The sequence below is a fragment of the Paraflavitalea sp. CAU 1676 genome, assembly GCF_029223285.1.
Taxonomy (GTDB): domain Bacteria; phylum Bacteroidota; class Bacteroidia; order Chitinophagales; family Chitinophagaceae; genus Paraflavitalea.
The window spans coordinates 1-461,373 of record NZ_JARHUJ010000001.1 but is presented as its reverse complement, the minus strand read 5'-3'; the positions used below and the strand labels follow the sequence as shown (position 1 = coordinate 461,373).

Genomic DNA, 461,373 nt, shown 5'->3' with positions numbered 1-461,373 from the left:
TGCGTCATATTCGGGTGTTGTGAGTAATTGTTCGGAGAACAAGGTGTATTCTATCAACGCCTCCTGTTCGGTAAAGGGCATGACGTATACGAAAGCCGTTCCCTTTTTTTGGGGGATACGGAAATCCATGAGCGTCGCTTCGGTGGGGTTGAACATGGCTTGGGGCGTTCTGATGCGCCATCCTTTGAAATGCTGGAGCAGGTAGTATTGATTTTTCTTCAGGACCGGCTTTCCGGGTAGCACCGAAGAAAACACCCGGGGTGCGAAATAGGATGTGTTGGCCGTTTGCACCACCGCCCCGCCTTCCACATGGCTGATCGCTTCAATGGGTTCGTAGACAATAGTCACATTCGGGTACTTGTCTACGACAGAAAAACTATATTGATAAAAATCAATTGCCCTGATCATCTTGTATGAATAGGGTTCGATGGAATACCTGGTAGAAAATGTGGGGTGATTGAACCACAGTTGTTGCCATTTTTTATACACAATGGCATCGAAGTAGCCGGCCTCTTTTTCCCAGAAACACCAGGTGCGATCGTTGGTGGTTTTGGGCGCCCGGTCTATGAGGAGGATCTTTTGCTGATTGTATTGTTCTGTTTGCAGCAGCCTTACCAGGAAACTGAGACCGGCGCATCCTGCACCTGCGATGATATAGTCGTAGCGGTTCACTGTTGGCGGGCGGCCATTTTTTTATCTTTTCGCACTTTCTCCCAATACTTCTTATGTACATAGAGCATACCAAACGACTCGCCCTCTTCTTTGCCCAGGTGCCGGTGGTGCATCTTGTGCGCCCAGCGAATGGTTTTCACATAGGTATTACTGGATCGTGAAAACCACTTAAAGCGTTGATGAATGATAACATCATGAACGAGAAAATAGGCAAAACCGTAGGCCATGATGCCAAAGCCGATGGCCTGCAGCCAGTATAATTTATCGAGGGTGCCAAACAAAATGCAGAGAAAGCTGGGGATGGCGAAGATGACAAAGAAGGCATCGTTCTTTTCAAAGAAGCCCGGTTCGGGCTGGTGATGATCACGGTGCAGGTACCAGAGTAGTCCGTGCATGATGTACTTATGGGTAAGCCATGTGATGCCTTCCATCAGGAGGAATGTACCCACGAGCACCAATATGTATATTACCCATTGCATACAGTTCTTACTTATTGTACGATAGACATGTTTTTACGGGCCCAGCTTGCTACCCTGGGAAATACGATGCGAAACCAGATGGTGTATTGCTCGGGGTAGGCATCCATGGATGATTTAATCTCGTTGAGCGTGAGGTAGCAATAATCGTTCACTTCTTCTCGGGTGGGGAATACGGGTGCATTCCAATAGCCAATGAATACGTGATCCAATTCGTATTCGGTGAGGCCATTATCGAAGGAATGCCGGTAGGTGAAATCGAAGATCTCGTCCAGCTCGGTCTTAAAGCCCATTTCTTCTTCGAGGCGGCGATGGGCCGCCACACCGGTCTCTTCGCCCGGCGAAGGGTGTCCGCAGCAGGCATTGGTCCACAGGCCTCCGCTATGGTATTTGGTAAAGGCCCGCTGCTGCAGCAGCATTTCGCCGCGCATATTGAAAATAAACACACTGAATGCGCGGTGCAGAACGGCTCTCCGGTGAGCCTCGATCTTTTCCATCACACCAATTTCTTCGTCGCTTTCGTTGACCAATATGACCTGGAGCTTCTTATCCATACGCTATTTTCTTTGGGGAAGATTTACGGTGAACGAGGAAGGTTAGATCAACTTCAATTGATTTTTTACGCCGGCGCGTACGAGAATCAGTGCTTTCCGGTAATTCGGTATCCGGATGCGTTGCGCCAGGATCTGGGCAGGTTGTACTTTCTTTATTTTCCTGAACAGGGAGTAATAGTACTTATAGGCTACGTACACGCCAAACCTTGCTTTGATGGGCAGGCGGAGTATGCCTTTATAGGCCTGCTGAAAATCCCGGGCTATGTCTTCCTCGATGTCCCGTTTCATTCCCGGGGTAAAGTTACCAAAATCCACGCCCGGAAAATAGCGACGGTTTAACTGTGTATAATCTGTATTGAGATCGCGCAGGAAATTCACTTTCTGAAAGGCGGCGCCCAGCGAGCGGGCCGGAAGCTCGAGGTTTTGGTATTTCCGGAGGTCGCCCTCACAGAAAACGCACAAACACATCAATCCAACCACTTCGGCACTGCCATAAATATAATTTTCGTAGCTCCGGCAGTCGTGTTGCTGCTGCTGCAAGTCGGTTTCCATGCTATTGAAAAATGCCTCGATGAGGTCGGGAGGGATGCGGTACCGGTGCACGGTTTGCTGAAAGCTGTGCAGTATGGGGTTAAGACTGATCTGCTCCCGGATAGCGCGGGCTGTTTCGTCCTTGAACCGCGCCAGCAGGTCTTTTTGATCGTACTCCAGGAAGGTGTCGACAATCTCATCGGCAAATCGTACGAAGCCGTAGATATTGCAGATGGGTGGCCGCAGGTCGGCATGCAACAGCCTGATCGCCGAATAGAACGATGTGCTGTAGGAAGCGGCCGTGATGCGGCTGCACTGCTGACTAACCTCATGAAATAAACGCATCATTATTACAATTTACAATCTTTAGGCCTTCAATGGGTTGTGTTGCGAATTTCTCTATTTAACGGGAATAATACTTCAACACTTCTTTGGCCACCACTTCGCCGCTGATGAGGGAGGGTGGCACGCCGGGTCCCGGTACGGTAAGCTGACCGGCATAAAACAGGTTGGGCACTTTGCGGCTCCTGCAGGAGGGTTTCAACAGGGCTGTTTGCCGCAGGGTATTGGCCAGACCGTAGGCATTCCCCTTAAACGAATTGTATTCATCTACGAAGTTGCTGTTACCAAAAGATTGCCTGAACACGATATTGCCGGCAATGGACTGCCCTATTCTCTCTTCAAATCTACGGATGATCGCATCGAAATAGCGATTGCGCAATGCTTCATCATCGCCGGTGAGCCCGGCGGCTACGGGTATGAGGAAGAATAAGTTCTCGCAACCGGGCGGAGCTACGGTGTCGTCGGTGACGGAAGGCGCACATACATAGAACAACGGATGATCGGGCCATTGTTTACGGAGATAGATCTGTTGGGCGTGCTGATCGAAAGGGGCATCGAAGAACAACATATGATGCCGGATCTTTTCCAGCCGCTTGTTAAGCCCCACATAATACAGCAACGAAGAAGGGGCCAGCAGTCGCTGCTCCCAGTATTCGGGTGTATAGGTCCGGTACTCCGGTTGGAGCAGACTGCTTTCGATGAAGTGATAATCGGCACTACCGATCACCACGTCGGCTTCGTAGGTGTGTTGCTGCGTGCGCACCTTTTTTGCAGCGCCTGCTTCTACTTCAATGTGCGTTACATTTTCGTTGAAATGGAACTCAACACCGAGGCTCAAGGCCAGGTGATGCATACCGTGTACGATGCTGTACATGCCTCCCTGCGGATACCAGGTGCCGCCCACGATATCGGCATAATTCATCAGGCTGTACAAGGCCGGTGTGTTTTCGGGCAGGGCGCCGAGGAATAAGATGGGGAACTCCAGCATCTGTCGTATTTGCGGATGTTGGAAATATTTATGGATATGTGTTTTGATGGAGGTAAACAGGTCGAGGCGGAACAAGCCTTTCAGCACATCGGCATCGAGAAATTCCGTGACTGATTGGCCCGGTTTATAGACCAGCTTCTGCATGCCGGTTTTGTATTTATAAGCGGCTTCTTTCAAAAAGCGATCGAGCTTCGCTGCGGCGCCGGGCTCCCAGGTGTCGATCAGTTTTTTGAATTCGTAGAGGCTGGCGGGTAAGTCTGTAAAGGATTGCTCCCAGTAAATACGGTAAGAAGGATCGAGGCGTTGCAGTTGATAGTATTGTTTTACTTCTTTTCCGAAGCTGGCAAAGTAGCGCTCAAATACATCGGGCATCCAGTACCAGCTGGGCCCCATATCGAAAGTGAAGCCCGCTTGTTGTAACTGGCGCGCGCGGCCGCCGGGGCCACTTTGTTTTTCAAGTACTGTCACCTGCCACCCTGCTTTGGCCATGAAAGAGGCTGCCGAGAGGCCGGCAAATCCACTGCCGATGACGATCACTTTTTTTACCACGCCCTTAAATTAAGCAAAAAGGGTGGGTCATCCTTTTAGGATGCCCACCCTTTTAAACAATTCGGGTTGCTATTAGAACCGATGCATTTGTGTTTTCAACAACTTGCGCGCAAAGTGTATGCGGCTTTTAATGGTACCCAGCGGCTCGTCGAGCATTTCAGCGATTTCATGGTATTTGAACCCGTCGAAGTACAGCAGGAATGGATTCCTGAATATTTCGGGCAGGTTGTGAATAGCATGCTGAATGTCTTTTAACCGGAGGTTGCTTTCCGCTTCGTTGGCTGTTACAGCCTGGTTGTGGTTCAGCAGGAAATCGTTGGGCGTACTGTCGAATATCGTATTCTGTTTCGCTTTTCTGCGATAATTGTTGATAAAGATATTACGCATGATGGTATACAACCACGCTTTGATGTTGGTACCAACATTGTACTTATCCTTATTGGCTAACGCCCTGAATAGTGTTTCCTGGAACAAATCTTTCGCGGCTTCTGTATCACGGGTAAGCGTAATAGCGAAGGGTTTCAAAAACTCTGCATTGTTCACCAGCATTTGATTAAATTCTATCGTCGACATGGCTTCTTAATTTACTTTCTTAAATTAATTCCACCCCAAATTTAAACAATTGTTTAATTCAGGACGGTATCATTGTTGATTAGGATATGTTAAATCTCTAATGGCAAGTAAAACAAGCAGTTACAACAGTCGCATTCAGCCCGCTGCGGGTACTCAGGAAGCCGAAACGTATTCAAGAACTTCGATCAATGACTTTTTCAGGTGCACGCCCGGGGGTATTTTTTTGAACCTGGTAGGCGCCAGCTGACCGGAAATAACGACCGGCATCTGGGGCAGTTTGTGGTGTATCTGATGGAAATATTTCTCTACATTATTGTTCCCGGCAGTCGATGTAAGATGGGTGTACAGGTAATTCGGTTTCTTAAGATTGGTGATGAACTCAAGATCACGGATTGGCACATTAGCGCCAAGATATATGACCTGCACGCCACGATTCTTTAGCAAATAGTACATGTAGAGCAAACCGAGTTCGTGGTGTTCCCCCTCGGGCAAAAACAGGATAACGGTTTTATCAAGTACTACGTGTGTGATGGTGCTTTCGATGCCCACGATCAGCTTTTGGCGGATGACGTTGGACACAAGGTGCTCCTGGGCCGGATTGATGTGGTTGGTAAGCCAGAGGATACCAATTTTATCGAGGAAGGGGAAGATGAGGTAGCTGATGGCGCGGTCGATGCCACGTGCCCGTATATGGTCATTCAGTATATCCTCAAACTTATCGATGTTGAGGTCGACCATACATTGGAGCATTTCATTGACCAGCCGTTCCTGTTGTGCTTCGACGTGTGAGAGGGAAACGATCTTTTGCTTCACCTCATCGGCGTTCATTTTGTCGATGTGCGAGATCTTGTAGCCATACTTGTTGAGCAGTGCGATGTTGAGGATGGCCTTGAGCTCGTCGTTGTTGTAGTACCTGATATTGGTTTGGGTACGACGGGGTTTGAGAAATGAATACCGTTGTTCCCAAATCCTGATCGTGTGGGCCTTGATGCCAGACAGGTTTTCCAGGTCTTTGATGGTAAACGCATTTATCATATAACTACAGGTAAAGTGTTTAAGCTTTGATACCCTAATCTTAAACTTAATAACAAATATAATAAATATTAAGTCAAAAGCTACTATTAACCAGGCCTTTACGAATTCAACAATTTATCGTTGCCTTTTGGGGGGATGGAGTGGCTATCGGGGGGCAATGAACAATTGGTAATCAATACTATGAATGTACGTTAATTCTGTGGGGAGCGATTTTCGGGGTTGCCCGAAAATATAAACGCATACAAATTGAGGTACAAAAATGCTATAAATGAAGGGGTAAGGGGACAAAAAAACAGGCCTTTGGGGGCCTGTTTAATGAATTTTATGGCTGGGGCGGAAGGTTTTCCCGGCCTGATTGAAACGATCGAATACCCATTAACGCTCAAGTGCGTCGCAAATGACCAGTCGTGGGGATCAAGCACCTACGCCGGCCTGTTCGCAAACAATTGTAACATCTCCTGCGAGCGCCATTCACTATCGGCCGATTCGAGCATCTGGTGCAGATCGCGCAATTCCCGCTGACTGAGGTACAACTTCAATCCATCGCAAGGCGTGGGGATAATGATCGATTTGATACCCGGATCGGTAGCGCCGTAATCATCGATGGGACAATCCCGGATCCACTCCACAAAATCATGGAAGTCGGGCGTATGCAGGTTGATGAGCACATTGCCGTATCCTATCTGGAAGTTTTCACAATGCATGCACCGTATCACATAGCCGACCTTTTCGTCATAAAACAAGGTTTGGTACTGACACATAATATTCGGATTTTGTTTTTGTGGTTATTGTAAGGCATTTGCGAATGAACTCCAGCCCGGCAATTCAGGGGAGCCCGGCTTGCGCCTCCCGAAGAACTGTACGATGAGCTCACCGGCCGCATCGAACACTTCTATGGAATGCACCAACCCATCCGTGGTTGGCTTCTTCACCAGCCATACATCTGCGATATGGTCCAGCCGCAGGTGCAGGTTGAAGTCGGGATCCATGACATTGATCCAATTCGGTATCTCCACGATCTTTTTAACCGGACCCGTATGTATCTGGATATTGCCGTGGTTCGAAACAAAGATCATGATCTCCAGTTCCGTCGCTGCTGCGTGCTCCAGCAATTGCTTTACGCTGTCGTTGCTGATCTTCCGCGCAAATTCACCGGCCACCTGCAAGGCATAATGACGCGATACATTGTATTTGCGCAGCAGCGGGAAGAAGTCGTGCGTATCTTTCAATTCACTCCACGCCTGTACGAACGCGGGATTATCGGCCTCCTCATTGGCATATACCGGAGCTGCCGGTGCAGGCTTCAACACCAACTCAGTCGACTGCAGCCCTTCCTGGAAATCGCGTACTATATGATCGAAGGCCGTTTCATCGCTGGCAGCCTGCAGGTAGATCTTCACGATAGCCGTGCCCTGGAAATCGAATACCTGGATCGACTTCTTAAAACCAGCCTCTTCGTTGTCGAACACTGCGAAAGCAAATGCCCAGCAATGGAACAACATGCGCAGATCGATATCTTTACCGACTACCACGCCCACGTGCTTGTTATTGATACTCACCTCTTCAAACACGCCTTTGCGCTCGTGTACGCAACTTTCATTGCGGGTAAGCACCATTACATAACCCAGTTGCGGCAGGCGCTTCCACAATTCGGCAAACTGATCGTTCAGCCTGATCACGCTGCTACCGGCAAATGCTGCCAATATCTCCGCTTCGGTGGTATTCAATTGTTTTGCGGCGTCCCGGATCCGCACTCTCGGATTTTCGCGACGGAAGGCGATCCATTTATCTTTCAGGATATGATTGATTGCTATGCTCATAGTAGATTATTTTTCAGCTCTTATTAAAACGGGTTTGCTTTTGTGTGCTGCCGGTACGAGGATAGGGAAATCATATTCATCGTACTCGAGCACGTTAACTTCCATATCATAGGCTTCGGCTATCAGGACAGGCTGCAGTACTTCGCGAACTCCACCGTGGGCTACCAGTCTTCCATGCTTCATCAGCAGGATGGTATCGGCAAACTGGGCGGCGAGGTTAAGGTCGTGCAGGATCACCAAAACGCTGTATCCCCTTCCTGCCAGCTCCTTCGCTTTGCGCAGGCACAATTGCTGGTGCAGGCAATCCATACTGGCTGTAGGTTCATCGAGCAGCAGTAACTTCCTGGAGGCAGTGTCTCCTTTCTCTTTCAATTGCGACAATACCCGTGCCATCTGCACCCGCTGTTGCTCGCCCCCCGAAAGGGTCTGGTACGAGCGACGGCTCAGGGCCAGCACCTGCATCTCTTCCATGCATTCGTGCACCACTTCTTTATCGAAGGCTGCCGGCTTGCTGCCGAAATGCGGATAGCGGCCCATCATCACAATCTCTTCTGTCGTAAAGGGTAATGCAGCCGGATATTGCTGCGACAACACCGCGCGTTGGTGCGCCAGTTGAGCGGGCGATAGTTTGTGCAAATCATCCTGCCCCAATAAGACCATTCCATCCGTAGGCTTCTGCTCGCCCGACAATATTTTGAGCAGGGTCGATTTACCGGCGCCATTTTGCCCCAGCACGATAGAAAGCTCGCCGGGCTGCAATGAAAAGGCCAACTTGTTCAGAATGGTCTTCTGCCCCAGTTTAAATGATATGTTGCGGGCGGTGATCATGAGGTGATGTGGCGCAATTGCTTTTTCTGTTTCAACAACAAGGCTATAAATACAGGTGTTCCCAGGATGGCCGTTACTATGCCAATCGGCAGTTCGGCAGGAGCAATGAGCGTTCTGCTCACCACATCGGCCATCGTGAGGATGGCCGCACCCAGCAAGGCACAATGGGGCAACAAGACGCGGTGGTCGCTCCCGGCCACACTGCGCAGCATATGCGGCACAATGAGCCCGATAAACCCAATGATACCGGCCACAGCCACCGATGCACCTACCGAAAGGGTGGCCAATACGATGACCGCTGTCTTCAATCTTTTAACGTTGATGCCGAGATAAGCAGCTTCACTTTCACCCAGCGCGTATACATTCAGCGATTTACCCAATACCGGCAATACCGCCAGGGGAATCATAATAAAGGGCAAGAGGGCGATGACGCTGGTCCAGCTGGCGCCGCCGAGGCTGCCCATGGTCCAAAAAGTGGCCGTGCGTAATTCCTCATCGTTGGCCACATAAGTAACCAGGTCGGTGAGCGCACGGCACAACGCGCCGATGGCGAGGCCTGCGAGCAATAAAGTAATGATGGACGACCGGCCGCCAACTTTCGACAGGCGGAATACCAGCATAGAAGTAAGGCAGGCGCCGGCAAAGGTCATCACGTTCAATAAATAATACCGGGGTACAACGGCATCGATCTTCAGAAATGGCTGGGCCGATAATAATACAATCACCACCACAGCCGAAAGCGAAGCCCCCCAGGAGATACCGATCAAACCGGGATCGGCCATCGGGTTGCGGAACAATCCCTGCAGGGCCGCGCCCGATACAGCCAGGCCCGCACCTATCAATACCGCCATCACCACACGGGGTAACCGTATTTGTAATAACACGTTAGCTACTCCTTCATCATAAGGCACCGGCAAATGAATGCCTATGCGGTCAAGGAGTATGGCCACCACCTGCGACGGGGCGATGGACATAGCTCCAATACCCGACGCCAGCACCACGGTTACCAGCAGCAATACGATCAATAATATGGTCAGCCACCTGGGGTTCATTGCAGCTTTTTATGCAGTTCGGCAATGGCAGCGGGCAGGCGCAGACCAAAGCCGCTGAGGAACTGCCCGTCCATCGATACAATCTTTTTAGTGCGCCCGGCATTCGTTGAGTTGACGCCCTGCACGGCTAGCAATCCATCTGGACCACCAATGCTTTGCAGGCCGCTGTCGAACATAAGTATCACATCGGGATTGGCAGCCACCAATGCTTCTGCCGATAATGGCTTGAATTGCGTGAAGGCCGTCATGGCGTTTTGTGCGCCGGCGAGGGTGATCATATGATCGAGGGCCGTACCGGTACCGGACACGGTCATCGAGCCCGTACCACGCGCATAGATGAACAGCACTTTCTTTTTCAGGGGCGCAATCTTTAAGGCAGCGAGCTGCTTATCGAAGGTGGCACGTAATTCTTTCGCTTTGGCCTGTGCCCCGGTAGCGTTAGCCACCTCCTCCAATAAGCGGCGGGTACCATCGGCGCTGTAGGCAGGCTCCAGCAACTGTACTTTTATTTTGGCAGCTGTCATTTGCTCCAGTACTTCCTGCTTCATTTCGCCCTGAACGCCCAACACGAGGGTAGGACGAAGCGCCAGTATGCCTTCGGCCGATATGGTACGATTGTGACCTACTTTCGCCTTTTGCTGCAACACGGCGGGGTAATTGCTGGTAACATCTACGCCAACGATCTGCGCATCGAGCGATAACGCGCAGAGCATTTCGCTAATGGCGCCGCTGAGCGATACGATACGCTGCTGGGCTTGTGTGCTACACATCGCCAGCAGGAATGAAATTATTAGTATGATTTTATTCAACATGGGATATTTCGTAAAACGGGGTGCAGGAATAGAGTGGGAACAGCGGGCGCATGACAGCACGCACCCGCTGTTGTATGGTGTTAAGCTTTCTTCACCAGTTTGTATTCGACCTTCGGATAACCCCTCAAGCCGCCATCTGATGCATGGAAGCTGAGGAAACGGAGTTTGTAAACGTTGCCCGCTGCATCTTTGACCACATAGAAACGATCGGTCTTCACGCCCACTGGAGCGGGTGGCTGCGTATTGCGCCAGTTACCACCGATCACCACTTTATTGCTCACGAAGGTTGTTGACGCAATATTGGCTTCGGCATAAGCCTCAAAGGTAGCTGTAGTGGTAAGCACTTCTGCGGCCGTAACACCAGCCAGGTGGTTGATGTACACATAATCAGAATAGGGGTAAGGCGTAGTAGCGTTGGCCTTGTAGGTTGTCAGCGTCCACTCGATATCCCAATTTGCATTTGCGGGCTCTACGTTTACAGCGCCATTGGTTTCGAGGGATATATACTTAAAATTGTAGCTGGCGTCTTTGGTTATATCGATGGTCTTGACGCTTGTCTCAGACAACCTGGCGTACTGCAGTTTGTAATTGGCGCCATTGCGGATGATGCGGATCTTGTACCAGTCGCGCGCAGCGGCCACCATACCATTGGAGGGTTTCAGGATATATACTTTGTTGTCGGACTCGGTAGCAGACACTGCTGCAATCACGGTCTTCGACAGATCGCCTTCCACATCGTCGATGATGCTGAAGGTACCGGCTCCCTGGCCCAGCGCGAGTGCATCGGCAAAGCCGGCAGTATCGGCTGCGTTCACTTGCGAAAGATCAGTTTTATTAATGGCCTTCGCGGTGGCCGCCGTGGTATTGTTGATGACCACCCGGAAATCGCTTCCGGTATAGAATCCGAGGTCCCAGCTTACACGTTTTACAGAATCCTGCAGGTCGGTACTGAGATCGAGGAATACCGAATGGGCTGCATTGGAGCCGCCAGTGCCGCCATTGAGGGTAGTTGACTTACCGTCGGAGGGCGGTGGAATATAGACATTATCGTCTTTATCGCAAGAAGTAACTGCTATAGCGATGCCTGCGCACAGGAACCAGGGGGCCATTTTCGAAGTAGTAGACATTTCGTTGTAGGTTTTAGTAGATATATGCTTTTAGTGTTTTGACCATTGAAAGTTGATGCCGGCAAAGAAGGAAGTGCCGTAACCGGTTTGTACGGGACCGCCTGAACTATGCGCTGCGCCATTGCCTGCTGTAGATTGTACCCGCTTTTCATTGAACAGGTTTTTGGCGCCAGCCTGCAGACTGAGGTATTTACCCAGCTTTTGAGTGACGGTGAGGTCGGCCCAATGGTAGGCATCCATTTTCGACAACAGGATATCGCCATTGGCATTCAGGAGGTAGGTTGGCAGCGCACCGTTGAATTTATAGAAAAGTCCCACCTGCGTTTTCCAACTAATAATATGGTAGGTGATGTTGCTGTTAACTTCAGGAGCCCAGGCAAACTCGGAGCGGTCACCTTTACGGGAAGGATCACCGGCATAGGCATTATAATAACCTATGTAGGAAAACCCAAGTGTAGCTCCCAGCTGCTTCCATTGCAGGGTATTCTCCAACGTACTGCCTATTGTTTTGTAACGGGTGTTGTTGAAATAGGTGTTCACCTGGCGCGCAGGATCGAAGGCCATGTCGATGAAATCGTGGTAATCGTTGTAGAAGCCCGCCACACTGGAGGTAAGGTGTATCTCCTTCGACTTAACAGGCTGCCAGCTGAGTGAACCAATAAAACTATTGGAGTATTCGGCTTTCAAATTGGGGTTGCCTTCAATACTGTGACTGGCATCATGAAAAAAGAAATACAGTTCCCGCAGTATGGGTGCGCGGAATCCGCGTGCGTACGAGAGCCGCAGATCGAGATGATCGTTAATGATAAATTTGGTGTTGAGGGAAGGGATGAGCGGTGGCGCATCGTACACAGAGTTGTTCGAAAAACGTACCCCCGGCTTGATCAATAGCCGGCTGGTGGGTTTCAGCTCCGCGGATGCAAACAAGGAGAAATCGTTGATAGCGGGAGTTCCACTGATCCTTTCGCCGCTGGTCTTATAAGATTTAAACTCCACCCCTGGTTGTACCGAAACAGCTGGCGATATACGCCATTGCGCGGTGCTGCGCACAAAGAAGGTCTTGAACTCCGAAACATCCCAGAAGCCATCGCCCTGCGCCGGCGTCTTTGAACCTGCCCGGTAATCGATCGTATAACTTTCGGTGCTGCGTTTATAATCCTGGTACGAAATGGCCGTATTGATACTAAGGCTTGAGCCTACCGACCAATCGGCCTGCGCCTGATGGGTATAGCGATTGGTCGTATAATATTTATCGAGCCCGGAATAAGTAGTGGTAAACATCACACCGGCAGCGAAGAGTTCTTCATCGAGGTAATCGAGCCGGTACCAGGCATGCAGGTGCTTAAAGCGGTAACCCAGTGTGCCGCCCGTCATCCATTGTTTTTTAGGCTTCCAGGTCTTCGCCGGGTAAGGGGCGGTATCATTCCATCCGCCAAAATTATTGCGGGTACCCCAGGCAGCGATATGCCAGACTTTGCGCTGCCAGTTGAGGTTAATGTTTTCATTGTGGATGCCGTCTTTTGAAAAGGGGCTGTACCGGGATCCGGTAGTTTCTTCCTGCATCCGTGCATTGACGGAGAATCCATCGCCCGACTTTCCCTTCTTTGTAATTATATTAATAACACCGGCGAGGGCATCGGTACCATAGATCACACTCATGGGGCCTTCTACCAGTTCAATGCGTTCGATGGTATTGATATCGATCTGGCTAAGGCTTTGTTTGGTAGCATCCCGGTCGATGAGGGGAACGCCATCGAGCAGTATCTTGACGCGCTGGCCGCCGAGGCCCATTACTTTGGTATCGGTTTCGCCCAGGGTGTAATCGGTTTGCAGGCGGATGCCCAGTTCATTGTTCAATACACCAGCCACATCGGTAGCGCCACGCAATACGATACGCTCTCGATTGATGGTGCGCACGCGGTACACGGAGTTCTTTACCGATTGCGGAGCGTACTGCCCCGTCACTACCACATCCTGGAGGGAACGCCAGGATACGGTATCGGGCCTGGCCTGCTGGGCCGATGTGTGCAGGCATAACAATACCATCGCACACACCACAAAAGGGGTGCTGCCGTAATTTCTTACAGTCATAATAAAAGCGTTTAACCCATTGCGTAACGCAATGAAGATTGGCTGTGAGTAAGGAAAGTACAGCAAATGTAAAGGGCGCTTACCCGGGGCTGTTTACCTAAACGGGAAAATGGACTTGCGCGATGGGGAAAACCCAGGAAAGGCAACGAGGCATCCCCGACATGAGGCGGAGTAACGAAGCCCACAACCTTCCTCTGGCTGAATCAGCTATTAATGCAGCAACAGCTCACAAGGTTTGAGGCCGGTATGTTTCTTAAAGGCTGTAGAGAAGTGAGAAATAGAGGAGTAACCCAGCATCATCGATACTTCCGTTACACTCAATCCCTTTTCGTAGAGGAGGTAACGGGCATGCTCCATGCGCTGGCTTTGGTAGAAGTCGAATACGGTGGTACCAAACAACTCTTTGAAACCTTTCTTCAGGTAGCACTCGTTGATGGCCACTTTACGGCTCAGTTCCTTGATAGTGATGGGCTCACCGATATGCTGCAGGAGGATCTCGCGGGCGCGTACGATCTTTTCACGATCGGCATCGTTGGCGAGGAACTTGCACTGGAAGGTTTCAATAGCTTTGTCGGCATTCTTATCATCACCCAACATACATTCGAGGCTGTACAGGAGCAGCATTTGCACCTGGGCATTGATGTAGATGTTTTCGAGGGTGTCAGTATAAGAATGATTGAGGAGCGCTTCCAATACCACGCGGGTACGGCCGCAGAGGGTCAGTATTTTTGAGAAAGAGGATGGGTGCGTGAATTGAAGAATATTATCCGCAACGACATTCTCATCATCCTGGCGGCGCGGTTTCGCGAACTGCGACAGGTGAACCGGAGAAAAACGGAAGCTCAATACATCCACACTTTCTACGCGGTCGTTACAACTTCGCGAAGCACCTACCTTACACTGATCGCATTCGGTATTCTTTTCCTGGCAATACACATTGCCGGCTACACAGAACCGTAATTCCACATAGTTTTTGGCAGGATCGTTCTTTTTGTAATGATACACCATCATGCCTGCATCATCTATTGCCCATTGTGAATGTTTACGGTAACGGCTGATCATGTACTGTACTGAACCAGGAATCTGCTGCTCCTTTTCATACAATACTTCCAGCTGCCCCTGCATGATGGGCTGGTTATACGCAAATGATAATATATCAGGCGGTTGTAACATGACGGTTTGCAAAATTACAGTTACAACGCTAAAGTTCCTAAAAGGTTTGCCCCCCAGTAGGTCATAATTATGTCATAGTACGCTGTAAGACAAAGAGTCATATACAGTGACAGAAAAGCTGGCTGTGGAAGCCACGCCATGCGGCCGGCAGCAATTCCTGCCTTTTATGCCAAGCAAGCGAGTGTCGACGCCACGTTTGGGCGGTCCCGTCCTGGCGCTGAATAGCCGGCCTTGCCCGCAGTTTTAGTCGAAGCTCTGGTTGCTGGAAGCGGCCATCTTGAGCAGCCGGTCGTACTGTTCGGGTGTAAGGTCGTTGTAGAAGAAGTAAACGGGGTCGAGGTGACGTCCATTTTTGTGGACTTCGTAGTGGCAATGCGGACCGGTGGATTTTCCCGTGCTACCCACCCAGCCAATGATCTCTCCCCTTTTTACCCGCTGGCCGCCTTTTACTTTAATGCGGAACATGTGGCCGTAAAGAGTTTCGTAGCCGTATCCATGATTGATAATCACGTGGTTACCATAGCCGGTGCCGGTGTTGGCAGCTACGCGGATGGTGCCGTTGGCGGTAGCATATATAGGTGTGCCCTGTGGAGCAGCGAAATCAAGGCCGTTGTGCAGTTTGACGGTTTTATAAACCGGGTCGATACGGTAGCCGAAACCGGAGGCTACGCGCTTGAGGTCGGAGTTGCTGACCGGCTGGATGGCCGGGGTGCTGGACAGCATTTCCTCCTTATTCTTAATGAATTCGGTTATTTCATTATACGAACGCTCCTGAGCGCCGATGCGGTTGTTGAGCCCATTGAGGGTCTCGACAATGGAGTTCTCCAGCTGGTAGTTTGCCATCCGCATCACCAGCTTGGTTTCCTTTTGCTGTTCAATCTCTTTGGCCCGGACGCTGTCGGGGATGGGGTCGGCCTCGAAAATGGTGCGGTACACCTCGTTATCGCGCTTTTCCAGTTCGGTGAGTTGCTGCGAGATCTTTTTGGTCTTTTCATCGAGTACCTCGTACTGCTGCTGCAGCTCCACGTTGTCCTGAATCAGCCTTTTTTCGGTGGCGGAGGGGAAATATTTGTAGGCGATAGAAACGATGATGATGGCGGTAACGATGGCCGCAGATATAAAACCCAGCACCCGCAACAGTTTTACCCGGAGCGGGGTCTCCAGCTTTTCGTAGCGGAGGGTATTGGTGTTATAGAAATATTTGATCTTTTTCATGAAGCCATGCCTGATTAAAGGGGCTTGTTTGCATCATTAAAACAGTCTTAATTCAATTACCTTTGCACCACGTTAACCTGACCAAAGGTTACAAACCTACACGAAAATGTTGATTTTTTGCCGATTACGTATAGGTTGCTCTAACGTTTGGGGTTTGTGGTTTAGTGTTTGCCCGTGTTTGAATGATTTCATGGTTTAACGAATTCAAAGCAGCCGTTTTTAACAAAGATTGTTCCGAATAATATGACAACGATGACCAGTGCCGAGATCAGGCAGCATTTCCTAGATTTTTTCCGTTCGAAAGGCCATACTATTGTTCCTTCCGCTCCTATTGTAGTAAAGAATGACCCTACCCTGCTGTTCACCAACGCGGGTATGAACCAGTTCAAAGACTATTTCCTGGGCAATAAAAAAGCTCCTCAAAGCCGGGTAGCCGATACGCAGAAGTGTTTGCGGGTAAGCGGCAAGCACAATGACCTGGAGGAAGTGGGTGTCGACACCTACCACCACACCATGTTCGAAATGCTGGGCAACTGGAGCTTTGGCGACCCCGCCAATCCCGACGCCGGTTATTTTAAGAAGGAAGCGATTGCCTGGAGCTGGGAACTGTTGACAGAAGTGTATAAACTACCAAAAGACAGGCTTTATGTGACGGTATTCGAGGGCGACGAAAAAGAAAAATTGCCCCGCGATGAAGAGGCTATTGCCGAATGGAAAAAGGTGATCGCCGAAGACCGCATCCTGCTGGGCAATAAAAAAGATAACTTCTGGGAGATGGGCGATACCGGCCCCTGTGGCCCCTGCACGGAGATCCACGTAGACTGCCGTACCGATGAAGAAAGGCAAAAACAGCCCGGTAAGGAGTTGGTCAACAATGACCACCCCCAGGTGATCGAGATCTGGAACAATGTGTTTATACAGTTCAATAGGCTGAAGGACGGCACCCTCGAATCACTCCCAGCCAAACACGTAGACACCGGCATGGGCTTCGAACGCCTGGTACGCGTCCTCCACGGCAAACAATCTAATTACGACACGGATATTTTCACCGGCACCATCGCCGCTACGGAAAAGATCGCCGGCAAGAAATACGATTTCTCCGACACCAAGGAAGCCATCGCCTTCCGCGTGATCGCCGACCATATCCGCGCCATCAGCTTTACCATTGCCGATGGTCAGCTCCCTTCCAATACAGGAGCTGGTTATGTGATCCGCCGCATTTTGCGCCGCGCCGTACGTTATTATTATAGTTACCTCGATTATAAGCAGCCCCTGTTATTCAAACTGGTGCCTGTATTGGCCGAGCAGTTCAAAGCAGTATTTCCTGAACTGCACCAACAAGTGGACTTTGTGAGCAAGGTGGTGAAGGAAGAGGAAGACGCCTTCCTGCGCACGCTGGAAAAGGGTTTGAAGAAAATGGACGAGCTGATCGTGCAAGCCAATGGCAAAACCATCAACGGAGCAGCCGCTTTTGAGCTGTACGATACTTATGGTTTTCCTGTAGACCTCACAAAACTCATCGCCAGCGAGCAGAGCTTGCAAGTTGATGAAGCCGGCTTTGAGAAAGAAATGAACCAGCAGAAGGAACGCAGCCGTGCCGCCACTACCCTCGATACCGAAGATTGGGTAAATATCTACGAAAGCAAGGGCCAGAAATTCATTGGCTACAAACAACTGAATATCCTCACCAAGGTGGTCAAGTACCGGAAGGTGAAGGCCAAAGGCAAGGAATCGTACCAGCTGGTATTGGAAACCACACCTTTTTATGCGGAGAGCGGTGGCCAGGTAGGCGATACCGGTGAGCTGTATTTCGACGGTGAGATCGTTGCTGTAACCGATACCCGGAAAGAAAATGACCTGATCGTTCATTTCACGGATAAGTTGCCTATTAACATTACCGCGCCTGTCGATGCCAAGGTGAGCCCCGAACGTCGCCGCAAGATCATGGTGCATCACTCTGCCACGCACCTGCTGCACGCAGCCTTGCGCCAGGTATTGGGTACGCACGTAGCCCAAAAGGGTTCACTGGTGAATGACGAATACCTGCGTTTCGACGTATCGCATTTTGCCAAGATCACCGAAGAAGAGCTTGGCAAGGTGGAAACGATCGTGAATGAAAAGATCCGTGAGAATATCCCTGTCGTCATAAAAGAAATGCCCAAAGACGAAGCGATTGAATTGGGCGCAACGGCCCTTTTCGGAGAAAAATATGGCGATGTGGTGCGTGTCGTGATCATCGATCCCAACTACTCCATCGAGTTGTGCGGCGGTACCCACGTAGGTGCCACCGGCGAACTGGGCCTTCTTAAGATCAAGGTAGAAACGGCTGTTGCGGCGGGTGTACGTCGTATCGAAGCGGTTTGCGGCAGTGCAGCTGAAGACTTTGTCAACGAACAATTCGACCAACTGCGCGGCATTCGTGAAGCCCTGAAGAACCCCAAAGAAGTGATCAAGGCGGTTGAAGGCCTTACCGCTGAAAATGCTGAGTTGAAGAAGAAACTGGAACACCTCGAGAACCGCATGCTGGTTGGTGTTCGCAATGAACTGCTGCAAAAGGACGAGATCATCAATGGCGTTACTTACATTGCCGATATCGTGGAAGTGGGCAATGCAGATGCACTGAAAAAGCTGTGCTACGATCTCAAGAATAACCTGCACGATTACGTAGCGGTACTGGGCGCCAATATTGGCGGCAAGCCGTTTGTGGCGATTGGAATTTCCGATACTGTTGTCGCTGCTAAGGGCCTCGATGCCGGCAAACTGATCAAGGAGCATGTGGCTCCATTGATCAAAGGCGGCGGCGGCGGCCAGAAGAACCTGGCTACTGCGGGCGGTCAGGACGCAGCTGGATTGAAGCCGGTGCTGGAGAAGATCAAGTCCTTATTATAATATAAAAACGCATCATACACCAAGGTGGGCAGCTCAGGCTGCCCACCTTTTTTGCGTTACGCCGCACCTGACTTAAAAGACCCCTTGAGCCGCCAGGTTTTCAGGAAATCACATCAGTATCAGCCGTTTTATCTAGTCGCAAACAGGCTTTCGGGGCGACCTTTTTTGCCAATTTTCGCCCTTTTCATATTGGTTAGACCCGCACAGCAGGCGCACCAAACGCACACCAAACCCGGACCAAGCCCGGGTAAATCCGAATATAGCGCGCGTTTAGCCCGATTTTCTAGCGCATTTGCCAAGCGTTATTACGGTCGATATTCAAAAGCTACTAACTTCAGCTAGCGCATGAGGAGCGTAAAAGTCTACCCACCCTGCCGGCTAAAAAATGGTTGGATCAGACAACGGGTGCCGCCTCCTTCGCATCCATTTATTAAAACCCTGTTAAAGCCTTTCCTCCAATTCCGAAATTTTTCGTATTTCAATTAATTCCCTATATTTGATGTACGAAAGTCAACGTAGTTAATCCCATAAATAATTAATCATGCGCAGGTACTTCTTACCCCTTACTGGAATGGCAGCGCTGTTGCTGGTGCTGCTCCAGCCTGTGAAAGCACAGGATGAAAAGAACAGCGATAAGGATAAAGACAAGGTGAAACAATACGATGAGATCATCATCCGTAAGAAAACCGATAAGGATGGCAAGGTCGTAGTGGAGATCAAAGACGGCAATGTGATCGTGAATGGCAAGCCACTGGCCGACTATGAAGATGAAAACATCTCGGTGCGCAAGCGCAAATCCATGACCTTCAGCACCTCTCCTTCGCCTTTCCGCGGCAACGGCGGCAGCTGGAATTTCAGTGGAGATGGTTTCAATGCTGATGCGTTTTCGGGTTCCGGGAATACTCCTTTCCTGGGTGTATCGACCGACGATGGCAAGGAAGGCGCTAAGATCGAAGAAGTGACCAAGGGCAGCGCCGCTGAAAAAGCCGGACTGAAAAAAGGCGATATCCTCATCAAGATCGACGAAGACAAAGTTTTTACACCCGACGACGTGGTGAAAGCCGTGAAGAAACACAAACCCGAAGACAAAGTGGCGATCACCTATAAGCGTGATGGCAAAGAGTTGAAAACAACCGCAACACTTGGAAAACGCGGAAACGCGATGGCGTTTAGCAGCCCCGACGTATTTGTAGCTCCCCAGCTGGAAGGATTGGAAGGTTTGAAGAGTTTTGACTTCAACTGGGATAACGATGACCACGGCCCCCGCGTCTACACCGTTCGAGGCCCTCGCCTCGGTATTAAAGCCCAGGATACGGAAGATGGCAAGGGTGTGAAAGTGCTGGACGTAGACGACGAATCCATTGCCGAAAAAGCAGGCGTGAAAGAGAATGACATCATTACTGAATTCAATGGCAAGACAGTTAACAGTGCCGATGAACTGGCCGAAGCAGCCCGCGCGGCCAAAGAAAAACCTTCAGTTACCGTTAAGTTGCTCAGAGATGGCAAAGCCCAGACCCTGGAACTGAAGACACCGAAGAAACTGAAAACGGCCAATCTGTAAACATTCTGCCTGACAGCACTATACCAGCCTTCCCACGCGGGAAGGCTTTTTTGTGTCCGGAAGCTGGGTTGCTGTGCGAAGTTTTGCCCTTTGGCCCTGCATGCCAGGCTGTTAAGAAACCATTACTTTGCGCAACCGGCTTACCAGCCATCATGGCGAGCTGGGAAATCCGCCTTTAATAAGGTACTTTTGCAAGCTTAGCAGATAATGGATTTATGGCTGATCTGAAAGATACATATGAAATTGTTGTAGGGCTGGAGGTCCACGCCCAATTGCTGACGGAGAGCAAGTTATTCTGTGGTGATAGCGCTGCATTTGGAGGTGAGCCGAATACGCATATCAGTCCTATTACGATGGCCCACCCGGGTACCTTACCCAAGCTGAACAAGAAAGCGGTGGAGTATGCGATCAGGATGGGACTGGCCTGTTCGTGCGAGATCAGCCGGAATAATTACTTTGCCCGTAAGAACTACTTTTATCCCGACCTGCCCAAAGGCTATCAATTGTCGCAACATACAACGCCGGTTTGCATTGGCGGTCATGTAAATATCAAGACGGCTGCCGGCGAAAAAAGCATCCGCCTCAACCGGATCCACATGGAAGAGGATGCCGGCAAAAGCATTCACGACGCCGACCCACATAATACGTGTGTTGACCTGAACCGTGCGGGGGTGCCGCTGGTGGAGATCGTTACCGAACCGGATATCCGAAGTGGTGAAGAAGCATATGCTTACCTCACAGAACTGAGGAAGCTGGTGCGCTACTTGTCTATTTGCGATGGCAACCTGGAAGAAGGCAGTATGCGTTGCGACGCCAACGTTTCCGTGCGCAAGAAAGGAGATCCAAACCTGGGTACCAAGGTGGAGGTGAAGAACCTCAACTCCATTCGTAATGTAAAGCGCGCCATCGAATTTGAAGCACAGCGTTTGATCGACCTCATCGAAAAAGGCGAGCCGATCATTCAGCAAACGCGCAGTTTCGATGCAGGCAACGGAACGACCTTCGCATTGCGCACCAAAGAAGACGCCAACGATTACCGCTATTTTGCTGATCCTGATTTAACACCTTTCCGGGTTACGAACGAAATGCTGGTGGCTATTCGCCGTGACATTCCAGCACTGCCCGAAGAAAGGGTTACGCGTTATACAACAGAATTACAACTGCCCGAATACGATGCCCGGGTTCTTTGCGACGAGCGGGAAACAGCAGACTACTTTGAAAGTGTTATTCAACATACCAGCAACTATAAAGCAGTTGCCAACTGGATGCTGGGGCCCATTAAGTCCTGGCAGAATGAGAACAATGCGGCTATCACTCAGTTTCCGCTGAGCGCCGGCAGTCTGGCCGACCTGATTGGCCTGGTAGATAGTAACCAACTGAACTTCTCTATCGCTTCCACGCGGGTATTGCCTGCCTTGCTGAAGTCGCCGGAAAAACCTCCGCTCGATATAGCAAAGGAGTTGAACCTGCTGCAGGATTCGGACGAAAGCAATGTGGCTGCCTGGATAGAAGAAGTGCTCAACAAGATGCCCGAAAAGGTAGCTGAATACCAGAAAGGCAAGAAGGGACTGATAGGCCTCTTTGTGGGCGAGGTGAAGAAGATATCCAAAGGAAAAGCAGACCCCAAGCTGACGAACGATATTCTATTAAAAAAATTACAATCGTAACTCTATATGAAAAAACCGTTCTACTGGCTTTTGTTGGTAGTACCGTCGCTGTTCATGGCTTGTTCTGGTAAGGACAAGAAGGTTCTGGAAGTGACGGGTACCCTGAAGAACTTAGATAATATCACCGGCAGCTTTAACAATGTGGTAAACAATGGAAAGGTGAAGCTGGCGCTCTATGAAATACAATTTGGGGGCGAAGCGGCTCCTGTATTGCTCGATACGATCAGCATACCGGTTGATCAACAAACCTTTCACCTCAAGGGTGCTGCCCTGAATGAAGGAGGCTTGTACAACCTCTCCATTGGCGAAGGACCGGTGATCCCGATCATCAACGACAGCAAAGCTATCTCACTCGACATTGACTTTGCCAACAAGGCCCGTTTCTATGAAGTGAAGGGCTCTACGGCGAGCACGCAATTGAAAGATTTCATCTTTACGTATAGTGATCAGCGCGGTGTGGTAGAGAAACAGGTACAGGCGTTGGACAGTCTGAAACAATTTCAGGCCGGCGATAGCGCCATCCTGGCTGCTACCAGCAAGAAGAACCAGGCGTTGAATGAATTGAATGCTTACCTGAAGAACTTCCTGTCGAATGCCAACCAATCGACGGTTGCCTCTTTTGCTCTGGGCCGCGCTGCAGCCACGATGCCGATCACTGAATTCGAAGCATCACTGAACCAGGCCACGCAGAAATTTCCGCAAGACAGCAACCTGCTCGACCTGAAGAAGAAGTATGAATCATTCAAGGCACAGCAGGAAGAACGTTCTGCTTCCGGATCGTGGGTAGGCAAAAAAGCACCCGAGCTGGTATTGCCCGATGCAAAAGGCAAAGATGTTGCACTCTCTTCTTTCAAAGGAAAATATGTGCTGGTTGATTTCTGGGCGAGCTGGTGCGGCCCCTGCCGCGCCGAAAACCCCAATGTGGTGTTTGCCTATCAGCAGTTCAAGGATAAAAACTTCACCATCCTGGGTGTATCCCTCGACCAGGACCGTGGCCGTTGGCTCGATGCAGTGCGTAAGGATCAGCTGGCCTGGACACAGGTGAGCGACCTCGCTTACTGGAGCAGCAAGGCCGTGAGTACCTTTGGTTTCAATGGCATTCCTTTCAATGTGCTGATCGACCCCGAAGGAACAGTGATTGCGCAAGGCCTCCGCGGCGAAGCGTTGGAAGAGAAGTTGAGGGAGGTGTTGAAATAAGATAACGAAAGGTCAAAAGATAAAACGAGGCCGCTTCATTGCTGAAGCGGCCTCGTTTTTTAATCAGGAACATTCCTTAACATTTGTGTAGTGGCTTTAATAACTCACAAAACGACCTCCGCTTATGACCAGAAAGCCATTGAGCTTGGGTCATTTTGCTATTTCGCTATTCCATTAAAGACTCTTTATATAGTCTTCGAACTCGTTTAGCATCATCTGTAACATACTGACGCAAACAATACTCGAAAACCTCCAAGTTCAATACCCCCACATTTTCTTTTAAGTATGACTTATGTTTCCTATAGCTTGTCTTCGTCAAGAAATATCCATCCAAAATATAAGGGTCCTCATCCAAATTTATTTTGAATATTTCAATCAATTTACTTGTGGCTATGTGTGAAACATTCTCGTAGGCGTATATATTCGAATCGTGCTCTGCCTTCAAAGCAATCTCTAAATAAAAAAAATAATATTTTTTTTTCATATTAAAATCCCATGGCCGGGGCAAAAAATGGGGCTGAAGCTCCATCAGTGAGTAATATGGATAAAACAACAAATACAGACACTGCGACCTTAGCCGCCTGTGGAGATCCTTTAGTACCATAAGCCGGACTTACAAACCCTATTGGTGCAGGATATGGAGACGCATAGGCCCATGGATTTCTTCCTGCCTGTTCACTTATTGCAGATTTACGCGCTTCTTCAATTTGCTCAGGAGTTTGTTGAATTGGCGCATTGTTACTCGGCTTGGTTACACTTTCAGGTTCTTCATCTGGCTGGCTGGCTTTTAGATTGTCCATCGCAACGGATTTGTATGTTGGATTACGTTTTTCCTTCCCATCTTTGAGGTGTTCTCCCGTTTTGGGATCAAACGCCCCCAAATGGTCCCCATTCCTATCATAAACTTCTACTTCACCATGTTGAAAATCCCATTCTGCATGTTTTCCCCCCTTTAAACTCCACGATGGTCTTGCTCCTTTCTTATGTTTTAGACGTTCGGATTTCTTAAAGCCAGGCAAAGACTTCTGATACTCTGCTGGAACTGGATGATATCCCGCGACTGTATCTGATGGTGCCATCCCTTCTGGATCAATAAAACGCAAAGGGTTATTATAAGCATATGCATACGGCGACCAACGTCTCATTTTCTCCGCCAACGGATCAATCACATGCCACCTTCCAATCTGCGCATCATACATCCGGGCACCATAATCATACCATTCTAATCCACTACCGTCATTAAACTCTTTCTCTTGCTTTTCTTTTCCGTTGTACTCATATCTATTATCCAGTTTACCTGCAGCTTTTGAACTTATCCCCGCCATCGTCAATCCAAACGGATAATAATGTGTTTCTTCAGAAATAGGACCAGTTATATGATCCACTTTTAGGTTATCAAAGAACACATCCCAGTTTTGGGTTTCATTGCTTACGTAAATATACAGAAATCCACTTTTGACGATTGGCACCGGGTCATTGCTTTTCAGTGTCTGAATTACATCAGCCGTTTGCACAGCAACAGCGCCGCTGCTCCCTGCCACATAATTCAGTTGCTCATCTAGCAAGATCCAGTTTAGATAGGCCTTTGGCTTGGTGGGCTGAGCAGGATTATTGGCATCCCTGAAGGCGCTCAGCGCACCGAATACTGGTCCACCGGAAGAATTACTTAAATCTGCCAATGCACCTTTAGCCTGGCCGGCTACCCCCACAATTCCAGACGCCAGTGAACTTAGGATATCTGCTACTGGGTTGCCACCTTCATTCGATGTTCCCCCACTCCTGTAGAAAGATTTCACAGCAATATCAACAGTATCACCACTCATCACCTTTAACACCAAAGCAGGCCCAACCTTGTTACTGCTGCCATTTGTTCGAGCTAAAGAGTCGTTGGGGTTAGTCGTGGCGTCTGTAGGATAGCCCCCTGGAACCAATGCTTTTGCGTAGCTCGTTTGGGGAATATTATAAAACAGCTTATCCTCTGTTGTCCGGTAGGCTGCTTCCATCGAAGCCAAATAATTGGCGGTATCCTTCTGGTCGGTCAAAACCATCCGTATATTCCCAAGGTGATCTTTCAGAAAGTAGTCATACTGAAACTGGTTGGCTGTACTTCCGTTTGTAAATCTTCTCTTAGCCAGCCTCAGCCTCCCTTCTTCGTGAGATATAAATTGTAACGTATCGTTTTGATAAACAGCCCCTGCCAGGTACAACGTAGTTGTTACTTTGGCAGGATTTACTAAACTATCCGATACGATCTTCCGCAGTTTGTTACCCAATGCGTCATAGGTATATTGTACACGCCCAGTTATTGTTCCGTCGGTCTTACGGATAAAGACATCCTTTGGCAGATTCAAATGGTTAAACAATATACCACTTTGTGTCGGGGTGCCAATATTCTTGTTTTTATCGATAAACATATTGCCATTACCATCCCAGGCATAGTCGATTGTAGTAGAAGTTTTTCCACCAGGAAGTGTTTGCATATATTGACCAGAGGCCCGAAAATCGCCCAGCGTAGAAGCTGTATCGTTGGCCAAGTCATAGACATTCCGCAGTTTGTTGCTGGAATTGTAATAATTGTACCGAAGATCGTCGATCGTCACGCTTCCGCCTGGCTTCCACCCCTTCTGAACCATGGTCAGAATATTTCCATTGGCATCGTAACTCAAATTATTGACACTAAAGTCTATTCCGGCTGATTTATCCCAGACACTGCCATTCAGTTGATTGAAGTCCGCCCCTATCAACCTGCTTACATTATCGTATGTAAAATCCTGTTTGCGCTGCACACCATCCCCTTTGGACTTCCACATGATCCCATTAATGTTACCGTTAAAAAACGGCTGGTTAAATGTAGTATTATACCCGCCATTGTCTTGTACCTGATCGTAAGCAATCGTATATCCAAATGAATGATCACTGGCCGAAGGACTTGCCAGGTAGGAATGGTTAACACCTAATGACCAGCCTCGAATATTATATTTATACTCCAGACTTTCAATATGTGCACCTAATGAGCCAAGTCTTTTTGTTTTCATCTGCCCCAACGCATCGTATTCATGGCTAGCAATCACCTGTTCCGGTTTGGCTACGATTGACCCGTAAATTGTTTTGCTGGTTGTCAGCAACCGACCCAAATCATCATATGCTAATTTTGTAATTACAGTATGATTTTGAGCGTTGCCTCCTGCTTTCAGATGCTTTTGAACTACAACCAGCGGCTGGCCACTCCAGGTGTATTGCGTGGTAGTATTCGTCTTCTCCCCGGTGATATTGGTTTCCTGAACCTGGATCAATCTTCCTTTATCGTTATAGATGTTCAAAGTAAATAGATATGTGTTACTGGTGCCGAGGACTTTTACCCGGGTGCCAGTGACCAATCCACCTATTAAAAAGCTTTGACTATTGGCCTGGGCATAGGGCCAGCTTCCATTAACAGGGCGAAAATACTGGTCATAGTTGGTGTTGTAATTACTATCAAGTCCATTGGTGTAAACCGACTTCCAGGAATAGTTGTCATAAAAAGTATTTGTCAACTCCTCTCGGGCAGTATAGTTAGCGAGATTAGGATAAGCAACACTACTGGCAGCCAGATTGCGATGATAACCAGGATTATTCCAATTTGGATTGTCGGTCAGCAAGCCGGCAGCTATTGGTCGATTTAATTCATCATACTGCGTGTACAACCATTGTTTGCCCACCCGCATATTACTATCCTGCGACATAACAATACGGTCCCGCTGGTCATACACCATTTGAATTGGTCCAGCACCAGGCAGTTTCTTGACAATCATCCTTCCCTGTTCGTCATATTCGTACCGAAAGAACTGCTCCTTAAGTATATTCCCCGCATTTGCGTTAATATCCCAGCTAAACTGCATAATGAGCTGAAGTCCCAACGGTTGTAGCACCGCCCGCAAGCGATTTTGATCATCAAATACATAATAGGTGCACAACCATCCACTATGGCCAGTAGAGGGACTTTCTGCCAATTGAACTTTTTTCAGCACAACTTGCCCTTCCTTATCCTTGTATTCTACTACCTGTTTGTTGTGCTCGTCGATTGATATGTTTTTTTGTAGTTCCCCATTGGAGTAGGAACCTGCAATTGAATAGATCCCGTAGCCTCCGGGCACATCGCTCACGCTCCAAATCCTTACGCTATCAGCTGCGGTGTTGAAATGATACTTTACTTTAACTGAACGACGTTCGCTTTCAGGCGTCTTCCAGGACGTACCGACCCAACTAGCCCCAGGTGCGAAAGCTTCCTGTACCCTGTTAAGAGGCGATGCCTCAAATGTCGTTTGACCATAAGCCCAATTGAGACCTTGCATTCCCACGTTTGTTTCCGCAGTTTGTCCAGACAGGTGATTATTGTAAAACTGAACCTGTTGCTGGAATGGACTTAGCTTGAATAGCCCATCATTGGTGGCTGCTGCAAATGGAAGGTATTTGTATTTTTCCCTGCCAAATTCATCATAGGTAACCGCCGACACAAGGTCAACTGCCTGATCCGAAGCATTAAGATTAGCAGAATCCGTATTCAGCGATCCGTTCTTAACAACAGTCTGAATGAGCCTGCCCAACCCGTCAAAATAAGCGGTCGACTGTTTAACGTCCTTTAATGGGCGCCCCATTAGAGAAGTACGATTTGTGTCAGGAGCAGCCGCATCCCAGTTACGTACATAATTCACTTTGATATTGGTATTGTAGGTCACCGGTAACGGGCTTGGTTGCTGGGCGTTCGCCGACCAGGATGCTCCAAGTCCCACCACTATAAGCAAACAGTTGGCTATCAGAAAAAGTATCTTATTATTACACATGGTTTAAGCGTTAGTGGTTATTGATTATAGCTTTTCTGGAATTGGTAGTCTAAAGTTTTCAACACATTCCTGTTTTCGTCGCGAATGGTTTTCAGTCTTCCCAGATCATCATACTCGTAATAGGTAATTCTATTGTTAACGTCGCTCAAACTGGTCATCCCAACCAAAGGATCGAAAGTGTAGGTAGTCATCTGAGAGGTTTGTGGATGCAAACGAACCTCATCAATCTGCTCACCAGCCACTTCAACAGCAGACACATTAAGAAGCTTAACGACAAAATATTTCCATTGTCCCAATACCTTAATGGGTAACTGAGTAAGAACCTGACCGTTAATTGAAGGAATACCCTTACTCCAAACACCAACAACATAATTTCCCTGCGGTACCACCTTATTTACTCCACCACTTAGAACTTTCTTACCAGTTATTGCGTCGACGGCCACTACGACAACAGAACCACTGTTAAACGACCAGCCTCCTAATCCATCAGCCTCAAACGAAGAATATGCCACACGATCATTACTCGCGTTGTCAATTTTTGCGATTGGGTAAGTATAATTATAATCCCAAATAAAGCTTGTATGAATATCATTCACCTTATGGTTTTCAAGAACATTTCCCTTACCATCATAAGCATCATAGCTCAATTTCTCTGTAGCTCCAGTTATCTCATTTTTATTTGTTATAAGTTTAGGCAGAATCAACCCGCCCGCAAACCCGTCATATTCAACGAAAGTTGAAAGTAAGGGAACCCCATTTTTTTCCTTCTTCGTATATATTGGCTCACCAACCATATTCCGTTCGAGCATTAATCGGTAGGCATTCAGCGGCGCATCAAAATCATCTGGATATTGAAGGATCTTTACAACAGTTTCTCTTTTGCTATTCCGGGTTTCTATTCGAGTTGGTAATAGATTTAAGAGATTGCCGTACGTATATGCAACTTTGCTCTGCAAAGAATCACTGCCCTCATAATTTATGGTAATTGTACTATCCAGATGTGTCCAAAATTGATTGATAAAATATCTGTTTAAATTGTAATCACCATTGTATCTCGAAGAAGATACATAACTATCACGGCTAACCACTTTTCTAGCCGCATAAGCAGTATCTTGATTAAACAATCTTTCATCTCTACTGAAATAGGAATATTTCTTCTCAGAGTACTTCTTTGTTCCGTTCCTAAGAATAAAAGTACCCGTATAGTGCTCTTCCCCATTATGGTAGTTGTCATTTGAACTAGGCGCTCCAGGTATCATTATAGGAGAATTATCCCCGTCTTCAACCATCCAATTATAGTTCAACGGACGGGCCGGGCTACTCAAAGTAACATTAAACTTATGTTCAATTCCACCAGTATCATTCCTTCCTTCAAATAACTCGGTTACGTTCGAATACGAAACAGTATTGTAGTCATTCAGGTAAAGATCAACTATACCACTCGAACTTAAGGTGTAATACGCGCAATCATAACCAGACCACTGAGGAAACCTAGGATCGAAAACCTTATATGAAGAAACCATCACATTATTAATTGAGGGCTCTCCTGGAAATGTAACACTACCACTGCTCCTATCCGGCATATCAAAGCTTGAATAAACATATTGTTTCCTGTTGGCATAGTTCCCTAATCCATCGAAACTTTGAATTGCCTTTACACGCAGGCCGCCAAAAGGTTGATTTGTATTGCTAACAACCTCCAAATCTTTTCCAACAAAAACGACTTCAGCCTTTATTCCTGGATGCGTGATTGTAACAGCCCCGTACAATGTACGATTATAGGAATTTGGTAACAACTGGTCAATTTCAGTGTTTGCACCAACTGGTACCGGAATTCCGCATACAACGCATTCGTTCGTTGCCAAATCGTAGACCGAAATTATGGCACCTTCATCTCCCCTGATTTGCTCAATAGGCGGGGGTGCGCCAATCCAACTTACTATAGGCTTGATATTTATATGCATTGACGCAGTCCAGGTATCCATCGTAATCACTCTGTAATTATATCCAGAAGGATTAGACACTTTCAATTTTACTGTATCATAAACAATAGCTTTTTTGGGCAGCCCATAAATATTATGTGGCTCGTACTCCACTTCACTATACCCTCCTGTCGGGTAAATTATCCTTTTTAAAGTACCTTTTACCGCAAATGCTGAATCAAACGAGCGATCTCCTCCATACCGATTAATATCTCCAACGTATGTGTCATTCGGAAACAATTTTGAATTTATTTTTCCATTAAAATAGCCACATAGATCTTGGGACATGCTTAGGCGAGGGGCGATTTGATCAATATCATTGTACTCAAACTTGTACTTTCCGCCAGTGACATTACCTCGCCCTATTTCCTCAATGCTTTCCAGAAAAAGCCTTTTCCGCAGATTTGGATACAAATCCTGTACCTTGGAATTGTAAGCCATAAGATAATAGGAGGTGTCACTATTTGTCGAATAAACGTAATTCAATTTCATAGTTTTAATGATCGCCCCCTCAACTCCCATAATCCTTATACTATCAATCCTCTTATCAAAAGTCAAGTCCTCCCTATCCGAATAATAAAACTTCACTTTCCCATCATTAAAAACTATTTCATCTAACTGTTGTACGGAGCCGCTTGAGGTATGGACCGACAATTTGTATTGCTCCGGCGGGTAGCAATTATTTCTTGTTGGCACACTTATTGAGCCAATCCAATAGTTATAATATGTTAATTGCATGGTATTCTGAGGAAGAAAATTATATACATCTGACGCACCGGTAAGTGTAAACGAGCTACCTTTTGTATAACTAAACTGCAATGTATCGTTGTTTGTTCCGATTATCCGTGTAAGATACCAGGCAGTTTTTGCTTTGTTATATATTGTTGGTCGTTCAAATTCATAGTACTTTTTTGATTCAGACTCTTCGTACGCTAAGTTTTCCCCGAAATAATACCTATAGCCGTTTGGTGTGGTTGCCATAAATACATCTGTGGCAACCTTTTCGAATTTAACAGCAGTATACTTTAGCGGTTTAATTACGCCATCTAAGATGATAAACTTTCCGCTATTCCCGTCAAAATTAAAACTATACTCATCAGGCTGTGGGTCCGCTGGCTCTACATTCTCTTTTAGAAAATAATACATTTCCCAACTGCTGGGATCATGAGACGCAGGCTTATGACGAAAGACACCTGAAATGTCGTCTGGTAGACCTAGCACTTTACGGGTAATCACGCCGCCAGCCTTTAAGCTCCAATTCATACCAACACGCGAAGCAATTTCATCGACTTTCACCCCATTGGTAGCATAATCAATGGAGATTGGATGGGATATTTTCCCACTCGTAATATTATATACCGGCACATTGAATTGTGCTGTACCAGTAAATAAACCAATAGGCATATCTCCATACTTTGTCATAGAAAAAGCATGCGGCGAAGGCGCAATAACAGTTGGGAAAACAGCAGGCTCAAATGCAACAGGATCCTGGGCATTAACCATACCGTGAAACAGTAACATACCTACAAGCGGTAGGTATAGTGATTTTAAGTTTCGGAGCATTTAATTGATTATTTTAAACTGTATTTAATAGGTATTCAGAACTCCCTTGGTGAGATTGAAATAGACTTCAGCTACTAACCTCGAAGGGAAAACAAAATTTGGTTAAACACGACACCCTAAACTTTTAAAAAGTAGCTCGTCGGGGTTATTCAACAAATCTTTGTATGCCTGCACGTTCTTGAAATAGTAATAGATGTCCCTTTGAATGTCCGGGTAACCTTTGCTATGACCCACAGACAGGTTTGTATTACGGCTGAGCATTACCTTGATATGCACTTTATGCTGATGGATAAAGGCTGTTATTTCCTCCGTTTGCTGCAGTTTGCCCTGGAGTTGCTGCACCTGCTGTAAAGAGCCGGTGATCTTCTTAGTCTCTTGGGAATTGAGGAGATCCTTATTTTTTTCAAGGAATGAAAGTGAGGTTTTGAGGGAGTCAACATAAGGCAGGTATTGACCTCCTGCCCTGTCAGCAATGGCAGTTGAATTTTTTAGCTTTTCGGCGAGCTTTTCATATTTCTCTGCAGAACAGCCGACGAGGTGTTTAGCTGCCGTCGAGTCGGTCTTCCCCATGTTGCAGCGCAGCTTTTCCTCTTTGCGGGCCAGTCGTTGCAGGTATTTTTCTGTTTGCCGGGTGACCTGCACTTCGAGTTTGTCAGCTTTCTTTTGAATGCGATCGTTAAACTTAGCGGGGAGTCCGAGAATTTTGTCGGTAAACGTTGGATTATCCTGTGCCGTAGCGTTATGCAACAGAACAAGGTTCAATAATAGGACAAGGGCCCATGGGTTTCGCATGGTTAGTTAAGGTTAAGTGGTTAAACAGGTAAGGTTTCGCAGCAACTATTCAGCCGGGGAGTTGGCTCAGCGTTGCTTCCAGTACGAAGTAAACGCTAACCCTTCAAACGGACAAGGACAAACCCGTAAGTGTGCAGATTTGATACATAACCGTGCAGATTTAGAAGATAAGCGTGCAATATCGCGCCCCTAACTGAGCACTCTTGCTAAGTTTTTCCACAAAAAAAAGCAATGCGGTAACTCCGCATTGCTTTTCAAAAAAACAATTATGGTCTAAATACTTTTCTCTATTTCGTTATTATCGTCGTGTACTTAAAACTACCTCCAGCGAACGTTCCTTCGTATTCCACTCTTAGTGAATTATTACAGCTTGAGAAGGACCCTTTACCATTTGGCTTTATTGATATCTGACCAACGGCTGGATGAATAAACCAGGGCTGTGCCGTCATTTCTGTTGAAAATTTAGCAGGATCGGCCCAGTCAAGTTTAAGCGTTGTGGTAGTGGGTACCAACCATAACCCGTCCAACGTAATCGTACCAGATGTGGGTCCTGTCAAACCTACCGGCGTGAGGTAAATATCGTATGGCCCACCATCCGGGGCACCTTCATAATAATCTTGCGCAGAGTATAGACCTGAAAAACTATTAATATCAACATCACAATACTGCTGAAGGTATAATGTATACTGCTGCTCGGTCTGCATGGCTGTTACGCTGCCGCCCGATATTTTAAAGATAACTGTGTCTACCTTACCCGATGAAAGCCCCGCATAGATGCCGCTAACGATGATACTGTCCGTTACTTTGCCGGCAGGGATCGTAAAGCTCTTTTTGTTGACGCTAAACTGCTGGCCTTCTTTGGCACCGGTTGGTGACGTGATCGTGATCTCGATGGTCCGATCGCCATCCGCAGCTGCAGTAAGACCTAGCGGGATCTTAAAAGTGCTCGCGGTCTGAGTAACATAGTACTCCCCAGTATTTACAAAATCAAAGTGCGCAAAAGTGGGAGGCACAGCCGTTTTTTCCTTTTTACAGGCTCCGACCGAAAACAGGATCGTAGCGACTGCAATTATATAGGTGAGTTGTTTGATCATAAAACAAAATTGAAGTTCATGAGAAAATGTGCTTACCGATCTACTTATAAGTAGGATTTTGCTCCATATTTTCATTCGCCAATATTTCGCTGGCCGGGATAGGATAATAATACTTCTTATCCGATACATTCAGTAATACTGCTCCCAAAGCATTTTCAGCATCTTCCGGCAAACGAGTCACAGGCTGCAATTTCCTACGCAGGTCATGCATGCGCTGAGCTTCAAAGGCAAGCTCCTTATATCGTTCAGTGAGTACAGCGCTGATAAGGCTTTCCTTACTTCCAAATGCTTCATTCGTATAACCGTTAATCCTTCTACTACGCAACATATTCAAATCTGCAGCGCCACTCAGGACCTGGTTCTTTTCGGCATAAGCTTCGGCACGGATCAGGTACATCTCAGCGGTGCGAAATACTTTGATATCTGCGCGGCCAGGTTCATTTGCATCACCTCCCCAATACTTCCCTACGGCAAACCTGCCACCTCCCAACTCAAGTACCGTACTTTCATACCTGATGTCATCAATGGAAAATAGGCTACGCAGTTCATATGATGCACCATACATTATTTTATTCTGAGCACGGTCATAATATATATCACCGATCCTTGAATCCTGCGGAATACGTTTATGCTTCCAGATTACTTCCGAATTTGTTTCGTCGGTCCAAATTAACGGATACTGTGCAGGTGTCGCCAATGGAACGGCATTGATAACCGTTGTGGCTGCGCTGATGGCCAAATCCCAGTTCTTTTGATAAAGAGCCACTCTCGCTCGCAAGGCATATAATCCTACTAACGTTAAACGCGTGCGGTCGCCAAAGTTGGCAGGCATCAGCGCCAACGCATCAGTCAGGTCTTTGTTCAGATTGACGAAAACCTCACCCACTGTGAGGCGTTTTGGCTTTTGAATCTTCGACTCATATACGTAAGGAACACCCAACGATCCAGGTTCCAGGTTGGCAGCATAGTTGATCAGCACCTGGAACTCACAATAGGCACGCACACCTATTGCTTCTCCTTTAATTCGTTTCCGCTGCGCTTCTTCAGTAGAGGTTTTACCAGCCAGTTTATCGGCGGCAGCAATGATGCGGTTTGCCCTGTCAACACCAATGGCATATCCATTCCAGGCATCCGTTACCTCAGAAATCCCGGGGTCGGTTTGCCAACGATACGCAATAACGCCTCGACCGGTATTATTTTCCAATGGCAGATACGCTTCATCCGAATACAGGCTGTTAGCGTAAATATCCAAATCATATGTTCCGTTGATGGCTGCGTATACGCCTATCATCGCCTTTTCAAGATCCGGCACATTTGTCAAGGCGAGTTCTTCCCTGATATCGTCCGGAGGATTTATGTCCAGTTGCTTTTTACAGGATGCTGCCATTACAGCCAGTGCAGCAAACCAGATATATTTTTTAAGCTTCATAATGTGTTAATTGATGGGTCTTAGAATGTAAGATTGATTCCGAAAGTAAATGTCCGTTGAGGAGGATACTCGAACGTCGAGATATTGTTATTGTCTTCCGGATCAAACCCTCTCCAGTTGCTCCAGGTATACAAATTCTGGCACTGTACATAAGCTGTTGCAGCTGTAAATATGCGCATTTCCTGTAGCCATTTGCGCGGCACATTATATCCTACATTCAGGTTCCTGAAACGAACAAAAGATGCATCCTGGATATCTTTGGAGGAGAAGCTTCTTGAGGTGCCGAACTTTTGAATATTAGTAACATCACCCGGCTTTCTCCAGCGGTTCAGCAAAGTCGTAGACTGGTTGCTGGTGGCGAAAGAGGAAGTCTCATTAAAAAAATCCTCGTTGTTGAAACGCTTATTACCGGCCGAATAGCTAAAAAATGCTTCGAGATAAAAATTCTTATAATTGACCGTAGTATTGAAACCACCATTAACCTTAGGCAGGAAAGTTCCAAACTCAGCAACGCTCTGGGTAGCACTATTGTATTCGGTGGTAAGTGACCCATCTTTGTTATAATACAGTGGATATCCTGTAGCAGCATCTACACCACCCCATTTCGGGATAAAATGAGAACCATAGGGAAGTCCCACCCTGATAATGGCTGTTCCATTTTCAAACTCATTTACCTGTCCCAGGCTGGTGATCTCGTTTTTATTGTAGGCAATATTACCGCCCACAGTCCAGCGGAGGAAGTTATTGGCAACGATATCACCTGACAATGCTAACTCAATACCGCGGTTGCGCATTTTACCAGCATTGATATCGAGCGACGTTGAACCAGACCAAGCCGACAGCTTTTGCGATACAAACAGATTTTTGGTAGCCTTATTGTACAATTCAATGGTACCTCGTAAACGGTTACTGAACAGGCTGAAGTCAATGCCAATATTCGTCGTATTAGCATATTCCCAGTCATAATCGTCGTTTGCCAGTTGAGACACACCGTTTCCTGGAACACCATTATAAGATGTGGCGCCGTATAACGCCAGATATCCGAATGAACTTGTGAAGGGACTTGCAGAGGTTCCGTAACTGGCCCTCAACTGCAGCTCGGAAAGAACTTCCACGTTAGCCATAAACTCTTCTTTCAGGACATTCCAGGTAGCACCAGCCGCAAAATAAGAGATTGACCTATTCTTTTCGGGCACCATGGATGACCTGTCCATACGATAACTTCCGTTTAACGTATACTTTCCATCATAGGTGTATCGAACAATACCTATCAAAGATTGCAGTACATTGAGATCACGACCTCCGCCAACAGTAGGTATGAATCCATTCTCAGAACCCGGAGTAATAGCTGCCGGCGTATTCGGCAGCAGTGGGTTGATTCCAAACCCTACATAACTGAAGTTCCTGGCATTGGCGCGGGTGTTTTCTACCAATACACTGGCATCCACTGCATGTTTGTCCCCAAATGAGTTGTTGTAATTAAACCCTACATTACCAAATAGCCTCATGAACCTGCTGGATCCCTCAGAAAAAGATCCTTGTGCGCCCGTAACCAGTGTGCCGGTATAAGTATTGGGATCGATAAACCGCTGCGACATCAATTCACGAAAATCGAGCCCCAACGTACTAATGATCGATAAGCCATCATATATCTTAAACTTAATATTCGCGCCTAATACTGCCTTTATTTCATTGTTCCTCCTCGTTGTCGACAACATTCTCTCCAAAGCTGTTGATCCTTCCCGTTGGTCATATACCAGGTAAGGTTTATCAGGATCACTGGGCAATAAAGGATCGGAACCATCAGGGCCCGATGAGTTGCCGGGGTGTAGCAACACGCCATCTTTATAAGGGAGCTCATATGGCAGCGCATAATAAACAGAGGCGAAAGGATTAGCCACTGACGTATTATTCTCCGATTCAATAAAGCTGCTATTGGCATAGTTCAATGTGCTACTGATTCCCAGGGTCAGTCTATCGGTCTTAACATCGAAATTTGTTCTAAAAGAGAACCTCTCCAGCGCAGAGCGGATGGCGATACCATCTTGTTTAAAGTAGTTCAGAGAAGAATAGAAGGCTGTTTTATCTCCACCACCCGACGCACTTACCTCATACTCCTGAGTGTGGCCACGACGGAAGAATATATCTTCCCAGTCGGCATTTGAATTGCCAAGACTATCCCTGATCTGATCGTAGCGTTTCAAGGTAGATTCTGGCAGGCCGTTGTTGGCTGGGTTCAGACGGGACAAATACCATCCAGGTCCGATAGTGACGTCATTTTCAATACCCACTTCCTCTTCATACTGCATACGTTGCTTAGAATCCATCATTTCAAACTTGGGCCTGGTGCGGTCCGAAAAACCTATCTGGGCCTTTGCTCCATAAGTGATCCTACCATTCGCCTTACCGCGTTTGGTAGTGATCACAATCACACCATTTGAACCGCGGCTTCCATACAGCGCAGTAGCTACCGCATCTTTCAATACATCCACCGAGGCTATATCGGAAGGGCTTAATGCCGAAAATGTAGCTGACTGGATAGGAACTCCATCCATTATATATAAAGGCGTACTTACCCCGCCTATCGTTCCAACACCACGGATGATCACGTTCGCCGCGGCACCCGGCTGACCTGATCCGGCAGCTACGTACAGTCCGGGAGCCCGGCCCTGTAATATCTGATCAATACTACCATTGGGGACCTGGTTGATGGCTTTGGCATCCACTTTAGATGCGGCGCCGGCATACTGTGAGCGTTTTTGTACCCCGTACCCGGTAACGATCACTTCGTCGAGCCCCTTGCCCTCAACGGTCAGGGAAACGGCAAATACAGATTTACTGCCGATAGCGAGTTCCTGCTCGGCATAACCTACGGCAGATACAATAATAGTTTTTGCTGAAGCTGGTAGCCGAAGTGTAAATGCTCCATCACTACCGCTGGATGTGCCTAATGAAGATCCCTTCACAGTAACTGATGCCCCTACTACCGGTGCCCCGGCTGCATCGGTTACTTTACCGGAAATCGTTCTTTCCTGTGCCTGCACCACCAACTGAACAAGGATCAGCAGGGTACAAAGCAACGTGCATAAAATTTTCCTCATGAACGTTGAGTTTTTGATTTGTATAATGGTATACTATGGTTTCTGTTGCCTTAAAAAGTGACAAGGAGAATGGAAGGATTGCTGCATGCAATTTCTTGCGCGTCTATTCTGCACCTGCGTCAGCAGCAACGATAAGAAAAGTGATAAGGAATGATTACCCGATGGGCATGCGGGGGCAATACTGGGGGTGACGATCGTCTTTTCATACTATAATGGTTTTAGGTCCTGATCCTGCCATTGGCCGGTCAACTATTATAAAGATATCATTCTGTGTGCTTTAAAACGAGTTTTTCTCCATTAAATATGTAGAATAAAGCCGCTATCCCCGGTTTTGGGGACACTCATTTCCAATATCTTATTACCACTATAGTTATCAGGAGGGGTCAAGATAACTATACCCAATCTCCTTATTTCCGCTCTTTCTTTACAAAACTCATCAGCAACGTCGGCAAAAAGATCAGGTTGGTCAAGGTAGCCAGCACCAAAGTGAGTGAGGTGAGCCAGCCCAATGCCTGCGTTCCGCCAAAGCCACTGAAACAGAATATCACGAAGCCTGCGATCAACACCAGGGAGGTATAAATAATACTGATGCCTGTTTTATGGATCGTATCGATCACGATCTCCTGCGCTGGCTTATCCTGCCGTTGCAGCTCCTGCTTGTAATTTACGAGAAAACGAATCGTAATGTCAACTGCAATACCAAGTGCCACCGAAAATACCAAAACAGTTGATGGCTTGATGGCCACACCCGTCCAGCCCATTACCCCCGCCGTAATGATCAGCGGTATGATATTTGGCACCAGCGAGCACAATAAGATCTTCACCGAACGGAACAGGTACAACATACACAGCGCGATCAGCAGGAACGCCCAGGCAATACTTTCTTTAAGGCCGTTGATGATGAAAGCACTTCCTTCCAGGAAGGTTACCGTAGTACCCGTGTATTCTACTTTGTACCGGGCCGTATCGAAGAGTTGATCGCTTTTTGACTGAATGGCACTGATGAGTTCGGGCAAGCGCTTGCTGCCCACATCGGCCATGTTCACGCTGATGCGCGTGCGTTGACGCGTGCTGTCCATGAACGACCGCACTACCCGACTGAAGTTGTTTTGCTTACCCGTACTGTCTTCGCTTTTACCACCCAGGTACTGGGCCAGGAAACCGATGTCGAAACTGTTGGGCAGGCCATACTGAAGGCTATCGCCCTCATAATAAGCCTGGCGCGCAAACTTGAGCCCCTCTACGATCGAGAGCGGCCGCGCCATTTCGGGCTGCGCCGCGATATAAGCCGATAGCGTATCGATCTTTCCAAAGGTTTGCAGCATATTGGCGCGTAAGCCGTTTTTCCTTTTGGTATCTATCACGATCTCCAGCGGCATGATGCCCTTGAAGTTCTTTTCAAAGAATTTCAGGTCGGTATAGATCTTATCGGTTTTAGGCAGGTCGTCGACCATATACCCTTCCGACTTGAGCCTGAATATACCCACCACCGAGATTACCAGGATCACCGCCGTAACACCATAGATCATTTTGCGATGCCCTACCGACCAGATCTCCAGTTTGTCGAGCACCTTCAGCAGCCACTTGTTATCGAGGTAACGGGTATGTCTTGGCTTGGGCGCCGGCAGAAAACTCAGCACCACCGGTATAAAGATCACCGAGATAAAGAACAGCGCCATGATATTGATACCGGCTACTACGCCAAACTCTTTCAACACGGCGCTTTTCGTGAGGGCAAATACCCCGAAACCGATGGCCGCGGCAATATTGCAGAACAGTGTTACCACGCCCATACGGCTGATCATTTCAGTAAGCGCCGTACGCTTCCGCGTGGCCGGATCGAGCGAGGGATCGGTATCGTGCCAGGCCGTATGGAATTTATTCAGGAAATAGATACAGTTGGGAATACCGATCACCACCACCAACGGTGGTATCAGCGCATTCAGGATGGTGATCTTGTAACCATACAACACCATCGTACCAAGGCTCCACAACACCCCGATGATCACCACCGCGAGGGATAATGACATGGCACTGAAACTGCGGAAACAGATCAACAGCAACACGGCTGAAAGCAGGATAGAGCCCAGCAGGAACCACTGCATTTCGCGGGCAACCTTGGTGGCAATATTGGTGCGGATAAGCGGCAGGCCGCTGTAGTGCATGTCGATGGAATGCTGCTTGCCAAATGCATCGCCCACCTCTACGATCTTCGCTACCACATCATTTCTCTTTTTGGAGTTCAGCACATCCTTGTTGATGCGGATGCCCATGAGGTAGGTATTGGTGGCCGGATTGTATAATAGACCCTGGTAGAATGGCAGGTTACGGAAAGTGGCTGCACAGGTATCGATCGTTGACTGCGACAAAGAACCGGTAGGAAACAAAGGAGCAGCATGGAGCTTTTCGGCTGCCGTATCCCGCATCAGGTTGGTAGCGACCGGCACACTCAATACATCTTCTACCGCTTCGACCTTCTTCATATCGCCGGCCAGCTTAACGTAGTCATTGAACACTTTCTCAGTAAAGAACTGATCGGTCTGAACGCCCACCACGAGCAAATTACCGTCTTCGCCAAATTGCTGGCGGAAGGCCTGGTAGGTGAGGTATTTGGGATTATCGGTGGGTATGGCCCGCGTAAATTCATAACTCAGCTGCACCTTACTGGCATGATAGCCCAAAAATGCGGTAACGGCGAGTAACAACACCAGGAGCAGCCAGCGGAAGCGGATAATAAATCGTGCAAGGGTTCCCCACATGAGTGATCAACAGTTTAATGAAGAAGAATTATAACGAGCAAAACCCGCCGGTAAGTATGTATCCCCACGCCGGCCATGTGTAGCCGGTTGATTCCGGATCGACAGAACGGTGGCAGGGAAAACTGGCGGATCGATGCATCACGTCCGCATGCTGTAGGCAGGATGGCTCACCCGGATCATTCACCGCTGAGCTACGCCCCTCCTGCACAGATGCTTCGGCGGGCGTGGCAAAGAAACTTAATTTGAAGGGATTACAGAAGTTTTCCCGGTTTTAATTCGTGCCTCCATTCGATTAACTTTGAATACGATATGCCTGTACGTTCCATTGCCCTGTACTTCCTGGTCATGCTTTTTCCGGCTTTTGCCCCCTGCCAAACCGTACCTATCGGTCAATGGCGGGATCATAGCTCCTATCACCATGCCATTGGCCTGGCAACCGGACAGGATAAATTATGGTGCGCGGGGCCCTGGTCCATTTTCTCCCTTACCACCACCGATTATACGATCGAGCGCTTCAGCAAGGTGAACGGACTCTCCGCCACCGGCATTACCGCCATAGCATCCGACGCTCAAAGCGACCTCGTGGTAGTAGCTTACGCCAATAGCTTGGTCGACATCCTGATCCAGGACGACACTTACCCCATCGACGCCATTGCACGATCTCCCATTACCGGCAACAAAACAATTCATCATATTTTAATCCGCGGCACGGTCGCCTACCTCAGCACCGGCATCGGCATTGTAGCTCTCGACCTATCTAAAAAGGAAGTGAAGGACACCTATATCATCGGCAACAATGGTGAAAAGACAGCAGTGCATGCCATGGCCACAGACGGTAATTTCCTCTACGCCGCTACCGATGATGGCCTGAAAAAGGCTTCCCTCACCGATCCTCACCTCGCCGATTTCCGCAACTGGCAGCAATTATCAGGCAGCAACGGATTACCCGATGGCCCGGTTACAGCAACAACCGTCTTTCAGCAGCTGCTCGTAGCGCAGAAAAACGACTCGCTTTACCAACTCAGCAACGGCCAATGGCAATTGCTCTATGCCAGCACAGCCGGCATTAAAAACATTCAACCGGCGGGCAACAAACTACTGGTTTGTGAACAAATGACTGGCGCCGGCCGCGTGCGTGTCCTTTCGCCACAAGGCGCCACGCAGGAAACCATCCAGCATAACAGTTTTACTGCGGCGCCCCGCGGGGCCATCGAAGCAGCGGGCTATTACTGGATAGCCGATAGCCTGGTGGGGCTTTCACAATATGCTACCGGGCAGTTCACTTCCTTCGTACCCAACTCACCCTTTGGCCCGGCCTATGGCACCTTGCAGGTAAACAACAATACCCTGTGGGCTGCCGCCGGCACAGTAACAGATAGCTGGGCACCCACATTAAACAAAGACGGGCTTTTCTCCTTATCTGCCGACGCCTGGACCAATTACAACAAAAACAGCCTGCCCGCACTGGACAGCCTACCCGATCTCATTACGCTGGCGATTGACCCGGCGGATGAAACAGTATGGGCTGGCTCGTACGGCGGCGGCCTGTTGCACCTGCCCAAAGATCAACCCCTCCAGGTATTCAAACAAAACAGCGGTCTTCAGCCCGCCTATTTTGCACCCGGTAGCTACCGGGTAAGTGGCCTGGCCTTCGACCAGGAACAAAATTGCTGGATCAGCAATTACGGTTCGCTGCAGCCAATAGTGGTGAGAAAAAAAGACGGCAGCTGGAGATCTTTTTTCGTACCTTATACTATACCCGAAAACGCGACTGGCCCCCTCCTGATCGATGATCTTGACCAAAAATGGATCATCGCGCCCAATGGCAATGGTTTGCTGTGTTTCAACCATGGGCAGTCGATCGATAACCCGGGCGACGATCAGTGGAAATGGTACCGCGCAGGAAAGGGAAATGGTAACCTGCCCGACAATGCCGTGCTGAGCATTGCCAAAGACAAGAACAGCTTTATCTGGATCGGCACCCGTAAAGGGATCGGTATTGTGCAGTGCCCCCGGGAAGTATTTACCCAGCAGGGGTGTGAGGCAATATTACCCGTGGTACAGCAGGACAATTTTGCGGGATACCTGTTTAGCGATGAAGAAGTGCAGGCCATTGCAGTAGATGGCGCCGACCGTAAATGGATCGGCACTAAGAACGGGGTATGGCTCATTAGTGCGGATGGAGCCAAAACCCTGGCCCGCTTTACCGCGGCCAATAGCCCGCTTCTCAGCAACGATGTAAAACAGATCGGCATCGATGGCAAAACCGGCGAGGTATACTTCGCCACCAGCCAGGGCATGTGCTCTTATCGGTCTACCGCCACCGAGGGCACTACCAGCAACAGCGATGTATTGGTGTTCCCCAATCCGGTGCCACCCGGTTATACCGGCACCATCGCCATTCGTGGTCTTGCCAACAATGCCATTGTGAAGATCGCGGAGACCGACGGACGTCTGGTATACCAAACACGAGCGCTGGGCGGACAGGCTGTTTGGAATGGCAAAGATTATAAAGGGAGAACAATCTCGACCGGCGTTTACCTGGTATTGGTAAGCGACGATAACAAGCAGGAAAAAACAGTAGCCAAAATCGTATACATCAGTAAATGATCCAATCCACCAAGGGAATCGTACTAAAAACAGTGAAGTATGGCGACACCAGCATCGTGGTCACCATCTTTACCGAACTGTTTGGTATCCAGTCGTACCTGGTGAATGGCGTGCGCACCTCCACCAAAAAAGGACCCGGCAAAGCCAACCTGTTTCAGCCGGCTGCTATACTCGACCTGGTCGTTTACCACAATGACCTGAAGAACCTGCAAAGGCTCAAAGAATACCGGTGGAGCTATATATACCAGCACCTGTTCTTCAATGTGATCAAGAATTCGGTGGCCCTGTTCATGGTAGAACTGCTGCAGAAAACGATCAAGCAGCCGGAATCGAACCCCGACCTGTTTCACTTTATAGAAGATACGTTCATGCACCTCGACCTGGCCGATGATTATGTGACGGCCAACTTCGGGCTATTCTTCGCACTCCACCTAACGACTTTTTTGGGATTTCGATTCAGCGATGATTATTCGGAAGAGCATCCCTACCTCGATCTGCAGGAAGGGGAATTTGTGCGGGAACATCCCATCCACCCTTACTTTCTGCAAGGACAATACAGCTTTATCACTTCCCAATTATTGAGAGTCATGCAGCCGCACGAACTCAAAGAAATACGGCTGAACCAGGAAACGAGGAGAACGCTGTTGCAGGCCTACCAAACCTTTTACGCCCTGCATGTGCCCGATTTCGGGATCATGAAAACGTTGCCCATCCTACAAGAAGTATTGGGCTAACTATTATAACAAGCGCTGTGCACGGGAAAGGTCGGCGTCTAGCAGCACTACCCCCGGCTGCTTATTCGCTTCAAAACTCCCATAATAGTCGTCTATACCCAGTGCCGCAGCACCCTGACTGGTTCCCCAACGCAATAGTTCCTCTAACGGAATGACCGGAAAATGCTGATGAAGCGTTTTTAGTTCGGCTACAATACTCAACTGATGGTTCGAAGCGAGGCTATCTGTACCCACTACGATATGTTCCCCCTTTTGGCGCAGCAATTCCACATCGGGCAGGCCATTACCGATGTACAGATTGGCGTTGGGACACAGGCAAAAATGAACAGCAGGCAGCACGCCTGCCATCCGGCCCTCCTGCAGAAATTGCAGGTCGCCGGCATTCGTGGTCACATTGTGTACCAGGATCAATTGCTGGTTATTCCGGAAACGGGGTAGCGTGGTTTGCAAGCTGCTTTTTCCCGAAGGCTGGTAAAAAGAAATATCCAGCCCGAGGGCCTGGTACAGCCTGTTGAAAGCCCCCCCCCCCGATTGAATGAATTGTTCTTCCTCCAGGCTCTCCTGGTTGTGCATAGTGAGCAGGCCATTGCCGGGAAAGGCAGCAATGCGCTCAAACAGCGCCGCAGAAACAGAATAGGGCGCATGCGGAACGATGGAGCTGTTGGCAGCGCCGATAATGCTCCTGCCCGGGAAAAGGGGGCTTCTGGCTGGTGATGATTCCTGTAAGTTTTCGCCGGCTGCGTCATTTGCCCGATTTTCCAGATCAACGGTATCATTGGTGGTCGTTGACAGAAGCTGTTCCGTGGTCTGCAGGTTGGCAGCCCGAAATTGTTCCCAAGTGGCTTGAGCCGCTCCGAAGCGGGCATCGGCCGTAGCGGGTACAAACCCTGTTGCTTCAATAAAGTTCTGGTAGTATAACCTTCCTTTTTCTTTTTGGGGTATCGTGAAGTGCGTATTGCAAATATCCCCCACCGCCACAATGCCCTGTTGCAACATGGATGTTTCGGCATCGGCGATCGCCTGCAAAATGACTGTTTCATCGACAGTTCTTTGCCCCATTACCCCCAGCAGGAAGTCGACCATCCCGGTACCGGGCGCAATAACACCCTTCATATGACTGAGTTCCAGGTGACAGTGGGCATTGATGAATCCGGGCGTCAGTATGCCATTCAGCAGTTGAACATCATCACCCGCATCCTCCCAGGCAATGAGCCCTTCTACCGTACCATTTTCGTCGGTGATCAATACCAGGTTTTCGACCAGGCGGAAACCGGTAAATATTTGTTGAGCGCTGAATTTTCTGTATCCCATGTAAGCTATGAAACGATTAACTTTGCAAGCCTTTAATTCATCGGCAATAACGTTCTGAAGGGGTAAGTGTTGACCAGACATTGGCCTACCTGCAGAATTTCGTAAAAATACAGCAAACATGTTAGACAAACTGGAAGCGATCAAGGCGCGTTTTGAGGATCTTGGAGTGGCATTGACCAACCCTGCTATCGTGAGCGATAACAGGAAGTTTACCGAACTGAGCAAGGAATACCGCAGTCTTGAGAAGATCGTGATAGCCCATAATCAATATAGAGAGTTACTGAACGATCTGGAAAGCTACCGGGCTGCCCAGCGGGGTGATGATGAAGAGCTGCGCGAGCTGGCCAAAGAAGAACTCCCCATACTGGAAGAAAAAAAGGATAAGCTGGAAGCCGACATTCGCCAATTGCTGATACCCAAGGACCCCCAGGATCAGAAAAACGTGATCCTCGAGATCAGGGGCGGTACCGGAGGCGACGAAGCGAGCCTCTTTGCCGGCAACCTGCTGCGCATGTATTTGAGATACTGTGAAAGAAAGGGCTGGAAAACCGCCATCCTGAGTGAAACAGAAGGCACTGTAGGCGGCTATAAAGAAGTGCAGCTGGAGGTAGTGGGCGACGATGTATATGGAACGCTTAAATTTGAAAGTGGTGTGCATCGTGTTCAACGGGTTCCCGATACAGAAGCATCGGGCCGGGTGCATACATCGGCAGCGACAGTAGCCGTAATGCCGGAAGCCGAAGAGGTAGATGTGGAAGTAAGAGACGCCGATGTGAAGATGGAAACTGCCCGAAGCGGTGGTGCGGGCGGACAGAACGTAAACAAAGTAGAAACCAAAGTAATACTCACGCACCTTCCCTCCGGCATGGTAGTCATGTGTCAAACGGAACGTACCCAGCTGGGCAACCGGGAGAAGGCAATGCAAATGCTGCGTACCAAGCTGTACGAGGAGCAGGTGCGCAAGCAGGAAGATGAAATTGCCCGTCATCGTAAAAGCCTTGTTAGCACCGGTGACCGTAGTGCCAAGATCCGTACCTACAACTATCCGCAAGGCCGCGTTACCGATCACCGCATTGGTATGACGGTTTATAATCTCGATGAGGTCATGAATGGTTCCATCCAGGAATTCATCGATGCATTACAGTTTGCTGAAAACGCAGAGAAGATCGCCAAACAAAATTAACGATCGGTTCATCCGGCCCGCAATCCCTGACTCTACATAACGTTATACCTTCATTCAAAAAATACGACGCTTATGTTAGACAATCTTATCAACCTGGTACGTGAACAGGCCGGATCTGCCATTATCAACAATCCTACAGTTCCCAACGAACGTAATGAGGAAGTTATTTCCGCTACCGGTCAATCGATTGCAGGAGGGCTTCAGAACATGCTGGCTTCGGGCGGGCTCAAAGATGTGTTGAAGTTATTTGGCGGGCAGGATGCCGCGTCGAACAACAATCCCGTTGTACAAAACCTCTCGGGCAACGTAGTGCAGCAGTTAATGAATCAATTCGGGTTTGACCAGCAATCGGCAGGCGGTATTGCCGGCAACCTGGTGCCCAATGTATTGCAGAACCTGGTCAGCAAGACCAATGACCCCAACGACAACAGTTTCGATATACAGGGTATCTTCAACCACCTCTCTGGTGGAAAATCGCAGGGATTCAACATTCAGGGTCTTCTTGGTAAAGTAACCCAGGGCGGGCTTGACAAAGATGGCGATACCGATTTGCAGGACGTAATGGCTATGTTTTCGGGCGGACAAGCTGGGGGAGGCAACTTACTCGACTCCGTTAAAGGCTTCTTTTCCCGATAGCCCGCTTAAACAGGGGAAGTTTAATATTCTTTTAATAGCTACGTGGATATTAGGCAGTTAAAATAACCTATTGAACCCTGTTTTTGACGTTTGCGAATGTTAACATTTTGAAAAAATCTTTAAAGGGAGTGGAAAATAAACGCAGGGGTTGTTCCTTTGTGATGTCAAATGATTGAGTTCTTTCCCTACAGATTCTTCCAGCAAATCCCGGTTTCGTTTTAAACCTTCTTTAACGGCGGGGATCATACTAATGGCACCGGATTTGCGTTAACAATATTTGAAGTTCTTTATAAAAGACTTACATAAAGCAGTCAATTTTCTCATAAGCAGTTAGTTTTGGTTACGGCCCTTGTTTCTACAAGGGCCATTTTTTTTACAATAAACTGTGTATCAGCGGCTAACTGCCTTTATAGGGTATAGATACAACAACCAAAGCGAGGCAACAATGGCCCCGCTGGCATCTGCTACAATATCTCCCCTGTCGAAGCTACGTTGTGGAATAAAGTAAAACTGTACATATTCAAGGACAATTCCCAGTGCGATAGTCAAAACCGTTATTAGCGTTAGCTCTCTTATCCAGGTATTTTTTGTTCCTCCATTAGAAGCGCAATGGGCACCCCAGAAGAATACGATCCCGCCAAAGAGTATAACATGCACCACTTTATCGAAATGTGGTATTTCGAAGAACTGGATCCCGTCGCCGGGTATCGCAGATCCCGGTAAACACAATAGCACAATTGTAATGATCGTCCAGAGAATAGGAAGAATTTTCTTCGTGCACAGCTTTCTAAGTAAGAGTCGCATACTGGCGGAAAGATAATTCAAATCTGCCCACAAATGAGAAGGTCTTGCTAATTTGACAGGCAAATTTCGCAAGACCTTGAGGCAGGGATTTAACCCGCTAAATGATTTTTATAACGGCGCCTTCGTTCGGCCGGAAGACTGCATCTTTTCCAGCGTAGGAGAAGGATTGCCGCCTTTCTTCTCGATGGTGATAGCGAAGGCATCGGCTTTCTTCGTGTTATCCATCCTGAGCACCACATTATTCTGCAGGGAATCGAATACACCCAGACTTTTGGGAGCCCCATCGATCAATGCCCATAGCTGGTATTGCTGATCCGATGGAAGCTTTGGCATATTCTTCACCATGAGGAATACGGATGCGGACGCAGTATCCCAAAATACATTGGCCGATGACTGCGGAGCGGCCGTAGAGCCCACCATGTTCACAACGGTAATATTGGGATCCTTGATCAGCTTTTGCTCATCAATGATCTTGTTGAGCGTGTTTTCGGCCGAATCGAGACGGGTTTGGAGGTCCCTGTTGGATTCCTTGAGGTCGTTGGCCTGGGTGTAATAGCGGTAAGCAAACCATCCGCAGGCAAGCAGTAATACCACAGAAGCAGCAGCCATAAAACGTGCGCTGCCATTCCTTTGAGCAGGTGCATTTGTTTGTTCCATTGTGATGACTTTAGATTGATTTATAGAAGAGTTCTGAATAGCTTCTAAAAATCCGTCCTTAACCTGTCGCGGTGGTACAACCGCATTTTGCAAAGCAAACTTTTCGAGTGCATCCTCGAAGGCTTTGCGCTCGGCCACAAGCTCCGGGTATTGGGCACAGAGCCGCTCAAACTCTGCTCGCTCGGCTGCATCTGCCTGGTCCAATACATAGCTTTGAACTATGCCGGTTGATATGTATTCTTTTATATTCACTTTAAAAATCCCCTTAATTGTATCAATGCACTTCGGATACGTGTTTTGACTGTTCCCAGCGGTATGTTCTCCATTTCCGCTATTTCCTCATGTGTGTAACCTTTAAAATAAGCCAGATCGATCAATGCCCGCTGTTCCTCCTTCAATTGGTTCAAGACCTTCTTAAACCCGATATTATCTACGTTTACCTGCGTAACAAGCGATACCTGGGTGCCGTTACCCTGGTAATCCATAGATTGGTTTTTGCGGTCGTTTTGGTAAGTTTTGGAACGTAGCGTGTCGATAGAAGCATTCCGGGCTATGTTCAGCATCCAGGTGAATAATCGCCCTTTGGCCGGATCATAGCTTTCAATTTTTTTCCAGATATTGACAAAAACATCCTGTAATACGTCGTTGGCAAGCTCCGTATCATTCAATATCGCCAATATGATGCTGTATAAAGCGCCAGAATAGTGATCGTAGAGGTAACCAAAAGCCTTATTATCCCTGTTTTTAAGCAGAGAAACCAGTTCCTGTTCCGAATATGTAGGAATGGCGCTCAATGTGTTTTACCCAAAGCGTAGCTCAATATAACTAAAAAAAGAGTGGAATGGTCCACTCTTCTATAAACGAAATCAGCTGATCGTTGGATTTACTAAGCCTCAATTAATTTTCCGTAAGCGGCAGCATCCATCAGTGCATCCACATCTGCAGGGTTGCTCACGGTCACTTTAATCATCCAACCCTGTCCATATGGGTCAGTATTAACCAGTTCGGGCTGACCGTCCAGTTCACTGTTCAATTCCTTGATAGTACCGGCAACGGGCAAAAACAGGTCAGACACGGTCTTGACCGCTTCAACAGTTCCGAAGACCTCCTCGGCACTGAGTGCTTTTCCCACATTTGGAACATCTACGTATACGATGTCACCCAGTTCTCTTTGTGCAAAATCAGTAATGCCTATTGTTGCAATATTTCCTTCCAGTAACACCCATTCGTGGTCTTTGGTATAACGGAGATTTGCGGGAATGTTCATGCTAAAGAATTTTGTGCTGCAATATTAGGAAAAATACCATTACTTTCTCCTAACCAGCCGCGCTTTAATAATGCGGATATCCTGCAATGGCCGGTCGCCACCCGAACGGCCACTGGTGGGTATGGCAGCAATGCTGTCCACCACCGGCAGCCCCCGGATTACCTCGCCGAATATGGAATAGTTTTGATCGAGATGGGGTGCACCGCCAATCGTCTTATACACCTCCCGGTGGGCAGGCGGCAATTTCCGCCCCTTGAGCCGGAACTTCTCCACCGAATCCAATCCCACATCGGTAAAGATCTTCCCCTGTACTACATAAAACTGGGCGCCACTGCTGGCCCGCTGCGGATTGATATCATCACCCGTACGGGCCGCCGCCACGACCCCTTTTTTATGGAACATACTGGCCCTGAACTCGGCCGGAACAGTGTATTCCGGACCGCCATCGCCATAGGTTTCGCCCGGCTTGGGCTTCTTCGTGTTGGGATCGCCGGCCTGCACCATGAAGTTCTTGATCACCCGGTGAAACAGGATGCTGTCGTAGAACCCCTCCTTCACCAGCTTCAGGAAATTATCCCGGTGCAAAGGCGTACTATCCGACAACCGGATGACCATGGTACCCTTATCCGTTACCATCTCCACATCCTTGCGGAGGTCCTTCTTCCGGAGCCCGTTGGCCAGCCTGGGATTGCACGCAGCTATTACGACCAGCAACCCGGCCACAACAATAAATCTATGCATGGAGTAAATTAACCGTTAGGAGTTACACAAACACACAAAACCCCGGCTATTGAAAGCCATTTTGCTGAAAGTATAATAAAATATGGTCTTTGAGAAAATTTTCCTGTTCCACCATATTAAAGACCGGGAGCGTCTTTAACTGCCTGAAATGGGGCCAGCCGTCCTCATCTACGGCGTCCAGCTCATAATACCCGCTTTGCGACAGCAGGGAACAAACTGCGACGTGCATGAGATCCTGCTTCTGTTCTTTCGTGAACTTCGTTTTGATATCTCCAAACTCCTGAATACCGATCAGGAAAAGGATCGTTTCCATGTCCGGCTTCTTTCCAAACCGCTCTACCAGGCTGGCTTCAAGGGTCCACCAGCGGCTCTGCAGATCATCCTGTATTTGCATGGCGCAAAGATACAACATTGAAGGTTTGGCCATTTACAGAAAGGGAAAATGGCCGTCAGACACCTGATTCGGCAGTCCCACACACCACATCAGCGATTCCTTTCACTACGTTGCTTATTTTTGAAGAAAAGCCATGGTCATTGCTAAAAAGGATGAATACACGATCTCTACCCGCAAAGAAGACCTGAACATTTCCTACATCCACCGGTTCCTGACCACCTCTTATTGGGCCGAAGGCATTCCCGTAGAAACCGTAAAACGGTCAATAGACGGCTCCCTGTGCTTTGGCGTTTATCACCAAAATACCCAGGTAGGCTTTGCCCGCATTATCTCTGACCTGGCTACCTATGCCTACCTGGCCGATGTGTTCATCGACCCGCAGCAGCAGGGTAGAGGCCTTGGTAAATGGCTTGTTGGAGTGATACTGAAACATCCCGACCTGCAGGGACTTAGGCGTATAGAACTGGGCACGCTCGATGCACACGGCCTCTATGCGCAATTCGGGTTTGTGCCACTGCCCCAACCCGAACGTTTTATGCAGATCAGAAATCCAGACGTCTACAAACAATCCGGTAAATCGTCCTCAGCAGACTAATGCATTCCGAAAAAATCAGGGCAATCCCGTAAATCCATCTGTGAGCAATTATCTTTGCCCAAATTTGAATTGCGATGTTACAAGTAGCATTTATCCGACAGCATACAGAGCTGGTAAAAGAAAGACTTGCGGTAAAACATTTTAAAGACCTCCAACTGGTAGATGAGATCCTCTCGCTGGATGATGAGCGCAAAAAACTGCAAACCGAATCCGAAAACACGCAATCCAAATTAAACAGTTCGTCCAAAGAGATCGGTCAATTGATGGCCAAGGGGCAAAAAGAGGAAGCCGAAGCCAGAAAACAGGAAGTGGCTACGCTGAAAGCAGCGCAACAACCCATTGCTGACCGACTGGCCCAGGTAGAAAAGCAATTGCAGGACACCATCGTCAGGCTGCCCAACATTCCTTCCGCAAACGTACCCAAAGGCAAAACGCCGGAGGAGAATGTCACCGTGCGTGAAGGCGGGCAACGGCCATCCTTGCACAGCAAGGCCGTACCACACTGGGACCTCGCCAAAAAATACAACCTCATCGATTTTGAACTGGGTAATAAGATCACCGGTAGCGGTTTCCCCGTGTACATAGGAAAAGGGGCCAAACTGCAAAGGGCGCTGATCCAGTATTTTCTCGATTACAATACCGCCGCCGGTTACATAGAATACATGCCCCCGCATATGGTCAACGAAGCATCGGCTTTCGGCACCGGTCAGTTGCCCGATAAAGAAGGCCAGATGTATTTCGTAACCGAGGATAATTTATACCTGATCCCTACGGCAGAAGTACCGGTAACCAACATCTATCGCGATGAATTGCTGAAAGAAGCCGAACTGCCTATCAAAATGACCGCCTACACGCCCTGCTTCCGCCGCGAAGCTGGAAGCTATGGTAAGGATGTACGTGGCCTCAACCGCCTGCACCAATTTGACAAAGTAGAAGTGGTACAGATCGTACACCCCGACAAAAGCTATGAAGTACTGGAAGAAATGGTGGTTCACGTGGAGAAGCTGTTGCAGTCGCTCAATCTTCAATACCGCATCCTGAACTTATGCGGCGGCGATATGGGATTCACATCAGCCCAGACATACGACTTTGAAGTATACAGTGCCGCCCAGGAAAAATGGCTGGAGGTAAGCTCGGTTTCTAATTTCGAAGCCTACCAAACCAACCGCCTTAAAGTGCGTTTCAAAGACGGTAACGGCAAGAACCACCTGGCCCACTCGCTCAATGGCAGTTCACTGGCACTTCCCCGTATACTCGCCTGTCTGCTCGAAAACAACCAAACCGAGACAGGCATTTCGCTGCCTGCCGTGCTGCATAATTATGTAGGGTACACCACGATCGATTAACAAAGGCCTTTATATAAGTTAATAATACCGGAGGGCGCAATACAATATTGCGCCCTTATTCTTTACAGCCATTACCCATAGTTGTTATATACAATTCCTTAACATAAATCTGTGTGAAACCACGGAGTTACCATTTCCTACGTCCTTTTGTCTTTTCATATTTGTAGCACAAAAACCAACAATGAAAAGACAAACTCTACTTATCACAGCGATCGCACTAGCTGCCACCACTTCGCTTTCGGCCCAGGTTAAAAAAGGAGACCTCTTATTGGGAGCCACTATGGGATTGAATTACGGCAACTCTTCCGGGCCGTCCGGTAGTGGAAGTTCGAGCTCCAATGCCAACATTGCGCCTCGCATCGGCTTTGGGATCGGTCACAACTCTGTATTGGGCTTTCGTACAAACTTCGGATACAGTAGCGGCAAAAACGATGGATCGACCGTGCGGACCACCAGTACAAGTATCGGCGGATCGGTGTATTGGAGAAAATTTATACCGATAAAAGGGCAGATAGGCTGGTATGCCGAGCCCAGTGCTGGAGTATCCTATGTAAGCAACGTAACCAAAAGCGACCCAGGGGGCAAGATCCAAACGCAGGGAATCAACTATTCCGCACTGGTGATACCTGGCATTTATTATCAGCCACTATCCAAATTATTGATCAGTGTGGATTTTGGAGGCCTGGGTGTCAATCACCATAGATCCAAAGACCAATTTGATCAACGGTTCAGGAATACCTATGTAAATCTTAGCTTATTGAACAGTTTCACATTCGGAGTTGATTTCGTCCTGGGCAAAGGATAACCGGAATATTCTATGCACCCGAATAGCGTGGGGATTTAAACCTATTGCAGGAACAATAGTCTACATACGAATTTGCCTTTCTACTTATGTGCTTACCTCTGTGATCACTTTACCGGATCAGCGTTAATGTTCCCCGTTGCTCGTGAAACTGGCCGGTAAAGTCTTTTCCCTTTACAACCCATACATACGTGCCGGATGGCTGGGCCTGTCCATTGATGGTACCATCCCATCCCTCGCTGGTACTTTTGGAGTTGTACACGACTTGTCCGTACCGGTTATAGATCCGGAAAAAGAAAATATCTGTCATGCCCACGGATGTCATCCGGAAACGTTCATTCTTATTATCCCCATTGGGCGAAAAAGCATTGGGTACATAAATGGCTGGTCCCTTAATGGCCCGTATGTTGATAGTATCGGTGGTTTCACAACCGATCGGCGTATAGGCCGTCAGGATATAATAGGTGCTTTTGGAGATCTGGGCAACCGGATTGGCAATAGTCGGGTCCGACAATCCCCCCGCCGGCGACCACTTATACAACATGCCGCCCGAGCCATTCAGTGGAAGTGGATAATTGGCGGTTACAACGGTATCGTTACCGGCAAAAGCATGGGTTTCATAGATCTTCACCTTCTTGACTGCCGGCTCTGATGGACAGCCATTATCGGCCATTGCAACGAGTTTTACCTCATAGTCGCCTCCCTTACTATATACATGCTCAATACTGGAAGAGCTATCCAGTGTACCGTCGCCCGGCTGCCAATACCATTGACGTATGGGAATGGCGGCGGTTAGGCTCTGGCCCGTAAAAAGCACCCGTGTCTTAAAGCAGGCATCCGCCACCGTCAGGTCTACCTTCGGTGAAGGAAACATGGAAAATGATTTGGTAACCGGGTCCGACACACAACCTTCCTTGGTCTTCACCACCAGGCTTACCGTATGCGGTCCATAGCTATAAGTTTGTTGAAGCCCCGGACTGTTCTTTACCGCAGGAACGGCATTGTCGACCGTCCACTCCCAGCGGTTTACCGTGCCGAACTCAACTTTCGAAGCATCGGTAAAAGGCACCATCTCTTCATTACAGTAGGGAGGCGGAGGAGGCGAAAAATCGGCTACCGGTTTCGATCCGATGGTTACCTTGGTATTGTAGCTCTCCGAAATACAGCCGTCATTACCCAATATGCTCAACTTAACATCATAAATACCCGGTTGAGGAAAAGTATGAGGGTCTGGCGCCTGCACGGAATCAATGGTGCCATCCCCAAAATTCCAGTACCATTTTACGATAGAACCGAAGGAAAGTGAATTATCCTTAAACGCAATGGTAGCAGGAAAACAGGTACTCTGGTTCATGTCGAAGGAGAAGCCAGGATTTAAGGAGGTACAGATCCGCTGCCGGTTGTTCAAGCCTCCTGTAGCGGCCGTAAAGCCCCAGAACACCATCGGGTCATTACCAAATACCTGAGGTATGAGATCGAGGGTGGTTTTTACACGCTCTACCCCATCAATATGCGCGGCTATTGTTTTCGTGGGCACATCCCATATTACACGGAACGTGTGCCACTGACCATCTTCTATATTATTGGCACCCGAAACTGCTGTTACTGGTCCTGCCAGGTTATTGGTAGAAATATGACTAACATCACCATCTCTGTTAATGGATATGTGATCGTAATCGGGATCGGTGTGGTTACCGTTTTGGTAAGTATCCAGCAGAATGCCAATGGAGGGCGTTACCCCGCTGAAGCCCATGCCTTCACCGGTAGTACCGATGCTAAGGCTGATATTTTGCAGCACGAACGCTATACCATCGGCCCCATCGGTGTCTTTACTACCCAGGAATACGTTGAATTTATAGTCGAACGACTGTCGGAGATCGATCTTGTTCTTGTTCCAGATGGAACCCGTTTGATAATTGCCCTCGGTGGTAAGGGTGTTGCAATTGCAGCTTTCCTTCGAGGCATTGCCGTTACGCCAGTAGGGGTCTATATTCTGTGCCGCCAATGGCACACAAAACAAGACCAGGCTTAGGGTGTATAGCAGGCAAATTCTCATAGCGAGCAGCAGTTCCGGTTAGATTAGTGTTTAATTATATTTATCACATCGCTATAAATAAAACACGGTCGGACCAGTAACGATCAGACCGTGTTTTAATCGATAGTCGTTGCAGGCAACGACTCCAGGACAATATACTATAAAGCTTTTATGCTATCGGTGCCTTTCTGAAATTCTGCCGGAAAGGTCCGCAAATAGTTTACTCCCAGCCTTGCTTAGCCACACCGGCTTTGATAGCTGCCAGGGCTTTTTCTTCTCCCAACAGCGTTGTGAGCTTATTTCCCTTGCCATCATGCCCTTGTGCCATATAAGCTCCTTTGGCGGTTTTAGTAATGACTGCATCCTGAATGGGAACACCTTTCTCCTTTGTCTTTACATTGTATGCAGTTAACTGAACATCTGCCATAATTAAAACTTTTAATGGTTAGTAAAATAAAACTAATCCTTCAAAAATGCGACCAGATTGGTTTTTATTGATCGATAAATATACAGCTTTTTATAATATAGGGCTGGCGCCCTGATTTTCAGGGAATTGATTGTACAATTAACAAAACCATACTTGAAAGTTTAGTTTGAATGGACTATTTTAATTCAACCATAACCATTCACCACCCACGCCACCATGAAGATCAGATTAATCCTCGCATTCATATGTATCGGCTGCAGCCTTTCACAGGCACAAACTACCCGGTCCCTGAACGGCTTCAGCAAGTTGAGCCTTGCCGAAAAGCCATTCACGTTAACCGGCACCTTTACAAACTATCAGCCAGGTATCGATTCTTTTCGATACTGCAAGATCGTCTACAACCACCTGTACAAAAACAACCAGCAAAACCATGTAACAGAAATTACGCCTGCAGGTAAGTTCAACATGACCATACCACTCAATAGGCCCCAGGAGCTATTCTTCCTGTTTGGCGACGAGCTGATCGTCTTTTATGGAGTGCCGGGCACAACGCTTGATATGCAGGTCGACCTCCCCACGATCAAAGCCCGGGCAACGTTGTCGTTTCAACAACAACGGGTTCTTCCATCGCCCATTACTTTCTCCGGCCAGTATGGCCAACTCAACAGGGAATGCAATCACTTCCGCCCGGTCGGATTTAAGGTTCTTTACTACAAAGAACACAATGCCAGGATCGATTCTCTCGATCAGCTGCCCTATAAAGCCTACCGACTCGGCAAAAGACAACAGATGATCGACTCGCTCCAGGTGTTCAACGAAAAGAACAATACCAGCACCGAATTCAGGCAACTGATGACGCAGTACATCCGGTACCATGCTGCTGAAGACCTGTTGCGTTACCGGTGGCTGCACGGTATGTCAAAACCAGGCGGCGGAAGAGTTGAACTCAGCAAAGAGTACCTCAGCTTCATGGAAGAAACACCCATCGACAACGACGAAGCACTCATCACCGAAGCCTACTCCAACTACCTTCGGGAATACACCAATAACCTTCCGATGGCCTACAATGCAACGAAGACCGACACGCTCAACTTCCTCAGCTACCTGAAGTCAAATGGATCGGTCATAAGCCAGGAAGAGGAATTCCCCCTACTGATTAACAAGAGCCAGCGAAACGCAGCGCAACAACAATGGGTCGATTCCTTCTATCGCAAATACAAGCTCGACTACTCCGACTTCAACGCCAGGATGAGCACGTTGCAAGGAGTGGACTCTATCGGCCGGAATATTGCTGCCAGCACCGGCCGCGACCTGGTGATAGCCCGCAAGTACAACGCGATGATCGAACGGAGCCGCCTGGCACTCAATGATGATCAACTTGCCGTATTAACCCGCCAGATCAACAATCCAAACATTAGCGCCCAGGTACAGCGCGACAATGGGCGGCTGCAGGACATGGCAGCCGGCAAAATGCCTGCCGCCACCCACGTTCGGTCGCCATTGCAGGCAAGCAGTGATAAATTCTTCGAAGAACTTGTAAAACCCTACAAAGGGAAAGTAGTCTACATCGATTTCTGGGCTCCCTGGTGCGGGCCCTGTATGAGCGAAATGCCCAACTCAAAAGACCTGCAAATGGAATTGAAAGGCAAGGAGGTTGTATTCCTTTACATTGGCATCAGCTGCACCAAACAGTCGTGGGAAAACACCATCAAAGACAAAGACATTGTTGGCGAGCATTATTTTGCCAATGATAATGAAGGAAAGTTATTATCCGATAAATTCAACATATCCGGCATACCTCATTACGTACTTGTAGATAAGAACGGAAAAGTGGCCGATGACCGGGCGGCACGCCCGGGTTCGAAAGAAAAACTGGTACGGGCTATCAACAACCTGCTGAAGAAATCCTGACAACGAGGATTTCCCCATAAAAAAGAGCAGCGCAATTGAATTGCGCTGCTCTTTTTATTATGAGTATTGAAACTTATCGGAGTGAACTCGTATCTACACGTGAAGGGGTGTCTTTACCCGCAACAATAGAGGTAGAACTGAGTGCGATGGCCTTGATGATCTCTGTCATATTCCGCATGTTCAGCGTTTCGAACTCGTCATCCAGTGTGTGATAGAATTTCTCACTGTCCATTTTGGAAGTAGAGATCGTGTGGGCAGGTACCCCCAAACGCGCCAGTGTTGCATTGTCCGAGCGATAGAACAACTGTTGGTCGGGATAAGGATCGGGATAGAATTTAAAGGCAGTGCCTTCCAGATTCTTCTCCAGTATCTTACCCATATCGGTTTTATCATAACCGGTAATGTAAGCGGAGTTGTCGCCCCACTTGCTGTCGGTACCGATCATCTCGATATTGAACATGGCCATCACCTGAGCTGGTTCGAACTGCCTGGAAAAATACTGCGCGCCAAAACCACCGGATTCTTCAGCGGTAAACGCAGCAAAAACGATGGTTCGCTCATTATCCTTCTGCTGAGCGAAATAATGAGCCAGCATGATCACTGCCGTAGTACCGGCGGCGTCGTCATTGGCACCATTGTAAATGGAATCACCGGCTGCATTGGCCTTTTTGGCGATACCAAGGTGATCGTAGTGTCCGGAGAAAATCACATATTCATTCTTTTTGCTCTTCCCGGGCAGGATACCCACTACATTGTTAAGCGGCATCACGGTTACTTCCTGGGTAAATTCAATATCGTAAGTAGCAGGCTCCTCCATCGTCAACAAGGCAATGATGTTGGAAGTGGGTGCAAACGACGTTGAGCGACGTTTCAGGCCATTGAACAACCTGCGTGAACCGGTATCTACCAGTAAGAGAAAATCACCCTTCGACTGCGTAAGGCGCATGTACACGGGATACAGGCTGTCTTTAGGCACCCGGATGGTGGTGTACTTCGAAGCCTCGGTTACCTTGAGTACGGTTTTGTTGGTTACGCCCAGGATATCCTGCTCGGCAACTTGTTTTCCGTTCAAAGTTCCCTTCGCTGCCAGGAATTTAGTGCGCAGCATATCGAACGATTGCAGATACGATTTCTTGTTCACCGGTTTCAGGCCGGCCTTCTTGAATTCTTCGGCGATAAAAGCAGCCGCCTTATCGATACCCGGTGTAAAGGGAGCCCGGCCCTGCATGTCATCAGCAGAAAGCGTGCGTTCTACACGCGCTACTTCCGCTTCTGAGATCACCTGGTCTATTTTCTGGGCAAATGAGGTTGTACCGATCGTTAATACGGTAAGGACGAGAGCGTATTTTTTCATCATGTGGTGGTCTAAAAAATATAATTAGGAGTTATAAGCTCATCATTTCTTTGAACTTGACGGTTTGCCGGCGGCTCACCTCGATCTTTTCACCACCTTTCAGTTCCAGCAACAAACCTCCATTGAAATAAGGTTCGATCTTGTCGATCAGCCGAAGATTCACAATGTGCTTACGGTTGGCGCGGAAGAAGGTCTTCTCATCGAGCCTTTCTTCCAAAGCGTTCAGCGATTTCAGGATCAGTGGCTTATTGGGACCAAAATATACTTTCGCGTAGTTGCCCACGCTTTCAAATAAGCGGATCTCCGACAATTTCACAAACCAGCAACGTTCACCGTCTTTCACGAACACCTGGTCATTCTCGCTCAGGATAGAGCGGTTCATATTTGCCGGCAATGGGTTTACATCTCCCCTTTCATCCTGCATATGTAGTTTCTGGATGGCGTCGGCCAGGCGCTTGGGCTCCACGGGCTTCAGCAGGTAATCCAGCGCATTCACTTCGAAGGCCTTCAACGCATATTCATCGTAGGCAGTTGTAAAAATCACATTGGGCGTGCGGTCCAGTTCAGACAGCATATCGAAACCGGTTTTACCTGGCATCTGGATGTCGAGGAAAACCAGGTCGGGATTAATATGCTCGATCTTCTCGATACCTTCGCCGGCATTGGCGGCCTCGGCTACCACTTCAATTTCGGGAAACTCCATCAACAACTTCTTCAGTTCATTCCTGGCGAGTCGTTCGTCATCGATAATAATCGCTTTGATCATACGTCCTTTATTTTAGTTCAACAGGGATCAGGATCCTTGCCTCTACCAAACCCGCCTCTACCTGTTTAATTTCAAAGTTAGCCTTTTCACCAAACAATAATTGCAGCCTGTTCCTGGTACTCGACAGGCCAAAACCATCCCCATTGACATGACCATTCAGTGATCCCGAATTCAACACAATGAGTTCATGAAAATCGTTTCTGAAATCGGAGATCACCTTGACGACCCCACCACTGATCTGCTTGCCGATGCCATGTTTAATGGCATTTTCAACCAGCGTTTGTAGCATCATCGGCGGCACGGGTTGATCGAGGGTATCCTCATCTATCTGGTATTCAATACGAAGCCGGTCTTCAAAACGGATATACTCCAACGCGAGGTAATCCTTTACGATATTGAGTTCCTTTTCGAAAGGCACCGTTTCGAGCTTTTCGGCCTGCATGCTGCTACGGAGGATATTGCTCAGCTCAGTAATGGCATTGCGTGCCCGGTTGGGGTTTTCATCGATCAACGCCCGGATGCTGTTGAGGGCATTGAAAATAAAATGCGGATTGATATGCGACTTGATCGTCTTCAGCTCCAACTCCTTCACCAGCGACTCCAGCTTCAGCGTGTCAACCTGCTGGCGACGGCTCTTTTCAATATAGTGATAGAAGTAATACAGCAGGATCCAGGGGATCATGAAGATGCCGATATTGAGCACATTGGCAAAAAGGCGCGTGGAAAAATCAAGCTTGGTCTTGTTCTCGAACTTGAACAGCTCGTAAGCGCCTAATACCAACAAACCATAGAGGATACTGGTGATGATCACGGCAGCACCCAGCCTGGTTACCATCTTTTCAATCGGCAACATCAGCCAGTTGGTCCTTTTGAGGAACTCACGGAGGATATGTGTACTGACAATGCCCGACACTACGTATATCAGGATACGGTATAAATAAGCAGGGGAAATCGCTTCTTTAAAGGTAAAGGCATAAAACAACATGGAAAGGCCAACCAGGCCCCAGCCACCTAACTGGCAAAGCCAGTAATATGAATTTCTTTTCGCCATCTCAGAAATTGGGTCTTAGCAAAACTATACATTTGGATAGCCCTCCTGCCTTAATTGGGATATATGGCAAAATAGCAAGTCCATCGGCAGGCAACAATCGTCCTTATTTACTCCCAATGTACGTCATTCTATTAAAAATCAATCCAATATATCCAATTCACCCATACATACCGGACTGTTTTTCCGGGTGGTTTGCCCCTGTAAAACGAACGTTGGGCGGAGAAAGCCGCGAACGCTGAATTTCAGGCGATAAAATAGTATTTTTGTCCCTAAATTTTTCCCGATGGAAATTGCTCCCGGCCCCTTACTTAAAATGATCAACTCACCGGCAGATGTAAAGCAGCTCAGCAAAGAGCAGCTCCATCAACTGTGTGATGAGTTGCGCCAATATATCATCGATGTGGTGAGCGTACACGGAGGTCACTTTGCCGCCAGTCTTGGAGTGGTAGAACTCTCTGTAGCCCTGCATTATATCTACAATACCCCGTACGATCAACTCGTGTGGGACGTAGGCCACCAGGCTTATGGTCACAAGATACTTACCGGCCGCCGGGATAATTTTAGCACCAATCGTAAATACAACGGTCTTAGCGGCTTTCCTAAAAGATCCGAAAGCGAATACGACACATTTGGTGTAGGCCATTCATCCACGTCTATTTCAGCTGCGTTGGGTATGGCCATGGCTGCCCGGCATAAAGGGGAGAACCGCAAGTCGGTGGCCATCATCGGCGATGGAGCTATGACCGCTGGCCTCGCCTTCGAAGGGATGAACCATGCAGGCGTCACCGATGCCGACATGCTCATTATCCTCAATGATAACAACATGAGCATCGACCCCAATGTGGGCGCCCTCAAGGAATACCTTACCGATATCTCTACCTCTCACACGTACAACCGGCTTAAAGACGATATCTGGAAGGCGCTGGGTAAATTGCCTGTAGGCAAGAATTTTACCCGCGATATGGCTTCCAAACTGGAACATAGCGTTAAAGGTTTTGTGAACAAGAGCAGCAATCTCTTTGAAGCCCTGAAGCTCCGTTACTTTGGCCCTATCGACGGACACAATATCACCAAGCTGGTAGATACCCTCCAGGACCTCAAGAAAATACCCGGACCAAAGATCCTGCATATCGTTACCGTTAAGGGTAAGGGATATTCGCTGGCCGAAAAGGACCAAACCAAATGGCACGCCCCCGGCCTCTTCGATAAGATCACCGGAGAGATCTACAAAAAGACATTCGAAACCAAGCAGCCACCTAAATACCAGGACGTATTTGGACATACCATCATCGAACTGGCCGAAAAGAACCCCAACGTATTTGGCATTACACCTGCCATGCCATCCGGTTCCTCGCTCAAATTCATGATGGCGCAAATGCCCGACAGGGCCATCGATGTAGGCATCTGCGAACAGCATGCCGTTACGCTCAGCGCAGGTATGGCTACCCAGGGGCTGAAAGTGTTCTGCAATATTTACTCATCCTTCATGCAAAGGGCTTACGACCAGGTAGTGCATGATGTAGCGATACAGAAACTACCGGTGATCCTCTGCCTCGACCGCGCAGGTTTGGTAGGCGAAGACGGCCCCACGCACCATGGCGCTTACGATATCCCGTATTTCCGTTGTATACCCAATATGGTCATCAGCGCGCCCATGAATGAAAGTGAGCTGCGCAACCTGATGTATACCGCCCAGCTGGATAGTAACACCCTGCCGGTAGTAATACGCTACCCCCGCGGCGAAGGTGTAATGCCCGAATGGCGTACACCGTTTGAGGAAATCCCCATCGGCAAAGGACGCAAGCTGAAAGACGGCGAAGACATCGCCATCCTTACACTCGGCCATCCCGGCAACTTTGCCACCACCGCCATCCGTGAATTGAAGACCGAAGGCCTCAACCCGGCCCATTATGACATGCGATTCGCCAAACCGTTAGACGAAGCGCTCCTCCACGAAGTGTTCAGTAAGTACGATAAAGTGATCACCGTTGAAGACGGCACCATCGTTGGTGGCTTCGGCAGCGCTGTGCTGGAGTTTATGGCGCAGCACAACTATCGCGCTACGGTGAAAATGCTCGGCATCCCCGACAGGCTGGTAGAGCATGGCACACCTAAAGAACTCCACCGCGAATGTGGCTACGATGCGGCCGGCATAGCACAGGCCGTGCGTGAAATGATGAAAGACAAAGTAACGGTAGGGCACCTCCTGCAATAAGAAGTAATTCAACCATATGTTCAACCCCGGATGCCACAAAGCGCCGGGGTTATTTTTTGAATCCCCCCGCAATTCACCTGCCCTGGCCCCTTCCCCTTTTCTTCTGAAATCTTTAACAACAAATTCCCACTGTTTTTTTATGGAGAAACGTTCCTACGGCATCTGATCCTTTGCTTTAATCCCCAATACATGAAACGAATATTGCTGTGGGCGTTCGCCTCCCTGCTGCTGGTCGTCGCTGCCAGCGCCGCCTGGTATTATACCAAAATGAACCCATCAGCCAAAGCCGCCCGAACGAAAGTGGCGACACTCAACAGCAACAAAAAGCTGACACTCAAACTGTCCTCCAGGGCAAAAGAAGCGCGGCAGTATGCTACGCTGAACAAATACAACGCGCAGTATTGTTTCCTGATAGATATGAGCATCGAATCGGGCCTCAACCGGTTCTTCGTATACGACCTGCAAAAAGATTCCATACTCGACGCCGGCCTGGTTACCCATGGGAGGTGCAACGAGGATTGGCTTGCTGGCCGGCGCTATGGCAACACCGTTGGCTGCGGGTGCACATCACTGGGGAAATACAAGATCGGCAACCCATATAAGGGAAGGTTCGGCCTCGCTTATAAACTACACGGGCTCGAGACCACTAATAACAATGCTTTCAAAAGGTATGTCGTATTACATTCGCACGAGTGTGTGCCGGCCGCCGAAGTAAACCCCTATCCTATTTGTCAAAGTGATGGCTGCCCCACGGTGGCACCACACTTCCTAAAAAAACTGGCCGCAACGATCGATGGATCGTCACGGCCAATACTGTTATGGATCTTTGAATAAACGACTCCTCAATAGTCCAACACACCCATTTTTCCAATCTCATAATTCCTGATCGCCTCCTGGATCTCTTCAAAACTATTCATCACAAAGGGTCCATAACTTACCACTTTCTCCTTGATCGGCTCACCACCAAATAATATGAAGTCGGCATCGGTAACCGCAGTTACCACCACCTGGTCTCCATCGATCTGGAAGTCGGCAAGCTGACCAGCTTTCACTTCTTCACCAACCAGTTTCAATTTTCCATTCAAAATATATAAAGCCGCGCTGTACGAATTTTCAACGGGCAGGGTAAACAAAGTACCCGCCTTGACCTTCACATGGTGCAGGAACATCGGCGTATGGGTAGCAATCGGAGACGACTGTCCGTTATACGTACCGATCAACGTTTTCACCCAAAGACCTTCACCGGTCTGTTCGGGCAGGCTGCCAGCGGCATAGTGCCTGAAAGAGGCATCCAGTGTTTTCTTGTCCGAAGGCAGATTGATCCAGATCTGTAACAATTGTACAGTACCGCCTTTTTGCAGGAAATGGGCAGTAGGCCCTTCGGAGTGAACAATACCGTTACCGGAAGTCATCCAGTTGATATCGCCGCCCGTGGCCACCTGATTGTGTCCTTTACTGTCTCTGTGAAAGAACTCTCCATCCAGCAAATACGTCACCACTTCAAAACCAGCATGTGGATGGGGCGGCAACCTCAGTTCGGCGCTAGCCTCGACCACGTTGGGAGTCATGTGGTGAATAAGCAGGAAGGGATCTACCTGCTTCAACGTACGGGTAGGCAACACATTCTTAATTTTAAACGGTCCTACATGTTCATTGCTAGCATCAGTGATTTGAGCCACTGTTCTGGTAGTCATAAAAAAAGCTCCTTTTTGATTAGTTACGGGTAAAACAATGTGGTTCAGCGTTCAAACACCAACTATTGTACCTATTCCAAACTGGCAGTAAAAAGGAAGCTTTTCGGGTCTTTTAGGCATGCAAATGGGAGAATTACCGACGCATCGGCAGACAGCTGTAGGTGCACAAGCTCACAGTAAAGCAATGCCATGTTACCCTTCGCAGGCAGCAGGAACTGGTTTTCGCCGGAAGGGCGGAAGAGCCACTAAAACCAAATAAGAGTTCCTGACTTATGAACGGGGGGCATTTTCGTCCGAATCGCCTTCAGCAGATGCTGAATCATCGCTATCGCCTTCACTATCATCCTGTTGATCTTCCACAGCCCCTGAATCTTCGGAAGGCTGATCGGCATCCTCATCTTCAATGGTCGCTTCCTGGTCGTTGGCGGCTTCACTGGCAAACAGGCCAACCAGGGGAGCACCGTCGGCCGGCGGCTCCATACCGAGGGTTCTGGCGTCAAAGATGGGATCTTCTTCGCGGTGCTCGTTGAATTCGAGTAGGAAATTATTGCGGCCTTCCCCTACCATCAGGCTCATATAGCGCATCTGCACCAGTTCGAGCATGGACAGGAAAAGGAAAATAGCATGGATACGATCTTCGCAAATAGTGAAGACCTTTTCGAACGACATCACCTTTTCTTTCTTTACCTGCGAGAGCATGTATTCACGACTGCCCTCCATCGTATAGTTGTAGCGCACTACAGTATGCACCGGCTTTTTATTCCTTTGCTCCAGTTTCTTCATGACCTTTTCGAAGGTCTTCATCAACTTGAACAAGGTGATGGTCTGGATCTCAGTGCCTTCGCCCGATTCTTCGCCGATGGTCGACAGTTCCTTCTGCAGGTTACCGCGCCTTACCATCAGCATCCGGATGGCTTCCATTTCGGCCATGCGTACAGAAGCTTCTTTAAAACGTTTGTATTCAAGGATCTTATCGACGAGCTCCTGGCGGGGATCGATCTCGTTACCCTGGGCATCCAGTTCCTTACGCGGCAACAGCATCTTTGCTTTGATCCGCATCAGGGTGGAAACGAACAGGATGAACTCACTCGACAATTCGATATTTAAAGCCTGGCCTCCATGAATGTAATCCATGAAGTCCTTGATGATCTTGGTAATAGGTATATTATAAATATCCAGTTCGTCCCGCTCAATAAAGAATAACAGGAGGTCGAATGGGCCTTCAAACTGCGGTAATTTGATCTGGTAACTGGATTGATTCACACGTACGTATTTAGAAAAAGAAATGTCCGGCCGGACAGGGCCGGGCGGACAAATGTAAGCAAATCCCTGTTTAGAATTTTGCAGAAAAACCCACAGCCAGCAGCGACCTTACCTGGGTAGCGGCGGAGTTATTGTTGTCGCCAAACTGCCGCACATCATCGTCATATATCAAATCAAGGTTATAAGTAACATTCAGGAACTTATTCACTTTCATCACGATCGTGTTGGTCCAGAAGACGTCGATATTCTGAGGTTTGGGACTAACCTCCTCGATCAGCAACTGATCTGGTCCCGTTGGGGTGAACCGATAGGTTTTGAGGTAGTTGGAATATAGATCGAGGCGACTTTTGTAGGAAACGTTCTTAAAGATCTCCTTATTGAAATTGATGGAAGCATAGGCGCCTGCTTCACATTTCACTTTACGGGCCGGATCTACGCCATAGTTAGTTGACAAGGGAGCTTCATAACCGCCACCGGCAGGTCCGGGGTCGCCATTGGGATAATAATAGCTCTTGGGATCATTGGTAACAAATACAAAGCGCGTAGAGATCGGCGAAACAAATACACTGAAATATTGGGTGGGATGCCAATCGATACCCGGCGCAATGACCAGGTAAGCAGGGGCGAACCAGCCAGATATCCTGCGTTTGACATCCTTGCCGCGGTAATCATAATCGAAACCATCCGAAAACTGCGAGCGGAAGTTAACGACGCCGGCAATGCTTAGCGTTTTTGAGAGCTCATGCCCCAGCTTGCTGTAGAGATCGATCTTATCATCGGTTTTCCGAACACCTTGCGAGGTGGTATTCACCATAGCATAACCGAGGTCGAGACTGTTGTTCCAGTAAAACCTATTTTTCTTGTAGTTGGCATATACACTCAGGTAAGCAGCAATAGTAAAGGAAAACTTTTCGGCACCAGCCGCCCAGTTCTTACTGCCGCCCTGCCCAACATTGAGCGTGAATGTTCCTCCCTTTCGCCATCCCGATTTATGGGCTGTGTCTTCTGCCAGCTTCTTTTCAGCCTGTGACCTTATATCCTTAAGCTCTGCATCCTGTGCCTGGCTTACCATGAAAGACATACTGATCCCCATGAGTAAAACTAATCTTCTCATATATTATTCAAGTTTGATTCTACCTTAATCTGTTGAAATAATACTACCAGCCAGAGTCAAGTGCTTAACCATTAATTGCCTGATGCATTGAATGTAACCGCGAAATCGCCGTTATCCTTTTCGCTTCAATTCGTCGCGTATCTCGGCCAGCAATTTTTCGGAGGTTGTAGGAGCTGGGGGTGCCGCCGGAGCCTCTTCTTCTTTTTTCTTCATTCTGTTGATCCCCTTGATCAATAAAAAGAGTACAAAGGCAACGATGATAAAATTAAGAACCGCGGAAATGAACACACCGTATTTAACGGTACCAAACATGGTAAGGTCTTCCAGTTTGTTGAGATGTGCAGCCTCCAGCAAAGGCTTTAAGATTAATGGAGTAATTACATCATCAACCAAAGAACTAACGATTTTTCCAAAAGCAGCGCCTATGATCACACCAACAGCCAGGTCTACAACATTGCCCTTCATGGCAAACTGTTTAAATTCAGATACCATTCCCATGTTTAGTTGTTTTAACGTTAGAAAATAAAAGCTATAGTAAATTACCTAATATATAAGAAATAGCAATGGCAGAACTTAACCGTGAGTGGGTATTTCAGTGGAGTTGGATACAGTGTTACTAACCTTGGCGGCCAATAGAAGAAAGCTTGCAAAATGACATGCAAATAATCGACCAATCAGAAAGTTGTTGTGCTTTTTTTCAAACCAGGATACTTCATGTCGAGCTTTTTAAGCGTTTCAAGCAATGAAGATGCAACAATATATTCCTTGTACCAGTTCTGGTCGGCTGGCACAATGATCCAGGGCACTTCATTGCAATACTCAAAACAATCTTCGTAAGCAGCACGGTAATCTTTCAACATGGCCGCTTCCTTGAAATCATTCTCGTTGTACTTCCACTGCTTTTTGGGATCGTTGATCCTTTCATTAAGCCGCTCCTGCTGCTCCTCGGACGATACATGCAGGTAGAATTTAAGTATCCGGGTATTGTTGTGCTCTTCCAGTAGTCGCTCGAAATCGTTAATGGCCTTCATACGCTTACGCGCTGTGTCGTCATCGATCCATTTATGCACGCGCGTGATCAATATATCCTCATATTGCGAGCGATTGAAGATCTGGATCATCCCTTTGGCTGGAGCCGCTTCATGCACCCGCCATAGGAAGTCGTGGCTCAATTCAGCCGCCGTGGGTGTTTTAAAGGATTTGACAGTAATACCCTGCGGGTTCATGGAGGTAAATACATCGCGGATCAGGCCATCTTTTCCACTGGCATCGGGTCCCTGCAGGATCACCAGGATCGCGTGCTTCGACTCGGCATACAACAGGTTCTGCAGGTCGTCCAACTCTTCAAGGATGGCCTGCGTCTTTACTTTCGTAGCCTCTTTGTCAAAATCCTTTGGTGCACGGGTTGAAGTATCGGACAACTTGATCTTTCCCATAGGTAACTGTTTAAGACAATTAAGGTATCGTATTTTGGTCTAATAAAAAAAGCCACACCGTGCGATGGTGTGGCCAAATATGATAAGATCTTTAAACTGTTTTATACAGTCATAATATCCTTTTCTTTGGCAGCAAGGTGCTTGTCGACCAGTGAAATGTATTTGTCGGTCATCGTTTGCATATCCTTTTCCGCATCCTTCGCAGCATCTTCGCTCAAGCCATCTTTCTGCAGTTTCTTGATCTGCTCCATGGCATCGCGGCGGATGTTACGAATAGCTACCTTGGAATGTTCGCCTTCACTCTGTGCACGCTTTACCAGTTCACGACGACGTTCTTCGGTTAAAGGAGGCATGAACAAGCGGATCATAACACCGTCGTTCTGCGGGTTGATACCGATGTTTGAATTGATGATGGCGCGCTCGATGGGCTGCAGCATATTCTTTTCCCAGGGCTGGATGCTCAGGGTGCGGGCATCGGCCACGGAGATATTGCCTACCTGGTTGATCGGAGTTGGAGTGCCATAGTAATCCACAACAATACCGTCAATGATACTGGGGCTGGCTTTGCCGGCCCTCACCTTCACCAGTTCCGACTCGAGGTGGGTGATCGCTTTATCCATGGCTTCCTGCGCCTGTCCTTCAATTATAATTAACTCGTCTGACATAAAGTTTGAATGTTGATGCGCTGCAAATGTAGGAAGAATACAGAATTTTGCGATCAGAATACGCTAACCTGCACAGAATTAGCCACTGACAGGCAAAAGCGTATACTCCGGGCGGTCACCACCAACCGGCCGGCATGGCGGTAAAAAACGACTTAATTCTTTTGTTCGAGGATCGTGTCTTTGGTGAGCGGTACAATACGGGAGTTCTTATTATCGGGCTCTACCGAACGGGCCACAAAGAGGCGTGGTCTCGGACGGGTATAGTAGAGCGCCGCAATACCCGAAAAGAAGATCAGCACAATAGCCAGGATGATCCAGGTACAGCCACTGTCGCGCAGGGCATACGAGACCACGATGGCCAGCAGGTTGATCGTAACCAGGGTAAGCGTAATAGAACGGTGCGAAAGCCCTTTGTCCAGCAATAAATGGTGAACGTGGTTGCGGTCGGGGCTAAACGGTGAGCGCCTGTTGACAATACGAATAGCGAATACCCGTAATGTGTCGAGCAGGGGGATCATCAGGATCGCGAACCCGATAGCGGGCGAAGCCACAATAGGGTAAGGCACATTCACGGCATTGGCCACTTCGATAAACTTAACAACCAATATCGAATTGATCAAACCGATCAGTAACGAGCCCGTATCGCCCATGAATATCTTAGCCGGATGAAAATTGAAGATAAGAAATGCCGCCAGGCTACCAGCCAACGCAAAAGCGAGGATGGAATAGGCCGGCATATTGATCTGTAAAAAATAGAATCCAAACACGGTAGAGGCCATCAAACCCAGGCTCCCCGCCAGTCCATCGATACCGTCAATGAGGTTGAATGAATTGACGATCACGATGATCGTAAAGTAGGTAAGCAGCAGGCTGAAAGATTCGGGCAATTCATGAATACCCATGAAACCATGCATGCTTCTGATCTGCACATTGCCTTTATAAATGATCAGAAAGGCCGCCAGTACCTGCCCAATGAATTTCTTGATGGGCGATATCACCAGGATATCATCCTTCAATCCAAGGAAGAAGATCACGAAACTCGCTGCCAGGAAATATTGAAACTCGGGAGAAGTATGAAATTGAATAGCGATCAAACAAGCCATCACGAAACCGGCATATATACCCAGGCCGCCAAGCGAGGGAATTGGATTCTGGTGGATCTTGCGCTCATTAGGTAGGTCAAATAGCTTTTTCCGTTCCGCTACTGTAATAATAACCGGAATTGCCAAAAAAGTAATAGTGAAGGAGATAGCTATTGATAGTAATACATCAAACATTAGCCAGGTTTTGGTGACCAAATTTATCTACGTGCTGCTAATCAGGGCCGTTGGGGCAAATTTGGTGCCGGCAGCAAAACTACGGCCTATTTCTGAAATAACAACTTCTCTAATAAGTACTTTATTGTTACACCGGACGTTTAGTTGCCAAAAACAATAAAAAAATTGGTCCTATTTATTGGCCAAAAGTAAATTCCTGTAGTTTTGCTTCCACATTTTAAAGATAGCTTATGCCCCCATTAAAAGACATTGCCACTCAGATCAGGCGCGATATAGTTCGGATGGTACATGGTGCTGCCAGCGGTCACCCCGGTGGTTCACTGGGTTGTACGGATTACTTTACTGCCTTATACTTTAAGGTAATGCACCACAATCCGCAGTTCAACATGGACGCCACCAACGAAGACGTATTCGTGCTTTCCAATGGACACATCTCTCCCGTTTATTACTCCACACTCGCCCGGGCAGGCTATTTCGACATCAAAGAACTGGCCACGTTCCGTAAGCTCGACTCAAGATTGCAGGGCCACCCCGCAACACACGAACACCTGCCAGGCATCCGCATCGCCTCCGGTTCACTGGGCCAGGGTATGAGCGTAGCCATCGGCGCCGCACTCACGAAAAAACTGAATGGGGAGAAAACGGTCGTATATTCCCTACATGGCGACGGAGAACTCGATGAAGGCCAAAACTGGGAAGCCATTATGTTTGCGGCTCACCACAAAGTGGACAACCTCATCTCTACTGTAGACTGGAACGGTCAGCAAATTGACGGACCTACCAATAAGGTAATGAACCTCCTCGACCTTGGCGCCAAATTCGACGCCTTCGGCTGGGAAGTGATCCGCCTCGAAAAAGGTAATGATGTAGACGCTGTAGTAGCAGCCCTTGAAAAAGCCAAGACCTTCGTAGGCAAGGGCAAGCCCATTGCTATCCTCATGACCACCGCCATGGGTGCAGGTGTAGACTTCATGCAAGGATCGCACGAATGGCATGGCATCGCCCCCAACGACGAGCAATTGGCCAAAGCTTTGGCTCAATTGCCCGAAACACTGGGCGACTACTAAGCCTACCAGAAATTCGATCTTCGATATTTCAACATAAAAAACCGGAATGCGCGACGAGCACATTCCGGTTTTGTTTTAGATCAATTATTTCCCTATCCGGGACTACCCCTTAAAGGCCGGGTTGAACCAGGCCATCGGGATATCCGCTTCGTATCCACCTCCATCGCTGGCGATACGCCTTTCAAAACGGCCCTCTTTCACAAATCCAAGTTGCTCGTAAAAGCGCAAAGCCCGTTCATTGCTTTCTTTCGCCACCAATTCTATACGGAGTATCTGAGGATGTCGCAGCTCCACCTCTTTCAGCAGGGTCTCAAAGAGCTGCCTGCCAATACCGTGCTCCTGAAAGGCCGGGTGCACCACCACCGTAAGATCGCTCAGTACATGACTAAAGACCATCGGCTCCATCCGGCAAGTGTGTATTTCTGCCACCAGCAAGCCATTCACCGCCTCCTGCGCCACGAGGATAATACCCCGCTCAATGCTTTTTTTAATAAAGGAACGCACATATTGGTCCGTAACCTCCTCGGTTCGGCGGGCAATACCCGTTCCCTGTATAGTTACCGCATGATATAAAGCCCGGATAGCTTCCAGGTCGTCCAGCGTGGCATAACGAATTTCAACAGGCTGCATAAAGCATTTTAAATGGATTACGGATCGGGAGGGTCAAATCAGCTCTTGAGTTCGATAGGCTGCAGGGCCGCCTTGCGCGAAGGGAACCAGGAAGCAATAAACGCCACCAGGAACACCGTAACGACCACCAGCAGGAAATCGCCGGCCACCAACTTGACAGGATAGTAGTTGATGAGGAACGTGCCGCCCTCCAGCTTGATCAGTTCAAATTGTACCTGTGCCCAGCAGAAGATCACCGCCAGCACAATACCGGCAATAGCACCGATGCCTGCCAGCAACAACCCTTCACTGAGGAATATCTTTTGAATAAGGCCGCGGTTGGCCCCCATTGCTTTCAATACCTGGATATCTTTTTGTTTCTCCAGCACCAGCATCGTCAGGCCGCCAATCATGGTGAAGGCCGCCACTATCAGCATCAATGTAAGTATGCCGTAGATCGCCCACTTTTCGAGCGTCATAACGCTGTACAAACTCTTATTCTGCTCATACCTCGTTTCCACCACATAGCCGTCGCCAAAGAGTTGCCGGATGGCTTTGCTGGCAGCATCTGCCTTGCTTTCATCGCTTACCGCTACCTCGATATGGCTGCACTCATTATCTTTTAGCGACAGCATATGTCGCATAAAATCGATATTGGTGATTGCATATTTATTATCAATATCTGCCTGGATAAGGAAAGCACCCGCCGTAGAAATATTCTCAGTAGCTACCGACCCGTACAGGTCCATCACATTGGCAGATGCCCCGCCTTTAAATATATACGCGAGCAGTGGAAAGATATTCTTGTCCGATTGCACCCCCAGCGCACCCTCTACCCCATTGCCAAGCACAATGAACGGCCGCGCAGCATCGCCTGTATTGAACTCGCCGCGGATCATATTATCCGCTACGCCGGTAACCCTGGTATAAGCGCTATCGACTCCCTTCAGTACCACCGGTTGCTGAATGTCGCCATTCAGCAATAAGGTCTTTTCCTCCACCACGGCGGTATAACTTACCACGTCTTTCACTGCCGACAACTGTTTCCATTGTTCCGGCGAAACCGTAATGGTCTTGGTACCTGCTTTCGGAGAAATAAGTACATGGGGATAGAAAGAAGAATACAGCGACTTCACCAGCCCTTCAAAACCATTGAATACACTCAACACCACCACAAAGGCAAACGTGATACACATGATCGCCACCATGCTGATCCACGCAATGATGTTGATGGCATTGGTCGATTTTTTTGCTTTAAAATAGCGCCAGGCAAAGAGGAAATTCATCTCGGATGCAGAATTTAGGATGTTGAAAGGTTTCAAAGGGATCGGCCCGGTGTATAGGTCTGTTCATCGAATCAACCGGCACTCGTCAACCGCATGTACCCAACGGGTGTGGGCCTTGCCAGGCTACTGCCGGTCCCGGAATCGCAACATGAGCACCGAAACAACCACCAGTTACGGTTGAGTACCTTCCTCGTCTTTCTTGTCCTCGTTGATCTTTTTGAAGATATCTTCCATCTTGAACACATGGTCGAGAGTATCGTCCAGGTAGAACCTCAGTTCGGGCATACGGCGGAGTTGCTTGGCCACACGGGCGGTAAGCTCTTTTTTGATCTCCCACGACCGGTCTTCAATCTTCTTCAGCGCACCCTGCGCGTCGCCTACCTGAAACAGGCTCAGGTAAATACGACACTCCAGCAGATCGGGGGTCATTTTCACAGAAACGATCGAAACCATGCCGCCATTGATCATGGTAAGCCCCAGCCGCTGAAATATACTATTCAATTCTTCGTTCAATAAGCCGGCTATTTGCTTTTGGCGCTTCCCTTCTTGCATATCATTAACGATTTAATCGTGGTAAAATTAGTTACTTTGCGCTGTTTATCGCCATTCCAGCCAATGAATTGCGCCAATAACCGTTCCACGGTACCGGCAAATGGCTCGAATCAGCACCCATTATTTGAACTATTTTAACATACATGAAGCGGTTTTCAACGATTTTAAAGTACCTGAAGGATAGGAAAGGACAAATTGGATTATACGGGCTCTTTGTCCTGCTGTCAATAGTATTCTCACTCGTATCACTCGGTATGCTGGGGCCTTTTCTGAAACTCCTGTTCAATCAAAACCCTCAAACGATCGCCAAGCCGGAAAGTGTAACCTTTTCAGCCTCCAGCGTACTGGAAAACCTGCAGTATATAATTCAACAATTGATCGCTGAACACAACAAAGTGTACGCCCTGGCTTTTATCTGTATTATTGTAGTGGTGGCGATATTCTTCAAAAACCTGTTCACCTATCTTTCATTCCGGGTGCTGGCGCCCATGCGCAACCACGTCATGACCCGCCTGCGCAGTGACCTGTATGTTAAGATCCTTCAATTGCCCATTGGATACTTTACCGAACAACGAAAGGGCGATATCATCAGCCGCATGAGCAACGATGCCAATGAAGTGGAATGGAGCGTAATGAGCACCTTGGAAGGCCTCATTCGCGAACCTATGACGATCCTCATCATCCTTGGAGCGCTGATCTTCCTCAGCCCGATGTTATCATTATTCGTGTTCGTGTTGCTGCCCATCATGGGTTTCGTGATCGGCCGGTTGAGCCGCTCGCTTAAAAAGCAATCGACTCAATCGCAGGAAAAACTGGGTGTGTTGATGTCCATACTCGATGAAACCCTCACCGGCCTGCGGGTGATAAAAGCCTTCAATGCAGAAAAGATATTGCAAAGCAAGTTCCTGGAAAACAACCACGCCCTCAACCATATCCGTAACAAAATGAACTTCCGGCGCGACCTGGCCTCTCCCATGTCCGAATTCATGGGCGTACTGGTATTAAGTTCCATTCTCTGGTTTGGTGGCCGGCTCGTCTTGGGCGACGGAGGTGTTGGCCTTGGCCTGAAGCCAGAAGGCTTTATCACTTATATCATATTCTTCACGCAGATCATCAACCCAGCCAAATCGCTGTCAACCGCGTTCTACAACGCACAACGGGGCAGCGCAGCCATTCAGCGTATTGAAGAGGTATTATCTGCGCCCGTTGTTGTCGAAGAATCAGCCACACCCCAAATACTCACCGGCTTCAATAACAGCATCGAGTTCCGTAACGTTACTTTCAAATACGAGGATATCACCATTCTCGACAATATCAACCTCACTATCGGGAAAGGTAAAACGGTCGCCCTGGTGGGCTCTTCCGGCGCTGGCAAATCTACCCTGGCCGATCTTATCCCCCGATTCCACGATGTAACCACCGGCGAGCTGCTCATCGATGGTATCAACATCAAGGAATATTCCCTGCTCTCCCTCCGCGACCAGATGGGCATTGTAACGCAGGAACCCATTCTCTTCAACGATACCGTCGCCAACAATATCGCCCTCGGTAACCCCGTGGCCACCATCGATGAAATTGAACAGGCAGCACGCATCGCCAACGCCCATGATTTCATCATGCACAAAGAGGAGAACTATCAAACCAATATCGGCGACCGCGGCAGTAAGCTGAGCGGTGGCGAACGCCAGCGCGTAACCATCGCCCGGGCCGTATTGAAGAACCCTCCCATCCTCATACTCGACGAAGCCACCTCATCGCTCGATACCGAAAGCGAACGCCTGGTACAGGATGCCATCAACAAAATGATGGCCAACCGCACCAGTATCGTCATCGCACACCGGCTCAGCACCATCCGCCATGCCGATGAGATCATCGTATTACAAAAAGGCAAGATTGTACAACGCGGCACCCACGACCAGCTCTTGGAACAGGAAGGATTGTACCGCAAACTGGTGGAAATGCAGGAGGTTAAGTAGACCCTGACCACTTATCAAAAAAAGCGGGCTAACCCTCGCCAATTCTTGCATTTTCGTACATTCACCGCTTCAATATTTTCATTACATGAGAAAACTATTTCTATTCGGCACTGCCGGCTTACTGTTATTAGCTGGAACTAATTCAGCAACAGCCCAGAAGAAGGAGTTCACCTACGAACAACTCTTCAAAACACCGGTATCCGGCATCACGAAGCCCCTGCCTGTGATCCGTGGATGGGTCAACGACGAAAGCTATATCGAGCAGCAAAAAGACGCCAGCGGTAACGCCGCATTCGTTGCTGTAAACGTTAAATCGGGTAAATCCACTCCTTATACAGGAGCGGTTCCTTCCGAACAACGCCAGCAAGCGGTACCGGCTATCGGCATACCCGATGCCCGCAACATCACCGCATCTCCCGACGGCAAATTCTTCGCCTTTACCAAAAAGGACAATAACCTTTATATCATGGAGCTCGCCTCCAAAAAAGTAACCCAGGTTACCAAAGATGGCTCCGAAACCATCCTCAATGGTTACGCATCCTGGGTATACTATGAAGAGATCCTCGGCCGCGCCAGCCGCTACAAAGCATTCTGGTGGAGCCCCGATAGCAAGAACGTTTGCTATATGCGCTTCGACGATTCCAAAGTACCCGTTTTCCCCATTTATGTATTGGATGGTCAGGACGGATACCTCGAGAACGAGCGTTACCCCAAAGCAGGCGAAAAGAATCCCGAAGTAAAGATCGGTGTAGCGTCTGCTGAAACCGGCGCCACAGTATGGGCCGATTTCAACCAACAGGAAGATCAGTACTTTGGTGCACCTTACTGGACACCTGATGGCCAGCTCTGGGCACAATGGATGAACCGCGACCAGAACAAACTGGTACTCTACAATATCAACCTCACCAGCGGCGCTAAAGATGCCGTGTATACTGAAGAGCAGAAAACCTGGATCGACCTCGACGAAGCCAGCCGCATCGAGTTCCTCTCTGCCGGCAAAGGCTTTATCCTGAAAAGCGATAAGGATGGCTGGGAGAATTTATACTACCACGACAATACCGGTAAACTGATCAACCAGATCACTACCGGAACTCTCTGGGGCACATCAATAGTTAAGGTTGATGAAAAAGCCAAACTGGTTTACTTCCGTGCCCGTAAAGAGAACTCTGCCCGTTTCGACTTTTACAAGGTCGGCCTGGACGGTAAAAACCTCACCCGCCTCAGCTTCGGCGATTACTCACACGATCAGGTGAACCTGTCGCCCAACGGCAAGTATTTCATCACCACCTATTCTAACCTGGGCACACCGCCCGCTATGGCGCTGGTAGATGCAAAGGGCAAGCAGATCCGTGTACTCGGCGACAGCAAGGGTAGCGACTTCGATACCTACGCATTGCCTAAAACAGAATTGGTGCGCGTAAAATCCGACGACGGCGTATTCGAACTGCCCGTAACCATCACCTATCCTGTCAACTTTGATCCCAATAAGAAATACCCTGTACTCGTAAGCATTTACGGCGGCCCCAATGCCGGCACGGTGTATGATCGCTGGAAACCAACCGGAGGTGCCACCCAATGGTGGGCCCAGGAAGGCATGATACAGGTAGCATTCGACAACCGCAGCAGCGGTCACTTCGGCAAGATAGGTCTCAACTATATCCACCGCCAGCTCGGCAAGTGGGAAATTGAAGACTATATGGCCTGCGGTAAATGGTTAAAGAAGCAATCCTGGGTCGATAGCAACAAGCTAGCTATGACCGGCGGCAGCTTCGGCGGTTACATGACCTGCATGGCCCTCACGTATGGCGCCAGCGTGTTTAACTATGGTATAGCCAATGCTTCCGTTACCGACTGGCAGTTTTATGATACCCACTACACAGAACGTTTCATGGATACGCCGAAAGACAATGCAGAAGGTTACAAGAACACCGCTGTAATGTCTTATGCCGCACAATACAAGGGACTGCTCCGTGTGGTACACGGTACATCCGACGACAATGTACACATGCAGAACAGCCTTACGCTGATCGATAAAATGCAGAACCTGGGCAAGCGCTTCGAGTTCATGGTATATCCCGGTGAAAGGCACGGTATTGGTGGCAATAACGCAAAGAAAGCCCTGCACAACCGCAACGAGGCATACGCTTTCTGGTACAAGAACCTCCTGGGCAAACCAATGCCAGCACAGTTCCTCGATACCGAGAACAGCGGCAACCGCAGAGGATTCTAATCTGACTTAAAATACTGCTCATAAAAAAGGAGACCGTTTCGCGACGGTCTCTTTTTATACAGACTCATCACCGGCTCTATATCCCAGTTTAACCGGAGGCCGCTAACCGATCTTTTGCCCGCACGACTGAAGGCCTTCCCATCTCCCGGTCAAAACCCCATCTTCACAACTCGCCCCCTCCATTCTACAGCTCGTGATAAAATCCTTGCTGCGCCGGAGGGTAGCCGGCAATTTTGTTGTCGTATTTGTTTACCACTATGCCACAACGACCATTTACATTGATCACAGGGGCCAGCGCCGGGCTCGGCCGGGAATTTGCCATCCAGTGCGCACGACAGGGTATGAATGTTATCCTGATAGCCTTGCCAGGCGGCCAGGCAGAAGACCTCGCTTACAGCCTCATGAATACCTACGGCGTAGCCGCCCACGCCTTTGAGTTCGACCTTACCGATCCCCTGCAGCTCCGGGAGCAGCTGGCACATATCACAGCCACCTATCGCATCAACTTTCTGATCAACAATGCAGGCACGGGTGGCACATCGGCCATACAGGAAACCTCCCCCGAGCGCATCGATCAGATCATTCAGCTCAACGTGCGCAGCACCGTCATGATCACGCATCAGCTTATACCCCACCTGCTTCAACATGAGCGCAGCTACGTGATGAATATATCCAGCATGGCCGCCTTTACACCCATCGCCTATAAAACCGTGTATCCCGCCTCCAAAGCATTCGTCTCGTCGTTCTCACTCGGCCTGCGGGAAGAACTGAGTGGTACCGGCCTATCGGTGAGCGTAGTGTATCCAGGGCCTATCATGACCAACTCCAACACGGCCCGCCGGGTCATCAGCCAGGGGTTCAAAGGCAAAATGGGACTGCTGCCCACGTCCACCATTGCCCGCATCGCGTTAGAAAAAACACGGGCCGGCATCCCCGTTATCATACCGGGTCGCATGAACAGGCTCAATCACGCCTTGATGGCGCTGCTACCCCTAGCGGTTAAGTTGCGCATCGTATCGAGAGAGGTCAAAAAAGAAATACACTACCAGGCCATCTAAACCTATAGCCATGAAAAAAGTTTTGATCACCGGTGCCAATGGATTCCTCGGCACCAACCTTGCCTGGCAATTATTCAGGCAGGGCTTTGAGATAAAAATACTGGTGCGGCCCGGGGCCGATCTGCAATACCTTTCCGGCATACCGCTCCACATCAGCTATGGCCGCATCGACCACGCAGAGCAGGTGCAGGAAGCTGTAGCCGGTTGCCAATACGTAGTGCACGCAGCAGCCATTACCGATCAATGGGGCATCGGTTTTGAAGAGTACGATCGCATCAACTTCAAAGGCACCCGTAACATCGTTGAAGCCTGCCTGCACCACAAAGTTGAAAAGCTCATCTATGTCAGTACGGCCAATACCATGGGCCCCGGCACCATGCAAACACCGGCTACCGAGCTCGATGGCTTCACTCTATTCTCGGCCAATTCGGGCTACATCAACTCAAAATACCTCGCCCAGCAATATGTACTGGAACAGGTACAGGCCCGGCAATTGCCAGCCGTGGTAGTGAACCCCACGTTCATGATCGGTCCGCGCGATCACAAGCCGAGTTCGGGCAAACTCCTGCTGCATGGCGTCCATAAAAAACTCTTGTGGTACCCGCCTGGTGGCAAGAACTTCGTCTACATCGATGATGTATGCCAGGGCATCATCAATGCCATCCAGCTGGGCCAGGCCGGCAACTGCTATTTGCTGGCTGGTCACAACCTTACCTACGGAGAGTTCTTTCGCCTGCTTCGTACGCACACCCGGCAAAAGCAGCGCATGATCAGGATACCCCGCAGTCTGCTCTTGGGAGCCGGCCTCCTGGGCAATCTCAAAGGCCTGCTCACCGGCAAGGCCGGCAAGCTCACCTGGTCGGGCGCCCGGTTACTCAGCCTCGACAACTATTACTCAGGCAAAAAAGCGACCAGCGAGCTCAATATTCAATATACCTCTATGGATATTGCTATCAGCAACGCGCTTACCTGGTTCAGGGCAAATAAGTATTTTTAAAGAGCAATCGCCGTCATGAGCACCAGCACCGATTACCAAAGAAGAGAACAATTATTCAACAGCCGCGTGTTCCGCTACCTGTTCCGCATTGGAGTGCTGTACATTTTCAGTGTCATCTTCAAATCGTTCGATCTATCTTTTATACACGATATCGGCACTTTCAACCTGCGCTCGCAGGTATTCAGTCTGTACTATGTATTACTAGGGCTATTGGTATGGGAAGGCGCCATCCGCCTGGCACGCATGCTGGATAAGCGCATCAACCACCTGCGGTCAACAGCCCGCATACTGGTACTTACCGGCACGCTGATCGTGTATGGAGTATTGGCAGCCCTGGCGTTCGGGTTTGTTTATGGCATTACAGACAGGCTGTTCTTTCAGCGTCACGAAGCCTGGAACAGCTTTACGGCGCTTAGCTACAATATGCTGGCAGGCACCTTCCTGTTCTATATGATGATCCTTGCCTTCAATGGCATTATCTTTTACTACAACGGTTGGAAAGAATACCAGCTGCAAACGGAACGCCTGATGCGCGAAAACATACAAGCCAAGTACGATGCCCTCCGCAACCAGATAGATCCGCATTTCTTTTTCAACTCGCTTAGCGTGCTCACCAACCTGGTATACAAGAGCGCCGACCTCTCGGCCGATTACATTACCCAGTTGGCTAAGATATACCGGTATATACTCGACAAGAAATTCGAGAACCTGGTATCGATACAAACCGAGCTCGACTTCCTGGAATCCTACTTATTCCTCATCGGCATACGGCATCAAAACAGTATCCGGTTCACGGCTGCCATCGATGAACGGGCAAAGACCCACGGCATGGTGCCACCGGCCACCCTGCAAATGCTGATAGAGAATGCCATCAAACACAACCGTTTCTCTGTGCACGAACCACTTGATATCACCGTGAAGAGCGAACGGGGCTTTCTGTCCATCACGAACCCGATTCGCAAGAAGATAAGTTCCGAAGCCCCATCCGGCATTGGACTGGAGAATATCCGCAGGCGTTACGAACTATCGAGTGGACAAACCATTGAAGTATCTCAATCCGACGAAATCTTTACCGTCAGGATCCCAATTATAGATCAACCATGAGAGTAGCCATCTTTGAAGACGAAATACACAATGCCGAGCGGCTGATGCAGTTGCTGAAGCAGAGTAATTATCCCATTGAAGTGTTGGCCGTGATCGGCTCGGTAGCAGAGGGCATACGCTGGATGGAGCAGGGACATGCTGCAGATCTTATACTGATGGATATACAACTGTCTGACGGAAATTGCTTCGAGCTGTTCAAACAAACAGCGGTAAAAACGCCGATCATCTTCACCACGGCCTATGACAATTTCGCGCTGCAGGCCTTCAAGGTCAACAGCATCGATTACCTGATGAAACCGATCGACGCGAAGGAATTAAAGCAGGCGCTGGACAAATACCAGCAGTTCAAACCAGCCACGGGCAATACCATCAATATCGCGGCTATTGCAGAAGAGTTTTTAAGAAGGGATAGTGCCCGGTTTATCGGCCGGCTCAATAATCAATTGATCTATGTAAAGGCGAAGGATATTGCGTGGTTGCAATTTGTGAAGGGCGTTACTTATGTTACGACCAATACGAACCAGAAACTGCCGCTCGACTATTCGCTCGACCAGATAGAAAAGCTGCTCGACCGCCACCAGTTCTTCCGCATCAACCGGCAATACATTGTACACATCGACGCCATCCGTAAGATCCTCACGTACTACAACAGCCGGCTGATACTGCAGTTACAGCCCGATGCCGGCGTTGACGTAATCATCAGCCGCGAACGCGTGGCGGATTTCAGAAATTGGCTGGAGGGGCGGCTACCGTCATAACAGACCGTATTCCCTGGGCGTTTTCAGCGCCCGTCAATGGTCTGTGGAGGTGCATCCCTTTTATCCTCAAAGATTGCCCGAAGATCAAGACCCCGTTTGCTGCTGGTCACCAGCTTCCCCACCCGCCCTCAACGGCCCGTTACGAAGCCTGCATCCTGCCCGGTCAGCCAGTCAAAAGGCCTCGCCCGAACCAGCCTATACCCTACCGTTTGCAGCAATGCATGCCTCTTATAAACGAAAAAAGGTCGCTTTTCAGCAACCTGTTTTATAGGCTAATAGAGTTAAGTTTCTATTATTTATTCATCATCTGCTTGGCCTCGATGCTCAGCGTAGCGTGTGGAACCGCCCTCAACCGCGCCTTATCGATCAGCTTTCCGGTTACACGGCAAATGCCATACGTCTTATTCTCAATACGCATCATCGCTTTCTCCAGGTGATCAATATAATTGATCTGCCTGCTGGCCATTTGGGCAAGCTGCTCACGCTCCATGCTCATCGAACCATCTTCCATGGTCATGTAGCGGTTTTCAGTTTCGTCTCCTCCCATTTCATCTTTACGGGTGATCAAGCCCTGCAGATAAGAAAGTTCTTTCTTAGCCTGGTCCAGTTTCTTTTGGATAAGTTCCCTGAACTCTCCTAATTCGGCATCGCTGTAACGCATGGTTGGTCCTGTTTGAATGTTTTCTGGTTGATCCAATACGGATTTCGTGAACTCCGGTTCGTATTTACGAACCGTCTTGGTTTTGATCTCAGGTATTACAACCTTTACCGGTTTTGCGGGCACCACGGGCTTTTTGGGCGGGGGTGGCGGCGCTACGGGTTCGGGCTTCTTTACTTCTTCCTTCGGCACTTCGGGTTTCTTTTCCACTTTCACGGGTTCAGGGACAGGTTTCTTAGCCAATGGCTTGGGTTCGGGTTTTATGGGGGCTTTCGCCACCGGTTTTACAGGCACAGCAACTTTGGCAACCACTTTCTTTTCCGGCGCAGCTTTAGCTCCGTTTGCTTTGGCAGGAGGTTTCGGCGCCGTCGGCTTGACAGCAGCTTTCGGCGCTGCCTTCACTGCGGGCTTACTAACTTTACCAGCAGGTTTGGCAGCAGGCTTCTTCGCTGCCACCGCCTTCTTGGGAGCAATCGTTTTTTTAGCTGGCTTTGCTGCTTTCTTCTTGGTTGCCATACTGTTAGGCTTTTTTTGTAACGAACACTTTTAGTGAAATATCGTTCACCTCAATTTCAGTGCCATTGGGCAATTCAGATACCAACTCCAACGTATCTGCCAAAATTTCGGTGCAAATATAATTATTAAATTGGGCTATTGACTGCTTCAAATCCTGGTTTTCGGTCACCTGCACTGCTATTCTGTCAGTCAATTCATAGCCATTGTCCTTGCGAATTTTCTGGATACGATTAACCAGCTCGCGGGCATTGCCTTCGTTGATCAACTCGGGGGTTACGGTTACGTCGAGTGCTACAGTCAGAGAGTCTTTGTTCGCGACCATCCAGCCTGGGATATCCTCGCTGGCGATCTCCGTTTCATTAACCTGTAATATTAAGGGTTCGTTATCAATAAACAATGAAATAGACCCTTCTTTTTCTAACAGGGCGATATCTTCCTGTGTAAAACCGGCCAAAGCGGCAGCAACCGCCTTCATTTTACCCCCCAGCTTCTTACCCAGCGCCACATAGTTGGGCTTGATCTTCTTTTTGATGAACCCATTATCTTCCGTAAGATATTGGATCTCTTTCACATTTACTTCGCTCTTGATCAGGTCCTCTACCAGCCCTATCTGCTGTTTCATACCGGGGTTGAGCACCGGGATCAGCACCCTTTGCAGCGGTTGCCTTACCTTGAACTTCGATGTTTTCCGAAGCGATAAAACGAGTGACGAAATGTCCTGCGCCAGCTGCATACGCTCCTCCAGGGCACTGTCGATGACCGATTCGTTCGCCTTGGGGTACAAAGCATGGTGAACCGACTGCTCGCTATGGCGTCCCGTAACAGCATTCAGGTTCCTGAACAGCATGTCGCTGAAGAACGGAGAAAGAGGCGCCATCAGCTTCGCCACAGTTTCCAGGCACTCATACAGGGTTTGGTAAGCGCAGATCTTGTCGAGCTCGTACTCCCCTTTCCAGAACCGGCGACGGCAAAGGCGCACATACCAGTTGCTAAGATGTTCATCCACAAACTCTTCGATCACCCTACCAGCCTGCGTAGGCTCATAATCGTCCATGTATTCGCCCGCCTTTTTCACGAGGGTATTGAGCGAAGACAGGATCCAGCGATCGATTTCCGGACGCTGCTCCAGGGGTACGTAGGCCTCCTTAAAGGCAAAACCATCCACATTGGAGTAGAGGGCAAAGAACTGATAAGTATTATAAAGGGTTCCGAAGAACTTGCGTTGCACTTCCTTGATGCCTTCCAGGTCAAACTTCAGGTTATCCCACGGAGAAGCGTTGGTGATCAGGTACCAGCGGGTGGCATCGGCGCCAAACTGCTCGATCGTTTTGAATGGATCGATCACGTTACCCAGGCGCTTACTCATCTTATTGCCATTCTTATCCAGCACCAGCCCATTGGAAACCACCGTTTTATAAGCCACACTGCCATACAGCAGCGAGGAGATGGCATGCAGGGTATAGAACCAGCCGCGCGTTTGGTCAACCCCTTCGGCGATGAAATCGGCCGGGTAGTTGGTACCAAAAGGCGCTTTGAACGGACGGGGATCGCCGGCCGCCAGCTTATCATAATCCAGTCCCCACTGCGCAAAAGGCATGGCGCCGCTGTCGAACCAAACGTCGATCAGGTCGGATACGCGCTTCATGGGTTTGCCCGAAGGGCTCACCAGCACGATCTCATCCACATACGGCTTGTGCAGGTCGAGGATGCCTTCATGCAGGTAATTTTTATTGACATCACCGCCCAGCACCTCATTGGCTTTGCGGATCGCTTCATTCAATTCCCCGATCGAACCGATACAAACCTCTTCCTGCCCATCTTCCGTTCTCCAAACAGGCAGCGGTGTACCCCAGAATCGGCTGCGGCTCAGGTTCCAATCCACCATATTCTCCAGCCAGTTGCCAAAACGGCCTTCGCCGGTCGATTTTGGCTTCCAGTTGATGGTCTTGTTCAGGTTCACCATCTGGTCTTTGATCGCCGTGGTTTTGATAAACCAGGCATCGAGCGGGTAGTACAACACCGGCTTATCGGTGCGCCAGCAGTGTGGGTAGTTGTGCTCGTATTTTTCGATCTTAAAGGCACGGTTCTCTTTCTTGAGTTTTACGCAGATGTCTACGTTAACATCTACATAGGCCGGATCGTCTTTATAATTCTTGACATAACGGTTGCTGAACTCGCCAACACCGTCCACAAATTTCCCTTGCTTATCTACCAGCACCAGCTTTTCACGTTGACCGTATTCATTGATACCTGTGAAATAGCCAATACCGTACTTACTACCTACGCGATAGTCATCTGCACCGAAGTCGGGTGCGGTATGCACGATACCGGTACCATCTTCCGTAGTAACGAAATCACCCACCAATACCCGGAAAGGTTTCGCATCCGGAATACTGTAGCTGATAGACTCGGGCGAGTTGGCCTTGAAAGGCAGCAACTGCTCGTAGCGGGCACCTTCGATCTTCGAACCTTTGAACTCGGCCACGATCCTCCAGGGCAGCAATTTGTCGCCTTCCTTATACTCACTGAAATCGGCGGTTTCGCCTTCCGGTTTCAGGTATTTGCCTACCAGGTCCTTCGCCAATACGATGTTCACCGGCAGGTGTGTATAGGGATTGAAGGTCTTTACCAGTACATAAGTGATATTACCACCTACGGTGAGGCCCAGGTTGGAAGGAAGGGTCCACGGGGTGGTCGTCCACGCGAGGAAGAATACTTCGTCGCTGGCAGTAGCCGTAGATTGATTGCCGGCAGCCTCAAAGAGGAATTCGGATTTCGCGTCCTTCACGGCTTTGAACATCGCCACCGCCGAGGTATCCTTCACCATTTTGTAGGTGCCTGGCTGGTTGAGCTCGTGCGAGCTGAGGCCGGTACCGGCAGCGGGTGAATAAGGCTGTATGCTTACGCTCTCATACAACAGTCCTTTTTTGTAGAGCACACTCAGGAGATACCAGAGGGTCTCTACATATTTGTTATCGAAAGTGATATAGGGATCATTGAGATCAACCCAATAACCCATCTTACGGGTGATATCATCCCATTTGTCTTTATAGCGCAATACCGCTTCTCGGCATTTCTGGTTGTATTCTTCTACGGTGATCTTTTTACCGATGTCTTCTTTGGTGATACCCAGCTCTTTTTCTACTCCCAATTCGATAGGCAGGCCATGGGTATCCCAGCCGCCTTTGCGTTTAACCTGAAAGCCCTGCATGGTTTTATAGCGGCAAACCAGGTCTTTCAGGGTACGGCTAATGACGTGGTGAATACCGGGCATCCCGTTGGCGCTGGGCGGACCTTCGTAGAACACGAAGTGCGGGGCGCCTTCCCTTACCGACATACTTTTCTCGAAAGCCTGTTGCTCATTCCATAAAGCCAGGATCTCCTGCTCCATAGCAGGCAAATTCAAATGTGAAAACTCTCTGTATTTGGACGACATAATATGTTTTGCGTGAGCCGCGTAAAAATTGTAGTTAAAAAGTGTGCAAAGTTACAGAAATATACCTATATGGGGACCGTTATAAGGCCGCTCAATTCCAGTCCCCCACCGGCAGCCTTTTCGCATCACGAACAGCCTGCCAGGCCAGCCGCCTTACCACCGGCCAGGCCAGCTTGATTGGCTATCATCCCGGCCAAAACACATATTATTGATTATCATATGACAAAAACTACAGAGCACCTACAGAGGACCTACAGAGCAGTTATAGAGGAACTACAGAGCCCTTTCTGGCGCCCACACCCGGTGATAGTTCACCCTACATACACTGGTACTCGCCTGATGGGGTCATTGAGGTACTCCGGATGTCTTATCCTTATTGACAAGCTCAAGTAGGGTTGGGGTAGGGTGCGTAGAGCATGTGTGAGGTCTTGCCAGGCGCAATGCCTGCTGTCTCAAGTGGTCTTGGCACCACTTCACAGTATTCAACAAACTCCATTTGCTGACAACCAGGTATCGGCCCCGGTTAGTCAATCTCCAACCTGAACCCACCCCCGCTGTCACCGCCCCCCGATTTTTACTTGCGTTCATTACGATTTTAATGGTTCAACAGCAACATGGCCTGGAGAAAATGAAATAAGTTCCGGGTGCAACTACTATACATTCATTGTATCAGGGTGGCGGGCAATAACCGATTGAGAAAAATCAATGGCAAATCCGGGCAGACTACTAAAAAGACGGAGGGTTTCTCCATTAATTATGGAATACTCCATTTAACAACATTAATACTCAGGTAAGCATTATGGTCATATCGCCTTGTTTTGACATTTTTCGGGTATTCAAAACCTTAGTGCACCTTATTTTACTACTGGTAAACCGCTATTAGCTGCCCCATAGGTATAAAATAAAATATTTGCAACCGTTGGAAACAGTTAGTTCATTACCCAGATGCAGCAAAGAAGTGTGGAATGGGAAAAAAAATCAACAATATTCACAGAACAAGTGTATTTAGTGGCTGGAGAACTTTTTAAACTGATGCAAAAACTTATACCCTGATAATGTTGCTACTACCCGCATCCGGTCGTGTTGTTAGAGCTATTGGTTAAAATGGGATTAAATAGCTTAACAAATCTGTCATTTGGAAAATTGTTTCTTCAAAAGACCAGCTTTGGCATAATTTATGGAAATATATCTCACGTTACGATGATGCAGTAATTGCAAATAACAGAAAGTGTGAAGGAGGGAATTTACGGCGCGAAATTTGCAACATATCCTAAGAATATTTACTGCAACAAATTCAGATATTTGATTTATTTTTATAATGCATTACATGAAAAACCTTTTCTACGGTTTAGGGTTTAGGGGTTAAAAAGGGGAGTATTCCTGCTCCCCTTTCCTTTTAAAACTCTAATGGCGTTGGAAAGGTTTTTCTCATTTATATACCTCCCCGCATTATACTTCTCCTTCAGTATTTTTATTTTCCTTTGATAATTAATTGGTTCTACGTTTTTAGCAAACGACTCGGGTTATGTCGCTTTGACGCTAATTATCTGTTTATCACCGGCTTAGGCGGCAATCATGTCGCAATCCATCAGCGGCTGAGATGTAAAACTCTGAATATCATACAATCATAAGGCAACCCACGGATCAACCATCTGTGATCTATGTGTCTGCCATTGACGAACACCCCCATTTGTTACATGGTTGACACATGGATGAGGCCAGGTTTACAGTAGGTTTCCCAGCTATATACCCGAGTTCCGGAAATAGTCAGCGTTGTGCCACTATTTCTTGTCTCTCAATATTTTGTAGATCTTAATGGCGCTCATCAGCAAAATCACGAAGAGCAGCAAACCAACGATGCCCCATAGAAAGCTGAGACTTTGCTTCACCACCACCAGCATCACAATGGCCACCAGGAAGATGGTCGCCACTTCATTCCAGATACGCAGTTGTTGAGAAGAATATTTAAACACGCCTTGCTGTTGCTGTTTGAAAATGACATGCAGGGTGAAATGATAAATATACAGACCTATCACAAAAAGCAATTTCACTTTCAACCATTCCGGCGTAGCGCCCATCAGGTGCCAGGTAGTAAGTCCGAATATAAGTGTAAGCACAGCAGATGGCCAGGTGATACCGTACCAAAGCCGTTTCATCATGATGGCAAACTGCTCACGCAGCGCCGCCTTTGCGGCTTCGGGTTTGTCGCCTGCTTCCGTATTGTAAATGAACAACCGCGGCATATAGAACATGCCGGCAAACCAGGTTACAATGAAGATGATATGCAGCGCCTTAATGTAGAGATACATACATGCAGTACGTTAAGTGAAAAGATTATACGCGCTCAATTAATTTCTTCAACGCCTTCACCCACGTCGGTTGAACATTGAGGCAAGGGATCAATGTAAATTCTTCACCACCTGCATGCAGAAATATCTCGCGTCCTTCTTCCCCCATCTCTTCGAGCGTTTCGAGACAATCGCTTACAAAGGCGGGGCACAGCAACAACACTTTCTTCACACCTTCTTTCGGCCACTCCGCCAAACGCACTGCTGTATAGGGTTTCAGCCATTCATCGCGGCCGAGGCGCGATTGAAAAGAGAATTCTACTTTGGAAGCAGGAATGTTCAACGCCTTTGATACCAGCTCAGTAGTTACGATACACTGATGGCGATAACAGGTTTTATGGGCTTCAGATTTCTTTGCACAACAGTTGTCCCCTTCTTTGAACTTCAGGCAATGATTGCCCGTTGGGTCGCTTTTTTGAATGTGCCGCTCGGGAATACCATGATAGCTGAAGATGATCTTGTCATACTCCTGGTTAAGATAGGGCTTGATGCTCTCTACCAGTGCATCGATAAAATCCGCATCATCATAGAAGGGCGGTACGAAAGTCAATCTGAACTTGTAGTTGCCTTTCTTATGGGCCTTCCTCGCACATTCAACCGCCGTTTCATAACTCGACATCGCATAGTGAGGATATAAGGGCACCACCACTACTTCCTCCAGATCGGGCTGCTTTTCCAACAGTTCGTCGAAGGCCGTCCACGGGGCCGGACTACCATAACGCATCGCCAGTGCAACAGGTTCCTCCACCTCAGCCTGCAACGCTTCCTGCAATTGTTTGCTGATCACGATAAGCGGCGAACCTTCTTTGGTCCAGATCGATTTATACGCTTCTGCCGATTTAGGCGCGCGGAAGGGAACGATGATCCCTTTCACCAATAATGCCCTCCATAACAAGGGCGTGTCGATCACACGGCCATCCATGAGAAACTCATCCAGGTAACGCCTTACATCCTTTACTGAGGTTGAATCGGGTGATCCCAGATTCATCAAAACAATGCCTCTTTTAGTAGCTGCCATACGTTTGAAATAGGTGCAAAAGTAAATCAGTAACGGGCCTCAACAATTATTTTTTAGCCAACACAATAACATATCCATCACATGCTATGTGACAAACAACTGTTCGCAATGTTCAGTTTTCCCACTTCCGGAAACGTTTGCACGCTCCCTTTCCGGTCGTTGAAAGGCTGCTCCATGGCCAATTCCGCCAATTGCCTACCTGCAAAAGGTTGATCATCCTCACCACTTTATGTGATGAGGATCAGGGTTTAAAATGACAGTGAAATGACAGATAGATTAGGTGATTGACGCTTGCGAAAGTATTTTTGCGGTGTCAATTCTCTGAACCATATACCTCATGCACGGACATAGTAGCAAAGACATATCGAAGTTTTTCATAGCGGGGATAAACTATAAGAAAACCGATGCAGCGATCAGGGGTCAGTTTGCGATCAACAACGACCAGTATGCTACCCTCCTCTCCCTCGCACCTTCTTATGGCTTGCATGAGTTATTTATTCTCTCCACTTGTAATCGCACAGAAATTTATGGATTTGCCGAGCACGCCGGTCAGCTGATCAGCTTACTCTGCACACAATCCGAAAGCAATACTGAAGAGTTTGCGAAGATGGCTTACATCAAGAATGGTGTGGATGCCATCGATCACCTCTTCACTGTAGGCGCCGGTCTCGATTCGCAGATACTCGGCGACTATGAGATCGTAGGCCAGCTGAAAGTAGCTGTGAAGTTTGCCCGCGAACACAATTACGTAGGCACTTACCTCGACCGTATGGTAGGCAGCGTACTGCAATCATCCAAAGCCGTTAAAACACGCACCGCCATCAGCGATGGAACCGTATCGGTATCGTTCGCGGCTGTACAATACATCAAACAACAGTTTCCGCACCTTAAAGGCAAAAAGATCCTGCTGCTGGGTGTAGGTAAGATCGGTCGCAGCACCTGCAAGAACCTGGTCGACTACCTCGAAACTACTGATATCACCCTCATCAATCGCACTGAAGAGAAAGCAGCAGAGCTGGCCAGCGAACTGGGATTGCAACACGCCCCCTTAGAACAACTGAGCCAATACATCGATCAATCCGATATTATACTGGTAGCCACCAACGCGGCTACCCCAACCATATTAAAATCGCACCTCGAAGGCAAGACAGACAAATTGATCATCGATCTGTCGATCCCATACAATGTAGAGATAGCTGCTCAGGATTTACCCAATGTACATTTGGTAAATGTCGATGAACTGTCAAAACTGAAGGACGAGACCTTGCAGAAGCGTGAAGCGGAAGTTCCCAAAGCGAAACTCATCATCGATGAGCACATGGCCGAATTCATGGAATGGTTCGAAATGCGCAAGCACGTGCCAGTACTGAAAGCGGTAAAAACCAAATTACAGGAAATCCATGCATTTCCTCTCTACCTCACCGGCCTTTCTCCCGTTTCAACAACCTGCACCATAGACGCTGACGCAAAGATTCAGCGGGTGATCAATGGTATGGCTACCAAAATGCGCCGCGAAAACCAACGTGGCTGTCATTACATAGAAGCCATCAATGAATTTATTGCCACGGGTTCTAACTAATTTTGTTGCATGAAACAAGCGATCCGCATCGGTACCAGGGAATCACAACTGGCCGTGTGGCAGGCTATGCAGGTAAAAGAACTGCTTGCCAGCCAGAACGTGCCTGCCGAACTGGTATATATTAAAAGTGAAGGTGATATCGACCTTAAAACACCCCTCTACGAAATGGGCGTGCAGGGCATTTTTACCCGCAGCCTCGATATTGCCCTGCTCAATAACCGCATCGATATCGCGGTGCATTCCATGAAAGATGTGCCCACCCAGCTGCCCAAAGGCATCGTGCCCGCGGCTGCCCTGAAGCGCGCTTCCTGGAAAGACCTGCTGGTGTACAAAGGCAGTCTCGACGCTCTGGCCGAAGGACTTGGTTACGTGAACGGAGCCTGGCTAGCAGGCGAAAACCCGCACTCCCCGCTTGCCGCCTCCCAATTCATTATCGCTACCAGCAGCATACGCCGTAAGGCACAGTGGCTGCACCGGTATCCGCAGCACACCCTCGAGAACCTGCGGGGGAATGTGAATACCCGCCTAGCCAAGGTGGCCGACAGCCATTGGAATGGCGCCATCTTCGCCGCCGCCGGCCTGGAACGCATCAACCTGCGTCCCGAACAATCGCTCGAACTCGACTGGATGCTGCCGGCCCCTGCACAGGGAGCCATCATGGTGGTATGCCGGGAAGAAGACAAAGCGATAGCCGATATTTGCCAGGCTTTCAACGATGCCGACACCGCCCTCTGTACCCAAATAGAAAGAGATTTCCTGCGTGCCTTGCTGGGAGGCTGTTCAACCCCCATCAGCGCGCTGGCGGAAGTGAAGAATGGACAGATCTATTTTCAGGGCAATATCCTTTCGGTAGACGGTCGCCAGAAAGTCGCCATCGAAAAAACCATAGACCGCGCTTCCGCGGCAGGCCTCGGCAGCACACTGGCGAACGAACTGCTGGCCAACGGCGGACAGGCCATTGCAGACGGCATTCAAAAAACAGTAGCTTCTTAACAGGAAGTTCAATACTTATAAGATGGCTCAACACACCATACTCAGCACCAAAAAACTCAAACCCGCTCTTAAAGAAGAGCTGGCAGGTAAAGGTGTGGAGTTATTGGAAAAAGAGTTCATCACGATCAAGCCGATCATTTCCCACAGCAAGTATACCGAGATCTGGCCCTGGATGAGCGATCGGGAAGAAAAAGCCATTGTATTTACCAGTCAGCATGCAGTAGATGCGGTAGACCGGTACCTGCATGGTGGCGACGCTTTTTATTCGCCCGATCACTGGCAGCTCTTCTCGCTCAATGGAGCTACCCTCGAAAGAATGAAAGGCGTATTCGCAGAAGACCAGATCATCGCCACCGCAACCTATGCTACCGAACTGGCGGCAAAGATCATAGCGAACGGCAACTTCAAACAAGTAGTGTTCTTTTGTGGCAACCAACGACTGGATACCATCCCCACACTGCTCACAGCAGCAGGCATTCAAGTGGTGGAGATCGTGGTTTACGAAACCAGTGCATCGCCTTCGGTTGTAACAGCTGAATACGATGGCGTATTGTTCTTTAGCCCCAGTGGCGTGGATAGCTTTTTCTCTGCCAACGCCCTGCAGCCTGAAACAACCTGCTTTGCGATCGGGAGCACAACTGCAGCATCACTCGGTCAACATACCAGCAACAGGATCATTACCAGCGATACCCCCACCCAGGAATCCATGGTGGCAAGCGCCTGGCATTATTTACAAAACATCGATTCATACAAATAGTAAGACCAATAACATGACATCATCTACTCAGCCTACTACGAAGAACAATGCCGGCAACGCCCTGCAAAACGACCTCCTGTTACGCACGTTGCGTGGCGAACAAACCGAACGTACCCCTGTGTGGATGATGCGCCAGGCCGGTCGCTACCTGCCCGACTATATCAAGCTGCGTGAAAAGTATTCTTTCTTCGAACGTTGTGAAACACCCGAACTCGCTGCCGAGATCACCATTCAACCAATAGATCAGGTAGGCGTAGATGCTGCCATCATCTTCTCCGACATCCTGGTAGTACCCAAGGCCATGGGCCTCGAAGTACAACTGCTCGAAGGCAAGGGGCCTTTCCTCCCCGATCCCATCAAAAAGGCAAGCGACCTCAGCCGCATCCATATTCCCGATGTGCAGGAGAAATTGGGTTATGTATTCGATGCCCTGCGTCTTACTAAAAAAGAACTCAACGGCCGCGTACCCCTCATCGGATTTGCCGGTGCGCCCTGGACACTGCTCTGCTATATGGTGCAGGGCAAGGGCTCCAAAACATTCGATGATGCGAAAGCCTTCTGCTATACCCAACCCGAAACGGCCCACCTCCTGTTACAGATGATCACCGACACCACCATCGCCTACCTGAAAGAACAGGTAAAAGCAGGCGCCGATGTGGTTCAGATCTTCGATAGCTGGGGAGGCTTGCTGAGTCCCACTGACTTTGAAAATATTTCCCTGCGTTATATCCGCCAGATCGTAGCCGCCCTGAAAGATGAAGTATTGACCATCGTATTTGCCAAAGGCGCCTGGCATTCGCTCGAAGGCATGGCCGCCACCGGCGCCCATGGTCTGGGTATCGATTGGTGCATTACACCACAACTGGCCCGCCAGTTTGCCGGCAGGAACATTGTGTTCCAGGGTAATTTCGACCCCGCCAAACTGTTGTCACCCATTCCCGTGATCGAGCAGGAAGTAACGCAGATGCTGCAGGCTTTCGGCCCCACAGGACATATCGCCAACCTGGGACATGGTATTTTACCCAATGTACCGGTAGACCATGCCAGGGCTTTCGTGAATACGGTAAAGAATTACCGTCACAAAAGCCAGGCATAAAACTTTCCGATATGAAAACAGTACTTATTAAACGCCTTACTGTATTGTTGATCGCAAGCGGCTCTCTGCTTTCGGTCTTCGCACAGCCCCGGCCTTTGGGGCTTTGCCTGGAAAACTATGACTACCCGTTTCCGGTACAGTACCTCAGCTTCACTATGCAGCAGCAGCCGCTTAAGATGGCTTATATGGATGTGAAGCCGGTTAACGGCAACGGCAAAACAGTATTGTTACTGCACGGCAAGAACTTCAACGGCGCCTACTGGCGTACCACGGCGCAGGCCCTGGCCGATAAAGGATTCCGTGTCATCATTCCCGACCAGATAGGTTTTGGCAAATCATCCAAACCGACTGGTATCCAGTATACCTTTCAGTTACTGGGCCGCAATACCAAAGCGATCCTCGATACACTCGGTATCACCAAAGTATCCGTACTGGGCCATTCCATGGGCGGCATGCTGGCTACCCGCTTTACACTCATGTATCCCGATATGGTTGAGAAGTTCATTTTGGAAAACCCCATCGGACTTGAGGATTGGAAATTGGTGGTTCCCTATCAACCCATCGAAACCTGGTACCAGAATGAACTGAAGCAGGATTACAGCAGCATCAAAAAATACCAGCTGGAGAACTATTACGGAGGGCAATGGAAACCAGCCTATGATGAATGGGTTAACCTGCTCGCCGGCTGGACACTGAGCCCCGAATACAACCGGATAGCCTGGAATGCTGCCCTCACCTACGACATGATATTTACTCAGCCAGTAGTATACGAGTTCGAAAAGATCAATGCGCCAACCTTGCTCATCATCGGTCAGCGCGACCGCACCGCGCTTGGCAAAGCACAGGCGCCCGAGGCAGTAAGAAAAACATTGGGCAACTACCCGGCTCTAGGTAAACAAACCCGCGACAAGATCAAAGGTGCGCGACTGGTAGAACTGGACAATGTAGGGCACCTGCCGCATATTGAAGCCTTTGACCGTTTCATTCAACCCCTCATTGCATTTCTTCAATCATGAATATCACTGCACCAACGGCCAATAACATAAAAGACAATTGGGTAAGCTTCATCCACGAACTGCAGGATCGCATTTGCGCGGGCCTCGAACAGATCGATGGGAAAGCATCTTTTCACGAAGACAAATGGGAACGCGCCGAAGGCGGCGGTGGAAGAACGCGAGTGATCACCGGTGGTAATGTTTTTGAGAAAGGAGGCGTCAATACTTCCATTGTATTTGGTCCGGTAACTGATCTTATGCGTACGCAACTCAAGATCAATGGCGACAACTGGTTTGCCTGTGGTCTCTCACTCGTGCTGCATCCCAACAATCCATTTGTACCAACCGTGCATTGTAATTACCGCATGTTCGAGCTGTACAATGCCAACTATGAGGTGACCGATCGCTGGTTTGGCGGTGGCACCGACCTCACCCCGTACTACCTGTTTGAGGAAGACGCCGTCCATTTTCACGGCGCTTATAAGCAGGTATGCGACCAGTTTGATGCATCCCTGTTCCCGAAGTTCAAACAGGAGTGCGATGAATACTTCGTCAACAAACACCGCAACAACGAGCGCCGCGGTATCGGAGGCATCTTCTATGATTATCAGCGACCAAGCGGCAGCCAGGATGTGGATTACTGGATGAATTTCGGCAAAGCCTGCGGCAACGCCTTTTTGCCCGCCTACCTGCCTATAGTGGAGAAGCGCAAGGATATGCCCTTCACCCCCGAAAACAAATACTGGCAGGAGATACGCCGGGGCCGTTACACAGAATTTAACCTGGTACATGACCGGGGCACTATCTTTGGGCTCAAAACCAACGGGCGCATAGAAAGCATCCTGATTAGTCTGCCACCCACCGTTCGCTTTGATTACAATTATCAGCCCGTTCCCGGATCGCCCGAAGACAAACTGCAACAGGTATGTTTGCAGCCGAAAGATTGGGTGTAAAGAGTACCGGACCTGTAAAATAAATCGTATGCACTTACAAAGAAGAAACAGAATACTGCGTCAATCTCCAGCCATCCGTTCGCTGGTAGCAGAAACAATACTCTCCCCCAACGATTTTATCGTGCCGCTTTTCATTGATGAGGGCACGAATATAAAAACAGAGATCGCCTCCATGCCGGGCTACTACCGCATGAGCCTTGACAATACTGTAAAAGAAGTAAAGGAGTTGTGGGCGATGGGACTGAAGAGCGTACTACTCTTCATCAAGTGCAAGGATGAACTGAAGGATAACAAAGGAACTGAAGCCCTGAATCCACAGGGATTGATGCAAAGAAGCGTAAGAGCCATTAAGGAAGCTTGTCCGGACATGCTGGTGATGACCGATGTAGCCCTCGATCCGTTCTCTTCTTACGGACATGATGGTATTGTAGAAGGATCGGAGATCGTGAATGACGCTACGGTGGAAGTACTGGCGCAGATGAGTGTGAGCCATGCAGCGGCCGGGGCCGACTTTGTGGCCCCCAGCGATATGATGGACGGCCGCATTGCCGCTATTCGGGCAGCTCTCGAAGAGAATAATTTCACCAAAACCGGCATCATGAGCTATAGCGCCAAATATGCCTCCTGCTTTTATGGTCCATTCCGCGATGCGCTGGATTCGGCTCCGGGCTTTGGTGATAAGAAAACCTATCAGATGGATTATGCCAACCGTACCGAGGCCATTAAGGAAACGCTGATGGACGTGCAGGAAGGCGCCGATATCGTGATGGTAAAGCCGGCATTGGCCTATCTCGATATCATTCGCGAAGTGAAGAACAGTGTTGACGTTCCGGTAAGCGCTTACAACATCAGCGGCGAATACGCTATGATCAAAGCGGCGGCAAAGATGGGCTGGCTCAATGAAGAGAAAGCCATCCTGGAAACGCTCACGGCCATCAAGCGCTCCGGCGCCGATCTGATCGCTACTTATTTTGCGAAGGATGCTGTACGCCTGATCTCTTAAAGCGCAACGAAACACCGGTCGCTATTTGCGTACAACCGATCGGGTCAATAATAATCAAGATCTACACTAGTAACATATGAGCATTCAAAAAAGCGAATCACTGTTTCAGCGTGCCCAGCAATCCATACCCGGTGGCGTCAATTCGCCCGTACGCGCCTTCAAGAGCGTAGGCGGCACGCCTCTTTTCATATCCAAAGCAAAAGGTACTTATCTGTACGATGCGGATGGCAACCGCTACATCGACTATATCGCTTCCTGGGGCCCGATGATCCTGGGCCACGCTTATGAGCCTGTCATCAAAGCCATCCAGGAACAAGCTGTGTACTCCACCTCTTATGGCGCGCCCACCGAGCTGGAGATCAAAATGGCCGAGCTTATTAAAAGTATGGTCCCCAATGTAGACCTCATCCGCATGGTGAGCAGCGGTACCGAAGCCTGCATGAGTGCCATCCGGGTGGCCCGCGGCTATACCGGACGCAACAAGATCATCAAGTTCGAAGGCTGCTACCACGGCCATGCCGACTCCTTCCTGGTAAAGGCCGGCAGTGGTGTGGCAACCTTCAATATACAAACCGTTCCGGGGGTAACCGCCGGCGTTGCTGCGGACACACTTACCTGCGCTTATAACGATCTCCCGGCCGTTGAAAAACTGGTACAGGAACATAAAGGCGAGATCGCCGCCATCATCATCGAGCCGGTGGCGGGCAATATGGGTTGCATTTTGCCGCAACCCGGCTTCCTGGAGTCGCTGAGAAAGATCTGTACCGACGAAGGCATTCTCTTCATCTTCGATGAAGTGATGACCGGTTTCCGCCTGGCGAAAGGTGGTGCACAGGAGCGACTCGGCATCGATGCCGACCTGGTAACTTATGGAAAGGTAATAGGTGCGGGCATGCCTGTGGGTGCTTTTGGCGGCAAACGTCAATTCATGGAAGTGGTATCACCACTCGGCAATGTTTACCAGGCTGGCACCCTCAGTGGTAACCCCATAGCGATGATCGCAGGATATACCTTATTGTCGATCCTAAACGACCAGCCGCTGCTTTTGAAAGAGATCGAAGACAAAACGCTTTATCTTAAGGAAGGTCTTGATAAAGTACTGGCTGCCACCGGTACACCTTATGTGATCAATCAATTGGGCTCCATGATCAGCATCCATTTCAGCGATCACGCGGTAACTGATTTTGCATCGGCCGCATCAGCCAATAATCAACTGTTCAACAAGTTCTTCCACGCTATGCTCAAAAGAGGCGTATACCTGCCTCCTTCTGCATTCGAAAGCTGGTTCCTGAACAATGCATTGACGCAGGAAGATCTTGATGCAACGATTAAAGCAACGAAAGAAAGCCTGGAAGAAATTCTGTAAGGCGGGAAATAATGAACGAATCAATTCGGCGGGGCCCCTGGGCCCCGTTTTGCATTTTAACCTTGGGAAGGTCAAAGGGAGGAATTCAGGATATTACCTGAGTCGAATACGGCTTTAACACCATTCATAAGGTGGGGAGAGGTACTTAAAGCCTCTAAATGACGCTCGTGGTGCAGATCGGTACCCAGTAGGTCGATGTATTTCTTTTTGATCAGGTAGTTCGCCAATTCACTGGTAACCTTTCCATAGTAACCTGTCAGGGATAACAGGTTGAGCTGAAAATAACAACCAAGCTCTTTCAGCTCATCGTACAAATTCTTTTGGGAAATAATGTAATTGTAACGTTCAGGATGCGCAAGGATGGGCTTATATCCTTTGATCTGCATCTCGAACAGCATATCCTTCAGATTGCGGGGAGGCGCCACAAAGGAAAATTCAACCAGTACCCAATTGTCTTTTATGGTGAGCAAGGGGATGCCCTGGCTTAATAATCCATCAAAATGATCGTCGAGGTAATACTCGGCAGCGGCCCTCAATGGAACGTCTATGGCGTCCTGGCGGATCGCCTTTTCCAAACGCTCTTTTGCGCCGTTGATGATGGTAGGGTTATTCTTATGAACATCCCACATAATGTGGGGAGTAGTAATAAATTGACGATAGCCCAGTTGCTGCAATCCCCTGATCAATGTAAGGGAAACTGCCTCATCGGGGCTACCGTCATCTATTCCGGGCAACAGGTGCGAATGCATATCCGTACCTATTGCGCTCAGATCTATTTTGGGAACACTCTTCTTTTTGAAAATAGAGAACATGCCAGGCTAAATGCTATTTTTACCGCCTCACTGGGCAACGGCTTCCGTCTTCACGAATTCTTTATACACTTTCTCGATCCCTTCACGCAACCCGATGGTATGCTTCCAACCCATGTTATGCAGTTTACCTACATCCATGAGCTTACGGGGTGTACCATCCGGTTTACTCAGATCGTGTTTGATTTCACCTTTAAAGCCAACTATTTCTTTAACCAGTAAAGCCAGTTCTTTGATCGTTACGTCTTCACCGGTGCCCACGTTTACCAGCCCTTCTTCATTGTAGTTCTGCATCAGAAAATAACAAGCAGCAGCCAGGTCGTCGGCATGAAGGAACTCGCGGCGAGGACTACCAGTACCCCACATCATTACTTCCGGTGCATTGTTGATCCTGGCTTCATGAAACTTTCTGAGGAGTGCCGGTAATACATGCGAATTGGTAAGATCATAATTATCATTCGGACCATACAGGTTGGTTGGCATCACCGAAATGAAGTTGCATCCATATTGAGCGCGGTATGCATCGCACATTTTGATACCCGCGATCTTCGCAATGGCGTAAGGTTCATTGGTTGATTCCAGCAAACCGGTCAGCAGGTATTCTTCTTTCAGCGGCTGAGGCGCCAGCTTGGGGTAGATACAGGATGAACCGAGGAACATCAGCTTCTTCACCTTTTGTACATAAGCCGCATGGATCACATTCGATTGGATCATCATGTTTTCATAAATGAAATCGGCCCGGTACACATTATTAGCCTGGATACCACCTACTTTGGCTGCTGCCAAAAAAACGTAATCAGGATTCTCGGCGGCGAAGAAATCATTCACAGCCTGCTGATTGCGCAGGTCTAGCTCAGACGAGGTACGTACGATAATGTTGTTGAAGCCCTCTGCCTTTAATTTCCGCAGAATGGCAGAACCCACCATACCGCGGTGACCAGCTATATATATCTTTTCGGATTTGTTCATGAGGTATAAAGCTTCTGATAACTAACAAAATTAGGTCAAATACTATTCAAACTGGTTACGCACGTAGTAACCCTCTCCTTTTAGCAGCACTTCTTTCCTGAATAACTCTACATCATTGGCTACCATCTCCTTAACCAGGCCGGCCAGGTCGTATTTAGGCTTCCACCCCAATTGTGTTTGAGATTTGGTGGGGTCGCCGATCAGCAGGTCTACTTCGGTTGGGCGGTAATAGCGTGCATCCACAGCTACCACTTCTTTACCGATCTCGACCTTGAAGTCGGGGTTCTTGCAGGCAGTAACGACACCAATTTCCTTTTCATCCTTGCCCTTGAATTCAACAGTGATACCGACCTCACTAAAGGCCATACGCACGAACTCACGAACGGGCGTGGTTACACCGGTTGCAATAACATAATCTTCCGGCTTGGGTTGTTGAAGTATCAGGTACATTGCTTCTACATAATCCTTGGCATGCCCCCAGTCGCGCTTGGCATCGAGGTTACCGAGGTAAATTTTATCCTGCAGCCCCAGTGCTATTTTGGCCACACCACGGGTGATCTTGCGGGTAACGAATGTTTCACCGCGAAGTGGAGATTCATGGTTGAACAGGATACCATTTACGGCATACATATCATAAGCTTCCCGGTAGTTCACCGTGATCCAGTAGGCATACATTTTAGCTACTGCATAGGGAGAACGGGGATAGAAAGGAGTTCTTTCAGATTGAGGGATTTCCTGCACCTTTCCGTATAATTCGGAAGTTGATGCCTGATAGATCTTGGTTTTCTTGGTCATGCCCAATAAACGTACTGCTTCCAGGATCCGCAGCGTACCGATACCATCGGCGTTAGCTGTATATTCCGGCGTTTCGAAACTCACCGCAACGTGGCTCATGGCCGCGAGGTTATAGATCTCGTCGGGTTGAGTTTCCTGAATGATACGGATCAGGTTGGTAGAATCCGTAAGATCACCGTAATGCAGCTTCAGCTGTACGTTCTTTTCATGAGGATCCTGATAGAGATGATCAATACGTTCGGTATTGAAAAGCGAACTTCTGCGCTTGATCCCGTGAACAACGTACCCTTTCTTCAAAAGCAGGTCAGTCAAATAAGCTCCATCCTGGCCGGTAACACCGGTAATTAAAGCAACTTTTGGCATAGTGTTTATCTGGTTATAAATTGGAATATTTTACGCACGGGCTTCAGCCAGGTCGTAAAAAAAAATGGTTTCAGATCATTCAAAGCCCAGGCCATCCGGTCTTCTCGGTTTGCCCGAAGCCGGTTCTTCAGGGAAGCATTGCTCATACCGCCAGCTCTCATTTTCACCAATACTTCAGGGATATATCCTGCTTTCGCATCGTGGCGCACCAGGATGCGGAGCATCATTTCATAATCGGCAGCAGATCGTAAATCAGTGTTGAAAACTCCTACCTGCTCATAAATCCTGCGTCGCACAAAAAACGTAGGATGCGGGGGCATCCATCCATAGTAGAAGTATTTTCTCTTGTACCGGCCACTTTTCCAGTGGCGGGTGACTACATAAACGTCATTTTTTCTAACATATTGCAGATCACCGTATACAACATCTATTGCCGGATCTTCGAAAGCCGCCATGACACGGGAAAGGACCTGATCGTTGTTATAAAAGTCGTCGGAGTTCAATATGCCGACTACATCACCGGTAGCCACTTTCAGCCCTTTGTTCATGGCATCATAAATACCCCTATCCTTTTCACAAACGATTCGTGCAACGTGCGGAAAGTCTTTAACAATATCGAGGGTACCATCCTTCGACACCCCATCTATAATAATATGTTCAATGGACGGATGATCTTGCCGGGCAACGCTGGTCAGCGTGTCCCGAACGGTTTCGGCACTGTTATAGGTAGCTGTGATAATTGATATTGTCATGGCTTGGGAGCGATCACCCTTTCGCGGGCGGGTTGTGCAGGATTGCCCTGGTAAATAGTATAGGATTCTAAATTCTTCGTAGCCACGGACATAGCCGATAATACAGCATGAGAGGCAGCATGAACTCCGGGGCAAACAAGTGCTTGCGCACCAATCCATACACCCTCCTCCAGAGTAATACCGGAAACCGACAGATCGAAAGTTGTCTTGCTGTAATCATGGTTACCGGTTAGCAGCATGGCGCCCTGAGAAAGACAAACATGGCTACCAATGGATACAGGGGCCAGGTTGTCGATCCAAACTTTCTCACCTATCCAAACATGATCGCCGATGGTTAGTTTCCAGGGATACTTGATATTGACCGCTGGTTTAATCACGACGCCTTTACCCAGTTTGGCGCCAAACCAACGTAACATTGTTGTTTTAAACCCACTTAGTGGAAACAAGGGATTGATGTAGAAACAAACGTTGATCAGGTACCAGGCAGCCTGTTTGAAACGGGAAGCCCCGATCTCGGCTTTATACCAATCGTTGTTGTACGATGAAAGGTCTGTTGCGGGCTTCATTGAAATAAACGGGTATATTTTTGCAAAGCATCTGAACCTGCGCTAAACTGGTAGGCGAAATTCCAGGCTCCTGACGACCATTGGTTGTATTGCTCCTGTTCCATATCGAGTACAGATTGAAGTGCCTGTTCAAAGCCCTTAGGGTCTCCAAGCGGTAAATCCCAACCTGCTCTGGCAGTCTGCAGACTTCTCCAGGGAGTTTGATCGCTGATCAATACAGGCTTACCGGCAGAAAGCCCTTCAAAAATAGCATGTCCAAAGTTCTCTCCCTGCGTTGGCAATCCGAAAATATGATGTTGGGCAATAATGCCGGGCAGCTCATGATTAGGCTTCTCACCCATAAAATTGACCCTAACTCCTGTCGGTAATGTTGCGGACAGTTGCCGGCAGCTTTCTGTGTAAGCTTTATCTTCCTCACTACCAATAACGCTCAACGAAACCTCCCCATTTAGGTATTTCATCCGTTCGATCAGGAAATGCAGGTTCTTGATGGGGTGGATCCTGCCTACGAAAACAATGTTCAAAGTCCCTTTCTTCTTGGGCGAACTTCCCGGGTAAGGTTGCACATAAGCCGGGAAATTGGGTATCAATACGACTTTGGAGGAATTACCGAAAGCCTGCTGTACGTCCTTAAACTCCGTGTCATCCGTTGCCTGGAAAGCTATATGGCGGTGCACCGACAACCACCGGAAAGCGCGCAGGAAAAACTTCTTTTTGGTAGCCTTGAATTGCAGAGCGCTTTGCCGCAACATTCCCCGGGGAGCCAGTACCGTATTATTTTTCCATCCTCTCGACCGGTTGATCAACAGCGGATAAATGGTAAAGTACCTCGAAAAGAGGCTATTGAGATAAATATGATCCGGATTGATCGATTCCATTACACCCCGGATGTATTTCCAGTTCAGGTTGCCGGGTGAACAATACAACACGTTGACGGCCTCATCATAAGTAACCCATTGATCAGTCTGGACGTTTGCATAGGGTTCCTGTGCATTCAGATCGCGGTCACCAGTAAACACATACACCTTATAGTGGTGCTGCAGGTGGCGTACAAAATTAACCGCCGAACGTATGGGGCCGCCGGCCTTAAAGCCTGGATCGAACCAATCAATAAATACCAGGATAGACTTCTTGTCTTTACTCATGGGAGATCATCAATTGCTGCTGTTTTTTTCCATCCAATACTCCAATACCACAAAAAGCCACAACTCCATCCACCGTACCCCTGGATCTCCTTTCCTGAACCGGTCCCAATAGGCCAGTAACGCCTTACCATCGACAAAATCCCGCTCGCTGATCCGTTTCAGTCGCTGATCGCAGAAGGCGAACAGTTCGTTTTTCATCCAAACCGACCAGGGGAACAGAAAACCTTGTTTACGGCGGTGAACCACTTCGTGGGGCAACAACCCCTGGAGGGAATCTACCAAAAGACCTTTTGGGGTATGAGGGAACTTGAAGTGATCGGGAATACCCAGCACATAGGTTACGAGGTCGTGATCGAAGAAAGGCTCTCGTACCTCAAGCGATACGGCCATACTCATCTGGTCGGTGTCTTTCAAAAGCGTATGCTGCGTATACCCAAGGTACTCCGCTATCGATACCTGACTCAGGCTTGGAAACTTCTCCATACTGCCATTGAGTTGCAATAAATTATTTTCCAATGCAGTGGATTGCCGATCGAGATGTGTAAGATTAGTCAGCAGCCCTCCCGACAGTATCCTTCTAAACTCCGGATAAAACGCAGCAATGGAGCAAGCCGGAGCTTTCAGCAATTGCTGCAGTCTGCCTGCTTTATTTGAACCTTTTAAGGCAAGGACACTTGCAGCTATCTGTCGTGCCGGACCGGCTATACCCCACATCTTACTGAACTTCTTAAGCTGCAAAAACTGCTTGAAAAAGGGGTAGCCCGCAAACAATTCGTCGCCACCAACGCCCGATAGTGCTACCGTGAGGCCGTTTTGTCTGATAGCTTTTGAAACAACATAAGTGTTCACCCCGTCGCCGCTGGGCGTATCCATGGCATTCAGTGCATTATCAAGTTCATCCAGGAAAACGGAAGGCTTAAGCAATACCTGGTTGTGGTTGGTATTGAATTTTCGCGCAATCGTAGCTGCATAGTCCGACTCATCAAATTCCTTTTCACTGAAGCCGATCGTAAAAGTATTGGGTCTTGCACTGCTTACTTCAGCCATCAGGCCAACAACAGCGCTTGAATCGATACCTCCCGATAAAAAAGCACCAATGGGCACATCGCTCACCAGGCGCCGTTCAACAGAGTCACGTAAAAGTTGACGAATTGTCCGCAACACCTGACTCTTATCATCGTAGCTTCCTTCTGTAGAAGTTGAGGTGATATCCCAATATTTCCGGGTGGTGATTTTCCCTTGACGGATGGTCATCCAGGAACCGGCATCCAACTGGAATATGTTTTCAATGATGGATAGTGGGAACCCGATTGATTGGTAACTGAGAAACTCTCTAACGGCAGCTGTACTGATCTTGTTAGGAACCAGCCCGGTAGCCAAAATCCCCCTTATCTCTGAAGCGAACAGGAAGTGGTGATCATTGGCAAAATAATAGATGGGCTTTACACCCATCCTGTCGCGTGCGATGAACAGCACCTTTTCGACCCGGTCCCAAATGGCGAATGCGAACATCCCCTTCAGCAACGGGAGGCAGTCGGCCCCCCATTTTATATAGGCTGCCAGTAATACTTCCGTATCACCCGTGGTAGTGAACGGATAATCACTGAGGCGATCCCTGACCTCCTTAAAATTATATATCTCGCCATTATAGACCATTCTATAACGGCCACTTGGGTCGGTAAACGGCTGATTCGCAGCTGTAGACAGGTCGATGATCGAGAGCCGCCGATGTCCCAAAGCCACTTCATCTTCGATGAAGTCGTTGTGGGCATCGGGGCCCCGATGCGCCATGGCATCGGTCATCTTTTTAATGGTCGAAGGATCAGCCAGAGGCTGCCTGAAATGAAGTATACCGGCAATGCCGCACATGTTTCAAAAAAATTATAAGGGAATAATGCCAAAGGGTGGCATCGAACCGCAAAAAAAAGAGTACTCCTATTACGGGTTCTCAAATTTTCGATCATTGAGTACAACGGGAAACCAGGGTAAATAGTACAGCCTTGCTTAGATAGGTTGAACGGGAACCGGAGCAACTGTGGCGTCTGGTGCGGCCGTCGTCAAAGCAGCTTTCTTCTTTGCCTTCAAATACAGGTTGATGGAAAAAAGCATTACGATCAGGTATGCACCAAGGGTCAGGTTAAAAAGAATATTATTTTTCTTGAGGCCAAGACTTCTGATGGAATAGCTATCCGTTTTCTCCTTTCCGACGGCCAGGTACATTACGTTTTTCAATAAGGGCATAATAACGGGTACTTTGTCCCAGTTGGTATAGCGAACGCCCTCGTACCGGTATGCCATATTATAATCCGCGGGAAGTTGTTGTTTATAATATTCCCAATTGCTATGAACATCCTTGAACCCGGCCAACTGTCCATCGGGCTTTCTGAAAAAGACATCACTCAGCGCATCCATAACAACCCAACCCGCTGATGTTTTGGCCTCCACAATGATATGCCCGGCACTCTGCCCTTCTACAGTCATTTGTGGGATCCGCGTTTCGATATCCATTTCCTGGAGCAATCTGGCCAGTACGTAGGCGTGGCTTCCACAGGCCCCCTGCGCAGTCATCAGGTCGACACTAACCGGGGCGATCACATTGGCCTTCACTCCACTAATATTGTTAGCAACAAATACAGGCATCCGGTATTCACAAATCTGGTGTACCAGGTGAACACTTTTGGTAAGCAGACTATCTTCTTTGCCAGCCTGGCTATCGGAAGGTGTGTTCACTACCTGGCTTTTGACAAACGAGGCCATTGCCGTGAACAATCCCTTCTCATATTGTTTTTCGATATAGAAGTAAACCAGTGAAGCGAGTAAGAAGCCATTCAGGAATATAATAATATACTTTCCATTTCTGGAAAGGAAAGAATTGGGCTGTATTAAGCGTCGAAATAAATTCATAAGATAACGACATTGAACGTACGGAATTCCATGCCGGTATCAGATTTAGAGGTACATATCCTGGCCATAAGTAAGATTTTTTGGAAACTGGTCTTGATCTCTTATGTGAACGTATTTGGTCAGGATTCCGATGCATAATTACTAAAAATTAAGACCGTGGCCTAAAGTTGTGCAATTAAAATGAAATTAAATGTTTCTACAGTACGAGTGTTCAATCATTGATTTTCACGCGCTTGTATACCTGTAAGTACCTTTCGGCAATGGCAACTGCTTCATATTGTTTAACATTTTCAAACCCCTTTTTCACCAATTGGTCCCTATATTCAGCGTCGGCCATGATCTTGCAAACCCCCTGTCTGATCGATGCAGTATCGTATGGATCTACCAAACAGGCGCCTTCGGCGGCTACTTCTTTCATGGGGCTGATATTGCTGGTGATCACCGGGCGGCCGGATTTTTGTCCTTCCACAACTGGCAAGCCAAAGCCCTCGTAAGTAGAAGGGAACATAACAATATCACAATCCGCATAAGCATCAGCCAATGCTTGTTCAGACAGGCCTTCGCGTTGTTCATACTGAATATTGTTCATTTCGAGCAAATTCTTAGCATGCGCAGTTAGGTTTCCCACAATATGAAGCAAACAGGGAATTCCTTTGATAGCCTCGATGACCCGCTCGATATTCTTATTGGGTGTAGAGCCAATAAATAGCAGTACGGGCTGTTCTTGCCTAAAACTATGTTGCCGATAGTAAAATAGATCTCCCACAGGATTGGGCACTACCACCACCTTTTCAGGATCACATCCGGAATTTTCAATGATTTCCCGGCGTGATTTATCGGAAATGGTCGTTATCAGCCTGGATCGCTTTACAGGCAATTTCAGGAAAATGAGCTTTAGGAGCCATTTTTTAAGTCCATTCGATTGGTACAGGAATACACAATCATGGATCGTGAGGATTGTTTTCTTACGCGGAAATGCCATCACCATATAGTGGATATCGCCGGTAATATGGAATATATCTGCCGACAATGACTTTCCCGACCTGATATTCTTCCAAATATGCAGGGGTGAAGCTTTTATTTCCGGTACGTAGACCTGCTGTACCGTCGCTTTTTGTGCGATGATATCGCCAAGCTGCCGAAAGATCTTTTCAATACTAAAGCCGTGTTCACGGTTTTTTCGGAAGATCAGCGAAATCCTGAGCGAGTTTTGTTCGTTATCCGCCATGAAAAATTATCCGGGGTGAGTTGAAACCTGCGCTCCGTTTACCTGATCCTGAATGGTGGGCTTCCTGCGCCGTTTCATAATGTACCTGTCCTTATATAGTCCAAACCATTGAGGCATGATCTTATAAACCCCCCAAATGAAGAATGCAGACTTGATAAGCGAATTGAATATCTGAAGGCTATCCGTTTCTGCGGAATAGGTAATCTGGTAGAATAATACTGGGAGCCAGAAGACCAGCAATGGAACTTTTTTACTCAGTACAAACACGAGCAGATACACCCCCCGGATGAAGATACCCAGCAAGCACATGAAGAGAATGCCTCCAAACTTGCCAAAACTACCATATGCTTCTCCCAGGGGCCCCACATTGGTCGACCAACCTTTTATAGAAACACCAGCATAGTATTTCATATTAAACTTACCGCCCGCCTCCGGTTTGTCGGGCCACAATAACCTCGGCACAAAAGCCGACGCAAAAGAAAGCGAAAGGTTTTTGCCACCATCATAAGGCTGAACTTCCGGGATGCGCCTCATTACCAACGCCACGTTGTAGCCCTGGTTTACGCGGTAATAGATGGGATAAAAAGCTTTCATAGAGAACATGCTTTCCTTAGCCAACTGTTCTGTCATCAAATTGAAGAACAACTCCGATTTACTCCCCGCATAGTTCTGCCGCCACGTCGATTTACGAAATTCCGGCTTTACCACCTGGATGATGATCAATATAAAAGCTCCAAAAAGAAAAAATACCAGCTTGCGGGCGATTCCGGCTTTAGAACCCAGGAAGAAGAAAGAGAAAAGAGTAATACCCATGTATGCCACGACTGTAAACATACCCGTACGCAAGGCATTATAGAAAATAAAGAGGACAAACAGGGAAAGGATCGCCCACTTGTATTTAAACGAGGGAGTGTAGTAAACGTAAAGCAGGCCCGCAAACGCTGTAAAGTAAAACAGAGAGAAGATGAACTGCAAAGCCGAAGGCAAAACGGTCATAGCGAAAAACATGACCACACCTGTCGTAAGAATGATAAGACTCACCCTCTTCATAGCTGGTCTGGACAATATCTGTCGACACAAATCAACCTTAGCCGCCAGCGATGCGCCCTGATCAGTTTTACCCTCCCGTCCTAACGGCCAACACAAGGCTATCGAGAAGGCAATAATGGCCGGTAAGGCAAAACCGAAGTAAGTTTCCTCCGTTACAGGCATGTATTTAACCCAAAACCCAAAATTGCTTGTTCTTGTATAGGTAGTATATCCCAAAGTGGGCATCGCCAAACAAATAAAAATTGTATGGAGTGCCACGATTTCGCGCAATACGAGGCCTTTTCCCAGTTTATCCAGTACCATCATGAAAATGATGGCCAACATGATATATGACAAAGGGATATACCAATTCGTAAGGAGCGATAGCAATAGCACTACGCCCTGCATTCCCAGGAATAAATATGGTTTAAATGACTTCACGGTGCGAAACTAATAAATCAATTTACATCCACAGAACGAATAGATCCAACGATCTGCTCGAAACTCCACGACCTGATAATTTCAGCCGACTTCGCCCCCATCGCCTTCAGTGAATGCCCCTCAATGGTCTTTTCCAGTTTGCTGTGCAGATCATCAAGGTTTCCGGTAGCAAAAATAAAACCATTTACATCGGGTTTGATCAAATCTACGGCAGCCCCAACCTTGTCGCTTGCAATAACAGGTAAGCCGCAGGCCATTGCTTCGTTAAGCGCCAGTCCCCAGGTTTCACTCGTTGATGGCAAAATGAAAACATCCCCCAGCCGGTACACGACCGGCATCATGCTTTGGTTCTGAAAATCAACAAACTTAATGTTGGCTAACCCGCCTGCTTCTTTTTTTATGGTTGGCTCCATAGCTCCGTTGCCCACCATCAGTATCTTGACTTTGGGGTTTGTCAATTTTCTGGCTAAATCAGTAAGAATGCGGGGATCTTTCCGCCACTCTAATTTGCCTACAAACAACACGACAATATCATCTGGACGAAACCCCAGGCTTGCACGCCATTCACTGGCCTGCCGTGCATATTGCCCATCTTTATCGAAAAATCTGGTATTATCGATAGCATGGGGAGTAAAAACAAGCTGCTTCTCCTTCAGTCCATGAGCCTGGAAATAAGCTTTATTATTGGCTCCAGCATAAAGCGCTACATCGATATGCCTGTACACCCACTTCAGGAACAACCTTCGAAGCTGCTTTTTAAATCCTGGTCGTTCATCAAGCAAAGTGGAATCGCCCCTGAATAAAATAGTCACTTTCTTGTGAAAGCGACGCATCAATTTAATATGGCTGTCAAAACTCCACCCGATCACCAGGATAGCGTCAGGCTTCCAATCGGTCACTTCCTGATTCAATGTTGGGTTAATAATCCCTTTAAAATGTCCTGTACCCGGGTTGGCAGACACATTGTTCACAAAGGTGTATTCATAACCTTCTAATAATGGAATATCCCATTTAATGACGCGGCCAAATCCTTCGTCGAAATTCCCATTATCAGACGGTGGCCCCTGGGTGTAAAAAACCTTAACCGCCAGGTCAGATTTTGCCAGTAGTTCAAACCAGGGAGCATTATATTGAATAGGGTGTGTGGTAATGATTGCAAGCCGCTTCATGGAACTGAATAAAGAAATATTAGAATCCGCACTTCGCTTTTCTGGTCATCCAAACTGTTCACGCCTCTGTTACAACAGGCGCTACATTATTTTTCCGCCGGTATCCGAACGAAGACGATAATTTTTTGAAATACACTTCAACCACCCGGTAAAACAAGTAGCTGGCACCTATACACACCAGGAAAGAAATGATAACGATAGCCTCCCTGATGTGAACGTTTTGAATACGAGCCTCACATAAATTAATAATCCGACCGCCGATGGGCACATGGATCAGGTACAACGAATAGGAGATCAGGCCAAGGAACCTGAAAACTTTAGGTACACGGTCTACATAATTGATGGCTGCAACGGTAACCAGGACCAAAAAGGAGAACCAGGGGGTTTGCTGATAACCTAGCAAAATGCAAGTAGCACCAAATAATACAAAGAACTCACGGGCTTTAATAATGCCACAAATGAATTGAAAGAATAAGATCCCCGAAAGGAAGAAAGGTGCGTATGTGAATAGAAAGCGTCCACTGGGCCAGGGGAAAAATGATAGCGACACAAATGCGATAAAGAACAGGTAACGGACCAATGGTCGCTCGTGCACAATAAGGCTGTAGGCAAAGGCAATCAGCAAATAATATTGGAACTCGATCGCCAGTGTCCAGTAAACAGGATTCAGCCAGGTATCACCGGTAAAAATGTTCAGGTAAGCTACATGCCCTAGCAAATTGCCCCAATCTATGGAAAAAGGTGCTCCCCTGTAATACGGAGATAGCGTACTTACAAAATTCAGGCAAACCACCAGTACGATTGAAATAAGATAAGGAGGTTCGATACGGATAATCCTTTTCTTGAGGAAAGTACCCATGCTGGCGGCTGTATACTGTTTTATATACATGGCATAGGGGATCACGAATCCTGATATAACAAAGAAAACCTGGACGCCGGTCCAACCTATGGAACCTATCTGCCTCATCGTATTGCCTTCGGGCAAAAACTGCTCATTGCCTTTAGCCAAATGAAAGAAACATACCATACAGGAAGCAATTCCCCGCAACAGGTCTATAGAGGCAATCTCTTTTTGAGCGTTTAGTTTTTTAAGGCCGAGGTTCATCGATTACTTCATTGAAAAAATCAACTTGTTCTATGGTTCTTTGCTTCGCCATGTAAGGAGCGAATGCTCCCAGGTTATTAATCAATTTTTTTTCACCCAGGAGGTATGCACTCAGCCAGGTCAGGCATTCATCAACGTAGGTATCCGGGGAAAATTGCAAATGATCAAAAGCAAGGATGCTTTCCGGGCTTACTGTCTGCAATACCTGCACTACGCTGCTTTCCTTGTAAAACAGAGCCAGCAATGGCTTCTGTGCCAATATATAAGGATAAATTTTTGATGCCGTATAAGAAGTATCTACAGAGCCGGGAACCACCAATAGATCGGCCTTCCGCAGCAGGTATAGTGTCTCGAAATAAGGTATACGATCGGTAACTTCGGTAACCTTGTTGCCAATGCCCAATTCCAGGGCCAATGGTTCTATAGTCTTTTGCCCCCGGCCTGCCGGGGCGTAACTGGTACCCACAAACCAAAGATGAACATTCGAAAATAGTTCAGGATTGTTGGCCATACCTTTCGCTACTGCGCGAAACAGGATTTCCAGGGCGAACTTCATATCATGACCACCCCGCCCTACATATACCAGGTTTATTTTATCCTTGGATAATTCCACCTTATCGGCTTTACGAACAAACTTCTCCATAACAGAAAAGTCCGCCTCCGATACGCCAAAGGGGATCACCCGAAACTTCTTATTGCTCATGCCGGCATAACGCTGCTGAAAAACAGTGCAGTATCCTTGAGAAACGCTGATGATCCCATCTGCCCGGGGAACAGTTTTACCTTCCAGGTATTTATCGATATTATAGGAAATGAAAAACTTAGGCGGGCGTTCAGACTTTGGTTTGTCCAGGTAAAAATCGCTTCTCCATGGGTCCTGAATATCAAGAATAAATGGAACACCCCACTTTTTTTTCCAGCCTGGCCCCAAAGCCATTACGTGAAAGGCCGTGGTAGAGAAATATACCAGATCAAATTTGCGTCCCTTCAACAATTCATCTCCTTTCCGCTTAATATGGAAATAGGAACGCATGGACAAACTACCCAGACCAAGCTTCCGTGTATACTTGACATCAAAGGCCTTTACTTTATGGACTTCGATATCTGCCGGGTAGGTATGCAACAATAATGGATCAAGACTATAGGATTCTATGCATCGCTCATCTACCGTGATAACGACCGGCTCCCAACCCAGCTCCCTGAAATAGGCAAGCGACTGGCGCACCCTGTGCATATCAGCGCTGTTCACCGGCGGAAAGTGAGGAGATATGATTAAAACGCGTTTCACCTTCTTCAAGCCATTTTGCTCCATGCTAGCCGCAGTTTTTGATTTTCATGCTCCCACGACTGCCCTTGTGCTGCCTCCCATCTTGAAAGCCGCGCATTCCTCAATGGCACCACCCCGGCCAGTAAGCGTACAAGGGTAGGTTCCAGATTCTCCATCTTCAGGTCGATCAGCGTACCATGTTCCGGAAATGACTCTATAAAGGAAGCCTGCGCAATGGTTTCGGTGGCAATGATATACATGCCAGCCTGGAAATAAGTACAGATCTTGTTCGATAGGGCCAGCGTATTGTTCCGGTCTTTTCCAGGTTCGATCGCCAGTCCAATATCATAATTACTCATGCAGCTGTTCAATTCGGCCTGCGACATTGAATTTACCAGCTTAATATGTTTGCGGGGAGCAACGAATTGCTCACAGAAGGCAGTTCCGGCGTTTCCGATCAAAGTCACAGAGATCCTATCGGTAAACCTATCCAGGATGGGTAAAATCTGCTCGAGTCCTCTTCCGGCATCGATGTTTTGAGAAAACCAAACGATCCTAAGCGGTCCATCGTTCACCTGTTCTGCAGGGGAGGGAAAATCCCTCTTTTTAAAAAGGTTATTGATTACAAAATGCGTTACCCCGTTTGATGACTTCAGCAGCGAAACGGTTTCATCCATTATTGGTCCCGAAGCGAAAGACACATAAGTGGCGGCTGGCAAAGCTTTCTGCAAAAGCAGCTTGTGCATGTCGCTCAAAACCTGATCTCCGACTTCGCCAGGATGGTAATCCTCTACATCGATACCAATAGGGATCTTCTTATTGGCGAGATAAATCGCAGGCCAAAAGGCGCCGGGATTATGAGCAATCGCAATATCCGGTTGCAGGTTCTTGCTTTTAAGAAGCTTTTGGATCAACACAGCTCTCCGGTTAACACCAATACCCAACGTTTGGGTGGTTTTGATACCTATACGGTTTAGCCACACGCATGCCTTTTCAAAAAATACCGATTCCAGCCACAACCGGTACGAAGACCGGCCGGCAGGGATATAATAGAAAGTAACAGCTGGCAAACTTTCCCTGATCTGCAGTTCCTTTTCCCAGGTCCAGTTGGACATCTGAAAAGCGATAACCGAAACCTGGTATCCGTTTTCAATGGCCAGTTCTACTTCTTTTCTACAACGGGGGTTACTGGCCAGGTTAGTACTGGTGATGAACAAAATATGCTTCATGAATGATGCCCTTGTACAAGGCTTTCAATGTTCGAGATATGCGATTGGTAAGCATTGGAAATGGAGAACTGGATGCGTTCCCGCTGTTTGTCGATTTGTTCTCCGGTTTTAACACGGTTTATTACCTGAGCAAACAGGGCTGCGAAATCCTGATTATCTTTTGAAGCCAGCATATCGATCAGCCCCGTTCCTTTGTAGGTAGACATATAATGAGAAACCACTGGTTTACCAGTGCTTAAGTATTCCAATATTTTATGCGAATTGGAGCCGTCCCACATTTTGTTCAGGTTAAGCTGCCAGCAGATCCAAAAAACATCGGCCTGCCTGCACTCTTCACTGAGCACGGAAGGATGTACGGCACCGCGTAGCACCACATTCGGTTGTGCCTTCAGGAATTTGACAAAAGAGGTTACCCCTTCATGTTCAAAACTGCCAATATTCCCACCCTTTTCATACTGCCCCCAAAAAACAAAACGTACGTCGGGGTGCGCGGTAATTACCTGCCGCATTCTTTCTCTATCAGGTGCTTCCATCAGCAGGTTGCCAACATATCCGGCGGTAATGGGCTTTTGGGCACCTTCAGGTGCCTTCGCCAATTGCTCTAACTGGGTTGTGGCAGCCTGGACGAAGAATCGATTCAAACCGTGATTGACGAAATGGACATTCCGGGCGCCTCTTTTCAATGTCTCCACGATAGTGTCCGAAACGCCCAGGCAGATATCCGCAGTCAACGCTTCCTCCGGCAGCTCAGCATGACTGAACAGGTCGGCAGCGAAAAAAATAGTAACAGATGCCCTGAACCATTTGAGATTTAGAAACCGGTATGGATCGAAGCACCAAACAACGTTCGGTTGCCGGCCGATCGCCCGTTCAAGAGACCTGATCTGCACTTGCAGCAGCCACCTGTAAACAACAGTTGGCAAAAACCGCTTGCCCCTGTATAGGGGTTTATATTTGACAATGAACAAGGAATCATGCTCACCTGATGGAGAAACGGTGATCCCTGTGTGCGAAAGATCCGGAGGCTCAATAAAATAAACGGTATTGCCTCTCTCCGCCAACTCAATAGCATAATGGTGCTTTGAGATGCGCATAGCACCCCACCGTTCGGGCGACAGCAGGTAGATTACTTTATTACTGAATGTAAAACTCATAATTGTTTACTGCCGGTAGAAAGCAGCGATAGCATCTGCCACATATTGCATTTGATCCTTTGATAATTCCGGATACATGGGAAGAGAGAGTATCTCCTGTTGGTAAGCAGCAGCTATCGGGAAATCTTCACGGGCAGCACGCTGATACTCGTAGGGAGCCATAAAAGGTAGAGGCGTAGGATAATGAACCGCTGTTTCAATACCACGTTCCTTCAGCCAGGTGGCCAGTTCGTTTCGCTTTTCGGCCCTGATAACATATAGGTGCCAGGTATGACGCGAGCCTTGTCGCTGGGCAGGAAGGGAAATATTAGGTATCCCCTTCAACAGTTCAGTATAGATAGCGGCATTGGCGATACGCTGATCGGTCCATTGAAGGACATGGGGCAACTTTGCATTCAAAATTGCGGCCTGAAGACCGTCGAGTCGACTATTGATACCTTCGATATAATGTTGATGCTTGATGAGCGCACCATGGTTCGCATACATCCTGCATTTTTCGGCAAATTTTTCGTCGTTGGTAATGATCGCACCGGCATCTCCGTATGCCCCCAGGTTTTTGCCCGGATAGAAGCTGAGCGTACCTGCAATACCCCAGGTACCTGCATTGCGCCCGCTTAACTGAGAGAAATGCGATTGAGCACAATCCTCGATCAGGTAAAGGTTATGCTTCTCACAGATCTTAGCCAGGGCTTCCAGGTCTGCAACCTGACCATATAGGTGAACAGGTATGATAGCTTTGGTCCGGGAAGTGATCTTCTCTTCGATCTTGTTGGCATCGATCGTATAAAAGTCAGGCTCGATGTCCACAAATACCGGCTTGGCGCCAGTCTGGCCAATGGTTTCTGAAGTAGATATCCAGCTGCTGGCTGTGGTGATCACTTCATCGCCTTGTCCTATACCCAACATTTTAAGAATGATGTAAATGGCATCCGTTCCATTGGCGCAACCCACACAATACTTCACTCCATAGAGTTCGGCAAAGGCTTTTTCAAACTGCTTAACATGAGTACCGCCAATAAAGGCCGTTTCTTCTATCACTCGTTGAATGGCCGTATCGATATCCGACTTAATTGAATGATATTGCTTCTTAAGGTCAACAAATGGGATTTGCATGTTATTGGAATTGTAGATAGTTAAATTTTACGGAGAAAAATGGCAGGGTTACCTACGTAAACACCCGGTTCGGTAATATCACGCGTAACGACCGATCCTGCACCAATGACAACCCCATCGCAAATCGATATGGGCAAAATAGTAGCATTGGAACCAATGGAAACATTATTGCCGATCGAGGTGCTCTTCCATTTGGATTTATCGCCCCTTGCCGGCCCTCCACCACTGAAAAGGTCATTAATGAACATAACACCATGGCCAATAAAGCAATCGCTGCCAATAGTAACCAGCTCACAAACAAATGTGTGCGATTGGATCTTGGTACGGTCACCGATCACCACATCCTTTTGTATCTCCACAAAAGGACCAATAAAGCACTGATTACCGATGGAACATCCGTATAGGTTAACAGGATTTACCACCTTAACCTGTTCTCCAAACACTACATCGGCACGGATGCCGCTTTCAAATAGCTGTGGACTATTACTCATTGCATTGCAGAATAGATCTTGTCAATAATTTCAACCGTTTTAAGCCCTTCAAAACCATTGGTGGCAATTACGCCATTACCGGTCAGCACTTCAACGAGGTTTTGATATACCTTATCATGGTTCGACATGGAACCCTGGTATTGGCCATAATTGTTGGGAGGATTGCCAGGGGGAAGATCTTTGATCTCATAACCATCGATCTTCTGGTACTCCAGTTCGTTGAGGTACTGGCCGCCGATCTTGATCGTGCCCTTTTCACCAAAAATCGTTAATGATCCCTCCATGTTCTTGTCGAAACTATTCACGGTATAATTGATTGTACCAATCACGCCGTTGTAGAATTTCATACAAATAACACCACTGTCCTCAAACTCAATGATATTTTCATGATGATAGTTACCACCAAAAGCATGAACCGTTTTTACATCGCCGATCAACCAGTACAAAAGGTCAACAAAGTGACTGAACTGTGTATACAGCGTACCACCGTCCATGTTTTTTGTCCCTTTCCAGGAGTTCTTATAGTAAGCTTCATTTCGGTTCCAGAAGCAGTTCAGTTGTACACTATAAACTTTACCCAGTCTACCCTCTTCAATCAGATTTTTGACAGCTGCAACTGGAGGATTGAACCGGTTTTGTTTAACGATAAAAAGCCTTCTGTTGGCCTTTTCTGCCATGTTGATCATTTCTCCGCAGTCATGCACACTCAAGGCCATTGGTTTTTCACATAAAACGTGAAAACCGGCTTTCAGTGCTTTGACAGAATGCTCGGCGTGTAATCCATTAGGAGAGCAAATAGCAACAACATCCATCTCGGGATGTTCCTTCAAAAACTCGTCCGTATTGCTATATGCCTTTGCACCATGCAGCTTAGCCAGATCGTCGGCCTTTTCGGAAACGATATCACACACGGCAACCAGGTCGCCCGACTTGCGAATGTGTTCAGCATGTCGCTGAGCGATCCTGCCGCAACCAATGATACCAAATTTCAATCTTTTATTATCCATACTCATTAATTCAGATCTTTAACCCGGTAGGAAAACTGATTAAAACACCCATTCCTTTCTTCTGATAAACGAACATACTTCCTGCTGCCACTGCCGAAGCGCCGGCAGCAACAGCATTTTTCAGATCCTCAGTATTTCCCGCACCGCCACAGGCGATTAGCGGTATGTTGATCTGATGTGCGATCGACTCTACCAGGTCAACATTATAACCAGCCCACGTACCATCTTGGTCAATGGAATTGACAAGGATCTCGCCAGCCCCAGCCCCTTCCAGTTTGCGCGCCCATTCAACCGGTGAATACCCGGTACTTTTGGTACCAGAATGGGAATATACTTTATACTTTCCAAGAAAGTTCTTCTTTACATCGATAGCAGCCACAATCGCTTGTGCCCCATAAACAGAACCAATACTTTCAATGATGTCCGGCTTATCGAACAATATCGAATTCAACACCACCTTTTCATAACCGGCATCAAACACCTTCCGGGCATCATCCATGGACTTTATACCACCTCCGTAAGCCATGGGCATAAATGCTTCACCGGCAATCTCTGCTATTTTCTTAAGATCGATTGCCCTGTTCTCGGCAGAGGCGTTAAAGTCAAGCACCACCAATTCATCGGCCTCTTTTTCATTGAAGATCTTAACAGTATTGATGGGATCTCCAACATAAGTGGCGCTTTTGAACTTGATGGTCTTATACAACCCGCCATTCTTTAATAACAGGACCGGTATGATTCTCGTGCGGCTCATTGACTAAGGTGTGAAAAGTTTTCCAGCACCTTCATCCCGAACTTATGACTTTTTTCGGGGTGAAACTGCGTACCATAAATATTGCCTTTTCTGAAAGCTGTCGCGAATTCGTATCCGTAGGTAGCTGTAGCGCTTATTTCTTCCTGCCGCTCAAACTGGAAATGGTAAGAATGCACATGATAGAACCGGGGTTCATCCTGCAATCCTTCCCAAAGTGGGTTCTTATCTACCAGCTTCACATCATTCCAGCCCATATGAGGCACTTTTCGACCATTCAGTTTAGATTGATCAAATCGTATTGTAACTGCATCCACCCAACCAAGCCCATCGACATCGCCTTCTTCGCTATGTTTCGTGAGCAGTTGCGCACCCAGGCAAATGCCCAAAACGGGTTTCTTTTGCCCTAGTACAAGCTCGTCCAGCAGGGTTTTTAGTCCCGACTGATGCAGATTGTCCATGCCTTTTTTAAAATGGCCTACCCCCGGGATCAGGATTCTGTCGGCTCCACGAATCTCTTCGGGCTGACTCGTGATGACTGCGGGAATGCCCAACCTCCTGTGCATATTCAGAATTGAGGTAAGATTTCCCAAACCATAGTTAACGATCGCATTCATGTTATAGGAATAAGATCAACAAAATGCCCAATTCTTATCGCTTATAAACGTACAATATCTCGCCGATATTGATCTGGCTGTAACCAGCTTGCTCCAACTCATTGACAAACTTCCATTTATCAAAAACCTCTTCATGTATTTCAATAGCCAGGATACCCACTTTCGATAAAAGTGGCAAGTATTGGTCGGGGCTGGTAAAGATCTTCGTTTCAGCCCCTTCTATGTCGATCTTCAGGATATCGATCCGGGGAAATTGATACAGTTCCATTAAATGCTCAATGGTCGCACCTTCTACATAGGAGTCGCTGGCAGCTGCAGGTTCCGCTTCTTCAACATAAAAGGACAGTTCTTTTTCACGATCCCCCCTGAAAAAATCTTTCATCGCCAGCTTTTCGTTCTTATTCCACAAAGCCCCTTTAAATAATTTGACATCGGTATAACCGTTGGCGGCAATGGTTGCCTGCAACACTGCAGCATTCGAGTCGGCAGGCTCAACAGCCACTATTTTTGAAGCAGGGTAATAGGTTTTGAAATAAACAGTAGCCGAGCCCACATTGGCACCGGCGTCTATGATGTATTCAACTTTCAGATTCAGCCTTTTTTGAAGCTCGATAGCGGGCTTGTAACTTTCATGCCGTAAAACTTCATTGAAAATGACAATGTCCGTTGCAGCCGGACGAATATGAAAATGAACAGGCTTTGCAGCGTATTCAGGCTTAAAGGCAATATCGATTAAGTCTCCTTTCTTTCTGACATCGGCGCCCTGGGCCAGCAACATATCGAAAGTCGTCTTTGCAATTAGTTCATACGGAGAAAAAAGGTTGGTTGCCTTCCGGAACATTACACCCGTAGCTACTTTAAGTCCTTTGGCAAACCCAAATTTGGACAGGCTTTGAAAGTGCATTTGTAATTTATTCATCTTAATGGATTTGCATTAATTGCATCAATGCTTTGAATTGGGAGATATCTAGTTCAATGTCTTGATCTACCTTGTTTTGTACAAGGTCTTCTTGTTCATGGGCCCTGTTGCCGGCGCCAAAAATATAGCCGTATCTGGAGGCCGTATAATCGGTTAGTAGCCAATAGTAAGCGTCTATATGTCTTGGAGCTACAATATCTATAACCTTTGTTTGGGAACTGCAAAACACCAGGTTGGCAAATCCGCTTCCATGAACGCCAACAACATGTTGGGCATTGGCAAAATACCTGGCCGTTTCACTGATGGAATGATCTTCCGCAAAAAACTCTATGAAATTAAGTGGCTTCAATACTTCTTCAAAAAATGCCCCCTCATTGATGAGTTTCCGGGTGGGCGCTTTCTTTCGGCTTAAGTAAATATTATAGTTTGTACCAGGCGCTGTATGATCATTTTTCAGAAACGTGCTACGCAAGAATTGGGTAGTCCACTCACAAATAGTACCCAGTTGAGCAGGCAGGGAAGGCACAATCAACAGATCTGCTTCAATATGAAATTTCCAGTGATCATTGCAGGCTATTACCCTGGCAGGATCAATACCCACGGCCCGTAGACTTTCCTTTTGAAAAGGAAGTTCCCTGTAGTCAATAACAAAATAGTCAACCTTATCAAACAAACCGGCACTTTTTAGCAACCCGATACGAGGTAACGTATCATACAGCCAATGGTGATAATTAGTGCTGCCCGGCGCAGCCACCACTGCAACAGTGCCATTTACTTTCCTGATACCTGCCAGCTTTACCTGCTGGAAAATACTGTGTTCCTCATTGAATACGCCGCCGTACTTCCCAAACTCTCTGGAAACATCTCCAATGAGCAGATCATCGCAGGTAATCACAGCACCATTACGGCCCCATGCCCTGCCTTTGGGGATGCTGGCAACGAAAGCAGCCGGCTGCAGCCAGTTGGCATTATTTGAAAATATCTGATGTACCGTATCATCCAATGTAACAGGAAGGCCGTGCGATTGCTCCCGCCCCGGAAAAACTTCAGTAAAAGCGGCCCCCGGCATATCTGCGTGTTTCGCAATCCAGTCTTTCGCGCCAATCCATCCTTTTGGAGCGCCAAAATATCTCGAACTGATATTCAGTCCGTTGCTGATACCGATAATGGTGCGCTTCAGCGAATGCTTCAAACCACTTTTCATTATTCGCCCTTGATGAGTTTTATGAGGGGTCTTACAATCTTCAACGCAGGATAAGTGGTATAGAGTGATGTCTCAGTTTTAAAGTCAGTATGTTTCCTGGGAGGCAACTTCATGATCGACTCAAACTGATCTGGAGTGAACCCGAATTTTTTCAACACAAATTCATAGTCATTCTTGAAATCAGCTTCAGGGTACAAGGGCAGCTTTAATTCGGCCAAAGCTTCTTCTTTTGAGATCTGGCCCGATAGGATAAGATTGGTGAGGTGTGGCTTTCTCTTGTCCACCTTGAATTTCTCAGGCAGGATATAAGCCTGGTAAAATTTGGTGAAGATAGATTCATAGTGCTTGCCCCCATAATCACGCCAGCCAAGTTCACGGGTAATGGTTTGCTTTACTTCTTTCTTATTGTAAGGAATGTAATTCAGGAATGATACCCAACGGGCTTTTAGTACGTGATGACAATACCTTTTGAGATAGGCATCAAAAATAGGATATGTTTTTAGCGGCCTTGTCCCGTAATGTTTATGAATATCGAGCAAATTCGCATGGTCGCCCTTGTTGAATATCCAACTTTTGGGCATTATGCATTCGGTAGATACGTTCGATCCGCTTAAGATATGTTTTATCTTATGTTCTTTCGCGAGCTTGAACAAGGTAGCTGAGATTGCATGATCGGTAGCCACTTCAATATCCACTACAGAAGCCTTCAGGTAAGCCAGTTGCAGGTCTTTGAACTCTTCCCAATCAACCACCAGCGTATGCAGGTCAAACCCCAATTTATTGACAATATTCTCGATATTCATGACCGACAATTCCGAATTCCAGCCATTGTCGAAATGAACTGTCAATGGACGCAATCCGTATTCTTTGGCTTTATAGGCAACATATGAGCTATCGACACCACCGCTCAGGCCAACGATACAATCATAGGGTTTTCCCTTTCCTTCATCGATGATCGTATTGATCAGCGTTTCCAAACGCTTCTTACCTTCATCACCGGTAAAAACTCGTTCCTTTTCGGCTGCCTTGTATTCGTAATAGTAATTTGAAATTCCATTTTTGTCGAAACTTATGTCGGGGTCTGCAATGGTATCCATTACAGAAATCGTACATTGTTTATAATCCCTTACCGCCTGCTTCATATTGTAAGATTTTTCTTTCTATAGGCTTGAAACCTATCAGATTTTATATAGCCATTGTATGCTTGTGAAGCATTAAATGGAATACATTTTTCCCGTTCAAGGTCTTTGATCTTTTGTGCGGGCACACCACCAATGACACAATACCCTCCCGCAAACGACTTTGTTACGACAGCTCCTGCGCCCACAATGGTCCAGTCACCCAACTCAACGCCCGGCATGATCTTGGCACCTGCCCCCAGCCAGCAATACCGGCCGATCTTTACCGGCGCGGTTAACGATTTACGACTGTCATACACATCGTGATTGGAGGTGACAATGACAACATTCGGAGCAATCTGCGTATAATCTCCTATCTCGAGACCTCCTTTACCAGTAATATAGCAGCCTTTCATGATGCCGGGATAGGCATCAACCCCTACCAGGATATTCTCTACATCATATACCTCACTTGTCCAGTGTACCGGCCAATAAGCCTTTCGGTTACCACCCAGGTTCAACACTTTCTGCTTAAACCAAAATTCAAAATTTACACGTCCCTGGTAATCCAGGGTTTCATGAATGAACTTGAAATAAGGCAGCTTCGTGATCAACACAATGGGCAACTGCAGTGGCCTTTGTAGAAAATACTTTAGCTTATCGAGCATAGTACTGGCGAATTCTGACAAGATTATCTTTGAAAGCAGCTGGCCTCAATCGGATCATTGCACCTAAAACACCCTTCATCAACCGCTTTTTCTCTGCATTCATCAATTCATTGGCGATGGAAGATTCCAGAGGAAGGTCTCTACTTCGCAAATGCTCGATCTTTAATGACTCATAGATCTTTATAAATTGGCGATAGTACTTAACTTCCTGCTCGCCATGTTCGCGGTACCAGACAATTCCTTGTGGCATCAACACCACCGGGAAATACCTGGCAAGCCGGTTCCACATATCGAAATCTCCTGCCATGCGGATAGGATTAAATCCACCTACCTGCTCAAATACATCCCTTCTTATGATGGAAGAGAGAGGCGCCTTATGAAATAAACCTGGCCCTTTGTAATTGAACAAATAGGCCTCCGAAGGAGAAAGCATAAAAGGGAACGGTTTGCCCACATACTGATCGAGCGAACACAACCCCCAACCAGCTTCAGGAAACTGCTCCATCATTTCAACCAGGATTTCCAACCCCCTTGGATATATATAATCGTCCGCGTCCACATATTTGAGGTACTTCCCACTTGCATAACTCGCCGCCTTGTTCCGGTTGGGATAATCGCCCAGGTTCTTTTCATTGAGGAACACTTTAACCCTTTCATCCTGCTGGGCATACTTGCGGGCGATCTCTACAGTCCGGTCCTTCGATCCATCGTCTGTGATGATCAACTCAAAGTGACTGTAAGTCGAAGCCAATACACTTTCAATAGCATACGCTATATACTTCTCCCGGTTATATGAGGTCATCAAAACACTAACAAGTGGAGTATTCATACCTATTTTTGAAAGAGATAACGCCTGAACTTCCTGAAATTATAAACAGCCCAGCCCGGCAGGAATGATTTATCCAACCTGGACAATTGTATCAACTGAGCAGTCTGTTTCGAACTGGGCGTGCGTGCAGCCTGCTCGAGGAAAAAGTTAAAATAGGTGTCCGAAGCCTTCCTGATATCAAATCGCACACCGCAGGCATCCAGGCAGGCTGACTGCATATTCGACAGGGCGTCACGGTTACTGTGTAAAAAACTTATGGCATCGGCATAGGCCGCCGCATCCTTGACTGTACAAAGCATACCCACATCTTCTGTTACCATGTCACGCGTACCTCCAGGTAGATTAGACACCACTGGTACAACTCCTCGCGAAAGCGCTTCCATGATAGACACCGGAGTTCCTTCAAACCACGAAGGGAAAACAAGAATATCCTGGTGCTCTAAAATAGCATACACCGAAGCGGTATCCGCCGCCTGAACAAATTCGACATTGGTATTCTGGCTCCATGACTGCTTTAACTCGCCCAGCAAGGGACCCTTACCCACAATTGTCCACTCAACAGGCACATTCCTTTCGGACAGCAAAGCATCAATTTCCTTCAACAGCTTAACCCCTTTTTCTTCCACCAGCCTGCCAAGGAAAATTAGTTTCAAGGCAGGTCCGGCTTGCTTTTTTATGGATTGCCGGGGCAGCTCAACACCATATGAAAGGTATTTTACTTTGCCCTGATAATCGGGACTGGCCGCCAGCAGGATATCACAAAACAGTGAAGCATGGGCAACAGCAACGTCAATCACTGGTTGATACTGAAGTGCCCCTGCCACGTAAAAATAATCGTGCACTAAATAGATAAGCTTCTTGACGGGATTAAAGATCGCAGCCATGTTCAACACGACATTGCTATCCGTAATAATACATCCAGGCTTATTTCCAACATTCTTTAGAAGGCGTAAACAAATGTCATATTGCTTTTCCAAAGCCGAATAAGAAAAGTGAATGACCTCATCCGCCCTGATCTCATCCGTAAACTTTGGTCGGGTATCGCCTTCTGGCTCCAATAAAATCACCCGTATAAAGCACTGTGAATTAAGCGTGGTAAAATTGATCAGGTTACGGTTAAAGCTCGCAACGCCGCCCATGCAATTGGGAAAAATAAATACCATTTCCGGTTTACTCATCTCTCAGCCAGATTCTTATCATTTGAAAAACTTACAGCACATTTATTGTTGAGAAAACGCGCTAATCCATTTAGCCGTTGCCTCGATGCCACCTCCCAGCGAAAATCGGGGACTAAAACCCAGATCCGATAGCCGTGAGATATCCGCCCGCCAATGAAGTGGGTCACCAGGTCTTACCTTCTGATTAAAAATCACCTTGACGTCCTTCTTCAGCGCTTCAACAAACAAACGCACAACATCTTCTATAGTGGTTTCCACACCAGTGGCAACATTATATATCTCTGCCTGCATCTCGCCTTTCTCCAGAATGCTCCAGATAGCTTGCACGAGGTCTTCCACATATATGAAATCACGGCTCTCCTTGCCGGTACCCCATAGCTCAAGGGAACCCTGCGCTTTTAATAACTTCTGACAAACATCCCAAAACAATTGCTTTCGCAGTCCAGGACCATATACAGAAAAAGGCCTCGTAATGGCAGATCGAATTCCAAACTGCTGGAAATATTCGAGGCACAATTGTTCTGATATCTTTTTATGCCAACCATAGGGAGACAGTGGTCCCAGCGGATCCGATTCCTTAATGGGTAATTGGCCAGGATTGCCGTAAACCGCGGCACTGGAAATATGCAGATAACAGCAGGAAGGATTAGATCTTCTTATGGCCTCCAGAACATGGATGACTGAAGACACATTAGCTTCAAAATCACTTAACGGATGGGTCAATGAATAAGGAACACTACCACTGCCAGCCGCATTGATACAAAAATCATATTCATGCTCCGAAAACAGCAACTCCAGGTCGGCTGATAGCAGGGAGATCTTGTGGTACTGGTAGGCTGTTGCGCCCGCCTCGATAAGGTCACATCCTACAACCGACCAGCCTTGCTTTGTAGCACTCTCGGCTAAATGCCGGCCAATGAATCCTTCCGAACCAAGTATTAATATTTTCATTCCATCAAACAGTTAATCGCCTTTCCGTACCAAAACTGCGGGGTTCCCCGCCATGATGGAAAAGGGCTCGGTGTTCTTGGTAATAACAGAACCAGCACCAACGACGGTACCCTCACCCAATGTCACCCCTTTCATGACGATACTCCTCAATCCGATCCAACATTTGTCTTCAATGATTACCTTTTTCGACTTTACCACATCCCAGTTCTTAAATGCAAGTCCTTTCTGCCAGTCTATAGTATCATCCAGCCGCTCAGCCGAATGAAGTGAGTGGGAATTCGTATCAATAATATTGCAATTCAAAGACACCAGGATATCATTACCCATCCTGATCTCCTCAACACATTCAAGCAGCGTACCAGGACCAATATATACATTATTGCCAATGAAAATTCTCGAGGTTTGCCGGTATAGCATCAAAGTCCCTCTGATGCAGCATTTATCTCCAATTTCGATATAAGTAGTTCCTGGCTCCTGGCACACAAGGACGAAATTCGCCCCATCCAGGTTACAGTCTTTACCAACCTTTAGGTAGCCTCGCTCAACAAGATCCAGGTAAGCCGGGCGAACCGGGGCCCTGAATACATTGACTACTCTCCTTGCAATTGAACGTAGAAAACCCATTGATTATTCGATTTGCAGCAATTATATCCTCTAAAAAGCGGTCCCATCGGGTTGAACCGTCAGAAGTTAAGAAAGCACCTCGTAGTTCAGAAAGAAACTACCATAATTCGCTCCTTCAAACATAGCCATATCTGTTCCCGAATCGTGGATCCTTATCGGACAGATCATTTCAACCAGGTCATAGGTAGTACCGTGGGGTAGAAAAATAGCCAGCCTGAAAGCATACGTGTTGGGAGCAATGACATGCGAAGGGACTTTGATCTTAAATGATGCTTCTTCTTTACCATTATAAAACCTGCTCAGGTCCTCGACAAAAGTAGACAGGTAGTCTCCGTTATTATTTTGTAGAGTAAAGGATATCTTGGCTGCATGATCATATTGAGTGATCACAAGGCCGATATCTAAAACGATATTCTGATCAAACTGGAAGTCTTCGCAAGCAACGCCGTCCGTATTCAGGGTCGACACCCTGGAGAAATAGATCCGCTTTTGATTCTTGTCGATACCAGGCTTTACTTCGTAAGAGTTAGAATTGGCCTGGGTATTCAATACATAATTGTCTATCACTTTCCGCGTTTCACCGGTTTGGATCAATCTTCCTTTGCTTAAAAGGATCGCCTTTTTGCACAATTGAGAGATCACACCCATATTATGGCTCACAAACAAAACTGTGCGGCCCTCATTCTTACTCACATCTTCCATTTTACCCAGACATTTCTTCTGAAACTGGGCATCACCAACGGCCAGCACTTCGTCGACAATAAGAATTTCCGGCTCGAGATGTGCCGCCACTGCAAAAGCCAGCCGTACATACATCCCACTGCTATAGCGCTTCACCGGAGTATCCAGAAACTTCTCGACTTCCGCAAAAGCAACGATCTCATCAAACTTTTTCCTGATCTCTGTTCTGCTCATGCCAAGGATCGCACCGTTGAGAAAGATATTTTCACGCCCCGACAATTCAGGATGAAAGCCGGTTCCAACCTCAAGAAGAGAAGCAACACGGCCACGTATAGTTATAGATCCGCTGGAAGGTTCAGTAATTCGGCTCAGCACTTTCAGTAACGTGCTTTTTCCGGCGCCGTTTCTGCCAATGATCCCAACCCGGTCGCCTTGATAGATCTCGAAACTGACATCATCGAGCGCCTTAAACTCTTCTATGCTACCAGCAGGTTTCTTCCCGTTCCCCAATAACCCTTTAGCTTTACGCGAAAGCACATCCCGCAGCGACGTATACCGCTCCTGTGTCTCGTGCGACAAAATAAACTTCTTCGAAAGGTGCTCCGCTTTTATGACGGGGTTTGACATATTCTTTAAATATTATCTGCAAAAGATTTTTCAGTTTTCCGGAAATATCGAATGCCGATCAGGCAAAAGAAAAAGGTAATAACGATCGACAACAATAATCCCGGCCAGTACATCGGTTCGCCGGTAATGCACCAGCGGAAACCATCGATAACGCCTACCATGGGATTCAATGAATACCAGAACCTGGCCTGTTCCGAATACCTGTTCACAATTTCAGTGCTACTATAACCCACAGGTGTAATATAGATACCCAACTGAACGATAAAAGGTATAACATACCTGAAATCACGATACTTCACATTGAGCGCAGTTACATACAATCCCACGCCAAAGGAGATCAGGAAAGCAATCAGGATAAAAACCGGCAATAAGAGCACTTGCAACGGCGGCAGGTACTGGTAGAACAGCATAACCGCAACCAGCAACAAAAAGGAAATGGCGAAATCAACGAAGCTTACAATGATTGAACTGGCAGGAATGATCAGGCGGGGGAAATAAACCTTAGTGATCAGGTTCGCGTTTCCCACAAGGCTGCCACTCGCTTCGGACAGGGCAGTTGAAAAGAATTGCCAGGGCAGAAGGCCGGCAAATACAATGATCGGGTAGGGAGCACCACCAGGTTGTGCCAGCCTGCCAAGTTGACCAAACACAAAAGTAAAGATCAGCATGGTGAGCAGAGGGCGTATTACACTCCAGGCAGCACCAATGACGGTTTGTTTATACCGTACTTTTATATCCCTCCAGCTAAGAATATAGAACAGTTCCCGGTACCGCCAGATATCTCTCCAATAGTTCTTCTCCGCTCGTCCTGCTTCAATGATCAGTTCTTCAGTTACACCACTCATAGTGATCTGTTAAAAGATTAGTCTTTTTTAGAAAACGAAACCCATTTCTTCCAACCGGAACGCTTACGGCCATCTTCACTATCAAAATAGCTCGTGCCTTCTTTTCCATAACCATAGCCATATCCATAGCCATAGCCATAACCACCGTAGCCATAATACCCGTAACCACCTTGCTTGGTAATATCATTAATAATGATAGAGGCGTGTGGTAATTTATTATTCACATAAATATCATCGATCAACTGGATCTGCTTTTTCAACGTATAATTATGACGAACTATGTATACAATGGCGTCCACATGGCGTCCGAGAGAAATCGCATCGCTTACAAGGCCTACTGGGGCAGTATCCACAATGATAACATCAAAGCGGCTCCTCAATTCCTTGAACAATTGATCGATCCGCTCATCCAGAAGCATTTCGGCGGGGTTTGGCGGAACAGGTCCGCAAGGGATCACAAAAAGGTTATCTACACCGGGCACAGGAGTAATCACCTCGTCCAGCTTGATCGAACTTACTATATAGTTTGTGATACCTTTTCTTTCATGAAGTCCCAATCCCTTAAGGATCTTTGGCTTCCTGATATCAAACTCCAGGATCACCGTCCGCTTGCCCGACAAGGCAAGTACTGAGCCCAGATTGGTGCTGATGAAAGACTTCCCTTCACCACTAAATGAAGAGGTAACCAGAATAGCCGGCTTTTCAACCTTCGGTAAAATGTATTGCAGATTCGAACGGATGATCCTGAATTGTTCAGCCAAAAATTTCCGGTTATTACTGGTAACTACAAGAGCTCCAGCCTGGTCGGCATGCCCAACTTCCCCGAGAATGGGAGCATCGGTAATTTGCTGTATATCATTTTTACTTTTAACCTTATCGTTCAGGTATTCCAACAGAAATACAATGCCCACCGGAATTGCTATCCCTAAAAGGATAGCCATGATATACAATCCCTTCCGATTGGGGCTTACAGGAATACCATTCGAAATCGCCGACTCCACCACTTTAATACTGGAAATGGTAGACGCAGACGCCAACGCTGTTTCGAGTTTTTTCTGCAGCAGGTAAGAATACAACTCTTGCAAGATTGCCTGTTGCCTGGTCACCTCCAACAATTGCTTTTCCTTCGATGGAATTGTGCTGATCACACCACCTGCACTACGGTTTTGACGTTGTAATTCGTCCAAAGCCAGCGTATAAGTTTGGCGCACATTCCTCATATTCGATATCATGTCACTACGCAATTTTTCGATGGCGGCATCCATCTTGACGATGGTAGGGTTGCCGGCCGGGATCGTAATCAACGCAGTCGATCGGTCAAGTTGCAGTTTATTAAAGGCACTCACCTGCTCCATCAACGCAGGTTCTTCAGCTCCCAACATAGCAGAAATGATCTGGTGCTCATTACGCCTATCAGAAAGGTAGGCAATATTGTAGTCGATCCATTTGAGCTTCATACCAAGTTGGACTATTTCTTTATTGCTCTCCGATAATTCATTGAACAATAAGTTTGCCTGGGCTTCAGCACTATAAACCTGGTTCTTCTGCCGGTAATTCTGCAGATTGAACTCCACTCCCTTCAACTCCCGGTATACTGTATCCAACTGACTATTAATAAATGAAAGCGTTTTGCCGGCAATTTCCCGCTTGTCTTCCAGACTGGCCAGTTGATATTCTCTCATGTATTGATTAACAATATCATTGCCCAGTCTGATATTTTCTGTTTGATAGGAAATGCTTAAGACATTTGTTCCTTCACCAACTCGCCCTACACCGATCGAGCCGCTCAACATAGCAGCCATACTTTCCGTTGGTACCCAACTTACGTTGAACTCGTTACTCGCAAACCCTAACCGATCTGAATTACCTCCTCTAAGACGAAAGCGAACACCACCGACCTCAACCGCTTCATTAAAATTGTATGTTTGGGGAGCTTCATTAATCCTGAACTGATTATCATTCAGTATAGTGATCAAGATGCCAAAACCTTTCAGGGAATCAGCAGAAACGATTTCAAAATCAAAAGGAACCTCCTCCGGGTGAATAATGGTAGAACGAATCTTTCCTTTGTTATTAACTTGCATTTCCAGGCCAAGGCTTCGAACCACCCGACTGGCCATTGAACGGGATTTAATGATCTCAATCTCATCATTTAACTTATCAGCCTTCTGCATCATAAAGATGTCGTCAAACTTCTCGCCGGCATTGCTATAAGGGGTCTGACTGTTGACCAACAGTTTACCAGAAACATTGTAGGTTGGTGTGGAGTAGCGCAGCTTCAAATAAGCGGCAGCCAGCATGATCACTACCGAAACGATCAACCATGGCACGTACCGGATGTACTTAAAGATGATCTCACGGGGCGTAATTGAAAGCCTCGACCGTTTTGGTTCTAAAATCTCTTCTACCATGGTTAATTGAATATATTGATGAAGATTGCTATAGTTGCTAAAATACTGGTGGCAATAGTGATATTTCGAACCGTAGCCTGGTCATTTAACGCAGCCTTCTTCTTGGTCACGTCCACAATCACCATATCATTTTGCTGCAGATAATAATAGGGAGATGCGAATACCTCTGGTTTACTAAGGTCTAGTTGAGCAAACTGGCGCACACCATTAACTTCCCGTACAACCATGACATTATCCCGCTTCCCGTATACCGTAATGTCTCCGGCCAGGCCAATGGCGTCAAAGATGCTGATCTTTTCAGTGGGAAAACTGTATACGCCCGGCCGGCTTACCTCACCAACCAAAGTCACTTTATAGTTAAGGAAGCGAACCTCAACATAAGGATTCTTTAAAAGGTCCAACGCAACATAACGCCCAGCCAGCGTATCGGCCAATTGTCTTTTGCTCATTCCAGCTGCCTGTATCCTGCCAATTTTATACAGCTGAATAAATCCATCATGGCTAACCAGGTAGCCGGTAGAGCTCTTGGCAGGGTTATCATTAAATAGTTCAGGTTTCGTGCTCTTCGCATCAATATCCAAGGCTATCGGCTGGCCTGATACAGCAGCCGTTGCACTGGCATCGTCACTGAATAAAGTTATACCCAACAAATCGCCGGTTTGAATGACCGGATCGGTAAACTGAACTTTGCTTAACCTCGCCGTGTCGAAACTGCCCTGCACGTACTGAAGATTCTTAACATTGCCACAAGAACTAGCCAGTAGGATTACAAATGCCATCAAAATGATGCCTGATAGGCGTTGCATGAAGATCGTTTTAAGGTATTTATCGATTCTATTGTTTTTCAATCACCCCGATTTTTGATTTGTCGATATAAGCTGTTAATGTAAATCCAATGCTTTCAATCAAAACCTCGACTTTTTTGCGCAGCACGCGTTTAACGGTACCTTTTTTCCCCATCAATACGCCTTGTTGAATGACAACCGTATCCTCTGCGGCAAGATTGATTTGCCGAACCTCCACATCTTCAAAGTCGCTTAGGAACTTGCGAATTGTTAGTATTTCTTTATCCTTGATGATCGCCGGCTTGCCCTCCCAGTACACAAAATTTACTACCCCATCTACCATCCTAACAGGCGTTTTATCATCTTCGGTAACACGCACAAAAACATAGGACTTGAAGAGAGGCTCTTCCACAACTTTTATCCGGTCACTCCATTTACGGTGCACCTTATTCAATGGGCAATAGCACTCTACCCCCTTTTCCAACAAAAGGCCATAGACCTTCTTCTCCCATCGGGGCTTGGTATAGATCGCATACCACTTCTTTATGGTTCCATTACTGCTCATCTGAATAATAAGATCCTATCTAACGAACTTTTAATCATTCCATTGCCATTGCTATGTCAAGTACAACGTTCACGCTTCCCACCCATAGCTTCGCCACCTCAGTCCCACATTTATCGAATAAGTGACTGATTAACAATACTTAACCAAATTGAGGTCTATATCCTATAAAGCGAAAAAGGGTATAAGTGAGCCTTCCAGAGAAGTACTCCCCATACCCTTCCTATAATATTGTAAAAATGAGTGTTGTGTTATTTTCACAGGTATTCGTTCCAGGTCACCTAAAATTGGACTGCCAACTTTTCGTTGGACGTTTGCAAATATAGGAGATTTTTAATGCGCAAAATCACGCCATTAAAATACTTAAACCATTATTTTTCAATAAAAAATATCAATCTCTCAGTCACAAAACTGAGCGATTTCCATATTGGCAGATATGGCTAATTGAAATAATCTATTGGAAACCTTCTTCAGTCTATTCAGGGATTAGCACAATTGACTGCCAACATGATAAGCTCTAGCCTCAGTTTCGACATCCAATGCTTGGGGTATACGCGTAACGCTAACAAGTAGCTACCCGAAGCTCATCCGGCTTCGAAAGGTAAAGCGCAGCACTCCCATTACAAACCACAGACCAAATTCATGATCAGCTTCTTAATTCATTTTAATTCTTTACAAAGTTTGACAGCACGACACATCTTGCTCCTTCAACCTTGTTCCTTATCTTTCCCTATAAATTGATCAGCTTTGACCCAACGCTTCTATTCCCTCGACGTATTCCGTGGCGCCACAGTAGCCCTCATGATCCTCGTAAATAACCCCGGAAGCTGGGGACATATCTATGCTCCGCTCGAACACGCCCCCTGGCACGGATGCACTCCTACCGACCTTGTATTTCCCTTTTTCCTCTTTGCGGTCGGCAACGCCATGTCGTTCGTAATGCCCCGGCTGGAAGCTGCCGGCACACCCGTTTTCCTCAAAAAAGTCCTCACCCGTACCCTGCTGATATTTGCTATAGGCCTGTTTCTCAACTGGTCACCATTTGTAAGATGGGTCGATGGAGCACTCTCCTTCCGCCCATGGACTGACCCACTCGTTGAAGGCAAAACACCTTCCGGCGTCCGTATCCTTGGCGTATTGCAACGCATCGCACTCAGCTATTGCTTCGCCTCATTGATCGTTTACTTTTTTAAAATACGGGGAGCTCTTTTCGCTTCCATCATCTTAATGCTCGGCTATTGGGTTTGGTGCCTCCTGGGCAACCCAGCCGATCCTTTCAGCCTGCAGGGATATTTTGGCACCCAGGTCGACAAAGACATTTTGGGAGTAGCACACATGTACAAAGGAGAAGGGATACCCTTCGATCCGGAGGGAATTACCAGTACGCTCACTTCGATAGTGCAGGTGATATTTGGGTACTTCGTTGGACATTATATTCAGCAAAAAGGCAAAACCTATGAAATGCTTACCCACCTCTTTGTGGCCGCAGGCCTATTGATATTTACAGGCTTTTGCTGGGATATGGTATTCCCCATTAACAAAAAGATCTGGTCAAGCTCATTTGTTCTCTACACAACCGGCCTCGCCATCTTTGTTCTTTCATTCCTCATATTCCTGATAGAGTTCCGGAAAGTACACGAACACAGAGGTATCACCAGGAGCCTTAGCAAGTTCTTCGATGTATTTGGCAAAAACCCCCTTTTCATTTTTGTGCTGAGCGGATTCCTGCCCCGGTTCCTTGGACTGTTCCGCTGGGTAGACCATGTAGGAGATAATGGAAAACCCGTTTACACCAGCGCATTCCCCTGGTTTTATGAACATATTTGTAAACCGATATCGGAAAACCTGAAAAACGGATCACTCCTATATGCAATTTGCATGATAGCGTTCTATTGGTCTATCGTTTATTGGCTCGACAAAAAGAAGATCTATATTAAGGTCTAAGGCGTAGTGACATGTATATCCATGAAAAAACCTTTGAAAGAAAGCAAAACAATTTCGATGCGCTTCGCCTGTTGGCAGCACTAATGGTGTTTGCTTCACATGCCACCATGTATCAACGGCCCTACAAGGGAGAGCCGCTCGAATTGCTGACCGACGGGAAATTCCACCTTAGTTCTTGTGGGTTATATATATTCTTTACGCTAAGTGGATTCCTCGTTTGCCGAAGCTTAAGTCAAACAACGGTAAAAGACTATCTGCGTAACCGCCTGCTCCGGATAATCCCCGGCATTTCTGTATGCACCTTGCTCACCGTACTGGTAACCGGACTTTTTTTCACCACCTTACCATTTGTTCAATTCATCACACACGTGCAAACCTGGCATTTCCTGGCGCAGAACGCTCTTCCCTTCCGGGTTGTGTTCACATTGCCGGGAGCATTTGATGGACGATCGGTTAATAGTTCACTATGGACCATACCGCTTGAACTGAAACTTTATTGTCTACTGTTGATCGGTTATTTACTCAAGGGCAGTTCACTTCGAATTGCAATAGGCATTGTCTGGTGCTCTATCCTCCTCGCAAGCCTAATGACCAAACTCTTTCCGGGAACATTCGCACAGTCGATACAGGCATTTCTGCCTGAGCGAACATTAATCACCTATTTCATGAGTGGAGCCTTTTTTTACATTTTCAGAGATAAAATTCCTGTGAAAGGAACCATTTGGCTTGCCTTGCTTATCGTTTGGCTATTTGCGCTAAAAGTGTTTCCAGCCTATTCGTCTGTGCCAACAGTTTTATTTTTCGTGTACACTGTTATATGCATAGGCGTGTGTAAACCAATGGTCTACTTAGGAACAGCCGACATTTCATACGGCTTCTATCTGTACTCCTATCCTGTACAACTTTGTGTAGATCAGGCCTGGGGCCATCAAATGAAATACTGGCAATTCAATACTATAACGCTGGCAATAACATTAATACTGGCTGTCGCATCCTGGCATGTCGTTGAAAAGAAAGCATTGTCACTAAAAAAGCATAGAAGACCGGTTGCCATTGAAAAGCTTGTTGCTTAACCAAAAGACAAGGCAAACCAACACAAACAGCAGGCAAACAATAAGGACAGAAAACCTGGCCGCAGCCATGTCATAAGCCATCATCACATTCCATTTCGAAATATTCCCTTGCAGGCTTTTGATCATAGCTGTAGAACCGATAATACCGCAAATCGCCGCGCCAGCCAACAACCAGAAAGCGCCTTTACCTGCACGGATCAGGATCTCGTGACCGGTCAGCCTCGACAAAAAGATACAGGCAACAGCCAGTCCGAAAGTGTATAATCCGATAAAAACGCAGTTGAAGTATATACCCTGCAAGACCTTGGCAAAAAAACCACCCAGGGTCCACTCCCTGATAATTCCCTGCGCAACAGTTATATCCTTCGCAATCTCAAACCGAACCATTTCGGCATAAGTAAGCGGCCGCAGGTAAGTATCAGCACCAAAGATAAATAGGACGTTGATGACCAGTAACCACCAAAACCATCGTTGAAGCGAAGTTGTAGGAGCTGCGTATGTCACTTTCATAGCAAGTGGAATTAGCGGCCAAACGATCGTCGAAGATCACCCGGCACCAGATAAAGTTAACTAATTTCTGAAATTTGGCTATAACGGGATCAGTGATCAACACAAGGACATAGATTCCCATAATTTCAATATATTATAGCATGAAAAAGCTCCTGCAATGGCTATTCAGAAAACCAGTAGCATGGCTGGCTGAAAAAGTATCCTCCTCTCCCGATAAGGAGGCAGTATTTGCATCACTCAACAAGCTAAAAGCCGATATAGAAAAAAGCAAGGGAACCAATGGCGTTATCATGCCATTTGAAATGGAGGGCGCAAAATATATTGTATTCTCCGACCAGCATAAAGGATGCAAGGACTTTGCCGACGACTTTGCTCCTGCCGAAACCAATTACCGGAGAGCACTTCAACACTATTTTGATCAGGGTTATACCTTTATAAATATCGGTGATTGTGAAGAATTGTGGGAAAACACCCCTAAGGCGGTGATCGAAAGCAATAGGCTCACCTTGCTTGAGGAAGCCCGTTTCCTGCAGGAAGACCGGTACTATCGCGTATTTGGCAATCACGATCTCGAATGGAACTACCTGATACAACAGAACCAATACCTGAAGCCCATCTTTGGAGAAAAATTCAAAGTACATGAAGGCGTCCTGTTAAAGACAAGATACAAGAACCAGGAATACGCCGTGTTTCTTACCCATGGACATCAGGGCGATAAAAAAAGCGATGGCAATCCATTTAGCAAGTGGGTGGTGGCAGCCATCTGGACACCCATACAGCGTTTTCTTGAAGTAACCATCAACACTACCTCAGACTCATTCGAACTCGTAGACCGCCACAATATTATGATGTACGAATGGAGCGCTACTCAAAAGAACCTTGTCTTCATTTCGGGGCATACGCATAAACCAGTATTTGCATCGCTCGATCATATTGACCGGCTTACTAGACAATTGGAAAAAGCAATTGCTACCGATAACGAAGAGCAGGCAAAGGTGATCACAGCAGACATTGAAAAAAGAAAACTGGAATACGCCGGCAAACAAGTAGTTAAAACCATGGCGCATCCCAGTTATTTTAACAGCGGTTGCTGTTGTTTTAGCGACGGTGATATTACAGGAATCGAGATCTCGGATGGCTTTATCCGGCTTACCAAATGGGAGTCGTCTGATGACGGCCCCCAACGGAAAGTATTGGAAGAAGCGCCGCTGGATTACATCTTTGATTCTCTTATTTAAACCATAAGCCCTACTCTCCCACAATATCCTGCCCCTTCTTCATCCAGGGCTTGGGAGCTGTACCATCCATCTTCACGATCTTCGGATAGAACGCCCCTACAGTATCCACAAGATGCTGTTGCGCGTTCATCACGGTATGAATGTCCTTATAGGCATGAGGCGCTTCATCCAAACCACCACCCAGGAGCTTTACACCATGCTTGGTTAACATGTCATTTAAAGCATTTTTGGTGATGGAGTTCAGTGCAGCCGTACGGCTCATCTTTCTTCCGGCACCATGCGAAGCGGAGAATAATGACGCAGCTTCACCTTTCCCCTTTACAATGAAACCAGGGGCAGTCATGGACCCGGGGATAATACCCAATACATCTTTCCCTGCCGGGGTCGCCCCTTTCCGGTGCACGATCACCTCCCGGTCTTCATACATTTCCTTCCAGGCAAAATTGTGGTGATTTTCTACCATCTTCAACGGCTGACGTCCCAACTGCTTCGCGATCTTCGCATGGATAATATGATGACAGGCACTTGCATAATCGCCGGCCAGGTTCATGGCCAACCAATATTCAATACCTTCCTGTTCATCCATGCTCAACCAGGCCAGGTTATGGGCTTCGCCAGGCAAACGCCTTTTGTCTTTGGCCACTCGGGTATAATGGTTAGCAATATTAGCCCCCAGCGCTCTAGACCCCGAATGGCTCAGCAAACCAAGATAAACACCGGGCTCAATACCAAGCTGAACATCTTTATCTATTATTTCAACGATCCCGAATTCCACAAAATGATTTCCGGAACCCGAAGAGCCAAGCTGCCGTGCAGCCCTGTCTTTCAAGCTTTTCAGGATCGGCAGATCATCAAACTCCGGACGATCGATCACTGCATGCTCACTCATCACGTCAAATTGCCGTCCGCTACCAAATAAAGTAGCCTCATTCAACTCTCGGGTGAAATAGCTTTCCCGCTGAGTAAGCTCCTTAGGATCGATGTCGAAAACAGACAAACACATCCTGCAACCGATATCCACGCCTACGCCATAGGGAATCACAGCATTTTCCGTAGCAAGCACACCACCGATCGGCAGTCCATAACCCGCATGGGCATCAGGCATCAGGGCACCGGCAACCGATACAGGTAGCCTGGCAGCCTGGTTCATTTGGTTCATCGCGCCGGATTCAATAAACTCACCACCAAATACATTGTACTGCACCCCGGTCTGATTCAGCGGAATATCCTCACCTTCCGGCTCGGGCTTGGGCATCAGCTGTTCCGCAATAGGCGCCAACACCTCATCTGCCAGGAACTCGCCGGGAGCATCCAGCACACGTTTCAATATTTCAAGCGCCTGCTCCCCTGTATGATGCTTATAGTTACGTTCCATTAAATGCATAGCAATGCTGATCACCGGACCTTCCGGATAACCGATCGCTCTCAATTCTTTTCCTTTCAATTTTAACTTTGCCATACTCTTTAATTTTCAATAACAGCCCTCCTGAAACCGATAACCTGAACCTGCGGAGACTGGTAAGCCTCCTCGTGGGGATTGGCTATTTCGGCAATGGTCTTAGGCTGATTAATAACGTTATCAAATCCCAGGTGATTGCTAAGCTGCTGGGATTTTTGAATACTCAATTTACCGAATTCATACCGGGCAATCAATCTCCCTTTCCGCATCAACGCCTGGTCGATCATTGCCACTGAACTGTTGAAAGTACATACCAGCTGAACATTCAGGAAGTCGGACAATAGCCCATCAGATATGTTCAACAGGTTCGAAACAGATGATTGCGGATTGCTTCGCCTGTCCATGATCACATTTTCAGCATCTTCGATAATGACCACGCTATTGGGGTTATCGATCAGCAGATCAATAAAATCAGGATCAGTCAGACTACACGCAATATTGGGAGAAAGGAACAACACCTTCTTTTTGATTCTCCCCACCAGATACCTCAGGTAAGTAGTCTTCCCCGACCCTGGCAAACCGTGCAATAACACGATGCCTTTGTCGTCCTTTTGATTCAGACGTTTGCGGATATTTTCATCCACCGCTTTAAAGTCGTCTTCATAGAATAGGCGCAGGTCCAGTTTTGTCCGCTTGATCTCCATGGCTTTGAGTTCAAGATAATTGCCGCTCTTGACAATAAGGTTGATCTCAAGGGGCTTTCTTCTTTGCTTTTCTTTAAAGCCCCGTAAATAGCTGATAAGCCCGGAAGTGAACTCCTTTCGTTCCTCATTATGAAGGATCTTGCAATATCCCTCGCCGAACTCAAGCACACATCGATCATGGAGAATGACAACGGTGTCATCAAACTCCACATCCTTATCCTTGCGCCTGATCCACCGGTAGGTGTGTACCGAAGAAATATGATCCTTATATTGCTCACGAAAGGCATCAAATGCGGTTTCACCTTCAATATCATCCACATAGCTGATGCTCGGGATAGAAGTGAAGCAATACATATATAAAGCCTGGCAGTCGATAAAGTACCTGCCAAATACGCTATTAGCGCTGATAACGCGCTGTTCAATAGCCTTGTCCATTGATGTAAGATTGAAATAGTTAAACAGTTGTTGATTCGGCACCGGCAGGCATACCGGGCAATACATCTTAACACTGCCTATTTCATTACAAGAGTGCGCATATACATTGTTTTAAAGCACGGGTTGAAGGATTCGAACCTCCATGGCCGGATTTGGAGTCCGGATTGTTAGCCAATTACATCAAACCCGCAGGTTGTGGACGAAACAAGATTCGAACTTGTACACACCCGGCTTCAACGGGCTGCTCTACCATTGGAGCTATTCGTCCATAAAATATTCGCGGGAACAGGATGAGTCGAACATCCATTCTTCCGTTAACAGCGGAGCGTTCTGCCATTGAACTATATTCCCAAACAAGGCAACAATCAGGAAAAGCTTTTTTTCGTACAATGCGCTACCCCTGCGCCAAGTCCAGCATTCCTGCCGGCTATAGGATTCGAACCTATGACCTTTGCATCCCAGTCGAAGTAACTTTTCCTTACGGCACTTGTAGACGGCTTAAGAAGACTCGAACTTCTATCTGTACGTTCGTAGCGTACTATTCTTCCGTTGAACTATAAGCCGTTTCGGTTGTCTTCGGGGCTCGAACCCTGTACTCCTCATTCACAGTGAGGTATTTTGCCAGATAAACTAAAGACAACATAAAACAGATACCGGGCTCAGACTCGAACTGAGAACATCACAGTCAAAGTGTGATATGTTGGGCCGGTTACACTACCCGGTATTGTTGGCCTGGCGGGGATCGAACCCACAACCATTTGCGTATAAGGCAACCGCTCTCACCATTGAGCTACAGGCCAGTTGGTTGCGGCCTCCGGACTTGAACCGGAACGATTACCTTATGAGGGTAACATGCTACCATTACACCAGGTCGCCAGATAAGGAATATCGCAGTCTATACGGGACTCGAACCCGTTTCTCCGGATCGACAATCCGGGGCGTTACCCATACACTAATAGACTAGGAAAAGCGGTAACAAACGAACAGTGTCCATATATCGGTTTCAAGACGAAGTAACACTGGTCTACGACACGCTTGAAGTCTGTAGGGGAATCGAACCCCTGTCTCAGGATAGAAAGTCCCGGGCCCTACCATTAGACGAACAGACCTTATTTCTCTTTTGTATAGCAGGCAGGACTCGAACCTGCATCCTCTTCGTTCCAGGCGAAGTATCCAACCAATTGGAATGCTGCTATAGGTAGCCATGATCCTGTCTCTTAGATCATGACTATTTTTTCCATCTGAACCAAATGCCTTTTGGCATGCTCAACCAGGAAAACGATATAATGATACACATCGAGCTTACCCAGGTTATTCACTGACATTGTAGTCTTATATAATACCCCTTGTCCATGGGACAGGTGACTCAACAGGTCGAGACACTCCTTTTCCTGAAGGCGCAACTTGTCCTTTACCGCGTCCAGCGAGACATCACCAGTCGGAACCATATGATCGGGCCGCTGCCAATTAAAAGCTTCCGGCCTGCCGATCAATTCCATTTTTGCCCAATCAATATCATATCCGTCCAGCAAATGGCGGTAACTTTCATGGGCCGCCTTTTCAAGGGCCTTTATGGCACCCTTGCGTATCAGGATCAACAAGTAGTGATTCGTTAATGAAATATGTTCCAATATTTCAGCGATACTCCACCCACCATTCAACCGCAATCCATGTAATTGATCTTCCTGCATGTCGAACCATCCATACACCTCGCTAAAAGTGCTTGCCAGCTCTCCCCTAATTCTGCTCATTAGATCCTCCTTCATACTTTCTTTTTTTGGAAAGTAGCCTCCCGCAGCATCGCGGGAGAGCTACTGTATCCTCCTTTTCTGCACATAATTTTTTTATAGCTCAATAGAACCGATCAGTTTCAAAGCATCTTCACCGCGTTCTATAGCATCCAATACGTCGAAGATCTTGTCACTCCATCCCGCTACCAGATATACATCGTTGTTCTGTATCCGTAACGGAGCATTTCCATACCCCGCAAGATCGAACAGGTACAATTTTGCAAGCGGCGCTATACGCTTGTACTGTTTCCACAGATCTTCAATATGCTCCGCGCTTCCATGGCTATTCCACAACTGGCAATCCGTAAAGAGCATTACTTTATCTACCCTACGTTTTTGCTGCAATAGATCTTTGATTACCAGGAAGCCATTGGTATTGTAACCTACTTCCCCTTCCCGACGATGCAACTCATCCACATTCCTCAACACCTGGTTGCGGGGAACCGGGATCACTTTCCAGGTATCGCCAAACATACCTGCAACAACATTCGCGCACCTGTACTGTAACAACATCGCCAGCATCAGACCAACATCAAACAACTGCACTTTACTCCTGGCACTCACCGGCTTCTGCATACTACCGCTAACGTCGGCAGCGATAACCACTGCAGTTTTTTCATCATACCCGGCTATGTTCGCAGCACTATGTTGGACTGCGCTCTCCAATGCCTCCAGCACTTTTCCAACCATACCATGTTGCACCAGTTTCAATTCCCGCCAGGCGCTCAGGAACCGGAAAGGAAGCTGCCTGCTTTTTGCCACAGCAACCGGATCGGCCAGGTACGCACAAACCTTGTCTATCGCCTCAACACACACGTCTGCTTCAAGAATATTGCGTAGGTTGCGCAACGTGGCCATATAACCCAGTCGCTTGCTGAAGATCAACTCCTCCCACTTTTCTGTAAACGCAGAACGCTTAACCTCATCATTCACATAGCGCAGTTGACCAAGTGCGCTCAATTCCACCTCCCAGGTATATGGGTTCGCAAGGGTATCCTGCGCGATCTTGTCAAATAAGGCTTGCTGTGATTCATCGCTGGCTCGCGGATGCACCAGGAACAAGGCATCTTTCAGTTTTACCTGAGCGCCCCTGTTGTACTTGCCAAACTGGTACTCATCAAACTTATTGAAGGCTGTCGCCAATCCCCGCTGCACTTGTTTACTCAGCCTGTTCAATTGCTTTCTCCCTTTACGCCTATTGGCTTGCCCATACAAAGCCAGCATTTCAGTGATTTCATCGGCACGCTGTACAACTCTTCCGGTGAGCCGGCTCACCAAGGTATCCCCCTGGTGAATTCGGGCCAGTTCTACCGTAAGTACCAGCGGAATACTCCGCAGGTTCAAAACTTCCCGTGCATACACGGCGAGCCTCGCTACAAATGCCGCGTCACAGATGGAGATCAAAACCCGGATCCTTTCCAGGCGTTCCGCACTTCCTTCGTAGAATTGATCACTCAACGCAGTGGTCACCACGGCTGTGTACAATTCCATTTCCGGTGTTAGCACAAAGGCCTTTGCCCCTTCGTAGTTTTGAGCAGGAACTTTCCTGCGGAGACTGATGTTGAATTTCATGGCTATACCCTCCCTGATATTTAGCTTGTCTATGCAGGCATACCTGCTAATAATGATTATCGCAATTCAAACGCCGCCGGGTGCTGTACCATACCGGTATCACACGCCCTTTTCAACGGCTCCTTTACTGATCGTTTGGTCGAAAACAAATGCACCAACATCCTGATCGACAATACTGCTAATACTAATTTCATGTTAACCTCCTTTCATTGCTGTTTAATACGGGGCAACAAAAAACCCGGTCTTTTAAGAGACCGGGTTCACATTCATGATCACACAGTTTTTTACTGCGGATGAAAATGATCCGGTCGTTTATGCGCGCGCTCATTCCTAAATCGGCTAAGCCCGTTATTTAGATTGGTCAGAACATAGCTCGCCTGTATGGCCAGTGAACATAAGCCTGCCATTGACATTTCTGGTATGGATTGTCTTTTTTGCTGCATGGTGAAAAACAAAAAACCCCGCGTCCGGCGGGGCTTCTGTTATATCTTGGCTTTGTAGTTTACAATTTACCTGGCAACATAACATGCCCCGCATATTTGGTATAATCCTGACCGGGATTAAACCACTTCGTTGACTCGATATGCATTTGTATGCGAAGCATGATTATTTGTTTTAAATTTTATTAACAGTGCAAAGGTGTAATTATTTTTTTATTCCCACCAACTTTTTCCGAAAAATATTTTTCAGCGACAGGCCAGGCAAGTTAGTCACCCGCCCTTTCCACCCTCACAGACAAACGAATAATTATCAAAAGGCGCCTGGCTTATAGAGGTGATGCCGGATCGCATAAATGATGATGCCCGCCGTATTCTTGACATCCATTTTCTCCATGATCTTCATGCGGAGTCCTTCAACGGTCCGCACACTAAGGAATATCTTTTCGGCAATTTCTTTGCTGGTAAGGCCATTACAGATAAAACCGATGATGTCCAACTCGCGACTGCTGAATTCAGGTTTGTTTTGCAGCTTGTGCGGATTGAACTTACTTTTAGCTACCATTTGTGCCAGCTTGTTAGAGGTATGGCGGCAGTAATAAGGTTGTTGATTGTATACCGACTTGATGGCTTCCACGATCTCGTACTTATCGGCATTCTTAAGCAGGTAACCCTTCGCTCCGGCCTCCAGCATATCGATGATCAGGTCTTCCTCATCAAACATCGTAAGCGCAATAATTCCTACTTCCGGATAATGTTCTGCCAAATGGCGTGTAGCGGTAGCGCCATCCATATTCGGCATCTTTACATCGCTGATCACAATATCAGGCTGCTTGGCTTTCACCTGGTCTATGAGCTCTTTGCCATCGGCTGCTTCGCCAATGAGTTCGATATCGGGCTGCTTTACCAATACCATGCGCAGGCCGTCGCGGTAAATCTCATGATCATCAGCAATAATCACTTTTATATTGCCGTGTATTTTCATACAATTAGGTTGGTTTCAGACAGGGATGTCAAATGTGTACATGGTTCCTTTTCCAGGTTCAGACTGGCAACTCAGTTCACCACCCATCACTTCTGCCCGGCTTTGCAAGTTACGAAGTCCAAGGCCCGGATTATCTTTTACTTTATTAAAATAATTGAACCCTTTTCCGTTGTCGGCTGTCATCAGGAGTAACCGGTTCTGCTCGATCACGATCTTAATGATCAGATAGGTTGCTTCAGCATGCTTGACCGTATTGTGCAGCACTTCCTGGATGATACGGTAAATGTTGATCTCCTTATGCTGATCCAGTTGTAGCCCCTGTTCACAGATGAATTTAATCTGCAGACCGTAGATCTGCTGATTGTTGTTCACCAATTCTTCAATCGCTTTCTGCAAACCCTTTCGCACAAGCGTATTCGGCATGAGGTTATTGGATATCTCACGCAACTTACCTATTATGGTATCAATGTGGGTGCTAGACTTCTCGATGACATACATGTCATCGGGACTATCCGTGTCCAGACTATTGATCTGAAGTTTAACGGCCGACAAAAGCGGCCCCAGCTCATCATGGAGGTCAGAAGCGATCCTTTTCCTTTCCTTTTCCAGGGTGTCTATCTCTGCCTGAATCTTCTCCTTGTTCATCCGCAAACTTCTTCGCTGGTAACGGATAATGGTAATGATGTAGTAGAAGAGAATAATCCCTACTACACCAACTACAATGAGAAGGGAGTCGTAAAGTTTTGCTTCCTGGGAATCCATAAGGCCGCTACTGCATAAAGTAAATTAACCAGTAAATTAGTATAAACATTGATCTGCTGCAAGTTTACCCTGAAACTATTGGTTATATTTTGCTTGAACACAGACAGTGAAGTTACATTCACAAGAATGAAAAAAGTATAAAACACGATGATCCCAATACAGATCAGGAATTTAGGATTACGAAAAATATTACCGCGTTCATGAACCACTACTTTATTAAAAGTATTCACGCTAAAAAAGATCAGGGCAAAGGAGTAGATCGTCAGAAAGTAGAAGTTCAGCGTTTTGAACCCGTGGACGTAAAATGAGCAGTACACCCAAATCGCCAGGAAAAATGCCAGGATAGAAATAAAAACGTCTTTTCGCCTGTTAAATAACCCCCAGTTATGGAACAACCAGGTAAACAGGCAAAACTCTATATAAGAGTAAACATGTAGGCTGGGTATTAAAAGATCTGGCCTATGATTGACGGTAAATGCCCGGGCCAGCAATTCCATCAGGGATGCAATAAAAGTATAGTATATGAAGGGATAGTAAGCCGGATCGATCTTCCGGTACCTTACTATCCCTATAAACAAAGCGATTAATATGCTTTGGCTTAGAACAAAGTGAACAAAGTTGTTCATTAGCTAAAAATCATGGGGTATTAAATTGAGCAGAATCCTTCCTGCAAACTTAGCGATTGCTGCTGTCACCATCACAAGGAGGTGCACATTGGCCATACTCAAACCCACCTTCTCCGCCACTGCCCAAAGACGGTGCTTCAGCCCCGGAGCTCTTACGCACAAAAAGGTCATTACCTTTTTTATCCACGCCAACCAGGATCAGGCGAAGGTCCTGCCGGCCCTTGCTATTAATGGCGGTAGCACCATAATAAACCCTGATTCCGATACAATTGGAATCTTTCATTAAGTCCAGCACACTTTTCTTGTTAAAGGCTTCTGAGAAGGGGATAAAAAGGGAAGGCATCAACTTAGCAAGCGTATCCCGGTCGGCATCAAACCGTTTCCTGTAGGCCGCAATCGAATCTTTAGGGATAAAGTGGTCGCGCACACCCAACGCACTTGAATCAACAGGCGTAGGGATCCAAACTCCGTCGCCTTTAGGACCACCATCACCACACGAACTGATCATTAACGATAAGGTTACGGCCCCGGTTAGCAGCAGGGCCCGCTGCAAGGATAATTTTCTGAGGTTAGTTGTCATAAAACTGATTTTTGAGGTTTAAACAGTCAAACAGCAGCTAAAGATATTCGTAATCATCCTTTAACCCCTCACGTAGAAGTACTCATTTTACATTCACAGTTTACGATACACTTAGGGTACTTCATCTCTTTGCCTGGCCATAAATTTTAACCAACTTTGGTATACTGAATTGATCCGCCCCTCTGCTAACCCTGATCAACCCCGCAAATCCGATCAACGACCAATATTCCGCTTGCGGACATATTACTCAAAACTATGCATATGAAACGCCAACAACCGGCCTCACCAGGAACATCTCCGCTTCGCACAGCATGCAGCAAACGGCCAGTAGTCATGACCGGTAATACCTGCGAGCTTGAAATGTTACAGGGATATTATCGGGAAAAATTGCAGGAGCTTCAGCATCGCCTGCGTTCGTTGAACCTAATGGAAAATGCCCGGGAAATCTCCGCTATTTGCGTCGAGATCATCCGGGCAAAAAAAATCTTGACTTGCTAATCCTCAATAATAGTTACTTCAACTTTAGAAAGCTACGGCATAACCGTGACGTCTGCAGTTGCAAAACTGGTCCGATCGCTCAATGAGGCATCTTTTAAAACAATCGCCCTTGCTCTCCGGGGCGCCTGAACTGCGAGCAGTCCAGTTCAAGACGCTCATGATTGAGTCCATATTTGTGGGTGTACTTACGATATTGCATGCCCACCAACTCCGCAATGTTCCCTTCTCCTCGCATACGTAACCCAAACCGGCTATCGTTCACCTGGCCATTGTGGCTCGCCTCGATCATATGCCATACTTTATCGGCTCGGTCGGGAAAATTTTTATATAACCAATCATGAAAGAGCAACTTAACGGCTCCATTGAGCCGCACGAAGGTGTATGCAGAAAAGCTGGCCCCGTTCTCGCTGGCCATTTTAATGATATTATGCATATCATGCTCATTCAAGCCTGGTATCATGGGCCCCAGCATCACGCCCATACGAACCCCTACTTCGCTCAGCTCCCTGATCACCCTGAATCGCTGGACGGCCGTAGTGGTTCTCGGCTCCATCACCCGGCGAAGGTCTTCATCGAGCGAAGTGATCGACATCAAACCACAGACGAGGTTCTTTTTCGCAAGCTCCTGGAGAATATCCTTATCCCTCAAAATGCCGGCATTTTTGGTTATGATGCCAACAGGCTGGTTAAACTCAAGACAAACTTTCAGACATTGACGGGTAAGTTCATATTTCTTTTCGGCAGGCTGATAGCAATCCGTGTTTCCACTTAGGCTCAAGGGCACACACTGCCATTTGGGGTTCATCAGGAACTTGCGCAGCAACTCCGGTGCATTTTTCTTTACGATGATCTTTCGCTCAAAATCGAGACCAGCACTATACCCATAGTATTCAAAAGAATTCCTGGCATAACAGTAGATACACCCGTGCTCACAACCCTGGTAAGGATTCATGCTGTAATACATTCCCACATCGGGGCTATCAACCTTATTCACAAAGCTCTTGGCATGTTCCTCCAGATATTGGGTGGCCACGTTGGGGTCGCTCCAGTCGTCTATGGCTTCAACATGCTCACGAACACGTTCGTTTTTGAGGAACCTGTTCTTCGTATTGATCTGCGCCCCTCTTCCCCTGAAGTATGAATTATTTTGTTCTTGTTCTGGTGTTTCCATGTTCTATCTCTATTACAAATAACTGTAAACACACCCTCCCGTCCCGGCTGGCACCTGTAGAAACAGGCAACCAGCGGGGAACAGGAACAGTATAGGTGTGCAATGCTGCTGATCAATTTCAGACAAACAACTCCCCTTGTTTGGTACTTACAGGCAGGTTCATAAAATCAAAACGCTGCGCGATCTGATAGGTCTTATCGCCTGCCCTTCGTTTCAGCAATAACATACAATCCGCAATAAAACGGCCAGTAAAATGACGATGGGAGTACTCCAGCCAACCCTTCTCATACTGCCAGGGCAGCAACTTACGGGCTATCGTGAGGTGCGGATCATCGAGAAAATGCGGTTTGTGTTCATTGTCGAGTTTCATAAGACGCTGCGAATCCCTGATCTCCCGCACTAGCTTCTGGATCGGCAACTTGGTAGTAACATTGATATATAAAGTATGACTCGGATAAGTTCCATAATCCTTTAACTCCACTTTGAATGGGTAGTAGCCCATTCCCACCACTTTCAGGCGGTTAACAATACGCTCCTCCATGATCTCCAGCTGGGTAAAGGTTGCCAGAGGTATGTGCACCTTGGCGCCCAACGCCGAAGGCGCCTGATATGCCTCGTAAAAATCTTTACGGATCTGCAACACCCGCTTCCGCAACTCTTCATGCGGAAGCAATACCAGCATGTATTCGTTTACACGAAGCTGACTGGTGTAGTCTTCATAAAAAGCCCTGGGGGTACCATGGATCTTTTTTACCGGTGAGATCTGCATATTTCTTGTCATAAGATGTCTTTTTAAAGGTTTATTATCAGGCCACTTCCGACCAGGGTTGAGAACCGGGAGCGAAAGGAAATTTGTTGACCATTTTGGAGGTATCAAACTGGTGCGCCCTCCGCAACAAACGCAACTCATGCACCATGAATGATTCATGAAAGGTCTTCTGCGAGTAATTGAACATCGCCTTCGTATAAACAGGCTCAGGCAAACGCTTTGCTATACTTAAATGCGGCTTGCCGATCAACCTTACCGGCGGGCACGACGATGAACGCACCAGATCATCCACCGCCTTCAGCTTCTGGCTAAGATGTAAAAAAGGTATCGGGTCCTGCACCCTTAGATAAATGGTGTGAGGAGGAAAACCACTGTAATTATTGAGCGTTACCCGGAAAGGCTGCAGCTGATCACAGATCCGCTGGATCCAACGGATGAGCGTATCCTCCATCGCCTCCCGCGCTAAAAAACTCGCCACCACAATATGGGAGCCGGTTTTAATGGCCGACTGATCGCAGTATTCTTCGCAGAATTCCTGCTTCTGCGCCAACACTTTATCCTGAACCACCGGGTCAGGATCCGCTACCAGCAGATACTCGTACAACCCGTATTCCGCCCAGCTTTGCGTGCTATTATTTTTTACCGGCTCCATAAAGAAAATTTTACCTGATCATTATTTTAGCATAAATTTACTAAATAATTTAGTAGATCAAAATTAATTTTTATGGAGGATGAAATTTATTACAACCCGGCCTACAAAGGATCCAAAAGATTCAACCAATGGGACGTGAAAACCGCCGACGCCACGGGCTTCGGAGCAGCAGCCGACGACTATATGGAACGGGGCATCGACCTCAACGAACAGCTCATCCAGAATAAACCCGCCACCTATTTCATGCGGGTGAGAGGCAACGCTATGACAGGCGCCGGTATCCATGATGGCGACATTGTAATTGTTGACCGCAGCCTGAAACCCGTGAGCGGTAAAGTGATCATCGCTGTATTGAACGGAGAAATGCTGATACGCCGTATGGAGAAAACATTTAACAAACTCCGTCTTATTCCGGAAACACCAAAACTAGCCACCATTGAAATTGATGGTTCGTGCGATTCGTTCGAGATATGGGGAGTCGTTACCTGGGTGATACATGCACCATAAAAGAATGATTCCTGCCCCTCCACCAACCACGCTTACCAACGCAACCATATACAAAATACTGTCCATGCCATTAAACCTATCCTAAGGACAGGGGCCAACCGACGAAACCTGGAGAACAACAGCGTAGTGTAAAAGAAAAGCAACTTTATCTATTACCCGGAAAAACTGTTTTGACCTCCACCGTTGGTTGGCCCATTTTATTAACCGGGCCACCATCATCGATTTGCAACCGGTATTACCTGTAAAAAATACTTCAGCTCATGAAAGCCATAGTCGATTGTAATAGCTTCTACTGTTCCTGCGAACGTCTCTTCAGGCCCGACCTCAGGAACAAACCCGTCGTAGTACTTAGCAACAATGATGGCTGCATCGTATCGCGCAGTGATGAGGCCAAACAACTCGGCGTACAAATGGCGGGTCCCTACTTCCTCGCCCGACCCATCATACAACAACACAATATAGCCGTCTTCTCTTCCAACTATAATCTTTATGGTGATCTCAGCTGGCGCGTCATGGAAACGCTACGCACCCTGTCGCCAACAGTTGAAGTTTATTCCGTCGATGAAGCCTTTCTCGACTTCAGTCATATTCCCGAAAACGAATTGGAAGAAGCTGCGCTCCGCGTTCGCGAAAGAGTAGAACAATGGACGGGCATCTCAGTCTCGGTGGGCGTAGCACCCACCAAGACCCTCGCCAAACTGGCCAACTACCACGCCAAGAAAAACAAGGCCCTGAGCAACTGTATTAAAGTACTTGCCAAAGATCGGCACATAGCCGAAGCTCTCCAGGCAACACGGGTCAGCAACGTATGGGGCGTAGGCCGTGCATTTGCCAACAAACTCATCAACCAGGGCATTACGAGTGCGTGGGAACTCAGCAACATGCCCGAAGAATGGGCACACCGCCATATGGGCGGCGTTACCGGCGTCCGATTGCTCCGCGAACTCAAAGGCAGTCCCTCCATAGACCTCGACGATCCGCTCACTACCAAAAAAATGATTGCGACCACCCGCATGTTTGGCGAACCCGTCGGTGATATCGCCTCTATCAGAGAAGCCGTGGCAACCTACACCACCCGGGCAGCCGAAAAGCTGCGGCGCCAACACAGCGCTGCAGGTATCGTAAGTGTCTTTATCGTCAGCAAGGAACAGGATCACCTCACCGACTTTCACCATGGCCCAACGCACAGCACCCATATCACCTTGCCTGTTCCCATCTCCGTTACCCAAGAGCTTATCAAGCCCGCAGTTGCACTCGTGGACCGCTTATTCAAAAACGGTAAAGAATACAAAAAAGCTGGTGTCATGCTCAGCGGCCTCGTACCCGATCAATCTATACAGGGAAATCTATTTGCTGCTCCCGAAAAGAAAAACCACCGCGAGCTCATGGATATCGTCGATAACGTAAACTTCAGCATGCGCAACGATATGCTGAAGTTTGCAGCAGTAGGCACCACCCGCAACTGGAAAATGCGACAGGAACTGCACAGTGCGCGATTCACCACCCGCTGGGACGAGCTCATAGAAGTGAGCTAACTGTAGCACTAACATCTTGACGAAAAGTACCTCCTCATCGCGGCCCGCACCGATGCTACCGCAGGCTGCATATTCGCAATTTCCACCGCACCAAACCCGTTTCCGGCAGCCACTCAAGTATGTTTTCTGTATCTCTTGAAACCTGTGCATGAGCGATAATCGTCGTAAACATTTAATCAGCCGGGTGGCTTTCCACAATCCACAAAATGTGCCTTTTTCAGGCATCGGCCTCCCGGTGCTACTCAATTATTTTACGCACAAGTAGTGCTTTGTATGGGCAGAATCTTAAGGCTTAACGAGAAAATGCATTCGTCAACAGCCAACTAAAAAAGAGGAAAACGTCCCCAAAAATAAAATACAAACAGGGACCAAAGACGCAACAGAGCCGGACCAAGCCCGGGTAAACCCGAAAACATGGCGTGTTTGCTCGGTATTTGGTCAATGTTTGGTCCGTATGTAAAATGACCAAGGCTCAAGCTTCAAATGCGCAGAAAAATCAACTATATCCGGCAACGAATTTTTGCATGCTGCCGGGCAACAAAGGAATTGTAAAACGCCAGGAAATCTGGAATCTATCACCAGCAAGAGGTCACAAAAAATACATCGTGGGAATAGAAGTGCGAAAGTATACGCCGGTCGCAGCCCGGCATTCAGATTTATTCAATGGATTGGTGGCAAAGCTTGCCAATTACAAATGAAGCAACGATCTTCAAACGACGCTCAGTCAAAAAAACTGATCTGCGTACCGGCTGCTGGTTTATCGGCCTGCAGGAAATGAGGCTTTTGTAATTGCAGATCGCAAAGCGGATTCAACTTGTCGATGATATAGGCGATCAATTCGGGACAATACATTTCCTCGGGCATGTGAACGAAAAAGTACAGCTCTTCCAATCCCTGGTTGATCCATTGAGTTATCCGCTCCACCCAGGCATCGGCTCGTACATAATCGGTTGGATGCAGCAGGTTGGCCACAAACCGTACAAAGGTGCGCGGCATCGTTAATTGCATATGAGCGCAGTCGCGCCGGCCGGCCGTATCTGTGATCACAGCGCCCACTTTCAATGAACGCAACATATCAAAGAGTTCTTTGCGCATAACCGGGTCCGAAAACCATCGTCCATTGCGCACTTCGAGAAAGAAACTCAGGTCGGTGGGCAAAGAAGCAAGGTATTTGAACAAAGCATCACGCCGCGAAGGGCCATAGGTTTCACCCACCTGCAGGAAAATGGGCCCCAAATGTTCTTCCAACGCCAACACCCCTTCCAGGAATGCAGAAGTTTGGTCAAATACGTTATTGAAGTTGCTGTAATGACTGATCAGCTGCGGTACTTTGGGACAAAACTTAAAATCTTTCCCTGCTGCCCTTGCCCCCCACTTCGCGATCTCGGCCGGCGTATATATCTTATAGTGCGTGGCATTGAGCTCCACACAGTTAAAATGCTTCACGTACTGCTCCATGAAACCGGTTTCTTTCGTTCCCTTAGGATATAACCTGCCCACCCACGACTTATCGCCCCAACGCGGCACCCCCAGCCTCACCGTAGGAAGGGCCTTCCGCACACCTGACAATACCAGCCGATTGTCGACCGATTCGGCAGGTAATGAAAAATCTATCTGGTGTAGCTGTTCTTCAGGAACTTTTCCAAAATCCATGGTGCCATTTTCAGGGGTCAAATCTATGCATAAAGTTTTAAGGAACAAGCTCTTAGCATCCGCAGACAGGCAACTTTACAATAATCAAACAATCAATAGGTTAGGTTTTTTTTCGCATCTTTAAAATATATCGGGTCGCCGTCCGTCTACCTTCTTATACAATGGACAAGACCCTGACGATAACACCGGGCATGGCTGGAGATTCGAAACGAAATATCACCCAGGTCATTAATGACTACAGCAAAAGGCTGATGGGCTTTATTCGTAAGCGGGTAACCAATGAAGCAGATGCCGAAGATGTATTGCAGGATGTTTTCTATCAATTCGTTGGGAACACACAGCCCATCGAGCAAATGAGCGCCTGGCTGTTTACGGTAGCCCGTAACAAGATAACCGACCGCCAGCGCAAACACAAACCCGAAGCACTTGAAGATGTATTCAGCAACGAGGATGGCGAAGATGCCGTCAACTGGAGTGAGCTGCTCTTCGATGCCAGCAACAATCCGGAAAAAGAGTACCTGCGTACCTTGTTTTGGGAAGAACTGAATGCCGCACTGGAAGAGTTGCCCGCCGAACAACGGGACATATTCATCAAACACGAACTCGAAGGAATATCATTTAAAGACCTGTCCGAGCAAACAGGCGAATCAGTCAATACCCTGATCAGCCGCAAACGTTATGCAGTATTGCACCTGCGCGAACGGCTGGCCGTATTAAAAGACGAACTATTAAATTATTAACCCAATAAAAGAGCGTTATGAGACACAGTAGAAGACCCGGAAGAACCAAGGGAGGAAAAGCATTCATGATCCTCTTGTGCGTAGTAGCATTTGTATCCTTATTCAGCTATATCGTCATGGCATTGTGGAATGCCATATTACCCGAGGTATTGCATGTGCAGGCCATCACCTTCTGGCAGGCCATGGGCATCCTGGTACTTAGCAAAATACTCTTTGGAGGTTTTGGAGGATGGGGCGGCCGCAAACATGAATGGAAACAAAAGATGCAGGAAAAGTGGCAGCATATGTCGCCCGAAGAAAGAGAGAAATTCCGTGATGCAATGAAGAACCGCTTCGGCAATCGCTGGTGCAAGCCTCCATTCGACAGAAATGACGCAAGGCGGGGTAATTTCTGGCAGGGAGATGAGAACAAGGAGACCAAACAACCGGACGAAACCTCTGGCCAGCAGTCTGAACCCAAAGCCTGATCACCGAACTATCAGATATAACCGCACAATATGGACATCCTTATCTTTAAAACCAATCTCCGTTACAGGAAGAACATCCACCACATCGGCTCCCATATCGAAAAACTAAAGGGGGTTATCCGCTGGAATGTAGACATGCACGATAAAGACAGGATACTTCGCATCGAAGCCAAAGATCTCAACCCCCGCCTGGTCGAAAACACCCTCAGCCATGCGGGTTACTCCTGCGAAGAATTGCAATAAAAACAAGGGCTCAAAACTCCTGGCGTCGCTTCATTTTCAAATACGCCATCAACAAAGCTCTGAAAGCCGCTGCACCTTCCACTACCTGATCTGCGGAAACGAAATTCCTGTCACTTTACGGAACATATCAACGGCATACAGATCGGTCATGCCGGCAATGAAATCCACCACCGACTGCGTATCCTGGTACAGGTTACCAGGCTGGCCGCTTACCTTGAATTGTTTGGAAATAAGCTGCAACAACTTGAATGACTTGGCCGATTTGGGTGTGATCACTGCGTTAAAAAATTCCCTGAGCAGATCGCCAATCACGTTGTAACCCGCAATCTCGATCTCTACCACCGAGCGGTGATTATAGATATGCGCCACCGAAAAGTCATCGATCTCTTTCACCAGTTTCAATTCACGTTCTGGCAGATAGTCGATCAAGGATTTGCCTACCCTGCCATTCAGCAGATCATCTTCCTTCTCCATAAACACCGAGCTCACCCGGTTAATTAGGTGGTTGATCAGCTTTGCCCGCAGGAACTGCACCTTCTGGTTGTCATCGTTGATCTTATTGAAAGTGGCCTCGATCCTGTCGCGTGTATCATATCCTTTTTCCTCATCAAAGAATGCCAGAAAAAGGTTTTTGATCATATCTATGGAAATAATGCTCAACCGGTGCGCATCCTCGAAGTCGATTACCCGGTAACAGATATCATCTGCCGCCTCTACCAGGTACACGAAAGGGTGCCGCGCATAAATATGCTTTCCCGGCTCCAGCTGGGGTATTCCCAGCTCTTCCGCGATCCGCCTATAGGTATCAACCTCCGAATCAAAATAGCCCGACTTCTTTGTCACCAGCTGTTGCTTATTGAACCCACTCAAAGAATCCGACGGATACTTGATGATCGAAGCCAACGTAGCATAGGTAAGCCGGAAGCCGCCCGTACTATCCTCGCCAAAGCTGTGGGTAAGCGTACGGAAAGCATTGGCATTGCCCTCAAAATACAGGAAGTCGCGTTGCTGATTTAGGGTCAGTTCACTTTCGAAGCGGTCTTTGGCTTCGCCCTTCAGCTCCCGGAAGAAAGTACGGATGGCATCTTCCCCCGAATGCCCGAAAGGCGGATTGCCGATATCATGCGCCAGGCAGCCTGCCGCAATCACAGAGGGCAACTCATATTTGTAGAACTCCCGGAAATCCTCCGTGGCATCGGGGTATTTCGCAGCGATGGCATCGCCCACAGCCTTTCCCAAAGAACGGCCTACAGAAGCTACCTCCAGACTATGGGTAAGCCGGTTGTGCACAAACACTGCGCCGGGCAGTGGGAACACCTGCGTTTTGTTTTGTAACCTTCTGAAAGCGGAAGAAAAGATGATACGGTCATAATCGCGCAGAAAAGAAGTGCGCAATGCATCTGTGTAGGTGGCCGACTTATTTTCCTTACCTGTACGGCGGGTACTGTAGAGTTGCTGCCAGTTCATGCTCAAAGATAATGGACCCATTCGGCTTTTGACCGGCCCACAGGCAGGACAGCACCCATTGTGGAAACAACGTTAAATCTTATTGGGACTTCCTCATCAACTGGTAAAGGATCTTCTCATCGGGCTCGGCCAGCGTTCTACTCAGCGTATCCTGCAGGTATTTACGCTTAAATGCACGTATGGCTGCTGTAGTATCGGCCAGGTCGTACCCTACCAAACGAAGCGCCAGGAGATGATCAAAAGAAGGAGGGATTACAACATTGGTAGTATCATCGTACCAATTACCGAACCCGCGCTGGGCAAGCCGCTGCCAGGGAAAAGTAACGTTGGGATCCACCTTACGCTTGGGCGCAATATCGCTGTGCCCGATAAAGTTGCCCGTTGGAATGGCATATTTTCTTTTCAGCGTATCGAGCAATCGCAGCAAACTAACCATCTGCGGCTCGGCAAAAGACTCAAAACCGTTATTGTCCAGCTCGATGCCGATAGAAGACGAATTGATATCGGTATTGTTGCCCCACTTGCTGATACCCGCCTGCCAGGCGCGCAGGTAATCGTTCAGCATATGATGGATAGTACCATCCTTGCAAATAACATAGTGAGCGCTCACTTTCGTGCGTTCCAGCGTAAAGGTCTTCAGCGTTTGCTCGCAGGAGTTTTGAGCAGTGTGGTGTATGATGACGAAATTCGGCTTGCGCAGATCGAAGTTTACCGTGCCCACCGCATACTTCGGGGAAAGCGTTGAATCCAGTGTCATCGGAACCGGCAGTGGCTGCAGGCCGCCTGCCAGGTTACGTGATTGCTTCTTGTAGCTCTTGTTCGTTTGAGCATACGGATTCGGGGAACAGCTGTTAACCCCGGCAGCCAACGACAGGCAAATAGCAACAACAGGTAACAATCGGGCAAATAGACGCATCTGCATCATCATTTTTATGGCCTTCTACGTTGGGGCGGACCAAATCTTCTATGGGATTTTTTCCTCGCGTTATGCTGGGCCGTATAAGCTGGAACAGGTCCCAGTTCTTCCGGCACGTTACCCTTCCGCACCGGTTTACCCAGCAGGGCCTCGATAGCGGCAAACTTTCTTTGCTCCTTTTCGCTGATCAGGGTGATGGCCACGCCATCCGACTCGGCACGGGCAGTACGGCCAATGCGGTGAATATAATCTTCGCCGTCGTGCGGCACATCGTAGTTGATCACCAGGTCGATGTTGTCGATGTCGATACCCCTCGACATGATATCTGTGGCTACCAGCAGGGGGATGCGCCCGCTCTTGAAACGGAGCAATACATCTTCCCGCTCAGCCTGTTCCAGGTCGGAGTGCATTTCGGCAATATTGAACCTGGCACGCTGCAGGTCACGGTTCAACTGTTTTACGTTCTGCTTTTTGGAACAGAAAATAATAGCCAGTTTATAAGGAACGGAGCGAAGTATCTTTTGAATGAGTGGCAGTTTCTGCGGCTCGTACACTACATAAGCCTCCTGTACAATCTTCTCCGGGGGCTTCGAAATGGCAATGTTCACCTCCTCGGGATTGTGCAGGATCTTCCTGGCCAGCGAACGGATCTTTTCAGCCATGGTAGCCGAAAACAATAGGTTCTGCCTTTTGGTAGGTAAATGCGAAATGATCTTCATGATGTCATCATGAAAGCCCATGTCCAGCATACGGTCGGCTTCATCCAGCACCAGGTATTGCAAACCCGCCAGCTTCACATAACCCATGTTTAGATGGGCGATCAGCCTTCCCGGAGTGCACACCACAAAGTCAACCCCCTTTGAAAGGGCATTCTTTTCGGTAGCAAAGTTCATCCCGTCATTACCGCCATAAACTGCTATAGAGCTGATAGAGGTGAAATAGGATAACCCCTCCAGGTTTTGGGCAATCTGGATCGCAAGCTCCCGGGTGGGAACCAGTATTATACAGTTTACCTGGCCGTCATTGCTGTTTTGAAGTAGGCGGTGGATGATGGGAAGCAGGAAAGCGGCAGTTTTACCAGTTCCTGTTTGGGCGCAGGCGATGATATCGCGGCCCGCTAATATCTTGGGGATCACTTGCTCTTGAATGGGTGTAGCTACTTCATAACCAGTAGATTCTATGCTTTCCATTAAGGCAGGATCCAGTCCAAATTCTGTAAAATTCATTAATCCGATTGTCTAATAAATACGATATTTTCCTGAAATCAGTTCCGGTAAAGATAACATAAAAAATCCCCCTTTGTGAAAAAGGGGGATTTATACGCCGATTCATTAAACTTTGAGGTCGCCGGCCACGCCCGCAGGCGCTTTGGCCGCTCCACTCACCGTGCCGTTGTGCCGGCTGTAAAATCCGGAAAACCGGCACCTTCTATGGATCCAATCAATTTCCGGGGCCTTGCGGACTCCCGGTAATCAAATTTATTGTTGACCGCCGCCGAGACCGCCGCCGCCACTGTTGGCACGCTTGTTCTCGTCTTCCAAACCGGTTTTGCGCTGGCGGGCAGCTTTCACCTGGGCACTACCGAAGCGGTAGCTGAAGTTCAGCTTGAACTGGCGGCTTTCCCAGTTACCATTAGCCCTGGTGTACTGGTTGGCATAATCACTGGTACCCTTCCATTTCATGGTCTTGAACATATCGGTCACCACCACTTTGATGGTAGCCTTGTCTTTCAACACATTCTTGGATATGCCACCATCGAGGCCACCCATACCGATGCTCTTGAATGTACCCTGCCATACGGAAGGAGCTGTGTAGAAGCCACTCAACTCACCTGTCCAGCCCTTGCCGAAACGGAAGGTCTGCTGAGCATAGATATTGAAGGAGAATACATCCAGATCGATCTTCCTGTCGGGACCATTGTCCGCTTTGAACTTGGAATAGAAAGTGTTCAGGTTCGCAAACACGCTGTACCATTTGTATTGGAACGGATAGCTGATGTTCAGGCTGATCACATCCTGCGTGGCCAGGTTCTTGTTGGTAATATAGCTTTTTGACTTTTCAGTAACATCCACGATCTGCGAGAACATATCCTTCACATGGCTATAGTTCAACGTAGTGGTCAAAGTGTATTTGAACACGTGCGTAACCGCAAAGCTGTTGGTATACTGAGGAGTAAGCTGCGTGTTACCCTTTTGGTAAGTATACTCATCAAGCCTGAACTCGAAGGGGTTCAGGTTCTGGTAAGCCGGGCGGTCGATACGACGGCTGTACGAAACCGTCCACTGACTCATCGGGTTTTTATTGAAGGTCAATGCAGCACTGGGGAACAGGTCGGTATAGTTACGCTCGAAAGTAGAGTCGTAGGTAACATACTGACCGGTATTCTCATCTTTCTTGAAGCCGTTCGAATGGCCTTTGGCATTGGTATTCTCACCACGTACACCTACCTGGAACATGAACCCTTTGTAAGCCCTGTTATAGTTGAGGTAAAGGGCGTTGATGTTCTCTTTGTAGTCGAAATCATTGCTGCGGTCCTTATCCAGTTCCTTTACATTGTTGAGCACATTGAACGTAGAGAAGTCATTGGTTGTTTCCACATAAGAAACCTTACCGCCTACACCCAGCTTACCTTTCTTGAAGGGTTGCTCGTAATCTGTTTTGAAGGTATAGATGTTGATGTCGGTAGGCGCCAACATATTATAGACGCGTTGCGTAATGATGGTGGTACCATCAGGCTGATAATAAGTATTCGGCTGCAGTTGATCGCTCGTATTGTGGAAAACACCATAGTCGCCATCCATCGACAGCTCACGGCCAGCCGTGTCGGCATAACGATAGTTTATGTTGAAGTTGGTATTGTTCCTTTTACCATCGCTGGTATTGTTTGCCACCAGGATACGATCCACCTTACCGGTTGGGATATAGCTGATCGGTGTGCGGCTGTAGTTATTAAAGCCGTTGTCGTTGTAGTTACCATTCACCATGATGCCCAGCGTACTACGCTTGTTTAGCGACATATCGGCACCTACTTTGAATGCATGCGTCTCATTGGCCATGTCCATCTTCGTAGCACCATCGAACAGAGTATCCAACACCTTACGGTACAGCCACATGTTCATCCTGTTGTCGCTCTTGGTGTAATTGTAGTTACCATACACGTTGATGAACTTGTTACGGTTGTTCAACGAGATACCACCATTGTACTTGGGGAATGTGCCGATGGCATAACCCGCATTAACAGTACCGTTGGTACCATAAGACTTGTTCTTCTTCAACCTGATGTTGATGATACCGGCATTACCCGCAGCATCATACTTGGCAGAAGGGTTGGTAATGATCTCGATCGCTTCGATCGACGAAGATTGCAGGGTCTTCAGGTAGTCGCTGAGGTCCTTGCCCGACAATGGTGTGGGGCGACCATCAACATACACCTGCACCCCGGTTTTACCGCTCAGGCTCAGGTTGTCATCCTTGTCAACCAGTACACCGGGTGACTTGCGCAACAGTTCCAGCGCATCCGTACCTACGGCATTCACGCTTCCTTCTACGTTCAGTATCGTTTTATCGGCCTTCACCTCGATTACCGGTTTGCGGTAAGCAACGGTAACCTCTTTCAGGTTGCCTGATAATTTGGTCAGCGTAAAATCGGGACCTTTTGTGTCGCCGCTGCCGCTGTACTCAAAGGAGGGGGAGTTTTTAATATCGTGACCTACGTAAGATACGTTCACGAAATACTGTCCAGCATTGATGCCGGTAAAACTGTACTGTCCAGAACTGTTGGTAACACCTAACTTAACGGTTGCAGAGTCTTTTAATTTTTTAAGTGCAACGGAAGCACCGGAGAGGTTCTTTCCTTGGTCATCTTTGACAATACCGCTTATGTTCTGTGCCTGGGTCATGGCAACACATAGGCTGAGCAGTAAAGTCAATAAGCTCAACTTTCTCATGGCTATTTTTATTTAGAAATTTGGTCGGCAAAACTATCCGCCTGTTACAGTTTCATGACAATCTATTGATTAACGGCAAATAATTCCGATGAGCGGCAAACGTGTTTCAACATTATTTTTATTATTAATCAATTACATATAACAAATAAGCGATCCGGAAACGATCGGTAACTCAAAAGTTTACGCGCAAGGCCCTGGATTCCTTGCCATCTACTGCTGTTTCACCCTTTAAAGTCGCTTTTCTAGCGCATATGCCTACTTCGCGCCCACGCAAGGGGGTCCCACACTGCCCCTCTCGCGCCCCCTGACATCGGGCTGCTATACATCTCAAACCTGGCCTCCACTTGGTGGTCGCCTTTCTGCAGGCATGGTATCGTTTTTGAACCCGATACTCAGAAAAATATCGATTCCTCACCTATAAAACATTGAGTTATGAAATCACTAAGCGGTAAAAGAGTAGCCATCCTCACGGAAAATGGCTTTGAAGAAGAAGAACTCACCAGTCCCAAAAATGCTTTGGAAGAAGCAGGCGCCAAAGTGGATATCGTATCCCCACAAAAAGAGAAAGTAAAAGCCTGGCAACACGATCATTGGGGTAGCACCTTACCGGTGGATGTTCAGGTAGAAAAGGCCAAAGCAGAAGATTACGACGCCCTTATGATTCCCGGTGGCGTCATCAATCCCGATCAAATGAGGACCAACAAACATTGTGTGGAATTTGCACAGCAATTCCTGGAAGCGGGGAAACCAGTTGCAGCCATTTGTCATGGCCCGCAGTTGCTGATTGAGACCGGCATGATCGATGGCCGCAATATGACTTCTTATCAGTCGATCCGCACGGACCTCATCAATGCCGGCGTTATCTGGGTCGATAAAGACGTTGTGACCGACAACGGCCTGGTCACCAGCCGCAGCCCCAAAGACCTGCCGGCTTTCAATAAAAAAATGATTGAAGAAATTACTGAGGGCCTGCATTCACCGTCGGCTTATACGCCTGGACCAGCCCATTAAAGCAGTCAGGAATACGAAAGGTCTTTCAAATGCAACAGAATTTGTTCTAATAAGGCGAAAAGCCATAGCCAGGAGGCTATGGCTTTATAAATATTCGCCGCTTCAAAATCAGGTGATATCTTCCTATTGGCCAACCTACTCAATGTATTGACGATGGCGGCCTGGCATTTGCCCGGATGCCCGTTCTACTCAATCCGGGAAAGCTCGTAATACGGTTTAATGCGTTCGTTGACGAAGGCTCCGGAAGAGCCGCCATACGCCACAGTCCTCCTGTAATCTTCCCAAACCTCCGGCTTAACGGGAAAATAATGGTAGACCTTACCACCGGTAAATTCCACTTCCAGCACTTCCGATACGGGCGAATAATTGAGTGCAACCGTCGTTTCAGAACCGGGCGTACGAACAACATTCCTGTTGGTTAATCTTTTGCGTCTGATGGTGACCATAGCGAAGGTTTAAGTGTTGCTAATGAGTTTTTGAAAATCAATAAAAATCTTATGCCCGGTTCAGGTCAATCCTTTCTTCCCCATTGGCGACCAATTTGCAGCACCCCCTAAAACGATCCGGTATGCCCGAAGGTCCTAGCATTGTCATTCTGAAAGAAGAAGTACAGCGGTTTAAAGGGAAAAAGATCCTGAAAGCGCAGGGTACCGGACCCATCAATATTGGCAGTCTGATTAACCGGAAAGTGGTGGATCTTAAAACCTGGGGTAAACACCTCCTCATTTGCCTGCCACAAACCACCCTGCAAATACACCTGCTATTGTTTGGCAAATACAGTATCGATGAACCCCGCAACGGTAAACCACGCCTGCTGCTGCAGTTTAGTAACGGAACCCTTTATTTTTACGCCTGTAGCGTCCGGGAGATCAGGGAAGACCTTGACCAGGTCTACGACTGGACCACCGACCTCATGAACCCTGCCTGGGACGCGGCTGCCGCCAGGAAGAAATTGAGAGCAGTACCCGGTGCATTGATTTGCGATGCGTTGCTCGATCAATCCATTTTCGCCGGTGCCGGCAATATCTTCAAGAACGAAGTATTGTATCGCACCAGGGTTCACCCGTTGAGCCTCGTGGGCGCCATCCCGGCGCGTAAGCGAGCAGAGATCGTTCAACAAATGCATCGGTATGCCTTTGAATTCCTGGCATGGAAAAAGGCCAACGTGCTCAAAAAGCACTGGCAGGCCCACACTAAAAAAGTTTGCCCCCGCTGTGATATCCCATTCCATAAGGCCTACCTGGGTAAAACCAAACGTCGCACCTTCTATTGCGAAAGTTGCCAGGTTCATTACCGGTAGGCTGGCATCATTTTTTTGCAGGCAACCCAAACTTTAGCCATGAATGGAAAAGACCTTTGTCAGGTATACCTGAATGAAATAAAAGCGGAGAACGAGGCCACCCGTAAATGCCTCGAGCGGATACCCGAATCCTTGTTTAAATACAAACCCCACGAAAAGTCGATGGAAATGGGCTATCTCACCCTTTTGGTGGCAGAGATCCCTAAATGGGTGAAAGACATGGTAGAAGGGTCGATTATAGACTTTGTAAACTATGAGCATATTCCACTCAGCGCCTCCGAGGAATTGCTTAAACATTATGACAAAGCCGTGGATGGCGCCATGAAAGCCCTTTCGGAAGTGACCGAGGAAAGCCTGAAAACGCCCTTCGAATTGAGGAACTCCGGACAGGTGTTGTGGAAGTCGCCCAAGTTAGAAGCTATTGGCTCTACCATCAACCATTGGGTACATCACCGCGGCCAGCTTACGGTATACATGCGGCTCAACGACATCGCCGTGCCCTCCATCTACGGCCCTTCGGCCGATGACAAGAAGTATTAAGATTTACATAGAATCTTTCATCCAACGCCCCTGCGACGCAGGGGCGCTTGTTTATGGGAGAAGATCAGAAGTTTACATATTACGGCGGTACTGGCCACCCACCTCATACAGGGCATGCGTGATCTGGCCAAGCGAGCAATACTTCACGGTTTCCATCAATTCGGTAAAAAGGTTGCCGTTGTTGATAGCCACGACCTTTAAACGCTGCAGCATGTCGGCACACTTGCTATCATTACGCTTCTTGAAACCTTCCAGGTTTTGGATCTGCTGTTCTTTCTCTTCCGTGGTGCTCCTGATCACCTCCTGCGGGATTACCGTCGGACTACCTTTCTTATTCAAAAAAGTATTCACCCCCACGATAGGCAGTTCGCCATTGTGTTTGAGACTTTCGTAGTATAGACTTTCTTCCTGGATCTTGTTTCGTTGGTACATCCTCTCCATGGCCCCCAGCACACCGCCACGATCCGTAATGCGATCAAATTCTGTCAGCACGGCTTCCTCCACCAGATCAGTCAACTCCTCGATCAGGAACGAGCCCTGGATGAAGTTTTCGGTTTTGGCGGTACCCAGTTCACGGTTGATGATCAGTTGGATCGCCATCGCCCTCCGCACACTTTCTTCAGTTGGCGTGGTGATCGCCTCATCATAAGCATTCGTATGAAGACTGTTGCAGTTATCGTAGATAGCATACAGGGCCTGTAGCGTAGTGCGGATATCATTGAAGTCGATCTCCTGCGCGTGCAGACTCCTGCCCGACGTTTGGATATGGTACTTCAGCTTTTGCGAACGGTCGTTCCCTTTATATTTATCCTTCATGGCCTTGGCCCAGATACGACGGGCCACACGACCTATCACACTGTACTCGGCATCCATGCCATTGCTGAAGAAGAAAGAGAGGTTGGGCGCAAAATCGTCAATCTGCATGCCCCGGCTTAGGTAATACTCTACATAAGTAAATCCATTGGCCAGCGTGAAAGCCAGCTGGGTGATAGGATTGGCGCCCGCTTCGGCAATATGGTAACCACTGATGCTTACACTATAAAAGTTACGCACCTTTTGGTCGATGAAATACTCCTGCACATCGCCCATCAGCTTCAAGGCAAACTCAGTGCTGAAGATGCAGGTATTCTGAGCCTGGTCTTCTTTCAGAATGTCGGCCTGCACCGTACCGCGTACCTGCGTCAACGCATCGGCCTTCAGTTTGGCATATACATCTGCCGGCAGCACTTCATCACCACTCATGCCCAGCAACTTCAATCCCAAACCGCTATTACCCTCCGGCAAACGCTCAGGTGCAGATGGATTATAATAAACCGGCTTCGGCATTTGCTTATACTTGTTCGCCGCCGTTTTATTGACGGCCTCCCACAAACCATTCGCCTCTATATATTTTTCACATTGCTGATCGATCGCCGCGTTCATAAAGAAGGCCAGCAGTATCGGTGCAGGCCCATTGATCGTCATACTCACCGAAGTCTTCGGATCGCAAAGATCAAAGCCACTGTATAGTTTCTTCGCATCATCTACCGTAGCGATACTCACTCCGCTGTTGCCCACCTTGCCATAAATATCGGGACGGTGCGCCGGATCTTCGCCATACAGGGTCACACTGTCGAATGCAGTCGACAAGCGCTTGGCTGGCTGATCTACAGAAACATAATGGAAACGTTTGTTGGTACGCTCCGGGCCGCCCTCACCGGCAAACATACGCGTGGGGTCCTCGCCCTGACGCTTCAATTCAAATACACCGGCCGTGTAGGGGAACTCACCCGGCAGGTTTTCCTGTAGCTGCCAGCGAAGAATATCACCCCAGTCCTTGAATTTGGGCAACACCACTTTGGGGATGCGGGTACCGCTCAGGGTCTTCGTCGTTAGCGGTTGCTTGATCACTTTATCCCGCACCTGGTATTCGAAGAAATCTGCCTTATACTTTTTAACGATTGCCGGCCACTGATCGATCAGTGCCTTGCAGGCGGGATTGAGCTTGCCCTCGAAATCCTGCTTCAGCAATTCCAGGTCTTTGACATAAGCGGCATTTGTGCCTGCTGCTTCCAGCACGCCCTGCACCTGGTAGAGCCGCGTAGCAATGGCGCATTGATCATTCGTCCAGGCGTCATAAGCCCGGCTCGCTTCTGCGATCTCTGATAAATAACGTACACGTTTTGGAGGGATGATCTGGCTCTTGGTGCTCGTGTCCTTTGTATGCGGGTGAACGACAAATTCACCAAACTCCGCGTTCGTCTTCTGCTTGATGGTTACCAATAGTTTCTCAAACAGTTCATTCACCCCAGGGTCATTGAACTGGGCAGCAATGGTACCGATCACCGGTATCTCTTCATTTTTGGCCATGAAGAGATTGTGGTTCCTTTTATATTGTTTGCGCACATCGTGCAGAGCATCGAGTGCACCGGCTTTATCAAACTTATTGATACAAATGACGTCTGCATAGTCGAGCATATTGATCTTCTCCAATTGAGAAGCCGCACCATACTCCGGCGTCATTACATACAGGCTTACATCGCAATAATCGAGAATGCTCACATCACTTTGCCCCACGCCGGCGCTTTCGAGGATAATAAGATCAAAACCAGCCGACTTACAAATGTTTACAGCATCCTCCACATATTTACTGAGCGCTACATCACTTTCGCGGGTGGCGAGCGAGCGCATATAGGCCCTTGGCGAATGAATGCTGTTCATACGGATACGGTCACCCAGTAGGGCGCCACCAGTCTTCTTCCGGGAAGGGTCAACTGACACCACCGCGATGGTTTTATCAGTAAAGGCATTGAGATAGCGGCGTACGATCTCATCCGTGACCGACGATTTGCCCGCACCACCCGTACCGGTGATACCCAGCACTGGAGCCTGTTTCACATTAACACCAGCTGTAACACCATTGGCCTTTACTTCGTCACCATTCCGGCTGTTCTCCGCATTCGAAATACTACGGGCAATACGGCGAATATCTTTCCATTCGCCCAGTTTGAGCTCCGTTTTGAAATTACCGGGATCGCCGTTCACCGGATAGTCGCACAGCCGCACCACTTCCTCGATCATGCCTTCCAACCCAAGCTTACGCCCATCGTCAGGACTATATATTTTGGTAATACCGTAATGATGTAATTCTTCGATCTCCTGCGGAAGGATGGTACCACCGCCGCCGCCAAATATTTTGATATGACCACAGCCATTCTCGTCGAGCAGGTCTTTCATGTATTTGAAAAACTCAACATGCCCACCCTGGTAACTGGTGATCGCGATGCCTTGCGCGTCTTCCTCGATCGCACATTCAACGATCTCGGCAACCGACCGGTTATGACCCAGGTGAATGATCTCGGCGCCTTTGGCCTGCATAATGCGCCGCATGATATTGATAGAAGCGTCGTGTCCGTCAAATAACGAAGCCGCTGTTACGATGCGTACAGTATTTTTTGTGGAGCTCATAAATGTAGTAGTTACAAAACGAATGACGAAGGTAATAGAAAAAGCTAATGGTCGTTAGCTTTTAATGTTTTCATTTCCTAATCGGTTAAAATGGAGTAGCTTAGAAGGATAAAAGGAACACCCATGGTGATAGATGCCCACGTACATTTCTGGAAGTTCGATAAGGTCCGCGATGCCTGGATCACAGACGATATGAAGATCCTGCAACAGGATTACCTGCCGGAGCATATTGCACCCACCCTCAAAAGAAATGGAGTAGATGGTGTTGTGGCTGTACAGGCCAGTCAGGAAGAAGTGGAAACAAGGTTTCTGGCGGAACTGGCCAAAACACATCCCATCATAAAAGGGGTGGTAGGTTGGCTTGACCTCCAGGCCGGCAATATCGAAGAAAGGTTGGAGCATTTCACCCAATATACCAGCGTACGTGGATACCGCCATGTGGTGCAGGCCGAGCCCGACGACTTCCTTCTGCGGCCCAATTTTCAACGTGGCGTTCGGGCCCTCAAGCCATACAATTATACCTACGATATCCTCATTTACCATAGCCAATTGAAACCGGCAATCGAGTTCGTAGCCCGGTTTCCCGATCAAAAACTCATCATCGACCATTGCGCCAAGCCCGATATTCGTCACAAGAAAATAGACGAATGGGCCAGGCTTATGAAGGAGATCGCACAGCAACCCAATGTGTACTGTAAGCTTTCCGGCCTTTTCACCGAAGCAGCCTGGAAAACCTGGAGTGCAGCAGAGTACTACCCCTATCTCGACGTGGTATTCGAAGCCTTCGGCACCGACCGCCTGGTATTTGGAAGCGATTGGCCGGTGATGCTGCTCAGTGGAATATATGTACAGTGGAAGAGCCTGCTTGAAAAGTATATGGAAAACTACCAGCCTGAAGAGAAAGAAAAAGTGTTTGGGTTGAATGCGGCTTCCTTTTACGGATTGTGATCACTGCACCAAAGAATGGTTGAGTAGCCAGGCGGGCACACGCGAAGGACACAGAGAAAATAATTGCTCATGTCAATACGATTGCACTGCTTTCGCTGCCTGCTCGGCATGCTGACAATCCTGCCATTTCTTTCCATGGCGCAAGATCCCTGGAAGATCAGCGCCACGACCATCACCCCCACCGAATATTATGGCATCACCGTAGCCAACGGCATGATCGGCATCGTTTCTTCACCCGAGCCATTCAAAGTAAAGGACGTCGTATTGGCCGGTGCCTACGACCTCTACGGACGCGGACGCGTCAGCAACTTCCTGCGCAGCTTCAACCTGCTCAACATGTACCTCGACATCGACGGGCAGCGCATCGGCGCCAAAGGCATTTCCAATATGAAGCAGGAGCTCGATATGCGCCGCGCCGCCTTCACCGCTTCGTTCGATTACGGCGATAAAGCTACCGTCAGCTATACCTATTATTCATTACGCCACCTGCCGTTTACGGTGTTGATGGATGTTACCATCACCGCCAAAAAGAACATCAGCCTGGGAGCGGCCAGTGTTATGGAAGCACCGGATGCACTCAAAGAGGTGCAGAATTACTACAATGAGATAGACCGGCCGCATGTCGTGATCAGCTTACTAACCTCCACCGCGCAAAGCCCTACGGGTAAACTCCAATTATGCGCCTCCAACACCTTTCTCTTTACCGAAAAGCACGGTACTGAACCGCGCGTCATCCATGAAATGTGGGACAATAACATGCACCTCATGAAATTCGCCCGCTCCCTCCAGGCCGGAGAAACCTACCGGTTCTCGATAGCCGGCAGTTCTATTACCTCCGCCCACCACGACGATCCACTCAATGAAGCGGAACGCCTTACCATCTTTGCCAAACTGGAAGGTCGCGACCGCTTGCTGCAATTCCACCAAAAGGCCTGGGATGAACTCTGGAAAAGCGATATTACCATAGAAGGCGATCCGCAAAGCCAGCAGGATGTACACAGCATGCTCTATCATCTCTATTCCTTTACCCGCGAAGGCACGGCACTGTCACCTTCTCCCATGGGCCTTAGCGGTCTCGGCTATAACGGTCATGTGTTCTGGGATACCGAATTGTGGATGTACCCCGCCTTGCTGGTCCTCCGTCCCGAAATGGCAAGGTCCATGGTCGATTACCGGTTTCAGCGACTCGAAGCAGCAAAGCGCAACGCCTTCGCCCACGGTTATAAGGGTGCCATGTTTCCCTGGGAAAGCGCCGCCACCGGAGTGGAAGAAACGCCGGTTTGGGCACTGAGCGGCCCCTTCGAACACCACATCACCGCCGATGTGGCCTTCGCTGCCTGGAACTATTATGCCGTAACGCAGGATAAAGACTGGCTACGCAACACCGGCTGGCCCATCCTCTCTGCCACGGCCGACTTCTGGGCCAGTCGCGTAGAACGCAATGGGCTTGGGAAATATGATATTAAGAACGTAGTCGCCGCCGACGAATGGGCCGAGAATGTAGATAACAACGCCTTCACCAATGCCGCCGCCAAAGCCAACCTGCAGGCAGCCACAGAAGCAGCTAAGCTGCTCGGTCTCACACCAAACTCAGACTGGATGCACGTGGCCGGCAATATCCCTGTCTTAAAAATGGAGAACGGGGTAACGCGCGAACATGCCACTTACAATGGGGAGGGCATCAAACAAGCTGATGTGAATCTCCTTGCCTACCCGTTCAAAGAGATCACCGATCCTGTCCAGATCAGAAAAGACTTGTCCTTCTACGAAACCCGCATCCCCAACGAGGGCACCCCCGCCATGACACAAGCCGTATTTGCCCTCTTGTATGCCCGCCTGGGAGACGGTGAAAAGGCTTATCGCTTTTTCAAAGAGTCGTACCTGCCCAACCTCAACCCGCCCTTCCGCGTGATCGCAGAGACCAAGGGTGGTACCAACCCCTATTTCGCTACCGGCGCAGGAGGCATACTCCAAAGCATGTTGATGGGGTTTGGTGGCCTCGATATCACCCCCAAAGGGATCGTGCAAATAAGGTCACAACTACCTGCTCAGTGGAAGAGTCTCACAATCACCGGGGTGGGTCCGGGAAGGAAAACATTTGTGGTGAAATGATGAGAATTGCTTATATTGTGTATGCCACACACGAACGACTGCTTTGAAAAAAATTGCTGCCATATTATTATTGAGCCTATTGAGCTTTAACTGGTTCGGCTACCGCATCCTGGCAGATATACTTCAACAACAGGCAGACATAGCACTCGAAGCAAAACTGGATCAAAACGATTACGACGAATCACGCCTTGTAGAGATGCGGGTAACCCTTGACCTTCCCTATCAAACCAACTGGACTGATTTTGAACGCGTCGATGGAGAGATCGAGATCGATGGCATTCATTACAAATATGTGAAGCGCAAAGTACAGGACGGGCAACTCGTGCTGATGTGCCTGCCCAACGAAGAGAAGATGCGCCTGCAAACAGCCCGCGATGACTTCTTCAAGCTGGTAAACGACCTGCAACACCCCAATCAAAATAAGAAATCAGAAAAAGGATCATCCTTCTCGCTCAATAGTTTTTCCACAGAATATTGGTCGCAAAAGAACGACTGGAGCATTGCCGCCTTACACAACGAGCCGCTCCATTACCGCAACACCAATGCGGTCTTCCTTTCGGGCTGTTATACCAACACGCCCGGACAACCTCCCGAATGTTAAGGTCTCGCCTTTTCCTGGAATCGGTGTGCCCAATCGGCTGCGGCTCCATACACGCATAGTACTTATCAGCGACAAACTGTATACACACCTACATTCCGGCAAAGTATAAAAGTACCTGACAGCCTTTCTATTCTATCAACGACTGTATCACGCGTACACATCCCTTTTCCTGAATGTTTCAGGAACAAGACCATCACAAATATCTGTTTCTTTCATGCGCAAATTAATTCCAGCCCTGCTTGTCCTGGCAATAGCCGCCTCCTGTAACCGTGCAAACGATTACCAAAAAGTGATCCATGATCCCAACCTGTACAGCCGGCTAACCGGTCAGCTTACCGAGATCATGACCTTCAACATCTTTACGCCGCCGGTAGCCAGCAGGGTATACGCCTATTCGCACCTGGCGGCCTATGAGGTAATGGCCAAAGGTGACAGCAACTACACTTCACTCGATGGACAGTTGAAAGGCCTGGTCAATATGCCCAAACCCCAAGCAGGCAAGCAGATCGATTATCCCTATGCCTCCATGGTCGCCATGCTCGAAGTAGGTAAAACGCTTACCTTCTCAAATGCCACCATGGATAGCATCGTCAACGCATTGAAAGAAACAGCCCTCGACCACGGCATGCCCGACTCGATGGAATCTCATTCCAAAGCCTATGGACTCAACGTGGCCAAAGCCGTATTGGCCTGGAGTAAAAAAGACAATTACGCACAAACACGCTCAGCGGCTAAATACACTGTACCAGAAGAAGAAGGAAAATGGATACCCACACCACCTGCCTATATCCAGGCAGTAGAACCGCATTGGCGCACCATCCGGTCTATCGTAATGGACAGCGCCAGCCAGTTTGCACCGCCTCCGCCTGCAGCTTTCAGCAAAGACAGCACCAGCGAATTCTATGGCTGGGCAAAGCAGGTCTACGACACCGTCAACAACCTGAGCGACGAACAAAAAGCCATCGCCAGTTTCTGGGATTGCAACGGATTTAAAGTGAACGTAGTGGGCCATGCCATGTTTGCCACCAAGGCCATGACGCCCGGAGGCCACTGGATGGGGATCATCGGCATCGTTTGCAAAGACAAACAAGTCGATTTCTCAAAGACGATACAAACATATACCCTGGTATCTTTTGCGCTTATGGATGCATTCATATCCTGCTGGGACGCTAAATATACCTGGGCCTTGATAAGGCCCGAATCGGTGATCAATCAATACATAGACGCATCCTGGAAACCATTCCTGCAAACACCGCCCTTTCCCGAATATACCAGCGGCCACTCTGAAATATCCAGCGCAGCCGCTACCGTACTTGAGCATCTTTACGGAACCAATGTATCCTTCCGCGACTCAACCGAGCGTGCGTGGGGATGGCCCGACCGCAACTTTACCTCCTTGCGGCAGGCAGCCGATGAAGCAGGCATCAGTCGCTTCTATGGAGGCATACATTATCGACAATCAATTGCTGTGGCCAAAGACCAGGGGCTGCGCCTCGGCAATCATGTAATGACCAAACTGCAAACTAGTAAACATGCCGAAAAACTGGCTGCTGAATAACTAACCACTACTTAACTGCTTTGTATGAAAAAGATTCTTGCTGTATTAACTGTTCCACTGCTGCTTTCTGCAAACCAACTCCATGCGCAAGGCTGCGTAGCCATCCGCAGCACCGGTACCGTATGTACCAAGCCCGATGCTACGACCGATGGCTTGCAAGGCTGGCAGATCAACACCACTTACCGCTACTTCAGATCGTTCCGCCATTTCGTAGGCACCGAAGAACAAAAGGAGCGCCTGGAGAAAAATACCGAAGTGATCAACTGGTCCAGTAACCTCGACCTGGCAGTAGTGCGCCACTTCAACAGGCGCTGGTCGCTCGCCATGAACCTGCCCATTATCTCCAACGTTCGCTCCTCCCTGTATGAACATGGTGGTAATAGCGCCAAGAACGCGCGCCACAAAACACGCTCCTTTGGCCTTGGCGATATCCGCTTCACAGGGTACTATTGGTTGTTCGACCCCGCCAAGTCACCCAATGCCAACGTACAGGTTGGTCTCGGTATTAAGCTACCCACCGGCGATTACAAATACGAGGACTTCTTTGTCAAGAACGATACGACCAAAATATTAGGACCACTCGATCAATCTATCCAGCTGGGCGATGGCGGCACAGGTTTAACAACGGAGATCAATGCCTACTATAATTTCTCTAAGGTCATAAGCGTATACGGTAGCTTCTTCTACCTATTCAATCCCCGCGAGCAGAATGGGGTATCCACCGGACGCGGGAGTCCTGTATCAGCAACCGCGATCGCCTACGGCAGCAGCGTAATGAGCGTGCCCGATCAGTACATGGTACGCGCCGGCGCCAACTTCACCGTCAGCAGGTTCTCCGCATCAGCCGGTATGCGCATGGAATGTGTGCCCTCCGAAGACCTCATCGGCGGCAGCAGCGGCTTCAGGCGCCCGGGCTATGTAATATCTGCTGAGCCCGGCCTCTCTTACAATTTCAAAAAGTTCAGCGCATTTGCCACCGTACCGGTAGCTCTTAAACGCGACCGCACCCAAAGCTATGCCGATAAACAAAGAACAAAGATCACCGGAGTATACGCACAAGGCGATGCTGCCTTTGCTGATTATTCCATTAATCTTGGTTGCTCATTCAGGTTGTAACAGATCATAACTCAACTGCTTAAATAAATATATGAACTGCCTTAACTACTGTAAACACATCGCCATTGCATTGGGCTGCCTCACACTGGCCCAGTCAAAAGCATCGGCACAAACCGAGATCGATGGCATTATGATGGAGAAAAAGAATTTATGTATCGGTCCCATGTACAGCCACAGCAGCTGGACCGAATACTGGGAAGGGACCAACAAGCGTAACAATGAGAACCTTGGCCGGGTAACCACCCAGATGTTCAGCATCATGGGCAACTACGGCATCACGGATAAGTTGAATGTGCTCTTCGGCGCCCCTTATGTGGCAACGAAAGCATCAGCCGGCACCCTCCATGGCATGGAAGGCGTGCAGGACCTCAACCTTTGGGTAAAATGGATGCCTATTGAAAAAACGATCGGCAAGGGCGAGTTCTCGGCCTATGCAATTGGCGGCTACTCATTCCCCCTTACCAACTATGCAGCCGACTTCCTGCCACTTTCGATCGGCCTCCGCAGCAGGAACCTCTCCCTGCGCGCCATGGCCGACTATCAATTGGGCTGGTTTTATGTAACGGCCTCTGCCACCTACATACAACGCAGTAATATCAAGATCGACCGCACGGCCTATTATACCACCGAAATGCACCTCACCAACGAAGTAGACATGCCCGATGCAGCCAGCTTCAACTTTCGCACCGGCTACCGCCATGGCGACTGGGTGGCAGAGGCAGTGGTTGACAATTGGACAACCCTCGGCGGCTTCGACATCACCCGCAACAACATGCCCTTCCCCAGCAATGAAATGAATGCCACGCGGGTAGGGGTGAACCTGAAATATGAGGTACCAGCCATCGCCGGATTCTCACTTACAGGCGGCGGCAACTATGTAGTAGCCGGCAGAAACGTAGGACAGGCCACCACCGTGTACGGAGGCATCTTTTACATCCTCAATTTCACCGGCAAGAAAGCATCTAAACCTTCCAATTCAAAACAGAACTAACATGAAAAAGCTCATCATACTTTGCACAGCAGTCGTGGCAGCAGCAGTGACCATACCGCTGGCCTGCTCCAAAGATGTAAAGGGAAGGACCGACGACATCCCTGCCTTGCAACCCACTAAAACTGATATAGACGGAGGTACGTGGAAGCCAGTATTACTGACCGCTGCCAACGAGTTTGCAGTAGCTGCTCCCATTGCCACCAATTCGCCCGATTATATCGCCCAGATCAACGAGATCAAGACCTGGCAGGCAGATCTTACCAGCGATGAAAAAGCCATCGTTAAATACTGGAGCGCCGGCGCCATCCTTCGCTGGAATGAGTTGCTGCGCGAGTTGGTAGCAAAACACAACCTGCCTCCTTATCAAAACCCCGATGGAACCTACCCGGTGCCCAACGCCAACAACCCATTGGCCTATCCGCAGTTCCCGTTTGCCAACCCGCCTTTCGCAGCCCGGGCTTACGCATACATAGCAGCCGCTCAATACGATGCCCTGGTAGCTGCCTGGCACTATAAAAAACAATACAACAGGCCCGCTCCTTACAAAGTAGACAATACCCTGCAGGTACTGGTGCCCCAAACTGATCTACCCTCGTATCCTTCTGAAGATGCAGTGGTGGTAGGCGCGGCAGTAGAACTGATGAAACTGCTGTTCCCCGGTGATCAGGATTATATACAGCGAAAGGCCGAAGAGCACAAACGTGCGCGTATCATTTCAGGTGCCAACGTACGCAGCGATATCGAAGCAGGCGAAGCCCTCGGCAAAGCAGTGGCGCAAAAATTCGTAACCCGTGCCCGGGGTGACAGGGCCGGCGTAGCCGGTGGTAATCAGGCATTGTGGACACAGCTTGAAACGGATTGCATGGCCAAAGGCGAAAAACCCTGGTATAGTCTCGAAGTTCCTAAGCGCCCGCCCATGCTGCCCGTATTTGGAAAAGTAAAAACATTCCTGTTCGACTCACTCACCGCAGTATCCCTGCGTCCCGGTCCGCCACCATTGACCGGAAGCGAGAAGATGAAGCAGGAAACCAACGAGATCTACGACTACGTAAACAATCCTACCCGCGAACGCCTGGCGATCGTACATTTCTGGGCCGATGGCGTGGGAACTTACACCCCACCGGGCCACTGGGATGCCATAGCCGCAGAAGACTTCATCAAAAAGAATTACAGCGAACTGCGCTGGGCAAGGAATATGGCTTTGCTTAACATGTCATTGATGGACGCAGCGATTGTGTGCTGGGATACCAAATACTACTATTTCAATCCCCGCCCCACCCAGCTCGATCCCCGTATCAAAACACTCACCGGCATACCCAATTTCCCGGCCTATATCTCCGGCCACTCCACCTTTAGCGGAGCTGCCGCCACCATCCTCGCTCATCTCAATCCGGAAAGGGCAACCGCTTACAGCGATATGGCCAAAGAAGCATCCCTATCGCGTATGTATGGAGGAATACACTATCGCGCCGATTGTGAAGTGGGTCTCGAAGTTGGTAATAAGATAGGTGGTTATGCAGTAGATCGCGCCAAAACCGATGGAGCCGGCAATTGATCGTTGCAACCCATTCAACCATTCTCTAAAAGAAAAAATTTGAAGATATTTTTCTCTTGTAACACCTATAAGCACCTGCTGGCAACGGCAGGTTGCTTATCTGTTACAGCCCTATCCGCACAACAGCCCACAGATACCCTGAAATCCAAAACACTCGACAGCATCACCATCATCGCATCCTTCCGCCAGGGAATGATGCAGACCATGTCCTCCATCCACGGCACTTACATGTACGGCGCCAAAAAGACTGAAGTCATCAACCTCGAAAAGCTGGATGTTAACCGCACCGATAACAATCCCCGTCAGCTCTTTGCAAAAGTGCCTGGCGTATTTGTCTATGAAAATGACGGCACCGGCAACCAGGTCAATATCGCCACCCGTGGCCTCACGGCCCACCGCTCATGGGAAATGAACGTGCGTCACAACGATGTCATGACCAACTCCGACCTGTATGGCTATCCTGCCAGCCACTTCAATGCGCCAACCGAATCGATCGAACGTATTGAAATAGTCCGTGGCAGCGGAGCCCTGCAATACGGAGCCCAGTTTGGCGGTATGGTCAATTACATCACCAAAGAAGCCGACAGCAGCCGTAAATTCTCCTTCGAGACGCAAAATGCAGCCGGCTCTTATGGCCTGCTCAGCACTTACAATGCAGTAGGCGGAAAAACCGAAAAGCTGCAGTACTACGCTTACATGAACTACCGGCGGTCGAATGGATACCGCGAAAGCAGTGAATACCACTACCTCGCCGGTCACGCACACCTCAGTTATGCATTCTCCCGCAAACTGAAATTGCGCACCGAATACAATTACATGGACTATCAGAACCATGTAAATGGCGGCCTCACCGACGCTCAGTTCAAAGAGAACCCGCGCCAGGCAACCCGCAAAAGAAATTATTACAGCCCCACGATACATGTACCATCCCTGAGGTTGGATTATGATATCAACAAAAACACCTCGATCAATTTTATCAGCTCGGCCATCCTCGGTTCCCGCAACAGTGTTCAATTTATCGCGCTGAGCACTGTTAAAGACACCTTCAATACAAACCTCGGATCATACAATCCCCGGCAGGTGGATATCGACCAATACCATAGCTATTCCCAGGAACTGAGGGTCCGTCATCAATATTCGTTGTTCGCGAAACCTTCGACGGTTGTTGCAGGCATTCGTTACATCAACAACGACCTGCACCGTATGCAGCTGGGCAAAGGCACCACAGGCTCCGATTACGATCTTACCCTCACCGATCCACAATGGGGCCGCGACCTTCATTTCAAAACACAGAATGTGTCGGTATTTGCAGAGAATATGACGCAGCTTGGCAAGCGCTGGCTGTTCACTGCCGGCGTCCGTTACGAGAATGGAGAAACCCGTATGAGCGGCAACATCAAGAACTATACGGCAGGAGAAATACCTGTCAACATTCCGCACCGCTTTGCCCTGGTGGGAGCAGGCTTGCAATATGAGGCCGGCAGCAATATCTCGCTGTTTGCTAATTGGGCCCAGGCATACCGCCCGGTGATCTTTGCCGATATCATCCCAACTACCAACCTCAATAAGATCGATCACAACATAAAAGACGCCACCGGCAACAATGCCGAGATCGGTGTTCGCGGCAGGGTTAATCAATACCTCCATTTCGATGTATCCCTGTTCAACATGGTATACCGCAACCGTACCGGTAACCTTGCTCTGGTAGAAAACAACCAAACCTATCTCTATCGCACCAATATCGGCAACGCGCTGAGCCAGGGTGCAGAAGTTTATGTAGAATGGCAGCCGCTCGCCTGGCTCAGCGGCTACCGCTCGCAGATCCAGCTTTCATTATTCACTTCTACCGCCTTTATCCATGCAGGCTACACCAAAGGCCAGGTAGCGGTTAATGGCGCCAATGTGGACGTAAAGGGCAACTGGATCGAGACCACACCCGGGTGGATTAGCCGCAATGGCCTCCAACTGGGTTACAAAGGATTTTCCTCTACCATACAATACAGCATAACCGGTAAGTCTTATGCAGATGCCCTGAATACCGTAACACCTAATGCCAGCGGCACCATCGGCCTGGTACCGGGTTATCAGCTGGTAGATTGGAACTTCACCTGGCGCTTTGCGCAGCATTACAATGTAAAACTGGCGTTCAACAACCTGTTCAACAAACAGTATTTTACCGAGCGCCCGCCCTTCTTCCCGGGTCCCGGAGGACTTTACCCCTCCGACGGCCGTTCGGTCATATGCTCGATCGGCGCCCGGCTCTAAAACATCGCAATTAGTCTTAGTTAGTTATAAATGGACCACCCCCGTTTCTACGGGGGTGTATTTTTATGTGGCAGATATTATGCTTAATTTAGAACTATCCAAACCGGTTCGGCATGAAAAAAACGATATGGCTCATTTCGTTGGTGGGGTATGTACTGTTCGCAACGGCGCAATTACCGGCCACTCCCGATAAGATCTACGGCGAGTTGTTTCACCAGGTGCAAATGAATAAAGTATTCCCCGACGGGAAAACCTTCGTAGACTGTATTCCCAAACGCGCTCCCAAAGACATCATGTACGATTACGGCATGCGCAAAGGTCCCCAGTTCGACCTGAAGAAGTTTGTAGAGGAAAACTTCGAGCTGCCGCAAACTCCGCAGATCAACTATATCACCCGCGAAAAGGATGTGGTGATGCACATAAAGAACCTGTGGGGTGTATTGCGCCGGGAACCTGATTTTACACCTGGCGCTACACCCGCTGCCGGACCCGCCCGCGAAGGATCATCCCTCTTGCCGCTGCCCTATCCTTATATCGTTCCAGGGGGCCGCTTCCGGGAAATTTATTATTGGGACTCCTACTTCACCATGCTCGGACTCAAAGAATCCGGAGAGCATGCCATGATCGAAAACATGGTAAAGAATTTTGCTTACCTCATCACTACATACGGACATATACCCAACGGCAACCGCACCTATTACCTCAGTCGCTCCCAACCGCCCTTCTTTGCCCTGATGGTAGAGTTGCTGGCCGAAATAAAAGGCGACTCCACCTACGGGCAGTTCCTGCCCGAATTGGAAAAGGAATACCAGTTCTGGATGGAAGGAAGCACCAAACTCACCACAGGTCAGGCCGCCCGCCGGGTAGTGAAAATGAAAGATGGGTCGGTCATGAATCGCTATTGGGACGACAGCCCCACGCCGCGCCAGGAAAGCTACCGTGAAGACATTGAAACTGCCGAAAAGTCGAAACGGAATAAAGCAGAAGTATACACGCACCTCCGGGCATCGGCCGAAAGTGGCATCGACTTCAGCAGCCGCTGGTTTGCCGATGGCAAACGCATCACGACCATACAAACCACCAACTACATTCCAGTCGACCTAAACGCCCTGCTATACAAACTCGAAATGATCATCGCCAAAGGCTTGTTGGTTAAGCACAGTGATAGCCTGGCGGGCGTTTACCGCAAAAAGGCCGATCAACGCATACTATCCATCGATAAATATTGCTGGAGCAAATCACTGAACTACTACACCGACTACAACTTCCGTACAGCCAAACAATCAAATGTGGTATCGCCCGCCGGCATGTATCCCTTTTGCTTCTTTACCCGTAAGCTTGACTATATGAGTCTGCTCGCTCGCCGCTCTGGCGCCGTCATTCGGGAAAAGCTCTTAAAAGACGGGGGAGTACAAACCACCTCCAATGCCACCGGCGAACAATGGGATGCTCCCAATGGCTGGGCGCCCCTTACCTGGATGACCATCTGGGGCCTCGACCGCTGCGGCCAACGTGAGCTTGCCCGTGAAATAGGCGAACGCTGGATTAAACTTAATGTGGATGTATTCAACCGTACCGGTAAACTGATGGAGAAGTACAACGTCGCCGATACTAAACTTGAAGCCGGTGGGGGCGAATATGCCGGTCAGGACGGCTTTGGCTGGACCAACGGCGTACTGCTAAAGCTGATCAGTAAATATGGATTGCCCAAAGTGCAGCAATAAGCGCCGGCAGTAGGTTGGTTTCCTTAACAAGAGACGTAAACCACACTCAAATAATCCCGGCATCTCCCCCGTTCAACCAGATTGGCTTGCGGAGAAGTGTGGGAAACAGTAAGTTGCCGGAAATTACTTCCCCATGAAGCAGTTCCTGGCCGTCATGGCCTTTCTTTTTGCCGTATCAGCTTCTCCAGCCCAGGAAAGAGCCGTATTCCCGCAACAATTCATTGGTCATTGGCAGGGCACACTCAACTGGTATCCGCAGGGAGCTACCGCCCCCAAGACCGTCAACATGGAGCTGCACATACAACCCTCCAAAGATACCGCTGGCCAATACACCTGGCATATTGTTTACGGCAAACCATCCGAAGACAGCCGCCCCTACATACTGAAGCCGGTAGATACGGCAAAGGGCCACTGGATCATCGATGAAGTCAATGGAATTTTGCTCGATCAGTACTGGATAGGGGAGCGTTTTTCCGGGGCATTCACCGTGAGCGGCAATACCATCCTCAACAGCTACTGGATAGAGAACGGACAGCTGCAGGTGGAATTTTATTCCTATCCGGCAAAGCCGCTGGCAGTAACCGGCCAGGGTACCGAAGACGCGCCCAAAGTGGACAGCTATAACATCCGGTCCTTCCAACGGGCAACGCTCAGTAAAAAATGAGATTATCAGTTACCTTCGCACAAATTTTTACCATGAGCCGTTGGATACTATGTAGTCTTGTATCGATCTTTTTCTTTGCCTGTTCACCGAACAATGTTGAAGTCGATAACGACCTGAAGAAATACTTCGACGAAAATAAGGTAGACGGCACCTTCGGCATGTTCGATAATGGCCAGGGACGTTTTACCGTGTATAACCTGCCCCGCTTCAGCGATAGCGCCTATACGCCCGCGTCTACATTCAAGATCATCAACTCGCTCATTGGTTTAGAGACAGGCCGGGTACTCGATAGCAGCGCCATCATCAACTGGGACAGCATCGACCGCGGCCGCCCCGAATGCAACCGCAATATGACCATGCGCGACGCGTTCCGTATTTCCTGCCCACCATGGTACCAGGAGCTCGCCCGCCGCATCGGTAAGCCCGCCATGCAAAAATGGCTCGATACACTGGGTTATGCAAGCCGCTATGGCAAGTTCACCATCGGTAATAACCTCGATACCTTCTGGCTCGATAACTCCGCCAAAGTAACTGCCGATGAAGAACTCGGCATCGTCAAGAAACTCTATTTCGACCAGTTGCCCTTTCAAAAGCGCAGTCAGCGCATCGTTCGCGAAATGATGGAATGGGAAAAGAACGCCAACTACAGTCTGTATTACAAAACCGGCTGGGGATTTACCGAAAAAGGGCATGCTCTCGGCTGGATCGTTGGCTGGATAGAAGAGAATCAACACCCGTACTTTTTTGCCCTGCAATTGGAGTCGCCCGATAAGAACTACAACATGAAAGAAGCCCGTATTAAAATATTGAAAGGTATCCTCAAGCAATACGGTTTCATGGAAGGAAAGAAATAAACTGCTGCACCGCCGTTGCCGGATACCGATTTCTCCGGCAACAGTTCAATCAGTAAAGCTGTCTTTCCGGAAAGGCAATCCGGCACCTAAACGACTGCATTACTTCTCATTATGGGAAAATAATGCTACTTTACCAATCTGGTTTGATTATTGATCTAATGCCTGCGTGAACGTGGACCTTCGATTTCAACATATAGAATACCTCATTGGATTGGCGGCTATTCCGCTGATCATTGCCCTCTTTGCGTGGGTATTGCACTGGAAAAAGAAAACCACCAGGAAGATTGGTGATGAGAAGCTGGTAAAACAGCTAACCGGTCGTTACTCCCCGCAGAATTATTTGTTCAAATTCCTGCTGGTGGCCCTTAGCCTGGCCGCCATCATCAGCGGAGCAGCCAACTTGCAAAAGCCGGGCGCTATGGAACAGGTAGAGCGCAAGGGCGTCGATGTAGCTATAGCCCTCGACGTCAGTAAGAGTATGCTGGCCGATGACATCAAGCCCAATCGCCTCGAAAGGGCCAAGCAGATGGTGCTTAAACTGATGGACCAATTGCCCGACGATCGGGTAGCACTCATCCTGTTTGCCGGCAGAGCCTATATGCAAATGCCGCTCACCACCGATCATAGTGCAGCACGCATGTTCGTACAGCAGGCCAGTCCCGATGTTGTGCCGGCACAGGGAACCGTCATCACCGAAGCACTGCGCATGAGCGCATCTGCCTTCAACAGCAAGGAAAGAAAATTTAAATCGATCATACTCATCACTGACGGAGAAGACCATGATCCCGGATCCGTACAACTGGCCCAACAGCTGGCGGAGAGCGGGGTGATGATCAATACGGTTGGTATCGGATCGCCCGAAGGTGCGCCGATCTATGATCCGCTCACCAACGATTACAAAAAAGATCAGCAGGGCAATACAGTCATCACCAAACTCAATGAAACCGAACTGCAACAGCTGGCGTCTGCCACTAAAGGCGTATACGTGCGGTTGACCGATATTGAAAGTGCCGTGAAATCCATGAAAGCGCAGCTGGGCACCATCGAGCAAACCTCCATGGACGACAGTGCTTTCAAGAATTTCAAAAACTATTTTCCCTGGTTCCTGGGCGCGGCCCTCTTCCTGTTGGTACTTGAATTCTTTTTTCCCGAACGTAAACTCAGGCAGGCATGATGCGGCAACTGATCATATTAGCAGGATTCAGCCTGACCGGCCTCGCTACACTGGCGCAGGCACAGCCCGAGAACAAGGCCATCCGCAGCGGCAACAAACTCTATAAAGAAGGGAAATTCGATCAGGCATTGCCCGAATTCGAAAAGGCCCTCAGCCAGAATCCCGGCAATCCGGTAACACGCTATAACATCGGCAACGCACAGTTCCGCCAGGAAGATTTTGTGGCCTCCGGTAAGAGTTTCGAAGAGGCAGCATCTTCTGCCACCACCAAAGACCTGAAACAAAGGTCACTCTATAACCAGGGGGTCTCCTTATCCAAACAAAAGAAGCTGCAGGAGAGCATCGGTGCCTACAAACAGGCCCTGCGATTGAACCCGCAGGACGAAACCAATCGCTACAACCTCGAAAAGGCGCTATCCGAATTAAAGAAACAGCAGCAGAACAACGAGCAAAAGCAACAGCAGCAGCAACAGGATCAAAAGAAGAAACAGGATAAGCAGCCACCCAAACCACAACAGCAAAAGCCCAACCTCGATAAGAAAAAGATAGAGCAGTTCCTGAAGTCGCTGGAACAGAAGGAGCAGGAAGTACAACGTAAAATGCAGCAGAATAAGACCCGTGCTGCCAGCCAACCCGAAAAGGATTGGTAGCCAGTCCTTTAACACTCTTTGGGGTATAGTATTGCGGCTATTAGCTACCTTTGCACCTCAATTACACAAGAACATGCAGCTGTACTGCGAATCACTTACGGAATACAAACGCCTCCCTACCCGAGAAGTCAAGATAGGTCACTTACTTTTAGGCAATAACCACCCCATCCGGGTGCAAACCATGACCACCACCGACACCATGGATACGATCGCTACGGTAGAACAATCTATCCGTTGCATCGAAGCCGGCGCCGAGTTGGTCAGGATCACCGCCCCCAGTAAAAAGGAAGCCGAGAACCTCCTCAACATAAAGAATGAATTGCTCAAACGGGGGTACAACACGCCCCTCGTGGCCGACATCCACTTTACCCCCAATGCAGCCGAAATAGCGGCGCGCATCATTGAGAAAGTGAGGGTGAACCCGGGCAATTATGTCGATAAGAAGAAGTTCGAACAGATCGATTATACCGATGCGGAATATGCCGAAGAGATCGACCGCATCCGCGAGCGGTTTACACCGCTGGTACGCATCTGCAAAGAATATGGCACCGCCATGCGCATCGGCACCAACCACGGTTCGCTCAGCGACCGTATCATGAGCCGTTATGGTGATACCCCCATCGGCATGGTGGAGAGTGCGATGGAGTTCCTTCGTATAGCCCGAGCCGAACAATACCACCAGATCATCCTCAGCATGAAGGCCAGCAACCCGCAGGTAATGGTACAAGCCTATCGCCTGCTGGTGCAGAACATGATGGATGAATTCAAGGAATGTTATCCGCTTCATCTGGGCGTTACGGAAGCCGGCGACGGAGAAGACGGCCGTATTAAATCAGCCATCGGCATCGGCACCCTGCTCGAAGATGGCATTGGAGATACAATACGCGTATCACTCACCGAAGACCCCGAGTTCGAGATACCTGTTTGTAAGGACCTGCTCAAGCGCTATGAAGCGCCCCGCAAGGCCCAGGGCATCACGCCCCCGGCCGAAAAGATCACCTACAACCCGTTCGAATATCAGCGCCGCGATACCTTTGCAGTAGACAATGTAGGCGGTAAGCAGGTACCCGTAGTCATAGCCGATTTCAGCAAGCTCGACACCATCACGCCCGAATCGCTGCAAAGCATCGGGTATACGTATGATGAGCCCAGCGATAAATGGAATATCAGCGATGCGGCGGCCGATTATGTATTCACCGGCAACAAGATCCTGCCGTTCGCATTACCCGGCACCTTGAAGGTAATTACCTATCCCGCCACCTGGCTCGAAGCGGAAGACAAAACCAAGTACTTCCCCATCTTCGGCGATAGCGGTTATGTAACGGCCGATGCCAAAAGCAGCCTGCTGAACTTTGTCATGGTAGATTGTTTCAACGACGAAACGCCCGTCAACAATTACACCTTCCTCGATCAGCTGGCCAATGATCCTACCGTGGTGATCTGCCTTAGCAGTACCAACCAGAACGCGATGCAATCGGTACGCCGCATGATGATGGAGTTGCAGGGTCGCAAGATCAAGAACCCCGTAGTGCTGATCACCGACAGCAGCTGGCAAACACCGGATGAACACCTCATCCACTTTGCCACCGAAACCGGCGCCCTCCTGCTCGAAGGATTTGGCGATGGCATCTGCCTGGGCTACAGCGGATCGGCCCTGATGGAAAACATCCAGGTAACAGGACGCACCTACCTGCCAATTAAAGACATTTATCAGTTCACCAACAATACCGCTTTTTCGATACTGCAGGCTACCCGTACCCGCATATCGAAAACGGAATACATATCCTGCCCTTCCTGCGGCCGCACCTTATTCGACCTGCAGGAAACCACGGCGAAGATCCGCTCGGTCACCAATCACCTCAAGGGGGTCAAGATCGCCATTATGGGTTGTATCGTAAACGGTCCCGGCGAAATGGCCGATGCCGATTTCGGATACGTAGGCAGCGGTCCCGGCAAGATCACGCTCTATAAAGGAAAAGAAGTCGTGAAAAGGAATGTGGACAGCCTCATCGCAGTAGAAGAGCTGGTAAACCTGTTGAAAGACAACGAAGCCTGGGTAGAGCCATAGCGGCCACCATAGCCCCTGTGCGCAAGCCCGGTCGCATCGGTATAGCCATAGACAAGCAAATCAATCACCCAATAACCATTTCCTTTGAATCGCATCGACCGCTTGCACGCTATTCTCACGCACCTGCAAAGTAAAAAGCGGGTAACTGCACAAGAGATCGCAGACCGCTTCAACATGAGCCTGCGTACCGTGTACCGCGACATCAAGGCCCTCGACGAAAGCGGCGTACCCGTGATCGGCGAAGCCGGCAGCGGCTACACGATCATGGAAGGCTACCGGCTGCCCCCCGTCATGTTCACCCAGGAAGAAGCCGCCGCATTATTGCTGGGCGGAAAGCTGGCCGCACACATGACCGACGCCTCTGTCAAAAAACACTTCGAGACTGCCCTCTTCAAGATAAAGGCGGTGCTGCGCAGCAACGATAAGGAACAAATGGACATACTGGCCGATCACATCGAAGTGATCCGTTCCCGCATACCCGACGAGGAAACACCCAGCCAGCACCTCACCGCCTTGCAGAAAGCCATTGCCGATAAACGAGCCATCTTCATCATCTACAACTCCAATTACAATGAAGAGGTCAGCGAACGCGTGATTGAACCCATCGGCCTGTGTCATTACAGCGCCAACTGGCACCTCATTGGCTGGTGCCGCCTGCGTAATGGATACCGCGATTTCCGGGTAAACCGCATCAAACGCCTCCAGGTAAAAGATGAGCAGTTCGATATCTCCGTGCACCCCGCCCTTAAAACCTACCTCGACAGGATCAGGAATTCTCACGAACTACAGGAAGTAGTTGTGCGCTTCGATAAGGACGTGGTGCGCTATATCCGGGACCAGAAATACTATTACGGGTTTGTAAAGGAAGAAGAAGCTGGCGAACAGGTGCGGATGCATTTTGTAACCGGAGGCCTGCAGGGCTTCGCGCGCTGGCTGCTGATGTTCACCAACGGTGTCTCCATCGAATCGCCCGCCGCCTTGCATAGCCAGATGAAGGAGTTCTGGGCCGAAATAGGCGATCATTATAAGTAAACCGCTGTCGATCTTATCAGGTGGCACCTGAGTGCTGCCGCCACAACACTTTGTTCGTCAACGGACGTTTTCAGGTCGTGCCCGTATTCCCCACCTTGGCTCTCCCCTTTCCAAAATAATCTGCGGCCTGCTGACATAGGGCTGTCACTGACCGGATGTTGCTTTGTACAAACAAATCAACCGATTTATGTACCTCAAAACACATCCCCCGATGACTGTGCTGTACAGCCAGCACGAAACCACCATACAGCACCTCAGCGAATTTGTGGGCATTGTACTGCAGGACCTTTGCGCCGAAGCAATTGCCAATAAAGCAGTTATAAGCGGTCCGGCGCTCTGGGTATACCATGGTATGGACGGCAAACCCGATACCGTATTCACCCTCACCATTGCCCTGCCTATCCAGGGCGAGTTTACCCCTGCCCGTTTCGCCATCAAGCAACTACCGGCCTTTAAGGCAGTGACACATACCCACGAAGGCCCCTGGAACACGCTCACCGAAACTTACGAAGAGATCATGCACCATATCGACGCCAACAAGATACCGATCACCGAAGAGTCGCGCGAGGTGTACCTGAACATCGACTTTAAGCACCCGCAACACAATATCACGCAGGTACAAATGGGCGTGGTATAAATAGTATAGCCATGAAACAACATCTTTACAACTGGGCCGCACCGGTACTCATCGTCATGCTGCTGGGAACACAATGCAAGCAAGCCGTCACTCAGCAACAGGCGCCAACAGCAGCCACCGGGCAAACCAGCAAAAAACAATCTATGAAACTGAATGCAGGAGTCATCACCACCAAACTGGCCGAGAGCAAGGAATTTTATCAACGCGTATTGAAATTCGGCATCACCTTCGAGAATGACTTCTACCTGCTGATGCATACGCCCGATCAGCAAACCTCCTTTGCTTTCCTGTTGCCCGATCATCCGTCGCAACAACCCATCTTTCAGCCAGCCTTTACCGGCAAAGGAATGTTCCTCACCATTGAAGTAGAAGATGCGGATGCTGAGTACAGACGGATCAAGGACCTGGGTGTCGACATCAAAGTGCCCATCCGCGACGAACCCTGGGGCGACCGCCACTTCTCCTTTTACGACCCTAACGGGATTGGGATCGATATTGTAAAGTACGCGCCTCCGGCACAGTAAGAACTAGTTAGCCATAACCATAGAAAGTATAGCCACGAAAAGAGGGAGCGATACCGCTCCCTTTTCCATTATCATGAAGTTGCCGGATCTTAGATGGCTTTGGCGCCGTCTTCGATCTGCGTTACATATACATATGGTTGGATCTTGAACAACTGCTCAAAAGCAGCCTGGATCTTCTGGGTAAAGGATGCCACCGCATCCTTCTTCACGATGTTGATGGTGCAACCACCAAAACCGCCGCCCATCATCCGCGACCCCATTACACCATCGATAAAGCCTGCGCGTTCTGCCAGGAAATCGAGTTCGGTACAGCTTACGCTGTATTGTTTGCTAAGGCCCTGGTGGGTAGCATTCATCATCAGTCCGAACGTAGCCAGATCGCCTTTAGCCAAAGCGGCACAACCCTTCATCAGCCTTTCTTTCTCGCTCACTACATACCAGCATCGATCGTACACGATGGCGGGCAGCTCCTGACGGTGCAGCTCCAGCACATCCAGCGTTACATCGCGCAGGGAATTGATATCGGCATAGTGTTTCTTCAGCATGGAAACGCCTTCTTCACACTGCTGACGCCTTACATTGTATTCGGACCCGGCCAGCGAATGGCTCACCATGCTGTTTACCAGCACAATATTGTAATCGGGGAAGTTGAAAGGGATATACTCGTATTCGAGGCTTTTGCAATCGAGCCGCATCACATGCCCCGCCTTGCCATGCAAGCTGGCAAACTGGTCCATGATACCACACATTACACCTACGAAAGTATGCTCGGTCTTTTGGCCGATGAAAGCGAGATCCATGCGGCTGAAGCCAAGATGAAAGATCTCGTTCAAGGCAAAACCATAAGCCGAGGTAAGGGCAGCCGAAGAGCTCATACCCGCACCAACAGGCACATCGCCGTCGATGATCACATCTACACCACGCAGCTTCTTGCCACGGTCCTGGATATGGAACGTAACACCCAGCAGGTAGTTCATCCAGCCGTTCACCGGCTTGATACCCGTTAAACCGAAAGAATAAGTTTCATTGAACTGGTTGGCATACACGTTGATGGTATCGGTATCATTTTCCGCCATCGCCACATACATTTTCTTGTCTACGGCGCCGGGTAACACAAAACCTTCATTGTAATCCGTATGCTCTCCGATCAGGTTCACACGGCCGGGCGCCGCAATCACCAGCGGCTCATTATTGTAAAGCTCCCGGAATTGCTTGCGTAATTGTTCTGCGATCATAACTACAAAAAAATTAATTTAGACTCCTATAAACGGATGTATGAGTTTTGCAATTGACAGGTACCGGATCAATGAATTATCGTTATTGCGGCTGCAAGATAATGCAACAGGCGCAATGGTAGCCATTTTACCCGAGCATGGCGCATTATTGCACGCCTTCGAAATTCCCCTTGCGGGAAAGCCCTTCAATATAGTAGACAATTACCCTTCCCGGACCGATCTGGAGCAGGAACTTACCTCCTCCTATAAAAGCGCCAAGCTGTCGCCCTTCCCCTGCCGTATAGCCAATGGCAGGTACCGGTACGAAGATCAGCTGCTCGAATTTCCCCGCAAATTTCCCGATGGATCCGCCATTCATGGCCTCCTGGCCGATCAATCTTTCAACATTTTGAATCAATATGCCGACGATCACTCGGCTACCGTAACACTCCGCCACCATTATAAAAGGGCCGACCCCGGCTATCCTTTCGAATACATTTGCGAAGTACGCTATACCCTGCAGGAGAACAAGGTATTGCAGGTGCAAACCACCCTGCTCAACCTCGACGATCGTACCATCCCCATCGCCGATGGATGGCATCCTTATTTTACCCTTGGTGGACCCATAGATGGATATGAACTTCAGTTCAGCTCCAATACGATGCTCGAATTCAACGAAAAACTGATCCCCACCGGTCAGGTCGTGCATGATCCGGCATTTACGGTCGCGGCACCGCTGGGCAGCCGCCGTTTCGATAATTGTTTCCTGCTTGAAATACAGGAAGGAACACCTTGCTGCCTGCTCCGGAATCCGCAAAACGGTGTCACCCTCACCATCTATACCAACTCCTTGTATCCCTACCTTCAAATCTATACACCTGATCATCGCAACAGCATCGCCATCGAAAACCTGAGCAGTGCGCCTGATTGTTTCAACAACGGAATGGACCTGCATTTACTGCCTCCCCGACACACTGTCACATTTAACGTATGGTACCAATTGAGTGTGGAATAATTCGACTACATTGCTCCCAAATAAGTGAGTATGAAGTTCCTGAGATACCCGCTCGTTCTCCTGTTCCTCGGTTTGCTGGCCAGTTGTTATGAAGTCAATGAGGAAATAGTGATCAACGAAGACGGCAGCGGTACCTACCTTACCAAAATGGACATGGGCCAGCTACTGGAAATGATGCAATCGTTTGCAGGCGAAGAAGAGCTTACCAAAGAGGGGCTCGACCGCGCTATCGATACCACCATCCAGATGAAAGATATCCTCGATTCGGCCAAAGATCTTTCGGCCGAACAGAAAGCGCTCATGGCACGCGGCACCATGAAGATGCAGATGGACATTAAAAAGAAACTTTTTAAGATAGACCTTCTGTTCCCCTATACCGGCTACAGTAGCCTGCAAAAGCTCATGGAAGGCCAGGGCAACAGTGGCGCTGGTATTACAGGTGCGTTTAAAGGGCTCATGGGCGGAAGCAATCAACCTCCCCGCGACACCACAAAGATCATCGATGAAGCCCGGGAGCCCGATATGCAGGACGTATCCGGCATCTACGAAGTGACGATCAAAAATGGTCTCATCAGCCGTAAAACGAATGAAGCCAAATACAAAGCCCTCATGGCAAGGCCCGAAATGGAACAGATGAAGAAACTGCAAAGCTCGGGCATGGAGATTCAGTATACCACTACGATCAGGTTGCCCCGACCGGTAAAGAAGGCCGACAATGCGATCATCAAACTGTCGGAGGATAAGAAGACCGTAACCATGAAGTATAACCTGCTCGACCTGCTGGAGAGCCCCGAAAAATATGCGTACACGATAGAGTACTAAACACGAACGCGGAAGGGATCAACCCATGTTTCCTTCCGCGGCCTTTACCTTGATGCAGCTTCCTGCAATAGCGTCTACCCGCCCGCACCAACTCGCAGCTCCTCCGAAACTCGCGCACCGATTGCATCCCTTGGCAGTTTTCCCGTAAATTTGGCGATTCTAACCGCACGTTATGCAAACAGACTTCTTAGTGATCGGCTCTGGCATCGCCGGACTTACATTCGCCCTCAAAGCGGCCCATCAGTTTCCCGATAAAAAAGTATTGGTCATCACCAAAACACAGGCAGATGAAACCAATACCAAATATGCCCAGGGAGGCATAGCCGGCGTTACCGATTTTGAAAAAGACAGTTTCGATAAACATATAGAAGATACCCTTATTGCCGGCGACGGACTCTGCAACAAAGCCGTTGTGGAGATCGTGGTGAAGGAAGGAGTAGACCGCATCCGTGAGATCATCGAATGGGGCGCCCGTTTTGACAAAGAGGCCGATGGCGACTACAAACTCGGTAAGGAAGGCGGCCATAGCGAATTCCGCATTCTCCACCACAAGGACGTAACCGGCCGCGAAATGGAACGCGCATTGCTCGATGCGCTTGCAGCGCATAAGAACATCGAAGTTATTAAACATTGCTTCGTGGTTGACCTCATTACCCAGCACCACCTTGGCTACCTGGTCACCAAATCCACGCCCGACATCGAATGTTACGGCGTATACGTACTGAACCGCGAAACCAACCAGATCGAAAAGATACTGGCTAATTATACCCTGCTGGCCACCGGAGGCAACGGCCAGGTATACCGCTCTACCACCAACCCTTACATCGCTACCGGTGATGGCGTTGCCATGGTATACCGTGCCAAAGGCCGCATCGAGAACATGGAGTTTATCCAGTTTCACCCCACCGCCCTGTATGAGCCGGGCGTACGCGGTCAATCTTTCCTCATCACCGAAGCAGTACGGGGCGATGGCGGCATCCTCCGCAACAAGAATGGCGAAGCTTTTATGGAACGGTACGATGAGCGCAAAGACCTGGCGCCCCGTGATATTGTAGCCCGCGCCATCGATAGTGAAATGAAAATAACCGGTACCGAACACGTGTACCTCGATGTACGCCATATCCCCCTCGAGAAGTTCACCGAACACTTCCCCAACATTTATGAGAAGTGTAAGTCCATGGGCATCGATGTCACCAGACACCTGATACCCGTGGCGCCTGCCGCCCACTACAGCTGCGGTGGCATCAAGGCCGATGAATGGGGGCGCACCTCTATCAAGAACCTGTATGCAGCCGGCGAATGCGCCAGCACAGGACTTCACGGCGCCAACCGCCTGGCCAGTAACTCCCTGCTCGAGGCCATGGTATTTGCGCACCGTTGTTTTATGGACGCCGCCCAGAAGATCCAGGCCAAAGACAGGTCCGCCACGATCACAGCCAGCAAAGCCACCGCCATACCGGATTGGAATGCTGCCGGCACCACCCGGCCCAAAGAAATGATCCTGATCACCCAAAGCCTTAAAGAAGTGCAGCAGGTAATGAGCGACTATGTCGGCATCGTTCGTACCAACACCCGTTTGGAACGTGCCATGAAACGGCTCGACCTGCTTTGGACCGAGACGGAATCTCTATATCAAACCACCACGCTATCGCCTCAACTCTGCGAGCTGCGCAATATGATAACGGTCAGCTACCTCATCGTAAAAGGGGCCAACTTCCGCGAGGAAAGCCGCGGCCTCCATTTCAACACCGATTATCCGAATAAGAGCGAGCTGGTACAAAATATTGTACTGTAAAAACGTTATCCAATCATGAATACAATATCCCAGGGCATGATCTTCGCAGCTGGCCTCGGTACCCGGTTCAAACCCTGGACCGATCAGCATCCCAAAGCATTGGCGGTGGTAAACGGTAAGAGCCTCCTGCAAAGAAATATTGAATACCTGCAACAGGCCGGCATCTATAAAGTGGTCGTCAATGTGCACCATTTTGCCGACCAGATATTATACGCCCTCCGGGAAAACGACGGCTGGGGAAGCACCATCACCATCAGCGATGAAACCGACGCCGTGCTGGAAACCGGGGGAGGATTGAAAAAAGCTGCTCCCTTGTTCGATCAAGGTCCGGTGTTCATCATCAATGTCGACATACTTACCGACCTCGATCTCGGGGCCATGATCCGTTTTCATGACGTAGAAGCCCCCCTCGCCACCCTTGCGATCTCTAACAGAGCATCTTCCCGATACTTCCTGTTTGATGAAAACAATGCCCTTTGTGGCTGGAGGAATGTGAAGACCGGCGAAGAAAAGATCAGCCGGCAGGTAGCTACCATGATCCCCAAAGCCTTTAGTGGCGTCCACATCATATCGCCCGATCTTTTGCCGCTCATTAGCCAGGAAGGTAAGTTCTCGATGGTCGATGTATACCTGCACCTCGCAAAAGAACATGCCATCAAGGGATACGACCACAGCTATTCCAAATTCATCGATGTTGGCAAACCGGAAGCAGTAGCTCAGGCAGAATCCATGTTTCCCTGAGCATCTCTTTTTTTGTGAACGCACCTGCAAACATTATTTTTACCTACTATACCATCCTGCATGCAAACGATCGTTGAATCAATAAAAGAACTATATACCACCTGGAGTGGCGGCCCGGCCGACCGGGTAGAAGTGTTGCCACAATCAGGGTCCGACAGACGCTATTTCCGCGTGTACGATAAGGATAACACCTATATCGCTACCCACGGCAATAACATTCCGGAAAACGAAACCTTCATCTATTTCTCCGACCATTTCAAGGAAAGATCCCTGCCAGTTCCACAGGTACTGGCTATATCCGAAGACAAGACGATCTACCTGCAGGAAGACTTTGGCGATATATCCTTACTCAACCGGCTCGAAGGAGAAGGTCTTTGCGACGAGGTGTATGCCTTGTTCCGCGATAGTCTTCACCAACTGGCATTGCTGCAGGTGAAGGGACATGAAGGGCTCGATTATACACGTTGCCTCACCAACCAGGAGTTTGGCAAACAAGCCATCATGGCCGATCTGCTGTACTTCAAATATTATTTCCTCGATGCGTTGCGCAAACCATACGACAAACAAAAACTCATCGACGACTTTGAAGCCCTGAGTACCTACCTCACCTTCACGGAATACAAATACTTTATGTTCCGTGACTTTCAAAGCCGTAACATACTCGTGAAAGATGACAACACCGTTCACTTCATCGATTACCAGGGCGGCATGCGCGGAGCGCCTCAATACGATGCAGCCAGTATGATCTGGCAGGCACGCGCCAACCTGCCAGACGACTGGAAGAGCAATCTGCTCAATGACTACATGGACTCATTCGAATCCATCATTGGCCAACCGATCGATAAAGGCATCTTCAAAAGCCAGTACAATGGATACGTGCTCATTCGCTTGTTGCAGGTGTTGGGAGCGTACGGATTCCGCGGCCTCTTTGAACGCAAAGCCCAGTTCCTGACAAGCATCCCTCAGGCCTTGCATAACCTCAAATGGTTTATCGAAAACCAAAGCCTTGGCATAGCAGTTCCCGAATTTAGGAAGGTGCTCGACATATGCGTAGGCGACGATATTATTGAACGCTTTACCCCGCTCACGGCATCGGAGAATACGCCGCTGGTGGTACACGTAAGCAGCTTTTCCTATAAGAAAGGCGGCATCCCGTCTGACGAGAGTGAAAATGGCGGCGGGTTTGTATTCGATTGCCGTGGTATCCTCAACCCCGGCCGCCTCGAAGAATTCAAATGCCAAACAGGCCGCGATAAAGGTGTTAAAGACTTTTTGGAGCAGCAAACACGTATGCCCGAATACCTCAACAGCGTGTTCGACATCGTGGATATCGCCGTGGAAGATTATATCCGTCGTGGATTCGATAGCCTGATGGTGAGTTTCGGATGTACAGGCGGGCAGCATCGCAGCGTTTATGCGGCCGATGCCCTGGCGAGACATCTGCGTAACAAGTTCAAGGTCAGCATACAGCTCAAGCACCATATACAGGATGCCAAAAATTGGGTTAATACCTGATAGCACGGCAACCATTTAACCCCTGGCCTGTTATAACCGGTATTACGAATAGTCGATCAACATCATGTATTACGTTGTATTTATTCCACTTTACCTGTTATCGCTGTTGCCATTGCCAGTCTTGTACCTGTTGTCCGACGTGATTTCGGCTTTCAACTGGTATGTGATCGGCTACCGTAAAAAGGTGGTACTGGACAACCTGCGCATCGCTTTTCCCGAAAAGACCGAGGCAGAGCGGAAGACCATTGCCAAAAAGTTTTACCGCAATTTCGTTGACAATTTCATCGAGACCATTAAGCTGATAACGGCCAGCCGGGCATTCATCACCAGGCATTTCCAGCTCGATGCCAATCCGTTAAATGAACTTCATCGCTCGGGCCGCAAATGCCAGTTACACCTTGGTCACAATTTCAATTGGGAAGTGGCCAATGTGGCCATGCCCTACTACACCGACTACACCTTCATCGTGGTGTACATGCCCATCAAGAACAAGGCCATGGACCGTCTGTTCATGTACCTACGCACCCGCACAGGTTCTAAAATGCTGCCCGCTACCAATATGCGCAACGCCATCGTGCCTTACCGCAGCACGCAATACCTCCTGGCGCTGGTAGCCGACCAGGCACCCGGCGATGTTTCGAAAGCCTACTGGCTTAATTTCTTTGGCCAGCCCACCCCTTTTGTAAGGGGCCCCGAAAGCGGCGCCAGGGTAGGTGAAATCCCCGTTATATTCTCCGAGATCTACAAGGTGAAACGCGGGTACTATCGCGCCAGGCTGGAAGTAGGCGCAGAAAATCCACGCGAATTGCCAGAGGGCGAACTCACCCGCCGGTACATTGCATTCCTCGAACGCTCCATCAGTGACCATCCCGACATGTGGCTTTGGAGCCATAGAAGGTGGAAACACCCCTGGAAACCCGAATACAAAAAGTTGTGGATCGGTCAGGAACAGGCCCCACTCTGATCTTACGTTACAACAACTAAACGCATTAACACCCATTTTGCAAAGGGTGATTAAAGGGTGAATACACCGTGTTTTACCCCCTTGCCAGCAACTAAACATGTTGGTATAATACAGTGTTTAAGCCATCTCAAGCGCATTACCACCCCGGTATCTTCGAAGTAGCAACTACATTTATTAACGGTAAAATTTACTACCTATGGCTACTTCACTTCAGTATGCGTTTAATCAGGAAGCCCTGCTGGAACTCTTCAAGAGGCCCGGCGCAGAGACTGTCAACTTCTGGTTGGTAAACCTGGTAAAGCACCCCCACACCAATCCTTACATGTACATCTATGCGCAGGTACATGATGCAGATGGGAATGCCATCTTAAGTCAGAACATTGCCGGCGCCAAAGGAGAACAGGCCTGCCCCGTGCCGCCCGGCTGGCAGTGCGATCTTACGCCTCCTTCCATTAGCCAGCAACAATTGGAACTGGCACCCCGCTTCGCGATCGAGCTGGCAAAGCTCAAACCGCTGATTGAAGAAAATGAGTTCTTGCTGGAAGCAAGGGTAGCTGTCAATCCCGAAAAGCATGCGGTCATCAACCAGGTGCTGATAAATCTGGAAGGAAAACTTACCGATGAAGGGCTGGAACCTGTTTTAACCTTAACTTCCCTGAAGAAAAACGGCATCCTCAAAAGCGCCCTGGAAATCGAATCTTTTAAGACACCCGTACCCTCCAAAAACGGATCCCGTACAACAGAGATAACACAATAGGCAGTTGAGTAAATCGCTGTTACATAACATCACTATTCACCTGGATATCATCGCTCCCCTGGTAGCCTTTTTCTTTGCCTATTACCGGAAAGAAAAGAAACTGGGGGAGCATGTATTTATTGTCATCTATCTGTTCATACAACTTGTGTTGAATACCGGCATTAAGGTTATTATGCATGCGAACTGGGGCCCCAACATATACCTCTACAAAGCCAATTGCCTGTTTTCCTTTATCGTTATCAGCCTGTATTTTCTTCAAAAATGGAAGCCCTACATCACCCAAAGGGAATGGCGGTTGATCGCCATCGGTACCGGCATTATCTCCCTATTGATCTATATCATCTTCACCTTCGAGCAGGTAGACGCCTTCAACAGCTATAGTTATAGCATAACCGCTTTATTCATATGCACTTATTGCATACTCTATTATTATCAAAAATTGCTTAAACCCGAAGCCGCGAAGATTACGCATACCAGGTCGTTCTGGTTCGTAAGCGGCCTTTTTTTATATTATGCGGGTAGCTTCTTTATTTTTCTTAGTTTTAAATTCCTTACGATCAATGATACGCCCAATGCTTCCTGGGTCTGGAAATTCCACAACCTGTTTTTCGTCCCTATGTGCGCTGCATTCTCAGTTGGATTCAGATGCCAAACCAACCATACGATATAATTTCGATCATCCTGAGCACGTCTTTCACGCTGCTGATCGCCTGCTTTATCATCATATTCATCGTCATATACCAGAAACGGCATCAACGTTATATCCGGGAAAGACAGGAACTCCAAACAGGCTTCCAACAGATCCTGCTCGAATCACAACTGGAAATACAGGAACAAACGCTCCAAACCATATCCCAGGAAATACACGATAACATTGGGCAGGTATTGAGCCTCGCCAAGCTCAACCTCGGCACCATGGACACCAACAGGCCCGATCAGCTGCAGCAAAAGATCGAAGACTCCAAAAGCCTGATCGGAAAGGCCATCCAGGACCTGCGCGATATCTCCAAAAGCCTCAACACCGATTATGTATCTGAAATGGGCTTGCTGCAAGCCCTTGAGTACGAATTGGAAATGCTCAAAAAGAGTGGCGGCCTCACAGCCACCCTTACCACAGAAGGTGCATACATAAAGCTGGAAGGTCAAAAAGAGCTCATCATTTTTCGCATTGTGCAGGAGGTTATCAACAACATCATCAAGCATGCAAAAGCCAATACCATCCGGGTAGACCTCACCTATGCCCCTACCCGCTTTACGATATCCGTAACTGACGATGGCACCGGCTTCGACCTGTCACCCCTTCATGCAGCCCAGAACAGCCGGTTTGGCCTGGGTATCCGCAATATGCACAAACGCGCCCAACTCATCGGTGCCGAATTCACCATCGCCAGCACCCTGGGGGCCGGCACCACTGTGTCTTTATTGCTCCCGCTTGCTGCCTCCCAAACAGCAGGCTGATGCCCCTTCTTCCGGCCAAAAACTCCGGCTTTCTGCACAACAACAGGTATTTCAGCCTTTTATAACAAAGGTGTTTTCCTCGTATTTGGAACCGCAAAACACGGTATTTACATGACTTAGATCAAACCAGTATTCTATTCAGTAAATTACAGTAAGCATCTTCGTATCAAATGAAAAAAATGGGGACCATACAGGAACATGAGATTATCAAAACGAAGCTGGAGATACAGGAGCAGGCATTGAAAAACACCGTCCAGGAAATACACGATAATATTGGTCAGATATTGAGTCTGGCCAAATTACACCTCGGAACGCTGGATTTTTCAAAGCCTGAAGAAGTAGCCCAGAAAACGTTTAATAGTAACCAGCTGATCGGCCAGGCGATCAAAGATCTGCGCAATCTGGCCAGGAATCTGGATGCCAACCATATTGGAAGGGTAGGCTTATTGAAGTCGATAGAGTATGAATTGTCATTTCTGCCGAGAAACAGGATAACAGAGCCGGTACTCACCTTTAACGGATGTATCAGGGAGCTAGCTAAAGAAGAGGAATTGATGTTGTTCAGGATCGTACAGGAAGGAATACATTATTTTCTCGGACAAAGCAGCACATCATTGATAACCGTTCAGATACAATGCCAGGACCAGGACCTGGAGATAACGATCCTGAATAAAGAGATCGATCAACAAGAACCCGGCACGCATCAACAACACGACGGCAACATGAGTATGATCTACGACAGGTCGGCCATGATCGGCGCACAACTGCAGGTCAACAAAGCCCTGAAGGACGAAACAATCATACATATCACCTTCCCATTTTCAAACCGATAAACCGGCAGTATATGCAAACAAACAAAACACGGGTAGCACTCATAGATGACCACATCCTGCTCCGTAACGGCCTTGCCAGTATGGTGAAGAACTTCGATGGTTATACCGTGTTACTGGAAGCCAACAATGGTCGGCATTTTATAGAACAGCTTAAGACCCATGAAGTTCCCGACCTCATATTGATGGACATCAACATGCCCGAAATGGACGGCTTCGAAACGACCATATGGCTCAAACAAAACCATCCCGAAGTTAAGGTGCTGGCCCTCTCCATGTACGACAATGAGCAGTCGATCATCCGCATGCTCAAGAACGGCGCCAGGGGCTATATACTCAAGGAAACCGAACCCAAAGAGTTCAAATGCGCTCTTGATTCGGTAATCAGCAAGGGGTATTATTATTCCGAAATGGTGACCGGCAAAATGATCCACGCGCTCAATAACCTCGAAGACGACAACAACAGCATAAAGCCGCTGATCTCACTAAATGACCGGGAAATAGAGTTCCTCAAACTCGCCTGCACCGAACTCACCTACCGGGAAATAGCCGATAAAATGCATCTTAGCCCCCGCACCATCGATGGCTACCGCGACACCCTGTTCGACAAACTGAGTGCTAAAACGAGGGTAGGCCTCGTGCTATACGCCATCCGCAACGGTATCTTTCAGCCCTAATGGCTGGTGAGCCGGATGGTGGTGCCAATCCCGGGCACACTATTGATATCTATCTGATACCTGATCTGCTGCGCGCGGTATTTGAGGTTGTTCAGTCCGTTTCCTTTTTGAACGGTAGCAATATCAAACCCCTTTCCGTTATCGCTCACGACGATACTGAACTGGTCATAAGCGACCTTCTCAATCTGTACCTGCAACACAGAAGCTTCCGCATATTTAATGCTGTTGTTCAATGCCTCTTTCAGGATCAGGTATAAGTTTCGTTTTTCTTCTTTCTTCAAAATCCTGTCGGCGACCGTAGCATCCATTATTTTCTCAAACCGGATATCCTGCGCCGCAACAACGGGATAGATAAACTGCTCAACCCTGTTTACCAGGTGCTCAACCGTATCCTGCTTATCGTCCAGTATCCAAACCATATCCCGTATGCCTACAATGGCGCCCTGAACCCCCTCTTTCAACTGTAAAAGATAGGGAGCATTTTGTTCGGACTTCATCATGGCCAGGTTGGCAAACACCTTAACACTATTAAGTGTGCTGCCAATGTCATCGTGCAGGTCGCTGGCAATTCGTTGGCGCATCTGCTGCTCCTGTTTCACCTGCCACAACCGGTACCGGTAGATCCCGTAAAGCACACCTATGATCAACAGGGCGATCAGGCTCCTGAACCACCAGGTTTGATACCACTTGGGCAGGAACACCAGGGTCAACTCCCTGGGGGCCGACCATAGACCATCTTCATTGGCAGCCTTTATGGATAAGTGGTACGTACCCGGCGAAAGCCCAATGAACCTAACAAAATGCTGGCTTCCAATATTCGTCCATTCATTGCTCAATTCATTGATACGGTAAGAAAAAGAAGTAAAGGCAGGGTTGGAGAAATTCAATGCTGAAAAATAAACGGTTGTCTGAACGGCATCATTGGGCACCACCATCTTTGTGCTCGTCAAATCGGAGGAGTCAATCGCTTTCCCCGGCGACTCAACGGAGATCCGGCTAAAGTACAGCGACGGCGGAGAATCGTTCGTCCTTAGCAACAGCGGATCTATAATCGTAAATCCATCTTTGCCACCTACATAGATCTTATCTCCCGCCGAATTTCCGCTCAACTCTTCAAAAACACTGGAGGTAAGTCCATTGGCATCAAAATAATTCTTGACTTTTGAAGTCGCAAGGTGAATGACAGACAATCCATTATTGGTGGTGGCAAACAATAGACTATCCCGAAACAATAACAGCTTATATACACTATTATTTGCAAGGCCATTAAAAGTCGAAATTTCGCGAACAAACCTGAACTCCTTATCCAGCACTACGATACCATCCCTATAAGTGGCAAGAAAATATTGATCTCCATATTCACAAACATCATAAAATAGAGAGTACGCTTTCTTCAGTCTGGGATCAGTCACTTCCAAATGCTGCACATGACCAAGTTGCGCATCCATAACCGAAATAGAGTTGTTGGTGAGTATCCAGATTAACCCCTTCCGATCTTTATAAAGGGCATTCACGTTATCATCCTTCAGCCGTAGCGAACCAACCGATGTTGAATAATTGGCAATAGAGTGCCGCTCCCGATCCCAGACAAATACGCCCCTTCTATCCTGGCTTCCGAACATCAATCGGTCTTTATCTATACTCAAATGGCTATTGACGATCAGTGAAGAGTACTCCTTAAATTCAGGATATACTTCGCTCACAGGAGTTACTCCTTTTTGACCAACGATCACCAATCCATCATCGCAGGAGGCAATCAATCGGTGATTGGCGTCTTCAAAAACATAATAATAGGATTTCCCCTTATCAAGGGACCCTATTTCGCCGGTTAGGCGGTTGACTTTGTACAGGGCATCAGACGCGCAAACCAATGTGATAGAATCGCCATTCGGATAAATATAGTAGGCATGGGAAATGGTTTCTTTTGTCTCCTCCGACTTATGATAAGCTAAAAATGCGGCCGATCTATTGGTAGAAAAACTAACGCCTTCATGACAACCAAGCCATAGATTATTCATCCGATCAAAGAAAATGGCATAGACAGAGGATGTCCAATCCTTCTCAATCACTTTACTTTCCTTCACATACCAAAATCGTTTTGAATAAGCATCCATCTTTATCAGGTGACGCCTCGTTGAAAACCAAAGATTATCGGATTGATCGGCCCTGACCGAAAAGACCGGAGACCTCATATGTTCGGTGGCAAACAAAAACCTATCGTAGTTAGAAAGTATCCTGCCTGCTGAAAGATAATAGTGCCTCAGCCCCTCATTCGTCCCGGCTACAATAGAGTTGCCCCAAATAGCTCCATCAAAATAGATGGCGGAAGGCTCATCCAGCGAGGCAATCACTTTACTGGTCGGAACATCTATCGCAAAAACGCCCTGGCTCTGGCAAAAGGCCCAAAGACGCTTTTCTTTATCAAAAATGATTCTATTAACGTTTGGTGACTGCTTGATGTAAAAGGCCGGGCTATTCAACACATATGGCTTTAACTTGCGGTCATTCACCTGCAAATAATAAATCCCTTTGTCACTGCCGATAAATAAGGTGTCGCCACGCGCAGCGAGAGAAGTAAACAACACCTTACTGAGCTCCTGATCGCTCTCTTGTGCAAGCCCGAAAACTACGTTGGACGACCGGGAATCTATGGCATTGATGCCGCCAAAGGAAGTGATTACCCATATCATTCCTTTTACCTCTATTACATCCCTGATATCAGGCCCCGTAATCGAATGCCGCTCCGGTTGTGCCTTATTATAATTTACGAACTCTTTTCCGTCAAATCGATAGAGACCGTCCTGAGTAGCAATCCAGATAAACCCGAAAGAGTCCTGAATGATTTTCCGTACATTAATGCTTCCAAGACCGCTCCGGTTATCGTAGTGATCAAATTTCAAGTGAAACAACTCCTGTGCCCGAAGCTCCACAGCAATAAAGGCTAAACATATGACCATGTATGACCGAAGCGAGGGTAACATAGCTAGTGAAATTAGGGAAAATGGTACATCAAATGCCCCCTTAAGATACCAAGAATGGGTGTTTTTCACCTTGGTCCTTTTTTTGACCATCCATAAATTTGAAATACGACGACACTTTTCAAACCTCAATTATGGATTCCGCCGATAACACGAAGACCTATAAATGGTTAGTATTCATCTTTATCCATGAGATCATGGAGTACAAGTCCGAAAGTCAGAAATTATTACGGGAAATCAGTAAATATCTAGACGACAACTCGGACAACGTTAAAATTATCGTGCTGCTCGACAGCATTCAATTCAGAGCACCCAATAATGAATATTGCTACCATTATAGCTTAAGAGAGTATTACCGTAAGGAGGGAAAAACAAAGTTTACCTACCGGAAGTTGACCTACCGGCACCATGGTATCGACCTCTATGAAAGTGAAGCGTGGAAACCAATATTCAGTTATGTGTTCAAAACATTCCCCTCCGAAAAAAAGATACTGGTTACCTGGACTCACGGCAAGGGTTTCGGTCTGGATCTTCGCAGAGCAGATGAACTGGAAATAAACAGCCTGAATGTACAGCATACAGGCACGGTAGTGGAAATAAAGAATACCATACAGTTCGTAAACAAAAATTTGCTCGACAAGAAAAAATTATACTCGGGCGAATTCAAATGCGGCAAAGAACAGAAAAACGAAATGATGCCGATCGAATCAGATGTGGTTTCACCTTGCCGAAAAGCAAATGTGGTTTGGATGCAGGAAATTTACGATGTATTGAAGCAGGCACTTCCCGGCGACCAAATGATCGACATACTGCTCATGGTGAACTGCAATATGCAAATGGCCGACAATGGATTTATTCTTAAGGACAAGGTAAAATACCTGGTGGCCCCACAATCTGTGTTCCCTTATTACGGCTATAACTACCTTAGACTATTTAACCTGTTAAGAAGACACCCCAATATTCCCAACAAACTGCTTGTACGGAAGATCACGGAAGATTACATTCTCAAGTACTCCACCGAACTAGCAGAAGGGATCGATATCGTAAGTGAAAGTACCGTATTTTGTAACAAGCTAAAGTACTACGACGAACTATCGACGCTTATCAACAACCTGTCCGACTATCTCAAACTTCGTATTGAAGAACCCGAATTCCTATCGATGTTCATCAAAATACGGAAAGAAAGGATCAATGATGTTTCGAAACTGGGCCTTGGCCTTGTTGATCTGGGACTGTTGATCGAATGCCTTGCTGACACCCCATCACCCTTTCAATATCAATTCAAGGTCTTTCTTGACCGCTACAAATCTATCAGGAAACGAATTGTAAAATCCTCCTTTGTCGGCGAATTCTTTACGCTTTCAGACAAATTCGACACATCGCGCTACTCCCAACAAGGCATATCAATTTACTTTCCGGCCGACACCGATATAACCATGGAAACTACAAAAAGCCTCTGCGCCTATTACGACCCCGAGGTCGTGAATAAGTTCGCCCAAGATTCAACCTGGGATGACTTCCTGCAACACTACCTGGAGAAGGCAAAGGCGCTGACAGTATAAAATGCGCTTAGAGCCTACTAAGTAGGCTCTGCTTTTTAAGAATTACCTGGATCCATTAACTAAATTTCATCACCAATATCTGGTGGAATTTTAACCCCTTTTAGGGGCAGCTTCGTAAGTGTAGTACCTTCTGCAATCTCCAATACATGCTTTTTTACACCACCCTCCGTCACCACTTTTATTTTAATAGTCCTTTGCGCATCTGACGACAGGTTTTCATTTACCTTAAATACACGATCCGTTTCATCACGTAATTCTACTGTATGCTTTGGCATAGAATATATTTTTATGCAAAACTATCCATCAAACGACAGTAAACCACCCGTTTAAACACCTGAATTGCAGCGGTAGAATTACCCATAAAAAAAAGCCAGCATCGCTGCTGGCTTCACAAAGGTTATTTTATTGAAAGCTGGTTAATTCAACACACTCTTTTCTTTCACCACCTCGATGCCTTTCTGGTCCTTGATCGCGTTCCATCCACCCAGCACGTTGTGCAGGTTGTGAATGCCCTGGCGTTTCAACATAGAGGCAGCGATCACACTACGGTAGCCACCGGCGCAATGCACGTACAGGTTCTGTGTTTCGGTGATATTCGCCATAGTGCCTGGGTCGGTCATTTCGTTGAGCGGAATGTTTACCGCACCGGCTACGTGGCCATCGGCAAATTCAGTTTCCCGGCGCACGTCTACCACCACCAGGTTATTATCGAAAGGCAGGTCCATGGCCAGTTCATCGGCTTCTACATCGATGATCAGGTCGATCTGCTCACCGGCAGCCTTCCAGGCTTCCACACCACCATGCAGGTAACCCTTCATTTGGGAGAAACCAACACGCGCCAGTCTTACCACACTTTCTTCTTCCTGTCCGGCTTCTGTCACCAGGATGATCGGTTTATCGAATGGGAGCAGGCTGCCCGCCCATTCGGCAAAGCGACCTTCCAAACCGATGAATATAGAACCAGGCACAAATTGCTCGGTAAAGGCAGCGGCGTTACGGGTATCCAGCACGATCACATCCTCGTTTTGGGCGAGTGCCTTGAAGTCGGCCACCGTCAGCGGAGTCAATCCCTGCTGCATGATGCCTTCGAGGCTTTCGTACCCTTCTTTGTTGATCCGTGCATTGATGGGGAAGTATTGTGGAGGAAGGCCGAGGCCATCCGTCACTGCCTTGATAAAATCTTCCCGGCTTTGAGGTTGCAGGGCATAATTGGTTTGCTTCTGCTCGCCGATAGTGCTGTGCGTTTCGGGCCCCAGGTTCTTACCGCAGCTGCTGCCAGCTCCGTGAGCGGGGTAAACGATCACCGAATCGGGTAAAGTTGCAACTTTTTGCTGCAAAGAGTCAAATAACATCGATGCAAGCGCTTCTTTGCTCAAATTCCCGCTACTGAGGTCGGGACGACCTACATCCCCAACAAACAGCGTATCGCCCGTAAAGAGCGCATAAGGGGCCTTATTTTCGTCGCGGAGGAGGTAGCAGGTCGATTCCAGCGTATGGCCGGGTGTATGGATAACCCCGATCGTCAGATCACCCAGTTCGAACTCCTCACCATCTTTCGCCAGGTGGATCGGAAAATTGGTCTCGGTGGATGGGCCGTATACGATGGGAGCGCCGGTAGCCTTTTGCAGGTCGAGGTGACCGCTTACGAAATCGGCATGAAAATGAGTTTCGAAAATATACTTGATCGTAGCGTTTCTTTCTTTCGCCAGCTCCAGGTAGGCTGCAATATCCCGCAGGGGATCGATAATGGCGGCCTCGCCTTTACTCTCAATATAGTAGGCTGATTCACTCAAACAACCTGTGTATAATTGCTTTATAAACATAGGGCAAAATTACTTCATTAAAAGCAAAAAGCAGAACATGGTCGGCCATGTCCTGCTTTATAAGCAGATTATCAAAAGGTTAAACCGCTATTAGCTGTTCAGGTCCTCTACACATTCCATAATGTGTGCCACGCGGGCACTGTTCACGGAATAATAGATGAACTTGCCATCCCTCTCTGTTTTTACTATCCCAGCCCTGCGAAGGATCGCAAGATGCTGAGAAGCTACGGACTGCTCCAGACGGAGCCGCACATAGATTTCAGTGACGGTGAGGCGCTTTTGCTCATCTATGAGCTTAAGGATCTGTTGGCGCAATTTGTGATTGAGCGCCCGCAGGATCATAGCGGCCTTTTTTAGGTTTAGGAAGTCAACCTTGACGGAATCCCCATGTACGCCGTCTGCATTCAGCACCATGGAGTAGTTGCTTGTTACGTTCATGTGCACATCAGAGCTTTTAAAAAATTTAATAGGATAAGCGTGCCAAATTTACAAGAAAAAAAATACTATGTGAATTAAAGGTCTATAAAAGTTTCACTTAGTTTAATTTTTTATATGAGAGTAAAATTCCTTGAGATAAGCGGGTTCCGCATAGGCCAGATCTGCCCATTCTTGTTGCTGAAACCGCTGTTCTGAAAGAGCTGCCAGGTCTGTAACACTGTGCGGGGGTCCTTCGTAAAACATTGCATGTGAATGCTTACATAGGGGTTTCCACTTACGCACACCATTGCCACAGAAAATTAGACGATTATTTTCTAACTCTTTGTTAAAAGAACTTTCATCCAACACACAGGCACCTCCGGGAATTACTTCTCCGAGTTCCAGATTATAGACGCCGGTGAACACTTCCATCCTGCGCGCGTCGATCATTGGGCACAACAAGGTCGGAATTGACATAGGAGATTCGTCGGTTGACAACCCCATAGCCGCACGCGTTGCATAAGCGATTACTTTTAATGTACTATCTGTAATCAACGGAATATGAAGCGCATAGCACAAGCCCTTCGCCGTTGCCATACCAACCCGCAGCCCGGTATACGAGCCCGGGCCTGCGGTAACGGCAACCGCTTCCAGCTGTCCCATCGCATAACCCGCTTCCTGCATCAACGAGGCGATCGCCGGCTGCACCCAGCTTGCATGATCCTTCTGTTCACGGTTTACCATAGTCGCGAGCGGAGTTCCATTGGTTGCAAGACAAACCCCTGCAATTTCCGTAGCCGTATCGATATTTAGTATAAGCCCCATGATACTGAATGAATAGAAAGTCCAACAATTTTTTAGATCATCATATAATAGATGCACAAACTTCGCCAATTCCATAAAGTTGCCTGTAAAAGTTTAACGACTAACCGGTTAGGCCATCCGACTTTTACAGCTACAACTTAACACTTCAAAGCCTGCACCAATGCAGGCGCCGGCGCATACCGGTCATCGGTCCGGCTCAACTCTTTTAACAGCACACCTATATGCGAAAGTCCGATCGCGCTGCTCCACTCAAAAGGTCCCATTGGATAATTAGTGCCAAGTTTCATGGCGATATCGATGGCCTCTTTCGTACTAACACCGGCCCCCAACGTAAAGTAAGCCTCGTTGACGATGGTCGCCAAGACGCGTGGCGTTATCATACCCACTATATCGGGTACCACCTGAAACCTCCACTGTAAGGCATCGAAAACAGCTTGCACGGCCGGCAGCTGATCCTCACGGGTAAGGGCAACCTCCACCACCGGACGCTTCAGCAAGGTGGGCCAGGCATTGAGCCGTATTACGTCCGTACCCGTCACCTTACCATGCCAGGCCACGGCATTCACAAAAAGAGGCTTGCCATTGAGCGGTTTCAGCTGCTGGATCCTTTCCGGATCGGGCTGGTACAACAGATCGAAATAAGCGTCGGCCTCCACCATCCTCAGGGAACTCACCGAGTCGACCCAGATGAATTCAACCTCTTCGGGGGCTTCCTTCTCCAACCATTCTTCTTTCAAAACGTCGTCGGCCAGCAGGGCGATCGTCATGGCAAAAAATTTACGCAATGTAAGTTGATATTGTCATACGGGCACGGTAATCCTGCCCCGCCCCATTGGCCAGTGGGACTGTATACGGTGACTACCCTGCCAGCCAGCGCTTCTTCACCGGGCGTTTCCGGGACGTTCAACTGGTCGGGGTTCCGCACCGCAGTTTGGCAACAGGACCGACTTTTCACAAAACGGGGGCTCTTTTTTGTCAACAGCCCTTGCATTTTGCAAAACAGCGGATTGCCCCGTCCATGCAACAAGTGCTTAGTTCTTGCAAAACGTCTGTTTTACACTGCTTCTTGTCAAAAGCCCTCGCATTTCGCAAAACCGCTGCCTGACGGAGCCGTGTACCAGACACTTAGTTTTCTCAATACGGGGGTTTTACCCCTTCTCTCCAAAGCTCGAAACTTCCTATTTTTGGCCCATGGAAAAAAAGATCATCAATACCACCAACGCACCGGCCCCTATCGGCCCGTATAGCCAGGCCGTTCAGATCGGCGGTTTATTGTTCGTATCGGGTCAGGTAGCCATCAACCCGGCAACCGGCAATATCGACGCCACCGATGTGATTGGCGAAACACACCAGGTAATGCACAATATCAAGGCCATCTTATCCGAAGCGGGGATGGACTTCAGCCATATCGTAAAAACGACCATCTTCCTGAGCGATATGTCGTTGTTTGCCACTGTGAATGAGATCTATGGAAAATACTTCCAGAGTAATTTCCCTGCACGTGAAACCGTCGCCGTAAAGGGCCTGCCCAAAAATGTAAATGTAGAGATCAGCGTAACTGCCGGTAAATAACGAAACAGGCCGCCGGCGAATTCCATTCACCGGCGGCCTGTATATAGTTCCTTAGCTCCTTTGTCTTATTACTTCAGCACACCCAGTTCCTTACCCACTTTGGTAAAGGCCGCAATGGCTTTATCGAGATGTTTTTGCTCGTGACCAGCACTCAATTGAACGCGGATACGGGCCTGTCCTTTGGCCACTACGGGGAAGAAGAAGCCAATAACATAAATCCCTTCCTCGAGCAGTTTGGCGGCAAAATTCTGCGCTACAACGGCGTCATACAGCATGATAGGCACAATGGGGTGATCACCCGGTCTGATATCGAAACCAGCCTCTGTCATCTTTGCACGGAAGTATTTGGTATTGCTTTCCAGCTTATCCCGTAGTTCGGTTGTTTCCGTAAGCAGGTCCAGGACGGCAATAGAAGCTCCCACGATGCTGGGCGCCAGGGTATTCGAGAAGAGATAAGGTCTTGAACGCTGACGCAGTATTTCAATCACTTCTTTACGGCCGCTGGTGAAACCGCCGGAAGCACCACCCAGGGCTTTACCCAGGGTACCGGTGATGATATCGATCTTCCCCATCACACCACGGTATTCATGGGTACCACGACCTGTTTTACCCAGGAAACCACTCGAATGACATTCATCGATCATGATCGCCGCGTCATACTTCTCTGCCAGCGCCACGATCTTGTCGAGCTGTGCGATGGTACCGTCCATACTGAACGAACCATCGGTGATGATGACGCGGCTGCGCTGGGCCTGCGCTTCTATCAGCTTTGCCTCGAGGTCTTCCATGTTGTTGTGCTTGTACCGATAGCGTTGAGCCTTACACAAACGTACCCCATCGATGATGGAAGCATGGTTCAACTCGTCGGAGATCAGTGCATCCTGTTCATTGTACAACGGCTCGAATACACCACCGTTGGCGTCGAAAGCCGCTGCGTACAGGATCGTATCCTCCGTACCCAGGAAGGCAGAGATCTTCGCCTCCAGCTCCTTATGAATATCCTGTGTACCGCAAATGAAGCGTACGCTGCTCATACCATATCCACGATGGTCAACACTCTTCTTGGCAGCCTCCAGCACTTTGGGGTGCGAGGATAAGCCCAGGTAGTTATTGGCGCAGAAGTTCAGTACCGTTTTACCATTTACAACGATGTCGGCCCCCTGTGGAGACTCAATGATACGCTCCGTTTTATACAAGCCCGAAGCTTTGATTTCCTCCAGCTCAGTAGCCAGCCTTTTGACTAAATTTTCATTCATGGAAAGAGGGATTTTTTAGATAAGGGCACAAAAATAGGACTTTGAGCAGCTGCTTATTTGAAAATTTCAAACGGTTGCGCAGCTTCTGGCAAAGAATTGGCCGATAAAGGATTTTGGGCCCACCTGCTTTTTCACCTCAAATATCATAAGAAGCTTTTCAAGATCAACTACGGTGGCCCGCCGGGTTTTCAACAGCAAACCAAACTGGCCATCTTCACCAGGGTCTTCACTTTTCACATTACGAATATACTGAATATGACAAAAACTATAGAGCACCTACAGAGCACTTACAGAGGACCTACAGAGCCCTTTGCGGCGTCTTCATTCGGAGATGGTTCGGAGTTGATTCATAGGTAGTAGCCTGATGATGGCCTGGAGGTATACCAGGTATGCCTGCAAGGTGCCCTCTTAGGATGTGGGTTTGCAGGGAGGTTCTGTACAATATTCCGGGTTGTTTTACTGGCCACCGCACGGTGTACGCCCGAACCTTGGGTTGATCTCAGCCTCCGTTGCGATTTACCTCGGGGCAGAGGCTTTGCTGGCTTAGCGTGAACTCAGGTGTGGGGAATGTTCAACCGCAACTGGGTAATTTCGCCGGCCATACCCCCACTTTCACCTAATTTTTAGAATTCTTTACCACTCCTGTAACATTTTGCAATTACCTTCGTCTTATCTTTTAAAGGGCCAATTATGTTCAAAAAATCCTTCATACGGGCATTCTTCTTGCTGGCAGTGCTGACAGCCGGAATTTTGGTGGTAGCTGCCACCAAAGCCCATAAGAACACCGAAGAGGATGTTTGTACCGAGGCTAATGATCAGTGCGAAAAGACCAAAGCCCAGGGAGAGTTCATCATCCTTGAAGCCCTCAACCGGGCAGTGATGGCGACAGCACGTTAACCCCTTTCATTATCAACTATTTACAATAAATCAGAGGCCCTAGCAGCCTCTTTTTATTTTTTTGGGCAAAAAGTTCGGGCAATTGTAACATTCCGGGGGCCTGGGCCGTATAACCAATAGATAACCTTACATGCACATTTAGAGACAGGACTTGCTTATGACCGAAAGAGAATACAATCAGTGTGTCACAGAGTATGCGGATAACGTGTACCGGTTCATCCTTAAGAACCTCCGCCACGAGGAGGACGCCCGGGATGTGGTACAAACGGCATTCGAGAAAATGTGGATCAATCGCGCCCAGGTAGACGGCACCAAATGCAAAAGCTATTTGTTTACCGTTGCCTACAACCAGATGGTGGATCACCTGCGCAAGGCGAAAAGGGTGACGCTGAAGGATGAGTTCAATGAGAACGCCAAAGTGTACGACCGCCCCATGCACAACACCCGCAAAGTGTTGGAACAGGCCCTGGCGCAACTGAACGAAACCCAACGATCACTGGTGCTGCTGAAGGATTACGAAGGATATTCGTACGAAGAGATCGGGCAGATCACCGGTTTGAACGAAAGCCAGGTGAAAGTATATTTACACCGCGCCCGTGTGCAGTTAAAAAATTATTTGGTCAGCCCTGAAAACGTGTTATAGTATGAACATCACACGCCAAAATTACGAAGAGTACTTTCTGCTGTACGTCGACAATGAACTGAACATTGTTCAACGGAAGGCCGTGGAATCCTTTGTGGAAGAAAACCCGGATCTGCGCGCCGAGCTGATCATGCTGCAGGACACTGTATTGCCCTCCGACGATCAGATCGTGTTCCAAAATAAGGGATCGCTGCTGAGAACAACTGCAGCACCCAACCCGGTCAACGACACCAATTGCGAAGAATATTTCATCTTATACGCCGACGACGAACTGACCAATGAGCAGAAGGACCAGGTAGAACAATTCGTATACCGCAACCCGCAGCACCAGGCCAGCTTTGAATTGATGCAGCAGGTAAAGCTGATGCCCGATACCTCGGTAGTATTCCCGGATAAATATGCCTTGTATCGCCACGAGGAAGAAGAAAAGACGCCTGTGGTTGGAATGCGCTGGTACAAGATGGCGGCGGCCGCTGCCGTGCTCCTCTTTGTGGGCGGCATGGGCTGGTATATGGCTACGACAGAAGACCCCATTAAAGGACAAGTGGCTCGCGACAACAACGGCAAACAGCCTCAAACTACGCAGCCTGCTACAACAACACCTTCGCAACAAAGTATAGCTGCTACTGATGCCGGGAAGAACAATCAGGCAGCGAATCCTGGAACTGATCAGAGCACCGCTAACCCTGCCGTGAAAGAGAACACCGGTTCACCCGCACAGGAAGGTTATGCAATAAAGAAAGAGGAAAACAAGCGTACCCCTTTAACACCGGCTGTACGCCCGCAGGAAAAGTCTGTTCAGGATCAGGAATTGGCCGCTCTGCAATCAACGCAGAAAAAAGACAACAATAAGAGTAACATTCTGCCTGAGCAAAACGTACAACAAGAAAAGGGATACGCAGCAATCAATCCTGCAGAGAAGGCTCCTAATAAAGTTGAATTGAAAGGACAGGATCCTGAAAAAACAACCCTTAGCGATCCTACCAACAAGAATAGTGAAGCAGTAGCGGTAGGTACTCCTGTAGGAGTAATCGACCTCGCGGTTAACAACAAAACCCCCAACAAGGGTTACGAGCCGCTCCCATATGACGAATCACCCGAGAATAATAAGAAAAACAGGATGCGTGGTTTCTTCAGAAAAGTATCCCGCGTGTTTGATAAAGCTACCAGTGCTGATCCGGATCAAGAGAAATCCAGCATAAGGATAGCCAGTTTTGAAATAGCGTTAAAATAATCTCCATTACACAAGTAAATTTTGAAGTATGAAAAGGATGCTGACTCTCCTGGCGGGAATAGGTATGGCATGTTCGGCCCTGGCTCAAACAGATACAACCCAACAACCCAAAACCGATACACTCCGGATAGGTAAAATGATCATCGTGCGCACCCCTGGTAGCGCCAAAGCAGATAACGACCGCGAAACAACCCGTGTTTACCGCCGTCACTACAAACCCTCGAACCTCACCACCAACTGGCTGATCTTCGACTTGGGCTTCACCAATTGGAATGACCAAACCAATTACACCAGCGCCGAAGCACAGGCATTTGCCCCCGGCTCCGATGAAGACTGGTTCAAGCTAAAGTCTGGCAAATCGAGCAATGTGAACATCTGGATCTTCATGCAACGGCTCAATCTTATAAAACACGTAGTGAACCTGAAATACGGTTTGGGCCTGGAGATGAACAACTATCGATTCAAAGAACCGGTAAAGTTCGAAACCGAACCCAAGGTGCATGTATACATGGACAACAGCACCAACTACAGCAAGAACAAACTGGCAGCAGATTATTTTACCGTTCCTATGTTGCTCGAGTTCAACTTCACCCCGCAGCGTGAGCGAGGATTCAGCCTGGCCTTTGGCGCCAGCGCAGGTTACCTGTACAACAGCCGCCAGAAAACCATCACCGATGCCGACGGCAAACGTAAAAAACACGATGATTTCGACCTGAACCCCTGGAAAATACAGTACCTCGCCGAATTGGGACTGGGTCCGGTTAAACTGTACGGCGCATATGCCACCGAAAGCATCTTCAGCAAAGGATTGGATCTTACTCCTTATAATGTAGGCATTCGAATCAATAGCTGGTAAGATCAGTGAAAGAATTAAGAAGCAGACGCTGCGTGTGAGGGATACCTGCACGCAGCGTTTTTATTTTCTGTTCACGAGCCAGGCTCCTACTACCAAAAAGATCACCCCGATCATCTTCTGCAAAGAAATAGGGCTTGTCTTCATACCCAGTACCCCAAAATGGTCCATCAGCAAAGCCGTCACCAACTGGCCCGCAATGATAAGCACAAACATATTGGCCGCTCCGATCTCCTGCACCGACAATAAAACGACGGTTACCACAAATACGCCCAGCAATCCGCCCGAAAACTTGTACCAGCTGATATCGCTATAAGCGTTGAGCGCGGGAACGGCTTGTTTCGAGAACAATAACAAGATAGCCAGTGCCAGGGTGCCACCTATAAAAGAGATGAAAGCGGCCAGAATAGGATGGTTGATCGCTGCCCTGAGCTGGGCATTGATCCCTGACTGCACCGTCATTGCCACGCCGGCCAGCACGGGAAGTATATAAAACAGGTATTTCATGATCAGTTTCGGTTTGAGCCAGCAAGTTCATGAATATCATGGAAAAATACAATTAGGGCTGAGGTTGCCTGCGGCGGGCGCCAAGTTTTCGCTCAGGAAAACCACTTACCGAACCTCCACTGCAACAATCCCTTAACGAGAAATGGCAAACAAATTGCAGACTAATTTCCCCGGGAGAACGTTGACAATGAAGTGTATTGCATTTTCTATTGTTAAAACTTATCCACCTGAAAAATATTCTTAATTCCTTATACGTTTTCAATAAGGCAACAAGGTATCCGTATTCATTAATCTAAAGCTTACCGATCGACTGGTCTTTACGCAAAACCAGGCTTACCATGAAACGCCAACACATCGCCGCGCTGCTGCTATTGTCCTGTGCAGGCTTAGCTGCCTTCAGAACCATTGAAAAAAGGGTTCACATGAAACGCTTCTTTAACAACGGCCCTACGGGCGCCGTTTATATCATCGTCGACAAATCCGATTATGAACTGCAAGTCTATGATGAGGAAGGCTGGTACGCCACCTATCCCGTCGTATTCGGCAATAAAGACCTTGGGGATAAAATGATCGAGGGCGATCGCAAAACACCCGAAGGCACTTTCAAGATCATCTCCAAAAGACCGCATGCCAAATGGCATAAAATGTTCATGCTGGATTATCCTACGCAGGAAAGCATGGCCAAATTCAATCAGCGGAAGGCGCAGGGAGTAATTCCCAAAGGGGCGAAGATCGGCGGCGGCATCGCCATACACGGCACCTGGCCCAATGACAATATCGTCGTAGATGATTTTACCAACTGGACCAATGGCTGCATCGCGGTCAAGAATGAAGATCTCGATGAATTGGAATCATACATGCCCATTGGCACCAAAGTGATCGTGCGGAGGTAATTGTTGGGCAAATCCAGGCTCGCCACAAGTATAGAGATCCCGGTTATCGCACTCAATATTGAAGAAGGAAATCCTTGATCTCCTTCTTCCAATGTTCAGGCTCGCGCTTGCATAGTGATTCATGTTTAGCCTGCTCGTATATCACCAGTTTCTTCCTGCCATGCGGGATATTGGCATAGATCGCCTTGGTTTCGGCCAGCGTAACGCGGGAATCCTTGGCTCCATGCTGCACCAGCACCGGGCATTCGATCTTCTTCGCATACTCCTGCGGATCGAGGCCAAAGGCCCAGAAGTCCCGGATGGCGCCGCCCCAAAAGGTCAGCATGCCGGCCAGCGGACGCTCGGGCAAGCCCATCGTACGTATCCTGCCCTTCACCGCATCGTATAATGTTCCGTAAGAGAGTTCAAGAATGATCTTCTCGGGCTTTACGCCCTCTACTGCAATGGCACGCGTAATGGTGGCAGCCCCCAGCGATACGCCCCACAACACGATGTTTTGCTCTCCTTTCTTTCTTACAAAATCATACGCAGCTTTTACATCGGCTGCTTCATAATAGCCGATCGTGCTTACATGGCCATCGCTGTTGCCATGCGCCCTGAAATCGATCAGCATGGTATGGAAACCCAGGCTGTGCATATAATAAGCCTCTTCGAGTACACGGCCGCTGGAGCTGCCATGTCCATGAAACAGGATCACGGTGCCACGGGCCTGTTTGCGTGGCATATACCAGCCCCGAAGATGCGCAGTATCGGAAGTAGTGAGGGATACCGCCTCATAAGGCAGTTTGGGATGCGCGTCGTTGACCGACTTGGGATATTGCAGGCCAAACAATACTACTTTGGTCTTCTCCAGGCCGCTCATTTGCTCGGGTTTCTTGATGGCCGCACCGGCATCATCATAGAAGTAGGTAAACCGATAAGCGTGGAAGATGCAGAGTGCGTTGAACAGCACAAACAGAATGAGGACCGTCCATAATACTCTTCGTAGTATTCGCATAAGGGGGCTTAGTAGATTTACCGGAACAACCCTGCCTGTCTTATTTTGGTACTACAAACAGGTTCTGCGGCGGCTGATTTTTGGCATGAATATCGCGCATTTATAGCGGAACCCCGATATCCTTGAAGAACCCAATAACAATTGGGAGATAGAACAAAACATATAACATTGGTAATCAGAAAACGGCCAATGTTTTCCGTCTCTATGAAAACCCCATAACCACTCCAGCCATGGGGTTTTCTTTTTTATGTAACTCCTTATAATTTTCCGTTCTTGATCTCTTCCACAACAGCGGGGTCGAGCAGGGTAGAAATATCGCCTAATTTATCAGTTTCGCCCTCTGCAATTTTACGTAGTATTCTCCGCATGATCTTACCGCTTCTCGTTTTGGGAAGGCCGCTTACGAACTGAATTTTATCGGGTTTGGCAATGGGGCCAATGATGCGGGAAACTGTTTGAGCGATATCCTGACGGGCCATTTTGTCATCGCTGTCTCCATGACCCTGATAGATCACGAACGCATAGATACCCTGACCTTTGATATCGTGCGGATACCCTACCACGGCACTTTCTACCACACCGGTGTGCATGTTGATGGCATTTTCCACTTCGGCCGTTCCGATACGGTGACCGCTCACGTTCAACACGTCATCTACACGGCCGGTGATGCGGTAGTTGCCTTCTTCATCACGCAGACAGCCATCGCCGGTAAAGTACAGGTTATCATAAGTAGCAAAGTAATTGGTGCGGCAACGCTCATGATCGCCATAAGTGGTGCGCAGCATACCGGGCCAGGGGAACTTGATACAGAGGTTACCGCTTACGCCATTACCTACGACCTCTTTGCCATTCTCGTCTACCAGGATGGGTTGTACGCCAGGCAGCGGCAGGGTGGCGAAGGAGGGCTTGGCTGGTGTAATACCTGCCATATTGGAGATGAGGACACCACCGGTTTCGGTTTGCCACCAGGTATCTACAATAGGGCATTTCTTTTTACCGATGTTCTCATCGTACCAATGCCAGGCTTCTTCATTGATTGGCTCGCCCACGGTACCCAATACTTTCAGTGAACCGAGGTCGTGTTTTTGTACCGGCTCCAGTCCGAAGCCCATGAGGCTGCGGATGGCAGTAGGCGCCGTATATAATGTGTTCACCTTATACTTATCGACAATATCCCAGAAACGGCCGGCATCGGGCCAGGTGGGCACCCCTTCGAACAGGAGGGTAGTAGCACCGGCACTCAATGGGCCGTACACGATGTAACTATGACCCGTGATCCAGCCGATATCCGCTGTACAAAAGAATACGTCACCCGGTTGGTATTGGAATACATTGACGAATGAATAGTTGGCATAGACCATATAACCACCGCAGGTATGCACCACACCTTTGGGTTTGCCGGTTGAGCCCGAGGTATAGAGGATGAACAGCATATCTTCTGCATCCATCTCTTCGGCCGGGCAGTCATGATTGCCTTGTGTTTCTACTTTCTTCACTTCATCTTCCCACCAAACGTCGCGGCCCTTCAGCATCGACACGGCGGTACGCGTGCGGGTAAGCACCACTACCCGCTTCACAAACGGGCATTGCACCAGGGCGTCGTCTATAACACTCTTCAGCGGAATTTCTTTGTTACCACGGTAAGCACCATCGCAGGTGATGACAAATTCAGCTTTGGCATCCTGCAGACGGTCGGCTATACTTTGTGCACTGAAGCCACCAAACACCACGGAATGGATAGCGCCGATGCGCGCGCAAGCCAGTACAGCAATCGCGAGTTCGGGCACCATACCCATATAGATACATACACGATCGCCTTTTTTGATGCCATTATTCTTCAAAACATTGCCAAATTGTACCACCTTATTGTACAATTCACGATATGTTAATACACGGTGGTATTCTTCGGGATCGTTGGGCTCCCAGATAATGGCGGGTTTGTTGCCCAGCTTTTCGAGGTGGCGGTCGATACAGTTCTCCGTAATGTTCAGCTTACCGCCATTGAACCATTTGATGGTGGGCTTCTTGAAATCCCACTCCAATACTTTATCCCAGGGCTTGCGCCATTGGAAGTTGGATGCAATATCACTCCAGAATTCTTCGGGATGATCTACGCTCTTTTTGTAAGCTGCCTGATACTGTTCTGCTGACCTGATCTGGTAGGGATATGACATAACTAATCGTTTACCTTGGTGTTTTTGGAGCTTAAAAATACAACAGTTTAAATTTTAATAAGGCGTTCGGGTGAAAAATTGAATATTATTTACGCTGGCATTGCTGCTTCCTGCCTTCATACGATTGCGCAAACAGCAAAAATTAGATACCGTTATTAAACTCCTGCAGTTTAATAGACTGTTCAGCAAAATGTTTTGCAAGCCGGGCAGTGCTGATTCTCAACTTTTCAAATTATCTTCCGTGCATGAATCAAACGACTGCTGCGCCCGCAAACGTTATCCGCCAGGTTATCATCGCATCCTCCGTTGGTACCATGATCGAGTGGTACGATTTCTACATCTTCGGGATGCTCGCCAAAACCATCAGTACCCAATTCTTTCCGGAAGGCAATGCCACTGCCGCGCTCCTGAGCACGCTGGCCATCTTTGCCGCCGGATTCATTGTGCGCCCTTTTGGTGCATTGGTCTTTGGCCGCCTGGGCGATATGATCGGCCGCAAATACACCTTCCTGCTCACCCTCATCCTTATGGGTGGCTCTACCTTTCTCATCGGTCTTGTGCCCAGTTATAAAAGCATCGGCATGGCAGCTCCACTGCTCGTGTTGCTGCTTCGCCTCATACAGGGCCTCGCGCTGGGTGGCGAATATGGAGGCGCCGCTACTTATGTAGCAGAATATTCACCAGCCAATAAACGTGGTTATTACACCAGCTGGATCCAAACGACCGCAACGCTCGGCTTATTTGTAGCGCTCGGTGTGATCATGCTGGTAAAGCTCAATATGACCGATGAGCAGTTCAACGCTCCCTGGGGTGGCTGGCGGTATCCCTTCTGGGTATCTATCTTCCTCGTTATTGTATCTATATATATAAGGATGAAGATGGATGAATCGCCCATCTTCACTAAACTGAAGAAAGAAGGTAAAACATCTTCGAACCCGCTCAAAGAAAGCTTCCGCAATAAGGCCAATTTCAAAATGGTATTGCTGGCGCTGTTCGGCGCTGTGATGGGTCAGGGCGTTGTTTGGTACACCGGGCAGTTCTATGCGCAAAGTTTCCTTGAAACAAAATGCGCCATCGAGTTCGAGCAAAGCCGCACCATCATGTTGTGGGCGATCGCCTTTGCTACCCCTTTCTTCCTGTTCTTCGGCTGGCTCAGCGACCGCATCGGCCGCAAGTGGATCATGCTCACGGGCATGTTGCTGGGCGTGCTTTTATACCGCCCCATCTTTTCTACCTTCCTCAAAGACACGAATGTGAAAGAATGGGAAGCCAATAACCCCACCATGGTAAAGCAGGACCGCAAGGCTACCGTGCATGAGAATAGCTACATCATACAGGTAGCTGCACACTACGAAACAGCCAGCGGAGAGAAATATACCCGTGTAACGACAGATACTTTATCGCAGGCAGATGGGCCAATACAGTCGGGCAGTGTATCCAATAAACCAGCCACCTATACCAACAAACATGTAAGCAAGGGAACCTATATGTGGTTCATCTTCCTGGTGTGGATCATGATCGTACTGGTAACTATGGTGTATGGTCCTATCGCCGCCTTCCTGGTAGAAATGTTCCCTACCAAGATCCGGTATACATCCATGAGTCTGCCCTACCATATCGGCAATGGTGTTTTTGGCGGCCTGGTACCCTTCATTGGTTTATTGTTAACCACGAGCATTCCCGGCGATCCGCTGGTGGGCCTTTGGTATCCCATTGGCATCGCAGCACTTTGCTTTATCATCGGCAGCATCTACCTGCGCAACAAAATTGACCAGGACGTAACCGATTAATTCATTCACCGATCAACAACTTTTTATGAATACGCTGAAAAAAATATTAGGTTTCGTTTGGCTGCTGCTCGGCCCGGTAGTTATCTACTTCCTCGTGCAGGGAGCTATTACCCATATCGACCCCAAAGGCACCAAAGACATTAACAACCCGGTGATCTGGATCATCATCATCACGATCTTCACACCCATCGCCATAGGCCTGATGATCTTTGGCTATTACGCTGTGAAAGGTGAGTACAGTCACCTGCCCGAGAATTCGCAGGAACTGTAAAAGACCCACACAGCCCCGGGCGGACGTTCTGCGACGGCTGCAGTACTTGCTGCAGCTGTTCATTCCTATGAGGAAATAGGGCAATAGTCTGCAAAAGATTAATCAGCAATACAATATATTGCGAACCGGACGTTTTAGAGCCGGCAACTGGCGGAACTTGTTCATACCCAATAGAACTGTCTGACCAGCGTCATCAAATTGTTAAAAAAAACCAAACGCCCTAACAATTGCTGGATCGAGGGGTTATATTTGCATTGTCAGTAAATTGATTATGAAGCAGCCACGCAATAAATACCAGGCTTTGTCGCCGCGGAAGGTCTTTCCTGCCGTGTGCATGATGCTGCTTTTGCTGCTGCTGACCAGCATGAACTTCTTTGTGTACTCCGACAAAGACCAGGAAAATCAATCATCCTGGAGTGCCTCCAACGAAGAAGAGTCGCCGGAAACGAACAATCCCTGCTCGCCGGCCGGGCCCGATGAAAAAGCGCCCAACAAACCTGTCTCTGTAAACGAAGAATATATACACGAGGGCCCCGATATGGATCACCCATTCTGGATCGACCCTTTGTTTGCCCACAAAATTCACGAATCAGAGAAATTACAGATCGTACACTACGAACTGATCACGCCGCCTCCCAAAGCGTAGTCTATTTTCCCCGTTACTTCTGACGTTTCACGTAAATCTATTTGTTTAACCCCTTTCTGACAGGAAAGGTATTGGTTGTCGATGCAATGGTATGCTGTACCCGCATGGGTGCTGTTGCCATCGCGTAGATATTCAATCGTATCTCATTTCCTCAAATTTATTGTTATGGTGCAAAAGCCTAAAAGCTATTTAAAGTCTCTTGGTTCTGACTTACCCTCTTCAGTTGTGGTTTTCCTGGTAGCCCTGCCGCTGTGTTTGGGTATCGCTATCGGATCTGGCGCTCCTCCTTTTTCCGGGCTTATTGCCGGTATCGTGGGTGGCATTGTGATTGGTGCTTTAAGTGGATCGCAGTTAAGCGTGAGCGGACCCGCCGCCGGCTTAACGACCATTGTATTGGCGGCCATTACCAAACTCCAGGTTTACGAAGCGTTCCTGCTGGCCGTTGTGTTGGCAGGTGTTATCCAGATAGCGCTGGGATATCTAAAAGCAGGTGTCCTGGGCGACTATATCCCTGGTGCTGCTATTAAAGGAATGTTGGCAGCGATTGGTTTGATCCTTATTCTGAAACAAATACCTCACCTCGTGGGCGACGAAGGCGACTATGAGGGAGATGAGGCATTCAATCAACCTGATGGCAAAAACACTTTTACACAAGTATTCTATGCCTTTAAGCATATCATGCCCATGGCCCTCGCCATTGGTTTGTTGTCGCTGGTCATAATGATCGTGTGGGAAAAGATCTCGAAGAAATCGAAGGTGCTGGCCCTCATCCCATCTGCCATGATCGTGGTGGTGGTGAGTGTGCTGATCAATGAATGGCTGCAGACTAACCGGCCCGACCTGGCCCTGGGTGCCAATCACCTGGTAAGCATTCCCAAGGCTGAAACAGCCGGCGAGTTCCTGTCGTTCTTCACCCATCCCGATTTTAGTTACCTGGGTAATATAACGGTTTGGACAAGCGCCTTCACGATCGCCATTATCGCGAGCCTGGAAACTTTGCTGAACATCGAAGCTTCGGACGAACTGGATCCTTACAAGCGCGTAACCCCTACCAACCGGGAATTGAAAGCCCAGGGTGTGGGTAACCTGGTATCGGGTTTGATCGGCGGTTTGCCGCTTACTTCGGTAGTGGTGCGTACCTCGGCCAACATCAACTCAGGCGCAAAAACGAAGATCTCTGCCATCAGCCATGGTGTACTGCTGCTCTTGTGTGTGGCCCTCATCCCTGGCTTGCTGAGCATGATCCCCTTTTCAGCGCTGGCTGCCGTGCTGATCTTCACTGGTTATAAACTGACCAAACCCGCCTTGTACATCAAGTATTTCAAGAAAGGCCTGGATCAGTTCCTTCCCTTTGTGATCACGGTGGTTGCCATCCTGCTCACCGACCTGCTGGTAGGTATCCTGATCGGCTGTTGCGTAGGTTTAATCTTTGTATTGCGCAGCAACTTCAAATCGGCCGTATTTGTGGTGAACGATGAGAACAAGTATCTCTTCCGCCTGCGGAAAGACGTTTCGTTCCTCAATAAGCCGATCATCAAGCGCAAGCTGGAAGAAGTGCCTGCCGACTCCTACGTGCTGATCGATGCTGCCCGGGCCGATTTTATAGACAAGGATGTAATCGAAGTGATCGAGGATTTTCAGAAGCACGCCCCGCTGAAGAACATTACCGTAGAACTGAAGAAAAGTGTGTACAAGGAACAGGGGTTCAATACTCATGTACCCCGTGAACTTGTTTTATCCAAAAACTAATTTTTATGAACTCATTCGAAAAGCTGTTACTCGAAAATAAGGCCTGGGCTGCAGAGACCCAGATGGAAGATCCCGGTTTCTTCGACCGCCTCTCGAAGGGGCAAACACCGGAATTCCTGTGGATAGGTTGTAGCGACAGCCGTGTGCCCGCCAACCAGATCACGGGCACCAATCCCGGTGAGATCTTCGTACACCGCAATATTGCCAACCTCGTGGTGGATAATGATATCAACCTTTTGAGCGTACTGGAATATGCCGTGATTCACCTGAAAGTAAAACACGTTATCGTTTGCGGCCACTATGGTTGTGGCGGGGTCAAAGCGGCCCTCACCAACGATAGCTATGGCCTGCTCGATAAATGGCTTGTGAACATTAAGCATACTTATCAGGATAACAAATCCGTGATCGACAGTATTTCTGATTCTGAAGCAAAAGTGAATCTGCTGGCCGAACTCAGTGTTCGCCAGCAGGTGATCAACCTGTCGAAGACCGATACTATCCGCCGGGCCTGGGATAAAGGCGCCCGTCCGCACATCCATGGCTGGGTGTATGGGTTGAAAGACGGATTACTTAAACCGGTATACGATATTGCGCCGCCCGTGAAAACACCGGCGTTCGCACTGCTTTAAGTGTATGGTGTCTGTGTACCCTTTGCAAAGGCCCGGCGATGTTTTATTCAGCCGGGCTTTTCTTATGCATCCTCGGGCTGCCAGCCCCCTCTCCACTTTCGCCTGCAATCAATGCGCGCAGGGCTTAATCGGCAGTTGCGCTTCCCTCTTTGCGTGGCTTAGCGCCGGGAAACTTACTCGTTACCAGTAACTCATATTCATCCCTGGCCTTCAGTTTTTTGATCAGCTGGTGTAGCTCGGCCGAGTCGTTGGCATCGTCATAGACCTGGTCGTGCGCAAGCAGCACGAGGTGCTCGGGTACGCGGGTCTTGTTGGCCGCGAACAGGCTATCGATCTGTCCCAACAATGCGTCGGCCCCATTCTTCAGGGTAAAGTTCTTATGATCGTAGTGCCATTCCAGGTCCCAGCCAATGATGGTAAAGCCGGCCTGCTGGAGCGAATCGGCGGCAGCGGCACTCTTCGACAGATCGGTGTAGCGCAAGGTATCCACGCGCCAGATGTTGCGACCCGGTGTTCGGCTGATGGTATTGCTGAGGCCAAGGCTATCCTGGCATCGCTTGAAATCATTCACTACCGAATCGGGCTGTTCATAAAACTTGTTGTACCGGTTGTGCCAGGCGTGGGTATGGCTGTGGTTGCACAACTCGATGGACTCCTCTATACGAAGACTATCCCAGGTGGCGCGTTGGGAAGTGCTGGCAAAGGCATGTTCACCAATGAGAAAGAAGGTAACGGGCACCTGTTCCTGCTGTACGATATCCAATACTTTTCGGGTTCCCTTGTTGGGCCCGTCGTCGAACGTAAGGTAGATCTTCTTCTTTTTCTTCTTACGGGTGGGAGGAGGTGTTTTCTCCCCGGTTTTGGCTGTTGATGGCTGGGGTTGGGTAATGTTGTTGATGTCGTTTCTGCGGGTTGTTTTGGCACAGGCCATCAGCACCAGCAAAAGCAGGAGCGGTTTGTAGAACACAAAGCCAGTAGGACCGCCTTCGTCACTCTGGGTTTCCATACTTGTTAAGGGGAAGTTTTATGAGTATGAATTTATATCACAGCAAAGGCCTTCTGCAAATTCTTTTGGTTAAAGATTGTATAAAGCGTGTGGGATGTTGTTGTCCGTTATGCATCCATCCGGCGGCGTCTCCGTACCGGAAAACGTACCGATCTGGAAGTGTTTCTGACAGTGTGCAGGAACGTGGGCTGAACTGGCAGGCACAAATTGTAGTTCAGCTACTGGCGAGGGCCTGGCTTATTTGGCAAAAACGATGCAAAAGGCCGGCCGGGAAAACCGGCCCGACCATGGCCGAATTATCTTAAATTTACTGGTAACAACTTTTGCAATGAGCCGTAAAGAAGAAGTATTGCAGGATGTGGTGATCAAGTTCGCCGGTGATTCGGGCGATGGTATGCAGCTAACGGGCAGCCAGTTTACCAACAATACCGCTTTGCTGGGCATCGACCTGGCTACCTTTCCCGATTTTCCGGCAGAGATCCGCGCACCGCAGGGCACCCTGCCTGGTGTAAGCGGCTACCAACTCCGGTTTTCCAGCGACCGCATCTTTACCCCCGGCGACGAGTGCGATGTGCTGGTGGCCATGAATGCCGCAGCACTCAAGACTAACCTCAAAACATTAAAGAAAGGCGGCAAGATCATTGCCAACACCGATGGTTTCGATACCAAGAACCTGCGGCTGGCCAATTATCCCGATGGCATCAATCCACTCGAAGACGGCAGCCTCGGCAACTACGAAGTGATCAAGATGGATGTTACCAAAATGACACGTGAGGCGCTCAAGGATATCACCATGGGTACGAAGGAGAAGGATCGTGCCAAGAACATGTTCGTGTTGGGGTTCCTGTATTTTATGTACAACCGCGATATGGAAAGCACCCTCCATTTCTTTAAGGAGAAATTTGGTAAGAAGGCCGATATCCTCGAAAGCAATACCCGCGCGCTGCAGGCAGGCTACAATTTTGGCGACACGACAGAAACCTTCACGACCACTTTTCGCGTGGAGAAAGCGAAAATGGAACCGGGCGTATACCGCTCCATCATGGGCAACCAGGCGTTGGCCTATGGGCTCATCGCAGCTTCCCAAAAAAGCGGGTTACCGCTTTTTCTCGGCTCCTACCCCATCACACCCGCTTCGGATGTGCTGCACGAACTGAGCCGGCACAAAGCTTTTGGTGTAAAGACCTTCCAGGCAGAGGATGAAATTGCCGCCATTACCTCGGCCATCGGTGCCTCGTACGGAGGTTTGCTGGGCGTAACCACCACGTCGGGGCCGGGTATGGCCCTGAAAGCCGAGGCCATGGGCCTGGCGGTGATGATGGAAATACCATTACTGATCTGTGATATTCAACGCGGCGGCCCTTCTACCGGCCTGCCTACCAAAACCGAACAGAGCGATCTGTTGCAGGCTTATTATGGCCGTAATGGCGAATGTCCCATGCCCATAGTATCTGCCTCTACCCCCAGTGACTGCTTTGGCGCTGTGTACGAAGCGGTGAGGATCGCCATTCAACATATGACGCCGGTGATCTTCCTCAGCGACGGCTATATAGCCAATGGGGCCGAACCCTGGCGTTTTCCCAAAAGCGAAGACCTGCCCTCTATTGAAATAAAGTTCAAAACCGATCTGGGGCATGGAGAGGATAAATTTCAGCCTTACCTGCGCGATGAAAAACTGGTGCGTCCCTGGGCCATACCCGGCACGGCCGGTCTGGAACACCGTATCGGCGGACTGGAGAAGCAAAACATTACCGGCAATGTGAGCTATGATCCCGACAACCATCAGCTGATGGTGAAGATCAGGCAGGAAAAAGTAGAAAAGATCGCCGAGTATATCCCCGAACAAAAGCTCGACAGCGGACCGGCTACAGGGAAATTACTGGTGCTGGGCTGGGGCAGTACGTATGGTGCCATCAAGAGCGCTGTGGCCGAAATGCAGGAGGAAGGTTTTGAAGTCAGTCATGCCCATCTTCGTCACCTGCGTCCCTTCCCCAGGAACCTGGGTGATTTACTTAAGAGCTTCGATCAGGTATTGATTCCCGAAATCAATAACGGTCAATTAATAAAGATCATCCGCGATCAATATTTTGTAGATGCGAAAGCCTACAATAAGATCATGGGGGTGCCCATTACCAAGACCGAGCTGGTCATGAAATTAAAGGAGCTATTAGCGCCGGCAAGCTGATGGGGAGCCCGCTCTTACACCAATTGACTTACTAAAGCTGGACGTCTACTGAGAAGGTCAATTCTTTATGAGCTCTGTACGGTTTGCTCTGAAAACAGGAAGGCGATCGCAAATGCCAGGATGGCAAGGATCAATCCAAACATGAAGATATTGTAACTGATGCGCAGGTATTTGTATTTGCGCGCCAGCACCACACCCAGGAAGTAGATGTCCTTGATCATGCTGCTGTTCAGGTATTCATTGTCTTTCATCATCTCCTTCATCGCCCAATCATATTCGTGGAGCGACATATTGTAGAAGTTGCCAAAGAACAGGAGGTTTACCTTCTTGTTCCGGATATCCTCTTCTGTAAATGTTCCCTTGGTAATATTGGGTCTGGTAGCCAGGATCGCGTACACTACTGCACCCAGGCACACAGCCAGTAATATGATCGTGGGCCAGATGAATTCCGGGTAGAATTGCAACTTACCCAGCAGCACCGATACCATGATCGACATTACGATCGTGTTTACGGAGATCATGATGTTGGCCTTGCTATCGGCCATTTGACTAAGGTTCACGTGGTTGTCGGACATGATGCGGAACATGGTGGAAATGCCCCGTTCGGTGCGGCCGGCCGTTTTCAGCTTGTCCTTGATGGCTTTGGCTTCTTCCTGGGGCACTGCATCACCGGGAGGTGCGGCTTCGGCTTTGCTGAGGGCTGGCGGTGCTACTGCGGGTGCTTCGGCATCTGTTTCTTTGGACAACAGTTCCTGCAGGTGCTGGTCTTTTACCGGCTGAAGGTTCTTCCGGGCATAATCGGTAAAGTAACGATGTTGCTGCAGGAACAGGATATTGCGCTTGCGCCATTCCTTCTTGCTTAGCTTATCCTCGAAGAGGGTGTTCAACTCTTTCCTGAGTAATTTGTTCTTTTCATCGAACGCATCGGAGCCGAGGTGAAACAGATCGGCGTCGCATAATATCTGCTCTGTGAGGTTGGTAGGGCATTGCGGCCATTGGGTGGCCAGTATACAATTACCTACCTTTTCAATCACTGTTGCATCTACCTGGTGCTGCTGGAGAAAATCGATCGCGATCTCCCTGCTGATCCTTTCGTGCCAGCGGGCGGTACCACTGGAATAGCCGGTATCGTGAAACCAGGCAGCCAATAGCAGTACCTGCCTTTCGCTTTCGGGCAACTGGTAAAAGTTGGCCAGGGTGGTGGAGGCCGCTACCACATCTTTCGTGTGGTCGATATTGTGGAATAGGAAGGCAGGACTAACACGCGTAGCAAAGAAATGGGTTACATAACGTTCCGTTTCCTGCAAGAGTGATTGGCTGTCTGATGACATACATGCGTTACTTTAGCAGTCTAAATTAAGGAATAAAAGATTGTATCTTTAGAAGAATTAATTGTCTGTATCAAGCATTTAACTGTACAATGGCCATGAAATTTCCGAGCACGCTCGTTTTCTTATCCCTGTTCCTCGTTACCTCCTTTCAGGCATGCAGCCGCCAGGGTAAATCATTTGTGCCGCCCATTCCGGGCTACAGCACCACCAACAAGCAGGTGATCGTTCTCGATAAGGAGCTATTGGAGATCTCCGGCATGTTCTATTTGCCCGATACAAGGATCGCCGCCATCAATGACGAAGACGGCAAGATATTTATGATCAACAGTTCCACGGGAGATTACACCGTTACAAAGTTCGGCCGTAAGCGGGACTATGAAGATATCGCGATGGTAGGTGATTATTATTATGTATTGGAAAGCAATGGCAATATTCACCGGGTGCCCGCAGCAACGGCCAATTCGGAGGAAGAGTTTGAGTTCCCGCGCGACAAGAAGATAGAATTCGAAAGCCTGTACTACGATCCCAACCTGCGTCAACTGGTGCTGGTATCGAAAGAGCAGCGCGAAACCAAGAAGGGTGTGATTACTTACACCTTCTCACCTGATAGTCTCCAGTTTTCGGACCAGATCCTTTATGAGATCCGCCGCAAGGAGATCCATGCACATTTAAAAGATAACAATGCACAATTCAAACCATCGGCTGCTGCGATACATCCCAAACTTAACAAGTTGTTTATCGTGGCTTCGGTAGGGAAAGCTATATTGCAAACGACGCTTGACGGTAAGATAGAAGGCGCCTGGCAAATGAACCCCGACCAGTTTCCACAACCGGAAGGTATTTGCTTTGCCCCGAATGGTGATATGTTCATTTCTAACGAAGGGGTTGATGGCAAGGCTACGATCCTGAAGTTTCCATATACCCCACCCGCCAAGTAGAAATAATACGATTTCCTTATCTGTATAATAACAAATATTGGCGCTGGGTCAAGTTTGACGCAGCTAATTTCCACATAATTAAGACCTTCACACCCGTGAATATTCGTAACGAAGCATACAACAAAGCATTTGGCGCCAACCTGAAAAGGTTGAGAACCGCCAAGAAACTCTCCCGCGAGGCACTGGCCGCCCAGGCAGGCATTGAACCCAAACAGGTATACAGGATTGAAGTGGGCGAAAGCAGCCCTACTATCGCTACTGTTATAACCATTGCCAATGCCATGGCCATGCATCCGAAGAAAATGTTCGACTTTGATTTCGACTTTAAAGCCGGAGGACTGTAGTCTGTACGTTTGGTGAGATGAAAAAGGAACATCCTGGCCCCTTGCGGCGGCCAGGATGCAACAATATCTGTGTCTATTAGTGGGCGACTTTCGCCGTTCTCTTTTCTTCCTTTACAGCTTCTGCCGCTTCTTCTTCGAGGTTGATGGCGATACGCAAACCTTTCAAGCCGCTTACTCCCTGCAACTCTTCGAGGTCAAACTTTTCTATTTCTCCCTTCAGCAATCCCTGGTTTTGCAGGAATTCGATGTACTCGAGATACTCCTGTGCTTCCTGCGGCTGTGAATAAACGATCGCGATGGTACCGGGTTGCGTGAGCCTTTCGTTTGAATCCTTGACATGCACTTTATCGATCCTCTTTTTAATGATCTCGTAACGGATGTTGTATGCACCATCCACATCGAACTTGCGTTCTGCTGTGCGGAAGCTGATGGATATGGGGTGGCTATGTGCCAGGATGAGCTGACTGGTTTGCAGGCGCAGCGGAAGCTCTTTCTCGAGCTTGTGCGTAAGACGTGCCGCTTTGGCCAGGGTGCTCAGCTGCCATATCTTAAGGTTCTTGAGGTAGAAGAAGTCGAACTTCTTATCGGGGCTGATAGATTGACCGATATAGATATTAAAGTCGACGCCATCTGTCACAAACCTTTCGAAGTAGTGCGGAAATATCTTCTGCGCAGCTTCCTGTTCTTTATCAATAAAGCGGGCTACCGCATTGTTGATAGTGGTGATGCTGTCTTCGTATTCTTTCCGGTGGTGGTATACCATTTCAACCGGCGAGTTGATGGCTTCCATGTACCGATTGATGTCTTTGCTCAGCGAAGGCAATATGCTTTGCAGGTGCTTGAACAAATTGATGAGTTCCACTTTCAGGAATTGCAGGATGGCGATCTCTTCATCGGCAAACAAGATGTTGGATACCGAATGTTTGAACTTCTGCAATTTGAAGGCAGTTTCATCAAGGAGTGGGAAGGCATGTTCCTTCTTGGCCAGCTGCACTATTTCGTGCGCCAGGTTGAGTTGTTCGAGCAGGTCGAGCTGGATAGCGTTGTTACGCTCTACCGATGAATTGCGGATGTCGATGGCGCCATACATCGGGTATACATTCTGGAACACGATGGGCTCTATCTTCACCTGCTCGCCTTTACTTTTACGGGTAAGGTAGCGCAGGGCTTCTTCGGTAAATCTCCACTCTACCGCATCCTGTACGGCAGTGAACTGATCTTTAATCACACGATCGACCTGGTGATCGAGGTTTTCCTGGCTCTTTTCCATCGCCAGTTTGAACAGCGGGATGGCCGGCTCGATCCTGGCGATATGGGCTGATGTAAAGATGCCCGGTTCTTCGCTTACGATCAGCAGTACGCCCAGCATGTCGTGGCTATCGGCAAACAGGGGGCAAATGATCGCGCTTTTATAACCCAGCTCGGCCAGCATGGTGATGAATGGGTAACGGATCACCGCTTCATCATTGATCTGTGGTATGAGCAGGGGGCGTTCTGTATTCTTAAATGCTTTTACTACGGCCTGGTAGATATACTGCAGTTGTTCGGGCGTGGGGTCTTTCTTAGCACCACGTTCAATATTGGTACTGCTGTATATTTCCGATAATACCAGGTGGTTGTTAACCCTGAAAAAGGGTTTGATGGCCGTGCTTACGCCCTGGATGCCGATCAGGTTTTGTACCTGCTCCTGCAGTTCGCTGAACACATGCTTGTCGGAGAAGGTGTGCAGGTCGAGGAGGCGGTTGCGAATAATATTCAGTACTTCTCTTTCGGTGACATCGCGGAGCCGGAGGATGACCATGCCCTCAAATTCGAAGAGACTTAAAGGCAGTAATTCCTTCAGCTTTTCGAGCGACATGAGATCGGTGACCTCATGGCAGTGGGCGCCACAATCTATGGGTAACAGAGGCAGGTCGCCTTTGGCGCTTACGTCAATGAAACGGGAGTCAAGCTCCAGCTCGGTATAGGTATTGAGACCGGTGTCGGGATTTTTCACCTCGTATACACTGGTCATCACACCATTATTAATATTGGTATTGAAGAACCTGTTGAGGATCATCTGATAAGCGCCGAGTATCTTTTCGTCCTGGATACGATCTTCTGTGGCGCAATCGGGCATCTTGATCTTGTGGCCCGAGGCATCGAGAAACTCTTCCTGCATGCGACGGGATGCATAGAACATTTGAAACTGGAAGGGCACCGAGGCACCGAACAGGTCGTCTTTATCTGATAATGTAACCGGGAATACGGTGGCCATCAGCTGTTCGATGAGGTCTTTGTGCTTGTCCAGCACGTCGAGATCGCGGATCGGTTCGAGGAGCTCGGGATGTTGATAAACCCTGTTGACCAGGTCTTTATAGAAATGACCGGCTCCCGTTCTTCCTTCCCGGATGGTCTTTTCCAGTTCCCTGATCAGCGGTCTGAACGACAGGGAGGAAGCGATTGGAGAGATATGTGTAGAATTTTTGTCCATTTAGTAAGTCTTTTGTTTTTAACTGGCTATACAAGGGTAGACGGTCGATCAGGTTGGATATTGTAAAAGTACCATTTTTTTATCCCGCCAATTGTGCCCGAAACCGGGGGATTTTAATTGCAAATTAATAACACGGATGGTTAACTAAAAGTTGAAATTGTACCCGAAAGTGGTGGTAACATCTTGTATAGCAGTTATACTTTGCGTGCACCGAATCTGACGTATGTATTGGAATATCAACCAAATGGGAGAAAATCAACGGGTGGCTTTCGCTTTATTTTTCTGGAAGTACTTGCAGGCGGCCGTGAGGCCGCATTCCTCGCATTTGGGATTGCGCGCTACACAGGTGTACCGGCCATGAAGGATGAGCCAGTGGTGGGCAACATGCACCAGATCCTCCGGAATAAACTGAAGGAGTTGCTTTTCGGTAGCCAGGGGAGTTGTGGCGTTGACGGTGAGGCCAATACGGGCAGAGACACGGAATACGTGGGTATCTACGGCCATATTGGGTTGCTGGTCAACCACAGAGGTGATGACATTGGCCGTTTTTCGACCCACGCCAGGCAATAGCACAAGTTCTTCGACGGTAAGCGGTATCTCACCATGGAATTTATCCATCAGCATATTGGCCATGCCGATGAGGTGCTTGGTTTTGTTGTTCGGATAGGATATGCTTCTGATCAGCGGGAAGAGTTCGTCGAAAGTGGCTTTAGACAAGCTGGCCGCGTTCGGGTATCTTTCAAAGATAGCCGGCGTGGTCATATTGACCCTTTTGTCGGTACACTGGGCTGATAAGATAACTGCTACCAGTAACTGGTAGGGGTTGTCATAAATTAACTCCGTCTCGGCATTTGGAGCGTGCTGCTGAAAATAGCTAATTACGAAGTTGAAACGTTCTTTCCTTGTCATTCTATTATGGAATGACGGCGAAATTACGGGAAGAGAATCAGGCAATCAATAATGCGGTACAAAGATTATTGTACCGATTCTGTTGCTGATTCGCGTGCGTAGTTTAATATATTCAGGATAACCTGCGGCCTGGGCGATTCAACGACCCGGTCAAGGCCAGATACAGAGGCTTTTAAAACTTCTAATTTCTCTCGAAGTGTCCAATCTTCCTGTAATGCGGCTTCAATTGCTGCAGTTTTCTCCTGTGAGGTTTCTTGATACAAATACTGTATGAGCTCCTCTGGTGTAAAGAGAACAGTCATAGGCAATACCATTTATGTCCATTAAAATTTCCGAAAGAGTCAATTTCGGAGTCCGTCCGTGTTAATAACGCTGGTTGGGTTCGAGTTATTGTATAGGATATGGAAATAGGAGGAGAGTAGCTGAAATCCGGGTCCAAGGTAGATAAAATAATCAAGAAATAACAGTAGGATTTATACCCTGATCTGGGTATGAAACGGGGAGATTTGAGGGAGATGTGAGTCTATTAAAACCCTCACGGGGCGAGCGCTTTGACCAAGGTCAATCTTCGCCTAACTATTTGTTATTGAATATTTTTGAAGCATATGGGCGCATTGTAAACAGCGAACCATTTAAAGAAAGTTGGAGGGGCCTGGTGTAAGGAGATTTTTATGCGCTGGGTTACTGTATCAGGATAGTGTAAGGATTACCTGATTTTAAGAAGTCTTTAATCTCCGTGGGGCAATCACGGTGTAACAGCTGGCAGACTATTGCTTATTGGGAGTTGGTTCCGGGAGGATGTACAGGTCTTCGTTGTCTCTCTTCATCCAGAACTTTTCGCGGGCATATTTTTCGAGTGTGGCGGGATCAGACTTTAGTTGCTCGAGTTCTTTTTTTGTTTCTTCTATCTGGCCAAGGTAATGGTCACGGCTGGCTTCGAGCTTATGGAGCTCGGCCTTGTGCTTAAAGTGGGTGGTGATGATATCCTGATCGTCGAAGAAGCAAAGCCATACGCCAAACACCAATGCAGTGAGCAGGTATTTATTCCTTATCCAGGCGGGTATGTGTTGAAGCATCTTCATGGATCGTGATTCGTGAATAGAAGAATGAGAAAAAAAGCAGGAAGTCAGCAGGTAGCCGACTTCCTACCTTTAGTTATTACTTACCAAATTTAATCTTTCCTTTAGGATATACTGCGTTCTCGGCCAGTAATTCTTCGATGCGGAGCAGTTGGTTGTATTTTGCCATCCGGTCGCTACGGCTGGCAGAACCAGTCTTGATCTGACCGCAATTGAGCGCTACTGCGAGGTCGGCGATGGTGGTATCTTCTGTTTCACCGCTGCGGTGGCTCATGATGGTATTGTAACCACTGTTCTGCGCCAGTTGAACGGCGTTGATAGTTTCAGTAACGGTACCGATCTGGTTTACTTTGATGAGAATGCTGTTGGCGATTCCTTTGTCGATACCTTCCTGGAGACGCTTTACGTTGGTAACGAACAGGTCGTCACCTACCAGCTGGCATTTGTTGCCGATTGCGTTGGTCAGGTTTTTCCAACCAGTCCAGTCATCTTCTGCCATACCATCTTCGATTGAAACGATGGGATATTTCTTAGCCCAATCTGCCCAGAAAGCTACCATTTCATCGCTGCTGATGGATTTGCCAGAGCTCTTGTGGAACTTATAGCTGTTTGTCTTTTCGTCGAACATTTCTGTAGTAGCAGCGTCCATAGCGATGCCAATTTGCTCACCGGCTTTGTAGCCAGCGAGGGTAATGGCTTCCAGTACGGTTTCGATGGCTTCTTCATTGCTCTTGATATCAGGAGCAAAACCACCTTCGTCACCTACGTTGGTGCTGTATCCTTTTTTCTTCAATACAGTTTTCAGGTTATGGAAGATTTCCACACCCCAACGGAGACCTTCACTGAATGAAGGAGCGCCAATGGGAACCACCATGAATTCCTGGAAATCGATCTTATTATCAGCATGCATACCACCGTTGAGGATGTTCATGAGTGGCATGGGAAGTACGGTTGCATTTACACCGCCGAGGTAGCGGAAGAGGGGCAGGTTGCTTTCCTGAGCAGCGGCGTGTGCTACGGCCATTGATACGGCGAGGGTAGCGTTGGCGCCGAGCTTGGCTTTATTTTCAGTACCGTCGATCTTGAGGAGTTGGTTATCGATGTAGGCTTGTTTTACTACTTCTACTCCGATCAGTTGGTCGGCGATGATATCGTTTACGTTCTTTACGGCTTGCAATACACCTTTACCTACATACACTTTCTTGTCACCGTCGCGCAGTTCTACTGCTTCGTGTTTACCGGTTGATGCTCCGCTGGGTACAGCGGCACGGCCTATGATGCCATTTTCGGTAACTACATCTACTTCTACAGTAGGATTACCGCGACTGTCTAATATTTGTCTGGCATGAATGTCGGCAATGTAACTCATGATTCGTTGTTTGTATTTGCTGTTGGTTATTAAATAGCTGGCAAACGCTCGTTAGCAACACGCAGCACCTTGCCGGAAGCCGCGTTCGGATGGCAAAGAAACGAAGTTTATATTAAATTATGCTTAAGGGATCAGCTTATCCTGCTTTCGAGGTCGGACAATACAGCCAGCCATTCGGTGGGTTCGTCGCCTTCTTCCTGCCAGAGGTCCCTCAATTCGGAATTGCTTCTCACTCTTTCTATCACTTTGTTGAGCTTTTCAGCGTCGATAGAAAGTAGCGGCCCGGTGCCTGCCTTTTGCAGCCAGTCTTCGGCCGACTCGGGGAAGTCTTCCGAAGGGTTGCCTTTGGCGGCGGCGACAAACTCTATGGCAGCGAGCGCTGCCACGCTATAATCGGCTTCCAGATAAGTTTCTTCAGGAAATTCAGCGACCTGTTTGATTGCTTTTTCAATGCGGTCGAATCCATTGTCTTCTACTTCATACACAAAATCGAGCGCAGCATCGTTCTCAAAGTTTCTATGACCCCAGGTTCCCATCTTTACTATTATTATTGGTTAATGATCTGAATACTTCTTCCAGGCTTTGGGTTCCGGATTGCAGGGATACGATATTCAGGTTTTGTTGCAATGCCAGTTCCATCAGCTGGCGGCGGGCTTCCTGGACATTGTTGCAGACCAGCTCCCACTCGTTGGTATTTATCTTATTGACCGTGCGCACACTGCTGAGGCGTTCGAGCCAGGCTGGTTCGAGTGCTTCGCGGAAGGCGACACGAAGGGTTTCTTCTTTTTGTGTTTCGTTGAGCAATTTGGATACATTATCATCGGCGACCAATTTGCCACGGTTAACAATCACTACACGGTCGCATATCGCCTCTACTTCCTGCAATATGTGCGAGGAGAACAGTACCGTCTTTTGCTGACCCAGTTTTTTGATCACTTCCCGGATCTCGATGATCTGGTTGGGATCGAGGCCGGTGGTGGGCTCGTCGAGGATCAATACTTCCGGATCGTGTATGAGGGCGGCTGCGAGGCCTACCCGTTGTTTATATCCTTTGGACAGCTGCCCTACCCGCTTTTTGCTTTCGAGTGTGAGGCCTACGGTCTCTATTACTTCTTCTATTTTCTTTTTCCGGTCGGGCACGGCATGCACATCGGCGATAAAGTCGAGGTATTCGCGAACGTACATATCATAATAGAGCGGATTGGCTTCGGGCAGGTAACCGATCTTCTTTTTGCTTTCGAGCGGTTGCTTCAGTACATCGATGCCGCAAACGACTACCCCACCATCATCGGGTTGCAGGTACCCGGTGATGATCTTCATGGTGGTTGACTTGCCAGCTCCGTTGGGTCCGAGAAATCCTACGATCTCTCCCTTCCCTACTTTAAAGGATATGGCATCAACAGCTTTTTGCTCGCCATAGGTTTTGGTGAGCTTTGTTACTTCGATCGACATAGTGGCAAACCTACAAAAACCAATGGAAGTTTTTAATAAATTGGTGCGGACTTTCGAAACATTCAAAGGGTTGGAATCATTGACGCAGCAGGGATTTTTATCCTAATGCAGTAAGGTTGCGGATATTTTGCTCTACACGCGCCATCCGCGAGGCGCCCGAAATATTTTTATTGTGCAGGGCCGCCGATTTATTTCTACAGATCATCATAACGGTACACCGAATCTTCATAGATGCCCGCTTCGATGTCGAGGAGGGGTTTTATCAAGCCATCATTGAGCCGGTATACCCAACCGTGGAGGTGTGGACGATTATCCTCTTTCCATGCCCGTTGTATGATAGAAGTTTTGGCAAGGTTGCGTAATTGTTCCATTACGTTCAACTCTACCAGCCTGTCTACGCGCTTTTCCTCTTCCTGGATGGCATCGAGCTCGGCTCTGTGCAAGCGGTAAACATCTTTGATATTACGCAACCACATATTCAATACCAGCTTGTAATCGTGGTTGGTGGTGGCTGCTTTCACGCCTCCGCAACCATAATGGCCACAAACGATCACGTCTTTTACCTTGAGGTGATTGACGGCATAATCGAGCACGGCGAGCAGGTTCACGTCGGTATTAACGACCAGGTTGGCGACGTTGCGGTGTACGAACAATTCGCCAGGCAGGGTTCCGGTGATCTGGTTGGCCGGCACGCGGCTGTCACTACATCCAATCCATAGAAATTCGGGCTGTTGTATCTTCTCCAAGCGGCTGAAAAAGCCGGGGTCATCTTGTACTTTTTCGGCTGCCCAGGCTTTGTTCTCCAGTAATAATCTTTCCGCGAGCTTCATATCAAGGCTTTTTGATTATGTAATATAATAAAAAACCAGGCATTGCTGCCTGGTTGTGGACGATGATGCCGTATTAAATAAGATTAATGCAACAGCGCCTGGTAGATGGCCTCGTGCACTTTGGGGCGCACGCTCATGCGCAAAAACTTGTTGACATCGGGGCTGTTGACACGATTGGACAGGAATATGTACGTGAGGTTGTACTTGGGATCTATCCAAAAGCAGGTGCCGGTAAACCCGGTGTGGCCGTAGGTAAGCGGCGATGCGGACAATGTTGGGTATGCCTCCTTACGGGTAGCATTGTCTTTTTCTGGCTTATCGAATCCTAGGCCACGGCGACTGATCTCACTGTGGTAACCGGTGAAATAATCCACCGTTGCCTTGCTAAAGAAGTTTTGCCCGTTGAGGACGCCACCGTTGAGCAGCACCTGTGAAAGGATGGCCAGGTCATTGGCGTTGCTGAACAAACCCGCGTGACCGGCTACGCCTCCGAACATGGCTGCTCCGGGATCGTGCACATCGCCCCAGATGAGTTGTTGGCGGAAGCCTGGTTCTTTTTCTGTAGGGGCAATATAGCTGAGCGGGAAGCGCTCGCGGGGGCGGAAGCCTGTGGAGGCCATGCCCAGCTTATCATAGAATGTGTTCTTTACATATACCTCGAGGGGGCTGCCGGTGATGGCCTCTACCACTTTGCCGAGGAATATAAAATCGTTATCGCTGTAGATGTATTTATTGCCGGGCTCGAGGCTGCTGGTAAGGATACGGTTGTAGATGGTATCGACCCAGTCGTTGCGCATGTACATGCGATCGGCGACCCTTACGGTATGTGAGGAATCGGCTTTCAGCGCATAAAAGCTCCAGTTGGGGCTGCTGTTGTCCGTAACGTTGACGGTTTCTCTATAAAAGGGGATGAAGGATTTGAGTCCGGCCTGGTGCAGGATGATGTCCCACAGTTTCAGGTTCTCTTTGTTGCTTCCTTTTACCCAGGGCAGGTAGTCGCCGAGTGTTTTTTGAAGATCGAGTTTCCCTTCGTCGTATAATTTCATCACAGATACGGTGGTAGCCATGATCTTGGTGACGGAGGCGAGGTCGTAGATGGTTTCGGGGTATACCGGTTCGGTGCTGTCGTAAGAAAGATAACCATAGGCGCGGTCGAATACCACTTTACCGTCTTTGGCTACGAGTACCACAGCGCCAGGAATGGCTTGCTGACGGATGGCATCCGTTACGATGGAATCGATGGCGTTGCCCATTTGTGCCTGGCGAAAACCGAGGGAACCGGCGGGGGCTGTGGGCAGGCCTTGTGTGGCTACGATGCCGTCGCCGAACTTAAAGGATTCACAAACGGTAACGGGCAGTTTTCCTCTGGCAACGTGGCGACCCGAAACCAGGTCGGCGGCGACGGTTTGTGTGATGTCGTCATCTTCGTAGGCGGCTACCAATACTTTGGAGTCGCAGAAGTTTTTGACGACATAAGGATTGCCGAACGCGAGGGTGATGGTTTTGTGTTGTTGCTGGAGTCCTTTGATCAACTGCAGGGCTGCGTTGCTGATGCCGAAATTATTGGCAGGATAGCGGGCGTAGTTGTGCATGCCGAGGATCACGACATCATATCGATTCTTAAAGAGCTCGAGCATGGGGGCTACTTTTTCCGAATCGAGGCGGTAGTCAAAGTAGTACACCTGGGCATCATAATCATTCCGCACCTGTTGTGCAAATACGTTGTCTTTGGTGAGACCGAAACCTACATAGGCTACACGCTTTCCTTTCGAAAGCGGGAAAATACCGTAGTCGTCATTGCGCAGCAGGGTGAGTGCTTTTTCGGCAATGAGGCGGCGCATTTCATTCGATTTGCTATTGAGATCGTCGGTGAGGTTTTTGGTGTCGATGGGTTTCAGGTTGGCCAGTCCATACTGGTATTTGGCGTGCAGCACTTTCTTAACGTGGGCATCTATGGCCGACCAGGACAGCTTGCGTTTGCGGATGGCCTTCATGATCTTTTCGATGCTGCCGGGGATATCGCCGGGTAGGCAGAGCATGTCGTTGCCGGCTATGAGGGCCTGCAGGGATATCTCTCCATCGGGATAGTATTTGGCGACGCCTTTCATTTCGAGGGCATCGGTAAAGGTGAGTCCGTTGTACTTCAGTTCTTTGCGCAGCAGATCGGTTACGCTTTTCTTCGAGATGGAGGTAGCCCTGTTCTCGGTATTGTCGATGGCGGGGATGGCCAGGTGAGCGATCATGACGCTGCCAACGCCTGCTTTAAAGATCTCTCGGAAGGGATAGAGCTCCAGCGAATCGAGCTGCGGCCTGGACTTATTGATAACGGGGAGATCGAGGTGCGAGTCGACCTCCACATCACCGTGACCGGGGAAGTGTTTGGCGCAGGCCATGGTGCCGGCGTCCTGCATGCCTTTCATATACTGGATGCCGTATTCGGCTACGCGGTATTTGTCTTCTCCGAAGGAGCGGTCGTTGATGACGGGGTTGTTGGGATTGTTGTTGATATCGACTACGGGGGCGTAGTTGACCTGGATGCCGATGCGGCGGCACTGTTCGCCTACCACGCGGCCGTATTGGTAAATAAGGGCGGGATCCTGTACGGCGCCCATCATCATCTGGCGGGGCAATCCGATCACGGAATCCATGCGCATACCTAGTCCATTTTCACCGTCGATGCAGACCAGGAGGGGCGTTTGGGCAATGCCCTGAAAGTAATTGATCATATTGGCCTGCCTGACCGGTCCGCCCTGAAAGAGGCAGATGGAGCCGATATTGTATTTGCGGATCGCTTCTTCCACTTCTTTTTCGAAGAAAGTGACGGTGCGATTGGGGCCGATAGAGGATGTGCGCAGCACCATGAGCTGGGCGATCTTCTGCTCTTTGGTCAGGGTTTTAAATACACTGTCGACCCAGTTGTTGGCAGGCAGAAAGGAAGAACGCTGTGCCTGGGCAGCGGTGATACACGACAAAACAATAGCAAACGAAAGGATTCTCTTCATGATGATGATCTTAAAAAGCGAATTTAGCCGCTGAAATTAAGAAGATTCACCCACAAAAGGGATGAACGGAGTGGCTCTACGCCTGAATTTTAACCTTCTGTGCGAGCTTGTAAGGGATGGAATTTTAATCTCGCGGATTGTGATCGCGGAACGTGCAGATACCTGCATTTGGGGGGTTGGGGTGGTGGCTGTAGGGGTATGAGGTGAGGGGGCTGGCGCAGCGGGTGCAAATTTGAAGTTGGGTTGAGTGGGGACCCTAGGCGTGGAAAATAGCACCGTTTCCAGTTTAAAGAAAAACTGTCCGGGAATGGGAACGGTTTTGGCCGTCCGGAGCGTGTTTCCTGTTTAAAATTAATTGGCACGCCGGTTGGATATACCTAATCGGTTTTTCATAGGATATTGGACTAAGACGGGGTCGAATTTCTATTCGGACCCTTTTTTCTTTTTATAGGGTGGCACCATTGGAGTAGCGCCTCTCTCCCACAAATTATTCCCGTATTTTCGCGACCAAATAAGGAGACTGTAGATTGCCAGACATTATTCAATTATTACCCGATAATATTGCTAACCAGATCGCTGCAGGTGAGGTTATCCAACGCCCTGCCAGCGCGGTGAAGGAGTTGTTAGAAAATGCAGTGGATGCAGGCGCCACTGAAATCCGCTTGTTGATCCAGGACGCCGGCAAACAGCTGATCCAGGTGATCGACAACGGTAAAGGCATGAGCGAAACCGATGCACGGATGTGCTTCGAGCGCCACGCCACTTCGAAGATCCACCAGATCGACGACCTGTTCCGGATACGGACCATGGGTTTTCGCGGCGAAGCCCTGGCTTCTATCGCTGCCGTTGCCCAAGTAGAACTGAAGACCAAACGTGCTGAAGATACAACCGGTACTTATATTGAAGTAGAGAACAGTATGGTGACCCGGCAGGAGCCCATTGCGGCCAATACCGGCACCAGCTTCGCCATGAAGAACCTGTTCTTCAATATCCCCGCCCGGCGCAACTTCCTCAAGAGCAATGCGGCCGAAACGCGCCATATTGTTGACGAGTTTATCCGGGTGGCTTTGTCTTTCCCCGATATCTTCTTTTCCCTTTCGTCGAATGGGCAGGAGATGTTTCACCTCGAGAAGGGTACGCTCAAGCAGCGCATCGTGCAGGTGCTGGGCAACCAGTACAATGCCAAGCTGGTGAACGTGCAGGAAAAGACCGACTACCTCAACATCTATGGTTTTGTAGGTAAGCCCGAAACGTCGAAGAAAACACGGGGCGACCAGTATTTCTTCGTTAATAACCGTTTCATCCGCAGTCCCTACCTGAACCACGCCGTGATGAGCGCCTACCAGGAAATGATCGCGGCCGACAGCTTTCCGCTATATGTGCTTTTCATCGACCTCGACCCGGCGCAGGTGGACATCAACGTTCACCCCACCAAGCAGGAGATCAAGTTTGAGGACGAGAAGATCGTGTATGCTTTTGTGCAGGCTGCGGTGAAACATGCGCTGGCCCAGTTCAGCGTTACGCCTACCCTGGAGTTTGACCTCGACCCGAACATTCAGCAACTGGATGCCATCAATAAACCTTTTACCGAGGACCAGAAAGAAGCCGCTTCCTCCTCTGCGCTCTTCAAGAACTTTACGGAGCGCCATCAGGCACATTTCATTCAGCCTACCAACAAAAGTGATCTGAAGAACTGGAAGGATTTTTATGAGGGCACTGGTAGTAAACAAGGTTTTTCAGGAGGATCCTCCTCCGGCTTTGGCGATCAGCAAGCCGGCATGGAACAATCGGGGGGCAAGAAATTCGAGTCGCTGCTGGATCAATTGAGAAAAGAGGAGAGCGGCGCCGGCAGTCTTGGCGGCTATCCCGGTTCTTCGACCGACCAGGGTGGACCTTCTTCGTTTGGATCTCCTTTCTCGCTGCCCAGCCAGGCCCGTATGGAGATGACGATCCACGAGCATGCTTCGCTTACGCAGCTGCACCAATTATATATTATCGTTCCTACCAACCGAGGTTTTATCCTTGTACACCAACAATTGGCGCATGAGCGCGTGCTTTATGAGCGCTTCGTTCAGGCTGCCGTTGACAAGCCGATGGCCACCCAACGCAGTCTGTTCCCGGTTACCTTACAGCTTTCTGTACAGGATGCCGTTTTGATGAATGAGCTGATGAGCGATCTGAACCAGTTGGGTTACCTGATCGAGCCTTTCGGCAATCAAGCCTTCGTAATCCAAGGGACACCTGCCGACCTGGATCAGGGCAATGAAAAAATGATCATCGAGAACCTGCTGGAGCAGTTCAAGCATTTCAGCAGTGATCTCAAATTTTCCAAACGGGAAAAGCTGATCCGTTCGCTGGCCTGGCAACAGGCTATCAAGCCGGGCACTTCACTTACTGAGAAAGAGATGAGAACGTTGATCGACGACCTGTTCAAGTGTAAACAGGCGAATGTTACCGCGGGCGGTAACCCTACCTACATCGAATTCAAACGCGATTACCTCGAGACGTTATTTAAGCGATAACATCGACTTTGTACTGGCTCCCCGCTTCTTTTCCTCCCATAGGTTATACCGGAGGTAGAATAGCAATGCCCTGTTCTTTTCGAATGAATAGGGTGCTGCGGGTGATGGCTGTACGCTGATGTAATTACTGAGCGCCTGGTTGTAACGCAGGCCTACCGTGAATCGATTGAAGTAATAATTGGCATCCAGGAGCACCCTGAACTCGTTCGAGTTCAATTTGTCGGACAGGGTATCGTTGCGGAAGCGGCTGTATTTCTCACTCACCAGTATGGCTGTGCCGCCCCCGGTTGTACCTCGCCTTTCTTCGGTCAACGCTACCCCGCTGATCATGGAGGAAAACTGTAAACCTGTTCCCATATAAAAGCCCGGGAAGGGACTATGGTGTATACTTACCGGAATGTTGAAATAGTACAGCTTTTGTGCATAGATGGCATTTGATACATAGTTACTGCCCGATTGCCTGCTGCTGTAGCTGAGCATCGTGGGTCTTATGTACTGCGGTGCAACCACCTGCGCTTCTGTTTGCAAAAAGGTCTTGTTGGTGATGTGGTATTGCACGTGTGCCGAGGGCATATAATCGGACGCGGTATTGTGCCCTGCCCACATGTTATAGCCCATGGCCTGCTGATCGCCTAGGGGGAATGCCAGCGGCAGTCCGAACCCCAGTGAAAAGGTGCCCATTTGTTGTGTCTTGAAACTCTTTCTTCTGTCGGCCGGCTTTGGTTCCGGAGCGGCCGGCAATTTTGCTTTCTTTCTTGCGTAGTCTTTCTCGATGGTGGTAGCAGGGTCAAGCACAGGCCGGTGTTGCGTTGCGTAATCTTCCGGTGACTGCACGATTGTCGACAGCAGTTCGGGCGACAGGAGCACTGGTGGCTGTTTACCGCTGGTAAGGCGATCCTTCAATTTGTCTTTATTGCTTTGGTTCTGTGTGCGAGCGTTTTTGTGTGTACTTATTGCTTCATCGGCGTTGGGTTGGTAACGATTGCTGGTGAGGTTTCGTTGTTTGTTGGCAGGTGCTTCACGGCCTGTGCTTTCGCTGGCTGGCTTGTTAGGATTGGCTGCAAGGGATTTATCCGACGCAGCGGGCTGATCGGCCAATGGCTGAGCGTTGGCCGGGCTGCCCGGCTGACCGGCAGCAACAGACGATGGCTGGCTGGCGGCGGCTTGTGGTGTACCGATGGCCTGTCCGGCTTCGGGTCCATCAGCGACGGCCGGTGTGTTGGCGGGCGTCGTTGCCGGCGTTGCCTGCACCCTTGCTGCTGAAGGAGTTGTTGCCTCCTGCTGTGCAACGGTGGGTGTTTTTTCTTTGTCAAGGAAGGAACCTCCCGATAGCCAGGTGGCGAGAAACACTACGCCGACGGCAATAGTCAATAACCACCAGTTGCGGCGAATGGGCATCCCTCCTCCGCGTGGCATTTCCTCATCGAGTAAGATCCTCATCTGTTCCCAGGATTGGTTTGCCTCACCCGGGGGCGGCAGATTCTGCAGTTTTTCTGCCAAGTGTTTTTCGTATGCGTGTCGTTCGTTCATTACGGTTACACTTGCATGGTTTGTAATAAATGTTGCAATTGTTTTCGGGCTTCACTCAGGTGCCATTTGCTGGTTCCTTCACTAATGCCCAGCAAGCTGGCAATTTCCCGGTGGTTATATCCTTCCACCACGTAGAGATTGAAGACTCCCTGTGTGGCGGGCGATAGTTTTCTGACCAATTGTAATAATTCCTGCGTGCTCATCCGTTGTACCGCATCGGCGTCGATCGCCGGTTCTTCGGCCTTTTCCAGTTCAATGCGGGTATAGAATTTTTCCCGCTGGCGAATGAAGTCGATGGCTGTGTTGACAATGATCTTGCGTATCCAGGTGTAGAGTGATGCTCTTGCAGCATCGTAGGTATGCATGTTCTTGTACACCTTGAGAAAACCATTGTGCAATACTTCTATCGCATCTTCCTGGTTACGGGTATAGCGCAGGCATATGGACGCCATGGGCCCGTAGAACTGTTTATACAACTGTTCCTGAGCCCGGCGGTCGTTCTTTATACAACCGTTTATCAGCTCGATATCGGCAATACTATTTGCCAAATAAGCCCGTATTTGTTTGTTTGCTAACCATGTCCGTCAAGATGTGAACCGTCCTTATCCCGAACGGGATTTCAACAGCAAATATTGCGGATATGGCTATGCAGCTGTGTTTTGAGCCTTCCTGAAACTGTTAATTTATACGTAAAATTAGAATGGGAGCGTTGGGTAGCTGCCAAAAATAGATTGGCCTTACGGGCTTTGGCCGATTATTTCCCGGCTTTTGTCGCGGGAAAAGACTATCCGACAGACAAAGTTATGAGACCGGCTTTGTTTGCAGGGCTTTGGTGAGCTCGGCTTCGTTGGTGAGGTCGAGCCGAAGGGGTGTGATGGACACATAACTGTTTTCTACGGCATACCGGTCTGTTCCTTCTTCGGCAGGCTCGAGGGGGATGACGGTAAACCAATAGTGTTTCCGCCCCATGGGATCGATGCCGGGTACGATCTTGCCGTCGTACAGGCGAACGGACTGACGTGTCCACTGCAGGCCGATGGGTTCGGGCGGCAGGTTGATATTAATGAGGTTGAGGTGCGGATTTTCTATTACTGCTTCCAGCGCCTTTTCAACATAAGGGGCCAGTTTATCGAAGTTGGGCTCGGTTTTGCCGGCGGGCGTGCTGATGGCAATGCCCTTCATTCCTAACAGGACAGCCTGTTTGGCGGCGGCCAGTGTGCCGGAATGCCACATGGAATTGCCGAGATTGAGCCCCATGTTGATGCCGGACAATACCACATCTGTTTTGGCCCAAAGATGGGTGCCGAGGGCTACACAGTCGGCTGGTGTTCCGTTGACCCGATAGGCATCGAGTCCTTCGAAGGTAATAGGCGATTTCTTATAGTACAATGGCCGCGAGGCCGTGATAGCATGCCCCATGGAGGATTGTTCTACATCGGGCGCTACTACCTGTACTTCCCCGAAGCGCAGGGCCACTTTTGCCAGCGCCGCTATGCCCGGGCTGTATATCCCATCGTCGTTGGTTACAAGTATTCTCATGCTGTATGGTTCAACATAATTGTGCCAGGCGATTGTGGTATGCTATTGTTAAGGATACCGATATCATCAACAACAAGCACCATGAAATATGTGAAACTCCTGCATAATCCTACAGCTGGCGAAGAAGACCATACGAAAAAGGAACTGACGCCACTCTTTGAAGCAGCGGGCTGGGAATGTAGATATTCGTCCACAAAAGAAAAAGGGTGGGATAAAATTGAGCCAGATACCGACCTGATCGCTGTGGCAGGTGGTGATGGTACGATACGAAAAGCGGTCCTCACCTTACTGGAACGCAAGTTCTCGGACAAGAAACTACCAGTGGCGATTTTGCCGTTGGGCACGGCGAATAATATTGCCAAGTCGCTGGGCATTGAAGGTCCGAATGAGGCGATCATCAGTTCCTGGAAAAATGGGGTAGTGAAGAAGTATGATATCGGCAGGATTGAAGGGCTGCCTGAAACGCATTTCCTGGTGGAAGGTTTTGGTTATGGGATCTTTCCCCGACTGATGAAAGTGATGAAGAAGGTGGATAAGGAACGGAAAGACACACCGGAGAAAGCGATGCAGACAGCGCTCGAAGAATTGCATCATATCATTCTATCGGCAGAGGCGCGACATTATCATATCGAGATCGATGATGCAGATCACTCGGGTCGTTATTTACTGGCAGAGGTGATGAACAGCCGCTCGATTGGACCCAACCTGGTTCTATCGCCGGATGCGGACCCAGGCGATGGTCAATTTGAAGTGGTGCTGATTCCGGAAGATAAGCGGACAGCTTTGGCCGACTGGATCAAACAAAAAATGGATGGGGGTGAATCCGTGTTTTCTATACCTCCTGTTAAAGGCACCAAAATCAATATCAATACAGAAGACACGTTACTGCATACCGACGATGAACTGATCAGTCTTGAAGATGCCGCGCGGGTAAGCGTAGAACTGCAGGCGGGCGTGCTGGAGTTTCTCATTCCGGATGGGGCTTCGAAGACCTGACTTACATTACTACCCTTCACTGAGTCTATAACGAATCATGCGGCTGCCCAGGGAGAGTACCAGTAATGCCAGCAGGGCACATATGGCCATTACTATTACCATGGGCAGGGCGGTACCGTTTTGCAGGAAGCTGAGCAATATGCTGACGCCTGCTCCGATGCCCATTTGCAGGGCTCCCATCAGGGCAGAGGCACTACCCGCTCCTTTCGTGAAGGGCGACATGGCCATGGCCGATGAGTTGGGCAATATATATCCCAGGCAACTTAAGTAGATGAACTGCATGAGCAGCATGCCGGGTAAGGTAATCCAATTGTTGTAAACGATCAGCATCAGCAACAGACCAGCGATGGTCATACTGATCAGTGCGGTGTTGATGATCTGCTCCGTTTTATAGCGCTTGAGCAGGAAGCGATTGATCTGGCTGGCGAGGATGAGTCCGCCGGCGAGCAGGGCGAATACCAACCCGTAGGCACGGTCGGACAATTTGAATAATTCCATGTACAAATAAGGTGAACCAGAAAGAAAAGCAAAGAGCCCGGCGAAAGCGATGGCGCCGGTGAATGTATATGTATAGAATACCGGCTCTTTCAATACGCTGGTGTAGCTGTTGATGATGGCGGCGGGTTTGAGCGAGTAGTTGGGATCGGGCGGACTACTCTCGGGCAAGCCGAGGTAGATGGCCAGGAGGATGATAGTACTGATCACTGCAAGTATGATGAATACGGCCTGCCATCCGAGTAAGGAGGTGATATAACTTCCAGCTGTAGGTGCTATGATGGGTGAGATACCCAGTATCAGCATCAGCATGGAAAACACTTTGGCATTTTCTTCTACGGGAAAGAGATCACGTACCATGGCGTTGGCGGCCACGGTGGCAGCACAAGCGCCGAGGGCCTGAATGAATCGCACGGCTACCAGCATATCGAGTGTATTAGCATATGCGCAGGCGAGCGAGGCGCCAATGTAAACTATCAGCGCGATGTACAATGGCCGTTTGCGGCCGAAACGGTCCATGAGTGGTCCAAATAATAATTGTCCCAACGATATGCCCACAAAAAAGCTGGACAGCGATAACGCGACCTCTGCAACATTGCTGTGCAGGTCTTTGGCGATGGCCGTAAAGCCAGGCAGGTACATATCGATCGAGAAAGGAGCAATGGTAGTTAGTGCTCCCAGTAAGGCTACCAGGAAGTAGTATCTTTTCTTTGTCATGGCTATTCGGTTCCGGTTTGAAGCTGTGCAGGCAAGCTAATCTTTTGACCGGGGGTGAGTTGTCACCTAACCCGGGGCTAGGAATAACAAGGGCGGTGTGGTGATTGTTCGGAATGGGTTATATTTAATCTATCATCATCCTATTCAGCTATGAATGAACCTAACGCAGCTGCTCTTGCCGGCTGGATCCCCTATAAGCTTTCTGTGCGGGAAGCCGTGCTGCAATGTATGTGGTTGTACACGGGCGACCAGCGTTATACCGCCCCCTTCTTTGATGAAACGGTGAGTGCGTGTTTGCAGCTGCCGGAGAATTCCGGTAAATTTCGCAGTGCGAGTTCGCCGGAGATGTTGACGCATTGGCCAGCTTCAATAAATGCTGTTGCACCCAGCGCTTTTATCTTTCATGTTTCGCGGTGTGGTTCTACGCTTTTTGCCCAACTGCTGGGCTTACCGGAGCAGCATATCGTGCTGGCGGAAGTTCCCTTCCTGGATGCTTTATTGAGGATTCCTTTTGGTAACCTGCCCGTTCAGGAAGCCGCCATTCCTGCCCTATTTAATGGCGCTCTACGCTTTTATGGTCAGCAGAGAAGAGGCGATGAAACACACCTGTTCGTGAAATGCGATAGCTGGCACCTGTGCTTTTACCGGGAGCTGCGGCAACTATACCCAACAGTTCCGTTTATCTTATTGTATCGTTCGCCGGATGAGGTGATCCAATCGCAAAGAAGGCGACGAGGCATGCAATCGGTGCAGGGTGTGATCGAGCCGGGGGTGTTTGGTTTTGACGAGACTGCTATCCTTGACCTTTCGCTGGATGATTATATGGCGCTGGTGCTGGAGCGTTATTTCCGGATCATGCTGGAGGTGGCAGCAGATGATCCTCATTCGGTGCTGGTAAATTACCGGGAGCCTGTTTTATCTACCATTGACAAGATTGCGGCACTCACCAGGATGAAAGTTTCGGATCAATACCGGACGCAGATGGAAGAACGCAGCCGGTTTCATGCGAAATATCCACAACAGGTTTTTCAGGAGCCGGCGGCAGATGAATCTTTACCGGAAAGCGTGCAGCCGGTGATGCTTTTGTATGAGGAGCTGGATGCTTTGCGGATACAGCGTCGAACTCTATGAACCGCCATTGAGCAGGTGGTCGAGTATAAATGCAAACAGGCGTACGGAAGAGGTTTCAAGGTCTTCGGAGTGCGTATATATCACCAGGTCGGCCCTTATGGGGATATCATAGCTATCGTTTACACCGGTGAGGTTGTTTACTCTTTCGGGATGCCCGACCGGGAGCAGAGCCCGTTTGTACAATCCTTTCGTATCTCTTTCTACCAGGACATCGAGGGAGCAATGTATCCACACGGTGTGTGCATTGTATTGCGCGCGCAATTCCTGCCGTACCTCTTCGTAGGGATTGATGGCTGCGATGATGGCGATGGTATTTTGCTGTACGATGTCGTGGGCGATGGCACCGAGGCGTCGGATGTTTTCGCGCCTGTCGGCGGGTGTGAAGCCGAGGTCTTTACAAACTGTCTGCCGATAAGCATCTCCGTCGATGATCTGTGCTGCGATATCCCTTTGCAACAATAATTGTTGTACCCTGAATGCGATGGATGTTTTCCCTGCACCAGACAAGCCCGTTAGTTGGATGAGTACCATACCCGGAAATTACGCCTGTTCGAGCAAACTTTGTTCTAATTCATCGGCCAGCTTATTGGTAATATCTGTGTTCTGGAGACGCAGTTCGAAGATCATCTTCAACAGCTCGCCGGTTTTGCGTTCTTCGGCTACGGTGGTTTTGGGTGACCGTTCGAATAATTCGCGCAGCCAGTCGTTGACGGTACAGTCTATTACCAGGTGGATGCGATCGGTGGGGCCATAATTGGCCACGCGGTGGGGCAGGTTGGCGTTGATGTACCAGCATTCGCCAGGCTCCATGATGATGCGCTCCTGCTGGACAAAAAATTCAACGTGTTCGTTGGTAAATACAGGTATGTGCAGGCGGGCTTCGCCGTGTTCAAATGCCAGTTCGTGGTCGCGGTGTTCTTTGATGATGGCGCCCCGTTTGAGGTTGAGCAGCCTTACGGAGCGTATGGGGCATTGAAATGTGCTGATGAGTTGCCTGATAGCGGGGCAGTTTTGCATAAGGGGGGTATCCTGGTATTCGCCTTCCTGCATGAGGTCGGGAATGATGCGATCGTGGTGGCCGCCGGGAGCGCGGAGGGGGAGGACGGTCCATTCGCCTTCATAATGTTGGGTATTAAAATGGGGCGACCAGGTGCTGGGTAGGAGTAATATTTCCTGGCGCAGGGTTAGGATGTTGATTTCCCAATCAATTTTTGCCGACCGTATCATAAGCGTGGTTTGGTTTAACGGTTTTTCGAATATAAGGTTTTTCTCTTATAAGGATATTATTCCTGGGTTAAGCGGTAGCGGCGACCGGTTAAATACTCCATTCATTTGCGCCATTATGGCATTTTTCGTACCTTTAGAAGGATGAAATGCCATCTCTTTTTTCTGCAGAAGGAGGTTACCCAACCTCAGATTTCCTGCCTTGCGGGCTCTTTAGCCCGTCTGAACCGCCCCGCGAAGGGGCATTGTCCCCAATCGGATTCGGCTAATGGCAGTCTCACCACCACTTGCGGTTTACTCTAGGTTTACTCCAGGTTTACGTTTGCTTTACATCAAGTTTACCGGATGCCTTTATCATCTACTTAGCATCCCCTTATCATCCCCGGCGGAAGGATAAGGGGTCTGGAAACGATCCTTTCCAGGTCCATCTTTGATGCCACTTTGACAGCAGGCTATTCTGAAAAGCAAAAAACCGGGTCGTTTTCGATGCTTCTTTTAACCATCCTGCATTGATTACCAATAGCCATAAAGATTCGCCCATCGCAGCGCCAAACCATATAAAGCGAGGGTTTAGCCGACCTTTGGCCGCTTTCGAAGTCGCAGAGCGTCACCCTGCTATTGCTTCGGCGCACCTTTTTCCCGTCAAAGACTGCCGGTGCAGTGGCGATTTCGCGCTATGCCGGGCCGGGGTGGCAAACGGCCGTTCGCCAGCTGGCAACCGGGTTGTTAATTGTACCTCATATAGACCAAAAAGCCTATAAATCCGCTAAAAAGACGGCCTTTATACACTATTTTTGCAGTCTGATTTTGTCATTTTGGGCAATTTCTTTTCAGGTTTTTCAAAATTTGCCGAAAGCCGACTGTTTATTGCTGTAAATCAATGTGGTTAGGATTTATAGCTATAACTTGCGCAGGCAACCAATGGCCTGGTGTATTGTTATATTGGTAATCATCACCAATAAAGCATAAAAAATGATAACAATTTCAAATAGCGCTCAGGAATATATCCGCCAGCAAATGGCTAAAGAAGGGCATGGCGAAGGCAGCTTCGTTCGTGTAGGTGTGAAAGGGGGCGGTTGCTCGGGTCTTTCGTACGAAATGAAGTTTGACAGGGAGATGAAGGAAGCCGACCAGGTTTTTGAAGACAAGGGTTTGAAGCTGGTGGTGGAGATGAAGAGCCTGCTGTACCTGTACGGCACCGAGCTGGATTATTCCAGTGGTCTGAACGGCAAAGGTTTGTTCTTCAATAACCCGAATGCATCACGGACCTGTGCATGCGGCGAAAGTTTTGCGGTGTAGGACAAGACCCGGAATGACGGAGGGATGACAACCCGATCGACCCCATTTTGTTGTAGCTGGGAAGATTTGCATCAACGGTTATTTTTTGACTAACCAAGCGAAAAAGAACATGAGTACTGATTTAGATATTTTAAAGGACGTCTCGACCGAAGAGTACAAGTATGGTTTTACGACCAATATCGAGATGGATTTTGCCCCTAAAGGGCTGAATGAGGATACGATCCGGTTTATTTCTGCCAAAAAGAACGAACCTGATTGGTTGCTGGAATGGCGCCTGAAAGCGTTTCGCCATTTTGAAAAGATGGAATGGCCTACCTGGCAGAATTTCGAAATGCCTAAAATGGACCTCCAGGGCATCTCCTATTATGCCGCTCCCCGCAAGAAAGCCAAGCTGAACAGCCTGGACGAAGTAGATCCCGAACTGCTGGCTACTTTTGAAAAGCTGGGTATTCCCCTGACTGAACAAAAAATGCTGGCCGGCGTTGCCGTGGACGCTGTATTCGATAGCGTATCTGTCGTTACTACCTTCAAGGGTAAGCTGAAAGAGATGGGCGTTATTTTCTGTTCTTTCGGTGAGGCCGTGCAGGAGTATCCTGACCTTGTTAAGAAATACCTGGGTACAGTTGTACCTCATACCGATAATATTTTCGCGGCACTGAATGCGGCTGTTTTCTCCGATGGTTCTTTCGTGTACATCCCGAAAGGGGTTCGTTGCCCGATGGAACTGTCGACGTATTTCCGTATCAACGCGGAGAACACCGGTCAGTTTGAACGTACACTCATTGTAGCCGATGACGACAGTTATGTTAGCTACCTTGAGGGTTGTACGGCGCCTATGCGTGACGAAAATCAACTGCATGCTGCCGTGGTGGAACTGATCACGTTGGAAAATGCCGAGATCAAGTACTCTACCGTTCAAAACTGGTATCCCGGTGACAAGGATGGGGTTGGCGGTATCTACAACTTCGTTACCAAGCGTGGCATTTGCAAAGGCGTCAATTCAAAGATCTCCTGGACACAGGTGGAAACCGGTTCGGCGATCACCTGGAAGTATCCCAGTGTCATTCTCCGCGGCGATAATTCGACCGGTGAGTTTTACTCTGTGGCACTGACGAAGAACAAACAAATTGCTGATACCGGTACTAAGATGTACCATATCGGTAAAAATACCCGCAGCCGTATCATTTCGAAAGGTATCTCTGCCGGCCATGGCCAGAACAGCTATCGCGGTTTGGTGCAAGTGGGCAGCGGCGCAGACAATGCGCGGAACTTTACGCAGTGCGACTCACTGCTGATCGGCGACGAGTGTGGTGCTCATACGTTTCCCTACATCGAATCGAAGAACAGTTCTGCGATGGTAGAGCATGAGGCCACGACTTCGAAGATCGGTGAAGACCAGATCTTCTACCTCAATCAACGTGGCATCGACACGGAGAAAGCGGTAGCGCTGATCGTGAATGGATATGCCAAGGAAGTATTGAACCAATTGCCCATGGAATTTGCGGTGGAAGCCCAGAAATTGCTGGCTATTTCACTGGAAGGATCTGTTGGATAATTACCAGCCGCCGCGGTTATGTACTGCGGTATTGGCTTTTGAAGTAAAAGAGCATGGCCCTGGCTGTATTGCTGAGGTTGTGATTTCACAAGAAATTTATCAAAGCGTTAATAAATGTTAAGTATTAAGAATCTGAAAGCATCTGTTGAAGGTAAGGAGATACTGAAAGGGCTGGACCTGGAGGTAAAAGCCGGAGAGGTGCATGCTATCATGGGACCTAACGGTTCCGGGAAGAGTACTTTGGCTTCCGTACTCACTGGTAAGGAAAACTATGAAGTTACCGGTGGACAGGCTTTGTTTGAAGGCAAGGACCTTCTTGATCTTTCACCCGAAGACCGTGCAAGAGAAGGTGTATTCCTGGCTTTTCAATACCCCGTTGAAATTCCAGGTGTTTCAAACATCAATTTCTTAAAGACCGCACTCAACGAGATCAGAAACTATAAAGGACTCCCCAACCTGGAAGCCAAAGAATTTTTGAAGCTGCTGAAGGAAAAGCAAAAATTGCTTGAGTTCGATGCGGCATTGGCGAACCGTTCTTTGAATGAAGGTTTTTCCGGTGGTGAAAAGAAGCGGAATGAGATCTTCCAACTGGCGATGCTCGATCCGAAGCTGGCGATCCTCGATGAAACCGATTCTGGTTTGGATATCGATGCCCTGCGTATCGTATCGCGAGGTGTGAACAAACTGCGCAATGGCAAGAATGCTTTCATCATCATTACGCACTATCAGCGTTTGCTGGAATACATCGTTCCGGATTATGTACACGTGTTGTACAAAGGCCAGATCGTAAAATCGGGCACGAAAGACCTGGCGTTGGAACTGGAAGAGAAGGGTTATGACTGGTTGAAGGAAGATTCCAAGGAGACTGAAGCGGCTGATATTATGCTGCCCCGGTAATTTCCGGCCTATTAGCTTTGATTTATTGAACCAGCAGAAAAAGAACCGGAATGGAAAACAGGATTACACAAATTAACAGCTCTCTATACGATCAGTGCATCGCCGACTACGAAGTTCGTTCTTCCCTTTTTGCGGCTGAAGCTCCTGAAGTTGGCGCTGCGCGCGCCAAAGCGATCGGGCATTTCAAGCAACTGGGCTTTCCTTCTACCAAAGTAGAAGACTGGAAGTACACGAACCTGGTGCCAGTGCTGAAGGAAAATTTTGAACTGGAACAGGACGAAGACATTCTTTCTGTGAAGGACGCGGTGATTGCCAAATCGAAGATCGACCTGCTCGATTGTTATCATATCGTGCTGGTAAACGGTAAATACCGTGCGGACCTTTCGGACGCGGTTAACGTAGAGGGCGTTTACCTTTCTTCGATCACAGATGCCGCTGCCAGGCCTGCTTTCAAACAGCATTTTGGCCGTTACATCGATCTGGAAAAGTTTCATTTTGCAGCTGCCAATACCGCTTTGTTCCGCAATGGCCTCTTCATCGAGGTGAAGCGTAACACGGTGGTTGAAAAGCCGCTGCACCTGATTCATATCACCACTGCCGACGCACCTACTTATTTTCAACCCCGCCAGTTGTTTGTGCTGGGCACCAGTGCGTCGATCAGCATCATTGAAAGTTATGGTACCGACACCAATGGTGCTCCGGTATTCATCAACCATGTAGCCGAGATCGTGGTGCAGGAGAATGCGCAAATGCAGCATTTCTATATCCAGGCGGGCGACCAGCATGCGCGCTATGTGCATCACACTGAAGTTTATCAGCAGGCGAATAGCCTCTATAATAATTATAAAGCTTCTTTCCCCGGCACAAGCCTGTGGCGCAACAACCTTAACGTAGCGTTGGATGGCGAGAACGTGGAAAGCCACCTGTACGGTTTATACCTTGCCGGTGGACAGCAAATCGTTGACAACCATACCATCGTAGACCACCGCAAACCTCATTGCAACAGCAATGAGCTGTACAAAGGGGTGATGAAGGATGATTCGGCCGGGGTGTTCAACGGAAAGATCTTTGTGCGTAAAGATGCTCAAAAGACAAACGCTTTTCAGCAGAACAACAATATGATCCTCGGTAAGAAAGCAGTGGTTGACTCCAAACCTCAGCTGGAAATCTTTGCCGATGATGTGAAGTGCAGCCACGGCAGCACGATGGGCCAGTTCAACCCCGATGCTTTGTTTTACCTGAAATCGAGGGGTATTGGCGAAGAGAAGGCACGTGCGCTGTTGATCCACGCTTTTGCCTATGATGTTACGGAAAAGATCCCTATTCCTGAAGTGCAGTCACACATCAATGCACTGATTGAACAAGGATTGAAATAAGTGCGGCAGCCGAACCGATAGCACCATTTTTTGTTGATAAATTATACTGAACCACCCTGCCGCTTCTTTGTGGCAGGGTAGTTTATTTAACCAACACGCTCCGTAAAGGTCCCTTAGAACACTCATTGTTAATCGTTAATCTAAAAGACATGAGTACTGACGTTATGGTAGCTCCTACCACTTTGGACATAGAAAAGATCAGAAAGGATTTCCCTATACTGGAAAGAAAAGTATACGGTAAACCTCTGGTGTACTTTGATAACGGCGCTACGGCTCAAAAACCGTGGGCGGTAATCAGGGCCATCGAAGATTATTATACGCAGCTGAACAGCAATGTGCACCGCGGGGTGCATCATTTGAGCCAGCAGGCGACTGACGCCTACGAGGCTTCTCGCCGGAAGGTGCAGGCTTTTCTTCATGCGCGCCATGAGCATGAAGTAATCTTCACCAAGGGCACTACCGATGCCATCAACCTGGTGGCTTACAGCTACGGCAAACAGTTCATCAAAGAAGGTGACGAGGTGATCATCTCTGCGATGGAGCATCACTCGAACATCGTTCCCTGGCAGATCATGTGTGAGGACCGGAAAGCAACTCTGAAGGTGATCCCTATCAATGAAAAGGGTGAACTGAAGATGGATGCTTTCAAGGCTTTGCTGAATGATAAGGTGAAGCTGATCTCTGTTGCCTATGTTTCCAATACGTTGGGCACGATCAACCCGGTGAAGGATATCATCGCACTGGCGCATCAGCATACTATTCCGGTGTTGCTGGATGCGGCGCAGGCTGTGCAACATATTCCCGTTGACGTTCAGGAACTCGATGTCGACTTCCTGGTGTTCTCGGGGCATAAGATCTACGGACCAACCGGTATCGGTATCCTTTATGGTAAGGAAGAATGGCTGAACCAAATGCCTCCTTACCAGGGCGGCGGCAGTATGATCAAGCAGGTAACCTTTGAGAAGACGACCTATCATGACCTGCCATTCCGTTTTGAAGCGGGTACGCCGAATATTGAAGCTTGTATTTGCCTGGGCAATGCCATCGACTATGTTACCGCTCTTGGCTTGCCTGCTATTCAACAATACGAACATGAACTGCTGGAGTATGCCACTACCAAGCTGACTGCCATCGATAAACTAAAGGTGATTGGTACGGCCGAGCAGAAGTCGGGTGTGCTTTCTTTCATTGTAGAAGGCGTACATCCTTATGACGTAGGGGTACTGCTCGACAAACTGGGTATTGCGGTACGGACGGGTCACCACTGTACGCAGCCTTTGATGGAGATCTTCGGCATTCCCGGCACCGTGCGTGTTTCGTTTGCTTTCTATAATACCAAAGAAGAAGTGGACCAACTGGCTGCTGGCGTTGCCAGGGCCGTGGCCATGCTTACTTAAGCTGCTAAAGATTTAGACGACTATGACCATTAATGATATACAGGACGAGCTGATCGATGAATTCTCGATGTTTGGAGATTGGATGGAGAAATATGAATACATTATCCAGCTGGGGAAGGAACTGCCTTTGATCAAGGATGAGTATAAGGTGGACGAAAACCTGATCCGTGGCTGCCAGGCGAAGGTGTGGCTGCATGCGGATTTCCAGGATGGATTGATCCATTTCACCGCAGACAGCGATGCCATCATCACCAAGGGCTTGGTAAGTATGGTGGTGCGTGTACTTTCGGGCCACACACCAGATGAGATCGTGCATGCCGAACTGTATTTTGTAGACAAAGTGGGTTTACGCGAACACCTTTCCGTAACCCGTTCGAACGGTTTGCTTTCCATGATCAAACAAATGAAAGTGTACGCTTTGGCGCTCAAGACCAAGGCTTCTTAAACCGTATTAACGATGGACAAGAAGAAAATCGAAGAAGATATTATCGAGGCGTTGAAGACGGTGCATGACCCAGAGATTCCCGTCAATATTTACGAACTCGGGCTGGTGTATTCGATTGATATCAATGACGCCGGCTATGTTCAGGTAACGATGACACTTACAGCGCCGGCCTGCCCGGTGGCTGGCGAGATCATACGTGAAGTGGATGAGAAAGTACGTGGCGTGCAAGATGTTTCGGACGTGAATGTGATGTTGACCTTCGACCCACCGTGGAACCGCGACATGATGAGCGAGGAAGCCAAACTGGAACTGGGTTTCCTGTAAAGCACCTTGCAAGCTATGGCGGCGATTCCTTCGTTCAGGGAACGGATCAAAATCCCGTGATTTTCCAAATTCTAGTTTAATAAAGCAGAAAAGCCTGCCGGATATCTATCTCCGACAGGCTTTTTCTTTGTTCTTCACCCTATTCTTCTGTTTGTTCTATTGCCTTCCCCTGGTTCTATCCAGTTCTATCCTCGCCGCGAGGTATTCATATACTGCTTCGAGGTAGTTCAATTGTGCCGTGGTGAGTGCGAGTTCTGCGTCGGTCAACTCCAGTCTTGATGCGACTCCTTTGGAGTAGCGGTATTGTATAATATCATAACTCAGTTTGGCTGTTTCTTTTACCTGCACCTGTGTTTTCATGCGCTCGAATGTTTCCTGCAAGTTGGCTATGACCTGCACTACTTCTGTTTTCAATTGCTGTTGTGCGTCGTTGAGGCGAACGGCAGACTGATCTTTGGTAATCTTTGCCTGGCTGATCCTTGCCTGGTGTTTGTAGCCACTAAATAGCGGCACTACCACCTGTGCACCAGCAAAGGTGGCTGAAGGCCAGTAGGCATCGAAGAAGTTGGCTCCCTTTGCCTGGCTCTGCAACTGGTATTGGCCAATGAGCGACACAGTTGGCTTTCGTTGTGCCTGGGCCTGTTGTATCTGTTCATCACTGATGAGCTGACTGATGGCCAGTACCTGCAGATCGGGCCTTTGCGTTTTCGCATCTTCATACACTTCTGCTTCGGCGGGGATCGGCTCGTCTTTCGCCAGGACAAGAGAATCTGTCAGCTGTACCTGGCTGAGTGAATCAATACCCATCAGTGTTACCAATTGTTGTTTGCCCACCTGCAGCGCATACTTGAGTTTCAATATATCGGGTTGCAGGTTCTTTACGGAGGTGTACGCACGCAGTGTGTCGACGCGGAGCCCTCTGCCCTGTGCGAGCAGGGAGCGTGCATCCTGCAGGGCCTTCTCGTTACGCTCGAGGCTTTCGTATTGCAGCTGCAATCTTTGATCGATGACGAGGAGCCCGAGGTATACCCGTTTCACAGCGGCCGCTACTTCTACTTCATTGCCTTTTTGTGCTGTTTTGCTGGCCTGCTGATTGAGTTGTGCCTCGCGCAGAACGGGCTTTGCCGATGGATTGTAGATGGGATAGGCCACTGACAGCGTTGCTGCGAACTGATCGCGCCCGCCGATGCGGCTATATGGTATTTTATCCCCGCCTCCGCTTCCACCGAACCCAAAGAATGCCGGCATTACGAAATAGTGCAGGTACTGCCCACCCACATTGGCTGTGGGCAGGGAGAGGCTGCGGGCGACGCGTATCTCTTCGCTGGCTTTATCGATATCGAGCCCGGAGAGTTTGAGGGATCGATTGTTCTTTATGGCCAGCGATACTGCGTCGGGCAAGGAAAGGGACAATGACTGGGCTATACTTTGCACACCCGACAGGATGATACCTGCCGATAATAAGAGGGTGTGTACTATTTTATTTCTGGTGTTCATATTGATGCGTTTGTGTTCACTGTTACTGGTGCAGGTGTGGCGCCATGCGGTATGGCATTGTCGCCTTCTGCGGGTTTCTTAGCCGGCCGTGAGAAATAGGAGTACACGGACGGTATTACATACAGGGTAAGGATACCTGCGAAGATCAATCCGCCTACCACCACTATACCCAGTGAGGTACGGCTACCGGATGATGTGCCCAATGACAAGGCGATGGGCAGTGTACCGAAGATCATCGCGAGGGTGGTCATGAGGATTGGTCTAAAGCGGGAGGTGGCTGCGTCGACCACCGCATCACGTACTTTGCGGCCATCGTGCTTGCGCTGGTTGGCAAATTCCACGATGAGGATACCGTTCTTGGTGATCAGACCGATCAACATGATGATACCGATCTGACTAAAGATGTTGATCGACTCACCGGTGAACCAAAGGCTTAACAGGGCCCCCGTTACCGCCATCGGTACCGTCAACAGAATGATAAAGGGATCGATGAGGCTTTCAAATTGCGCCGCCAGTACCAGGTAAATCAGGATGATGGCGAAGATGAAGGCAAAGATGAGGCTGGAGCTACTTTCGGCATAATCGCGGCTTTGACCGGCGAGCTGTGTGCGGAAACCGGCGGGCAGTACTTTGGCCGTGATGTTGTCCAGTTCTTTGATGCCTTCACCGAGGCTTACGCCAGGTGCCGGTGTGGCTCCAATGGTAACACTGTATGCCTGGTTGTACCGGTAGATGGCGGGCGGGCTGATACCTTCTTTCAGACTGACGAGGTTATCGAGCGAGACCATTTCATTGCTGGCCGACTTAAGGAACAGCGAACGAAGATTTTCCGGTGTTGACCGTTCGGTGCGATCGAGTTGGCCAATTACTTCATACTGGCGATCGTTGTAAATGAAGTATCCATAACGCCGACCACTCAGTGCGAGTTGCAGGGTACGTCCGATCTCCTGTGTGGAGATGCCCAACTGAGCAGCGCGTTGCCGATCAATGGAGATACTGATCTCGGGGCGGTTCACTTTGAAATCGGGGTTCTGGAATGCCAGTTTGGGGCTTTTATATACTTCACCCATCAACCTGGGCATGATCGATATCAGGCTATCCAGGGTGGGCGCCTGCACTACATACTCGATCGGTTGGGATGTAGAGAAGCCGCCGATGGTAGGTATCTGTATAGGGATCAGGATCACGTTCCGGAACCGCTGAGAAGCGACGACCAGCTTTTCATAGATCTGCTGCTGGGTCATTTTGCTCTTGCGCTTTTTGGGGTCTTCGAGGAAGATCCATTGAAAACCTCCATTAACCGGCTGCACCAGGGTACCTACTGATGCAGCGACACCGGCATAGGTTGTATTGTTGTTGAGATCGGGGATGGAGTCGGAAACATAGTTGCTGATCTCTTTCATGGTTTCTTCCATGCTCTCATAAGAGGTTCCTTCGGGGGCTATGACTGCCAGGCCAACCATGGATCTGTCTTCAAGGGGCGCCAGTTCGGATGGAAGTTTGGGCGCGAGCCAGTAAGCGATGCCGAATGAGCCGAGCAGCAGCACTATCCCTACCCAGCGATAACGCATAAAGGCTTTGAGTGAGCGCTCGTATCCCGTATTCAGTTTTATGAACCAGGGTTCTGTTTTACGGTAGAGCCATCCATGTGTTGCACCGGGTTTGAGCAGGTAGGCGCTCATCATGGGCGATAAGGTCAGCGCTACGAATGCGGAGATCAATACCGAACCTGCCACCACAATCGCAAATTCTTTGAAGAGTCGACCGGTGATACCGCCGAGGAAGAGGATGGGCAGAAACACGGCTGCGAGCGTTACCGTGGTGGAGATGACCGCAAAGTATATTTCATTGGAGCCTTTGCGGGCCGCTTCGAGCGGTTTCATCCCCTCCTCTACTTTACTGTATATATTTTCCAGTACGACGATGGCATCATCCACCACGAGACCAATGGCGAGTACCATACCCAGCAACGTCAATACGTTGATGGAGAAGTTGCCAAGGTACATGATGAAGAAGGCCGATATAATAGACACCGGTATTGCTACCAGCGGTATGAGCGTACTGCGCCAGTCGCGCAGGAAGATGAAGATGATGAGGGTTACCAGTCCGAATGCCAGCAGTAATGTCTCTTCAACTTCTGATAATGAGTTGCGCACCGGTACGGTGAAGTCTTTACCGAGAGAGATATTGTATTCTTTGGGTGCCGTTTTCACGATATCATCGAAACGCTTCTTGAATTCCTCAACAATGGCGAGTGAATTGGCTCCGCGCTGCGGCTGCACACCAGTACCTACTCCATATTGTGCCACTTTTCCGGTGGCAACGATCATGGCTGTTCGTTCGTTTTGTGATGACATGATCGCTGTGCCGATGTCACGGAAGCGAACGATGGCGCCGTCCTTCTGGCTTATGATCATGTTGTTGAAGTCTTCTTCGGTAACGAGGCGACCTTGTGTGCGCAGCGTTACTTCGGTATTCTGTCCTTCGATACGCCCGCTGGGTAAGTCGACATTTTCTCTTTGTAAGGCTGTTTGAATGTCGTTGGGTGTGAGGCCGTACGCGGCGAGCTTTACCGGATCCATGCGAAGGCGCATGGCGCGTTTGCGACCGGCGTAGCTGTCGACGAGACGCACACCGGGTATGGATTGCAGGCGTTCCTTGATGTTGATGTTGACAAAGTCGGTGATGTCTTCCAGGCTACGGGTATCGCTTTGTACGGTGAGGAAGACCAGGAAGTCGGCCGGACCAGACTTTTCCACGATGGTGGGTTCAATATCGGTCGGCAGTTGCTGCCGTGATTTGGACACTTTATCGCGCACATCGTTGGCGGCGGCTTCGAGATCGGCGTTGAGGTTGAACTCGACGGTGATGATGCTCACCTGTTCGCGGGATACCGATGACATGGCGCGGATGCCGTTGGCTTCTGCGACTGCCTCTTCGAGTGGTTTTGTTACCTGAGAGGCGATAATATCGGCACTTGCCCCCGGGTAAACGGTTGTAACGGTGACGATGGGTGAATCGGTGACGGGGTATTCGCGGGTACCGAGAAAGGTGTACCCTACGATCCCGAATAATATAAGTAGTACTGACATCACTCCGGCCAATACGGGCCTGGAGATGCTCATTTGTGAAATGGCACTCATATAATAAGTGGTATTAAATAATTAAAAGCGGGTACGGATGCAGGCTGACCTGTTGCCTGTTACTTAACTTTTACCAGGGCTACATCGGCTCCAGGCACGAGGCGGAGCAGGTTGCTGGTGATGACTGTGTCGCCCTGATTCAATCCGTTGAGTATTTGCACTTCCTGTGCACCCCGTTGTCCGATGGTGACCGGTGTTAACTGTACTTTATTGTTCTTAGCTACATACACGGCATATCCCTGCGAGGATGGCATGAGCGCCTGACTGGGCACTTTGAGTGCGTCGTTGGACGTATGGAGTGCCAGGTTGAGGCGGGCGCTTTGTCCGGGTACCAGCCTTCCTTTGGGATTGGGCCCGATGGCTTCCACGAGCAGGGTACGTGTTTGCTCGTTCATCCTGGATTCTTTGGCTACGACTGTTGCTGCGTAAGCGGCGGTATCGGACTGCACGGTGAACTGTTGGGTTTTGCCGATGGTGACGAGGTTGGCATATTTCTCCGGCACGGAGAATTCGACCTTGATGCGCGTGTCATCAACAATGTTGGTGAGTACGGTATTGGGCGATACCAGCGCTCCGGGATAAACCCGTACGATGCCGATGCGACCATTGAAGGGTGCGCGGATGCGTGTTTTGTCGATGGTAACGGCAAGGGCCCGGATCTCGGCTTTGAGCACATTGAGGTTGGTGATGGCCTGATCGTAGTCTTGCTGGATGGCCGCGTCGTGTGCGATGAGGTCCTTAAACCTTGCCTCGTTGAGGGCGGCGAGTTTTTCCTGCTGGCGGAGCCTTTCGAGCTGGGCCTGCAGATCGGCGTCGTCGAGCTGGAAAAGCAATGTACCTGCGGTTACGAAGTTGCCTTCCTTTACCTGTACGTGTACTACTTTCCGCGTGAGTTCGCTGGCGATGGTGACTTCCTGGTTGGCCACGAGGGTACCGGTGATCTCGATCGCTTCGCTAAATGCAGTGGGCTGCACGATATATCCATCTGCCGGTACGGCCGGGTTGGGTGCTGCTGCGGCAATGGTAGCCTTGGGTTCGTTGGCCTGTGTTTCACATGCCTGGATGAAAAGGACTACAGGCAATGTCAGGATAAGGAACCGGAGGGCTAGGTTTTTGAAGAATGGGTGTCTCATATTTCAGTATTTATATTGACGTATTGAAATGTTTCGATAGATTAGGGCAAAGGATTTCCGTTCGCACACCTGTGGGGGTATGAACGGTGATCGGCGGCTGACTTTGATGTTCTGCTGGTGACTGATCTCGCCGTGGGCTGACAAGCTTTTCTGTGAAACCGGACTGCAAACTTATAGAAACATCGAAATACTTCGATATGTTCGGGTAAAAAAAATTTTGTTAAGACTTGAGGGTTTGCAGGAAGTTGACGTATTGGTCGATCATTTTGTTATTGAGGGTATACTTCATGTTGCGTCCTTCTTTTGTTGGAATGATGAGTTCTGCGTCGGTGAGCAGCTTAAGATGGTGGGATATGGAAGGCTGTGTAAGGTCCACAAACTCATATACATCTGTACAATAGAGGCAGTTCTTATTTTTCCGGAGTTCTTTCAGGATGAGTAACCGGTTGGGGTCGGCCAGGGCTTTTGAGATCTTCTCTACTTTCTTTGCGTCCATAAAAATTTCTTTTAGTCGTATCGCTTTAACGTTCAGCGTTCCTGCAGAATAGTTTTATGGTTTTGGTGACTGGTGCATGTTGATGAAAATGGGGTTGGCCAGTGGTCAACGCCCAAAATTACGTGTTTAAACAATAAGGAATGCGCCTTTTTTTGGCGCAGGTGGAGCTGGAGTGCTGGTTTAACAGGTTATTGGCATTAGCCCGTGTTGTGATTAAAGGCGGGTTAAAAAAAGCCACCCTCGTGGGTGGCTCGCCTGTGTGAATTGATACCCTATTGAATGATGACCCTGCTATACCAATATTTTATGTTAGACAATTCAATGTTCAATTTTACCGTATCGCTAAAGATTATACGATTTCCAGTTTTCTTTAGATTTCCTGTAGCCACTTTTTTCTGAGAAATTTCTTGTAGCTGTTGTTTATTCCCGTTATGGGATATTTGTTGAAGTATTTTGGTCCATTGAAAAATATTTCGACAAAAAATCTGTCTGCCTTTAGTACATCCAAGGCATTTTGTTGTTTCTTATTATAGAGCAGCTCTCCACTGCCAGGTTACTGTGTGTAGAATATTATATCACCGGAAGATTATGGGGAAGGGAAAGATAGCAAACACCTCACCTATATACCCGGATGTAATCACACAATACCCGAATCGGTTCAATAAATACTTACTCAAATTGAGTAATATTCACGCTTCCATTTTGGGGTGTTTTATGGACAGTTCGCAGTGAATAATTTGATAATTATTGTCTTACGGACAGCAATTAGTATTACCCTTAAAATCCAAATTGCGCTTTATCTAACCTTTACCCGTAAACATTTACCGTAGGACTGTTGACATAAGGCAACAATATTGCATTGTATTTATGATGCGCATACAGATGCGCGAATCCGAGAACAGACTATTCAATAACCTAACGACTTACCGATGATCTCCACGAACCAGCATTTATCGACGAGGCATTACAGCATTCCGTTTCCCGCAATGGACTGCGAACAGGATTTTGAACAACTAGCCAAAGTTTTAAACGGGGAGCTTAGGGGCAGCGATGAGATCCTTATCTCCGGCGGTGTGGCCAAGGGCGTTGTAAAGAAACACCGGATGGAGCCAGGCTGTTGTATCCGAACCTGGAATGTGATCTTCAATCACTCCATTGAACTGTTCAAACGCGGCAACCGGGCTGACCACAAGAATTTTTCGATCGTTTTTGTGATGACACCGGATGCCTGCCGGCTGAAAAGTGTTGCGGGCCATGAACAGTACAACCAGGCCGAGACGAGGAGCACGCTGATGGTGGCGAACAGCGTGGATGTTTTGTATGATGTTGCTCCCTATCAACCCGTGCAGGTATTAGAAATCAGTACAACTACTTTTTGGCTGGCACAGCAATTTCAGCGTGCTGATCTTCCCCTTGAGAATCTGCTTGACCGGGTGCGCCAGCAGGAACATCCGCTCATCTTAAATCATTTGTGTACTGCACATGTTATTACCCAGGTGAACATGTTATTTGAAGCATTGATGAATTCCAGCAGGCAGGCTGTTTCCACCGATCAACTGGTGCGTAACCTACTCGTTGATTTCATCAATAAAAGTTTAAACAACCGGGTGTCTCAAGCTCCGGGCAATTCAGATGCGCATTTCATTAAGGTAATGGAAGCTGAAGCTATTCTCAATGCACATCTTGAGGCGAACCTGCCGAGTATGAATGATATTGCGCAGCAGGTTTCCTTAAGTGAATCGACCCTCAAGCGACACTTCAAGATCATTTTTGGCAAGAGCCTGTATGTATATTATCTCGAGAAGAAAATGCAGTTGGCCAAGAATCTTTTGCAGGAGCAGCCTATTACAGTGTATCAGACAGCCAATAGGCTGGGATATGAAAAGGTGAGTAATTTCATATGGATCTTTAAGAAACATCATGGTTATTCGCCTGGTAGTTTAAAGAAAAGAAATCTAACAACTGTGTAATTACGTACTATACGTATGACCGAAAATTGGTCCATCTCAAATTTAATATTGTAAGCATTTTGTTATTTAAAAAAATGGCATAATTTTATCGCACCATCAGTATAGTTCATTTCACTTCATCATTGGTTAAAGTCTCTCTGAAAGTTGCTCCCGGCAAGGACTCTTGCCAACACTCAAAACCTTAGCTTGATCCCGCATGGCAGCGGGTTGTATTCTCTTATTATGTGAACACTGAAAAACCACAAATAAGAAAGAGTATAGTGCTATTCCAGGCATGATTGAATTTGCGTACCCTACCTGGCTTGATGGCATCTCCTCTTTCTACTATGGTAACGTATTGTCACTGCAACTCTGTAAGGCAACGATGAGCTGCCCGTGATCCTTATTCTTTTTACTCCGCTTCTAACATACTAAAACGCTTACTATGAGACCAATTGTACATTCCTTGTGCAAAGGATTGTTATGTGCTGCCATGCCATTCACTTCTTTTGCGCAGCAAACTCCTTCCACTTCATTTCTGCTTCAATCGAAACAAGAGTCTGTTTCACTTCCTTCGAATGTATCGGAAGCCTGGTACAATCGTGCTATGCAACATTTGCAGGAACGCGAGTATTTCATGAAACCGATGGACGGAACTCATGCCTATGGAGCTGTCAACCGCGCTCAACATATGGCCTATTATTTTTCGGATGCCGGTTACCGAGTTAAACCTTTGCATTTTGCCGAAGGATCCACCGAGCGCTGGGAAGCGACCTTTGAACTTGGCGGCGTTGGCCGTTCTAATCAACAACTGCAGCGGGCAACTGCCACCAACATCGTCCACAACGGCAATGAACTTCTCTATTATTACAATGGTTTTGCGGCGCAGTACATCAATCAGGAGCGTGGTATGCGGCAAAACTTCATTGTGCAACAAAGGCCCGGTGGTGAAGGCATGCTGCAGGTTGAACTCCACGTTTCGGGCGACCTGCAACCTTTTGTTGCGAGCCCCGGCAAGATCATTTTGCATACCATGGACCAGCCCCAGGATGTTAAGCTGGTCTATGACGAACTGAGGGCCTGGGATGCCAATAACCGACCCATCGCCGCCAGGTTTGAAAGCACTGATGATGGAAATATTGTGATCGTTGCCGATGACAAAGACGCAGTCTATCCTATTACCATCGATCCGCTTAACCATGGCCCCAACTGGACAGATAGTGGTAATGGGTTGTTATTCCCGCTGCTTAATGATCTTTCTACGCCGGTTTTGTATGGCACCAGTGTGAGCGGCGCTGGCGATGTAAACGGTGACAATATCGATGATATCATTATAGGCGCGCCGGCCTTTGTCAACATTATCAACATCAGCGGCGGCACATTCACTGCGGCTTCTGTGGGCGCAGCTTTTATTTATTACGGCAGCGGTGGCGGGCCTTCGCTTACTCCCAATGAAGCGTTACAGCCGACCACGCAAGTGGGCGCTTTGTTTGGCTACAGTGTATCGGCAGCGGGTGATGTGAATGGTGATGGCTTTGACGATGTGGTGGTGGGTGCGCCGGGAGATCATACGAATCTGACGGTGCTGATCAGCAGTGTAAGTGTAGCCGTGGGCCGCATCTATGTATATTATGGAGGGCCGACTTTCGATGGCAATGTTAATACCGAACCGCTCGTGTCGGTCAATATCAGTTTGAACCAAAGTGATTTTGGCGTATTGGCACTTGTGCCTGCCAATCCTCTCTATGGTTTCAGTGTCAGCAATGCAGGCAGCGTGAATGGGGATGTTTATTCGGACATCGTTGTAGGATCTCCAGCCTTTGCGCGTTTGTTGCCTCCCGTACTGGGTGGCCGGGTAGATATTTATCATGGTAGCGCTACCGGTGTTACTGCTACTCCTTCTCACACTATTACCGGCAACCTGCTTGGCGGTTTGTTTGGCTTTAGCGTTAGCACAGCCGGCAATGTAAATGGCGATGGATTTTCGGATGTGATCGTTGGCGCTCCTGCTTCGGTAGGTTTGCTGCCACCCAGTGTGGGATCGGCCTTTGTGTTCCATGGCAGCGGCACCGGCATTACCGCCACGACAGCCTCGGGCGCCAACAGTACGCTGCAGGCACCCGCGGGGTTGATCACACAAACGCTGTTTGGGTATAGCGTCAGTAATGCTGGCGATGTGAATGGGGATGGATTTGGCGATGTGCTGGTGGGAGAGCCTTTATCGGCCGAGCTGTTACTGGCGCAGTTATCTGCCAGTGGTAAAGTGCATGTGTTCTACGGCAGCGGTACCGGTGTTGTGACTACGGGCGCAACGCAACTTACCAGTCCGCGCAGTACGGGCATTCTTGGTCTCTTGCAAGGCAACTTATTATATGGGTTCAGCGTGGATAGTGTTGGTGACATGAACTGCGATGGTCTTAACGATATCATTATTGGTGAACCAGGCGGTACCGCTATCAGTTTAGGTAGCGGCTTACTCGGCCTGGTATCGGCCAATGCACTTTCGGGCAAGGCTTATATTTATTACGGACGTACGGGTACTGGTCCGCTCAACTCGCCTTCGTTCCTGGTACAGGAATCGAATGCGCTTTCTGTAGCCAACCTGGTAGGTACCAGCGTGAGTGCTGCAGGCGATGTAAATGGTGACGGCAATGCCGACTTCCTGATCGGCGCTCCGAATGGTACGCTGAATGTTTCGGGCGGCCTTACCGGCATTGTGGGCAGCGTGCTGGACACCATCCTCACCAATAGTATCGGCAGTGTGTATGGTTTCTTTGGTTGCTTAACGGCGATCGACCTTGACTTTGACAATGATGGCGTGCCTGATGCTATCGACCTTGATGACGACAATGACGGCACACCTGACCTGGCGGAGTATCCAGGGCTTGGTTTAACACAAGACCCTGCGGGCGATGCCGATGGAGATGGCATTCCCAATTACCAGGACCCCACTTTTACCGGTTGCGGTGGTCTTAATGGCAATGGCATCTGTACTGCCTTCGATAAAGACGGTGATGGTGTTCCGAATAGTTTCGATATCGATGCCGATAATGATGGCACTCCGGATGTGATCGAAGCGGGTGGCGTGGATACCAACGGAGATGGCATCCTCGATAATTTTACCGATACAGATGCAGACGGCCTGGCCCAGACGATCGATGCTAACAATACGGGTGCTACCGGTTCGGGTAATGGTTTGAATGCTCCTGATTTTGATGGAGATGCTTTACCCAACAATATCGACCTCGATAGCGATGGCGATGGCATTTCGGATCTGCGGGAAGCCGGCCTGCCTGATGCAGACAACAATGCATTGATAGATGGTTTTGCCGATGCCGATGCGGACGGCTTTGCCAACAGCCTTGACCCGAAGAATGGCCATTCTGGCGCCAGCGATCCGGCTGGTCCTGGTACTCCGGCTGTAACTACGCCTACCGATACTAATAATGACGGACGTTACAATGGCAATCCGACTACCGCGAATACCGACTCGGATACCCAGTACAATGCGCTCGATGCCGACTCTGACAACGATGGTATTACGGATAATGTAGAAGCTCAATCTACTACCGGCTATTCCTTGCCTGCAGCAGGCGATACCGACAACGACGGCCTGGCGAATATTTATGAAGGGCCGACTGGCGGCGGTATTACGCCGTATAACCATGACGGTACCGACAATCCGGATTATCTAGATGCAGATAGCGATAATGACCTTATGATGGACGTTGTGGAAGGTCATGATTATAACCTGAACCAGATCGCGGACGACGATGTGGCTTTGACCAATGCAGATACAGACGCAGATGGTATCGACAACAAGTTTGACCTGGTTGCTGGTCCTAACGTGACCACCGCTGGCATGGGCAGTCCTGCACCAGCGGGCTCAAAAGGCCCCTTGCAGGCAAGCATACTCGGTTCGGACAGAGACTTCCGCAATAACCTGTTGCAATTGCCCATTACGCTTACCGCTTTCAGCGGGCGCCAATCGAACGGGGTGGTGCTGCTTTCCTGGACTACAGCTTCCGAACAACAATCGAGCTACTTCGAAGTACAACGCAGTTCGGACGGTATCCATTTTTCGGCTATCGGTAAAGTGGCGGCACAGGGCAATAGCGACCGGCCGGTGGATTACTCGTTTACCGATCCGCAGCCTCAGGCGGCCGTTAATTATTACCGATTGAAAATGGTAGACCTGGATGAACGCTTTGCTTTGTCGAAGATCGTGCTGCTTCGTAGCGATCGTGCAGGTCAGGGTATCATTGCTTCTCCCAACCCGGTGAGGGATCAGCTTCAGGTGATCTGGAATCACATGCCTGCCGGTGATTATAAGATTGAACTATTCAACAGCAGTGGCCGGCTGATGAAAACGTTCCGTGCAGCGGTGACCAGCAATAACCAGGTGATGGTGATTGCCCGGGAAGCCAGCTGGTTGAAAGGAACCTACCTTCTCCGGTTAACTACTGCAAAAGATAAACAGGTTATTAAGATAGTGTTGGAATAGTCTATCATCCGGGGGGCTGGTTTCAGCTCCCCGGAATTGTTCAACACTGTTTGATTGTTTTAATCCGGATCGCCGGTTAATGCTAAACAGCAACTCTCCACTGCTGCAAAGCATGCAAACCGGTGATCCGGATTTATTTTTTGGAGGCAGGAGAACGCCTGCAACACTTACGGGTGGGTGGATTAGTGTCGGAAATATGCCTGGTGCGTAACCGCACAAAGGACCCTGGCATGTCATTTTAATTCCATTTTAATGCGATATTTATAGGGAGAATCCCCCGGATGGCAACTATTTCTGATTTTTGTCGATACAATCATCTACGTACGATATGGAAGAAGTTAAAATCTTATTGGTAGAGGATGAGAAAAAGATAGCGGAGGCCCTTAAGAAAGGATTAATGGAGCAGCAGTACCATGTGGAGGTTGCGTATGACGGTCTCATCGGGAAAAAAATGATCGAAACGTATTCATTTGACCTGGTGATCCTCGACATCAACCTGCCGGGCATGAACGGCTACGAGCTTTGCAAGGAGATCCGGAAAAGAGATGAGCGCATTCCTGTGGTAATGCTTACGGCATTGAGCGCCACGGAGGACAAGATTGAGGGTTTTGACGCCGGCGCGGATGATTATATCGTAAAACCTTTCGACTTCAAGGAGTTGCTGGTGCGTATCAGGGCTTTGCTGAAGCGGATCTACCAGAATGTTCCCAGCGGCAATATGCTGAAGGTGGCTGACCTGGTCATGAACCTGGACAGTAAAGAGGTTACGCGTGCGGAGAAACCCATTTCGCTGACCGCCAAAGAGTTTCAATTGCTGGAGTTCCTGGTGCGCAACAAGAACCGGGTTGTTTCGCGGGCCGATATCGCTTTGAACGTCTGGGACATCGATTTCGACACCAAGACCAACGTGATCGACGTGTATGTAAATTTCTTACGCAAAAAGCTGGATAAGGATTTCGACTCGAAGCTGATCCATACGCAGGTAGGCATGGGCTATATTCTAAAAGAACATGCTTAGGTGAAGATCAATTTTAAAATAACTGCTCTTTTCACGCTGCTCGTAACGGCCATTCTGCTACTGCTGAGTTTTTCTATTTATTATTTTACCTCACTGGAGCGCTTTGAGACGTTCAAGAAGCGCCTGAAAGGGCGTGCCAATAATAATGCGCAGTTGTACACCTATTTTGGTGACAGCAGCACTACCATGCTCCGCCGGCTGGATTCGGGCTCTACGAATACCCTGCAGGACAAGAGCGTTGTTATTTTCAATTACCTGAACAAGCCGGTTTACGAATTCAATGCCGATGGCGTGGGTACACCACCGACGAATATCCCGATGCTCGACAAAGCGCGGCTGAACGGGGAGGCGTATTATACTGTAAACCACCGGGATGTGCTGGCTTTTCACCATATCGATTCCGTAAACCGGATCGTGGTGGTCGTAGCGGCCTACGATGCGGATGGCTGGAACCGGCTTTCTCAATTGCGCAAGTTACTGGTGATCAGCCTGCTGATCGGCATTGCGGCAGCGGCCATCGTTGGCTTTCTTTTCTCACGGCAATTGCTGACACCGCTGAAGCAAATGATCAGCGAAGTGAACGATATTTCCTCTCAGAATCTTTCGCACCGCATTGAAGCCGGCAACGGACAAGATGAATTGCACCTGCTGGCCAATACTTTCAATGAGTTACTCAACCGGCTGCAGGAGTCATTCATGATCCAGCGACGGTTCATTTCCAATGCCTCACACGAACTATCGACTCCGCTCACTTCGGTTTCGAGCCAACTGGAAGTAACGCTTCAGAAAACCAGGAGTACCGATGAATACCAACAGGTAATGCATTCGATCTATGAGGATGTGCAACAGATGCGGCAGCTCACCAAGAGCTTGCTGGAGATCGCGAAGACGGGATCGCAGGGAACGATCGAACTCAATGAGATACGGATCGATGAGGTCTTGTTCAAGGTGATGAGCGATGTACGCAAGATCAGCCCCTCGTACGAAGTAGAACTGCATTTCGGAGATTTTCCGGAAGATGAAAAAATGTTCCTCGTTTTCGGCAATAATGACCTACTGTACAGCTCCCTCAAAAACATCGTCGAGAATGGGTGCAAGTACTCTCCTGACCATTTATCGTGGGTGGACCTTTCTTTTGCTAACGACCTGGTGATCATCCAGGTGAAGAACCACGGCGATGTGATTGCCGAAGAGGAACGCGAGCATATCTTTCAACCATTTTACCGCACTAACGCTGCCACGCATATCAAGGGTTTTGGATTGGGACTTGCGCTGGCCAAGCGGATCATCAGCCTGCACCGCGGTAATATCACCGTTCAATCGGATCAACAAGCGGGTACGGTGTTTACCATCCAGTTTCCTTCGGTCAAAGCCTTCTCTGCCCACTAGAGACGTAATTAATTGCCTTTTAATGCTTGTTTAATCGGGGTTTAACCGCGAAGGGGCATATTTGAATACTGATCACTTTCGGTATGTATAAGCAGGTTCTATTTCGTTGGATTCCGTTATTGTGTCTTGTGCTGGTCATTGTGGCCAGTGTGAGCCTTGGGCAAAAGCATTCGAAGCTGGTGCACAAGAACAATTCGCTGATCCTTCAAAATGATTCTATTTTATCGGTGAACCTCCAGCTTTCGAAACAGCTTTCCAAGCTTCAATGTGTGGTGGATAGTCTGCGCATGAAAAGTGCCTCGGCCAGTCGCCTGCGGATACCCAATTAATCCCTTCGCCGGCAGCATTATCATATTTCATTCCGTACCCTGTTATTTGGAAATCAGCCACAAAATGGCACATCCAATCTGCTTTCGGACCCCTGGTTTTACCGGGGGTTATTTTTTTGCGCAACTAACTCCACAGACGACCTGGGCCTATCTGCTACCGGCATTTTTCCACCTGTGACAGTTGAATTGTTAACCGATTGTCAGTTCATGCCTTTTTAATAAAAAAACCGACCTTATTCTTCAGGAATGAAAAAACAGTTCGTAACTTTTAGAAAGTAATGGAACTCGCGCTCTGCCTGGATTAACTACTTAGCATTATCGATTGCCCGCCCGCTTTGTTTTATCAGCCCGTTTTAATCAATCCCGTTTTCCACTGACCTTATGAAAGCAATGGCCGATACCCGGAGGTATCCAACATCTATCCTGTCACTTTCAAAAAGGAGAAGCTATGAAACCGCATCAATCGCCGTACATCAACAAGCGGAAGAAGACGATCGAATTCCACATCCGCAACAGCTGTGCAGGCCAAATTACCCTGGCCGGTACTTTTAACCACTGGGCCCTGGATGAATTTCAAATGCGCCAAACCAAAGATGGTGACTGGCTCGTTGAAATCCCCATGCTGCCAGAAGGAAAGTATCACTACAAATTTTTTATTGACGGAAGGATGTGGACGGAGGACATTGAAAACCGGTTGCGCGAACCCGATGGTGTAACCGGCTGGAACAGCGTACTCACTGTGTGATCACATCAAGCGAAAAAGATTAAGGTGTAAAGAGGCTCTTTACACCTTTTTTATTGCGTTCGGGATAAACTGAACTTAGGCGTTTCCGTAGAGGTGATACACCGATTTTCTAAGTGGGTCGCTTTTCCCGGAACAAATGAATTCCAATACTTCGGCAATCTCGGCAGGCTTTACCCAGCTTTCAAAATCGGCTTTGGGCATATCGGCCCTGTTGGCGGGCGTATCGATGGTACTGGGCGCTATCACCGATACCACGACATTCTTTCCTTTGGCCGCCTCGTTAAGCAGATTGGCCAACTGTACTAAGAGCGATTTACTGAGTGCGTAACCGATCAGGTTCTTACCGGCTTCGGGCTGCAGGGCCGGACGGGCGCCTACCAACACGATTCGTCCGTAGCCATTTTCCATCATGTGCTGAAACAGGGGACGCACGAGGTAATAGGCCGTTTCGAAATTAAGCGTAAACATTTTCCGTAGTGCTTCTCCATCGGTGGCGGCGATATCGCCCATGGCGAACCCTCCTGCGAGCAGCAGGGCTCCATCGATCTGTTTGTAAAGGCTGATGGCCTCTTTGGCGAAGGTGTCGCTGGCGGCTTCATCGGCGAGGTTCACCGCGTGCAATTCAAATTGCGGGTGATTGTTGGCAAAACCAAGATGGTTGCCCGAGTGATCGACCCCGATCACCTTATAATCCTCCTCCAGGAATTTCTTGACTACTGCCGTTCCCAGGTTGCCGTTGGCCCCGGTTATGAGTATTGTTTTAGCCATGGTCAATGGTTTGTTGTACAAATGTAAGACTTGCTGCAGGATGTTGCCTCGTGCTCGTGCCCGTTTCTCCTGTACAGTTGATGGCATTGCGGGATCGTTGACCAGGCAACACACAAAAAACCGGCGTAGAAACGCCGGCTATAACCAACATGGACTCGTTTGATCCTTTATAACACAAAGTTCCAGTTATGTATATCGGGTTCTTTACCCGTGCGAATAAGTTCCAGTTTGTCTCTTAAGCGGAACATGATGGCCTTGTCATCGTATGCGGGCAAGTGATAATCCACGCCGTTGATATTGATGGTGCCAATAGGCGCCACGATGGCGGCCGTACCTGCTCCAAAGGCTTCCGTGATCGTATGCTGGCGGAATGCCTTTTCCAGTTCGTCGATGGCGACGGGACGGGTTTCCACGGGTATACCCAGATCGGTTGCCAATGTGAGCAGCGAGTCGCGGGTGATGCCATCGAGTATGGAATCACTCAGTGGTGGTGTTACGAGTTTGCCGTCGATGACGAACATGGCGTTCATCATGCCTGACTCTTCGATGTATTTGTTTTCCCGGGCATCGGTCCACAATACCTGGTCGTACCCGGCTTCTTTTGCCAACTGGGTGGGATAGTATGCTCCGCCGTAGTTTCCGCCGCATTTGGCGGCGCCTGTTCCTCCGCGGCTGGCCCGTACATATTCTGTTTCCACTTTTACCCGAAGTGGTTTTTGAAAGGCGCCTGCTACCGGACCGGAGAATATGATAAACTTATATTCGTCGGATACCTTGACACCAAACTTAGCTTCACTGGCAAACGCAAACGGGCGTATATACAGGGCGGTTCCCGGGGCGGTGGGCACCCAATCCTTATCGAGCGCAATAAGGACCTTGAGCCCCTCCACAAACACTTCTTCGGGCACGATGGCCATACACATGCGGCTGAGTGACTTGGCGAGGCGCTCGTGGTGCCTGTGCACGCGGAAGAGATTGATGCGACCATCGTCCATGCGAAATGCTTTCATGCCTTCGAACACGGTTTGTCCGTAGTGCAGTGCCAGGGTTGTTGGCGACAGGGACAGGTTGCCAAATGGCAGCACCTGCGGTGTTTGCCAGGTTCCATTGGCATAGTCGCAGACGAGCATATGATCGGCCACGTATTTACCAAAGCCAAGGTTGCTGAAGTCGACCTCTTCTATATGAGAGTGTGTTGTTTTTTGAACGGGGATGTTTGCGGTGAGTGTCATGTCGGTGTTTTTTGTGCCGTTACTTCCCTGCCGATGCGCAAGGTTGCTTCGACGAGTGTATCAAAATCGTCCAGGCGGCTGCGGTGATTGGTGATGGCTGCACGGATCGCGTATTTGCCATTCAGGAGTGTATACGATGGGGCAGCAATACCCTGCTCGTGCAGGCGCATCAATATTTCTTTGTTGATGCTGTTGAGCTGTTCGTCGTTGCACCCGCCTGGGTTGTAGCGGAAACAGACGATGTTGAGGGGTACGGGCGCCAGGAGCTCCAGTGACGGGCTGGCCTGTACGAGGCCGGCCAAATATTGCGCCTGCCGCAGGTTCTTGCGCACCATATACTGGTACCGTTCGATACCGTGTTCTTTGATCGACATCCACACTTTGAGCGCTTTGAATCCACGCGACAGCTCCATGCCGTAATTGCTCATCGGGTCGGGACCACCCGATAGTCCGCGTTCGTGCTGCACCAGGTAGTTGACAGAAGTAGCAAATGCATCGCGGTGAATGGCGGCATCACGGATGAGTACGCAGGCCACCTCATAATTTACGTACAGCCATTTGTGGTAATCGAAGGAGAGGCTATCGGCCAGCTCCACGCCTTTCAGGCGATCGGCGAACTCGGGCAATATTTTAGGGATGGCGCCGAAGGCGCCGTCGATATGGTACCAGCAACCTTCTTCTTTTGCGATGGCCGCCAGTTCTTCGAGCGGATCGATAGAGCCGGTGTTGACGGTGCCAGCATTTCCTACGATACAGAAAGGCTGATGGCCCGCTTCGCGATCGGCCTTGATCTGTTGGCGCAGCAGGTCGAGGCGGATGCGGTATTGATCATCGACTGGTATACGGCGGAAGTTGTCGCTTCCTACACCGATCACCTCTACCCCTTTCAAGACGCAATTGTGCGTTTCGGCAGAACCATAGATGATCAGTTGACCGGTGACCGACTGCATTCCCTTTTTACGAATCGTATCGTTAAAATGATGCCTGGCTACCAACAGGGCCGTGATATTGGCCAGGGAGGCGCCACTGAGCAGGATGCCGCCTGCAGCGGCCGGGAAGCCCATCATTTCTTTGGACCATTCTATTACCTGTTTCTCGACATACATGGGCATGTGGTCGCCGATGCTCACGTTGGTGTTCATGCCCGACGCCAGCATATCGGCCAGCATGCCGAGGGGTGTGCCACCTCCCTGTACCCACGACCAAAAGCGCGGGTGGGCATTCTCGGTATTGAAGGGCAGTATCTGTGTAAAGAAATGTTCGTAGACAGTGGCGGCCTCCTGCGGTGTGTAGGGCAATGGTTGTTGCATGCTGTCGACCGCAAAAGGGGTAGGCTTTTTCCAGGCGGGCCTTTGGCGTGATGACTGCAAATGCTCAAACATATCGTCGAGCATGCGGTGACCCAGTTCTTTGATGGATGCCCAATCGGCCGGGTCTAGTGTTTCGTCTTCCAGCAACTCCGGTTCTCTTTTCATCTGCATTTGTTTTTAATGGCTGCTATGCGAAGGTCAATTTATGAGCGGGACGGAACAACCTGATTCTTGCCCATCGTATAGCGAGGTGAAATGGTTTGTTGTTTTGACAATACAAATCTCCTTTGTTTTGGTAATTAAAAACAGATTCAGATTCTTGAATTTTAACTGGATCAGATGGGTTGACCAAGGGGATCACTGACGTGACCGGGAGTGCTGGAGTGAGGTGGAGTGCGGAAAAGGTTGACGGGCGGGGGGATTTGAATCCGGCTGATGGCAGGTGGGGCGGGGCGCCCCTAATTAATGCCGAAGGGCGCTACCCGGGTACGGATGTATCCTGGCGGCGCCCTCATCGTTTAAACTCCACTTTAGGGAAGGGTATGGAATAATGTCCCTAACAGGTTGAATTTCTTACTGCACCGTAATGGTGTACGACTGCGGTGAGGAAATTTCAATGTACCCGTAGGTTCGCTCAAGTCTTTTTTTGACAGGTCGATCGGTGCTATCACCGGCTTTGCTCTCCCTGGCTGTAGTAAATCCCATTGAAGCACTGATGCACAACAGGAAAATGATCTTTTTCATACAAAGGTGGTTGTCTTGTAAAGAATATGCAACTACATACGTGACACAAATGTCACCTACTTCGTTCCGCAGAACAACGACCTTATGCCTGAACTGTAATTTTAGACGGATGAAGTGGCAATATTCATTGCCACAAGCCGCGTGCTTTTGCGCCAACCGGCAAAGCCGGATGGCCAACTACCCTTTTTGCGGGTCTGATTGTTTTACCGATGTAATTAACTGACAGTTTCCTGGCGGGCATCATGATAGATCCGCTCAATGGCATCGCGGAACTTCTCCATGATCACTTTTCGCTTGAGGCTTAATTTGGGCGTCATTTCGCCTGTTTCCACACTCCATTCATTGGGCAGCAGTTCAAATTTCTTGATCTGCTCTACGTGGTTGAAGTGCTTGTTAAAATTTTCAACGAGTTCTTTATAGAGATGATTAACCTTGGGTTCCTTTACGAGGTCGGCCGCTGTGGTAGCCTGTACGCCATGGTGCCGCGCCCAGTCTTTGAGATTGCTCAGGGAAGGTACGATGAGTGCGCCCACAAACTTTCTTTCCGAACCTACAACCATCACTTGCTCGATAAATGGCGACTCCTTCAGCTTGTTTTCAATAGGCAGGGGAGCCACATATTTGCCACCACTGGTTTTGAACATTTCCTTCTTACGGTCGGTGATCTTCAGGAACCTGCCATCGAGCAGTCCTATATCGCCGGTATGGTACCATCCGTCAGTAATTGCTTCTGCTGTGAGATCGGGCCGTTTGTAATAGCCCATCATGATATTGGGTCCTTTGCAAAGTATCTCTCCGTCTTCGGCGATCTTCACTTCCACATGATCGATCAATGGACCTACTGACCCGAACTTCCGGTCGGCCTCCTGGTAGCGGTTCACACTAATGACCGGTGAGGTTTCCGTAAGGCCATATCCTTCCATGATAGGTATGCCTGCTGCTGTAAATATCCTGATCAGCCTTACCTGACAGGCAGCACCACCGGTAACGATGCAAAGCAGGTTACTGCCCAATGCTTCGCGCCATTTGCTGAAGATGAGTTTATTGGCCAGGGCCAGCTGCATGCGATACCCAATGCTCTGGCTTTTGTTGATCTCAAAGCGGGTTGCCAGATCATGTGCCCAGAAAAAGAGCTTCCGTTTGATGCCGGTAAGCTCGGCGCCTTTTGCCATGATCTTATCGTATACTTTTTCCAACAACCTGGGCACTGTCGTGAACATGGTTGGCTTCACCTCCTTGAGGTTGTCGCCGATGGTCTCCAGGCTTTCTGCATAATAAATGGCTGTTCCCTTGAACAAGTATATATAGCTCACCATGCGCTCAAATACGTGGTTGAGCGGCAGGAAGCTTAATGAACGCATGTTTTCGCCGGGCGGAAAACAAGGAATGCTATCGAGCACATTGCTCAGAATATTGCGGTGTGAAAGCATTACCCCTTTGGGTTTTCCGGTTGTGCCAGAGGTATAGATGATGGTGGCAAGGTCTTCGAACTGTATAGTACCTGCGATCGCTTTTACCTTGGCTGCGGCTGTTTCATCGCCCAAGGTCAATATTTCTTTCCAATGTTTGGCTCCAGGCACTTTCTCGATAGTATAAACATCCTTTAGGGAAGGAACATTGGCTTTTATTTCCAGCACTTTGCGATAGAGGTCTTCGTCGTTCACAAATACCATTTTCACCTGCGCATCCTGCAGGATGAATTCCAGTTCACTGATACTGATGGTGGGATATACCGGTGTAAGTACCGCACCGATCTGCTGTATGGCCATATCTATCATCAGCCATTCGGGGCGGTTTTTGCAAATGATAGTGATCTTATCACGGCCTTCGGGCGTTTTATCGCCGTCGGAGATGCCCAGGTTGAGCAGGCCTGCGCTCAGTTTATCGACTGTTTCCTTTACTTCCTGCGTGCTGTACTTACGCCACTGACCATTCTCTTTTCCGGCCAACATATCCGGCATCGGCTTGCTGTCGAGTTGGTATTGTATGCAATCGAATAATCGCCTGGGCTCGGTCATAACAATCGTTGTTTACGTGTAATAATGCAGGGCGTGCTGTGTTACAACATCCAGACTTACCCTGTTGTTGTTTTACCCGGCTATCAGGGGTCAAATTAACAAATATGTACTAATAAAAAAAGCCCCGTGATAGCGGGGCTTGTATTGATAATGAGTATGTTGAAACGAATTACTTATTTGCTGTCTGGTAATACTGACCGGTAGGCAGTTTGAATACCCGGTTCTTCTGGAATGTATTGAACTGGTTGTACTCGTCGGCATGTGCTTTTGTCCAGGTTTCGTAGGCGGCCAGGTTGGCGGTTGTACCAAACAACCATTGGTTGTAAGCCTCGAATGTTCCTGCTTTCAGCAACTGCTGTTGGTATTCGAACAAACGAAAAGGAAGGCGCCGGGCATATTTCTCGAACCAGGTAAGTACGAATTTGGTGCGGATGGCCGAGAGCGTTTCGGGCGTAATGCCATTGGTAGCTACATAGGTCGATTGCGTCTTCATGATGTCGAGCCAGGCTTTTACAAACTCATTTTTGGTGTCCTGGTTCTTGAACATATCGTTGTCGGTGAACAGCTTCTTGTATCCGTCGAGCAGGATGGTCTTGATCTCGGGTGTGCGTTTGGAATAGCTCTCAATGTTTACGAAGATCTCGCCGTACACCAGGGCCCACACCTTGTCTTTTGTGAAGTAATAATATTTGGTGGCGTTGTAATAGTTGCCGGAGTGGCTGGGATCTACTTCAATACCCTTTTCCCATTGTTTTATGGCGTCGGAATAGGATTTCTTCGACCACAGCATTTCACCATATTCGCTATATAAGACTCCACTATTGGGGAATTTCTTCAGCCCTGCCTTGTACATTTTTTCAGCGTCTTTGGCTTCTTCGATGGCTTTGTACACCAGGCCCAGTATCTGGAAGCTTTGCACATCGGCTCCGGGGTCTTCCTGTAAGGGCTTTGCCACTTCCAGTGCATGAACATAATCCCGGTTGAGGTAATGAGCAAAGGCGAGGTCTTTTTTCAGTTCGAGGTTATTGTCTTTTTCCAATGCGCGGTTCAACACCAGGATGGCGTTGCGGTAGTCTCCATCGCGGGTAAAGGTCCTGGCCTTTTCCTGCATGGCTTTCCAATCCTGATCCTGTGCCATGGTGGCTCCTGCTGATAAACACAAAAGTGCGACAACGAACATTTGTTTCATAGGGTTCAAAGATACAGTTTTTGATTTGTGAGCTATCAGGTGCTTTGTTAAAAACCCATGCCAGGACCTCCTTTATTGCCTCATTTTCAGGAGGACCGGCTTTTCATCGTTTTGTAATACGATCAAATAGCGGCCATCCTTTGCAGGTATTTCCCGGATATCGCGGATGACGCCGCTAAGGTCGAGGCCGGATTGCCGGCTGGACAGCTCGGTAAATTCGCCGTTCCCTTTATTGAGCAATACATGCCCGAAAGAGGCATCCATGCGGGCAAACTGGGGCAGGAAGGCAAAGCAATTGCCCCCCATCACGAGGTCTGTTTTACCGTCTTTGTTGATATCGGTGCAAAGGATCGTATTGATGCAGGAAAGCTGCGTATTGACGGGGAGCCTGCGAATGCTGAACTTTCCATTTCCTTCATTGATGGCGATACAAGATGGTGCGTAGCTGATGGTCTTTACCAGGCTTTTCTGCAACTGGTCGGATGGGAAAAGGTCCTGTATCGTCTTTTTGGCGTAATCCTCATGCTTAAGGGTCAGCTTTTTCAGGGAGGGCAGCTGATCGGTAAGATCGCGTTTCATGAACACGGTTACGTCTTTGCTGCCTGCCGTACGCGTTATTATCTTATCGGTAATGCCATTGCCATCGAAGTCGTTGATCCATATTTTCTGTGGTGCCCCGGGTTGAGGATGGAGGTAAAAATTCTCTCCCATATTGCCGAGGATGAGGTCCTGATCGCCATCATTGTCGATATCGGTAGCGGCCAGCGATTGCCAGCAGCCTTCGAGTGTATCGAGGTTTGACTTCACGGGCGCGTAGCGATCGCCGGTCCAGGTAAAGATGCGGGGCGCCATCCATTCGCCGGCAATGATCAGTTCGGGTTTCGCATCGCCCGTGGTATTGGCGAATACGGCGCCGGTCACCAAACCAACCTTGGCGATTTCGGGATTCTTTGAAGGAGCGATGTCAGTGAATTTGCCATGACCATCGTTGAGGAGCAGGTAACTGAAGGGTAGTGTTCCATAATTGCCAGGTATGCAGCGGCTGCCTACGAAGAGATCCTGGTCACCGTCGTTATCGATGTCGTAGTTGATTACTACTGCCGTGTTGCCGATATTGGGCGGCAGGGCTCCTGAGGTGATCTGAAAATTACCTTTCCCATCATTCAGGTACAAGCGGTTCTGCATTTCGCGGCTGCCTGGCTGCGCACTGTTTCCGCCAGAACCTACAAAAAGATCGAGGTCGCCATCTTTATCGCAATCGAACAGCAGGGTGGCCACGTCTTCGAAATCGGCCACCAGCCTGAAGTCGCCGCCTTCTTTTTTCACGAACCCTTTTTCGGTTTGCAGATACAGTTGTCCGCCCTGATTGGCGGCGCCCCCAATATAGATATCGATGAGTCCATCGCCATTCACATCGCCTGTTGCTGCTTTAGGGCCTTCGCGGGACAACATCATGGGCACATTGCGTTCGTAATAGAAATCGACATAGTCATCCTCGCGGTGCTTGTCGAATATCGTGCTTACTGTATCCATGAGAGGTTGAACAGGAGCAGGCGTCAGCTCCGGAGCAATTTTCCCGGTGGCCGGCTGCTGAATGACGTACACGCTATCGCGGGCCGGATGGGGAATGAGCGTATAGGTACGGTCGGGCCAGATAATGGTCATGGAGTCGACTGGCCGATCGCCCAGTCCGATGATGGCTTTGTAATCGATCGACGACTGAAAGCCACGGGCCGGAATGACCTCACGGGTCATTACCTGATCACCCTGGTACACTTTTATCGTACTGCCTACCGCAAATGTATTGGCATCCCTGCCTTTCAGTGATACGCCGATATAATGACTGCCCTTTAGTTCGCGGCTGTTGTTGCGGTAGATGAATGCTTTTTCGTTGACGTTGTTGACGATCATATCCAGGTCGCCATCATTGTCGAGGTCGCCATAAGCCGCTCCATTCGAAAAGGAAGGCTGTGTAATGCCCCAATCTATACCAGCATCCTCGAAGCGAAGATTTCCGGTATTCCTGTATGCCTTATTCAGTATTGGGCGAGATGGCATTTTAGAGATGATCTGATCGATCTGTTCTTTTTTGCCGGTGAGCGCCATCTTTCGAACGATCTCGTTGGCAAAGAAGTCGATGAAATCCTGGTCGGTTACATCCCGGTAGATGCCGTTACAAACATAGATATCCGATAAACCGTCATTGTCGGCATCGAAGATGAGTGCACCCCAACTCCAGTCGGACGCTGCGACCCCGCTGTAATGAGCCGTTTCGAGGAATCGCCCATTCTTATTATTTACCTGCAGGGCATTTTGCATGTATTGATGGTAAAAGCCCTTTTTGACGGTGAGGCGATTTACGTCGATCGACTCGAAAGAGGCTGTAGTCTTCAACCGGTACTCATCGTCGGGCAGCATATCGGTAGTGAATATGTCGGGATAGCCATCATTGTTGATGTCGGCCATGTCGGCCCCCATGGATGAAAGACTGATGTGTTGCATCCAATTCTCCAGCTCCTCTTTAAACTTTCCGTTGCGCTGATTGATATAAAGATAATCGCGCTCGAAGAAATCGTTGGAAATGTAGATGTCGGGATAGTGGTCATTATTGACATCTCCGACTGTAACACCCAATCCAAACCCAATGAGGCTTCCGAATATGCCGGCATCTGCGCTCACATCTGTAAACCTCCCATTGTCGTTGCGCAGGAGCTTATCGCCGCCACCCTTCAAAAAGTCGGCTACGGGCCAGTCTTTGGCGCGCATATCCCGGTTGTTGGCGTAGTTGAGTGTATTGACGGGTATAAAGCTATTGTTTAGGATGTACAGATCCAGGTCGCCATCAAGGTCATAATCGAAGAAAGACACATGGGTGGTATAGTCGTTTTCGACGATACCATAAGCAGCTGCAGAATCGGCAAAGCCTAGCTGGTGGTTATTGATGAACAACTCATCTTCCTGGCCCACGCCTTTCTGGTATCCGGCATTACAAACGTAGATATCGAGCCAACCATCGTGGTTTACATCGGCCATAACGACGCCGGTGCTCCATTTTTTCTTATTGCCAAAGCCCGCCTTGTCGGAGATATCTTCAAACTGCCAGTTGCCTTTGTTGAGGTATAATTTGTTGGGGCCCGAATTGGAGGTCATGAACACATCGCCTAAGCCATCGTTATTGATATCGCCAATGGCCACCCCTCCGCCATTGTAAAAGTTGCGATAGGTAAAGATGTTAAAGTCAGGGCTGTCCTTTACGTCATTCCTGAAGTCAATGCCTGTGTTTTCCATTAACCGGAACAAGGTATCCTGGTCAACCTTTTGCTGGCAACTCCAAAACAACGTTGATACGGCAAGCAGTAATCGGCGATTCAATTTCATAAGCTATTCAAGTCATATCAAATTACGACTTAACGTTCACAAAAAGAAAAAAGGGCCATTTGCTTCCAAATGACCCTTTCTTTATAAACTGGTTGTTTTAATTCGCGTAACCGGGATTTTGCTCCAGGTTGGGATTTACTGCCAGCTGTTCGCTGGGGATAGGGAATATAAGGTACTTCGGATCGTCGGTTGGTTTTTCCTGCCAGGGGGTCAGGAATTTACCAAACCTGATGAGGTCCTGCCTTCTCCAACCTTCGAAGTACAATTCACGGCCTCTTTCATCGATCAGGGCGTTCGCATCGAGCGTAGCCAGGATTGGTGCGTTCCGTTTTGTACGGATCGAGTTCACGATGGTTAATCCTGCCGCCGCATTGTTTGTTCTCAACAGTGCCTCTGCTTTCATGAGCAGCACGTCGGCATAGCGGAATACAACGTAGTCGTTATCGGCCTGATCTCCGCCAGAATAATCGGGCGGATATTTCATTACGCGGATACCTGTTATTTCAAGGTTGTTGCCGGTTTCTTTCAATTTTACTTCGGGCGTAAAAACGAGGTCGTTACCTCGTCTGTCTTTCAACGCCACGTTGTTTTCGTTGAACTGCTGACCTACCAGGAAACCAACCCTTAAACCCGATACGTTGGTAACACCGGTATAGCTACCGCCGCGACGCAGGTCATTTGCATCGAATTTGTTATAGAAATCGGACAGCGTCGTAAAGCCATTCCATCCGCTGGGCTTTTGGTTATAGTGCAGGCCCATGAACCATCTTGACCGTACGTTGCCGCCGCGGTCGCCATCCTTGTTGTATATCGTATAGATATTCTCAGTAGACTTTACATCATTGTCTGGTGCAAAGTTGTCGAACACGTTGTTGGCCAAAGAATACTTGTTGCTGTTGATGAGCTGGTCGGCCAGTGTGATCACCTGGGCCATATCGGCCGGGGGGAAAGTGGGTGCAGCCCTGTTGGCGATGGTTCCTTTGTTAAGGTAACATTTCATCAGCAGCACTTTGGCGCCATCCTTATTGGCTGTTGATGTAGGTCCATCGGGCAGCGATGCCAGGATCTCATTCAGCTCCTTGATACAAAAATCGATGGCAGCCGTTCCTTTCAGGGTGGTGGGCAATTTTTTCAGGTCTTTCAGGTCATCCCGGAAAGGCACCTGATCCCAGCCATCGGCCACAACAAATACTGTCAAAGCCCTGAGGAACCTTGCTTCTGCCGCCTGCTGTGCAGTTGGATTGAATTGCAACACATTGGAGGCTGAAAATTGAGCCTGTAAAAGTTCGCGATATGTATCTCTCAGGAACCCGTGATCGGCATTCCAGTTGTGGCTGTGCAAAACGCGCCAAACGCCGTTATCATCCCAGTCGGGTCCTCTTGTGGGCCCGATCACTTCATCGGTCGTATGCTCCTGCGCTGCCCACAACCTGGACTGATCCATAAAGGGGCTGTTCAAAGAATTGTAGGCGCTCCGAAGCAAGTCGGCCACCGGTATTGCGCTGGCGCTGGACTGCTCCAGTTCGGAATTAAACTCCTCGTCCAGTTTGGTACAGGCAGATAGCACCAAAACCAGTGCTACGGAGATGCTCATTATTAAATTATGCTGTTTCATTTTAAATACGTTTAATGTGGGTAAGAATAGGGTTACAATGACAGCGTTACGCCCAAAAGGATCGTCCGCGCTGTGGGATAGGGTGTATACTCTATGCCCAATGAAGGAATTCCACCCACTGATTTATCAGTATTCACTTCAGGATCGAAGCCCGTGAAATCAGTTATAACAAACAGGTTTTGCCCGGTCAATGAAACGGTAAGGCCGCGTACCATGGGTCCGAGCTTGCCAAAGTTGTAGGAAAGGGTTGCGTTGGCCAATTTGATGTAATTGCCATTCTCCAGGTACCTTGTTGAAGGTGTAATCGGGTTGGAGAGCGCTTCCTGTATATCTCCGCCCAGCAACGATTTGGCGATGTTCCTGGTGCCGAGGTTACCGATGGGCAATACGGTATTGGCGGTGTTGTTGTATACCTTATGTCCGAAGGTGCCGTTCATATTGATCACAGCTGACAACCTCTTATAAGTAACATCTGTACTTAGACCCAGCAGTGTTTTGGGATTCGGACTTTCTACATAAAATTTATTGATGGATGGATCGCCTCCCGTATAGAGACCCTGACCGGTTGCTTTATCCAATCCTTCATATTTTGCGAGATAGAAAACATTCAAAGGCTGATCGCTCACGAGACGTTGAGCGGTAGCGCCCGAAATACCCTGACCATGCAGCGCGCCCGTTTCGTAGAATCCTACAATACCTTCCACGCGATTACGGAGGAAAGAAGCGTTTATGCCAACGTTCCAGTTCAGGTCTTTCTGCCTCACCAGGGCTCCGAACAAGGAGAGCTCAAGACCTTTGTTGACGATATTACCAGGCAGGTTTACCCAGTATTTAATACCAGCTGGCCCGGGTTGTGCTACATTCTGTTCAAACAGTACGTCGGTGGTCTTTTTGTAGAATACATCTATCGCGCCATAGAGCCTGTCGTCGAAGATGCTGAAGTCGATACCTGCATTGGATGTGGTAGAGGTTTCCCATTTCAGGTCTTCGTTCTCGAAGTTCTCCTGGTTTACCGATTGCTGACCGAAGCTGTATCTGCGCAGGGATGCACCAGATGGGAACTCCTGGTTACCGGTTTTACCCCAACCCAACCTAAGCTTCAAACTTTTCAGCCAGTTGCTATTCTTCGCAAACTCTTCATTGGTGACGTTCCAGGCAAGGGCCAAGGATGGGAAATATCCGTATTTATTGTTCTCGCCAAATTTGGTAGAACCGTCTGCGCGAATAGTACCCGTAAACAGCAGCTTATCCTTATAGTTGAGGATGGCCCGTGCAAAGAATGATTGCAGTTCTGCCGTAGGAGAAGAGTAAGAATCGATCTGCCGGTTTCCCTGGGTGGAATATTGCATGATATCATAGTAGCGGAGGTTGCCTGCATCGGTAAAGTCGGTACCGAATTGAGCATCACTCCTTGACTCATACTTAAGGTATTCATAACCTACCAGCGCATTCAGTGAAAAGCTTTGAGAAATATCCTTGGTATAATTTAAGGTATTGGTAACCTGCTGGCTGATCTCTTCGGCATTGGAGATGGCGGCAGCGCCTTTGTCTTTTATGCCTTCGATATTGATCCACCTCTTGATCTCGCCGAGGCTCTTACCTACGCGGCGGGTAAGGCTGTACTGGAATTTGTATTCCAGGTTGGGCGTAATCTTATAAGAAGGTGCCACGCTGGCAAGAATTACATTTTCGTTGGTGAGGGCGTCATACGCATTCAGCATCGCCAATGGGTTAACGGTCGTTTCCCCCACTGCCGGATCGATCCATGCAGAGTCGGTACCGGGTTTTACGAGTGCGTGCGTAGGATTCCATTGCAGGGCCTGGCCAATCAAGCTACCGGTGAAACCCGCATCGGTTGAAATGGGCACAAGACTTTCCCGTGTACCCGACACCAGTAAACTGAAATCGACGTTCAGCTTCTTATTATTGAGAAGTTTAAAACTACTGTTGAGGTAGGCTGTATATTTTTTGAAATCGGATTCTTTGATGATGCCCTCCTGATTGAGATAGCTCATTGAAAGGCGATACCGGGAGTTATCGGTTCCACCACCCATCGCGACATTGTAGTTTTGGGTAAATCCGGTGCGGGTGATCTCATCCATAGCATTGTAATCGCCTCCGAAATTACCGCCGGTCAGGCCATATTTCTGAAGCGTAGACCTGTACTCGTTACCATCGAGCACTTTTAATTGCTTCATCATACTACTAACACCTACAGTAGCATTCACATCGATCACCGGATTTCCGGGTTGTGCTCTCTTGGTGGTAATTAAGATAACGCCATTCGCACCTCTCGATCCATATATTGCAGATGCCGATGCATCTTTCAGGATCTCAATGGAGCCGATGTCGTTGGGATTAAGGAAGTTCAATGCGTTGGTGCCCGGAGGTGTACCAAAACCGTTACCGGGAGGTGAGGGTCTTGCCGATGTACCTGATAATGGCACACCATCTACAACATAGAGTGGTTGCTGGCCTGATCTGATGGAGGCTGTACCCCTGATCCGTACAGTGGAAGCACCGCCTGGCTGACCGCTGTTGGCGATCACCATTACGCCCGCTGCCTTACCCTGGATGGCCTGATCGGGAGAAATGATTACACCCTTGTTGAAATCTTTGGCTTTTACGGATTGTACAGAACCAGTCACGTCCTTTCTTCTGGCTGTACCATAACCAACAACGATCACCTCATTGAGGTTTAGGTTGCTGGGCTCCATTGAAATACTAACCACAGTTTTTCCTGAAATATCTACATCCTGATTAGTGTAGCCCACCGAAGAGATCGTCAACTGTGTGACGCTCTCGGCGACATTGATACGAAAGGAACCATCCGCGCCGGTAGACGTACCCTTGGTAGACCCTTTTGGTACCACTGATGCACCCACAATCGGGGCCCCATCTTTTGCGTCGGAAATCTTTCCTGTAATGATTTTTTCCTGGGCTGAAGCGGCTGTGTGTAGGCACAGCGCCAATAATAGCATGGCAAATGCTGTAAACAATCGTCTTGCTGACATAGCAATCAGTTAGGTAGTTATAAAATGGCGGAATAGGAACGTGTAGCTTATACACAATTTAATATAATTATAATGAATAGCCAAAACTTTAACATTTATTTCAGGAGTGTGCAGGATGCAGTTTAAGAATTAATGCTTATGCAAAAATTCAAGACAATTATATAATAATCAATCATATAGGAAACCACTGACTTACAAATCGACTGTTTTGCAGTGCAACAATGTCCGATTGCACGAGATTAAAATTGCGGAAAGTGGAGGGTTTGGCTGGCTTATAGGCATGCGAAGCAGGGAAAGCATCGCCCAAAAGGCAAGCAGGGCCTGGCTTAGCGGTATTGAAAGGTTATCCTGGAAGTAAGGTGCAACAATTGGTTCCGTAAAAAAAGACCGCCGGCAAGTAGCCGGCGGTCTGCTATAAAGTTCTTATCAGTTCTGATCATTCAGTGGTTCTTCCTCTCAGGCGTGCTCCTGTAATTTCACCTTTTTGCCATCAGAGAATCGATCCGCATTGAAGCGGTACAGTTTTCCCGGGCGGTGCGGTACATCCTGCTCCAGCTCGTTTACATCGATGAGCCAGTCCATCAGAAAGAACTTCTTACGGAAGTTGCGCCTGTCGAGCTTGGTGCCGTGAATGGATTCATAGAGGCTTTGCAATTCACGGAGGGAAAACTTCTCGGGCAGCAGGTTGAAGACGATGGGATGCTCATCGATCTTCGACTGTAACTGATGAAGGCAGGTATCCAATATCTTCTTATGGTCGAATGCCAGTGTAGTGATCTCACTCACCGGGTGCCAGTGCAGTTCGTTATGCGCCAGGGACATCTGGTGGTCTTTAATGTTGATCAACGAGTACCAGGCAGTAGTAATGACGCGACCGGCGGGGTGGCGGTTTACATCACCAAAGGTATATACCTGCTCCAGGAATACATCGTCGAGGCCTGTACGCTCTTTCAGTACACGGTAGGAGGCGCTGTCCAGGTTTTCATCGGGTCTTACCAGATCACCCAGCAGGGACCACTGATCACTGAACTCCTCGAGGTCGGATTTAATAAGTAATACTTTCAGTTCATTTTCATCGAAGCCCAAGATGACGCAATCGACCGAAAGGGCCATATGGAAAAACTCCCTGTTCTCGGACTTGAGTTGATGAATCGTTTTCTGCAACGCGGTTCCCATATCTATGATGTTATGACAGTTAAGGCTTAATCAATTATAAGTTTTTTGACTATACTATTGTTCCCATATTGCATACGAATGAAGTAAAGCCCTGGTGACAGGCCATACTGCTTCAATTTGTGCAAAGGTAATTGATGAACTCCTTTGGCTTTGAAACCTGCTTTAAGGTAGGCAAGTAACCGGCCATTAGAATGCAGCAAGGATAAGGCTACTTCCGTATTGAGCGGTAGTTCAAATTCAATAGTAGAGTTCGATGTAACCGGATTAGGGTAGATGCTTAACCGGGTATTCTTATCCATATCGTCCAGGTCGGAAACGGGCGTAAGAATATTTGTTATGTTACGGTTCAAATATACGTGATACTCGCCGGGTTGCAAGGAAATGCTTTGGGCGCTGCCAGTGGCCTGGATGGTTTGGCCGGTGAGGTAATCGTACCAGGTGCCCGCATTTTGAAAGGTTACTGTTCCGGTGGTGCTGCTCACATCGAAGTTGCCTACAACCAGCATATTAGACGTATCAGTAGTCAATTTCAACCATTTGAAGGTACTGCTCAGGCTCCAGGATATGCGGTCGGTAGTGAACCCGTTCCGGTATGCCGGATGCGTTCTCAAAGCAAGCATTACACCGTAGACGTCGAACAGCTTTTTCCTATCAGCGCTTTGCTGGTATTCCCATTTGACCGGCTTGGGGTTCGTACGGCAGGCATCATTAATGGTTCCATTTTCGCAGTAATTAATAGAGTAATCGTATCCCCATTCACCGAACTGCCATATCATTTTAGGGCCAGGAATGGCAAAATAGAAGGCTGCCGCCATTTCATTGCGGCGCAGGGCAGTTACCGGATCTTTTACATTGTAGCCGCCGGCCGCATTGCCAAACTGCACATTCTTGTACATCAACCGCTCTTCATCATGACTTTCCATGTACGACACCAGGCTGGGCTGGCTCCATCCCCGGTCCACATGTATAGCCCCTTTGAAATCGGATCCGCCATTGTAACCCATGGTGGCTTCATTAAAGGTATGGTTCATATTGCCCCATAGCATCATTCCATAGCTCGCCAGCTCCTTCTCCTCATCGTTAACGCCGAGGTGTTCAAGAATGACATAGCTGCCAGCCGATTTCAATTGAATGGTATCGTAGTATTTCTTCCAGATGGCAATACGGCTGGCATCATAAGCATCCCAATTGGCCTGGTTGCAATTGGCACCAGCAGCGTCACAAGATGCTTTTTGGGTAAACCCTTTAGAGAGGTCGAACCGGAAGCCATCGAGTTTATACTCTTTAAGCCAGTACTCAACCACCCGGCTTACGAAATACTGGGTGGCGGCGCTTTCGTGGTTGAAGTCGTACCCTACGTTAGATGGATGTTTAGCCGCTGTATTGAACCAAGGGCTTTCGGCCGCAGGCTGCCCTTTGGCTGCATCAAAATACAACTGCACCATGGGCGATTGGCCAAACGAATGGTTGAGCACCATATCCATGATCACGGCAATGCCCTGCTTATGGCATTCGTCGATAAGAACCTTCAGGTCCCTTTCCGGACCATAATATTTATCCGGCGCAAAATAGAAGGAGGGATTGTACCCCCAACTGAGGTTGCCCTCAAATTCATTGAACGGCATCAGCTCGATGGCATTGATGCCAAGGCGCTTGAGGTAGCCCAGCGTATCCTTCAGCGTCTTCCAGTCGTGGTTACCTATAAAATCGCGCAGGAGTAATTCATAGATCAACAGGTTGCGCTTATCGGGCCGTGTAAAATTATTCACCTGCCAGCTATAGGCCGGCCGGGCAGTTTGCAACAGGCTTACGATACCAGTGGTTTTTCCAGCGGGATAGGCCTTCAGGTTTGGGTAGGTAGTCGCGGCAATAAACTGATCGTTGTTGGGATCAAGCACCTTGTGCGTATAGGGATCGGCAATGCGCAGGGTATTGTCGACCAGGTATTGGTATCCATATTCGGTGCCCGGGACCAGTGCGGTAATACGTTTCCAAAAACGCAGCCCATCGGGTGTTTTGTTCATCTGGTAGCCGGCCGCCTCCGTCCAATTGTTGAAATCGCCCAACACAGACACTTTATTTTTATTGGGTGCATATAAGACCAATATTACCGAAGTATCTCCCTGCTCATAATTGACGCCATCGAGTACCCTGACGGGCAAAGGCTGCACGCTGACGGGCGGCGCCGCGAAGAAGTTTATCGTATCAGAATGGGTGTTAACCCCATCGGTTACGCGCCCAACGATCTGTTGATTGCCCGATGCAGCAATGAGCGCACTTGCCTGCAGCGATGTACCGGTAGCCTCACTGGCTATCTCCGCTCCATTAAAGAACAGTTTCAACCCTGCCGTCTTATTAGCAATATAGGCAAGGTCGATGGTTTCGCCGGTTGTTTTGGCAATGGGTTCCGCAACAGGCACAAACCGCGGCTCAAAGGATGGCGATGTGAATTTGCCGCTAAGGGCATTGTCGTAAACAGTAATGTAGATATTGCCCATATCGGCATTGGGATCCGATACCCGTTGCACCTTATCACCAGCCCCGTTCCTGAACAGGATAGCGATCCTCCGGATGGTTTCGCTGGCCGGCACGTTAAAAAAGGTCCGGACATTTCCAATGTTGTATTGATACTTGTTGGGGGCAATCGACGTGGCCCTGGCAGCCACATCAGCAGTGCCCCAGGCAAATTTCGAATACTTCCAATCGGTATTGCTGGTACTCAGGTTGGTGATAACACCGATGTGCACATATACATCATTGGTATTGCCATAATTCAGCAGTCCCTGGTTGCCCTTGCTGCAATCGACCGTAATGGTAAGGCCGGCATTGTCGGCCGGGAATGCCGGTGCTGTGGTGAGCAGTTGTGCGGGAACGGTGGTGGACAGGAGTGCACACAATATGACAAGTACCAATGACTTCATCTGCAATCGTTTTTGGACGTAGCCCGTAAGAATGTACAGGGTCGCCCGCCCTATGCTGCGAAGCGATGCAGCGGGCAACCCTGTCATTATACTGTTTTTATAAGATCGTGTAGGTTCTTTTGTATTCGTCGATCGTGATGGTATAGGTGCCTGCGCCGAGGGTGATGTTGCCGCCGCCTTCTTTCAAAGTGCCGGGCGTACCAGACGCTTCGGGAACGTCTACTCCATAATTGAGGTCCCAACCTTCCGCAATAACGAACTTGAATTCCGTAGCGCCAGCGAAGGTGACGGTCTTCTTCCAAACACCATTGCCCTGGTAATCCATGTCGAGCGCGTTGCCGGGCGTCCAGCTACCAACTTGTGCAGTGCTGCCCACGATGCGTAACTTGCCCTGGTAGGCTTTGTACCCAATTTGCTGTGGGTTGGAGCCATCCCAGATCAACCGGGTAACCGGTGCATAGGGTGCCACGATATTCACTTCAGTGGGTTCGGGTGCTCCTTCATGCCCCAGCTTACCATTGGTGGCAAGTCCCCACCAACGATCGTCGCCAATGCCGAAAGTCCATACGGCGCCAAGCGATCCGTCGTGGAATTTAAATTGATCGGTACCGCTGGAGCTGGCGAGTATCAGGAATTTATCGCGTTGCATATAGGTACCATAGACGGGTGCTTTTGCATCCCAGCCCTGCATGCCACCTACTACCCCTACCTGTTTCGGCTGCACATAAGCCAGGTTGTTCTTTGTATCGATGGTGAGCCGGTAGATGCCGCCGGTGGCCACCTTGATGTTGCCCCCCACATTATACGCGGTCTTAAAACTTCCTGCTGTTGCACCTGCTCCATTATCACCATATCCCGAACTCCAGTCGCCCTTGGTTTTGAAGAATTTAAACTCGGCATTGTCGGACAGTTTGATGTAGGTATAGAACACCGTTCCATAGCGATCGGCTTTTTGATCCACCACCATTTTCAGGGGGTTGTCGATGCTCCAGTCATTTACGCTTCCCACGAGGTAGAAGTTGATCTCTCGCAGGAAAGCGACTTCATTGACATAATCAGCGGGTTGTTTCCAGGTGCCGGATGTCGCAATAACGGTCCATTTCAAACTGACCGTTTGGGAAAGATCTGCGTAATTATATTTTACCAATGTATCATTGAGGTCTTTCGCAACAATCGCCAGCACCGAGTCTTTACCTGTATTGCCAGCCGGTATGGTGAATACCGGTGCCTCGAAATTACCGTCCTTGCTGAACACAACTTTATAGGTGATGGCCCCCGCACCAGCTGCAGGCACCGACCTTCTCCAGTTGAACTTTACGCTGTCTGCCGTTGACACAGGATTGATGGTGATGGGCGATGAAGAGGAAGCCGGCCCCAGCAATATGAATGCTGTTGCCCCGTCCTTCATCCGTGTAATGGTAATGTTCCTTGTCTCCGTTGCTGTTTGCTGTGTGGACCCATTATCTGCCTGGATGCTCCAGATCAGTTCGGTCTTTGCACCATCGGCGATGCCTTTGGCTTTGAGCGCATCATCCAGTTGCTTGTGGGTAATGGTCAGTTTCGCATCTTTTCCGCCATTGTCGGACGGTAATTCGAGTAAAGGTGTTTCGAGCGTACCGTTTGTTTTGGCGGCAGCCACCCATTTGTAAGTGGGCACCTTATCAACGCCAGGTTTAGCCGCAGCCCAGGTGATCTCCAGTTTGGCGGTGGGAGTAGCGGCATTCAGTGCTATGGCAGCATTGGTTGCTGGCAAGCTCAATGCAAAATTACCGATCGACTCTCCGGTAACGGTCGTATCATAATCCGGCTTTTGGCAGGCGGCCAATACGGCTATCGTCCAAAGCGCCAGTAGTAGTATCTTTTTCATACGCAACATCATTATTAATGTTTGGTGTAGGCTATTTCATTTCGTTTAAGGGTACTTCCACAACAGGCGTGCTTACGGTTACCGGCTGGTTGTTGGCATCCTGTACAGTTCCGTTGAACTTATAGGTAAACCGAACGAACTTCTTTCCTGCTCCCGGGGTGTAGGATCGGGTAGGGATGAAGTAGGCTTTCCATAATTTTTCGCCGGCACTTTTTACGGTCAGCGTAACAGGCGCTCCCGCCGACACATCGTTGTTATCGAATACCTCTACAGTAACCGATACCGGTTGCATCCGTTGCTCGTTGATGGTGGTGGCCAGGTCCTGGTGGAAGTAAAGCGACACAACATCATTTTGTCCTACACGCGCAGGGAAAATGCGCTGCATGCTCGGTACGAATACCAGGGGATCAAAAGCATTGACTTTGCTATCGCAGGATTTCTTGCTTCCGTTCTTTGTTTTTCCCAGGAACTGGAACTGTTTCAGCTGGCCTGGTGATTTGTTGTACATGGTGGTGCCCACCAGTTTAAAGGTGAACTTGTTGGGCGATCCGGCTACCGGCGTCAATTTGGCTGTTGCGGGCGCGTTGTTCCAATCTGTATTGGTAATGCCGTCGCCGGCATTGCTCCAGGTCCAGATGTACACGTCTGTTTCACCCGCCAGGTCGGTGCCCGTAAAATCGAAGTTGATGGTTACCTGATCCTCTGCCGTGTAAGTGGCCGGACTGATGGTATAGTTCGTATACGTACAGGTCTGGGCGTTGGCCAGGTTTGCACCCAGCAAGAGTAGCGCGAATATTAAAAGCTTTTTCATGATTGTTGTGTTGAAGGGTTAACGGGAAAATTCATAATCATACACGATGAGTACTTTGTTACTCTCTACATCGCTTCGTGTTACCTTCACTTTCAGCTTGCTGTTGATGGTATTGGGATATCCCCCCAGCGTCATTACTTCGGTTACAGCGCCATTCTTCAACGTGATCGCTTTGGGTGTTTTGAGATCATCCACATTCCAGCTACCCGAAGTAATGCTGGTGATGGGTGGCGCCGTGCCATTGTTGATGGTAAAATTGCCTGGCGCGCCCGCATTGAGGGTGAGCGTCAATTGCAGGGAAGTATAATTGAAGAGCGTGGTGATATCTTCTACCGCATAGGGAAACCCTTTGCGCTGCGACTCGAAGTCGGTTTGCGTAACCCTGGTGAGCTTCCAGGCGCCGGAAATGGCAGTGAGGTTATCATTGGCAGTGCCTATCTGCTCGAAGCCTTCGGGCCGGCATCCGGTAAAGAACAGACCGCCTGCCAGCAGTATTGTCAACAAATATATTGATCGCATAATTGTTAGTTGATGGGTTGATTAATCGCAGCCGCCTTCCTGGTTCATCTGGAAGGATGCATTGGCTGCCTGTTCACTGATGGGGAATTGCAATACCAGGCCGGGACAATTCCAGCGGGCTCCCCGGCGGTCGATATTGATACCGGTGCGTGCACCGATGCGTTTTATCTCCAGCGTGCGGTTGCCTTCTCCTACCAACTCCAGCTCACGTTCGCGACGAGCCGTACTGATGATGGTGGCCGCCACAGCCGCATCGGGAAGATTTTTGCTGGCGCCTCCATAAGCACGTGTGAGTATATCATTGATATCGGCCAATACCGTGGCTTTATCGGCATTGGTCTCGGCTCCTGCTTCGGCGCGGATCAACTTCATCTCCGTAAGTCCGAATACCGGTACATCGAAATTATTTTTGTTGTATTTCGTCAGCACATTGAAGCCTGCCTGCAGCGTATTGCTGTACCAGGCCGTGCCACGAACATCGCCGGCCGTGGTGGCGGCAGCATAGAATATGCTCGTTACGTGAAACCTGCCCTGTGCACTAAACCCTACATCGCTGCGATAGCGGTTCCTGAGTTCGGCACCGGGATACAGGTTGTTGTCTATGAACTTGAACCCAAAAATGATCTCTTTCGATAAGCCTACCGAGAAGCGGTTGGCATACGAAGCATCGAGTTGGAATTTCTTGCTCTTGATGACCTGGTCGGCATAGGCATACGCATTGGCAAAGTCATTCTGCAGGAAGTACACCCTTGCCAGGAATGCCTTAGCGGCCCATTTGTTGGCGTTACCAAGGGTCAACTGATCGCCCAGGAGGGTTTCTGCTTTTTTGAGATCGGCAATGATGGACTCATACACAGCTTTGAGTGTGCTGCGCTCGCCGGGTGTAACGGTCGATTTCATCCGCAATACTATACTGCTGTGGCTGTTGTCGGTCGAAAAACCCCAGGGCTGCGACCATAGTCTTGTGGCGTCGAAATGAGACAGGGCCCTCAGGAAGTAAGCCTGACCCTCCAGTTCATTCTTCGCGGCGGTTGCTTTGGTGATGTTATCCAGCACCTTATTACCGATATAAGCCGGCCGGTACACATCGGTATACAAGCCATTCTTATAATCGCCGAAGATGGATGTTTTTCGTTTGAATATCTCTCCATCATCGCCCGTATAGAGGGCGCCATTGGCCTGATCGCCCAGGAGGTCTTCCACCCACTGCAATTTACCACTATACACTTTATTGGAGTAGTCGGTGTAGGCGCCGTTGATGAGGGCTTGCAGGTCGGCATCATTTTTCAGCGCCTCATCTTCAGTCAGGGCTCCGGCTGGCTTTCTTTCCAGGAACTTGTTGCAGGATGCTGCTGACAGGGCCGCACATCCCAACAACGCTATATAGATCGCTTTTTTCATTGTTCGTGCTTTTATGGATTAGAATGTAACGTTTATCCCTACCACCCATGATTTTTGCTGAGGAGGGGTGAGGTAGGTAATGTTGGGACTGAGGTTGCGGTCGGTAGCATTCTCAAAGTCACGGGCAATTTCAGGATCGCCTCCCGGATATTTGGTGAACGTAAGCAGGTTCATGCCCGTAACGAAGATCCTTGCTCCGCGCAGGTGCAGCTTTGAAAGGGATTGTGCACTGAAACGATAGCCCAGCGACAATTCGCGCAAACGCACATAAGATGCGTCGTAGAGGAACATAGTACTGTTGTATTGCCATTCGCTGCTTAAGCCTGCGTAAGTTCCGGTATTCATCGTAAGGCGGGGGAATTTCGCCACATCACCCGGTTCCCTCCAGCGGTCGAGCTGGTCGCGGCGGATGGTCCAATCGGTAATCACCCCTGCCTGCCTTTTTCCTGAACCGTCATAGATATTGCCACCGATGGTGAATGTCCACAAGCTGGAAAAGTCGAAACCTTTATAACTGAGGTTATGGTTGAGGCCACCAATAAAGTCGGGCACTACCGAACCCACAGGCATGCGGTTATCGAGACTGAATGTTTTAGTGAGCTTACCGGCTTTATCATACCAAATGGGTAATCCATCGGCTGGGTCAACGCCATAGTAGCGAACGAGGTAATTGGTACCAACGGGGTAGCCGGTTACCACCCGTGTATCGTTGCTGCCACCACCGGCGGCATCGGCACTCAGACCACCAAGGCTGATCAACTCATTGTAGTTCTTGGCGATGTTGCCACCAATACTGAAGGTGAGTTCTTTTTTGTTGATCAGTTTCGCGTTCAGGCTTAGCTCAATACCCTGGTTAAGTATTTTGCCGCCCTCTACGTTGCGAGAAAAATCGCCAAAGCTATTGGAGGGCGATACCGCAGTATTCAACAGCAGATCGGCTGTTTTCTTGTGGTAATAGGCCAGCTCACCGGTGATGCGGCTGTTGAGCACAGCAAACTCGATGGCCAGGTCGGTATTGGTGGTTTCTTCCCATCCCAGATCGGGGTTGCCGATATTACCAGGATACCAGGTTGATTGGTTGTTGTACAGGCTGCCGGCATAGTACGTGTAATAATAGCGGCCGGCCAGCAGATTCGAGTTACCGGTGAGGCCATAACTGGCACGCAGTTTCAGGAAGTTGATGAAAGTTAGGTCTTTCATGAACTCTTCCTGGCTAATGGTCCAACCGGCAGAGATAGTAGGGAATACACCGTACTTCTTATTTGGGCCAAACTTGGATGATCCATCACGGCGTACCGATGCCTGCAAAGCATAACGCTCTTTATATACGTAGTTAACACGGCCAAAGACACTCGCGAATGTTTCTGCATTATAGGCAGGTCCGTTAATCGGCGTGGTCGTGTTTTTGATAGAATCCAGTGCGTGCTCGTACAGTGATTTGTTTTTGTAGAAAGGCTTATCGCTGTTCTTTTCAACATACACCCGGTTGATAAAGCTCTTTTCCTGGAACTCGATACCGGCCAGGAAAGTGAAACGGTTATCGTCGTTCGGGCTCCAGTTGTAATTGGCAGTTCCGGAGGCTACCCAGTTCTTACCGCGGTAAGGTGAACGTTTGGCGATACCGGGCTTTTGCGTATCGTTGATCCAGTTGGAAGACTCCCATTGATCGTCGATCCCGCTTAGGTAATCGTAAGAACCGCTTACCCGCAGGTTCAGGTTTTTGATCACTTCGTAATCGAGGTTGAGTCCGCCAATGAGGCGATGGTCGGTATTTCTCCAAAGGGTTTCATTGAGGCGGCGTACCGGATTGGAGCCACCGGTAAACCAGGTTTTATCGTTGTTGTAGATGGGATAGATCGGAAGTGCCGTACTCATGGCATCGCCCAAACCACCGGCCCACGCTGCGGGCACCCGTTTGTTGATACCCCTGTTGTACGCCAAGCTAACGTTGGCTTTGAATTTGGGGGTAATGGTAAAATCGAAGTTGGTGCGCAAGCCCAGGCGAGTATAGCTGTTGTTCTTCAGGTAGCTTTGGTTATCGCTGTAGGTAGCTCCGATAAAACTTTTCACGAGTTTGTTGCCCTGCGTCATGCTCAGGCTGTGTTCGTTGATAAAGCCCGTGCGCGTCAACTCATCCCACCAATCGGTATTGTTGTTCTTGGCCTGATCCCAGGTGAGACCGCCGGGCAGTGGCGCTTTGCCGGTATTGCCATCATTTTCCCAGGCTTCCTGACGCAGTTGCAACCATTCCTGTCCACTCACGAAGTCGGGCTTGTTGGCATAGGTAGAGATGCCGATCTTATTGTTGTAGTTGTAAGAAGGCTTACCGCTTTTACCGCGTTTGGTGGTGATGAGGATCACCCCGTTCGATCCGCGGCTGCCGTAGATACCGGCAGCGGCTGCATCCTTTAGTATTTCGACAGATTCAATATCGTTGGGATTGATGGATGCCAGCGGATTCTGGTTCATACCACCGCTGTTGCTGCGCAAAAAGGCATCGGCAATCACCGGTATTCCATCAATCACATACAAAGGATCGGCGCCTGCACTGATGGAGGCGATACCGCGTATGCGAATCACAGATCCCGAGCCGGCCAGGCCACTGCCCTGTATCACCTGCACGCCAGGTGCTTTGCCCTGGAGCGCTGCTTCGAAAGAGGGAGCTGCGATGGACGTTAATTTTTCGGCGTTCACTTTGGTGATGGCGCCCGTAACGTCTTTGCGTCGCTGGGTGCCATAGCCAATTACCACAACTTCGTTGAGGTTGGCTGCAGAGGCTTTCAGGGCTACCACAATCACGTCGGCGGCAAGTGGTACTTGCTGCGACTCGAACCCTACGCCCGATACGGTGAGGGTGGCGGTTGCCGCAGGAACGGTTAAGGAAAAACTGCCATCTGCTTTGGAGGAGGTTCCGGCCTTGGAACCTTTGGCGGTGACCGAGGCACCGGCTACCGGGGTGCCGTTGGAGGCGTCGGTAATTTTACCGGTAACGGTTTTGCTCTGCGCCCAGGAGAATATCGGGACGCACATAAGGAGCATGAGGATCCCCACAAGCGATCGTTTCGGCATCATAATACAAGCTTTCGTTTAGGTGTGTTAACAATGTGTATCTACTACACAAATATAATGTGTAAGCCATACACAATACCAAATAATTCTTTGGATTTCTTTAACATTTAATGAAGATACCGGTGCGTAAAGCAATGGTTAGCGGCTGATGGGCAGCGTTTTATACCATACATGCAACTTTAGCCGCCCTGCGAAGTATTGAACTGAAGCGTTGATTATGTGGCGTGAATGGGGGCCGATCGGTTCATTTATTCGAGGACTGGGGAAAATCCATCTTTTAGAGCTGTCAGAGCCGTATCAAAGTCGAAATGAACACCCAAAAAAGACGAAGGGATACGGGATATCTCCGGGTTTGGTCCCTGTTTGGTGCGCGTCTGGTGCGCGTTTGTCAATCTAAAAAGTTGATTCTCACATATGTTAAGCTAACTTCAGAAAAAGACACGCCATCATTGTCATTTTAAAAACATGTTGATCCTGAGTAGATTATAAAAAAAGAAGCAGTCCGTCCTGGACTGCTTCCTGTGCCTTCCGGCGCATCTGAATTATTCGCTCTTTTTACTCTTTTCGTTGTATTTGGTCTCTGCCTCTTTGGCCTTTTCAAAATCGAGCACTACCCCGTTGATGCAGTAGCGCAAGCCGGTTGGTGGTGGTCCATCTTCAAATACGTGACCCAAATGCGCTTTGCAGCGGCCACATTCAACCTCTGTACGGACCATACCGTGCGTATTATCGGGCAGGTAAATGATGCTGGTTTTGCTGATGGGAGCATAAAAACTGGGCCATCCACAGCCGCTTTCAAACTTCGTGTCACTTTTGAACAACGGGTTTCCGCAGGCTGCGCAATAATAGGTGCCAATCTCTTTTGAATGCTCAAAAGGGCTGGTGCCTGGCCGCTCAGTGCCTTTGAGGCGGGCGATGTAGTACACTTCATCCGACAGAACCTTCTTCCACTCATCTTCGGGCAAGTTCACTTTTGATGAATCCGTGCGGGAATAGACCGGGTTGATGCTGTCTTTTTTGGAACTATTCATAGTTGTTTTTTTCTGACTCGGGGGTTGAGAATAAGTGCATTGCTGCAAAAGGGTTGCCAGCAACAGGATGCCAATATATTTCGAAAACTGTTTCATGTGCATGATTTATAACAAACTTACGTAGCAAGGGTTCGTAATAGTTGTCGCGTCCGCGACAACCACCACAACTTAACATTTTCTTTTCTACAAGAGAAGCCCGTGTTTCCTCACCGATTTTTAATTAGAAACCCGCGATTGTTAAAGGATTTTTAACGGTCTTGCTTTATATTTGTCCATTCATTAAGTGAAGTAAGTACCATGTTTAATCTCATTTTATTTGGCCCTCCCGGAAGTGGTAAGGGAACGCAGTCGGAAAAACTTATTGAGAAGTATGGTTTGATCCATCTTAGCACGGGTAACCTGCTGCGCGAAGAAATTGCTAATCAGACCAAACTGGGTCTGGAAGCAAAAAGCTTTATGGACAAGGGACAACTGGTTCCGGATGCGGTGGTGATCGGAATGATCAACTCGGCCCTCGAAGCCAACTCCCAGGCCAAAGGTTTCTTATTTGATGGTTTCCCCCGTACGGTGGCACAGGCAGAAGCCCTGGACACGCTCCTGTCGGGCAAAGGCGCAGGCATTTCCATTGTGCTGGCGCTGGAAGTAGATCAGGAAGAACTGGTAAAACGTTTGCTGAACCGTGGCAAAAGCTCTGGCCGCAGCGACGATACCGATGAGAGCGTGATCCGCGCAAGGCTGGTGGAGTACGAAAACAAGACTGCCCCTGTTGCCAGCTATTATGCAGGCTTCGGCAAGGTTGTGTATGTAAAGGGTGTTGGTGGTATCGATGATATCTTCCAATCGCTGAGTAGGCAGATCGAAGCCCGCCAGTTGGCATAAATGATCTTTTGAGTTTGAATTATACAGAAGGCTGTATCGGATCAACCGGTACAGCCTTCTGCTTTATTACATATTCAGGTTTATTGCGGCCACGCATAGCAGCCCCATAAAAAAGGGAAGGGTAAAGACCCCTCCCGACCGTATGTCTAAATGCTTTGAACCCAATCCAAGTTTAATCAGAGCACTTAGGTGTACAAGTTTAGGAAGATTTTATTTGGGTATCTACACAACATGTCCCAGATGTTGTATTGCCTGTATGAGCATGCTATAACATGGTTTCATCAGGGCTCATGAAAACCGTTTTCGGCTTTAACAATGCTTTTGTAAACGGGTAGAGCTGTTTCCGATCTATTACAGTATAAAAACAAAATGGAGGAAACAAGTTATGAAAAAGCTCTTTACACTCGTAGCGATCCTGATTGGTCTTAGTGCTGCTTCTTTTGGTGCTGATCGTCCGAAAAAGGGAAAGATCTCCGTCACCAGCAATAGTTACGCTACCCTGTTCGTGAAGATCGACGGGCAACGATACAACCTCGACCGGAATGATTTTGTACTGAACAGCATCCGACCCGGTAATCACCATGTAGAGATCTACCGCATGGAGCGGGGTGGTTTCTTCGGAAGGTCGAAAACCAAGGTACTCTTCAGCAACAACGTGTTCGTTGCTCCCGACCAAACCGTGAACCTGAATGTGAACCGGAATGATTATGTGGTGATCAGAAAATCGGGCTTCGAAGGTAATGACCGCGATGACAGGTGGGGCCGTGACCGCGACAATGACCACGACTATGGCCGTAACAACGACGACCGTGACCGCAGGAACAAATGGTAATTAAAATAAGTTTTGTTCGGATGATTGTGCTCCTCCAGCCCCGGGCTGGGGGAGTTTTTTTAGTGTAGTACTTGCCTCATTGATCAAAAGACATGTTTAATAAACAGCTCCCCAATCGGCTTTCACATCAATCTCGGAATACTTTCCCTTCACCACTATTACCGGCGCAATGTTGTTCTTGTCATCAAAAAGATTGGCGTAATAAAGGTTTTCCGTTTTGAGGAAGAGTGAATATTGGCCGGGCGGTAACTTTACCTTGAAAGTTCCCTTTTTGCCCGACTGCACTTCTTTCACCAGCTTTGTGTGTATGGCTTTGTAAAAGGATGCCTTATCATCTTTTTGCACCTGGGTTACATTGGTGAGCTGGTAAATGCAGAGGGTAGCCTGGTAGGGCTGCGGCTGGGTGGACGGCTCTCCCGGGGCAGGCATCTGGTTGCCCTGTACCCTATAAATTGTACCCCTGATGCCTTCCTTTTTTCCGAAAATGCACGTATATGAGGACAGGAAGATGAACAAGGGCAGCAATAACAATGGTTTTACAGGCTTTTTGATCATTTTCGGTGTGTTTATGTTTAAATTTAGGGAGCTTTCGACAACCGGGATTTCTAATTTATCGTTTTTTACCCAACAGCTAAAACTTTATGCCTACGCGGAAACTTGTACCCATCCTTTTGCTTGTTAGTGGAGTTTGTACCGGTGTGCATGCACAAACCGTTACCCGTACGAATACTTTAAGACTGGCGGCTGCCGAGCAGGAAAAGAAAGACAGGGAACTTGCTGTTCAATTGCAGAGAGTTGCCAGTGAAAAGAAATGGCCGCTTGCTTTCAAGAATAAATTTGGCGAAACGGTACGGCTAACCGGCATCGATGCCCAGGGTTACCCTTTATATACGAGTACGGAAAGCAACCTCACGGCCGCCAATACAATTGGCACCAGCAGGTTGTGGAGTGGCGGCGGCCTGGGCCTGTCGCTGTCGGGCTCTTCGGCTTCCCTCAAGGGTAAGCTGGGGGTTTGGGACGGCGGACGTGCCAGGCCTACCCATGTGGAACTGACTGGCCGGGTTAACAACAAGAACAATAGTGCGATCAGCGATCACACCACCCACGTTTCGGGTACGCTCATTGCGGCAGGCGTCAATCCCCAGGCAAAAGGGATGTCGTACGGCATGCAGGAACTGCTGGTGTACGACTTCACCAACAACATCAACGAGATGCTGGTGGAATCGAGCAACGGTATGCTGATCTCCAATCACTCCTACGGCACCATCTCGGGCTGGTATTACAACTCCGCGCAAACCCGCTGGGAATTCAGGGGACAGTGGAATACCAATGAAGATTATAAGTTCGGTTATTATAATGATGAGGCACAGGCCTGGGATGATATGGCTTTCAATGCCCCTTATCACCTCATCGTAAAATCGGCCGGTAACAACCGCAACCAAAATGGTCCGGCGGTGGGTCAAAACTACTGGCGCTATAACAGCAGCAACCAGTTGATCGATGCAGGCGCACGCCCCACCGGCATCTCCAACAATGATGGATATGATATTCTTCCTACTTCCGCCACCGCCAAAAACATCCTGACCGTTGGCGCTATCAATCCCATCCCTTCGGGCTATAACAAGCCGCAGGACGCGGTGATCTCCACCTTCAGCAGCTGGGGACCTACCGATGATGGCCGCATCAAACCCGATGTGGTGGCGGATGGCGTAAACCTCTTATCGTCGATCGGCACTACCGACGTTGCCTATGCCATCTATAGCGGAACCTCTATGGCTTCGCCTTCTGCTGCGGGTTCTTTGTTATTGCTGCAGGAACACTATTCCCAATTACACCCCGGCACCTATTTGCGTTCTGCTACGCTGAAGGCGTTGGTGATACAGACGGCCGATGAAGCAGGCCCTGCTACGGGTCCCGATTATCAATATGGCTGGGGCGTGATCAATATGGGCAATGCAGCCCGGCACATTTCCGGCGCCAACAGCGGCAACAAATTCCTCATCCAGGAAAAGTCGCTGGCCAATGCACAATCGGAAAGCTTCGATGTAGTAGCATCCGGTACCGGAGAGTTGAAGGTTACCATCTGCTGGACCGATCCCAAGGGAGCGATAGGCCCCTCAGAGATCGACAATGATACCCGCAAACTGATCAACGATCTGGATATCCGCATCACCAAAGGGGCCACTACGTATATGCCCTGGATACTGAACCCCGCTTCTCCATCTGCAGCAGCTACCCGTGGCAATAACGAGCTCGACAACGTTGAGCAGATTGCTGTGCCAGATGTAGAACCCGGCGCTACTTACCGCATTACCATTTCGCACAAGGGCACACTCTCCGGCGGTTCCCAGGCATACTCCCTCATCGCAAGCGGTGTGGGCGGTGCAGCCTACTGTAATAATTCGGCACCTACCACTCCCAATGGCGCACGTATCGACAGTGTGGCCTTTGGCGGCATCGAAAAGCTGAATGCACCTGGTTGTGCGGGTTACAATAATTTCACCACGATCACCGGCACTGTTGAACCCAATAGCACTGTTCCCATTTACGTACGGGTGAATGCCTGTTCGGGCGGCGCTGTCGATAAGGTGGTGAAAGCCTGGCTCGATATCAATAGCGATGGCGACTTCACCGATGCCGGTGAACTATTGGGCACCAGCCCGGTGATCAACGGCAATGGCGTATACTCGGCCAACGTTTCCATACCGGCCGGATTGGTGGCAGGCAATTATGGGGTGCTGCGCATCATCGTGCAGGAAACTTCGAACCCCAACGATGTGGCCCCCTGTGGCCCTTATGGCAAAGGCGAAACACAGGATTACCGCATACGCTATGCCGCGCCTTCGAATGACTTTGCCGTAACCGCGATCGTGGCACCTACCAATCCAGGTTGTGCGGATAACCAGCAATACGTAACGATCCGCTTCCGTAACCTGGGCAACAACCCAAAATCGAATATCGCCCTCACCGGCTCCGTGAAAGACGGTGGCACCCTGATTACGAACCTGAGCGGCACTTTTGCTCCTTCGGTAGCAGCCTCGGAAGAAGTGTTGTACACTTTCCAAACGCCATTCAACGCACTCGCGGGCAAAACCTATACGATCACCGCCAAGGCCACGATAGCAGGCGATCAAAATGCCAGCAACGACGAACTCGCTGCTGCTGTCCCGATCAGTGGCGCACCAGCCAACCCGATTGCAGCAGCTGAAGTGTGTAACAATACCAGCGTTATTTTGCAGGCTACCAATGCCGGATCCGATATCATCCTTTGGTATGAAAGCGCTACCGCTACCAACCCAATCGCTGTAGGCAGTACCGCCTTTACGAGTGTTATCAGGGCAGATAAAACGTATTATGCCGGCAGAAACGATCTCGATGGCAAAGTAGGGCCGGCCGATAAGAGCACGCTTGGTGCGGGTTCTTATACAACCTCTACCGGTACATTCATGAAATTCAATTCTTCGGTTCCTCTGACGATCGAAAGGGTGAAGCTGTATGTTGGCGCTCCCGGCAAAGTGACACTCACGGTGGCCGACTTCTCGGAATGGGTGGGCACCGGCGGCTCTTACCGTTTTACACCTATTTCAAGCGTTGTGCTGAACGTGGAAGCGACCAATATTGCCGGTACCGACAATGGCGCAGTGCATGTCGTTAACCTTCCGGTACCAGATCCGGGCGATCATATCCTGATCATTCAAACAGAAGGCGGCGCCACGCTTTTCAGGAATAATGGCGTCACCACGAATCCGAGCCCGTATCCCTTCTCTATTCCCAATATTTTCTCCTATACGGGAAATAGCCAGGGCGGCAATTCCAACCCCGACCAATACAAGGGCTTCTACTATTTCGTATACGACACCAAGGTGAGCCTGAATGGTTGTGCCAGCAACAGGGTTCCGGTGGTAGCGACTGTAGTGCCCACACCGGTGATCACGCTCAACGGTAAAACATTTACCAGCAGCATTGCCACCGGCAATCAATGGTATGTGAACGATATAGAAATCCCCGGAGCCACTACGCAAACGATCGAAGCCAGCGATAACGGCAAATATAAAACGATCATCACGTCGCCATTGGGTTGCAACAGTACCTCCAACGAAATTCAGTACGGCGTTACTGGTATTCCCAATATCGACCCGGCAGAGATCGGACTGAAGGTGATGCCCAATCCGAATGATGGCAGGTTCACCCTCGATTTCTCGGTTACCCGCAAAGCTGACCTCGACATTACGATCGTCAATGTCATTGGTCAAAAGGTTTATCAAAACCGTACGCCCGGTTTCATCGGCCGCTATACGAAAGCCGTCAATGCTGGCAAACTTCCTTCCGGCGTTTACCTGCTGCAGGTGCAGCACGATAACAAGAGCTATTTGAGAAAGATGATCGTACGATAAGTACGACTGTATGCAAAAAAGAAAATGGCTACCGCAACCGGTAGCCATTTTTTATTCCGTGAGGCGTTTTATTTCATTTGCCCGGGTATTACTGTGATGGTATGTTTATGGCCACCCCGCAATACCTGCAACGGTGTTCGCTGGCCAATCACCTGTTCATTGAGCTGTTTGTGCAGGTCATCGACCGAGGTCACCGCTTTTTCGCCAAAACCTACGATGATATCTCCCGTACGCAGCTCATTGTTGTAGACCGGACCATCGGCCACTATTTCATAGACGTAAACTCCTGTGTGGTTGGCGAGTTTATTTGCCGCACGCATCCGTTCGGTCAGGTTTACCGATTGGCCGGCAATACCAAGCCAGGCACGTTTTACACTGCCGTGTATGATCAGTTTGCCGGCTACATAGGCGGCGAGGTTCGATGACACGGCAAAGCAGATGCCGTGCGCAGTCGGTATCATCGCTGTATTGACACCGATCACCTGGCCCAGCGAGTTAACGAGCGGCCCGCCGGAGTTACCCGGATTGAGGGCCGCATCCGTTTGAATGATGTCGTCGATGAGCCTGCCATTGGAGGCACGCAGTGTGCGGCCCAGGGCACTCACTACGCCGGTTGTCACCGTATGCTGCAAGCCCAGTGGGTTGCCTATGGCAATGGCGATCTGCCCCGGCTGCAATTGTGCTGAATCGGCAAAGGATAACGCTTTGAGGTTGGTTTCATAGATCTTTAGCACTGCGATATCAGTCGAAGGGTCGGCGCCTTTGAGTTCGGCGGTTACGACACGACCATCGGCCAGTGCCGCCTTTATGGAGGTGGCCTGCTCAATCACGTGGTGGTTGGTAACGATAAATCCGTCAGAGGATATAATGAATCCAGAGCCGCTGCCCGGCATCAGGCGCTCTTGCCTGGTTTGGCGGTCCACTACTTTTTTGGTAACCTGTATATGAACAACGGCATCGGCAATGGAATTGACGACGCCGGTAATGGTTTGCGAGTAGGCATCCAGCAGGGCTGCATCCGTGTGCTGCACCAGCTGAACCGGTATTAAGTTTTCCATGCTGTAATGCCGTCAAACTTTCGACCAATCCGTTTTTCTGTCAGGCTGGCATCGAGGCAGGGGTGAATGGGGGATTGGCCAGCACATGCTGGCAGAATGATGCCGTTGGCACATGATATTTCCGCCAGTTCTGCAGATTGAGCTTAATAGGTACAGGGCGGGCACTGCTTCCGTAGCATTGACTCCTCCTGCTTAAGGCTGCCTGGCGAGGAGTGAATCGGCCCGCTGTATACTGGAAAGTATCTTATTTTTTACGATCGCCACTTTGTCCCTTTCCGATTTCAGGTATTCTATGCGCTGCGCTTCATTTTGTGTGGCTGAGTCGACCTTGTACCCTTCCATCCAGTCGTTCATGGCCTTATCGGCATTGGTAAGCTCTTCTTTCACCGACGCAAGCGCCTGCAGATACGTTTGATCCTGTTTGGCGGCAGGTAGTTTTTGAATGCTATCCTGCTGCTGCTGGATCAGGGCGATGGATTTCCGCAGCTTACCCATTTTTGCCATGCCTATATCGTGGCCTTCCATCACTTCGTGATGCAGAGAGTCCACCTTCGTTTGCGGTTTGTCGCCATAGCCATCCGCTCGACCTTTATCGGTGGCGGCGTCGTTGCAAGCCAGGGTGGTCAGCACGCCGGCCATCACGAATAACTTTATCTTGCTATGCATAATAATTTGTTTTATTAACCTGTTGTAAATCTGCTACAAAAATACGTTGCCGGTTGATTAGATGCTTTACAGTATTTTAGTATTCCGGCCGGGACTTATGGCATTGCTCTGACTGCCCATTCCCTGCCGTTCTTTGCTCAATAAATTGTGTTGCTATATGTCTAAACTGTCTAATTATGTTACCGGCCGTTGGATCACCGGCGATGGATCCGGACAGGCGTTGTACGATGCCGTCAACGGATCGTTGATCGGCCATGCGTCTACTGCCGGGCTCGATTTCAAAGCGATCCTGGAGCATGGCCGGCAAACCGGCGGCCCGGCCCTGCGCAAACTTACCTTTCACGAGCGTGGCCGTATGCTGCGGGCGCTGGCGCTTCACCTCCGCAATCATCTTGAAACCTTTTACCGGATCAGCTATCAAACCGGCGCTACAAAAACTGATAGCTGGATCGACATTGAAGGCGGTATCGGTAACCTGTTTTCCTATGCCTCCCTACGGCGGCAATTTCCCGATGAACCCTTTTGTACTGACGGTGATGCGATCGGCCTCAGCAAGCAGGGTTCTTTTATGGGTCAACACATCCTGGTGCCCCGTGAAGGCGTAGCCATTCACATCAATGCCTTTAATTTCCCCGTATGGGGTATGCTGGAGAAGGTTGCGGTGAACCTGCTGGCCGGTATGCCCGCGGTCGTAAAGCCCGCCACCGTAACCTCCTTCCTCACCGAAGCTGTCGTTAAGGAAATTATCGCTTCGGGCATTTTGCCCGAGGGGTCGCTGCAACTGCTGTGCGGATCGGCGGGCGATCTGCTGGATTATGTTCAATCGCAGGACGTCATCACCTTTACCGGTTCCGCATCTACCGGCCTGAAACTGAAATCGCATCCGCAGGTGCTGGCCGAAAGTGTCCCTTTCAATATGGAAGCCGACTCCTTGAACTGTATCGTACTGGGAGAAGATGTAATACCCGGCATGCCGGAGTGGGACATTTTTATCAAAGAGGTACGCAAGGAAATGACGGTAAAGGCCGGGCAGAAATGTACAGCTATCCGGCGCATTTTTGTACCAGCCGGTAAGCTGGATGATATCAGTAAAGCATTGAGCAAGGCCCTGGCGCAAACCACCATCGGCAATCCGCTGAATGAGCAGGTGCGTATGGGTGCCCTGGCAGGCCAATCGCAACGGGAGGAAGTGAGGAGCCAGGTGCAGAAACTGCTGGCTTCATCGCAGATCATCTTCGGTTCGCTCGACAGTGTACAGGTGCTGGATGCCGATGCTGAGAAAGGCGCTTTTATGAGCCCTTTATTGTTGCTGAATGAAAAACCTTTTTTGGATACAGCTGTTCATGAAGTAGAGGCTTTCGGGCCGGTGAGCACGATCATGCCCTATCAATCGCTGGGAGAGGCCATCGAGCTGGCCAGGAAGGGAAAAGGGTCTTTGGTTTGTTCGATCGTTACAGCCGATCAATCCATTGCCCGGCAATTCGTACTGGGTGCTGCCGCCCACCATGGCCGTATTCTCGTGTTGAACAATGACTGCGCTAAGGAAAGCACGGGGCACGGATCGCCCTTACCCATGCTGGTGCATGGAGGGCCGGGACGGGCCGGCGGCGGAGAAGAGATGGGAGGTGTGCGTGGTGTTAAACATTATATGCAGCGCGTAGCGCTGCAGGGATCCCCCACGATGATTACGGCCGTTACCAATGTTTACCAGAAAGGCGCTGCTGTTACAGAAGACGAAAAACATCCATTCCGCAAATACTTCGAAGAGCTGTCCATTGGCGACACCGTGATTACGCATAAACGTACCGTTACGGAGGCTGATATCGTGAACTTTGCCAACGTAAGCTGGGATCATTTTTATGCGCATACCGATCACACCTCATTGGAGGGCACCATTTTTGAAAAGCCGGTAGCCCATGGCTACTTCATTTTGAGCGCCGCGGCCGGTTTGTTTGTGGATGCAAAGAAAGGCCCGGTATTGCTGAACTATGGTCTCGAAGAATGCCGTTTTGTGAAACCGGTGTATGCGGGCACCACGATCGGCGTACAGCTTACTTGTAAGGAAAAAACGGTACAGGAGAAAAAGGAGGGCGACGAAGTGAGGAAGGGTATCGTAAAATGGCTGGTCGAGGTAACCGATCAAACCGGAGAGCCGGTAGCGATTGCCACTATCTTAACAATGGTTAAACTTAAACAACAATAACGTTAATACTTAGCGTATGATCCAGGAAATAAAAAATGGCTATGTAAAGACGGAAACGCATAACGGAATAACCACGATCGAGTTCTTCCATCCGCAAAGCAATTCTTTACCCCACAAGATCCTCGATGAGCTGGCACATGCTATTCATGGCGCCGGCAACGAACGCGACACCCGGGTGATCGTACTGCGGTCATCGGGCCAGGGGGCATTTTGTGCGGGCGCCTCGTTCGATGAGCTGTCTGCCATCAGCACCAAAGAAGAGGGTTTACAATTTTTCAGCGGCTTTGCCCATGTGATCAATGCCATGCGCAAATGCCCCAAGTTCATCATTGCCCGCATCCATGGCAAGTGTGTTGGCGGAGGGGTGGGGCTGGCCGCCGCCGCCGATTATGCCATTGCCACCGAGGGGGCAGACGTAAAGCTGAGTGAGCTGGCTATCGGTATTGGCCCTTTTGTGGTGGGGCCGGCAGTAGAACGCAAGATCGGTTCGGCAGCCTTTGGTCACTTGTCTATCGATGCCACCATGTGGCGTAGTGCCGACTGGGCCAAGCGCAAAGGCCTGTTTGCCGAATTGCACAGCACCCCTACCGATATGGATGAAAGCATTGAACGGTTGTCTCATTCGCTGGCCCATTCAAGTCCCGACGCCATGCATGAACTGAAGCTTGTTTTGTGGAAGGGCACCGATCATTGGGATCAGCTGCTCGCAGAAAGAGCGGCTATCAGCGGGAGGCTGGTGCTGAGTACCTTTAGCAAGAACGCAATCGCTTCCCTGCGGAAGAAAGTATAAAAAAGTAAAAGGGCGGTGAAGTTCACCGCCCTTTCTATTAAATATTCAAACCGCCGCAGGCACTGATGACCTGTCCGGTGATGTAAGAGCTAAGGTCCGACGCGAGGAATAATGTGGTGTCGGCAATCTCTTCTGCCTTCCCAAAACGGCCCAAAGGAATTTTCTCCAGGAATGCTTTGGAAGCATCGCCGTCTTTCAGGTAGTGGGTCATGTCGGTTTCGATGAAGCCGGGGGCAATGGCATTGCAACGGATATTGCGGCTGCCGAGCTCGTGGGCTACAGATTTGGTAAAGCCGATGATACCTGCCTTGGAGGCGGCGTAGCTGCTTTGGCCTGCATTACCACGGATACCGATGATAGAGCTCATATTGATGATGGAACCCTTTTTAGCCTTCATCATGGGGCGAATGACCTGCTTGGTCATGTTGAATACACTCTTCAGGTTTACGTTCATCACGTCATCCCATTGATCCTGGCTCATGCGCAGCAGCAGATTATCTTTAGAGATGCCGGCATTGTTGACGCATATATCTATCGTTCCGAATTCTTTGGTAACGTCGTTTACGAAGGTTTCACTAGCGGCAAAATCTGCAGCATTGCTTTGATATGCTTTTCCTTTTACACCGAGTGCTTCTATTTTTTGTTGTAAGGCTTGGGCTTTTTCAGCACTGCTATCGCTGATATAGGTAAAGGCCACGTGGGCGCCATGTTCGGCCAGCTTGAGTGCGATGGCCTCCCCGATGCCCCGGGCTGCACCTGTAACAATGGCCACTTTGTTCTCCAGTAACTTCATATTGGTTTTAAATTAAGGCCCGAATGTATAGAAAACATCCAATTTCAACAATTTAAGGTTCCTGAGGGGCGGCAATCTGGAAACGTGGCGATGTTATGGAAGCGAGGCAACAGCAGCCCTATTTTATTGATTGGCGATGGCAATTATTTCTTCCAGGTGCTTCCGGTCATTACTGAGGCGGGGCACTTTGTGTTGGCCGCCGAGTTTGCCTTTACTCTTCAACCAGGTGTTGAAGATGCCTTTGGGCAGGGCGCGTAGCATAGGCATTCGCAGGGCTATATCTTTATGACGTTTCGCTTCGTAATCGCTGTTAATGCTTTTGAGGGCGGCATCGAGGGTGGCGGTGAAGGCTTCTAAATTCTCAGGTTCCTTTTCAAACTCTACCAGCCATTCATGGGCGCCGTTTCCATTGTCGCTGAAATAAACGGGAGCGGCAGTATAATCGTTAACGATGGCGCCTGTTTTTCCGCAGGCAATAGCCACCGCTTTATCGGTATTGTCAACGATCACTTCTTCACCAAAGGCATTGATATAATGCTTGAGGCGTCCGCTCACTTTGATCCTGAACGGAGCTAAGGAGGTAAACTGAACAGTATCTCCCACGAGGTAACGCCATAAACCGCCGTTGGTGCTGATGACCAGCGCATAATTCTTCCCCAGCTCCACTTCGGGCAGGCCAATGGTTTGCGGACATGGCTTGCCGTATTCTTCAAGCGGCATAAACTCCATGAATATGCCATGGTCTACAAATAGCAGCATTCCTTCTTCGCCCGGAATATCCTGCGCAGCAAAAAAGCCTTCACTGGCATTGTACATTTCGAGGTAATGAATGGGCTTGCCGATGAGCTTTTGGAATTGCTCTTTATAGGGAGTGAATGACACGCCACCGTGCATATACAATTCGAGATGAGGCCACACTTCGGCCATCGTCTTCTTGCCGGTGATCTCGAGGATTCGGCGGAAGAGGACGAGGGTCCAGGTAGGTACACCCGATATAGAGGTAACGTTCTCTTTGATGGTGTTTTGCGCCAGCAACTCGATCTTGCTTTCCCACTCGTCCATCAGGGCAATGCTGAGATCGGGCGTGCGCAACCAATGCCCCCAGAAAGGAGAGTTTTGCAGCAGTACGGCACTGAGGTCGCCGTATTGTGCTTCCTGGTTGAGGGGATTGATGGTGTGGCTGCCGCCGAGTACCAGGCCTTTGCCGGTCAGCAGGTCCGACTCGGGATTGAACTGATAGTAGAAAGTAAGCACGTCCTTGGCTGCCTTGTAGTGACAATCTTCGAGGCTTTCGTCGCTGACAGGTATGAACTTGCTTTTATCGCTGGTAGTACCGCTGCTTTTGGCAAACCAATATATAGGGGTATTCCAGAGCAGGTTTTGTTCCCCTTCCATGTTTCGCTGGATATAAGGCTTCATATCCTCATATTCATGGATGGGTACGGTTTGCTTGAATGCCTTGATATTAAACAGCTCCGAAAAGTTGTATTTACGTCCGAATTCGGTGTTTTGAGCAGAGGTGACCAGGTCCTGCAATACCTCACGTTGGGCATCGACAGGATTGTTCTTCCACCCTTCGATGCGCCAAAGCCGCATACGGGCCAATGATGATATGGCAGGCGATAATAGTTTCACCGTTGGCAAAATAAAGAAATAACCTGAGAGTAAGTGGCGCAGCCGGTTGTGCGCCCTTATTTATCACTGTTTTTTAATACGAGAGGATCAGTCGAGGTTTTCCCGTTCACTGAGGGCCGATAGGTTGATCTCACCTTTCATAGCCTCTTCGTGCAGGTAATCTTTTCGTTTCAGCTCGAAGTTGCGGCCGAGATAGAGACGGCGTACCTGTTCATCTTCCGCCAGTTCTTCGGCTGTGCCATGCTTAAAGATCTTTCCATCGATCAGCAGGTAGGCACGGTCGCAGATGGAGAGGGTTTCATTTACGTTGTGGTCGGTGATGAGTATCCCGATATTACGGTATTTGAGCCGCGCCACCACGGTTTGAATATCTTCTACCGCGATGGGGTCAACGCCGGCAAAGGGTTCATCGAGGAGGATGAATTTGGGGTCTACGGCGAGTGCACGGGCGATCTCCGTACGGCGGCGTTCACCGCCACTAAGGCTGTCGCCATTGTTCTTGCGCACGTGGTGCAGGCGGAACTCATCGAGCAGGGCTTCCAGCTTTTCTTTTTGCTCGGCCTTCCTCAATTTGGTCATTTCGAGCACCGCCATGATATTTTCCTCTACCGTGAGTTTCCGGAAAACAGAAGCCTCCTGGGGCAGGTAGCCGATGCCCAATTGTGCCCTTTTGTACATAGGCAGGCGGGTGATCTCGATATCATCGAGGAATACCTGTCCTTCGTCGGGCTTGATGAGCCCTACCACCTGGTAAAAGGTAGTTGTTTTACCGGCTCCATTGGGCCCCAGCAATCCAACGATCTCTCCCTGTTTTACGCTGACGGAAACATGGTTTACAACAGTACGGTTGCGGTATATCTTGACGAGGTCGCGGGTATGAATTTCACTGCTCACGTGCTAATACGTTTGGGAACAAAAATACCGGAACTAATCCATTTAGGGCTTCCGGATGGGACGATTCGTGACAAAATAATGTTAAACAGTCTGTATAGCAAGTATTTGCCATCCGGGATTCCTTCTTTATGTTTGCACGCTGTTTGGGAGCCCTGCGTGGTCCATCAACGATCCTGCACTTGTTGGGTGGCCCGGAATAAGCGCCGGTCCAATAAAAAGCCATATTGAGCGGGAGTTATTGAATTTTACGCTGTTATAACAATTACACATGAAAGTCATCGACCATATACGGCAGGCCAGCAAGCCGCTGATCTCCTTTGAAATCTTACCACCGCTGAAAGGCAAAACGATCAATTCCATTTTCGATCACCTCGATCCGCTGATGGAGTTCAAGCCCTCTTTTATCAATGTTACCTATCACCGCAGCGAGCATGTGTTCAAAAAGAAGGCCGACGGCACTTTCGACAAAGTGGAAGTGCGTAAACGTCCGGGTACCGTAGGTATCTGTGCGGCCATCATGAACCATTATAAAGTTGATGCTGTTCCCCACCTCATTTGTGGTGGTTTCAATAAACGGGAAACTGAAGATGCCCTGATCGACCTGAACTTTATCGGGGTTGACAATGTGCTGGTATTAAGAGGCGATGCCGCCAAGAATGAGACCGTGTTTGAACCGGAACCCGGTGGCAACCGCTTTGCACTCGACCTGCTGAAGCAGGTGATGAACCTCAACAACGGTATTTACCTCGAAGAAGATATCCGCGACGGCTTCCGCACCAAGTTCTGTATCGGTGTGGCAGGCTACCCCGAAAAGCACTTCGAAGCGCCCAACCTGCAGAACGACCTTTCATTCCTGAAAGCTAAAGTGGACGCTGGTGCTGAATATGTGGTAACACAAATGTTCTTCGATAACCAGAAGTACTTCGACTTTGTAAAACGCTGCCGCGAGGAAGGTATCGATATCCCCATCATCCCGGGATTGAAGCCGATCACCAACAAAAAGCAATTGAGTGTTATTCCCCGCACGTTCCATGTAGACATCCCCACAGAACTCAGCAATGAGATCATCAAAGCCAAGACGGATGCTGATGTGGAGCAGATAGGTACCGAGTGGTTGCTGATGCAATCAAAAGAACTGCAGGCCGCCAACGTGCCAGTACTTCACTACTACACGCTGGGCAAACCCAAAGTGATCTATAATGCGGTTAAAGAACTGGTATAACTTACCTGATATTAAAAAAGCCCGCGCAGTGGATGCGCGGGCTTTTTTATTTTAATGCGGCAGGCTTTTGACGACTGCCTCATTGACCTTGAGCGGATATTTCTTTTTCAGTTCGGTGATCCATTTTTCTTCCAGGGCGGCCTGGTAGTCGTTGATGACGAAGCCCCTTGCATCGGCAAAATCCCTTGGCTGCCGATCCATGAATAGCTTGATGATGTAAGCAAAGGTGAGGCTGTTATCCGTTTCGTTCTTTACCGGAGCGGTGATAAGTCCGGGCTGCCAATTGGTACGCTCCAGCACGGGGATCTGCCCCAGCTCGAACCTGCCCGAATCGGCCTGTATGGAGCCTTCGCTGCCATCCACCATTTTCTTCCAGCTGCGGTAATCTGCCTCGAGCTTTTTGCGGGCTTCGGTAGCTGAAGCTTCGTTCACAGTGGTGAGGATGATGGCTTCGGCGCTAGCATCCCACCAATAATTGCCCTTGTGTGCGTCGTAATATTTTTTGAGGCCATTGCTATCGGCAGCTGCTTTGTCCCATACGTTCCGCTGCATGATCTCAAACAGCAGGTTGCCTTCTTTAAATTCATTGAGCTGGTAAGCAAAGTCTTTATTATAGGTTTCGAGGTGAGCCCGGTAATAATCGGCGGCGCTGGTTTCGGCAAACTGATCGAGCAGCTGCGCATTGGTTTTCCCGGCGGTGTAAGCTTCTATGCCTCGGATCGTCTCCAGGTATTGCTGCCATTCTTTAACCCGGAAGGTTTTTTTGCCGATCACAAACAGGGGTGTGGTTGGCGTCAATCCTGCAGGTAAAGGTGCTTTCTTTCCGCCCAGGATATTCGTCGTTAACTGCGACAGGCTCTTTTCGTTGAATGGCAGTTTCCGGTAGCCGGTTTGCTGGAGTATCTTTTTGTTCAACACTTTTCTGGCTACTTCCATCCGGTCGCTCTGCAATACCTGTTGTTTCACGTCATCGAGGTATTGCTTCTCGGCCTTGTCGGCCGGAATGGGTACTCTTTGCAAGCGCTTGATGATGTGGTAACCATATTCGGTGAGGATAGGCTTAGAGATATCTCCATCTTTTTCGAGTGCGAAAGCAGCCTGTTCGAAGGCCGGTGTATACCTGCCTACCCCAAAGGCCATCATTTCGCCACCGGTTTGGTAGGTGAGGTTGTCGTTGCTGAATGCGGCTGCCAGTTGCTTGAAATCGCCTCCTTTCAGCAGGGCATTGTAGAGGGAGTCGGCTTTGCGGGCCACTTCCTGCTGTTGTGCGTCGGTGGCTTCGGGTACAAAAGAAAGCAGTATCTGCGCCGCTTTCATTCTGCCGAGGGCCTTCCGATCATTCAGCACTTTAAACAGGTGATATCCGTTCTTACTGCGGTAAGGAGTTGTAAACTTCCCGGTGGGCGTATTGTACACCAGCGTTTCCATTTCGTAGGGCAATACGAATACGGTGATATATCCCAGATCGCCTTTATTGGTATGTACGGCAGGATCTTCGGAATAGGCCAGGGCTGTTTTGGTAAAATCATCGCCTGCCTGCAGGCGGGCATAAGCAGCCTGTATCTTTTGCTGTGCCTGCTTTGCCTGCTCGGCGGTGGCATTGGCGCCGGCGGCTATAAAGATGTGGGCTACATGAATGTCTTTGCCCGCCCTTTGTATGGCTTCATCCCGAAGGATGTTGACGCTGGCTTCGTCATTCATATAGCTTTCCACCACCTGTCCACGAAATGCAGCCAGTTCATTTTGCTGGGTGGATAAGGTATCGAGGCGTGCGTCGAGCGCTGCCTGTACCTTTATCTTGAACCGGGTATAGAGATCGAGGTAATCGCGGTATGCCTGATCGCTAACCGCGGCTTCCGCATTATTCTTATTGAATGCCTTAAGGAATTCATCTTTCGACACAGACTTGTTTCCATAAGTGAATATCGTTTGAGCCTGTATGGTGCTTAAGCTGGTGACGCATAGCGATGCCGCCACTATAGTACGCAGGAATGACTTCATCTGATCAGTTGGATTTTGTATTTTTTAGTTTAAGGTTTATCACTTCATCCAGTTGCTGGTAGGTAAGTTTTTTGGCTATGATCCGTTTGTCTTTATCCAATAAATAAAGGATCGGGGTTTGGTATACATCGTACAACTGGCGGTAACTGGCTTTACCGGCCGCTGATTCTGCAGCCTGTTGCGATGGAAGCTGGTACACATGCAGCCAGTTCTTAAGCCCTTTTTCCCGGATGAATTGTGTCCAGAGGTCCTTTCCACCATCGACCATTACACCATACACCACCACACCCTGGTTCTTCCACTTGGCATTGTAGATCGAGTCGACCTTGGGCACCACTTCCTTGCAATGGCTGCAGGTGGGGTCCCAGAAGCAGACTACGACCATATCACTTTTTACACTGTACAGCGGCAAAGATTTATCCAATGTATCGACCATTTCCATATTGGCGGCGGGCTGACCTATCAGGTTGGCCATGAGGCTATAGGCTCTTTTGGTCATGTGGTCTTTGTACTGATCGGTAAAGAAGTCGGCCTGTCCGGTGTTGATGTATTTCTCGAACAGGTGAACAAATACGGCATCCTGTCCCATGTATTCGGGGTTGATGTACTTCTGCACGAAATGAACGAGCAGGTATTTGAACATCTCTTTATTGGTACGCGAATAAAGCAGCATATGATCCACTTCCTTCTTGATGGAGTCGGGATTGGGCGAAACGAGGTCTTTGTAATATTTATCGAGTTTAGGCTCAAAGAAGGGGGTCCTGATGAGGCGTTCGTCGGTGAACTCTACGCCATCCCAGTAATGCGCTTTGTAATAGAAAAAGGCAAAGGTGGAGTCGTATTTCCCCTTGGGATGCTGGCTGGCGGGTGGTACCACCGGCTCGCGCATGGCCTGCAGTAAGGCCGTGAGGATTGAATTAGGTTGCTTTTTGATGATGCTGTCGCGGTGTAGCTGCATCTTGTCGGAAAGTCCTTTCACTTTAGCAGCAACGGCGGCAGAATCCTTGCTGCTACGGGCAGGGCCGTATTCGGTGTTTACTTTAGCGATCGATGTGCCGGTAACATTGGCGAAGCGGGTATAGGCCTGGAAGGCTGTATTATCGGGCGACCCGGTAAAGACGACGCTGGCGGGCAGGCCCACGCTATCGGCCTTAATGGTAAACTGCTGCTGCTTATCGACCAGTAATTCGAACAATATCTCTTTGCGGGGCGACACCACGAAATAGATCCCGCCCGGCAGCGGTTGTTTCCCTTTGAAAACACCGGTACTGTTACCATCGAGCAAGGCCGAATCGGCCAGGGCTTTCATTTTGCCATAATGATAGCCGAGGTAGATATAAGTGTTCTTATAGGGCTTGAGGGTGATATTGATATTGTAGCCTGTTTGTGCCTGGGCTAAGAAAGCCAGGAAAAGCAGGCTGGCAATAGAAATGGTTTTCTTCATGGTCTGGAACTCAAAATTTACTCAAAATAAAGGCAAAACTTGTTAATTCAAGGTTATGGCCGAAAGGTATTCCTGTCGGTTAAGGTATTAAAACGAGTATTGACGCGGGATAGTCTGTAGCGGTGGCGCTAATATGAATGCCGGAGGAGGAAGGAAAGGGGTCTGCGGAGGTGCGGGAACAAATAAGGAACAGCGGCAGGCAGCAGACGAGGAATAAAAAACAAAGCGGACCCGCAAGTTGCAGGTCCGCCTGATATCAAAGATTATTTTGCTTCGTTGAGCTCGGCATTGATGGTAACAGTTACCTCTTTGCCTACAACCAGTCCACCGGCTTCTGTAGCGCGGTCCCATTTCAGGTTGTAATCAAAACGGTCAATCACTGTTTTAGCAATAAAACCAGCTTTAGCGCCTCGTTGTGTATTGATAGATCCACCGTAGGTAACGTCGAAACTAACGGCTTTGGTAACATCTTTTACGGTCAAATTGCCTTCGAGCTTGAATTTGTTGCCGCCGAGGGGTTTGAAAGCAGTGCTTTCGAACTTGATCTGCGGGTATTTCTCAGCGTCGAAGAAATCGGCACTTTTCAGGTGCTTATCCCTGTTCTCGTTAGCGGTATTCACCGATCCGGTCTCGATGGTGAAGGTGATCTTGGCATCGGAATAGTCGGGTTTGGTGTGTTCCAGGCTACCGTCGAAGGTGGTGAAACCGCCATCCATCTGAGATACTACATTATGGGTGATGGTGAACCTCACATTCGAGTGAGATTTATCGAGGGTCCATTTTCCGGCCCTTAAAGGCGCGGGGGCTTCGGAGTTTTGGCCAGGCTGCGCGTGCGCAGGGCGATACGATTGCAGGGCGATGGCAGCAGTGGCCACAACGGCTGAGGCTAGGATAAACTTCTTCATGATGGAGGATTGTTTTAATGTTTAAACGCCATTAAAGATAAGTATAATAACAGTTTGATGAAGGATACGGGAAAATTATCCAAAGGTTTGGTGTAAGGAAAGAATTTTACCCAAAATCATTGATTTCCTGCTATATAGAGAATATTTAAAATCGAAGGCTTGCATAAGCGGCGTGTTATTATTAGTTTGCGCCCTAATTCGGATGTAGACGTTCCGAAACCAGTTGATCGAAGGAGTTTTTGCGGCCAACCCGCCTCCTCTCATGTGCTTGACCATCCATTCAATCTGTCTGATATTCCTCCCCCAATGCCCTTGAAATCCCATTTGCCATATTGATTTCATAATCAATTTATTACCGGGCTTATTATATCTGTACAACCAAAAAAAATGAAAGTTTCAACCAACATGCATCCATTCAACAAGCTGTCGATCGTGATCCCCGCTTACAATGAAGGCCCCACTATTCACCTTATCCTCGACCGGATCAAGGCTGTACAGCTGCTCAATAATATTCAGAAAGAGATCATTATTGTCAACGACTTCTCCAAAGACAATACCGAAGAAGCGATCCTGAAGTACAAGGCTGACAATCCTGAGCTTAATATTCAATACTTTAAGCACGAGTTCAACCAAGGTAAGGGAGCAGCTTTGCATACCGGTATCTCTAAAGCTACCGGCGATTACACGGTGATCCAGGATGCTGACCTTGAATACGATCCCGAAGAATTCAACGATTTGATCAAGCCGGTGCTGCGTGGGTTTGCCGATGTGGTATTCGGGTCGAGGTTCCTGGGTGGCAATGCGCACCGTATCCTCTTCTTCTGGCACTCGATCGGTAACAAAATGCTTACCATGGCCTCCAACATGTTCACCAACCTCAACCTGACGGACATGGAGACCTGCTATAAACTGTTCCGCACACCGATCATTCAACAGATCAAGTTGCAGGAAAAGCGCTTTGGTTTTGAGCCCGAGGTTACGGCCAAGATATCCCGCGTAAAGGACATTCGTATTTATGAAGTAGGCATTTCTTATTACGGCCGTACGTATGCCGAGGGTAAAAAGATCAATTGGAAAGATGGTTTCAGGGCTATCTATTGCATCCTGAAATACAATATTTTCAGCCGATGAGTGCGCCTGAGCACTTTCACGAGTCGGACCCTACTGGTTTATTAACGCTGGAACGATTTGCTGCCGCCACCCATTTCAACAAGTGGCTGTTTGATACCATTCGCCCCTATTGCAAGGGCCATGTGCTGGAGGTGGGCAGCGGTATCGGTAATATTTCGAAACTGTTTCTCGGACATCATTTCCAGTTAACAGCCAGCGATCTCCGTGCAGCATATTGTGAGCACCTGGTGAAGCATTTTGGACAGCACAACCGGCTGGAAGGCGTCGTGTCTATCGATCTGGTGGCGCCTGATTTTTCAAATCGGTACAGTGGTTTCCTGCAACAATTCGACACGGTGGTGGCTTCCAATGTAATTGAACATATCAAGCACGATCACCTGGCGGTTTCCAACTGCCTGCAGCTGTTAAGGCCGGGTGGACACCTGGTGATCCTGGTGCCTGCTTACCAGTCGTTATACAATAAGTTTGATGAAGAGCTGGGCCATTACCGGCGCTATACTGCAAGAACGGTTCGACAATTGCTGGAGGGTTCGGGTTTATCCGTTATCCACCAGCAATACTTTAATATCATAGGTATACTGGGCTGGTTCATCGACGGCAGTGTGCTCAAAAAACGATTGATCCCACGCAAACAGTTGATGATCTTCGACAGCCTGATGCCCCTTATCAGGCTAGTGGATACGCTGGCGTTCCGGTCGTTCGGTTTATCGACCATCGCCGTAGGCCGCAAACCCCAATAAACAATCACTATTATGGTTCAACCTGCAAACCTGTCTATTACCACTCCGGTCTCCAAGCTGTTCAGGCTGGCGATGTTCGGCATGGTACTGGTTTACCTCGCGAGCTGTTTTACTCCGCTACACCTTCATTTCGACAGTATCCGGTATTATAACATCAAGGACTGCCTTGAATTTGGTTGCGACCCTAATTCGTTTGCAGCTACCGACTACCTTCCTTTCGGTTATACCGGCCTGCTGATCGTGCTATCCAAGCTGGGTATCCTCAATTCCTTCTCGATCGTTTTTGTAAACTGCCTGTATATTTTTGCTGGTCTTTACCTCGTGTATAAAATATTCGCCGGCCAATTGAATCCTTTCGTCTTTGGCGTGCTGGCGCTGTTCAACTGGACGTTGATCAAATTCGTTGCTCACCCGCTGTCGGAGATGCAGTACATTTTCTTCTCGGCCGTGAGCCTTTATTGCTTTCATCTTTTTACCAAAAAGCGAAACTGGCTTTACCTGGGGCTTGCGTTCGTGTTTGCCATTTTAACGGTATTGACACGGACGGTAGGCGTATCGTTGTTGCCGGCATTGGTGTTGGGGCTTGGCTGGGAATACCGGCAGGAGCTGAAACGCATCGTGCAGAAAAATAAGCTCACCTTGCTGATCGTGGTGGTGGTGGGCATTGCAGGCGTCATTTTTTCGGCCAGCAAACTGAAGATCACGGATTACAGCGGTTTGCTGCAGGAAGCTTTTGCAAAGGGGGCCGGTAATTTCTTTGCTGAGAACCTGAAGAATCACTTTACAGAACTGACCGAAGTGTTTTTCAATATGCCTGCCAGCAAGCTCATGGGAGTTATTCCTGGCGGATTGGGTCCTGTGTTGTTTGTAGTGATTGGCGTGGCTTTGTTTGGCTGGCTCCTGTATACCACTTTTGCCAAAAGAAGCAATGTTCCGGTTTACATCAGGATCTATTTGCTATTCTACGCTGTAATTATCCTCAACTGGCCTTATTACGATCCGCGTTTCTGGGTTCCAGTGCTGCCGTTGATACTGGCAGTGATGTTACAAACGCCTTTCAACAGCAAGCCCTGGCTTAAAGGAGTTAGCCGTATCTATTTGGCTGCTTACCTGGCGCTGGGACTTTTTGCCGCCGCCTATTCATTGTACATCGGGCTGGATAAAAATCGCTTCGCCCAAAAACAGGCCAGCGGTGTTTACCGGAATGAGTATGAGATCAAGTTCTTCGGTAAGCCACAATCTGATACCGCGACACGTGTTGATCCCGAGGTGTTGAACATCCTGAAGAAATACGATTAAGACAATTAATGATAGCTGTCGCCGGTCCGACCTTACAGGTCTGACCGGTTGTGTAGGTATGATCGGGAAAGGCTACCCCTTTCCCGATCTGTCATTTGCAAAACCTGGCGAGCCGGTAGCGGAGATTCACAGATGGTGACCAACAAGGGACGAATGTCTCTCCACTTCGGCACGATTCTGTATTTTTGGAACATGAAACTTAGCCATTTGTCCGAAACGCTCATCGGTTCGGAAATTGTGAAACTCGGCGGAGAGATCCGCGAAAAGATCAGCCAGGGAGAAAAGATTTACAATTTTACAGTAGGGGACTTCGATCCTTCCATTTTCCCCATTCCCCAGGCGCTTGAAGACGAAATTGTAACAGCCTATCGCAAGCATTTTACCAACTACCCTTTGGGTGAAGGCAATACGGACCTTCGGGAAGCGATCGCCGCTTTCCTGAAGCAACGGGAAAACCTTGAGTATTCCATTGCGGAGATCCTGGTAGCATCGGGTGGACGCCCGCTGATCTACTCCCTCTTCCGTGCCATTTGCGATGCGGGCGACAAGGTGATCTATGCCGTTCCTTCCTGGAATAATAATCACTACACGCATTTCGTAGGTGCACAGCACGTAGTGGTGGAAGCGACTGCCGAGAATAATTTCATGCCCACGGTTGAACATATCCGCCCCCATTTAAAGGGGGCCACCCTACTAGCCCTGTGTTCGCCACAAAACCCTACGGGCACCACTTTTACGAAAGAGGACCTGGAAGCGATCTGCGACATGGTGATCGAAGAGAATGCCAGCCGCAGCGAGCAGGAAAAGAAATTGTATGTGATGTACGATCAGATGTACTGGCAGCTGACATTCGGTGAGATCCGTCATTATGATCCGGTAAACCTGCGACCAGCCATGCGTCCTTATACCGTCTACATCGATGCCATCAGTAAGGTCTTTGCCGCTACGGGCGTACGGGTAGGCTGGGCTTTTGGTCCAAAGATCATTATGGATAAAATGAAAGCCATTCTAAGCCATGTAGGAGCCTGGGCACCCATGGCCGAGCAGAAGGCGGTTGCCAAATACCTGTACATGCACGATGATATCGATGCTTACCTGCATCAATTCAAGGGTGCTGTCGAGGCACGTCTGCGCGGCATTTACGATGGTTTGCAGCAATTAAAAAAAGAAGGCTTTTCAGTAGACGCCATTACTCCCCAGGCGGCCATTTACCTCACGATCAAGATCGATCTTGCCGGTAAAAAAACTGAAGCAGGGGCAGTACTGAAAGATCAGGCAGACGTTACTGCTTATTTATTGAATGAAGCCAAACTGGCCATCGTTCCCTTCTATGCTTTCGGGGCCGATCGTAGCTCTCCCTGGTACCGCCTGAGCGTAGGTACCTGCAAGGTGGAGGAGATCCCCGCTATGATTGATCAATTAAGAGTGGCGTTGAAGAAGCTCGTTTAACCAGTGTAAGCGGCTGTCGGTAGATGTTCCCCGGTATCCGGCATTATATAAAGTGAGAGTCAGTTGCCAGACGGCAGGGTTGGTTAAATTGCGTGATGCCTACAGTAATCCTGGAGATATCCCTATCGTTAGATGGCTTTGCAGCTGGCGCTAATGTTTCCGCGTTGAATCCGATGGGCGATGGAGGCCTTCGCCTGCACGATTGGCTATTCAACGAACCAACTGCGGCCGATAGGGCAATTCTTGATGAAGTAGTTAATAAAGCTGGTGCCGTGATCGTTGGTGGCGTCACGTATCATACAGCCATCGATGGTGTCTGGGAGGGTATTTCTCCCTTCCATGTGCCGGCATTCGTGCTTACCTCCAATGTACCCGGCGAGCGCGCGGGTTTCTCGTTTGTGACCGGAGGAATAGAGGAGGCACTGAAACAGGCTCAAAAGATTGCCGGCGACAAAAATGTATGGGTGATGGGGGGTGTTACCACTATTCGATCGTTTCTACATGCCGGCCTGTTTGACAATTTGATCATACACCTTTCCCCTTTCATTTTGGGCAGTGGACAAAAATTGTTCGAAGAGACAGGACTCCATCCTATTCAGCTAAAAAAAGAGCAGGTAGTTGAAACGCCGCTGGCGATACACCTGAAATTCTCAAAAGCTTAAGACTTCACCGACGTACTATTAATAATAAAGGCGACCGATTGGCCGCCTTTATAAATATTGTATGGTGTCTGTTATTAGTTCTTGTTGCAGATAAATACAAACGATTTCAACTCGGGTTGGTTGATCAGCTTTTGGATGGTCGCAGGCTTTCGTATGATCTTATATTTATTAAGATCAAACACTTCATGCGCCATGCAGAAGTTATCCATCGTTTCGAAATAGAGTAATAACTGGTTTAATTGTTCCAGTTCATTCTCCATAGCATCTTTGTCCAGGCCTTCGTCTTTCATTAAGACAAGCAAATCGCGATTGGGCGTTTTCATTTTCTATCAGGATATTAATAACCAACGAATCCCTTGTTGAGCCCACAGCCGCAACTTTTGGATGATCCACCCATTCCTTTACCGGAGCTGCAAGCTGTAAATACCACACTCAACACCAGGGCTAGCAAAACCAATTGATATTTAATCTTCTTCATACTGTTCTTTGCTAATTTAAACTATTTTACACACAATTTTATTATTTAAGGCAGGTGGTCTCACTAAATTTTAACAGTTCTACGCGTAAACCCCTAGTACTGGTTAGCCCGCTGGACTGGGGGCTCGGCCATACCACCCGGTGCATTCCTTTGATCCATTCCCTGCTTGACAACAATTGCGCCATTATTATTGGTTGTAACTCAATTCAAAGAGCAATTTTTTTTCAAGAGTTCGGCGATCAGGTAAGTTATCTTCCGCTGGAAGGTTATGATATACAATACGGTAAGAGCAGGCGCGGCACCTTCTTGAAATTAATACTACAATCTTTCAAAATATTGATCCGGATCAAACAGGAAAAGCGGTGGTTGAACACTGTTTTGGCTACTCACCCCCTTGATCTGGTGATTTCGGACAACCGTTTTGGTCTTTATGCCGACGGTTTGCCCGCTGTTTTTATTACCCATCAACTGCAAATTAAAACAGGCCTGGGGGCTTGGGCAGATGGCATTGCCCGCCGGTGGAACTATCGCCGCATTCGATGTTTTTCCAGCTGTTGGGTTCCCGATCAGCCCGAAAGCCCATCGCTGGCCGGAGAATTGTCGCACCCCGTGGAGCCGCCACCCTTCCCTGTCCGATACATCGGCGGCTTAACCAGGTTCAAACCCTGCCTGCCTACTTTGGACAGCAACCTGCTTATTATATTGTCGGGCCCCGAGCCACAACGTAGCCTCCTGGAACAGACATTATTGAGCCAGCTGGAAAACTATAAGGGGCGTGTGGTGCTGGTAAGGGGTTTGCCGCTGGCTGCTGCCCTGCCGGCCGTTCCGCTACATTGCACGGTATACAACCATGCCCCGGCAGCATTGCTACAAAAACTCATTTGCGAAGCGGGGCTTATTATCAGCCGCTGCGGCTATACCACGGTCATGGATCTGCTGGCTTTGCAAAAGAGAACGATCCTGGTACCCACACCTGGACAGGCCGAGCAGGAATACCTTGCCAGCCATTTGCTGCAGCAGCGATGGGCTTTGACGATACTGCAGGAGAATTTCGTTTTACCGGAGGCGCTCAGGCAGGCAGCCGATTTTGCCTATCAATTTTCACCCTGGCCTCCACATGGTTTCAAAAATGCCGTGAAATCCACGCTTGAAGAGATCCTTCAACATAAAAAGAGGGATGCTCCTTAGTAAAGGATTCCCTCTTTTTATTTGATTACCTATTGTTAGGTAATACTATTTTCCGCTATTGCTTGACGACTCTATATGTCTCGGACTTATTATCGCCCCGCACCTTCAGGAAATATATGCCCGCCGGCAAATTATCTGTCGGCAGGTTGACTTCCGTTACCCCCGACGCATACAAATTGGTATTGGCCAATAGTTTTCGTCCATTCATATCGGCCAGCTCCACCGTTACCTTCTGTGCTTTGTCGGTATTGACATAAGCCGACAGCCTGCCCCTAAAAGGATTGGCCCCCAGCAACAGTATCTGGCGTGTATCCTGGCGGTTCATAACCGTTTTTATACTAAGATAGGTTTTGCGGCCATCGATATCCGTTTGTGCAAGCCGATAATAGCTCAACTGAGGCAGTGGATGATCGTCGATGAGCTGGTATTGTTTTTCCGGTCCCTCGCCTTTTCCGCCGGCAATCTGCGCGATGGGTTTATATACACCGTCGGGGCCAGCCCTTTCCACAGTAAACGATTCATTACCTGCTTCAGCCAGTGTTGTCCATTGCAGGAATACTTTCCCTTCATTCAATCGCGCACCAAAACCTTTTAGTCTCACCGGCAGGGCCGACCGGCTGAATTGGATGAACCAGTTGGCAAGGTTGGTCGTGGTAGGCGTGTAGAACAACGGGCTGTACAGGGCCGACCAGGTATCGTGCGGAAAAGGGCGGCAATACCTTAGTTGCATGGAGTCGGTCCAGGGCCAGGGTAATGGGCTTGGCTCTGACCCAAGCCGCGAATATCGCGGAGCTACCGCGCCAGGCTGACTGGTAATGGCATTTACCCAATCGTCGGGATTGTTGACCGTGCAGGGATTGTCGAGCGAGCAATTCACGAACCAGGTAGGCAAAGCAGCTGTGGCGATATTGGCCGGGCCAGATGGGTTGAAAGAAAGTGCCCAGCACAACGAGCTCATAGAAGCTGCGGCTATGCGCTGAGCGCGGGCAGCACTGCTCGACACATAGTCCAGTACCAGGTTGGCGCCACTGCTCATACCAGTAAGGTACAGCCTGGTAGGGTCTATGCGATAGTTAGCCATGGCGTAGTCGATGAACGCCTCCACCTCGTCGGCATAATAGGGTGGCGTTTCATACTCAACACTTTGCGGCATCAACACCAGGTAATTGTAGGTTTCGCCCCCTGATGTAGCCGAAGTAACGAATGAGTTGGATTCTATTCGTCCGGGTAAAGAATAAGTAGCGTCGCTGATGATCTTGCAGAGATCATTGGCAGTGCCCTGGCCTCTTGCCTCACGTCCATGAAAGTATATTATGGTAGCGTATTTCTTGCTGGGGTTGGAGTTGTAGTCGGGCGGCAACCAGCGCAGCAACCCTTTTATGAAGCCGTTGCCAACAGATTGTCCGGCAGGCAGGGTTACTTTTTCAAGCCGGGTTAGGATACATTGAGACCAGGATTGGGAGGTAAGCAATATTAACACAAAAAAGGCGAGGGCCTTTTGTACAAAAGCAGGTAGCCGTACAGGCATAAGTATGGATTTAGCAGTAAATGAATAGTGGCATCAAAGGCGCTGGATTGGAAGTGCAGCCTTCAAAGGAAGTTGGAGTAAGGTGTGGCAGTAAAGTAAAGCTGGTAAGTTTATACAGGGTGGGGATTGTGGCAAAGCAGCTGGTACAATTTGCTTGCCAGGGATATCTATCTGCAACGCCCGAAATGCCGGCACGCTGTCGGATAGCTACACTGAAAATGATTTGGGATAATCGAAGAACCAGAATGTTTTAGGCGCTTCTTTAAACTGCGACCATTGTTGTGCATCTACCTGTACTCCAAATATAGCGCAAGTAGGCATGTCATCAATCCTTACTTCTGTAAGCATATTCACAAATTCGGTAATTCCGGGATTATGCGAGAAGACCGCGATGGTATTGGCAGCTTCCGGCGCCTTTAGGATCGCTTCGAAGAAGTTGACCGGTGAGGCATGGTACAACTCAGGTACCAGCAGGATGTCTTCCTTATTTACTTTGTATTCCGTCGCAAACAGGGATGCTGTTTTACGCGCCCTTTTGGCGGGACTGGAAATGAAGGAGTCGATGTCGATGGATCTGGCCAGCAGCCTTTGCGCCATTTGAGGAGCGTCGTTTTTGCCACGCTCGTTCAATGGCCGGTCGAAATCTGGAAGGCCGGGATCGCCCCAGCTGCTCTTGGCGTGACGGATCAGTAGTACGTGCTTCATAAAAAAACTTAAGGGGGAATACTCCCCCTTAAAGTACTTAATAAGTTTCAATCAAAGGAATCAGACAATAATAAACAGGCCTGTTTAAGTGGTGGTTCCCCATAGGAAGCTAAACGGTCGGCATGTAAAAATTAGCAAATTCTTTGCCAGAACTGGGTATTTTTCGTCAAAACCGGTGATTCAGGCAATATTTTTTTTGTTTTGTGGTTGGCGGATGTTAAACAGGCAAATAACGCGCCGGAGATCCAGGGGGAACGGGCACGGAAATCCAACCATAGGTAGGCTGGTCAACGCGGGTGGAAGCTCCCGGCAGGACACTCAAAGGCCGCTGGCGTTGATATAATTGATCAGTGAAGCAGTATTCTTCACTTTAAGCTTTTTGAGAATATTATGCCGGTGCACTTCCACGGTTTTAATGGCAATATTCAATTTGCCGGCAATCTCTTTGGAGGACAACCCATCCCGGATCAGGTTAATGACTTCTATTTCCCGCTCGGACAGTTGGTTAAGGCCTGGAAGGTTCTCGTCCTCACCCAGCATCTGCACGGAAATAATGTTCTTTACCTCCTGGCAGATGTATATCTGCCCATTGTAGACTTCTTTAATGGCGTCGAGCATTTCCTGGCGGGGAGAGTTTTTGGTAACGTAGCCCCTGGCGCCTAGGCGAAGCATTTTTTTAGCGTAGGAAGGTTGGGAATGCATGGAAACTGCAATCACTTTAGAGCCCGGTGATAGCTTGCGCACCATCTTCAGGATATCAAATCCATTGAGGGGGGCCATATTGATATCCAGGAGAATAATGTTGGGCCTTTTGTCGCGGGCAAGCTCTATGGCCTGCTGACCGTCGCCCACTTCTGCGATCACTTCGAAGCTTTCATTACGGCTGAGGAGGAATGACCAGGTTTCACGTATTAGCGTATGGTCGTCGACTATCATGATCGTAATTCTGCTCATAAGACATTCTTTTTACATGGTATAATTGAGTAAGCAAATGCACACGTTGACTGGGAAGATAGTTGCCACTATCAGGTCTTTACTGTGGGTGCTACTAATGCTTAGGCCTTACCATGGAACAGCCTCTTCGACAGAATAAAACTCATGCCACGATCTGGTACATGATATTATGCTTTTTTTTTGACTTAATCAATTTCAATTGACAGGTTGTTATAGAAATTGACCTCATTCGGGTATAAAAAAGCCCGGCTTCAACAGCCGGGCTACATTAATCCAATACGTTAATCAGTACTCACTATTTTCTATAGATCAATATCCTCTTACATTTTTACCTTCCATATAGTTGATGAAGGCTTTATTCACCACCCTGTTTCCGCCTGGTGTTGGATAGTTTCCTGTAAAGTACCAGTCGCCCGTATTCGTAGGGCATGCACGATGCAGTGACTCGATCGTTTGAAATATTACCTGCACCGGTATTTTTAAATCTTTGGGGGTGATGAGTTGAGCAATCTTATCGGAGATCTCTTCAGGAGTGAACGGCTTGTATACGAGGCGCACCAGGTTCTCGGTGTGCAGTTTATCCAACCGCTTCAGTTCCTTACATTTCTCGTAGATCTCCTGCAGGCAGTCTTCCATGCCTTTATCTTTCATTAATTCGATGGCTGCTCTGAAAGCGATGAAATCACCCAGTTTGCTCATATCGATACCATAGCAATCGGGATAACGGATCTGCGGAGCTGAAGACAGGATAATGATCTTCTTCGGTTCAAGACGGGCCAGCATCCGGACAATCGATTCCTTCAGCGTGGTGCCGCGTACGATGGAGTCGTCGATCACCACGAGGGTATCCTTGTTCTTTTCAACCGTACCGTAAGTAATATCATACACGTGCTGCACCATTTCATTGCGGCTCGTATCGGCCGTAATAAAGGTGCGCATCTTTACATCCTTGATCGCAACTTTCTCTACCCTGATCTTGCGGTTGACCATTTCTGACAATTTTTCCTCGGTAATGTCTTTACCCCATGACAGGATGCGTTCGATCTTTACTTTCTTGAGATAGTCATCCAGGCCTTTTTGCAGACCAAAGAATGCAACCTCTGCAGTATTGGGGATGAAGGAGAATATCGTATGACGGGTGTCGTGATTGACGGCTGCCAGAACCGGTTCGGTCAGGTTATATCCCAGTGCGTTGCGTTCACGGTAGATCTTTTCATCACTGCCCCGGGAAAAATAGATGCGCTCAAAGCTGCAGGCGCGACGTTCCTTAGCCTCTACTACCTGGTCGATCGCATACTCGCCATTGCTTTTAACAATGAGCCCCATACCTGGCATCAGCTCCTGCACTTCGTTCTCTCCTACATTGAATACTGTGCGGATCGGCGAGCGTTCAGAAGCTGCCACGATCACTTCATCATCTATATAATAATAGGCAGGGCGTATACCATGCGCATCGCGGAACACAAAAGAGTCGCCATTACCCAGCAAACCTCCTACCGTAAAACCTCCATCGAACAGCGGCACCGATTTACGAAGCACATTCAGTACATCCAAACTGCCGGGAGAAGCCTCATCAGCTTTCACTGCAAAATGGTGAATGACTTCCATCATGGCCGCCAGGTCACTCTGTTTCTGGAAATCGCCGGGCTCTACATTGATCAATGAAAAGAGTTCGTCGGTATTGACGAGGTTGAAGTTACCGGCCAAAGCCAGGTTACGCGCAGGGATCGTATTGCGCTTGATAAAAGGGTGGCAGAACTCCACATTGTTCTTACCCTGGGTACCGTAGCGAAGGTGTCCCAACAGCAACTCTCCCACGAAAGAGATATGTCCTTTCATGAGACCAGGATGCTTCATCAGGTCGGGCTGATACTGCTCCAGTTCTTTTACCTCGTTATTGATCTTTGTGAAAATGTCTGCAATTGGCTGGTTGGCATTGCTGCGTATGCGGTTCAGGAAGGGATAACCGGGCTCTACATCCAACTTTACTGCTGCAACACCCGCACCATCCTGGCCACGATTGTGTTGCTTTTCCATGAGGATGTACAGCTTGTTGAGGCCCCACATAACTGTACCGTATTTCTGTTGATAATAGGAGAACGGCTTGCGTAAACGTATGAATGCCAGTCCGCATTCATGTTTTATTTCATCACTCATGGATTACTCCTGGTTAAGGGCGCAAGTTAGGAATTGTTTCTGGTTTTTAAACAAGCTGGTATACGCAGACTTAATACAACGTTGCAACATTAACATTTGCCTCACGAATGCAGGGGAAGGCGGGTTAGGTGAAGGCGGGGGCGGGTGGGTAAAACCTGGCTGGATGTTCGAGTCAGGGAATTGAGGAGCACCCGTTCTAAAGGCTATCGTAGCTATTCCAGGTTGGCATTGTACAACACGGGGTGCGACTGAAGAAGAAGAAAAAAAGCCCCCAGTTTTCATAGGAACTTGGGGGTGGTTTCTTCGAAAGGATTGGATTTTACGGCTGCATGGCTGGCCTAGGATGTAGTCCAGTGGATCAGCCCTTTTTTCATAGAATCGGGTTCATTGCCTGGGTTTAAGGTCGGGTCATAACAGGTATTGGATTCCGGTGCAAGATGTTTGATTTTGATCAATTATGCACGCATAGGCAGATCGTTTTCACCGATCTATGCAGTTAATTCAGAAATATTTAGGGGTATTCCCCTAGGTGTCAGTCAGATTCAGACAAGCTAACTATATAAGTGGGTGAATACTGGCGCCTTAGAGGCTGGAAGCGAGATTATTGATGTAGTTTACGAGGGATGCGGCATTCTTTAACTTCAGTTTTTTGAGGATGTTGTGACGGTGTACCTCTACCGTTTTGAGTGAGATCTTTAGCAGCGTGGCTATTTCTTTCGACGACTGGCCTTCTTTTATCAGGTTGATGATCTCGATCTCCCGCCCGGTCAGTGCATTCACATTGGGTGTTTCCTGCTTTTCATCGAGCACCAGTTCGGAGATATTGTTTTTGATCTCGTCGCAGATGTATTTGTTGCCGCTGTGCACCGCCAGGATAGCCTCGATCATTTCGTCTTTCGAGGAGTTCTTGGTTACATATCCCCGGGCGCCGATCTGCAACATCTTCTTGGCATAGGCAGGCTGCGAATGCATAGATATGCCAATGACCCTTGAACCGGGAGAGAGCTTCCTGATCTTTTCAGTGGCCTCGAAACCCGAGATCGGTGAGATATTGATATCCATCAGCACAATCTGCGGTTTTTTATTGCGGGCATGTTCCACTGCCTCCTCCGAGTCACCACATTCGGCTACCACCATGAAGCGGGGGTCATTGTTCAGAATATAACTCCACGTTTCTCTGATCAACTTGTGATCGTCGGCAATGAGAACACTGATCTTTTCCATAGTAAAGGTGTTGTGCTTTTTATAGCGGTACATTGATATAGATCGTACATCCCTTTTCGGGGGCTGTTTGAATCTGAAAGCTTCCGTTAAACAACTGCACCCGGCTGGCAATATTAGAGAGTCCGACTCCCTTTTTCACTTTCACTTTTTCGGGTTCAAACCCTCTTCCATTGTCTGAAACCGACAGGTCGATGTCGGTAGTACCGACGTTCAGCGAGATGACGGCCTCAGTAGCAGCAGCATGCTTCAGTACATTGTTGACCTGCTCCTGGATGATCCTGAACAACATGAGCTTTGTTTTCTCCTGTACCGTTGCATCAACATCTCCCTGACATTCAAATTCCATCTTTAATTGCCGGGTGGCATTGATATTGTCAACCAGGTCCTGGATAGAAACCACCAATCCAAGGTCGCCGATACTCGCCGGCACCAGTGACCGGGAGATGGTGCGTATTTCATTGATCGCTTCTGCGATGCTGTCGGAACAACGGTTGATCAGGTGTGCGCCAGTGGGATCATTGTGCTTTACCATTTCAAGGTACAGCTTCGCCGTAGTGAGTATCTGGTTCACATTGTCGTGAAGGTCTTTTCCGATATCGGCCCTTTCCTTTTCCTGGGCATTCACGACCGCCTGAGCCACCATGATCTGTTTGTCAAGCTCCTGCTTCAGCAACTGCCTTTCCAATTCTCGTTTTTCAGTAATATCCTGCATGGAGCCTACCATGCGGGTGATCCTGCCCTCATGATCAAAGATCAGGAACCCACGGTCATGAACGAGCGCATACTCGCCATTCGCTTTGCGGAAACGGTACTCATCTTCCCAGGTTCGTGCCTTGTTATTGGTAATGAAAGCGTCGAGCTCCTTTACCACCCGTCCACGGTCGTCCGGATGTATACAAGACTCCCAAAAACCAGCCGTTTTTCTGATCAGCGCCGGCCGGTAGCCAAACAGGTTGTAAAAGCCATCGCCCCAATGCATATTATCGTCGTTCACGATATCCCAGTCCCACACAACGTCGTTGGTGACCCGGGTAACCAGCAGGTATCTTTCGTGACTGGCCCTGATGCGGGCCTCGGCAAACTTATTTTCAATGATGATGCGCAGCAGGTTCCTGATGCGCTCCAACAAACTCAGCTCTTCTTCGCTGGGTGACTTCACCACACGGTGATAAGCAGCAATAGTGGCCAACACCTCACCTTGTGCATTGATGATCGGTAAAGACCAGCATGATCGCAGTTTGAAATTGTCGGCCAGGAAATGATGGCCATCCCATAACGGATCAGTATAGATATCGGTGGTGATCACCATTTGCTTCCGATATATGGCTGTTCCGCAGGAACCCACAGACGGTCCGGGTTTTAACTTCCGGATCAAACCGGTGAATTCCGTTGGTATACTGGGGGCAGAGAGGTGGTTAAGCCTGCCATCATCGGGGTCGACTGTTATAATGGAGCACAGCATGCCCGGGAAAAAACCTTCGATCCCTTCCAGGAAATAATCCGCTATGGTCTTTAGCGTTATGCCTGGCTGAGCATTCATCTCCAGCACTTTCTTTTCAAGTATCAATAACTGTTCCTGCCGGTAACGGTCTGCTTCTGCTTTGCGCTGCCCGGTAATATCTCTGTGAATGCCTGCTATCCCTATACGCTTTCCCTCCCTGTCTTTGATAAAAGCAAGCGAACAGTCCATGAAGATGCGCTTACCATCGGGCCGGTCAAAAAAGCAAAGGCCTTTCCAGGAATCCTTGAGATACAATACCTGCAACGCCTCTTCCCGCGTGCATTCGGGATATTGATGGTCGATGAAATCACGGATGGGCCTGCCCATAATGTGGGCGGCACCAATTCCATATAGCTCTTCAGCTGCCTTATTGAAAACTGTAACGCGAAACTGGAGATCGGTAGAGATGATCACATCCGAAACATGATCCAAAGCCTGGGCCTGCATAAATGTTTCGTGCTGGGCCAGCTTAGCTGCGTGAATATCCGTGGTAACGATGACGAAACCTTCACAAATGCCTTGATCGGTATAATGAGGGATGCCCGTGTCGCGTACCCAACGGTAGCCGCCTTGCCGGGCCTTTAAGCGGTATTCGATGGTGAAAGGAGCCTGTTGCAACAGGCAAACCGCCAGCTGATCAATGACCTCTTGCTGGTCATCGGCATGTACAGCCGCCCAGCCGTCGGCAAACAATTCTTCGGAAGCAATACCTGTATAGTCGCTCCAGGCAGTATTTGTCTGCAGGAAATGGTGCTGTTGATTGGCCATGCGGACCATGGCAGCCATTTCAGAATAAGGTGAAGTTATGTTTATTTGTGCTGGCACAGGCACTATGATAAAAGGATCGTACAAGCGGTTATGAGACCGTTAGTATTTATGATAATAAATACCTAACAAATTACTTCAAAGCACCTGGTTATCGGCTTTGTACTCCTATTTTCTACCGCCTGTAAGTGTTTTCCCCTACCTTATTTTCCTGCCTTGGCAGCGTATTGATACCAGGAGCTTAAGTTAGTACAATGGGTGAAGTCGCTGTCAACCATCAGATAATAAGATGGAATTTTCGAAGCAAACCATTTTTCCAATGCCGCTTGTTTCTTCCGTTCCAGGGCGCGTGTTGCCACCCGGTCATAATCGTCTTTCAGGTTCTCGCGATGGGGTTCAGTTCTTGACTTCAGGTATACAACGCGCACACCTTGTTTCTGACGTTCGTCTTTGAAGGCGGCAGGTTTGGAGTATTCGCCCACTTTCATTTTCGTCTTAGCCATCATCTCTACCATTTCCTTATCGAGCTGGTCGATGGTAACGGGAGGGTGCATGCCACCTGTAAATTTGGAGTTGTCATCCTCGCTGTACTTGTTAACGGCTTCTCCAAAATTGATGGTGCCGGCTATCAGCCTTGCTCTAACGGAGTCAAGTTTGTTAACGGCCTCATTGATCTCAGCATCGGTGATCTTGGGAATACGAAGAATATGACGCACGATCGCATCATCGCCCGAGCGGCTTTCCATGTAAATAATATGATAACCAAACTTCGATTTAAATACCGGTGAAACTTGTTTTTCCTTTAAGCGGAAGGCATTATTGATGAATGCAGGATCCCAAGACTTTTCAGTACGGTTGATAGCGTAACGACCACCCGTTTCCTTACTTCCGGGATCATCAGAATACAGCCTCGCCAGGGTTTCGAATTTCTGACGGCCGGATTCTACCTGTTGTTTGAAATCGCTTAACTCATCCATGGCCAGTTTTTCCAATTCACGGCTCGCCTTGGGATATACGACGATCTCACCTACTTCTACTTCTGATTCGTAGTACAGCAGACTGTCTTTGGGAATTTTGTCGAAATAGTCTTTTACTTCCTGCGGGGTGATCTTGAGGTTGCCTACGATCTTATCGCGCATATTCTCCGCCATCTTTCCTTCTTTGATGGACTGGCGGAAATCTTCTTTGATCTGATAAATGGTACGGCCGGCGATTTGTTCTAGGGCATCCTTACCGCCATACATTTGAATGAAGGCACGGATGCGGTTGTCGAGCAACGCTTCCAGCTCATCATCGGTTACCAGCAGTGAATCTTTTTCAGCTTGCAATACCAGCGCTTTCATACCCAGCAGTTGCTCGAGGATCATGCATTCCGCATTTTCCGGCACCTGCTCCTGCCTGCGTTGTCTGTCAAGTATCTCATTGAATACATCAGACCTTAATATGATCTTGTCCCCTACAATTCCTACGATCTTATCCGCTACTACTTTGCGGGGAGCCTGTGCAAAGGCAGCCGATACCAACAAGAGGGCTACTAACGCGCTGATAAATTGCTTCATATTATTCAAATATACCTTCTGAGATACACTACCAGAGCCAGGGGTAGTTAATTAACAAAACGTTTGAAAAAAGAAACCGGTAAGGCTTTCAGATCGTTGTGATCTTTTTGCACTTACCGGCTGCCGGATTAATTATAATGTTCTCTTAACTTCTTCTTCTTCAAATGCTTCAACGATGTCACCCACCTGAATGTCATTAAACCCTTTGATCGTCAGGCCGCACTCCATACCGGATACGACTTCCTTGACATCATCTTTGTAGCGTTTAAGCGACTGCAGTTCGGCGCTTTGTCCTTCGCCTTTGGGGTAGGCCACGATACCGTCGCGGATAACGCGGATCTTGGAGTTGCGCTGGATCTTGCCATCCAGTACAAAACATCCGGCCACCGTTGCCTTGTCGAATTTGAACACGTTGCGCACTTCCACGTTGGCCACGATCTTTTCCTGGATCTTCGGCTCCAACATACCTTCCATCGCGCTCTTGATCTCGTCGATAGCGTTGTAGATGATAGAGTACAGCTTGATCTGTACACCTTCGCCTTCTGCCAGGCGGTTGGCCTGTGCCGACGGACGAACGTTGAAACCAACGATGATCGCATCGGATGCAGTTGCGAGCAATACATCACTCTCAGTGATCGCACCCACACCTTTCAACACCACGCTCACCACGATCTCTTCAGTAGAAAGCTTCTGCAGTGAGTCGGTAAGGGCTTCCACAGAACCGTCCACGTCGCCCTTGATGATCAGGTTCAACTGTTTGAAGTTGCCCAGTGCCAAACGACGGCCAATTTCATCGAGGGTAATATGTTTCTTGGTACGGATACCTTGTTCGCGAAGGATCTGCGCACGACGGTTGGCCACTTCTTTGGCTTCAGCCTCATCAGTATACACCTTGAACTTCTCACCTGCCTGCGGCGCACCGTTGAGGCCGAGGATCAGTACAGGCGTGGAAGGAGGAGCGAGGTCTGCGCGTTTGTTCCTTTCATTGAACATCGCTTTCACACGACCGAAGTGCTGGCCGGAAACCACCAGATCGCCCTGTTTAAGCGTACCGGTTTGCACAAGAACAGTCGCTACATATCCACGTCCTTTATCAAGGCTCGCTTCAATGATCGTTCCAACAGCTTCCTTATCCGGGTTGGCTTTCAGGTCGAGCAACTCGGCTTCGAGCAATATCTTTTCGAGGAGCAGGTCTACGTTCAGCCCCTTCTTGGCGCTGAGTTCCTGGCTTTGGTATTTACCACCCCATTCTTCCACGAGGAGGTTCATCTGGGCCAGTTGTTCGTAGATCTTTTTGGGATTGGCTCCATCCTTATCGATCTTGTTGATTGCAAAGATCATCGGTACACCGGCCGCCTGAGCGTGGCTGATGGCCTCACGCGTTTGTGGCATCACTGCGTCGTCGGCAGCTACCACGATCACGGCGATATCGGTAACCTTGGCACCACGGGCACGCATCGCGGTAAACGCTTCGTGACCAGGTGTATCGAGGAAGGCGATCTTTTTACCATTCGCAACGGTTACCTCATAGGCACCGATGTGCTGGGTGATACCACCCGACTCACCGGCCACTACATTGGCGCTCCGGATATAGTCGAGCAAAGAGGTTTTACCGTGGTCTACGTGACCCATGATGGTAACGATCGGTGCGCGTGGCTTGAGGTCTGCTTCATCATCCACATCTTCTTCTTCCTCCATCTCCATTTGCTTCTCCATGTCGATGAACTCAACATCGTAACCAAATTCGTTGGCCACCAGTTCGATAACCTCTGCATCGAGACGCTGGTTGATGGACACCATCAAACCAAGACCCATACACTTGCTGATCACATCTGCGAAGTTCACATCCATCAGGGTAGCCAATTCGCTTACGCTGATGAATTCTGTTACCTGCAGCTTGTTGTCCTGCATGTCATCGGCACCCTGATCGGCCATTTCCTGCCGTTTCTCACGACGGTATTTAGCTTTCAGGCTCTTACCACGACCGCTGGAACCGGAAAGTTTGGCCTGCGTTTCGCGGATCTTATTCTGGATCTCTTTCTCGTTGATTTCCTTAGGCTCGCGGCTGATCATCGGACGACCCGGGCGGTTACCACCCTGACCTCCATGATGTCCTCCACGATTTTGACCACCCCTGAACTGGCCACCACCCTGGCCTTGCTGGCCATGGCCACCATGTTGACCACCATGCGGACGCTGCTGATGCTGCTGACCTTCTGGCTTCTTGAACAGGTGCTGAGCGCGTTGTTGAGGCGTTTGCTGATCTTTCTTTTCGATCGGAATACGCTTGCGCTTCCGCTTCTCTTCGCTGCTGGCGCCAGCTGCACCCTGATTCTGGGGCTGCTGAACCTGCGGCTTATTCCTATCGCCGGCGATCGGAAGTTCGATCTTACCGAGGATCTTGGGACCTTCCAGCTTTTCAGCCTTGATATTCGATATAACCGGACCAGCTTCTTCTTCTTTTTCCTGAAGAGCAGGTTTAGGCTCTTCCTTCACCTCGGGGACCACCACAGGAGTTTCAGCTACTACCTCTTTTTCTTTTTCCTTCTCTTTCTCCTTTTCCTTTACAGGCTCTGGTGCTTTTTCCTCTTTTTTCTTCTCCTCTACCTTTTCCACCTTCGGCTCTTCCACTTTGGCAACAGGCACTTCCACCGGAGCTTCAGGCTCTGGCTCAGGCACTGGCTCAGGCTTCACTTCTTCTTCCTTCTTCTTGATCGTTTTCTTGGGCCTTGTAGAAGAGTCGATAGCAGACAGGTCTATTTTATCGAAGACCTTGGGGCCTTCGATCTCGGGGGCGTCAACTTTGGTCACCTCAGGCTGAGCGGGCTCTTCAGCTACCACAGGCGCTTTGGGTTCTTCCACTACGACCGGCGGTTGCTGGGGAGGCTGTTCTTCCTTCTTTTCTTCTTCTTTTTTGGGAACGGGCGCTGCTTCTTTCTTGAATACAACTGTTTCCTCTTCTTTCTTTTTCTTAGCCTCCAGGCTTCCTTTGGGAAGGTCGATCTGATCGCTTTTCAGCTTAGCCACCTTATCACTCTGGAATTCCTGTTGCAAAGCACGATACATGTCCTCCGTCAGCTTAGACGTAGGTTTCAGTTCGTCTTTGTCAAATCCCTTGCCCACCAAAAAGTCCACCAGCGTTTCTTTACCGATGTTAAACTCCTTGGCCGCGGCCATCAATCTGGGTGTTAATGTTTCTGCCATTCGTTATTGTAAGACAATTTTTTGTTTTGTTTGCTGTCTGGCAATGAAAAATAATCAGTCAAACAGGCAGTAAAGGTCTTGAAAGTTCGTCAATCTTCAGACGTCTTAAAAGTCGTATCTTCTTCAACCTTTCTGCAAATGTGCCACAATTTTAGCCAACTACACGGTTAATCTTCTTCGCAACTGCTCAACCTGCTTATTATTCCTTGTCAAACTCTTCCTTCAGTACTTTTCGTACTTCATCGATCGTTTCTCTTTCGAGATCTGTTCTACGTTCCAGTTCTTCGGGGGTGAGATCAAGTACGCTACGGGCAGTATCGCAACCGATGCGTTTGAACTCGTCGATGATCCAGGTTTCGATCTCATCACTGAACTCTTCTAGGTTGATGTCGAATTCCTGGGGTTCACCTTCAGTATCGCGATAAACGTCTATGCTATAACCAGTTAACTCTTGTGCGAGTTTAATGTTCACACCCTTTTTACCGATTGCCAGCGATACCTGGTCGGGCTTTAAGAAGACATTCGCCTGCTTCTTTTCGTTGTCCAGCTCCATGCTGGTAATTTTTGCAGGGGTCAATGAACGTTGAATCAGCAGCTGAACGTTGTTGGTCCAGTTGATCACATCGATATTCTCATTCTTCAGCTCACGAACGATACCATGGATACGGCTGCCTTTCATACCTACGCAGGCGCCCACAGGGTCGATACGGTCGTCGTACGATTCTACAGCCACCTTAGCCCTTTCGCCAGGTTCACGCACGATCTTCTTAATTACGATCAGGCCATCAAAGATCTCAGGTACCTCAATTTCCAGCAATTTAGCCAGGAAAGAGGGAGAGGTACGGGAAAGGATGATGACGGGTGAGTTATTTTTCAGTTCTACTTTCTTTACTACAGCCCTGGTGTTTTCGCCTTTTTTGAAATAATCCTGGGGAATTTGTTCTGATTTTGGCAGTATCAACTCATTGCTTTCCTCATCCAGGAGGAGGATCTCCTTTTTCCAGACCTGGTATACTTCGGCGCTGATGATATCGCCTACGCGGTCTCCGTACTTTTTAACCAGTACGTTCTTCTTCAGGTCGCTGATCCGGCTGGCCAGGGTTTGCTTGGCAGCCAGGATGGCCCGACGACCGAAGTCGAGGATGTTCACTTCCTCGTATAGCTCTTCACCCACCTCAAAGTCGGGGGCTACTCTTACGGCTTCACTATACGCCACCTCTGCCAGGGGGTCCTGTACAGCTCCATCTTCCACAATAGTACGGCGACGCATGATCTCCAGGTCACCCTTTTCAGCGTTTACGATAACGTCAAAATTTTCATCACTGCCGAATTTCTTCCGCAACAATGTTTTAAACACGTCTTCAACCACTTTCATCATCGTGGGACGGTCAATATTTTCCGCTTCCTTAAACTCCTGGAAAGCCTCAATAAGGTTAATACTTGCCATATGCTACAATTTTTAAACTTGTTCACCGGCCTGGTAGTCCTGCTGTTCCCGTAAGCAGTAAAACAGGGGACAGGTGTCCGGGGCTTAAAACACTATTTGAATTTTAGTTGATTTTATTGATTCGAATGGGAAATGGTGCAGGATCACTTCCTTTTTCTTATTTTTTCCCTTGGTTTCCTCCACCACGATCTCGTTTTCCAGCACTTCCAGCAACTTCCCGTCTACTTTGACGCCGTCTTTCAGTAACACCTCCACGAGCCGGCCTGCATTCTTTTTATACTGCCGGTACATTTTAAGGGGTTCATCCAAACCGGGGGAAGAAACTTCCAGCGAAAAATCGTCACCCGGGAAGAGGGCAGCCTCCTCCAGCTTTTTGTATAAGGCCCTGTTAATGCTGATGCACTTTTCAATAGTAATGCCCTGGTCTCCATCCAGGTACACCTTAACATTGTTGGTAGGCTTAATCTTAATTTCCACCAGGAAGTGAGCCGGATCTTCGGCCAACAGCTCTTCCAACATCTTTTCAATCGTCGAAACTTGAGTATCTATAGTCATAACCTGCATTGGAAAATAAAGAAGGGAACGTCCCCGTTCCCTTCTCTTTGCTTCTTTTTCCGTTGCGAAGGTAAGGTAATTAACGTATTCATTCCAAATCTGCAAAACTTATGATGACCTGCCCACCCATTCCCTTCAGCAAATGCCCTATCCGCACTAATTTCGACAGCCCGCGCAAATCTATTTTTTACGGCAGGGGGCAATCGCTGGTATCAGCCATGCAATCCTATCAGAACGTGAAGATTAAATGGAATTTAATATACCCGGGCAGCGCCGGTATTTTAACATAACAATTGAGGGAGCCCTAATGTTATTTGGTAGTACATTTGCAAATATTATGTTACGTGTTATACTCTGGATATTGCTTGGTTATTTCCTGTATCAGTTTGTAGTCAAATTCCTGATACCGGCATTTCGTGTTACCCGCCAGGTGCGCAGGCAGGTTAAGGATTTTAAGCAACACATGAACCAGGCTCACGCCCAACAACAGCAGCAGCAATTTCAACAAGGTGCCGCGAATACCACACAGCGCCCTCCCTCGCCTTCTAAAGAAAAAGCGGGCGACTATATTGATTTCGAAGAATTAAAATAAGGTCTCCGGAAACCTACCAGGCAATATCGAGCACCGATTTGCCCGGCTCCAGGTGATGGCCATGCATACCGGCCGCCCGCGCACCTTCTACATTCACCAATGCATCGTCGATAAACATTGTCTCCGCCGCCTGCAGGCCAGCGTCTTTCAGCACATATTCGAAAGCCTTTACATCGGGCTTGCGCATATTGATACTATGCGAATACCAGGTCTTTTCGAACAGGTCATCGAGCAGGTTGCCGCTAAACGTATCGCTGTAGGTCTTTTGGAAAGATTGAAGGTGAATAGCGTTGGTATTACTGAACAGGAAGAGGCGATAGTTTTGCTTCAGCCCTTTCAGTAGTTCGATCCTTTCTGCCGGAAAATCGCGTAACATGGCATTCCAACCAGCAATGACAGCCTCCCTGCCGGCATCAATACCGGCCAGCGTCTGTAAAGAAGTGATGAACTGCTCATCGTCGATGCTGCCCACCTCGTATTCCTTGAAAAAAGAAGCCGCATGGCCAAGGGCAAATAAACTCTTGAAATTCTTAACCCCCATGGCGGTAAAAGCATCTTCGGTCTTTTGCATGTCGAGATTGAGCAGTACACCGCCCAGGTCAAAAATAATGTTCCGGATGTTTTGCATGGATCAAAAATAAGGCTGTTCTACCGCACGTCGAAGTCTACCACCACTTTTTCCGTACGTGGATGCGATTGGCAGGTGAGGATGAATCCCTGTGCTATCTCCTCAGGTTCGAGTGCGTAATTAATATCCATCTCCACCTCGCCCTCGGTGAGCCTGGCCCGGCAGGTTGCACATACGCCGCCTTTACAGGCAAAAGGAAGATCGGCTCCCTGCTGCAGGGCCGCGTCAAGTATCGACGCTCCTTCGTATTTCAGGTCGAAGCCGAAAGCGATCCCATCGAGCTTTACAGTAACCTGGCTCTTCTTATCGGACGACGGAGCGCCTTCCTGCTGTTTATGGATTGTTTTACCGGGTTGGTGCGATTCGCCGGGCGTGGAAAACAGTTCAAAATGAACCTTCTTCTTATCTACCCCTTTGGCCTCCAGCCAGTCTTTCACAGAAAAGATCATCGATTCGGGACCGCAGAGGAAGGTCTCATCCATGGAAGTTAAATTGATCAGCCTGTTGAGCTGCTCACATTTATCGGCATCGATACGTCCATGATTGACGGGAGCGTCGGTCTTTTCACGGCTGAGTACATGGTGCACGGCCAGCCTGCCCATATAGCGGTTCTTCAGCGCCTCCAGCTGCTCGCGGAAGATGATCGAAGCCCGGTTGCGGTTGCCATAGATCAATGTGAACCGGCTTTGTGGTTCAATAGCGAGCGTAGCTTTGATGATGGAAAGTATCGGGGTAATGCCGCTGCCTGCTGCAATGGCCAGGTACTGCTTTTGATGCGCCGAAGCCAGCTCGGTAAAGAACCTGCCCGTGGGAGGAAGCACTTCAACGATATCCCCTTTTTTCAATTGCTGATTGGCCCAGGAGGAAAACCTGCCTGCCTCTACGGATTTGATAGCCACTTTCAATTCATTGTCGAGCGGACTGCTGCAAATGGAATAGGACCTTCTTATTTCTTCTCCGGCAATGACTGTTTTCAGCGTGATGTTCTGCCCCTGCTTAAACTGGTAAGCATCCCGCAGATCGGCGGGAATATCGAAAGTAACCGAAATACATTCCGGCGTTTCTTTCTGTACGGCAGCAATGGTAAGTGTATGGAAGTGAGTAGCCAAGCAATCTATTTTTTTAGCGGTAGCCAGATCGGATTATTTCTTCAACCCCTCTACGAGGATCATAACCATATTATCCTCCAGCACGTGCCCTTCGATCTTTTTGGTACTGCGGTGCCAGGATTCGATACCGCTTACAGCATGCAGCATGATCAGGACTGCGGTAGGCGCATCTATGGCCTTGATCTCTCCTTTACGGATACCCTCTTCAATAACGAGGGCGATCCGTTGACGATAGGCCCGCCGCTGGCTTTGCATATTTTGCATGTAAGGCTCCGTAAGGTGTTTCCACTCGCGGTCGCTTACATACACCTCCTCATAATGTTCGATCATCTGGCGGATATGGAAGCGTAAGATGGCCTCAATCTTGGCGATCGCGCTTTGCGGGCTACTGTCTACTTCCTCGATATGCGTCATAAACAGGTTGGCCACCTTAAAACAGATCTCCTGCAAGATCTCGGCTTTGGAACTGATGTGGTTGTAAAGACTGGCGGCTTCCACGCCCACATGTTCTGCCAGATCGCGCATAGAGGTTGCGCTGAAACCTTTTTCACGGAACAGTTTAGCGGCCTCGGTGATGATGACCTCTTTGCGGGTGCTGTTCCGGTTGCTTTTAATCTTTGCCATAAGCGGTAATTGATCAAAGATAATAAAGTGCTAACACCTGTTAGCGAAAATTTCTAAATTATCCGTCTGGCGGATAAAGATTCAGGCTAACGCCTCCCGCAGCCCCATCGGCAACGACCCGCCAATAAGCCAGCTCAACAGATATTCAGGCATATTAATATATCTGCTTCCCTACGCATAGCTGGGGAAATTCGTGTAGGTTTGCGCGCTGAATATTTATCAAACATTCTAAATATCAAACTACTTTATGTCTCTGATCTCTGTAGGAACGATGGCTTTTGACGCTATCGAAACACCTTTTGGTAAAACCGACCAGATCATAGGTGGCTCTGCCACTTATGTAGCTTATGCGGCCAGCAAATTTGTGCAGCCGATCAAGCAGGTGTCGATCGTAGGCTTCGACTTCCCGAAAGAAGAAATGGACGAACTGAGAAAAAGAGGTGTGGAACTCGAAGGCGTGGAAGTGGTTCCTGACAAGAAATCATTCTTCTGGAGTGGCCGCTACCATATGGATATGAACACGCGCGACACCCTGGTTACCGATCTCAACGTGCTGCTCGATTTCAATCCCCAGTTACCCGAATCCTACCAGGGCGCAGAGTTCCTGATGCTGGGCAACCTCGACCCGGTTATCCAAAAGAAAGTGATCACCCAGCTGAAGACCCGTCCGAAGCTGATCGTGATGGACACCATGAACTTCTGGATGGAAGTAGCGATGCCTCAGTTGGAAGAGACCCTGAAAATGGTAGATGTGCTGATGGTCAACGATAGTGAAGCAAGACAACTGAGTGCCCAGTTCTCCCTCGTAAAAGCGGCCAAAGAGATCATGAAGATGGGGCCCAAATACCTGATCATTAAGAAAGGCGAGCACGGCGCCCTCCTGTTCCATGGCGACCAGGTATTCTTTGCACCTGCATTACCACTGGAATCAGTATTCGATCCTACCGGCGCAGGCGACACGTTTGCCGGCGGCTTCATGGGCCATATCGCCCGTACCCGCGACATTTCTTTCGAGAACATGAAGACGGCCATCATTGTAGGTTCTGCCATGGCATCTTTCTGCGTGGAAAAATTCGGTCCCCAGCGCTTAAAGGAGATCACCCAGGCGGATATTGATCAGCGTATCCAGCAATTTGTAAACCTCGTCAACTTCGATATCGAACTCACCAACTCGTAAGTCCGGATTGCAATAAACGTAAAAGGGTCGCCTCGCAGCGACCCTTTTACGTTTATGTTGTAGCCATGGAGGCTGGCCGACGGAATAAGGTCCGCGCACGCCTAAGGCCTTCCTTTACTCTACGGTAACTGCCACAGCAACCCTTGTTCCATCATGAAACAGGTTGAGCGCTTTGGGCTTTGCACCTGCCGGAATATTGTAGGTAATGCCCGTAATATCTTTCGTTGATTCAGCATCAACACCATTGCCTACCCCTGTGTACTGGGTAATGTTGTTGCCATTGTCGAGCGTAAGACGGGAATCGCCGGGCGTGAAGAAAACACTGTTGCCACCTACTGGGTTTTTGTTGGTCAGCTCCAGGTCATACGTAAACTCGATGCCTTCCGACTTCCCATCGGGATCCTGCAGCGCAACCGCTTTTGCATTCTTGATCTTTACAAACAGTTCCTTGCCTTTACCCAGGTAAAGAGTGTCTGGCGAGAATGTTACCTTATAGGTTTTAGGTTCATTGGTAGCCGCCTTGGTATCGGATCCGGATGCGGTTTGTTCTGTAGAAGAAGTGGTAGAATCCGCACTTCCTTCTTTGGCTTTGTCTTTACACGAGAATAAGACCAGCGTTGACACTGTTGCAAATGCTAAGAATGTCTTTTTCATGCAGAAGGTGGTTTAAATTTTATTTATTAGTTATAGGTGACGTATTAATGTTACAGTATTCCTGAACTTTTTTGTTCTCCCTTGTCCGTTAAACAATTCCGCATACATGATATAATTGCCCGGTGGTAACCGGCGCCTTTCATTATCCAACCCATCCCACCTGAAAGTTCCCTCCATGCCCAGCGTGGCGTTGCGCGCCAGGTGCCTTACTGGTGCACCTGCTGCATCAAAGAAGGTGATATTGGCCACAAAGCCAGCTTCCGCCATTTGATACTGGATACTTACAAAGTCGTCCCTGCCATCATGATCGGGCGAGAAGAGGGTGGGCGTAAGCCGTATCATTCCCTTCGCCTGCAGATCGGCCCTGAACTGCGAATTGCGATAGCCCGGTGTACCAAACCCCGCCGTGGAGGCGGCCGACATCCAGTTCTGGCTGTTTTGGGCAGACTGGCTATAATCTATTCGTTCCAACGCTACCCCTTCATCGCTGCCCAGCAAAGCAAAATGCCAGCTTTTATTATACTGCAATTCGTCGATCACCACCTCCTGTGCGTCCATCAATACCAGGTGGCCCTGATCATCGGGCAGCGAAGGCAACGCCTCCATTTGCAATAGCGCCTCGTGCATGGCCCCTATATATTGCTGTTGCACCCATTGGCCGTCTTCTGTCAGTACCCGGTAGTCGCCCGGGAACAGCAGGTTTGAATTAGACGTCAATTGGTGTATGTTCGTAAACTTGCCGGTGGACAAACGATTGGCTACATACAATTGTTTAAGGTCTATCGCTTTGTTACTGCGATTGTACAACTCAATGTAATCCACCCCTCCGCCAGGCGGGTTAAATAACAATTCATTAATGACCAGGTCTCCGGGGCTGGCGGGTTGTGCCAAAGCCGCTTTCGCAGTATTACCTGCTCCTATAGGGTTACCGCTGCAATCGGTAATGTTCCTTACGGTGAGCATCGACACACTTGTACTTAGCTGACTTCCCCAGGTAAGCAATACGTTCCGGAAAAGGGGAGGCTGAGGTTCGGCATAGAGAGGATGCCCCATACCCTGGTCGAGAGCGTAATAAGCGGGTATAGCAGCCTGCAGGCTATCGAGCGATTCATTAAACAGCACCAGCAAGGTAAGGCTATCTGGTGCGTAGGTACTTACAACGGTTGGCGGCATATCGTCGGCATTGATGCCTTTTACGGAATTATCCTTGCCGGGTGTACCTCCGCCAGGATGTGTGGAAGCCTTCCAGTTGGCGGCAGCCGTGCAGGGATTGGCCGCATCGATCATCTCCAAACTCCAGCCACCATTGATCTTAACGCTGTTCTGGTACCATTGGTCGCTATAGGCCACCGCGTGAATGGTAGCACCTTCCGGAGAATAAAGCGTTATAACATCCGCATCGTTGTTCAGGGAGGGAAAATTGCTGACCCCGATACAGGAACCAAAAGCACTCAACATGGAGGCGGCCGAATGGCTGCAGATGACCACCTGGCTATCGGGCTCCAATATAAAGGCAACGTTGATGTTGGCTGTGGAGGCTCCGTCACTGAGCTTCCATCCCAGCAGGTTGACTGGTCGTTGAGAAACATTCTTCAGCTCGATATACTCCTGAGCGGGTAGACCAACAGGCGGCGAAGGGTCCGGCATCAATTCAGTAATGAGGATCGCGAATCGTTGAGCGGGCTGGGCATGCAATAAGGAAGCAGGCAGCAATAACAATGCAGCAAGCAGTCGTATAGTCATTGGTTATGTTTTTCATGAGGATATGACGGTTATCCGAAACCGCCTGGTAGTATGAAAATAAGTAGCCGTCAACAAATAATAAAATAATTTATAATACTTGCGTGAGCTGTTTTAGCGCACTCATCAGCACATGAAGCATTGCCCGCCGTGCCTTTGGCGTGGCCGGCAGGCCTATCGCCGACCAGGCGACCAATGCCTATGTCATCCGGTTTATCCTTCACTTTGAACACTTTGATACCCATTGTAATGGCGCCGGCCGGCAGAAAGTATTTTCTCTTTTTTAATAAAATATTTGCGGATTCTGTATTTGGGGACTACTTTTGCTGCTCGTTATGCAAAAAATGATGAAACATACAAAGCGCACGAAGAAGCAATCCAGACATTGGGAAGGCTAAGTACTGCTTTGTGTGCTACGATATTCAAAACGGCCTTCCCCACCAGGAAGGCCGTTTTGCTTTCATCAGTCAGCGAGCGAAAAAGTCATTATTCATAAACTATAAACAAGCCAATCAACACACCATGAAAGTTGCAGTAGTAGGCGCCACCGGCCTTGTAGGCACCAAAATGTTGCAGGTATTAGCCGAGCGCAATTTCCCCGTTACAGAACTCATTCCAGTAGCATCTGAAAGATCAGTGGGCAAGGAAGTCGAATTCAAGGGTAAGCGATTCAAGATCGTGAGCATGACCGACGCTATTGCAGCTAAACCCGCCGTGGCGATCTTCTCCGCTGGCGGCAGTACTTCCCTGGAGTGGGCTCCCAAATTTGCAGAAGCAGGTATCACCGTGATCGACAACTCCTCCGCCTGGAGAATGGATCCTTCCAAAAAACTCATCGTGCCCGAGGTGAATGCCGATGCACTGGGTAAAGACGATAAGATCATTGCCAACCCCAACTGTTCTACCATTCAAATGGTTGTAGCGCTCAACCCGCTGCACAAGAAATATAAGATTAAACGTATCGTAGTATCTACCTACCAAAGCGTAACCGGCACCGGTAAGAAAGCCGTTGATCAGATGTTCGGTGAACGCTCGAAAGCGGAAAAAGGGTCCAACAACGAATACCCAATGGCCTACAAATATCCCATTGATCTCAACGTGATCCCACAGATCGATGTATTCCTCGACAATGGTTACACCAAAGAGGAAATGAAGATGGTCAATGAGACCAAGAAGATCATGCGCGATGACAGCATCCGTGTTACTGCTACCACCGTACGTATCCCCGTAGTAGGCGGACACAGTGAAAGCGTGAATGTGGAGTTTGCCGATGATTACAAGCTGGATGAAGTAAGCACCCTGTTGAGCCAGTCGCCCGGTGTTGTTGTGGTAGATGATCCCGCCACCCAGCAATACCCCATGCCGAAAGATGCACACGATCGTGATGAGGTATTCGTTGGCCGTCTGCGCCGTGATGAAACACAGGCCAATACCCTCAACATGTGGGTGGTGAGCGACAACCTGCGTAAAGGTGCCGCTACCAATGCCGTTCAGATCGCAGAATACCTGGTTTCCAAAAACCTGTTGTAATATTTTAGAGGGAACGTATAGCCATATTCCCGGTCCCGCCGCATGGCGGGACTTTTTTTATTCATCCAAAGCCCGGTTGAGGAACGCAATAAGGGGCTGCAAGGCCTCGAAAGCCGTAGTCACTTTTTTGACCAGCCCATCCGAAGTAAGGTCACTGTCCTTTAGCTCCTGCGTAGCCAGCCAGCTCTTGAGCTTCAGGTATTCGGCTGCGGGATTGTCCTTCTCAAAGCCCTGGGGCACGCGGCTCAGCGAAAACTCTTCCCCCTGGTCTAAGGTTCCATATACAGCCTGGAATTTCTTATTGGCCAGTATCTTCTTGAACTCGTCGAGGCAATAGTCGATCTCCTGACGTATTTTCTTCATCTCCGGGGGCATGGGCATCCAGATACCTCCGCCAACAAAGCTTTGCCCGGGTTCGCAGTGGAAATAATAGCCCGCATAGATCGATTTCTTACCGCCACGGTTGATGCTGGCGCCGAAGTTGGTTTTATAGGGACTTTTGTCCTTGGAGAAACGAACATCGCGGTTGATGCGGAACAGGCATTCTTTAGCGGTGAGTTCTTTGATGGTAGGATCCTGTTTGCTGTGCTTATCGATCAACTGCTGAATGAATTGGCCAAAGTCTTTTTTGGCTGTCTCGTATTGAGGACGATGGGTATCGAACCAGGATTTATCGTTGTTCTTCTTGAGGTCTTTGAGGAATTTGAGCGTAGAAGCCTGCAACATTGCTTTTTTATTTAAAGGTAGGACCACTGTGGCAAGGCTCAAAAAAAGTTAAGTGGTGTGTAGACGTCCCTTGCGCCCATACACACCACTTAGCCATTTTACCGGTAGAGGAGTTTAGATCCTTCCCCAGTTCTCACCACTTTTAATGCGGTACATCGTCATCTCACTGACGCCATATTTTTCCGCCAATTTTTTGATGGTGATCTTCCGGTTCTTGTCTGAAAGGACCTTCTTGATGCTCTTAACCTGATTAGCATTCAGCTTAAGGCCTTCTGTGCGGTTCGCCTGTACTTTCTTGTAAGCGATCTTTGCAGGGCTGTTTTGCTGATGGCTGATCATTTCTTCCAGTGAAGCCCACTTAAGGTTCTTCACGGTGTTGTCGAGCTTGTTGTGATTCAGGTGAATCACGTATTTGTTTTTCGCCGTCGGTTTGCCGAGGAATAACCGGGCAATCTCGCGGTGAATGTACAGAGTGCCATTGTTTCCGGGTCTGTGCAGGTTCAGGGTCCGGTAGCCGGTAGTTAATGAACCTTGTAACAGTTTGCCATCTTCAATGACATCTTCTGTGTAGCTGGCTATGCGTCCGTGTGATGACAGCGCATACTTTTTACGGAGGTGTTTCCAGCCTGGAAACTGCAAAGGTTTCCACACCTCGTTGGGGAGTTTTTTTATCATCGCCTTTTCCTTTTGGCTAAAGTTACAAAAAAAGATATGCGAAAATCAAATCATTTGTAAGAAAGATGTGAATTAGCGGTTAACCAAGGTCAGGAACTCTTCCTCACTGATGATCTTGATCGAGGTTATCTTCTTAGCCTTTTCCAGTTTGGAACCCGCTTCCTCACCCGCCACCAGGTAAGTTAGCTTACTGCTCACGGACCCCAATAGCTTACCCCCGTTGCTTTCTACCAAAGCCTCAGCCTCACTGCGTTTTAGCGTAGGCAGGGTGCCGGTGAACAAAAACGTTTGTCCGGAAAGGTTGCCGTCCGTGACCATATCCTTTTTATCATTTTTCAACTTTAATCCCAGTTCCTCCAATTCCTTAAGCATTGCTATGTTATCGGGATTATGGAAGAACTGATAGATACTGCCCGCCACCTTCGGTCCCACGTCTTCGAGGTTTTTCAGCTCTTCAGAAGAGAATTGAGCGAAATCAAGGAGGTGCTTTACCGCATTAGCAAGCGTTTTGGCCGTTGTTTCACCAACATAACGGATACCCAAAGCAAAGATGAGGCGGTGCAGCGGCTGCTCCTTGGAGGCAGCGATGGCAGATTGCAGGTTAGTGATACTCTTTTCGCCAAACCCTTCCAGGCCACGCACCTTATCAAAAGGAAGCGTATAAATGCCAGGAATGTTCTTTAATAAGCCAAGGTCATAGAACTTTTGTACAATGGCCTCTCCCAGACCGCGTATATCCATGGCATCCTTACTGGTAAAGTGGAAAATGCGTTGCAGGACCTGGGCTTCACAATTAATGTTTACACAACGCCATACGGCTTCATCGGCCGTTTTAACGAGTTTATCATGGCAAACGGGGCATTTTACAGGAAAAACAATGGGTTCTTCCTTGCCCGTTCTAACGTCGGGTAGTGATTTCACTATATAGGGAATAACATCGCCCGCGCGCTCAACCAGCACAGTATCTCCGATCATCAGGTCCTTCTCACGGATCACCTCTTCATTGAACAGGGAGATGGAGCCAACCGTTACACCGCCGATGGGTACGGGCTCTATCTTGGCCACGGGCGTTATGGAACCTGTGCGGCCAACCTGAAATTCAACCGCCCTGAGTTTGCTCGTTGCCTGACGGGCCTTGAACTTATAGGCGATGGCCCAGCGGGGGTGGTGGGTCGTCATGCCCAGCTGATCCTGCAGATCCAGTTTATTGACCTTGATCACCATGCCATCTATCTCGTACGGGAGGTCGTCGCGCATCTGTTCAAATTCGTGGCAATACTTAACAACGGCATCAATGCCTTTGAAGATCTTCTTCTCCTTCATCGGGCTGCGGAAACCCAACTGCCAAAGCAGTTCGAGCGACCCGCTATGAGTCTCCAGCAGGGGGTGAACAGCGGCCCCCGGCAAGGTAACGTAGTAGCTGATATGATAGAGAAACGCCTCGAGGTTGCGTTTGCCCACTTCTTTAGGGTCTTTGATGCGCAGCGATCCCGCCGCGGCGTTACGCGGATTGGCCAGCGGCGCCAGGTTCTGCTCGATCAGCTGGTCATTGTATTTCTTAAAGTTGGCCTTGGTCAGTAGTACTTCACCGCGGATCTCGATCTGTTGCAAACCGTAATCAGACAAGCGGGCGCTTAAGGGAACCGACCGGATCTGTTTGATATTGGTCGTGATCTCATCCCCTTGTACACCATCGCCCCGGGTAGCGCCCCTGGCGAGCAGGTCATTTTCATAAATAAGCGAAATACTGGCACCGTCGAATTTCGGCTCCACACAATATTCGATGTCGTCGATCTTCGCCAGTTCGCGGGCTTTGCGGTCCCAGTCTACCAGGTCCTGCTCATTGTAAGAGTTCTCCAACGACAGCATCGGCACCAGGTGGGGGGCCGGAGGAAAATCTTTGGTAAGGCCTTTGGCCACCCGCATCGTGGGCGAGTCGCTGGTCACCAGTTCCGGGTGCTTCTCTTCAATTTTCTCGAGCGTTTTGTAGAGCTGGTCGTACTCGAAGTCGGCCACCAGCGGATCATTGATCACATAATACCGGTATTCATGAAACCGCAGCGCTTCCCGTAGATGGTCGAGGTCCTTTGTAGGGTCGACAGCATCCTTTTTCACTTTATCTAGTAGTTCGGTGCTAAGCTGCTGCAATGATTTGGTTTGACCGGTGGAGTACATAAATGGTTGGTTATGTGTTTGTGTCTGTAAAATTAAGGCTTTATAAAAAAGGTTTTGCAGGTGCCTGCAAAGCTGTTCCGGAAGCTTTTGCCGGTCTTTGAACGGCAGTTTGTGAGGTGCCGGCGGGAAAGCAGGGATGCTCCCGCGCTATCCGTTATCTTTGCCGCATGAGAAAAAAGAACGTGGTACTGCAGAAATTGGTAGTACAGGATTATGCTGCAGAAGGGAAAGCGTTGGGCAAGGTCGATGGCAAGGTGGTTTTTATAGAAGGAGCGGTACCGGGTGATGTGGTGGATGTGCGCCTTTCGAAGAACAAAAAGGAGTGGGCCGAAGGAAAGGCCACCCATTTTCATGAGTTTTCGAAGGACAGGGTTTCCCCTTTCTGCGAACATTTTGGCGTTTGCGGCGGTTGTAAGTGGCAAATGCTGCCCTACGACCGGCAGCTGGTTTATAAGCAACAGGAAGTTGAACAACATCTCCGTCGCATCGGAAAGGTAAACCTGCCGCCCATACCTGCTATTGCAGGCTGCGACAAGTCGACCCGCTACCGGAATAAACTGGAATTCACGTTCAGCAACCGCCGGTACCTGTTGCCCCATGAAATCGAGGGAAAGGAAGTATTTGAAGCAGAGAATGCGCTGGGTTTTCATGTACCCCGGCTGTTCGATAAGGTCATTGACATCAATACCTGCCACTTGATGGAGGAACCCGCCAATGCGATCAAGAATACGATCCGGCAGTTTGCCCGGGAGCAGGGATATAGTTTTTATGATATCCGGGCACACCAGGGCTGGTTGCGTACCCTGATCATCCGGGTTTGCACCACCGGTGAAGTGATGGTGAATGTATGTTTTGGTTACGACGACCAGGAGGCGCTCAAAAAATTGTTTGACCACCTGTTGCAGCAGGTACCGGCTATCACCACCCTGCTGTATACCATCAATCCCAAAAAGAACGATACCATATACGACCTGGAACCGAAGGCGTATTACGGAAAAGGATATATTACAGAAAAACTGGAAGGCCTCTCGTTCAAGATCGGACCGAAGTCATTTTTCCAGACAAATACCCGGCAGGGCGAAAAACTGTACCAGATCACCCGGGAATTTGCCGAATTGACGGGACAGGAAACAGTGTACGACCTGTATTGCGGAACCGGCAGTATCGGGCTTTTTATAAGTCACCAGGCCAAAAAGATCATCGGGGTGGAAGTTATTGCGGAGGCGATCGATGATGCAAAAGAAAATGCTGCCCTGAACAAAATCGGCCATGCCGATTTCTTCGCCGGCGACGTTATTGATATTTGTGACGATGCATTTTTTGCCCGCCATGGAAAACCGGATGTGATCATTACCGACCCGCCCCGTGCCGGCATGCACGAAAAGCTGGTGCAGAAGATCCTCGATATGGAGGCGCCGCTGGTGGTGTATGTGAGCTGTAATCCGGCTACCCAGGCAAGGGACCTGAACAAGCTGGATGAGAAATACGAGGTAACGAAAGTGCAGCCGGTAGACATGTTCCCGCATACCCATCATATCGAAAATGTGGTGCAACTAAAGCTGAGAAAATAAGGCCTTACATTGTATAACCTAAAATAGCAGTATAGTGTATTCGAACAGGATGTTTTTGCCCTTAACGCCGATAGTTAAGAATCTTTTGATCATAAACGGTCTTATTTTTCTGGCACAGATCACCTTTCAGAATAAGTTCCCGATCGACGAGCTGTTTGCCCAGCACCACTTCCTCTCCAAGGATTTCAAGCCGCATCAGCTATTGACCTACATGTTCATGCACGATACGCGGAACTTTTTCCATATTGGTTTCAATATGCTGGCGTTATACATGTTCGGCAGCAAACTGGAAATGGTATGGGGCCCTAAAAGGTTCCTGACCTTTTACCTGGTTTGCGGAATTGGTGCAGGGCTTATCAGTGGCCTGGCGACCTTTGTAGAAACCTACCCCCTGATCAGTGATTTGAACTTCCTGGCCGACCATCCTACTGCCCGGAATTTTACCATGCTGGTAAAAAAATATGATTCTATACGAGCCTCGTTCTCGCCCGAAACCTTAGCCATGGTTAACAGCCGGGTTAACGACCCCAACCTCGCCAAAGAAATTTTCAACGTAGCGGGGCAACTGAAGGGCGATGTTACAAGAGGCCAGATGGTTGGCGCTTCAGGCGCCATATTTGGGTTGCTCGCCGCCACCGGTTACCTGTTCCCCAACGACGTCGTCAATATCTACTTCATTTTGCCCTTAAAAATGAAGTGGTTCGTACTGATCTATGCCGGACTTGAACTCTGGTCAGCCATTCAAAACAACCCCCAAGATCCTGTGGCCCATATCGCTCACCTCGGGGGGGGCCTGGTAGGCTTTTTGATCGTCTATTTCAGCTACCGGCGGGGAAACCGGCGTAAATTATTTTAAGTCAACATTAAGCACTGTCCGACTGTTAATTAATTACCAATATCGTAATGCCCGGAAGGGGCGTTGTGAGCGGGGTTTTGTACATTCACCAAAAATATTTTCGTGTTGCGGGAAGATCGATATAGGAAACGCATTTTGCTGGGCCAGGACGGTAATTCATTGGTTTTGTTGCTGGCTATACTGGCGATTGTATTCTGCCTGTTTAAGTTTTTGTGGATCGTATATTGGATGTCCGGCTCTAAGGAGGCTGCTTTTAATGTAGAAATACTCCATTGGTTTACCCTTCCTTCCGATCTCGGCACACTGGCTACCCGCCCGTGGACCCTGCTTACGTATATGTTCATGCACGAAGATCCCATGCACATGATTGGTAATGTGCTTTGGTTGTGGGCCTTCGGCTATATTCTGCAAGACCTCGCCGGCCCGCGGAAGATCATTCCCCTGTTCATTTATGGCGGCCTGGCTGGCGGTATTTTTTACGTGATCAGCTTCAACCTGATCCCTGTCCTGACCGACGTCGTTAAATTCAGCAGCCTGATAGGCGCCTCTGCCGGGGTAATGGCCATCGCCATTGCCACCACCGCCATGGCGCCCGGCTATCGCATATTCCCCATGATCAACGGCGGAATACCCCTTTGGGTACTCACCCTCATATTCGTGGTACTCGATTTTGCCATGGTGACCGGCTCCAATACCGGTGGCCACCTGGCCCACCTGGCTGGTGCCGCTATCGGTTATGTATTTGTCGTGCAACTGAAACGCGGCCGCGACTGGGGCGAATGGATGAATCGCTTTTTCGACTGGATCAATAATTTGTTCAATCCCGACAAACGCAGTTGGAAAAAAACTGCCAAAGAGGAATTGCATTACGAATCCAAAGGCACCCAGCCTTTCAAAAGAATTCCAAACATTACACAGAAACGCATTGACGAAATTTTAGACAAGATCAACCAACAAGGTTATCGCTACCTGACAGAAGAGGAAAAAGACATTTTGAAGCGGGCCTCGGAGGATGAAGAGTTGTAAATTTAACCATGGCCATCCGAACCATTGCAAAGCGCATATTCATCATTTTTCATATTGGTATAGTAGCATTGTTCCTGCTGTCCTGTGCCAACGCTTTCCTGCATCCTGAAAAATGGTGGTTCTTTGCCATATTGGGCCTGGCGTTCCCCTTTCTGCTGATACTCGTCATCTTATTCCTCTTGTTCTGGACACTGTTCAAATCACGGTGGGCCTTTCTGTCGCTGGCAGCGCTGCTGCTGGGTTATTCGAATATCCGCGCACTCATTGGCCTGCACTCCAGCGAATTCAAAACCGCCAAAGCCGACAAAAGCATCCGTATACTCACCTGGAATGTACGCTGGTTCGATGAGCAGAAGCGCGTCACCAAAGGCGCCTATCCCAGCCGTAAGCAAATGCTCGCCTTTATCAAAGAACAGGATCCCGATATACTTTGCTTTCAGGAATACTTCGAAACGAATAAGGTCAACTACAGCAACCTGAAGGATATTCAGAAAATGAATTATCCCTATCATTATAAAGTGATCGACTATGGACGTAAGGGAGGCCCCCTCGAAGTAGGGGTAGCGATCTTCTCGCGGTTTCCCATTGTCGATAGCATGCGCCTCCGGTATCCCGGTCCGGTGCAGCTACGCGCCGCAGAGAGTCTCATCTCCTGCGATATCGACCTGGGGCCGGAAACCATCCGGGTATACACCACTCACCTGCAGTCGGTCCTTTTCCAAAAAGAAGACTATGAACGTTTGCGTATGATCCGTACTGCCGACGACAGTATGCTGGACGCTTCCAAATCCATCCTCAAAAAACTCCGACAGGGCTACGCATCCCGTGGCAAACAGGTAGATATCGTCCGGGAACTGCTCGACAAAAGCCCTTACCCCGTGATCCTCTGCGGAGATTTCAACGACGTGCCCAATTCATACACCTATTTCCATATCCGGGGCGACCGGCAGGATGCCTTTATCGCAGCCAGTAATGGGATCGGACGGACCTACCGCGATGTGTCGCCCACCCTGCGCATCGATTACATCATGGCCGACAAACGGTTCGACGTTTTGCAATGCAAAAGGTTTCCGGTACCCTATTCGGATCACTACCCGGTACTGGCCGACCTCCAGCTAAAGCCCACTGAATAAAACCCTATATTTGCTTTATGCCGATGTTTTTCCATCCCTCCTGTTGTTTTAGCTGTCCTGTTGTGGCAGGATAAATTTATTTTTGTGTTGGCCATACAGCATTTTCCCAATTTATTTTATTCGTATACTGATATCAACGATTAATTATGAGTGAACTCAAGGTATTCAACTCCTATACGAGGCAAAAAGAAGTGTTTACCCCCATTACGCCCGGTCACGTGGGTATGTATGTGTGCGGACCTACCGTGAGCGGAGAAAGTCATCTTGGACATGCCCGACCTTATATCACTTTCGATGTGATCTACCGTTACTTCACACACCTTGGCTATAAAGTCCGGTACGTAAGGAACATCACCGATGCGGGGCATTTCGAAGAAGAAGGCAGGGAAGCAGAAGATAAGATCGCCAATAAAGCGGTGCTCGAAAAACTTGAGCCCATGGAGTTGGTTCAAAAATACACCAACCTGTTTCATTGGGCCATGTTGCAATTCAACAACAATGAACCCAGCATTGAACCCACGGCTACCGGCCATATCGTAGAGCAGATCGAGATGATCAAAAAGATCATGGAAGCAGGTTATGCCTATGAAGTAAACGGTTCGGTCTATTTCGATGTTAAGAAATACGCAGAGGGCTACCCATACGGAAAACTAAGCGGACGTGTACTGGATGACCAACTGGAAACGACCCGCGACCTGGAAGGGCAGGATGAAAAAAGGAACAAGCAGGATTTCGCTTTGTGGAAATCGGCCCCACCACAACACATCATGCGCTGGGTGAGCCCCTGGGGCGAAGGGTTTCCCGGCTGGCATATCGAATGCTCGGCCATGAGCACCAAATACCTGGGCACCGAGTTCGACATCCATGGTGGCGGCATGGACCTTCAGTTCCCCCACCACGAAAGCGAGATCGCCCAAAGCACCATCTGCAATAAGCATGTACCGGCCCGCTACTGGCTGCACAACAATATGATCACGGTGAACGGCAAAAAGATGGGCAAGGCTTACAACAACCAGATCAGACTTACTGAAATGTTTGCCGGCACCCACCCGCTGCTGGAGCAAGCCTATAGCCCCATGACCATCCGTTTCTCGATATTGCAAACGCATTACCGCAGTACGCTCGACTTCAGCAACGAAGCGCTAAAAGCTGCCGAGAAAGGATTGAAGCGTTTGTGGGAGGGTTATGAGAACCTTAAAAAGCTGACGTATACCGGCACCCCTTCGGCTAATGGCAGTGCAGGCAGTGATGGAGAAGATACCGATACGAAAGTTAATCGCCTGTTGACGGAGATGGACGAATTTATGAACGACGACTTCAGTACTGCGAAGGTATTGGCGAACCTGTTCGAGATTCTGCCGGTCATCAACTCCATGCGCGATAAGTTGATCCCTGTTACGGCTGTTTCAGAAACCACCTTCAACCGTTTGCAGCAGTATTTCAAGGCCTACCTGGAAGACATCCTGGGCCTGAAGGGCGAAATGGCCAATGAAGATGGAAAGCTGAATGGCGTGCTGGACCTGCTGATCGAGATCCGCAAAGATGCACGAGGCAAAAAGGACTTCGCCACGTCTGACAAGATCCGCAACCAGTTGCAGCAATTGGGCATATTGCTCAAGGACGAAAAGGACGGAAGGGTTAGCTATTCATTCGAATAACGAAACAAAAATATCTGGCCAAACGGCGTGCATAGCACGCCGTTTGGCGTTTAAGGACCTACGGAGTTGCCCGTCCTATTATTTTTCAGGAATAGGCCGGTGTGCCCTTACCATTTCACGTTTACCCGGCGGGCCGGGAATCTTCTCCACCACGAAGCCAGCGGCCTGCATGGCCCGCCGTACATCTCCTTTCGAACAATAGGTCACCAATACGCCACCGGGCAACAGCAGGTTGAATAATTGAGCAAAGGCATCTGTTGTCCAAAGTTCGGGTTGTGCACCTGGCGCAAACGCATCGTAATAGATGAGGTGCACCGGTTCAATGGGCGGTAGGTCAAACAGGCTTGTATGGAATTTTACCAGCGTAAACCAGGGAGTGATTGTTGTGGATTGCCCCCAGGGAGAAGTATGCAGTTGATGGAATTCATCTGTCAAATCGGGTCGCTGCAACTGTTCGATATAATTTAACTGATCGGTTATGGCTGGTTCCAGTGGGTAGGCTTCTACTGATTGATAGTGGATCATTTGTTGCTGGCTGGCTGCCTGTATTAAAGTGAGCAAGGCGTTGAGGCCGGTGCCGAAGCCCATTTCAAAAATACGAAGGGTGGTATGCTGGCGCAGCAAGGGAGTTAAACCCGCAGCCAGGAATACGTGTTCTGATTCCTGCACGGCCCCATGCTTCGAATGATAGGTAACCTGCATATCAGGTATCGCAATGGTGGCCGACCCATCTGCGGTTATCATGATCTCCCTTTCGTTCATCCTGCAAAGCTATAAAGCTGCTCTAGTCTTCCCAAAAGATAATAACTTAGGGCACGAACAACGCTAAATGATAACTTCGCTGCATGAACGCCACAACAAATGTTGCTTTGTTTGTACAACCTTAACACATGCTCTACAAAAACCACCTGCTCAAAGACAAACGCCTAAAGAAGTTCATTGAACAGCATGAAGGCTTTACGTTGAAGAAGCGCAGGAACATCTGTATCTATCTCTGCGCGTCCATCATGAGTCAGCAGTTGTCTACCAAGGTGGCCGATGTTATTTACAAACGCTTTCTCAATATCTACGGCGGTAAAGAACCCACGCCGCAACAGATCATCGACACCCCATTCGAAACACTGCGGGGCATCGGCCTCTCTAATGCCAAAGTCAACTACGTTCAAAACGTTGCCCGCTTCACCCTCGAGCAGGGCATGGACCTCAAGACACTCAACAAGATGGAGAATGAAGAGGTGATCACCTACCTCACGCAGATCAAAGGAGTAGGCCGCTGGACCGTCGAAATGCTGCTCATGTTTGCACTGGGCCGTGAAGATGTTTTCTCCGTCGACGACCTCGGTCTGCAAAACGCCATCGCTGCCATTTATAAGCTGGACCGCGAAGACAAAAAGCAGTTCAAAGCCGATCTGCTGAAGATCTCCGCCAAATGGAGTCCCTACCGCACGTATGCCTGCATCCACTTATGGCATTGGAAGGATAACAGCCCTGCAAAATAACCTGCTCTCCGCCGAAAAACTATCAACACATTGCACATAAGGGTTATCGCTAGTTGGCCAGCTTACCCTTGACTACCCTTTCGTGGTAGGTCGCTGAATTTGTTGCCGGATAAGACCAAACCCAAACCATCTTAACATTGCAGAGAGCGTACCTGCACCCATTTTTCCGGCCTATTAAACAGGGATTGAACGCACACCAAGCCCGCACCAAACCCGGACCAAGCCCGGGTATATCCGAATACCTGGCGCGTTTGGACCGGTTTTGTTGCATTTTCATTAAGAGCTTTTTATGCATTTAATTCAGCTTATATTTATAAAAAAACAATACCTATGGCAAAGCTATCTGCAGGCATTAACGGCCCTTTTCGCGGGAAAGTTGGAACCGTTGTCGGCTCCTCCTGGAAGGGTCAACCTTACATGAAAGGACCCAACAAGGAGCGTACAAGCAAAGTGACTAAAAAGGAGAAAGACAATCAGAACAAGTTCGCCAGGACACACCATTGGCTAAAGCCTTTACTTGTTTTTCTCCGGCAGGGATTTAAGGATTATGATTATCCCATTGAAGGCATGAATGCAGCTATGTCGTGGAATTTATTGAATGCTTTCGAGCCCAATGGCCAAACTACGCAGATCAACCCCGCCATTGTTCAGGTCAGCTATGGCGATCTGCCGCTTTCGGAAAATATGACGGTGGAAAAAACAGCACCGGATGAGTTACTGTTTACCTGGGGTAGTGATCCCGTAGATGGAGGCAGCCCTTACGACCAGGTGATGTTGCTGGCTTACGATATCAAAAATGCGGCGGCAAGTTTTAACATCACCGGGCAATTCAGAAGTACGGGTATGGATGTGCTTAAGATCCCCGCCACCAAAGGAAGAACCTATCACGTGTACATGTCTTTCACGGCGGCCGACAGAAGCAGGCAGTCGCACAGCGTGTACATGGGAACCATTAATAGTTAGCTAATTATTTCTTCTTTTCCATCACCACCCTGGTATCTGTCCATTGGTCGTGGAATGGGCTGCCTGCGCATGCCGTAAAATACTCAAGGGGTATCATCCGCATGATGCCCCTTCTAAAGGCATCGCGCCAGCTGAAAGAATCGGTATACTGGTGAACTACCCGGGTACCCGTAATCAGCTTGCCAAGCGTTTTGCCTTTGAACACGCCTTCTACCACGAGCATGTATAATCCGTAAAATACGTGCAGCAATACAAAATCCGAGAAATCGGACATGCTGGCAATTACCTGAAACACCTTACCACCATACGCGGTTAATGCTACAAGGAATACTCCGGAAATAACGATGGCATAAAAACTGAGGAGGTCTATAACATAATTGAGGAACCGTAATTCGGCTTTTGCATCCTGTTGGGATGCCATCTCCTGTTCAATGTCATGCAACAGGTTTTCACTGGCTGCTGGGCGGCTCATGGATTTGGGATTGGTTGGGTTCGAGTTCTGATTCTTCCTCCAAATAACGTAAAAAAGTTGATATATTAAGACGTATCTCTACTTTGTTTTAAGCATTAAGAATATTTACCTAACCGTGCAATAAGAAAACCCTGCAACCGTTGCCGGAAGCAAACGATTGCAGGGTTTGATCCAGATCAAACCTGATCTAAATACTATTTCACCAGTTTCAGTTCCTTGATGATATTGGAAGCGCCGCCCAGCTTATCAATACACCACAATACGTAGCGTACGTCCACACAAATGGTGCGATTATAAACCGGATCGAAAGCGATCTTGTGGCTAAGTGCTTCATAATTACCATCGAAGGCCAGACCAATCAGGTTGCCGTTGGCATCTATGACCGGCGAACCCGAATTACCGCCGGTAATGTCGTTCGTGGTGATGAAGCCTACGACCAGGTCTTTCCGCACGGGATCGGCGTATTGACCATAATCTTTTTTCCTGGCCAGCTCCAACAGCTTCGCAGGCAGGTCGAATTCGTAATCGCCTGGTTTATATTTCTCCAACACGCCCGACAAGGTAGTTACATAGTCGTATTTAACAGCATCGCGTGGCTGGTAGCTTTTTACGTTGCCATAACTTACCCGCATAGTGAAAGTGGCATCGGGATACATCTTCTTCGCTTTCACGGTGTCCATGTTCAGAATGCCCTTCAGGTACAGGCGCCCCAGCTCTGCATTCCTTGCATTGAACTGCTGCGATTGGGGCAGGTATTTGCCCACCCAGTTCTTCACAAATGCCGAAGCCGTCGCATAAGCCGGATCGGCCTGCAATACGGTAGCATCGGGGTTGGTGGCAAATGCCTTCCACTTGCCTTCGTCGAAGATCATGGTGTTATTGAATACATTGGCAGCGAACTTCTTGTAGGTGGCTTCCTCTTTAAGGTCGCCGTAACTGCCTTTCAAACTCTCGTAGAACCCGATGGGGTGTTGACTTTTGTCTACGTCGTTGTAATACATCATCAACACGGTGGCCACGATCTGTTGGTCGGAGGTCTTGTTCTCTTCCTTCAAAAATTCGGTACGGGCTTCCGCCGCAGCGTCCATTGCCTTTTTGATATCGGACGAACTACCTTTCTTCACAATCGCGTTTTCAACTTGCTGCAGGCTGGAGGCAAATGCCAGCAGCGGAGAACCAAATATCCCTTCATTCAGGTACACCTGGTGCTTGCTGTAGGGCCTCCAGGCATCGTAAGCAGCTCCCCAGTCCTTGAAAATAGTCTGGTATTCCGGCTTGCCATTGGCCCAGTCCTGGAATTTCGCTTCAGACGTTTTCTTCTTATCGTAGATATCGTACTTCACCAACTGCTTGGTTTCGCCATCAAAGAATTTCCAATAGTTGGCAATGGAAGCATAGTCCGAAGCAAGCTGCAGCTTGATAGCGGGATCGTTCTTCATTTGCTCGAACATATACTTAAGGCGCATGTCGCGCAACTTCACCAGGGTAGGGTTGCTGATATCTATCTTCTGCTTTACGCCATAAGAAGATTCATACCGGTTGGTACCACCGGGATAGCCGTAGATCATGGCGTAATCCCCATCCTTGATCCCCTTGATCGAAACAGGCAGGGAGTATTTGGGTTTTAAAGGAATATTGCTGGTGGCATAGGCAGCAGGCTGGCCATCGGCCGCCGCATACACCCTGAATACGGAGAAGTCACCAGTATGGCGGGGCCACTCCCAGTTGTCGGTATCGCCGCCGAACTTGCCAATGCTTTCAGCAGGTGCACCCGCCAGGCGGATATCCGTGTAACGCTGGTAAACGAACACCAGGAACTGATTGCCTTTGAACAGCGGACTTACCCGTGCAATGATATTTTTTGCCGCATCAGAATAGCGCTTGTTTACTTCGGCTACTGCTGCATTTACTTTACCGATCCGGTCGGCGCCGGTAGCGTCTTTTGCAGCTTCATCAATCTCTTTGGTCACATCTTCGATCTTCAGCAGAAATTCCACATACATGCCTTCGGAGGGAATTTCTTCGCCCTTGCTTTTCGCATAAAAACCGTCCTTGAGATAATTGTTGGTTACCGAGCTGGCCCGGGCTATCGCATCATAACCACAATGATGGTTGGTGAATATAAGGCCTTCATTACTCACGATCTCGCCGGTACAACCTCCGTTGAATATAATGATCGCATCCTTGATAGACGCTTTGTTGATATGATACAGCTGGTCTTTGGTAAGCTTGAGGCCACGCTTCACCATATCGCTATACACTTGCTGGCCCAACAGCAGCGGCAACCACATGCCTTCATCTGCCATCGACCTGAATACTGAAACCATTAAAGCAATCGCTATAAAGAGCTTCTTCATAAAGGGATATTTTTTAGATGGCAAACGTACTTGAAAATTCTGTAATTGCTAAATACCGTTCGTTAGTTACTTGTTATGTACCTGATACACAGGAATGAAGAAGCTCTATTGTTCGAGGGAGGCGCTTACCGACATGGTACATTGACCGCTTTAGGGTAGTAAGAGGTGGCCCACCTGGGCAAAAGGCAGCGGCTTGCCCGTGCCTCGCGCAATTTCACATTACAGCATAAACAAAAGGATGCTCAACCGCCACAGGCGGCTGAACATCCAGTATGGAAAAGGGCAATTAACCGATTCGTTTAACCACTACCTCTTCGATCACCCGGGTATTGGTATTCACTTCGAACACCTGTGGCTGGCTGCTGCTGGGGCTTTTGATGATGAACTTAAGTCTATCGGACTGACCGTCGGGCAATTGAAACTTCTTATCGAATTTCTTATCGCTGTAGTTATCCTGGTACAACGTAGCCCCATCGCTGTCCTTGATGGTCAGGGAAAATTTTTCGCCCAGGGGGTTATCGTATTGCACCTGGAACACGGCACTGCCCTCCGGATTGCCAATATGCCGCACAGTTGCGGTACTGACGGGCATTACAGGCCCTACAAGCGCTACATTCCTGGTTTGTGCAAAGGAGGCGCCTGAGATCAGGAAAAGGGAGAACCCGGTGATGATAAACTTGTTACGGATGATGTTGGTAATAACATACACGAATTGCTTTTTCATACAAAAGGAATTTAATTGAATGATTAATGGTTGTATGCAAGCAATGCGCTTGAAAAGCAATCTAAGAGGCTGAACAATCAGGTTGGGAAAACAATCATCGAGGCAGAGCGGGAGATTATGTAAGCACAATAAAGATACGGCCTTTTTCGAGGCAAAGCAAATAATACACCGGTTAGGCAGATTAAGATTTTATTACGCGCTGCACCAGGCGTGCACCTGCACGCATTACTGATCTATCAGCCATCCTGATCTGCAACTATTGTTTAACGATCCTTTTTATCAAACTATCGAGCCTGGGATGGTCAAACAATCTGGCATCCATGCGTTTCAGCGTGGTATCGGAGATAAACCAGTTCATGGCATAGGGCACCTCCTTCAGCGTATCGCCCCGAAGCCTGGCCGCACTTTTTTCCGCCGCATCCTTATACAGGTGTACCGGATAATACTCGGCGCCATGGCACACGGAGTCACGATCTACATCACGCAAAAAATTGATCAGTCGCTTGTCGTTGACCGTGGTTTGCATATCGTAGGCGCCCAATACGGTTAAAATGGGCGAGGAGAGGTCGTTCCTGATAGGCGGCACCGTTCCCAGGGGCGCAACACCGACTGGACTGTTCGTTATATGCACTACCACCATTTGTAACTTACTCACGCGCTTTTTGAAGAGCTGGTCCGTAGAAGTATCGGCCTGTATCAACATAGCCCGCATCATTTCCTGTACAACACCGGCTCCCGAATTATCGAAGTAGTCACCATCCACAAAGTAATGTATCAGCAGGCTGTCGTTCTTCTTAACCCGCACCTGCTCCGGCAGCCATTGATCGATGCGGCCCGCCGGACTTACATACGGAAAACGTGCGCCCATAATGGAGGCCGTACTAAGACGCATATCGAGTGTATCATTAAGGATACCCAATACATCGACGCGATTGTTGAAGATCTCTTTGTTCAACCGGATATTCGTAACCACGCCGGGATTGCCATCCTGCATCCGCGTGGTGTTGATACAAAGTATAGGTAGCCGATAGGGCTGATTGTTCAACGCCACCATCTTCGACAGCGGTTCATCCATCCGCGCCCGAAGGGGGTCGCGCACGTTATTAGCCCCCAACTCAATGGTCTCTTCCAGGGCACCGGCCCTATCCGTCAGTTCATCATTGTTGACATGAAATATATACTTGAAGTAATCGGGCCCCAGCATATGCGCCAGCGTATGGGTGAGGAAATCCTTTTTAAGAAATAATCGTGCAGAGCCGAGGAAAGAAACCTCCGTCTCCTTCAGTAGCTTGTTGCGCTCATAAAGCAGGGAAAAGAAAGTCGCAACTCCTACGCCGCCACCCGAAGTGCCCGAGAGGCAAAATACGTGTTGTGAAAAAGGATCGCTGGTGCGTGCTGTGGCATCTTCCAGTTTGCCCAGTACCGAGGCGGTCCAGTAACCCGAGCGGGAGGCGCCTCCGTTGGCCAATACAAAATAGACGGGATAATTGCCCCGGGCGCTATCGATGGCAGCGCCACGGTCACGCACCCAATTCCGCACATAGGTCTGTATATCCTGCCGCTGGCTGAATATGCCTTTTTGCGCAGGCGTTTCTACCGGCTTCGTACGCACATAGTGCGTTTCGGTAGAGCCCAATAGCAATGCAATGAGGAATACGATGAAGTGAAGGTTGATACTGATCTTTACTGATAGGGCCGTGAGGATATTGCCAAAGCCCAACAACACCGCAAAGGCCAACAATACTAATGGGAAAGGTCCCAGTTGCCAGGATATATTGATCGACTGAATAGCCATGATGTAAATGACCAACCCTGCCAGGCCTACCAGGTTGAACCAAAGGAAATAACCTGTTTCTGTACGGGGTATGCGTAGGAAGTCCATCAGCCAGTACATGAAACGCTTCAGTATAAACGGACGGCCCGCAGTTGCTGCGGGCACTACCTTTTTGCGCAGGTTGATGTAAATGAGGAATACGATGTGCAACAGCAGCAATACCCATAACAGCGATAAGATCGATCCTTTCTTATTGCTGATCACCAGTATGGCAGCCAGCAGGAAAACGCCCAGCGCAACATAAAACAGGATACGCGATACACGCAATTGCTTTGACGCAAAGTCTCTCACCATGCCATCCAGGCCCCAGGAAATGATCATCCCCAGCAAGAAGAACCAGGCAGCCTTGGCACCCGGTATGGCATCTACGCCCAGCACGGGCGATTGCAACACCGCCAGTTCGATTGTCAACAGACAGGCAAAACCGAGAATGTGCGGAAATACCTGCAGCCAGACCGGCGGGAGTTCAAAGAACCGCGGATTGCTCCTGTTCAACTCCTTTTGTGAAGCTGACCGGCTCTCTGCTATCTGATCGATCCGGTCTTCCTGTTTGGCTTTTTTAAGGTAAGCCACCACCCTGGCCGAATACCAGGTTACATATATCCAGAATGCAATAGCGATGAAGAAGAAGGCTTTGGCCTGGTGGTTTTCCGTAAAGGCTACGATAATATCCTTGCCCTGGTTGAGGCTCCAGAAACACCACATTGCCAGTACCAGAAAGAGGATACCGGGAAAGAACAACCATAGGGATTTTAATAACCGGGAGATAAACAACAACACCAACGAACACAGGTACCAGGTGGTTCGAACGAACCGCGAGTTGAGGATTGACATAAGACAGGCATTGGTTAGTAGCTACCAAAGCTAATCTAAATCAACGAAAGATGCCGCGGCGTTGAGCCAGCAGCATCTTTCGTTGTGTATATCGATCCTTATACTTTGTTGTTCTCTTCGTTCAATACCTTCCAGAGCAGGTCTTTCAGGCTCTGAATGTTCTTCTGAAGTACCGAGGAGATGAATATGTGGGGAACGCCCTCCGGAAGTTCCTTCCGGACAGCATCTTTGAGTTCATCGTCGAGCATATCGCTCTTACTAACAGCGATGATGAATTGCTTATGCAATAACTCGGGGTTGTATTGTTCCAGTTCGTTGACGAGGATATCAAATTCTTTGCGGTGATCGTTGCTATCGGCCGGTATCAGGAACAGCAAAATGGAGTTCCGTTCGATATGCCGCAGGAAACGATGGCCAAGGCCCTTGCCTTCGGCGGCGCCTTCAATGATACCAGGCAGATCGGCAATACAGAAGCTACGGCCTTCACGGTACTCCACCATGCCGAGGTTGGGCGTGATCGTGGTAAACGCGTAATTGGCGATCTTGGGTTTGGCGGCTGTCATCACCGACAACAAGGTCGATTTGCCAGCATTGGGGAAACCTACCAGCCCTACATCGGCCAATACCTTCAGTTCCAATACCTTCCACGCCTCTTCGCCGGGTTCACCGGGTTGGGCATGTTCGGGTGCCTGATTGGTAGCCGTGGCAAACTCGGCATTACCGAGGCCGCCTCGGCCGCCTTTTATCCATACTACCTCCTGACCGTCTTCCAGTATCTCCACTTCTTTTTCTTCCGTTTCCTCATCGCGGGCGATCGTACCGAGCGGCACGTCGATGATCACGTCTTTACCGTAACGACCGGTGCAGTTGTTACCACTGCCCCCTTCGCCGTCTTCGGCCAGTACGTTCTTATAATAACGAAGGTGTAAAAGCGTCCAAAGGTTTTTGTTGCCACGCAGAATTATGTGGCCGCCCCTACCGCCATTACCCCCGTCGGGACCGGCCTGGGCATTGAATTTAGTACGCATAAAGTGCTTACTACCAGCACCTCCATGTCCACTGCGACAAAATATCCTGATCTGATCTACAAAGTTTGACTTTTCCATTGCGAGGTGCAAAGATAATGTTTTATACCCCTGCTTCCCCCAGGCCCTTTATTTCCTGCCAGGTCTTGTACAATACCTCCTGCGTGGGCCTGTTGGCCGGCACCTCCCGCAGCGGCTCGCAGGGCTCCCAGTCGGCCTGCATTTCGGCCGGCAGTGCCTGGTATAGTTTTGTGCCGGAGGTCTTCCACGATATCATTTCATCGCTCACCTGTTTTACCACCCGGGCTGGGTTGCCCATCAGCAGGCTGCGGGCCGGTATCTTTTCGTTGGCTTTTATGAACGAAAGGGCGCCTACCACACATTCGTCGCCCAAAACCACATTGTCCATGATCACACTGTTCATCCCGATCAAACAGTTTCTGCCTATGATGGCGCCGTGAACTACAGCGCCATGGCCAATATGGGCCCCTTCTTTCAATACTACCGTAATCCCGGGAAACATATGTATGGTACAATTCTCCTGTACATTACAGCCGTCTTCAATGACAATACCTCCCCAGTCGCCGCGGATGGCGGCTCCCGGTCCTACGTATACGTCCCTGCCGATGATCACATTGCCTGTTACGGCCGCCTGGGGATGCACGAATGAAGAGGGATGAACAACCGGAATGAACCCCTTAAAAGAGTAGATCATGGTGAAATGGATTAATGGTAGATGTGTAGCAGATTTTATACTAAACCGGTAGATGGCTCAGCGCTGGCTGGTTGCTCTACCAACGGCCTGCCTGTCCGGAAGCAGGTGCCTTTAAATACGGCCACAGACTGTCCCTGCTGATTGGTTACGCTGATCAGGTACAGCCCCGTACTGCGCCCATTGTGCACTTCTTTTGCTTCAGCCATCAGTACGTCGCCGGGAGAACCGGCTTTCGTAAAGGTAATGGACACATCCAGGGCCATCGAGAGGTTGTTGCGGTTATTGCAGGCGAACGCAAATGCACTATCAGCCAGCGAAAAGGTAACGCCGCCGTGGATAACGCCAAATCCATTCAGCATTTCGTCTCTCAGCGTCATTTGAATACGGCTATAGCCCTCTTTCACTTCCAGCACCTGTATGCCCAGCCATTGGCTGAAGGCATCGTGCTCCATCATCTTTTGAACAACCTGTACGGCCAGTTGATCTGCCTGCATATGATAATCTTGATTGGTAGCTTACTAGTGTGGGATTATTTACCCGTGAACAGGGGTGCTCTTTTCTCCAGGAACGCATTGACGCCTTCCTTGAAGTCGTTGGTGGCAGCAGCTTCCTGTTGCAGCTTATCTTCCAAAGCGAGCTGCTGTTCATAGTTATTGGTAAACGACTGGTTCAATGCCTGCTTGATCAATGCCAGCCCCTGAGTGGGCATCTGCGCCATTTGCTGAGCCAGTTGTAAGGTTGCCGAACCAAATCCTTCGCCAGCAATCACCTTGTAGATCATACCCATGCGCTCGGCATCGGCAGCCGATATTTTATCACCCAGCATCGAAAGCGCCGAGGCTTTTTGCCAACCAATAAGGCGGGGCAGGAAATAGGTGCCGCCACTATCGGGCACGAGCCCCAGCTTCGAAAAGGCCTGGATAAAGGAAGCCGATTCTGATGCAACCACGATATCGCAACACAAGGCGATATTGGCGCCTGCACCGGCCGCCACGCCATTCACCGCCGCCACCACCGGCTTGGGCATCTTGCGTATGCGGTCGATGATGGGATTATAATGTTCACTCAGTATCTGCGTCATCGTGGGGCCATCGGGTGCAATCACTTCGGCCAGGTCCTGCCCGGCACTAAATCCCTTACCCGCGCCGGTAATGTACACACAACGCACTTCCTGGAGCTTGGCACATTCATCCAGCTGTTGTTGCAGCAACAATGCCATATCACGATTGAAGGCATTCAGCTTATCGGGACGATTGAGCGTGATCACCGCCACATTGGCTTCGATTTGAAATAGAACAGACGACATGGATATAGTTTGAAGCTTTTAATGACATTTGAAATAATCGAACGGTTCGTGGCAATCGTTGCATTGATACAACGATTTGCAGGCGGTAGAGCCAAACTCACTCACCAGGCGGGTATGATAAGAGCCGCATTGCGGACAGGCCACGGCTTCGTGCGGGGCAAACAACTCCTGTCTGCATACCTGCTGCACCTGGTTGGGAGGGGCTATGCCATAGGCCAGCAGCTTCTGCCGCCCGGCTTCACTCATCCACCCGGTGGTCCAGGCTGGTGACAATACCTGTTTCACCACCACCTCCTTAAAGCCCTGCTCCAGCAGCAGCATCCTGATTTGCATGCTGATGACATCCATGGCCGGGCACCCGCTGTAAGTAGGCGTGATCGTTACCTCCACGCCATCATCGCCACGCAGCTGCACATCACGTACGATGCCCAGGTCGATCACCGACAGCACAGGCACTTCCGGATCAGTTACCTGCTCCAGCAATGACCATATGGCTGCTACTGATATGTTGATAACGCTGCTCAAATTCAATAGGTTTTATGAACGCCGCTTACCAGGTTGCACCGGGATAAGCACGTTGCAGGTACTGCATTTCGGCCAGCAGGAATCCGAGGTGCTCGGAATGTTTTCCTTCCTTACCGCCCGACTGCATCCAGGTTTTGCCCGCAACAGGCACCGGCAATGTGGCTTCCTGCAATACGGCTGCCACCTGTTCCATCCATCGTTGCTGCAAAGCCGCTACATCGGCACCGATGCCTTCGGCAACGGCGGCCGTTTCATAGCCCGCCGGCATAAAAAATTCGCCGGTATAGCTCCAAAGCATATTCAGCGCTTTCTCCATACGGGCATGACTTTCATCGGTACCGTCGCCCAACCTGATCACCCACTCGCTGCTCCAGCGCACGTGATAAGTTACTTCTTTCAGCGACTTTTCGGCAATGGCAGCCACAGTTTCATCCCTAGATTGGAGCAGGGCATTATACAACAACTGCTGGTAAACGCTGAAAAAGAACTGGCGCATGATGGTTTGTCCCCAATCGCCATTGGGCAGCTCGTTCATCAGGCAGTTCAGATAAGTTCGTTCGCCCCGCAGATAGGCCAGGCTATCTTCTGTGGCATCTCCACCTTCCAGGCTGGCCGCATACTGGTAAAAGCTGCGTGCCTGCCCAATGAGGTCGAGCGATATGTTGGTGATGGCAATATCCTGTTCCAGCACTGGTCCGTGCCCGCACCACTCGCTATTGCGTTGCGATAAAATGAGCGCATTATCGCCCAGGTGCAGGAGGTAGTTTACCAGGTTAGCTGCTTGTGTATTTACAGGTTGATACATGAATGATCGTTACAGATAACAAAATAACCGGCACCGTTGTAAGGCCGGCAATACACATATCCTACATATGCTTCAACTCCTCGGGCAGGTCGTAAAATGTAGGATGCCTGTACACTTTGTCGTTGGCGGGTTCATAGAAGGCGCCGGCATCGTCGGGATTGGAGGCATGGATGTGTTTGCTTTCCACTACCCAGATGCTGATGCCTTCTGAACGGCGGGTATATACATCGCGGGCATTTTCAATGGCCATTTGCGCATCGGCGGCCTGCAGGCTGCCAACATGCTTATGATCGAGGCCTTGCTTGCTGCGTATAAAGACTTCCCACAAGGGCCAGCCGGCTACGTCTTTGACAGTTACGGTGCCGGCACCGCCACCGGTATTTTCTTCCGGAATATCGCCGTAATAATATTTGGTGAGTCGTATGTTCATTGGACTAATTTAAGTTGAATGATCAGGCTACTTGTTGTGCCTGCCGGGCAGCGCGTTTTTCGGCAAAGGCGGCAGCGGCGTCGCGCACCCAGGCGCCTTCGTCCCAGGCTTTGCGCCTTGCCTCGAGTCTTTCTTTGTTGCAGGGCCCATTGCCTTTCACCACATTCCAGAACTCTACCCAATCGATCTCTCCAAAATCATAGTGCCCCTTTGCTGCATTCCATTGGAGCGCAGGATCGGGCAGGGTAACGTTCAGGATCTTCGCCTGTTCTACGATCATATCCACGAACTGCTGACGCAGTTCATCATTGCTTTTGCGTTTGATCTTCCAGGTCATGCTTTGGTCCGAGTGGGTCGATTCGCCGTCCTTGGGTCCAAACATCATCAACGAAGGCCACCACCACCGGTTGATAGCATCCTGGCACATGGCCTTTTGTTCGGGGGTACCTTTCGACAATACCAACAGTATCTCAAAACCCTGGCGCTGGTGAAAGCTTTCTTCCTTACATATGCGTACCATGGCGCGTGCATAGGGACCATACGACGTACGGCACAACATCACCTGGTTGAGAATGGCTGCGCCATCCACCAGCCAACCAATGGCGCCGATATCGGCCCAGGTAAGCGTGGGGTAATTGAAGATAGAGGAGTATTTCGCCTTACCACTGTGCAGGTCTTCGATGGTTTGGTTGCGGGGCGTGCCCAGTGTTTCGACAGCCGAATACAGGTAAAGGCCATGACCGGCTTCGTCCTGCACTTTGGCCAGCAGGATCGCCTTGCGCTTGAGGCTGGGGGCGCGGCTGATCCAGTTGCCTTCGGGCAGCATACCTACGATCTCGCTATGTGCGTGCTGACTGATCTGCCGCACCAATGTTTTGCGGTAAGCATCGGGCATCCAATCTTTGGGTTCGATCTTGATCTCCTGGTCTACTTTACCCTGGAAGATCTTCTCCAGCTCCTGTACAGACATGGTTACATGTTTAAGTATTCCAAAGATAATTATTATTTGCAGTTGAGCTAACGGTTGTTAGCTTATACTTTTGTTGTATTTTGTGCGCTTAAGCAGCAATACATGCTGCGGAGATGTCGATTGTGTAGGATTAAGCAACTGATATACCTTGGTTTTACGGAATTTAGCCAGATGCACCTGTTTTCGCCCTGAGGAAAGGATCACCTGATCTGCCAGGTTTGTGCATCAACCGTAAAACTGGTTTCTTTGTTAACGATTGCCGATTATGGAACATCATCAGGATCATGAGATTGCAAACACGGCGCTTCTACTGCAACGGGTAGAGGCGGGTGACCAGCTTGCATTCCGTGAGCTTTACCACATCTACAATAAACGCCTGCACTACTTCGCTTTTGCGTTGGTGAAGACCAAAGAGGCAGCTGAAGAGATCGTGGAAGATGTATTCATCCGGTTGTGGAACCAGCGTAACTCCATTACTTCCATCAACAACCTGCGCATTTACCTTTATACCGCTACCAAGAACACGGCCCTCAACTACCTGGCCCGAAAAGCCCGGGAAAATATCGTTGAGCCTTTCGACAATATAGATATCGCCCTGCAGGAAACAGGCATTTCGCCCGAGCAGATCATGATCACGGCAGAGACCTATCAAAGGATCCGCCAGGCCGTAGAAGCCCTGCCGCCACGCTGTAAAATGATCTTCAAACTCATCCGAGAAGACGGCCTCCGGTACAAGGAAGTAGCCGAAATATTGAATATCTCGATCAATACCATCGATGCGCAGATGGCCATCGCTATTCAGCGGATCACAGAAGCCGTTCGGAAAGATTTTGAAAAATTCCCCCGCAACAAGTCTTCACTGCCTAAAAAGAATTAGCCTGTCTGGCGTCCGTGTTACTGGTAAAGTGCAGCTGCAGGCTTTCTCCGAGTCAGCAACTTCAAAGTTCTACGACGCTTGATCGCCTCCCCGAAAAAAAGTTAAAATTCTTTTAGTAGATCGGATCAAATCGCTTGTCTTTATTAACAAAGCTTGCCACTTGATGCCGCAACAGCGTATATATGAATTGATTGCCCGTAAGTTATCCGGCGAGGCCACCGAGGCCGAACTGGAAGAACTGCACAGCTATCTCCAGCAACATGGCAGCGACCAGTACCTGTATGAGATCCTTTCGGCCTACTGGCAACAACACCCCGACGAACAGCAGGAACAATTGAGTGAAGAAGAACAAAGGTTTCAACGTATCCTGCAGGCACCAGCCCCCATAGATACTTCAGTTATACCAATGCCGGCTCCCGTACGTACCATCCGCTGGCGACGCTGGATTGGTTACGCTGCCGCCGTGGTAGTGCTCGCAGGAGGATCTTACTTCATATACCGCAACCAGCATACCCGCATTCCACTTGTAAGCTCTACCGATAATCAGCCCATCAGTGAAGTAGTGGCCAACAGAGGCAGCCGCTCCCGGATGGTATTGCCGGATGGCTCGCAGGTATGGCTCAATGCAGGCAGCCGCCTCACTTACCAAAGCAGCTTCAATACGGAACGAAGGGAAGTGAACCTCGAAGGAGAAGCCTTCTTCGACGTTACACACGATGCCAGCCGGCCTTTTATCGTGCATACTTCCGGCATCGACATTAAAGTATTGGGCACGGCCTTCAATGTAAAATCATACGCCTCCGATGCTACCATCGAAGCCACTCTGCTGCGGGGCAGCATAGAAGTGGTGAAAAAGAATGACCCCAATGCGCCTAAAGTAATATTAAGGCCCCACGAGAAACTGGTATTCAACAAAGAAGAGACTACCGCCTCCCTGGCCGCCGATCCGCAACCACCAACACCCGACAGCAACCAGCCCGTGCAACCCGGTATTTCAGTAACCATGTTGCCCGGCAATAAACCCGACAGCATCATCAAGGAAACATCCTGGCTATACAACAAGCTCAATTTCAATGGCGACAGTTTCGATGAACTGGCCATCAAAATGGAGCGCTGGTACGACGTGAAGATCATCATCAACAACGATAAGCTAAAACACAGTCGCCTCAAAGGCAGCTTTCAAACGGAAACCGTGCAAAAGGCATTAGAGTACCTGCAGATCATTGTACCCTTTGAGTACACCATCAATGGTCGGGAGATCATAATAAACTAAACCGCAGCGATCCGTCTGCATGCCCTGTTGGAGCAGCGCATGCAGACCAGCTATACAAAAATAATGGGACCCCGTTGGAGCGGGATCCCGTTAAGGCAGTAACAGAATCCTGGATAAGATCTGGTAAATCGCTCCAGGGTTCTGATTTGATCACCTTAAAGCGTAAATATATGAAAAAAAGTACGCCTCCCGGGAGGAGGTATGCCCATGCCCCATCGCTCTTTAAACTGTTCGTGATTATGAAGATGACACTCTTCCTCATTGTGCTCAGTGTTTGTCATGTACAGGCCAATGTGTATGGACAGGGAAACATCACCTTGAACCTGCAACAGACATCCATTGACAAAGTTTTGAACCGGATCGAGAAGACCGCTGAATTCCGGTTCCTGTACAACTACGACCTCAAAGCATTGAAGCAGAAGGTTACGGTAGACGTGAAAAAAGCCAGCATCCGCGAAACGCTCGATAAGATCCTGTCCAATACCGACCTCACTTACAAGTTGCTGGACAATAACCTGATTGCGATCGTATCACGAACCAACGAGCGGCAGGATATCCGTGTTACAGGTAAAGTAACCGGGCCCAACAATGAACCGCTGTTTGGCGTATCGGTGCAGGTAAAAGGCACCGCCGCCGGTACTTCTACCAACAATGCCGGTGAGTACAGTATCACGGCCGATGAAAAAGCAACGCTGAAATTTACTTACATCGGCTACCTCGACAAAGAAGTGGCCGTGAACGCCCAAAACGTGGTGAACGTTGAGCTCGCTCCTTCCGACCAACCGCTCGACCAGGTGGTGGTGGTGGGTTATGGCAGTCAGCGTAAAAAGGATATTACCGGTGCTGTATCGACCATTAAAGCCTCCGACTTCGAGAACCGGCCAATCGTCAGTGCCGCTGCCGGCCTGCAGGGTCAGGCTGCCGGGGTGAACGTGTTTGCTTCTTCCGGTAAGCCAGGCTGGGGACTCACCGTTAGCGTGCGGGGTAATACTTCCCTCTCCGCCAAAAATGATCCATTATACGTTGTAGATGGAGTCATCGTGCCTTCCATCGACTTCATTAACCCTTCCGATATCGAGAGCTTCTCGGTATTGAAAGATGCTTCTTCCGCCGCCATCTATGGCGCGAGTGGCGCCAATGGGGTGGTACTCGTAACAACCAAGAAAGGAGCATCGGGTAAAACCAAATTAACCGTGAACGCCTATACGGGCTTCTCTACATTCGCTAAGCGGATCGATGTGCTCGATCGTGATCAGTACCTTGACCTCATTAAGTCGATGGGTTACACCGATCCCAACAACAACAACACCGACTGGCAGGATGTAGCCTTCCATACCGGCAAAGAACAAAATATACAGGTGGCAGCATCCGGAGGCACTGCAGGCAATCGCTATTACATTTCCGGCGGTTATCAAAAGCAACAAGGCGTGGTAGCACCTGCTGATTACGATCGTTACTCAGTACGCGTTAACCTCGATAATAAGGTAAAGGACTGGCTCAATATCGGTACCAATCTCAGTTACCTGAGATCGGAGTTTGTAGACATTACCGATAATGCCGGTGGCGCCCGCGGCGGAACCATCCTCTCCACCCTCAGCTCACCACCCACCTTAGGCATATATAAACCTGATGGTACGTATACCTCCAATGTTAACCAGGGCAGCTGGGAAAACCCCATCGCGATGGCTTACGGCGCCGAACAAAAGAGCGTTGAGAACCGCGTGATCGGCAACATCCTCGCTGACTTCAGGATCACCAGCGGACTGAACTTCCGTTCCAATTTCGGTATCGAATCACAAAGCTCCCGCTGGGACAAGTTCCAGGATCCGTACATGACCGACTATGGCCGCTCTGTAAAAGGAGTTGGTTACACCTCCTCTACCCAACGATTTGTATGGCTATGGGAAAATACTTTGAACTATACCAAGAATTTCGGCGACAATACGCTGGCCGTACTGGTGGGTCATACCATGCAGGAAAGTGATTACAAATACAGCTATGCCGAAGGCAGGGATTTCCCCAATGGCGCCGTTGGCACGTTGAATGCAGCCCGCCTGCGCATCAGCATGCCTACTACGATGTCGCAGTGGAGCAAACGTTCTTACCTGGGCAGGATCAACTATTCGTACAAGGACAAATACCTCTTGCAGACCAATCTTCGCTACGACGGTTCTTCCCGTTTTTCGGAAGATGAGCGTTGGGGGCTCTTCCCCTCCCTATCAGCCGCGTGGCGGATCAGCAATGAAGGTTTCATGGATAACAACCGCGTGTTCAACGATCTTAAATTGCGGGTCGGCTGGGGCCAAACCGGTAATGACGGTATTGGAGATTATGATTATTACGGCATCTTCAACCCCAATGGCGCAGGTGGCTTTACCTTCAGCAACCTGCCCAAAGAAGGACTCACCTGGGAGAAGACCGAACAAACCAACGTAGGTATCGACGCGAGCTTCTTCAACAACCGGCTGAGCGTTACCATCGACGGTTATATCAAAAAGACCAAAGACCTGCTGGTAGCTGTTGAACCACCACCCTCTTCGGGTTATTCGGCCCAAACCTATAACGTAGGTGCCATCGAGAACAAGGGAATAGAGCTTACCGTTAATGCCGTTGCTATCAACAGTAAATCCGTACGCTGGAATATCAATGGTAATATTTCGTTCAACAGAAATAAGATTACCAGCCTGGGTGAATTCAGCAAAAGCATTCCTTATGGCGGTGTCTATGAAAGAGACAATGCGATCCTCGCCATGCCCGGCAAGGCCCTGGGCTCGTTCTATGGTTATGTGGCGGAAGGCGTAGACCCCGCTACTGGTATGATGAAGTATGCCGACCTCGACAAAAGCGGTGGCCTCAGTGACGGCGACCGTACTTTCATCGGATATGCCCAGCCCGATTTCATTTACGGACTTACGAATACCGTCAGCTACAAAAACTTCGAGCTGAATGTATTCTTCCAGGGCATTCAGGGCAACGATGTCTTCAATGCATCGCGCATTGAAACGGAAGGGATGTACGACTCGAAGAACCAAAGCACCAATGTGTTGAGAAGATGGACTTCGGCTGGCCAAACGACCGATATACCTCGTGCCACGGGCGGATCGGCCGGTGCACCAGCGGGATACGACAATAACTACAATAGTATTGTATCATCACGCTTCATCGAAGATGGCTCGTACCTGCGCCTCAAAGCCCTCACCCTGAGCTATAAGTTCAGCAACAACCTGATACAAAAAGCAGGGTTTAGCCGGCTTAACCTGTATGTAACCGGTCAGAACCTGTTTACCATCACGAACTATTCAGGATTCGATCCGGAAGTTAGCCAGAACAACCCCAACGGGCCTGCCATGGGTATCGACTACGGAACGTATCCGCAGTCAAGGACCTTCATTTTTGGCATCAGTGCCGATTTCTAATTTAAACACCTAATGCAAAAAGCTATGAAACGCTTCACATTATACATTGCAGCAGGGTTGATGGGCATTGCCAGCTTCACCTCCTGTACAAAAGACTTTCTCGATAAAGAACCCATCTCCGATGCACTGCCGAATGAGGTAACCGCGGAGCCCCTGCTCAACGGCGCCTACGGCGACCTCTATGATGAATATTACACCCTCGACTTCCTGGTCAACGGCGATGTAATGGCCGATAATGCCTATGCCGGGGGCGACAATGCTGCCAACTTCAGTATTGACAAATACACGGTCAATGCCAGCAACGGCAACGTTAAGCGCGACTGGCGTTACCTGTTTACCGACATCAAGAACGCCAACATCGTGTTGTCGTTTGTCCCAACGATCCAGGATCGCAACCTTACCGAGGAACGCCGCCAGCAGATACTGGGCGAAGCCTCTTTCCTGCGTGCCTGGCATTATTTCAACGCCATCAGAATCTGGAAAGAATTGCCCATTATACTCGGTGTACCAGGTGCGGTAACAGAAATGTTCCCGACAAAAAAGCCGGCCGACTCGGTATACGCCCAGATCATCAAAGACCTCGAATTTGCGCTGCCGAAAGTGCGTGAAAAATCGACTGACAAAACGATCATCACTAAGGGAACTGTCAATGCTTTATTGGCCAAAGCCTATGCCCAGAAGCCCAATCCAGACTGGAGCAAGGTGGTGCAATATTGCGATGCCGTAACGGCACTGGGTTATGACCTGCTTCCCAATTTCGCCGACCTATACCTCACAGCTACCATCAACAGTATCGAATCTATCTGGGAAACGCAGTATGACGGTAGTGTGCGTCAAAACTGGCTCACCGGCATGAATACGCCCTTCATGTGGGGCGACTGGAAGAAGTTCAACATCCCTTCTCACACCGTCGTGAAAGCCTGGGAGGCTGAAGGTGATCTGGTGAGGAAGAACGCCAGCGTTACCTACGTTACGCCCTCCTGGACTGATGACTACTGGCCCAAGCCTACACCGGTGATCTACAAATACCGCGACGCAGATGCCAAGAGCCATACCTTCCGTATACGGTATGCCGACATTCTGTTGCTGAAAGCAGAGGCGTTGACCGAGCTGAACCAGCTGGACAATGCCACCGGCGCGCAGTTCTATATCAACAAGATCAGGAAGCGTGTTGGGCTCGGTAATACGCCTGCCACTACGCAGGCTGCTTTAAGACTGGCCGTAGAGAAAGAACGTCAGCTGGAGCTCGCCTTCGAAGGCCACCGGATGTATGACCTGATCCGTACCGGCCGCGCCGTTGCGGTGATGAATGCACAGGTAGATGGCAATGGAAATGCCCTCAATTACAACGTTACTGCCGAAGAACTCTATTTCCCCATTTCACAGGATGAAGTAGACCGGAACCCGAATATCAATAAATAAGAGGCGCCGAGGCGCAACTATCAACTTTCAGGAAGGCGGGTATCGACAGGTCCCGCCTTCCTATTTGACCAATCAAACATTATCGTCACATGCCATTCAGATTATGGTCTATTGTACTTGTTACCTGCCTCACCAGTTGCAGCTGTGGCGGTAAAAAGGGAGATGACGGCGGTGGCTCTACGCCGCAGCCCAACCCGCCAGCCGGCAATCCCGATGTAGCCGCCTGGATCACTACCGGCGATCAGCAGGCCTTGCTACAAAAGCAAACGGTGGTACTTACATTTGGTACCAATGCCAATGCCTTTACCAATATCGACGTAGACAGCACGCAGCAATTCCAAACCATCGACGGTTTTGGGTATACGCTTACCAGCGGCAGCGCCTATGTGATCAACCGCCTGAGTGCAACGGATAAAAGCAATTTGCTGAAGGAGTTATTCGGCAACCAGGAAAACTCCATCAGCATCAGTTACCTGCGCCTCAGCATCGGGGCCTCGGACCTCAGCGCCTCGGTGTATAGTTATGATGATATGCCGGCCGGCCAAACTGATCCAACACTGGCCCAATTCAGCCTCAGCCCCGATAAGACTGAACTGATCCCATTATTGAAAGAGATCGTCGCGATCAATCCGGCCATAAAGTTCCTGGCTACCCCCTGGAGCCCGCCGGTGTGGATGAAAGACAATGGCCTCTCTGTAGGCGGAAGTCTCAAGCCCGAGTACTACGAGGTGTATGCTAAATACTTCGTAAAGTATATACAGGCCATGAAGGCGGAGGGCATTACGATCGATGCGATTACCCCTCAGAATGAACCTTTGCATCCGGGCAATAACCCCAGTTTGTACATGACGGCCGAGCAACAGGCCGCCTTCATCAAGAACAACCTGGGGCCTGCTTTTCAGACGGCTAGCCTCGCCACTAAGATCATCGTGTACGATCACAATTGTAACCGGCCCGATTATCCGCTGGCGATCCTCAACGACGCAGCAGCTAAGGCATTTGTAAACGGTAGTGCCTTTCATCTGTATGAAGGCGATATCAACACGCTTTCGCAGGTACACAATGCACACCCCGACAAACATGTTTATTTCACGGAACAATACACCGCCTCTAATGGCAATTTCGGCGGCGACCTCAAGTGGCACCTGAAAAATGTGATCGTGGGCGCTACGCGCAACTGGAGCCGGGTGGCGCTGGAATGGAACCTGGCCAACGACGCTTCTTATGGTCCGCATACGCCGGGAGGCTGCACTACCTGTAAGGGCGCTCTTACGATTGGGGGAAGCATTACGCGCAACGTGGCTTATTATATCGTAGCTCATGCCTCGAAGTTAGTACCAGCGGGCTCGGTACGCATTGCCAGCAATATTGCCGGCAACCTGCAAAATGTAGCTTTCCTTACACCGGCTGGTAAAAAGGTGCTGATCGTATCTAACGACGGCAATAGTCCCGAAACCTTCAATATCCGCTACAAGGGTAAATGGGTGAGCCACTCACTGGCTGCGGGTTCGGTGGGAACATATGTGTGGTAGAGGGCGCAGGCACCGACAGGGTACGCCCTACAGCAAGTCCCGTGGGTAGGCGCCACAGGTCGATCGCCGTTGGTAATCGCCTCCCGTAGCAAGCAGGCTGGTTCTCAAAAAAAAAGCCTGGACCGCCGTATGCAATTTTGAACGTACTGCATCTTGTTGAAGATGCGACTCTATATTGTCCTTTTCCTGACCATGGCCTGCAAACAACGGGGTACACCCGCTGATGCAGGCCATGCTATTATACCGGCAGCCAACCAGATAGCAACTTCCGACAGCCTCTTTCCCAATACCGCGAAAGTGATCCATGTCTATGTAGCCTTATGCGATAATAAGAACCAGGGCATCGTACCGGTACCTGCTGCGATCGGCAACGGACAAGACCCGGCCAATAACCTGTACTGGGGTTGCGCCGGCGGTGTAAAAGGCTACTTCAGAAAACAGGCACATTGGAAGATGGTCAGCAATATCAAAGATGTGGCCCCCCAAATACTTGAACGTTGTGTATTCAAACACAAGACACAAAATGCCTGGCTGGTGGCCGATGCATATGATGGCGCCGCCATCAAATCCTGCACCATCGATTTCTTCAAGGCTGCGGCAGGCCGTGCCCATCAACGATTGGTCGTTGAAGGCGACACCATTGGCATTGGCGGTTCGGCGCAGTTGATCGCCTATACGGGACACGATGGCCTGATGGACTTTTCGCTATCCAATTATCCTTCATCGGCCCATACAGCTAAGCGGGAAACGGTCATACTGGCCTGCATCAGCAAGCGGTTCTTTAACGAGGGTATTCGTCAATCGGGCGCAACGCCTTTGTTGTGGAGCACCGGCCTGATGAGCCCCGAGGCCTATACGCTGGAAGCGGCCATTGCAAGCTGGCTGGCCAAAGAATCGCCTGAGCAGGTCAGGCAGCGCGCAGCTAAGGCTTACGACAAGTATCAGCATTGTGGCATCAAAGGGGCCAGCAGGTTACTGGTAACGGGCTGGTAAAAGCGCCCGCTACAGTATCTCCACCTCTTCCGGAATATTCAGCAACAAGGTGCACCCTGTCTGGGAGCGTACGGAGTGTTTGAATCCGGGCGGCGTGTAGAGGTAGTCTCCTTCGCCTAGCGTAGCCTCTTCCAGAATAGCTTCGCCATTCAGTACAAAGATCTCTTCGCCCGCCGGGTGGTTGTGGTAAGGGTAAATGGCACCCGCTTCAAACTTAAGGAGTATGGTGGTTGACCTTTCCTTTCTTTGATCATAGTGAAGGGAAATGACATACACCCCTTCATAATGTATGCCCTTTTCTATCAAAGGCTGCCATTGTCTATTGTTGTTGCGCACGATGTGGTCTTCTATATTCGTGCTCCAGGTAATGTTTTCCATTAGATAGCTTATTGAGCGATTAATTGATCGATACTCCATTTGTGAGCCGGTAGGGTTGACAACAGAAAAGCGCCTGCACTAAATGCAAAGACAGAGTAATCCAATGGATCTTTAACGCCGGCGGAGATGCTCATGGCAATGGCAAACAGCAGGCTAAGTATGGCCGCCGCCAGTGCCGCATAGCCGGTCTTAAATCCTGTGAGCAGCAGGATGCCCAACAGCATCTCAAGTGCCGTGGCGACCACCGCCAGCGTTGGTATCATGCTGGCAGGCATAAAGGAGTTGACCTGGCCTGTGTAGTTGACGAAATTGGTCCAGCCCGAAGAATGTTTGCCCCATAAGCCCAGCCGGCTGGCTACAGCCGACAGGAAGCCAGCGCCCAAAGAGAGCCTCAATAGCAGGGAAGCTAAGTCCTGATAAATGAACATGTTGTACTGTTTAAATGATGAATGATTGACAACACAAAGTTCACCAGGACAGCCCCCTCAAAGAATAGAGAAACCTGCAAAAAGCATGTAATTTCCGTGGGCTACCCCACAAACTTTTCTTTATAGACCTTGGGCGACAGGTCGGTTTGTTTTTTAAAGAAATTGGAGAAATAGAAGGGGTCGTTGAAACCCAACTTGTAGGCAACTTCCTTGATCGTGAGGTCGCCGTATACCAGCAGGCGCTTGGCTTCGGCAGTTACCAGTCCGAAGATCACCGCCTGGGCTGTTTTGCCGGAATGCAGTTTGGAGAGCTCATTCAGCTTTACTTCGGTAGTGCCCAGCATCTGAGCAAAGTCTGCCACGGAATAATTGTGTTCGAAATTACCCCGCACAGCCTCCAGGTATTTGAGGAACAAGGCTTCGGGCTTCCAGATCTCATCGCCCCGCGACACCTTGGCCCTGTTGATGGCCACCAGAATAAGGGCTATCCGGCTATGCAGGGAGATGAGGTATTGATAGGGTTTTTCATTGAGCTCTGTTTCGATGAGCGCCAATTGAGTTTCCACCAGCGACTGGTCAACCGGTATTACTTCATTCATAGCGAAATGACAGAATAGGCCGTTGTGAAAGATCAACTCCACATCATTATCGTCTTTGCAAAAGAAGTCGAGCGTAAACTCCAGGATAAATCCCTGGGCTTTATCGATGGAAGAATAATAATGTACCTGACCCGAAGTAATGGTGATCACATCGCCGGCGGCAAGCCGGAAATGCTGTTCATCAACCACCATGTCGATGACGCCGCCTGTGCATAATACCAGCACATATTTCATTTTACGCTGGGGTACTCCCAACACCAACTGGCTACTTATTCTTTCAATAGATACCATAGTATGAATTGACAAATGACACTATGCGGAACACGGCAGTTTGCTTTTATGTTGACGCACTATATCCTCTTGCCACTGCCTTGAAACGACCACCCAATTTACCAAAACGACGCTGTCTTATTCCGTAATTCTTTGGGCAGCCAGGCCCTTCAGTTTTTCGGGATCAATGATGGCATCGATGCGTATCACGCTCTCCCCTTCGATCTCAAAAACCTGGCAGGAAACCAATTGCTCCCCATTGTAGTACAGCACCGCCGGCTGATGATTGACGACCGCATATTCCTGTCGCAGCTGATAATTGTATTTCTGGTACACCACGGTGATAACGTCCTGCACGGCTTGCCGGCCTGCGCAATAGGTCGCCACCAGCTTCATATTTCTACCGCCGTCTGCATAGAACTGAACATCTTCGGCCAGCAGCCGCTCTACGCCTTCAGCATCTTCCCGTTGAATCGCGTTCAACAGCTTCCTGACCACAGCGGTGGCCGTTTCCTGTTTGAAATCCTGCACAAAGTGATGTTCCTTTTTCTTCAACTTGTTCTTTGCCCGCGTGAGCAACTGCCGCGAGTTCTCGGTGGTACTATCCAGCACCGTGGCGATATCCTCATGCGAATAATTGAATCCTTCCTTCAGGATAAACACGGCTCTCTCTTTCGGGTTTAACGCTTCCAATTGGGCCAGCAGGGCGAAGGGTGCCAGCTCATCGTTCTCTCCCTTCATGGCCGGGAGGTCGGTAGCAATAGGTTCAGGCAACCAAACCGCTTCTACCGGCACCAACTGTTTTTGTTGTTTCTTCATTTGTATCGAACGGTTGATGACCGATTTGATCAGGTAGTTCTTTTCGTTCGCCACTTCGTCCCTTGGCTTTACAATATAGTGCGACAAGGTATCCTGGATGGCATCTCTGGCATCTTCGGCCGAGCCCAGTATATTGTAAGCATAGGGGAACAGGACCTTTTGGTAATCGGTGATCATAACTTTTAATAACACATTTAGCTGGAGATCGGTTTACAATGACTGCCGGAAGCTCCGGAAAAACATCCGGTCCCGGGGCTCACAGTCCGTTTTACAGGTCACATCGGCGTTTGGGCGGCTATTGACTTTATTGCTGGTCATTATGGCTTTTTGATCGCCATCGCCTCCAACTCAAAAAGCATTCCTGTAATCGCTAGCCGCGGCACGGGGATCAGCGTATTGATGGGGAAATTCTTTTTGGGCCATACTCTTTTGAACTCTTCAATAAGGATCTGCAAGCGCTGTTCGTCGTGGTCAACCACGAGGCTCGTTACCTTGACCACATCATCCATGGTGACCTTTTCAGGGGCCAGGGCTTTTTGAATATTCAGCAGGGCCTGCCTTACCTGGGTCCTGAAGTCGGGCGTTAGTTTGCCTTCGGTATTCTCTTCACCGCCCTGTCCGGCTACCAATATGAGTTGATAGCCTGCAGGTACGGTTGCCACGTGTGAAAATCCATAAGGTGTGGGATCGAACAAGGTAGGAGGGTTGTATTTCTTCTGCGCTTGCGTATTCATCATTGATACAATTAGCATTGATAAAAAGATTGCTTTCATGGGGCTGGTTTTAAACAGGTGAAGTAGCAGGTATTTGTTCATTATAAGTCGCGGGTACAGAGCCAAAGGTGATATTGAGCCGGTTCCAGCTATTGATGGTGGCGATCGCTACCGTGAGCACGGCAATCTCTTCAGGTGTAAAATGCTGTGACAGCTCCTTGTACAATTCGTCGCTTACGTGCAGTGGTTGAGCTTGTGTGAGGGCTTCGGCCAGGTGTAAGGCCGCTCTTTCTTTGACGGTAAAATAGGGACACTCTTTCCAGGCGATCACGGTATGTAACCTGAGTTCCGATTCGCCCAATTGAAGCGCTTCGCGGTGGTGCATATCCAAGCAATACGCACATCCATTGATCTGCGACACGCGGTATTTGATCAGTTCGATCAACCGCAGGTCCATTCCTGATTTCTTAATGAAGAATTCTGTCTTTACCAGTCCGTCGAGTAAGCCCTTGGGGCTTTGGGCCATTGTGATTCTGTTTGTCATATTTGTTCGGTTTATATAGTAGATATACAAACCGGCAAAACGTGACAACTTTTTTAAAAAAGAGCTGGAATGGTGGCGACTGGGTCAGCTTGCCTTACGGGAAAGCATCACGGCGCCGCCTACAATACCTACCAGGCCGGCCGCCATCATGATGAAAGCAACAGTCGTATTACCCTGGTCTTTAGCCGTGATCTCGAGGTCGCCGATCTTCACATTCGCTTTATTTTCAGTATACTTATTGTAGCCCATATAGCCCAGGAAAATACCTCCCACCAGCAGTATAACACCGATTATGCGCATAAGAAACTGTTTATGATGCCTATGCAAAAGACATACCCCGGACCTTAAGCACGGGGTAGTCAATAAAACATTCAATCTGTTGTAGTTAATAGGTATTCCTGAATTGATGGTCGTTTCGGCCGGGTGGATATTTAAGTGGAATTTGCTGGCCTTTGGTTTCTTCCAGCCAGCCAAACAACTCTTTCTTGAGGGCCATCCCGGTTTTGCGGAAACTGGTATCACGGATCAGGTTGTTCATTTCGTAGGGGTCGTTCTGCAGGTCGTACAGCTCGTTGATATCCCACACGCCGTGATTGTAAATGTATTTGTAACGATCGGTGCGGATGGCGAAGATGGTAGGTGTTTGCGGAAAGGACGCCTCCCAATAATACTCGTAGAATACCTTATCGCGCCAGGGCGTTTGGTTACCTCGTAAGAGGTCAGCAAAGGATGAGCCTTGCATGTTCGCCGGGCGATTTACGCCAGCCAGCTGCAGGAAGGTGGGGGCGATATCGATGTTCATGATGATCTGTGGCACAACGGTACCGGGCTTCACCAAAGCAGGTGCCCAGCATAACAAAGGCACCCGCATGGACTCCTCATACGCGTGGCGCTTGTCGATCAATCCATGCTCTCCGAACGAAAAGCCATTATCGCCCATATACACTACCATCGTGTTTTGCTCAAGTCCTTGCTCCTTCACCCAATCCAATACACGCTGTATGCTTTCATCTACTGCCAGCAGGGTTTCGAGGTACTGCCGGTAAAAGTCGTTGAACTTGATATCGCCATGGTACATGAAATCGACGCCATGCCAGCTATACCGTTGCCGGCGCACCCATTGCGGTATATCCTTATAATTGACTGGTCCTTTTGGCGCCGTTACTTCACCATACACCTTGCTGCTGTCGGTGGCAGTCAAATACATGGAAGGAGGACATACGATCGGCAGGTTGGCATATTTACCGGCATGCCGCTTCGCGGCCTTGAACTCGGCATGCACGCCTTTATGCGACAGGTACACGAAGAATGGCTTCTGCTTATTGCGGTGATTGAGCCAGTCGATGGCATTTTCAGTGAGCAGATCAGTAGTATAACTGCCCTCCGGTTGTTTTACCCGTTGCCCGTTGATGTTGAAGGTTGGATTGTAGTAAACACCCTGCCCTTGAAAACTCACCCAGTGATCGAACCCTGGCTGGGGTTTATCGTCCGTGTTACCCATATGCCATTTACCCAGGAAGGCAGTTTGATAACCACTCTTCTGAAGATACTGGGGGAAAAAGGTAAGATTGTCTGGTAGTGGTGCGTCGTTGTCTACTACTGTATGGGTATGCGCATACTGGCCGGTGAGGATGGAAGCCCTGCTGGGCGAACACAAAGCCGTTGATACAAAGGCGTTTTTCAGGTGGGCGCCTTCTTTCGCCATACGGTCCATGCCCGGCGTTTGCAATCCCGGTATCTTATTCATGAATCCCATGGCATCGTACCGGTGATCGTCGGACAGAATGAAAATGATGTTCATGGGCTTTGCGCGGTTGGCGCCGCCTTGCCCAATGGCTAAAACAGAGCAGCCCGTAAAAACAGTACAGATTAGTAAGGCTCGTAGTTTGATCATTTTCGCGAAGATTGGGTTTTCGCTTAAAGATAAGCATAACCACAAAAAAGGGCCGCCCGCGGGCAGCCCCTTATTCAATATCTATATTATGATCACTTTATTTTAAACTGAACGAAGCTTCCTTCACGTTCTGTGAGTTGGTTCCAACAAACACTTTGAAGTCGCCAGGTTCGGCCACCCACTTAAGGTCGGCGTTAAAGAACTTGAGGTCTTCTACCGTTAGAGTAAAGGACAGATCCTTACTCTCGCCTTTCTTCAGGGATACCTTCTCAAAGCGCTTCAATTCTTTTACCGGACGGGTAATGCTGCCCACCATGTCGCGGATGTAAAGCTGCACAGTTTCAACACCGTCATAATTACCGGTGTTGGCCACATGCACTGATACCTGCAATTTATCGGTAGCCGTGATCGTCGCTTTGCTCAGTTTGATATCGTCGTAATTGAACGTAGTATAGCTTAAGCCATGACCAAAAGGATACAACGGCGTATTGGGCACATCGAGGTACTTTGACGTGTACTTCTGATTCTCATCAAATGGACGGCCGGTGTTTTTGGCATTGTAGTAAATGGGCACCTGACCCACATTGCGCGGAAAGGTCATAGAGAGTTTGCCAGAGGGGTTGGCCTCGCCAAACAGTACATCGGCAATGGCAGCGCCGCCCTGTGTTCCTGCAAACCAGGTTTCGAGAATGGCCTCTACATTTTCATTTTCCCAGGAAAGCGTCAGCGGGCGGCCATTCATCAATACGAGTACGATGGGTTTGCCCGTTTTTTTCAAAGCCTTCAGCAAGTCCAGTTGATTATCGAGCAGGCCGATCATGCTGCGGCTGGCAGCTTCCCCTGTCATGCCGAAAGCCTCACCCAGTACCGCTACCACCACATCGGCCTGTTGAGCGGTTTGTACGGCGTCGGCAATCAGTTGCTCGGGCGTCTTTTCATCCAGTACGATCTGGCCGTCGTGGTCATTCAGCCTTTTGCGCAGTGCCGGATCATCCACGAGGTTACAACCCTTTGCATATAAGAATTTATCTGCTCCAAACTTTTGTTCCAGGGCAGCCCACAGGCTCACGGCTTTCTTCCAGTCGCCTGCGCCACTCCAGTTACCAATCAGGTTGCGATGGTCTTTTACCAACGGGCCGATGAAGGCAATCTTCTTCGCAGCATTGAGCGGCAATGCCTGGTTGGCATTCTTCAGCAATACCATACTCTTGATCGCTGCTTCCTTGCTCAGGGCCAGCTTGGCTTCATTCATGATGGCGGTCTTATTCCGCGCCTCATTCACATAGCGGTAAGGATCATCAAATAATCCCAACTTGTATTTTGCTTCCAATACGTTGCGGCAGGCGGCATCGATCGTTGCCTGCGATACCCGGCCACTCTTCACCAGGTCTACGCCATTGTTCAGGAAGATCTCTCCCACCATGTCCATTTCGTTGCCGGCATTCAAGGCCAGCTCTCCAACCTTCTTGGCATCTCCCATACCATGCGCGATCATTTCGTTGACGGCTGTATAGTCGGTTACGATCAATCCATTGAAGCGCCATTGCTTGCGCAGCAGGTCTTTCAGCAACCATTTATTGGCTGTGGCGGGTACGCCGTCGATCTCATTGAAGGAGGTCATTACGGTAGCAACGCCTGCATCGATGGCTGCTTTATAAGGAGCCAGGTATTCGTTGTACATTCTCAGGCGGCTCATATCTACCGTATTGTAGTCCCGCCCGGCTTCGCCAGCGCCATACAGTGCAAAGTGTTTTACACAGGCCAATACGGTATTGTCGAGTATAAAATTGTCGCCCTGGTATCCCTTCACCATGGCGCGGGCCATCTGGGCACCGAGGTAAGGGTCTTCACCGGCTCCTTCGCTCACGCGGCCCCAGCGAGGGTCACGGGCTATATCCACCATTGGCGAAAACACCCAGTTCAATCCATCGGCCGCTGCCTCATCGCCGGCAGCACGGGCGGTTCGCTGCACGAGTGCAGGATCCCAACTGGCCGACAACCCGAGCGGTATGGGGAAAATAGTGCGGTGTCCATGGATCACATCATATCCAAACAGCAACGGTATCTTGAGACGGGTTTCGTTCACGGCAATGTCCTGCAACTTTCGCACCGCTACGGGTGTATAGGTATTGAACACGCCGCCTACCAGGCCCTTCTTGATCTTTTCTTCTACGCCCTGACTCAGGATCGGTCCGGTTACATCAAAGCCCACCGAAGTCAGGTTGAGCTGTCCGATCTTTTCTTCCAGCGTCATCTTTTGCATGAGGATGGTGATGAACTGATTCATCTTAACCTCCTTATCCAATTGCGCCTGGCTCACGAGGCAGGATGCCAACAGCGCCAGCGTACTAAGTTTTCTCAACATAATGTGCCTATTTATTATCGACTGTATTGCGCGGGTATGCCCGGCGCCAGTATCCTGGCCCGCACCGCGTACCCTGTTTTTTACTTGATCAGATATGGCTCGATGGCCTTTTGCCAGATCGCATATCCCTTGGCATTCATGTGCAGCCTGTCGCCGCCATAAAGGCTTTCATCGGGCTTGCCATTGTCGAGCATGAGTTTGTATACATCGACATAAGCTGCCTTCTTTTGCCTTGACAAATAGGTCTTGATAAGCTGGTTCGCCTGCACCAGTTTCTGATGATATTTTTCCCGGCTGGGGCTTGGTTTCATCGCCACAAATACGATCGGCACTTTGGGCATCTTTTTACGGATCATCGTAAACAGCTTCTCAAACCGGCTAAATACGGTCTTCGAGGTAATGGTATCGGAAGAGGAGATATCATTCTCTCCGCAATAGATCACCACCTCTTTGGGCTGGTAGGGGAATATAATGTCATCCGCATACTGGATCACATCGGGCAATGTAGAGCCGCCGAAACCCCGGTTGATGATGGTGTGACCGGGAAACGCGTTCTGCACATCGCGCCACATTCGAAATGATGAACTGCCAACGAACAGGATGGCGTTTTTGGGCGGAGGCTGCAGGCTATCCTGTTTTTTGAACGCTTTGATCTCGCTCCACAAGCCATCCTGCGCCTGTAACAGGCAGGGTGAACCTATGGCAATTATGATCAGGAGTAGCGAGGCAGCCCGCTTAACGCGCGCAAAGGAAAAGGCCCGGACTACGGTGCGGGGCCGGTTTAGGGCAGGGGATGGTGATTCTTGGTGCATATTTGGTTGGGTTGAACAATGGTTGTCAAATTTACTAATCCACCTTTACTAATTGGGCTTTTTCCGAAACACCATTCTCGTTCACCGATTCTATGCGGAAATAATAGGGTAAAGTAATATCCATCCCCTTGAAATAGTACTCGTTGGCGTTGTGCACCATGATACAGTTGTACAGTTTGCCGGGCGCCGTGCCATAATAGATATTGTACGCATACGCATTGTCGACCGGCTGCCATTTTATCCAGGCACTCCGCTTGTCCTTTTCGGTGCGGAGCACAAAGAAGCTCTTAACCGTATCTGGGAGGCTTCCCTCGCCACGGCCAAATACCCGCAGCCCGCTGATGGCAAACTTACCCGCCGGCATGTGCATATTTTCCAGCCTGATATAGCGGGTACGCACGGGCGCCTGCAATTCGATATACTCATGCGGAACGTCTTTCTTATTTAAGCTTTTGTCAACCAGCAAATTCCATTTCTTTCCATCTGTTGAATGGTAGAGCCTGTACTGGTGAAAGAGCCCTATGGTTTTGCCCAGGAACACCGTGTCTATCTCTTTGGGGAAACTTACATCCTGGTCGGCATAATTGATCTGGATAGCGCGAACGGTGCTCAGTTTGCCAAGATCAGTCTGTATCCATTCGCCTTTATTGGCGGAGGCGGCACTCCAATAAGTTTTGATGCTTTCGTCTACAGCGTAGTTGGGGCAGTAGCTGCCGAGTGTAGATGAAACGGCTACGGGCTTATTGAAATTGAGCAGCATCCAGCCGGTAAACCCGCCGGGTTGGGGGTTGGGTTGGCGGTTGGGTTGGCTCGTGGGTTGGTTCGTGGATTGGCTCTTGGGTTGCCCTGCACCGGCCGCGGCAGCCTTTGAACTATAGGGCAGGTAATGCGGGTAATCGCCGAAGGCGGTATTGCACCACATGACCCCATCGTCGTCGAAACCTGTGGGCCATATACCCAGCCTGCGCTCAAAATTGTTTTTGACTGATATGGCAATGGTAGATACGTGCCACCATTGCTGGTTATTGTCCTGGAAAGTGCTGCCATGGCCTGCGCCACGGGCGAAGCCCCCTGGCTTGTAACTCACGGGGTCGGGTTGTGGCGTAAACGGGCCCAGTGGATGATCGCCTACCACTACGCCATCGGCATAACCGCTGAACTCTGTGCCCGGGGCACCATATTGCAAATAGTATTTCCCCTTGTGTTTGGTCATCCAGGCGCCCTCTATAAACGGATCGAGGAAAGTGTTGTCGCTGTATTCGCCGAATCGTTGCCATCCATAACGCCAATCTTCCAGCAGGTACATCTCCTTACGGGTACCCATCGGCTGCAGGGTTTTCCGGTCGAGCTCCACGCCATAGAGCGGATAGCGGTTGCTGCTGCCGTTGTACATGTACAGCCTGCCGTCATCGTCGAGGAAAATGTCCGGATCCCAGCCCCCTATCTCAAACGAATCAACGGCTTCTTTCCATTGGTTACCCTTGGGGTCGGTGCTCATCCAGATGGGAAAGTTTTTCGAATAGGTTGATCCAAACACCAGCATCGTATCGCCCATTACACAAACGGCCGGGGCACACAATTCATCATACACCTTGTGCCAGGGCTTCAGGAATTTGCGGGACACAAAATGCCAGTCGTTCATATCGCTGCTCCACCAATAGCCCCACTGGTTGGTAGAGAACAAATAAAAATCGCCTTTGTAGTTGACGATCACCGGATCGGCGGTTGCACGATGGCGCCCCCATTCGCTGAAGTTGGGGATCGGCGTATACCCGTAGTCAATATTGATGGGATTACAATAGGTTGATGGAGCCTGCTGCGCCCGGGTTTCCGGGCACAACAGACTACACACCATCACTAACACCAATAACCTTTTCATACGCATACAATGACATTAAGCATTGCTAACAAGGACCATTTTTCTCATGTGACTAAAAGCATTCTATGTTTGTTTACAGATTTCCGGGTGTATGTCCAGCGGCGATTGAGTTGGTCGTCGGCACACTTTCCATTGATCCTCCCCGAAACCGGCAAGCCATCCTATTGCAGGTGCGGACTCTCAAAGCCCAGCTTCTTCAACCCTGCTTTTACTTCCGGACTGCTCATAAACAGGTTCCACAATAAACCACTGCGATAGTTCTCCATCATCACCACGATGGGGCCCTGGTCGATCGCCAGGTAACGGGGCAGGTACCAGTTGTCGGTTTCACTGAAGGCATCATAAAAACCATAAGGTCCCCACAGTTTGTCCTTCCTATCAAAATACCAATGTTTCATGGCGGCCATCGACTGTTGGGGGGTGTAAGGAAAGGAAGAGAGTGCCGCCGTTGGTGTGATCACCCCGAGGTCATTTGTTGAGTCGGGGGCATGGGCGGCATAGCCGTTTACCGAATAACTGGCGGTAAGTCCCCAGTTATTGGGCCCATATCCTTTAAAGTGTTTGGGGTTAGCGACACACCAGGCATAGTTGGCCATGGCCTGGTTCTTCGTTTCTTCCCAATAATCGGCATACTTGTCTTTCAACCCTCTTGGGTCAAGGCCGAGGTAGGAGTATTGCGCCCAGAACAGCGGGCCACCGTTGCGCGGATTGCCCTGGTAGCGCAAATGAAGTGGATAACCGAACGCCGAATCGCCAACGCCCGTATTGATGGGAGGATTGGCAACAATCTTCCCTCCTTCGGCCCAGCCTTCGTGGTACACTTCGGCGGGTACACCGTGTGTGGGAGATGATGCCGCCAGTATATACATGATGAGGCACTCGTTGTAGCCGCGAACGGGGAAGTTCATCTCCCAGCCATAGCTGGGGCTCCAGTGCCAGTACAACACATTCTTACCATTTCGGTACCAGTTGAAATCAACGTCTTTCCATAACTTATCTGCACGGGCAGCAAGTTGCTTTTCTTCGGCATTGCCATTGGCAAAATACTGGCGCACGCATATCAGTCCGGTGAGCATGAAGGAGGATTCTACCAAGTCGCCGCCATTGTCTTTCTTGCCAAAAGGTTTCACCTTGCCGGTTTCTCCATCTATCCAGTGCGACCAGGCGCCGTGGAAGCGGTCGGCCTTTTCCAGGAAACCTACGATCTTCTCCAGTCGAACACGCCCTTCTTCCCTGCTCACAAATCCCCTTTCGATACCTGCCAGTATGGCCATTACGCCAAAGCCGCTGCCCCCGCTGGTTACGATCTGCTTATCGTTTTCGGGATAAATATTATCTGCATGGAAACGCTCGCGTCCCATGCCGCTGGTGGGCTCGGCGCCATCCCAGAAATATTGAAAGGTTTGTTGCTGCACCAGGCGAAAGAGGGCGGTGTCGGACAAAGCGGTATCGACTTTGGCAACCGTGGCAGAGTCTCCTGAATCCTTGCCGGCATTGTTTTCAGATGAGCCGCAGCCTATGGTGAGGGTAGCGGGAAAGAGCGCGGCGAACAATAAATACTTCATACAAATAATATTTTTAGAGATAAGGTGCAGAGAACCCAAGGGTCTTCATGCCTGTTTTGATTTCGGGACAGCCGGTAAACAGGTCCCACAACAATTTGCTACGGTAATTTTCTATCATCACGATGATGGGGCCCTGGTCGATGGCCAGGAACGAATCGGCAAACCAGGGATCTTTCAGGGAAAAGGCATCTACAAAACCATACTCCTTCCACAGTTTATCGCCCAATACATAATAGAAGAAATTCAGGGCCTGCATCGACTCGGCAGGTGTGTACGGGAATGATGACAAAGCGGCTGTAGGTGCAATAACGCCTACATCGTTGGTGGGCGAGCTCGCTGTATACCCACCAGGAATATCACTGGCGGTGAGTCCCCAGCACTGGTTGCTATAGCCGTATTGGCTTAATGGATTTGCCGCGCAATAATTGTAATTGATCAGCGAATGGTTTTTGTTTTGATCGCTGTAGTTGGTATACACATCCGACAGTCCATTGGGGTTGATGCCGAGAAAGGAGTAATGTGCAAAGAACAGCGGACCTCCGGCTGGAGGTCCCAGCGGCAGCTGTACACCATAGAACAGGTTGCCGTTCCGGAATGCTCCGTTGCGTGTCCAGCCTTCGTCATACACCACTTTGGGTATCCCAAACGTAGCAGAAGAAGCAGCCAGTACATAGGTGATCAGGCACTCGTCCCATCCGCGAATGGGCAGGTTCATGTCCCAATTGTTATTGGGGCTCCAATGCCAGTACAGCACATTTTCATTGTTCTTGCGAAACCAGTTCCATTCCACCTTATTGCAGATGGCGTTGATATCATTGCGCAGGGCAAGCTCCGCGGCGTCGCCCAGGCTAAAATACTGGCGGGCACAAAGGAGGCCTTGAATGAGATAAGATGTTTCCACAAGATCGGCTCCATCGTCTTTTGCACTAAAGGGCACTACGGCCCCGGAAGCACCATTCAGCCAATGGGGATAGGCTCCATGAAACGTAACCGCTTTCGTTTTCAGAAAGCCGACGATCTTTTGCAGGCGGGCCAACCCATCGGCCCTGGTAATGAAGTTGCGGTGTATACCGGTAATAAGGGCCATGATGCCGAAGCCCGATCCTCCCGAGGTAACGATATCGCCTGAAGTATTTCTTTCGCGGGCGAGCCCCGAAACAGGATGCCCAAAATCCCAGAAGTATTTGAACGTTTGCTGCTGCACTTTGGTCAGCAGGTCGGCATCGGAGATGCGGGGGAATTTGTCGGACGAGTCTATGCCTGTATTGAGGGAAAAAGTGAGCGTGCTTTTCAAGGCTACGTTTGCCGTCGATTTCAGTGCGGTGGATAGTGCGAGCGCATACTGCTTAAATCCTTGCAGGGCAGCTTGCGGCTGCACGATCAGCACGCTATCGCCCGATGCATAGCTGGTCCGATACGGAAGTGTGCCCCCTGCGCGATCGCTGAAACTGACTCCTGCAGCAACCGTACTGCGGTTTACCGGTGCCGAAAAGCTGAGACGGATCACCGGCAGCATATTCAGCCGGTTGTATTCAAAACTGCCATTGCTCACCCCATTCACCGAAGCGGAGGAGTAATTGAAAGCGGCAGGCGGCGCAGGATCGCCGCCATTGCTTTTACCACAGCCAGCCATCACCAACGGCATCGCCGCTGCGAACATGATTTTTTTTATAGTCATTCCTAAAGCCAATGCTAATAAAGAGGCCGCCGGCTATAGCCGGCAGCCCGTAATATGATGAAATTATCTTCCTTGTTTTTCCAGTTGGAACAATGCGATGATCTCCGATCCGGAGAGCGCTTTCTTATAGATGCGCAACTCATCGAGCCTGCCTGTATAGGTTTTCATCCAATCTTCCAGTCCGTTGAAGGGTGGCTTGCCCAGGTGGTTCTGATAACCGCCTACAATAAACCGGGTGGCATCTTTGAAGGCCAGCGCCCCCAATGGTACGCCTGGGGAGGCCAATCGTTTGGATTCTTCATCGGTAAAGGCTACTTTGTTGCCATTGGCGTACATGGCAAAAGTAGAAGTTGTCTCATCGTATGCATAGGCAATATGGCGCCAGCCGCCGTACATATCGTTAATGAGCTTCTTATCTCCGGAGGTTTCCATCCAGTGTTCGGCATTTAGTACAGGTGGCGTTACATTCTTTTCAAAATGTACTTTCGCCAGCATCCTGTTTTCCGAAGGCCCAGTAGACTCGATCAACATAAAGAAATTACCCCAGAATGATCCATCCTGCCTCGCTACAGCAAATACCCCTTGTGCACCACTTGCATGTTTCAGTGTATTGATCCACATGGAAACGGTAAAGCTGGTAAGGCCCGCCAGTGGTCCGGCAGTTGTGTAAGCGATGAACGAACTATCCCCCGCCTGGTAAGCCTGTCCCTTTTTGCCCTGGGTAAAGCCGCCACCCCGGCCTGTTAAAGTACCACCTGGTACGGCTCCTTTACTGTCGGCATACGTGCCATCGAAGGGGAAGAAAGCCACCAGGTCGGCGGGGGCTATTTCACTGGAGTTGACATAGTTTCCGATAGGAGGAGGATCGCCTTTCGGAAAATCGTCTTCGAGCTCCGGCTTGGTACAGGACGAAGCTACCAGCATCGCCCCCATCATCACCACTGCAAAACGGCTGAAGCTTTTATGTTGAGATTTCATAACAATCGTTTTTAGCGTGTAGAAAGTTTAGTAATTCGGGTTTTGAGAAAGGCGGTTGCCACTGAGGTCACGTTGTGCCTGTGGAATGGGAAACAGTTCGTGCTTACCATCTACGAATGCTTTGCCATGGGCACGCATTACCTGGCCGGCACGTCCCTGGCGCACCAGGTCGAAGAAGCGGTCATGCTCCATCGCCAACTCAACACGACGCTCTTTCCAAACATTGTCAACAGTGCCGGCGGTAGCTGTAAGGCCGCGCTTTGCGCGTAGCTCATTCAACTTTACCTCTCCATCGCCATTACCCAGGCGGGCAGCTGCTTCTGCATAGATCAGCAACACTTCGGCATAGCGGATGAGGCGGATGTTCTTCGGCTTCCAGTCTTTATCGGTATAACCATTGCAGCTGGGTGTTTCCTTGAAGGGACTATGATAGGCTTTATAACTGTAGCGCGGGTTCTCTACCGAATCCTGCGTGGGTATCCTGAAGCCATCCCATAACAGGGTACCTGCATTGGTGCCGCCAGTTGGATTGATGAAGATGATCGTGGCATCTTTACGTACATCGCCAAGCTCGTAGGCGGCTGCCAGGTCGGCCGAAGGAGAGTTCAGTCCAAATCCAAGGTCGCCATCGTATTGCTTGCCATCTACATTATTTCTCCATGCTCCTTTAGCTCTTGGTCCTTGACTGTTGCTATAGATCTCGCTTACCGCATCACATTGGGTTGAACCGCGGTGTGGCCCTGTTTGTACTTCGAAGATCGACTCGGAATTGTTTACCCCAATTTCACGGAACATGCCGGCATAATCGGACGCGAGCGAATATCGGCCCGAAGTGATAACGGCCAGCGAAAGATCCAACGCCTTTTGATAATCCTTTTGATAGAGGTATACCTTAGCCAGTAGCGACTGTGCCGCTCCCTTGGTAGCCCGGCCGGTGGTAGCGCCTGCATCGCCTTTTACCGGCAGGTTATCTACTCCATATTGAAGATCCTCTACAATGACCTGGTAAATCTCCTGCACTGAAGCCCTTGTTTGAAACTCATCATTATTGGCTTCGGTGGGCGTTACTACGCGAATGATCTTAGGCACGCCGCCAAACATACGCACCAGGTTAAAATAATAAAATCCTCTCAGGAACCTCACTTCGCCCAACAAGCGCTTTCTGGTTGCTTCATCGAATGTGCTGGCATCCAGAATCGCGATCGCCTTGTTGATCCGTGCGATAGCATCGTAGTGACCGCCCCACAGGTTGTTGAAGATGTCATTGGCGGGTGTAAAGGTAAAATTGTCCAATTGACCGCCGTTTGGAAAATCGCCTGGAGAACTTCCTTTATCTGAATTATCGGAGGTAACATCTCCGGCAAAGGCCATCAAAAAGCCTACCGTGGTTCTTCCAAAGCCACCAAAATACAGCGTATTGTAAGTTCCGGTTACCATCTTATCGGCAATACCGGGATCTACCAGTGCCTCTTCTTCAGTGATCTGCCCCTCGGGCGGTACTTCGAGGAAGCTTTTACTGCACCCCCATATTACCAGCACGGGCACTACCACCAGTGGGATCCATTTTATAAGTTGTTTGAACGTTGTCATATCGAATCAGTTTATCAGTGTAATGAATTAGAAGCTGAGATTTACGCCAAAGGCAAACGTGCGGATCGTGGGGTAAGAGCCCAACTCGATGCCTGCTCCCAGGGTTGGTCTGTCGCCACCAGGCAACAGTTCGGGCGTAAATCCGCTGTAGGAAGTGATCGTGATCAGGTTTTGTCCGGTGAGGTACACCCGCAGGTTACTGATGTGGTATTTCTCCAACGTTTTTTTAGGAATGGTGTATCCGATCGTCAGGTTGTTCAAACGCAGGAAATCACCTTTTTCCAGGAACCAGGTAGAGGCTGGTAATTGGTTGGTATGTGCCCTGGGTATGGGTGTATTGGTATTGTTGGGCGTCCAACGGTTCTTGGCTTCATACGCCTCGAGGTTATCCCTGGCATCTGCCCCACGGGTAGCTTTTTTACCATTGTAGATCTTGCCACCGGCTGTACCGTAAGCATTCAGGCTAAAATCGAACTCCCGATAGTTTACACCGATATTAAATCCATAGGTTACTTTGGGGATATAGGCGCCATGATACACGCGGTCGAGATCGGAGATCACACCATCGGGCTTTCCGTCGGGACCGCTAACATCGCGGTAGCGCAGATCACCGGGGCGTGCATCCTTCTGAGCAGATGCATCGATCTCGGCCTGCGTTTGGAAGATGCCATCATCCTGCAACAAAAAGAAACTTCCTATAGGCTGACCGTTGTCTGATTTTGTCGTGAAGACCCCTGCCACACTACCATCGAACAATGCCTGCCCGCCATTGAGGCCAATGATCTCATTCTTATTGTATGCGACATTACCGCCAATGGTATAGTCCCAGTCTTTATTGATATTATCGCTCCAGTTCAAAGTCAGTTCCACACCCGAGTTGCGGAAATTGGCCGCATTGGTAATGTATTTATCATCACCCACAATTCTGGGCAGATTTACTTCTACCAGGGCATCTGTGGTCTTCTTGTTGTAATAATCGATCTCTCCCGATAGTCTTTTGTTGAACGTAGTGAACTCGACACCAAAATCAAACTCCTGCATTACTTCCCATTTGATATTGGGATCGCTCGCTTGTTCGAAAGCTACACCCAGCGCGGAAGTGGTACCATAATAATAAGGCACATTGAGGGTGGCCAGCGAATAGTACAAGGAGGTAGGAATGGCATCATTACCAACACTGCCGTAGCTACCACGCAATTTCAGGTTACTGAAAACATCCTGGTTGGCCATGAAATCTTCGCTGGTGATATTCCAGCCAACACCTACCGACGGTACATAGGCCCACCGGTTATTGGAACCGAACCGGGATGACCCATCGGCCCGGAATGTTGCCGTGAGCAGATAACGACCATCATAAGAATAGTTCAGACGGGAGATGTAAGAATGACGAGTCCACTTATCACCCGAGTTGGTGTTAGAACTACCGTCCGGCGTACCAGTGTTCAGGTACCACTGGTTGGGGCTTTCGGGTACATCACGGCGAAAACCGCTCAATAAAGAGAATTTGTATTGTTCTGCCGTTACGCCCAGCAACAGGGTAAAATTGTGTTTATCGAACTTCTTGGTCAAAGTGGCCGTATTGTCCCAAATCCATCTGGTTGCATCAGCATCCGTTACGGTGAGCGAACTGGTTGGCTGCTGCTGGTTGCCACCTCCTTCCAGGAAGGTGACGGTATCGCTGTTGTATTTGTATTGGTAAGCCCTGATCTTGTAGAAATCAAGATCGACACCCATGCTGGACCGTAAGGTGATCCAGTTTACCGGCTTGTATTCGAGCGCAAAAGTGCTCTGGAAGCGGTTACCTATTCCGTTCTCGTTCCTTTTTTCGATCGACAGCAATGGATTGGCTACGTTATTGGCAGCCGACGTATTGCCATACCGGTTGCCGATCTTCGCGGGCACATACGGTGCTGCGCGATAGGCATTGTTGAGGTTGTTGGCATCTACATTGTCTATATCGTACCGGCTGTAAGAAATAAGCGTGGATAATTTCAGCTTGCTGGTGATCTTGTATTCGTTGTTGTTTCGAATGGTAAAGCGGTTAAAGTCGTTGTGCTCCAGGATACCTTCTTCGGTGAGGTAGCCGGCACTCAGGAAATAAGTAAACTTATCGGTACCGCCCGACAGCGAAATATTGTGGTTCTGTTGAAAGCCTTTGCGCAAAATAGCATCGAACCAATCTGTTTGCGTACCGGTCAGTTTGGATGCAGGCACCAGGCTGTCGCCGCTTCCATAATAAACACTGGCTTCGTTGAGGTAATTGGCATATTGATTGGGGCCTGCCATATCTACCAGGCTGGTTGCTTCCCGCAGGCCTACCGATCCATCATAAGACACTACCAACTTACCGGTGCGGCCTTTTTTGGTAGTGATGATCAACACACCATTCGCGGCGCGCGTACCATATATAGCGGCGGCAGAAGCGTCTTTCAGCACATCCATGGTCAGGATATCGGCCGAGTTGATGTTGCGGATATCATCGGTGATCACTCCATCTACCACGTAGAGCGGGTTGGCGCCGCCGAGCATGGTACCTGTACCACGGATCCGCACGACTGGCTGACTATTGGGTTGTCCAGAGCTGATGACCTGCACACCGGCTACCCGGCCCTGCATCGCCTGCGTGGGGGTTTGTACCGGCTGCTTGGCCAGGTCGGAACCTTTTACGGAAGCAACGGAGCCGGTGAGGTCTCTTTTGCGGGTGGTGCCATAACCTACCACCACCACCTGATCGAGCGCCGCTCGGCTGGCTTGCAGCGTAACATTGATGGTTGTTTGGGTGCCTACTTCTACTTCCTGTGGTTCGAAGCCAACTGACGAAAAGATCAATACGGCATTGTCGGGCACGGTAAGCGAGAAATTACCTTCAGCATTGGTAGATGTTCCCACATTGGAGCCTTTTACCCTGACAGAAACGCCCACCATCGGAGCGCCTGTAGAGTCGACGACCTTTCCGGTAACCTGTGCGGGCAGGATGATCGTGTTGGCCTTCTTTAACACCACCAATTTCTGGTTGAGCACTTCATACGACAGTGAAGTGTGTTCGAGTATCCTGTTCACCACAGACAATACCTCCTCATTCACTGCATTGATGGTTACTTTCTGGTTGGCGGCCAGCAGGTTTTCATTGTATAAGAAGCGATAGTCGGTCTTTTTTTCAATGGCCGATAATACCTTTTTGATGTCGGCCGATTGCATGTTCAGGGTGACCCGGGATTGGGAGAAAACGCCGGCTGACACATGAAGGCAACTCACGAGTAGTATGGCAACCGTTAAATTCATGATAAATGCAAGCTTTAATAGATTAGGCCTCCCGGGGAAATCGGGAAAAGTCCTCAATTTTTTCATACTTTAAGCATTGAAAAGGGTTTACAATAGGTAACATCAACTTTCCGAGGGTTGTAGTACCGAGACTTTTTTCAACTTCAAACGGGGTTCCGCGCCAACGGAATCCTGTTTTGCTTTTATGTACTTAGGTAGAATTGTTGTGCGCCATGGGTAGTAATGGTTTAATTAGTAATCGTTATTGGGATACAATGATCGTTTTGCCCTGGAACTTATAGTTGAACGGCCAGCTGATCGTAAGCGCCCGCATCACATCTTCTACCGGCTCGTCTTCAAATGTGCCGGTGAATCGCAGTCCGGCTGTTTTCTCATCTTTAAATTGTATCGATACGCCATACCAGCGCTCCATCTTCAACGCCAGCTCCCGGAACGATTCGTTCTGGAAAGCGAGCCTGTTCTCGAGCCAGGAGGTTTCCACGACGGCGCTGTCCTTTTTTTGATAGGTCAGGTGCCTGATCTCCACCAGGGATAAGCCCGGATTATCATGATCGCGTGACGCTGCGTGGCTCGCCTTGTGTGCCGAATCTTTATTGGCGACGATGATCTTTTCATTGGGTTTCAGGATAAATTTTTCCGAGGGCCGGTCTTTGAGCGACACTTCGATGCTGCCATGGATCAGGGCTGCTTCGGTTGTCTTTTCATTGGGGTAAGATTTTACGTTGAATTGCGTACCCAATACCTTCACATCCATCTTGACAGTATGAATGATGAAAGGTTTCTTTTCATTTCTTACTACGTCGAAATAGCCTTCGCCCGTAAGGGTCACTTCTCGAATGGTAGCTCCAAAGTCCTTTTCATATGTAAGCTTGCTGCCGGCATTGAGCCATACATGGGTGCCATCGGGTAATTGCACGCGCGTCTTCGAACCATTTCTGGTTACGATCTCATTGGGCGGACTTTTTTCTGTCACAGACGACAGGTTGACTGTTGGCGGGAGCAGTAACCAATATAAAAACCATGCCGCCCCAATGAGGCTGGCGGCAATGCCGGTATACATCCAATAGCGGCGCCCGGACGGCTTACGGGTGCCTTCCAGGAGCAGCACATTGTCATCGGGCGCCTGACCGATAGATATACCCTTGGCCTGCATCCGCGCTATGTGATGCTGGTAGCTGGTGGTGACAGAAATATTATCGGGCGGGGGTGACGTGTGTTGCCACAGGTCGGCGATGGCCTGTACCGGTACGTGGAGGTCTGGATGATTGCGTAACAGCTGTTCCAGTTCCTCCAGTTCATCGGCCGAGGCTTCCCCCGCCAGTTTTCTGGCCATCAGTTCCCAAATGCGTTCAGTAGACATAGAGTGGTAGGTCGGTTTGGTTGGTTGCTATTATGTAAGGAGCCTGTTTGCAGCAAAATCCCCCAAAGGGTTTTGAAATATATTTTTTAGGGCGAGGGAAATGGCGGGTGCTTCGTTGCCGCATGGCCTGCACATGGCCTGCATAGAGCCTACGTATTGTCAATGGGAGCAGTGGCGTTTCAGGCAATGTGCAGGCAATGTGCAGGCAATATCCAGAAAGTGGCTGGAGTGGTTGTAGCGGACCCCGAAGTGCAGGAAATGTGGCAGCGTTTACGTTCAGGGAAAGCCACTGGAGGTTGAACTCCCCGGCACCCCGGCGCTGTTTTGGCGCGGGCTCAGATTATATTTGGAGAAGGGGCGGTTGCTGTTGTAAATTACAGGTAACGAGTTTACCCAGGTTATGCGTACAGTAATTTTAAATTTGCCATTTCGAGCAAACCCGCCATGGGACTGCATCCGCCAATCTACTTCGGCAAAAATCCGCGTCCAGCCTGACTTTGAGGCCTGTTGGCTCGCCGTTCCCCCGGACTTACCTCGGAGTTCCCCCGAACTTCCTTTGGGCCTAATGGGGGCCTACTCAAAGTGTACTATGGGACTGATCGGAGAGTGATCTAGGGGTGTCTACAGGGCGCTTTTTGTGTGTGCTTTTCTTACAACGATGGTAAAATAATAGCCGGCTTAAAACTTCACAATCTTCTTGAGGTTCACATTGAGGGCTTTGCCGATTTTGGCGAGGGCGATGGCGAGTTGGTTGTCAATGGTTTTTACTGAAATGCCCAGAATTTCGGCCACCTCTTTGTACCGCAACCCATCTTCTTTGATCAACTTGAAGACCAGCTTGCAACGGGGTGGCAGGTGCGTAATGGCCTGTTCTACCCGGGCCAGCATTTCGGCCGTCATCATCAACTGTTCGGGATTGTTGTAGTGGCTTTCGAGCTCTACGTGGAGATCATCGATGGTGATGGAAACCTGTTTTTGCTGCTTCAGCAGGTATTTAAGGGCGGTATTTTTTGTGCTGATGTATAAATAGACCTTGAGGTTATGGATCTCTTCCAGTGTGGTGCGGCGTTGCCAGATGCTGATGAATACATCCGAAACGATCTCTTCCGACATTTCATATGAGTGGCAAAAAGTGTGAGCGAACCGCATCAGGGGCTTATAAAATACACAGAACAGCTCCTTATAAGCAGATTCATCGTCATATAAAGCTATACGACGTTGTATTTCTTTGATGTGAGCAAGCTTCGACATAGCAACCGGCTAAATAAAGACCATCATTCCAGTACCATAGCTGCCTGCACAAGTTAAATCAAAAAATAAAGCAGATTTCTTCCCCATAGTAATCGAATTTCTCTAATTTTGCCACTCTCCCGAAAATCGGGTATAGCTCTTTTAGTCCGGCGTGAACCGGTTAAACGTTGCAGAGAGTGCCTCAGACTGTAGATCGGATCGATCAACAGTTTTAAGAGGCGAATGGTTTGATCAGTTCTTTTATTTACATATTTCCTCCTTACGGAGAGGGCCCTTAGCTCAGTCGGTTAGAGCACCTGACTCATAATCAGGGGGTCGTTGGTTCGATACCAACAGGGCCCACTTTTTTACTTGCCCATGGCCTATGCTATGGGCATTTTTTTAACCTTAACCTTTCATTAACCCTTCGTAGGATACATTTGATCAATTATTTATCTGGTATGAAACAAATCCTGACGCTTTTCTTTGCCCTGGCTTCTATGACTGCTGTAGTGGCCCAGGACTCTACCAAAACATCCCTGCCCAGTAAGAAAAAAGATTGGAGTAAGGTTAAACTCACCAACCGTGCCAACGACCACTTCATGCTGCAGTTGGGATACAATAGCTGGTCTCAAATACCAGATACGATCAACACCAAGGGCCTTCCCCGTACTTTCAACGCCTACTTCATGTTTGACCTGCCCTTCAAAAGCGATCCGCGCTTCAGCGTAGGCATCGGTGCAGGTGTAGGATCTGATAATATGTACTTCGATAAGATGGACATCGACATTACCGGACGCCGCGGCAATACGCTCAGTTTCCGCAACCTGGCCGACACCAACCACTTCAAAAAGTACAAACTGAATACTACTTACCTCGAAGCTCCTATTGAACTGCGCTTCGTGACCAATCCCGAAAACACCAACAGAAGCTGGAAGATCGCGGTTGGCGGTAAGATAGGAACCCTGTTGAGCGCGCAAGTAAAGGGTAAAACCCTTGAAAGCAAGTCGGGCGCCACCATCAACGCCTACACGATGAAGGAGAAATCCAAGCGTTATTTCAACGGCACCCGTTTGGCGGTTACTGCCCGTGCCGGTTACGGAGCGCTGGGCGTCTTCGCCAGCTACCAGGTAAATGCTTTCATCAAGGAAGGCTTTGGACCAGATGTTCGTCCCTTCCAGATCGGCTTGGTACTGAGTGGATTATAAAATACTCCGGCCCGTTTGAGACGGTCTGGTTTACATAAGAACTTAAAAAGGCGCTCCACTTGGGGCGCCTTTTTTCTTTAAAATTGGTATGGCGCGCTGGGCTGATCAACTATGCATAGTTTAAGAATTATGCGTTCCGTTTTGGCGGGAATACGCTCTGGAAACGATGGCCTTTACACAAAAACAGGCATTGCCGATAGAATGGTTATTTTTGCACCCAAAATATTTAGTCGTTGTTAGAGAACAAGAACATTATTCAAAAAGAGGAGAAAGCCGTACTAGCCGGATTGGTGTACAAGACCCAAACAGAAGCGCAGGTTAAAGAGTACCTCGATGAGCTGGCATTCCTGGCCGAAACTGCCGGAGCCACCGCCGTAAAGCGCTATATTCAGAAACTCCCGCACCCCGATAGCAAAACCTTTCTCGGAAAGGGAAAGCTGGAAGAGATCAAGGCCTTTATTACCGGAAGGGATATCAACCTTATTATATTCGATGATGAGCTCACGGGCTCACAGATCTCCAATATTGAAAAGGTATTAGAGATAAAGGTGATCGACCGCAGTGACCTTATTCTGGACATATTCGCCCGCCGCGCCAAGACGGCCCAGGCGAAAACGCAGGTAGAGCTGGCCCAATACCAGTACCTGATGCCCCGCCTGAAAGGGATGTGGAAGCACCTTGAACGTTTGGGTGGTGGTATCGGCACGAGAGGTCCCGGTGAAACGGAGATCGAAACCGACCGTCGGATCGTAAAGGAAAAGATCGCTTTGTTGCGCAAGCGTCTGGGCGAGATCGATAAGCAGTCGTTTATCCAGCGAAAAGACCGGGGAGAGTTTATCCGTGTGTCACTGGTTGGGTATACCAACGTGGGCAAGTCGACCATCATGAACCTGCTGAGCAAAAGTGATGTGTTTGCCGAGAATAAGCTCTTCGCTACGCTGGAGACTACCACCCGGAAAGTGGTTTTTGAGACGACGCCATTCTTATTGAGCGATACGGTAGGATTTATCCGCAAATTGCCGCACCACCTGGTAGAGAGCTTCAAGAGTACACTCGATGAGGTGCGCGAGGCCGATATCCTGTTGCATGTGGTTGACATTTCTCATGCCCAATACGAAGATCAGATCAATGTGGTGAATAGTACACTGCAGGAGCTGGGCGCTTATGACAAGCCGGTGATCACCATCTTCAATAAGATGGATCTTTATGAAAAGAATACCTTCGATCCCTGGCTCGAGGAAGAAGTGAAGACGGAGATTGTAAAGGAGCTGAAGGAGCGTTGGGAAAATACCCTGCAGGGCAATTGTGTATTCATATCTGCCCTCGAGCGACGGAATATGGAAGAGCTGCGTAACACCATCCTCAACAAGGTGAAGGAGCTTTACCAGATACGTTATCCTTATAAGACAACTTATTTCTAAAAGATAGTTTTGAGGCCGGCGACTTCGTCGCCGGCTTTTTCATTATGGCTGCACAACAACTCAACTGGCATAAGGTAGCAGAAGGCGAGGCAGAGCTCATACTGAGCGAAACCAAGATCGCCGTGGTGGAAGTGAAAGGCAAAAAGATCTGTCTGGGTAAGTACCAGGAAGAGTGGTTTGGGTTTGCCTATAAATGCCCGCATGCCAGTGGCATCATGCAAGACGGCTATATCGATGCGCTGGGCAATATCGTGTGCCCCCTGCATCGCTATAAATTCAGCGTCAAGAACGGACGCAATACCAGCGGCGAAGGATATTTCCTCAAAACGTACCCCGTACAGCTTCGCGAAGACGGAATGTTTGTGGGGTTGCCTGATGCGGGATTGTTTGGGAGCTGGTAGACTAGACCGGGGTCTAGTTAACAGCTTCGGCGTTTATTAGCGGAATTAAATCAGACTCGCATTACAACCCGCCCGTCTTCAAACAAAAGTTTTCCGAGGCTGCGGTCTCCTAAGCAAGGGTTTTCTCGATCTCCATTTTTATCATCGGCGCTACATGGTAGTACGCTGCGATCGATTCGTTGATCATGGGGAGTATTTCCTTGAGGTGTTGCTGACTGCGTGCGTTGGTCTCGATGGTGGCCATTTTTCCCAACAGGTCTTTTACCTGGATGATGCCGAGGCTGCTTTTTAGTTTATGGGCGAGATCGTATACCGCTTTCCAGTTTTCCTGAATGGCTAGCTCTTTCATTTCTTCAAGCCCCGCCGGTACCATGCTTTCAAATACTGTGTATATCTCCCGGATGGCTTTGTCGTTGTTCAATTGCATCAGCAGTGATATGTCAAATACAGGCGTAATATTATCGGAACTTCCTTCAGTCCGGCCGTCGCCATTCTCATGACCACGTTGCAGCAGGTACCGATCCAGGCAACGGCGTAATTCTTCCGGAGCAAAAGGCTTGGCCACATAGTCATTAGCGCCTATTTGCAGGCAGCGCGACTTTTCATTGCGCAACACACTGGCGGTTAGCACCACGATTGGAACATCCAGCTTCAGCTGGCGACGTATATAATCGGTGGCCTGGAAGCCATCCATCAACGGCATGTGCAGGTCCATCAGCACCAGGTCGGTCTTATTCTTCTCGAGCCAGCGCACAGCATCTTTACCATTTTCCACTACCGATACTTCTATTTGGTACTGCTCCAGGTTATACTTGAGCACGCGCTGGTTTACGTCGTTGTCTTCGACGATCAATACATGGTGTCCGGCGTATCCGTCGAGCTCGTTCACCGGAGGTGCGATCTGAACGCTGGTACGTGCCACTTCCTGCGCACTGGAAATGCCGAAGGGAAGCACTACGGTGAAGGTAGTTCCGGCGCCGGCCTTGCTGCTCACCTGTATACTGCCTTTCTGCATTTCGGCCAGCCGCTTGGTGATGGCCAGGCCTAGACCCGTACCGCCAAAGCGACGGGTAGTATCGGAAGAAGCTTGTGAGAAACTTTCGAAGATCAGACCGAGCTGTTTGGTATCGATACCGATGCCGGAGTCGCTCACCTGGATGCAGAGCGTGGCTTGTTGGTCCTTGATCTCTTGCAGGTTGATCTCTAGCGTCACAAAACCTTTCTCCGTAAACTTGATGGCGTTGCTAAGCAGGTTGTTTAAAATTTGGCTGAGCCGATGCGGATCACCGACAATATAGGTAGGCACCGAAGGGTGGAGCAGGGTAGAGAAACTGAGTTGCTTTTCGGCAGCCTTCATGCGGAAGGTAGCGTTGACGGTTTTGAGCAGTTCACTGAGGTCGAAGGGTATTTTTTCAATGCTGATCTTACCGGCTTTGATCTTCGACAGGTCGAGAATATCGTTGATCAATACGAGCAGGTTGTCGCTCGACTGTTTGATCATCTGCACATATTCACGCTGTTGCTTTTCGAGCTGGGTTTGCATGAGGAGGTTGGTCATACCGAGAATGCCGTTCATCGGGGTACGTATCTCATGGCTCATATTGGCAAGAAACTGTTCCTGCAGGGTTTCTGCTGATTCTGCTTTTTGCCTGGCCAGGATCATCTCCTGGCGTGACTTCACCATTTCGGTAATGTCTTTCATGAAGCCGCTCACGCCGAGCAGGTTATTGTCTTTATCGTATAGCGGAAACTTAATGGTCAACAGGTGGTGGTCGCCATCGGCCAGCCGCAGCACATCTTCCAGCTCGACCGGCTTGCGGGTTTTGATGACTTCCTGGTCGGCAATGTTGTAGCGATCGGCCGACTGCTTGTTGCCCTGTACTTCAAAAACTGTTTTCCCGAGGATGTCGTCGTCGCTTAATCCAAACACTTCGCGGCATTGGCGATTGGCCAGCAGGTAGCGCCCTTCGAGATCTTTTACATAGATCATGAGGGGGGCGTTGTCGAGGATGGCCTGAATTCGGTATTGATATTCTTTCTGCTCGGCCTCTATTTTCTCGAGCTTTTGGCGAACGAGCTCCTGTTCTGTAACGTCTTTCACCACGCATTGAAAGCCTTGTACCCGGCCATCTTTTTCGAGCAGGATGGCGTCTTGCTCTACCCATCGGATACCATTTCCCTTGAACTGGATGGGAAAGGTGAGGGTGGTTTCGCGGATCCGGTTCCTGAATTGGTTGTAGTATTTCTCGGCAACGTCGGGAATATGTTCGGGCGGAATGAGTACTGAGAAATGCTTGCCGATCATTTCATCGGGCGTGTATCCGGTGAGGGTTTCCACCTGTTTGCTGATGAAGGTGAAGTAGCCGTCGATATCGGCGGTATAGGTGATCACGCCGGCGTTTTCGACAAACTCGCGGTATTTGGATTCACTTTTGGCGACCTCGTCTTCTGCTCTGCGGCGCAGCAGGAAGTCGCGATTGAGGCGCGATAGCAAGATGCCGATGAAGGCCAGTACGGCCAATGCTCCAATGATGGAGGTTTGAAGTGATTTGCGGCTAGATTCTTTATTGAGTGCGATGGTTTGCTGGAGCAATACGTTTTGCGCAGTCTTCATTTCGGCGAAGTGGGCCGAGATCTGGTCCATGAAGTTCTTGCCTTTAAGGCCGGCGGAGAGTTTGATGGCGCTATCGATGGATGATTTGCGTGCCTGAATGATGAGCTGTTGAAAGCTGTCTTTTTCGTTGACGAGCTTTGTTACTTCCTCAAGGTGGCCGATCTGTTCGGGATTATTGGACAGGAGCTGACCGGCGGTGGCCAGGCTCGATTTAATGATCTTATTATAGTGGGGCAGGTGGGCGATAAAAACGTAGTCGCCGGAGATGGTGTAGCCGCGAACGGCGGACTCTTTGGAAGTGAGAAGGATCTGTACGGTATCGAGGGCGTTAATGATCCGGTTATTGTGGAAGAGGAGTTGCTGGGAAATTTCGGCACGGCGCCGGTCTTTCCAGGCAGACCATAAGAAGAAGGTAACACCTGCGAGTACGATGGCGCTGACGAATAATATAGGCCTGTATGTCTTCATGGATATCGCAGGCTTGGTAAGCACATTGGATGAAGTCATCGAATAGTAAGTTACTATAATTTGTTGTTGATCAGCTACGAAAAGGCGGGAATGTGAGATGTGATAAGTTGAAAATAATTTCCTAGAAAAATTTGCCCAAAGGCATGGCAGAAATATAAAAATCCCTATTTTTGCAACCCCTTTCAGAACAAGCGGTGAAAAGACAACTAAAGTCCTGACATTCATTCCGAAAAGGGGCTCGCCGATAGCCCGAAAAGGCCAAATTGGCAAGCAATATTCCTCCTTAGCTCAGTTGGTTAGAGCATCTGACTGTTAATCAGAGGGTCGCTGGTTCAAGTCCAGCAGGGGGAGCTTAAGAATTAACAACTTAAAGGTCACTTCGGTGACCTTTTTTGTTTTTTGCCAGCAATTTGCCAAGGGGAGTGGAAAGAGCTTGAATATTTATATCTTTTTCCAATTCAGAATCCAATTCGTGTAGTAAGCTTTATATCGTACACACTCAGCGGCCGTGAGTGGTTATCTAGCTAGATTACTATAATTTAGCTCTTATAACTTTAATATTGGGAAAATCTTAAATCAGTCATGGAGAAACAAAACGGTGTTGCTAATAATGAAGTAAGTAGATCACAGTAAACCAAACTTGTAGCAGAAATAGCTGAAAGTAGTCTTTCGGAAAGGCAAAACAATAGTCTATACAAATATTGTCCCTCCTCTAAAGGCACGGGCACTATTGGAAATCACGAATATTCAACTTTACCAACTCCTGCATTAACCTTAACAGAGTAGATGCCGCTTTCTCTTCCTGACTCGCTAGCGTACATTTCGCTCGTCCCAATAACCTCACCATTATTAGCCTTTAAATTAAAATAGAACAGCCCATTAGACGCAGTCTTTCTAATAAATTTTGAATCGTCTTGCGAATTTGTCTTAACAGACGCTATTCCATTTTCGCAGGAAGACTTTGTAGCATACCCCTCACTTGACAATATTATCTGTCCGTTTGTCGCTATTAATTTGAACTGATATTCGCCATTGGAGCGCTTTGAAACGATAAACTTTCCCATAAGTAAAATTAAACAATAAAATTCTTATTAATCTCAAATACAAGCTTATCCACCGTGTTCTTCCATTTCTCTACTTTTTGTACACTTATTGATGTTATACTGTGGTTCCCACTCCCAGCAACTTCTACTCTATCTGCTCGGTGAACAATATTATGCCTCCTTTTAATCATTTCATTCACTGCTGGAAATAAGCCCTGAATATCAGGTGTCACCACGAGAGCAATGCTGACTAAAGCTTTTGCGATATCAGAGGTATCATTAAAGCTCATTGTCCCTAAATACTCTTTTACCGACTGCTTTATTATTATATCAACGCTTTGGTTTCGATGAGCTACCAGATCACCCAATGTGAATTTTGTAGGCCGACCAATAGCAGAAGTTCCGACAAGAGGAATGGTCTCAATTTTTTCTCGCCCTTGAGTAGGAAGCTTCCATTCCAACAAATTCCTGAGATAGTCCTCCAATGTGGCGTGAGTTAAAACAGTTGTAGCTCTTAATATATCAAGAGAGTTCGCTGGTTTGCGTCCCTGGCCAACTGCTATTGTCTTATACAGGCTAATTAAATTATTAAGCCTGAGAAAATTCTTGTCGAAAGTATACATTATGTCTTCTATCATAAGATTCCTTTTCTTGAGCAAAACCAAACGTATTCCAGTTTTGAACAAACTCGCCTTTAGCAGACACCCTACACATCAAGAAAAATAGTTAATTTTTCTTGAAAAATATAAGGGTCTGAAAAATTGCCTTGTGGAGAATATGGGCGGAAACTCTTCATGTAGATAATGCCCGACATAGCAGTCGAACCCATTCCAATTCTAACAGCTAGTTGATTAAGATATTTGGCAATCAGACACAGTCCCCAATTATGTAGATTCAACAATCTTTATGTCCTCTTCTGTTAATTCGTAAAGCATATAAACCAACTGATCAATTTTACTTTCCAAATTTGAAGTTTCGGTTGCTGGATTATGCTTTTTAATCAACAGAATTTCATCGACCAATTCCCTAATTCTATCTCGCACCTCAACATTTCCTATGGCAATTGGCAATTGGCTAAAATACTTCCAAATCAATTGGTAACCATTCTGAATGGCTGTACAATATTTGGAGATAAGCCACCACCCCATCTTGGAATTCAATATGCCTAAAAGAACCTTATCATCAGATACGATAAACCACATTGAATTATTGCAGTAAACACCATCCTCGTCATAAATGAAACACGGCTTTACCTGAAATACTTGATACATAATTTTGGGTTTCTCAAACTTGTCGTAGTAATCACAAGCTCTCAATTCCCAATAAAAATCTCCTTTGTCTGTCCTATTCTTTGCTTTTTCCTCAAAAGTTTTCAAATGACTGAATAACTCAGGAAATTTTTCCTCAAACCACCCTTCCGGCTTACCCCCCCCAAATTTCCTTGTGAACCCTTTTTCGAATTTTATCAGATAATTAGCTGGACTTCCAGCAACGTAGGACTTCACCTCACGACCAAGCAAAAATGGCCGCAAATGATTTCTATTTTCCGAATTGGAATTAATAAAAACCTCAGCCTTCTCCTTTTCAACCACAAAAGCTTCCGTTAGCCCAGTTTTAATGCCATACTTCCCCATTTCACTGACGTAGTCTCCCAACTTTCTCCCTTTTGCAGCAACTTTCTGCAATAAACTTTGATCTTGTGAATTAGTGACAACCCACGTTTCTTCATTCAGGGAGCTGTGGCTAATTTCGTTAGTTATATTCGAAATATACTTGGGAAAATCTCCAATAAACTCAAGAGTGTCCACTTTCACAGTCCTAAATATTCCCTTAGCTTTTTCCTTACTTGCAGTCAAAATACATGGATACGTAGTGGCTTCCTCGAAAATCTGAAAATCGCCAAAGTCAATTATTTCAATCAGATTCTGGTGTAACAGGAATCTGCGAGCAGGTTGTCCATATCCCGCCTGCATAAATTTGTTGGGCATAATAAATGTAAAAACACCACTATCCTTCAAAATATCAAAGCCTTTTTCAACGAAGAACACATAGACATCTGCCGTTCCCGTATAAAGTTTGAATTGAGACTTAAAATATGGCTTATAATCTTTGATTTCTTCTTGCCTGATATAAGGCGGATTCCCGATTACAACATCAAATCCCAGAAAATTGCCATCATCATCAAGCACTTCAGGGAATTCAAAACGCCATTCGAAGGCATTCTCAAATATCTTATTGGCCTTTATTTCTTCAATCTCTGCTTCAAGCTTTTTTGTCGCATCCGTCAGCTGTTGCACTTTTTTGTTCCACCCTACCTTTTCCTTTTTGCTTACATCAAAAAGACTTTGCATTGTGGACACCTTCAATAGTTCTCCCCTAACTTTTTGCAGGCTTTTAACCTTGGGATCATTTAAAGATATTTCACTTCTAAAGTCAGATTTAATATCTGCAATTAACCTCTCCATCTCCCTCTTCTGTTCCTTGCTCTGAGCATTACGATAAGTATCAACCGCTATTCGGTATCCGTCGATAGTCCACTTGCTTTTTCTAAGCGCCTGCTTCAAGTCCGCATCAATTGCAAAGCGACTTACTAAAGAGTTTCCACACTTGATGTTAATGTCAATGTTCGGAAGCGTTTCAAGTTCGCTTGCACTTTTGTAATAAGCATTCTTCAAAAGCTCAATCCATAAACGCAAACGACATATTTTTACAGAATTTGAATTAATATCAACACCAAAAAGACAATTCTCTATAATAGTTTGCTTCTCGTGAAAGAGTGCTTCCTGTACACGCTGGCTTTCTTTGTTGTTTGGAACATAATCAAAAAGCTCTCCTTCCTCGTCTGTTACAATCAATTCGTCATTAACCACTTCTACTTGATACTCTTTCATTCGCTTGCCGTCCCGATCCAACAATATTTTCAGATCGTTTTTAACAGCAATCAATTCATTAAGAGCAGAAACCAAAAAATGCCCTGAACCAACAGCAGGATCGCAAATTCTTATACTATTAACGATTCTGTTGGCTTCCTTGCGATCTTCAATTTTGTCGTACAAATCTTCGATGCTGTTGCAATTCCATTTCTTGACCTCATTGAACTTTTGAATTACCGATTTGCGGATGGTCTCTCGGCACATATACATAGTGATAAATCCTGGCGTGAAGAATGAGCCATCCTTGTAGCCGTTTATCTTCTCGAAAATCAATCCAAGGACCGAGGCATTGATTAGCGCTTTGTTATCTTCCTGAATTTCCTCTGAACCTTCGCTACCGAAATCGTATGCGTCCAAAAACGAAAAAAGATACTCAAGTGTAGACAAATTTCCCGTTCTCTTTTTGCCAAGCTGGTCTTTCAGTACGGTTTGGGAAAAAATTGGAATGGCTTTATCATCCTTCAGGTTACTTATGAACAAAGTAACCTGCTCAATGTCAGTAGGTTCAAAAAGTGAAGAGTTGAGATATGGCGTTTTCTCAAATGCCTTTTTTACATCGTCGTTTCTTTCTTCATACTTACGAGCCAACACTTGAAAAAACAAGCTATTCAGGTCATCATAGTTTTTGATTTTGTCAAGATTTAGAAACGAATAGGATTTGTCCCCTTTGTGATAGGTAATCAGTTGGGCTTCCAACAGCTTCAAAAACAAAATGCGGTTTATCCAGGTGATGGAAAGTTCGAGGGCAACATTGAATAGTCTTTCATTTTTGGCACTTCCGAACTGCGCTGGCTTTTCAAGTCGGCCCAGTTTGTCCAAACTGTCAAGCTGAATAATGGCATCTTCAAGCATTGTTCCAGTGTGGCGTTCTCCTACCTTGTTTCGCTCAATTAGCTTTTTGCTACCTTCTTTGGTTTCGGTCAGTCCGATAATGTGCAATAATTCACTATAAAAGCGCTTATCGAGACTGTTACTATCATTGTTGAATGGAAGCTTTAAAAGATGTTCAGGTGATAAAAGCTTGAATAAAGCAATCAGTGAATTATCGTCTGCTTTGTTGCTATTGCGTAATGGCTTTTGAAAGTCCTGAAGATTGAAATAAGTGAATTCAATGTCAGTAGCAATGCTATCAATAAACGGCTCGGCAATTTGCTTATAGAAAAAGTCGGTTTTGGTATCAGCCAACCGCCCCCCTTCAAAATCATTGAAGTGCCTTATTAAGTTCTTATTTTGAGCAAACAGTCTATCAAAAAGGGTTGCATCAAAAATGAACCATTCATTAATATTGGTCACCACCAAGTGCTTAACTTCAAAATTTTTTTGCGTAATTCTTTCCCGCAAATAATATAGCACCAACTCCTGAAACGCTTTAGTGTTAATCTTTCTGGCAGTCACCATCTCCGCTTTGTTGGTCGGCTTTTTAGCTTCTATGATTACGCCGACAGAGCTTTTAGCGATGTTGCCATTATGAATAACAAGATCGTTTCGACCCTTGGTATTTACAAAATGGTTGGGGTCGTAGTAGGTTTTTTTTAGAAAGTCAATAACAAGATTCTTATGAAACTCTTCGCTTTCTGTATCGTTTGTCCCATCTAGTAAAGCGACTAAATTGGTCTTGAACCTTTCTACCTCTGCCCTGTTTGGTTTCACTTTTAAGTAGGCCTTGTTAAGCGCCTTTCTCGGCTTCAATTCTTTTAACTCCATCTATAATCAATATTCTTTATAAAAGTTGGTTAAGGTTTTCAAACGGGGCTCTAAAAGCTTCAGCACAGAGAACTCATTTGCTATGTTAAGATTCGTTTTTGTGAAGTTGAATACTTTTATACTCCTATCTGCTATGATGTTACCCATTGATTTAAAGGTCTAGACATGTCTAATGGGCGTGCAAACCGGAAGTCTTCAAAATTATGAGCTCCAATACCAGAAATTATAACGGGTGATCCTAAATGGGACATTATCTTACTTAAGACTTATTCCTCCAACTTCAGCTTTCCAAATAGAGCCTCAAGTAGCTCACAGGGCTTCACATCAATGGCCAAGGCTATTAGATACAATTCTTCAGCCCTCAAATGGCTGCGATCATGTAATGTAAGTTCATTCATTCTTGCCCTTGATAAACCAGTTTTGCGAGCCACTTCAGACTTATTCACCGATTTCTGAGCCAGATATACTCCCAGCTTAGTCATTGATTGTTAGGATTTTCTATAATAATTGAAGGAATGAAAGTAAAAAACTATGGAAATACTCACAACTTCTTTGCATACATGTGGGAAATACCATACCTTGTGTAGGATATTCTATAACAATTGATTGACAAACCATCGCGACGCAATTATGAAAAAGAACACATCTTGACTAAATAATCAATAGTACCGTTTCGAAAAGCGTATTTGCTTTGAATCTCGCACTGGAAACTACCACTTTCAATGACGGCGGGAAATAAGGTAAATCGCTCACGTTTCCTTTATCTTTAAAGGCTAGGCGTGGGCGTTCTTATTCGCCGTCGGGCGTGGTAGCCCTCCAGTGCAGTAAGGACCAACCCATGCCTATCTTATTGTTGGCCCTTACCTGCAATTTATTCTCCACCCAAATTGCGGCGTATGAACAGCCGACTTCGGCATAAAGCTTACACCGATTCTCAACCCCGTGCTATTGCCTCCGGCAACGGACAGGTTTTCGCAAAATTTTGCGAGTTCTTCTACGACTCTACCTTTTCAATAATAGCCCGCTACTCTGGAATTCAAGCCCCAGGCATTCTTTGCCTCCTTACGGAATCGGTATTCCTCCAACTCTGGGGTAACCGGGATGATTTTCTTCAATACAATGGCGGCTGTTTGTACCGAACAACTATGCAGGTAACTTTCCGCTATCTAAAAGAACGCGCTCATGACCATCGTGTGCAGAAAATATTAGAAGTAATTGGCCAGGAGCACATTTTCCACACTATTGAAAAACGCATAAACAATTGCTATGAAACCGGAAACTCTTGAAATACCAAACCAGCTTCGGCGACTTTCCCATGAGGAACAAAGTGACCCCAAAAGCGTGCTAGCTGAGTTTTTCACGAACTATCACCTACATGATCTGCGAGATGTATTGTGGGAATGGCTGTGCGCTGGCCTATGCCATGACGGAAGTTGGTTCCAGGAAGGCTTGGATCGCAGTAATCTGCTATTCCTATACGAAAACCTCGAAAAGCTGGCCGAAGCCGCCTATCTACTCCACAGAAAGGCGGAGCAGAAGGGTCAAACTAAGCGAAAATCTAAAACCACTAAAAAGAACAGCCATGCCAGTAAAAGGGAAAAATCAACTCAATAAGGCGGCGGCAACTATTTTGCCGGCCTTCCCGCTGCCTGCAAAGGTCAAGAAAGTGAAACTCGAAAAGGTGCAGGACTTTCAAGTGCCCCTGGTAGAGCTGATCTACAAGGCGGATGCCGACCGCTCAAAGCGGCCTATTATCGGCGACTGTATGGATGCCTTCGAAGTTTTCCTGATTCATTGGGACTGGAATAAAATCGAGCTCGTGAAACAGCTCAAGATCCTCTTATTAACCAACGCCAACAAGGTCTTAGGGATTTCGGAGGTTGCTACCGGGTGCATGGACAAAGCGCTCTTCGACCCGAAGTTTATTTTTTCGGCGGCCCTACTATCCGGTGCAGGAAAGATCATTTTAGGTAATAACAATACAAGCGGCGACTTGAAGCCCTCCCATGCAGACATTATTGCAACCAGGTCTTTAGCCCTTTCCGGCAGGCTGATGGGTATTGAAGTAGTTGATCACCTGATTTTCTCGAAAGAGGCCTGTTTCTCCTTCGCCGACAATGGGCTTATGCAATCTGATTTCCTGGGTATAAAGTATTGAAGGATCCTTGTTGCATAGTAACGTATATTTATAAGGTAGCGACAATGCAAAAAACCTTACAGTCATGGTATACCATGTTTTAAACGGCGACTCCCTTGCTTATAGTTTTCCGGAAGCAAAAATTGAAGGAAGTATTGTTGTCATCAGAGAAGCGCTTATTGACGGAGACTTGTCAGGTGACAACCTCCATGACTTTTGGCAATCAAGAACTCAATACCTCAATATCACAGAAGCCGAATACTATAATGCTGTTGTAAAAGAATTTGAAAAAATATTAGATGCCCCTGTTAATTCTGAGTTCAATCTCTGGTTTGAGTATGATCTGTTTTGTCAGGTAAATATGTGGTTTGTTATTTCAGTCGTCAATAGCTTGCCAATAAAGAAAACAGTTTTTGCTGTTTATACTTCCCACTTAGACAAAACCAATAAACACTTCTGGAATGGCTTTGGACCTGCCAATTCAGAGGAACTTAACGTTTGTTATGCGAATAGAATTCCTTTAAGTGAGGGCGACCTATTTTTCGGGCAAGCATTGTGGAATGCTTACAAAAACGACAACCTTGATGAGTTGACAAATCTCTCAAAGCATCCATCTGTACCTTTCTCGTACCTGCAAGAAGTAGTAAAGGCACATGTTGACCGCTTTCCTAAAGATGGCTCAAAGGGCAGACCTGAACAAGTTATTGAAGACATCACAAAGAATATCTCTACTGACTTCCATGAAGTGTTTAAAGAATTCTGGAAACGCGAAAGCATTTACGGCTTTGGTGACACTCAACTGAAAACCCTGTATGACAAAGTGATGCGCGCCCGATAACATGGGGCTACAACGGCCGTCCAAAATACAGTAAATAACCATCAGCATCTTTTACTTCAAATCCCCGCAGGCCGTCATCATTATTCGAAATCGGCTGAAAGAACTCAACCCCGCGTAAGGAGAACTCCATTGCCAGTGCATCCGGATCGGGGACATGCATATAGGCATCCCAGCGGGCAATTCCTTGCTTGATGTCGCGCGTATAATTCGGCACCGGCTCTACGCCAATATCCTTCATCATGATCATTGCCGCACCGCGCTGCACGATCCCAAAGAAGATATCATCCTCACTGGGTCCCTGAAATGTGATATCGAACCCGAGGCGGTCGCGATAAAACGCCAATGCAACCGGTACATTCCTGACAATAAAAAATGGGGCGATTCCCGTGATCGCTGCCTTGGGCAGTTGGGCTTCTTCGATACTCAAACCTTCTGATTGGGACATACACTATGAGTTTTACTAAGTTAAGGATCAGCCTAGTTTCTCTCATAAAGTTAATGATGCTTAAGCACCTGCTTCACCATCTTACCCAATAAAATCAGGGTGTCTCCTTCCTGGTATAATACCAAAAAGAACAGACACCCTTGTCGCTTTATGCTATTAATATAGCCTGCCTGATGACTTACAATACAATGTTGTTCCTGGCCTGCAGCGCCGGAGGCAGATCCGTTTCGCCCAACATTTCCCGGATATCGATCTCTACTGCCCGACTCATTTGTGATATCGGCACCGCATTGGGATTTGCCTCAAACGGATTCTCCGTACTTTCTCCCACCTGCTCCAACGACGTATACACCCAGGATACCAGCATACTAAATGGTATTACAAACCACACCATGCTGCCCCTCAATACTCCGGTCACCTGCTCATTGAGCTCGTTGAACTCGCCCAGCAGCGCAAACGGAAGCAACACGCAGAATATCCTGATGAAAAGGGTGTTGATAGTAGCATACTGCCTGGGGTAGGGAAAGTTCTTGATCCGTTCGCACTTGCCCTGGTGACTTGAAAACTCCCTTAATGCAGTATGCATGTCGAGGAACCTGAAATGCTCCAGCACACCATCGGTGTGCAGCCCTTTCAAGGCTGCACTTTGCAAACCCAACAGCTGGACAGCCTTGTTATTCGTCGGCATCAGGCCCGCCACTTCTTCCTCAGTAAGGTACTTCGACAAATCCTTCTCCAAGGACGTTTCCCTTTCCGGAATGGTATAATAACGGGTATACTCCTTGTTGTACGATCTGGTCGATGTTTCCCAATCTTTGTGCGCCCGCAATTGGTGGCGCAAGGCCGTGAGCCAGGCCAATTGACGGTATATTACCTCCTTTGCTTTTTCGGGATCGTCCACATAATCCCGGCACATCATGGCCCAGGCCCGTGTGGCGCCAATAGCGGCTCCCCACACCTGCCGGGCCTCCCATGTCCTGCTATATGACTGTGCGTTCTTAAACCCCACAATGAAGGCCGTAGCAGTTCCCAACATGGCCACCACCGGCCAGGGTATGGATAACCACCTCATGCCAAATACTTCATACAATAGGGTAGGAATACTGCCCACCACCAACAGCCAAAATATGTTTCTGCGTGTCCAAACAAGGAACTCAAAGAGTGTGTATGATTTTCCAGTATGCATCGACTACTCCTCCATGGATGGTTTAGCGTGCAGGTTTTTCAAATACTGATATAGCTCGGCTTCTTCCCAACTGCCATCGTATTTCCTTCCGTTGATGAAAAAGGTGGGTGTTCCATTTACCCCGCTTCTTATACCGCTTTCAAAATCCTTTTCCACCTTTTCAATCAACTCCTGTTGTTGTATGTCATTACTGAATCGCTCCCGGTCAAGCCCGATAATATCCGCCATCTGGTACAAGCTGCTTAACTCCAATGAATGCTGGTTCTCAAAAACGATATCGTGCATCTCCCAGAATTTATCCTGCAAACCGGCCGCTTCGGTAGCAACAGCCGCAAGAAAAGCATGAGGATGTATCTTAGACAACGGAAAATTCCTGAATACAAACCTCAGCTGAGGTCCCAGCCGCTCCTGGATGCTTTTAATGATCGGATAGGCCCGGCCGCAATAGGGACATTGGTAATCGCCATATTCCACTACTTCGATCACTGCGCTGCCCTCACCGCTTACATGATCGTTGCTATTTACCAGCGGTATTAATTGTGTTGTCATTTGTAGTTGATTTATTGATCTGTTCTAATGCATTCAGAATTCCGTCGGCACCAGGATTCACATCGATGGGTGAAAGATAGTTCCACCGAATCACCCCATTTTGATCAATTACATACAGTGCCCGCCGGCATTCACCCGTTCCCTCGTCATAAGCTTCATATACTTTTGAAACAGCGCCCTTGGGCTCAAAATCGGCGAGTAAGGGAAACCCAAACTTGTTTTGCTCGGCAAATGCCGTATGGCACCACCGGCTGTCTACCGATATGCCCACCAGCTGGGCATTCTGCCGAATAAAAAACGACTCCATCTCATTGTACAGGCTCATCTGGTTGCCGCACACAGGGCTCCAATCGGCGGGATAAAATGCCAGGATCACGTTCTTGCCTCTTAACCCACTGAGGCGAACCTTTTGATCGGGCTTAGCATACAGTTCGAAATCCGGCGCAACGCTTCCAATTGTTAACATGTATTATAATTTTATACTTGATACAAATCGATCCTTTACGGGGCAGCAATTGTTGTGCCCCTGCTACTAAACACTGGGTGCAGCGGGCCTTAACTTTTGCGCCATGTCGAAACTCAATGTTCCCGCATAGGCACCATACGAATCCACCAACGTGCCCTTTACCCCTGTAGCGGAGGATATGGCGTACAGCACCGTATTGTCGTCCGGGTTCGAATCGCCTTCAAACCGGTATATTTCATCAACATGAAAGTCTTCCGGATCGAGCCTGATGTCCAGATCTCCGCAATAGAGGCATACCGACTGCGTTGCGAAGTCGGCATCGTAGCCCCTTTCCTTTAGTTTGTCTAATGCATCCACGAGTGTTTCATAATTTTCCATATGCCTAAAATTTTACCAGGTGAATAATTTCCTTTGTACTTCTTCATCTATAATGCCTTCATAGCAGGCTTGATCAGTTGTAACTTGTGTAGCAATTCCGGGCTGATATTATCCGCGTAAACATCACAGGTATCTATCAGAAACCCTTTCAGCCCATGCGATAACGAAATGGCATAAAGCATCCGGCCGGCATCGGGGTTCAACACGCTTTCGAAATAGAATGACTCGTCAACCTTGAATTTGTCTGGCATTACCCACCATTGCAATTCCATACAATACAGACAAGTAGTTTCCCTTCTGAACTCCAGCTCATATCCTGCACGCTTCAGCTCATTCAACGTTTCCATAAATAACAATTCTCTGGTAGTGGCGTTTCCTGTTTGCATGTGCGTCGTTTTCTGATGCCTCTTGTAAATCAACTCACGCGCCAAACACTAACCGCTTAACTTCCAGCTAATTGCCGCCAAAGCACCCGAGGCCCTTTTACTGTATTTCATCATTTAACGAAGCGCGTTACTATATATCGGGATACCCGTATCACAACCCGGCCCTGACACGCGGCCAGGATAGTCCAGATTCGCCCGCACTAAAGTCCATCTACCCCCTCCGGACAGGCCCTTTCAGACCCTAGCTTTGCCATATAAAACATTCACTCCATGAAAGCAATTCAACTCGAACAGTTTGGCATTGAGCATTTGCACCTTAGGGATATTCCTGCTCCCATTCCCGCCGGCAATGAAGTGCTGGTGCGAACCACGGCCGTTGCCCTCGAGTTTCATGATCTGCTGGTAGTGGAAAACAGGATACCCTTTGGCATTCAGCTTCCCCATGTACCCGTTTCGGAAGGTGTAGGCATTGTGGAAGAAGTGGGCGCACAGGTAACGCGGTGGAAGAAAGGTGATCGGGTGCTCATCCCCTTCATTGGCCGCTGGGAGGCCGGTAGAAATACGCCCTACCACGACCAATGGAGAACTGCTTTTTCGCGACCAGGGCTATTGTCCGAATTCACGGTACAGCCCGAGAATACCCTCGTGCGGACTCCCGCCACACTAACCGATGCGGAAGCTGCACCCTTGCCGGTTGGCGGCCTCACCGTGTGGACCATCCTCGTGGAGCAGGCCCAGATCCGTGCCGGGCAAACCATATTGATCCAGGGCAGCGGCGGCGTTTCTTTGTTTGCCCTGCAGATCGCCAAACTCTTCGGCCTTAAAGTAATCGCCACCACCGGCAGCAAGGAAAAAGAACAAAAGCTGAAGAAGCTTGGCGCCGATGAGGTGATCAACTACAAAGAATTTCCCGAATGGAGTAAAGAAGTAAAGCGTATTAACGGCGGTATCGGCGTCGATGTAACGCTGGATGTAGCCGGCACGGATACCATAGAACAAAGCATTCTGTCGGTAAAGCAACACGGATTTGTAGGACTGATTGGGCTGATGACAGGTACCAGGCTATCGATTGACCTGATACCCCTGATCACCAACTATGTGCGCCTGCAAGCCTATTCAGTTGGCAACGCCGAGGAGTTGAGCGACTTCGTACAGGCCATCGAAAAGAATCACTTTAAGCCGGTCATTGATAGCGTTTATCCGCTCGATCAAGTGCAGGAAGCTTTTCACCGGTTTAAATCGGGCAAGGCTTTCGGAAAGGTGGTCATTACTTTCTAATACCTGCTAACCGCCGCTGCAAGGCGCTTGAAGGACATAAAAGGCTGCCTTCTGCTCCTTCGCCCCACCATTTCACGCATAAACACATTTCTATAACCTTAATACTTCTTATTTTAGTCTGCCCAAACACAAAACCTAATGACAGCAAACCGGCCTGGCGTTGTTGACCATACAGGCGTGCAATTCAGCATACCTGAACCCGTCAGCCTATGGCGCGTGCTTCGCCGGCTCGTGAGCTTGCAACGCAAGCTCAAAACCCAGGAACGTCAGTTCGCCGACAAACTGCGAGCCGCATTGCCAGCGGCGGTATTGGCCAAGCAGCCATACTTATCGCCCAAACAGCTTCAACGCTTCACCAAATACTGGCAACTGGCCCTGAATGTGATCTGTGAAAACTTCTACCAGCTCACGGGGCAGGAGCTATCAGAAAAAGAACATAAGAACATACTGCTCCTGAGCCTTTTCATGCCATTGTTTGATGACCTCTTCGACGACCGGCTCTTGCCCTATGAAACCATTACAAAGTTGGTCACCCATCCCGAACAGCATACACCATCGGGCGAAACCGATCAACTGGTCCGGGAACTGTATATCGAATTGCTTCGTGGTGTGCCCCGGCGTGATCTGTTCATCCAACATTTGCTGGAAGGAACCCATTGGGAGAAAGAATCACTGAAGCAGCTGGACGAAGGCATCAGCGAGAGGGACCTATACGACATCACCTACAACAAAAGTTATTACAGCCTTCAATTGTTCTACGATACGCTCGACCATTATCCGCCGCCGCCCATGCAGCCCATGCTGTATGCCCTGGCCGGACTCATGCAATTGGTGAACGACGCGTTTGATGTATGGAAAGATACCCACAACGGCATTTACACCCTGCCCAACCTGTATCGCAAATACGATGAGCTGCAACAGCTATTCCTCGATGAAATGTCGTTTATCAATCAGCAGTTATCGCAGCTATCCTATAATCCAACAGCAAAAGCCAACTTTGCCATTACCATTCACGCCTTGCATGCCATGGGCTGGTTGTCGCTTCAGCAGCTTAAGCAGGCTACCACCAAGATCAGCACGATGGCCGAACTGAAGACCTTAAGCCGTAAAACATTGGTATGCGATATGGACACGATACCTCAACTGATCAAATGGGCCAGGCTCGTTCGCCGCTTCTCCAATTATCACCATGCCCAAACGCCGTTCTCCCACAACCCTAACCGCCCCGCCTTTTCCGCAGCATCGCAAACGTCAGGCACCACCACCATCGCTTCCCCTATACCTGCGGAATAAAACCAAACTCCAGCATCAATCCTTCAACACCCCGGCCACTGATCACAGGGCTGCCGCAGCCTTTGTGCTCCAATAGTATCCTGGCATTGGGGATCGGCCCGTAATTCATTGCGTGCTCCCAATAGACTTTACCATCTTTCGCCCACGCTTTTTAACGCCTGACGACTGCTTTTGGGCAATTGCCCTTTTTTTACCGGTAGCCATATACTTAACTGGAAGATTAGACGTATTACTATGGATGTAGTTAGATCACAGGGTTTAATCCGGCTCTGTGGTATGAATTTTGCCTTCAATCGCAAACCCTTCCTTATGGACAAAAACGCCATTGATCAATACTTGCAATCGCTCAAAGCGATGGGCCTTTCCGACGATACCATTGCTATGTATAAACAGCAACTGGAACAGTCAATGCAGTTCTCCAGCCAGTGGGCCGGTCAGCTCAACCAGTTTGGCCAGCAAATGCAGCAGTTCAATACCCTATTCAACAACGATGCGAGCGACACAGACGACGATACGCCGGCCATCCTGTTGAATCCCGATAGCCAGCTATCGAACCAGGAACTATGGGCCCTTGCCTGCGGAGCCGATCTTGCCCTGCTCAATGGTCAATACCTCAACGACCTCACGACCGGGTTCAGCCGCCAGGAGTGCCGCAACATGCTTTCCCAATGGTGGGATATCGACAGTAAGGAAGAAGCGCAGGAAACCATCGAATGGCTTTTTACCGAAGGCCACCGTATCCAGTTCGATATCATCTGGCAGGCCATGAACACCGTTTCGATCAAGGAAAGTAAGGCTTTCCTGCGCGACCATGTCGTGAAAGACGAAATGGAGGAAGAGACCGCTTTACAGCGGCTCCGCAATATGCGCGACGCGCTCGAGCTCTTCCAGGAGCGCAAGCTCATCAGCAAAGACACGCAACCCGAAATGCTAATCTGGGATTTTGCCCGCATCATCAACCTCAGCCGCGGCAGCTTCGATGCCGGTTACCTCACCCAAGGCGAAGCAATGGGCTATATCCTCCGCTGTGTGGGACCTATCCGCAGTATGTACAATTCCTGGAAGCAACTTTCTGTATCTTACCAGTTTGCCCGCTGTGTGTGGAATGGGATCGACGAAGAAGAATTTGTAGATATGATGGAGGGGATGAACCTGTTGCTCACCGATGCCAACAGCCCCTGGGTTAAAATGCCGTGGGACTAGCCCCGCTACCCTGATTGCTCAGCAAACTGCCTGATCTTCTCCATCGATACCAGCCAGTAAAACCTTAAATGATGGTAGATCACCTCGGTGGGGAATTGGGTGATCCTTAGATGTAGCTCCGTTCCTCCATCGACCGGCTTCATCATAAACAGGAATTGCGAATAGTTTTCCGGCCTGTCGGCCAGCCTCGACACAGAACTCAAATGCGTGTAGGCGAGGCGCCCGAAAGGCCCTGTCATTGACTTAGTTTGATTACCTGCCCCTAAACAGCAGGATCATCAAAGTAGTTCAAAATCAAGTTACCCCAACCGCCTGAAATAATACACTTCATCACTTTTTTCGTGATGCTTCATCACTGGCACGATCCCTGCCTTATCTTGATATAGAGCGAATACCAGATGGGAAAGGCCAAAAGCGACTTTCATCACTCCATCGTAGGCATAACCTACGCGAACGCTTAATTTTACTACATGAAACATATATCTGTCCTGATACCTGAGGGAGATATAAGCCTCACGAATGTAGAAGGGATACACCATATATTCGCCGAGGTGAATAAAGCCAGCCAGCGCGCCGGCAAGCCACCCCTTTTCCATTTTCAACTGGTTGGTAAACACCACAGCCAGTTCATGAAGCAGAACTTCTTCAGCATTCACCCCAATTACCTGATCACCGATGACTTCAGGTCTGACCTGGTTATTATTCCCGCCTTGCATGGAGATATTTTTAAAAGTGTTGAAATCAACCAGGGGCTGGTGCCCTGGATCGTGGACCAATACACCAAAGGCGCCGAGGTGATGAGCCTGTGTACAGGTGCCTTTCTACTGGGCTCTACCGGCTTACTGCGCGGCCGCAGTTGCGCAACCCATTGGATACACGTCAACGAATTCCGGGAAATGTATCCCGACGTAACCGTGGTCGATGATAAGATCATGACCGATGAAGGCGGCATCTATACCAGCGGCGCCGCTTATTCATACCTCAATCTCATCCTTTATTATATCGAGAAACATGCCAGCCGGGATATCGCCATCCTGATCGCCAAGATCTTCGCACTCGATATGGGCCGCACCAGCCAGTCGCAGTTCATCATTTTCCAGGGATACAAGCAACACAGCGACGAAAGTGTGCTCAAGGCCCAGGAATACATTGAGCAGAACTACCAGCAAAAGATCTCAGTAGATGAGATTGCCACCCATGTATCACTGGGACGCCGCAACTTTGAACGTCGTTTTAAATCAGCCACTTCCAACTCCGTATTCGAATACCTGCAGCGCGTAAAAGTAGAAGCAGCCAAGAAGCAACTGGAGCACGGGCGCAAAACCATCAATGAAGTGATGTACGATACCGGCTATACCGATATCAAAGCATTCCGTGATGTATTCAGGAAAGTAGTGGGTATGTCGCCCGGTGAATATCGACTTAAGTACACGCGCGAACCAGCATTGTAGCAGCCCCTATAGAGCCTACTAATCTCAGGTAGCAGCTGCGCCCACACGCTGTAAATGGAAGATGGCCGCCGGAAAACCGGCAGCCATCAGGGTAATCGGAAATTTGTAGATACCCATTATTACCCTAAAATATTCATCAGGGCATTGCCCAACATTATCAACTCAGCTTATGGTTGTTGCAGGATCCTGTATTCATAAGCAGCCAGGCTTACCGTACCGCTCACATCTCCAACCACACCTGTCAACGCATTCTTCCAGTTGCCGGCTATTGCGCCCGGCACAGCATATGATACCGCTTTATTTCGCAGGTTGGCGATCACCAGCACTTTCTCATTGTTCAGCACCTTCGTAAATACGCATACATCTGCATTGCTATAGCTGGTGAGCTGCCCCCGCCGCAAGGCCGCATTATTATTACGGAGCTCAATCACCTGTTTGTACAAGGCCGTAGTGGCAGCATTTTTAGTCCAGTCGATCTTTACGCTGGTAAAGGGAAAGGGTATCCGCGCACTCATCCCCACTTCCTGACCATTATAGATCATCGGAACACTCTTCATATAAGCCGCCACAATAAAAGCAGCCATTGCTCCCTGCTCGCCACCGAATAATTCAATCGGCGTACCCTCTGCGCCATTCACATCGTGGTTAGAGACGTAACGAATAACCTGTTGACTGCTGTTGGCATTTGTGTACTCCACCGTGTTTACACTATCGATAGACAGTGCCGACTTGTTATTATTGTAAACATTCTTCAACTGCCCAAAGAATCCAAAGCCAAAATTGAAATCGAAGCCCACGGTAAAATTGTTCGTGCGTGATCCTTCCGCCATCAATAGCAGCTTATGCGTTTTAATATTGCGCAGGGTATCGATAGCCTGCTTCCAGAAGTCGAGCGGAGGCCCGTCGGAATAATCACAACGAAAGCCATCCACATTGGCCTTGTACACCCAACCCTTCATCGAGTTGATCATCTCCAGGCGCATCGCAGCACTGCCGAAATTGAGCTGTGCCACATCGTTCCACCCCATATTGGGCGGACTGATCACATTACCTCCCGCATCCTGCAGATACCAGTCTTTATGGGTTGTAACCCATGGATGATCCCATGCAGTATGGTTGGCCACCCAGTCGAGGATTACGCTCATATTACGGTTGTGTGCACCATCTACCAACGCACGCAGGTCGTCGAGCGAACCAAACTCGCTGTTCACTGCATTGTAATCCTTAATGCAATAGGGAGAATTAACCGCCTTCACCGCGCCAATAGGATACACAGGCATCAAATAAATGACGTTGGCGCCCAGGGCCTTGATATTGCCCAGCCGGGCAGTGACACCCTGAAAATTACCCTGACTGCTGAAAGCCCGCATATTCACCTGATAGATCACAGCGTCGGCAGCAGCTGGCACATTCGCAAAGGGTGTTCCATATTGAGCAGGCGTATTATCTGGCGGCGCGGGCGGCGGCACCGGTGCCTCATTATTTTTGCTGCAGGCTATCAACAGCCAGCTAAGTAATATCGTGTACATAGTTATTTTCATAAAGGGTTTGTTCACGCATTAATTTTTTTGCAGGATGTAGGTGTATTTGCCAGCCACATGCAGGTCGAGGGTAATTGTATAACTGCCGTCTTCGGGCACAGACAGGTTATTGAGGCCCGCCGTATAACCCAGGAAGGGGTTATCGGCATATTGCAGCTTGCCCGCACCATCGATGCCAAAGTCAAGCGCCCAGCCATTATTGGCCCTGAACTTGAATGAACCGTTCTTGATCATATTGGCGGTCACCTTCCACACCTTGGTGGCATCATCAAAGCTCAATTGGGTATCGGTATTCCAACCACCGGGAGATGCATCACCCAATATGCCCCAACTTGTTTTGGTGGCAGTCCAGGTATTGGTATTGAGGTTCGCAGTGAGGTAATAATACCCCCCATCCGGCACCGAAAGACCGCCAGCCGCACCATCGGTATTGAAAGTGCCATTACCGCCATCGCCGTAATTGGTGTGGTTCCAGTCGGGTGCATTGGTGTATTTAAAATATTGCACACCTGTACCCGGCATGTACACATATCCTTCATACAAACCAGCGCGGCCAGGTACCGGAGCCAGTTTAGAAGCAGCACCGGGGTTCCATCCCTGGTAATCACCCGGCACGTACAAATCAAGCCCATAAGAGGTAACCTGTTGCGTAACGGTATTGGTGTACACCGGCGATACCGTAGACGCAGCACCATTGTACTGGTTTACATTCGCCCGAACCCGCACAGCAATGGGTGTAGCCACCCCTGGTGCAAGGCCCATACCATTGAGCAGGTTGTTAAGGTCTTTGGTAATGAAACTGTATTGCAGTGTATTGACATCTATGGTAAATGATTTGGCCGCAGCCCAGTTATTGGCCGTATCAGCAATACGCCCAAGCTGCAACACGTAACTCACCACCGGCTGCTCACCAAAATCGGCGGGTGACCATTTATACTTTATGGCGGTATCATTCTCGGCAGCAGCAGTCAGCACAACGGAACTTGCAGAAGCAGTGAGCGCTGTATTGCCGAAACTGCCAGCCTTGAGGGAGTACACCTCTTCATCCTTTTGGCAGGCAAACAGCAGCAAGGTAAAAGCTGTTATAAAAAGATAATTGACTATAGATCGCATACAATCGTGTTTTAAGATCAATAATTCGGGTTCTGTACCAGGTTGGGATTGGCAATGGTTTCAGCGGCCGGTATGGGGAACAAAGCAAAATGGGCGTCTACACCGGCGCCGCCCTTCACGCCACCCTTCCAGGGCCACAGGTAACTGCTGCTGGTAAATTGTCCATAACGGATGAGGTCCGTTCTGCGGAAACCCTCCCAGTACAACTCGCGGCTGCGTTCATTGAGCACATCGGCCAGGGTGATCGCACTTACATTACCACTGTTATTACCATAACCTCTTGTGCGCAAGGCGTTGAAATATTCCAGGGCTTTAGCCTGGGTGCCACCCGTGCCACCACGCAATACCGACTCGGCATATACCAAATACATTTCCGCCAGGCGGAACAAGGGGAAATCTACACTGCACAATACGCCGTTGGGAGATGGAGGGATCGTTCCGGCAGAAGTTATATTGTTGAATTTGTACACCCCCAATCCGTCATTGAATACCACTACATCATTTACCTCGAGATTGCCAGGGCCAAACAAAGCCCTTTTATCGGCATTGCCGCTGTAATCGCCAAATGCCAATGGCAGGTTCTTGGTGCTGCGGTTACCCAGCCAGCCACCACTCGGAATACCAAAGGCCTGGTTATCCGCAGGGTTCGTGCCATGCGCTGAACAGATCAGGAAAGTAGTGCCTCCATAATTCTGACTATTGGTAGCATCAAAGGCAATCGGCAAAATCACCTCAGTATTGTTCTTATCATTATCGCTCATGAAGAGCGTTTTGTAATTGCTCTTGAGCGCATAGCCGCTCTCGATCACCTTACTGGCGTAGGTGATGGCATCCGTGGACCGGTCGTTACCGGTATACACTTTTGCATTGAGGTAAAGCCTGGCCAGTAAAGCCCAGGCCGCACCGCGGTCGGCCCTTGCATATTCATTTTGCCTGGGAGCAGCCAGGTCATTCTCAATGGCCTTCAACTCCGACTCTATATAAGCAAACAGGTCTGCCCGTTTGATCTGCTTGGGGATATACTTACCGATAGGGTCTGCCTCTGTTACAAAAGGGGGATTGCCAAAAAGATCGATCAACACCCAGTATTGAAAAGCCCGCAGAAAACGTGCCTCTGCCCTGAACTGCCGGATCGTATTGGCATCACTTTCCTTGAAGCCCCTCGCGGTAAGCTTCTCGTCGGCCGATTCCCGGATAAACTCATTGCACACGGTAATCTGAAACAAACTGCGCGCATAAGCCGCATTCACAAACACGTTGCTGCTCGTCCAGTTGAGGTTGTGGAAGCTAAGCAGGATGGCATCGTTCCAGGCACAGATCGCCTCATCGGTAGTAAGCTCCTGCAGGTTCCACCAGGAGCGCAGGAAATCGGTAGTACCAGCATCGGTAATGCCGGCTATGTTCACATCAGAAACACCCACGCCGTTGCTGCTCACCAGCGAGTAGGAGCCATACACTTTAGCCAGCACCTGCTTGTAACCAGCCAGGTTGCTGTATTGCTTTTCTGACGTGTTCGCATTAAGCGGTTGCAGATCGAGGTCTTTATGACAGGCCGACAACAATATCGTCACGGCCAGCAAAACGGTTGTATGTAGAGAGAAATACTTTTTCATTGTACGCATGCTTTTAAGATCACTAAAATTGAAGACTGGCTCCCACCACCAAAATGCGCGGGCGGGGATAGATCGCATTATCAATGCCACCATATATTTCCGGATCGAGTCCCTTGTATTTGGTGATGGTGAATACGTTCTGACAATTGGCGGTGAGGCGCAAGCCCACCTTGTCGTGCATAAGCCTGCCCACATTGTAAGCCAGCCCCAGGTTATCCATCTTCAGGAAAGAAGCGTTCTGAATATAGTAGTCCGACTGGTTTTGCCCATTCACAAAACCTGTATTGTACACATCGCTCATACTGTTGGCCAGGTAACCAAGTGGGTTCAGGATATTTGCGCGGATAGCACCGGTTGCAATACCATGGTACATATAATTACCAATGTTCGCACGCAGCACCGTATTGAGCGCCCATTTGCCATACGTAAGCTGGGTAGAGAAGCCCAGGGTAACCTTGGGGAAAGGCGACTTGTACCGATACAGGTCTTTTTGGTTGATGACGCCATCTTTATTAATGTCTACATACACCCCTTCTACCGGCCTGCCGTTGAGGTATTGCTGATGATACACATAGAACGAGTTAGCCTGGTATCCTACCGTATTGATCTGTATCTGACCATTGCCGGTGAGTGTTCCGGGATAAGTAGAGTCTTTCGTAGCAGTCAGGTTGGTGATCTTGTTTTCGTTGTAGGCTGCATTGAAACTCACATCCCAGCTGAGGCGGCTGTTCCTGATCACGCCGGCATTGATGGCCAGCTCCACGCCTTTGTTCTCGACATTACCGACATTGGTAAGAATGGTACTGCTGAAATTAGAACCGGCAGGAATAGGGATGGTATTGAGCAGGTCCTTCGTTTTCTTGAAATAGAAATCGAGGCTACCATTGATACGGTTGTTGAGGAAACCATAATCGATACCAGCATTGTAGGTAGCCGTTTGCTCCCATTTGATACCGGCGTCATAAGCAGCAGGTGTTCCCATATAATACCAGTTGTTGCCAAACTGTACCGCCGAACCGTTGCCACTCAATGAATAGATCGCCTGGTAGGGATAATTATAAATACCATCCTGGTTACCGGTGACGCCATAGCTCAGTCGCAACTTGAGGTCGGATAGGGCCCGCACATTTTGCAGGAAAGCTTCCCGGCTCGCCTGCCAGGTAAACGCTACCGAAGGGAATGTACCCCAACGTACGTCTGGCGCAAAGCGGGAGGAACCATCCGTACGGATAGAGGCAGCCAGGATATACTTACCATCGAACGTATAGATCAAACGGCCGTAGTAAGAGATCAGGGTGTTCTCCGGTTTATCCAGCGGGAATATCGGCTTCGATCCGGGAATGGTATCTCCATTGGCCCGGATACCCGGGTAGTTGTCATTGGTAGATAGGTTATTGTAGTAACCATACCCCGCTGTTGCATTGAAATTGCTGTTGATCTCCTTCAGGTCTTTGGTATAGTTGAGGTAAAACTCGCCTACCTTGTTATTGATCCTGTTGGAGTATTTGTTGCGCTGTCCACCATCGAGAAAGTTCTGCGCTGCATACGCCGGCACATTGGTTTCACCATCACCTTTTGCAATATCATACCCCAGGTTCAGGTTGGCATGCAGCTCGGGCAATCCATGAAATTTATAGTCAAACTGAACATTGCCATAGCTGCGGTACACATGGCTGGTATTGTTGTACAGGTTGAGCAATGCAACCGGGTTACGGGGTGCCAGTTTGTTAAGCGTTATAGCACCCGAAACCGGATCCACAGAAGCCCATTCGTAATAATTGCCATAAGGAGATGTAGCATGCACCGGTTGGGTAGGATCGAAGTACACCGCCGAGCTGATCGCTGCATTATTGGCAAAGCGGGTTTTGTTGTAAGCCCCCTTCAGGTTGATATCCACCTTCAGGTGATCGTTCAGGAACCGCGGGCTCAGGCTAATGCCACCCGACATCCTTTGCAAATGATCCGTACGCAGGAGACCTTGCTGATCGAGATAGCCCAGCGATATACGATAAGGTATCTTGTTGACTGCTCCCGAAACACTCAGGTTATTATCGGTGCTGATGGCCGTCTGGAATATTTCATCCTGCCAGTCGGTGCTGGCACTACCCATCAGTGATTTGTAAGAATGAATATTGTCGAAGGTACCGCCGCCCAGCGAGTCCACATACTTGCGAAACTCCGCTGCCGATTGTACGTCCATCTTTTTGGCAACCTTTGATACCGAAACCTGTGTATTGAATGCAAAAGCAAGTTGGCCACCGGTGCCCTTCTTCGTCGTGATAATGATCACCCCATTCGAGGCACGCGAACCATAGATCGCCGTTGCCGCCGCATCCTTCAACACGGTAAAGGAGGCAATATCATTCGGATTGATCAGGCTCAGCGAATTGGACGCACCATAAATATTGTTGCCGCTTAAAGGAACGCCGTCAACGACAATGAGCGGATCATTACTCGCATTGAGCGAAGCCCCGCCACGAATACGGATCACACTACCCGCACCCGGCGATCCTCCATTGGAGGTAACCGACACACCGGCCACCTTTCCCGCAATCAATTGCTCGGGGGTGGTAATGCTGCCTTGTTGAAAGTCTTTGGCAGTAACCGTAGCTACAGAACCAGTTACTTCCTTGCGACGCTGTGTACCATAACCAATCACGACCACATCATTCAGCGCATTGGCCGATGGCTTAAGCGCTACATCGATGCGCTCGCGGGCTGTTACCTGTAAGGTATCGTAGCCCACATAAGAGAATACCAGCAGAGAACTGGCAGGCACAGAAAGCGAGAAGTTTCCTTTGCCGTCGGTGACGGTGCCTCTGTCTGCGCCCGATACTTTTACCGAAACCGCAGAGAGGGGTTCACCCCTTTCATTTTTCACCGAACCGGAAACCTGCATGGCCGGTTGCTGGGCCTTTGCCTCCAGGAGGGTGAGGCAGCAGGTGCATAGTAGCAACCACAAATTCAAATGGCGGAATTGTTTCATAATGACAAGTTGAATTGATCGAAGTTGACCAGAGCCTTACGTTTTATGTTAGAAAGAATGTTCCTTTATCGCTGAGCAATCAGTGGCAACAAGCCTTTGCGGCTCGTAGCCACTTGCCGGAGCTTAATACTTTATCACGATCTTATCCGCGCTGTTTTCCAGCACAAGGCTTTTCACGGTAAAACTGTTGGGTTCGCCTGCCAGCGGTTTTGGGTTGAGATAAGAGAACAACAGGTCCGTTGTCGATACAGCACGCCCATTCACCTGCAGGTTGTTCTCCGCAAAACCATGTAATGCTATCCTGATGTATTTGAACTGCGAGGCCCGGTTACCGGTGGGTGCGTCAAGGGTAATGGTCTTAACAACTGCATCAAAAGACATACTGCGTTTGTAATAATCCCCTTGCTCATACTGATAGCTCGCTCCGTCATCTTCATAATACACGAAGCGACTGTCCTTACTCCCTTTATACACCTGCAATGTCAATGTATCCGTGGGCTTCTCGGTCGTGTTTTGTATCAACGACTGCATTGGTATGATACTGCCACCTCTTACATATACAGGCAGTGTTACAGCAGATAGCTCGATCAGCTTTTCCTGAGCACCCTGCTCCTGTACATCGTTGTAGAGATCATACCATTCGCCCGCGGGCAGGTACACCTTGGCAAACTGCTGCACACTTTCCTCCGGCATTACGAGAAAGCCGGGACCGAACAGGAACTGATTCTGATAAGCTGGGTTATAGATACGAGCATCGTGCGTATAGTCGATCGCCAGCGAACGCACCACCGGCATGCCCTCTTGCGTGGCCTGCTGAAACACCGAATACAGATAAGGCAGCAAACGATATCGCAGGTTGATATAATTGCGCGATGTGGCCAGTACGTCTTCTCCGAAAGACCAGGGTTCGGCCGATTTGGTATTGAGTTGGGTATGATTTCTGAAATAAGGAATAAAAGCGCCCAGCTGCATCCATCGGGTGTAAAGGCCTACTGTAGGATTGCCAGTGAAGCCACCCACATCCATCCCGGTAAATGGAACACCACTCAGGCCCAGGCTGGTCAACAGACGAACGCCGGTGAGCATATGATCATCTTCCGCACGGTTGTCGCCCGTCCAAAGCGCTGTGTACCGCTGCAGACCGGCATAACCGGCGCGTGTTAAAATGAACGGTCTTTTCTGCAATGCCTGTCGCGCCGCTTCATAGCTTGATCGCGCCATCTGCAAACCAAATACATTATGACCTTTCAGGTGGGTAGTGGGGTGACCGTCATAATCAAAAAGCACATTGCCCGGCATCTTCTGTCCCCAGGTAGCGATCTCATTCATATCGTTCCAAATGCCATTAACACCAACATTGGTATAATTGGTCACCTGTCCCTTCCACCAGTTACGTCCTTTCTCGCTGGTGAAATCGGGAAAATGGCACCAGCCGGGCCACACTTCGCCTGTATAGGGCAGGCCATCGGTGTACTTAAGGAAGATGTTTTCGCGCAGGCCGCTTTCATAAGCGGGATAATCCTTTTCTACTTTAATACCCGGATCAACGATGAGCGTGGTATTCAATCCCATCCGGTGCAAGCTGTCGATCATGCCTTTTGGATCGGGAAAGCGTTCTTTGTTCCAGGTAAATAGTTTGTAGGCATCCATATAATGAATGTCCAGCGTAATGCCGTCTGCCGGGATCTTCTTCTCCCGTAAGGTCTGGGCAATACGATACACTTCTGTGTCCGGATAATAGCTGTACCGGTTTTGTTGATACCCCAGGCTCCAGAGGGGCGGCATCGTCATGCGACCGGTAAGCTGGGTATAGCTGCGGATAATACCTGCCACGGAAGGCTGGTACATGAAATAGTAGTTCATTTCACCACCGCGGGCGCCAAAGGAAGAGAAACGGTTATTGCTTGCTCCGAAATTGAAATCGGATTGAAAGCTGTTGTCGAAGAAGATACCATATTGCAATCCGTGGTGGATGCCGATATAGAAGGGAATCGTGGAGTACAATGGGTCCTGTGATACGCTGTAACCAAACACATCCGAGTTCCAATTGGTGTAGGCATTGCCTTTACGGTCCAGGTTACCGGTCTTTTCTCCCAGGCCGATGAATCGCTCACCGTCCTGCATATGTTTATAGGTCGTAACCTCCGTGCCGATCCAGGAGGTTCCCAGCCCCGGTTCATCCTGGTTGATCAGCTGACCATCGGGCGTATAAAAACTGATGGCGAATGGAGCCTTCCGGATCCTTACTTTGATGGAGTCGGTTTGCAGGTTGATCTCGCCAGCTGTTTCCCCCTTTTCATTTCGGGTCAATGCGGGTTTACCAGCCTCAGCGATCACAGCGTAGGAAAAGTCTGGTTGAAAGGGCCGATTGCTGATCCGCACCCGGATAATGGCTGCACCATAAGCCTGGATACGCACGTAGGCATTGGCGGTTGTAAGGTCGAGCTGGTTGGCGGCGAAAGTTACTTTCCGGACATCGCCTACAGGGGTCACCTGGTCCTGGCCCAGGACGGCCAGCGAGGCTACAAGGATAGCACTGAATAGAAACGCTTTTTTCATAACGGGCATTTCGCAATCGATGGGGTTGGTGAAAAATGAGGAGATAAAGGAACGATGGGGGAAAAGCAAGGCCAATTTTTGGAAGCCTAATGGAAATAAAAGGAGGGAAAATGTCGGGTAGCGAAAATATAAATACCTAACAAGCAATCGCTTGCAAAGCATTAAATAAATTTACCATAGAATGATTTCAGACCTTAATCGGGGCAGAAATGGAAGACTTTCAGGGGGCTTCCGACGCAAATTGGCCTTATTGAGAGGTGTGCTAAAGGGAGATCTTGAGGGCCTGGGCGGGGCAAAAATATTTATACGGCACGTGAAGCCGGGGGGTCGTAAAAGACCGGAAAACCCAGCTATCGAAAGGCAAGATTTCCGCCAATCGCAGTACTCACTTAAAGGGTCTTGAACTGCATGATCCGCTCCTCGAACTCATCTCCAGGTACCAGGGCCTTATTTTTAACCCGCGACTTATAACTATATATGGTCTTTACGGAGTACTCGAGAATGCTGGCGATCTTTTCCGGGTCGGCCACGCCCATCCGCATCAGGGCAAAAATGCGGAGGTCGGTATTCAGCAGCTCGCCATCCCGCAGTACGATCTTTTCTTCGGGCCGTAGCAGGGTATTGACCTCCTGTACAAAATGAGGAAATAGTTTCAGGAAGATCTTATCGAAACTCAACAGCAACTCGTTCTTTTCCTTTCTGGCATCGATCTTATTAAGGAAAAACCGGATGTCTTCATATCGCTTATCCTGCAGCTTCTGCTCGATGGTAGTCTTGATCTTATCGATCTTACTGTAGAACTCGGAGTCCATATTAAAGAAGTAGCCGATATATTCTTCTTTGATCTTATTGGCTTCTTCTAGTTTTTCATTCACCTCCGCCAGCTGCCGGTTCGATTCCTGGAGCTGCTGGTTGATGGCTTGCTGGGCAACATTGGCCGCCCGAAGCGCTTCCTGGGTCTGCTTCAGCTTTTTTACCTGGCGCAGGATGATCCAGGTGAGCACGACCAGCGCCAGCACCAGCAGGGTAACTACGGTAGCATACCTGATCAGGAGACTCCTTTGCTTTTCCATTCCATTGATCCTTTCACTTTCGATCAACGGAAGGATAGAGCTAACCTGCACTTTTCGTTGCCGGGCGCCATAAAACGCGGCATTCGCAATAGCGCTTTCGATACATAGGGCGGCGTGCCGCAGATCTCCTTTTTTATACAGCAACTCCGCCAGGTGAAAGATGGCCACAGTTTCCTTGGTCGAAGACTTGATATCGGCTACGGTAGCCCGCACGAGCAGGTCGATAGACTGGTCGATATCGCCAATTTGCTGGTAAACAGCGCTAAGGGTAGACGCCGTCAAAGCCAGTTGATGCTGGGTAAGATCGGGGCGTGCCATTAATTGTCCCAGAAAGCGGGCAGCCTCGGCACGATCACTCTGCTTAAAATACTTCAGTCCATAATAATAGTCATGCTCGAACGAACCCGGCTGATACCAGGCCAGGGCCGAATCGAGGAAATGATTGCCGTGAACGTCGTAGTCAACTGAATGATATTTGTCATTGGCATATCCGGCCAGATCATAGTAATAGCGTCCCCACAAGGCATAATAGTCACCCTTCAGGCTGTCGGGAATAACCTGGCGGGAGAGAGAAGCCAACGAATCGTGCGTTTCCTTGTACAATCCGGTCGACAGCAGGATAAAGCTAAGCTTCATGGTGGCGGCCACCCGGTAGCCGGCATCGTTCATGTCTGCGGCTATGCGAACCAACTTCATGGCATAGCTGTAGGCAGAGTCGTAGTTGAATATCTTATAGGCCTCATAGATCTTTTCGTGGCGGGCGAACACCTCAGCGGGTGCCTGTCCGGCAGCACCCAGCGATTGCCGCATCTGGTCGATCTCTTTGATCCTTGCCGCGTCGAAGCTGGCCGTAAGCCGGATGGTATTGTCCAGCTCGGTCAATAGACTATCATTATTAGCCAAAGCCACCTGCACCTGGGTGGCCAGCAACGAAAGACAGATGAGCAATTGTTTCATGATATGTTGATCCGGCTTGCTGTAATGCGTTACCAAGCCAGCGCAGCAAATCTATCCAATAAAACAACAAAGCGGGTGCCTCAAAATAGGATGCACCCGCTTCTTTTGGAGGAAGACCAGGTGATATAATGCCCGGTTCCTGGCAATTCTTCGATACAATATTGTTGGTCCAAACGGCCCCACTGTCCGAACGGTTGTCGCCCCAGACAAGCGGTACCCGCCATTGTCGCCCGTCCGAGCGGTCTTATCCTATCTGGCGATTGCTGTTTTGGCCACCCGCCCTCCAACGGCCTCGCTGGCCAGGTACCATCGCTCAAAAGTCTGTTCAAACAGGTCGAAGATCTTATTGATGATGAATACGGCGTTTTCCGTTTCATGTTTGGAAGGCTCATGTTTATTGTAGGCTTCACTCTCCTGCGCTGCATCAGTCTTCTCCATAGCATGGTCGGCTTCTGCATGGGCATGAAGAACACCAAAATATTCCAGCTCGTCCTGACGGCCCAATGTATGTACCAGCTCAAATACCGGTTCATTGAAACATTCAAAGGTTGCCTCCAGCGATTCTATAATGATCAGTTTGTAGAAAGGAAGGGAGAAAGTGCGGGCCAGGTGAATGGTATCGTATACCACTTGCCGGGCGCCGAACTCATCGTCCGACCATACCTGACTAAACATATCGGTCCCTTTCTGACTAAGGAACTTTTGGCCCTGACTGATGCGTTCGAGATCTTTCAGGTACCATTGCCAGTGGTAAGAGTCTTCGTCGCAATGAACGTTGACGCTCAATTGCATGGGATCGGTGCTCTTCTCATCTTTCATAATATGAAGGATGTCTTTGAACCCCATTACGAAGAACAGCATAGCAGGGGTAAAGCTCAGGCGCGATTCAGGAGCAAGTGATTGATTACCGATCATTTTTAGGAGAGCACATTGGCGTAGCTGCTGCTTACGCTGATCGAGTGTTTGAATAACTTGTAACATGGCTGATTAGTTTAGCCATTAAACTACAACAAGGGTCTTTTAGCTAAATCACTTCCATAGCCGAAAAAGCCGACGACATAGCTGACTGGCCAGCTTCTGTGGTCGAAGGCGGCACCGGGGGGGCAAGTACCGGTACAGGGAGATGACCGCCTGCATACTTGTGCCCGATGCTTGTGGAAGGCTTTATCCCGCTTGTCATTGAATAGCCTTGGCTACGACCGGAGCAATGCTTTTATGCCGGGTGTTGTTAAACAGTTTCGGGTGCGCCGAAGGCAATCGCCGACAGCTGTTGTATAGCCTTGCAAACGCCCGGGCAATCCTTTTAAGCCGGTTGTTGTTGAACAGCCTTGCGCACTACGGGTGCTACCTCTGTACCAAATAGCTCGATAGACCTCATCATTTCCTTGTGCGGCAGTGAGCCTACGCTCATTTGCGCGAGGAAGCGGGTATTTTGGAAGAGCTCATATTCATAAAGGATCTTGTCGATGATCTCCTGCGGACTACCTACGAGCAAGGAACCACGTTTCGTACGCATGGCTTCAAACTGCTGTCGGCTCATTGGCCCCCAGCCCCGTTCGCGGCCAATGCGGCCCATGATCTCGGCATAAGGAGGAAAGAAGAGGTCGGCGGCTTTTTGCGACTCATCGGCTATGAACAGATGGGAGTTGATGCCTATCTGCAGGTTCTCTGCAGCATGGCCCGATTGGAGATAGGTATTTCTATACAATTGAATGAGCGGTGCAAAACGGTGCGGTTCGCCCCCAATGATCGCGAGGGTCAACGGCAAACCGAGCTTGCCGGCGCGCACTACTGATTCGGGTGTGCCGCCTACAGCGATCCAGATGGGTAGTTTTTGTTGATGCGGGCGTGGGTATACGCCGAGGTTGTTGATAGATGCCCGGTGTTTTCCTTTCCAGGTCACTCTTTCCTGTTCATTCAGCTTCAACAGCAACTCCAGCTTCTCACTAAAAAGCTCGTCATAGTCCTGCAGGTCGTGCCCAAACAGTGGGAATGACTCGATGAACGAGCCGCGGCCAGCCATGATCTCTGCGCGGCCACCCGAGAGCAGGTCTACCGTAGCAAAGTCCTGGAACACACGAACCGGATCATCGGAACTCAGCACCGTTACGCCGCTCGAGAGCTTGATGCGTTTGGTGCGGGCCGCCGCAGCAGCCAGCACCACCGCCGGCGATGAAACAAGGTATTCCACCCGGTGGTGTTCGCCGATCGCGAAAACATCAAGCCCCACCTGTTCGGTGAGCTCTATCTCATCCAACAGGTGCTGCATACGTTGGTGACCACTGATCATTTTGCCCGTCACCGGATCGGGCATATTATCCACGAAAGTGCAAATACCTAATTCCATACTGTTTGAATTGAATGATGCAAAGATCAACGTAATAACAATAGCAAGGTCCGGGAGGATCGATCAGGGGCGGTATACTATGGTAAACCATATAGGCATGCAACCAGTCCGCCAACAGGTCATGCCTGCTTTAACACTTTAATACCAGGCTCTTCACTCTCTATATAAATCGTGCACACAGGTATTGCCCATAACAACAAATGGAGCCACAGGGGGCTCCATTTGTTTCTTTTTATCTAATTAGCCGACGATAAACAATTTCAATACGCCACAAACGCGTTCACTCCTTCGCTGATCACTTGACTCCTCTACTGCAAAGGAGCTATTCCTTCAAAAGTCCTGAACCATTTGGTAAAATTGGAAGGACCTATCACTGGCGGTTTATTAATTAATAACGCGATACGCTGTTAATTGTTCGGAAGATATACCATCGAATAAGCCAATCCATTGCCATCCACGTTCTTACACTTCTCTTCTCAATACTTCCAGCGGCGGTCTGTTCACTACGCTGCGGCTGTTGAAAATACCGATCAAAATAGTGAGTCCTGATATAGCGACAAACAATACCCCTATCGGCCACCAGTCGGGCGAAAAAGGTGTTTTAAAACTATACTTCGCGAGCGCCCAGCTACCTGCTAAAGACAACAGGATGCCGGTAGCTGCTGCCAGTGCGCCAAGAAAGAAATACTCCAGGGCAGTGATGGCCAGTATCTGCCGGCGGCTGGCGCCTAGCGTGCGCAAGAGCACACTCTCCTGCATACGTTGATACTTACTGATGAGAACTGATGCAATCAACACGATCAATCCGGTCACAATACTGAAGCCTGCCATGAACCGGATCACAAAACCAATCTGGCTCAGCACATCGTCCAGCACTTTCAGGATCAGGTGCAGGTCGATGATCGAGATATTGGGATATTCGCGCACCACGGCCTGCTGAAACTTCGCCGATACTTCGGGCGATGGCACACGCGTGATCAATACATGGAACTGTGGGGCAAGCTCCAACACACCCGGCGGAAACACCACGCGAAAATTGGTTTGCACGCGCTGCCAATCAACTTTTCGCATACTGTTAACCACCGTAGACACCAGTGCTCCTTGTACATTGAAGGTGATGCTGTCGCCCATGCGCACATTGATCCTCCGCGCATATTCTTCTTCCATCGAAATGGGCACTATTGCACCCGGGTATTTTACAGGTCCTGATAATTTACCAGCTGTCAGCTTTTCCGAATCGGTGAGCGAATCGCGATAAGTAACCCTGAACTCCCACTCAAAAGCTCTTTCAGAAATGCGCGAGGTAGTATCATTCTTTACATCAGCAGCCGTTTTGCCGTTGATCGATTCGATGCGCATCGTTACGATGGGCACCTGCTGCAGTATTGGCAATTGATACTGTCGGGTAAGCGCTGCTACAGAATCCTTCTGTGTATTCTGAATATCGAACAGCACCATATTGGGCTGATTACCGCTGCCCGTAAGGCTCACCCGGCTGATCAACATGCTTTGTATAAAGTACAGGGTGCTGATGAAAAGCGCACCGAGGCCAATGGTAGTGATGAGGATGATCGTTTGGTTGTTGGGCCGGTAGAGGTTGGCAAATCCCTGTCGCCATAAGTAACTCCAGGAGGCGGGGAAGAAGCGGCGCACGAGCCACATCAACAGGCGTGCAATGCCAGCCAATATCAGGAAGGCTGTGAGTATGCTGACGGTAAACACGATAGCCTGCGTCCAACTGTGCACCTGCCACCAGGTAAACAGCACAATAAATCCTAGGATCAAAGTATATACCAGCCATTTGAACGGATCGGCGAAGGACCGTACCGGCTCCAGCGACAGCCTTAAGGTAAACAAGGGAGATACTTTACGTACAGACAGTAAAGGCAGCAATCCAAAGAGTGCCGCGATCACCGCTCCCAATGCTATCCCTTTAAAGATCGAAGGCCAGGATATTCCGGCATTGATCTCGATGGGCAGGAAGTCTTTGATGACGGCCGGCAATACCTGCTGTATGATAGTTCCCAACACGGCTCCGAGGATGGATCCAACGATCCCGATGCCTACGATCTGGATCAGGTAGATCAGGAATGCCTGTCCGGAATTAACGCCCAGGCAGCGAAGGATGGCGATGCTGCTGATCTTTTCGCGGATGTAAATATGGATGGCGCTGGCTACACCGATACAACCCAGCAACAAGGCGATAAAACTGATCAGCGTTAAAAACTCATTGACATCTTCGAACGAGCGACCCGTATTCCTTTTGCGTTCTTCTACCGTGTCATAATCCAACCCTGCTTTTTGCAGCCGGGGCTCGATGGACTCCACCACTTTATCAATTGCGGTAGACGGTTTGAACTTGTAATAGAAGTTCACTGCCACCCGGCTTCCCTTTTGCACCAGACCTGTCTCTTCGAGATATTTAAGCGGAATGTATACCGGCGGAGCCACGGTCGTTGACAAGCCCGTGCGGCCGGGCGCTTTATTCAGTACGCCGGCAATGGCAAAAGCTACATCGCCGATCTGGATAGAATCGCCTACCTGCGCATTGAATTGCAGCATGAGGGTTTTATCGACCAGCGCCTCCTGATGCAGGCGGAACTGCCGGCCTGCCGGGGCAGGCGTCGTTTCCAACGAACCATAGTATGGGAAGCCGCCTTGCAGCGCACGTACCTGGATCAACCTCGTACCGCCGCCTTTCCTGAAATAGATCATGGACGCGAATGTGCGCTCCTCCGACCGCTGATCTCCCAGCGAATCCAGCATGGGCCTTATCTTTTGTCCTACAGGCTTATTGCTTTCTATCACGAGGTCGGCGCCCACCAGCGTTTGTGCCTGCTGGTCGATGTCCTTGCGCACGTTATCACCCAATGAGAACGTGGCAACCAGCGCCGCAATACCCAACACGATCGACGATACGAACAGGAACAACCGCGAGCGATTGCGGCGACTGTCGCGCCAGGCCATTAAAAACAGCCAGGGTATGTTGAGCCTCTTTTTATATACAAACCTTTCCCGGTCCATGAAGAATGAAATGTAATTAGGTAATGGTAAAGAGAGATGGGATCAAATAATACTAAGCCGCCACGCGCTTCAACACGCTCAATTATTGCGCTCGTCGCTAATGAGGTGACCGCCTTTGATCTTTATAACCCGGTTGGTGAGTGCAGCCAACTCCAGGTTGTGCGTAACAATGATTAGTGTAGTACCAGCCTCTTTGTTGAGGTCGAACAGCAATTTCACTACCCGGTCGCTGGTCTCCGCATCGAGGTTACCGGTAGGCTCATCGGCAAACAGTATGCGGGGTTTGTTCGAGAAGGCGCGCGCCAGCGATACACGCTGTTGTTCACCCCCGGAGAGCTGCATGGGGTAGTGGTGTACCCGGTCGGCCAGACCCACTTTGTCGAGCAGCTCCATGGCCCGCGGGCGGATATTCTTTTCACCCCTCAATTCCAATGGCACCATCACATTTTCCAATGCCGTGAGGGTAGGCAGCAACTGGAAGTTCTGAAATATGAACCCCACATAGCGGTTGCGCACCTGGGCACGTTCATCCTCACTGAGGTCATTGAGGCGGATATTGTTCAGTTCCACCACGCCATTGCTGGCACGGTCGAGACCGGCGCAGAGGCCCAGCAAGGTGGTTTTGCCGCTGCCAGAGGGACCCACGATCGATAGGGTAGCACCTGCTTCCACCGCAAAGTTGATGTCGTTCAAAACGTGCAGTGTATGTCCGCCTCCCTGGTAAGTTTTGCTTAAATTCCGGATATTCAGAATAGACTCCATAAGTTTGTTTAAGTAGACGTGCCGGTTAGATGGAAAAAACGATGTATATCGGGCACAGCATTTATTGTTACTGAAAATACATCAATAAACGAACATAAAAAGACGCCACATGTTTAACGGGATCATAAATCAAACGCCAAAAGTGTATATGTTGAAATTAGGGTTGATGAGCGGTATCGTAGCCATGCTGGCCTTTGCCGGTTGTAAAGACAAGCCGGCCAACAAGGAAAGCGGCCAGCAATCGGCCGACAGCACCACCGCACAATCCGATACACCGGCAAAGACCGATTCGACCAAACATATTGTGTTTTTTGGCAATAGTCTCACGGCTGGTTATGGTGTGGCTCCGTCGGAAGCATTTCCGGCAGTAATACAGGGTAAGATCGATTCACTCGCTCTTCCCTATAAAGTCGTGAATGCCGGGCTTAGCGGCGAAACAACGGCTGGTGGCAAGGGCCGCATCGACTGGTTGTTACAGCAGCCGGTGGATGTATTTGTGTTGGAGCTGGGCGGTAATGATGGATTACGGGGTATACCTGTTGTTGAAACGGGCAAGAATCTTCAGGAGATCATTGACCGGGTTAAGGCAAAATATCCCGCAGCAAAGATCCTGCTGGCTGGTATGCAGGTGCCCCCCAACATGGGCAGCCGTTATGCAGGCGAGTTCCGCGCCATCTTCAAATCTCTCTCCGATAAGAACAATGTTCCTTTGATCCCCTTCCTGCTGGAAGGTGTTGGCGGTGTTCCCGAACTCAACCAGGCCGATGGTATACATCCAACGCCCCGCGGCCACCAGATCGTTGCCAACAACGTGTGGGAATACGTGAAGCTGCTCTTGTAGGTAGTCGAAACGCTACAGTTCTACTTGATTTTAAGGAGTTTATGAAAATAACTCCTGTTATCCGTGCGAACGATCACCAGGTACTGGCCACAGGGCAGGTCCTTTATACTAAGTTGTTTTGCGAACGCCCGGGGACTTCTGCCTACAAACTGCTTTTGCACCAAGGCCCCTGCACTATTATACAGCTCTACAAAAACATTTCCCTGTAAAGGAGCCGAAGATTGTACCATAAACCAGTCTTCCGTAACAGGATTGGGAAATATTTTCAAGCCCTGGGCCGCCGTGATCGGCTCAATTCCCGTAATCATATTCTCCCTTACGACAGTTTGGTGGGTGTTGGTTATAACTGGCGGATTGTAGTCGAAGTAAATGGCGGCCGTATTTTTAATCGTGTCTTTCTGCGGGGTGCTACCTTTCACTTTAATCCGGAAAGATAAGAACCCATGGCTACCCGGCTCATTGTGCAGGCTGTCGACAAGGTTGATGTCGTTGAAGGTCCAGGTACAAATGTTATTTTTCAATTCAAATTCATATCGATGGCTGGCTGCGATCATCTTTAGAGAACCCACCTCATATTTGGATGAAAGGGTGTCCCTGATCGTCACCAGGTAGGCCGTATCGTTGCCGGTATTCTGAAAACGGATGGTATAGTTCAGGTATTCTCCATTGGCGACCTGGCTACGCGTTACATGGCCCCCATGCGCTTCCATTTTATCATTTGGATCATATGACCCGACGATCACTTCCCGCAACTCGAAAACATTGTCGGCCGCCGTTGCATCGGTAGCAACCGGTAGTATGGAAGCGATGATCGACACGGTATCGTTGATCAATAGTGTTGTGGAGTTCCTGAGCGTTACATCGATAAAACCTTGTGTGAGCGGTGGCACAGCGTTGATGTTGAAAAGTAAGGTATCCTGCATAACTGTAGACGGGTTTGCAGAGGCCAGTACAAAATTCATCCGTGCGTCTTTTACCAGTTTCAATTGCGGTGCATTGATCGTGTTGGTACCTACATTTTCATATAGCACCCGGTATTGGTTGGCCATACCTCCCCTCCGTCTTCCGGTAACCGGTATTATTTTGACAGTTAGGTCGTTGAAACTACCTGCAGGTTTGAATGCAACATCGGCCTTCAGGATATTGAAGTAATTTGAAAAGTGTACAGGGATGCTGGCTGGTGTGGCTTTGTAATAATTGTTGTGCACCAAAGGCACTATATTGAGCTTACCCGTGTCAACGATGAGTTTAAGCGTGTCGCGTTCAGCAGCCGAAGCCTCAACTAATATATTATTGCGGTATACCTCGGCATTGTAATGCACAAAGAATGGTTCGCCCGGGTCTTTTACATTATTGCTATTAATGTCGCCAAACCCGTTCAGTTGAATGGAGTTGATACTGGAGATTTTGGCCCACCAGACATCATGGGTATTGAAAATGCTTTTATGCAATTTCTTGATATCCCCATCTTCAGAATTGGTGATCCCTACAACTATCGGATAGCCGTCAGACGAAGTAAGTACATCGCCGGCATTGTCATCTTTAGCGCCTCCCAACTTACGCTGCTATACAAGTTTGCCATCGAGCGATACCTGGCCAAGCCAGATATTGAACCAGCCCTCATTATTGGGTCCCTGCACATCGCCATGGCTCATTTGGCAATCGCCAACAAACCAATATCCAGCGGGCCCCACGGCAACAGACACGGCCCGTTCTTCCCATATACCACCATAGCACCGTCCCCACTGAAAACCGCCTTCGGCATTGGTCTTCAACAACCATGCATCGGAGCCGAAATTGTTACCATGGCTGCCCATTACCTGTTCGCTGCTCGTAGACTGGGAATTGCCGGCAAAAACATAACCACCATCCGCAGCGTGCTTTACTTTGGCAATCCCGTCCATATAGTTACCACCATAACAATTAGCCCAGATGATCTTCCCTGATCGATCAACCTTTACCGCCCAACCGTCCGATACTTCAATCGTAAAGACATCGGAGTGATTACCTGATACATCTCCATCTCTACCATAAGTACTTCCTGCCAACAGGTAATTGCCATCTTTGGTTACGAGAACATCTCTAAAAATATCGTTTGCCTTGCTGCCATAACATTTACTCCACTCGATCGTACCATTGGCGCTCAACTTCACAGCCCATGCATCGGAAATATTGGCATCATCATTATGGTTACCGCTCACATCTCCATCATTAGAATAGGTACGCCCCGCCATAATACAACCTCCATCGGGAGTAGACCTTATGGCCCTGGGCTCATCCCCCCGACTTCCGCCAATACAATTTTTCCAGATAATATTGCCGGTACTCCCCAACTTGGCGACCCAGGCATCACCCGTCCACGCACGTGCAACGCCAATATCGCCATCGGTCGATTGGGTAAAGCCGGTAACAAAATAGTTATTGCCGTCTGCGGTATCAATAGCATAGGCAATGTCAGGACCACTTCCCCCAAGGCATTTCTGCCACTGAATACCCCCGTATTTATTGAGCTTTACTACCCATATATCTTGGGACCATACCGGGTCTTTGGCTGGATGTAAGCCAAAAACATCCCCATCGATAGACTGGGTACTGGTGAGGATGATATAACCGCTGTCCTTGGTGACTTGTGCCCTGATCGAATTAGAATTGCCCTCTGCTCCTGAGCCACCGAGGCATCGCTGCTGCAGGATATCGGGCGTCTGTGCATTACAAAGTAGGGTTGTTAACAACAGGGACGGCAGGGTAAAATTCTTCAACATAAAAGGGAAAAGGGTGCTGGTCAAAAAAGTACTGGCTGGCAGTCAAAATAGTCACATTATCGGTAAAATGCAAACCAAACTTGCCTTTATTCACTCAATTAGTCTGTTTGTACAGGTTACCTTTTTCATGCTTATCTAATAATGACATGCAGAAGGTGCCTTAACAATGGCTTTAGTGTTCTACATCGCTTTGGGATTATGATCCGCCACCAGGTTGAGTTGTATGCCATGCTCCAGCCAGGCTTTGAGACCCGCCAGCACAAACGACCAGCCTTCGGTTTGCCCTACCAGTATTTCGTTGATCTTTTCGGTAGCTGCATCCCATCCCTTCTCTTCGATGGTCATAAACGTGGCCTGCTCTCCGCGGGGCGAAAGCATGATCACCACATTGGTGTTGATACCTCCCTGTGCCGGCCAGCTCCAGGATATCTGTCGATATTTGTCCAGCGCTTGCGGAACGACCTCGGCGCTCACCTCGTAGTGGTCCCAGTACCAGGTCACATTCCGTCCCGCATCGAGCCGGTCGGAAGCACGGGTGAACCAGAACTTACTGGTAATGTCCGGGTCAACAAATGCTTCAAATAGGTCGGCGGCAGGTTTGCGGATCAGCATCGATGCTTTAGCCACTGGCTGGCTCGATAAATGCTCGGTATTCGCCATGGGAATAAGTTTTTGGATTTCCGGCATAAATATCAGGCCCAGGGGGCCCAAGAGCCGTTGTTTTTGCCGCTGAGCAGTTATCCCATTTCACAAGTTTATTTCCCCACCACCCAAGGCATTAAATCCACATTTGCTGCTGGCTGATTGCAGAGCCAAATACATGCTTAGATTTGTCTTTACACCAATTCCTGAATGACGCACCCGTTTTTTACCTACCAGAAGTTTATCAAGGATACTGTGACGCTGAAATTGTTGCGAACGGGCAACGCCTCATTGATTCTCAACTTCTTACAAACAGCTTTCCGGGATTCCGATAGGATTTACATACCAGCGGCCGACCTTATTCAATACCTGGCCCATTACCTGCAGGATATCGAATATACCGATGCCGACCAGGAAACAGCCATTAGTGAGCTCGGCTACACGTACGAAGACAGGGCCCGTAATCATATCAACCGCTGGACCGACGAAGCCTATTTGCACAATTTCATTGACGACAGCACCAAGCAGGTCATGTACCAGCTCAGTCGGCATACTTCTAAAGCTTTTCAGGTCTACGACCTGCTGCAGGAGCGGGATTTCGTAGGCACCGAAAGCAAGTTCGAGGATCTCTTCAACAAGTTGAAAGAGCTGGTGAACAATAGCAACAAGAACCCCGATGAGCGCATCCTTCAACTGGAAAAGGAAAAAAGAGAACTGCAACGGCAGATCAACGAGATCAAACGCAGCAATACCGCCGCAACCTTCGAAGGTTATCAGGTGAAAAGCCGTTGGGAGGAGATCGTGCGATTGAATAATGAACTTACCGGCGATTTTAAAGAGGTGGAAGATAATTTCAAGAACATTTACCGGCAGATCAGCCTCGAGCATGCCGATGCAAAGCTCACCAAGGGGCAATTGCTGAAACTCACTTTCGACGCACTCGATGAACTACGCAATAATGACCAGGGCAAGAGCTTTTATGCTTTCTGGATGTTTTTGATGAACGACGAAAAGCAGGAGGAACTGAATCAACTTACCGATGCAGTTTACCGGGTACTCGAAGCCCACCAGGTGAGTACGGAACACCAAAGCCTCCGTAAGCTGAAAACACGTCTGCATTATGCGGCGAAAAAAGTGCTTGACACCAACGAGTTGCTGGGCTATAAACTCAGCCGTATTGTAGCTGAGAAAGAACAGTCCGATCGCCGCGCGCTCAAAGAAACCCTTCAGCAGATATTCCAGATGGCTATTCAGCGTATTGAAAAGCCGGGTAACGAACGCGCTCATTACATAACTGTCGATGACAAGCCCGAAATAAAGATGCCGCTGGAGAGGAAGCCGGGAGAAAAACCGGTGGAGAGCAAGTTCGACGCCTTACCGAAGGCCGCCACTTTCAAACTCGATGCTGCTGAGGCATTGAACGGACTTTATGGCGATGAAATGATCGACAAAGGCTTATTGCTAAAGAATATTCAGTCTATGCTTAAAGAGAAGAGCCAGGTGAGCCTGCAGCAGGTGGTAGAGGCCCACCCATTGAAAAAAGGGCTGGCTGAATTGCTGGCTTATATCACGCTGATACAGCAATACGATAAACATGCAGTGAACGAGGACATGACAGAAGACATTCTATTTGATGTATTGCAGAAAAAACATTTACGCTTACCACAAATAATTTTCAATAAATGAGTGTGACGTTGTTGCCTTATGCAAAAGCCATTGTGCAATTGTTGAGAGGTCCGGTGTACAGTGAAGACCAGGAATACTGGAACCAGGTATTGAAATACCAGGTGGAGATCACACAACATTTCGGTGGGTTGGGATTGGATACCGTGATACAAAAAGAAGATGGTTACGCGTTTATCCGTCAGCTAGAGCTCGATGACCGAGGTACCACCATTGGTCTCATCAGCCGGCGTCCGCTAACCTATGAAGTGAGCCTGCTTTGTGTGCTGTTGCGTAAACTGTTCGATGATGCAGAGATCAGCAATACAGAGAATAAACGTTTCTTCCTGAAGAGAAAACAATTGCGCGCCGAGCTGGAAACCTTCTTCAAAGAAAAGAGCAATAAGGTCAAGCTGTTGAAAGACCTCGACAGTTATATCAACCAGGTACTCGAACTGGGTTATGTGAAAGTGACGGAAGCAGATGGGCAATACAGGGATGAGGATACGTTTGAAGTGCGCAGTATTATCAAGGCACGGTTCAGTAATGATGTGTGCCTCGATTTTTTAAACCAATTGAAAGAAGATGTTAAGTCTGTTTAGTACTGATAGTGGCAAAGCGGGGTTCCGGTTGCATAAGATGCAATTGTACAACTGGGGTACTTTCGATGGGGCGATCTATACCATCAGTCCGGAAAGCGAAAACAGCTTACTCACCGGGGCCAATGGTAGTGGAAAGACCACATTCGTGCATGCTATGCTCACCTTGCTGGCCGCCGAGCGAAGGATGCGCTCCTTCAACCAGAGCGCCGAGGGCAAAACAAAGAATGAACGGAGTGAGGAGAGCTATGTGCTGGGAGAATATGGCGAAGACACCGACAGTGAAACAGGCATCCAAACTGCCCAGCGCTTGCGGAATGATAAAACAAAGACCTACTCGATCTTAGTGGGAACGTTTAAGAGCGAGGAGCGCTTCGTGACCCTGGCCCAATGCCGCTGGTATAGTGCGGGAGAATTGAAGAAGAGTTTTATCATCGCCCATGCCGAGCTGAGTATCGAAGAAGACTTTAAACATTTCGATGCGCAGGGAAACTGGAAGAAGGTGTTACGCCAGCGGTATCCAAAACGGGGCAGCAAAGACCTCATCGAGTTTTTTGATGGTCCCAAAGAATACAGCCAAAAGGTGCGGCACTATTTCGGGATGCGGAGCGAGAAAGCCCAAATGCTCTTCAATCAGACCATCAGTTTAAAGATACTGGGTAGTCTGGATGATTTCATTCGCAACCAGATGCTCGAGGAGGCGGATATGGAAACGGAATTTCTGAACCTGAAAGACCAGTTTCAGATGTTGAGCGATACCCATACTGCCATCGAAAAAACGGTAAGACAAATAGAACTGCTGCTTCCCGTTCAAACACTCCATCAGAAGGAGCAGGAACTTAAAAAGCAATCGGAATACTACGAAAACCTGCAACAGATCCAACCCTATTATTTTGCTGTGCTGGAAAGCGGGTTGCTGTCGGGCCTTATAGAAGAATCGAACCAACAACTGGTAACGATCAAAAAGACCAAGCAGGAGTTGGAGTATCATATAGCCGGTACCGACGAGCGTGAAAGAAAGGTCGACAGTGATATCCGCAATAGTGATACCGGAAGGCAGATCGCGGACCTGGAAAAGGAGCTCCGCCTGCTGGAGATCAAAAAGACACAACAATCAGAACGGAGCGATACGTCGAATGAATGGTTGCGGGCTGCGGGCTATGGCGTCAACCCCTCTAAGCTGGAGTTGGAACGCTATCGCGAAAAAGCGGGCCAGCAGCAATCAACGCTCGACAATGATCTTGCCATTGCGCGCAGGAAACTGTACGGTGCTGAAGATGTCGTTGCTGTGCAGCAGCGTGAATTAGATCAACTCGACCGGGAGATATCTTCCCTGCGTCAACAGAAAAACAATATTACGGGCAGGGTAGCGCAGATAAGGGCAGAGATCCTGGAACACTGTGGCGCTACCGCCGACGAGATTCCTTTTATAGGGGAGTTGATCCAGGTATTACCGGAAGAGAATAAATGGGAGCCTGCACTGGAAAACCTGTTGCACGGATTTGCTTTGCGCATGATCATACCTACCCGGTATTATCAGCAGGCTACCAGCTTTATCAACGAGAATGACCTCAAAGGCAGGATCGTTTATCACCACTACCATAAGGATGAAGGCCTTGGCCGCATGATGAAGGCCGATCGCGAAAGCATCCTGCACAAACTGGAGATCAAAGAAGATTCTCCTTACGCCAATTGGGTGTATGAGCAATTGCTGCAGTCGTACGATTATGCGGCTGTGCAAAACATCAAGCAGCTACAGCAATACGACAAGGCCATCACTATGCAGGGGCTTACCAAGAACAAGCACCGGCACGAAAAGAATGATAGTCCTGATGCAAAGCGCCGTCAGCAATATGTGCTGGGGTGGGACAATCATGCCAAGATCAAATCGCTGGTAAAAGACCTGGCCGAACTGGAAAAGACGATCGAAGAGAGTAAGCGACAGAGTAAGAAGCTGGAGTTGCAGATCCGGGAGGTCGAGCAAAAGCAGGGTACGCTCAGGCAGATCATGGACGTAAAGGAGTTTGAATCCATTGATTGGAAAAGCACCAGTGCCACGATCGAACAGGTCAAGAAGCAATTACAGGAACTGCAGAAGGGGAATAAGGCGATGGATGCGCTTCGCAAGCAGCAGCTGGTCTTACGCGAGGAGTTGAAGCAACTGAAGAGTGAAAACGAAGGCCTTGCGGCTAAAATAGCTGTACTAAAAAGTAAAGTCGAAGAAAGAAACCTGTCTTTACAGCGGTCAGAAGATATCAAGCGGAATTATGCCAGCTCCGATGTGGAAGACTTTCTTCCGCTGATCGAAGCCTATATAAAAGAGGAAATAGATTATACGATCGATCTGGATGTGCTGGACAAGGTACGCAACCAGATCCGCAACTCTATCCGCAATAAAGCGAAAGTGTATGTAGAGGATGTACAGGTTACCACGCGTAAACTGGAGCAGGCGATGCGCCGGTTCAAGAATCCTGATGACGCTGCTTTGCATACTCAGTTCCCTGATTGGAAAAACAGCACTTTTACCCTCAGCGATAGTGCTGAATTTGTTGCCGAGTATGTAGTACTCTTGAACAAACTACAGCAGGAAGAACTGAAGGAGCAGCAACAAAGGTTCAAGAAGTACCTCAACGAGGAGATGATCAATCGCATGAGTAGTTTCAAGGAGGGGTTAGATGCTGAGGCTGCCAAGATCAAGGATAATATTGCCAAGCTGAACCAGGCACTGAAGGCCATTACCTATCGGCAGAACCCGAAAACATTTATACAACTCGATGTGAAAGAAGAGTTGAGCCAGCAGATCAAGGATTTCAAATACCAACTGAACAACTGGAAACCCAACCTGGCCGAATACCAGCGCACACAGGATGACAGCATTCTGGAGAATAGTTTCGTTAAGATCAAGAACCTGCTCGATGAGCTGACCAAGCAGGAAAACTGGCGACGCGAAGTGCTTGATGTGAGGAACTGGCTCAAGTTTACTGCGAAGGAGATCAAGGCAGACGATATGCAATCCGTGCACCGGAGTTATACCGGTACGGAGAAGTTGAGTGGGGGAGAGCAGGCTCAGTTAACCTATACGATCCTTGGCTCCGCCATTGCGCACCAGTTTGGTATTCATAGTGAGGGTTATGAAACGCGATCGTTCCGCTTTATTTGTGTGGATGAGGCATTTAGCCGGCAGGATGAAGAGAAGGCGCGTTACCTGATGGACCTGTGCCGGCAATTACACCTGCAATTGATGGTGGTATCACCCGCCAAGGCCGATGAGGTGAAGATCGTGGAGCCCTATATTTCAAAGGTTCACTTTGTATATCGCCGCAATCACCGGGATAGCCTGGTGTATGACATGAGCATTATGCAGTTTCAGGAGAACCGGGCGAAGTTTTTAAGTAAGAAGAAGGTAGAGGCGTAGGAGAGATTGCGGGTGGGTACAATTAAAAAGGAATCAGATTTATTGTAGCCCGCACTCCTTTCACGGCAGTATGAAACTATGTAGGAACAGCGGCGAGAGCCGCTTTTTTCGTTGATGTATAGCAACAAAAAAGCCCTGTAGGGTTACTACAGGGCTCAATAAATATGGCAGCTACCTACTCTCCCGCATTGTTGTGCAGTACCATCGGCCATGAGGGGCTTAACTACTCTGTTCGGTATGGGAAGAGGTGAACACCCTCGGTATAACCACCATAAGAAGGTAATACCGGACTATTATATCCAGTCAATAAGTTACATATTGGGAAGTTGTAAATGAGAGCAACAGATATTAACAATGTTGTTCTTACAAAATTGATTAAAAAAATTAAAGCGTACGGGTAATTAGTACTACTCGAC

The 461,373-nt window shown here is 48.9% G+C and carries 379 protein-coding genes, 11 tRNA genes and 1 rRNA gene (1 of these 391 only partly in view); 146 read left to right on the top strand and 245 right to left on the bottom strand.

Features of this window, described 5'->3' with window-relative positions:
- The 16 genes from P2H89_RS01955 to P2H89_RS01880 form a co-directional block, all read right to left on the bottom strand.
- Positions 1 to 672: the 5' portion of a lycopene cyclase family protein gene (locus P2H89_RS01955; RefSeq protein WP_275824801.1), read on the bottom strand. 471 nt of this gene lie to the left of the window's left edge; the window shows 672 of its 1,143 coding nt (coding positions 1-672); its start codon is at positions 670 to 672; the stop codon falls past the left edge of the window.
- Positions 669 to 1,151, bottom strand: coding sequence for a beta-carotene hydroxylase (locus P2H89_RS01950; RefSeq protein ID WP_275824800.1), 483 nt, complete (start codon positions 1,149 to 1,151; stop codon positions 669 to 671). Before P2H89_RS01950 ends, P2H89_RS01955 begins: the two co-directional genes overlap by 4 nt.
- Positions 1,152 to 1,162: 11 nt before the next feature.
- A complete protein-coding gene (idi, locus tag P2H89_RS01945) occupies positions 1,163 to 1,702 on the bottom strand; it encodes an isopentenyl-diphosphate Delta-isomerase (RefSeq protein ID WP_275824799.1) in 540 nt (179 codons plus the stop codon).
- A 42-nt stretch (positions 1,703 to 1,744) separates the two neighbouring features.
- Positions 1,745 to 2,581: a phytoene/squalene synthase family protein gene (locus P2H89_RS01940; RefSeq protein ID WP_275824798.1), complete on the bottom strand. Its 837-nt coding sequence runs from the start codon at positions 2,579 to 2,581 to the stop codon at positions 1,745 to 1,747.
- Positions 2,582 to 2,636: 55 nt separating this feature from the next.
- Positions 2,637 to 4,112: a phytoene desaturase family protein gene (gene crtI, locus P2H89_RS01935; protein ID WP_275824797.1), complete on the bottom strand. Its 1,476-nt coding sequence runs from the start codon at positions 4,110 to 4,112 to the stop codon at positions 2,637 to 2,639.
- 72 nt (positions 4,113 to 4,184) lie between these two features.
- A complete protein-coding gene (locus P2H89_RS01930; protein WP_167286381.1) occupies positions 4,185 to 4,685 on the bottom strand; it encodes an RNA polymerase sigma factor in 501 nt (166 codons plus the stop codon).
- Positions 4,686 to 4,838: 153 nt separating this feature from the next.
- Positions 4,839 to 5,720 carry a MerR family transcriptional regulator gene (locus P2H89_RS01925; RefSeq protein WP_275824796.1) on the bottom strand — a complete coding sequence of 294 codons (882 nt, stop codon included), beginning with the start codon at positions 5,718 to 5,720 and terminating at the stop codon, positions 4,839 to 4,841.
- Positions 5,721 to 6,142: 422 nt separating this feature from the next.
- Complete coding sequence (locus P2H89_RS01920; protein WP_275824795.1) at positions 6,143 to 6,481, bottom strand: DUF6686 family protein; 339 nt, start codon at positions 6,479 to 6,481, stop codon at positions 6,143 to 6,145.
- Positions 6,482 to 6,505: 24 nt separating this feature from the next.
- A complete protein-coding gene (locus P2H89_RS01915; RefSeq protein ID WP_275824794.1) occupies positions 6,506 to 7,540 on the bottom strand; it encodes a ChuX/HutX family heme-like substrate-binding protein in 1,035 nt (344 codons plus the stop codon).
- 6 nt (positions 7,541 to 7,546) lie between these two features.
- On the bottom strand, positions 7,547 to 8,368 hold the full coding sequence (locus tag P2H89_RS01910) for a heme ABC transporter ATP-binding protein (protein WP_275824793.1): 822 nt from the start codon (positions 8,366 to 8,368) through the stop codon (positions 7,547 to 7,549).
- Positions 8,365 to 9,420, bottom strand: a complete 1,056-nt coding sequence (locus P2H89_RS01905; RefSeq protein ID WP_275824791.1) for an iron ABC transporter permease — start codon at positions 9,418 to 9,420, stop codon at positions 8,365 to 8,367. Before P2H89_RS01905 ends, P2H89_RS01910 begins: the two co-directional genes overlap by 4 nt.
- Positions 9,417 to 10,232 (bottom strand): ABC transporter substrate-binding protein, encoded by an 816-nt coding sequence (locus P2H89_RS01900; protein ID WP_275824789.1) that lies wholly within the window; start codon positions 10,230 to 10,232, stop codon positions 9,417 to 9,419. Before P2H89_RS01900 ends, P2H89_RS01905 begins: the two co-directional genes overlap by 4 nt.
- 80 nt (positions 10,233 to 10,312) lie before the next feature.
- Positions 10,313 to 11,359 (bottom strand): HmuY family protein, encoded by a 1,047-nt coding sequence (locus P2H89_RS01895; protein ID WP_275824787.1) that lies wholly within the window; start codon positions 11,357 to 11,359, stop codon positions 10,313 to 10,315.
- A 30-nt stretch (positions 11,360 to 11,389) separates the two neighbouring features.
- Positions 11,390 to 13,450 carry a TonB-dependent receptor gene (locus P2H89_RS01890; RefSeq protein WP_275824785.1) on the bottom strand — a complete coding sequence of 687 codons (2,061 nt, stop codon included), beginning with the start codon at positions 13,448 to 13,450 and terminating at the stop codon, positions 11,390 to 11,392.
- Between the two features lie 210 nt (positions 13,451 to 13,660).
- Positions 13,661 to 14,623 (bottom strand): AraC family transcriptional regulator, encoded by a 963-nt coding sequence (locus tag P2H89_RS01885; RefSeq protein ID WP_275824782.1) that lies wholly within the window; start codon positions 14,621 to 14,623, stop codon positions 13,661 to 13,663.
- Between the two features lie 243 nt (positions 14,624 to 14,866).
- Positions 14,867 to 15,838 (bottom strand): M23 family metallopeptidase, encoded by a 972-nt coding sequence (locus tag P2H89_RS01880; protein WP_275824780.1) that lies wholly within the window; start codon positions 15,836 to 15,838, stop codon positions 14,867 to 14,869.
- A 243-nt stretch (positions 15,839 to 16,081) separates the two neighbouring features.
- On the opposite strand from P2H89_RS01880, the gene alaS reads away from it, so the two are divergent.
- The 4 genes from alaS (at position 16,082) to P2H89_RS01860 (ending at position 23,152) form a co-directional block, all read left to right on the top strand.
- Positions 16,082 to 18,727, top strand: coding sequence for an alanine--tRNA ligase (gene alaS, locus P2H89_RS01875; RefSeq protein ID WP_275824778.1), 2,646 nt, complete (start codon positions 16,082 to 16,084; stop codon positions 18,725 to 18,727).
- A 541-nt stretch (positions 18,728 to 19,268) separates the two neighbouring features.
- Complete coding sequence (locus P2H89_RS01870) at positions 19,269 to 20,288, top strand: PDZ domain-containing protein (RefSeq protein WP_275824776.1); 1,020 nt, start codon at positions 19,269 to 19,271, stop codon at positions 20,286 to 20,288.
- 215 nt (positions 20,289 to 20,503) lie between these two features.
- Positions 20,504 to 21,955 carry an Asp-tRNA(Asn)/Glu-tRNA(Gln) amidotransferase subunit GatB gene (gene gatB / locus P2H89_RS01865; protein WP_275824774.1) on the top strand — a complete coding sequence of 484 codons (1,452 nt, stop codon included), beginning with the start codon at positions 20,504 to 20,506 and terminating at the stop codon, positions 21,953 to 21,955.
- 6 nt (positions 21,956 to 21,961) lie between these two features.
- The gene (locus P2H89_RS01860; RefSeq protein WP_275824772.1) at positions 21,962 to 23,152 is read left to right on the top strand and encodes a TlpA disulfide reductase family protein; all 1,191 of its coding nucleotides are present in this window, start codon (positions 21,962 to 21,964) and stop codon (positions 23,150 to 23,152) included.
- Between the two features lie 485 nt (positions 23,153 to 23,637).
- Here P2H89_RS01860 and P2H89_RS01855 read toward each other — a convergent pair whose 3' ends face one another.
- From P2H89_RS01855 to P2H89_RS01825, 7 genes are all read right to left on the bottom strand, one after another.
- On the bottom strand, positions 23,638 to 27,972 hold the full coding sequence (locus tag P2H89_RS01855; protein WP_275824770.1) for a DUF6443 domain-containing protein: 4,335 nt from the start codon (positions 27,970 to 27,972) through the stop codon (positions 23,638 to 23,640).
- A 17-nt stretch (positions 27,973 to 27,989) separates the two neighbouring features.
- On the bottom strand, positions 27,990 to 31,517 hold the full coding sequence (locus P2H89_RS01850; RefSeq protein WP_275824768.1) for a hypothetical protein: 3,528 nt from the start codon (positions 31,515 to 31,517) through the stop codon (positions 27,990 to 27,992).
- 102 nt (positions 31,518 to 31,619) lie between these two features.
- Positions 31,620 to 32,309: a hypothetical protein gene (locus P2H89_RS01845; RefSeq protein ID WP_275824766.1), complete on the bottom strand. Its 690-nt coding sequence runs from the start codon at positions 32,307 to 32,309 to the stop codon at positions 31,620 to 31,622.
- Positions 32,310 to 32,596: 287 nt separating this feature from the next.
- The gene (locus P2H89_RS01840) at positions 32,597 to 33,403 is read right to left on the bottom strand and encodes a hypothetical protein (protein ID WP_275824764.1); all 807 of its coding nucleotides are present in this window, start codon (positions 33,401 to 33,403) and stop codon (positions 32,597 to 32,599) included.
- Between the two features lie 40 nt (positions 33,404 to 33,443).
- Complete coding sequence (locus P2H89_RS01835) at positions 33,444 to 34,832, bottom strand: RagB/SusD family nutrient uptake outer membrane protein (RefSeq protein WP_275824763.1); 1,389 nt, start codon at positions 34,830 to 34,832, stop codon at positions 33,444 to 33,446.
- A 20-nt stretch (positions 34,833 to 34,852) separates the two neighbouring features.
- Positions 34,853 to 37,933: a SusC/RagA family TonB-linked outer membrane protein gene (locus P2H89_RS01830; RefSeq protein WP_275824762.1), complete on the bottom strand. Its 3,081-nt coding sequence runs from the start codon at positions 37,931 to 37,933 to the stop codon at positions 34,853 to 34,855.
- A gap of 407 nt (positions 37,934 to 38,340) precedes the next feature.
- Positions 38,341 to 40,692 carry an MMPL family transporter gene (locus P2H89_RS01825; RefSeq protein ID WP_275824761.1) on the bottom strand — a complete coding sequence of 784 codons (2,352 nt, stop codon included), beginning with the start codon at positions 40,690 to 40,692 and terminating at the stop codon, positions 38,341 to 38,343.
- A 309-nt stretch (positions 40,693 to 41,001) separates the two neighbouring features.
- On the opposite strand from P2H89_RS01825, the gene P2H89_RS01820 reads away from it, so the two are divergent.
- Positions 41,002 to 43,302: a two-component regulator propeller domain-containing protein gene (locus P2H89_RS01820; protein ID WP_275824760.1), complete on the top strand. Its 2,301-nt coding sequence runs from the start codon at positions 41,002 to 41,004 to the stop codon at positions 43,300 to 43,302.
- Complete coding sequence (gene recO, locus P2H89_RS01815) at positions 43,299 to 44,036, top strand: DNA repair protein RecO (RefSeq protein ID WP_275824759.1); 738 nt, start codon at positions 43,299 to 43,301, stop codon at positions 44,034 to 44,036. Before P2H89_RS01820 ends, recO begins: the two co-directional genes overlap by 4 nt.
- 3 nt (positions 44,037 to 44,039) lie before the next feature.
- Here recO and P2H89_RS01810 read toward each other — a convergent pair whose 3' ends face one another.
- Entirely contained in the window at positions 44,040 to 45,347 is a 1,308-nt protein-coding gene (locus P2H89_RS01810) for an amidohydrolase family protein (RefSeq protein ID WP_275824758.1), read from the bottom strand.
- 118 nt (positions 45,348 to 45,465) lie between these two features.
- Between P2H89_RS01810 and prfA the strand changes: the two genes are divergently transcribed.
- Complete coding sequence (gene prfA, locus P2H89_RS01805) at positions 45,466 to 46,530, top strand: peptide chain release factor 1 (protein WP_275824757.1); 1,065 nt, start codon at positions 45,466 to 45,468, stop codon at positions 46,528 to 46,530.
- Positions 46,531 to 46,602: 72 nt separating this feature from the next.
- On the top strand, positions 46,603 to 47,166 hold the full coding sequence (locus tag P2H89_RS01800; RefSeq protein WP_275824756.1) for a hypothetical protein: 564 nt from the start codon (positions 46,603 to 46,605) through the stop codon (positions 47,164 to 47,166).
- A 390-nt stretch (positions 47,167 to 47,556) separates the two neighbouring features.
- On the opposite strand, the gene P2H89_RS01795 is transcribed toward P2H89_RS01800, so the two are convergent.
- Together P2H89_RS01795 and P2H89_RS01790 are read right to left on the bottom strand one after the other, a co-directional pair.
- On the bottom strand, positions 47,557 to 47,970 hold the full coding sequence (locus P2H89_RS01795) for a VanZ family protein (protein WP_275824755.1): 414 nt from the start codon (positions 47,968 to 47,970) through the stop codon (positions 47,557 to 47,559).
- Between the two features lie 108 nt (positions 47,971 to 48,078).
- Positions 48,079 to 48,765 (bottom strand): anti-sigma factor, encoded by a 687-nt coding sequence (locus P2H89_RS01790; protein ID WP_275825390.1) that lies wholly within the window; start codon positions 48,763 to 48,765, stop codon positions 48,079 to 48,081.
- Here P2H89_RS01790 and P2H89_RS01785 point away from each other — a divergent pair.
- Positions 48,715 to 48,858 (top strand): hypothetical protein, encoded by a 144-nt coding sequence (locus tag P2H89_RS01785; RefSeq protein ID WP_275825393.1) that lies wholly within the window; start codon positions 48,715 to 48,717, stop codon positions 48,856 to 48,858. The two genes, P2H89_RS01790 and P2H89_RS01785, sit on opposite strands and share 51 nt — an antisense overlap.
- Positions 48,859 to 48,875: 17 nt before the next feature.
- Here P2H89_RS01785 and P2H89_RS01780 read toward each other — a convergent pair whose 3' ends face one another.
- From P2H89_RS01780 to P2H89_RS01765, 4 genes are all read right to left on the bottom strand, one after another.
- Positions 48,876 to 49,421 (bottom strand): sigma-70 family RNA polymerase sigma factor, encoded by a 546-nt coding sequence (locus P2H89_RS01780; RefSeq protein ID WP_275824754.1) that lies wholly within the window; start codon positions 49,419 to 49,421, stop codon positions 48,876 to 48,878.
- 92 nt (positions 49,422 to 49,513) lie between these two features.
- Positions 49,514 to 49,894, bottom strand: a complete 381-nt coding sequence (gcvH, locus tag P2H89_RS01775) for a glycine cleavage system protein GcvH (protein WP_275824753.1) — start codon at positions 49,892 to 49,894, stop codon at positions 49,514 to 49,516.
- A gap of 39 nt (positions 49,895 to 49,933) precedes the next feature.
- Positions 49,934 to 50,635, bottom strand: coding sequence for a peptidylprolyl isomerase (locus P2H89_RS01770; RefSeq protein ID WP_275824752.1), 702 nt, complete (start codon positions 50,633 to 50,635; stop codon positions 49,934 to 49,936).
- A gap of 46 nt (positions 50,636 to 50,681) precedes the next feature.
- Entirely contained in the window at positions 50,682 to 51,029 is a 348-nt protein-coding gene (locus tag P2H89_RS01765; RefSeq protein WP_275824750.1) for a hypothetical protein, read from the bottom strand.
- Between the two features lie 133 nt (positions 51,030 to 51,162).
- On the opposite strand from P2H89_RS01765, the gene P2H89_RS01760 reads away from it, so the two are divergent.
- From P2H89_RS01760 to P2H89_RS01750, 3 genes are all read left to right on the top strand, one after another.
- Complete coding sequence (locus P2H89_RS01760; RefSeq protein ID WP_275824749.1) at positions 51,163 to 51,624, top strand: GNAT family N-acetyltransferase; 462 nt, start codon at positions 51,163 to 51,165, stop codon at positions 51,622 to 51,624.
- 74 nt (positions 51,625 to 51,698) lie between these two features.
- Positions 51,699 to 52,970, top strand: coding sequence for a serine--tRNA ligase (serS, locus tag P2H89_RS01755; RefSeq protein WP_275824748.1), 1,272 nt, complete (start codon positions 51,699 to 51,701; stop codon positions 52,968 to 52,970).
- Between the two features lie 181 nt (positions 52,971 to 53,151).
- Positions 53,152 to 53,775 (top strand): outer membrane beta-barrel protein, encoded by a 624-nt coding sequence (locus P2H89_RS01750; protein ID WP_275824747.1) that lies wholly within the window; start codon positions 53,152 to 53,154, stop codon positions 53,773 to 53,775.
- 109 nt (positions 53,776 to 53,884) lie between these two features.
- Here the strand turns inward: P2H89_RS01750 and P2H89_RS01745 are convergent, their stop codons facing one another.
- The gene (locus P2H89_RS01745) at positions 53,885 to 55,828 is read right to left on the bottom strand and encodes a PKD domain-containing protein (RefSeq protein ID WP_275824746.1); all 1,944 of its coding nucleotides are present in this window, start codon (positions 55,826 to 55,828) and stop codon (positions 53,885 to 53,887) included.
- Positions 55,829 to 56,027: 199 nt separating this feature from the next.
- The gene (locus P2H89_RS01740; protein ID WP_167286417.1) at positions 56,028 to 56,234 is read right to left on the bottom strand and encodes a hypothetical protein; all 207 of its coding nucleotides are present in this window, start codon (positions 56,232 to 56,234) and stop codon (positions 56,028 to 56,030) included.
- 216 nt (positions 56,235 to 56,450) lie between these two features.
- Here P2H89_RS01740 and P2H89_RS01735 point away from each other — a divergent pair, with 216 nt between their 5' ends.
- Positions 56,451 to 58,145: a TlpA disulfide reductase family protein gene (locus P2H89_RS01735; protein WP_275824745.1), complete on the top strand. Its 1,695-nt coding sequence runs from the start codon at positions 56,451 to 56,453 to the stop codon at positions 58,143 to 58,145.
- Between the two features lie 73 nt (positions 58,146 to 58,218).
- On the opposite strand, the gene P2H89_RS01730 is transcribed toward P2H89_RS01735, so the two are convergent.
- The 3 genes from P2H89_RS01730 to P2H89_RS01720 are packed head-to-tail and all read right to left on the bottom strand — an operon-like array spanning position 58,219 to position 61,316.
- Complete coding sequence (locus P2H89_RS01730; RefSeq protein WP_275824744.1) at positions 58,219 to 59,502, bottom strand: M28 family peptidase; 1,284 nt, start codon at positions 59,500 to 59,502, stop codon at positions 58,219 to 58,221.
- Positions 59,503 to 59,530: 28 nt separating this feature from the next.
- Positions 59,531 to 60,265, bottom strand: coding sequence for a response regulator (locus P2H89_RS01725; RefSeq protein ID WP_275824743.1), 735 nt, complete (start codon positions 60,263 to 60,265; stop codon positions 59,531 to 59,533).
- A 7-nt stretch (positions 60,266 to 60,272) separates the two neighbouring features.
- Positions 60,273 to 61,316, bottom strand: coding sequence for a histidine kinase (locus P2H89_RS01720; protein ID WP_275824742.1), 1,044 nt, complete (start codon positions 61,314 to 61,316; stop codon positions 60,273 to 60,275).
- A 283-nt stretch (positions 61,317 to 61,599) separates the two neighbouring features.
- Between P2H89_RS01720 and dxs the strand changes: the two genes are divergently transcribed.
- On the top strand, positions 61,600 to 63,531 hold the full coding sequence (gene dxs / locus P2H89_RS01715) for a 1-deoxy-D-xylulose-5-phosphate synthase (protein ID WP_275824741.1): 1,932 nt from the start codon (positions 61,600 to 61,602) through the stop codon (positions 63,529 to 63,531).
- Positions 63,532 to 63,720: 189 nt separating this feature from the next.
- Positions 63,721 to 64,365, top strand: a complete 645-nt coding sequence (locus P2H89_RS01710; protein WP_275824740.1) for a murein L,D-transpeptidase catalytic domain-containing protein — start codon at positions 63,721 to 63,723, stop codon at positions 64,363 to 64,365.
- Between the two features lie 8 nt (positions 64,366 to 64,373).
- Here the strand turns inward: P2H89_RS01710 and P2H89_RS01705 are convergent, their stop codons facing one another.
- The 7 genes from P2H89_RS01705 to P2H89_RS01675 form a co-directional block, all read right to left on the bottom strand.
- A complete protein-coding gene (locus tag P2H89_RS01705; protein ID WP_275824739.1) occupies positions 64,374 to 65,225 on the bottom strand; it encodes a pirin family protein in 852 nt (283 codons plus the stop codon).
- 270 nt (positions 65,226 to 65,495) lie between these two features.
- Positions 65,496 to 66,488, bottom strand: a complete 993-nt coding sequence (locus tag P2H89_RS01700; RefSeq protein WP_275824738.1) for a segregation/condensation protein A — start codon at positions 66,486 to 66,488, stop codon at positions 65,496 to 65,498.
- Positions 66,489 to 66,558: 70 nt separating this feature from the next.
- On the bottom strand, positions 66,559 to 67,602 hold the full coding sequence (locus P2H89_RS01695; protein WP_275824737.1) for a DUF3078 domain-containing protein: 1,044 nt from the start codon (positions 67,600 to 67,602) through the stop codon (positions 66,559 to 66,561).
- A gap of 111 nt (positions 67,603 to 67,713) precedes the next feature.
- Positions 67,714 to 68,100 (bottom strand): large-conductance mechanosensitive channel protein MscL, encoded by a 387-nt coding sequence (gene mscL / locus P2H89_RS01690; protein WP_275824736.1) that lies wholly within the window; start codon positions 68,098 to 68,100, stop codon positions 67,714 to 67,716.
- A 176-nt stretch (positions 68,101 to 68,276) separates the two neighbouring features.
- On the bottom strand, positions 68,277 to 69,038 hold the full coding sequence (locus tag P2H89_RS01685; RefSeq protein ID WP_275824735.1) for a PPK2 family polyphosphate kinase: 762 nt from the start codon (positions 69,036 to 69,038) through the stop codon (positions 68,277 to 68,279).
- Between the two features lie 101 nt (positions 69,039 to 69,139).
- Complete coding sequence (gene frr, locus P2H89_RS01680) at positions 69,140 to 69,703, bottom strand: ribosome recycling factor (protein ID WP_275824734.1); 564 nt, start codon at positions 69,701 to 69,703, stop codon at positions 69,140 to 69,142.
- 152 nt (positions 69,704 to 69,855) lie between these two features.
- Entirely contained in the window at positions 69,856 to 70,980 is a 1,125-nt protein-coding gene (locus tag P2H89_RS01675; protein WP_275824733.1) for an MraY family glycosyltransferase, read from the bottom strand.
- 230 nt (positions 70,981 to 71,210) lie between these two features.
- Here P2H89_RS01675 and P2H89_RS01670 point away from each other — a divergent pair, with 230 nt between their 5' ends.
- A complete protein-coding gene (locus P2H89_RS01670; RefSeq protein ID WP_275824732.1) occupies positions 71,211 to 72,047 on the top strand; it encodes a transketolase in 837 nt (278 codons plus the stop codon).
- A gap of 102 nt (positions 72,048 to 72,149) precedes the next feature.
- On the opposite strand, the gene P2H89_RS01665 is transcribed toward P2H89_RS01670, so the two are convergent.
- The 3 genes from P2H89_RS01665 to P2H89_RS01655 all read right to left on the bottom strand — a co-directional run bounded on the left by P2H89_RS01665 (position 72,150) and on the right by P2H89_RS01655 (position 74,494).
- Complete coding sequence (locus P2H89_RS01665; RefSeq protein ID WP_275824731.1) at positions 72,150 to 72,677, bottom strand: N-acetyltransferase; 528 nt, start codon at positions 72,675 to 72,677, stop codon at positions 72,150 to 72,152.
- 38 nt (positions 72,678 to 72,715) lie between these two features.
- Complete coding sequence (locus tag P2H89_RS01660; protein ID WP_275824730.1) at positions 72,716 to 73,942, bottom strand: FtsX-like permease family protein; 1,227 nt, start codon at positions 73,940 to 73,942, stop codon at positions 72,716 to 72,718.
- Between the two features lie 171 nt (positions 73,943 to 74,113).
- Positions 74,114 to 74,494, bottom strand: coding sequence for a ribosome-binding factor A (locus P2H89_RS01655; protein WP_275824729.1), 381 nt, complete (start codon positions 74,492 to 74,494; stop codon positions 74,114 to 74,116).
- Positions 74,495 to 74,637: 143 nt separating this feature from the next.
- On the opposite strand from P2H89_RS01655, the gene P2H89_RS01650 reads away from it, so the two are divergent.
- From P2H89_RS01650 to P2H89_RS01625, 6 genes are all read left to right on the top strand, one after another.
- Positions 74,638 to 76,470 carry an ABC transporter ATP-binding protein gene (locus P2H89_RS01650; protein WP_275824728.1) on the top strand — a complete coding sequence of 611 codons (1,833 nt, stop codon included), beginning with the start codon at positions 74,638 to 74,640 and terminating at the stop codon, positions 76,468 to 76,470.
- Between the two features lie 85 nt (positions 76,471 to 76,555).
- On the top strand, positions 76,556 to 78,700 hold the full coding sequence (locus P2H89_RS01645; protein ID WP_275824727.1) for a DPP IV N-terminal domain-containing protein: 2,145 nt from the start codon (positions 76,556 to 76,558) through the stop codon (positions 78,698 to 78,700).
- A 257-nt stretch (positions 78,701 to 78,957) separates the two neighbouring features.
- Positions 78,958 to 79,758 (top strand): SDR family NAD(P)-dependent oxidoreductase, encoded by an 801-nt coding sequence (locus tag P2H89_RS01640; RefSeq protein ID WP_275824726.1) that lies wholly within the window; start codon positions 78,958 to 78,960, stop codon positions 79,756 to 79,758.
- A gap of 10 nt (positions 79,759 to 79,768) precedes the next feature.
- Entirely contained in the window at positions 79,769 to 80,755 is a 987-nt protein-coding gene (locus P2H89_RS01635; protein ID WP_275824725.1) for an NAD-dependent epimerase/dehydratase family protein, read from the top strand.
- Positions 80,756 to 80,770: 15 nt separating this feature from the next.
- Positions 80,771 to 81,859, top strand: coding sequence for a sensor histidine kinase (locus P2H89_RS01630; protein ID WP_275824724.1), 1,089 nt, complete (start codon positions 80,771 to 80,773; stop codon positions 81,857 to 81,859).
- Positions 81,856 to 82,617 (top strand): LytTR family DNA-binding domain-containing protein, encoded by a 762-nt coding sequence (locus P2H89_RS01625; RefSeq protein ID WP_275824723.1) that lies wholly within the window; start codon positions 81,856 to 81,858, stop codon positions 82,615 to 82,617. Before P2H89_RS01630 ends, P2H89_RS01625 begins: the two co-directional genes overlap by 4 nt.
- A 292-nt stretch (positions 82,618 to 82,909) precedes the next feature.
- Here the strand turns inward: P2H89_RS01625 and P2H89_RS01620 are convergent, their stop codons facing one another.
- The 4 genes from P2H89_RS01620 to hemH form a co-directional block, all read right to left on the bottom strand.
- Positions 82,910 to 83,791, bottom strand: coding sequence for a TraR/DksA C4-type zinc finger protein (locus P2H89_RS01620; RefSeq protein ID WP_275824722.1), 882 nt, complete (start codon positions 83,789 to 83,791; stop codon positions 82,910 to 82,912).
- Positions 83,792 to 83,795: 4 nt separating this feature from the next.
- Complete coding sequence (gene ileS, locus P2H89_RS01615; protein WP_275824721.1) at positions 83,796 to 87,227, bottom strand: isoleucine--tRNA ligase; 3,432 nt, start codon at positions 87,225 to 87,227, stop codon at positions 83,796 to 83,798.
- Between the two features lie 1,781 nt (positions 87,228 to 89,008).
- Entirely contained in the window at positions 89,009 to 89,536 is a 528-nt protein-coding gene (locus P2H89_RS01610) for a CopD family protein (protein WP_275824720.1), read from the bottom strand.
- A gap of 25 nt (positions 89,537 to 89,561) precedes the next feature.
- A complete protein-coding gene (gene hemH, locus P2H89_RS01605; RefSeq protein ID WP_275824719.1) occupies positions 89,562 to 90,593 on the bottom strand; it encodes a ferrochelatase in 1,032 nt (343 codons plus the stop codon).
- A gap of 337 nt (positions 90,594 to 90,930) precedes the next feature.
- Between hemH and hemA the strand changes: the two genes are divergently transcribed.
- From hemA to hemL, 8 genes are all read left to right on the top strand, one after another.
- Positions 90,931 to 92,172, top strand: a complete 1,242-nt coding sequence (hemA, locus tag P2H89_RS01600; protein WP_275824718.1) for a glutamyl-tRNA reductase — start codon at positions 90,931 to 90,933, stop codon at positions 92,170 to 92,172.
- A gap of 9 nt (positions 92,173 to 92,181) precedes the next feature.
- Positions 92,182 to 93,165, top strand: coding sequence for a hydroxymethylbilane synthase (locus tag P2H89_RS01595; protein ID WP_275824717.1), 984 nt, complete (start codon positions 92,182 to 92,184; stop codon positions 93,163 to 93,165).
- Between the two features lie 22 nt (positions 93,166 to 93,187).
- Positions 93,188 to 93,922 carry a uroporphyrinogen-III synthase gene (locus P2H89_RS01590; protein WP_275824716.1) on the top strand — a complete coding sequence of 245 codons (735 nt, stop codon included), beginning with the start codon at positions 93,188 to 93,190 and terminating at the stop codon, positions 93,920 to 93,922.
- A gap of 13 nt (positions 93,923 to 93,935) precedes the next feature.
- Positions 93,936 to 95,018, top strand: coding sequence for a uroporphyrinogen decarboxylase (gene hemE / locus P2H89_RS01585; protein ID WP_275824715.1), 1,083 nt, complete (start codon positions 93,936 to 93,938; stop codon positions 95,016 to 95,018).
- A gap of 11 nt (positions 95,019 to 95,029) precedes the next feature.
- Entirely contained in the window at positions 95,030 to 96,034 is a 1,005-nt protein-coding gene (locus tag P2H89_RS01580; RefSeq protein WP_275824714.1) for an alpha/beta hydrolase, read from the top strand.
- A complete protein-coding gene (gene hemF / locus P2H89_RS01575) occupies positions 96,031 to 96,966 on the top strand; it encodes an oxygen-dependent coproporphyrinogen oxidase (protein ID WP_275824713.1) in 936 nt (311 codons plus the stop codon). The genes P2H89_RS01580 and hemF overlap by 4 nt, the downstream gene beginning before the upstream one ends.
- A 28-nt stretch (positions 96,967 to 96,994) precedes the next feature.
- Positions 96,995 to 97,969 (top strand): porphobilinogen synthase, encoded by a 975-nt coding sequence (gene hemB, locus P2H89_RS01570; RefSeq protein ID WP_275824712.1) that lies wholly within the window; start codon positions 96,995 to 96,997, stop codon positions 97,967 to 97,969.
- Between the two features lie 76 nt (positions 97,970 to 98,045).
- Positions 98,046 to 99,335, top strand: coding sequence for a glutamate-1-semialdehyde 2,1-aminomutase (hemL, locus tag P2H89_RS01565; protein WP_275824711.1), 1,290 nt, complete (start codon positions 98,046 to 98,048; stop codon positions 99,333 to 99,335).
- Positions 99,336 to 99,406: 71 nt separating this feature from the next.
- On the opposite strand, the gene P2H89_RS01560 is transcribed toward hemL, so the two are convergent.
- The 33 genes from P2H89_RS01560 to P2H89_RS01400 all read right to left on the bottom strand — a co-directional run bounded on the left by P2H89_RS01560 (position 99,407) and on the right by P2H89_RS01400 (position 133,644).
- Positions 99,407 to 100,147 (bottom strand): CpsB/CapC family capsule biosynthesis tyrosine phosphatase, encoded by a 741-nt coding sequence (locus P2H89_RS01560; RefSeq protein ID WP_275824710.1) that lies wholly within the window; start codon positions 100,145 to 100,147, stop codon positions 99,407 to 99,409.
- Positions 100,148 to 100,174: 27 nt separating this feature from the next.
- On the bottom strand, positions 100,175 to 101,113 hold the full coding sequence (locus P2H89_RS01555; protein ID WP_275824709.1) for a GDP-L-fucose synthase: 939 nt from the start codon (positions 101,111 to 101,113) through the stop codon (positions 100,175 to 100,177).
- A 42-nt stretch (positions 101,114 to 101,155) separates the two neighbouring features.
- Positions 101,156 to 102,271, bottom strand: coding sequence for a GDP-mannose 4,6-dehydratase (gmd, locus tag P2H89_RS01550; protein WP_275824708.1), 1,116 nt, complete (start codon positions 102,269 to 102,271; stop codon positions 101,156 to 101,158).
- Between the two features lie 5 nt (positions 102,272 to 102,276).
- Positions 102,277 to 103,023, bottom strand: a complete 747-nt coding sequence (locus P2H89_RS01545; RefSeq protein WP_275824707.1) for a glycosyltransferase family 2 protein — start codon at positions 103,021 to 103,023, stop codon at positions 102,277 to 102,279.
- Entirely contained in the window at positions 103,020 to 103,589 is a 570-nt protein-coding gene (locus P2H89_RS01540; protein ID WP_275824706.1) for a WcaF family extracellular polysaccharide biosynthesis acetyltransferase, read from the bottom strand. Before P2H89_RS01540 ends, P2H89_RS01545 begins: the two co-directional genes overlap by 4 nt.
- Positions 103,586 to 104,734: a glycosyltransferase family 4 protein gene (locus P2H89_RS01535; protein WP_275824705.1), complete on the bottom strand. Its 1,149-nt coding sequence runs from the start codon at positions 104,732 to 104,734 to the stop codon at positions 103,586 to 103,588. The genes P2H89_RS01540 and P2H89_RS01535 overlap by 4 nt, the downstream gene beginning before the upstream one ends.
- Before the next feature lie 9 nt (positions 104,735 to 104,743).
- On the bottom strand, positions 104,744 to 106,603 hold the full coding sequence (asnB, locus tag P2H89_RS01530) for an asparagine synthase (glutamine-hydrolyzing) (RefSeq protein ID WP_275824704.1): 1,860 nt from the start codon (positions 106,601 to 106,603) through the stop codon (positions 104,744 to 104,746).
- Positions 106,604 to 106,738: 135 nt separating this feature from the next.
- Positions 106,739 to 107,638, bottom strand: a complete 900-nt coding sequence (locus P2H89_RS01525; RefSeq protein WP_275824703.1) for a hypothetical protein — start codon at positions 107,636 to 107,638, stop codon at positions 106,739 to 106,741.
- Positions 107,639 to 107,849: 211 nt separating this feature from the next.
- Positions 107,850 to 108,866 (bottom strand): glycosyltransferase family 1 protein, encoded by a 1,017-nt coding sequence (locus P2H89_RS01520; protein ID WP_275824702.1) that lies wholly within the window; start codon positions 108,864 to 108,866, stop codon positions 107,850 to 107,852.
- 6 nt (positions 108,867 to 108,872) lie between these two features.
- Positions 108,873 to 110,336, bottom strand: a complete 1,464-nt coding sequence (locus tag P2H89_RS01515; protein WP_275824701.1) for a hypothetical protein — start codon at positions 110,334 to 110,336, stop codon at positions 108,873 to 108,875.
- Between the two features lie 17 nt (positions 110,337 to 110,353).
- A complete protein-coding gene (locus tag P2H89_RS01510; protein ID WP_275824700.1) occupies positions 110,354 to 111,505 on the bottom strand; it encodes a glycosyltransferase family 4 protein in 1,152 nt (383 codons plus the stop codon).
- A gap of 58 nt (positions 111,506 to 111,563) precedes the next feature.
- On the bottom strand, positions 111,564 to 112,610 hold the full coding sequence (locus P2H89_RS01505) for an acyltransferase (RefSeq protein ID WP_275824699.1): 1,047 nt from the start codon (positions 112,608 to 112,610) through the stop codon (positions 111,564 to 111,566).
- Positions 112,594 to 113,898: a glycosyltransferase gene (locus tag P2H89_RS01500; RefSeq protein WP_275824698.1), complete on the bottom strand. Its 1,305-nt coding sequence runs from the start codon at positions 113,896 to 113,898 to the stop codon at positions 112,594 to 112,596. The genes P2H89_RS01505 and P2H89_RS01500 overlap by 17 nt, the downstream gene beginning before the upstream one ends.
- A gap of 5 nt (positions 113,899 to 113,903) precedes the next feature.
- Positions 113,904 to 115,106, bottom strand: coding sequence for a hypothetical protein (locus tag P2H89_RS01495; RefSeq protein ID WP_275824697.1), 1,203 nt, complete (start codon positions 115,104 to 115,106; stop codon positions 113,904 to 113,906).
- Positions 115,103 to 116,260 carry a hypothetical protein gene (locus P2H89_RS01490; RefSeq protein WP_275824696.1) on the bottom strand — a complete coding sequence of 386 codons (1,158 nt, stop codon included), beginning with the start codon at positions 116,258 to 116,260 and terminating at the stop codon, positions 115,103 to 115,105. Before P2H89_RS01490 ends, P2H89_RS01495 begins: the two co-directional genes overlap by 4 nt.
- 6 nt (positions 116,261 to 116,266) lie before the next feature.
- On the bottom strand, positions 116,267 to 117,373 hold the full coding sequence (locus P2H89_RS01485; protein WP_275824695.1) for a DegT/DnrJ/EryC1/StrS family aminotransferase: 1,107 nt from the start codon (positions 117,371 to 117,373) through the stop codon (positions 116,267 to 116,269).
- A gap of 20 nt (positions 117,374 to 117,393) precedes the next feature.
- Positions 117,394 to 117,864 carry an acyltransferase gene (locus P2H89_RS01480; protein ID WP_275824694.1) on the bottom strand — a complete coding sequence of 157 codons (471 nt, stop codon included), beginning with the start codon at positions 117,862 to 117,864 and terminating at the stop codon, positions 117,394 to 117,396.
- Entirely contained in the window at positions 117,861 to 118,871 is a 1,011-nt protein-coding gene (locus P2H89_RS01475; RefSeq protein ID WP_275824693.1) for a Gfo/Idh/MocA family oxidoreductase, read from the bottom strand. Before P2H89_RS01475 ends, P2H89_RS01480 begins: the two co-directional genes overlap by 4 nt.
- A gap of 10 nt (positions 118,872 to 118,881) precedes the next feature.
- On the bottom strand, positions 118,882 to 119,625 hold the full coding sequence (locus P2H89_RS01470) for an AglZ/HisF2 family acetamidino modification protein (RefSeq protein ID WP_275824692.1): 744 nt from the start codon (positions 119,623 to 119,625) through the stop codon (positions 118,882 to 118,884).
- On the bottom strand, positions 119,622 to 120,239 hold the full coding sequence (hisH, locus tag P2H89_RS01465; RefSeq protein WP_275824691.1) for an imidazole glycerol phosphate synthase subunit HisH: 618 nt from the start codon (positions 120,237 to 120,239) through the stop codon (positions 119,622 to 119,624). Before hisH ends, P2H89_RS01470 begins: the two co-directional genes overlap by 4 nt.
- Before the next feature lie 34 nt (positions 120,240 to 120,273).
- Positions 120,274 to 121,158, bottom strand: coding sequence for an FkbM family methyltransferase (locus P2H89_RS01460; RefSeq protein WP_275824690.1), 885 nt, complete (start codon positions 121,156 to 121,158; stop codon positions 120,274 to 120,276).
- A 1-nt stretch (position 121,159) separates the two neighbouring features.
- Positions 121,160 to 122,362, bottom strand: a complete 1,203-nt coding sequence (locus P2H89_RS01455; protein ID WP_275824689.1) for a glycosyltransferase family 61 protein — start codon at positions 122,360 to 122,362, stop codon at positions 121,160 to 121,162.
- Complete coding sequence (locus tag P2H89_RS01450) at positions 122,362 to 123,504, bottom strand: N-acetyl sugar amidotransferase (RefSeq protein ID WP_275824688.1); 1,143 nt, start codon at positions 123,502 to 123,504, stop codon at positions 122,362 to 122,364. Before P2H89_RS01450 ends, P2H89_RS01455 begins: the two co-directional genes overlap by 1 nt.
- Complete coding sequence (locus P2H89_RS01445; protein ID WP_275824687.1) at positions 123,501 to 124,148, bottom strand: acyltransferase; 648 nt, start codon at positions 124,146 to 124,148, stop codon at positions 123,501 to 123,503. Before P2H89_RS01445 ends, P2H89_RS01450 begins: the two co-directional genes overlap by 4 nt.
- Positions 124,138 to 124,977: a glycosyltransferase family 2 protein gene (locus tag P2H89_RS01440; RefSeq protein ID WP_275824686.1), complete on the bottom strand. Its 840-nt coding sequence runs from the start codon at positions 124,975 to 124,977 to the stop codon at positions 124,138 to 124,140. Before P2H89_RS01440 ends, P2H89_RS01445 begins: the two co-directional genes overlap by 11 nt.
- Positions 124,978 to 124,979: 2 nt before the next feature.
- On the bottom strand, positions 124,980 to 126,155 hold the full coding sequence (locus P2H89_RS01435) for a glycosyltransferase family 4 protein (RefSeq protein ID WP_275824685.1): 1,176 nt from the start codon (positions 126,153 to 126,155) through the stop codon (positions 124,980 to 124,982).
- Between the two features lie 42 nt (positions 126,156 to 126,197).
- Positions 126,198 to 127,106 (bottom strand): NAD-dependent epimerase/dehydratase family protein, encoded by a 909-nt coding sequence (locus P2H89_RS01430; protein ID WP_275824684.1) that lies wholly within the window; start codon positions 127,104 to 127,106, stop codon positions 126,198 to 126,200.
- A 12-nt stretch (positions 127,107 to 127,118) separates the two neighbouring features.
- Positions 127,119 to 127,730 (bottom strand): acyltransferase, encoded by a 612-nt coding sequence (locus P2H89_RS01425; protein ID WP_275824683.1) that lies wholly within the window; start codon positions 127,728 to 127,730, stop codon positions 127,119 to 127,121.
- Between the two features lie 66 nt (positions 127,731 to 127,796).
- A complete protein-coding gene (locus P2H89_RS01420) occupies positions 127,797 to 129,038 on the bottom strand; it encodes an ABC transporter ATP-binding protein (protein WP_275824682.1) in 1,242 nt (413 codons plus the stop codon).
- A 5-nt stretch (positions 129,039 to 129,043) separates the two neighbouring features.
- Positions 129,044 to 129,883: an ABC transporter permease gene (locus P2H89_RS01415; protein WP_275824681.1), complete on the bottom strand. Its 840-nt coding sequence runs from the start codon at positions 129,881 to 129,883 to the stop codon at positions 129,044 to 129,046.
- A 17-nt stretch (positions 129,884 to 129,900) separates the two neighbouring features.
- A complete protein-coding gene (locus P2H89_RS01410) occupies positions 129,901 to 132,183 on the bottom strand; it encodes a polysaccharide biosynthesis tyrosine autokinase (protein ID WP_275824680.1) in 2,283 nt (760 codons plus the stop codon).
- 113 nt (positions 132,184 to 132,296) lie between these two features.
- Positions 132,297 to 133,073, bottom strand: coding sequence for a polysaccharide biosynthesis/export family protein (locus tag P2H89_RS01405; protein WP_275825389.1), 777 nt, complete (start codon positions 133,071 to 133,073; stop codon positions 132,297 to 132,299).
- A gap of 55 nt (positions 133,074 to 133,128) precedes the next feature.
- A complete protein-coding gene (locus P2H89_RS01400; protein ID WP_275824679.1) occupies positions 133,129 to 133,644 on the bottom strand; it encodes a UpxY family transcription antiterminator in 516 nt (171 codons plus the stop codon).
- Between the two features lie 744 nt (positions 133,645 to 134,388).
- Here P2H89_RS01400 and P2H89_RS01395 point away from each other — a divergent pair.
- Positions 134,389 to 135,585: a heparan-alpha-glucosaminide N-acetyltransferase domain-containing protein gene (locus P2H89_RS01395; protein WP_275824678.1), complete on the top strand. Its 1,197-nt coding sequence runs from the start codon at positions 134,389 to 134,391 to the stop codon at positions 135,583 to 135,585.
- A gap of 11 nt (positions 135,586 to 135,596) precedes the next feature.
- The gene (locus P2H89_RS01390) at positions 135,597 to 136,658 is read left to right on the top strand and encodes an acyltransferase (protein WP_275824677.1); all 1,062 of its coding nucleotides are present in this window, start codon (positions 135,597 to 135,599) and stop codon (positions 136,656 to 136,658) included.
- Here P2H89_RS01390 and P2H89_RS01385 read toward each other — a convergent pair.
- Positions 136,611 to 137,168 (bottom strand): hypothetical protein, encoded by a 558-nt coding sequence (locus P2H89_RS01385; protein ID WP_275824676.1) that lies wholly within the window; start codon positions 137,166 to 137,168, stop codon positions 136,611 to 136,613. The genes P2H89_RS01390 and P2H89_RS01385 overlap by 48 nt on opposite strands.
- A 140-nt stretch (positions 137,169 to 137,308) precedes the next feature.
- Between P2H89_RS01385 and P2H89_RS01380 the strand changes: the two genes are divergently transcribed.
- Entirely contained in the window at positions 137,309 to 138,406 is a 1,098-nt protein-coding gene (locus tag P2H89_RS01380; RefSeq protein ID WP_275824675.1) for a metallophosphoesterase, read from the top strand.
- A 10-nt stretch (positions 138,407 to 138,416) separates the two neighbouring features.
- On the opposite strand, the gene P2H89_RS01375 is transcribed toward P2H89_RS01380, so the two are convergent.
- The 16 genes from P2H89_RS01375 to P2H89_RS01300 form a co-directional block, all read right to left on the bottom strand.
- The gene (locus P2H89_RS01375) at positions 138,417 to 139,865 is read right to left on the bottom strand and encodes an RtcB family protein (protein WP_275824674.1); all 1,449 of its coding nucleotides are present in this window, start codon (positions 139,863 to 139,865) and stop codon (positions 138,417 to 138,419) included.
- A gap of 5 nt (positions 139,866 to 139,870) precedes the next feature.
- Positions 139,871 to 140,944 carry an AAA family ATPase gene (locus P2H89_RS01370; protein ID WP_275824673.1) on the bottom strand — a complete coding sequence of 358 codons (1,074 nt, stop codon included), beginning with the start codon at positions 140,942 to 140,944 and terminating at the stop codon, positions 139,871 to 139,873.
- Positions 140,945 to 141,061: 117 nt separating this feature from the next.
- A tRNA-Trp gene (locus tag P2H89_RS01365) sits at positions 141,062 to 141,134 on the bottom strand.
- A gap of 6 nt (positions 141,135 to 141,140) precedes the next feature.
- Positions 141,141 to 141,212 (bottom strand) — tRNA-Phe (locus P2H89_RS01360).
- Between the two features lie 12 nt (positions 141,213 to 141,224).
- Positions 141,225 to 141,295 (bottom strand) — tRNA-Asn (locus tag P2H89_RS01355).
- Positions 141,296 to 141,437: 142 nt separating this feature from the next.
- Positions 141,438 to 141,508: transfer RNA gene (locus P2H89_RS01350), tRNA-Arg, on the bottom strand.
- A gap of 163 nt (positions 141,509 to 141,671) precedes the next feature.
- Positions 141,672 to 141,744 (bottom strand) — tRNA-Ile (locus P2H89_RS01345).
- Between the two features lie 2 nt (positions 141,745 to 141,746).
- Positions 141,747 to 141,821: transfer RNA gene (locus P2H89_RS01340), tRNA-Met, on the bottom strand.
- A 14-nt stretch (positions 141,822 to 141,835) separates the two neighbouring features.
- Positions 141,836 to 141,906, bottom strand: a tRNA-Asp gene (locus tag P2H89_RS01335).
- 76 nt (positions 141,907 to 141,982) lie between these two features.
- Positions 141,983 to 142,053, bottom strand: a tRNA-Glu gene (locus P2H89_RS01330).
- Between the two features lie 14 nt (positions 142,054 to 142,067).
- A tRNA-Pro gene (locus P2H89_RS01325) sits at positions 142,068 to 142,140 on the bottom strand.
- A 21-nt stretch (positions 142,141 to 142,161) separates the two neighbouring features.
- A complete protein-coding gene (locus tag P2H89_RS01320; protein WP_275824672.1) occupies positions 142,162 to 142,710 on the bottom strand; it encodes a DinB family protein in 549 nt (182 codons plus the stop codon).
- A gap of 78 nt (positions 142,711 to 142,788) precedes the next feature.
- Positions 142,789 to 144,306 carry a TROVE domain-containing protein gene (locus P2H89_RS01315; protein WP_275824671.1) on the bottom strand — a complete coding sequence of 506 codons (1,518 nt, stop codon included), beginning with the start codon at positions 144,304 to 144,306 and terminating at the stop codon, positions 142,789 to 142,791.
- A 750-nt stretch (positions 144,307 to 145,056) separates the two neighbouring features.
- The gene (locus tag P2H89_RS01310) at positions 145,057 to 145,728 is read right to left on the bottom strand and encodes a response regulator transcription factor (RefSeq protein ID WP_275824670.1); all 672 of its coding nucleotides are present in this window, start codon (positions 145,726 to 145,728) and stop codon (positions 145,057 to 145,059) included.
- A 15-nt stretch (positions 145,729 to 145,743) separates the two neighbouring features.
- A complete protein-coding gene (locus P2H89_RS01305; protein WP_275824669.1) occupies positions 145,744 to 146,490 on the bottom strand; it encodes an ATP-binding protein in 747 nt (248 codons plus the stop codon).
- A 675-nt stretch (positions 146,491 to 147,165) separates the two neighbouring features.
- Positions 147,166 to 147,696, bottom strand: a complete 531-nt coding sequence (locus P2H89_RS01300; protein WP_275824668.1) for a hypothetical protein — start codon at positions 147,694 to 147,696, stop codon at positions 147,166 to 147,168.
- 261 nt (positions 147,697 to 147,957) lie between these two features.
- On the opposite strand from P2H89_RS01300, the gene P2H89_RS01295 reads away from it, so the two are divergent.
- A complete protein-coding gene (locus tag P2H89_RS01295; RefSeq protein ID WP_275824667.1) occupies positions 147,958 to 148,194 on the top strand; it encodes a hypothetical protein in 237 nt (78 codons plus the stop codon).
- A gap of 94 nt (positions 148,195 to 148,288) precedes the next feature.
- Here the strand turns inward: P2H89_RS01295 and P2H89_RS01290 are convergent, their stop codons facing one another.
- The 3 genes from P2H89_RS01290 to P2H89_RS01280 all read right to left on the bottom strand — a co-directional run bounded on the left by P2H89_RS01290 (position 148,289) and on the right by P2H89_RS01280 (position 150,786).
- On the bottom strand, positions 148,289 to 149,365 hold the full coding sequence (locus P2H89_RS01290; protein WP_275824666.1) for a PA0069 family radical SAM protein: 1,077 nt from the start codon (positions 149,363 to 149,365) through the stop codon (positions 148,289 to 148,291).
- Between the two features lie 118 nt (positions 149,366 to 149,483).
- Positions 149,484 to 150,146 (bottom strand): 2'-5' RNA ligase family protein, encoded by a 663-nt coding sequence (locus P2H89_RS01285; RefSeq protein ID WP_275824665.1) that lies wholly within the window; start codon positions 150,144 to 150,146, stop codon positions 149,484 to 149,486.
- A 25-nt stretch (positions 150,147 to 150,171) separates the two neighbouring features.
- Entirely contained in the window at positions 150,172 to 150,786 is a 615-nt protein-coding gene (locus tag P2H89_RS01280) for a 2'-5' RNA ligase family protein (RefSeq protein ID WP_275824664.1), read from the bottom strand.
- A gap of 72 nt (positions 150,787 to 150,858) precedes the next feature.
- On the opposite strand from P2H89_RS01280, the gene umuD reads away from it, so the two are divergent.
- The 3 genes from umuD (at position 150,859) to P2H89_RS01265 (ending at position 153,526) form a co-directional block, all read left to right on the top strand.
- Complete coding sequence (umuD, locus tag P2H89_RS01275; protein WP_275824663.1) at positions 150,859 to 151,293, top strand: translesion error-prone DNA polymerase V autoproteolytic subunit; 435 nt, start codon at positions 150,859 to 150,861, stop codon at positions 151,291 to 151,293.
- Between the two features lie 260 nt (positions 151,294 to 151,553).
- Complete coding sequence (locus tag P2H89_RS01270) at positions 151,554 to 152,828, top strand: Y-family DNA polymerase (RefSeq protein ID WP_275824662.1); 1,275 nt, start codon at positions 151,554 to 151,556, stop codon at positions 152,826 to 152,828.
- Positions 152,829 to 153,289: 461 nt separating this feature from the next.
- Entirely contained in the window at positions 153,290 to 153,526 is a 237-nt protein-coding gene (locus P2H89_RS01265; protein WP_275824661.1) for a hypothetical protein, read from the top strand.
- Between the two features lie 22 nt (positions 153,527 to 153,548).
- Here P2H89_RS01265 and P2H89_RS01260 read toward each other — a convergent pair whose 3' ends face one another.
- Positions 153,549 to 154,481, bottom strand: coding sequence for a DUF72 domain-containing protein (locus P2H89_RS01260; RefSeq protein ID WP_275824660.1), 933 nt, complete (start codon positions 154,479 to 154,481; stop codon positions 153,549 to 153,551).
- Positions 154,482 to 154,642: 161 nt separating this feature from the next.
- On the opposite strand from P2H89_RS01260, the gene P2H89_RS01255 reads away from it, so the two are divergent.
- The 3 genes from P2H89_RS01255 to P2H89_RS01245 are packed head-to-tail and all read left to right on the top strand — an operon-like array spanning position 154,643 to position 155,931.
- Positions 154,643 to 155,221: a sigma-70 family RNA polymerase sigma factor gene (locus P2H89_RS01255; RefSeq protein WP_275824659.1), complete on the top strand. Its 579-nt coding sequence runs from the start codon at positions 154,643 to 154,645 to the stop codon at positions 155,219 to 155,221.
- A gap of 17 nt (positions 155,222 to 155,238) precedes the next feature.
- A complete protein-coding gene (locus P2H89_RS01250) occupies positions 155,239 to 155,688 on the top strand; it encodes a hypothetical protein (protein WP_275824658.1) in 450 nt (149 codons plus the stop codon).
- Between the two features lie 30 nt (positions 155,689 to 155,718).
- Complete coding sequence (locus tag P2H89_RS01245) at positions 155,719 to 155,931, top strand: hypothetical protein (RefSeq protein WP_275824656.1); 213 nt, start codon at positions 155,719 to 155,721, stop codon at positions 155,929 to 155,931.
- A gap of 81 nt (positions 155,932 to 156,012) precedes the next feature.
- Here the strand turns inward: P2H89_RS01245 and P2H89_RS01240 are convergent, their stop codons facing one another.
- From P2H89_RS01240 to P2H89_RS01225, 4 genes are all read right to left on the bottom strand, one after another.
- Positions 156,013 to 157,419 (bottom strand): deoxyguanosinetriphosphate triphosphohydrolase, encoded by a 1,407-nt coding sequence (locus P2H89_RS01240; protein WP_275824655.1) that lies wholly within the window; start codon positions 157,417 to 157,419, stop codon positions 156,013 to 156,015.
- Positions 157,420 to 157,477: 58 nt separating this feature from the next.
- A complete protein-coding gene (locus P2H89_RS01235) occupies positions 157,478 to 158,314 on the bottom strand; it encodes an N-acetylmuramoyl-L-alanine amidase (RefSeq protein WP_275824654.1) in 837 nt (278 codons plus the stop codon).
- A 14-nt stretch (positions 158,315 to 158,328) separates the two neighbouring features.
- On the bottom strand, positions 158,329 to 159,540 hold the full coding sequence (locus tag P2H89_RS01230; protein ID WP_275824653.1) for a DEAD/DEAH box helicase: 1,212 nt from the start codon (positions 159,538 to 159,540) through the stop codon (positions 158,329 to 158,331).
- Positions 159,541 to 159,792: 252 nt separating this feature from the next.
- On the bottom strand, positions 159,793 to 162,261 hold the full coding sequence (locus tag P2H89_RS01225; protein ID WP_275824652.1) for a TonB-dependent receptor: 2,469 nt from the start codon (positions 162,259 to 162,261) through the stop codon (positions 159,793 to 159,795).
- 432 nt (positions 162,262 to 162,693) lie between these two features.
- Here P2H89_RS01225 and P2H89_RS01220 point away from each other — a divergent pair, with 432 nt between their 5' ends.
- Positions 162,694 to 163,272 (top strand): type 1 glutamine amidotransferase domain-containing protein, encoded by a 579-nt coding sequence (locus P2H89_RS01220; RefSeq protein ID WP_275824651.1) that lies wholly within the window; start codon positions 162,694 to 162,696, stop codon positions 163,270 to 163,272.
- A gap of 185 nt (positions 163,273 to 163,457) precedes the next feature.
- On the opposite strand, the gene P2H89_RS01215 is transcribed toward P2H89_RS01220, so the two are convergent.
- Positions 163,458 to 163,718 (bottom strand): KTSC domain-containing protein, encoded by a 261-nt coding sequence (locus P2H89_RS01215; protein WP_275824650.1) that lies wholly within the window; start codon positions 163,716 to 163,718, stop codon positions 163,458 to 163,460.
- Between the two features lie 122 nt (positions 163,719 to 163,840).
- On the opposite strand from P2H89_RS01215, the gene P2H89_RS01210 reads away from it, so the two are divergent.
- The gene (locus tag P2H89_RS01210) at positions 163,841 to 164,572 is read left to right on the top strand and encodes a DNA-formamidopyrimidine glycosylase family protein (RefSeq protein ID WP_275824649.1); all 732 of its coding nucleotides are present in this window, start codon (positions 163,841 to 163,843) and stop codon (positions 164,570 to 164,572) included.
- A gap of 39 nt (positions 164,573 to 164,611) precedes the next feature.
- On the top strand, positions 164,612 to 165,112 hold the full coding sequence (locus P2H89_RS01205) for a DinB family protein (RefSeq protein WP_275824647.1): 501 nt from the start codon (positions 164,612 to 164,614) through the stop codon (positions 165,110 to 165,112).
- Positions 165,113 to 165,184: 72 nt separating this feature from the next.
- Here P2H89_RS01205 and P2H89_RS01200 read toward each other — a convergent pair whose 3' ends face one another.
- The gene (locus P2H89_RS01200) at positions 165,185 to 168,559 is read right to left on the bottom strand and encodes a methylmalonyl-CoA mutase family protein (RefSeq protein ID WP_275824646.1); all 3,375 of its coding nucleotides are present in this window, start codon (positions 168,557 to 168,559) and stop codon (positions 165,185 to 165,187) included.
- Between the two features lie 123 nt (positions 168,560 to 168,682).
- Here P2H89_RS01200 and P2H89_RS01195 point away from each other — a divergent pair, with 123 nt between their 5' ends.
- The 17 genes from P2H89_RS01195 (at position 168,683) to P2H89_RS01115 (ending at position 189,032) form a co-directional block, all read left to right on the top strand.
- The gene (locus P2H89_RS01195; RefSeq protein ID WP_275824645.1) at positions 168,683 to 169,507 is read left to right on the top strand and encodes an amidohydrolase family protein; all 825 of its coding nucleotides are present in this window, start codon (positions 168,683 to 168,685) and stop codon (positions 169,505 to 169,507) included.
- Positions 169,508 to 169,576: 69 nt separating this feature from the next.
- On the top strand, positions 169,577 to 171,619 hold the full coding sequence (locus P2H89_RS01190; RefSeq protein ID WP_275824644.1) for a glycoside hydrolase family 65 protein: 2,043 nt from the start codon (positions 169,577 to 169,579) through the stop codon (positions 171,617 to 171,619).
- A 43-nt stretch (positions 171,620 to 171,662) separates the two neighbouring features.
- Positions 171,663 to 172,220, top strand: coding sequence for a hypothetical protein (locus tag P2H89_RS01185; protein ID WP_275824643.1), 558 nt, complete (start codon positions 171,663 to 171,665; stop codon positions 172,218 to 172,220).
- A 214-nt stretch (positions 172,221 to 172,434) separates the two neighbouring features.
- Positions 172,435 to 173,778, top strand: a complete 1,344-nt coding sequence (locus P2H89_RS01180) for a vanadium-dependent haloperoxidase (RefSeq protein ID WP_275824642.1) — start codon at positions 172,435 to 172,437, stop codon at positions 173,776 to 173,778.
- A 24-nt stretch (positions 173,779 to 173,802) separates the two neighbouring features.
- Positions 173,803 to 174,894 carry a transporter gene (locus P2H89_RS01175; RefSeq protein ID WP_275824641.1) on the top strand — a complete coding sequence of 364 codons (1,092 nt, stop codon included), beginning with the start codon at positions 173,803 to 173,805 and terminating at the stop codon, positions 174,892 to 174,894.
- Positions 174,895 to 174,925: 31 nt separating this feature from the next.
- Entirely contained in the window at positions 174,926 to 175,885 is a 960-nt protein-coding gene (locus P2H89_RS01170) for a hypothetical protein (protein ID WP_275824640.1), read from the top strand.
- 1 nt (position 175,886) lies between these two features.
- Positions 175,887 to 177,440, top strand: coding sequence for a phosphatase PAP2 family protein (locus P2H89_RS01165; RefSeq protein WP_275824639.1), 1,554 nt, complete (start codon positions 175,887 to 175,889; stop codon positions 177,438 to 177,440).
- Positions 177,441 to 177,479: 39 nt separating this feature from the next.
- The gene (locus P2H89_RS01160; protein WP_275824638.1) at positions 177,480 to 179,705 is read left to right on the top strand and encodes a TonB-dependent receptor; all 2,226 of its coding nucleotides are present in this window, start codon (positions 177,480 to 177,482) and stop codon (positions 179,703 to 179,705) included.
- Between the two features lie 113 nt (positions 179,706 to 179,818).
- On the top strand, positions 179,819 to 181,429 hold the full coding sequence (treF, locus tag P2H89_RS01155) for an alpha,alpha-trehalase TreF (protein WP_275824636.1): 1,611 nt from the start codon (positions 179,819 to 179,821) through the stop codon (positions 181,427 to 181,429).
- Positions 181,430 to 181,562: 133 nt separating this feature from the next.
- A complete protein-coding gene (locus P2H89_RS01150) occupies positions 181,563 to 182,093 on the top strand; it encodes a hypothetical protein (RefSeq protein WP_275824635.1) in 531 nt (176 codons plus the stop codon).
- Between the two features lie 32 nt (positions 182,094 to 182,125).
- Positions 182,126 to 182,947 (top strand): penicillin-binding transpeptidase domain-containing protein, encoded by an 822-nt coding sequence (locus P2H89_RS01145; protein WP_275824634.1) that lies wholly within the window; start codon positions 182,126 to 182,128, stop codon positions 182,945 to 182,947.
- A gap of 172 nt (positions 182,948 to 183,119) precedes the next feature.
- On the top strand, positions 183,120 to 184,121 hold the full coding sequence (locus tag P2H89_RS01140; protein WP_275824633.1) for a VWA domain-containing protein: 1,002 nt from the start codon (positions 183,120 to 183,122) through the stop codon (positions 184,119 to 184,121).
- A complete protein-coding gene (locus tag P2H89_RS01135; RefSeq protein WP_275824632.1) occupies positions 184,118 to 184,771 on the top strand; it encodes a tetratricopeptide repeat protein in 654 nt (217 codons plus the stop codon). The genes P2H89_RS01140 and P2H89_RS01135 overlap by 4 nt, the downstream gene beginning before the upstream one ends.
- Positions 184,772 to 184,844: 73 nt before the next feature.
- The gene (gene ispG, locus P2H89_RS01130) at positions 184,845 to 186,839 is read left to right on the top strand and encodes a (E)-4-hydroxy-3-methylbut-2-enyl-diphosphate synthase (RefSeq protein WP_275824631.1); all 1,995 of its coding nucleotides are present in this window, start codon (positions 184,845 to 184,847) and stop codon (positions 186,837 to 186,839) included.
- 84 nt (positions 186,840 to 186,923) lie between these two features.
- Positions 186,924 to 187,871 carry a YafY family protein gene (locus P2H89_RS01125; protein WP_275824630.1) on the top strand — a complete coding sequence of 316 codons (948 nt, stop codon included), beginning with the start codon at positions 186,924 to 186,926 and terminating at the stop codon, positions 187,869 to 187,871.
- A gap of 187 nt (positions 187,872 to 188,058) precedes the next feature.
- On the top strand, positions 188,059 to 188,508 hold the full coding sequence (locus tag P2H89_RS01120) for a GyrI-like domain-containing protein (RefSeq protein WP_275824629.1): 450 nt from the start codon (positions 188,059 to 188,061) through the stop codon (positions 188,506 to 188,508).
- 11 nt (positions 188,509 to 188,519) lie between these two features.
- Entirely contained in the window at positions 188,520 to 189,032 is a 513-nt protein-coding gene (locus P2H89_RS01115) for a VOC family protein (protein WP_275824628.1), read from the top strand.
- Positions 189,033 to 189,121: 89 nt separating this feature from the next.
- Here the strand turns inward: P2H89_RS01115 and galK are convergent, their stop codons facing one another.
- Complete coding sequence (galK, locus tag P2H89_RS01110; RefSeq protein ID WP_275824627.1) at positions 189,122 to 190,267, bottom strand: galactokinase; 1,146 nt, start codon at positions 190,265 to 190,267, stop codon at positions 189,122 to 189,124.
- A 40-nt stretch (positions 190,268 to 190,307) separates the two neighbouring features.
- On the opposite strand from galK, the gene P2H89_RS01105 reads away from it, so the two are divergent.
- The 11 genes from P2H89_RS01105 (at position 190,308) to P2H89_RS01055 (ending at position 200,820) form a co-directional block, all read left to right on the top strand.
- Positions 190,308 to 191,261 (top strand): aldose 1-epimerase, encoded by a 954-nt coding sequence (locus P2H89_RS01105; RefSeq protein WP_275824626.1) that lies wholly within the window; start codon positions 190,308 to 190,310, stop codon positions 191,259 to 191,261.
- A 30-nt stretch (positions 191,262 to 191,291) separates the two neighbouring features.
- Entirely contained in the window at positions 191,292 to 192,083 is a 792-nt protein-coding gene (locus tag P2H89_RS01100; protein ID WP_275824625.1) for a hypothetical protein, read from the top strand.
- Positions 192,084 to 192,255: 172 nt separating this feature from the next.
- Positions 192,256 to 193,878 (top strand): L-aspartate oxidase, encoded by a 1,623-nt coding sequence (gene nadB, locus P2H89_RS01095; RefSeq protein ID WP_275824624.1) that lies wholly within the window; start codon positions 192,256 to 192,258, stop codon positions 193,876 to 193,878.
- Positions 193,879 to 193,893: 15 nt separating this feature from the next.
- A complete protein-coding gene (locus tag P2H89_RS01090; protein ID WP_275824623.1) occupies positions 193,894 to 194,619 on the top strand; it encodes a nucleotidyltransferase family protein in 726 nt (241 codons plus the stop codon).
- Positions 194,620 to 194,679: 60 nt separating this feature from the next.
- Positions 194,680 to 196,134: an RNase adapter RapZ gene (locus P2H89_RS01085; protein ID WP_275824622.1), complete on the top strand. Its 1,455-nt coding sequence runs from the start codon at positions 194,680 to 194,682 to the stop codon at positions 196,132 to 196,134.
- A gap of 64 nt (positions 196,135 to 196,198) precedes the next feature.
- Positions 196,199 to 197,098, top strand: coding sequence for a lysophospholipid acyltransferase family protein (locus tag P2H89_RS01080; protein WP_275824621.1), 900 nt, complete (start codon positions 196,199 to 196,201; stop codon positions 197,096 to 197,098).
- Positions 197,099 to 197,294: 196 nt separating this feature from the next.
- Positions 197,295 to 197,855 carry a hypothetical protein gene (locus P2H89_RS01075; RefSeq protein ID WP_275824620.1) on the top strand — a complete coding sequence of 187 codons (561 nt, stop codon included), beginning with the start codon at positions 197,295 to 197,297 and terminating at the stop codon, positions 197,853 to 197,855.
- 4 nt (positions 197,856 to 197,859) lie between these two features.
- On the top strand, positions 197,860 to 198,525 hold the full coding sequence (locus tag P2H89_RS01070) for a hypothetical protein (RefSeq protein WP_275824619.1): 666 nt from the start codon (positions 197,860 to 197,862) through the stop codon (positions 198,523 to 198,525).
- Complete coding sequence (locus P2H89_RS01065; protein ID WP_275824618.1) at positions 198,501 to 199,313, top strand: sensor histidine kinase; 813 nt, start codon at positions 198,501 to 198,503, stop codon at positions 199,311 to 199,313. The genes P2H89_RS01070 and P2H89_RS01065 overlap by 25 nt, the downstream gene beginning before the upstream one ends.
- A 179-nt stretch (positions 199,314 to 199,492) precedes the next feature.
- On the top strand, positions 199,493 to 200,146 hold the full coding sequence (locus P2H89_RS01060; RefSeq protein WP_275824617.1) for a histidine kinase: 654 nt from the start codon (positions 199,493 to 199,495) through the stop codon (positions 200,144 to 200,146).
- Positions 200,147 to 200,157: 11 nt separating this feature from the next.
- Entirely contained in the window at positions 200,158 to 200,820 is a 663-nt protein-coding gene (locus P2H89_RS01055; RefSeq protein ID WP_275824616.1) for a response regulator transcription factor, read from the top strand.
- Here the strand turns inward: P2H89_RS01055 and P2H89_RS01050 are convergent.
- The gene (locus P2H89_RS01050) at positions 200,817 to 203,777 is read right to left on the bottom strand and encodes a sensor histidine kinase (protein WP_275824615.1); all 2,961 of its coding nucleotides are present in this window, start codon (positions 203,775 to 203,777) and stop codon (positions 200,817 to 200,819) included. The two genes, P2H89_RS01055 and P2H89_RS01050, sit on opposite strands and share 4 nt — an antisense overlap.
- Before the next feature lie 155 nt (positions 203,778 to 203,932).
- Here P2H89_RS01050 and P2H89_RS01045 point away from each other — a divergent pair, with 155 nt between their 5' ends.
- A complete protein-coding gene (locus tag P2H89_RS01045; protein WP_275824614.1) occupies positions 203,933 to 205,360 on the top strand; it encodes a clostripain-related cysteine peptidase in 1,428 nt (475 codons plus the stop codon).
- A gap of 59 nt (positions 205,361 to 205,419) precedes the next feature.
- Here the strand turns inward: P2H89_RS01045 and P2H89_RS01040 are convergent, their stop codons facing one another.
- The 5 genes from P2H89_RS01040 to P2H89_RS01020 form a co-directional block, all read right to left on the bottom strand.
- Positions 205,420 to 205,635, bottom strand: coding sequence for a hypothetical protein (locus P2H89_RS01040; protein ID WP_275824613.1), 216 nt, complete (start codon positions 205,633 to 205,635; stop codon positions 205,420 to 205,422).
- Positions 205,636 to 205,776: 141 nt separating this feature from the next.
- A complete protein-coding gene (locus tag P2H89_RS01035; protein WP_275824612.1) occupies positions 205,777 to 207,183 on the bottom strand; it encodes an MBL fold metallo-hydrolase in 1,407 nt (468 codons plus the stop codon).
- A gap of 90 nt (positions 207,184 to 207,273) precedes the next feature.
- Entirely contained in the window at positions 207,274 to 207,621 is a 348-nt protein-coding gene (locus P2H89_RS01030) for a metalloregulator ArsR/SmtB family transcription factor (RefSeq protein WP_119052909.1), read from the bottom strand.
- A gap of 102 nt (positions 207,622 to 207,723) precedes the next feature.
- Positions 207,724 to 208,500, bottom strand: coding sequence for a tRNA (adenosine(37)-N6)-threonylcarbamoyltransferase complex dimerization subunit type 1 TsaB (tsaB, locus tag P2H89_RS01025; RefSeq protein ID WP_275824611.1), 777 nt, complete (start codon positions 208,498 to 208,500; stop codon positions 207,724 to 207,726).
- A 62-nt stretch (positions 208,501 to 208,562) separates the two neighbouring features.
- Complete coding sequence (locus P2H89_RS01020) at positions 208,563 to 209,192, bottom strand: 3-hydroxyacyl-CoA dehydrogenase family protein (RefSeq protein ID WP_275824609.1); 630 nt, start codon at positions 209,190 to 209,192, stop codon at positions 208,563 to 208,565.
- Positions 209,193 to 209,616: 424 nt separating this feature from the next.
- Between P2H89_RS01020 and P2H89_RS01015 the strand changes: the two genes are divergently transcribed.
- Positions 209,617 to 209,997: a RidA family protein gene (locus tag P2H89_RS01015; RefSeq protein ID WP_275824608.1), complete on the top strand. Its 381-nt coding sequence runs from the start codon at positions 209,617 to 209,619 to the stop codon at positions 209,995 to 209,997.
- Between the two features lie 68 nt (positions 209,998 to 210,065).
- On the opposite strand, the gene kbl is transcribed toward P2H89_RS01015, so the two are convergent.
- On the bottom strand, positions 210,066 to 211,253 hold the full coding sequence (gene kbl / locus P2H89_RS01010) for a glycine C-acetyltransferase (RefSeq protein WP_275824607.1): 1,188 nt from the start codon (positions 211,251 to 211,253) through the stop codon (positions 210,066 to 210,068).
- 66 nt (positions 211,254 to 211,319) lie between these two features.
- Positions 211,320 to 211,490, bottom strand: a complete 171-nt coding sequence (locus P2H89_RS01005; protein WP_275824606.1) for a hypothetical protein — start codon at positions 211,488 to 211,490, stop codon at positions 211,320 to 211,322.
- A 453-nt stretch (positions 211,491 to 211,943) separates the two neighbouring features.
- Between P2H89_RS01005 and P2H89_RS01000 the strand changes: the two genes are divergently transcribed.
- The 4 genes from P2H89_RS01000 to P2H89_RS00985 all read left to right on the top strand — a co-directional run bounded on the left by P2H89_RS01000 (position 211,944) and on the right by P2H89_RS00985 (position 214,883).
- Positions 211,944 to 212,150 (top strand): hypothetical protein, encoded by a 207-nt coding sequence (locus tag P2H89_RS01000; RefSeq protein WP_275824605.1) that lies wholly within the window; start codon positions 211,944 to 211,946, stop codon positions 212,148 to 212,150.
- Between the two features lie 157 nt (positions 212,151 to 212,307).
- On the top strand, positions 212,308 to 212,793 hold the full coding sequence (locus P2H89_RS00995; RefSeq protein WP_275824604.1) for an RNA polymerase sigma factor: 486 nt from the start codon (positions 212,308 to 212,310) through the stop codon (positions 212,791 to 212,793).
- Between the two features lies 1 nt (position 212,794).
- Entirely contained in the window at positions 212,795 to 214,027 is a 1,233-nt protein-coding gene (locus P2H89_RS00990; protein WP_275824603.1) for a hypothetical protein, read from the top strand.
- A gap of 28 nt (positions 214,028 to 214,055) precedes the next feature.
- The gene (locus tag P2H89_RS00985) at positions 214,056 to 214,883 is read left to right on the top strand and encodes an outer membrane beta-barrel protein (protein WP_275824602.1); all 828 of its coding nucleotides are present in this window, start codon (positions 214,056 to 214,058) and stop codon (positions 214,881 to 214,883) included.
- 60 nt (positions 214,884 to 214,943) lie between these two features.
- Here the strand turns inward: P2H89_RS00985 and P2H89_RS00980 are convergent, their stop codons facing one another.
- The gene (locus tag P2H89_RS00980) at positions 214,944 to 215,387 is read right to left on the bottom strand and encodes a DMT family transporter (RefSeq protein ID WP_275824601.1); all 444 of its coding nucleotides are present in this window, start codon (positions 215,385 to 215,387) and stop codon (positions 214,944 to 214,946) included.
- 338 nt (positions 215,388 to 215,725) lie between these two features.
- Here P2H89_RS00980 and P2H89_RS00975 point away from each other — a divergent pair, with 338 nt between their 5' ends.
- Positions 215,726 to 216,280: a L,D-transpeptidase gene (locus P2H89_RS00975; protein ID WP_275824600.1), complete on the top strand. Its 555-nt coding sequence runs from the start codon at positions 215,726 to 215,728 to the stop codon at positions 216,278 to 216,280.
- 52 nt (positions 216,281 to 216,332) lie between these two features.
- On the opposite strand, the gene P2H89_RS00970 is transcribed toward P2H89_RS00975, so the two are convergent.
- Positions 216,333 to 217,277, bottom strand: coding sequence for an alpha/beta fold hydrolase (locus P2H89_RS00970; protein WP_275824599.1), 945 nt, complete (start codon positions 217,275 to 217,277; stop codon positions 216,333 to 216,335).
- Between the two features lie 257 nt (positions 217,278 to 217,534).
- Positions 217,535 to 219,451 (bottom strand): acetate--CoA ligase, encoded by a 1,917-nt coding sequence (gene acs / locus P2H89_RS00965; protein ID WP_275824598.1) that lies wholly within the window; start codon positions 219,449 to 219,451, stop codon positions 217,535 to 217,537.
- A 245-nt stretch (positions 219,452 to 219,696) separates the two neighbouring features.
- Here acs and P2H89_RS00960 point away from each other — a divergent pair, with 245 nt between their 5' ends.
- From P2H89_RS00960 to P2H89_RS00940, 5 genes are all read left to right on the top strand, one after another.
- Entirely contained in the window at positions 219,697 to 221,241 is a 1,545-nt protein-coding gene (locus tag P2H89_RS00960; RefSeq protein ID WP_275824597.1) for an MFS transporter, read from the top strand.
- Positions 221,242 to 221,266: 25 nt separating this feature from the next.
- Positions 221,267 to 221,512 carry a DUF6814 family protein gene (locus P2H89_RS00955; RefSeq protein ID WP_275824596.1) on the top strand — a complete coding sequence of 82 codons (246 nt, stop codon included), beginning with the start codon at positions 221,267 to 221,269 and terminating at the stop codon, positions 221,510 to 221,512.
- Between the two features lie 271 nt (positions 221,513 to 221,783).
- A complete protein-coding gene (locus tag P2H89_RS00950; protein ID WP_275824595.1) occupies positions 221,784 to 222,158 on the top strand; it encodes a hypothetical protein in 375 nt (124 codons plus the stop codon).
- Positions 222,159 to 222,323: 165 nt separating this feature from the next.
- The gene (locus tag P2H89_RS00945) at positions 222,324 to 223,907 is read left to right on the top strand and encodes a SulP family inorganic anion transporter (RefSeq protein ID WP_275824594.1); all 1,584 of its coding nucleotides are present in this window, start codon (positions 222,324 to 222,326) and stop codon (positions 223,905 to 223,907) included.
- Between the two features lie 5 nt (positions 223,908 to 223,912).
- Entirely contained in the window at positions 223,913 to 224,536 is a 624-nt protein-coding gene (locus P2H89_RS00940) for a carbonic anhydrase (RefSeq protein ID WP_275824593.1), read from the top strand.
- A gap of 124 nt (positions 224,537 to 224,660) precedes the next feature.
- On the opposite strand, the gene P2H89_RS00935 is transcribed toward P2H89_RS00940, so the two are convergent.
- A complete protein-coding gene (locus P2H89_RS00935) occupies positions 224,661 to 225,542 on the bottom strand; it encodes a polysaccharide deacetylase family protein (RefSeq protein ID WP_275824592.1) in 882 nt (293 codons plus the stop codon).
- Between the two features lie 328 nt (positions 225,543 to 225,870).
- Here P2H89_RS00935 and P2H89_RS00930 point away from each other — a divergent pair, with 328 nt between their 5' ends.
- Positions 225,871 to 227,727 (top strand): 2-oxoacid:acceptor oxidoreductase subunit alpha, encoded by a 1,857-nt coding sequence (locus P2H89_RS00930; protein WP_275824591.1) that lies wholly within the window; start codon positions 225,871 to 225,873, stop codon positions 227,725 to 227,727.
- A gap of 65 nt (positions 227,728 to 227,792) precedes the next feature.
- On the opposite strand, the gene P2H89_RS00925 is transcribed toward P2H89_RS00930, so the two are convergent.
- Entirely contained in the window at positions 227,793 to 229,058 is a 1,266-nt protein-coding gene (locus P2H89_RS00925) for a Pycsar system effector family protein (protein ID WP_275824590.1), read from the bottom strand.
- 95 nt (positions 229,059 to 229,153) lie between these two features.
- Between P2H89_RS00925 and P2H89_RS00920 the strand changes: the two genes are divergently transcribed.
- Both P2H89_RS00920 and P2H89_RS00915 read left to right on the top strand, forming a co-directional pair.
- On the top strand, positions 229,154 to 229,996 hold the full coding sequence (locus P2H89_RS00920) for a hypothetical protein (RefSeq protein ID WP_275824589.1): 843 nt from the start codon (positions 229,154 to 229,156) through the stop codon (positions 229,994 to 229,996).
- Positions 229,997 to 230,091: 95 nt separating this feature from the next.
- The gene (locus P2H89_RS00915; RefSeq protein WP_275824588.1) at positions 230,092 to 230,340 is read left to right on the top strand and encodes a helix-turn-helix transcriptional regulator; all 249 of its coding nucleotides are present in this window, start codon (positions 230,092 to 230,094) and stop codon (positions 230,338 to 230,340) included.
- Between the two features lie 76 nt (positions 230,341 to 230,416).
- Here P2H89_RS00915 and P2H89_RS00910 read toward each other — a convergent pair whose 3' ends face one another.
- From P2H89_RS00910 to P2H89_RS00870, 9 genes are all read right to left on the bottom strand, one after another.
- Complete coding sequence (locus P2H89_RS00910; RefSeq protein ID WP_275824587.1) at positions 230,417 to 232,813, bottom strand: hypothetical protein; 2,397 nt, start codon at positions 232,811 to 232,813, stop codon at positions 230,417 to 230,419.
- A gap of 255 nt (positions 232,814 to 233,068) precedes the next feature.
- A complete protein-coding gene (gene nth, locus P2H89_RS00905; protein ID WP_275824586.1) occupies positions 233,069 to 233,722 on the bottom strand; it encodes an endonuclease III in 654 nt (217 codons plus the stop codon).
- 65 nt (positions 233,723 to 233,787) lie between these two features.
- The gene (locus P2H89_RS00900; protein WP_275824585.1) at positions 233,788 to 234,024 is read right to left on the bottom strand and encodes a hypothetical protein; all 237 of its coding nucleotides are present in this window, start codon (positions 234,022 to 234,024) and stop codon (positions 233,788 to 233,790) included.
- 465 nt (positions 234,025 to 234,489) lie between these two features.
- On the bottom strand, positions 234,490 to 234,804 hold the full coding sequence (locus tag P2H89_RS00895) for a septum formation initiator family protein (RefSeq protein ID WP_275824584.1): 315 nt from the start codon (positions 234,802 to 234,804) through the stop codon (positions 234,490 to 234,492).
- Positions 234,805 to 234,880: 76 nt separating this feature from the next.
- Positions 234,881 to 236,170, bottom strand: a complete 1,290-nt coding sequence (gene eno, locus P2H89_RS00890; protein ID WP_275824582.1) for a phosphopyruvate hydratase — start codon at positions 236,168 to 236,170, stop codon at positions 234,881 to 234,883.
- A 131-nt stretch (positions 236,171 to 236,301) separates the two neighbouring features.
- Complete coding sequence (locus tag P2H89_RS00885; RefSeq protein WP_275824581.1) at positions 236,302 to 236,706, bottom strand: DUF4259 domain-containing protein; 405 nt, start codon at positions 236,704 to 236,706, stop codon at positions 236,302 to 236,304.
- The gene (gene gldA, locus P2H89_RS00880) at positions 236,687 to 237,622 is read right to left on the bottom strand and encodes a gliding motility-associated ABC transporter ATP-binding subunit GldA (RefSeq protein ID WP_275824580.1); all 936 of its coding nucleotides are present in this window, start codon (positions 237,620 to 237,622) and stop codon (positions 236,687 to 236,689) included. Before gldA ends, P2H89_RS00885 begins: the two co-directional genes overlap by 20 nt.
- A gap of 194 nt (positions 237,623 to 237,816) precedes the next feature.
- The gene (locus P2H89_RS00875; RefSeq protein ID WP_275824579.1) at positions 237,817 to 238,452 is read right to left on the bottom strand and encodes a carbonic anhydrase; all 636 of its coding nucleotides are present in this window, start codon (positions 238,450 to 238,452) and stop codon (positions 237,817 to 237,819) included.
- Positions 238,453 to 238,535: 83 nt separating this feature from the next.
- Positions 238,536 to 241,454 carry a glycoside hydrolase family 3 N-terminal domain-containing protein gene (locus tag P2H89_RS00870; protein WP_275824578.1) on the bottom strand — a complete coding sequence of 973 codons (2,919 nt, stop codon included), beginning with the start codon at positions 241,452 to 241,454 and terminating at the stop codon, positions 238,536 to 238,538.
- 527 nt (positions 241,455 to 241,981) lie between these two features.
- On the opposite strand from P2H89_RS00870, the gene mutL reads away from it, so the two are divergent.
- On the top strand, positions 241,982 to 243,976 hold the full coding sequence (mutL, locus tag P2H89_RS00865) for a DNA mismatch repair endonuclease MutL (RefSeq protein ID WP_275824577.1): 1,995 nt from the start codon (positions 241,982 to 241,984) through the stop codon (positions 243,974 to 243,976).
- Here the strand turns inward: mutL and P2H89_RS00860 are convergent.
- From P2H89_RS00860 to surE, 3 genes are all read right to left on the bottom strand, one after another.
- Entirely contained in the window at positions 243,962 to 245,416 is a 1,455-nt protein-coding gene (locus tag P2H89_RS00860; protein WP_275824576.1) for a hypothetical protein, read from the bottom strand. The two genes, mutL and P2H89_RS00860, sit on opposite strands and share 15 nt — an antisense overlap.
- Positions 245,417 to 245,511: 95 nt before the next feature.
- Complete coding sequence (locus tag P2H89_RS00855) at positions 245,512 to 246,054, bottom strand: RNA polymerase sigma factor (protein ID WP_275824575.1); 543 nt, start codon at positions 246,052 to 246,054, stop codon at positions 245,512 to 245,514.
- A 253-nt stretch (positions 246,055 to 246,307) separates the two neighbouring features.
- Positions 246,308 to 247,045, bottom strand: coding sequence for a 5'/3'-nucleotidase SurE (gene surE / locus P2H89_RS00850; protein ID WP_275824574.1), 738 nt, complete (start codon positions 247,043 to 247,045; stop codon positions 246,308 to 246,310).
- Between the two features lie 81 nt (positions 247,046 to 247,126).
- Between surE and P2H89_RS00845 the strand changes: the two genes are divergently transcribed.
- On the top strand, positions 247,127 to 248,041 hold the full coding sequence (locus P2H89_RS00845) for a diacylglycerol kinase family protein (RefSeq protein WP_275824573.1): 915 nt from the start codon (positions 247,127 to 247,129) through the stop codon (positions 248,039 to 248,041).
- A 9-nt stretch (positions 248,042 to 248,050) separates the two neighbouring features.
- Here the strand turns inward: P2H89_RS00845 and P2H89_RS00840 are convergent, their stop codons facing one another.
- Positions 248,051 to 249,253, bottom strand: coding sequence for a multidrug effflux MFS transporter (locus P2H89_RS00840; RefSeq protein WP_275824572.1), 1,203 nt, complete (start codon positions 249,251 to 249,253; stop codon positions 248,051 to 248,053).
- Between the two features lie 150 nt (positions 249,254 to 249,403).
- Between P2H89_RS00840 and P2H89_RS00835 the strand changes: the two genes are divergently transcribed.
- The gene (locus P2H89_RS00835) at positions 249,404 to 250,384 is read left to right on the top strand and encodes a hypothetical protein (RefSeq protein WP_275824571.1); all 981 of its coding nucleotides are present in this window, start codon (positions 249,404 to 249,406) and stop codon (positions 250,382 to 250,384) included.
- On the opposite strand, the gene cysC is transcribed toward P2H89_RS00835, so the two are convergent.
- The gene (gene cysC / locus P2H89_RS00830; RefSeq protein WP_275824570.1) at positions 250,379 to 250,915 is read right to left on the bottom strand and encodes an adenylyl-sulfate kinase; all 537 of its coding nucleotides are present in this window, start codon (positions 250,913 to 250,915) and stop codon (positions 250,379 to 250,381) included. The two genes, P2H89_RS00835 and cysC, sit on opposite strands and share 6 nt — an antisense overlap.
- A gap of 9 nt (positions 250,916 to 250,924) precedes the next feature.
- Positions 250,925 to 251,611 (bottom strand): aspartyl/asparaginyl beta-hydroxylase domain-containing protein, encoded by a 687-nt coding sequence (locus tag P2H89_RS00825; RefSeq protein WP_275824569.1) that lies wholly within the window; start codon positions 251,609 to 251,611, stop codon positions 250,925 to 250,927.
- A gap of 969 nt (positions 251,612 to 252,580) precedes the next feature.
- Here P2H89_RS00825 and P2H89_RS00820 point away from each other — a divergent pair.
- The 7 genes from P2H89_RS00820 (at position 252,581) to P2H89_RS00790 (ending at position 258,901) form a co-directional block, all read left to right on the top strand.
- Complete coding sequence (locus P2H89_RS00820) at positions 252,581 to 252,907, top strand: iron-sulfur cluster assembly accessory protein (protein WP_275824568.1); 327 nt, start codon at positions 252,581 to 252,583, stop codon at positions 252,905 to 252,907.
- Between the two features lie 109 nt (positions 252,908 to 253,016).
- A complete protein-coding gene (sufB, locus tag P2H89_RS00815) occupies positions 253,017 to 254,462 on the top strand; it encodes a Fe-S cluster assembly protein SufB (RefSeq protein WP_275824567.1) in 1,446 nt (481 codons plus the stop codon).
- 114 nt (positions 254,463 to 254,576) lie between these two features.
- On the top strand, positions 254,577 to 255,359 hold the full coding sequence (gene sufC, locus P2H89_RS00810; protein ID WP_275824566.1) for a Fe-S cluster assembly ATPase SufC: 783 nt from the start codon (positions 254,577 to 254,579) through the stop codon (positions 255,357 to 255,359).
- A 50-nt stretch (positions 255,360 to 255,409) separates the two neighbouring features.
- Positions 255,410 to 256,735, top strand: a complete 1,326-nt coding sequence (sufD, locus tag P2H89_RS00805; protein ID WP_275824565.1) for a Fe-S cluster assembly protein SufD — start codon at positions 255,410 to 255,412, stop codon at positions 256,733 to 256,735.
- A gap of 149 nt (positions 256,736 to 256,884) precedes the next feature.
- Positions 256,885 to 258,132: a cysteine desulfurase gene (locus P2H89_RS00800; RefSeq protein WP_275824564.1), complete on the top strand. Its 1,248-nt coding sequence runs from the start codon at positions 256,885 to 256,887 to the stop codon at positions 258,130 to 258,132.
- Between the two features lie 22 nt (positions 258,133 to 258,154).
- Positions 258,155 to 258,577 carry a SufE family protein gene (locus P2H89_RS00795; protein WP_275824563.1) on the top strand — a complete coding sequence of 141 codons (423 nt, stop codon included), beginning with the start codon at positions 258,155 to 258,157 and terminating at the stop codon, positions 258,575 to 258,577.
- 12 nt (positions 258,578 to 258,589) lie between these two features.
- Entirely contained in the window at positions 258,590 to 258,901 is a 312-nt protein-coding gene (locus P2H89_RS00790; RefSeq protein ID WP_275824562.1) for a DUF59 domain-containing protein, read from the top strand.
- Positions 258,902 to 259,057: 156 nt separating this feature from the next.
- Here the strand turns inward: P2H89_RS00790 and P2H89_RS00785 are convergent, their stop codons facing one another.
- The 4 genes from P2H89_RS00785 to P2H89_RS00770 all read right to left on the bottom strand — a co-directional run bounded on the left by P2H89_RS00785 (position 259,058) and on the right by P2H89_RS00770 (position 265,170).
- The gene (locus P2H89_RS00785; protein WP_275824561.1) at positions 259,058 to 260,398 is read right to left on the bottom strand and encodes a TolC family protein; all 1,341 of its coding nucleotides are present in this window, start codon (positions 260,396 to 260,398) and stop codon (positions 259,058 to 259,060) included.
- On the bottom strand, positions 260,395 to 263,541 hold the full coding sequence (locus P2H89_RS00780; RefSeq protein WP_275824560.1) for an efflux RND transporter permease subunit: 3,147 nt from the start codon (positions 263,539 to 263,541) through the stop codon (positions 260,395 to 260,397). Before P2H89_RS00780 ends, P2H89_RS00785 begins: the two co-directional genes overlap by 4 nt.
- 59 nt (positions 263,542 to 263,600) lie before the next feature.
- Positions 263,601 to 264,674, bottom strand: coding sequence for an efflux RND transporter periplasmic adaptor subunit (locus P2H89_RS00775; RefSeq protein ID WP_275824559.1), 1,074 nt, complete (start codon positions 264,672 to 264,674; stop codon positions 263,601 to 263,603).
- A 220-nt stretch (positions 264,675 to 264,894) separates the two neighbouring features.
- Positions 264,895 to 265,170, bottom strand: coding sequence for a metalloregulator ArsR/SmtB family transcription factor (locus tag P2H89_RS00770; protein WP_275824558.1), 276 nt, complete (start codon positions 265,168 to 265,170; stop codon positions 264,895 to 264,897).
- A gap of 929 nt (positions 265,171 to 266,099) precedes the next feature.
- Between P2H89_RS00770 and P2H89_RS00765 the strand changes: the two genes are divergently transcribed.
- The 6 genes from P2H89_RS00765 (at position 266,100) to P2H89_RS00740 (ending at position 275,104) form a co-directional block, all read left to right on the top strand.
- Positions 266,100 to 267,140 (top strand): AraC family transcriptional regulator, encoded by a 1,041-nt coding sequence (locus P2H89_RS00765; protein WP_275824557.1) that lies wholly within the window; start codon positions 266,100 to 266,102, stop codon positions 267,138 to 267,140.
- A gap of 424 nt (positions 267,141 to 267,564) precedes the next feature.
- On the top strand, positions 267,565 to 271,623 hold the full coding sequence (locus tag P2H89_RS00760) for a T9SS type A sorting domain-containing protein (protein WP_275824556.1): 4,059 nt from the start codon (positions 267,565 to 267,567) through the stop codon (positions 271,621 to 271,623).
- Positions 271,624 to 271,951: 328 nt separating this feature from the next.
- A complete protein-coding gene (locus P2H89_RS00755; protein ID WP_275824555.1) occupies positions 271,952 to 272,641 on the top strand; it encodes a response regulator transcription factor in 690 nt (229 codons plus the stop codon).
- Entirely contained in the window at positions 272,642 to 274,030 is a 1,389-nt protein-coding gene (locus tag P2H89_RS00750) for a HAMP domain-containing sensor histidine kinase (RefSeq protein ID WP_275824554.1), read from the top strand. It abuts the gene before it with no gap.
- Between the two features lie 83 nt (positions 274,031 to 274,113).
- Positions 274,114 to 274,359: a hypothetical protein gene (locus tag P2H89_RS00745; protein WP_275824553.1), complete on the top strand. Its 246-nt coding sequence runs from the start codon at positions 274,114 to 274,116 to the stop codon at positions 274,357 to 274,359.
- 448 nt (positions 274,360 to 274,807) lie between these two features.
- Positions 274,808 to 275,104, top strand: coding sequence for a hypothetical protein (locus P2H89_RS00740; protein ID WP_275824552.1), 297 nt, complete (start codon positions 274,808 to 274,810; stop codon positions 275,102 to 275,104).
- A gap of 75 nt (positions 275,105 to 275,179) precedes the next feature.
- Here P2H89_RS00740 and P2H89_RS00735 read toward each other — a convergent pair whose 3' ends face one another.
- The 17 genes from P2H89_RS00735 to msrB all read right to left on the bottom strand — a co-directional run bounded on the left by P2H89_RS00735 (position 275,180) and on the right by msrB (position 303,167).
- Positions 275,180 to 275,872 (bottom strand): SDR family NAD(P)-dependent oxidoreductase, encoded by a 693-nt coding sequence (locus tag P2H89_RS00735; protein ID WP_275824551.1) that lies wholly within the window; start codon positions 275,870 to 275,872, stop codon positions 275,180 to 275,182.
- Positions 275,873 to 276,039: 167 nt separating this feature from the next.
- Positions 276,040 to 277,104: a branched-chain amino acid aminotransferase gene (locus P2H89_RS00730; protein WP_275824550.1), complete on the bottom strand. Its 1,065-nt coding sequence runs from the start codon at positions 277,102 to 277,104 to the stop codon at positions 276,040 to 276,042.
- Positions 277,101 to 278,579, bottom strand: a complete 1,479-nt coding sequence (locus P2H89_RS00725; protein ID WP_275824549.1) for a pyridoxal-dependent decarboxylase — start codon at positions 278,577 to 278,579, stop codon at positions 277,101 to 277,103. The genes P2H89_RS00730 and P2H89_RS00725 overlap by 4 nt, the downstream gene beginning before the upstream one ends.
- A gap of 408 nt (positions 278,580 to 278,987) precedes the next feature.
- Positions 278,988 to 279,158 carry a hypothetical protein gene (locus P2H89_RS00720; protein WP_275824548.1) on the bottom strand — a complete coding sequence of 57 codons (171 nt, stop codon included), beginning with the start codon at positions 279,156 to 279,158 and terminating at the stop codon, positions 278,988 to 278,990.
- Positions 279,159 to 279,373: 215 nt separating this feature from the next.
- Positions 279,374 to 281,176: a long-chain fatty acid--CoA ligase gene (locus P2H89_RS00715; RefSeq protein ID WP_275824547.1), complete on the bottom strand. Its 1,803-nt coding sequence runs from the start codon at positions 281,174 to 281,176 to the stop codon at positions 279,374 to 279,376.
- A 169-nt stretch (positions 281,177 to 281,345) separates the two neighbouring features.
- A complete protein-coding gene (locus tag P2H89_RS00710) occupies positions 281,346 to 282,365 on the bottom strand; it encodes a hypothetical protein (RefSeq protein ID WP_275824546.1) in 1,020 nt (339 codons plus the stop codon).
- A gap of 72 nt (positions 282,366 to 282,437) precedes the next feature.
- Positions 282,438 to 285,743, bottom strand: a complete 3,306-nt coding sequence (locus P2H89_RS00705; protein WP_275824545.1) for a VCBS repeat-containing protein — start codon at positions 285,741 to 285,743, stop codon at positions 282,438 to 282,440.
- A 97-nt stretch (positions 285,744 to 285,840) separates the two neighbouring features.
- Complete coding sequence (locus P2H89_RS00700; protein WP_275824543.1) at positions 285,841 to 287,358, bottom strand: RagB/SusD family nutrient uptake outer membrane protein; 1,518 nt, start codon at positions 287,356 to 287,358, stop codon at positions 285,841 to 285,843.
- A 32-nt stretch (positions 287,359 to 287,390) separates the two neighbouring features.
- Positions 287,391 to 290,372, bottom strand: a complete 2,982-nt coding sequence (locus P2H89_RS00695) for a SusC/RagA family TonB-linked outer membrane protein (RefSeq protein WP_275824542.1) — start codon at positions 290,370 to 290,372, stop codon at positions 287,391 to 287,393.
- A gap of 456 nt (positions 290,373 to 290,828) precedes the next feature.
- Positions 290,829 to 291,548: an NUDIX domain-containing protein gene (locus P2H89_RS00690; protein WP_275824541.1), complete on the bottom strand. Its 720-nt coding sequence runs from the start codon at positions 291,546 to 291,548 to the stop codon at positions 290,829 to 290,831.
- A gap of 26 nt (positions 291,549 to 291,574) precedes the next feature.
- The gene (locus tag P2H89_RS00685) at positions 291,575 to 294,469 is read right to left on the bottom strand and encodes an alpha-amylase family glycosyl hydrolase (RefSeq protein WP_275824540.1); all 2,895 of its coding nucleotides are present in this window, start codon (positions 294,467 to 294,469) and stop codon (positions 291,575 to 291,577) included.
- Positions 294,470 to 294,566: 97 nt separating this feature from the next.
- Positions 294,567 to 296,336, bottom strand: a complete 1,770-nt coding sequence (locus tag P2H89_RS00680; RefSeq protein WP_275824539.1) for a SusE domain-containing protein — start codon at positions 296,334 to 296,336, stop codon at positions 294,567 to 294,569.
- Between the two features lie 31 nt (positions 296,337 to 296,367).
- Positions 296,368 to 297,147, bottom strand: coding sequence for a hypothetical protein (locus tag P2H89_RS00675; protein WP_275824538.1), 780 nt, complete (start codon positions 297,145 to 297,147; stop codon positions 296,368 to 296,370).
- Positions 297,148 to 297,165: 18 nt separating this feature from the next.
- The gene (locus P2H89_RS00670) at positions 297,166 to 297,666 is read right to left on the bottom strand and encodes a DUF5004 domain-containing protein (RefSeq protein ID WP_275824537.1); all 501 of its coding nucleotides are present in this window, start codon (positions 297,664 to 297,666) and stop codon (positions 297,166 to 297,168) included.
- Between the two features lie 21 nt (positions 297,667 to 297,687).
- The gene (locus P2H89_RS00665; RefSeq protein WP_275824536.1) at positions 297,688 to 299,067 is read right to left on the bottom strand and encodes a RagB/SusD family nutrient uptake outer membrane protein; all 1,380 of its coding nucleotides are present in this window, start codon (positions 299,065 to 299,067) and stop codon (positions 297,688 to 297,690) included.
- Between the two features lie 18 nt (positions 299,068 to 299,085).
- Positions 299,086 to 302,139 (bottom strand): TonB-dependent receptor, encoded by a 3,054-nt coding sequence (locus P2H89_RS00660; protein WP_275824535.1) that lies wholly within the window; start codon positions 302,137 to 302,139, stop codon positions 299,086 to 299,088.
- A gap of 539 nt (positions 302,140 to 302,678) precedes the next feature.
- Entirely contained in the window at positions 302,679 to 303,167 is a 489-nt protein-coding gene (gene msrB, locus P2H89_RS00655; protein WP_275824534.1) for a peptide-methionine (R)-S-oxide reductase MsrB, read from the bottom strand.
- Positions 303,168 to 303,464: 297 nt separating this feature from the next.
- On the opposite strand from msrB, the gene P2H89_RS00650 reads away from it, so the two are divergent.
- Both P2H89_RS00650 and P2H89_RS00645 read left to right on the top strand, forming a co-directional pair.
- Positions 303,465 to 304,046 (top strand): adenylate kinase, encoded by a 582-nt coding sequence (locus P2H89_RS00650; RefSeq protein WP_275824533.1) that lies wholly within the window; start codon positions 303,465 to 303,467, stop codon positions 304,044 to 304,046.
- Between the two features lie 385 nt (positions 304,047 to 304,431).
- The gene (locus P2H89_RS00645; protein WP_275824532.1) at positions 304,432 to 304,878 is read left to right on the top strand and encodes a hypothetical protein; all 447 of its coding nucleotides are present in this window, start codon (positions 304,432 to 304,434) and stop codon (positions 304,876 to 304,878) included.
- Positions 304,879 to 304,974: 96 nt separating this feature from the next.
- Here the strand turns inward: P2H89_RS00645 and P2H89_RS00640 are convergent, their stop codons facing one another.
- Positions 304,975 to 305,433 (bottom strand): hypothetical protein, encoded by a 459-nt coding sequence (locus P2H89_RS00640; protein ID WP_275824531.1) that lies wholly within the window; start codon positions 305,431 to 305,433, stop codon positions 304,975 to 304,977.
- Positions 305,434 to 305,519: 86 nt separating this feature from the next.
- Here P2H89_RS00640 and P2H89_RS00635 point away from each other — a divergent pair, with 86 nt between their 5' ends.
- The gene (locus P2H89_RS00635; protein WP_275824530.1) at positions 305,520 to 309,272 is read left to right on the top strand and encodes a S8 family serine peptidase; all 3,753 of its coding nucleotides are present in this window, start codon (positions 305,520 to 305,522) and stop codon (positions 309,270 to 309,272) included.
- A gap of 68 nt (positions 309,273 to 309,340) precedes the next feature.
- Here the strand turns inward: P2H89_RS00635 and P2H89_RS00630 are convergent, their stop codons facing one another.
- Both P2H89_RS00630 and P2H89_RS00625 read right to left on the bottom strand, forming a co-directional pair.
- Entirely contained in the window at positions 309,341 to 310,330 is a 990-nt protein-coding gene (locus tag P2H89_RS00630; protein WP_275824529.1) for a trypsin-like peptidase domain-containing protein, read from the bottom strand.
- A gap of 192 nt (positions 310,331 to 310,522) precedes the next feature.
- Positions 310,523 to 310,996: a viral A-type inclusion protein gene (locus tag P2H89_RS00625; protein WP_275824528.1), complete on the bottom strand. Its 474-nt coding sequence runs from the start codon at positions 310,994 to 310,996 to the stop codon at positions 310,523 to 310,525.
- A gap of 157 nt (positions 310,997 to 311,153) precedes the next feature.
- On the opposite strand from P2H89_RS00625, the gene paaZ reads away from it, so the two are divergent.
- Entirely contained in the window at positions 311,154 to 313,199 is a 2,046-nt protein-coding gene (paaZ, locus tag P2H89_RS00620) for a phenylacetic acid degradation bifunctional protein PaaZ (RefSeq protein ID WP_275824527.1), read from the top strand.
- 16 nt (positions 313,200 to 313,215) lie between these two features.
- A complete protein-coding gene (locus P2H89_RS00615) occupies positions 313,216 to 313,989 on the top strand; it encodes an enoyl-CoA hydratase/isomerase family protein (RefSeq protein WP_275824526.1) in 774 nt (257 codons plus the stop codon).
- 37 nt (positions 313,990 to 314,026) lie between these two features.
- On the opposite strand, the gene fabG is transcribed toward P2H89_RS00615, so the two are convergent.
- The 3 genes from fabG to lptB all read right to left on the bottom strand — a co-directional run bounded on the left by fabG (position 314,027) and on the right by lptB (position 317,311).
- Positions 314,027 to 314,782, bottom strand: a complete 756-nt coding sequence (fabG, locus tag P2H89_RS00610; RefSeq protein WP_275824525.1) for a 3-oxoacyl-[acyl-carrier-protein] reductase — start codon at positions 314,780 to 314,782, stop codon at positions 314,027 to 314,029.
- 123 nt (positions 314,783 to 314,905) lie between these two features.
- A complete protein-coding gene (locus P2H89_RS00605) occupies positions 314,906 to 316,417 on the bottom strand; it encodes a GH3 auxin-responsive promoter family protein (protein WP_275824524.1) in 1,512 nt (503 codons plus the stop codon).
- An 87-nt stretch (positions 316,418 to 316,504) separates the two neighbouring features.
- The gene (lptB, locus tag P2H89_RS00600) at positions 316,505 to 317,311 is read right to left on the bottom strand and encodes an LPS export ABC transporter ATP-binding protein (protein ID WP_275824523.1); all 807 of its coding nucleotides are present in this window, start codon (positions 317,309 to 317,311) and stop codon (positions 316,505 to 316,507) included.
- A 268-nt stretch (positions 317,312 to 317,579) separates the two neighbouring features.
- Between lptB and P2H89_RS00595 the strand changes: the two genes are divergently transcribed.
- Positions 317,580 to 318,533: a methylenetetrahydrofolate reductase gene (locus P2H89_RS00595; protein WP_275824522.1), complete on the top strand. Its 954-nt coding sequence runs from the start codon at positions 317,580 to 317,582 to the stop codon at positions 318,531 to 318,533.
- Between the two features lie 51 nt (positions 318,534 to 318,584).
- Here P2H89_RS00595 and P2H89_RS00590 read toward each other — a convergent pair whose 3' ends face one another.
- From P2H89_RS00590 to P2H89_RS00580, 3 genes are all read right to left on the bottom strand, one after another.
- The gene (locus tag P2H89_RS00590; RefSeq protein ID WP_275824521.1) at positions 318,585 to 320,534 is read right to left on the bottom strand and encodes a peptidylprolyl isomerase; all 1,950 of its coding nucleotides are present in this window, start codon (positions 320,532 to 320,534) and stop codon (positions 318,585 to 318,587) included.
- A gap of 4 nt (positions 320,535 to 320,538) precedes the next feature.
- Positions 320,539 to 321,978 (bottom strand): thioredoxin-like domain-containing protein, encoded by a 1,440-nt coding sequence (locus P2H89_RS00585; protein WP_275824520.1) that lies wholly within the window; start codon positions 321,976 to 321,978, stop codon positions 320,539 to 320,541.
- A gap of 263 nt (positions 321,979 to 322,241) precedes the next feature.
- Complete coding sequence (locus P2H89_RS00580) at positions 322,242 to 322,883, bottom strand: YceI family protein (RefSeq protein ID WP_275824519.1); 642 nt, start codon at positions 322,881 to 322,883, stop codon at positions 322,242 to 322,244.
- Between the two features lie 387 nt (positions 322,884 to 323,270).
- Here P2H89_RS00580 and P2H89_RS00575 point away from each other — a divergent pair, with 387 nt between their 5' ends.
- The 5 genes from P2H89_RS00575 (at position 323,271) to P2H89_RS00555 (ending at position 328,164) form a co-directional block, all read left to right on the top strand.
- Positions 323,271 to 324,014, top strand: coding sequence for a glycosyltransferase family 2 protein (locus P2H89_RS00575; protein WP_275824518.1), 744 nt, complete (start codon positions 323,271 to 323,273; stop codon positions 324,012 to 324,014).
- The gene (locus tag P2H89_RS00570; protein WP_275824517.1) at positions 324,011 to 324,754 is read left to right on the top strand and encodes a class I SAM-dependent methyltransferase; all 744 of its coding nucleotides are present in this window, start codon (positions 324,011 to 324,013) and stop codon (positions 324,752 to 324,754) included. Before P2H89_RS00575 ends, P2H89_RS00570 begins: the two co-directional genes overlap by 4 nt.
- Positions 324,755 to 324,766: 12 nt before the next feature.
- The gene (locus tag P2H89_RS00565; protein WP_275824516.1) at positions 324,767 to 326,053 is read left to right on the top strand and encodes a hypothetical protein; all 1,287 of its coding nucleotides are present in this window, start codon (positions 324,767 to 324,769) and stop codon (positions 326,051 to 326,053) included.
- 192 nt (positions 326,054 to 326,245) lie between these two features.
- Entirely contained in the window at positions 326,246 to 327,502 is a 1,257-nt protein-coding gene (locus P2H89_RS00560; protein ID WP_275824515.1) for a pyridoxal phosphate-dependent aminotransferase, read from the top strand.
- Positions 327,503 to 327,597: 95 nt separating this feature from the next.
- Positions 327,598 to 328,164: a dihydrofolate reductase family protein gene (locus P2H89_RS00555; RefSeq protein ID WP_275824514.1), complete on the top strand. Its 567-nt coding sequence runs from the start codon at positions 327,598 to 327,600 to the stop codon at positions 328,162 to 328,164.
- 74 nt (positions 328,165 to 328,238) lie between these two features.
- Here P2H89_RS00555 and P2H89_RS00550 read toward each other — a convergent pair whose 3' ends face one another.
- Together P2H89_RS00550 and P2H89_RS00545 are read right to left on the bottom strand one after the other, a co-directional pair.
- The gene (locus P2H89_RS00550; protein ID WP_275824513.1) at positions 328,239 to 328,487 is read right to left on the bottom strand and encodes a hypothetical protein; all 249 of its coding nucleotides are present in this window, start codon (positions 328,485 to 328,487) and stop codon (positions 328,239 to 328,241) included.
- A gap of 14 nt (positions 328,488 to 328,501) precedes the next feature.
- Positions 328,502 to 328,642, bottom strand: coding sequence for a hypothetical protein (locus P2H89_RS00545; RefSeq protein ID WP_275824512.1), 141 nt, complete (start codon positions 328,640 to 328,642; stop codon positions 328,502 to 328,504).
- 336 nt (positions 328,643 to 328,978) lie between these two features.
- Here P2H89_RS00545 and P2H89_RS00540 point away from each other — a divergent pair, with 336 nt between their 5' ends.
- Positions 328,979 to 329,830 carry a glycosyltransferase gene (locus P2H89_RS00540; RefSeq protein WP_275824511.1) on the top strand — a complete coding sequence of 284 codons (852 nt, stop codon included), beginning with the start codon at positions 328,979 to 328,981 and terminating at the stop codon, positions 329,828 to 329,830.
- Between the two features lie 55 nt (positions 329,831 to 329,885).
- Here P2H89_RS00540 and P2H89_RS00535 read toward each other — a convergent pair whose 3' ends face one another.
- The 10 genes from P2H89_RS00535 to P2H89_RS00490 form a co-directional block, all read right to left on the bottom strand.
- Positions 329,886 to 331,358: a T9SS type A sorting domain-containing protein gene (locus P2H89_RS00535; RefSeq protein ID WP_275824510.1), complete on the bottom strand. Its 1,473-nt coding sequence runs from the start codon at positions 331,356 to 331,358 to the stop codon at positions 329,886 to 329,888.
- Between the two features lie 207 nt (positions 331,359 to 331,565).
- The gene (locus tag P2H89_RS00530) at positions 331,566 to 332,063 is read right to left on the bottom strand and encodes a histidine phosphatase family protein (protein WP_275824509.1); all 498 of its coding nucleotides are present in this window, start codon (positions 332,061 to 332,063) and stop codon (positions 331,566 to 331,568) included.
- 318 nt (positions 332,064 to 332,381) lie between these two features.
- Positions 332,382 to 333,017 carry a response regulator transcription factor gene (locus tag P2H89_RS00525; protein ID WP_275824508.1) on the bottom strand — a complete coding sequence of 212 codons (636 nt, stop codon included), beginning with the start codon at positions 333,015 to 333,017 and terminating at the stop codon, positions 332,382 to 332,384.
- A 309-nt stretch (positions 333,018 to 333,326) separates the two neighbouring features.
- Positions 333,327 to 335,174, bottom strand: coding sequence for an amidophosphoribosyltransferase (locus P2H89_RS00520; RefSeq protein ID WP_275824507.1), 1,848 nt, complete (start codon positions 335,172 to 335,174; stop codon positions 333,327 to 333,329).
- 582 nt (positions 335,175 to 335,756) lie between these two features.
- Complete coding sequence (locus tag P2H89_RS00515) at positions 335,757 to 336,398, bottom strand: response regulator transcription factor (protein ID WP_275824506.1); 642 nt, start codon at positions 336,396 to 336,398, stop codon at positions 335,757 to 335,759.
- Positions 336,399 to 336,417: 19 nt separating this feature from the next.
- On the bottom strand, positions 336,418 to 338,685 hold the full coding sequence (locus P2H89_RS00510) for a PAS domain-containing protein (RefSeq protein ID WP_275824505.1): 2,268 nt from the start codon (positions 338,683 to 338,685) through the stop codon (positions 336,418 to 336,420).
- Positions 338,686 to 338,867: 182 nt separating this feature from the next.
- Positions 338,868 to 340,223: a peptidylprolyl isomerase gene (locus P2H89_RS00505; protein ID WP_275824504.1), complete on the bottom strand. Its 1,356-nt coding sequence runs from the start codon at positions 340,221 to 340,223 to the stop codon at positions 338,868 to 338,870.
- A gap of 132 nt (positions 340,224 to 340,355) precedes the next feature.
- Positions 340,356 to 343,427: a translation initiation factor IF-2 gene (gene infB / locus P2H89_RS00500; RefSeq protein ID WP_275824503.1), complete on the bottom strand. Its 3,072-nt coding sequence runs from the start codon at positions 343,425 to 343,427 to the stop codon at positions 340,356 to 340,358.
- A 199-nt stretch (positions 343,428 to 343,626) separates the two neighbouring features.
- Entirely contained in the window at positions 343,627 to 344,874 is a 1,248-nt protein-coding gene (gene nusA / locus P2H89_RS00495) for a transcription termination factor NusA (RefSeq protein ID WP_275824502.1), read from the bottom strand.
- Positions 344,875 to 344,958: 84 nt separating this feature from the next.
- The gene (locus P2H89_RS00490; RefSeq protein ID WP_275824501.1) at positions 344,959 to 345,429 is read right to left on the bottom strand and encodes a ribosome maturation factor; all 471 of its coding nucleotides are present in this window, start codon (positions 345,427 to 345,429) and stop codon (positions 344,959 to 344,961) included.
- A gap of 337 nt (positions 345,430 to 345,766) precedes the next feature.
- Between P2H89_RS00490 and P2H89_RS00485 the strand changes: the two genes are divergently transcribed.
- Entirely contained in the window at positions 345,767 to 346,021 is a 255-nt protein-coding gene (locus tag P2H89_RS00485) for a DUF4834 family protein (RefSeq protein ID WP_275824500.1), read from the top strand.
- 13 nt (positions 346,022 to 346,034) lie between these two features.
- Here the strand turns inward: P2H89_RS00485 and P2H89_RS00480 are convergent, their stop codons facing one another.
- The 3 genes from P2H89_RS00480 to P2H89_RS00470 are packed head-to-tail and all read right to left on the bottom strand — an operon-like array spanning position 346,035 to position 348,382.
- On the bottom strand, positions 346,035 to 346,649 hold the full coding sequence (locus P2H89_RS00480) for an HAD family phosphatase (RefSeq protein WP_275824499.1): 615 nt from the start codon (positions 346,647 to 346,649) through the stop codon (positions 346,035 to 346,037).
- A 20-nt stretch (positions 346,650 to 346,669) separates the two neighbouring features.
- On the bottom strand, positions 346,670 to 347,758 hold the full coding sequence (gene paaE, locus P2H89_RS00475) for a 1,2-phenylacetyl-CoA epoxidase subunit PaaE (RefSeq protein WP_275824498.1): 1,089 nt from the start codon (positions 347,756 to 347,758) through the stop codon (positions 346,670 to 346,672).
- Positions 347,759 to 347,791: 33 nt separating this feature from the next.
- Complete coding sequence (locus P2H89_RS00470; protein WP_275824497.1) at positions 347,792 to 348,382, bottom strand: TetR/AcrR family transcriptional regulator; 591 nt, start codon at positions 348,380 to 348,382, stop codon at positions 347,792 to 347,794.
- Positions 348,383 to 348,629: 247 nt separating this feature from the next.
- On the opposite strand from P2H89_RS00470, the gene P2H89_RS00465 reads away from it, so the two are divergent.
- Positions 348,630 to 349,559 (top strand): PfkB family carbohydrate kinase, encoded by a 930-nt coding sequence (locus P2H89_RS00465; RefSeq protein ID WP_275824496.1) that lies wholly within the window; start codon positions 348,630 to 348,632, stop codon positions 349,557 to 349,559.
- A gap of 114 nt (positions 349,560 to 349,673) precedes the next feature.
- Here P2H89_RS00465 and P2H89_RS00460 read toward each other — a convergent pair whose 3' ends face one another.
- Positions 349,674 to 350,213 (bottom strand): hypothetical protein, encoded by a 540-nt coding sequence (locus P2H89_RS00460; RefSeq protein WP_275824495.1) that lies wholly within the window; start codon positions 350,211 to 350,213, stop codon positions 349,674 to 349,676.
- Between the two features lie 30 nt (positions 350,214 to 350,243).
- Positions 350,244 to 351,956 carry a lamin tail domain-containing protein gene (locus P2H89_RS00455; RefSeq protein WP_275824494.1) on the bottom strand — a complete coding sequence of 571 codons (1,713 nt, stop codon included), beginning with the start codon at positions 351,954 to 351,956 and terminating at the stop codon, positions 350,244 to 350,246.
- Between the two features lie 519 nt (positions 351,957 to 352,475).
- On the opposite strand from P2H89_RS00455, the gene P2H89_RS00450 reads away from it, so the two are divergent.
- Positions 352,476 to 353,483 carry an aspartate-semialdehyde dehydrogenase gene (locus P2H89_RS00450; protein ID WP_275824493.1) on the top strand — a complete coding sequence of 336 codons (1,008 nt, stop codon included), beginning with the start codon at positions 352,476 to 352,478 and terminating at the stop codon, positions 353,481 to 353,483.
- A gap of 57 nt (positions 353,484 to 353,540) precedes the next feature.
- Here P2H89_RS00450 and P2H89_RS00445 read toward each other — a convergent pair whose 3' ends face one another.
- The 3 genes from P2H89_RS00445 to ligA all read right to left on the bottom strand — a co-directional run bounded on the left by P2H89_RS00445 (position 353,541) and on the right by ligA (position 357,059).
- On the bottom strand, positions 353,541 to 354,209 hold the full coding sequence (locus P2H89_RS00445) for a DUF2461 domain-containing protein (RefSeq protein WP_275824492.1): 669 nt from the start codon (positions 354,207 to 354,209) through the stop codon (positions 353,541 to 353,543).
- A gap of 114 nt (positions 354,210 to 354,323) precedes the next feature.
- Positions 354,324 to 354,884, bottom strand: a complete 561-nt coding sequence (locus tag P2H89_RS00440; RefSeq protein ID WP_275824491.1) for an NUMOD4 domain-containing protein — start codon at positions 354,882 to 354,884, stop codon at positions 354,324 to 354,326.
- A 72-nt stretch (positions 354,885 to 354,956) separates the two neighbouring features.
- Entirely contained in the window at positions 354,957 to 357,059 is a 2,103-nt protein-coding gene (gene ligA / locus P2H89_RS00435) for an NAD-dependent DNA ligase LigA (RefSeq protein WP_275824490.1), read from the bottom strand.
- 167 nt (positions 357,060 to 357,226) lie between these two features.
- Here ligA and rlmD point away from each other — a divergent pair, with 167 nt between their 5' ends.
- The 5 genes from rlmD to cysS all read left to right on the top strand — a co-directional run bounded on the left by rlmD (position 357,227) and on the right by cysS (position 363,303).
- Positions 357,227 to 358,630: a 23S rRNA (uracil(1939)-C(5))-methyltransferase RlmD gene (gene rlmD / locus P2H89_RS00430; protein ID WP_275824489.1), complete on the top strand. Its 1,404-nt coding sequence runs from the start codon at positions 357,227 to 357,229 to the stop codon at positions 358,628 to 358,630.
- A 49-nt stretch (positions 358,631 to 358,679) separates the two neighbouring features.
- On the top strand, positions 358,680 to 359,486 hold the full coding sequence (locus tag P2H89_RS00425) for a rhomboid family intramembrane serine protease (RefSeq protein ID WP_275824488.1): 807 nt from the start codon (positions 358,680 to 358,682) through the stop codon (positions 359,484 to 359,486).
- Positions 359,487 to 359,588: 102 nt separating this feature from the next.
- A complete protein-coding gene (locus P2H89_RS00420) occupies positions 359,589 to 360,512 on the top strand; it encodes a rhomboid family intramembrane serine protease (protein WP_275824487.1) in 924 nt (307 codons plus the stop codon).
- An 8-nt stretch (positions 360,513 to 360,520) separates the two neighbouring features.
- Positions 360,521 to 361,645 carry an endonuclease/exonuclease/phosphatase family protein gene (locus tag P2H89_RS00415; protein WP_275824486.1) on the top strand — a complete coding sequence of 375 codons (1,125 nt, stop codon included), beginning with the start codon at positions 360,521 to 360,523 and terminating at the stop codon, positions 361,643 to 361,645.
- Positions 361,646 to 361,791: 146 nt separating this feature from the next.
- Positions 361,792 to 363,303, top strand: a complete 1,512-nt coding sequence (gene cysS, locus P2H89_RS00410; RefSeq protein WP_275824485.1) for a cysteine--tRNA ligase — start codon at positions 361,792 to 361,794, stop codon at positions 363,301 to 363,303.
- Between the two features lie 78 nt (positions 363,304 to 363,381).
- Here the strand turns inward: cysS and mnmD are convergent, their stop codons facing one another.
- Positions 363,382 to 364,047 (bottom strand): tRNA (5-methylaminomethyl-2-thiouridine)(34)-methyltransferase MnmD, encoded by a 666-nt coding sequence (mnmD, locus tag P2H89_RS00405; RefSeq protein WP_275824484.1) that lies wholly within the window; start codon positions 364,045 to 364,047, stop codon positions 363,382 to 363,384.
- A gap of 146 nt (positions 364,048 to 364,193) precedes the next feature.
- On the opposite strand from mnmD, the gene P2H89_RS00400 reads away from it, so the two are divergent.
- Together P2H89_RS00400 and P2H89_RS00395 are read left to right on the top strand one after the other, a co-directional pair.
- The gene (locus P2H89_RS00400) at positions 364,194 to 364,802 is read left to right on the top strand and encodes a DNA-3-methyladenine glycosylase 2 family protein (protein WP_275824483.1); all 609 of its coding nucleotides are present in this window, start codon (positions 364,194 to 364,196) and stop codon (positions 364,800 to 364,802) included.
- A 330-nt stretch (positions 364,803 to 365,132) separates the two neighbouring features.
- Positions 365,133 to 365,765, top strand: coding sequence for a DUF6266 family protein (locus tag P2H89_RS00395; RefSeq protein WP_275824482.1), 633 nt, complete (start codon positions 365,133 to 365,135; stop codon positions 365,763 to 365,765).
- 4 nt (positions 365,766 to 365,769) lie between these two features.
- Here the strand turns inward: P2H89_RS00395 and P2H89_RS00390 are convergent, their stop codons facing one another.
- From P2H89_RS00390 to paaA, 12 genes are all read right to left on the bottom strand, one after another.
- Complete coding sequence (locus P2H89_RS00390; protein ID WP_275824481.1) at positions 365,770 to 366,237, bottom strand: RDD family protein; 468 nt, start codon at positions 366,235 to 366,237, stop codon at positions 365,770 to 365,772.
- 194 nt (positions 366,238 to 366,431) lie between these two features.
- Complete coding sequence (locus tag P2H89_RS00385) at positions 366,432 to 368,594, bottom strand: S46 family peptidase (protein WP_275824480.1); 2,163 nt, start codon at positions 368,592 to 368,594, stop codon at positions 366,432 to 366,434.
- Between the two features lie 286 nt (positions 368,595 to 368,880).
- Entirely contained in the window at positions 368,881 to 369,318 is a 438-nt protein-coding gene (locus tag P2H89_RS00380; protein ID WP_275824479.1) for a hypothetical protein, read from the bottom strand.
- A 256-nt stretch (positions 369,319 to 369,574) separates the two neighbouring features.
- A complete protein-coding gene (locus P2H89_RS00375) occupies positions 369,575 to 371,986 on the bottom strand; it encodes a hypothetical protein (RefSeq protein WP_275824478.1) in 2,412 nt (803 codons plus the stop codon).
- A gap of 98 nt (positions 371,987 to 372,084) precedes the next feature.
- The gene (obgE, locus tag P2H89_RS00370) at positions 372,085 to 373,092 is read right to left on the bottom strand and encodes a GTPase ObgE (protein WP_275824477.1); all 1,008 of its coding nucleotides are present in this window, start codon (positions 373,090 to 373,092) and stop codon (positions 372,085 to 372,087) included.
- Positions 373,093 to 373,114: 22 nt separating this feature from the next.
- The gene (locus tag P2H89_RS00365; RefSeq protein ID WP_275824476.1) at positions 373,115 to 373,726 is read right to left on the bottom strand and encodes a transferase hexapeptide repeat family protein; all 612 of its coding nucleotides are present in this window, start codon (positions 373,724 to 373,726) and stop codon (positions 373,115 to 373,117) included.
- Between the two features lie 35 nt (positions 373,727 to 373,761).
- Positions 373,762 to 374,220, bottom strand: coding sequence for a hydroxyphenylacetyl-CoA thioesterase PaaI (paaI, locus tag P2H89_RS00360; RefSeq protein WP_275824475.1), 459 nt, complete (start codon positions 374,218 to 374,220; stop codon positions 373,762 to 373,764).
- Positions 374,221 to 374,255: 35 nt separating this feature from the next.
- A complete protein-coding gene (locus P2H89_RS00355) occupies positions 374,256 to 375,032 on the bottom strand; it encodes an enoyl-CoA hydratase-related protein (RefSeq protein ID WP_275824474.1) in 777 nt (258 codons plus the stop codon).
- Positions 375,033 to 375,050: 18 nt separating this feature from the next.
- Positions 375,051 to 375,557, bottom strand: a complete 507-nt coding sequence (paaD, locus tag P2H89_RS00350; protein WP_275824473.1) for a 1,2-phenylacetyl-CoA epoxidase subunit PaaD — start codon at positions 375,555 to 375,557, stop codon at positions 375,051 to 375,053.
- 25 nt (positions 375,558 to 375,582) lie between these two features.
- Complete coding sequence (gene paaC, locus P2H89_RS00345; protein ID WP_275824472.1) at positions 375,583 to 376,362, bottom strand: 1,2-phenylacetyl-CoA epoxidase subunit PaaC; 780 nt, start codon at positions 376,360 to 376,362, stop codon at positions 375,583 to 375,585.
- A gap of 61 nt (positions 376,363 to 376,423) precedes the next feature.
- Positions 376,424 to 376,792, bottom strand: coding sequence for a 1,2-phenylacetyl-CoA epoxidase subunit PaaB (gene paaB / locus P2H89_RS00340; RefSeq protein WP_275824470.1), 369 nt, complete (start codon positions 376,790 to 376,792; stop codon positions 376,424 to 376,426).
- 22 nt (positions 376,793 to 376,814) lie between these two features.
- Positions 376,815 to 377,762 carry a 1,2-phenylacetyl-CoA epoxidase subunit PaaA gene (paaA, locus tag P2H89_RS00335; RefSeq protein ID WP_275824468.1) on the bottom strand — a complete coding sequence of 316 codons (948 nt, stop codon included), beginning with the start codon at positions 377,760 to 377,762 and terminating at the stop codon, positions 376,815 to 376,817.
- Between the two features lie 265 nt (positions 377,763 to 378,027).
- Between paaA and P2H89_RS00330 the strand changes: the two genes are divergently transcribed.
- From P2H89_RS00330 to P2H89_RS00305, 6 genes are all read left to right on the top strand, one after another.
- Entirely contained in the window at positions 378,028 to 378,639 is a 612-nt protein-coding gene (locus P2H89_RS00330) for an RNA polymerase sigma-70 factor (protein ID WP_275824467.1), read from the top strand.
- Positions 378,640 to 378,802: 163 nt separating this feature from the next.
- Positions 378,803 to 379,912, top strand: coding sequence for a FecR family protein (locus P2H89_RS00325; protein ID WP_275824466.1), 1,110 nt, complete (start codon positions 378,803 to 378,805; stop codon positions 379,910 to 379,912).
- 239 nt (positions 379,913 to 380,151) lie between these two features.
- Entirely contained in the window at positions 380,152 to 383,328 is a 3,177-nt protein-coding gene (locus P2H89_RS00320; protein WP_275824465.1) for a TonB-dependent receptor, read from the top strand.
- A 24-nt stretch (positions 383,329 to 383,352) separates the two neighbouring features.
- Positions 383,353 to 384,750, top strand: a complete 1,398-nt coding sequence (locus P2H89_RS00315; RefSeq protein WP_275824464.1) for a RagB/SusD family nutrient uptake outer membrane protein — start codon at positions 383,353 to 383,355, stop codon at positions 384,748 to 384,750.
- An 89-nt stretch (positions 384,751 to 384,839) separates the two neighbouring features.
- Positions 384,840 to 386,282 carry a glycoside hydrolase family 30 beta sandwich domain-containing protein gene (locus P2H89_RS00310; RefSeq protein ID WP_275824463.1) on the top strand — a complete coding sequence of 481 codons (1,443 nt, stop codon included), beginning with the start codon at positions 384,840 to 384,842 and terminating at the stop codon, positions 386,280 to 386,282.
- 162 nt (positions 386,283 to 386,444) lie between these two features.
- Positions 386,445 to 387,275, top strand: coding sequence for a hypothetical protein (locus tag P2H89_RS00305; RefSeq protein ID WP_275824462.1), 831 nt, complete (start codon positions 386,445 to 386,447; stop codon positions 387,273 to 387,275).
- 9 nt (positions 387,276 to 387,284) lie between these two features.
- Here P2H89_RS00305 and P2H89_RS00300 read toward each other — a convergent pair whose 3' ends face one another.
- The 18 genes from P2H89_RS00300 to P2H89_RS00215 form a co-directional block, all read right to left on the bottom strand.
- Complete coding sequence (locus tag P2H89_RS00300) at positions 387,285 to 387,653, bottom strand: cupin domain-containing protein (RefSeq protein WP_275824461.1); 369 nt, start codon at positions 387,651 to 387,653, stop codon at positions 387,285 to 387,287.
- An 8-nt stretch (positions 387,654 to 387,661) separates the two neighbouring features.
- Positions 387,662 to 388,081, bottom strand: a complete 420-nt coding sequence (locus tag P2H89_RS00295) for a DoxX family membrane protein (protein ID WP_275824460.1) — start codon at positions 388,079 to 388,081, stop codon at positions 387,662 to 387,664.
- Positions 388,082 to 388,182: 101 nt separating this feature from the next.
- A complete protein-coding gene (locus P2H89_RS00290; protein WP_275824459.1) occupies positions 388,183 to 388,971 on the bottom strand; it encodes an AraC family transcriptional regulator in 789 nt (262 codons plus the stop codon).
- 117 nt (positions 388,972 to 389,088) lie between these two features.
- On the bottom strand, positions 389,089 to 389,946 hold the full coding sequence (locus tag P2H89_RS00285) for a sigma-70 family RNA polymerase sigma factor (RefSeq protein ID WP_275824458.1): 858 nt from the start codon (positions 389,944 to 389,946) through the stop codon (positions 389,089 to 389,091).
- Positions 389,947 to 390,086: 140 nt separating this feature from the next.
- The gene (locus tag P2H89_RS00280) at positions 390,087 to 390,506 is read right to left on the bottom strand and encodes a RidA family protein (RefSeq protein WP_275824457.1); all 420 of its coding nucleotides are present in this window, start codon (positions 390,504 to 390,506) and stop codon (positions 390,087 to 390,089) included.
- Between the two features lie 46 nt (positions 390,507 to 390,552).
- Positions 390,553 to 391,026 carry a carboxymuconolactone decarboxylase family protein gene (locus P2H89_RS00275; RefSeq protein ID WP_275824456.1) on the bottom strand — a complete coding sequence of 158 codons (474 nt, stop codon included), beginning with the start codon at positions 391,024 to 391,026 and terminating at the stop codon, positions 390,553 to 390,555.
- A gap of 84 nt (positions 391,027 to 391,110) precedes the next feature.
- Positions 391,111 to 391,326 carry a hypothetical protein gene (locus P2H89_RS00270; RefSeq protein WP_275824455.1) on the bottom strand — a complete coding sequence of 72 codons (216 nt, stop codon included), beginning with the start codon at positions 391,324 to 391,326 and terminating at the stop codon, positions 391,111 to 391,113.
- 85 nt (positions 391,327 to 391,411) lie between these two features.
- A complete protein-coding gene (locus P2H89_RS00265) occupies positions 391,412 to 392,920 on the bottom strand; it encodes a sulfatase (protein WP_275824454.1) in 1,509 nt (502 codons plus the stop codon).
- A 97-nt stretch (positions 392,921 to 393,017) separates the two neighbouring features.
- Positions 393,018 to 395,285, bottom strand: coding sequence for a beta-glucosidase BglX (gene bglX / locus P2H89_RS00260; RefSeq protein ID WP_275824453.1), 2,268 nt, complete (start codon positions 395,283 to 395,285; stop codon positions 393,018 to 393,020).
- Positions 395,286 to 395,365: 80 nt separating this feature from the next.
- A complete protein-coding gene (locus P2H89_RS00255; RefSeq protein WP_275824452.1) occupies positions 395,366 to 396,097 on the bottom strand; it encodes a GDSL-type esterase/lipase family protein in 732 nt (243 codons plus the stop codon).
- A 34-nt stretch (positions 396,098 to 396,131) separates the two neighbouring features.
- Complete coding sequence (locus P2H89_RS00250; RefSeq protein WP_275824451.1) at positions 396,132 to 397,976, bottom strand: family 43 glycosylhydrolase; 1,845 nt, start codon at positions 397,974 to 397,976, stop codon at positions 396,132 to 396,134.
- Between the two features lie 161 nt (positions 397,977 to 398,137).
- Positions 398,138 to 399,541: a glucoamylase family protein gene (locus P2H89_RS00245; RefSeq protein ID WP_275824450.1), complete on the bottom strand. Its 1,404-nt coding sequence runs from the start codon at positions 399,539 to 399,541 to the stop codon at positions 398,138 to 398,140.
- Positions 399,542 to 399,554: 13 nt separating this feature from the next.
- Positions 399,555 to 401,201 carry a glucoamylase family protein gene (locus P2H89_RS00240; protein WP_275824449.1) on the bottom strand — a complete coding sequence of 549 codons (1,647 nt, stop codon included), beginning with the start codon at positions 401,199 to 401,201 and terminating at the stop codon, positions 399,555 to 399,557.
- Positions 401,202 to 401,282: 81 nt separating this feature from the next.
- Positions 401,283 to 402,197, bottom strand: coding sequence for a LamG-like jellyroll fold domain-containing protein (locus P2H89_RS00235; RefSeq protein WP_275824448.1), 915 nt, complete (start codon positions 402,195 to 402,197; stop codon positions 401,283 to 401,285).
- Between the two features lie 27 nt (positions 402,198 to 402,224).
- A complete protein-coding gene (locus P2H89_RS00230; protein ID WP_275824447.1) occupies positions 402,225 to 403,787 on the bottom strand; it encodes a RagB/SusD family nutrient uptake outer membrane protein in 1,563 nt (520 codons plus the stop codon).
- 27 nt (positions 403,788 to 403,814) lie between these two features.
- Entirely contained in the window at positions 403,815 to 407,069 is a 3,255-nt protein-coding gene (locus tag P2H89_RS00225; protein WP_275824446.1) for a TonB-dependent receptor, read from the bottom strand.
- A 241-nt stretch (positions 407,070 to 407,310) separates the two neighbouring features.
- Positions 407,311 to 408,429, bottom strand: coding sequence for a FecR domain-containing protein (locus P2H89_RS00220; RefSeq protein WP_275824445.1), 1,119 nt, complete (start codon positions 408,427 to 408,429; stop codon positions 407,311 to 407,313).
- Positions 408,430 to 409,107: 678 nt separating this feature from the next.
- Positions 409,108 to 409,680 (bottom strand): RNA polymerase sigma-70 factor, encoded by a 573-nt coding sequence (locus tag P2H89_RS00215; RefSeq protein ID WP_275824444.1) that lies wholly within the window; start codon positions 409,678 to 409,680, stop codon positions 409,108 to 409,110.
- A 268-nt stretch (positions 409,681 to 409,948) separates the two neighbouring features.
- On the opposite strand from P2H89_RS00215, the gene P2H89_RS00210 reads away from it, so the two are divergent.
- The 4 genes from P2H89_RS00210 to P2H89_RS00195 all read left to right on the top strand — a co-directional run bounded on the left by P2H89_RS00210 (position 409,949) and on the right by P2H89_RS00195 (position 412,689).
- Positions 409,949 to 410,022 (top strand) — tRNA-Ile (locus P2H89_RS00210).
- 98 nt (positions 410,023 to 410,120) lie between these two features.
- Positions 410,121 to 410,867 (top strand): outer membrane beta-barrel protein, encoded by a 747-nt coding sequence (locus tag P2H89_RS00205; RefSeq protein ID WP_275824443.1) that lies wholly within the window; start codon positions 410,121 to 410,123, stop codon positions 410,865 to 410,867.
- A gap of 233 nt (positions 410,868 to 411,100) precedes the next feature.
- Entirely contained in the window at positions 411,101 to 412,288 is a 1,188-nt protein-coding gene (hflX, locus tag P2H89_RS00200; RefSeq protein ID WP_275824442.1) for a GTPase HflX, read from the top strand.
- Between the two features lie 44 nt (positions 412,289 to 412,332).
- Positions 412,333 to 412,689: a Rieske 2Fe-2S domain-containing protein gene (locus P2H89_RS00195; RefSeq protein WP_275824441.1), complete on the top strand. Its 357-nt coding sequence runs from the start codon at positions 412,333 to 412,335 to the stop codon at positions 412,687 to 412,689.
- Between the two features lie 109 nt (positions 412,690 to 412,798).
- Here P2H89_RS00195 and P2H89_RS00190 read toward each other — a convergent pair whose 3' ends face one another.
- Positions 412,799 to 415,810 (bottom strand): PAS domain S-box protein, encoded by a 3,012-nt coding sequence (locus tag P2H89_RS00190; RefSeq protein ID WP_275824440.1) that lies wholly within the window; start codon positions 415,808 to 415,810, stop codon positions 412,799 to 412,801.
- Between the two features lie 238 nt (positions 415,811 to 416,048).
- On the opposite strand from P2H89_RS00190, the gene P2H89_RS00185 reads away from it, so the two are divergent.
- Positions 416,049 to 416,122, top strand: a tRNA-Asn gene (locus P2H89_RS00185).
- A gap of 386 nt (positions 416,123 to 416,508) precedes the next feature.
- On the opposite strand, the gene P2H89_RS00180 is transcribed toward P2H89_RS00185, so the two are convergent.
- From P2H89_RS00180 to P2H89_RS00165, 4 genes are all read right to left on the bottom strand, one after another.
- On the bottom strand, positions 416,509 to 416,835 hold the full coding sequence (locus P2H89_RS00180; RefSeq protein WP_275824439.1) for a YegP family protein: 327 nt from the start codon (positions 416,833 to 416,835) through the stop codon (positions 416,509 to 416,511).
- 8 nt (positions 416,836 to 416,843) lie between these two features.
- The gene (locus P2H89_RS00175; protein ID WP_275824438.1) at positions 416,844 to 417,452 is read right to left on the bottom strand and encodes a HEPN domain-containing protein; all 609 of its coding nucleotides are present in this window, start codon (positions 417,450 to 417,452) and stop codon (positions 416,844 to 416,846) included.
- A 246-nt stretch (positions 417,453 to 417,698) separates the two neighbouring features.
- Positions 417,699 to 421,451 carry an Eco57I restriction-modification methylase domain-containing protein gene (locus P2H89_RS00170; protein ID WP_275824437.1) on the bottom strand — a complete coding sequence of 1,251 codons (3,753 nt, stop codon included), beginning with the start codon at positions 421,449 to 421,451 and terminating at the stop codon, positions 417,699 to 417,701.
- A 266-nt stretch (positions 421,452 to 421,717) separates the two neighbouring features.
- The gene (locus P2H89_RS00165; RefSeq protein ID WP_275824436.1) at positions 421,718 to 421,933 is read right to left on the bottom strand and encodes a helix-turn-helix transcriptional regulator; all 216 of its coding nucleotides are present in this window, start codon (positions 421,931 to 421,933) and stop codon (positions 421,718 to 421,720) included.
- Between the two features lie 784 nt (positions 421,934 to 422,717).
- Here P2H89_RS00165 and P2H89_RS00160 point away from each other — a divergent pair.
- The 3 genes from P2H89_RS00160 to P2H89_RS00150 all read left to right on the top strand — a co-directional run bounded on the left by P2H89_RS00160 (position 422,718) and on the right by P2H89_RS00150 (position 424,426).
- A complete protein-coding gene (locus P2H89_RS00160) occupies positions 422,718 to 423,065 on the top strand; it encodes a hypothetical protein (protein ID WP_275824435.1) in 348 nt (115 codons plus the stop codon).
- Positions 423,034 to 423,609: a JAB domain-containing protein gene (locus P2H89_RS00155; RefSeq protein ID WP_275824434.1), complete on the top strand. Its 576-nt coding sequence runs from the start codon at positions 423,034 to 423,036 to the stop codon at positions 423,607 to 423,609. The genes P2H89_RS00160 and P2H89_RS00155 overlap by 32 nt, the downstream gene beginning before the upstream one ends.
- A 64-nt stretch (positions 423,610 to 423,673) precedes the next feature.
- Positions 423,674 to 424,426, top strand: coding sequence for a hypothetical protein (locus P2H89_RS00150; RefSeq protein ID WP_275824433.1), 753 nt, complete (start codon positions 423,674 to 423,676; stop codon positions 424,424 to 424,426).
- Between the two features lie 7 nt (positions 424,427 to 424,433).
- Here the strand turns inward: P2H89_RS00150 and P2H89_RS00145 are convergent, their stop codons facing one another.
- From P2H89_RS00145 to P2H89_RS00120, 6 genes are all read right to left on the bottom strand, one after another.
- Entirely contained in the window at positions 424,434 to 424,871 is a 438-nt protein-coding gene (locus P2H89_RS00145; RefSeq protein WP_275824432.1) for a VOC family protein, read from the bottom strand.
- Between the two features lie 178 nt (positions 424,872 to 425,049).
- Positions 425,050 to 426,057, bottom strand: a complete 1,008-nt coding sequence (locus tag P2H89_RS00140; protein ID WP_275824431.1) for a bestrophin family ion channel — start codon at positions 426,055 to 426,057, stop codon at positions 425,050 to 425,052.
- 3 nt (positions 426,058 to 426,060) lie between these two features.
- Positions 426,061 to 426,606 (bottom strand): thioredoxin domain-containing protein, encoded by a 546-nt coding sequence (locus P2H89_RS00135; RefSeq protein WP_275824430.1) that lies wholly within the window; start codon positions 426,604 to 426,606, stop codon positions 426,061 to 426,063.
- Positions 426,575 to 427,072: a redoxin domain-containing protein gene (locus tag P2H89_RS00130; protein WP_275824429.1), complete on the bottom strand. Its 498-nt coding sequence runs from the start codon at positions 427,070 to 427,072 to the stop codon at positions 426,575 to 426,577. The genes P2H89_RS00135 and P2H89_RS00130 overlap by 32 nt, the downstream gene beginning before the upstream one ends.
- A gap of 66 nt (positions 427,073 to 427,138) precedes the next feature.
- The gene (locus P2H89_RS00125) at positions 427,139 to 427,450 is read right to left on the bottom strand and encodes a phosphoribosylpyrophosphate synthetase (RefSeq protein ID WP_275824428.1); all 312 of its coding nucleotides are present in this window, start codon (positions 427,448 to 427,450) and stop codon (positions 427,139 to 427,141) included.
- A gap of 47 nt (positions 427,451 to 427,497) precedes the next feature.
- Entirely contained in the window at positions 427,498 to 427,836 is a 339-nt protein-coding gene (locus P2H89_RS00120) for a phosphoribosylpyrophosphate synthetase (RefSeq protein ID WP_275824427.1), read from the bottom strand.
- A 270-nt stretch (positions 427,837 to 428,106) separates the two neighbouring features.
- On the opposite strand from P2H89_RS00120, the gene P2H89_RS00115 reads away from it, so the two are divergent.
- The 3 genes from P2H89_RS00115 to P2H89_RS00105 all read left to right on the top strand — a co-directional run bounded on the left by P2H89_RS00115 (position 428,107) and on the right by P2H89_RS00105 (position 431,610).
- Entirely contained in the window at positions 428,107 to 429,114 is a 1,008-nt protein-coding gene (locus P2H89_RS00115; RefSeq protein ID WP_275824426.1) for an NAD(P)-dependent alcohol dehydrogenase, read from the top strand.
- A gap of 138 nt (positions 429,115 to 429,252) precedes the next feature.
- Entirely contained in the window at positions 429,253 to 430,407 is a 1,155-nt protein-coding gene (locus P2H89_RS00110) for a class 1 isoprenoid biosynthesis enzyme (protein ID WP_275824425.1), read from the top strand.
- 309 nt (positions 430,408 to 430,716) lie between these two features.
- The gene (locus P2H89_RS00105; protein WP_275824424.1) at positions 430,717 to 431,610 is read left to right on the top strand and encodes a DUF1266 domain-containing protein; all 894 of its coding nucleotides are present in this window, start codon (positions 430,717 to 430,719) and stop codon (positions 431,608 to 431,610) included.
- 5 nt (positions 431,611 to 431,615) lie between these two features.
- Here the strand turns inward: P2H89_RS00105 and P2H89_RS00100 are convergent, their stop codons facing one another.
- On the bottom strand, positions 431,616 to 431,849 hold the full coding sequence (locus P2H89_RS00100) for a hypothetical protein (protein ID WP_275824423.1): 234 nt from the start codon (positions 431,847 to 431,849) through the stop codon (positions 431,616 to 431,618).
- 231 nt (positions 431,850 to 432,080) lie between these two features.
- Here P2H89_RS00100 and P2H89_RS00095 point away from each other — a divergent pair, with 231 nt between their 5' ends.
- Positions 432,081 to 433,061, top strand: coding sequence for a helix-turn-helix domain-containing protein (locus P2H89_RS00095; RefSeq protein WP_275824422.1), 981 nt, complete (start codon positions 432,081 to 432,083; stop codon positions 433,059 to 433,061).
- Between the two features lie 167 nt (positions 433,062 to 433,228).
- Here P2H89_RS00095 and P2H89_RS00090 read toward each other — a convergent pair whose 3' ends face one another.
- From P2H89_RS00090 to P2H89_RS00045, 10 genes are all read right to left on the bottom strand, one after another.
- Positions 433,229 to 434,602 carry an alpha-amylase family glycosyl hydrolase gene (locus P2H89_RS00090; protein WP_275824421.1) on the bottom strand — a complete coding sequence of 458 codons (1,374 nt, stop codon included), beginning with the start codon at positions 434,600 to 434,602 and terminating at the stop codon, positions 433,229 to 433,231.
- 18 nt (positions 434,603 to 434,620) lie between these two features.
- Entirely contained in the window at positions 434,621 to 435,715 is a 1,095-nt protein-coding gene (locus P2H89_RS00085) for a SusE domain-containing protein (protein ID WP_275824420.1), read from the bottom strand.
- Positions 435,716 to 435,732: 17 nt separating this feature from the next.
- Complete coding sequence (locus P2H89_RS00080) at positions 435,733 to 437,328, bottom strand: RagB/SusD family nutrient uptake outer membrane protein (protein WP_275824419.1); 1,596 nt, start codon at positions 437,326 to 437,328, stop codon at positions 435,733 to 435,735.
- A 22-nt stretch (positions 437,329 to 437,350) separates the two neighbouring features.
- Positions 437,351 to 440,314, bottom strand: coding sequence for a TonB-dependent receptor (locus tag P2H89_RS00075; RefSeq protein ID WP_275824418.1), 2,964 nt, complete (start codon positions 440,312 to 440,314; stop codon positions 437,351 to 437,353).
- 123 nt (positions 440,315 to 440,437) lie between these two features.
- Positions 440,438 to 442,873: a glycoside hydrolase family 31 protein gene (locus P2H89_RS00070; protein WP_275824417.1), complete on the bottom strand. Its 2,436-nt coding sequence runs from the start codon at positions 442,871 to 442,873 to the stop codon at positions 440,438 to 440,440.
- A gap of 389 nt (positions 442,874 to 443,262) precedes the next feature.
- Positions 443,263 to 444,903 (bottom strand): DUF6377 domain-containing protein, encoded by a 1,641-nt coding sequence (locus P2H89_RS00065; RefSeq protein WP_275824416.1) that lies wholly within the window; start codon positions 444,901 to 444,903, stop codon positions 443,263 to 443,265.
- A 249-nt stretch (positions 444,904 to 445,152) separates the two neighbouring features.
- Positions 445,153 to 445,884 (bottom strand): hypothetical protein, encoded by a 732-nt coding sequence (locus P2H89_RS00060; RefSeq protein WP_275824415.1) that lies wholly within the window; start codon positions 445,882 to 445,884, stop codon positions 445,153 to 445,155.
- A gap of 322 nt (positions 445,885 to 446,206) precedes the next feature.
- On the bottom strand, positions 446,207 to 447,250 hold the full coding sequence (locus P2H89_RS00055) for an LLM class flavin-dependent oxidoreductase (RefSeq protein WP_275824414.1): 1,044 nt from the start codon (positions 447,248 to 447,250) through the stop codon (positions 446,207 to 446,209).
- A 462-nt stretch (positions 447,251 to 447,712) separates the two neighbouring features.
- Positions 447,713 to 450,274 (bottom strand): FtsX-like permease family protein, encoded by a 2,562-nt coding sequence (locus P2H89_RS00050; protein WP_275824413.1) that lies wholly within the window; start codon positions 450,272 to 450,274, stop codon positions 447,713 to 447,715.
- Positions 450,275 to 450,352: 78 nt separating this feature from the next.
- The gene (locus tag P2H89_RS00045) at positions 450,353 to 451,036 is read right to left on the bottom strand and encodes an ABC transporter ATP-binding protein (RefSeq protein ID WP_275824412.1); all 684 of its coding nucleotides are present in this window, start codon (positions 451,034 to 451,036) and stop codon (positions 450,353 to 450,355) included.
- 109 nt (positions 451,037 to 451,145) lie between these two features.
- On the opposite strand from P2H89_RS00045, the gene P2H89_RS00040 reads away from it, so the two are divergent.
- The gene (locus P2H89_RS00040) at positions 451,146 to 451,877 is read left to right on the top strand and encodes an arylesterase (protein ID WP_275824411.1); all 732 of its coding nucleotides are present in this window, start codon (positions 451,146 to 451,148) and stop codon (positions 451,875 to 451,877) included.
- Positions 451,878 to 451,897: 20 nt separating this feature from the next.
- On the opposite strand, the gene P2H89_RS00035 is transcribed toward P2H89_RS00040, so the two are convergent.
- From P2H89_RS00035 to P2H89_RS00025, 3 genes are all read right to left on the bottom strand, one after another.
- On the bottom strand, positions 451,898 to 453,433 hold the full coding sequence (locus P2H89_RS00035; RefSeq protein WP_275824410.1) for a T9SS type A sorting domain-containing protein: 1,536 nt from the start codon (positions 453,431 to 453,433) through the stop codon (positions 451,898 to 451,900).
- Positions 453,434 to 453,442: 9 nt separating this feature from the next.
- Entirely contained in the window at positions 453,443 to 454,639 is a 1,197-nt protein-coding gene (locus P2H89_RS00030; protein WP_275824409.1) for a hypothetical protein, read from the bottom strand.
- 180 nt (positions 454,640 to 454,819) lie between these two features.
- Positions 454,820 to 455,299 (bottom strand): SRPBCC domain-containing protein, encoded by a 480-nt coding sequence (locus P2H89_RS00025; RefSeq protein ID WP_275824408.1) that lies wholly within the window; start codon positions 455,297 to 455,299, stop codon positions 454,820 to 454,822.
- 192 nt (positions 455,300 to 455,491) lie between these two features.
- Between P2H89_RS00025 and P2H89_RS00020 the strand changes: the two genes are divergently transcribed.
- Genes P2H89_RS00020 through P2H89_RS00010 form a run of 3 tightly spaced genes read left to right on the top strand, consistent with a single transcriptional unit; the run spans position 455,492 to position 460,957 of the window.
- Positions 455,492 to 456,967, top strand: a complete 1,476-nt coding sequence (locus tag P2H89_RS00020) for a DUF3375 domain-containing protein (protein WP_275824407.1) — start codon at positions 455,492 to 455,494, stop codon at positions 456,965 to 456,967.
- A complete protein-coding gene (locus P2H89_RS00015; RefSeq protein WP_275824406.1) occupies positions 456,964 to 457,545 on the top strand; it encodes a DUF4194 domain-containing protein in 582 nt (193 codons plus the stop codon). The genes P2H89_RS00020 and P2H89_RS00015 overlap by 4 nt, the downstream gene beginning before the upstream one ends.
- A complete protein-coding gene (locus P2H89_RS00010) occupies positions 457,529 to 460,957 on the top strand; it encodes an SbcC/MukB-like Walker B domain-containing protein (RefSeq protein ID WP_275824405.1) in 3,429 nt (1,142 codons plus the stop codon). The genes P2H89_RS00015 and P2H89_RS00010 overlap by 17 nt, the downstream gene beginning before the upstream one ends.
- A 162-nt stretch (positions 460,958 to 461,119) precedes the next feature.
- On the opposite strand, the gene rrf is transcribed toward P2H89_RS00010, so the two are convergent.
- A 5S ribosomal RNA gene (gene rrf, locus P2H89_RS00005) occupies positions 461,120 to 461,231 on the bottom strand.
- Positions 461,232 to 461,373 lie beyond the last annotated feature (142 nt).

What these genes read in the sequence shown, in the direction of transcription:
- P2H89_RS00720 (WP_275824548.1), bottom strand. Translation starts at nt 279,158, where the DNA reads ATGAAAAAGATCATTTTCCTGTTGTGCATCAGTGCTTCAATGGGATTT.
- P2H89_RS01000 (WP_275824605.1), top strand. Translation starts at nt 211,944, where the DNA reads ATGTTCAAAAAATCCTTCATACGGGCATTCTTCTTGCTGGCAGTGCTG.
- P2H89_RS01430 (WP_275824684.1), bottom strand. Translation starts at nt 127,106, where the DNA reads ATGAAAATATTAATACTTGGTTCGGAAGGATTCATTGGCCGGCATTTA.
- P2H89_RS00100 (WP_275824423.1), bottom strand. Translation starts at nt 431,849, where the DNA reads ATGACAGGGCCTTTCGGGCGCCTCGCCTACACGCATTTGAGTTCTGTG.
- P2H89_RS00155 (WP_275824434.1), top strand. Translation starts at nt 423,034, where the DNA reads ATGCCAGTAAAAGGGAAAAATCAACTCAATAAGGCGGCGGCAACTATT.
- ispG (WP_275824631.1), top strand. Translation starts at nt 184,845, where the DNA reads ATGCAGCTGTACTGCGAATCACTTACGGAATACAAACGCCTCCCTACC.
- P2H89_RS00945 (WP_275824594.1), top strand. Translation starts at nt 222,324, where the DNA reads ATGGTGCAAAAGCCTAAAAGCTATTTAAAGTCTCTTGGTTCTGACTTA.
- gcvH (WP_275824753.1), bottom strand. Translation starts at nt 49,894, where the DNA reads ATGAACATTCCCGCAAATCTCCGTTATACCAAAGACCACGAATGGGTG.
- P2H89_RS00385 (WP_275824480.1), bottom strand. Translation starts at nt 368,594, where the DNA reads ATGAAGAAGCTCTTTATAGCGATTGCTTTAATGGTTTCAGTATTCAGG.
- P2H89_RS00480 (WP_275824499.1), bottom strand. Translation starts at nt 346,649, where the DNA reads ATGCAAAACATCCGGAACATTATTTTTGACCTGGGCGGTGTACTGCTC.
- P2H89_RS01580 (WP_275824714.1), top strand. Translation starts at nt 95,030, where the DNA reads ATGAAAACAGTACTTATTAAACGCCTTACTGTATTGTTGATCGCAAGC.
- P2H89_RS00325 (WP_275824466.1), top strand. Translation starts at nt 378,803, where the DNA reads ATGCCGCAACAGCGTATATATGAATTGATTGCCCGTAAGTTATCCGGC.
- P2H89_RS00390 (WP_275824481.1), bottom strand. Translation starts at nt 366,237, where the DNA reads ATGAGCCGCCCAGCAGCCAGTGAAAACCTGTTGCATGACATTGAACAG.
- P2H89_RS01640 (WP_275824726.1), top strand. Translation starts at nt 78,958, where the DNA reads ATGCCACAACGACCATTTACATTGATCACAGGGGCCAGCGCCGGGCTC.
- P2H89_RS00230 (WP_275824447.1), bottom strand. Translation starts at nt 403,787, where the DNA reads ATGACAACGTTCAAACAACTTATAAAATGGATCCCACTGGTGGTAGTG.
- P2H89_RS00455 (WP_275824494.1), bottom strand. Translation starts at nt 351,956, where the DNA reads ATGACTATACGACTGCTTGCTGCATTGTTATTGCTGCCTGCTTCCTTA.
- P2H89_RS00975 (WP_275824600.1), top strand. Translation starts at nt 215,726, where the DNA reads ATGAAACGCCAACACATCGCCGCGCTGCTGCTATTGTCCTGTGCAGGC.
- P2H89_RS00315 (WP_275824464.1), top strand. Translation starts at nt 383,353, where the DNA reads ATGAAACGCTTCACATTATACATTGCAGCAGGGTTGATGGGCATTGCC.
- obgE (WP_275824477.1), bottom strand. Translation starts at nt 373,092, where the DNA reads ATGGAAAAGTCAAACTTTGTAGATCAGATCAGGATATTTTGTCGCAGT.
- nusA (WP_275824502.1), bottom strand. Translation starts at nt 344,874, where the DNA reads ATGGCAAGTATTAACCTTATTGAGGCTTTCCAGGAGTTTAAGGAAGCG.
- P2H89_RS01440 (WP_275824686.1), bottom strand. Translation starts at nt 124,977, where the DNA reads ATGAATACTCCACTTGTTAGTGTTTTGATGACCTCATATAACCGGGAG.
- P2H89_RS00990 (WP_275824603.1), top strand. Translation starts at nt 212,795, where the DNA reads ATGAACATCACACGCCAAAATTACGAAGAGTACTTTCTGCTGTACGTC.
- P2H89_RS00445 (WP_275824492.1), bottom strand. Translation starts at nt 354,209, where the DNA reads ATGTTGCAGGCTTCTACGCTCAAATTCCTCAAAGACCTCAAGAAGAAC.
- P2H89_RS00985 (WP_275824602.1), top strand. Translation starts at nt 214,056, where the DNA reads ATGAAAAGGATGCTGACTCTCCTGGCGGGAATAGGTATGGCATGTTCG.
- P2H89_RS00245 (WP_275824450.1), bottom strand. Translation starts at nt 399,541, where the DNA reads ATGAAGTATTTATTGTTCGCCGCGCTCTTTCCCGCTACCCTCACCATA.
- P2H89_RS01105 (WP_275824626.1), top strand. Translation starts at nt 190,308, where the DNA reads ATGAGTTTTGCAATTGACAGGTACCGGATCAATGAATTATCGTTATTG.
- ligA (WP_275824490.1), bottom strand. Translation starts at nt 357,059, where the DNA reads ATGTACTCCACCGGTCAAACCAAATCATTGCAGCAGCTTAGCACCGAA.
- P2H89_RS01760 (WP_275824749.1), top strand. Translation starts at nt 51,163, where the DNA reads ATGGTCATTGCTAAAAAGGATGAATACACGATCTCTACCCGCAAAGAA.
- P2H89_RS00380 (WP_275824479.1), bottom strand. Translation starts at nt 369,318, where the DNA reads ATGAAAAAGCAATTCGTGTATGTTATTACCAACATCATCCGTAACAAG.
- P2H89_RS01385 (WP_275824676.1), bottom strand. Translation starts at nt 137,168, where the DNA reads ATGAAAGTGACATACGCAGCTCCTACAACTTCGCTTCAACGATGGTTT.
- hemB (WP_275824712.1), top strand. Translation starts at nt 96,995, where the DNA reads ATGCACTTACAAAGAAGAAACAGAATACTGCGTCAATCTCCAGCCATC.
- P2H89_RS00900 (WP_275824585.1), bottom strand. Translation starts at nt 234,024, where the DNA reads ATGACTGTTCTCTTTACACCAGAGGAGCTCATACAGTATTTGTATCAA.
- P2H89_RS00840 (WP_275824572.1), bottom strand. Translation starts at nt 249,253, where the DNA reads ATGACAAAGAAAAGATACTACTTCCTGGTAGCCTTACTGGGAGCACTA.
- P2H89_RS01905 (WP_275824791.1), bottom strand. Translation starts at nt 9,420, where the DNA reads ATGAACCCCAGGTGGCTGACCATATTATTGATCGTATTGCTGCTGGTA.
- infB (WP_275824503.1), bottom strand. Translation starts at nt 343,427, where the DNA reads ATGGCAGAAACATTAACACCCAGATTGATGGCCGCGGCCAAGGAGTTT.
- P2H89_RS01420 (WP_275824682.1), bottom strand. Translation starts at nt 129,038, where the DNA reads ATGTCAAACCCCGTCATAAAAGCGGAGCACCTTTCGAAGAAGTTTATT.
- P2H89_RS01460 (WP_275824690.1), bottom strand. Translation starts at nt 121,158, where the DNA reads ATGAATAAATTACAAATGCACTTTCAAAGCCTGTCCAAATTTGGGTTT.
- P2H89_RS00300 (WP_275824461.1), bottom strand. Translation starts at nt 387,653, where the DNA reads ATGGAAAACATTACCTGGAGCACGAATATAGAAGACCACATCGTGCGC.
- P2H89_RS00535 (WP_275824510.1), bottom strand. Translation starts at nt 331,358, where the DNA reads ATGCCTGTACGGCTACCTGCTTTTGTACAAAAGGCCCTCGCCTTTTTT.
- P2H89_RS00725 (WP_275824549.1), bottom strand. Translation starts at nt 278,579, where the DNA reads ATGAAAAGAGAACCGGAGTTGCTGGAAGACGAAACACTAGACCCGGCC.
- P2H89_RS00075 (WP_275824418.1), bottom strand. Translation starts at nt 440,314, where the DNA reads ATGAAACAATTCCGCCATTTGAATTTGTGGTTGCTACTATGCACCTGC.
- P2H89_RS01665 (WP_275824731.1), bottom strand. Translation starts at nt 72,677, where the DNA reads ATGCAGCCTGTTGAAATTCGTTATGCCACGCTGGACGACCTGGAAGCT.
- P2H89_RS00845 (WP_275824573.1), top strand. Translation starts at nt 247,127, where the DNA reads ATGAAATATGTGAAACTCCTGCATAATCCTACAGCTGGCGAAGAAGAC.
- umuD (WP_275824663.1), top strand. Translation starts at nt 150,859, where the DNA reads ATGGAGGATGAAATTTATTACAACCCGGCCTACAAAGGATCCAAAAGA.
- P2H89_RS01475 (WP_275824693.1), bottom strand. Translation starts at nt 118,871, where the DNA reads ATGGATAATAAAAGATTGAAATTTGGTATCATTGGTTGCGGCAGGATC.
- P2H89_RS00910 (WP_275824587.1), bottom strand. Translation starts at nt 232,813, where the DNA reads ATGGACAAAAATTCTACACATATCTCTCCAATCGCTTCCTCCCTGTCG.
- P2H89_RS00025 (WP_275824408.1), bottom strand. Translation starts at nt 455,299, where the DNA reads ATGGCGAATACCGAGCATTTATCGAGCCAGCCAGTGGCTAAAGCATCG.
- P2H89_RS00525 (WP_275824508.1), bottom strand. Translation starts at nt 333,017, where the DNA reads ATGAGCAGAATTACGATCATGATAGTCGACGACCATACGCTAATACGT.
- P2H89_RS00045 (WP_275824412.1), bottom strand. Translation starts at nt 451,036, where the DNA reads ATGGAGTCTATTCTGAATATCCGGAATTTAAGCAAAACTTACCAGGGA.
- P2H89_RS01455 (WP_275824689.1), bottom strand. Translation starts at nt 122,362, where the DNA reads ATGAAAAGTGGTTTGAAGCATTCGCTGAAGCGCACCATTATCGGTATC.
- P2H89_RS01730 (WP_275824744.1), bottom strand. Translation starts at nt 59,502, where the DNA reads ATGATGAAAAAATACGCTCTCGTCCTTACCGTATTAACGATCGGTACA.
- P2H89_RS00310 (WP_275824463.1), top strand. Translation starts at nt 384,840, where the DNA reads ATGCCATTCAGATTATGGTCTATTGTACTTGTTACCTGCCTCACCAGT.
- P2H89_RS00145 (WP_275824432.1), bottom strand. Translation starts at nt 424,871, where the DNA reads ATGTCCCAATCAGAAGGTTTGAGTATCGAAGAAGCCCAACTGCCCAAG.
- P2H89_RS01920 (WP_275824795.1), bottom strand. Translation starts at nt 6,481, where the DNA reads ATGTGTCAGTACCAAACCTTGTTTTATGACGAAAAGGTCGGCTATGTG.
- cysS (WP_275824485.1), top strand. Translation starts at nt 361,792, where the DNA reads ATGAGTGAACTCAAGGTATTCAACTCCTATACGAGGCAAAAAGAAGTG.
- P2H89_RS01910 (WP_275824793.1), bottom strand. Translation starts at nt 8,368, where the DNA reads ATGATCACCGCCCGCAACATATCATTTAAACTGGGGCAGAAGACCATT.
- P2H89_RS00020 (WP_275824407.1), top strand. Translation starts at nt 455,492, where the DNA reads ATGACGCACCCGTTTTTTACCTACCAGAAGTTTATCAAGGATACTGTG.
- P2H89_RS01520 (WP_275824702.1), bottom strand. Translation starts at nt 108,866, where the DNA reads ATGGCGGATAACGAACAAAACTCGCTCAGGATTTCGCTGATCTTCCGA.
- P2H89_RS01675 (WP_275824733.1), bottom strand. Translation starts at nt 70,980, where the DNA reads ATGTTTGATGTATTACTATCAATAGCTATCTCCTTCACTATTACTTTT.
- P2H89_RS01480 (WP_275824694.1), bottom strand. Translation starts at nt 117,864, where the DNA reads ATGAGTAATAGTCCACAGCTATTTGAAAGCGGCATCCGTGCCGATGTA.
- P2H89_RS01490 (WP_275824696.1), bottom strand. Translation starts at nt 116,260, where the DNA reads ATGAGTTTTACATTCAGTAATAAAGTAATCTACCTGCTGTCGCCCGAA.
- P2H89_RS01845 (WP_275824766.1), bottom strand. Translation starts at nt 32,309, where the DNA reads ATGCGAAACCCATGGGCCCTTGTCCTATTATTGAACCTTGTTCTGTTG.
- P2H89_RS00705 (WP_275824545.1), bottom strand. Translation starts at nt 285,743, where the DNA reads ATGAAATTGAATCGCCGATTACTGCTTGCCGTATCAACGTTGTTTTGG.
- kbl (WP_275824607.1), bottom strand. Translation starts at nt 211,253, where the DNA reads ATGAATGAAAATTTAGTCAAAAGGCTGGCTACTGAGCTGGAGGAAATC.
- P2H89_RS01880 (WP_275824780.1), bottom strand. Translation starts at nt 15,838, where the DNA reads ATGAAAAAGATCAAATATTTCTATAACACCAATACCCTCCGCTACGAA.
- P2H89_RS01720 (WP_275824742.1), bottom strand. Translation starts at nt 61,316, where the DNA reads ATGGCGAAAAGAAATTCATATTACTGGCTTTGCCAGTTAGGTGGCTGG.
- P2H89_RS00515 (WP_275824506.1), bottom strand. Translation starts at nt 336,398, where the DNA reads ATGGAAAAGATCAGTGTTCTCATTGCCGACGATCACAAGTTGATCAGA.
- surE (WP_275824574.1), bottom strand. Translation starts at nt 247,045, where the DNA reads ATGAGAATACTTGTAACCAACGACGATGGGATATACAGCCCGGGCATA.
- P2H89_RS00140 (WP_275824431.1), bottom strand. Translation starts at nt 426,057, where the DNA reads ATGCATACTGGAAAATCATACACACTCTTTGAGTTCCTTGTTTGGACA.
- P2H89_RS01810 (WP_275824758.1), bottom strand. Translation starts at nt 45,347, where the DNA reads ATGGGATACAGAAAATTCAGCGCTCAACAAATATTTACCGGTTTCCGC.
- tsaB (WP_275824611.1), bottom strand. Translation starts at nt 208,500, where the DNA reads ATGGAATTGGCGAAGTTTGTGCATCTATTATATGATGATCTAAAAAAT.
- P2H89_RS01545 (WP_275824707.1), bottom strand. Translation starts at nt 103,023, where the DNA reads ATGACAATATCAATTATCACAGCTACCTATAACAGTGCCGAAACCGTT.
- P2H89_RS00105 (WP_275824424.1), top strand. Translation starts at nt 430,717, where the DNA reads ATGGACAAAAACGCCATTGATCAATACTTGCAATCGCTCAAAGCGATG.
- P2H89_RS00565 (WP_275824516.1), top strand. Translation starts at nt 324,767, where the DNA reads ATGGTTCAACCTGCAAACCTGTCTATTACCACTCCGGTCTCCAAGCTG.
- P2H89_RS01525 (WP_275824703.1), bottom strand. Translation starts at nt 107,638, where the DNA reads ATGAATTTATTTCGACGCTTAATACAGCCCAATTCTTTCCTTTCCAGA.
- P2H89_RS00255 (WP_275824452.1), bottom strand. Translation starts at nt 396,097, where the DNA reads ATGCACCAAGAATCACCATCCCCTGCCCTAAACCGGCCCCGCACCGTA.
- P2H89_RS01705 (WP_275824739.1), bottom strand. Translation starts at nt 65,225, where the DNA reads ATGACTACCAGAACAGTGGCTCAAATCACTGATGCTAGCAATGAACAT.
- P2H89_RS01375 (WP_275824674.1), bottom strand. Translation starts at nt 139,865, where the DNA reads ATGGCAAAGTTAAAATTGAAAGGAAAAGAATTGAGAGCGATCGGTTAT.
- P2H89_RS01175 (WP_275824641.1), top strand. Translation starts at nt 173,803, where the DNA reads ATGAAAAAGATTCTTGCTGTATTAACTGTTCCACTGCTGCTTTCTGCA.
- P2H89_RS00960 (WP_275824597.1), top strand. Translation starts at nt 219,697, where the DNA reads ATGAATCAAACGACTGCTGCGCCCGCAAACGTTATCCGCCAGGTTATC.
- P2H89_RS01830 (WP_275824762.1), bottom strand. Translation starts at nt 37,933, where the DNA reads ATGAGGAAAATTTTATGCACGTTGCTTTGTACCCTGCTGATCCTTGTT.
- P2H89_RS01950 (WP_275824800.1), bottom strand. Translation starts at nt 1,151, where the DNA reads ATGCAATGGGTAATATACATATTGGTGCTCGTGGGTACATTCCTCCTG.
- P2H89_RS00285 (WP_275824458.1), bottom strand. Translation starts at nt 389,946, where the DNA reads ATGATCACCGATTACCAAAAGGTCCTGTTCCCCTATGCTTACAATATA.
- alaS (WP_275824778.1), top strand. Translation starts at nt 16,082, where the DNA reads ATGACAACGATGACCAGTGCCGAGATCAGGCAGCATTTCCTAGATTTT.
- P2H89_RS00095 (WP_275824422.1), top strand. Translation starts at nt 432,081, where the DNA reads ATGAAACATATATCTGTCCTGATACCTGAGGGAGATATAAGCCTCACG.
- P2H89_RS01840 (WP_275824764.1), bottom strand. Translation starts at nt 33,403, where the DNA reads ATGATCAAACAACTCACCTATATAATTGCAGTCGCTACGATCCTGTTT.
- P2H89_RS00660 (WP_275824535.1), bottom strand. Translation starts at nt 302,139, where the DNA reads ATGATGCCGAAACGATCGCTTGTGGGGATCCTCATGCTCCTTATGTGC.
- P2H89_RS00570 (WP_275824517.1), top strand. Translation starts at nt 324,011, where the DNA reads ATGAGTGCGCCTGAGCACTTTCACGAGTCGGACCCTACTGGTTTATTA.
- P2H89_RS00320 (WP_275824465.1), top strand. Translation starts at nt 380,152, where the DNA reads ATGAAGATGACACTCTTCCTCATTGTGCTCAGTGTTTGTCATGTACAG.
- P2H89_RS01825 (WP_275824761.1), bottom strand. Translation starts at nt 40,692, where the DNA reads ATGTGGGGAACCCTTGCACGATTTATTATCCGCTTCCGCTGGCTGCTC.
- frr (WP_275824734.1), bottom strand. Translation starts at nt 69,703, where the DNA reads ATGTCAGACGAGTTAATTATAATTGAAGGACAGGCGCAGGAAGCCATG.
- P2H89_RS01650 (WP_275824728.1), top strand. Translation starts at nt 74,638, where the DNA reads ATGAAGCGGTTTTCAACGATTTTAAAGTACCTGAAGGATAGGAAAGGA.
- gmd (WP_275824708.1), bottom strand. Translation starts at nt 102,271, where the DNA reads ATGCCAAAAGTTGCTTTAATTACCGGTGTTACCGGCCAGGATGGAGCT.
- P2H89_RS00800 (WP_275824564.1), top strand. Translation starts at nt 256,885, where the DNA reads ATGAGTACTGACGTTATGGTAGCTCCTACCACTTTGGACATAGAAAAG.
- P2H89_RS00460 (WP_275824495.1), bottom strand. Translation starts at nt 350,213, where the DNA reads ATGAAAAAGACATTCTTAGCATTTGCAACAGTGTCAACGCTGGTCTTA.
- P2H89_RS00125 (WP_275824428.1), bottom strand. Translation starts at nt 427,450, where the DNA reads ATGGAAAATTATGAAACACTCGTGGATGCATTAGACAAACTAAAGGAA.
- P2H89_RS00675 (WP_275824538.1), bottom strand. Translation starts at nt 297,147, where the DNA reads ATGAAAAAGCTTTTAATATTCGCGCTACTCTTGCTGGGTGCAAACCTG.
- mnmD (WP_275824484.1), bottom strand. Translation starts at nt 364,047, where the DNA reads ATGATAACCGCAGATGGGTCGGCCACCATTGCGATACCTGATATGCAG.
- P2H89_RS01745 (WP_275824746.1), bottom strand. Translation starts at nt 55,828, where the DNA reads ATGAGAATTTGCCTGCTATACACCCTAAGCCTGGTCTTGTTTTGTGTG.
- P2H89_RS01740 (WP_167286417.1), bottom strand. Translation starts at nt 56,234, where the DNA reads ATGGCAGATGTTCAGTTAACTGCATACAATGTAAAGACAAAGGAGAAA.
- P2H89_RS01135 (WP_275824632.1), top strand. Translation starts at nt 184,118, where the DNA reads ATGATGCGGCAACTGATCATATTAGCAGGATTCAGCCTGACCGGCCTC.
- P2H89_RS01425 (WP_275824683.1), bottom strand. Translation starts at nt 127,730, where the DNA reads ATGGGTTTTCTACGTTCAATTGCAAGGAGAGTAGTCAATGTATTCAGG.
- P2H89_RS00070 (WP_275824417.1), bottom strand. Translation starts at nt 442,873, where the DNA reads ATGAAAAAAGCGTTTCTATTCAGTGCTATCCTTGTAGCCTCGCTGGCC.
- P2H89_RS00220 (WP_275824445.1), bottom strand. Translation starts at nt 408,429, where the DNA reads ATGTCTACTGAACGCATTTGGGAACTGATGGCCAGAAAACTGGCGGGG.
- P2H89_RS00980 (WP_275824601.1), bottom strand. Translation starts at nt 215,387, where the DNA reads ATGAAATACCTGTTTTATATACTTCCCGTGCTGGCCGGCGTGGCAATG.
- P2H89_RS01225 (WP_275824652.1), bottom strand. Translation starts at nt 162,261, where the DNA reads ATGAGAAAGTTGAGCTTATTGACTTTACTGCTCAGCCTATGTGTTGCC.
- paaA (WP_275824468.1), bottom strand. Translation starts at nt 377,762, where the DNA reads ATGTCTGTACAGGAGCTGGAGAAGATCTTCCAGGGTAAAGTAGACCAG.
- P2H89_RS00150 (WP_275824433.1), top strand. Translation starts at nt 423,674, where the DNA reads ATGGTATACCATGTTTTAAACGGCGACTCCCTTGCTTATAGTTTTCCG.
- P2H89_RS01800 (WP_275824756.1), top strand. Translation starts at nt 46,603, where the DNA reads ATGTTAGACAATCTTATCAACCTGGTACGTGAACAGGCCGGATCTGCC.
- P2H89_RS00450 (WP_275824493.1), top strand. Translation starts at nt 352,476, where the DNA reads ATGAAAGTTGCAGTAGTAGGCGCCACCGGCCTTGTAGGCACCAAAATG.
- P2H89_RS01590 (WP_275824716.1), top strand. Translation starts at nt 93,188, where the DNA reads ATGGCTCAACACACCATACTCAGCACCAAAAAACTCAAACCCGCTCTT.
- acs (WP_275824598.1), bottom strand. Translation starts at nt 219,451, where the DNA reads ATGTCATATCCCTACCAGATCAGGTCAGCAGAACAGTATCAGGCAGCT.
- P2H89_RS01625 (WP_275824723.1), top strand. Translation starts at nt 81,856, where the DNA reads ATGAGAGTAGCCATCTTTGAAGACGAAATACACAATGCCGAGCGGCTG.
- P2H89_RS01205 (WP_275824647.1), top strand. Translation starts at nt 164,612, where the DNA reads ATGAATGGAAAAGACCTTTGTCAGGTATACCTGAATGAAATAAAAGCG.
- P2H89_RS00795 (WP_275824563.1), top strand. Translation starts at nt 258,155, where the DNA reads ATGACCATTAATGATATACAGGACGAGCTGATCGATGAATTCTCGATG.
- P2H89_RS00120 (WP_275824427.1), bottom strand. Translation starts at nt 427,836, where the DNA reads ATGCAAACAGGAAACGCCACTACCAGAGAATTGTTATTTATGGAAACG.
- paaC (WP_275824472.1), bottom strand. Translation starts at nt 376,362, where the DNA reads ATGTATCAACCTGTAAATACACAAGCAGCTAACCTGGTAAACTACCTC.
- P2H89_RS00055 (WP_275824414.1), bottom strand. Translation starts at nt 447,250, where the DNA reads ATGGAATTAGGTATTTGCACTTTCGTGGATAATATGCCCGATCCGGTG.
- P2H89_RS01725 (WP_275824743.1), bottom strand. Translation starts at nt 60,265, where the DNA reads ATGATCAAAGCGATTATTATCGATGACGAACGACTCGCCAGGAATGAA.
- P2H89_RS00275 (WP_275824456.1), bottom strand. Translation starts at nt 391,026, where the DNA reads ATGACAAACAGAATCACAATGGCCCAAAGCCCCAAGGGCTTACTCGAC.
- P2H89_RS00645 (WP_275824532.1), top strand. Translation starts at nt 304,432, where the DNA reads ATGAAAAAGCTCTTTACACTCGTAGCGATCCTGATTGGTCTTAGTGCT.
- P2H89_RS00465 (WP_275824496.1), top strand. Translation starts at nt 348,630, where the DNA reads ATGTCTCTGATCTCTGTAGGAACGATGGCTTTTGACGCTATCGAAACA.
- P2H89_RS00925 (WP_275824590.1), bottom strand. Translation starts at nt 229,058, where the DNA reads ATGTCATCAGACAGCCAATCACTCTTGCAGGAAACGGAACGTTATGTA.
- P2H89_RS00110 (WP_275824425.1), top strand. Translation starts at nt 429,253, where the DNA reads ATGACAGCAAACCGGCCTGGCGTTGTTGACCATACAGGCGTGCAATTC.
- P2H89_RS00015 (WP_275824406.1), top strand. Translation starts at nt 456,964, where the DNA reads ATGAGTGTGACGTTGTTGCCTTATGCAAAAGCCATTGTGCAATTGTTG.
- P2H89_RS01835 (WP_275824763.1), bottom strand. Translation starts at nt 34,832, where the DNA reads ATGAAGCTTAAAAAATATATCTGGTTTGCTGCACTGGCTGTAATGGCA.
- P2H89_RS01405 (WP_275825389.1), bottom strand. Translation starts at nt 133,073, where the DNA reads ATGGCATTTGTAATCCTACTGGCTAGTTCTTGTGGCAATGTTAAGAAT.
- P2H89_RS01060 (WP_275824617.1), top strand. Translation starts at nt 199,493, where the DNA reads ATGGGGACCATACAGGAACATGAGATTATCAAAACGAAGCTGGAGATA.
- P2H89_RS00835 (WP_275824571.1), top strand. Translation starts at nt 249,404, where the DNA reads ATGAATGAACCTAACGCAGCTGCTCTTGCCGGCTGGATCCCCTATAAG.
- P2H89_RS00060 (WP_275824415.1), bottom strand. Translation starts at nt 445,884, where the DNA reads ATGTTACAAGTTATTCAAACACTCGATCAGCGTAAGCAGCAGCTACGC.
- P2H89_RS01055 (WP_275824616.1), top strand. Translation starts at nt 200,158, where the DNA reads ATGCAAACAAACAAAACACGGGTAGCACTCATAGATGACCACATCCTG.
- P2H89_RS00180 (WP_275824439.1), bottom strand. Translation starts at nt 416,835, where the DNA reads ATGGGAAAGTTTATCGTTTCAAAGCGCTCCAATGGCGAATATCAGTTC.
- P2H89_RS00765 (WP_275824557.1), top strand. Translation starts at nt 266,100, where the DNA reads ATGATCTCCACGAACCAGCATTTATCGACGAGGCATTACAGCATTCCG.
- P2H89_RS00195 (WP_275824441.1), top strand. Translation starts at nt 412,333, where the DNA reads ATGGCTGCACAACAACTCAACTGGCATAAGGTAGCAGAAGGCGAGGCA.
- P2H89_RS00250 (WP_275824451.1), bottom strand. Translation starts at nt 397,976, where the DNA reads ATGAAAAGGTTATTGGTGTTAGTGATGGTGTGTAGTCTGTTGTGCCCG.
- P2H89_RS01660 (WP_275824730.1), bottom strand. Translation starts at nt 73,942, where the DNA reads ATGAATTTCCTCTTTGCCTGGCGCTATTTTAAAGCAAAAAAATCGACC.
- P2H89_RS00615 (WP_275824526.1), top strand. Translation starts at nt 313,216, where the DNA reads ATGATCCAGGAAATAAAAAATGGCTATGTAAAGACGGAAACGCATAAC.
- sufD (WP_275824565.1), top strand. Translation starts at nt 255,410, where the DNA reads ATGGAAAACAGGATTACACAAATTAACAGCTCTCTATACGATCAGTGC.
- P2H89_RS01400 (WP_275824679.1), bottom strand. Translation starts at nt 133,644, where the DNA reads ATGAGCAGTAATGGAACCATAAAGAAGTGGTATGCGATCTATACCAAG.
- P2H89_RS00215 (WP_275824444.1), bottom strand. Translation starts at nt 409,680, where the DNA reads ATGTCGAAGCTTGCTCACATCAAAGAAATACAACGTCGTATAGCTTTA.
- P2H89_RS00135 (WP_275824430.1), bottom strand. Translation starts at nt 426,606, where the DNA reads ATGACAACACAATTAATACCGCTGGTAAATAGCAACGATCATGTAAGC.
- P2H89_RS01285 (WP_275824665.1), bottom strand. Translation starts at nt 150,146, where the DNA reads ATGACAAGAAATATGCAGATCTCACCGGTAAAAAAGATCCATGGTACC.
- P2H89_RS01850 (WP_275824768.1), bottom strand. Translation starts at nt 31,517, where the DNA reads ATGCTCCGAAACTTAAAATCACTATACCTACCGCTTGTAGGTATGTTA.
- P2H89_RS01450 (WP_275824688.1), bottom strand. Translation starts at nt 123,504, where the DNA reads ATGAAGCAGGCGGTAAGGGATTATAAACAATGTACGATTTCTGTAATG.
- P2H89_RS00080 (WP_275824419.1), bottom strand. Translation starts at nt 437,328, where the DNA reads ATGAAAAAGTATTTCTCTCTACATACAACCGTTTTGCTGGCCGTGACG.
- P2H89_RS00520 (WP_275824507.1), bottom strand. Translation starts at nt 335,174, where the DNA reads ATGAGTGATGAAATAAAACATGAATGCGGACTGGCATTCATACGTTTA.
- P2H89_RS01100 (WP_275824625.1), top strand. Translation starts at nt 191,292, where the DNA reads ATGAAGTTCCTGAGATACCCGCTCGTTCTCCTGTTCCTCGGTTTGCTG.
- P2H89_RS01040 (WP_275824613.1), bottom strand. Translation starts at nt 205,635, where the DNA reads ATGCCAAAGCATACAGTAGAATTACGTGATGAAACGGATCGTGTATTT.
- P2H89_RS00175 (WP_275824438.1), bottom strand. Translation starts at nt 417,452, where the DNA reads ATGATAGAAGACATAATGTATACTTTCGACAAGAATTTTCTCAGGCTT.
- P2H89_RS00635 (WP_275824530.1), top strand. Translation starts at nt 305,520, where the DNA reads ATGCCTACGCGGAAACTTGTACCCATCCTTTTGCTTGTTAGTGGAGTT.
- P2H89_RS01115 (WP_275824628.1), top strand. Translation starts at nt 188,520, where the DNA reads ATGAAACAACATCTTTACAACTGGGCCGCACCGGTACTCATCGTCATG.
- sufC (WP_275824566.1), top strand. Translation starts at nt 254,577, where the DNA reads ATGTTAAGTATTAAGAATCTGAAAGCATCTGTTGAAGGTAAGGAGATA.
- hemF (WP_275824713.1), top strand. Translation starts at nt 96,031, where the DNA reads ATGAATATCACTGCACCAACGGCCAATAACATAAAAGACAATTGGGTA.
- fabG (WP_275824525.1), bottom strand. Translation starts at nt 314,782, where the DNA reads ATGAAGTTACTGGAGAACAAAGTGGCCATTGTTACAGGTGCAGCCCGG.
- P2H89_RS01065 (WP_275824618.1), top strand. Translation starts at nt 198,501, where the DNA reads ATGCCAAACCAACCATACGATATAATTTCGATCATCCTGAGCACGTCT.
- P2H89_RS01555 (WP_275824709.1), bottom strand. Translation starts at nt 101,113, where the DNA reads ATGAACAAATCCGAAAAGATATATATAGCTGGTCACCGCGGTATGGTG.
- P2H89_RS01795 (WP_275824755.1), bottom strand. Translation starts at nt 47,970, where the DNA reads ATGCGACTCTTACTTAGAAAGCTGTGCACGAAGAAAATTCTTCCTATT.
- P2H89_RS00595 (WP_275824522.1), top strand. Translation starts at nt 317,580, where the DNA reads ATGAAAGTCATCGACCATATACGGCAGGCCAGCAAGCCGCTGATCTCC.
- P2H89_RS01015 (WP_275824608.1), top strand. Translation starts at nt 209,617, where the DNA reads ATGGAAAAAAAGATCATCAATACCACCAACGCACCGGCCCCTATCGGC.
- P2H89_RS00130 (WP_275824429.1), bottom strand. Translation starts at nt 427,072, where the DNA reads ATGTTAACAATTGGAAGCGTTGCGCCGGATTTCGAACTGTATGCTAAG.
- P2H89_RS00400 (WP_275824483.1), top strand. Translation starts at nt 364,194, where the DNA reads ATGCTCTACAAAAACCACCTGCTCAAAGACAAACGCCTAAAGAAGTTC.
- P2H89_RS01265 (WP_275824661.1), top strand. Translation starts at nt 153,290, where the DNA reads ATGACCAAGGCTCAAGCTTCAAATGCGCAGAAAAATCAACTATATCCG.
- P2H89_RS00555 (WP_275824514.1), top strand. Translation starts at nt 327,598, where the DNA reads ATGCCTACAGTAATCCTGGAGATATCCCTATCGTTAGATGGCTTTGCA.
- P2H89_RS00375 (WP_275824478.1), bottom strand. Translation starts at nt 371,986, where the DNA reads ATGTCAATCCTCAACTCGCGGTTCGTTCGAACCACCTGGTACCTGTGT.
- asnB (WP_275824704.1), bottom strand. Translation starts at nt 106,603, where the DNA reads ATGTGCGGCATTGCCGGTATACTTCATTTCAGGCAGCCTCTGGCTGAT.
- P2H89_RS00395 (WP_275824482.1), top strand. Translation starts at nt 365,133, where the DNA reads ATGGCAAAGCTATCTGCAGGCATTAACGGCCCTTTTCGCGGGAAAGTT.
- P2H89_RS00630 (WP_275824529.1), bottom strand. Translation starts at nt 310,330, where the DNA reads ATGGAAAACTTAATACCGGTTCAGCTGGTGCAGCACACGGATGCAGCC.
- P2H89_RS01180 (WP_275824642.1), top strand. Translation starts at nt 172,435, where the DNA reads ATGCGCAAATTAATTCCAGCCCTGCTTGTCCTGGCAATAGCCGCCTCC.
- P2H89_RS01260 (WP_275824660.1), bottom strand. Translation starts at nt 154,481, where the DNA reads ATGGATTTTGGAAAAGTTCCTGAAGAACAGCTACACCAGATAGATTTT.
- P2H89_RS00270 (WP_275824455.1), bottom strand. Translation starts at nt 391,326, where the DNA reads ATGCGCATAATCGGTGTTATACTGCTGGTGGGAGGTATTTTCCTGGGC.
- P2H89_RS01925 (WP_275824796.1), bottom strand. Translation starts at nt 5,720, where the DNA reads ATGATAAATGCGTTTACCATCAAAGACCTGGAAAACCTGTCTGGCATC.
- P2H89_RS01090 (WP_275824623.1), top strand. Translation starts at nt 193,894, where the DNA reads ATGAATACAATATCCCAGGGCATGATCTTCGCAGCTGGCCTCGGTACC.
- P2H89_RS01120 (WP_275824629.1), top strand. Translation starts at nt 188,059, where the DNA reads ATGTACCTCAAAACACATCCCCCGATGACTGTGCTGTACAGCCAGCAC.
- P2H89_RS01695 (WP_275824737.1), bottom strand. Translation starts at nt 67,602, where the DNA reads ATGAGAAGATTAGTTTTACTCATGGGGATCAGTATGTCTTTCATGGTA.
- P2H89_RS01485 (WP_275824695.1), bottom strand. Translation starts at nt 117,373, where the DNA reads ATGCAAATCCCATTTGTTGACCTTAAGAAGCAATATCATTCAATTAAG.
- P2H89_RS00685 (WP_275824540.1), bottom strand. Translation starts at nt 294,469, where the DNA reads ATGAAGTCATTGGTACTTGTCATATTGTGTGCACTCCTGTCCACCACC.
- P2H89_RS01930 (WP_167286381.1), bottom strand. Translation starts at nt 4,685, where the DNA reads ATGTCGACGATAGAATTTAATCAAATGCTGGTGAACAATGCAGAGTTT.
- P2H89_RS01165 (WP_275824639.1), top strand. Translation starts at nt 175,887, where the DNA reads ATGAAAAAGCTCATCATACTTTGCACAGCAGTCGTGGCAGCAGCAGTG.
- P2H89_RS01890 (WP_275824785.1), bottom strand. Translation starts at nt 13,450, where the DNA reads ATGACTGTAAGAAATTACGGCAGCACCCCTTTTGTGGTGTGTGCGATG.
- P2H89_RS01030 (WP_119052909.1), bottom strand. Translation starts at nt 207,621, where the DNA reads ATGAACGTAACAAGCAACTACTCCATGGTGCTGAATGCAGACGGCGTA.
- P2H89_RS01495 (WP_275824697.1), bottom strand. Translation starts at nt 115,106, where the DNA reads ATGAAGCATATTTTGTTCATCACCAGTACTAACCTGGCCAGTAACCCC.
- paaB (WP_275824470.1), bottom strand. Translation starts at nt 376,792, where the DNA reads ATGAACATACGACTCACCAAATATTATTACGGCGATATTCCGGAAGAA.
- P2H89_RS01170 (WP_275824640.1), top strand. Translation starts at nt 174,926, where the DNA reads ATGAACTGCCTTAACTACTGTAAACACATCGCCATTGCATTGGGCTGC.
- msrB (WP_275824534.1), bottom strand. Translation starts at nt 303,167, where the DNA reads ATGAATAGTTCCAAAAAAGACAGCATCAACCCGGTCTATTCCCGCACG.
- P2H89_RS00470 (WP_275824497.1), bottom strand. Translation starts at nt 348,382, where the DNA reads ATGGCAAAGATTAAAAGCAACCGGAACAGCACCCGCAAAGAGGTCATC.
- bglX (WP_275824453.1), bottom strand. Translation starts at nt 395,285, where the DNA reads ATGTTGAGAAAACTTAGTACGCTGGCGCTGTTGGCATCCTGCCTCGTG.
- P2H89_RS00780 (WP_275824560.1), bottom strand. Translation starts at nt 263,541, where the DNA reads ATGAGTGCCATTTCACAAATGAGCATCTCCAGGCCCGTATTGGCCGGA.
- P2H89_RS00485 (WP_275824500.1), top strand. Translation starts at nt 345,767, where the DNA reads ATGTTACGTGTTATACTCTGGATATTGCTTGGTTATTTCCTGTATCAG.
- P2H89_RS00065 (WP_275824416.1), bottom strand. Translation starts at nt 444,903, where the DNA reads ATGAAACAATTGCTCATCTGTCTTTCGTTGCTGGCCACCCAGGTGCAG.
- rlmD (WP_275824489.1), top strand. Translation starts at nt 357,227, where the DNA reads ATGAGAAAAAAGAACGTGGTACTGCAGAAATTGGTAGTACAGGATTAT.
- P2H89_RS00930 (WP_275824591.1), top strand. Translation starts at nt 225,871, where the DNA reads ATGAGCCGTAAAGAAGAAGTATTGCAGGATGTGGTGATCAAGTTCGCC.
- P2H89_RS00330 (WP_275824467.1), top strand. Translation starts at nt 378,028, where the DNA reads ATGGAACATCATCAGGATCATGAGATTGCAAACACGGCGCTTCTACTG.
- P2H89_RS00295 (WP_275824460.1), bottom strand. Translation starts at nt 388,081, where the DNA reads ATGTTCATTTATCAGGACTTAGCTTCCCTGCTATTGAGGCTCTCTTTG.
- P2H89_RS01280 (WP_275824664.1), bottom strand. Translation starts at nt 150,786, where the DNA reads ATGGAGCCGGTAAAAAATAATAGCACGCAAAGCTGGGCGGAATACGGG.
- P2H89_RS00265 (WP_275824454.1), bottom strand. Translation starts at nt 392,920, where the DNA reads ATGATCAAACTACGAGCCTTACTAATCTGTACTGTTTTTACGGGCTGC.
- P2H89_RS00950 (WP_275824595.1), top strand. Translation starts at nt 221,784, where the DNA reads ATGAAGCAGCCACGCAATAAATACCAGGCTTTGTCGCCGCGGAAGGTC.
- P2H89_RS00790 (WP_275824562.1), top strand. Translation starts at nt 258,590, where the DNA reads ATGGACAAGAAGAAAATCGAAGAAGATATTATCGAGGCGTTGAAGACG.
- P2H89_RS00580 (WP_275824519.1), bottom strand. Translation starts at nt 322,883, where the DNA reads ATGAAGAAGTTTATCCTAGCCTCAGCCGTTGTGGCCACTGCTGCCATC.
- hemA (WP_275824718.1), top strand. Translation starts at nt 90,931, where the DNA reads ATGCACGGACATAGTAGCAAAGACATATCGAAGTTTTTCATAGCGGGG.
- P2H89_RS00820 (WP_275824568.1), top strand. Translation starts at nt 252,581, where the DNA reads ATGATAACAATTTCAAATAGCGCTCAGGAATATATCCGCCAGCAAATG.
- P2H89_RS01190 (WP_275824644.1), top strand. Translation starts at nt 169,577, where the DNA reads ATGTCAATACGATTGCACTGCTTTCGCTGCCTGCTCGGCATGCTGACA.
- P2H89_RS00885 (WP_275824581.1), bottom strand. Translation starts at nt 236,706, where the DNA reads ATGGGAACCTGGGGTCATAGAAACTTTGAGAACGATGCTGCGCTCGAT.
- P2H89_RS00365 (WP_275824476.1), bottom strand. Translation starts at nt 373,726, where the DNA reads ATGATCTACTCTTTTAAGGGGTTCATTCCGGTTGTTCATCCCTCTTCA.
- P2H89_RS00585 (WP_275824520.1), bottom strand. Translation starts at nt 321,978, where the DNA reads ATGAAGAAAACCATTTCTATTGCCAGCCTGCTTTTCCTGGCTTTCTTA.
- P2H89_RS01870 (WP_275824776.1), top strand. Translation starts at nt 19,269, where the DNA reads ATGCGCAGGTACTTCTTACCCCTTACTGGAATGGCAGCGCTGTTGCTG.
- P2H89_RS01315 (WP_275824671.1), bottom strand. Translation starts at nt 144,306, where the DNA reads ATGAAATTCAACATCAGTCTCCGCAGGAAAGTTCCTGCTCAAAACTAC.
- P2H89_RS00730 (WP_275824550.1), bottom strand. Translation starts at nt 277,104, where the DNA reads ATGACACTCACCGCAAACATCCCCGTTCAAAAAACAACACACTCTCAT.
- P2H89_RS00755 (WP_275824555.1), top strand. Translation starts at nt 271,952, where the DNA reads ATGGAAGAAGTTAAAATCTTATTGGTAGAGGATGAGAAAAAGATAGCG.
- P2H89_RS01300 (WP_275824668.1), bottom strand. Translation starts at nt 147,696, where the DNA reads ATGACAACTAACCTCAGAAAATTATCCTTGCAGCGGGCCCTGCTGCTA.
- P2H89_RS00860 (WP_275824576.1), bottom strand. Translation starts at nt 245,416, where the DNA reads ATGAGGATCTTACTCGATGAGGAAATGCCACGCGGAGGAGGGATGCCC.
- sufB (WP_275824567.1), top strand. Translation starts at nt 253,017, where the DNA reads ATGAGTACTGATTTAGATATTTTAAAGGACGTCTCGACCGAAGAGTAC.
- P2H89_RS01240 (WP_275824655.1), bottom strand. Translation starts at nt 157,419, where the DNA reads ATGGGTCCATTATCTTTGAGCATGAACTGGCAGCAACTCTACAGTACC.
- P2H89_RS00740 (WP_275824552.1), top strand. Translation starts at nt 274,808, where the DNA reads ATGAAACCGCATCAATCGCCGTACATCAACAAGCGGAAGAAGACGATC.
- prfA (WP_275824757.1), top strand. Translation starts at nt 45,466, where the DNA reads ATGTTAGACAAACTGGAAGCGATCAAGGCGCGTTTTGAGGATCTTGGA.
- mscL (WP_275824736.1), bottom strand. Translation starts at nt 68,100, where the DNA reads ATGGGAATGGTATCTGAATTTAAACAGTTTGCCATGAAGGGCAATGTT.
- P2H89_RS00575 (WP_275824518.1), top strand. Translation starts at nt 323,271, where the DNA reads ATGAAAGTTTCAACCAACATGCATCCATTCAACAAGCTGTCGATCGTG.
- P2H89_RS01685 (WP_275824735.1), bottom strand. Translation starts at nt 69,038, where the DNA reads ATGGGAAAGATCAAGTTGTCCGATACTTCAACCCGTGCACCAAAGGAT.
- P2H89_RS00010 (WP_275824405.1), top strand. Translation starts at nt 457,529, where the DNA reads ATGTTAAGTCTGTTTAGTACTGATAGTGGCAAAGCGGGGTTCCGGTTG.
- P2H89_RS01250 (WP_275824658.1), top strand. Translation starts at nt 155,239, where the DNA reads ATGAGACACAGTAGAAGACCCGGAAGAACCAAGGGAGGAAAAGCATTC.
- P2H89_RS01085 (WP_275824622.1), top strand. Translation starts at nt 194,680, where the DNA reads ATGCAAACGATCGTTGAATCAATAAAAGAACTATATACCACCTGGAGT.
- P2H89_RS00305 (WP_275824462.1), top strand. Translation starts at nt 386,445, where the DNA reads ATGCGACTCTATATTGTCCTTTTCCTGACCATGGCCTGCAAACAACGG.
- P2H89_RS01765 (WP_275824750.1), bottom strand. Translation starts at nt 51,029, where the DNA reads ATGCAAATACAGGATGATCTGCAGAGCCGCTGGTGGACCCTTGAAGCC.
- cysC (WP_275824570.1), bottom strand. Translation starts at nt 250,915, where the DNA reads ATGGTACTCATCCAACTAACGGGCTTGTCTGGTGCAGGGAAAACATCC.
- P2H89_RS01915 (WP_275824794.1), bottom strand. Translation starts at nt 7,540, where the DNA reads ATGAGCATAGCAATCAATCATATCCTGAAAGATAAATGGATCGCCTTC.
- P2H89_RS00040 (WP_275824411.1), top strand. Translation starts at nt 451,146, where the DNA reads ATGTTTAACGGGATCATAAATCAAACGCCAAAAGTGTATATGTTGAAA.
- P2H89_RS01370 (WP_275824673.1), bottom strand. Translation starts at nt 140,944, where the DNA reads ATGGACAAGGCTATTGAACAGCGCGTTATCAGCGCTAATAGCGTATTT.
- P2H89_RS00115 (WP_275824426.1), top strand. Translation starts at nt 428,107, where the DNA reads ATGAAAGCAATTCAACTCGAACAGTTTGGCATTGAGCATTTGCACCTT.
- P2H89_RS00895 (WP_275824584.1), bottom strand. Translation starts at nt 234,804, where the DNA reads ATGAAGATGCTTCAACACATACCCGCCTGGATAAGGAATAAATACCTG.
- P2H89_RS00165 (WP_275824436.1), bottom strand. Translation starts at nt 421,933, where the DNA reads ATGACTAAGCTGGGAGTATATCTGGCTCAGAAATCGGTGAATAAGTCT.
- P2H89_RS01860 (WP_275824772.1), top strand. Translation starts at nt 21,962, where the DNA reads ATGAAAAAACCGTTCTACTGGCTTTTGTTGGTAGTACCGTCGCTGTTC.
- P2H89_RS01075 (WP_275824620.1), top strand. Translation starts at nt 197,295, where the DNA reads ATGGCTACTTCACTTCAGTATGCGTTTAATCAGGAAGCCCTGCTGGAA.
- P2H89_RS00870 (WP_275824578.1), bottom strand. Translation starts at nt 241,454, where the DNA reads ATGAAGAGAATCCTTTCGTTTGCTATTGTTTTGTCGTGTATCACCGCT.
- P2H89_RS00690 (WP_275824541.1), bottom strand. Translation starts at nt 291,548, where the DNA reads ATGGGAACCGCGTTGCAGAAAACGATTCATCAACTCAAGTCCGAGAAC.
- P2H89_RS00510 (WP_275824505.1), bottom strand. Translation starts at nt 338,685, where the DNA reads ATGGCTGCCATGGTCCGCATGGCCAATCAACAGCACCATTTCCTGCAG.
- P2H89_RS01770 (WP_275824752.1), bottom strand. Translation starts at nt 50,635, where the DNA reads ATGCATAGATTTATTGTTGTGGCCGGGTTGCTGGTCGTAATAGCTGCG.
- P2H89_RS00440 (WP_275824491.1), bottom strand. Translation starts at nt 354,884, where the DNA reads ATGATAAAAAAACTCCCCAACGAGGTGTGGAAACCTTTGCAGTTTCCA.
- P2H89_RS01230 (WP_275824653.1), bottom strand. Translation starts at nt 159,540, where the DNA reads ATGAATTTTACAGAATTTGGACTGGATCCTGCCTTAATGGAAAGCATA.
- P2H89_RS01610 (WP_275824720.1), bottom strand. Translation starts at nt 89,536, where the DNA reads ATGTATCTCTACATTAAGGCGCTGCATATCATCTTCATTGTAACCTGG.
- P2H89_RS00490 (WP_275824501.1), bottom strand. Translation starts at nt 345,429, where the DNA reads ATGACTATAGATACTCAAGTTTCGACGATTGAAAAGATGTTGGAAGAG.
- P2H89_RS00560 (WP_275824515.1), top strand. Translation starts at nt 326,246, where the DNA reads ATGAAACTTAGCCATTTGTCCGAAACGCTCATCGGTTCGGAAATTGTG.
- P2H89_RS00235 (WP_275824448.1), bottom strand. Translation starts at nt 402,197, where the DNA reads ATGAAATCTCAACATAAAAGCTTCAGCCGTTTTGCAGTGGTGATGATG.
- P2H89_RS00545 (WP_275824512.1), bottom strand. Translation starts at nt 328,642, where the DNA reads ATGAAGAAGATTAAATATCAATTGGTTTTGCTAGCCCTGGTGTTGAGT.
- P2H89_RS01645 (WP_275824727.1), top strand. Translation starts at nt 76,556, where the DNA reads ATGAGAAAACTATTTCTATTCGGCACTGCCGGCTTACTGTTATTAGCT.
- P2H89_RS01200 (WP_275824646.1), bottom strand. Translation starts at nt 168,559, where the DNA reads ATGAGCTCCACAAAAAATACTGTACGCATCGTAACAGCGGCTTCGTTA.
- P2H89_RS00240 (WP_275824449.1), bottom strand. Translation starts at nt 401,201, where the DNA reads ATGTTCGCAGCGGCGATGCCGTTGGTGATGGCTGGCTGTGGTAAAAGC.
- P2H89_RS01620 (WP_275824722.1), bottom strand. Translation starts at nt 83,791, where the DNA reads ATGGCAACCAAGAAGAAAGCAGCAAAGCCAGCTAAAAAAACGATTGCT.
- P2H89_RS00745 (WP_275824553.1), top strand. Translation starts at nt 274,114, where the DNA reads ATGTATAAGCAGGTTCTATTTCGTTGGATTCCGTTATTGTGTCTTGTG.
- hemE (WP_275824715.1), top strand. Translation starts at nt 93,936, where the DNA reads ATGACATCATCTACTCAGCCTACTACGAAGAACAATGCCGGCAACGCC.
- P2H89_RS00875 (WP_275824579.1), bottom strand. Translation starts at nt 238,452, where the DNA reads ATGAAGCTCGCGGAAAGATTATTACTGGAGAACAAAGCCTGGGCAGCC.
- P2H89_RS01290 (WP_275824666.1), bottom strand. Translation starts at nt 149,365, where the DNA reads ATGGAAACACCAGAACAAGAACAAAATAATTCATACTTCAGGGGAAGA.
- P2H89_RS00775 (WP_275824559.1), bottom strand. Translation starts at nt 264,674, where the DNA reads ATGAGACACCCATTCTTCAAAAACCTAGCCCTCCGGTTCCTTATCCTG.
- P2H89_RS01080 (WP_275824621.1), top strand. Translation starts at nt 196,199, where the DNA reads ATGTATTACGTTGTATTTATTCCACTTTACCTGTTATCGCTGTTGCCA.
- P2H89_RS00280 (WP_275824457.1), bottom strand. Translation starts at nt 390,506, where the DNA reads ATGATGAATACGCAAGCGCAGAAGAAATACAACCCTCCTACCTTGTTC.
- P2H89_RS01540 (WP_275824706.1), bottom strand. Translation starts at nt 103,589, where the DNA reads ATGAAGCCCGCAACAGACCTTTCATCGTACAACAACGATTGGTATAAA.
- P2H89_RS01560 (WP_275824710.1), bottom strand. Translation starts at nt 100,147, where the DNA reads ATGTTCTCTATTTTCAAAAAGAAGAGTGTTCCCAAAATAGATCTGAGC.
- P2H89_RS00290 (WP_275824459.1), bottom strand. Translation starts at nt 388,971, where the DNA reads ATGGTATCTATTGAAAGAATAAGTAGCCAGTTGGTGTTGGGAGTACCC.
- P2H89_RS00995 (WP_275824604.1), top strand. Translation starts at nt 212,308, where the DNA reads ATGACCGAAAGAGAATACAATCAGTGTGTCACAGAGTATGCGGATAAC.
- P2H89_RS00415 (WP_275824486.1), top strand. Translation starts at nt 360,521, where the DNA reads ATGGCCATCCGAACCATTGCAAAGCGCATATTCATCATTTTTCATATT.
- paaI (WP_275824475.1), bottom strand. Translation starts at nt 374,220, where the DNA reads ATGCAGGCAGATCAACTGGCCGTACAGGTTGTTCAAAAGATGATGGAG.
- P2H89_RS00920 (WP_275824589.1), top strand. Translation starts at nt 229,154, where the DNA reads ATGAAATTTCCGAGCACGCTCGTTTTCTTATCCCTGTTCCTCGTTACC.
- paaZ (WP_275824527.1), top strand. Translation starts at nt 311,154, where the DNA reads ATGTCTAAACTGTCTAATTATGTTACCGGCCGTTGGATCACCGGCGAT.
- P2H89_RS00355 (WP_275824474.1), bottom strand. Translation starts at nt 375,032, where the DNA reads ATGTCGTCTGTTCTATTTCAAATCGAAGCCAATGTGGCGGTGATCACG.
- P2H89_RS01595 (WP_275824717.1), top strand. Translation starts at nt 92,182, where the DNA reads ATGAAACAAGCGATCCGCATCGGTACCAGGGAATCACAACTGGCCGTG.
- hemL (WP_275824711.1), top strand. Translation starts at nt 98,046, where the DNA reads ATGAGCATTCAAAAAAGCGAATCACTGTTTCAGCGTGCCCAGCAATCC.
- P2H89_RS01320 (WP_275824672.1), bottom strand. Translation starts at nt 142,710, where the DNA reads ATGAAGGAGGATCTAATGAGCAGAATTAGGGGAGAGCTGGCAAGCACT.
- P2H89_RS00205 (WP_275824443.1), top strand. Translation starts at nt 410,121, where the DNA reads ATGAAACAAATCCTGACGCTTTTCTTTGCCCTGGCTTCTATGACTGCT.
- hisH (WP_275824691.1), bottom strand. Translation starts at nt 120,239, where the DNA reads ATGAATGCGATCGTTAACTATGGTTTGGGAAATCTTACCTCAATTCTG.
- P2H89_RS00970 (WP_275824599.1), bottom strand. Translation starts at nt 217,277, where the DNA reads ATGCGAATACTACGAAGAGTATTATGGACGGTCCTCATTCTGTTTGTG.
- P2H89_RS00825 (WP_275824569.1), bottom strand. Translation starts at nt 251,611, where the DNA reads ATGATACGGTCGGCAAAAATTGATTGGGAAATCAACATCCTAACCCTG.
- P2H89_RS01215 (WP_275824650.1), bottom strand. Translation starts at nt 163,718, where the DNA reads ATGGTCACCATCAGACGCAAAAGATTAACCAACAGGAATGTTGTTCGT.
- P2H89_RS01150 (WP_275824635.1), top strand. Translation starts at nt 181,563, where the DNA reads ATGAAGCAGTTCCTGGCCGTCATGGCCTTTCTTTTTGCCGTATCAGCT.
- P2H89_RS01245 (WP_275824656.1), top strand. Translation starts at nt 155,719, where the DNA reads ATGGACATCCTTATCTTTAAAACCAATCTCCGTTACAGGAAGAACATC.
- P2H89_RS00695 (WP_275824542.1), bottom strand. Translation starts at nt 290,372, where the DNA reads ATGTCAGCAAGACGATTGTTTACAGCATTTGCCATGCTATTATTGGCG.
- P2H89_RS01895 (WP_275824787.1), bottom strand. Translation starts at nt 11,359, where the DNA reads ATGTCTACTACTTCGAAAATGGCCCCCTGGTTCCTGTGCGCAGGCATC.
- recO (WP_275824759.1), top strand. Translation starts at nt 43,299, where the DNA reads ATGATCCAATCCACCAAGGGAATCGTACTAAAAACAGTGAAGTATGGC.
- P2H89_RS00160 (WP_275824435.1), top strand. Translation starts at nt 422,718, where the DNA reads ATGAAACCGGAAACTCTTGAAATACCAAACCAGCTTCGGCGACTTTCC.
- P2H89_RS00935 (WP_275824592.1), bottom strand. Translation starts at nt 225,542, where the DNA reads ATGGAAACCCAGAGTGACGAAGGCGGTCCTACTGGCTTTGTGTTCTAC.
- P2H89_RS00715 (WP_275824547.1), bottom strand. Translation starts at nt 281,176, where the DNA reads ATGACCGAGCCCAGGCGATTATTCGATTGCATACAATACCAACTCGAC.
- P2H89_RS01900 (WP_275824789.1), bottom strand. Translation starts at nt 10,232, where the DNA reads ATGTTGAATAAAATCATACTAATAATTTCATTCCTGCTGGCGATGTGT.
- P2H89_RS00190 (WP_275824440.1), bottom strand. Translation starts at nt 415,810, where the DNA reads ATGACTTCATCCAATGTGCTTACCAAGCCTGCGATATCCATGAAGACA.
- P2H89_RS00670 (WP_275824537.1), bottom strand. Translation starts at nt 297,666, where the DNA reads ATGCGATCAATATATTTGTTGACAATACTGCTGGCAGGCGGTCTGTTC.
- P2H89_RS01750 (WP_275824747.1), top strand. Translation starts at nt 53,152, where the DNA reads ATGAAAAGACAAACTCTACTTATCACAGCGATCGCACTAGCTGCCACC.
- P2H89_RS00770 (WP_275824558.1), bottom strand. Translation starts at nt 265,170, where the DNA reads ATGGACGCAAAGAAAGTAGAGAAGATCTCAAAAGCCCTGGCCGACCCC.
- P2H89_RS01195 (WP_275824645.1), top strand. Translation starts at nt 168,683, where the DNA reads ATGGTGATAGATGCCCACGTACATTTCTGGAAGTTCGATAAGGTCCGC.
- nth (WP_275824586.1), bottom strand. Translation starts at nt 233,722, where the DNA reads ATGACAAGGAAAGAACGTTTCAACTTCGTAATTAGCTATTTTCAGCAG.
- P2H89_RS01235 (WP_275824654.1), bottom strand. Translation starts at nt 158,314, where the DNA reads ATGCGTCTATTTGCCCGATTGTTACCTGTTGTTGCTATTTGCCTGTCG.
- P2H89_RS01210 (WP_275824649.1), top strand. Translation starts at nt 163,841, where the DNA reads ATGCCCGAAGGTCCTAGCATTGTCATTCTGAAAGAAGAAGTACAGCGG.
- gatB (WP_275824774.1), top strand. Translation starts at nt 20,504, where the DNA reads ATGGCTGATCTGAAAGATACATATGAAATTGTTGTAGGGCTGGAGGTC.
- P2H89_RS01670 (WP_275824732.1), top strand. Translation starts at nt 71,211, where the DNA reads ATGCCCCCATTAAAAGACATTGCCACTCAGATCAGGCGCGATATAGTT.
- P2H89_RS01505 (WP_275824699.1), bottom strand. Translation starts at nt 112,610, where the DNA reads ATGAACCTCGGCCTTAAAAAACTAAACGCTCAAAAAGAGATTGCCTCT.
- P2H89_RS01535 (WP_275824705.1), bottom strand. Translation starts at nt 104,734, where the DNA reads ATGAGTAAAGACAAGAAGTCTATCCTGGTATTTATTGATTGGTTCGAT.
- gldA (WP_275824580.1), bottom strand. Translation starts at nt 237,622, where the DNA reads ATGTCGATCGAAGTAACAAAGCTCACCAAAACCTATGGCGAGCAAAAA.
- P2H89_RS00170 (WP_275824437.1), bottom strand. Translation starts at nt 421,451, where the DNA reads ATGGAGTTAAAAGAATTGAAGCCGAGAAAGGCGCTTAACAAGGCCTAC.
- eno (WP_275824582.1), bottom strand. Translation starts at nt 236,170, where the DNA reads ATGAGTTACATTGCCGACATTCATGCCAGACAAATATTAGACAGTCGC.
- P2H89_RS01415 (WP_275824681.1), bottom strand. Translation starts at nt 129,883, where the DNA reads ATGAGTGGTGTAACTGAAGAACTGATCATTGAAGCAGGACGAGCGGAG.
- P2H89_RS00710 (WP_275824546.1), bottom strand. Translation starts at nt 282,365, where the DNA reads ATGAAACAAATGTTCGTTGTCGCACTTTTGTGTTTATCAGCAGGAGCC.
- P2H89_RS00785 (WP_275824561.1), bottom strand. Translation starts at nt 260,398, where the DNA reads ATGAACACCAGAAATAAAATAGTACACACCCTCTTATTATCGGCAGGT.
- P2H89_RS01510 (WP_275824700.1), bottom strand. Translation starts at nt 111,505, where the DNA reads ATGAAGCGGCTTGCAATCATTACCACACACCCTATTCAATATAATGCT.
- P2H89_RS01020 (WP_275824609.1), bottom strand. Translation starts at nt 209,192, where the DNA reads ATGACGATCGCCCTGCTGGCCGACGACGTTTTGAAAGAAGAATGGTTG.
- P2H89_RS00505 (WP_275824504.1), bottom strand. Translation starts at nt 340,223, where the DNA reads ATGAAGCAATTTATCAGCGCGTTAGTAGCCCTCTTGTTGGTATCGGCT.
- P2H89_RS00625 (WP_275824528.1), bottom strand. Translation starts at nt 310,996, where the DNA reads ATGCATAGCAAGATAAAGTTATTCGTGATGGCCGGCGTGCTGACCACC.
- P2H89_RS00550 (WP_275824513.1), bottom strand. Translation starts at nt 328,487, where the DNA reads ATGAAAACGCCCAATCGCGATTTGCTTGTCTTAATGAAAGACGAAGGC.
- P2H89_RS01220 (WP_275824651.1), top strand. Translation starts at nt 162,694, where the DNA reads ATGAAATCACTAAGCGGTAAAAGAGTAGCCATCCTCACGGAAAATGGC.
- P2H89_RS01310 (WP_275824670.1), bottom strand. Translation starts at nt 145,728, where the DNA reads ATGAAAATACACGGCAATATAAAAGTGATTATTGCTGATGATCATGAG.
- P2H89_RS00090 (WP_275824421.1), bottom strand. Translation starts at nt 434,602, where the DNA reads ATGAAAATAACTATGTACACGATATTACTTAGCTGGCTGTTGATAGCC.
- P2H89_RS01940 (WP_275824798.1), bottom strand. Translation starts at nt 2,581, where the DNA reads ATGATGCGTTTATTTCATGAGGTTAGTCAGCAGTGCAGCCGCATCACG.
- P2H89_RS01445 (WP_275824687.1), bottom strand. Translation starts at nt 124,148, where the DNA reads ATGCTCGATAAGCTAAAGTATTTTCTACAAAGGCCACTGCAGTTGCCC.
- P2H89_RS01380 (WP_275824675.1), top strand. Translation starts at nt 137,309, where the DNA reads ATGAAAAAGCTCCTGCAATGGCTATTCAGAAAACCAGTAGCATGGCTG.
- P2H89_RS01390 (WP_275824677.1), top strand. Translation starts at nt 135,597, where the DNA reads ATGTATATCCATGAAAAAACCTTTGAAAGAAAGCAAAACAATTTCGAT.
- P2H89_RS01735 (WP_275824745.1), top strand. Translation starts at nt 56,451, where the DNA reads ATGAAGATCAGATTAATCCTCGCATTCATATGTATCGGCTGCAGCCTT.
- P2H89_RS01295 (WP_275824667.1), top strand. Translation starts at nt 147,958, where the DNA reads ATGAAACGCCAACAACCGGCCTCACCAGGAACATCTCCGCTTCGCACA.
- P2H89_RS01145 (WP_275824634.1), top strand. Translation starts at nt 182,126, where the DNA reads ATGAGCCGTTGGATACTATGTAGTCTTGTATCGATCTTTTTCTTTGCC.
- P2H89_RS01470 (WP_275824692.1), bottom strand. Translation starts at nt 119,625, where the DNA reads ATGAGCCGCACGAGAATCATACCGGTCCTGTTATTAAAGAATGGCGGG.
- P2H89_RS00640 (WP_275824531.1), bottom strand. Translation starts at nt 305,433, where the DNA reads ATGATCAAAAAGCCTGTAAAACCATTGTTATTGCTGCCCTTGTTCATC.
- dxs (WP_275824741.1), top strand. Translation starts at nt 61,600, where the DNA reads ATGGAAATTGCTCCCGGCCCCTTACTTAAAATGATCAACTCACCGGCA.
- P2H89_RS00665 (WP_275824536.1), bottom strand. Translation starts at nt 299,067, where the DNA reads ATGAAAAAAGCGATCTATATAGCGTTGTTGGGATGTGCGGCCCTGTCA.
- P2H89_RS00085 (WP_275824420.1), bottom strand. Translation starts at nt 435,715, where the DNA reads ATGCGATCTATAGTCAATTATCTTTTTATAACAGCTTTTACCTTGCTG.
- P2H89_RS01635 (WP_275824725.1), top strand. Translation starts at nt 79,769, where the DNA reads ATGAAAAAAGTTTTGATCACCGGTGCCAATGGATTCCTCGGCACCAAC.
- galK (WP_275824627.1), bottom strand. Translation starts at nt 190,267, where the DNA reads ATGATCGCAGAACAATTACGCAAGCAATTCCGGGAGCTTTACAATAAT.
- P2H89_RS01855 (WP_275824770.1), bottom strand. Translation starts at nt 27,972, where the DNA reads ATGTGTAATAATAAGATACTTTTTCTGATAGCCAACTGTTTGCTTATA.
- P2H89_RS01410 (WP_275824680.1), bottom strand. Translation starts at nt 132,183, where the DNA reads ATGCTGGCTGCCGCTTATTTGAAGCTGCGCTACTCCACACCAACCTAC.
- P2H89_RS01305 (WP_275824669.1), bottom strand. Translation starts at nt 146,490, where the DNA reads ATGGATTCCCAGGAAGCAAAACTTTACGACTCCCTTCTCATTGTAGTT.
- P2H89_RS00940 (WP_275824593.1), top strand. Translation starts at nt 223,913, where the DNA reads ATGAACTCATTCGAAAAGCTGTTACTCGAAAATAAGGCCTGGGCTGCA.
- P2H89_RS00050 (WP_275824413.1), bottom strand. Translation starts at nt 450,274, where the DNA reads ATGGACCGGGAAAGGTTTGTATATAAAAAGAGGCTCAACATACCCTGG.
- P2H89_RS00735 (WP_275824551.1), bottom strand. Translation starts at nt 275,872, where the DNA reads ATGGCTAAAACAATACTCATAACCGGGGCCAACGGCAACCTGGGAACG.
- idi (WP_275824799.1), bottom strand. Translation starts at nt 1,702, where the DNA reads ATGGATAAGAAGCTCCAGGTCATATTGGTCAACGAAAGCGACGAAGAA.
- P2H89_RS00650 (WP_275824533.1), top strand. Translation starts at nt 303,465, where the DNA reads ATGTTTAATCTCATTTTATTTGGCCCTCCCGGAAGTGGTAAGGGAACG.
- P2H89_RS00030 (WP_275824409.1), bottom strand. Translation starts at nt 454,639, where the DNA reads ATGTTGAAGAATTTTACCCTGCCGTCCCTGTTGTTAACAACCCTACTT.
- P2H89_RS00955 (WP_275824596.1), top strand. Translation starts at nt 221,267, where the DNA reads ATGAATACGCTGAAAAAAATATTAGGTTTCGTTTGGCTGCTGCTCGGC.
- P2H89_RS00225 (WP_275824446.1), bottom strand. Translation starts at nt 407,069, where the DNA reads ATGAATTTAACGGTTGCCATACTACTCGTGAGTTGCCTTCATGTGTCA.
- P2H89_RS00680 (WP_275824539.1), bottom strand. Translation starts at nt 296,336, where the DNA reads ATGAAAAAGATACTACTACTGGCGCTTTGGACGATAGCCGTATTGGCC.
- treF (WP_275824636.1), top strand. Translation starts at nt 179,819, where the DNA reads ATGAAAAAAACGATATGGCTCATTTCGTTGGTGGGGTATGTACTGTTC.
- P2H89_RS00700 (WP_275824543.1), bottom strand. Translation starts at nt 287,358, where the DNA reads ATGAAACAGCATAATTTAATAATGAGCATCTCCGTAGCACTGGTTTTG.
- P2H89_RS00530 (WP_275824509.1), bottom strand. Translation starts at nt 332,063, where the DNA reads ATGAAGCACGTACTACTGATCCGTCACGCCAAGAGCAGCTGGGGCGAT.
- ileS (WP_275824721.1), bottom strand. Translation starts at nt 87,227, where the DNA reads ATGTCGTCCAAATACAGAGAGTTTTCACATTTGAATTTGCCTGCTATG.
- P2H89_RS01050 (WP_275824615.1), bottom strand. Translation starts at nt 203,777, where the DNA reads ATGGTCATATGTTTAGCCTTTATTGCTGTGGAGCTTCGGGCACAGGAG.
- serS (WP_275824748.1), top strand. Translation starts at nt 51,699, where the DNA reads ATGTTACAAGTAGCATTTATCCGACAGCATACAGAGCTGGTAAAAGAA.
- P2H89_RS01435 (WP_275824685.1), bottom strand. Translation starts at nt 126,155, where the DNA reads ATGAGTAAACCGGAAATGGTATTTATTTTTCCCAATTGCATGGGCGGC.
- P2H89_RS01820 (WP_275824760.1), top strand. Translation starts at nt 41,002, where the DNA reads ATGCCTGTACGTTCCATTGCCCTGTACTTCCTGGTCATGCTTTTTCCG.
- P2H89_RS01710 (WP_275824740.1), top strand. Translation starts at nt 63,721, where the DNA reads ATGAAACGAATATTGCTGTGGGCGTTCGCCTCCCTGCTGCTGGTCGTC.
- P2H89_RS01045 (WP_275824614.1), top strand. Translation starts at nt 203,933, where the DNA reads ATGGATTCCGCCGATAACACGAAGACCTATAAATGGTTAGTATTCATC.
- hemH (WP_275824719.1), bottom strand. Translation starts at nt 90,593, where the DNA reads ATGGCAGCTACTAAAAGAGGCATTGTTTTGATGAATCTGGGATCACCC.
- P2H89_RS01630 (WP_275824724.1), top strand. Translation starts at nt 80,771, where the DNA reads ATGAGCACCAGCACCGATTACCAAAGAAGAGAACAATTATTCAACAGC.
- nadB (WP_275824624.1), top strand. Translation starts at nt 192,256, where the DNA reads ATGCAAACAGACTTCTTAGTGATCGGCTCTGGCATCGCCGGACTTACA.
- P2H89_RS01270 (WP_275824662.1), top strand. Translation starts at nt 151,554, where the DNA reads ATGAAAGCCATAGTCGATTGTAATAGCTTCTACTGTTCCTGCGAACGT.
- P2H89_RS01885 (WP_275824782.1), bottom strand. Translation starts at nt 14,623, where the DNA reads ATGTTACAACCGCCTGATATATTATCATTTGCGTATAACCAGCCCATC.
- P2H89_RS01655 (WP_275824729.1), bottom strand. Translation starts at nt 74,494, where the DNA reads ATGCAAGAAGGGAAGCGCCAAAAGCAAATAGCCGGCTTATTGAACGAA.
- P2H89_RS00425 (WP_275824488.1), top strand. Translation starts at nt 358,680, where the DNA reads ATGTTTTTGCCCTTAACGCCGATAGTTAAGAATCTTTTGATCATAAAC.
- P2H89_RS01255 (WP_275824659.1), top strand. Translation starts at nt 154,643, where the DNA reads ATGGACAAGACCCTGACGATAACACCGGGCATGGCTGGAGATTCGAAA.
- P2H89_RS01035 (WP_275824612.1), bottom strand. Translation starts at nt 207,183, where the DNA reads ATGTTTATAAAGCAATTATACACAGGTTGTTTGAGTGAATCAGCCTAC.
- P2H89_RS00760 (WP_275824556.1), top strand. Translation starts at nt 267,565, where the DNA reads ATGAGACCAATTGTACATTCCTTGTGCAAAGGATTGTTATGTGCTGCC.
- P2H89_RS00590 (WP_275824521.1), bottom strand. Translation starts at nt 320,534, where the DNA reads ATGAAGTCATTCCTGCGTACTATAGTGGCGGCATCGCTATGCGTCACC.